This window comes from Aureimonas sp. Leaf427, from assembly GCF_001425485.1.
In the GTDB taxonomy this organism is placed as follows: Bacteria; Pseudomonadota; Alphaproteobacteria; order Rhizobiales; family Rhizobiaceae; genus Plantimonas.
The window spans coordinates 335,681-688,298 of sequence record NZ_LMQW01000012.1; the positions used below are offsets into that span (position 1 = coordinate 335,681).

The window sequence follows — 352,618 nt, forward strand, 5'->3', positions numbered from 1 at the left end:
TCGTCGATGCCGTCGACCTCCAGCCCGAGCGAGGTCAGCCGCTCCGCGATCTCGGAAAGCGGCGCCGTCGTGTCGAGATGGTCCTTCAACCAGGAGAGCGTGAACTTCATGGGAAACGACGGCCTTCCAGCTGCGGCAGCGAACGCCCTCGCATCGATCGGGCGTGTCCGGCGAAATGAAGTCCTGCCTCTATCGCTCGAAGCCGCCAAAGAAAAGAGCGGCGGCTCTCAAGCTCTAAGATCGCGCATGAAGCCGCGCCGGACGAGATCTTCGGAGCCTTCGAACCGGAGCGAGCCGGGATAGGCAAGCGAAAGGTCGCCGTTGAACGTCTCGGACGCCGCGATCTCCTTGTAGAACATCGAGCCGCCGAAATGGCCTTCCGCTTCGGCAAACCGTTGGAACTCTTCGACCGAGCCGGCCGAGAACTTGAAGTGGAGAAGCACCGCATCGGCCGGCGCAAAGTTGCGCCCGAGCGGCAGGGGACCGTGGATGCTGGCGCCGTTGAACTGCGTGGCTCGATCCGCGAAGAGGACCGGATATTTCTGAAGCCGGTTCGGATGGCCGAAAAGACGATGTCGCGGCCCGCCCCGGATGGAGGTCGAGAACTTGTCGAGCGTCACCGCATAGCCGGTGCCGTCGATCATCGGCGACACTTCGACGGGACTCCGGTGCAGACCCGACTCGAAGACCGCGTCCGCCAAGCGCCCGGCGGGGTAGAGATCGAGCATCGGCGCGAGCGAGCGACGGCTGCCCACCCGTTCGAGATCGGCGATGAACGACCCGATCGGCCGCGTCTCGCTGCCCGGATAGACGAGGTACTCGTCGGCATCGAGGAATACGTACCAGCGGTTTCGCCCGTAGAGATCGATGAGCCGATCGCGCCAGACCTGCCCGCCGCCCGCAGCGCGGTAGCGATGCGAGGAGGCGAAGAGATCGACATCCGGCTGCGCGGCGAGAAAGGCCTCGGTCCCGTCGTCGGACCGATCGTCCACCATGACGAAACGCGCGATGCCGAGCCCGCGATGGTGATCGAGGAAGGCGCCGAGCGAGGCCATGGCATTGCGAACGACGCAGACGAGTGCGATCTCGCCGGGGTCGAGCGGGCGGAGCGCATTGCCTCGAAGCGTCAGGGTCAGGCCCGGCACGTCCTTTGCGCGGCGCCGGTATCTGAAGCTCCGAAAGTCCGTGACGAGCCGTCTCGCAGGGCTCAGCCTTCCGAAGGCGGCCCAGTCTGCGACACCGCCGACGGGGTAGGACGGCTCCTTGTCCACACCCGTCATGCCCGGCGAAAGTTCGCCCGAAGCATCAGCTCGACAACCCGCCGAACAGCGTCGGCATGTCGAGCGGGCGGAAGCCGTAGTGCTCGATCCAGCGCACGTCGGCGTCGAAGAGGTCGCGCAGGTCCGGCATGCCGTATTTCAGCATGGCGATGCGATCGATGCCCATGCCCCAGGCGAAGCCCTGGTAGACGTCCGGGTCGAGCCCGACGCCGCGCAGGACGTTCGGATGGACCATGCCGCAGCCCAGAATCTCCAGCCAGTCGGAGCCCTCGCCGAAGCGGATTTCCTGGCCGGAGCGGTCGCACTGGATGTCGACCTCCATGGAGGGCTCGGTGAAGGGGAAGAAGCTCGGCCGGAAGCGCATGTTCAGCGAGGGCACCTCGAAGAACGTCTTGCAGAACTCGGTCAGCACCCACTTCATGTTGGCGATGTTGGCCGTCGTGTCGACGACGAGGCCCTCGACCTGATGGAACATCGGCGTGTGCGTCGCGTCGAAGTCCTGGCGGTAGGTCTTGCCGGGAATGACGATGCGGATGGGCGGCTTCTGCGCCTCCATCGTGCGAATCTGGACCGGCGAGGTGTGCGTGCGCAGGAGCTTGGAGACGCCGTTTTCGTCCGGCTGGAGGAAGAACGTGTCGTGCATCTCGCGCGCGGGATGGCCTTCGGGGAAGTTCAGCGCGGTGAAATTGTAGTGGTCGGTCTCGATCTCCGGCCCTTCGGCGATGGAGAAGCCCATGTCGGCGAAGATCGCGGTGATCTCGTCGATGACCTGACTGATCGGATGGAGGCGCCCGCGCGACACCGGCGAGGGCCGGACCGGCAGGGTGACGTCCAGCGTCTCGGAGGCGAGACGGGAGGTTATCGCGACGTCGGCCAGCGCCTCGCGGCGCGCGCCGATGGCGTCCGCGACGCGGTCGCGCAGGCCGTTCAGCTTCGGCCCGGTCTCGCGGCGCTCCTCCGGGTCCATCCGCCCGAGGCCCTTCAGGAGCTCGGAGATCTCGCCCTTCTTTCCGAGCGCGCCGACGCGCACCGCCTCCAGCGCGGCCTCGTCGACGGCTGCCTCCACGGCGGCGAGAAGCTTGGCTTCGAGGCTTTCGAGATCGGTCACGGCGATGGTCCTCGATACGGCGTCATACGATGCGGCGCGGTGCGCCCTTGCCGGATGCTCTATCGCGCGGGCCGGCGGATGGGAAGCGCGGCGCTCAGGAGCGCCAGCGCAGGGTCTGCGCCTTCAGCGGATTGACGAAGGGGCGGCCCGCCCGCTGCGCCTCCTGGAACTCGGACTTCACGCGCGCCCACCAGCGGGCCTGCGTGTCCGCGTCGTTGATCATCATCAGGCGCGGCCCGTGCATCAGGCCCTCGCGCTGCTGCACGACGACGCGGCGGTCCTGGTCGAGGAAGGTGCGCATGAGATGGCGCACGAGCGGCCCCGCCCATTTCAGCCAGCCGAGCGAGGTCCAGAAGATCTGGTAGACCTCGGTGTGCTCCTCGTCGACCGGCGTCATGGCGGTGAGGCCGACGACGTTCGCCTTGGAGCCCGCGACGCGCTCGATGCGATAGCCGGGCAGGCGATAGGCGATCTCGGTCGTGACCTCCTTGCCGAAGATCTTGTAGACAAGGTTCTGCGGCGGCAGCTTGTGGCGCACCATGCGCCAGCCGTAGTCGTCGGGCTCGAAGCTCTTCTCCTTCGGGCGCAGCTTGGTGGCGTTCTTCTTGAACCACCAGGACGTGTGGACATAGGCCGCGTGGGTCGGGTCCATCAGGCCGAAGGCGGCGTGATCGACCGAGCAGTCGAAGGGCAGCATGACGAGCGCGGCGGGCGCCTCGCCGGCGGGAACGTCGGGGAGGAAATCGACCTCGGCCATGGGCCCGGCCTCCGGCGGCTCGCCGCTGGCCGAGATGTAGATCCAGACGAGCCCATGCTTCTCGACGGTCGGATAGGCGCCGCAGCGGATCTTGGAGAGATCGACCTCCTGCCCCTCGCGCAGGCTCGGGATCTCCGCGCAGGTGCCGGACGTGTCGAAGCGCCAGCCGTGATAGCCGCAGCGCACCGAATTGCCCTCGACCTTGCCGTAGTGGAGCGGAATGCCGCGATGGGGGCAGATGTCGCGCAGCGCGAAGGCCCGGCCATCCTCGCCCCGCGCGATCAGCACGGGCTCGCCGAGCAGCGTCTTCGCCACCATCTTGCCACGCTTCACGTCTGCGGCGGGAACGGCGACGTACCAGCAACCGCGCAGGAGTTCGGCTTTGAGACCTTGCATGGGAGTCCCTCGTGTCGATGGCGTTCGGCTGGCCGATGGTTGCGCGAGGCGCCCCCCTCTGCCTTGCCAGGCATCTCCCCCTCAAGGGGGGAGATCAGTCTCGTCACGGCCGGCAGAACTGCCGATCTCCCCCCTTGAGGGGGGATGTCCGGCAGGACAGAGGGGGGCGCCGTCGAGCATCAACCCTCCACGACCGCTTAAAACGGCGAAACCCGCTCGGCATTTCGGCCAGCGGGCTTCGATCTCAATAACGGCAAAGGAACCTCGCCGACTCGGCCCGGATCAGGCCGCGGCGCGCTCGGGGCCGACGGCCCGCTCGTACGAGTTGGGGTTCTGATCCTTCAGGTATTCGAGAGCCGCGCGAGCCGAGTCGCAGAGAGCCTTGAAGGCCTCCGGCTCGTGGATCGCGATGTCGGAGAGGACCTTGCGGTCGACTTCGATGCCGGTCTTGGTCAGGCCGTCGATGAAGCGCGCATAGGTCAGGCCGTGCTCGCGGACGCCGGCGTTGATGCGCTGGATCCAGAGGGCGCGGAAGTTGCGCTTCTTCACGCGACGATCGCGCGTCGCATACTGCTTGGAACGGTCCACCGCAGCCTTGGCGGTGCGGATCGTGTTCTTCCGGCGGCCGCGGAAACCCTTGGCCTGCTCGAGAACCTTCTTGTGCTTGGCGTGCGAGGTCACGCCTCTTTTGACACGGGCCATGATCTTGCTCCTTGATCTTTAAGACGCCGAACCGCTCAGCGGTTGTACGGCATGTAAACCTTGACGATCCGCGCGTCGGGCTCGGACAGGATCATCGTCCCGCGAGCGTTGCGCAGGAAGGTGTTGGAGCGCTTGATCATGCCGTGACGCTTGCCGGCCGCACCGGCCTTGACGTGGCCGTTCGCGGTGAAGCGGAAGCGTTTCTTGGCAGCTGCCTTGGTCTTCATCTTGGGCATTTTGCTCTCCTTGGGGAGATCGCACGGAGCAGCCCCGAGGGGCGACCCGAACACCGCGAAAGCGGCGCAATGCGACCAGCATTATGAACCGACACGGCATGCCCTGCCGGCCGGCTCGTTGAAACGAGGTGGGCTATAGCGGAAAGGCCGGCCCGGTGGCAAGAGCCGCCGAGCCGCAAATCCGAACGGCACGCCCGTCGCCGCGCACGACGTGCGGGCGCGGCGGAGCGATGGCCGGGGTGTCGTCGCCGGCGCGTCGTTTTCGTCGTCGCCGGCGCGTCAGCCGCGCGGGGCGAGAACCATCATCATCTGGCGGCCTTCGAGCTTGGGCTCGGCTTCCACCTTGGCGATCTCGGTCGTCTCCTCGCGGACACGGTTGAGAAGCAGCATGCCGAGATCCTGGTGCGCCATTTCGCGGCCACGGAAGCGCAGCGTGACCTTGACCTTGTCGCCTTCCTCGAAGAAGCGGCGGACCGCCTTCATCTTGGTCTCGTAGTCGTGATCGTCGATGTTCGGACGCATCTTGATCTCTTTGACCTCGATGATCTTCTGTCGGCGACGCGCCTCGGCGGCCTTCTTCTGGCCCTCGTATTTCAGCTTGCCGAGATCGAGGATCTTGCAGACCGGCGGATTGGCCGTCGGAACGATCTCGACGAGGTCCAGCCCGGCTTCCTCGGCCATGGCAAGCGCCTCGGCCGTCGGCGTCGGGCCGCGGTTCTGTCCTTCCGCGTCGATCAGCTGGATGAACGGGACCCGGATATCCTTATTGGAACGCGGCCCTTCCTTCTGGACCGGCGGCGCACGAAATGGTCTGCGAATGGTCGTTGTCTCCTGAACGTTGACGACACTTCAATTCAAATGCCAAGCCGCTGCGGAGCCCATCGGGTTTCGACTCAGGACCCCGTCGCCGGCCCGCCCGGCAGACCTCTTCGAGGTGACGCAGGGCAAGGCGGCAGCGCTGATCCGAAGCGCGGCATATGTCAATATAGCACGATGGGATTGGATTTTCACGCCATGACGTCAAGAATCGATCCTGCCCTCCCCGCCGGCGTCTCGGAAACGGGCGCCGAGCGCGCCGCTCCGGCCTTCCTGACGGTCGGCGAGGCCGGCGACGCGCGGTCCATCGCCCATCTCCTGACGGCGCGCGGAGAGACAAGCCTCCTCTGGCTCGGCGGATACGGCTCGGACATGCACGGCGCGAAGGCCGAGCGGCTCGATGCGACCGCAGGCGCGCTCGACCTCACCTTCTGCCGCTTCGATTATTCCGGTCACGGCTCCTCTTCCGGCGCCTTCGAGGACGGAACGATCACGCGCTGGACCGACGAGGCGGAGGCGGTGGCCGATCGCCTGCCCGGCCGGCAGGTGATTCTCGCGGGCTCCTCCATGGGCGCCTGGATCGCGCTTCGCCTCGCGCAGCGCCGACGCGCGCGGGGCCTCGGGCAAAGCCTGTCCGGTCTTCTCCTGCTCGCGCCCGCGCCGGATTTCACGAAGCGATTGGTCGAGCCCAAGCTTCGCGAGGACCAGCGCCGCGACCTCGAGACGCTCGGCTTCTGCACGGAGCCCTCGCCCTACGGGCCGGAGCCCACGATCTACACGCGCGCCCTCATCGAGGATGGCCGGCGCAATCTCGTGATGGACGGGCTCATCGAGACGGGATGCCCGGTCCACATCATCCAAGGCATGGCGGACGCGGACGTGCCCTATCGCCATGCGCTCGATCTCGTCTCCTGCCTTCCGTCCGAAGGCGTGGTTCTGACGCTGGTGCGTGACGGCGATCACCGCCTCTCGCGGCCGACCGACCTCGACCGCATGGACGCCGCCCTCAGAGGTCTCGTCGAAGGCGCGCGATAGGCCGCGAGCGTTTGGTTCCCGCGCGATCCGACCGAATCCGAAATGTCGCGCCCGTGTGTTCAAATTGTCACGCAACCTTCATATCGGCCCGGTCGCGGCTAAAACTCTCGCATTTTCAGGGAAACCGGCCAGACTTCGAGCGGCGCGGAGGCCGGACGACGCGGGGGATGGCGCCCCGAACCTGATGCGAGGCCGACACGCGACAAGCAAACGTCCCGACATGCCGTTGACAGAATTCCGCACTGCAACGACCATCGACCCCGAGACAAGATCAGAGCCTGATGGCGGGGGTCGAAAATGCGGAATTACCGTGCAGTCTGTGCCGGTTTGCTGTGCGCATTGAGTTTCTTTGGGGCAGTGTCTGCCGCCAGTGCTCGCGACGACTTCATGGTCGTGGGCGCCAGGACGACATCACCTATCGGCCATCATCTGTTCTGCATCGATCAACCTGCCGATTGCCAAGCCGACACGCCGAACGCGGCCGATCCCGTCGCGATCACCGAGCCGCTTCTCGGTCTCGTCGCTGAAATCAATCTCTCCATCAACAAGGTGATCCGGCCAAGCTCGGACTTCGAACTCTACGGCGTCGAGGAGCGCTGGACCTATCCGATCGAGGCCGGCGACTGCGAGGACTACGCCCTCCTGAAGCTTCGCTCGCTCCGCGCGATCGGCATCGCGAAGTCCGATCTCCTGATGACGGTCGTGCGCAAGCGAAACGGCGAAGGCCATGCGGTTCTGACCCTTCGAACGACCCGCGGCGACTACGTGCTCGACAATCTCAGCTCGCAGGTGAAGCTGTGGCGCGACACGCCCTACACGTTCGTCAAACGCCAGGACCCGACCGCTCCTCAGCACTGGGTCGCGATCGAGGACGGCGCCGATCTCGTGGTCGGCTCGTTGAAGAAGTAGGTGATTCGGCCGCGGCTCCCGATCTCGGGCCCGGCCCGACTCCTTTTTTCTCAACTCTCTAGATTTATTCGGCTTTCCACCTGTCGTTCGGCGTCCGAGGACGCCGGATCGGCCTGTTTCCCGTTCCATTTTCCAGGCGGAACGAACGCTCGCTTCGCGGCCACTCATTTCGGCGTCCGAATGGGCTGCGATCGCCGCAAATCTTAACAATCGATATAGACGGCCCGCCTCCCGCTGCGGCATGCTCGTTTGATCACAGCGCGAGCAGGGGAGGTTCACTCGATGCAACGCTCTTCGACATGGGACGATCGATTGCTTGCGCTGGACGTGGAGACCGCGTTGAAAGCGCTCGGGATCGCGGCGGGCGAAGACGATCTTTGCGACGGCGATCTGCGCCTCGCCGTGGAGAACCTGCGCGGAACGCAGGCGCTCTCGAAGCGGATGGTGGGCACCGAGGCGACCACGCCGACGCTGCTCGCCGGCGACAGCGAAATCTTTGGTATCCGCTGACCGTCCGATGCTCCTCGGATGTGATGTCTAGGCCTACCGCTCGGGATCGTCCTCGCTGCCCGCCTCGTCGGGCGGGCCGGGAATGACGTAGGCGCCGGTCAGCCAGCGGTGCAGATCCACCGACTTGCAGCGCGGCGAACAGAACGGAAAGGCCGCGCGATCCGACGGCTTTCCGCATTCCGGGCATTGGCGCTTGGGGCGAAGCGGCGTCACGCTGGCCGGCATCGGCAGGTCTCCGGGATTTGGTCGAGGCGATGGTGGTCGCGCCGGCGGTTGCCGCCCCACATGGGCCGCGAACGCGCTCCGCTCCCAATCGCTCACGTCCTCAAATGTTTCACCGCGCCTTTTGAAAACACGGCCGAGGCCGACGGCTCCTCGGGCCTTCGAGAGTCTGTCAGGTTTTTACCGAACCAGACGGACGCTCGATTCCTTCGTTATCGTTCGTCTTTTCGGGCTGACCGGCTCCCGCTTATCCCTGACAAACCCCTAGCGGACGCGCGACGTCAGACCTTCGGCGGCGGGAGGGCCGGGTCGCGCCACTGGCGGTGGATGTCGTAGCCTTCGCCGCCGATGAGGGCGATGGCCTCGTAGAGCGGCAGGCCGACCACATTGGTGTAGGAGCCGACGAGGCGCACGACGAAGCTGCCGGCCAGGCCCTGGATCGCGTAGCCGCCCGCCTTGCCCCGCCATTCGCCGGATGCGACGTAGCTCTCGATATCCTCCCGCGACAGCCGCTTGAAGCGCACGCGCGTCTCGACCAGCTTCTGGCGCAGCCGGCCCTGCGGCCCGATCAGGCAGAGGCCGGTGTGGACGCGGTGCGTGCGGCCGGAAAGAATGCGCAGGTTCGCGACGGCATCGTCCACCAGCTCGGCCTTCGGCAGGATCTGCCGGCCGACGGAGACGACCGTGTCGGCGCCCAGAACCAGCCGCCCCTCGGCCTCCCCGCGCTCGGCGAGGATGGAGGCGGCGGTCTCGGCCTTCAGCTGGGACAGGCGCTTGGCGAGCGAGCGGGGATGTTCGGAGCGTTCGGGCGTCTCGTCCACGTCGGCCGGGAGCAGGCGCTCGGGCTCGATGCCGGCCTGCTGCAGAAGCTCCAGCCGCCGGGGGGACCCGGACGCGAGCACGAGATGACGCGTCTGGCGCATGGGGTCTCGTCCTACGACATCGATGCCGGTGAGATGCCGAGCGGACCGATGCGTCAGTTCAGGGAAGGTCGAAGCGGCGTCGCAGGTCGCGCGGACGTGCGGCGCCGATCAGGGAGCGCTTACTTGAAGCGGTAGGTGATGCGACCCTTGGAGAGATCGTAGGGGGTCATCTCGACCAGCACCTTGTCGCCGGTCAGGACGCGGATGCGATTCTTGCGCATGCGGCCGGCCGTGTGTGCGATGATCTCGTGGTCGTTCTCGAGCTTGATGCGGAAGGTCGCATTGGGCAACAGTTCGGTCACGAGGCCCGGGAATTCGAGAACTTCTTCTTTCGCCATGCGTGTCGTCGGTCCTTCTGACGGTGCGCTCCGGCCGGGTTCGGCGAGCGCTTGCGTCGACGCCGCGGAAAGTCGCGGCCCTCATCGTCATTTCGGTGGCCCCGCCTTCGACGGATCGAAACCGGGGAATTGCGATGGTCCTGCATTCTCGAACGCAAGACGCCATCCGCCCTCGCCGAGCGCGGATGATCTTTCTGGATTCGGCCTTCCATCCGACGTCTTCGCCGAAAAAGCAAGGCGTCGCCGGTTTCGGATCGATCAGGCGGACATAGGACCCGAGGGGTGAAGCGCGACTCCGAGGCATTCCCGGTGGCGGGATGCACCGGAGCCCGAGCGGCGCCCGAGCCTCTTGCCGGCATGTTCCGGCGCGAGAATCGATCAGCCGGAAATGCGTTCGACCTCGGCGCCGCAGGCGACGAGCTTCTCCTCCAGGCGCTCGAAGCCGCGGTCGAGATGGTAGACACGGTTCACCGTCGTCTCGCCCTCCGCGACGAGACCGGCGATGACGAGGGAGACCGAGGCGCGAAGGTCCGTCGCCATGACCTGCGCGCCGGCGAGCCGCGAGACGCCCTCGACGCGCGCCACCTGGCCGGAGAGCTGGATCTTCGCGCCGAGCCGGGCAAGCTCCTGAACGTGCATGAAGCGGTTTTCGAAGATCGTCTCGGTGATGTGCGAGACGCCGGACGCCATGGTCATCAGCGCCATGAACTGGGCCTGGAGATCGGTGGGGAAGCCGGGGAAGGGATCGGTGACGACGTCGACGGGATGGATACCGCCGCCGTTGCGCACGATCCGCACCCCGTTCGGCACCGGCGTCACCTCGGCGCCCGCCTCGCGCAGGACGTTGAAGGCCGAGGTCAGGAGATCGGCGCTCGTCTGCTCCAGCACCACGTCGCCGCCGGTCATGGCGACGGCCATGGCATAGGTGCCGGTCTCGATGCGGTCGGGCAGGACGCGGTGGCGCGCGCCGGAGAGCGCGGTGACGCCCTGGATCGTGATGGTCGGCGTGCCCGCGCCGGAGATCTTCGCGCCCATCGCGTTGAGGCAGGTGGCGAGATCGACCACTTCCGGCTCGCGCGCGGCGTTTTCGATGACGGTCTCGCCCTTGGCCAGCGAGGCCGCCATCATCATCACATGCGTCGCGCCGACCGAGACCTTGGGGAAGACGTAGCGGTTGCCGACGAGGCCGCCCTTGGCCTCCGCGATGATGTAGCCGGCCTCGATCTCCATGGTCGCGCCGAGCGCGCGCAGGCCGTCGATGAAGAGATCGACCGGCCGCGTGCCGATGGCGCAGCCGCCGGGCAGCGAGACCTTGGCCTTGTGCATGCGCGCCAGAAGCGGGCCGATGACCCAGAAGCTCGCGCGCATCTTCGAGACCAGCTCGTAAGGGGCGGTCGTGTCGATGATGGTGCGGGCGGTGAAGTGGATCGTGCGCCCGCTGGCGGGCGTCGAGGAGAGGCGCTTGCCCGAAACGGTGTAGTCGACGCCATGATTGCCGAGGATGCGGATGAGCTGCTCCACATCCGCCAGATGCGGCACGTTTTCCAGCGTCAGCGTGTCGTCCGTCAGGAGCGAGGCGATCATCAGCGGGAGAGCTGCGTTCTTGGCGCCGGAGATCGGGATCGTCCCGTTCAGCGTGTTGCCGCCCTTGATGCGAATACGGTCCATGGGTCCTGCCTTGCGCCTGGGGCGCCGCCCGACCTCGGCCACGTCGATGCGGCAAGCCTTCGCTGGAGCGCCCGGTGATCCCGGACGGACCCGCCGCGCGGGGCGCACCAAGGCGCCCGGGCCCGGCCGGGTCCGTGATCGCCCGCTCTACACCACGCGCCGCGGACATTCAAATCGGGTCGGGAGGGGATGGAGTCTTGGATGCGAGGCGGGCGGGCGGCAAACCCATCCAAGACGGCGGCGCATCATTCACCGCGGGCGAAAGCAGACGCGGTGGGCCAAAGGCCAGTCGTTTCGGAAACGGGATAGGACGACGGTTCTCGCCGGCAATCCCCGACAAGTTTGTTCTTGATATGTTCTTTGTCGGCTTTATCATCCTGACCGGAGAATCATTCTGCGTGGGAGTAAACATGAGCGTTTACGCAACGGTCGGAGCCATCGACCCTGCCAAGTCGAATGACTTCTGGGACGCTGCCCTGGCGACGATAGGATGGAGCAAGCATGCCGATTTCCCGGGATGGCGCGCCTATTCCGAAGGGGGAAAAGGCGAAGGGTTCGTCCTGTGGGTCTGCAAGCCTTTCGACGGCCAGCCATCGACCGCCGGAAACGGCCAGATGGTCGGTTTCATGGTGAAATCCGTGTCGGAAGTGGATGCCTTCTACGAGGCTGCCATGGCCAATGGCGGGACCGACGAGGGAAAGCCCGATCCACGGCCCCATTACGGGCCGAACTGGTACGCCGCATACATGCGCGATCCCGCAGGGAACAAGGTTTCCGTCGTCTACAACGGATAGAAAACGCGCGACCGAACGGGCGCTTCGCTCAAGGTTCCAGGATGATGGCTTGATGGTTCGACCGGAAGGCAGCTTCAGCATCTTCCAGTGAAGACGAACTAGAAGCTCTTCTTCATCTATAGAGCCACGACCCAGACGGAATATTTCGATTTCCGGTCTCTGGAAGCAAACAAACGATTTCCAATCATCTCAGGCCTCCCGCCCCCGAGACCACACCGGAAAAAAATGCGGCGACGCGAGCGGCCTGCCGCTGGATTCAAGGCCGGATCAGCGTCGTAATGCCGAAGACGACGAGGGCGGCCATGGCGAGTTTCCAGGCGTCGCCGCGGCGGCGCAGGCCGGGAAGGCCGAAGGGCCGGATGACCTGGATCGCCATGAGAAGGATGAAGAGGGCGGAGAAGAGCTTGGTCATCGGTGTCTCCCTTCTATCGAAGGGTCCGGCGCCGCGCCATGGGCGTCCGCACGACCCGGTGTCGAAAGGCGAAGGCAGACGTCGATGAGCCGGCTTATCGACGGAGGGACGACGCCGGGCTCGGTGCTCGGTCAGATGCGGCTGAGTTCGCCTTTGGCGACGACGGGGCCGGTGGGCTGGCCGGTCGGCGAGCCGCCGATCGGCTCCAGCGAGATGGCGAGGACGCCGCCCCTCGACAGAAGCTCCGGCGCGATCTCGATGCGCAGCGTGCCCGGCTTCATCACGCCGAGTGAATGGGGCGCGTCGCCGGGCGCGATGATCCAGAGCTCGTGCGAATGGCCGGGGGCGGAGGCGGTCGTCACGGGGATCAGCGTCGCCCCTTCCCGGCCGGGATAGACGACGGCCGTGTAGAGCGGAACGCTGCCCTCTCCCACGATCGACGCTGTCATCGGCTGCGGCGCGGGCTCGGGAACGGAGAGGATGGCGATGCAGGCGAGGCTCGCCGCGAAGAAGGCGGTGGCGCCGAGCGCGAAGGGGCGCCAGAAAGCCGGCACCAAGCCCCGGCGGGGATCGACGGCGCGCGGCGCGACGGTGCGCGTCATGCGCGACAGATCGCGCTCGATGCCCTCCCAGAGGGCCGCGGGCGGCTCGACCGGCGCGATGCCGGAGAGAAGCGGCGACAGGCGCTCGTCCCATTGCGCGACACGCGCGCCAAAGCCGGCGTCGAGGCGCTGCAGCCGCTCGGCGTCGCGCCGCTCGGTGCCCGAGAGCAGCCCGAGCGCCAGTTCGGCGGCGCGCAGATCGGCGTCCTCGCGAGGAGCGTGATCGTGGGAGTCGCGGGGGTCGCTCATGTCTCGAGGCACCCGCGCAGGCGGATCAGACCCCGGCGGATCGTGCTCTTCACCGTGCCGAGCGGCTGTCCGCCGGTTTCGGCGAGGTCCTCGTAGGTGCGCCCGCCATAGAAGGCCGAGACGATCGCATCGCGGGTCCGGGGCTCCAGCTGACCGAGGCAGTCCTTCAGACGGCGGGCCTCGTCGCCGCTCTCCAACGCGTCCAGCGCGTCGGGGCCGAGGTCGGGAACCTGGAAGGCGTCCTCCATCGGGCGGTCCGCGAGGCGCGGGGCGGTGCTGCGGCGGCGGTCGATCGCGCGGTTGCGGGCGATCGTGGCAAGCCAGGTGATCGGGCTCGCCCGCTGGGCGTCGAAGCTGTGCGCCTTGTTCCAAACCGTGAGGTAGACATCCTGCAACACGTCTTCGGCCTCTTCCCTGCTCCCCAAGATACGGAGGCACACGCCGAATAGTTTCGCCCCCGTGCGCTCGTAGATGTCGCGAAGGGCCTCGCGGTCTCCGCCGGCCACCGCCTGGAGCGCGAAAACGAGCTCGCGGCGTCTTCCTTCAGCGGTCGGATCGCCTCGTGCCACGCTTGTCCCATGCCCCCTGCCCTGCCGCCAGCCAAACCGTCAGGCCGGCGAAAAGTCAAGCGACCGGGGCCCTCACGCGCCGGAGGAGAGCTTCATCAGCACCAGCCCGGAGAGGATCAGCGCGGCCGCGAGAAGCCGCATCGGCGTCGCCGCCTCCCCGAGCACGAAGATGCCGACGAGAAAGGCGCCGACCGCGCCGATGCCGGTCCAGATCGTGTAGGCCGTGCCGAGCGGCAGGCTTTTCATGGCGAGCGAGAGAAGGCCGAAGCTGCCGATCATGGCGACGAGCGTGATCGCCGTCGGCCAAAGACGGGTGAACCCGTCGGACTGCTTCATCGTGAAGGCCCAGAGGATTTCGAGAAGGCCTGCGACGGTCAGAAAGATCCAGGGCATGACGGCCCTCCTTTGCGAGTGGCCGGGTCGTCCCGATTGATCAGACGGCACTTGGGCGGGGTCGTCCCCGCCGTGCCCGCTTCATGTGGGACCGCTCCCGGCCCCCGCAAGACCGGCTGCGGTCCCTTTTTCAGCGTCAGACGTCGCGGCGGGCCATTTCGACATAGACCGATTTCGACTGGCTGTAGTGTTCCAGCGCCGCCCGGCCGTTTTCGCGGCCGAAGCCGGAGCGCTTGGCGCCGCCGAAGGGAATCTCGACCGGCGTCAGATTATAGGCGTTGATCCAGACGATGCCGGCCTCCAGCGCCGCCGCCACCCGGTGGCTCCGCTCGATGTCGCGGGTGAAGACGCCGGCGGCAAGGCCCATCTCGGACGCATTGGCCCGCGCCACCGCCTCGTCCTCGGCGTCGAAGTCGAGCACGGAAAGGACGGGGCCGAAGATTTCCTCGCGGGCGATCACCATCTCGTCGGTGACGCCGGTGAAGACGGTGGGCTCGACGAAGAGCCCCTGCGGGAAGGCCTCTACCTTGGCCGGGCCGCCGCCGATCTCGAGCCGGGCGCCCTCCGCCTTGCCGGTTTCGAGATAGGCGAGGACGCGGTCGTATTGCGGGCGGGAGACAAGCGGGCCCATCTCGGTCGCCTCGTCCATCGGATCGCCGAGCTTCAGCGCGCGGGTGCGCTCCACCAGCTTCTCCACGAAGGCGGCGCGCACGGAGCGCTCGACGAAAACGCGCGTGCCGTTCGAGCAGATCTGGCCGGCGGAGTAGAAGTTGCCGAGGATCGCGCCGGACACGGCGGCGTCGAGATCGGCGTCGGCGAAGACGAGGATCGGCGACTTGCCGCCGAGTTCGAGCGTGACCGGCTTCGGCCCGGTGCCGGCCGAGCGCATGACCTTGGCGCCCGTCGCGATCGAGCCGGTGACGGAGACCTTGGCGACATTGCGATGCTCGGCGAGCGCGGCCCCGACCTCGCCCCGGCCCTGGACGACGTTGAAGACGCCGGCGGGCAGACCCGCCTCGATCAGGATCTCGGCGAGCTTCAGCGCCGAGAGCGGCGTGACCTCGGAGGGCTTGAAGATCATGGCATTGCCGCAGGCGAGCGCGGGCGCGGCCTTCCAGCAGGCGATCTGGATCGGATAGTTCCAGGCGCCGATGCCGAGGCACACGCCGAGCGGCTCGCGGCGCGTGTACGCGAACGGGCCGCCGAGATCGATGTAGTCGCCGCGAATGTCGCCGGACAGGCGCCCGAAATAGTCGAGACAGTCGGCGCCGGAGGCTGCGTCCGCGACCAGCGTTTCCGACAGCGGCTTGCCCGTGTCGAGCGTCTCCAGCTCCGAAAGCTCGCGATTGCGCGCCCGGATGATCTCGGCGGCGCGCATGAGGACGCGTCCGCGTTCGGCCCCGCTCCGTGCCGCCCAGGCCTTCTGCGCCCGGCGGGCCGCGGCGACCGCCGTCTCGACGATCTCGGTCGTCGCGCCGTGGAGCTTGGCGATCGTCTCGCCGGTCGCGGGATAGGTGCTCTCGAAGGCGGCGCCGGCCGCGTCCTCCAGATACGCGCCGTCGATGAAGTGGGAGGCCTTCGGCTGGGCTCGCATCGTCTCGTCTCTCGCTTGCGTCTCGTCGGGACTCCAGCCCTTGCACCCGCGAACCCCACACGTCTGCCCGATTTGCGACGTTTCGCCGGAACGCGCTTCGGAACAAGCCGGCGGCCGCGTCGCTTGTCCATGTTCAGGATATGGCAAGGAGACGGAACGATGAGCGCAGCACGGGACAGTGGCACGCCCTACATCACCATCGAGCGCGAGACGCGGCCGGTGAACGTTCTTTTCGGCGACGTGATCGTCGCGACGACGAACGAGGCGCTTCTCCTCAAGGAGGGAGACCGCCCTGCGGTGGTCTACGTGCCGCGCGAGCATGTGGCGACGGAGTTCTTCATTCCGACGGACCACCACACGACCTGCCCGCACAAGGGCGCGGCGCGCTACTGGACGATCTCGGCGGCCGGGCGCGCTTCGGAAAACGCGGCCTGGGCCTATGATTCGCCGAAAGCCGAGGTCGCGGCCATTGCCGGCCACGTCGCCTTCTATCCCGACCGGCTGCGCATCGAGATCGGCTGAGCGCGCTCTCCGGGGAACCCTTCGTCCGTCTTATGGGTTGGTCGGGCGAAGGGTCACAGCCACGTTACCGGAGACCACCCATGCGCAGACTTCTCATCGCCTCGGCTGCCGCCGCCTTCCTCTCGGGCGCGGCTTCGGCCCAGACCGTCATCATCGATTGGAGCGGCCCGGATGCCGGACTGATCGTCGCCGTCGAGACGCCGGCCACGGTGCGCGAATATGTCGTGTCCAACCCGCGCCCGGGCGTCGTGCTCGAAGGCCGCATCTCGCAGGGCTACATCGTGCCGGAAACGGTCGAGCTGGTGCCCGTGCCGAACGATCCCGACTATGTCTACTTCTACGACGCGGACAACCGCCCGGTGATCGTGCGGGCCGACGACCGCTCGGTCGTGGCGATCGAGACGACCACGGCCGCCGTCTCCGACGACGCGCTGCCGGACGAGCTGATCGGCTATGTGCGCGACAACCGCGCCGACGAAATCGTTCTGGAGGGCCGGATCGAGAACGGCTACGTCGTGCCGGCCGAGGCTCAGCTTCGCCCCGTCGCGGGCTATGACGGCTACTCGTATTTCTACAGCGAGGGCCGCCCCTACATCGTCGACAATGCCGACCGGCGCGTCGTCTACATCGCGCGCTGATCGAGCCCGCCGACACGACCAGAAACGCCGCGCTTTCCCGAAGGCGCGGCGTCCGGCGTTTCAGCGGTCGTTGTGGCCGAGGTCGCGGTCGGGGTCCAGGCGGTCGCGCACGCGCTGCTTCAGGACCTTCGCCTCGGGAAAGCCGCCATCGGCCTTGCGGTCCCAGATCAGGCCGCCCTCGTAGTGGATCTCGAAAATGCCGCCGGTTCCGGGGATCAGCGCGACCTCGCCGAGATCGGGCCCGAAGGTGGAGAGCAGCTCCTGCGCCATCCATCCCGCCCGCAGCAGCCATTGGCACTGCGTGCAGTAGGTGATCGTGATTCTGGGTCCCGCCATGTCTCGCCCTCCCGCTCGGCCATCCCGTCTTAGCGGGCGGGACGGGCGCTGTTCAAGGCAAGGCCGTCCCGGCCCGGACGCTTCGGGAGGCTCGCCGCCCTCAGCTCTTGGCGGCGGAGACCAGGACGGGCGTCTCGCGATAGAGGGCGGGGAAGACCTTCTTCAGATTCTCGATCTTCGGCAGGTCGTTGTAGACGATGTAGGGGTAGGTCGGGTTCAGCGTCAGGAAATCCTGATGATAGGCCTCGGCGGGGTAGAAGGCCGGCACGGCCGAGGTCGTCGTCACGATCTTGGCCCCGAAGGCGCCCGTCTTGTCGAGTTCGGCGATGTAGCGGTCGGCGATCGCCTTCTGCTCGGCATCGAGCGGGAAGACGGCGGAGCGGTACTGCGTGCCGTGGTCGGGTCCCTGGCTGTTCAGCGTCGTCGGGTCGTGCGCGACGGAGAAGAAGACCTGGAGCAGCTTGCCGTAGCTGACCTCCTTGGGATCATAGGTCACTTCCACCGTCTCGGCATGGCCTGTGGCGCCGGTCGAGACCGCCTCGTAGGTCGCGGCGTCCTCGTCGCCGCCGGCATAGCCGGAGACGGCCTTCTCGACGCCCTTCACATGCTGGAACACGCCCTGGACGCCCCAGAAGCAGCCGCCGGCGAAGCGAGCGATCTTCAGGCCCTTGGCGGCCGAGGCCTCGTCGAGGCCCGGCGCGGGGATCACGACCGCCGCCTCCGCCGCGACGGCCGGAAGACGCGACATGAGTAGGCCGCCGCCGCCCGCCAGAAGCGCGGCGAGGGCGAGAGGCGCTGCCAGTCGCAGCTTCGAGATGCGGGACGGGCGGGTCATGGCGGTCTCCTTCGAGGAGCAGTCGGGGGGCAGGACCGTCGCCTCGGATCGAGAGGCGCGACGTCGTCATGGGAAGAGATGCGCGCGAGCAGGCCCGGCCGCAAATCACAGAAGCGGCAACGTCCCGGCCAGGTCCGGCGAAGACGGCGCCCCGGCACAGGCGATACAAAGCCGCCGGAACCTGCTATGCACCCGCGCGAACCGATCGCGTCCCGCTTCTTTTTGCCTCGGCCGGCGCCCCGGCGCGTCGCGCGTGCGATTTTCGATCGGATCCACGGGAGCCTGCCGGGTTCATCCTGAACCCGCCGGACTCCGGCTTTCCTTTTTGTCGTTTGTCTTTTCGGGATAACCGGTTTCCACTGATCCCCGACAAACTCTAAGCTCGCCCATCGACCTCTTCCAGGCGCACGTTCAGCATGGCCGTCACCCTCTACCAATATGCCTGGAAGCACACCCGGCGCGAACAGATCTGGATGCTGGTCGTCGTCGTCCTGTCGATCGTCCCGCTCTTCGCCTCGCTCAACCTGCCCAAGCTGATCGTCAACGGGCCGATCCAGGGCGAGGGCTTCGAGGCCGGCAACGGCGCGACGCAGAATTTCCTCAGCCTCTCCATCCCCGTGCCGGACTTCGTCTCCTCGGCGGACGAGCTCGTTCTCTTCCACGGCTTCGACTTCAACCGCTTCCACGCGCTCTTCGTCCTGTCCGGCCTGTTCCTGGCCCTCGTCATCATCAATGGCGGGTTCAAGTACTACATCAACACGTTCAAGGGCCGGCTCGGCGAGCGCATGCTGCGGCGCATGCGCTACGAGTTCGTGGACCTCGTCCTGCGCTTTCCCATCCAGCGCTTCCGCCAGCTGCGCTCGCCCGAGATCGCCTCCATGATCAAGGACGAGCTGGAGCCGATCGGCGGCTTCATCGGCGACGCCTTCGTCACGCCGGTCTACCTGATCAGCCAGGTGCTGACCGCGATCGTCTTCATCTTCGTTCAGTCGATGACGCTCGGCCTCGTCGCGCTCAGCGTCATGGGCATCCAGGTCGTCATCATCCCGCGCATGCGGCGCCGGCTCCTGGTGCTCGGCCGCCAGCGGCAGCTGACCGCGCGCCAGTTCGCCGGCCGCGTCGGCGAGATCGTCGAGGGCATTTCCAGCGTCCACACCAACGACACGTCCAACTGGGAGCGCGCCGGCGTCGCCGCCGAGCTCGGGCAGATCTTCCTGATCCGCTTCGACATCTACCAGTGGAAGTTCCTGGTGAAGTTCCTGAACAACTTCCTGTCCCAGGTGACGCCCTTCATCTTCTACCTCTTCGGCGGCTATTTCGCGATCACCGGACAGCTCGACATCGGCCAGCTCGTCGCCGTCATCGCGGCCTACAAGGAGCTGCCCTCGCCGCTGAAGGACCTCATCGACTGGGACCAGATCCGGCTCGACGTGCAGGTGAAGTACGATCAGGTCGTCGAGCAGTTCGACATCGACGACGTCGCCGATGCCAGCCTCCAGGCGCCGACCCCGGACCGCGTCGCGCCACTCGTCGGCGCCTTCGCGCTCTCCGGCCTCGGCCTGCTCGACGAGAGCGACGGGCGGCTCGTCGAGCAGGTGACGCTCGACCTGCCGCTCGGCGAGCGCGTCGCGGCGATCGGTCCGGCCGGGAGCGGCGGCGAGCATGTCGCGGAGGTGCTGGCACGCCTGCGCCGGCCGACCACGGGACAGGTCATGCTCGCGGGCAAGCCTCTGATCGAGCTGTCGGAGGCGGTGACGGGCCGGCGCCTCGGCTATGTTGACGCAGCCACCTACTTCCCGCGCACCTCGCTGCGCGAGGCGCTTCTCTACGGGCTGAAGCGCCATCCGATCGGCGAAGCCGACAGGAAGAAGACGCGCACCAGCGATCTGGCGCGCCACGAGACGATCCGCTCCGGCAACACGCTTCTCGACCCGAGCGACGAGTGGATCGACTTCGAGGCGATCGGCCTCGGCGGCGCCTCCGATCTCGGGCCGCGCATCGCCGAGATCCTGCGCCTCGTCGTCTTCGAGCGGGACGTGCAGCTCTTCGGGCTTCGCGCCCGCGTGCCCGCCGAGATGCAGGAGGAGGCGGCCGAGACCATCCTCTCGGCTCGCCATGCCTTCCGCGACCGGCTCTCGGAGGCGGGGATGGACGCCTATGTCGAGGCCTTCGATCCCGACCGCTACATTCACAACGCCACGATCATGGAGAACATCGTCTTCGGCGCGCCGCGCGATCCGCGCGTCGGGCTGGCGCAGTTCTACGTGCACGACCATTCGCGCAAGACGCTCCGCGCCACGGGCTTGGCCGAAATCCTCTACGAGATGGGCCGCGACATCGCGGCGGAGATGATCGATCTCTTCGGCGATCTCGAGCCCGGCAATCCCCTGCTCCAGCGCCTGACGATCATGACGCCGGAAGAGCTCGGCGACTACCGTCAGGTCCTGTTGCGCGCGGCCGGCAAGCGCTTCGACGATGTCGGCCAAGCCGAGCGCGTCGCGCTGATCCGCCTCGCGCTCGGCTATGCCGAGCCGCGCCAGCGCCTCGGCCTCGTCGACGAGGCCTTCATGGAGAAGGTCGTGGAAACGCGGCGGCTCTTCCGCGAGGAAATTCCCGAGGAGCTGGATGCCGTCATCGTCTTCCACGATGCCGACACCTTCAATCCGGCCGCCAGCATCCAGGACAACGTCCTCTTCGGCCGCATCGCCTACGATCTCGCCAATGCGACGGACGCGGTCGAGGGCATGCTGGTCAAGGGTCTCGACGATCTCGGCCTGTCCGCGGTGGTGCAGGAGGCGGGGCTGGCCTACGACATCGGCGCGGGCGCCAAGCGCCTCTCGCTCGGCCAGCAGCAGAAGCTCTCGCTCGCCCGCGCGCTCCTGAAGGCGCCGGACTATCTCATCGTCAATCGCGGCCTCTCGGCTCTGGATTCCGACACGCAACGGCGCATCGTGGAGGGAACGCTCGCGTGGAAGCCGGCGGGAACGGAGGGCTTCGGCACGTTCTGGGTGCTCGCCAATCCGCAGCTCGCCGAGCTTTTCGAGCGCATCGTCGAGTTCGACAACGGTCGCGTCGTCTCCGATTTCAGGCCGGGCGAGCAGCCCGTGCCGGAGATCGAGGAGGCGGGACCGGAGGCCGCGGAAGCGAGACACGAGGACGCCGAGCGGCGCACGGCCGAGGCGACGAGCGTCGCCGAGGAACCGGCCGCGGGCGAGACGGCGAACGCGCCGCCGGGCCAGGTCGCGGTCTGACCGGGTTCGGCGCCACAAGGCGCCCGATGCCAGTGGCTTGCGACGGCAGCGACCGATCCCCACGTTTTGTCATACTGTATGACGTGTCATCGTCGTTTCATCGAGCCCGAGGATTGATCCCGATCGAACAATCCGACTAGGCTCGTCTGGTCAGACATCTCTCTCGCGGAGTTCGACAGCGCCATGAGCCTTCTGAAGAACGAGGTCGACATCCTGAAGCGCGTTCCGCTCTTCTCGGGCATCGACGCCTCGAAGCTGAAGCTCCTCGCCTTCACCTCGCAGGTCGTGCGGTACAAGGCGAACGAGATGCTGTTCGAGCAGGGTCAGGCGGGCGACAGTGCCTATGTCATTCTCAGCGGCAAGGCGCGCGTCTTCGTGACGACGCCGGGCGGGCCGATCGATCTGGCCGAGGTCGGCGAGACCGACTTCGTCGGCGAGATCGCCATCCTCTGCGACGTGCCAAGAACGGCGACCGTGGAGGCGACCTCGGATCTGACCGCCTTGCGCGTCGACAAGCAGTGCTTCGCCGAGCTTCTGACGAGCTTCCCCGCGATGGGCATCGCCATGCTGCGCGAACTCGGCTTCCGCCTCAGCCGCACGACGGCCGAGCTCGTCGCCGCCGAGGGGCGCAACGGACCCCATTGAGGAACCGCCCGCCCGGCCGCCTGCGGCCGTCCCTCACGATCCCGGCGAGGCCTTGCCTTCGCCCGGCGGCAGGCTTCGCGCGCGCATGATCGACGAGGCGCCTCCGGCCTTCGACATCCGCGTCTGGGGCGCGCGGGGCACGCTGCCCGGCTGCGGCAACGGACAGGTGGCCTACGGCACCGAAACCTGCTGCGTGGAAATGCGCGTCGGCGGGCGCCGGCTCATCTTCGACGCCGGCACGGGCCTCGTGCCGCTCGGCCGCTCCATGGCGACGCTCGGCGAGCTGGAGGCCGATCTCTTCTTCAGCCACGTCCATTACGATCACATCATGGGCCTGCCCTTCTTCCTGCCGCTCTACAGGCCGGGCGCCCGCGTCTCGATCTCCGCCGGCCACATGCTGGACGGGCGCTCCTGCATGGAGACGATCGAGGACTTCATGCGCGCGCCCTTCCTGCCGATCACGCCGAAGATCTTCGCCGCCGAGGTCGACTATCGCAGCTTCTCCCCCGGCGACGTGCTCGCACCCGGCGCGGGCGTCACGGTGAAGACGGGGCGGCTCAACCATCCGAACGGCGCCGTCGGCTACCGCGTCGAACATGCCGGCCGGGCGGTGGCCTATGTCACCGACACCGAGCATGTCGAGGGCCGGACGGACGAGACGGTTCTCGGCCTCATCGAGGGCGCCGACATCGTCTTCTACGACACGAGCTACACGGAAGCGGAAATGACGAAGTTCCGCGGCTACGGACACTCCACCTGGGAGGAAGGCGTGCGCCTCTGCCAGCTCGCGGGCGCCCGGCGGCTGGTCCTCTTCCACCACGCCCACATGCGCTACGACGCCGAGATCGCGCGGATCGAAGCCGAAGCGCGGCTGGTGTTCCCGGGGACGATCGCGGGGCGGACCGGCTTGTCGCTGACGCTGAACGAGGCGCCGGCGCGGGTTTGAGCGGGGCCTGAAGACGGGGACGGACATCGGCGCGAGGCGCCGCCCTCTGTCCTGCCGGACATCTCCCCCGCAAGGAGAGAGATCGGCAGCTTTGCGGTCAGATCGAGTTTGCGACGGTAGAAATCAACCTGATCTCCCCCCTTGAGGGGGAGATGTCCGGCAGGACAGAGGGCGGCGCCATAAAGCGCAACTTCCCGAGATCCCCCTATTCCGCCCCGCGCAGCACCGCCAGAAACGCCTCGCCGTACCGGTCGAGCTTGGCCTGGCCGATGCCGGGCAGCGCCATCATCGCGCCCAGCGAGGTCGGGCGTCTGGTCGCCATGGCCTTCAGCGTCGCATCCTGGAAGACGACGTAGGGCGGAACGCCCTGCTCCCTGGCGATCCGCGTGCGCTCGGCCCGCAGCGCCTGGAACAGGCCGTGCGCCTCCTCCGGCAGGTCGTCGAGAGCATTGGAAGCGCTGCCGCGCTGGCGCTCGGTCGCCTTGCGCGTGCGGTCCTTGCGCAAGGTGATGCGCCGTTCGCCGCGGAAGACCTCGCGCGCGCCCTCGCCGAGCTTCAGCGCGCCATGCGCCTCGTGATCGACCAGAAGCAGGCCGCTCGATGTGAGCTGACGCAGGACGGACTGCCAGACCTTGGCGTCGTGATCCTTCCCTTGCCCGAACACGGCCTGCGACTCGTGTCCGAAGCGCAGGACCTTCTCGGTCGGCTTGCCGAGAAGCACGTCGATGACATGCCCGCCGCCGAAGCGCTCGCCCGTGCGGTAGACCGCGGCCATGGCCTTGATCGCGGCCTCCGTGCCGTCCCAGCTGGCGACCGGCGAGCGGCAGGTGTCGCAGTTTCCGCAAGCCTCCGCGAGGTCCTCGCCGAAATAGGAGAGGATGACCCGGCGCCGGCAGTCGGTCGTCTCGCAGAGGCCGAGAAGCGAGGTCAGCTTGCCGCGCTCGACGCGCTTGACCTCTTCGGGCGCATTGCCCTCGTCGATCATGCGGCGGCGCTGGACGACGTCGCCCATGCCGTAGCTCATCCAGGCCTCGGAGGGCTGGCCGTCGCGGCCCGCGCGGCCGGTCTCCTGGTAGTAGGCCTCGATCGAGGAGGGCAGGTCCATATGCGCGACGTAGCGCACGTCGGGCTTGTCGATGCCCATGCCGAAGGCGGTGGTCGCGACGAGACAGCACCAGTCGTCCTTCAGGAACGCATCCTGGTTGGCGCTGCGGCGGGCGGCGTCCATGCCGGCATGGTAGGGCAGCGCGGGCAGGCCGTGGCCGGCCAGCCATTCGGCCGTCTCCTCCACCTTGGCGCGGGACAGGCAGTAGACGATGCCGCTCTCGCCCTTGTGCTGCGAGAGAAAGGCCAGAAGCTGCTGGCGGGCATTGTCGCGCTCGACGATCGCGTAATGAATGTTCGGCCGGTCGAAGCTCGAGGTGAAGGCGCGCGCCTGCGTCAATTCCAGGCGCTCGACGATGTCGGCGCGCGTCGCGGGATCGGCGGTGGCGGTCAGCGCGATGCGCGGCACGCCCGGAAAGAGCGCGCCGAGACTGGCGAGATCGCGGTAGTCCGGGCGGAAGTCGTGGCCCCACTGGCTGACGCAATGGGCCTCGTCGATCGCGATCAGCGAGACCTCGGCCTCCTGCATCATGCGGCGGAAGCCCGGCGTCGAGGCGCGCTCGGGCGCGACGTAGAGAAGATCGAGCGTTCCGGCCGCGATCTGCCGGCGCACCTCCGCGGCCTCGTCGGGCGAGACGGAGGAATTCAGCGCGGCGGCGGCGACGCCGGCCTGGCGCAGCGCCTCCACCTGGTCGCGCATCAGCGCGATCAGCGGCGAGACGACGATGCCGACGCCCGGCCGGCAGATCGCCGGCACCTGATAGCACATGGACTTGCCCGCCCCGGTCGGGAAGAGAACGACCGCGTCGCCCCCCGCCGTCACATGGCGCACCACGTCCTCCTGCTGCCCGCGAAAGGCGGCGTGCCCGAAGACATCGCGCAGGACCTCGGCCGGGTCCTTCGAACGAACGGTCGTCATGGATGGCTTCATCTGGCTCGGCATGAAGGAGGGGATAGGGCAGCCCGGCGGAGCGCGTCAACGCGGCGCATTCGCGGTCGATGCTTTTGCAGAAGGAGCGAGACCCCTGAAGCTGCTTTCTTCTCCCCTCCGGGGAGAAGGTCCGGCAGGGGATGAGGGGGCCAAGGCTTCATACCTCGAAAGGAATAGGCAAAATTCGGCGAACACAATCGCTCGATCCGCCGCCATGGCTCGATCTTCCCGGCCGCATACCCCTCACCGCCTGCCGGCACCTCTCCCCGCATGGGCGAGGAAGAAGGTTCTGGAAGGCCTCGCTTTTCGATCGGCTTGACGTTCCAATGAACGGGTCAGAAATCGCCGAGGGAGAGCTGCATCGGGGCTCCGGCCGATGGAGGCGGGCGGCTCGCGGCGCTCTTCGTCCCGACCCGGCCGGCGCTCCGGGCGGGCGGGCTCTTGGATTTCGCAAGGCGCGCCAGCGCGCGGTCGCGAAGGACGGCTTCCGGCGCCAGCGGATCGTCCGTCAGCCATTTGCCGCGCTTGATCACCTCGTTCACGCGGCCCTGGTTGACGCCGAGCTTGAAGGCGATCTCCTGCTGAGTCATCCGCGTTCCGCCGTGAAGCTCCAGGATGCGGCGGGCGAGTTCGGACGTCATCTTCTTGCCCGTGACGCGGCGGGCCGGCGCGGTGCGGCGCTTGGCCTTGTCGCGGTCCTTCAGCACCTGCAGGATCGCCAGCGCGGCCTCGTTGCCGTCGCTGCGCAGAGCTTCCTCGAATTCCTTCAGCGTGGTCATGGCGGACCCTCGTCGGGCGCCTTGCGACAGGGGCAAGGCCGTTCACGAGAATCTGTGCTTCGACAGGCATTTGATCAAGGTCTGAGGACATGAAGGAAGGTTCACTTCCCCTCGGCTTGCAAAATTCGGGCTTTGGCGGGATAGGATGCAGGTGCGAAGACGCGCAGGAATGACCGCCGCCGGCCACGGGCCGCCGCGCATGGCCAACGGATGACCTTTCGGATGACCGGCAAGCGGCTTCTCATCTACAGCCACGACTCCTATGGGCTCGGGCATCTCCGGCGCTGCCAGACGATCGCCAACCATCTCTCCACCGTGCACGAGGATCTCTCGGTCCTCATCATCTCGGGCTCGCCCGTCGTCGGCTCCTTCGATCTCCATCCGCGCGTGGACTTCATCCGCGTGCCCGGCATCGTGAAGCTCGACAACAACACCTATGCGCCGACCGCGCTCGGCGTCACCACCGAGGAGCTGATGGAGATCCGCTCCGTCATCATCCTGGAGACCGCGCGGCGCTACCAGCCGGACGTGTTCCTGGTCGACAAGGAGCCGCTCGGCCTGCGCGGCGAGGTGCGCGACACGCTGATCCACCTCAAAGGCACGGGCACGCGCAACATTCTCGGCCTGCGCGAGATCATGGACGAGCCCGAGCGCCTGCGCGACGAATGGGAGCGCAAGGGCGCCATCGAGGCGGTCGACCATCTCTACGACGAGGTCTGGGTCTACGGCCCGCGCGAGGTCTACGATCCGCTGGCGGGCGTCGGCCTCTCCGAGAAGACGATCGCCAAGACGCGCTACAGCGGCTATCTGCGCCGCGCGCTCGGCGAGTTCGCGGATGCGCCGGAGGGCAATGCGGAGCCCTATCTCCTCGTCACCGCCGGCGGCGGCAACGACGGCGCGGTCATGATCGACTGGCTGCTCAGCGCCTACGAGGCGGACGCGACGCTTCCTCTGCCCGCGCGGATCGTCTTCGGCCCGTTCCTCGCCGCCGACGAGCGCTACGGCTTTCGCGACCGCATCGCGCGGCTCGACCGCATCCAGGCGATCAACTTCCACACCAATATGGAAGCCATGGTGGACGGTGCGGCCGGCCTCGTCACGATGGGCGGCTACAACACGTTCTGCGAGATCCTCTCCTTCGACAAGCCGGCGCTGATCGTGCCGCGCACGCATCCGCGGCTGGAGCAGCTGATCCGGGCGACGCGCGCCGAGGAGCTGGGCCTCGCCCGCCTCATGCTGCCGACGGGCGGGCCGGAGGATGCCGGGCACATGGCCGAGGCGCTGCACCGGCTGCCCGGCCAGCCCCGCCCTTCGGCCGCCGGCATCGAGGGCCTGCTCGGCGGGCTGGAGCGCGTCGAGCGCTTCTTCGGCGAGGCGGTGGCCCAGCGCCATCGCCGCCCCGCGCTGATGAGCGTCGGCTGACGCGACGCCATGCTGCAGACACCGCCGAGATCGCGCGTCGCCATCGTCGTGAAGGGCTATCCGAGACTGTCGGAAACCTTCGTCGCGCAGGAAATCCTAGGGCTGAAGCGCCTCGGCGTCGCGTTCGACATCGTCTCCTTGCGCCAGCCGACCGACGAGAAGACCCATCCCGTCCATGACGAGATCGCGGCCCGGCCCCTCTACCTGCCGGAATATCTCTACACCGAGCCGCTGCGGGTCTTTCGCGGCTGGCGGGCGGCGCGCCGGCTTCCCGGCTACAAGGCGGCGTTGAAGCTCTTCCTCAAGGACTGGCGGCGCGATCCGACGCCGAACCGGGGGCGGCGCTTCGGCCAGGCGCTGGTGCTGGCGGCGGAGCTGCCGCAGGATACGGGGCTCCTCTACGTCCACTTCCTCCACACGCCGGGCTCGGTCGCCCGCTATGCCGCGAGGATGCGGAACTTGCCCTTCGGCGTCTCCGCCCATGCCAAGGACATCTGGACGATCCCCGCCTGGGAGAAGACCGAGAAGCTCGGCGACTGCGCCTTTCTCGTCACCTGCACGGCGGCGAACGCGGCCCATCTGAAGGGCCTTGCGCCCGATCCCTCGCGCGTCGGCCTCGTCTATCACGGGCTCGACTTCTCGCGCTTTCCCGAGCCGCACGGGCGCCCCGAAGGGCTCCGCGACGGGTCGGACCCCGCCGATCCCGTGCGCATCCTCTCCATCGGCCGGCTCGTGGACAAGAAGGGTCACGCCGGGCTGATCGAGGCCCTTTCCCGCCTTCCCGCCGATCTGTCGGCGAGGCTCGACATCGTCGGCGGCGGGCCGTTGAAGAAGGAGCTGGCGGCGCTGGCCGGGCGGCTCGGCGTCGGGGAGCGCGTGCGCTTTCTCGGCTCGATGGCGCAGGCGGAGATTCTCCGCCTCTACCGCGAGGCCGACCTCTTCGCCCTCAACTGCCGCATTTCCGACGACGGGGACCGCGACGGCCTGCCCAACGTCCTGATGGAGGCGCAGAGCCAGGGCCTCGCCTGCCTTTCCACCGATGTCTCGGCGGTGCCGGAGCTTCTGATCGACGGCGAGACGGGGCTCCTCGCACCGCCCGACGACACCGCGACCTTCGCGGGCGCGCTCGAGCGCGCCGTCCGCGATCCCGCCTTGCGGGCCCGGATCGGCCGGGCGGGCCTTGCCCGCGTGCGCTCGACCTTCGGGGCGGAGGCCGGGATCGAGGCGGTGCGGCGGCGCATCGAAAGCGTCCTGTCCGCGCCCGCTCCGCGCTGACGGCGGAAACGGCCGTGCGCATCGCCTTCTACGCGCCGATGAAGCCGCCGGGCGATCCCGTTCCGTCCGGCGACCGGCTGATGGCACGGCTTCTGATGGATGCCCTTCGCCGGGGCGGCGCCGAGGTCGACCTTGCCAGCCGCTTCCGCACTTACGATCGCGGCGACCCCGATCGCCAGAGGCGGCTCGAAGCGCTGGGCGGGCGGCTGGCCGCGCGGATCGTTCGCCGGATCGAAGCCTTGCCGGCTGCGATGCGGCCCGATCTCTGGTTCACCTATCACCTCTATCACAAGGCGCCGGATCATCTGGGGCCCGCCGTCTCGGCGGCGCTCGGGCTTCCCTATGTGGTCGCCGAGGCCTCCTTCGCGCCGAAGCAGGCCGGCGGGCGCTCCGCTGCGGGCCATGCGGCGGCGGCGCGCGCCATCGCCTGTTCGGACCGCATCTACAGCCTGAACCCGGTGGACGCCGCCTGCCTCCGCCCGCTGGTGAAGCGCCCGGACGTGCTGGCCGACCTTGCGCCCTTCATCGACACCTCGCTCCTGCGCACCGATCCGGCCGGGCGCATCGCCGCGCGAGCGCGCCTGCGGGCGCACTATGCTCTACCGGAGAACGTGCCGGTGATCCTCACCGTCGCGATGATGCGGGCGGATCAGAAGCTCGCCTCCTATGCCGCTCTCGCCGAGGCGCTGGGACAGCTCATGCCGGCCCGCTTCGTCTGGCTGATCGCGGGGACCGGCCCGGCAGAAGCGGAGGTGCGCCGTCTGGCGGAGCCGCTCGAGGACCGCGCCGTCTTCGCGGGCCTCCAGACCGGCGAAGCCTTGCGCGATCTCTATGCCGGGGCCGATCTCTTCGCCTGGCCGGCCGTGAAGGAGGCCTTCGGCATGGCCTTCGTCGAGGCCGCCGGCGCGGGGCTCGCCGTCGTCGCCGGCCGGTCCGGCGGGATCGATGCGATCGTCGAGGACGGAACCACCGGCCGCATCGTTCCGGCCGGGGACGCGCGTGCCATGGCCGAGGCGCTCCGCCCGCTTCTCGGCGATCCCGACGCCATTAGGCGCATGGGCGAGGCCGGCGCGGCGCGGGCGGCGCGTGTCAACGACATCGGCACGGCGGCGGACCGCCTGCGGGCCGACCTCGGCGCCCTTCTCGCAGCCGGAAGCGCGGCATGATCGACCTTCTCCTCCTGCGCCATGCGCCGACGCTCTGGAACGCCGAGAAGCGCATCCAGGGCCGAGCCGACGTGCCGCTTTCGCCGGCGGGCCGAGCGCTTGCCGCCGGTTGGCGCCTGCCCGACGAAATGGCGGGCTGGCCGGTCGTGGCGAGCCCCCTCGCCCGCGCGATCGAGACAGCCAAAGCCATGGGCCTTGCGCCGCATCCCTTTCCGCCGCTGATCGAGATGGACTGGGGCGCGCTCGAAGGGCGGCATCTCGCCGACATCCGCAGCGACGGCGGGGCGGTCTTCGCGCGCAACGAGGCGGCGGGCCTCGACTTCCGGCCGGAGGGCGGCGAGACGCCGAGGGACGTCGGCGAGCGGGCGATCGCAGGTCTTGCCGGCCTTTCCGGCGCCCATGTCGGCGTCACCCACAAGGGCGTTCTCCGCGCCCTCTTCGCGCGGGCGCTCGGCTGGGATATGCGCGGAAAGGCGCCGGTGCGGATCGCGGACGGCGCCTGCCACCATTTCCGCCTGTCTCCGGCAGGTGGCCTTGCCCTCGTCGAGGCCAATATCGTGCTTGCCCGCCCGGATCAGCCGTCTCAGACAGGAATGCCGTGACCTCCTTCCCGACCTCGCCCGACGCCGGCCGCGTCCTCTTCTACGTCCAGCATCTCTATGGGATCGGGCACCTGAAGCGGGCGGCGGCCATCGCCTGCGCCATGGCGCGCGAGGGCCTTGCCGTCACCGTCGCCCATGGCGGCGCGCCCGTGCCGGGCCTCGTCTGGCCGGGCGTCGATCTCGTGCAGCTGCCCTCCGCCGCGATCCGGGGCGGCGACTTCTCCCAGCTGATCGACGAGACCGGCCGAAACGCCGACGAGGCCTGGCGCGCGCGGCGGGCCGGCGCGCTCGCCGATCTCGCCGAACGGGTGCGGCCGGACGCGGTGCTCTTCGAGCTCTTCCCCTTCGGCCGCCGGCAGTTCCGCTTCGAACTCCTGCCCCTGATCGAAGCCTTGCGCGCAAGGGACCCGCGCCCCGCGATCCTCTCCTCCGTCCGCGACATTCTCGTGCGCTCGCCCAAACCCGGCCGCGAGCGCGAGGCGGCCGATCTCGTCACCGAGGCCTTCGACGAGGTGCTCGTCCATGGCGATCCCGCCTTCGTGCCCTTCGAGGCGAGCTTCGGCGAGGCCGGGCGCATCGAGGGCAAGCTGCGCTACACCGGCTATGTCTCCTCCGACCTCTCCGCGCTGGACGCTTCACCGGTCGAGGACGATCCGGCGGGGCCGGGCGCGGGCGAGATCGTGGTCTCGGCCGGCGGCGGCGCGGCGGGCGGGCCGCTCTGGCAGGGGCTCCTCGCGGCGCGGCCGCTGACGGAGGCCCGGCGGCTGCCCTGGCGGCTGATCGCCGGGCCGCGCCTGCCCGAGCCGGCCTATGCGGACCTTGTCGCGAGCGCCGAGGCCGCGGCGGCGGAACCGGGCAGCGGCCCTGTGATCGTCGAGCGCTTCCGCTCCGACTTTCCCGCCGTCCTGCGCCGCGCCGCGCTCTCCATCTCGCAGGGCGGCTACAACACGACGATCGATCTCCTGGCGACCGGCGTGCCCGCCATCGTGGTTCCGATCGGCGAGGAGGAGGAGACCGAGCAGACCGAGCGGGCCAAGCGCCTTGCCGAGCGCTTCTATCTGAAGCTCTTCCCGGAAGCCGAGCTCGCCGACCCCGCCGCCTTCGCCGCCGCGATCGACGCCGCGCTCGCCGACGGCCCGCGCCGCCGCGCCATGCCGCCCGCGGCCTTCGCCCTGAAGGGTGCCGCGACGAGCGCTGCCATCGTGGCCGAGCATGTGCGCCGGGTGCGCGGCGGATGAGCTTGGCCGGGCGCGCCGGCGCCGCCGACTGGGACAGGCTCGACCGGGCGCTCGCCGCCTATCGCGGCGCGCATGGCACGCCGGCTCGGGCGTGGCTGCGCGACGACGACGCCGTGGCGCCGAGCCCGGCGCTCGAGCGCCTCCTCGCCATCGCCGAAGGCGCGGGCATTCCCGTCTCGCTCGCCGTCATTCCCGCTTCGGCCGAGCCCGCGCTGGGCGACGTGCTGCGCGGCCGGACCGACGTCGCCGTCCTCCAGCACGGCTGGGCCCATCTCGACCATGCGCCGCCCGGCCAGAAGAGCCGGGAGTTCGGCCCCGACCGGCCCCTGCCCGTCATGGCGGCCGAGATCGCGGAGGGCCGCCGCCGGCTCGAAAGCTTTGCCGGCTTCGTTCCGATCTTCGTGCCGCCCTGGAACCGCATCGCCCCTGCGCTGGCCGCCGAGCTGCCCGGCCTCGGCCTGCCCATCCTCTCTGGCTACACCAACCGCCGCGAACCGGAGCCGATCGCCGGCCCTGCCGTGCTGAACACCCATCTCGACCCCGTCGCGTGGCATGCGGGGCGCGGGCTCGGCGATACGGGCGATCTCGTGACGCGGTTCGCCGCCCGGCTGGAAAAGCAGGCGGACGGACGCCTTCCCGCCGCCTGGCCGATCGGGCTTCTCACGCATCATCTCGTGCATGACGAGGAAACCTTTGCCTTCCTCGGCGAACTGTTACAGTTCCTGACCGGCAGGGGCCTCACGCAATGGCTTTCCGGCGCTATGTTGCTGGAAGAATTCGGGTGTGGCGAACCATCGGGGGCGATATGACGGACCTTTTGCGCGTCGAGGACCTCAGCGTCGAATTTCGGACGCCCGCGGGAACGACGCGCGCGGTCAGCGGCCTCTCCTTCCGCATCGAGCCGGGCAAGACGGTCGCCATCGTCGGCGAATCGGGTTCGGGCAAGTCGGTGACGGCGCAGGCGATCATGGGCCTCCTGCCGCCGATCGCCAAGCGCCTCTCCGGGCGCATCCTCTTTGCCGACCCGGAAGCGCCGAAGGGCGGGGAGCCGGTCGATCTCGCCTTGCTCGACACGCGCTCGAAGAGCTTCGCGAAGATCCGCGGCGGGCGCATCGCCATGATCTTCCAGGACCCGACGACCTCCTTCTCCGCGCTGCACACGATCGGCGACCAGATCGGCGAGGCGCTCTCCATCCATGAGGACGTCTCCTCGGCCGAAGTCCGCACCCGCGTCGTCGAGGCGCTGACCGCGGTCGGCTTTCCCAAGCCGGAGCGCGCCTTCGACGCCTATCCGTTCGAGCTTTCGGGGGGCCTCTGCCAGCGCGCGATGATCGCCATGGCGATGATCTGCAAGCCCGCGCTGCTGATCGCAGACGAGCCGACGACCGCGCTCGACGTGACCGTGCAGGCCGAGATCCTGAAGCTGATGCGCGAGCTGCAGGACCGCGAGGGCACCGCGATCCTTCTCATCGCGCACGATCTCGGCGTCGTCGCCAACATGGCGGACGAGATGGTCGTCGTGCACCACGGCAAGATCATGGAAAGCGGCACCGCCGCCGACATCTTCGCCGAGCCCCGCCACCCCTATACGAAGGCGTTGCTGGCCGCCGTGCCGCGCTTCGACATGGCCCATGGCGAGCGGCTGATGCCGATCCGCGAGATCAAGGTCGATCTCGACGCGGTGCGCGGGCGCCGCCGGGCCGAGACGCATGTGGCCGAGGGCGGCGAAGTCCTGATGAAGATCAGGAACCTCTCCAAGGGCTACACCAACCGCTCGGAGACGAGCTGGTTCAGCCGCACCAAGGCGCCGAGTTCCATGGCCGTCTCCGGCGTCGACCTCGACATCCGCCGGGGCGAGTGCCTCGGCCTCGTCGGCGAGAGCGGCTGCGGGAAGACGACGCTTTCGAAGATCGTCGTGCGCTCGCAGGAGGCCGATGGCGGCACGGTCGAGATGCTGGACGGGGCGGCCAAGCTCGACGTGCTGGCGCTGCAGGGCGAGGCGCTGCGCGACTGGCGCCGGCGCGTGCAATACGTGTTCCAGAACCCGTTCTCGGCGCTGAACCCGCGCATGACGGTGAAGCAGATCGTCGGCGAGCCGCTGGTGATCCACGAGATCGGCGACAGCCGCTCGCAGACCGAGCGCGTGGCCGAACTCCTGCGCCTCGTCGGGCTCGACGTTTCGCACATGAACCGCTACCCGCATTCCTTCTCCGGCGGGCAGCGCCAGCGCATCGGCATCGCGCGGGCGCTGGCGCTGGAGCCGGAGCTGATCATCTTCGACGAGCCGGTCTCCGCGCTCGACGTCTCGATCCAGGCGCAGATCCTGAACCTCCTGCGGGATCTGAAATCCGCCCTCGGCCTCACCTATCTCTTCATTTCCCACAATCTCGCCGTCGTCGACTATCTGGCCGATCGCATCGCGGTCATGGCGGCCGGGCGCATCGTCGAGATCGCGCCGCGGACGAGCCTCTTCAAGGACCCGCGCCATCCGTATACGCGCGCGCTGATCACCGCCGTGCCGCAGCCGGACCCGAACCACCGGCTCGACTTCGACGCGATCAGCCTGAAGCGCCGCTCCGACCCCGCCAAATGGGGCGCGCCCTTCGCGGCGGACGAGCGGGGCGAGCCGCATATGGTGAAGGTGGCGGACGAGCATTGGGTTCGCGCCCACGAGATTCCGCCCGAGGGCACGCCGCTCGTGGATCTCGGCGGGCGCACGCCCGAGGAACATGCCGAGATCGAGCGCGCGTTGCGCACGGACCCGAAGGGCCAGCCGACCGTGACGCTCGACTTCGAGGCGGGGTCGCTGGAGGGCTGGTCGACGCGCCGGCTCGCCGGGCCGCATTCGGCGCGCGTGCAATCCGAGATCGTGCGCGGCGGAACGAAAGCCTGCCGCTTCGAGCTGCGGCCGGGCGACCATGTCAGCCAGGGCCTGCGGGCCGAGCTGCGCGACTGGTACAATCCGCCCTTCGACACCGAGGTCTGGTACGCCTTCTCGACCTACCTGCCGCGCGCCGACTTCGCCCCGCCTGCCGGGACGGGCATCGTGCTCGCGCAGTGGCACGACCAGGCGCGGCTCGGCGATCCCTCCGGCAAGCCGCCCGTCGCGCTGCGCTATCTGGACGGGCGCCTTCGCTTCACGGGGGCGGCCGGCAAGCTCGCCTCGCCCAAGCCCGACACGCTCCACGTCTTCCACGAGAGGCCCGCCAGCTTCGATGCCTGGATGGACTTCTCCTTCCGCATCCGCTGGTCGCGCCTCGGCGACACGGTGCTCGACGGATTTCTCGGCGGCGCGCGGCTCTTCTCGCATACCGGGCCGCTCGGCTATCGCAACGAGGACAAGGCGCCGTATTTCAAGCTCGGCGTCTATGCGAGCGGGCCGATCGAGGCGCCGCTCGTCGTCTATCACGACGAGTACCGGCGCGGCTCCAGCAGCGCCTCCGTCGAGCCCTCCCGCCCGGTCGCCCTGGCGGATCTCGCGTGAGCGGAGCACGGCTCGCCCTTTTCCCGGAAGCCGGGGCCTCGATCGAAGACGCGCTCCGGCCCGGCCCCTTCGCGGAGATCGCGATCCTGTCGCCGACGGCCGGGCCCCTCGGCGCCGTGGAGGCGGCGGAGGCCGCCGGTTGCGACTGGCTGATGCGGATCGGGCCGGGCGAGACGCTCCGTGCCGAGGCGCCGGACCTCGCGGGAGCGGCGATCTCGGCCTATGACGCGGTCTTCGGCGCCGTCGCTCTGTCCGGCGAAACGGGCCCGTGGAAGCCGTCGCGCCTCGCCTTCGACGAAGCCTCGCGCCTGCCGCACGCGCTTCTCAACTGGTGGATCGGCACGCGCCCGCTGATCCGCACCGCGACCGAACGGCGGGTGCTGGAGGCTCTGCCGGACGGGGCGTCGGGCGCGGCCTATGTCTTCGAGGTCTGGCAGGCCGGCCGCGCGATCAAGCTCGCAGCGGCCCTGACGGAGTGTGCCGACGCTCCCGCGCCCTTGAGCGATGCCGAGCGATCGTCGGTGCTGGCGCGGCTGGCGGAGGAGCCGCTCTTTCTCGACATTCCCTATGGCGACGGCCTCTATCGCCTGCCCTATACCGGCCGCAATGCCGGCATCGAGCGCGAGCAGACGCGCGGGCTCTTCTTCGAGGCGCATGAACTGGAGGCGCTGAAGCGCCGGATGGGCCCCGGCGCCGTCGTCGCCGATGTCGGCGCGAACACCGGCAACCACACGATCTTCTTCGCCGGCCCGATGCGCGCCTCCCGCGTCATCCCCTTCGAGCCCCTTCCCGAGCTCGGCGCCGTCATCCGCCGGACGGTGGCCGAGAACGGCCTTGCCAATGTCGAGACGCGGAATCTGGGGCTCGGCCTCTCCGACCGTCCCGGCCGGATGGGGCTGCGCCTCTCCGAGCGCGGCGGCTTCGGCGCGACGCGGCTCGTGGAGGACGCGGACGGGTCGGTGGAGGTCGTGCGGCTCGACGACGTCTTGACGGGGCCGGTCGATCTTTTGAAGATCGACGTGGAATCGATGGAAATGCAGGTCCTTGCCGGTGCAGAAGCGCTGATTTCGTCAGTACGCCCTGTCATCTTCATCGAAATCGCCCATGATAATACCGAGGCGTTCATGGGTTGGCTTGCGCAACGTGCCTATCGGGTGGAGCGGATCTTCCCGGACAAGGGACACGCGAACTATCTGATCGCCCCGCACGGACCGTGACGAAGGGATAGCGACCATGAGGCCTTCCTTCCATTCGACCCGCCTCTCGAGACGCGCGTTCGGCCGGGCCTTCCGGCTCGCGGCTGGGCTCGGAGCCGCGCTCGCGCTTCTCGCGCCGATGCCCGCCGTGCTTGCCGCCGACTACATCGAGCAGCCCGTCTTCGCCGAACGCGTCGCCTCCGGCGACCTGCCGCCGATCGCCGAGCGCGTGCCGCAGGAGCCGCTGGTCGTGGACCTCGACGCGCTCGGCAAGACGCCGGGCGACTACGGCGGCACGCTGCGCATCATCGAGGCGCAGGCCAAGGACACGCGCCGGATGGTCGTCTACGGCTATGCCCGCCTCGCCGGCTACACGCCCGATCTGGAGATCGCGCCCGACATCGCCCGGGCGATCGACGTCGTCGAGGACCGGATCTTCACCATCCACCTGCGCAAGGGCCACAAGTGGTCGGATGGCGAGCCCTTCACGGCCGACGACTTCCGCTACTATTGGGAGGACGTGGTCGGCGACAAGGAGCTGACGCCCGCCGGCGCGCCGCATGAACTTCTCGTGGACGGCAAGCCGCCGGTCGTCACCTTCGTCGACGCCGAGACGATCCGCTACGAATGGGAGCGGCCGAACCCGTTCTTCCTGCCCGCGCTCGCGGACGCGCAGCCCCTCGAGATCTGGCGGCCCGCCCATTACCTCAAGAAGTACCACCGCAAATATGTCGAGCCGGAGAAGCTGGCGGCGAAGGTGGAGGAGGCGGGGCAGCGCAACTGGGTGGCGCTGCACTTCAAGTACGACCAGTCCTACAAGAACGCCAATCCGAAGATGCCGACGCTGCAGCCCTGGGTGCTCGCGACCAAGCCGCCGTCCGACCGCTTCATGTTCGTGCGCAATCCCTTCTTCCACCGGGTCGATCCGGCGGGTCACCAGCTCCCCTATATCGACGACGTCGCCATGACGATCGCCAGCTCCCGGCTGATCCCGGCCAAGACGGGCGCCGGCGAGGCGGACCTTCAGTCCAACTATCTCGCCTTCGGGAACTACGCCTTCCTGAAGCGGGCCGCCGCCGGGCACGGCTACGGCGTGCGACGCTGGACGAGCGGCAAGGGCTCCAAGCTCGCCCTCTTCCCGAACCAGAACGTCGGGGACGAGGTCTGGCGCAAGCTCTTCCAGACGTCGAACTTCCGGCGCGCGCTTTCGGTCGCGATCAACCGGGAGGACATCAACCAGGCGATCTTCTACGGTCTCGGAAAGCCGCAGATCGACACGGTCTCCGAAGCCTCGCCGCTCTACGATCCGAGCCTTCCCAAGACTTGGGCGCAGTTCGACCCGGCCCTCGCCAACCAGCTTCTCGACGGGCTCGGCCTGACGGAGCGCGACGGCGAAGGCATGCGCCTCCTGCCGGACGGGCGGCCGATGATGCTCGTCATCGAGACGGCGGGCGAGGACACCGAGCAGGTGGACGTGCTGGAGCTGATCGGCGAGGACCTGCGCAATGTCGGCATCAAGATCCTGACCAAGCCCAGCGAGCGCGACACGCTCTCGCGGCGGCTGGCGGCGGGCTCGACCATGATGTCGGTCTGGACCGGCCTCGAAAACGCCCTGCCGAAGGCGACGACGAGCCCGGACGAGCTGGCGCCCACATCCTCCGAGCAGAACGAATGGCCGCTCTGGGGCATGCATTACGAGACCAAGGGCACGTCCGGCGCGGCGCCGGACACGCCGGTCTCGAAGACCCTTCTCGACCTCAACAACCGCTGGCGCGGCACGACGGACGCGCATGCCAAGGAGGCGATCTGGAAGGAGATGCTGCGGATCAATGCCGACGAGGCGCTGCGGATCGGCATCGTATCGGGCATCGACCAGATCGTCGTCGTCTCCGACCGGCTGCGAAACGTGCCGGAGACCGGCGTCTTCAACTGGAATCCCGGCAGCTTCTACGGCATCTACCGGCCCGAGACCTTCTACTTCGCCGAACCCGACCAGAAGCAGGCTCTGGCGCAATAGAGCCTTCGGCGGGTTCTTCGACGCTTCAAGCGCCGGCATCCCGGCCCCAGGCATAACCGACGCGGGAAACAGACCTCAACATGCTCGGCTACCTCGCCAACCGCGTCCTGACGATGATCGGCACCCTCGCGGTGATCAGCGTCCTCGTCTTCACCATCATCCAGCTTCCGCCGGGCGACTATCTCACCACGATGGAGGCGGAGCTTCGGGCGGAAGGCGAATCCGTCAACAACGAGCGCATCCAGTTCCTGCGCGAGGAATACGGGCTCGATCAGCCGCTGCCCGTCCAATACTGGAACTGGGTGACCGGCCTGATGCACGGCGATCTCGGCTATTCCTTCGAGTACTCGCTGCCCGTGGCCGACGTCGTGGGGGACAGGCTGTTCCTGACGCTGGTGCTGAACTTCTTCACGGTGCTCTTCATCTACGCCGTGTCCTTCCCGGTCGGGGTCTATATCGCGACGCATCAGTACAGCGTCGCCGATCACAGCCTGTCCTTCCTCGGCTATCTCGGCCTCGCGACGCCGAACTTCCTGCTCGCGCTGATCCTCCTCTACGTCTCCAACACGGCCTTCGGCCTCTCCATCGGCGGGCTGATGGACCCGATCTACACGGACGCGCCCTGGTCGGCGGACAAGATCGGCTCGCTGCTCGCCCATCTCGTCGTGCCCGTCCTCGTGATCGGCACGTCCGGCACGGCCGGCATGATCCGGCGGCTGCGGGCCAATCTCCTCGACGAACTCCAGAAGCCCTATGTCGTGACGGCGCGGGCGAAGGGGCTGGCCGAGGGGCGCATCCTGCGCAAGTACCCGTTGCGCGCGGTGCTCAATCCCTTCGTCTCCGATATCGGCACGCTTTTGCCGCAGGTCGTCTCGGGCTCGGTCATCGTCTCCGCCGTCATGTCGCTGCCGACGACGGGGCCGATGCTCCTCTCCTCGCTGCGCAGCCAGGACATGTATCTGGCCGGCTCCTTCCTGATGTTCCTGGCGGTGCTGACGGTGGTCGGCATGCTGGTCTCCGACATTCTCCTCGCGCTGATCGATCCGCGCGTGCGCCTCACCGGAAAGCGCAAGGCATGACGGCCATCCCCCATGTCGTCTCCACCGAGCCGTTCGATCCCGAGCGGACGATGGCGGAAGGCTCCTCCTATTCGCAAAAGTACCAGAACGCCTCGCAGCGGCAGCTGATCTGGTGGCGCTTCCGCAGGCACCGCATCGCCTTCCTCGCCATGCTCGTGCTGATCCCGGCCTATCTCTCGGTCTTCGTCAGCGAGATCGTGGCGCCCTACAATTTCGCCACGCGCCACACCTCGCACATCTTCATGCCGCCGCAGGGCCTGCACCTCTTTCACGAGGGGCGCTTCGTCGGCCCCTTCACCTACGACATGAAGGGCACGCTCGACCTCGACACGCTGCAGCGCGACTACGCGGCGGACCGATCGACGCCGCGCCCGATCCGCTTCCTCTGCCAGGGCGAGCCCTACAGGCTCTGGGGCGTGGTGGAGAGCTCCTTCCATCTCGTCTGCCCGCCCGCGAACGGGACGATGTTCCTGCTCGGCACCGATCGGCTGGGGCGCGACATGCTCTCGCGGCTCGTGCTCGGCGCGCGCATCTCGCTGACCGTCGGCCTCGTCGGCGTCGCCATCTCCTTCGCGCTCGGGCTCTTCTTCGGCGGGCTCGCCGGCTATTTCGGCGGCAAGACGGACTATTGGGTCCAGCGCGTGACGGAGACGCTGCGCTCCATTCCGGAACTTCCGCTCTGGCTGGCCCTCTCGGCCTCGCTGCCCGTGACCTGGAGCCCGATCGTCGTCTATTTCGGCATCACGATCATCCTGGCGCTGCTGGACTGGCCGGGCCTAGCGCGCGCCGTGCGCTCCAAGCTCCTGTCGCTGCGCGAGGAGGATTTCACGGCGGCGGCCGTCGTCATGGGGGCGCGGCCCTCGCGCATCATCGCCAAGCATCTCCTGCCGAACTTCATGAGCCATCTCATCGCTTCGGCCTCGCTCTCGATCCCCTCGATGATCCTGGCCGAAACCGCCCTCTCCTTCCTCGGCCTCGGCCTTCGCCCGCCGATCACGAGCTGGGGCGTCATGCTCTCGGAGGCGCAGAACATCGAGGCCGTGGCGCTCTATCCCTGGCTGCTCCTGCCGATGGTTCCGGTCATGATGACGGTGCTTGCCTTCTCCTTCCTCGGAGACGGATTGCGCGACGCCGTGGACCCGCACGCCTCGCATTGAGGCGGCTCTGCGCCGGTTCATACGAGATGCGCCGGTCGAGCTGCCTTCTTCTCCCCTCCGGGGAGAAGGTCGCGGCAGCGGGATGAGGGGCAAGGCACCACCGCTCGTCGAACTGAGGCGCAAACGCTGGACACGCCGGAAGACCCCTCATCGCCTGCCGGCACTTCTCCCCGCAGGGGAGAAGAAGGTTGGCCTGGACGGCCGTTCGATGCCTTACGCGGCTTCCGTCTCCAACGTGTCAGCCGCGGGCTTGGCCTCCTTTAGCGCGAAGAGCGGCATGGCGTCCTGCCGGCCGACGAGGAGATGCTCGCCGATCGGCGTCCAGGCCTCGGGATCGCCGGCGGCGACGGCCTCGGTCGCCAGAACCGACGCGCCCAGCACCTTGGTCAGCTTCTCGATACGCGCGACCTCGTTGACCGTCGCCCCGATCACCGAGAAGGACAGGCGGCGCGGCGTGCCGATATTGCCGAAGCGCACGTCGCCGATGTTCATGGCGATGCCGAAGCGGATGGGGCCGAGCCCGGATTTGGCGCGCTCGACGTTCAGCGCCTCGCCGGCCGCCAACGCGCTGCGCGAGGCCCGCGTGGCGGCCTCCGTCGCCTCCAGGATGGCCTGTGGATCGATGACGGGCGAATCGGAGGGAGCGATCGGGAAGATCGCGAGCACGGCGTCGCCGATGAAGGCGAGGACCTCGCCGCCCTCGTCGATCGCCGCCGTTGCGGCCACGCCGAAATACTGGTTGATCAGCTCCAGATAGGCCGCCTCGTCCAGCGTCTCGGAATAGTGGAGCGAGTTGCGCAGGTCGGAATACCAGACGAGCGCATGGGTGCGGCTGCCGCTGCCGAGCTGGATCTGGCCGGCCAGCACTTCGCGCGAGACCGTGGGTCCGAGATAGGTGTTGGTGATGTTCGCCGTCATCTGCGGCTGGATCGCCGACTTGCAGGCGACCGCGAAGGCCCGCTGCACGCGCTGGAGCGCGTCGATGTCCTCGTCGGTGAAGCCCTGCGGGCGCTCCGTCGTCCAGGTCACGTAGATGCCGAAGTTCGGCGAGCCCCGATCCAGCTCGGGCGCACCGTCGGACAGCGCCGTCCGGATGGCGACGAAATCGGTGTAGCCTTCCGCGTGCAGCTCTTCCACGAGCGGAAAATCGAGAAGCGGCTCGCGTCCCGTCATGCGTCGGCGCAGCACGGTGACGTCGTTTTCCAGCATCCAGGCGATGGGGCTGAGGCTCCAGGCCTCGGAGCGGTCTTCCTGGTGGTTGAACTGCTGGAACTCTGTCTGCTCCCCCTGCCGCCAGAGAACGGTCTCGGCGCGGAAGAGCGGATGCAGCGTCGGCCAGGTCAGGCGCGCGCGGGCCACCGGCACGCCGATCGCCTGAAGGCGCACGCAGAGCTGCTGGAACGTCACGACGATCGGCGGCGTGATCAGCGCCTGATCGATGAGCCAGTCGCCGATCCGTTCGAGAAGGGAGCCCTGGCTCATGGCCGTTCCTTTGTGCGGGCCGCGGCGGCTTTTGAAGCGGTCGCACGGCGGGTTCCCGCCGCTCCGGGCGCCGGGATTTCCAGAGGAACTAGGCGCGGGGAGCGGCGGTTTCCAGCCCCCGCCTTCGTCGCGACGAGATCAGTGAATAGATGACTACCGTCCCGCGCGGATCAGCCGCCCGACGGCTCGTGCATCGGGCAGCCGTTGAACCGGGCGCGAAACTCGGCGGAATGGGCGTAGGTGTCCTTGCGCGCGCGGTTGATGTTGCCGAGCGGCCGGTGGGCAGCAAGGCCGGTCCAGATGCTGAAATGCATCTCCTCGTCGACCGCCTGGACGCGGGCGGCGTCCCAGCTGTCCTGGGGACTGGCCTCGATGATCGCGACCGTCTGGAAGGGCGCCTCCTCCGCGGACCACTCGACCGTCGGGTCCTCGACGGGCTGGGCCTCCAGATCGCGGCAAAGCTGGACGCGGAACTCCCAGCGCCCCGAGATCGCCGCCATTTCGGAGCGGACGGTCTCCCGGATGGCGTTCTCCCGTCCGCTCGCATCGATCGTGCGGCCGGTCAGCGCGGTCAGATCGCCGGCGACGGGCACGATGCTGAACTTCGCGATGTAGTCGCCGTAGCGAAAGGGCGTTACGCTGAAATAGGTCTCGCCGAGCGGATCGACATTCGGGGCGCCGCCGAGCGACTGGATCGCCGAGCTCTCGATGCCGACCGCTTCGAGCGCCGTGTTGACCCCGCGCAGGACGCTGGAGAGGACCACCTTCGTGCCCTCCAGCCGATCGGTCGTCTTGGCCAGCATCTTCAGGTTTCCATGGAACTTCTCGGCCGTTTTCGTCTGGAAGACGGGGCCGTTGACCATGATGAAGTCCTGTGTCGTGCCGGCCGCGCCGGGCAGGCGCTCGCCCTCCACGTCCAGCACCTTCATCGCGAGCCCGCGCGGCAGCGAGATCGCGTCGGGCAGGATGTCGCCGGCATTGGTGGAGAGGCGGAGATAGACCTTGTGGGCGCCCGGCCGGGCAAAAAGCCCCTGCGCCAGCTCCGGCGGCAGGCCCTCCGCGACGGTGAGCGTGCCTTCGAGAATGCCATGCGCCTTAGCATGCACGGCCCGGATGGCATGGCCGCCGTCCTTCGCGGTGGTTTCGAGGATCGTGTCGAAGGTCTCGTTCAGACCCGCGATCGTCTTGGCCTCATCGGGCAGGACGGTTTCGACATCGGGGGTGAAACGCACGGGAGCGGCAGACGACATTTTTTGGAATCCTTCCATGTTCGGAAGGAAGAACCCGGCCTTCCGGGGCTGGTTCCGGCGGAGTGTTCACAGAATGCGGAAGGCAGTGGGCCGGCTCGGCGGGTCGCCGAAGCGGCTGGGACGCCAGCACTTGGCTAACGAAACCTTACCGGTTCGGGTCGCATCTTCGCATTGCTGCTATGCAAAAGCGCTCTACCGCAATGCAGCAGATGGAGCTATTGAAGATACATCAGTTCCGCGAGAGCCACCCTCCTCCCAGGCTCTTGCAGATCGCCCGGCGGCACTCCTCCTCCCAGCCGCGGGGCACCTCCCAAGACGCCTGCCGGTCCTCCCCCGGCAGGCGTTTTCGTTTTCAGGCCTGTCTCGGATATGCGACGCCCCTCCGGGACGGTCGAGCGCCTGCATCCTCGGAGGATCGGTGCCATCCGGTGGAGACGCCGACCTCCTCCAGGCTGGTTTCGCCTTTCTCATCGCGTCGATTCGGGACGTCCTGCGACGGCGATGGTCAGTGCAGCGAAGGATTCGCGTGGATCGATCGACATCCCGGGCATAGAATGTCCGCGCGGGGGATGGCCGGGGTTCGGCGCAGCCCGGTCCGCCGCGGGGGGAGATGCGATTGGACTTCATGAACCTCCTGAAGTCCGTCGAGGAACTGCTCTACGAAGTGGTCTCCTGGCTTCTTTTCTATCCCCTGACCTTCTGGAAATGCGTTCGCCACCCGATCCGCATGATGGCCTATGCGGAGGCCGAGCTGGCTGAAGGCCCGAAGGCGAGATACGCGGCCGCTCTGAGCCCGCCGATCTTCCTGTTCCTCACTCTGATCCTCGCCCATTTCATCGAACTGCGGTTCGGCATGCCCGAGCGGGAGCTGACCGGCGCGCTCGGCGACCAGCGCAATCTCCTCCTCTTCCGGGCCGTTCTCTTCAGCCTCTTCCCGCTAATTCTCGCCGTCCAGCGCGTGCACCGGCTCGACCAGGCCCTGACCCGCGAAACCCTGCGCCCGGCCTTCTACAGCCAATGCTATGTCGCCGCGCCCTTCGCCCTCTCCTTCGACCTCGCCATCACGATCGGCCGCCACGCTTCGCCTGCTGCCTTGGGTCTCGGCGCGGCGATCTTCCTCTGCGGGCTCGTCTGGTATGTCGCGGTTCTCGCGCGCTGGTTCATGTCCCATCTCGGCATGGGGCCCCTCGCCGCCGTCCTGCGGGTCGCGGGCACTGTCGTGCTCGGATCGCTTGCTTTCATCCTCGTCGCGCTCGCCACGGCGATCGTCGTGAAGCCCTGAGACCCCGCGTCGATCGGGTAGACCGCAGGCTCCGATCGGAAGGCAGCCGCTCGCCCCGAGTGAACAGCAAGCCTCTTGCACGCTACAAGGATCGTTGCATAATAGCAGGCATGAACGACGACGATGCCGTAGCGGCCCTATCCGCCCTCGCCCATGCCGACCGCCTCGCCGCGTTTCGCATGCTGGTGCGCGCGGGTCCGGACGGCGTTCCGTCCGGCGAGATCGCCGAGGCGCTGTCGATCCCGCCGACGCGGATGAGCTTCCACCTTGCGGCGCTGGAGCGGTCCAAGCTCCTGCGCTCCTGGCGCGACGGGCGGCGCATCCTCTATGCGGCGAGCTACGACGACATGCGCCGGCTCCTCGCCTTCCTCACCGAGGACTGCTGCTCGGGCCATCCGCAAATCTGCGGCACCTTCAGCGATCCTGCTTCCACCTGCGCCCCGGAGACCTGCCCGTGACCGTCACGATCTACCACAACCCCGCCTGCGGGACCTCGCGCAACACGCTGGAGATGATCCGCCGGTCCGGCGAGGAGCCGGTCGTCGTCGAGTATCTGAAGACGCCGCCGAGCCGGGAGGTGCTGATCGAGCTGCTCGACGTCATGGGCCTGAAGCCGCGCGACATCCTGCGCCGGAAAGGCACGCCCTATGCCGAGCTCGGCCTCGACGATCCCAAGCTCTCCGACGAGGAACTGCTCGACGCGATGATGGCGCATCCGATCCTGATCGAGCGGCCGATCGTCGTCACGGAGAAGGGCGTCGCGCTCTGCCGGCCTTCGGAGAAGGTCCTGCCGCTTCTCGACACGCCGGTCGCCACCTTCACCAAGGAGGACGGCGAGGTGGTCGGGGCGGCGTCGGCATGACCGATCCCGTCCAGTTCGACCTGCTCCATGCCGATCCCGAAGCGCTGCGCCCGATCGACGTCGAGGCTCTGTCCCGCCCGGGCGATCCGACGCATCCGCCGCGCATCCTCGTCCTCTACGGCTCGATCCGCGAGCGGTCCTTCTCGCGCCTTCTCTCGGAGGAGGCGGGCCGGCTGCTCCGACGCTTCGGCTGCGAGGTGCGGACCTTCGATCCGCGCGGGCTGCCGCTGCCCGACGGGGCGGCGCCGGACCATCCGAAGGTCGCCGAACTTCGCGACCTCGCGGAGTGGTCGGAGGGCATGGTCTGGGTGAGCCCCGAGCGCCACGGCGCCATGACCGGGATCATGAAGGCGCAGATCGACTGGATTCCCCTCGCCGAAGGCGCGAAGCGGCCGACCGAGGGCAAGACGCTCGCCGTCATGGAGGTCTCGGGCGGCTCGCAGAGCTTCAACGCCGTGAACCAGATGCGCATTCTCGGCCGGTGGATGCGCATGGTGACGATCCCGAACCAGTCCTCGGTTCCGAAAGCTTTCCTCGAATTCGACGAGGCGGGGCGCATGAAGCCCTCCGCGCTCTACAGCCGGGTCGTCGATGTCTGCGAGGAGCTGGCGAAGTTCACCTGGCTCGTGCGCGGCCGGGCGTCCTATCTGACGGACCGCTATTCCGAGCGCGTGGAAAGCGCCGAGGCCCTTTCGAAGCGCGTGAACCAGCGCTCGCTCTGATCGTCGTCGCCGCGCGGCTCATCGGGCATCCGCGCGGCGTTTCGCATCGCGGATCGCCGTGCCGCCGGCGCTCTTCAAGCGGCCGGCGCGCGCCGTTCGCTCAGGTGTTCGGGCCGTCGATGCGGCTCGGCGGGATCGGGTCGGAGGTCGGGAACGTGTCTTCGAGGGCCGTTTCCAGCTTCTCGTCCTCCGTCATCGGGCGCTCCTGATGGCCGGGCGTGCCGTGGTCGTCGTCGATCTTCTGCATGTCGGGCGCTTTGGTCGGGGTCGGGTTGGACATCGTGCTTCCTCCGCTGGGTCGCAGGAAGAAGGGCCCGCGCCTTCCATCGTTCCCATGTCCGGTCCCGGGACCGGAGGTTCGGAGGGGGCGCTCTCCGTTCCTCCTCCGGCCGACCGGCAAGCTTGCGCCGCCGGTCGGTGCGTCTCTCAAGCAGAGAGGCGTGACGTCGGTGCGCCACCGGCGGCGGCGGCCCGCGCCCGGTCCCAGATGGCGCAGAGGCGCTCGAAACGCCCGGCCATGTCCGCGATCGCGTCCGCGTCCGACGTCTCGCCCTTCATCCAGGCCCGGGCCACCTCGCCGAAGATCGTGCGGCCGACGGCGAAGCCCTTCACCAGCGCGTAGGACGCGGCGACCTCGAAGGACGCGGCCAGATCCGCCTCGGGGGCGTCCAGGCCGAGGACGACGATGCCGCGCGTGTGAGGGTCGCGCGCCTCGATCGCGGCGATGGCGTTCTCCCAGGCCTTCGGCGTCGTCATGGGTTCGAGCTTCCACCAGTCGGGATAGACGCCGATCTCGTAGAACCGCTCGATCAGGACGGCATTCGTCGTGTCGTCGACGGCACCGACCTTCGAGGGGATGATCTCCAGCAGGAATTCGAGGCCGTTGCGCCTGGAGGCCTCGTAGAGCCGCTTGACCGTCTCCTCCTGCCCGGCCCGCATGTCGGGCGCGTCGTCCGGGTGGCAGAAGCAGAGGACCTTCACGACGGTCTCGCGCGCCCATTCCTCCAGCCCGCCGCAGTCGAGGCCGAGCTCCGGCTCCAGCGTCAGGGGGCGCGATCCCGGCCATTCCGAAGGGCGGCCGATCCAGAGGCCGGTGCCGGCCGCCGCGTGAAGCGCCCGGCGGCCGATCCGGTCGTCGCAGAGGATGCCGTAGCCCTTGCGCCCGTCCTGGACCCGAAGGGCCGCCTGGAGGCAGAGTTCCTTGAAGGCGCCGCCCTTGCGGTTCGTGTACCCGTCCAGTTGCTCGAGCTGCATGCGATGGTCGAAGGCGAAGACGCGCATGGTCGGCCATTCGCCGCGGCGGTTGGTCGACCAGTGGATCTGCTCCAGCGCCGCGTCGTTGCGAAGGTCCGGACGCACGACGCCGCGACGGAGGAAGAACTCCAGCTCCGCAAGGCTCGGATAGGCGGGCGTGCAGCCGTGCCGGCTGACCGCGAAGGCGCCGCAGGCATTGGCGTATTCCAGCGCGCGCGGCCAGGATTCGCCGTCGAGCCAGCCCTTGAGGAGCCCGGAGAAGAAGCCGTCGCCGGCGCCCAGCACGTTGAAGACCTCGATCGGAAAGCCGGGGCCGGCCTGCGCCTCGTCGAGGCTCGCGGGGATTTCGCCCTCGATGGCGACGGCGCCCTTGGCCCCGCGCTTGCACACGAGCGTCGCGCCGGAGACCGCGCGCACGGCCCGCAGCGCCTCCAGCGTGTCCGTCGAGCCGCCGGCGACGTGGAACTCCTCCTCGGTGCCGACGATGAGGTCGAAGAGGTGCAGCGTCGACTGGAGCTTGGTCGTCACCGCTTGGCTCTCCACGAAGCGGCTCTCGCCGTCTCCGTGCCCGGCGACGCCCCAGAGATTGGGGCGGTAGTCGATGTCGAGCGCCGCCTTCGCGCCGTGCTCCCTCGCCAGACGAAGCGCCTTCATCACGGCGGCCTCGGTGCGTGGGTTCGACAGATGCGTGCCGGTTGCCAGAACCGACCTTGCGTCGGCGATCAGCGCCTCCTCGATGTCGTCCTCGCAAAGCGCCATGTCGGCGCAGTTCTCGCGGTAGAAGATCAGCGGGAAGCTGTCCTCGTCGCGGATGCCGAGGATGACGAGCGCGGTCAGGCGCTCGGGATCGGTCGTCACGCCGCGCACGTCGACGCGCTCGGCGAGGAGCTGCTCGCGCACGAAGCGGCCCATGTGCTCGTCGCCGACCCGCGTGATGACGGCGCTCTTCAGCCCGAGCCGGGCCGAGCCGCAGGCGATGTTGGTCGGGCTCCCGCCGATGTACTTCTTGAAGGAGCCCATGTCCTCCAGCCGCCCGCCGATCTGCGCGCCGTAGAGGTCCACGCTGGATCGGCCGATCGTGACGACGTCGAGTGCCTTGCTCATGCTCGATGCTCCCGCGTCACCCTCGGACGGCCTTCGCCCCGAAATGCTTGTCGACATAGTGCCCGATCCGCTCGCGCATGAAGCGGCCGGAGGCGTCCGCGCGCTCCTCCCAGCCGAAGACGCAGGCCGTGACGACGCCGTCGAAGCCGACCGCCGCGAGCGAGGAGAAGAAGACGTCCCAGTCGATCTCACCGTTGCCGATGTCCATGTGCTGGTGGATCGTGACCTTCGCGCCCGGCGGGTTGACGATGTAGCGAAGGCCGGACGAGGCCTTGTGGTTGTAGGTGTCGGCGACGTGGACATGGGCGATCAGCGGCCCGGCATCGCGGATCATCCGGCCCATGTCGTCGCCGAAGTAGAAGGTGTGCGGCGCGCAGTAGAGGAACTTGACGTTGTTCGAGCCGATCGTCTTCAGCATGTCGATCGCCGGATGGAGCGTCTCGCACCAGTCCTCGGGATGCGGCTCCATGTTGAGCGTCACGCCCTCCTTTTCGAAGATCGGCACCAGTTCCTCGATCGAGCGCCACCAGGCGGCTTCGGAATGCTCGTGGGTGAAGTGCCCGGCACCGCCGCAGCAATTGCCGGAGCGGTGGCCGCGATCGGGGGACGGGCCGCGCCCGAACTCCGAGTTCATCGTGTCGCAGTCCATCGCCACCGTCGCGCGGATGGCTTCCTTCCAGTAGCGCACCGCCGCCTGCCGCTCGTCCTCGTGCGGGCTCGCCCAGCGATACATGGGCAGCACCGAGGCGAGCTTCACGCCGTGATCCGACAGGGCCTTGCGGAACTCGGCCACCCGCTCCTTATGGGCGCGCGGACGCACCCACCAGGGCAGGAAGTCGTCGCGCGGCGAGAGCTCGATATATTCGAAGCCGAGCTCGGCCGTCTTGCGGCAGAGCTCGGGCAGCGGCAGATGGCGGTGCATGTGCGGATCGAGGGCGATCTTCATGGACGTGGCTCACAGGATGCGGAACGGGAAACGGAACCGGTGTCGAGGCGCCCTCAGGCGTAGAAGGCCGGCTTGTCCTTGACCTCGATGGGAACGATCCCGCCCGTCCGCTTGGCTTCGACGCAGGCGTCCGAGGTCACGGCGGCGAAGTAGCCGTCCCAGGCGGTCGGGCCGTCGACGCGGCCGGCCGTCGTGGAGACGATCCATTCCTGGAGTTCGACGTCGTAGCTGTCGATGAAGCGCAGCTTCCAGTCCATCATGATGGACTGCGAGGACCTCGAGCCCTTGCGCATGGGGACCGCCGAGGGCTCCGGCAGGTTCGCCGTGCCGTCCTCGCCCACGACCTGGCACTGGATGTCGTAGCCGAACTGGCAGTTCACGAAGACCTCGGTGTCGATCACGATGCCGGAGCGCGTCTTCAGGACGATCATGTAGGGATCGTCGAGCTCGGCATGGGCGTGGCGGCTCTTGCGGCCCTGGATGACCTGCGCGGACACGTAATCGTCGCCGACCAGCCAGCGCAGCACGTCGATCTCGTGGATGAACGTATCGGTGATGCCCATGTCGCCGACGTAATGCGCCGGCACCGTCGGGTTGCGATGGGCGCAGTGAAGGAGCAGCGCCTCGCCGATCTCGCCGGAGGAGAGAACCTCCTTCAGAGCCCTGTAGCCGGCATCGTAGCGGCGCATGAAGCCGACCTGCACGAGATGTCGTCCGCTGGCGATCTCGGCCTCCACGATCTTCAGGCAGGCCTCTGCCGTGGTCGCGAGCGGCTTCTCGCAGAAGACGGGCTTGCCCGCCGCGATGGAGGCCAGCACGAACTCCTCGTGGCTGGGGCCCCAGGAGGTGACGACGACGGCATCGACGTTCGGATCGGACACGACGCCCTGGCCCGTGGCGTGAACCGCCGCGCCGGGGCAGAGCCGGTCGGCGACGGACCTCGCGCTGTCGGGATTGATGTCGTTGACGGCCACCACGGCCGAGCCGGCCAGCTTCCCGTGGAGACGCGCGATGTGCTCCTGGCCGATCGCGCCGGTGCCGATCACGCCGATTTTGAGGGTCATGGACTTGCTTTCAGCTGTTTGTGTTCTTTGAGATGTCGAGGCGACCGGTGGGCTAGCGATGGGCGGCCGATGGTCAGACGGCGGTCCAGCGCTGGTCCCGGTGCGAGCGGGCCATGGCATGCACCGTGTCTTCGATCGCGAAACCCGTCTCGAAATCGACGATGCGGGCCGGCTTGCCCTCGATGGCGGCGAGAAGCTCGTGCGCCTCGATCACCTTGAGGTCGTTGAAGCCGAGGCCGTGGCCGGGCGCCGGGATGAAGCGGTCGTAGGGCGCGTGGACGGGCGCGGACAAAACCGTGCGGAACCCTTGCAGCCGCTCGTCGCCCTCGCGGGTGAAGAGCTGGAACTCGTTCATCCGCTCCTGGTCGTAGGCGATCGTGCCCTTGGAGCCGAAGACCTGGACCGCGATCCGGCCCTTGCGTCCCCAGGCCGCGCGGTTGGCGACGAGCAGGCCGGAGGCGCCGCTGCGCAGGCGCAGCAGGCTGGTGGCGATCTCGTGCGTCTCCACCGGGCGGCCCTCGCGGCTCGCGTACGGCTTGGCCTGGTCCGTCATCACCTCGGCCACCGGCCCGGCCAGGCGCCAGAGGATCGAGAGCGGATGAACGGCGAAGTCGTCGAGCGCGCCATAGCCGGAATCGGCGCCGTTCTTGAAGGCGAAGGGCGCATCGGGGTCGGCCATGAAGTCCTCGTCCATCTCGAGGCGCACATGGTTGACCTCGCCGATGACGCCGTCCCGGATCACGGCCTCCATCTGCCGGACGACCGGGTTCTGGATGTAGTTGTAGCCGAGCACCGCGACCCGGCCCGTGGCGCGCGCGGCCTCCAGCATGGCCGTCGCATCCTCGCGCGAGGTCGCCATCGGCTTCTCGCACCAGACGTGCTTGCCGGCCTCGAAGGCCGCGATGGCCATTTCGGCATGGAACGGGTTCGGCGCCGCGATGGACACGACGTCCACCTCCGGGTCGGCGATCACGGCGCGCCAGTCCTCGGTGCTCCGGGCGAAGCCGAATTCGGCGGCCTTGGCGCCGGCGAGATCGGCGCGCGCTTCGGCGAGATGGACGAGCCGCGGACGGGCGGTCTCGGCGAAGGTCGCAGCGACCGCGTTCCAGGCCAGCGCGTGGCATTTGCCCATGAAGCCGGTGCCGATGAGGCCGACGCCGATCGAGGTCTTAGTCATCGTGGTCTGGTTCCGTTGGAAGCGCCCGCCGGACGGCCGGACGCGGAGAAGGAAAGAAGGAGAGGAGAGCGGCGGAGGCGTGGGGCCGAGCGGCGTCAGGCCTTGGAGCGTTTCTTCTGCCGATACTGGTCGATCACGACGGCGGCGACGATGATCGCGCCCTTGACGATCTCCTGGTAGTAGGCGTCGATCCTGAGGAAGGTGAAGCCGGACGTCATGACGCCGAGGATGATGACGCCGATGACCGTGCCCGTGATGCGGCCGACGCCGCCGGCGAGCGAGGTGCCGCCGATGACGGCCGCGGCGATGGCGTCGAGTTCGTAGGACGCGCCCATGCCGGCCTGTCCCGAGACGGCGCGGGCCGAGGTGACGATGCCGGCAAGGCCCGAGAGCGTGCCCGCGATCGCATAGACGAAGATCAGGTGGCGCGAGACGTTGATGCCGGAGACGATGGCGGCCTGCCGGTTGGCGCCGACCGCATAGGTGAACTTGCCGTAGCGCGTGTAGCGAAGCGCGATGTGGAAGATCAGCGCGACGACGAGGAAGATGACGACCGGCATCGCCCCGGAGCCGATGGCCGCGTAGCTGTCCGACAGCATGGAGACGGGCTGGCCGCCCGTGTACCACTTGGCCGCGCCGCGGGCGGCGACCATCATGCCGAGCGTCGCGATGAAGGGCGGGATGCCCGTATAGGCGATCAGCGAGCCGTTCACGAGGCCGGCCCCGAGGCCGACGAGAAGACCCGCCGCGATCGGCAGGATCACGGGCAGGCCCGTCAGCGAGGGATAGACCGCGCGGGCATAGTCCGGGTTTTGCGCGAGACTCGCCGCGACCATGGCCGTGAAGGCGACGATCGAGCCGGAGGACAGATCGACGCCGGACGTGATGATGACCTGCGTCACGCCGACGGCGATGATGCCGATCACCGAGACCTGGAGGATCATCACGACGAGGCGCTGCTTGTTGGCGAGGAAGCTCTGGCCGATCAGGACCCAGCCGAGCGCCTCGAAGACGAGGGCGATGCCGACGAGGACGAGGAGGATGGAGACCTCCGTCGGCAGCTTGCGCCGACGCTTCGTCGGCCTGTCCACGGCGGGAGCCGGCGGCACGCCGCCATGCGTCGCTTCCTGTAGGGTCATGGTCGTCTCCCGGCATCTTTCGTCCCGACGGGCGCATCGCGGAGCGATGGAGGCCGGGCCGGCGTCGTTGCAAGTCCTTGAAAGTCTGAAGAGATAGCGGCCTCAGTTCGAGGCGAGGTCGATGATCCGTTCCTGCGTGGCGTCCGCGCGGTCGACGATGCCGGTGAGGCGTCCGGCGTGCATGACCATGATGCGGTCGCTCATGCCGAGCACTTCGGGCAGTTCCGACGAGATCATGATGACCGCGAGCCCTTCGCCGGCGAGCTTGGAGATCAGGCGGTGGATCTCGGCCTTGGCGCCGACGTCGATGCCGCGCGTCGGCTCGTCGAGGATGAGGATCTTCGGGTCGGTCAGCAGCCAGCGGCCGATCAGCACCTTCTGCTGGTTGCCGCCGGACAGGTTGCCGATGCGCTCGTCGAGGTCGGGCGTCTTCACGCGCATGACCTTCGCCATCGCCTCGCAGCGCTTGTCGACGGCGCTCTGGCGCACGAAGCCGGCCGAGGTGAACTGGTCGTTGATGACCGCCATCTGCATGTTCTCGGTGATCGAGAGCTGCAGGAAGCAGCCGGTGTCCTTGCGGTCCTCGGTGAGGAAGGCGAGGCCGTGGCGCATGGCGACGGCGGGGCTGTCGACGCTCACCGCCTTGCCGAAGATCTCGATCGTGCCCGAGCTCGCAGGCGTCACGCCGAACAGCGTCTCGGCGATGTTGGAGCGCCCGGAACCGACGAGCCCGGCAAGGCCGAGGATCTCGCCCGCGCGCAGGTCGAACGACACGTCGCGGAACACCTTGCCGAGGCAGAGGTCCCGGACGGAGAGGACGACCTCGCCGATCTTGGCCTCCTCCTTCGGGAACATCTGCGTCAGCTCGCGCCCGACCATCATGCGGATGATGTCGTCGCGCGTGACCGTCTTGGCGTCCTTCGTGCCGATATACTTGCCGTCTCGGAAGATCGAGACCTCGTCGGCGATCTCGGCGAGCTCGTCCATCTTGTGCGTGATGTAGACGATGCCCTTCCCCTCCGCGCGCAGCTTGCGCACGATGCGGAAGAGGTGCTCGACCTCGCGGTCGGTCAGCGCCGAGGTCGGCTCGTCCATGATGAGGACGTCGGAATTGTAGGAGACGGCCTTGGCGATCTCCACCATCTGGCGGCTGGCGATGGAGAGCGTCTGCGTCTCGACCTCCGGGTCGATGTCGATCGAGAGCTCCGCGAAGAGCTTTTCGGTCCGGCGGCGCAGCTCGCCGTGATCGACGAAGCCGAAGCGGTTCTTCGGCTCGCGGCGGATCCAGATGTTCTCGGCGACCGTCATGAAGGGCATCAGGTTCAGCTCCTGATGGATCATCGCGATGCCGTTCTCGAGCGCGTCGAGCGGCGAGGTCAGGCGGATCGGCTGGCCGCGCAGGCGGAACTCGCCGCCCTCCGGCGTGTAGACGCCGGCGATGATCTTCATCAGCGTCGACTTGCCCGCGCCGTTCTCGCCCATCAGGGCATGGACCGTGCCGCGCCTCACGCGAAACTCGACGCCGTCGAGGGCGACGACGCCCGGAAAGGTCTTCGTGACCCCGTCCACCTCGAGGAGGTAGTCGGCACCGGGCACCGCGCCGCTCTCGCGGACCGCGCGCATCGTGGTCGGGCTGATCGTCTGTGCCGACATGTCCCTGTCCTCCCGGAGCCTCGGCCGGCCGGTCTTCGCCGGCGCGGTCGAGCGTTTCACTTCGACGTGTCGTAGCTCGCGATGTTGGCGGGCGTGACGAGTTCGAACGGCACCCAGATCTTCGGCTCCGTCGCCTCGCCCCTGGCGAGCGACAGCGCGGCGTCCACCGAGGCGGCCCCCTGCTGCGTGGCGTTCTGGAAGACGGTGACGTCGAGCTCGCCCGCCTTCATCGCGGAGAGCCCGTCCGGCGTCGCGTCGATGCCGGCGATCACGACGCTCTTCATGTCGCGGTCGACGGCCTTCAGCGCCTGGATCGCGCCGATCGCCATCTCGTCGTTGTTGGCGATGACGGCGTCGAACTCGGCCGAGGAGGAGAGCCAGTTGGTCATGATGTTCTGGGCCTCGATGCGATCCCAGCCGGCGGCCTGCCGGTCGACGATCGTGATGCCGGAGCATTCCGGCGTCGCCAGGACATCCTCGATGTCCTTGGTGCGCACGATCGAGGAATGGTTGTTCAGCGGTCCCATCAGGACATAGGCCGAGCCCTTGCCGCCGAGGAGCTTGCAGACCTCCTTGGTCTGCATCGTGCCCGATTCCAGCTCGTCGGAGCCGACGAAGGCGGCCTTCTTCGGCAGGCTGTCGAGATCGGCCGGCGGATGCACGGAATAGACGATCGGAATGCCGGCCTCGTCCGCGAGCTTGCTCATGGCGGGCGTCCCGTCGCCGTCCACGGCCGCGACGACGATGGCGTCGACGCCGGAGGCGATGAAGTTGCGCACCTGGTCGAGCTGGCGCTGGGGATCGTTCTGCGCGTCCTCCACCTGAAGCGTCACGCCGCTCAGGGCCTTGGCGCGATCCTCCATGCCGTTGCGCAGGATGGTGAGGAAGGTGGAATCGGCACGCGCGATCGTGACGCCGACGGTCTCGGCGAGAGCGGGCGTCGCGGCGGAGGCGAGCATTGCTGCGAGGGCGATGACGAAGGACGATTTCATGGCGGACGGCTCTCCTGAACGGGTGCCTGAAGGACGAAGGGACGGACGTGGGTGGGGCGCCGCCGGGCGGCGCCCCGGTCCCGTCAGTTCTTGGCTTCGTACTTGGCCATGGTCTCGGGCGTCACGAGCTCGAAGGGCACGTTGTTGACCTTCTCGGCCTTCTCGCCCTTGATCAGCTTGTCGATCGTGTCGACGGCGCCCGCGCCCTGGCCGGCCGCGTTCTGGAAGACCGTGACCTTGAGGTCGCCGGCCTTCATGGCGGCGAGGCCGTCCTGCGTCGCGTCGATGCCCGACACGACGACGTCGGTGACGCCCGCGGCCTTCAGCGCCTGGATCGCGCCGATCGCCATCTCGTCGTTGTTGGCGACGACGGCGGCGGGCTTCAGGCCGGCCGAAATCCAGTTGGTCATGAGATCGGTCGCCTGGGTGCGGCTCCAGTTCGCCGTCTGCTTCTCCAGGATCTTGATGCCCGTGCAGGGCTCCTTGGCGATCACGTCCTCGACGTCCTGCGTGCGCTGGCGGGCCGCCTGGTTCGACAGCTCGCCCATCATCACGACGATGTCGCCCTTGCCGCCCAGGAGCTTGCAGACCTCCTGCGTTTGCAGCGTTCCGGAATCGCGCTCGTCGGAACCGACGAAGGCGACCTTCTCCGGCAGCGTGTCGAGATCGGCCGGCTGGCGGTTCACGTAGACGAGCGGAATGCCCGCATCGGCGGCGAGCTTGGTCATCTGCGGGGTCGCGTCGGTATCGACGGGATTGACGATGATGCCGGCGACGCCCTGGGCGATGAAGTTCTGGATCTGGTTGAGCTGCTTGCCGATGTCGTTGGTGGCGTCCTCGAACTGGAGCTTCATGCCCTCCTTTTCCGAGCCGGCCTTTTCGATGCCCTGGCGAACGACCGTCAGGAAGTTGTCGTCGAAGAGCGCCATCGAGACGCCGACATCGGCGGCCGAAGCCGAGGTCATCAGGGCCGCCGAGGCGGCGAGTGTCATGAGAATGCGCTTCATGGTGGTCTGATCTCCTCCAAGATCTTCGGGCCGCGACCTCCCGCGCCCGATTCCATCGATCCCGCGAATGTCGTCCGACGGGTGGAATGTCGTTTCAGGCGGCCTTCGTCGCCGCCAGGCCGGCCTCGACGAAGCGGATGCTCGCGGCAAGCTCGCCCGCGATGTCGGCGCTGGCCGCGATCTCGGCCGCGAAGGGCTCGAAGGACAGCGCGCCGCGATATCCGCCGGCCTGCAGCTGCTTCACCTGCCCGATATTGTCGATGAGATCGCCCGGTCCGACGAGCACGCGATGGGAGTCGCGCATGGCTTCGCGCGCGACCGCCGTATCCTCGACGCCCGAAATGTGGACGAGGCCCGTCCGATCGGGAAACATCTCGGTCTCTCCCGCGACGAAATGGTGAAACGTATCGTGGACGAGCTTGAAGCGATCGGCCGCCCCGATCGCCTCGATCGCATCCACGGCCTCGCGCTTCAGCCGGAGCGAGCATTCGGCGAAGCCGAGCGGCTCGACGAGGCCGACGAGGCCCGCCTCGGCGAGGATCGGCGCGAGGCCGCCGAGCGCCTGCCGAAGGGCCGCCAAGCGATCGGCGTCGTTCGACCAGAAGCCCTCGACGTTCACCGGGCACAGAACCAGCGCTTCGGCACCCGCCGCCCGGGCGTCGGCGGCCAGCTCGCGCGCCTCGCGCTCGCGCTCGGGCGTCCAGTCGTTGAACCGCTGAAGCGCGTTGATCGAAAGAATGCGCAGGCCCCGCTGCGCCGCCTGCGCCCGCACCTCGGCCGGCGCCGTTCCATCCTTCAGCGCGACGCCGTCCAGATCGTTGCGAATTTCGACGGCGTCGAGGTCCAGCCGAACGGCGGCGTCGAAGAAGGCGGCGACGTCGAGACGGGGCGCGACCATGTGGTTCAAGGCAAACGGCAACATCCGAGGTCGCTCCCAAATTCAGAATGAATTTTCTGTCTTGTTCAATTTCAATCTACATATTCCGATGCAAAAGCATGTGTCAAGGGAGGATCCGCGATCCATTGCCGCGAGGGCATCGATACCGCAGCTCGGAAGACGCAACCGCATTCCACCTTTCGAAACGTCTTGTTGCACTGCGGAATTCTTTGAATTTCGCTCAAGCTCGACTTGATAGTGCTGATCTTTTCCGACGCTGAGATGACGGGCAGCAGCAGGCAAGACTTGAAGTTCGAGCATGCGCCACCTCGTCGAGAGGCGGAACGCGATCGAAGAAAATGGAACGTACATATCGAAATAAATCCGGGCATACGACGCAGATCGGAATGTGTCCGTTCTCCACCTGCGGCCATTCGTCGATCTCAGAGATGCGATATGGTTGCCGTCATGCGTTTTCGGCCATGTGAATGCGCACGTCCGTGATCAGCGTCGCCGCCTCCCCTTCCAGCCGGGAGAGGAGCCGCGCCATCGTTTCCATCGCGACGCGCATTTCGAGCTCCGGGTCCTGATCGATCACCGCGTCGATCGCCCGATCGCGCAGCAACCGGCGACGGTCGGCCGTCAGCTCGTGCATGACGACGACCGTGTCCCGATCCCGGCCGAGCCGGCGCAGAGCCGCCATGGCCGGGCCGGCCCCGGCCGTGCTGTGATAGAGGCCGCGCAAGCCGGGATCGGCTAAGAAGGTTTCGAAGACGAGACGTCCGGCCCTGTCCGCATCCTCGCCGCTTTCCAGGACCGGCCCGAGCCCTGCGCCCGCATATCGCTCGGCGAAGACCTCCCGCAGGCCGGCTTCCCGCTCCCGATGGCCCGTCATCGCCCTCGATCCCGCCAGCATGGCGATGCGCCCGCCTTCGGGCCCGAGGAAGCGGCCGAAAAGATCGCCCGCGACGCGCCCGGACCGGCGGTCGTCGGGCCCGACATAGGCGGCCCGGCCGCTGCTCGGCACATCCGTCGCCAGCGTCACCACGGGCCGGCGGCTCGCCGCGGCTCGAAGAGCCTCTGCGACGTCGGGCTCGTCGGGCACGACCACGACGAGACCGTCGAACGCATCCGCCTTCGACCGGGTGGTCTCGGCGATGCGCCTTGGATCGTTGGGATCGATGTGATGCACGAAAAACTGGAGGCTCATTTCCGCAAAGAGCGGCGCGGCGCGGTCGAGAGCGACCTTCAGCGCCGCATGGAACGGGTTCTTCGGCGCCTGCATGAGGACGGCGACGCGCAGACGTCGCTGCGGGCGATGGGCGAGAGCGCGGTCGAGGCGCAGCGCGCGGGCCGCCGCCAGGATGCGCGCCTCCTTGTCGGGAGCCACCCCGCCTCGCCCGTTCAGCACCCGGTCCACCGTGGCGAGCGACACGGCCGCGACACGCGCCACGTCCCCGAGCGTCGGCTTGGTTCCACCCATCTCCTGCCTCCCGGGCCGTCCCGCTTGAGGTGATCCCATCAAAGCTCCGCTTTGGGAAGAGCGCTTCGATCCCTAGGTTCGGCCGCGGGAAGACCCGGCGAGCCGGCCGGGCGCCCGACCGGAGGAGGATCAGGCGATGACGATCACCATCACGACGGCGCCCTGCTGCTGGGGCGTCGACGACGTGACCAATCCGAACCTTCCCGCCTGGGAGCACGTCTTCGACGAGGTGCGCGCGGCCGGCTTCGGCGGGCTGGAACTCGGCCCCTACGGCTACGTGCCGCTCGATGTCGACGTCGTTTCCTCGGCCTTGAGGGAGCGCGGGCTCTTCATCGTGGCCGGCACGATCTTCGACGATCTCGTCTCACCGGAGAAGCGCGACGACCTCCTGCGCCAGACCGACGAGATCTGCGCGCTCGTCACGCGGCTGCCGCAGCCGGACCGTCATCCCGGCCAGCGGTTTTCGGCCCCCTATCTGACGGTGATGGACTGGGGCCACGAGGAGCGCGACTATTGTGCCGGCCATTTTGACCGCGCGCCGCGCCTGTCCGATGCGCGATGGGCGGGGATGGTGGGGAACATCCGCGCCATCGCCGAGCGTGCGCGCGACGCTCACGGCGTGCGCGCCGTGATCCATCCCCATGCCGGCGGACATATCGAGTTCGCCGACGAGATCGAGCGCATCGCCGCCGACGTGCCGCAGGACCTCGCCGGCTTCTGCCTCGACACCGGCCACACCCACTATGCCGGCATGGACCCCGTCGCGACGCTGGAACGCTACGCCGACCGGCTCGACTATCTTCACTTCAAGGATATCGACCCGATCGTCTTCGAGCGCGTGCTCGGAGAGCGGATCCGCTTCTTCGAGGCCTGCGCGCAAGGGGTGATGTGCCCGATCGGACGCGGCGTCATCGATTATCCGGCGATCCGCGCGCTGCTCGACCGGCTCGGCTATGCGGGATTCATCACCGTCGAGCAGGAGCGCGATCCGCGCAACGCCGGCGGCAGCCTCGCCGACGTGAAGGCCAGCCGCGACTATCTGGCCCGCGTCGGGTTCTGATACCGGCGGCCCTTGGAAAGGACCGCGGGTATCCCGCGCCGAACGGCGCGGCGGCGGCTTACGCCACTGTGACGCCATGACCTTCGACATGTCGAAGGTCATGGCCGCTGGTATGACATCTTCGGGGAGGACGAGACCATGATCAACGGCGAGAGACGAACAAAGCGGCCGATCCGCTGGGCGATGGTGGGCGGCGGACGCGGCAGCCAGATCGGCTACATCCATCGCTCGGCGGCCCTGCGCGACCGGAACTTCGACCTCGTCGCGGGTGCCTTCGATCTCGATGCGGAGCGGGGCCGGGCCTTCGGCATCGAGCTCGACGTCGCGCCCGAGCGTTGCTACGCGAGCTTCGACGCCATGTTCGCGGCCGAAACGGCGCGGGAGGACGCGATCGAGGCGGTCTCGATCGCGACGCCGAACAACACCCACTTTTCCATCGCCAAGGCGGCGCTGGAGCATGGCATCCACGTCGTCTGCGAAAAGCCGCTCTGCTTCACCGTCGCCGAGGCGTTGGAACTGGAGGCACTGTCGAAGGCGAAAGGAAAGATCGTCGGCGTCACCTACGGCTATGCCGGGCACCAACTCATCGAAGAGGCGCGGGCCCTCGTGGCCGCCGGCTCGCTCGGCGAGATCCGCCTCGTGAACCTCCAGTTCGCGCACGGGTTTCACTCGGCCGCCGTCGAGGAGACCAATCCCGCGACGCGCTGGCGGGTCGATCCGCGCTTCGCCGGCCCGAGCTACGTTCTCGGCGACGTCGGCACGCATCCTCTCTACATTTCCGAGGTCATCCTGCCGCATCTCAGGATCAAGCGTCTGATGTGCGCGCGCCAGAGCTTCGTGAAAAGCCGCGCGCCGCTGGAGGACAACGCCGTCACGCTGATGGAATACGACAACGGCGCGTTCGGCACGGTCTGGTCCAGCGCCGTCAACGCCGGCTCCATGCACGGACAGAAGATCCGCATCGTCGGCTCCAAGGCCAGCCTCGAATGGTGGGACGAACGGCCGAACCAGCTTTCCTTCGAAGTGCAGGACGAGCCGGTGCGCATTCTCGAGCGCGGCATGGGTTATCTTCACCCCGCCACCCTTGCCGACGATCGCATCGGCGCCGGTCATTCCGAGGGCCTCTTCGAGGCCTGGGCCAATCTCTACGACCGTTTCGCCATCGCCATGGAAGCGACGGATCGAGGCGATGCGGCTGTTCTCGCCGGCCTTCGCTATCCGGACATCAAGGCGGGCATCGAAGGCGTGCGCTGGGTCGAGACCTGCGTGCGGTCGGCAGAGGGCGGCGGCGTCTGGATCGACTACGCCTGAAATCCGCCGGGCTCGCTCCGAACGAGACCGGACTGCCGTCTGACGTCATCCGTTCTAGCGGGCGCGGAAGATCCGAACGGCCCTCAAAATCCCCGCGACGGACGGACGGCATCGTCCAGGACGTAGGCCATGGCCGGCAACCGTCTGGCGGCGGCTCGGACAAGAAGAGACGCCCTCAAATGTCGAGATTGGCGACCTGGAGGGCGTTTTCCTGGATGAATTCGCGGCGGGGCTCGACCTCGTCGCCCATGAGGCGGGAGAAGAGGAGGTTGGCGTCGGTCGCGTCGGTGATCTTCACTTGGAGGAGCGAGCGCACGTCGGGGTCGAGCGTGGTCTCCCAGAGCTGCTCGGGGTCCATCTCGCCGAGGCCCTTGTAGCGCTGGAGCGCCAGGCCCCGTCGGCCGACCTCGAAGACGGCGTCGAGAAGCGCGAGCGGGCCGGAGAGAAGGCGCTCGGTCTCCTTGCGCTTCAGAACGGGCGTCTCCGCGTAGATTTCGGAGAGGCGTTCGGAGAGGCGGTTCATGGCCAGGGCGTCGCCGGACTGGATGAGGCCGGCGTCGAGCACCTGCACTTCCGCCACGCCGCGCACGTTGCGCAGGAAGCGATAGCCGCCCTCGAAGGCCTCGCCGCTCCAGCCGCTCTCGCCCTCCTCCGCCAGCCGGTCCAGCCGCTCGGCGATGAGGGCGGCGACGCGCGACGCCTTGTCCGTGTCGTCCGCGACGGCAGGGCTGAGGGCGCCGGCGATCGCGGCCTGTTCGACGACCATCCGGTCGTAGCGCGTGTGAAGGCCCGACATCGAGGCGCGGAAGGCCAGAGCGTCGTCGACCGCCGTGCGCAGGTCGCGCCCGACGCGGACCTCGCCGGAGCCGAGCGTCAGCGAGGCCTCGTCGAGACCGCCCTCGATCAGGTAGTTGTCGAGCGCCTTCTGGTCCTTCAGATATTGCGACTGCTTGCCCTTGGTCACTTTGAAGAGCGGCGGCTGGGCGATGTAGACGTAGCCGCGCTCGATCAGCTCGGGCATCTGCCGGAAGAAGAAGGTGAGAAGCAGGGTGCGGATATGGGCGCCGTCGACGTCGGCGTCCGTCATGATGATGATCTTGTGGTAGCGCAGCTTGTCGGCGTCGAAACCGTAGGTCGAGCCCTCGAACTGCCCGATGCCCGTGCCGAGCGCGGTGATCAGCGTGCCGATCTGGTCCGACGAGATCATGCGGTCGAAGCGCACGCGCTCCACGTTCAGGATCTTGCCGCGCAGCGGGAGGATCGCCTGGTTCTGCCGCGAGCGCGCGCCCTTGGCCGAGCCGCCGGCGGAGTCACCCTCGACGATGAAGATCTCGGACTTGGCGGGGTCCTTCTCCTGGCAGTCCGCGAGCTTGCCGGGCAGGGTGGAGACGGAAAGACTGTCCTTGCGCACGGTCTCGCGCGCCTTGCGGGCGGCGGCCGCGGCCGCGGCGGCCTGGATGACCTTGCCGACGATCACCTTGGCTTCCGCCGGATGCTCCTCCAGCCAGGTCGCGAGCGCCTCGTTCATGGCGCTTTCGACGACAGGGCGCACCTCGGAGGAGACGAGCTTGGACTTGGTCTGCGAGGAGAATTTCGGGTCCGGCACCTTCACGGAGAGAACGGCGGTGAGGCCCTCGCGGCAGTCCTCGCCGGACAGCGTCAGCTTCTCCTTCTTGGTAAGGCCGGAGCTCTCGCCATAGCCGATGATCTGGCGCGTCAGCGCGCCGCGAAATCCCGCCAGATGCGTACCGCCGTCGCGCTGGGGAATGTTGTTGGTGAAGCAGAGCACGTTCTCATGGTAGCTGTCGTTCCACCAGAGCGCGCATTCGACGGTGATCCCGTCCCGCTCCGCATTCACCGTGATCGGCTCGGGCAGCGAGGGCTTGCGGGCGTCGTCGAGATATTTGACGAAGGCGACGAGACCGCCCTCGTACATCAGCTCGACCTTCTTCTCGTCGGCATGGCGCCTGTCGGTGAGGACGATGGCGACGCCGGAGTTCAGGAAGGCCAGCTCGCGCAGCCGGTGCTCCAGCGTGGGAAAGTCGAACTCGACCTTGGTGAAGGTCTCCTGCGAGGGCTGGAAGGTGATTTCCGTGCCCGTTTCGGAGCCGCAGTCGCCCGTCTCCACCAGCGAGCCGTCGGGCACGCCGTGGGTGAAGGACATTTCGTGGACCCGGCCCTTGCGGCGGATCTTCATCTTCAGCCAGACCGACAGCGCGTTGACGACGGAGACGCCGACGCCGTGGAGGCCGCCGGAGACCTTGTAGGAATTCTGGTCGAACTTACCGCCGGCATGGAGCTGGGTCATGATGACCTCGGCCGCCGAGACGCCTTCGCCGGTGTGGATATCGGTCGGGATGCCGCGCCCGTTGTCGGTGACGGTCACCGAGCCGTCGGCGTTCATGGTCACGGTGACCTTGGTCGCGTGGCCGGCCAGCGCTTCGTCGATCGCGTTGTCCACGACCTCGTAGACCATGTGGTGGAGGCCGGAGCCGTCGTCGGTGTCGCCGATATACATGCCCGGGCGCTTGCGCACCGCGTCGAGGCCCTTGAGAACCTTGATGGAATCGGCGCCGTATTCGGCGCTCGGGCTGTTCTGCTCTACGTCTGACATGGAAGTCCTTGGAAAGGTCCCAGGGGAGGTCCTTGGATGGCGGGCGGCCGAGGGAGCCAGGGAGCGACTCGAAGAGCCGTTCCCGCAAGGAATATAAGGGTTTTCAGCGGGCAAACCAACCTCTGGCCGCTCGGGAACCGCGGGCGCTCGGGCGTGGTTGAAGGCACCGGGGGCAAATCTCGGCCCGCCACCCACCAGGGACCGCCTTCGAAGGTGGATATCGCCATGAAGATCATAGCCGGCCTGCTGGCCCTTCTCGCCCTCGGCGGGTGCAACTCCACCTATCCCCACGACACGCCCTATGCCGGCACGAGCCCCGGCGCGAACCCCTACAAGCGGGGCACGCCGGAGTTCTGCGACCAGTACGGCCGCCAGACGGCCGCCAACGACTACGGCACCAATCGCGACAGCGGCGACAGCTTCGGATCGAACGCCATGGCCGAGGAAAGCGCCCGCCTGCGCGGCGCGGAGGCCGCGCGCCGGTGCTTGGCCGGCCGCACCGGCTGAGTCCTCACGAAGAGCCCTCTCGGCAAGCGAGCGCCCGGTCGAGGATCGATGGGTGCGGCTCGGCGACGCCTCAACGCCGCCAAGCTTTGCCACCATATCCGGCGGATCGCAGACCCGAGGAGCCTTCCGCCATGGATATGAGACCGCAACCCTTCCGGGCGCCCGCGCCCGTGCCGCACGAGGGTCAGCTCGGTCTCCTCCGCTTTCTCCTCACCGTCTCGCGCAATCCGCTGAGGATCTGGGGCGAGCGTGCCTATCGCGAGCCCTTCGTCACGGCCGACTGGCTGAACGTGCCGACCATCGTCGTCAACGATCCCGCCACGATCCGCCACTGCCTCGTCGAGAACGCCCGGAACTACGCCATGCAGCCGCTGCGCCAGCGCCTGCTCCGGCCGCTCCTGCGCGACGGGCTTCTGACGGCGGAGGGCGAGCTCTGGCGCCGCACGCGCCGGGCGATCTCCCCGATCTTCACGCCGAAGACCGTGCAGTCGCTGGCGCCCGTCATGGCGGCCCGGGCGGAGGCCTTCGCCGACGGGCTGGCCGCGGCGCCCGGCCGCGCGGTCGACGTCTCGCTCCAGATGACGCTCCTCACCTACGACATCCTGCAGGCGACGCTGTTCTCCGACGACATAGCGGGGGAGCCCAAGGCCTTCGCGGAGGCGATGGAGACGACGATCGGCCGGATGGGGCGGGTCGATCCGCTGGACGTCCTGGATGCGCCCGCCTTCCTGCCGCGCCCGACGCGCTTCTTCGCCAGCCGGTCGGAGACCTACTTCCGCAAGCTCATCGCCGAGACGATCGAGCGCCGCCAAGGGCTGATGACGCGCGATCCCGCGTCGACCCCGCGCGATCTCCTGACGCTGCTTCTCGAGACGGAGGGCCTGTCGCGCTCCGAGATCGAGGACAACATCATCACCTTCATCGGCGCCGGCCACGAGACGACGGCGCGGGCTCTCGGATGGACGCTCTATCTCCTCTCGCAGGCCCCGGAGGAGCGCTTCAAGGTGGAGGAGGAGCTCGACGCGCTGCTGCCGGATCTGCCCGATCCCGCCACTTGGCCCGACCGGCTGGTCCACACGCGGGCAGCCTTCGAAGAGGCGATGCGTCTCTATCCGCCCGCGGCCTCGCTGAACCGCACGGCGCTGGAGGACGACCGGTTCGGCGATCTGGAGATCCCCGCGGGGTCCTCGGTCCTCGTCTGGCCTTGGCTGGTCCATCGCCATCGCGCGCTCTGGAAAGACCCCGACCATTTCGTGCCCGCGCGCTTCCTGCCGGAAAACCGGGAGAGCATCGGGCGCTTCCAATATATCCCGTTCGGCGTCGGGCCGCGCGTCTGCATCGGACAGAGCTTCGCCCTGCAGGAGGGCGTGATCCTTCTCGCCTCGCTTCTGAGGCGCCTGCGCTTCGACTTCGCAGGGGCGAAAGAGCCCGCGCCCGTGCTGAAGATCACGATCCAGCCGGACCGGCCGCTCGCCATGACGGTCGTCCGGCGCCGATAACCTTCGAAAGCCGTCAGGCGGCGGCGGACATGCCGAAGGGCCAGGCCTCTTCATCCGCGCCGTGAAGGATGTCGACGAGATCGACATGCTCGGAGAGATATTTCAGATAGGCGTTGCGCAGATAACGACCGCCGGTCTCGTCGTTGCGGACGGGAAAGAACCGGTCGGCGGCGTCGTGAAGGGCGTAGAGCGCCATGGCGTCGAGATCGGGCTCGCGGCCCGCCGCCGCGCGGTAGTCGTTGAGATCGGCAAGGCTCAGCGCCCCCAGAAGCCGTTCGAAGGGTTTCGGCGCGCGGCGCGGGCGGTCGGGCGTCGTCCTGCGAATTGTGTCGCCGAGTTCGAGCAGGATATCGGCGTTGCCGCGACCGAAGGGGGAGGAGAAACCTTCGGCGCTCCAGGCAAAATCCGTCCTCGACCCGTTCGGCATGCTGCTCATCGTGGCCGTCCCCTGCTTCGACGCTCGGATGTCTGGAAGTCTTCGCCTTCGGCACAACCGTAGCGACGCTGCCTTGACCGAAACCTGTCGCGGCTAAGAAGCTTGGCGCTATCGGGGAGCGGTCGCGACGGCGCCCTGGTCGGCCGATTCCGGGCGGGCGTTGACGAAGGCGACATTGGCTTTCGGCGCCTCTTCGATGCCGAGAAAGCGGGAGGGATCGGCGTCGCCGGGCACGAGACGGTGGATGGCGCGCGGCTCGCCCTCCGGCCCGAAGCGCTGGACGAGCGCGGCCCGAAGGCGGCTCGGCACGAGGCGCTGGGCACCCGCGATCGAGCCCTCGCGCACGGTGCCGACGAGGAGGATCACCTGCGCATCCGGGGTCAGCTGGTCGAGCGAGGCGTCCAGGCGCTCCAGTCCCGTGCCGGCCAGCGCCCCGCCCTCCAGGATGCAGGCGGCCTCGCCGTCCGGCAGGTCGCGCTTCAGTTCCACCGTCCAGGCGACGGTCCGGGGACCGGCCCGCGTGTGGTTCTTCAGCCAGACGTTCCAGATCGCCGAATTCGGCGCGAAGACGAAGAGGCCGTCGAAGGTTTCGAGATGGCAGACGAAGAGGCCGATCTCGCGCACCGTGCCGGCGAAGGTCTGCGTCTCGACATAGTCGCCGACGCGGAAGGGGCGCAGCCAGAGGAGCATGATGCCGGCCGCGATGTTCGTCAGCGTGCCCTGGAGCGCGAGGCCGACGGCGAGACCGGCCGCGCCGAGAACGGCGAGAAGCGAGGTCGTCTGCACGCCGACCTGACCGAGCGCGAGGATGACCGTGAAGATCACGACGAGATAGCGCACGATCGAGATCAGCGGCGCGCGGACGGTCTCGCCGATCCGCGTCGAATGCCGGAAGGCCCGGCCGAGTGCCTCCGAAATCCAGCGCGCCAGGAACAGGCCGGCGAGCAGGATGAGGACCGCGACGAAGAGCTGCGGCAGAAAGAGGATCGCGCCGTCGAGAAGACGCGAAGCGAGCGCCGAGGTTTCCTGGATGTCGAGCGGCTGCATGAAGGCTCCTTCGTCGGCGGTCCTGACCTTATACCGACGAACGAACGAAGACGGCGCGAAGACGTTTCGCAGTGCAGCGAGAAAAAGCCGGTTTGGCGAAGCCACCGTCCCGCCAGCGGGCGGGCGGGACGGCGGCTCATTCTAAAACCCGGCCTCGATCAGATGGAAGGCGCGCCCTTCGGCGGCTCCTTGGGCTCCTCGGGATCGATCAGGCCGTCGAAGAGCGCGGTCGACAGGTAGCGCTCGGCGAAGGAGGGGATGATGACGACGATCGTCTTGCCGGCATTCTCCTCGCGGCTGCCGACCTTGATCGCGGCCGCGAGGGCCGCGCCCGACGAGATGCCGACCGGAACGCCTTCCAGCCGCGCCACGAGACGGGCGAGCTCGAAGGATTCCTCGTTGGAGACGGCGACCACCTCGTCATAGACGCCGCGATCGAGGATCGGAGGCGCAAAGCCGGCGCCGATGCCCTGGATCTTGTGGGGCCCGGGATTGCCGCCGGACAGGACGGGCGAGGCCTCCGGCTCGACGGCGACGATCTTCACGCCGGGCTTGCGGCTTTTGAGGACCTGACCGACGCCGGTGATCGTGCCGCCCGTGCCGATGCCGGAGACGAGGATGTCGATCGTGCCCTTGGTGTCGTTCCAGATCTCCTCGGCCGTGGTGACGCGATGGATCTCGGGATTGGCCGGGTTCTCGAACTGCTGGGGGATGATGGCGTTCGGGATCGAGGCGGCGAGTTCCTCGGCCTTGGCGATCGCGCCCTTCATGCCCTTGGCGCCTTCGGTCAGCACGAGCTCGGCGCCGAGAAGGCGCAGCATCTTGCGACGCTCGATCGACATGGTCTCGGGCATGGTGAGGATCAGCTGGTAGCCCTTGGCGGCCGCGGCGAAGGCGAGGCCGATGCCGGTATTGCCGGAGGTCGGCTCGATCAGCGTCGTCTTGCCGGGCACGAGGCGCCCTTCCGCCTCCAGCCGCTCGATCATGGCGACGCCGATGCGGTCCTTGACGCTGGAGGTTGGGTTGAAGAACTCGAGCTTGGCCAGAAGATGGGCCTTCACGCCCTTCTCGCGCGCCAGCTTGTCGAGGCGCACGATGGGCGTGTCGCCGATCGTGTCGACGATGGAATCGTAGATCCGGCCGCGGCCATGCGTGCGGGCCTCGTTCAGGGGCGTGTCCATGGTCGTCTCCTCGTTCGTCGGTCGGGGGCTTTTCGCCGCGTCGAGCGTGCACGATAGGGCCGAACGGGCGTCAAGCCGAGAGACGATCGTTCGCCCGGAGGCCCTCCTCTAGAATGACTTTGCGCGGGCGCCCCGCGCAAGAGGCGGAGACGCGGCACGCAAAGTCTCCGGAGGCGACCATCGTCCGCCGCTTTTGAATCGAAGGCGACGGTGGCGGGCAAGTCGGCCTTGTCCATGCCGACAAGCACCGGGGCCACGTTCATTTCGAGGTAAGGAGCGCGCCGCAAGGGTGTCCCCATGATCGATCGGCATGGGTTCGGAGGACGACCTTGAATCAGGAACCAGATGGGCTGCGGCAGCTCGTCCTGGAAGTGCTCGGGCTGACGCTCCTGGCGGCCGCGGCCATCACGATCGCCGCCTTCAACGTGTTCGGCGAGATGACGGCGGAAGCGCAACGGGCGCTTCTCTTCTCTCTGTCCGCGCTCGGCCTCTGCACGATCCCCATTCTCGCCTTCGTCGCCTGGCGCATGAGCGGGCTGGCCCGGCAGAACCGGCAGCTCTTCTCGCGCGCCACGCAGGACGGGCTGACGCAGATCCTCAACAAGACGGCCTTTCGCACGGGCGTCGAAGCCGAGATCATGCGGGGTCCGCGCCGCATCGAGGACAGCCGGCCCTACACGCTCCTCATCATCGACGCCGACCACTTCAAGAAGATCAACGACCGGCTGGGCCATGCGACGGGCGACGTCGCCCTCGTTGCCATCGCGCGGATGCTGAAACGCTCCGTGCGCAAGGACGACATCGTCGGCCGGATCGGCGGCGAGGAGTTCGCGATCCTCCTCAAGGGCGCGGGCCTGGAGGAGGCGCGCCTCGTGGCGGAGCGGCTGCGCGCCTCCATCGAGTGTCTCAGCGTCGGGCCGAAGGGCCGCGCGGCGCAGCTCTCGGTCTCGATGGGCGGCCTCACCTTCGTGGGCGCACCGCCCTACGAGGCCCTCTACCGAACGGCCGACGCCAATCTCTACCGCGCCAAGAAGAACGGCCGGAACCGCGTGGACATCACGAGCGCGGTCCGGACCGCTCGCCCCCTCGGCCACCAGAAGGGCGCGACGGCGGCCCTCGCCCGAACCATCGGCTGATCCAAGCTACCCGTCGATCAGACGCCGGTCGATCCGAAGCCGCCGGCGCCGCGCGCGGTCTCGCCGAGCGCGTCCACCTCCGAAAAGGCCGCGAGCGAGACGGGCGCGAGCACGAGCTGCGCGATGCGGTCGCCGTGCCGGATCGTGAAGGGCAGCGGCCCGTGATTGACGAGAAGCGCCATCAGCTCGCCGCGATAGTCGCTGTCCACCGTGCCCGGCGCGTTGAGGACCGTGACGCCGTGCTTGGCGGCCAACCCGGAGCGCGGGCGCACCTGGATCTCGTAGCCCGCCGGCACGGCGACGGCAAAACCGCTCGGCACCGCGGCGAAGCGGCCGGGCTCCAGAACCAGCGGCTCGGCGAGAGCGGCTCTGAGATCGGCACCGGCCGAGCCCGCCGTCTGATAGGCGGGAATGTCGAGACCCGCCCCGTGCGGCAGGCGCTTCAGCTCGACGACCGGATGGCTCATCGCGTCTCTCCCGGCTCGGCGGACGGGCTCGCCTCGGCCGCCAGAAGCTCGGCGATGCGCTGGGCGAGCTTCTCGGCGACCGCTTCCTTGGTCATTTCCGGCCAGGTCTCGATGCCACCGCGCGCGACGAGATGGACCGTGTTCGTGACGCCCCCCATGACGGAGGCGCGCCCGGCCGCCGCGTCGGCCGAGACGTCGTTGGCGACGATGAGGTCGGCGCCCTTGCGGTCGAGCTTGGAAATGGCATTGGCGAGGAGATCGTTCGTCTCGGCGGCGAAGCCGACGACGACCCTCGGCCGCTCGCGGTGATGCCCGACGGTCGCCAGGATGTCGGGATTCTCGGTCAGCGTCAGGGGCGCGGGGGCCTCCGCGCCCTTCTTCAGCTTGATCAGGGCCTCGTCCTCGGTGCGCCAGTCCGCGACGGCGGCGACGAAGACCGCCCCGTCGATCGGCAGGAGCCCTTCGACCGCCGCCATCATCTCGCGCGCCGTCTCGACCTTCACCACCCGGACGCCGCGGGGATCGGGGATCACGACCGGCCCGGAAACCAGCGTCACGTCGGCCCCGAGCCGGGCGAGGCTGGCCGCGATCGCGTGTCCCTGGCGCCCGGAGGAGCGGTTGGCGATGTAGCGCACGGGATCGATCGGCTCGTGCGTCGGGCCGGAGGTGACGAGGAGGCGCCGCCCGGCGAGCGGCCGGCCCGCCGCAAGTCCCGGGGGAACAAGCACGTCCTCGAGCGCGGCCACGATCTCCAGCGGCTCGGCCATGCGGCCGGTGCCGGCCTCGCCGGCTTCCGCCATCTCGCCGCGGTTCGGCCCGACGAAGGCGATGCCGTCCTCCAGAAGCTGCGCGTGGGCCCTCCGCGTCGCGGGATGGTCCCACATGGCCGGGTTCATGGCGGGTGCGAAGAGGACGGGCGCGCGGGTCGCCAGGAGGATCGCGCCGGCGAGATCGTCGCCGAACCCGGCGGCGGTGCGCGCCATGCGGTCGGCGGTGGCGGGCGCGACGAGGACGGCGTCGGCCTCGCGCGCAAGCCGGATATGGCCGACATCGGTCTCGGCCTCGCGGTCGAAGAGATCGCCATGCACGCGCGCGGCCGACAGCGCGCCCACGGCGAGCGGCGTCACGAATTCGGCGGCGGCCTTCGTCATCACCGGCGTCACCGCCGCGCCGCGCTCGCGCAGGCGTCGGATGAGATCGAGCACCTTGTAGGCCGCGATGCCCCCGCCGATCACGAGAAGGATGCGTTTGCCGGAAAGGGTCATGCTAGCGGACTCTCGAAAGGGTCGATGAGGTCGAGACCCGCATCGGCGAAATCCTTGATGTTCCGGGTCGCGAGCTGGGCCCGGTTGCCGAGGGCGATACCGGCGATGAGCGAATCGGACACGGCGACCGGTCGGCCCCGTCCTCGTCGCAAGACGCGGAACTCCGCGGCCAGTAAAGCCGCAGCGGAATCGAGAGGCAGCACCCTGCCGAACCAGCCCGCTTGGATACGGCGCAGCAGGTCTTCGAGACGGCGGCGTTCAGCCGATGTCGGCAGAAGCGACAAGCCATAGCGAAGTTCGAAGATCGTCACAGCCGACAGCGCCAAATTCCCCGGGTCCAAGCCATCGATCCAGGCCGAGACTCCGGGATCGGGCCGCGAACGCATCATGTCCGATACGACGTTGGTATCGACCAGGATCATGTTCCGAAATCGAGCGGCCGATCCTTCCACTCCGAGCGATCCGGCAGCTCGAAATCGACGCCGCCGCCATTCTCCTCGCGCCAGATGCGAAAGAGCTCGCCGACGCTCGCGCCCTCGGGAGCTTTCGAAACCTTCGGGGCCTGCTGCAAAACCTCGGACAAGAGGTTCAAGGCCTCTTCTTCGACGGAATGACCGTGCTCGGCCGCCCGTCGTCGCAGCGCGACCGCCAGATCATCGTCGATCTCCAGCCTCAGGTCGTCCATGTCCGCCCTTTTCGTCGCCTCGCTGCCGCTTGATTGTAGGGGATCGAACAAGAGCCCACAATCCGCCCGCCGACAGAGAGCTACCCCATCGTCAGCTGCCAGGCGATCACCACGAGCGCGATGGCGGAGACGATCTGGGCGACGTGGCCGACGGCGATGGCGACGCGGCTTTCCTTGGCGAGTTCCATGAGGTCGTCGTCGTTGATGTGGATGCCGTTCTCGATGAGGTCGGGCAGGTTCTTCGAGAGAACCTCCAAGCCCGTCGCGAAGTCGGGCAGCCGGTGGGCGATGCGCAGGAGGGCGGAGAGGCCCTGGCGGGCATCGGCGAGCTTGGCGGCGGGGCCGAGCTGGTTGAGGATGTAGTCGGAGACGACCGGCTCGGCCGCGATCCACATGTTGAACTTCGGGTCGAAGGAGCGCGCGACGCCCTCGACCACGACCATGGTCTTCTGGAGAAGGATCAGCTCCGGCCGCGTCTGCATGTCGAAGAGCTCGGTCACCTCGAAGAGCAGCGTCAGAAGATGCCCCATCGAGATCGTCTCGGCGGGCTGGCCGTGGATCGGCTCGCCGATGGCGCGAAGGGCCTGGGCGAAGGAGAGGACGTCCTGCCCGCGCGGCACGTAGCCCGCCTCGAAATGGACCTCGGCCACGCGCTGGTAGTCGCGCTTGATGAAGCCGTAGAGGATCTCGGCGAGGAAGCGGCGGGAATCGGGCCCGAGCCGTCCGACGATGCCGAGATCGACCGCGACGATCGTGCCGTCCGGCGCGACGAAGAGGTTTCCCGGGTGCATGTCGGCGTGGAAGAAGCCGTCGCGCATGGAATGGCGCAGGAAGGACTGGACGACGTTGATGCCGAGCCGCGGCAGGTCGTGTCCGGCCTCACCGAGGGCACGCACGTCGTTCATCTTGATGCCGTCGACCCACTCCATCGTGAGGACGTCGCGGCCCGTGCGCTCCCAGTCGATGCCGGGTACGCGAAAGCCCGGATCGTCCGCGACGTTCTCGGCCATCTCGGAAGAGGCCGCCGCCTCCAGACGCAGGTCCATCTCGATGCGCGTCGACTGGGCGAGGGTCTCGACCACGGCCACGGGGCGCAGGCGGCGCGTCGAGCGCACGAAGCGTTCCAGGAGGTAGGCCGCGAAGGCGAAGGCCTCCAATTCGCTGCGAAAGCTCTGGCGGATGCCCGGCCGAATGACCTTGACCGCCACCTGACGGATCTCGCCCTCGCGGGTCAGAACCTTGGCGCGGTGGACCTGCGCGATGGAGGCGGCCCCGACGATCTCACCGAACTCGACGAAGAGATCGTCGATGCGCCGGCCAAGCGTCGCTTCGATCTCGGCGATCGCCTGCTCGCGCGGGAAGGGCGGCACGCGGTCCTGCAGGCTGGAAAGCTCGTCCGCGATCTTCTGGCCGACGAGATCGGGCCGCGTCGCCAGGAACTGGCCGAGCTTCACATAGGAGGGTCCGAGCCGGTTCAGCGCGCGCGACAGCTTTTCCGAGCGCTCGGCGCCCTCCGCCGAGCGCCGGGCGATCAGCCCGGCCAAGCGGTGGAGCAGGAGCGGGCCGGCCGGCATCCCGTCCGTCGGAAAGGAGGAGACGACGCCTTCGCGGGCGAGGACATAGGCAGCCCGGACGAGGGCGAGCGTGCCGGAGATCGGGTGGGCCAAAGGTCGTTACAGCTTCCAGCCGGAATGAAGGCAGGCGATGCCGCCGGTGAAATTGCGGAAGGTCACGCGCTCGAACCCGGCCTGGCCGATCGCGGTCGCGAAATTGGCCTGGTTGGGAAAGCGGCGGATCGATTCCACGAGATAGGCATACGAATCGCGGTCGCCCGCGACGGCCTGTCCGAGCGCCGGAATGGCCTTGAAGGACCAGGCGTCGTAGATCTTGTCGAGCCCGGCGACATCGACCTCGGAGAATTCCAGGCACAGGAAGCGCCCGCCGGGCTTCAGCACCCGATAGGCCTCGGCCAGCGCCAGATCGATGCGCGGCACGTTTCGAATGCCGAAGGCGATCGTATAGGCGTCGTAAGCGCCGCTTTCGAGCTTCAGATCCTCGGCATTGCCCTCCACGAAGGTCAGGCGGTCGGCAAGCCCCCGCTTCGCAGCCCGCTCGGCGCCGACGCCGAGCATCGAGGCGTTGATGTCGAGAACGGTTCCCGAAGCCCTCCGGCGCGAGGCTTCGAGGATGCGGAAGGCGATGTCGCCGGTCCCGCCGGCCACGTCGAGAAAGCGGTATCCTTCCCGGTGGGGCGGGGAGAGCCAGGCGACCATGGCCTGTTTCCAGGCCCTGTGGAGCCCGCCGGACATGAGGTCGTTCATGAGGTCGTAGCGCTCGGCGACGCGGTGGAACACCTCGTTCACCCGCGCCTGCTTCTCCTCATGGCCGCCGACCGACTGGAAGCCGTAGGTGGTCTCCATGCGCTCGGGCTCTGTGACGCGAAGATCCGACATGGTGACCTTTCCTCTGAAACGCACGGGGACCCCGTGGACCGAACGGGCCCGCATTGCCTCGGCCCCTGCAGGCGCCCACATCTGGAGCGAGACGACCGCAAGGCGCATGCTCTAGCCAGGAACGCGGCAAAGGCCAAGTTCTCCCCGCGGCAGCGACCAGCGGCGATCTGATGAGGACTTAAGCGGCCATGCCCGAATTGCCAGAGGTCGAGACGGTGCGCCGCGGCCTTCAACCCTTCGCCGAGGGCGCTCTCATCGAAACGGTCGAGCTTCGCCGGCCGGACCTGCGCTTTCCCCTTCCCGCCGATTTTTCCGCGCGCCTCGCCGGTCGCCGGATCGAGAGCCTCGGCCGCCGCGCGAAATATCTTCTCGCCCATCTCGGCCCCAAGGGCGGCGACGCGGGACTGCTCCTGGCCATGCATCTCGGCATGTCCGGCTCCTTTCGCGTCGAGACGCAGTCGGAAGCCGTCGTTCCCGGCGTCTTCCATCACAAGCGCTCGGAGACCAAGACCCACGACCATGTCGTCTTCCATCTCTCCACCGAGGTCTGGGGGCCCGTCGATTTCGTCTTCAACGATCCCCGCCGTTTCGGCTTCATGACCCTCGTCGAGCCCGGCGAGGCCGAGACCCATCCCCATTTCAAGGGGCTCGGCATCGAGCCGACCGGAAACCGGCTGGACGGGGAGACCCTCGCCGCGCTCTTCGAGGGCAAGACGGCGCCCCTGAAAGCCGCGCTCCTCGACCAGCGGCTCGTCGCCGGCCTCGGCAATATCTATGTCTGCGAGGCGCTCTGGCGTTCGCGCCTGTCGCCGAGGCGCGAGGCCGGGAGCCTCGTCAAGCGAGGGGGCCAGCCGACCGCCCGGCTCGACGCGCTCGCGCTCCACATCCGGCAGACCATCGCCGAGGCGATCGAGGCCGGCGGGTCCTCGCTGCGCGATCACCGGCAGGCCGACGGCACGCTCGGCCTCTTCCAGCACCGATTCTCCGTCTACGATCGAGAGGACGAGCCCTGCCCGCGCGAGACCTGCCGGGGCATCGTCGCGCGGATCGTGCAGTCGGGCCGCTCCACCTTCTACTGCCCGGTCTGCCAGCGCTGAACTCGGCTGCCTAGGCGCCGGCCGGAGGCGAGGCTCGCACCCGCTGCGCTTCTGCCGTTGACGCCGCGCCGGCTCTTGCCTATAAGGCGCCCCATGTTCGGTGGCGCCCGCGAGGCGTCGCCCTTCGTCATGTCGCTGCGGCTTTCCCATCGGGAGCGCCTTGGCCGCATGGCCGGCAACCACAGACGAGAGAGAACCAAGATGGCCAATACGCCGTCGGCCAAGAAGGCCACGCGAAAGATCGAGCGTCGCACCGAGGTCAACAAGAACCGTCGCTCGCGCGTTCGCACCTTCCTGCGCAAGGTCGAGGAAGCGATCGCCGCCGGCGACAAGGACGCCGCGACCGCAGCCTTCAAGGCGGCCGAGCCCGAGCTGATGCGCGCCGTCTCGCGCGGCGTCTGGCACAAGAACACCGCTTCCCGCAAGGTTTCGCGCCTCGCCGGTCGCGTGAAGGCGATCAACGCCGCCTGATCTCTGCCGTTCGCGCGAGATCATCGACGATCCGAAGGGCTCGCATTGCGGGCCCTTTTTGATTCAGGCCGTCTTTTTCGCCTCGTCCGAACCGATTCTCGCCCGGCGTCATGGTCTTGTCACCTTCCCTCCGCAACCCAGCGGTGTCCGGCGAAGGGCGACATAAAATCTTTATCGAATACAATGGCTTACGGCAGGTCGCGGAATCGATGCGTGATGCCGGCTAAGGAGTTCCGCCAGAACCCTTGAGTCAAGCGGGGCGCTTGCCAAGCGCTTAAAATTTATCGAACAGGGTGCGCGCCTCCACCGCAGGCCGAAAAAAATACCAGTGGAGACAGCGCATTAACTGCGCTTTCCCACCGATGGCATGGGCCGAATGGCCACAATTTCGCCGCCTCGTCGCCTGCGACCGATTGAATCGGGTTGCCGCCGCGGGGGCTCTTCCGTAGTTTCCGGTCTGCGGCAAGAGGGTGAAAAGTCGAAATGCGGGGACGAGGCTTGTTTTCCAGAAGTTCTTTCAAGGCGATGGTCCTCACCGCCTTCGAGATTTCGGAAAAGCACAAACCTTAAGCTCACGCTAAGACTTCTCGGGGCAAGACGCCCCTCTCCATTATCTGTTGTTTTCGTCGATCGTGCGAGCGGGGCTGCCCCACCGTGCGCCAGGAGGATTTCGTCATGAGCGGACGCTATACCGGAGACGTTTCGTCTCGCGATTGCTGGACGAGCCTGTCGGAAGATCCCGATTCCTTTCTGATCGACGTGCGGACCACGAAGGAGTGGGAGACGATCGGCGTGCCGCAGCTCGAGCCGTCCATGCACGAGCCCCTCTTCCAGGAATGGCAGACCTTCCCGACCATGCAGGTCGATCCGAACTTCGCGGCCTCGGTGGCCGAAGCGGTCGCGGCGGCCGGTGGCTCCAAGGCGTCCAAGCTCTACTTCCTCTGCCGGTCCGGCGCGCGCTCGCAAGGCGCGGCGGCGGCGCTGACGGAGGCGGGATTCTCGCAGAGCTTCAACGTTCTCGACGGGTTCGAGGGGCCGCCGGACGGGACTGGCCAACGCGGCTCGCTCGCCGGCTGGCAGGCCGACGGCCTTCCCTGGACGAAGCGTTGAGCGGCCTCCTTCCCCGAACCGGAGCCGCATCGCTCCCGGCCGGCGCCTTTCGAGGGCCCGCCGCATCCAGACACCAGCAGACGATGGACCGAAGCATGATCGAGACAGGCGATGCCGGACGGCCGGACGGGGATATCCTCGACCGCGTGAAGGCCCGCCTGAAGGCGCAGCTCGGGCAGGACATCTTCGCCAGCTGGTTCCAGCGCATGAAGATCGACGAGATCGGCCGCGGCACCGTGCGCGTCTCCGTGCCGACCGCCTTTCTGAAGACCTGGATTCAGTCGCATTACGGCGAGATGCTGCTCGCGACCTTCGCCGAGGAGATTCCGGGCACGCTGAAGGTCGATCTGGCCGTTCGCAGCGCCGTCCGCGGCGCGGGCCTGACGCTTCCCGCCGGCGCCTCCCGGAGCGCGGGCGAGCCGCTCGCCCTGCGCCCGGCCGCGAACGCGCCGAAGCCGATGCGGCCGAGCGATGCCGAGCGGCCGGCCACCGCCGCGCCCAGAGCCTTCGAGGCCGGCCTCGACGAGGGTGCCCGCCAGGGCTCCGAGTTCGGCTCGCCGCTCGATCCGCGCTACGTCTTCGATACGTTCGTGGAAGGCTCGTCGAACCGCGTCGCGCTGGCCGCCGCCCGCGCCATCGCCGAGAACGGCCCGCAGTCCGTGCGCTTCAACCCGCTCTTCGTCCACGCGCAGGTCGGCCTCGGCAAGACGCATCTTCTCCAGGCCATCGCCAATGCCGCCGTGCGGCGCGAGGACCGTCCGCGCGTCGTCTATCTGACGGCCGAGTACTTCATGTGGCGCTTCGCCACCGCCATCCGCGACAACCAGGCGCTCTCCTTCAAGGAAACGCTGCGCGGGATCGACATTCTCGTCATCGACGACATGCAGTTCCTGCAAGGCAAGTCGATCCAGCAGGAGTTCTGCCACCTCCTCAACGCGCTGATCGACAGCGCGCGCCAGGTGATCGTGGCCGCGGACCGGCCGGCCTTCGAGCTGGAATCGCTCGACAGCCGCGTTCGCTCGCGCCTCTCCGGCGGCGTCGCCATCGAGATGGCCGCGCCCGATCTCGACATGCGCAAGAGCATCCTGGAGACGCGGATCACGGCCATGAAGGTCGAGGACCCGAGCTTTGCGATCGACGAGAAGGTGGTCGACACGATCGCCCGGCGCGTCGTCGGCTCGGGGCGCGATCTGGAGGGCGCCTTCAACCAGATCGCCTTCCGCCATGCCGTCGGCCAGCCGCTCTCGGCCGAGCATCTCGACGATCTCCTGAACTCGCTGACCCGCACCGGCGGCGAGAAGCGGGTTCGCATCGAGGACATCCTGAAATTCGTCTCGCGGCACTACAACGTGTCGAAGACCGACATTCTCTCGGCCCGGCGCACGCGCACCATCGTGCGCCCCCGCCAGATCGCGATGTATCTGGCCAAGACCATGACGCCGCGCTCGCTGCCCGAGATCGGCCGCCGCTTCGGCGGGCGCGACCACACGACGGTGCTCCATGCCGTGCGCAAGATCGAGGGCGAACGCCTCGCGGACGAGAAGCTCGGCGAGGAGCTCGACCTCATCCGCCGCATGATCGAGGATTGATCCGCTTCCCGTCGGATCGTGCGGCGCTTATGTTGAGTGCAGCACGGACGGCGGGGAAGCACGATGAGCCTCACGATCAGGAATGCCGAAACGGTCGACATGATCCAGCGGCTGGCGCGCGAGAGCGGCAGCACGGCGGAGGATGTGGTTCGGCGGGCGATGGAGGCGGAGCTTCTGCGCCAGGTCGAGGTCGACCGAATTTTCCGGGACGTCACCCGTATTCAGGAGGAATTCGCTTCTCTGCCCCCGACCGGGCTGAAAGCCGACAAGGCCTTTTTTGACGATCTGGGGGGGAATGTTTGACCCTCTTTCTCGATGCATCGGCGATCGTTGGGATCATTGCCAAAGAGGACGACTGGAAAAGTCTCAACCAAAAGTACGCTTTGCATGCTCGCCGTTTCACTTCGCCACTGGCAATTTGGGAAGCGGTGACGGCACTGGTTCGCATCCAGGCCATCTCGTTCGAGCGAGCCGAGAGTATGGTTCATCGGTTCTTGGAGAGCGGCAACGCTCAGATCCTCCCCGTCACGGCCGAAATCGGCGCTCTCGCCGTAGAAGCGTCACGCCGCTACGGGCGCGGCCGACACAAGGCGGATCTGAACTTCGGCGACTGCTTCGCCTATGCCTGCGCACGACATCACGACCTCTCGCTCCTCTTCAAGGGCGACGACTTCGTCCACACCGACATCGAAGCCGCCTGAGCCCTTCCGCGCTCGGGCCACTTGTGCGTGCGTGTCGCACGGCCCGCCTTCCCCCCTCCCGCTCCTTGCTCTACAAGGTTCGGACCTCTGTGAAAGGCCCGGCCCCCAGCCGTGCCGGGCGTCCCCGAACGGTCTCCATCATGCGCATCATCATCGAGCGGTCCAACCTCCTGAAGACGCTGAGCCACGTCCATCGCGTGGTGGAGCGGCGGAACACGATCCCGATCCTTTCCAACGTTCTCGTTCGCACCGAAGGCGGCGCGCTCCGCCTGAAGGCGACCGATCTCGATCTCGAGATCACCGAGACCGTGGCGGCGAACGGCGAGCAGGAGGGCGGCACGACCGTGCCGGCCCATCTTCTCTACGACATCGTGCGCAAGCTGCCCGACGGCGCGGAGGTGAAGCTCGCCACCAATGCCGACGGCACCCACATGACGGTGACCTCCGGCCGCTCGAACTTCCGGCTGCAATGCCTGCCCGAGCAGGATTTCCCGGACATCACCGCCGGCAGCTTCAGCCACGGCTTCAAGATCGCCGGCTCCGCGCTGGCGCGCCTCATCGAGCGCACGCAGTTCGCGATCTCCACCGAGGAGACGCGCTACTATCTGAACGGCATCTTCCTCCACACGATCGAGGTGGACGGCAAGCTCGCGCTCCGGGCGGTCGCGACCGACGGCCATCGCCTCGCCCGCGCCGAGATGGAGGCGCCCGTCGGCTCGGAGGGCATGCCCGGCATCATCGTGCCCCGCAAGACGGTGGGCGAGTTGCAGAAGCTTCTCGACGGGACCGAGGACCCGGTCGGCGTCGAGCTCTCCGATTCCAAGATCCGCTTCACGATCGGCGAGGTCGTCATGACCTCCAAGCTGATCGACGGCACCTTCCCCGACTATCAGCGCGTGATCCCGCAGGGCAACGACAAGGCGCTGACGCTCGACCGGCAGAGCTTCTCGGCCGCCGTCGACCGCGTCTCCACCATCTCCTCCGAGCGCGGGCGGGCGGTGAAGCTCGCCGTGTCCGACGGGCAGCTGACGCTGACGGTGAACAGCCCCGATGCCGGCACCGCGACGGAGGAACTGGCCGTCGGCTACGAGTCCGAGGACATCGAGATCGGCTTCAACGCCAAGTATCTGCTCGACATCACCGGCCAGCTCTCCGGCAATTCCGCCGTCTTCATGCTGGCCGATGCCGGCTCTCCGACGCTGATCAAGGACGGCGGTGACGACGGCACGCTCTACGTCCTGATGCCGATGCGCGTCTGACGATGGACGCGCCGGAGGGCGCTGGAGCCATCGCGGGCATCGCCGGCCCGAACGCGGGAGCTGAAGCGCCCTCGGTCGCGCTGTCGCGTCTGCGGCTGGCCGAGTTTCGGAACTATGCCGCCCTGGAGGTCGCGCTGTCGCCGGGCTTCGTCGTGCTGGCCGGCGAGAACGGGGCGGGCAAGACGAACTTCCTGGAGGCCATCTCGCTGCTGACGCCGGGGCGCGGCCTTCGCCGGGCCGCCTATGGCGAAATCCTGCGCGAAGGCGCGGCCGGCTTTTCCGTCGGCGCCCGGCTGCATTCGCGGGGCGAGGTGCTGGACCTTCTGACCATCGCGCGATCCGAGCCGGGCGGGTCCCCGGGCGCTGGCCTGACGCGCAGCGTGCGCATCAATCAGACGCAGGCGCGCAGCGCGGAGGAGCTGCTCGACCATCTGCGCATCCTCTGGCTGACGCCGGCGATGGACGGGCTCTTCACCGGCCCGGCCGGCGACCGGCGGCGCTTTCTCGACCGGCTCGTTCTCGCCGTGGACCCCGCCCACGGGCGGCGGGCGGCCGATTACGAACGCGCCATGCGCTCGCGGAACCGGCTGCTGCAGGACGGGCGCGACGACGATTCCTGGCTGTCCGGCCTGGAAATGCAGATGGCCGAGCTCGGCGTCGCCATCGCCTCCGCGCGGGCGGAACTGGTGCGGCTGATGGCGGCGATGATCGACGAGGCCGGCACGGACGCACCCTTCCCGCAGGGCGATCTGGAGCTTTCCAGCGGCTACGGATTCGGCGAACCGGTCGGGCCGGCCGTCGATCTGGAGGACGAGGCCAGAGCGCGCCTCGCGCGTCAGCGCGGGCTCGACCGCTCGGCGGGGCGCACGCTGGAGGGGCCGCACCGGGCGGATCTCGCCGTCACGCACCGGGCGAAGAACATGCCGGCCGCCCTGTCCTCGACGGGCGAGCAGAAGGCGCTGCTGATCGGGCTGATCCTGGCGCATGCGCGGCTCGTCTCGGCCGTCAGCGGGCTGGCGCCGCTGCTTCTCCTCGACGAGGTCGCGGCCCATCTCGATCCGAGGCGCCGCGCCGGCCTCTTCGACATCGTGGAGAGCCTCGGCGTCCAGTGTTTCATGACGGGAACGGACGCCTCGCTCTTCGAGGCATTGGGGGCGCGGGCGCAGATGCTTCCCGTCGCCGGCGGAAGGATCGCGGCATGAGCGCAACCCCTCTCACCCCCGACGAGATCGGGCGCTATGCGCGTCACATCATCCTGCCGGAGGTCGGCGGGGGCGGGCAGCAGGCGCTGAAGCGCGCGCGCGTGCTCGTCGTCGGGGCCGGCGGCATCGGCTCGCCCGCGATCCTCTATCTCGCGGCCGCCGGCATCGGCACGATCGGCGTCGCCGACGACGACACCGTCTCGCTCTCCAACCTCCAGCGGCAGGTCCTGCATGCCACCCGCGACATCGGCCGGCCGAAGGTCGAGAGCGCGGGGGAGACCGTGGCCGATCTCAATCCGCATGTCCGCTTCGAGCCCCATCCCGTCCGCCTCACCGCCGACAACGCGGCCGGAATCATCGAGGCCTACGACCTCGTTCTCGACGGCTCCGACAATTTCGCGACGCGCTACCTGATGGCGGACGCCTGCGCGGCGGTCCGCCGGCCGCTGGTGCTCGCCGCCGTCAACCGCTTCGCCGGGCAGCTGACCGTGCTCGCACCCTACGAGAGCGACGAGGCAGGACGAGCGAACCCGTCCTATCGCGACCTCTTTCCCGAAGCGCCGCCCGCCGGCCTCGTCGCCTCCTGCGCGGAGGCGGGCATTCTCGGCGTCGTCACGGGTATTCTCGGCACGCTCGCCGCGGCCGAGGCGGTCAAGCGCATCTGCGGGATCGGCGACCCGCTGATCGGGCGGCTCCTGATGGTGGACGCGCTGACCATGCGGTTCGAGGAGATCCGGTATCGGCGCAGGCGTTCGGGTGGAGTGGCGTCCGCAGGTTAAGGGCCAGCTAGTAACGGGCGAATCGGGGGCTGCCCTTGGAAGGTTTGAGCGAGGCACCCCCCGCTGGCCTGCCGGCCATCTCCCCCGCAAGGAGGGAGATCAGCCTCGTTGAGGACGGCTCAAGGTCGATCCCCGCCCTGGAAGCTGCCCGATCTCCCCCCTTGCGGGGGAGATGCCTGGCAAGGCAGAGGGGGGTGCTTCGCGCCGACGCCCTCGAAGCGCCCCCTGACTCAATACCATCACCTCGCGTGATGGCTTTCCGCCAGCTTGTAGACCGGCGTCGGAATGCCCTCGAGCCGGGCTTTGAGCTGCAGCGCCAGATATTGCGAGTAGTGGCGGGACTGGTGCAGGTTGCCGCCGTGGAACCAGAAGTTCGGCAGCTGCGTCGGCTTCCACATGTTGCGGAGCTCCCCCTCCCAGGGGCCGGGGTCCTTGGTCGTGTCGGAGCCGAGGCCCCAGACCTTGCCCACCTTGTCCGCCGCCTCCTGGTCGATAAGGTCGGCCACCCAGCCGTTCATCGAGCCGTAGCCGGTGGCATAGACGATGAGGTCGGCGGGAAGCTCGGTGCCGTCGTCGAGCTTGACGCCGGTTTCGGTGATCTCCTCGACCTGCCCGCCCTTCAGCTTGATCTTGCCGTCGATGATGAGCTGCGAGGCGCCGACGTCGATGTAGTAGCCGGAGCCCCGGCGCAGATACTTCATGAAGAGGCCGGAGCCGTCCACGCCGAAATCGTTGCGGAAGCCCGCCGCCTCCAGCGCCCCGTAGAAGTCGGCATCCACCCGCGCAATCTCCTCGTAGAGCGGGATATGGAACTCGTGCATGATCTTGAAGGGCACGGAGGCGAAGATGAGATCGGCCTTGGCGGTCGTGATGCCGGCCTTCAGGGCGCGCTCCGAATAGAGATCGCCGAGGCTCTTCTCCATCAGCGTGTCGGACTTCACGATATGGGTGGAGGAGCGCTGGACCATGGTGACGTCGGCGCCCGCCTCCCACAGGGCCGCGCAGATGTCGTGGGCCGAGTTGTTGGAGCCGATCACGACGACCTTTTTGTCCTTGTAGGCGTCGGGGCCGGGATGTTCGGACGAGTGCTGCTGCTCGCCCTTGAAGCGCTCCATGCCCTTGAAGTTCGGCTTGTTCGCCTTGCCGGACATGCCGGTCGCCAGGACCAGATGCTTCGGGCGCAGGGTCAGCTCCTTCCCGTCGCGCAGCACCGTCACGACCCATTCGCCGGCGGCCTCGTCGAAGCGGGCATTGGTCGCGCGCGTCTTCGACCAGTAGTTCAGCTCCATGACGCGGGTGTACATTTCCAGCCAGTCGCCGATCTTGTCCTTCGGCGCGAAGACGGGCCAGTTCTTCGGAAAGTCCATGTAGGGCAGGTGGTCGTACCAGACGGGATCGTGCAGGCAGAGCGACTTGTAGCGCTTGCGCCAGGCATCGCCGGGTCTGTCGTTGGCATCGATGATGATGGCGGGAACGCCCAGCTGGCGCAGGCGCGCGCCGAGCGCGATGCCGCCCTGTCCGCCGCCGACGACGAGCACGAAGGGCTGCGTGTCGTAGCCGAGGCTTTTCGCCTCCGCCTCGCGCCGCTCCGACCATGTCTTGCGGTCGCGATTCGCCCCATGCTCGGCGCCCATGGGGCGGCGCTCGCTCAGAGGCTCCTCGAAACCCTTCAGCTCGTAGGCGGTGGTCAGCAGCGTCCAGGCCTTGCCGTCCTTCAGGCGCAGGTGCCCGCGGCCGCGCGCGACGCCGGTCTCGAAGGTGATCCAGGCCTCGGTGACGCCGCCGGCTTCCGTCGGCTCCTCCTCGATCTGGAAGTTGCTCGGCCGCGTCTCGGCGAGCGTCGCGCCCAGAAGATCGCGCACGCCCTCCCGTCCCTCGACGGTGGTGATGTTCCAGGTGAAGGCGACGAGGTCGCGCCAGAAGCTCGTCTCGGCGAAAAGCTCGACGGATGCCTCGATGTCGGAAGCGGCGAGCGCCGCCTCGAAGCGGCCGAGCCAGGCCTTCACTGCGGCGCGGGGCGCGGTGTCGCCGGCCGGGGCCGTGCCGGGCGTCGCCGCGGGTCGTTCGAGCGTCTCGCTCATGCCTGTTCCTCCCGTTGAATCCGTTTTCCCGGGAGGGGATCGCAAGTCAGGCGTCCTGTCCATCCTGCGGCCGCGAAGCGCCCTGCTGCAGCGCGAAGAGGGCGGAGGCCGGATCGATGCCGGAAAGGACGAAACGGGTTCAGATTCGGCCGGGCAGGATGCGGTCGGGCGGGCGGTGGCCGTCCATCAGCGTGCGGATGTTGATGATGACCTTCTCGCCCATGTCGAGCCGCGCCTCCAGCGTCGCCGAGCCCATATGGGGCAGAAGCACCACGCGGTTTTCCGCCGCGAGCCGCATCAGGCGCTTGTCCACCGCCGGCTCGCCCTCGAAGACGTCGAGCCCGGCGCCCGCGATCTGCCCGTCCTCGATGCGCTTCACCAGCGCCGGCTGATCGATGATCTCGCCTCGCGCCGTGTTCACGATGAAGGAATGGGGCTGGATCAGCGCGAGGCGACGGGCGGAGAGAAGGTGGTAGGTCGCCGGCGTGTAGGGGCAGTTCACGGAGAGGATGTCCATCCGAGACAGCATCTGGTCGAGGCTCTCCCAGTAGATCGCGCCGAACTCGGCCTCGGTCTTGGGGCTCACGGGCTTGCGGTTGTGGTAGTGGATCTCCAGCCCGAAGGCCCGCGCCCGGCGCGCGACGGCCGTGCCGATGCGCCCCATGCCGATGATGCCGAGCTTCTTCTTCGACAGGCGCCGCCCGAGCATCCAGGTCGGCGACCAGCCCGGCCAGCGATCGCCCGCGGTCAGCCGCGTCGCGCCCTCCACGAGGCGGCGGGGAACGGCGAGAATCAGCGCCATCGTCATGTCGGCCGTGTCCTCGTCGAGGACATTGGGCGTGTTCGTGACGAAGACGCCCCGGGCATGGGCGGCGTCGACGTCGATATTGTCGACGCCGTTTCCGTAATTGGCGATCAGCTTCAGCCGCTCGCCGGCCTGGGCGATCATCGAGCGGTCGATCCGGTCGGTGACGGTGGGCACGAGCACGTCGACCTCGCGCAGCGCCGCCACCAGCTCGGGCTGGCTCATCGGCCGGTCCTCGCGGTTGAGACGCACCTCGAACAGCTCCGCCATGCGGGCTTCGATGGCCTCGGGCAGTCTGCGCGTGATCGCGACAATCGGCTTGGCTCTCTCGGTCATCGCGCGCCCTTTTCTCGACGTTTCCGGCTCGGCATGTCCGGCTCTGCATGTCCGGCTCGACGCATCCGGCCGATCCCTTCGGAGGCCGGAAACAAGACCGTTCGAACGCCGCGCGGGCGAGCGCCGCAAGGCCGATCGCACCTCATGGCAAGAGGTTGTTAACCGCGTGGAGCGATAGTCGGCCGTGCCGCCGACCGTTCGTCCTTAGCAAGCGCCCCGCGCGAAAACAAAGGCTTTCGGGATGGTTCGGCATCGCCCCGCTCCGCTGGCCTCCGCGGCTCTCTTACGCATCTGGAGATTTCCTTGCCGACGCTTCGCCGCCTCCTTCTGTGCGCCGCCGCCGCCCTCTTTTTCGCCGCGCCCCTCGGGGCCGCGCGCGCCATCGAGGCAGACCCGGAGAGCGAGCCGCCGGGCGCGAGCGCACCGCCTTCCGGCACCTATTCGAAGCTCCCCCTCCCCCGCTTCGTCTCGCTGAAGTCGGCGCGGGTGAACCTTCGCGTCGGCCCCGGCAAGGACTATGCGGTCTCCTGGCTCTATCTGAAGCCGGGCCTGCCGGTGGAGGTCGTGCAGGAATACGAGCTCTGGCGCCGCGTGCGCGATTCGGAGGGCTCGGAAGGCTGGGTCTACCACTCGCTTCTCTCGGGCGAGCGCACCGCCATCGCCGCCCCGTGGCTGGCCGGCAAGAGCGCCACCGTCGATCTGCGCCGCAGCGCCTCGGACGATTCGGGCCTCGTCGCCAAGATGGAGCCGGGCGTGGTCACCAAGGTGAAGGAATGCGGCCTCGGCTGGTGCGAAGTGGAGGTCGCCAACCGCGACGGCTACGTGCGCCAAAACGAGATGTGGGGCGTCTATCCGGACGAGCGGTTCTAAGAACGCCCCGCATTCCGACGGATGGATCAAGCCAATTCTCTCCTTCCGAAGAGCGTTCTCAAGAGCGATCGCTCTTCCCGGATGAGACGATGGGGCTGGTGGCGGATCGCGCGCGGGGCTCTCGCGCTCCTTCCAGCATTCGCACATCACCCGGCCTCTCGGAGCCTAAACCGGGCTCCAGCGCGACGATCGCGATGACGTTCGTGTCGTCGCAATGATGGCGAGGGGCGTCGTCTCGGGCCGCGATAAAGGTGCTTTCCCGGCCGATCGCGGAGCGCTTCGCATGGCGGCTCGCAGCGGCACGATCATGCCCACCGAACCTTTTTGAAGATGCGCCGAGACACCACGGCGTGCGGTGGGCCGGATCGACGCGATGCGTCGGCTTTCGCCCTTCGCGAGTGCCAAGCCACCTTCGAACCGCCCCCCCCCAGTCCACGAACATCATGCCTTCGACCCGCAGGAGCTTGCGTGAAACTGAATGCGGCGACTGCATCGACGCGCGCCAAGGCTGTAGAACGACCTCCCAATAGGCCAATTCATCGCCTCAGGGATGCTGACGGAAACAATACTAAGCAAGGCTTCAATAATCAGTTTTCTGTAAGCGACTGAATGTACTGCAATTAATTCGTCATAAAAGCGTTATTTACTGAGTGTGTGATACTATTGCAACGAATGGAACCTTTGAATTCCATTCGATCTTCGACAACTTGCTTAAGACGATCCAATTTCAGATGAATGTGTGGAAGGCTAAAGGAAATTCTTCCGGGCCTTTTCAGGGAATGGGTCGAACGATTCAACGTCGAACAAGGCCTGTCCCTGACCTGTTAATCTGACTGGAGTCAGGACATGAACATCAAGAGCCTTCTTCTCGGCTCAGCGGCTGCTTTCGTCGCAATCTCGGGCGCGCGCGCTGCAGACGCCGTCACCATGGTCGAGCCCGAGCCCGCTGAATACGTTCGCGTCTGCGACACCTACGGCACCGGCTTCTTCTACATCCCCGGCACCGAGACCTGCCTCAAGGTCGGCGGCTACGTCCGCATGCGCATCATCGCAACCGATTCTGCCGGCAACGCCGATATCGACCTCGACAACCTGAACAGCCCCGCCGGGGCCAACGGCGTCTACACCACCACGTCCGGCACCAGGACTGTGACGTCCGCCAACGCGACGCTGCCGGCCGATGCCGGCGGAGTGACGATTCCCGGCTACTTCACGCGTGGCCTGTCCAACGACGACTACAACGTCGTCAGCCGGACGCGTGCCCGCCTTGAATTCGATGCTCGCGAGAGCACTGAGCTCGGCATGCTCCGCTCCTTCGCTCGCCTGCAGGCTACGAACACGTCCGCCGCCAACAACGGCGTCGACATGGATCAGGCCTATCTCCAGCTCGGCGGCTTGACGGTCGGCAAGCTCGACTCGCTCTGGGCCGAGCGCGACGGCCTCTTCACGTCCAACGATTGGTCGCTCTACGACCGTTCCAACAACCGGATCTCCTATACGTTCGCCGCCGCCGGCTTCACGGCTGCCATTTCGCTCGAAGACGACGGCTCGGGTGACTTCGTTCCCGACGTGGTCGGGCAACTCGCCTACAAGGGCGGTTGGGGCGAGGCCTACATCTCGGGCGTCTACGACGAACAGGCGAGCGACGCGCCGAACATCCGGCGCTTCAACACCTCGGCCTCGACCGCGACCAATGTGGCGATCCCGAGCTACTCGAACTTCTTCATCTACGACAATCCGGCAACCGCTGCCTTCGATCCCAGTTTGGAGGCTTTCTACAACGGCGACCTCAACGACGCGGACGACGGCGCCTTCGCGCTCAAGGGCGGCGTTACGCTGAAGGATCTGATCGCCACGGGCTCGCAGTTCAAGATCGAAGGCTCCTATGCGTTCGATCCGACCGTCTACAGCAGCGACGCGGGCGGCAACTATATTGCGCCTGGCGGCAATATCCGTGCCGGTGGCATCTTCCAGGCGCAGACCGCTGGCGTCAACGTCGGCGCTCCGATCATCATCGACTCTCTCTCGGGTCAGGCCTATCGCCTGTCGAGCGAGTTCCAGATCGGCGCGGGCTACCAGCAGAAGTTCGGCAAGCTCTTCACCGCCGTTTCCGGCGTCTATGGGCAGACCTTCGATCTCAAACGCTCGGTCCAGTCGTTCGATGCCGCAGGCGTTGCAAACGGCGTCTCGACGCAGAACATCGGCGCTGCCGAGTATTGGGGTGCGGCGGTCAACGTCGGCTACAACCTGACGACGAACTTCTCGGTCCTCGGCGAAGTATCCTATCGCGAAATCGATCTGCCCTCGCCGATCGTCAACGATTTCGACGCCACCGCTGGCTTCATCGAGTTCAAGCGCACGTTCTAACGCCCTCAAGGGCCATGGCCTGACGGCAACATCATCGAGAGGGGCCAGCCTTGCCGCTGGCCCCTTTGTTTTTGGACTCAAAGACTTCGAGCCATCTCCGCTGCGTCCTGTTTCGTCATGCAGGGGTGGCCATCAGCGATGCGCCATGCGCATCCAAACGAGAAGTGCGTGAGGTTCATTCCCAACCGAACGAGGTCTGGTCTCGTGTCGCCAGGCTTTCGGGGTCAACGGTTCCCGCCTATTCCTGACGAACCCGAGTATCGAGAATGCGGTCGATGAGGCCCCATTCCAGCGCCTGCTCGGCCGTCATGAAGCGGTCGCGGTCGAGGGTCCGCTCGACCTCCTCCAGGCTGCGGCCGCAATGCTCGGCATAGAGCCGGATCATGCGGCGCTTCACCTGCGCCATCTCCTCGGCATGGATGAGGATGTCGGAGGCCTGCCCCTGGAAGCCGCCGAGCGGCTGATGGACGTGGAGGCTGGCATTGGGTAGGGCCGCGCGCTCGCCCGGCTCCCCCGCCATGAGGAGGAAGGAGCCCATGGAGCGCGCCGTGCCCATGCAGAGCGTGTGCACCGGCGCCTGGACGTAGCGCATCGTGTCGTACATCGCGAGGCCGCTGGTGATCACCCCGCCGGGCGAGTTGATGTAGAGATGGATCGGCTTCTTCGGGTTCTCCGCCTCCAGAAAGAGAAGCTGCGCGCAGACGAGGGCGGAGGTCGTGTCGTTGACCTCGCCGTTGAGAAAGACGATCCGCTCGCGCAGCAGCCGCGAGTAGATGTCGAACGAGCGTTCCCCCCGGCTGGATTGTTCCACCACCATAGGGACGAGCTGCATCGCTTCGCGCATCGGCGAATTCCTCTTCTTCTTGGAATGTCAGGGACGGACGGGCGTCGTCAGGCCGCGCGGGCGAAGCACATGACGTTGCCGTTTCCGGCGCCGGGAGGGCCGGTGCGTCGCGGATGCGTCACTTGGTGGGTGATCCTCAGCCGGGTTCCCCCGTGGCCGTCGGGCGCCAGCTGAAAGCGGACCACGCTTTCCAGGAAGGGCGGCAGCGCCTCGCGCATCCGGTAGCGGACCTCGCGCTCGGGAATCGTCTCGATGGGCGCCGGGTCCGCCAGCGCCTCGTCCGGCAACCATCTGCGGCGGATTTCCGCGATGTGGATGGCGCGCCAGACCTTGTGCGGCGGCGCATCCAGATCGTAGTCGAGAACGAGATCGGACGAGGTTTCGTCGGTCACTGGTCGATCTCCTTCAGAACGTCGCGCAAAGCATCGATTCGCTCGGGCCAATAGAGCCGATATCTGGCAAGCCAGTTCGCGATCGAAGCCAGCCCTTCGGGATCGACCTCGTACCGGACCGTGCGGCCCTGCCGCTCCTCGCGCACGAGCGCGGCGTTCCGCAGCACCTGGAGATGCTGGGACATGGCCGGTTGCGAGATCGCCATCCCTTCGCGAAGCGCGCTGGCGTTCATGCTGCCGGTCGCTAGCTTCTCGAAGATCCGACGCCGCGTCGGATCGGCCAAGGCCTTGAAGACGTCACCCTCGATCATGCTTGATACATAAGCGGACACTTATGCCTCTGGCAAGGGCCTTCGTGAAGAACCGCCGGACGCCGCGCATGAAAAAACCCGCCACGCGGCTCGCATGACGGGTTTGTTCAGGTCCGATGATCGTCGCATCGGCCGCGGAGGCTCTGCGGAAAGCGGCCTCAGATGGCCGGCGCCGCCTTGCGGCGCAGGCGCACCACGACGTCGACGTTCACGATCTCCATGCCCTCGGGCGGCTCGGGCAGCTGCGACAGGCTGATGCCGCCGGTCGGGATGTCGATCATCTGGTTGTCCTCTTCGATGAAGAAGTGATGATGATCGGAGGTGTTCGTGTCGAAATAGGTGCGCTGCCCCTCGCCGGTCAGCGGGCGGACGATGCCGACATCGGTGAACTGGTGGAGCGTGTTGTAGACGGTCGCGAGAGAGACGGGCTCGCCGGCGCGGTGCGCCTCCTCGTGCAGCTCTTCCGCCGAAAGATGGCGGTCGCCGGAGCCGAAGATGAGGTTGCAGAGGGCGACGCGTTGGCGCGTCGGCCGCAGACCTGCATTCCGCAGCCGCTCGAACACGCAGAAGGACCCGTTCCGGCTCCTGAGGTTCATCGCTTTCGTCGCCACCATCGCCACCATCATGCGCATTGGAAAAGGGACCGCACTCCGTGCCCGGAGCCGGTCTCGTCTGTCTCTATATAAAGGGTTCGAGCGTTTCGATCAAATTCATGTCCGACAGAGTCATGTTTTTTCGCGACGCCGTGTCGAAACGAGGGCCGGAGCACCTTACGAACAGGCCGCACGCAGCGCCTTCAGGGCCTTTCCGGACCCCTTGAGCGAGAGCGGCTCGCGTCCGGCCGGCGAGGCGATTTCGGCCTTGGCGCCCGCGGCCAGCGCTTCGACGAGCGGCTGAAGCTCGCCGCTCGGCCCGGTCATGGAAAGATCGCGGCGCCCCGGCGCGCCCGCGACGGCTCGCAGGGACTGGCGGTAGGCCGTGCCGTCGACCGTCACCACCACCGTGTAGTCGAGATCCGTCTGGAGGAGCTTGGCGTCGAAGCCGGAGAGGACGAGCCGCATGCGGCCCGCAGGGATGCCGGCGCAGCTGAAGCCGATCGTCTCGCCGCCGCCCTTGGCGGCCAGTCCGGCGCGTTGTCCGCCCGACGTCCATGCGGTGGCCGCCGGTGCCGGCGCCGCGGCGAGGAGGCAAAGGCCCACTTGTGCGCCGCAAAAGGTCAGGCGTTTCGTCAAATTCGTCATGGCAAGTCCGGCTTGCGGCTTCCTTGTCGGCCCGGAGCAGCCTATCTGAGGCCGAACGGCAGCGCGAGCCCGATGCTTCGGGCGGAAACGTTGACGGTTTGTCAACGGCGCCCGTCATGCTAAGGGCGTCGCCGAAACCACGGCCCTCGGGCGAGCCAAAGGCGGATGCAGACGGATATGGCGACAGGCAAGAGCCGATACGACTACGACGACCTGATCGCCTGCGGTCACGGCACCCTGTTCGGTCCCGGCAATGCGCAATTGCCGCTGCCGCCGATGCTGATGTTCGATCGCATCACCGAGGTAACGACCGATGGCGGCGAATTCGGCAAGGGCTCGATCAAGGCCGAGTTCGACGTCGATCCCTCGCTCTGGTTCTTCAAGTGCCATTTCGAGGGCGATCCGGTCATGCCGGGCTGCCTCGGGCTCGACGCGCTCTGGCAGCTCACCGGCTTCTATCTCGGCTGGCTCGGCGAAGAGGGGCGCGGCCGCGCGCTCGGCGTCGGCGAGGTCAAGTTCACCGGACAGGTCACGCCGAAGATCAAGCTCGTCGAATACGGCGTCGAATTTCGCCGCGTCATGCGCTCCAAGCTGAAGCTCGGCATCGCCGAGGGCTGGATGAAGGCGGATGGCGAGGTCATCTACAGGGCCAGCAACCTGCGCGTCGGCCTGTTCAAGGACGAAGAGCCGGCGGCACCCGAAGCCTCGGCTTCCTGACGGACGCAGATAGAAGAGCGGACTCGGCATATCCGTCGCGCTTCCCGCGGGGACGCGTCGGATCATCTGGAGGAATTTCCATGAGACGGGTCGTCGTGACCGGAATGGGCATCGTGTCCTCGATCGGCAATGATCTCGACGAGGTCTCCGCCTCGCTGCGCGCGGCGAAGTCGGGCATCACCTTCTCGGAGGACTTCGCCGAGAACGGCTTCAAGTGCCGCGTCTGGGGCAAGCCGAAGCTCGACGCAGCCGCGCTGTCCGAAATGGTGGACCGCCGCGCCATGCGCTTCCTCAGCCAGGGCGGCGCGTGGAACCACGTCGCGATGAAGCAGGCGATCGCCGATTCCGGCCTTGCCGAGGCCGACATCTCGAACAACGAGCGCACCGGCATCATCATGGGCTCGGGCGGCCCCTCGACGCGCACGCTGATCGAGGCCGCCGACATCACGCGCAAGAACAACAGCCCCAAGCGCATCGGCCCCTTCGCGGTGCCCAAGGCCATGTCCTCGACCGCCTCGGCGACGCTCGCGACCTGGTTCAAGATCCACGGCGTCAACTATTCGATCTCCTCGGCCTGCTCGACCTCGGCCCATTGCATCGGCAATGCCGCCGAGATGATCCAGTGGGGCAAGCAGGACGTGATGTTCGCGGGCGGCCACGAGGATCTCGACTGGACCATGTCGAACCTCTTCGACGCCATGGGCGCCATGTCCTCGGACTTCAACGACACGCCTTCGACCGCTTCCAGGGCCTACGACGCCAAGCGCGACGGCTTCGTCATCGCGGGCGGCGCGGGCGTGGTCGTGCTGGAGGAATACGAGCGGGCCAAGGCGCGCGGCGCCAAGATCTATGCCGAGCTCGTCGGCTACGGCGCGACGTCCGACGGCTACGACATGGTCGCCCCCTCGGGCGAGGGCGCGGTGCGCTGCATGCGCCAGGCGCTCGCCACGGTGAAGGGCCGCGTCGACTACGTGAACACGCACGGCACCTCGACGCCGGTCGGCGACTCCAAGGAGATCGGCGCGATCCGCGAGGTCTTCGGGGCCGATATCCCGCATGTCCAGTCGACCAAGTCGCTGACCGGCCATTCGCTCGGCGCCGCCGGCGTTCAGGAGGCGATCTACTCGCTCCTGATGATGCGGGACGGCTTCATCGGCGAAAGCGCCCACATCACCGAGCTCGACCCCGAATTCGAAGGCGTGCCGATCGTGCGCGAGCGCATCGACAATGCCGACGTGAACATTGCCCTGTCCAATTCCTTCGGTTTCGGCGGCACCAACGCGACGCTGGTCTTTCAGCGCCTCCAGAACTGACGGGAAGGCATCGCTTCATGGGCGACCTGATGAAGGGCAAACGCGGGCTCGTGATGGGCGTCGCGAATCACAATTCGATCGCCTGGGGCGCCGCCAAGGCGCTGGCCGCGCAGGGCGCCGAGGTCGCGCTGACTTACCAGGGCGAGGCCTTCGGCAAGCGCGTCCGGCCGCTCGCCGAGGAGATCGGCTCCAAGATCCTCGTCGACTGCGACGTGGAGGACATCGCCTCCGTCGACCGCGTCTTCGAGACGCTGAAGGCCGAGTGGGGCCAGATCGACTTCCTCGTCCACGCGCTCGCCTTCTCCGACAAGACGGAGCTGAAGGGCCTCTACGCCGACACGACGCGCGGCAACTTCGCCCGCACGATGCAGATCTCCTGCTTCTCCTTCACCGAGATCACGCGCCGGGCGACCGACCTCATGGATGCCGGCGGCTCGATCCTGACGCTGACCTATGGCGGCGCGACCCGCGTCATGCCGAACTACAACGTCATGGGCGTCGCCAAAGCCGCGCTGGAGGCCTCCGTGCGCTATCTCGCGGCGGATTACGGCCCGCGCAACATCCGCGTCAACGCGGTCTCGGCCGGCCCCGTGCGCACGCTGGCGGGCGCCGGCGTCTCCGACGCGCGGCTCATGTTCTCCTACCAGCGCCGCAATGCGCCGATGCGCCGCAACGTGACGATCGACGAGGTCGGCGGCTCCGTCCTCTATCTTCTCTCCGACCTTTCCAACGGCGTCACCGGCGAGATCCACTACGTCGATTCCGGCTACAACATCATGTCCATGCCGGCGCTCGACGAGTTGAAGGCGCAGGACCGCCGCGCCGCCATGGTGGACGGCCCCTCCGCGACGGCGGAAGACGGCAAGTAAGCCGGCAAAGCCCGATCAGAACGGCCAGCGCGCCATCGCTGCGGCGGCCGTGACGATCACGAGGATAAGCCCCATTTCCGCCCGGACCCAGAGACGCATCCGGGCGACCTCCCCGGACGGCGGCAGAGCCTGCGCGTCCGCTCGAAAGGCCTTGCGCCAGCGCTGGAAGGTCCGCGTCGGGGGGATGGAGGCAAGGCCGACCAAGAGGAAAGCGCCGATCTTCCACCAGAAATACGGGTTGTCGGCGTAGAAGGCCCAGCCCTTGGCGCCCCACACGACGCGGGCAGCCCCGATGGCGAGAACGGCGACGGACGCGCCGCCATAGCCCGCATCGAGACGCGCCAGGAGCGCGGCATCCGGGCGCTCGGCACGAAGCGCGCCGGCCTCCGTCGCAAGCATCATGACGAGGCCGAAGACCGCGATGTGATGGGCGATGGCGAGCGCGAGATCCGTCATCTCTCAGCCCCTCGCGTTCGCCGCCGTAATGCCGCGTCTTCGGCGCCTTCGCCGGACGCCGACGGCAGCGCCCGCTCCGAGCGCCCAGCCCCCGCCGAGACCTGCCAGCGTCAGCGCCAGCCCGTCCGGCGTCGTGGGAAGCGCGGGGCGATAGTCGCCCGCGACGCCACTGAGGATGGCGCCATCGGGATCGGAGGCCAGGACGAACGGCCGAAAGAGCGGCGCGGACCCGGTCAGGTCGAGATAGCGGCGGGACACGTCCTCGTAGCGCGAGATGGTCTCGGCGGCATCGCTGCCCTGGCGGGCGACGAAGGCATCCGCCCCGCCCTTCAGCTGGTCGACGGCCTCGCCGCGCGACAGCCCGGCCGTCGCCGCGCTCGCATCGAAGCGCTCCACCACCGCGCGCAGCTCGTCCCTCGCCCCGCCGAGGCGCTGGAGATATTGCTGCGTGAACTCGGCCGACTGGCTGAAGAGGAAGCCCGACAGCACCGCTCCGACGACGCGCAAGACGAGATCCAAAGCCCGATTGTCCCTTCGCACGGGCGCTGGAGCATCGTGCGCTCTGCTCCAGACACCGCCATCTTCCGGTGCCACCCTGCCCTCAGAGCATCAGAGGAAGCCCGCAAAGGCAAGCGCCGCAACCCGGCTGCAACCGTTGGTCACAGGATTTCAGTGCGCTCGGGATAGATGACCTCGACCTTTTCCGAGACGATGAAGGGCTTTCCGGCCTGATGCCACGCCGCGACATGGGGCGTTGCGATATGGCGCCCGAGAAGCTCGCGGCTCTCCCATTCCTCGACGAAGACGACGTTCGTCTCGTCCATCGGGTCGATGAACATCTCGTAGCGAAGGCAGCCTTCCTCCTTGCGGGTCGCAAGAATGCAGGGCGTCGCGGCCGCGACGACGTCGGCGCCCGTGCCTGGCTTGATGCGGAGGGAGGCGATGAGATGCAGCATGTCGGCTTGTCCTTGATCGGTATCGGCCGGCTTCTCGCCGGTGCGGATGCAAATGTCCATGGAGAGGCGGACGGTCTTCACAGCGAACGGGTCGGGCAAAGCCGTCTTCGCCCCTGCGGGGAGAAGATGCCGGCAGGCAGATGAGGGGCATGCGGAAGGTGGATGGGAGGAGTGGGGCGCCGGACCGTGTGAGCGTTTCAAGCAGTGGCGCGAGGCCCCCTCATCCCCTGCCGGACCTTCTCCCCCCGGGGGAGAAGAACGATTGCCGGAGAGGCCGCCGTCCTTCGATCCTGCGGACACCCTTCGAACCTTCCCGACCGAATCAAAAAAGGCGCGCCCCTTTCGGAGCGCGCCTTTCGATGGTTGCGAAACGAGAGAGGCCTTAAGCGGCCTGCTCGCCGTCCTTGATCTCTTCGCCGGTCGCCTGGTCGACGACCTTCATGGAGAGGCGGACCTTGCCGCGCTCGTCGAAGCCCATGAGCTTGACCCAGACCTTCTGGCCTTCCTTGACGACGTCGGTCGTCTTGGAGACGCGCTCGGCGCCGAGCTGGCTGATGTGGACGAGACCGTCGCGCGAGCCGAAGAAGTTCACGAAGGCGCCGAACTCGACGCACTTGACGACCGTGCCCTCATAGACGACGCCGACTTCCGGCTCGGCCACGATGGAGTGGATCCACTTCTTGGCGGCCTCGATCTCCTTGGCCGAGGAAGAGGCGATCTTCACCGTGCCGTCGTCCTCGATATTGATCTTGGCGCCGGTCTTTTCCACGATCTCGCGGATGACCTTGCCGCCCGAGCCGATCACGTCGCGGATCTTGTCAGTCGGAACCATCATCACTTCGATGCGCGGCGCGAACTCGCCGAGCTCCGAACGGCTCTCGGAGAGGGCCTTCGACATCTCGTCGAGGATCGTCAGACGGCCGCCGCGCGCCTGGTCGAGGGCGACCTTCATGATCTCCTCGGTGATGCCCTGGATCTTGATGTCCATCTGCAGCGAGGTGATGCCCTCGGACGTGCCGGCGACCTTGAAGTCCATGTCGCCGAGGTGATCCTCGTCGCCGAGAATGTCGGAGAGGACCGCGAAGCGCTCGTTCTCCTTGATGAGGCCCATGGCGATGCCCGCGACCGGACGGCCGAGCGGGACGCCGGCATCCATCAGCGCCAGCGAGGTGCCGCAGACGGTGGCCATCGAAGAGGAGCCGTTGGACTCGGTGACCTCGGAGACGGCGCGGATCGTGTAGGGGAACTGCTCCTTGGCGGGCAGCATCGGACGGATCGCGCGCCAGGCGAGCTTGCCGTGGCCGATCTCGCGGCGGCCGGGCGAGCCCATGCGGCCGGTCTCGCCGACCGAATAGGGAGGAAAGTTGTAGTGAAGGAGGAAGGTCTCCTTGTAGGTGCCGGTCAGCGCGTCGACGAACTGCTCGTCCTCGCCGGTGCCGAGCGTGGCGACCACGAGGGCCTGCGTCTCGCCGCGCGTGAAGAGCGCGGAGCCGTGGGTGCGCGGCAGGATGCCGGCCTCGGCGACGATCTGGCGGACGGTCGAGAGGTCACGCCCGTCGATGCGGCTGCCGGTGTCGAGGATGTTCCAGCGCACGATCTTGGCCTGGAGTTCCTTGAAGACCGCGTTGACGACCTCCTTGGGTGCCTTCGGGTCCTGGCCCTCGGGCAGGAAGTGCGCGGTGACCTTGGCCTTCACCACGTCGACGGCGGCGTAGCGGGCCATCTTGTCGGTGTTCTTGTAGGCGGCGCGAAGCTCGCCCTCGACGAGGCCGAGCATCTCGGACTCGAGCGCGGACGTGTCGGCGACGGAGTGGTCGCGCGGCTCCTTGGCGGCGCTCTCGGCGAGCTTGATGATCGCGTCGATCACGGGCTGGAAGCCCTTGTGGCCGAACATGACGGCGCCGAGCATGATGTCCTCGGAGAGCTCGTGGGCCTCCGACTCGACCATGAGGACGGCGTCCTGCGTGCCGGCGACGACGAGGTCGAGCTCGGACTCCGGCATTTCGTCGACATGCGGGTTCAGCTTGTAGGCGCCGTTGATGTAGCCGACGCGCGCGCCGCCGATCGGGCCCATGAAGGGCACGCCGGAGAGCGTGAGGGCGGCCGAGGCGGCGACCATGGCCAGCACGTCCGGATCGTTCTCGAGGTCATGCTGCAGGACGGTGACGACGACCTGCGTGTCGTTCTTGTAGCCGGCGGCGAAGAGCGGGCGGATCGGACGGTCGATCAGGCGGGAGACGAGCGTCTCCTTCTCGGACGGACGGCCCTCGCGCTTGAAGAAGCCGCCGGGGATCTTGCCGGCCGCGAAGGTCTTTTCCTGGTAGTTGACGGTCAGCGGGAAGAAGTCGAAGCCGACCTTCGGCTTCTTTTCCGAGACGACGGTCGCGAGGACGCAGGTCTCGCCGTAGGTCGCCAGCACCGCGCCGTCGGCCTGACGCGCGATCTTGCCGGTCTCGAGGGTCAGCGGGCGGCCGGCCCACTCGATTTCGACCTTATGGGTTTTGAACATGGCATTTGCCTTTTCGTGATGCGCGGCCCCGGATCGGGATCGACCGGGCGGGCGCGCCGTTCGGATAATGTTCCGAAGGATCGCCATGCGATCCCGGACAGGAAGACGCGCTGAAGCGCTAAGGCGCCAGCACGGGTTCGAGAACTCGCGTCACGGGCAAGACGGCGGGAGGCTTCCGGAAGGAGCCGCACCCTTCGGGGCGCCGGCTCGGCACGATGTCTGTCCCTTTCGGCTCGAAGGCCGGCGAAGGGATCATGCCGGGGAAGCATCCGGCTATCCTGCCCCATGACAGGGTCTCGTCGATCGACAGGGGCGTCTCCGCCCCCGTGTCCTGTGATTCCGGCCGCGCCGGCCCCGAAGGGACGGGCGCGGCCGGAATCGTCTCGATCGGGCCCGCTCGAGGCAGGCCCGGAAACGGCTTAGCGGCGCAGGCCGAGACGCGCGACGAGCGCGGTGTAGCGGGGCTCTTCGACGCGCTTGAGGTAGTCGAGGAGGCTGCGGCGCGTGGAGACCATGGTCAGAAGGCCACGACGAGAGTGGTTGTCCTTCTTGTGGTCCTTGAAGTGGTCGGTCAGGTTGTTGATGCGCTCCGAGAGAAGCGCGACCTGAACTTCCGGCGAGCCGGTGTCGCCCGGCTTGACGGCGAATTCCTGGATGAGCTGCTGCTTGCGCTCTGCGGTGATCGACATCGAAATGTCCTTTCGGATGGAGAATCTGGGGTCGCCCGCGGCCGGGATGTCGTCCAGCCGGGGCCATGAATGCGAAGGTCGCCCCGAGGAGCGGCCATGAACGCATAGACGCGCCCTATAAAGGAGTTCGCGCGGAAAGGCCAGCGCAAGCCCTCTACAGGGTCCACGCCTCCAACGGGGGCGGCACGGCGACGGCAGGGAAGCCGAAGGGCTCCTCAGAGCTGCCAGCGGTCCCAGCCGCGATGGGGCTGGACCAGCGTTTCGTCGAGGAGGCGATGGGCCGTCGCGCGGTCGATGCCGATATCCTCCAAGAGATGATCGTCCCGCCGGTCCAGCAGGACCTCCAGCGAGGCGCGGGCCGCTTTGCGATGCTGGTGGCCGCGCCACAGGCCTCGCAGGCGTGCGGCGAGAGCGAAGCCGGCGGGGCCTGCGAGGGGCCGGGGGCGGGTGAGAAACAGCGACATGACGTGTCTCCGGGAAAAGGTGGTTTCCCATCCGTTCTCGATCCGCGAGAGCTATTTGACAAACGAGTTATCCGCGGGCCTATCATGAGGAATTCTCGTAACGGATCGGCCCGATGACGCTGCATCTCGACAGCGATCTCCTGCGCACCTTTCTCGCCGTCGCCGAGACCGGCAACCTGACGCGGGCCGGCGAGATCGTCGGGCGGACGCAGTCGGCCGTCAGCCTTCAGATCAAGCGGCTGGAGGAGGTCGTGGGGGCGACGCTCTTCGAGCGCGGGCCGCGCGGCGTCTCGCTGAACGAGACGGCGGTGCCGCTCGTCGCCCAGGCCCGGCGCATCGTCTCGCTTCTCGATGAGGCCTCCCTCAGCCTGAAAGGACCCGCGCTGGACGGCCCGGTGCGCATCGGCGTGCCCGAGGAGTACAGCCACACGATCCTGCCGCGCGCGCTCGGCGCCTTTTCCAAGCGGCATCCGCAGGTGGAAGTGACGGTTCGCCACGCGCGGTCCTCGGTCAACCGGGCCGCCATCGCCTCCGGCGCGATCGATCTGGCCGTCGTCTTCGAGGAGTCGGGAACGGGCACCGCCGAGTGGCTCGCGACCGATCCGACCGTCTGGGCCAGTTCGATCCTCCACGCCCCGCACGACATCCATCCCCTGCCCGTCACGGTCTGCGAGACCAGCGACTGGTGCCGGGCCGCGGCTCTGCGCTCGCTCGACGGGCTCGGGCGCCCCTATCGCATCGCCTATTCGGCGGATTCCAGCAGCGGAGTTCTGGCGGCGGCCGCGTCGGGCCTCGCGATCGCGCCGCTGACGCGCAGCCACGTTCCCGCCAGCTGCCGCGTGCTCGGGCCCGAGGACGGATTTCCCGTCATCGACGCATCGACGGTCGGCCTCCTGCGCAGCGCGGGGTCGAAGGGCGAGACGGTGTCCAGCATGGCGGAGGCGATCCGCGAGGCGTTCCGGGAGGCGTCGCTCCTGCCCGAGCCCGCCGGGACCGGCTGAGGCCGGGACGGTTCAGCCGCGCCCGCGATAGGTCGGCACGCCTTGGTCGGGCAGCCAGACGCCCTCGATCGGCGCGCCGGTCTGCCAGAAGACGTCGATCGGAATACCGCCGCGCGGATACCAGTAGCCGCCGATGCGCAGCCAGCGCGGATCGAGCAGCGCGGCAAGGCGACGGCCGATGCCGACCGTGCAGTCCTCGTGAAAGGCGCCGTGGTTGCGAAACGCGGTAAGATAAAGCTTCAGCGATTTCGACTCGACCAGCCAGTCGCCCGGCACGTAGTCGATCACGAGATGGGCGAAGTCGGGCTGACCCGTGACCGGGCAGAGCGAGGTGAACTCCGGCGCGGTGAAGCGCGCGAGATAGTTCGTGTCCGCATGCGGGTTCGGCACCCGCTCCAGCACCGCCTCTTCAGGCGAGGCCGCGATGCCGGCGGACTGGCCGAGCTGTGTGAGGGTGGAGGTGTCGGTGGTCATGATCTCGGATGATGGTTGAATCAACGGGGACCGACGAAGATCGTTGAGATATCGAGAGATCAACGCCTGTAGATTTCGCGCCGGTGACCGATGCGAAGAACGAGGACGCGAATGACGGCATCGTCGATCTGAACGACGATGCGATAATCCCCGACCCGGTATTTCCAGAAACCACCGAGCTTTGCGCCTTTCAGCGCTTCGCCGATGCTTCTCGGATCATCCAGCGGCGCCACACGGTCGTTGAGAAACCGAAGGACCCGTCGCTCAGCTTCGCTACCCAGGCCGTTCAGGTCCTTTTCGGCTTCGCGATCGATTTCAATCCGCCAGGCCATGCCGAGCCATCAAGTCCGCCAAGAGCACGGTTTCGCTCCGTCCCTCCTGTAGGTCCTGCAGTCGTCGCTCAGCCATTTCCGCGTCTTCGAGATCCTCAATATGCTCAAGGATGGCTTCGAGAGCATGCGACGTCGTCGTGCGACCCGTTCGACGCGCAAGCGCGTCGAGGCGAGTTTCAATTTCAGGGGGTATGGTCAAGGCCGGCATCGGTCGTCCTCCAGACGGTTCCCGACCTTAGCCGGAAACCGCGGGAGCGTCATCACTTCGCCGTTCAGCCCCGTCCGCCGAAGACGCGCTTTGGCTTGAAGGCGCCCTCTTCCACCGCGCCGAGCGCGATGAGGCGGCCCATGCCGGTGGCGTAGGCTTCCTCGCAGAAGGCTGGCGCGTCGCGGCCGCGCAGAAGAACCGGGTTGCCCGAGAGGACGCGGCCGGCCTGCTCGTCGGAAAGCTGGACCTCGTAGAGGTCGGAGAGCGCGATGGCGGCGTCGAGGATGTATTCGTCGAGCCCGGTGAAATCGACGACGCGCGGGCGCGCCCCGGCCTCGATCTCCTCGGGGGTCAGCGTCTCGCGGCCTTCCTCGGCCGCCGCCTCCAGATCCTCCAGCGTCACCATGTCGTCTTCGTCGAAGGCGCCGACGGCGGTCCGGCGGAGGTCGGTGATGTGGCCGAAGCAGCCGAGATCGCGGCCCATGTCGCGCGCGATGGCGCGCACATAGGTGCCCTTGCCGCATTCGGCCTCGAACACGGCCTCGTCCGCGCCGACCTGAAGCAGGTCGAGCCGGTGGATGACGACCTGGCGCGCGGCGATTTCGACCGTCTCGCCCTCGCGCGCGAGGTCGTAGGCCCGCTCGCCGTCGATCTTGATGGCGGAGAACTGCGGCGGGATCTGCATGATCTCGCCGACATAGTCCTCCATCGCGTCGCGGATCTCGCCTTCCGTCGGCCGGAGGTCGGAGGAGCGCACGACGGGACCTTCGGTGTCGTCGGTCGTCGTCTCTGCGCCCCAGCGAACGGTGAAGCGATAGACCTTCAGCCCGTCCATCACGAAGGGAACGGTCTTGGTCGCATCGCCGAGCGCGACAGGCAGCATGCCGGAGGCGAGCGGGTCCAGCGTGCCGGCATGGCCCGCCTTCTGCGCGAAATAGAGCCACTTGATCTTCGAGACGGCCTCGGTCGAGCCGAGACCTTTCGGCTTGTCGAGGATCACCCAGCCGGAGACCGCGCGGCCCTTCGGCTTCTTGCCACGTCGTGCCATGCTACTGGAGAACCTCTGGCGCCTTTTCCAGGAGATCGCCGGTCTTGGCGCGGCATTCGGCGGGAAGCTTCTGCTTCTTGCCGGTCTTCTGATAGCCGCGCTGCGTCATGCGCTCGGTCGCGATGCGGCCGGCGGTCGTGGTGGAGCCGTTATGGGCGCCGTAATCCTCGCCCATGGCGTCGGCCAGCATCGGATCGAGCGCGGCCATTGGGGCGACGCCGTTGCGGATGGCGTCTTCCATGGCCTTGCCGGCCTCGGCGGAGAAGGCGACTTCCGCGATCTTCTCGGAAATGGCGTCGGGCTTGCGGAGCGAACGGTCCAGCGAATAGGCGAGCCCGGACTCCTCGATCATGCGCACGAGCGCACGCGCCTCGTCGGAATCCATGGCACGGGCGTTCATGTACAGCTGGTGGCGCTCGCCGGGGGACTTCGCGCCCAGCTTCTCGTCGGTCCATTTCATGGCGTCTCGTCCTCTTTCTCGTCTCGTTCAAGGTCCTGGACGACCTCCGGGGAGCGCAGGAGCGCGTCGATCCGGGCGTAGTTGTCGAAGGACGTGTCTTTGCGGAAGCGCACTTCCGGCATGTATTTCATCTGTCGCAGCGCCGGCGTCAGCCGCCCGCGAATGAAGCGCGCATTGCGTTCGAGGGCGTCGACATAAGGGTCGACGTCGCTCTGCCCGAGCACCGTTATATAGGCAGTCGCCAGCTTCAGGTCATTGGCCATGCGGACTTCCGTCACGGAAATCACGGCCTTCTCGAGCAGCGGGTCGCGCACCTCGTCGCGCCCCAGGATCTCGGTCAAGGCCTTGCGCACCTTCTCTCCGATGGAGAGCTGGCGGTTGGTCGGTCCCCTCTCGGGTCGTTTGGAAGCCACTCGGGCAATCCTTCCTGGTGGGTCTCGGACCCCGTCCGGGCCCATCTCGAGGTGACGAAACCGACGAAATTCGGGTTCCGCCGATAAAGCGGCGGGGCCGGGAGAGCGTGTCTCCCGGCCCCGCGATCCGTCTTGCGACGCAGTAGGCCGCGTTTAGAGCGAACGCGCGACGTGTTCGACGCGGAAGCACTCGATGACGTCGCCGACGCGCATGTCCTCGTACTTCTCGAAGGCCATGCCGCATTCCTGGCCGCCCGGCACTTCGGACACTTCGTCCTTGAAGCGCTTGAGCGTCGAGAGCTTGCCCTCGTGGATGACGACGCCGTCGCGGATGAGGCGCACGCCCGCGCCGCGCTCGACCTTGCCTTCGGTGACGCGGCAACCCGCGACCTTGCCGACCTTGGTGATGTGGAAGACCTCGAGGATCTCCGCATTGCCGAGGAAGGTCTCGCGGCGCTCCGGCGAGAGAAGGCCGGACATGGCCTGCTTCACGTCGTCCACGAGGTCGTAGATGATGTTGTAGTAGCGGATCTCGATGCCGTTCTGCTCGGCCGCCTGACGCGCCTGGGAATTGGCGCGCACGTTGAAGCCGATGATCGCGGCATCCACCGCCGAGGCGAGCGTGATGTCGCTTTCGGTGATCGCGCCGGCACCCGAATGGATGATCCGCGCGCGCACCTCGTCGGTGCCGAGCTTGTCGAGGGCGGAGATGATCGCCTCGACCGAACCCTGCACGTCGCCCTTGATGAGGAGCGGGAACTCTTTCAGCCCCGTGTCCTGCAGCTGGCTCATCATCTGCTCGAGCGAGCCGCGCTGGCCGGCGGACTTGGCGACCGCCTTGTCGCGCGCCAGACGCTGGCGATACTCGGAGATTTCGCGCGCACGCGCCTCGTCCTCGACCACCGCGAAGCGGTCGCCGGCGGCCGGCGTGCCGGAGAGACCGAGCACCTCGACCGGGGTCGAGGGCGCCGCTTCCTTCAGCTGCTTGCCCTTGTCGTTGACGAGCGCGCGGACCTTGCCCCACACGTCGCCGGCGACCACGATGTCGCCGATGCGCAGCGTGCCGGCCTGGACAAGCACGGTCGCGACGGGGCCGCGGCCCTTGTCGAGCTCGGCCTCGATGACCACGCCCTCGGCGGTGCGCGTCGGATCGGCCTTCAGTTCCATCAGCTCGGCCTGCAGCTGGATGGCCTCCAGCAGCTTGTCGAGGTTGAGGCCGGTCTTGGCGGAGACCTCGACGTCGAGGACCTCGCCGCCCATGGATTCCACGAAGACCTCGTGCTGGAGGAGCTGCGTGCGGACCTTCTGGGGATCGGCCGACGGCTTGTCGATCTTGTTGATGGCGACGATGATCGGGACGCCCGCCGCCTTGGCATGGCTGATCGACTCGATCGTCTGCGGCATGACGCTGTCGTCGGCCGCAACCACCAGGATCGCGATATCCGTCGCCTGGGCGCCGCGGGCGCGCATCTGGGTGAAGGCGGCGTGGCCGGGCGTGTCGATGAAGGACATGACGTAGCCGTCATGCTCCACCTGATAGGCGCCGATGTGCTGCGTGATGCCGCCGGCCTCGCCGGAGACGACGTTGGTCTTGCGGATCGCGTCGAGCAGCGAGGTCTTGCCGTGATCGACGTGGCCCATGATCGTGACGACCGGGGGACGCGAGACCATCTTGGTGTCGTCGTCGGCGACGTTGAAGATGCCCTCTTCGATGTCGGACGCGGCGACGCGCTTGACGGTGTGGCCGAACTCGGAGGCGATCAGCTCGGCGAGATCGGTGTCGATCACGTCGCCGGGCTTCATCATCTGCCCCTGCGCCATCAGGAACTTGATGACGTCGACCGCGCGCTCGGACATGCGTCCGGCAAGCTCTTGAATGGTGATGGTCTCTGGAATGATCACTTCGCGTACGATCTTTTCGCGCTGCTGGTTCATCTGCGAGCGCTTGAACTTTTCCTGACGGCGACGCATCGACGACAGCGAGCGGGAGCGGGCTCCCTCCTCGCCGACGAGCGCCTTGTCGAGCGTCAGCTTGCCGCCGCGACGTCCGTCGTCGGCCTTGGCACGGGTCGGCTTGGCCGTCTCGACCTTGGCCGGACCACGGCGAACGCCCGCCGGACCCGTGCGGGCACGGCCGGCATCCTCGCTCTCGTCGTCGCGGCGAACGCCGCGCGAAACCTCGCCACGGGCCAGACGCGCTTCCGCGCTTTCCTCGCCCGTCGCTCCGGCCGGACGGCCGGCGGAGGCGGGACGCTTGGCGGCCTCCTCCTCGGCCTTGCGGCGAGCGGCGGCCTCGGCTTCGAGACGCGCGTTCTCCTCGGCCTGACGACGCTCGGATTCCTCGCGCTCCTGGCGGCGGCGGTCGTCATCGGCGATGCGGCGCGCTTCTTCCTGAAGGAAGAGACGACGATCCTCGGCCTCGCGCTGGCGAGCGAGCTCCAGCGCACGGCGCCGGGCGTCCATCTCGCGCGACGAGAGATCGTTCAGAACGGCGCCGCGCGGCTGGCGGGCGCCGGGAGCGGCGGCGGCCGGACGCGCACCGGGCTGGCCGGGACGCGGCGCCTGAGCCGGCTGGCCGGGACGACCGCCGGCCGGCGCCGCGCCGCGGGGCGGCTGGCCCTGGCCGGGCTGACCCGGACGCTGGGGCGCGGAACCCGGACGCTGACCTTGAACGGGCGCGCCGGCGGGGCGCTGGCCGACCGGGGCCGAAGGACGCGGACCGGCGGTCGGCGCCTGCGAAGCGGGCGTCGATGCCGCGGGGCGGGGAGCCGATGCAGGTGCGGCGGCGACAGGAGCCGAGGCGGCCGGGGCCGGAGCCGCGACGGGCTCGGCGGCGGGCGTCGCGGGTTCGGCCGGAGCCTTCGCCACGGCGGGAGCCTCGACAGGCGCCGGAGCCGGGGTCGGAGCGGGAGCCTCGACCTTGGCGACGGGCTCGGCGGGCTTGGCCGGTGCGGGTGCCTCGGGAGCCTTCGCCTCGACGGGTGCCGGAGCGGGTTCGGCGGCAGCGGGAGCCGGAGCCTTCGGAGCCTCGACCTTCGCCTCGGGCGCCTTCGCCTCCACGACCGGAGCGGGTGCTGCCGCCTCGACCGGAGCGGGAGCCGCAGCCTCGACCTGCGGGCGCGCGACGGCGGCCGGCTGGGCCGGGGCGGGAGCCGGTGCCGCCGGAGCAGGCGCGGCGGCGGGGGCCGCCGCCTGTGCGGGCGCGGCCTCCTTCTCGTCCGGCTTCACGATCCGGCGTTTCTTCGTCTCCACGAGCACGTTGTTCGTGCGCCCATGCGAGAAGCTCTGGCGCACCGTCGACTGCTCGACGCCACCACGCTTCAGGGTCAGGGTCTTCTTCGTGTTCACGCTCAGCGTCTTGTCGTCGCCGGACTTCGTGTCGCTCATTACCGCTTCCACTTCCTGCGCGGGGTCGATCCCGCGCCAAACATCCGTGCATCCGACATCCCCGGGGGATGCCGTCGTCTCAATCGCTGGCCCGTTTCGTCCGGCTCAAGTCTCTTGCGACTCACCGGCCATCGCCGTGGGGCGCTCGCCCCGGTAGTTCGATAGCGCTTCGAGGCGCTTCAGGAGCGCCGCGCCCGCCTCTCCGGCAAGGACGGCTGCATGTATCACATTTCCGCCCCCGAAGGCTAAACCCATTTCATCCACCGTAAAAAGGCGGAATGCGGGAACCTCGTCGGCCAGTCCCATCGCGACGGCCGCGCGTCTGGCCCCCGCGATCTTGCGTATGCCGTCCTCGGCACCGTCGAGCGCGTGGAGAACGGCCAAAGCCGCCCCGGACCGCGCCGCGGCATCGACCTTCGTCGCCCCGACCACGAGCTGGCCCGCCTTGCGGGTCATCCCGAAGAAGGTGAGGATCTGGCGCTTGAGCAGCTCGTCGACCTGATCGGCGAGACCCTCGGCTCCCTGAACCTCCATCTTCAGCGCCCGGCCAAAGAGCTTGCGTTTCACCGCCTGCTCGATGGTCGCGCGCCGCAATTCCACATGGGCTCCCCGTCCGGGAAGCCGTCGCTTCATATCGGCGACCAAGGTGCCGTCCGGTGCGGCGACGATGCGGATCAGCGCCTCCTGCTCGAAGGCCTTGCGGGAGACGATGCAGGTGCGGGGGTTCATGGCAGCCCCCACCAGCCCATCGTCGTCGTCGCCCGGCTCGGGGCCGGTCTCGTCGCGGATCTCAGCGTCGTTCATCCCTGCGGTTCCGGTCGATCAGACCGTCTCCGCCTCCTCGGTATCGTCCTCGGCGGGGCCCGCCAGCTCTTCTTCCGTCACCCAGCCGGCCTTGACGCGGGCCTGCATGATCATGCGCTCGGCATCGACGCGGCTGATCTCGAAGGCCGAAAGGGCGCCGGGGAACCGCTTGGTCTCGCCGTCCTTGCGCTCGGACCAGCCCGTGAGGTCGTCCGCGGCGCAGCCGGCGAAGTCTTCCATCGTCTTCACGCCGTCTTCGCCCAGAGCCACCAGCATCGGCGTCGTCAGGCCGTCGATCTCGCGAAGCTCGTCGGCGACGCCGAGGCTCTTGCGCTTGTCGTCGAACTCGGTCTCGCGGCGCTCCAGATACTCGGTCGCCCGGTTCTGGATCTCCTCGGCCGTGTCGGCGTCGAAGCCCTCGATCGCGGCGACTTCGTCGCGGTCGACATAGGCCACTTCCTCGACAGTCGCAAACCCTTCGGAGGCCAGGAGCTGGCCGACCATCTCGTCGACGTTCAGCGCGTTCATGAAGAGATCGGACCGCTCGGCGAATTCCTTCTGGCGGCGCTCGGACTCTTCCTGTTCGGTGAGAATGTCGATGTCCCAGCCGGTCAGTTGCGAGGCCAGGCGAACGTTCTGGCCGCGGCGACCGATCGCCAAGCTTAACTGGTCATCAGGCACCACGACTTCAATGCGTTCGGCATCCTCATCGAGCACGACCTTCGACACTTCGGCCGGCTGGAGCGCGTTGACGAGGAAGGAGGCCGCATCCGGCGACCAGGGAATGATGTCGATCTTCTCGCCCTGGAGCTCGGCGACGACCGCCTGGACTCGCGAGCCGCGCATGCCGACGCAGGCGCCGACCGGATCGACCGAGGAGTCCCGCGAAATCACGGCGATCTTGGCGCGCGAGCCCGGATCGCGGGCGACCGACTTGATTTCGATGATGCCGTCGTAGATTTCCGGCACTTCCATGGTGAAGAGCTTCGCCATGAACTGCGGATGGGTGCGCGACAGGAAGATCTGCGGGCCGCGCTGCTCGCGGCGCACGTCGTAGACGAAGGCCCGGACGCGGTCGCCATAGCGGAACAGCTCGCGCGGGATCTGCTCGTCGCGGCGGATGATGCCCTCGCCCTTGCCGAGATCGACGATCACGTTTCCGTATTCGACGCGCTTGACCGTGCCGTTGACGATCTCGCCGATGCGGTCCTTGTACTCGTCATACTGCTTGTCGCGCTCGGCCTCGCGGACCTTCTGCACGATGACCTGCTTGGCCGACTGGGCGGCGATGCGGCCGAAATCCATCGGGGGGAGCTGCTCGGCGATGAAGTCGCCCGGCTCGGCGTCGGGATTCTTGTCGCGGGCCAGCTCCAGATAGATCTGGGTGTTGGGGTCCTCGACCTCCTCGACGACTTCAAGCAGGCGCTGCAGCTTCATTTCGCCGGTGCGCGTGTTGATGTCGACGCGGATGTTGGTCTCCTGGCCGTAGCGCGAACGCGCGGCCTTCTGGATCGCATCGGCCATCGCCTCGATGACGATCTCGCGATCGATCGACTTCTCGCGCGCGACGGCATCCGCGATCTGCAGAAGCTCGAGCCTGTTCGCACTGACTGCCATCTCAGTCTCTCCTCGTCCGTCTCCGCACCAAGGCGGTCACTGTCCGCCGGGGTGCCGGTCCCTGTCCGTCGCGCCGCCCGCCCGTTCGAACGGGATGGCGCATCCGGGATCTGTCCTTAGCCGTCGTCAGGCCTCCGGAGTCCCGTCCGGATCGTCGTTGTCGTTGTCGCCGAGCCCCTTGCGGGCGGCCTTGTCGGCCTTCAGCGCCGCGTCGATCAGCTCGTCGGTGAGGACGAGCCGCGCATCGGCGATGGCATCGAAGGGGATCGAGACGATGGCGTCCTCGCCCGGCTGGATCTCGGAGCGCTCCAGGCGCACGCCGTCCGCCTCGACCTCGACGACCTTGCCGCGAAAGCGCTTGCGCCCTTCCACGACGCGGGTCGCCTCGAGCTTCAGGAGATGGTGGCTCCAGGCCTCGAAATCGCTGCGCCGCACGAGCGGGCGGTCGATGCCGGGCGAGGAGACCTCCAGATGATATTCGCGGTCGATCGGGTCTTCCATGTCGAGAACCGGGGACACGGCGCGGCTGATCGCCTCGCAATCTTCCACCGACATAGTGCCGTCCGGCCGTTCGGCCATGATCTGGAGCGTCATGCCGTTCATCTGCGACAGGCGCACCCGAACGAGGCGATAGTCGAGCTGCTCGACCACGGGCTCCACGATGGCGGCGATGCGCGCCTCGAGTCCGTCCTCGGTGATGATGCGCCGATCGTTCGCAGAGGGCTGGCCCTCGAAGGTCTCGGCGGTCGTGTCGTCGTTCACGCAGGCTCCGGCATCATCGGCCGGACGCGGGGCTTTCCCGAATCGCGCGGCCTCGATTGAGCGAGTCCCCCCGCCGTCCCGCGCGGTCGCGGTGGGCCAAGGTCTTCGTCGCCTCCTCCGCCGGCCCGGAACCGCGATCCGCTCGAGAAGCAGACCCCCGGTAACAAAAAAGAGCGGGACCGGCAGGACCCACTCTCACGACCGCATCGAAGAGACTTTCAACGGCTCTATAGGCGAGAAACGCTCCCGCATCAACCCTTGTCTTGAAAGCCGGTCAGAGGCGCTCGAAGGTGAGATAGGCGGGCCGCCGCCCCTCGCGCAGAGCCTTGGCCTCGTAGCGCGTGCCCGGCCAGCCCTCGTAGGGCGTGTGCCAGTCGGCCGCGCTCGCCGCCCGCCATTCGAAGCCCGGATGGCGGCGGATGTGGAGAAACGTCCAGTTGACGTAGGTGTCGATGTCGGAGGCGAAGCGGAAAAGCGCGCCGGGCTTCAGGACGCGGGCCAGGCGATCGAGATTGGCCGGCCCGACGAAGCGGCGCTTCCAGTGTTTGAACTTCGGCCAGGGGTCGGGATAGAGGAGATCGACGCCGTCGAGCGAGGCCTCCGGCAGCCAGTCGAGAAGGCGCGTCGCGTCGTCGCCATAGAGGCGGATCGCCGGGCGCGGCGCCTCGTTGAGGACCATCAGGAGCTTGGCCATTCCGTTGACGAAGGGTTCGGCGCCGATGAAGCCGGTGTCGGGATGCCGGTCCACCATCGAGATCAGATGCTCGCCGCCGCCGAACCCGATCTCCAGCCGAATCGCCGAGACGGGAACCGGAAAGAGCTCGGCGAGATCGGCCGGCGCGGGAGAGGAGAGATCGACGCCGAGCCGGGGCAGAAGCTCCCGCATCAGCTCCTCCTGGCGCGGGCGCAGGCGCTTGCCCTTCACGCGGCCGAAGAAGGCCTCGCGCAGCCGGGTCTTCTGGTCCTCACCCTCAATCCGCGGCGGCATCGCGTTCAGGCCTTGGACGGGATGGCGGTGCGAAGGGCGGGGCGCTGGGTCATGACAGGGGTTCCGGCTGGGCTGGCACGAGCCGTCCGCCCGCCGGGGGGCCATGGCAGAGCCCGTGCGCCAGCGTCAAGCGCAAAGCACGGAGGTCGCGCGACGTCTCACTCGACCGGTTCGGAATCCTCGCCGAGCGAGCGGACGAGATCGATGATGCGCCGGCGGACCTTCGGATCGCGGACGCGCACGAAGGCCCGGTTCAGCTGCAGCCCTTCCGGCGTCGAAAGGAAGTCGACCACGTAGTCGGAGCCCGTCTCCTCGAAGCCCGAAGGCTGGGCGACGCCGCCGGGCGCATCCTCGAAGAGGAAGGAGACGGGGACGTTCAGGACTTCCGATATGCGCTGGAGCCGACTCGCGCCGATGCGGTTGGAGCCCTTCTCGTACTTCTGGATCTGCTGGAAGGTGATGCCGAGGGCCTCGCCGAGCTTTTCCTGGCTGAGGCCGAGCATGGTCCGCCGCAATCGGACGCGCGATCCCACATGGATGTCCACCGGGTTCGGCTTCTTCTTGCTCTCGAGCATGGACTCAAAACCTCACGAAATCATCGATGCGGCCACAGGGACCGGCCAGTGCGGGAACGCGACTCATACCCGACACGCAGCGCAAGCAGACAACGACCGGATTGTCCATCGATTGGCTGGCTATGAAGTTGTATCGCGTTGGAAATTCACACTGTCAATCGCTCATTTCTCCACTCAAACCAACGCAAACCCACACAAACCATCAAGACGGCGGCCCAGCCTATCCAAAACGGCCTATTTTCATAGATGGCAAAATGGGTTGATGGCGAACGAACCGTAAGCTCGGAGGTCACGATGCCGGTCGATCCCAGCGCCAGCGCCTCGCGGGTGCGCCCATAGGCATCGGTCACAACCGAAATCCCCGTATTGGCGGCGCGCACGAGCGGAAGGCCAAGCGCGACCGCCGTCAGCTCGGCCTGCCGCAGATGCTGGTAGGGGCCGGGCGTGCGGCCGTACCACGCATCGTTGGTGACGTTCACGATGGCGCCCGCGCGCGCGACGAGGGAGCGGTCGACCTCGTCCTGGAAGATGATCTCGTAGCAGATGAGCGGCAGGACCACGGGCCAGCCGACGATCTCCAGCGCCCGCGGCCGGGCCCCCGCGGAGAAGCCGCCGGGTAGATCCGTCAGCTGCCGGATGCCGGAGGCTTCGAGCGTCTCCTGGAAGGGCAGATATTCGCCGAAGGGAACGAGATGCACCTTGTCGGCGGCATCGAGGATCTGCCCCTCGCCGTCGATCGCCAGGACGGAATTGTAGTAGCGGGGCTCCTGGCTCTCCCCCGCCGGCTCGACGCGCACGGCGCCGGCCAGCAGAAGCTCGTTCGGCTGGAGAACCTCCGCGATGCGGGCGAGAGCGTCGGGACGTTCGGTGAGGAGGAAGGGCAGCGAGGATTCCGGCCAGAGAACGATCGTCTTCGCATCCGGGTTCGCGGGCGCGCCGTCCGGCGGCGCGGGGCGCTGACCTGTCAGCTCGATCAGCCGGTCGAAGATTCGCTCGGCCTCTGCCGCGTCCCATTTCTGGCTCTGGAGAATGTTGGGCTGGACGATGCGCAGCGCGACGCCGGCATCGCCCGGCTCGGCCGCCGCGAGGCGCACGAGGCCGTAGCCGACATGGGCGAGGACGAGAAGCCCCGCGACGGCGAGGCCGGCCGGCCGGGGGCGCGGATCGAGGAGCAGCGCTGGCGCGGCGAAGACGTAGACGGCGGCGAGCGTCAGCCCGTGCAGCCCGACCTCGGCGAGCGACTGCATGAGCAGCGGCACGGGCGCGGCGATGATGCCGATCTCGTTCCAGGAAAAGCCCGTGAAGAGCCGGCCGCGCAGCACTTCGAAGAGCGCGAAGCTTGCCGCCAGCGCCAGGATGCGCCCCGTTCCCTCGCTCCAGAGAAGGCGCGCGGCGGCGGCGGCGGCGGCGAAGAAGAGGGCGAGGATCGCGGGAAGGCCGAGAACGGCGAAGGGCAGCGCCCAGATGAACTCGTCCCCGTCGACCAGCATGGCGGCGCCGAGCCACCAGAGCCCGGCCACGAAATAGCCGAAGCCGAAGAACCAGCCGATGCGGAAGGCGGGGCCGAGCCGGCGGATGACGCCATGGCCCGGCACGCCGGCCGCTCCGTCGAGAAGAAGGACGAGGATGGGAAAGCCGACGAAGCCGGCCAGCGGCAGGTTGAAGGGCGGCAGGCCCAGCACCAGGACGGCGCCGGCGAAGAAAGCGAGGAGAGCTCGCCGCCAACCGTCGGCCAGAACCATGGACGCGGCCAGATTGCGCAGCATGCGGCGGGGTTCTCCTGACGGCTCGTCGACGCGCTCGGGGCGCCCGCTCCGAAAGGGCGGGAGCCGGCCCCGACTTCCCATACAATCGGGGCGGCGAGGTCAAGGGGGATCGTCGTCCCGGCGGCGAGGACCGCGCCTCGATTCGCAATTTCGCACCGACGGTGCCGGCAGCCTTGCAACGGCGCTGCCGTTCAGGCGCCGCCGCCCCGCCGGATCGTCAGGTCATGCGCAGAGGCGCCGTTCCCTTCATCGTCAGGCGAGGCGCAGGCGCGCCGCTCCCCTCATCGTCAGGCGAGGCGCAGGCGCGCCTCGGCCGCGCTCCGGCGCTCGATGGAGACGCGCCGCACGCGCCGCGGATCGGCGTCGAGCACTTCGAAGACGAAACCCGGAACCGGCTCGAAGCGCTCGCCCTTGGCCGGCACGCGGCCGAGAACATGGAAGAGCAGGCCGCCGATCGTCTCGGCCTCGCCTTCGTGCGGCGTGACGTCGAAATCCGGCCCGAGATGGCGGCGCATGTCGGAAAGTTCGGCCCGCGCCTCCACGACATAGGCGCCGTCGCCGCGCTCCACGATCAGCGCCTCTTCCGCATCGTGCTCGTCCTCGATGTCGCCGAAGACGACCTCGATCACGTCCTCCAGCGAGACGAGACCGTCGGTGCCGCCATATTCGTCGATGACGAGCGCCATCTGCGTGCGCGTCGCCTGCATCTTCGCCATGAGGTTGGAGGCGGGCATGGCGGGCGGCACGTAGAGAACCTTGCGCATGATGTCGAGCTCGCCCACGGGACGCGCGAGATCGATGCGCATGAGATCGAAGCCACCTTCCGCCGCGCCGAGCGCGGTCCGCGTGATGTGGCCGACGACGTCGCGGATGTGGATCATGCCGATCGGGTCGTCGAGCGTCTCGGTATAGACGGGCATGCGGGAATGGCCGCATTCCTCGAAGGCGCGCATGGCGTCCGACAGGGTCGTGTCCGCCGAGATCGCGTCGATATCGGCGCGCGGCACCATGACGTCCTCGACGCGCAGGTCCCGCAGCTTCAGGAGGTTCTTCAGCATCGCCCGCTCTTCGGGGGCGAAGGTGCCGGCATCGCCCTCCGCGAGGAAAGCGTCGAGCAGGTCGGCGCGCGTATAGGCGGGCTCACGGGGCTTGGCGCGTCCGAAGACGTTGGCCAGAAATCCCCAGCGCTCTCCGGCCGCCGGGTCGCGGGTACTTCGGTCCTCGAAAGGTCCGGCGTCGCCGTTCGACAGGCTGTCTCCGGCGGTATCGGCAGGATGGTCGCTCATCAGGGCGGCGTTCAACTCCTCTCTGGGTCCAGGCCTTCGCCGTCGTCCGGCGGCAGGGCATAGGGATCGGTGATGCCGAGCCCCTTCAGGATGTCGATCTCCAGCGCCTCCATGCGCTCGGCCGCCTCCGCCTCGACATGGTCGTAGCCGAGACAGTGGAGCGTGCCGTGGACGAGGAGATGGACGAGATGATGGGCCGGCGCCTTGTCCTCGGACGCCGCCTCGGCCTCGACCACGCCGCGCGCCAGAACGAGATCGCCGAGCATCGGCCCTGGCTCCTCGCCCTCCTCCAGCTCTTCCAGCGGAAAGGACAGGACGTTGGTCGGCTTGTCCTTGCCGCGCCATTCGGCGTTGAGGGCGCGGACCTCGTCATTGCCGGTCAGCGTGACCCCGAGTTCGGTCTCGACGTCACGCGGGATGTTGCCGCCCGCGAGGGCGGCCTCGACGGCGCCGCGCACGAGGCGCTCCAGCGCCGCCTCGTCAGGCGCGAAGGCCGCGCCGATCCAGCCCTCGTCCTCGATGCCGAGCGCGATCTCGAGGCCGGCGAAGGCGCGCCCGTGCCCCGCGTCGAGAGGCCCCGCGTCGAGAGACCCGCCCTCGATGGACACGGCCTGAAGAGGCGCGGCCCGGCTCACGATCGCTCGCCCGGCAGGACGGGCACACGGTGCTTGTCCGCATCGGCCTCGTAGGCTTCGACGATCGCCTGGACGAGATGGTGGCGCACGACGTCCTTGGCCTCGAAGCGCACGGTCACGACGTTCGGCACGCCGTCGAGCACGCGCAGCGCCTCCACGAGGCCGGACTTCTGGCCGGGCGGCAGGTCGATCTGCGAGGGATCGCCGGTGACGACCATGCGCGCGTTCTCGCCGAGGCGCGTCAGGAACATCTTCATCTGCATGGAGGTCGTGTTCTGCGCCTCGTCGAGGATGACGCAGCAATTGGCGAGCGTTCGCCCGCGCATGAAGGCAAGCGGAGCGACCTCGATCGCGCCGGCGGCGAGCGCCCGCTCGACCTTCTCGGCCGGGATCATGTCGTAGAGCGCGTCGTAGAGCGGGCGGAGATAGGGATCGACCTTCTCCTTCAGGTCGCCGGGCAAGAAGCCCAGGCGCTCGCCCGCCTCGACGGCGGGGCGCGACAGGACGATGCGGTCGACCTGACCGCGCTCCAGCAGCATCGCGGCATGGGCGACGGCCAGATAGGTCTTGCCCGTGCCGGCCGGCCCGATGCCGAGCACCAACTCGGCGCGGTCGAGCGCGCGCATGTAGGCGTCCTGCGTGGAGGTGCGCGCGTGGATGGTCTTCTTGCGCGTCGAAATCTGCGCCAGCGACATGCGGCCCTTCTTCTCAAGCGTGGGCAGGACGAGCTGGGCATCCTCGGCGATGGCCATGCGCACGGCGCCGTCGACATCGGAGGGCTGAAGCTCGGCGCCGGCCTGGAGCCGGCCGTAGAGATAGTCGAGCGCCCGGCGCGCCTGCTCGCAGGCGACCGCGTCGCCGCGGATCTCGACCTTGTTGCCGCGCGTCCTCGCATCGACTTCGAGCTTCTGCTCGATCCGGGCGAGATTCTCGTCGAACTGGCCGAAGAGAGCGCCCGCCAGCCGATTGTCCTCGAAGGTGAGGACGATGTGCGCCATGTCGGAGGCACCGGACTGGGGCACCGCGCCGCGGGCTGCCTTCATGCACGTCTCCTCATGGGTCCGGCGTCCGGCCCGCCATCGGGCCTGGGACGGCGAGAGTGTGGGCGCTCGAGCTTGATCGGAGCGGGCTCCGCGATCGGCAAACGCCGGGAGCCCTCTTCGGGCTCCGCGCCTTCGGCAAAGAGCGAATTGGCCACGATGCCCGCCATGCGCACGGACACGACGTCGCCGATCGCGCCGGCGGAAACCGGCAGGAGCACGGGCTGGAGATAGGGCGAGCGGCCGACCAGCTGGTTGTCGTAGCGGCCGGGCTTCTCGATCAGGACCTCGATCTCGCGGCCGACGAGCGAGGCGGTGAAGGCCGCCGTCTGGTCGCGAAGCAGCGCCTGCAGGCGCTCCAGGCGCTCGGCCATGACGGCTTCGGGAACGTGATCGGGCAGCGACGCGCCGGGCGTGCCCGGCCGGGCGGAGTATTTGAACGAGAAGGCGGAGGCGTAGCCGACGGAGCGCACCAGCTCCATCGTCGCTTCGAAATCGGCCTCCGTCTCGCCGGGGAAGCCGACGATGAAATCGCCGGACAGCGCGATATCGGGCCGCGCGGCGCGGATGCGGTCGAGAAGCTTCAGATAGTCCGCCGCCGTGTGGCGTCGGTTCATCGCCTTCAGGATGCGGTCGGAGCCGGATTGAACGGGCAGATGCAGGTAGGGCATCAGCGAGCGCATGTCGGCGTGGGCGGCGATGAGGTCGTCGTCCATGTCGCGGGGATGGGAGGTCGTGTAGCGCAGGCGCGCGACGCCGGGCACCTCGGACAGCGCGCGAAGGAGACCGCCGAGACCGCCGGGCCGGCCGGCCATCTCGCCGCTCCAGGCCCCGTTCCAGGCGTTGACGTTCTGCCCGAGCAGCGTGATCTCGCGAACGCCGGCATCGGCCAGCCGCCGCGCCTCGGCGAGGATCATGTCGGCGGGGCGCGAGACTTCGGAGCCGCGCGTATAGGGCACGACGCAGAAGGTGCAGAACTTGTCGCAGCCCTCCTGAACGGTGAGGAAGGCCGTGACGCCGCGTCGCGCGATCTCGCGCGGGCGCTGGTCGGGCAGATGCCGGAACTTGTCCTCCACCGCATAGTCGGTGTCGAGCACGCGCTCGCCGGCCTTCACGCGGGCCAGCGCCTGCGGCAGCCGGTGATAGGTCTGCGGGCCGATGACGAGATCGACGACCTTGGCGCGGTCGAGGATTTCCTGGCCCTCCGCCTGCGCCACGCAGCCGGCGACCGCGACGCTCATCGTCGCGCCCGCGGCCTCGCGCTCGGCCTTCAAAAGGCGGATGCGCCCGAGCTCGGAATAGACCTTCTCGGCCGCGCGCTCGCGAATGTGGCAGGTGTTGAGGAGGACGAGGTCGGCCTCCTCGATCGTCTCGGTCGGCTCGTAGCCGTCGCGCGCGAGGGCGTCGCCCATCCGCTGCGAATCGTAGACGTTCATCTGGCAGCCATAGGTCTTGATGAAGACCTTGCGCTGCGGCGCATCCTGCGGGCTCCGATCCGACGGGCGCGGGACGACCGGGGTCTCCGCACGCTGATCTGGCGCCGCTTCTTCTCGTCTAACGTCCATGCGCTCTTCTGAAATCGCCCTGAGAGCCCTGGGCCGGCCCCTTGCAAGGCCGGCGGGTCAGGCGCTCCTAAACTTTATCCTCCCATATCGTGCCCGCAGCGTCGAGACGCAATCGCCGATCTAGAGGCTGTTATGAACCTTGGACAGGTGTTGTGCCGCTTGTGTTGGGTCGCGGGGTAGGAGCCTGATGCAGCCGGTAGCGCGGCTACTGGCAAAGAGGGCGACGCACATCCGCGACCCAACACGACCGGCCCTTCGGGTCGTGTGAGCGACGTCATCCGGGGCGTCGGCCAGAACAGACAAGACGGACAGTCTTGCCTGTTCCACCCTCCTACCGGCCTGAACGTCGCTGACACGACACAACACCTGTCCAAGGTTCATAACAGCCTCTAGGCCCATCGCGCGCGGATCGTCGCTCCTCACGATCCGGCGCGTCCGGCAAGGCTCTCGGCCAGAAGGCGGCGCACCTCGGCCTCCGTCCGGCGGCCGACCGTCTTGCGGTCGCTCGCGGCGGAGAAGGCGATCGGCTCGCCGAAGGACACCTCGACGTCGATCGCGCCCTCCTTCAGGAAGGCGAGGAGATGGGGCCCGAGCGTGACGTCGCCCGGCCAGGCCGCGAGCGGGCGGAAGTAGCGGCCCATGGGCATGCCGTGCAGCCGCGTATAGGCGACCGCCACGGGCTGGACCGCCACTTCGGCGGCGCCGGAGCGGCGGATCGCGGCCTGCGCGGCGCCGAAGAGCGCGGTCTTGAAGGGCAGGAGCCCGTTGCCGTCGGAGGTGGTCCCCTCCGCGAAGAGCACCATGGCGTCGCCCTCCGACAGGCGCTCGGCGATGGCGTCGGCCTGTTCGGCGGTGCGCCCGCGCTCCTCGCGCGCCACGAAGACGGTGCGCTGGAGAACGGCGAGCCAGCCGAAGACCGGCCAGGACCGCACCTCGGCCTTGGCGATGAAGGAGACTTCCGCGACCTGCCCGAGCGCCAGGATATCGGCCCAGGACTGGTGATTGGCGACGAGGAGAAGCGGGCGCGCGGCACAGGGCACGCCGCGCGTGACGACGCGAAGCCCGATCAGCCGGCAGGCCAGGCGATGCCAGAGGATCGGCAAACGCCGGGCCAGCCGCCAGCGGCAGCGCAGCGCCAGGATCTGGAGCGGCGCCAGAACGAGGGAGACGAGCGCGAGCGCAAGCGCGACGCAGACGATGCGGGTCCAGGCGATCAAGAGCGGCCCGCGCCTTTCCGGACGATGTCACGCCGCCGCATCGAGGCTCCCGAGCGGGTCGATCCCGCCGACCGGCGCTCTAGCGCAGGGTCCGCTTGAGGACAAGCGCGCTCGTGTGGCGCCCCTCGGCATCGGCATAATAGGCGGGCCGACGGCCGACCTCGGCAAAGCGCAGGCGCCGGTAGAGCGCGAGCGCGGGCGCGTTCTCCTCGTCGACCTCCAGGAAGAGCGTGGCGACGCGGTCGGCATGCAGCCGCTGCAGAACGCTGTCCATCAGGAGCCGCCCGATGCCCTGGCCGCGCGCCTGCCGCGAGACGGTGATGGTGAGGATTTCCGCCTCGTCGGCGGCGCTTCGCACGACGACGACGCCGAGCGGCGCGGAGGCCGCCGCGCCGACGCGCCGCGCGACGAAGCCGAAGGTTCCGGGCTGCGAGAGGAGCGAGGCGAACTCGTCGCCCGACCAGGGGCGGGCGAAGGCGTCGCTGTGGAGAGCGGCTGCGAAATCGAGGTCGTCGGGGCCGAGCTCGGTCGCCACCGGCGGACCACCGTTGACGAGACTGTCCCAGAAGGACACCGACCAAACGAACGGCAGAACCCAATACATTGCCAGCCCCTCCCCGATCGGCCTCGCCGATCCGCCCGATCCAATCTTCGGAGGGCACGGATCTTGACGCCCGGCCCCTCCGATCCCGCCCAGTCTAGTGGCCGTTTCCTTTCGCAAGGATGATTTGCAGCTATCTTTTCATCTCGGCGCGTCCATGGCGATGCGCTCGATCGCAGCACGCGTCGGCGGCTTGGCATCGGCACCCCGCAGATAGAGCGGGCTCGGCACGGCTCCCGGCTCCCGCGACGCCGCGATGCGCGCGACGGCGGCGATATCGACATAGGCCTCCGGCATTGCCCGCACCGGCCAACGGCCCGCCAGCGCATCGGCCGCGATCGAAGCGCCGCTGCCGGTCACGATCAGCGAGGCGCCCTCTTCAAAGCCAGCAAGAAAGCCCGGCAGATCGGCGGGCGCGAGGGCCGTCGGCTCCAGGATCTCGGTGCCATCGGAGTCGTGGAGGGCGGCATAGATCTCGCCACGCTTGGCGTCGAGAACCGCGAGGACGGGCAGCCCCCCGCCCCGATGCGGCTCTGCCAGCGCCTCCAGCGTGCCCACCCCGAGCGCCGGAAGGCCCAGCGCCAGCGACAGGCCACGGACGGCGGCGACGCCGACGCGCAGCCCCGTGAAGGAGCCGGGACCGACGACGACGGCAAGCCTGGTCAGATCGGCATAGGTCGCGCCGGCCTCGCCGAGGAGGCCCGCCACGTCGTCCATCAGCCGTTCGGCATGGCCCTTGCCGATGTCGGGATCGGCCCGCGCGAGAACCTGCCGCGTCTTCGGATCGAAGAGGCAGGCCGAGCAGCGCGAACCGGCGGTGTCGATGGCCAGAAGCAAGACCGCGGTCCGCTCAGACCGCTTCGACCTGCTCCACCTCGGGAATGAAATGGCGCAGGAGGTTCTGGATGCCGTGCTTCAGCGTCGCGGTCGAGGACGGGCAGCCGGCGCAGGAGCCGCGCATGTTCAGATAGACCGTTCCCTCGCGAAAGCCGCGGAAGGTGATGTCGCCGCCATCCTGCGCGACGGCTGGGCGGACGCGCGATTCCAGCAGTTCCTTGATCGTCTCGACGATGCCTGCATCGCCCTCCTCGAAGAACTCCTCGCCGTCCTCCGCCGGGGCGGCGGCGCCCGAGGCAGCCATGACCGGGCGGTCCGACATGAAATGCTCCATCAGCCCGGCGAGAATCGCCGGCTTGAGGTGCTGCCAGTCCGGTCCGTCCTTGGTGACGGTCACGAAATCGTAGCCGAAGAAGACGCCGGTCACGCCGGAAATCTCCATCAGGCGGCCGGCGAGCGGGGAACGGGCTTCGGCGTCCTCGCGTGTCAGGAATTCGACGGCCCCGTCCTCCACGACGACGCGGCCGGGCAGGAACTTGAGGGTCGCCGGGTTCGGCGTGACTTCGGTCTGGATGAACATCGATGGGCCTCGCTAAGGCGACGGGTCAAGGCCGCGCCCGCTCGTGTTTGGAACGCTTCTCGTCTACGCCGCTTGCCGCGCCGCGACAAGGCGAGCGCTCGATGGCCTGGATATGGGGATCGAAGCGGCTTCGATGAAGGGGGTCGGAGCATCGCGCACGATGCTCTAGCTCAGGCTCTCGATCTCGTCGTCGGTCAGCGTGGACGGCACGATCGTGACGGGAATCGGAAAGGCCGCCGCCTTGCCCGCGACGGAGGAGACGAGCGGGCCCGGCCCTTCCGTCGAGTTTCCCGACGCCAGGACGAGGATCGCGATCTCGCGGTCCGATTCGATCAGGGCGTGGATCTCCTCGTCCGTCTTGCCCTCGCGCACGACGAGTTCGGGCTCGATGCCGACGCTCTCGCGGATCTCCTCGGCGATCTTGGAGAGCCGGGCATGGGCCTCGGCCTCGGCCTCGGCGCGCATGATCTTCTCGACGCCGAGGAACTGCTGGAAATCCGCGGATTCCACGACATAGAGAAACACCGCCGCCCCGCCGCTCGACTTGGCGCGCCGCGCGGCATAGGAGGCCGCGCGCCCGCATTCGGGCGTCGCGTCGATGATGGCGAGAAACTTCCGCCGGCCGCCGGCATCCCGGCTCGTTCGTTTGGAGACCATGGCGGGAAGATGGCAGCGAGGCGGGGGAAGGGCAAGCGGCGAGAAGCGGTCCCTCGTCGCCGCTGCCGGTGTCAGTCCGACAGGAAGCCGACGATGTCGCGAACGTCGCGCATGGTGACGTCGGCGAGGTCCCGCGCTCTGGCGCCGCCCTCCGAGAGCGTGCGGTCGATCTCGGCGGGGTCGTCCATGATGCGGCGCATCTCGCCGGTGATGGGGGCAAGGGTCTCGACGGCGAGTTCGGCGAGGATCGGCTTGAAGGCGGAGAACTGGCGGCCGCCGAACTCGGACAGGACGCCCGCCTTGTCGCGGCCGGCCAGCGCGGCGAAGATGCCGACGAGGTTCTCCGCCTCGGGGCGCCCGGCAAGGCCCGCGACGTCGGAGGGCAGGTCCTGCGGGTCGGTCTTGGCCTTGCGGATCTTGCGCGCGATCGTCTCGGCATCGTCGGTGAGGTTGATGCGCGACAGATCGGACGGGTCGGACTTCGACATCTTCTTGGCGCCGTCCTTGAGGCTCATGACGCGCGTCGCCGGCCCCTCGATCAGCGGCTCGGTGATCGGGAAGAAGCCGGTCTCGCCATCGGCGCCGCCCCCCTGAGCGCCCATGGGAACGCCGAGGCCGAGCGCCTCGATCCGGGCGGCGAAGTCGTTGTTGAACTTGGCGGCGATGTCGCGCGTCAGCTCCAGGTGCTGCTTCTGGTCGTCGCCGACGGGCACGTGCGTCGCGCGATAGAGAAGGATGTCGGCGGCCATCAGGGAGGGGTAGGCGAGAAGGCCGAGCGAGGCGTTCTCGCGGTCCTTGCCGGCCTTCTCCTTGAACTGCGTCATGCGGTTCATCCAGCCGACGCGCGCCACGCAGTTGAACACCCAGGCGAGTTCCGCATGGCCGGGCACGCGGCTCTGGTTGAAGACGATGTTCTTCTTCGGGTCGATGCCGGAGGCGATGAAGGCGGCGGCGATCTGGCGCGTCTGGCCGACGAGGTCCTCGTGGACGAGCTGGGCCGTGATCGAGTGGAGATCGACGACGCAGAAGAGGCAGGCCTGCCGCTCCTGCAGCGCGACGAATTTCTTGATCGCGCCGAGATAGTTGCCGAGATGGAGATTGCCGGTCGGCTGGACGCCGGAAAAGACGCGCGGCTCGAAGCCGGCCGAACTTAGCTGTGACATGGCGCCCTCGGCTCGATCCTTCTCGCAAGGGTCGCCCCCCGCAAGGCGGGACCTTTCCCGCGGAGCGGACCTATGCACCGTGGCTTCTCCGCGATCAAGCCGCCCGCTTGCCCGAAGGCGGGCACGGGCGGCCGAACCCCGGAACGCGCCGTCACCGCTTGCGGCGCACGACCTTCATCACGAGGCTGCGGTCGACGGCGCCGGTCGCGAGCGTCAGCGCGAAATAGACGAGCATGGCGACGGCGACGAGGACGAGGACGCCGAGCGCCTGTTCGAAGACGCTCGATCCCGGCCGCAGCCAGGGCTCCATCACCTGGGTGAGCCCGACCAGCGCGAGGCCCATCAGCCCCGCCGACAGGACGACGAGAAGGCCCCGCTTCACGAGCGCGGCGTCGAGCTTCCAGAGGCCCCGGCTGCGCAGGCCCTCGAAGAGGAGGACCGCGTTCAGCCAGCCGGCCAGCGTCGTCGCGAGCGCGATGCCCTGCTCGGCATAGAGCCGGAAGAGACCGAGCGAGAGGAGGATGTTGGCGACGGCCGAGGCGCCGGTGACGACCATCGGCGTCTTCGTGTCCTCCCGCGCGAAATAGCCGGGCGAGAAGACCTTGATGAGGACGAAGGCGGGAAGGCCCAGCGCATAGAGGCCGAGGACGCTCGCCACCGGCCCCGTCGTCGCCGCGTCGAAGGCGCCGCGCTCGTAGATCAGGCGGATGATCGGCTCGGGAATGACGTAGAGCGCGACCGCGGCCGGGACGGTCAGGAAGAGCGCGAATTCCAGGCTCCGGTTCTGCGTGTGCTGCGCCTCGGCGAGGCGCCCCGCCTTCAGCGCGCGGGCGAGCTCGGGCAGAAGCACGACGCCGATGGCGACGCCCACCATGCCGAGCGGCAGCTGGTAGGGCCGATCGGCATATTGGAGGATCGAGACCGCGCCCGGCTTGTAGGAGGCGATGGCCTGTCCGACGAAGAGGTTGATCTGCGTGATGCCGCCGATCAGCGCGGCGGGGCCGGCGAGGATCAGAAGCCGCTTCAGCCCGGCCGTCCAGCGCGGGCGCTGGAGGCTGACGCCGAAGCCGGCCATGCGCATGGCGATCGTCACCATGGCGAGCTGCGCGATGCCGGCGATGAGGACGCCCCAGCTCATCAGGAAGCCGATCGTCGCCGTGTTCGCGCCCGTCCACCAGCACCAGGCCAGGACCGAGATGAGGACGATGTTGAGGATCGTCGGCGCCGCGGCCGCCGCGAAGAAGCGCCGGAAGGCGTTGAGAATGCCCGACACCATCGCCATCAGCGACATGCAGGCGAGATAGGGGAACATGATGCGCGAGAAGGCGACGGTGATGTCGAAGCGCTCGGCGCAGGAGAGCGCCTGACGGGCGCCCGCCTCGTCGATGCAGGCGGAAAGACCCGGCGCGATGATCGTCTGCACCAGGAAGGGCATGAAGATCATGGCGAGCACGGTGAGGCCCGCCAGGACGACGAAGAGCGTGGAGAAGACCTCGGTCGCGAAGGCGCGCGCGCCCGCCTCGCCGTCCTCTTCGAGCTTGCGGGCGAAGAGCGGGATGAAGGCGGCGTTGAAGGCCCCTTCCGCAAAGAGGCGCCGGAAGAGGTTGGGAAAGCGGAAGGCGAGGTTGAAGGCGTCCGCGACCGGCCCGATGCCGAGGGCGGAGGCCATCATCATCTCGCGGCCGAACCCGAAGAGGCGCGACAGCAGCGTCGCGCCGCCCACGGTGGCGAATTTTCCGGCAAGGCTCATGGGATGAAACTCAAAGGGAGGCGAAGCCGAAGGCTCGGGCGCTCGGACGGGCGGTCGGCGAGGACAGCTCGGCCTCGGGATTTTCGAAGACCGAGATCATCCGGCGCTCGATCCGCCCGATGCGGGCCTCGCCCACGACCTTCATCTTGGTGAGATCGGTGACGTAGAACACGTCGACGACCTTCTCGCCATAGGTCGAGATATGGGCCGAGCGGATGTCGAGGCTGAGATCGGAGAGCGCGCCGGTGAGGTCGGCCAGAAGCCCCGGCCGGTCCAGCCCCTCCACCTCCACGACGGTGAACTGGTTGGAGAGCGCGTTGTCGATGGAGACGCGCGGCTTGACGCTGAAGGGGCGCCCGATGCGCGCGCCCTTCCGGCCGGCGATCAGCTTCGGCATGATCTCGCAGCCGTCGAGAAGGTTGCGGATGTGGCCGCCGATCCGCTGCGCCCGGCGCATCTCGTCCTCGTCGCCGGAGAATTCGCGGTTCAGCGTCACGATGTCGAGCGCGCGCCCGTCGGCCATGGTGAAGATCTGCGCGTCCGCGATGTTGGCGCCGGCGGCCGCGCAGGCGCCCGCGATCAGCGAGACGAGGCGCGGGTGGTCGGGCGCCAGAACCATGATCTCGGTGATGGCGCGGTAGGCGTCGGTGCGCGCCTCGATGTGCAGCTCCCGCCCGGCCACCGTCGCCTGGCGCACGAAATCCGCGTGGCGGCGCTGCTCCTCGAGGGGCACGGTCAGGAAGTAGTTCTGATAGTGGAGGTCGATATAGGCGGCCCGCTCCGCCTCCGACCAGTCGGCGAGGCGCTCGGCCAGAAGCTCGCGCGCCCGGGCGAAGCGCTGCGAGCGCGGCGTCTGCGAGAAGCCGCCGGTCAGAACCGGCTCGGTCTCCCAGTAGAGCGTGCGGATCAGCTGGCCCTTCCAGCCGTTCCAGACGCCGGGGCCGACCGCGCGGATGTCGCAGACGGTGAGCACGGTCAGGAGCTTCAGCCGGTCGAGCGTGCGCACGCGCTCGGCGAAGTCGAGGATCGTCTTGCGGTCGTTGAGGTCGCGCTGCTGCGCCGTCATGGAGAGGACGAGATGGTCCTCGACCAGCCAGGCGACGAGGTCGGTCTCGCGCTCGTCGAGCCCGAGCCGCGGACAGAGCTTGCGCGCGATCTTGGCGCCCATGACCGAATGGTCCTCCGGGCGGCCCTTGGCGATGTCGTGGAGGAGCAGCGCGACGTAGAGCGGCACGCGGTCCTTCATGTCCTTCACGATGCCGGTGGAGACCGGCAGCTCGTCGCCGAGCTCGTCGCGCTCAATGCGCGAGAGCATGGCGATGGAGCGCAGGAGATGCTCGTCCACCGTGTAGTGATGGTACATGTTGAACTGCATCATCGAGACGATGCGGCCGAAATCGGGGATGAAGCGGCCGAGGACGCCGGCCTCGTTCATGCGCCGCAGATGCAGCTCGGGATCGAGCCGGTCGGTGAGGACGTCGAGGAAGAGGCTGTTGGCCTCCTTGTTCTCGCGAAGCTTGGCATCGACGAGGATCAGCGAGCGGCGGATGAGATGCAGCGCGTTCGGATGGTATTCGAGCTGCATGGAGGCTGCGAGCTTGAAGATCCGGATGAGGTTCACCGGGTCCTTCTGGAAGACCTCGCGGCTCGTGACGTTGATGCGGTTGTTGTCGACGTGGAAGTCGAGCGTGCCGGGGATCTTGCGCGCACGCTGGCGAAGCGAGCGCACGAAGCTCTTGAGGAGCGGCGCCTCCTTGGCTTCCTCCTCCTCCAGCGCGGCGCAGAGGATGCCGGTGAGGTCGCCGACATCCTTGGCGATCAGGAAGTAGTGCTTCATGAAGCGCTCGACGTCGCGCATGCCGGGATGGGCGTTGTAGCCGAGCCGTGCGGCGATCTCGCGCTGGAGATCGAAGGACAGGCGCTCCTCGGCCTTGCCGGTCAAGAAGTGCATGTGGCAGCGCACGGCCCAGAGGAAATCCTCGGCCTTGTGGAAGAGGCGCGCCTCGCGGCGGGAGAAGACGCCGGCGGCGACGAACTGCTCGGACGTCTCCAGCCGGTAGTGGTCCTTGGCGATCCAGAAGAGCGTGTTCAGGTCGCGAAGCCCGCCCTTGCCCTCCTTGACGTTCGGCTCGACCAGATAGCGCGTGTCGCCGCTCTTCTTGTGGCGCGCATCGCGCTCGGCGAGCTTGGCGACGATGAAGGCGCGGCTCGTGCCCTCCACGACCTCCTGGTCGAAGCGCTTGGACAGTTCGGCATAGAGCGCCTCGTCGCCGATGATCGGGCGGCGCTCCAGGATGGCGGTGCGGATGGTGAAGTCGGACTTGGCGAGGCGGATGCAGTCCTCGACCGTGCGCGTGGCATGGCCGACCTTGAAGCCGAGATCCCAGAGCAGATAGAGGAGATACTCGACGAGCTGCTCGCCGAGGACCGTCTGCTTGTAGGGCAGGAGGAAGAGAAGATCGATGTCGGAGCCCGGCGCCAGCGTGCCGCGCCCGTAGCCGCCGACGGCGACGACCGTCATGCGCTCGCCCGCCGACAGGTTGGAGGCATCGAAGACGTGGCGCACGGCGAAGCGGTAGATCGCCCGCAGCAGGGCGTCCTGCAGCGCGGAGAGCCGGCGCGCGCAGCGAAGCCCGCTGCCTTCGGCAAAGAGCAGCGCCTCGGCGGCCTTGCGCCCTTCGGCAACGCGCCGCTTCAAAAGGGCGAGCACCTCGGCGCGGACCGCGTGCGAGGCGCCAGCGCCCTGTTCGCGGCCGACGGCGAGCGCGTCGAGCTCGGCTGCGAGCGCGGCCTTGTCCAGGATGCCGACGAGAAGGGCATCCTCGGTCTCGGGGCCCCCGACGGCGCGGCGCGAGACGGTCATCCGGGCGGGCAAGGGCATGGAGCGGCGGTCCTGACGTTCGTGTGCGCCGCCTATCACAGAAATGCCGTTTGGCGAAACGCGGCGCGGGTGCCGGAGGATTTCGGCCGGGCGAGTCTACACCCGGCGGCTCTCCGGCGCCTTAACGCGGCTCCCGGCCGGACCGGACCGATCGCCGAAGCCCGCGCGGGAGCGGAAAGCTCCCACGCGGCGGATCTCGGTCCGGGTGTGCGGCAGCGGCGCCCCGAACCGTTTCGTCAGGCTCCGACGATCATGCCGCCGTTCGGATGGAGCACCTGCCCCGTGAAGTAGGACGCATCGTCGGAGGCGAGGAAGAGGAGCGCGGAGGCGACCTCGTTCGGCTGGCCCGCGCGCTTCATCGGAACTTCCGAGCCGAACTCGGCGACCTTGTCGGCGGGGAAGGACATGGGGATGAAGGGCGTCCAGATCGGGCCGGGCGCGACGCCGTTCACGCGGATGCCCTTCTCCACGAGGTTCGAGGCCATGGAGCGCGTGAAGGCCGTGATCGCGCCCTTGGTCGAGGAATAGTCGATCAGCTTCTCGTTGCCCTTGTAGCTGTTGACCGAGGTGACGTTGACGATGGAGGCGCCCGGCTTCAGGTGATCGAGGGCCGCCTGCGTCATATAGAAGTAGGCGTAGATGTTGGTCTCGAAGGTCTTGGCGAGCTGCTCCTCGCTGATCTCGCGCACGTCCTCGGCGATCTCCTGGTGGGCGGCGTTGTTGACGAGGATGTCGAGCCTGCCGAAGGCCTTCGCGGCCTCCTCGACGGCCTTCGTGCAGAAGGCCTTCTGCCGGACGTTGCCCTTGACGAGCAGGGCCCGCGTGCCCTCCGCCTCGATCAGCGCCTTGGTCTCCTCGGCGTCGCGATCCTCGTCGAGATAGACGATCGCGACGTCCGCGCCCTCGCGGGCGAAGGCGACGGCGGTGGCCCGGCCGATGCCGCTGTCGCCGCCGGTGATGATCGCGGCCTTGCCCGCGAGGCGACCGGCGCCGGGAAAGCGGGGGGCATAGTCGGGCCGCGGGTTCATCTCGTGTTCGAGGCCGGGATCGGCATCCTGATGCTGCGCGGGGAAGTTCGCCATGGGACTGCTCTCGTTGAACGGGGTGTCGGGACAGGCGGCAGGGGATGCGCCGCAAAAAGGCGGCTCGAGGGCCGCTCCATCCTGCCAAGTCCCGCCGGCCGGGCGGCGTTCCGCCCCGCGGCTCCCGAAAGCCGTTAGCCGGCTTTCGCGGCCGCAAGCTCGGCGTCAGTCCTCGGAATGGGCGGCGCAGGCCTTGGAGACCTTGGAGGCCGAGACGAGCCAGAGGACGAGACCGCAGACGGCAAAGCCCGCCAGAACCAGATAGGCCGCCGAGAACCCGTAGCGGGCGACGATGAAGCCGGCGAGCGCCGGGCTCAGCGAGGCGCCGACGCCCTGCACGGTCATGACGGCGCCGAGGCCCGCATTGACGTGGCCCGTGCCCTTCAGGATGCGCGCGACGAGGCCGGGCACGGCGACGCCAAGAAGGCCGGCACCGACGCCGTCCAGCATCTGCACCGGGATCAGCGCGAAGGGGCTCGGCCAGAGGCCCGCGATCAGGCCGCGGATCGGGAGGGCCACGAGGGCGGCGACGAGGAGGAGGAAGTAGCCGCGCCGTCCGGCGAACCCGGCCGCCAGCAGCGCGATGGGGATCATGGTCAGCTGGGCGATGATGACGGTCGCGGCCGTGTAGGCGACGGGATCGGCGAGCAATGCCTGGAGCGAGGTCGGCTGCGCGGCCGGCGAGGTCGCGGGGCGGCCCGATGTCGCCGTGCTCGGCCCGATCGTCGTGTCCGGGGCGCTGGCGGTCGAAGACCCCGCCGGGGCGGGCGAAACGCCCGACGGAGCCGAGGCCGGGCCGGATGCCGGTGCCGTCTCGCCATCGGCCGCGACGCCCGCCGCGCCCTCCGCGCTCGTCGCCTGGGCCGCGACCTGCTGGCCGAGCAGCGGCAGCATGGCGCCGTTGCCGAAGTGGAAGAGCATGAGGGTGGCGGCGAGGATGAGAAGCGGACCGGACTTGAAGAGGACGCCGAAGCTCGACGGCGCATCGCCCTCCGCCGCCCCGTTCTTTTCCGCCTCGGCCTTGCCGGCCTCGCCTCGCTTGGAGTTGAGGCCGCGCGCGGCGTCGTGGTCGATGTCGTCCGCCTTGATCGTCAGGACCGCTGCGATCGAGCCGACCGCCATGACGGTCATCAGGATGAAGACGGCGGTGAGCCCGAACTCGTAGCCGAAGAAGCCGCAGCCGGCGGCGGCGAAGACGTTGCCGCCGTGGTTCCACGCCTCGTTCCGGCCGAGCTGGTGGGCGAGCCCCTTCTGCCCGACGAGGCCGAGCGTCAGGCCCGCGATGGCCGGGCCGATGGCCGCGCCCGCGATGCCCGTGGCGATCTGCGAGGCGGCGACGAAGGGGAAGGTCGGAATGAAGAGGATGGCGAGCGAGGCGACGATGACGAGCGCGGCGCAGAAGGCGACCATGAAGCGCTTGGCCTTGGAGGCATCCGCCAGGGCGCCGAGCGGAGTCGTCGCCAGCATGCCCGCGATGCCGCCGATCGTCATGACGTAGCCGATCGTATCGGTGCCCCAGCCCTGCCCGATCAGGAAGATGCCGAGGAAGGGCCCGAGGCCGTCGCGCACGTCGGCGAGGAAGAAGTTGACCGCGGACAGCGCCTTGACGGAGCGCCCGCGCGGGACGGAATTTGCGGGCGTGCGGACGTCGCCGCGGCCAGCAGCCGATAGGGTGCTCATGTCGATCGTTCCGGCCGAGGGCGGCGTCAGTGTCGCGAAGGATCGGCGGCGCGGTTCCGGCGCTCCACCGACGGGCGCTGAGACAAATCGGGGACGCGCCAAAAGTTCCCTGAGTTGTTAGGAAAGCCGGATCGTCGGCGATCCTCGCGTGAGATCGGTTTCCCCGCGGCAAAGCCCGGCAGGCATTTCCCGCGGCGTCGCCTCGCGATCGGACCGCCGGCGACCGAACAGGAAGGGCCAATATCTGCTCGTCTCGCGAGTGCCTGCACCGACACTTTCGTCAATATTATCCGCCGGACTGATCATCATTCGGATTTTACTTGTTTAATGGATGATCGACTCTCTCCGTTTAAAGCGGTTTATTGTTTTGGCGCTATTGCTCTGCGAGTGTCGGGGAGACGTAGCGCGTTGTTCTATCGTTTCATGAGTATCGAGCGCTTCCGACGGATCCTTGGGTTCAAGGGATCGATGCCGGAAATGCAGCTGGCGCAGTTCCACGCCGTGACGAAACAGGCCGCGCTCTTCTACGCGACCTTCTGGCTCAACACGTCCTCGATCGCCTACAGCTTCTACGGCGTGGCGCCCGATTGGCTGGTCCTGCCGCCGATCTGCGTGCTCACGCCGGTCTGCCTTCTGCGCACGCTTCACTACCGGCGCAGGCAGTCCGATGCGATCGAGATCGAAGAGGCCGTCCGCCGGCTTCGGGTCCTCACCCGTTTCGTGCACCACATCATGACCGCGGTCGCGATCTGGTGCATCACGCTCTCGCAGTTCGGCGACCAGACCACCGATCTGAAGATCCTCTGCTTCGTGATCCTCCAGGCGCTGTGCAACACGTTCGGGCTGATGCACATTCCCGCCACCGCCCTGCGGGCCGCAGTTCCGTTCAGCCTGGTCGGCCTCTATTTTCTTCTCTTCAAAGGCCCCGACACGCAACTCGCGTCCCTCACCTTCCTCGTCATGAGCAACGTGGCCGTCACGCTCTCGATCATCTATTACGACGTGCTCCTGTCGCGCGTCCTCCAGCACCATCAGCTGAAGCGCCTGGGCGACGAGAACCTGCGGCTGGCCAACACCGATCTCCTGACCGGCCTGCCCAACCGGCGCAACTTCCTGCAGAAGCTGGAAGCCGAGCTCGCCGCGCCGGGTGCGGCGCTCGATCGGATGCATCTCGTCCTCATCGATCTCGACGGCTTCAAGCCGGTCAACGACACCTATGGCCATCTTGCCGGCGACAAGGTCCTGAAGGAGGTGGGACGTCGGCTCTCGGCCTTCCAGGAGCGCTGCGAGGTCGCCCGGCTGGGCGGCGACGAGTTCGGCATCGTCCTCTACGGCGACCGGCCGGCGGCCCTGCGGCAGGCCGAGGAGATCGCCCGGAGCCTCCGGCAGACCTACATGCTCGCCCAAGGCTGCGTGAACGTCGGCGCGACGCTCGGGATCGCCAATGCGGGCGAGGCCAAAGGCGAAATGCTCGAACTCATGGAGAATGCCGACTACGCGCTCTACGAAGGCAAGGCGGCCGGGCGCAACCAGACCGTGACCTTCGATCTCGGCCACGAGACGGCGCTTCACCATCGCAACCGGATGGAGCAGACGCTGCGCGACGCCGATCTGGAGGCGGAGCTGTCCCTCCAGTTCCAGCCGATCGTCTGCGCGGCGTCCGGCCAGCCGGTCATGTTCGAGGCGCTGGCGCGCTGGCAAAGCCCGCTGCTCGGAGCCGTGCCCCCGCAGAACTTCATCGCGATGGCGGAAGCCACCGATCTGATCGGCCATCTGACGAAGATCCTCTTCGCGAAGGCGCTCTCGGCCGCCACCCTCTGGCCCTCCGGCATCGGCCTGTCGTTCAACCTGTCGGCCCAGGATCTCGTCAATTCCGAAACGACGGCGATGGTCTCGCAGGCGATCGAGGCGGCCGGCATCGAGCCCGGGCGCATCACGTTCGAACTGACCGAAGGCGGTCTCATCCGCGACTTCGCGGTGGCGCAGGCGACGCTGCAGGCGCTGAAGGGGCTCGGCGTCTCTCTGGCGATCGACGATTTCGGCACGGGCTATTCGAGCCTGACCTATGTCCATCGCCTACCGATCGACAAGCTGAAGATCGACCGGTCCTTCGTGACCGAACTCGAGGAGAGCACCGCCTGCCGCGACATCGTCACGTCCATCATCGGCCTCTGCCGGAGCCAGGGTCTGGAATGCGTGGCCGAGGGCGTGGAAACCGAGGGCCAGGGCCAGCTCCTGCGCTCGCTCGGCTGCGACCTTCTCCAGGGCTACGGGCCGGGCCGGCCGATGTGGGAGAAGGACATTGCCGGCTTCATCGCGGCCGCCGAGGGCGAAAGGGCCGCCTCCGCGCGCCAGGAGCCCCCCACCGCGACGGCGGCGGACAGGAGCGCGGCCTCCGCCGCGCTGGAATGGAACTTCGCCTGAACCGCCGGCCGGCTTCGCGCCCTCCCGGCCACACGGCCCGGCCAACGCGGCCACAGGCGGCGGCGTTTATTTACTTCGCGGACGGCAGGAGGCCTTTCAGGCGGTAGAGGGCGTCCAGCGCCTCGCGCGGGCTCATCTCGTCGGGCGCCAGACCCGCCAGAGCCGCGCGAAGCGGGTCCTCGGCGGCGGGGGCCGGCGGCTCGGCCTTGCGCGCGGCGGCGCTGAAGAGCGGCAGGTCGTCGATGAAGGCGGTGCGCCGGCCCGATCCCTCGCTCGCCCGCTCCAGTTCGGCCAGGACATGGCGCGCGCGCTCCACGACGGCGGCCGGAAGGCCCGCGAGCTTGGCGACCTGGATGCCGTAGGACCGGTCGGCGACGCCGGCCTTCACCTCGTGCAGGAAGATCACCTCGCCCTCCCATTCCTTCACGCGCATCGTGGCGTTGGACAGGCGTGCCAGACGGGCGGAGAGCGCCGTCATCTCGTGGAAATGCGTGGCGAAGAGCGCCCGGCAGCGGTTCCTCTCGTGGAGATGCTCGACCGAGGCGAAGGCGATGGAGAGCCCGTCATAGGTCGAGGTGCCGCGCCCGATCTCGTCGAGGATGACGAGCGTGCGCGGGCCCGCCTGATGCAGGATCGCGGCCGTCTCCACCATCTCGACCATGAAGGTCGAGCGTCCCTCCGCCAGATCGTCGGAGGCGCCGACGCGGCTGAAAAGGCGATCGACCGTGCCGATCCGGGCGCTTTGCGCCGGCACGTAGGCGCCGATCTGCGCCAGCACCGCGATGAGGGCGTTCTGGCGCAGGAAGGTCGACTTGCCGCCCATGTTCGGTCCGGTGAGAAGCCAGATCGCGCCGGCCTCCGGCTTCTTCGTGCCCGGCGGCGGGGAGAGGTCGCAGTCGTTGGCGACGAAGGCCGGCCCGGCATGCGCCTTCAGCGCGGCCTCGACCACGGGATGGCGCCCGCCCTCGATGCGGAAGGCGAGGCTGTCGTCCACCTCAGGCCGCGTCCAGTTTTCCGACACGGCGAGGTCCGCCAGCGCCGAGGAGACGTCGAGCACGGCCAGCGCATGAGCCGCCGCGCGCAAGGGTTCGGCGGCGGAGACGATCGCCTCCGCCATGTCCGCGTAGGCGCCGAGCTCCAGCGCCAGCGCCTCGGCGGCGGCGCCCGCGATGCGGCTTTCGAGCTCGGACAGGGCATCCGTCGAATAGCGCATGCAGTTTGCCATGGTCTGGCGGTGGAAGAAGCGCGTGCGCCCCTCCTCCACCCGCTGGAGCGCGGGCGCGTGGGTCTCCGCGATCTCGACGAAATAGCCGAGCACGTTGTTGTGCTTGATCTTCAGGGACCGGACGCCGGTCTCCTCGGCATAGCGCCCCTGCAATTCGGCGATGACGCGGCGCGAGCGGTCGCGCAGCGCGCGCGCCTCGTCGAGCGCCGGGATCGCCCCTTCGCGCACGAAGCCGCCGTCGCGCTTCTGCAGGGGCACGTCGTCGGCGAGGCGCTCGGCGAGCAGGGCTTCCAACTCCGGGGGCAGCGCGCGGAGCGCTTGTCCGGCCTCGGCCAGTTCGGGCGGTAGATCGCCCTCTAGCCGTTCCGCCAGCGCGCGGGCCGTGACGAGACTGGCGAAGACGGCTTTCAGATCGCGCGGCCCCCCGCGCTCCAGCGAGAGGCGGGAGACGGCGCGCTCGATGTCGGGCGCCTGGCGCAGCGCGGCGCGCAGCCAGCGGCGCAGATCCGCATCTTCCGCGAAGGCCGCGACGGAATCCTGCCGGATGCGGATGGCGGCGGGGCTCGTGAGGGGCGAAGCGAGGCGCGTGGCGAGGAGGCGCGCGCCGGGGCCGGTCAGCGTGCGGTCGATCGCGGCCAGCAGGCTGCCCGCCCGCCCGCCGCCGACGGAGCGGGTGAGTTCGAGGCTCGCGCGGGTGGCGGGGTCGATCAGGAGGACCGCCCCCTCCTCCATGCGCTCGGGGCGGGCGAGCGCGGGGCGGGCGTCCTTCTGCGTCTTGCCGAGATAGGCGAGGAGCCCCGCCGCCGCCGACAGCTCGGCGCGGGAGAAGTCGCCGAAGCCGGAAAGCGTCGCGACGCCGTAGAACCGGCAGAGACGCTCCTCGGCGGTGGCGCCGTCGAAGAGGATGGCAGGTTCTGGCCGCGCGAGCGCGCCGAGCCTTGCGAAGACGGGCGCCATGCCCTCGTCGTGGAACAAAGCGTCGGGCACGACGATCTCGCTCGGCTCGACCGCGAGGATATCGGAGAGGAGCCGGTCCGGCTCGCTGGCGCGCACCTTGAAGTCGCCGGTCGACAGATCCGCCCAGGCCAGCGCGAAGCTGGCGCCGGCCCCCGTGCCGCCGAGCCGCGAGAGCGCCATCAGAAAGTTCGCGCGGCCGGGCTCGAGCAGCGTCTCCTCGGTGATCGTGCCGGGGGTGACGAGGCGCACGACGTCGCGCTTGACCACCGACTTGCCGCCGCGCTTCTTGGCCTCGGCGGGGTCCTCGATCTGCTCGCAGACGGCGACGCGGTGCCCGCGCTCGATCAGCTTGCGAAGATAGTCGTCGGCGGAGACGACGGGCACGCCCGCCATCGGGATGTCCTCGCCCTCGTGCTTGCCGCGCTTGGTCAGCGCGATGCCGAGCGTGCGGGCCGCGATCGCCGCGTCCTCGAAGAACAGCTCGTAGAAGTCGCCCATGCGGTAGAAGAGGAGGCAGTCGGGATTGGCCGCCTTGATCTCGATGTACTGCGCCATCATGGGCGTCGGCCCGGGTTCCTTTTCGCCCGCCATCAATCGTCCCGGTTCGCCGCCGTCTCGTCCCGGCCGCGGCCGGGATGTCCCAAGGTGCCGCGCAAGAAAACCCTCGCGCCCTCCGGTTCCTACAGAGCTTCATGGAAAGGCAAAAGGGCCGGCGCGCCGTCCTCCACCTCTATCGGACCTTGGGCGCGTGCGGCGCTGGGGCCGGGCGAACCCTCGGGCGTCATGATCCGGCTAGCGCATGCCCTGTGTCGGCGGCGGCCTCGCTCGTCCCGCGGGCAAGGCGGCCCCGCTCCTTCCCCACACGGTTTCATCGCTCGATTCCCGTCGCTCGGACATGTTTCGTTGCAATGCGGCAATTGCCCGCCGGCCGGAATTCGAGCATAATCATTTCATAGGGACAGCGCCTTCGGCAGTTGGAAAAACGGCGGGCAGACCCCACGTTCGACAGCTGCGATCCCTTCATCGCGCGTACCCTTGCGAGGCTCTCATGCGTCTTCGTCTTCTGACCGCCGCCCTTGGCGCCCTGGCCGGCGTCCTCGTCGCCGGCAGCGCCTTGGCGGCCGCGGCCGACCAGGGGGCGGACGTCAAGGTCTACGACTATGCCGTCGAGAACCCGGTCGACGACAGCCCTCTTCCCATTCCGCCCTCGCTCGGCGAGACCGTTCCGCGCACGGTCAGCCTCGTGCCGCTGAGCAAGGAATCGGGCTACGCCTATTTCTACTACAATGGCAGCCCGGTGATCGTGGACATGCGGACGCGCAGCGTCGTGCGCTTCGGCCAGTAGGGTCGCGAGCTTTCGCGGATCGAGGGTTCTTGAGGTCGGCGCTTTATGGCGCCCCCCTCTGCCTGCCGGCATCTCTCCTCGAGGGGGGGAGATCAGGCTTGTCGCGAGGTTTTCGATTTCGATCGAACGGCAGAGCTGCCGATCTCCCCCCCTTGAGGGGAAAATGCCGGCAGGCAGAGGGAGGCACCGTCGAGCGCGACCCTTCAGCCGAACCGGATTTTCAGACCAACGGCCGAAGATCCTGACCCATCCGGCCGCTGACGGCATTGCGAATGTCTCAATGGCGTTCGAGGCTTGAGACATCCGCAAACGGAAGACCGCGAGTCATTTTCAGTGACTCGCGATATCACGCCGACTCCCGGTATCACGCCAGGAAACGACCGGACTCGTCTCCGTAATATTCGATGTAGCGCGGATGGATGTTGGCGACGGGCAGGACGACTAGGACGTCGGTCGTGCCGAACTGGCGGTCCACCACGGCATCCTCTCCGATATGGCCGCCGAGGCGCAGATAGCCCTTGAGGAGCGGCGGGAGCGAGGCGAGCGCGCGGCGCTGGTCGGCTCCGGCGGGCGGCGGCGTCACGGGCGCGCGGCGCTCGGGGCGGGCGCGAACGCGCCATTCGGCGGGCGGCGCGGAGGATTCGCGCAGGAAGGCAAGCGGGGTCGCAAGGCTCGCCGGGTCCGTGCCCGCCAGCGACGCGCAGCCGAAGAGGACATCCACCCGGTGCTTGCGCACATAGGACCAGATGCCCTGCCAGAGCAGCTCGACCGTGCGCTTGCCGCGATAGTCCTTGAGGACGCAGGAGCGGCCGAGCTCCAAAAAGGTCAGGCCCTTATGGCGCGCCAACATCGGCGCGATGTCGAACTCGGAGGCCGTGTAGAAGCCGCCGGCCAGTTCCGCCGCCTCCTGGCGCATCAGCCGGTACGTGCCGACGATGCGCTCGGAGAGATCGCCGTCGCGGTCGCGGTCGATGACGAGGAGATGGTCGCAATAGCGGTCGAAGGCGTCCTTGTCCCGGCGCGTCATCTTCTGGAGCCGGCTCGGACGGGCCGACATCTCCTCGTAGAAGACGCGGTAGCGCAGCTGCTGGGCGGCCCGCACCTCGGCGGCGGAGCGGGCGAGACGCACGTCGAGCGAGCCGAGACGCCCGAGCAGGCCCGCCTCCGGATCGAACCGGCCGGGCACGCGCCGGGCGCCCGCCGGGATCATCGCCTCGAGGGCGGACCGGATGGCCGGGGCGAGCTGGCTGAGAGCCTCGCCTTCGGGGGACGCCGTCCTGAAGAGGTTCATCGAGGGCTCCTTCGCGGGCGCCCGTCCGGCCGCCTGTCCCCCAGGCCATAATACGGCTCGACAACGGTTTCGTGACCATCGCGCCGCCGGGCCGCAAAGATAGCGCGCCGGCCCCTCGATCGCCGGCGCGTCCGGGTCGATCTCCCGGGCGTCGGGTCGATAGGGCGCGAAGGCGGCAGGCCGTGCGCGCCGATCGTGAAAGCCGGTCTCGGCCCGCCCCATCGCCGTCGTCAGCCCATCTCGACGACGAGGCGGCCGCGAACGCCGCCCTCGACGATGCGATGCGCCGCAGCCTCGATGTCGTCGAAGCCGATTTTCGTCGTCAGCGAGGCGAGATGCGCCGGATCGAGATCGAGCGCGAGACGGCGCCAAGCCTCCAGGCGCAGCGCCTTGTCCGCCATGACGGAATCGATGCCGAGCAGCGAGACGCCGCGCAGGATGAAGGGGGCGACCGTCACCGGCAGGTCCATGCCCTGCGCCAGACCGCAGGCGGCGATGGCGCCGCCGCGCTTGGTGCCCGCGAGGACGTTGGCGAGCGTGTGGCTGCCCACCGCGTCGATGCCGGCCGCCCAGCGCTCCGCGGCGAGCGGCTTGCCGGGCTCGGACAGCTCGCGCCGGTCGACGATCTCGGCGGCGCCGAGGCCCTTCAGGTAGTCGGCCTCCTCCGGCCGGCCGGTCGAGGCGATCACATGCCAGCCGAGCTTGGCCAGAAGCGACACGGCGACCGAGCCGACGCCGCCGGACGCGCCGGTGACGATGGCGGGGCCGGCGGCGGGGGTCAGGCCCGCTCGCTCCAGCGCCATGACCGAGAGCATGGCGGTGTAGCCGGCCGTGCCGATGGCCATCGCCTCGGACGGCGTGAAGGCGTCCGGCAGCGGCACCAGCCATTCGCCCTTCAGCCGGGCCCGGCCGGCAAAGGCGCCGTAATGCACCTCGCCGACGCCCCAGCCGTTCAGGACGACGCGGTCGCCCGCTGTCCAGTCCGGGTTCCGCGAGGAGATGACGGTGCCTGCGAGATCGACGCCCGGGATCATCGGCCAGCGGCGCACGACGGGCGACTTGCCGGTGATGGCGAGCCCGTCCTTGTAGTTCACCGTGGTCGCCTCGACGCGGACGTCCACGTCCCCGTCCATGAGATCGGCCGGCGTCAGCTCGACCCGGTCGACGCGCTGGACCTTGTCCGGCCCCCGGGAGATCAGGATCGCGCGAAATGTCTCGTCCATGTCGATGTCTCCTTCGACTCTGCCGGGGCTACGGCTCTATCGGGACTGCTGGTCGCGCGCGGCGGCCTTGGCGCGGCCGGCGAAGAGAAACTCGTCGAGGATCACCAGCGCGGCACCGACGGAGATGAGCGCGTCGGCCAGATTGAAGACCGCGAAGCTCCAGACCGGCGTGTGAAAGAGGACGTAGTCGACGACATAGCCGAGCCGCACGCGATCGATGAGGTTGCCGATGGCACCGCCGACGATCATCGCGAAGGCCAGATGCGACCAGCGCCGCTCGGGCGGCGTCTTCCACCAGAGCCAGCCGACAAAGACGAGCACGAAGGCCGCCATGACGGCAAGGCCGAGATCCCCCATGCCCTCGAACATGGAGAAGGCGATGCCTTCGTTGCGCGCATGGAAGAGCGCCAGGAACGGCAGGAGCTCGATCGAGGCGCCGAGCGGCATGGTGGCGACGACGAGCGCCTTCGCCGCCTGATCGGCGATCACCGAGGCCGCCACGACGAGGGCTCCGAGAGCGAGCGGCCTCAAAGGATAAGCGCCTTCCGCCTCGCCTCGAACAGCATGACGCCCGTCGCGATCGCGAGATTGAGGCTGTCCGCCTTGCCCGCCTGCGGAATGCGCAGGAGCTGGTCGCAGGCCTTGGCGAGCGGCTCGGAGAGGCCGGACTGCTCGTTGCCCATGAGAAGCATCAGCGGCCGCTCGCCATAGGCGGGCGTGCGGTAGTCCACCGCGCCCGACATGTGCGTGCCCGCGACGAGTCCCTTGAACTTCGTGCGCCAGCCGAGAAACTGACCCTCGCTGGCGCGCGCGATCGGCACGGCGAAGATCGAGCCCATCGTGGCGCGCACCGTCTCCAGCGAGAAGGGATCGACGCAGTCGCCGATGAGGACGACGCCCTTGGCCCCGACCGCGTCCACCGTGCGCAGGATCGTGCCGAGATTGCCGGGATCGCGCACGCGGTCGAGCGCGACGACGACGCCGTTGCCGCTGAAATCGAGCTTGTCGAGCGCGACCGTGCGCTGCTTGAAGACGCCGATGGCGCTTTGCGGATTGTCGCGCCGCGTGATGACGCCCAGGACCGTTTCGGAGGCTTCCACGAGATCGGCGCCGAGCGCCACCGCGCGGGCCGCCGCCTTGGTGAGAAGCGGGTTGTGGAGCTGGGATTTGGCGACGACCAGCGTCTTCATCTCCCAGCCCGCGTCGATCGCGTCGAGCACGAGCTTCAGCCCTTCCGCGATGAAGAGGCCGGTGTCGTCGCGGCCCTTCTTCACCGAGAGCGCGCGGATGTCCTTGATGATCGGATTGGAGACGCTGGACAGTTCCTTGACGCGGCCGGGCGCGGAAAGGTCGGGGCGCTTCTCGCGGCGTTCGCCGTCGTGTTCGTCGGCCATGGTCAGGGTTTCCAGCGGGAGAAGAGCGAAGTGGAGAGGAGACGCGGCTCCGCGTTGTCCTCGCGGATCACGAGTTCGCCCGATTCCACCGTGCCGCCCATGCCGCGGAAGCTCTCGGCCATGAGAGCCGACAGCGAATAGAAGGAGGCGCGGATGGAATAGGCGGTGAGGATGACGCCGATCGGCCGGTCGGAGACGAGCTGGCGGACCTGGTCGAGGAGATGGGGCAGGTCCTCGAAGAGCTGCCAGACCTCGCCCTTCGGCCCGCGCCCGAAGCGCGGGGGATCGAGAAGGATGATGTCGTAGCGGCTGCCGCGCTTCACCTCGCGCTCGACATAGCGCACGGCATCCTCGCAGAGCCAGCGCACGGGCTTTTCCGTCAGGCCGGCGAGCTCGGCATTCTCCCGCGCCCAGCCGATCGCCTTCTTGGAGGCGTCGACATGCGTCACCTCGGCGCCCGCGCGGGCGGCCAGAAGCGAGGCGAGGCCGGTATAGCCGAAGAGATTGAGCACGCGGACGGGGCGCCGCGAGGCCTCGATCGCATCCGTCATGAAGGCCCAGTGGCTGGCCTGTTCGGGAAAGACGCCGACATGGCGGTAGGAGGTGAAGCGGCCGAGATAGGAGAGGCCGCGATGGGCGAGCGGCCAGGTCTCGCCGAGCGGCACCTTGGGAAAGCGCCAGCGGCCGGAACCCTCCTCGTCGGTGTCGCCGGTGAAGACGGCATCGGCCGCCTCCCAGGCGCGCTCGGGCAGAAGGCGCGGCCAGATCGCCTGGTTCTCCGGCCGGCGCACGGTGAGCGGGCCGTAGCGCTCCAGCTTCTCGCCGTCGCCGCAGTCGAGCAGCGCATAGTCCGCATCGGGCTCGACGGTCAGGATCACCGGCAGGCGCTCGGCGGGGCGGGCGCCCTCGCGGCGCGGCGGCGGCGTGCGCCGGGCGCCCTCCTCGCGGGGGGCCGTCTCGCGGACGGCACCCTCGTCCCGCGGCTCCTCGCGGACGGGTCTTTCGCGCGGCGCCTCGCGGGCGGGCTTCTCGCGGGGCGGGCCGTCGCGGAACGCGGTCTCGCGGGGCGCTGCGGCGCGCCCGGAGCCCTTGGCGTCGCGCGGCGGCCGCTTCGGGCCGGATGCCGGAGGCCTGCGGCGATCGCCGCTCAAAGCGGCGTCCTCGTTGGAACGTGGTCGATCATCGGTCCATCTAACGGACCGCCTTCGTCTTGGCAAAGTGCCGGCCTGCACCATCCTCGACGGCAACGCCGAAAGTCGGACTCGATTTTACTCCGAACGGGTGCATAGGTCGATGCGACCGATCATCGGCGCGACAGCCGAATCGGACAGGGAGGAACGACAGCCATGGATCTCAAGGGCGAATACAGGCTTCCGGCGCCGCGCACCGCCGTCTGGGAGGCGCTGAACGATCCGGACGTCCTGCGCGCCTGCATCCCCGGCTGCGAAAGCCTGGAGATGAAGGGCGACAACGAGATGGCCGCGACCGTCGTCACCAAGATCGGCCCGGTCAAGGCGAAGTTCTCGGGCGAGGTGCGGCTCGAAGACATCGTCGCGCCGGAGAGCTACTCGATCGTCGGCGAGGGCAAGGGCGGCATCGCGGGCTTTGCCAAGGGCGGAGCCAAGGTGCATCTGGCGGAAGACGGCGCGGACACGATTCTCACCTATTCGGTGGATGCTCAGGTCGGCGGCAAGATCGCCCAGCTCGGCGGCCGGCTGATCGAATCGACGGCCAAAAAGCTCTCCGCGCAGTTCTTCGACGCCTTCGCGGCCCATGTGACGGGCGGCACGGCCAAGGCCGAAGGCACGACCGAAGCGGTCTGATCGACTCTTACGCCGGACGAGTTCCGGCAAGAGGCTCGGGGCGCCGCTCGGGCTCGGTAGACCCTGCCGACGGGCCCTTACGAGCGGGACGCGACGAGAACGGCGGCGGCGAGGTCTTCGAGCGCCGCGCCGACCGACTTGAAGAGCGTGATCTCCTCGGGCGAGGACCGGCCGGGATGATGCCCCCGGCAGAGATCGTGGAGGTCTGCCGCCACGTCCTCGGCCCGGAAGGCGCCGGCGCGGATGGCCTGGACGAGATCGCCGCCCTCGGCCAGCGCGCCGCCGCGCGTGTCGACGAAGACGGTGGCGGCGGCGACCGCCGCATCGTCGGTCTCGCGCATGTCCGGCAGGAAGGCGCCGACGAGATCGAGATGCGTGCCCGGCCGCACGAATCGTCCCTCGATCAGCGGCACGCGCGAGAGGGTCGCGGCCGAGACGATGTCGGCCTCGGCGACGGCGCCTGCGAGATCCTGCGCAAGGCTCGCCTCGATGCCCTCGGCCCGAAGCTCCGCGACCACGGCCTCAGCGCGCTCCGAGCTGCGGTTCCAGATGGCGACGCTTTCGATCGGACGGACGGAGCGCATGGCGCGCACGAGATGCGCCGACAGGGCGCCCGCGCCGATCACGAGATGGCGGCGCGAATCGGGCCGGGCGAGATAGGAGGCGGCCAGAGCGGAGGCCGCCGCCGTGCGCCGGACTGTCAGAGCCTGCCCGTCGATGACGGCGAGCGGCGCGCCGGTCGCGCCGTCCATCAGAAGATAGGAGCCGAGGACGGAGGGCAGGCTGCGGCGTGCATTGTCCGGCGAGACCGTGACGATCTTGACGCCGATATGCCCCGGAGAGGATCCGCCGGCCGATGCGAAATCGGTCCAGGCGGGCATCAGGAGCAGCGTCGAGGCCGCCTCGCCCGCGCCGCGCTCGACGGCGTGATGATGGCGGACGGGCTGGACGACGGAACCGGCGAAGGCCTCGCGCAGCGCCCCGACGACGGAGGGCATGTCGAGCGCCGCATCGACGGCAGCGGCATCGATGAGGCGCATCGGGAGGGACCGGATCAGGCGGCGCGGGGCGCGGCGAGGGCCGTGGAGGACGAGGGCGCGAGGGCGGCGGCCTTGGCCTTCTCCTCGGAGAGGACGCGCAGGCGCTCGCGCGCATCGTCGGCGTCGCGCTTCAGGCGCTCGATCTCGTTGCGGCGCTTCCAGGCCTTGCGGCGGTAGTGCGCCTGCGTCAGCCAGGTGCCGGTGCCGCCGAGGACGAGGCCGACGATGACGGCGCCGATCATCAGGATGAAGAGCGGCATGGAATAGGTGAATTGCGGCATCGTGCCGAGCGGATCGAGCGACACCGTCACGGGTCCGCGATTGGACACGCAGAAGACGACGAGCAGGATCGCCAGCGGCACGAGGATCAGGAAGGACAGGATACGGCTTACCATCGTTCTCAACCTTCATCGTCGTCGCAGGGGCGCCGGACATCGGGCCCGGCCGCCGGAACGCTCGAGCGCACCGACCCTTGTCGATATGGCCGCAGCGCAGCCGGCGTCAATCGCCAAGAGTGGAAAGGCTCGGGACTCGACGCGGAAAGCGCGGGCGCCGCAGGCGCAAAACGACGGCGGCGCAAGGGAACGGCGGGAACGACGCCTTCGCGGTAAGCCTATCGGCCCAACCCATGGCAGACCATGCGCTGCCTCTCGCAGCATCCGCCGGACGTGTCGCCGGGCGGGCGAGCGAACGGATCAGGCGGCGTCGTTCAGGCGCTCGCGCAGTTCCTTGCCGGCCTTGAAGAAGGGCACCCACTTCTCCTCGACGTCCACGGCGTCGCCGGTGCGCGGGTTGCGGCCGGCGCGCGGCGGGCGGTTCTTCACGGAGAAGGCGCCGAAGCCGCGCAGTTCCACGCGATTGCTCTCGCAGAGCGCCTCGGTGATCTCGTCGAAGATCGCGTTGACGATGGTTTCGACGTCGCGCTGGTAGAGATGCGGGTTGCGGCTCGCGATGATCTGCACGAGTTCGGACTTGATCACGGGGAACTCCAGGATCGCTTCGAGATGGACTTGACTAAAAATCGAGAGATCCGAACTTTTCACCGGTCTCGAACGAGGCAGGACTGAGCTGACTTTACGTCATCCCAGCTAGCGCAGGGGAGGCTGCCAGAGCGATATCAGGCCGTCAAGATGGCCGACGCTTCGAGTGAGCGCTTGCGGCAAGGATTCGGCCGCCGGATCGAGGCCGAGCGTCGAAAAGACGGCCGCGCGGGCGCTGCCGAAGACCGAGGACGCGAAGCCGCCCTCCTTCTCGGGCTCGCGGTCGACGATGTCGAGATCCTTGGCGACGCCGCGCGTGTCTTCGAGCCAGGCGCGCACCTCGGCCTCGCCGCCGACCGCGTCGATCAGGCGGTTCTGCAGCCCCTGCCCGCCCGTGAAGACCGAGCCGTCGGCCAGCCGTCGCGCCTCGGCCGCATCGAAGGGCCGGCGCTCGTCGACGAGGGCGACAAACCATTCGTAGGTGTCGAGAACCGAGCGTCGAATCATCGCTTCCGCTTCCGGCGGGGCCGGCGCGAAGGGCGAAGGCTCCGCCTTCATCGGCGAGGACTTGATGGCGGAGACCTTCACGCCGACATTGCCGAGAAGGACGGAGGCATCCACATATTGGAAGAGAACGCCGATCGAGCCGACGATCGAGGTCTGGTGCGCGACGATGTGATCGGAGGCGACCGCGACCATGTAGCCGGCGGAGGCGGCGAGCGTTCCGACCTCGGCCGCGACGGGCTTCACCTCCGCGATGGCCCGGGCCGCGCGATAGAGCGTCTCGCCGCCGACCGTGGTGCCGCCGGGCGAATCGATCTTCAGGATGACGGCCTTCACGGCGTCGTCGTCCTTCAGGTCGTCGAGGAGATCGAGGAGCTTGTCGTCCTCCGTGATGATGCCGGAAATCTCGACCCGGGCGATCTGCCCGCCGAGCACGGGGGCCGAGCGCTTGTTCGACGTCAGGGCCAGCGGCACGCCGACGACGAGGGCGCCGAGCGCGACGATGGCCGCGACCCGCCAGAAGCCGAGCTTGCGGCGCAGGCGACGGCGGTCGATGAGGTCCTGCGCAAGGGTCACGGTCGGTCCATGGTTTACGGTTCGCTAATGCTGTGACCGATAGACTAATCGTGCAACGAATGCCAAGCCGGGACGCGAACGGGAGAGCGGCTGGGCAAAGCGAGTCAGCATGACCATATTGAATGGTCGGTAATCCATGACGGTCCCTCGGCCACAAGCGTCCGGCGGATCGCGCGAAACCCTTTTTGAGACGTCGGGAACGAAGGCTTGGTCGAAACGGCAGCCCATATGGACCGCGCGATGCACACCGCCGAGGCCGGCCAGGGCCGGGACGCGCGGCGTGCGGCCGAGTTCAAGCGTGCGCGGCGCCATTCGCGCAAGGTCTCCGTTATGAAGGTGGCGCTGCCTCTCCTGGCCGTGCTCATCGTGGCGGGCGGCGCGGGCGCGACCTGGCTGGCGCGCAGCCTGCCCGACGAACTGCCGCTGAACGCCTTCGGCCTCGAAAACGGGCGCCTCGTGATGCAGGACCCGCGCCTGTCCGGCACGGACGGGCAGGACAGGCCCTATTCCATGGTCGCCAAGCGGGCGATCCAGTCGCTGACGGGCGGCGGGGGCGTCGAGCTCGAAGCCGTGAAGGCCAATATCGGGATCAGCCCGACCGCCACCGCCGACATCGTCGCCACACGCGGCCTCTACGATGCGGGCGCGCAGACGCTGCGCCTCTACGAAGGGCTGGAAGTGACGACCTCGGACGGCATGACGATCGAGATGAGCGGCGCCGACATCGCGCTCGAAGGCGGATCGATGGAGGGCGCAGGCCCCGTCCACATCCGCACGCAGGAGCAGACCGTCGAGGCCGGCTCGCTCTCGGTCGCCGATGGCGGCCAGAGCCTCAGCTTTCGAAACGGCGTGAAGATGACCCTGATGCCGTCCGCCGACGGCGCGGCGCCGTCGCTCCCCGGCCTTCCGTCGGCCGACGACGTGGCGCCGGCGCTTCCTTCCCTGCCGTCCGCCGACGGCCTCGTGCCATCCCTGCCGTCCGCCGACGGCGAGCGCTAAAGACCCGGAGTGACCGACAGATGAAGCCTCTCCTCCTCCTGGCAACCGCCGCGCTCCTGGCGGCATCGGCGTCCGGCGCCAGCGCCCAGGCCTTCGGCAACTCGTTCAACGGGCTGCAGGTCTCCAACGACCAGCCGATCGCCATCGAATCCGACCAGCTCGACGTGGACGACGCCAAGTCCATGGCGACCTTCTCCGGCAACGTGAACGTGGCGCAGGGCGAGACGCTGCTGAAGACCACCAAGCTCGTCGTCTACTACGCCAAGGACGCCGCCAAGGCCGGCAAGGGCGACGCCAAGGCCCCCGCCGCCAAGCCCGCCAAGGCGACCGGCATGCCCGGCGGCGGCTCCAACGAGATCGACCGGCTGGAGGCGAGCGGCAAGGTCTACATCAAGTCCGCCGATCAGGTCGCGACCGCCGAGAAGGCCGATTTCGACATGAAGACGCAGGTGGCCGTCATGACGGGCAACGTCGTGATGACGCAGGGCGAGAACGTCGCGCGCGGCGACAAGCTGACGATCCATATGGACACCGGCATCGCCCGGCTCGGCGGCGCCGCATCGAACGGCGGCGGCCGGGTGAAGATCCTGATGGCGCCGAACAGCGCACCGGCGGCCCAGTAGGCTTCGCGCCGAACAGCCGGCCGGCGCCGGGTCTTCGGCCGCCGGCTCCTTGCCAGAACGGGGATCACCTCAGACCATGACATCCTTCGCAACATCGGCTCCCCCGGCAGAGCGCCGGGGAGCCGGGTCCGAGACGCGCCGCCCTTCGAACCGGCGCGAGGGGGCGCCCGGCGAGGCGCCCGGCACGCCGGCCAAGGCGCGGACCGCCGAGGGCACGCTCGTCGCGCGCGGCCTCACCAAGGCCTATCGCGGCCGGCGCGTGGTGGATGGCGTCGACGTCTTCGTGCGGCGGGGCGAGGCGGTCGGCCTGCTGGGGCCGAACGGCGCGGGCAAGACGACCTGCTTCTACATGATCACCGGCCTCGTGCCGGTCGATACCGGGCGCATCGAGCTCGACGGGCACGACATCACGGGCGTGCCCATGTACCGGCGAGCGCGCCTCGGCATCGGCTACCTTCCCCAGGAAGCCTCGATCTTTCGCGGGCTTTCGGTGGAGGACAACATCCGCGCCGTGCTCGAAGTCGTGGAGAAGGACAAGGCCGAGCGCGAGAAGCAGCTGACCGCGCTTCTCGAGGAGTTCCACATCGAGCATCTGCGCAAGAGCCCCTCCACCGCCCTTTCCGGCGGCGAGCGGCGGCGCTGCGAGATCGCGCGGGCGCTCGCCTCCCGCCCGACCTTCATGCTGCTCGACGAGCCCTTCGCCGGCGTCGATCCGATCGCGGTCTCCGACATCCAGAGCCTCGTGCGGCACTTGACGCAGCGCGGCATCGGGGTTCTCATCACGGACCACAACGTCCGCGAGACGCTCGGCCTCATCGACCGGGCCTACATCATGCATGCCGGCGCCGTGCTCACCCATGGCAGCCCGCAGGAGATCGTCGACAATGTCGACGTGCGCCGCTTCTATCTCGGCGAGCAGTTTACCTTCTGAGCCTCCATTGCAGCGAAGGATGCGCCCGAACGCAGAGGGCGCATTGACAAGCAAGATGCGGACCAGTTTCATGGGAACCGTCAGCCGGCGCCGCAACGGGCCGCCGTGGACCGGTTTCAACGCCCTGCCGACCAGCGGCCGGGGCAGGCCTCTCCGCGGCCGCTTGCCCATCGCGTAACCGGCATGCCTCCCCAGGAGGCAGGACCGGTGAGGCGTTCCATGTTGATGATGTCGGCCAAGCTTCAGATGCGCCAGAGCCAGTCTCTGGTGATGACGCCGCAGCTGCTTCAGTCGATCCGCCTTCTCCAGTTCTCCCATCTCGAGCTCCAGGCCTTCGTCGACCAGGAAATGGAGCGCAATCCGCTTCTCGAAACCGGCGACGGCGCGGAGCCGGACTGGCGGCAGAACGCCGGCGCCGAACCGCCGGATCTGGCGCAGACGCCGGTCGCCATCGCCGACGCCGCCCTCTCCGGCGAGCGCCACGACGGCGAGGCCATCGCGGACGGGTTCGAGGCCGGCGGGTTCGAAGGCGGCGGCTTCGAGGAGCCGGCGCCCGGCGACCGCGAGACGCCGAGCACGGCCAAGGACGCGTCGAGCCTCTCGCCGGCGAGCCCCTCCGGCGGTGGCGGCGGCGAGAGCTTCGACGGCGCGCCCTCGATCGAGAGCTTCGCCGAGCCTCGCCCCTCTCTCGCCCGTCATGCGCTGTCGGAACTGGCCGAGGCGATCGCCGATCCCCTGGACCGGCGGATCGGCGAGGCGCTGGTCGAACAGCTGGACGAGGCGGGGTATCTGAGGATCGATCCCGAAGCGGTCGCCGAGGCTCTCGGCGTCGAGCCGCAGCGGCTGCGGGGCATCCTGCGCCGTCTGCAGGACCAGTCGGAGCCCGCCGGGCTCTTCGCGCTCGATCTCGCCGACTGTCTCGCCATCCAGCTGCGTCGCCTCGGGCGGCTCGATCCCGTGATGGAAACCGTGCTCGCCCATCTCGACCTCCTCGCACGCCGCGATTTCGCGACGCTCCGGCGCCTGACCAGCGAGGACGAGACGGGGCTCATGGACATTCTCTCCGAGATCCGGCGGCTCGATCCCAAACCCGGCCATGCCTTCGAATCCGGCCCGGCCGACGTCGTCGTGCCCGATGTCGTCGTGACGGAGGCCGCCGACGGCAGCTGGCGCATCGAGCTCAATCCCGACGCCCTGCCCCGCGTCCTCGTCGATTCCGACTATGTCGAGCGCATCGCGACCGGGCGCCTCTCCTCGCAGGATCGCACCTTCCTCACCGATTGCCACGCCTCGGCCAACTGGCTCGTGCGCTCGCTCGACCAGCGGGCCCGCACCATCCTGAAGGTCGCCTCCGAGATCGTGCGCCGGCAGGACGGTTTCCTGACGCGCGGCATCGAGGGGCTGAAGCCGCTGACCCTCATGGCGGTCGCCGAGGCGGTGGGCATGCATGAATCGACGATCAGCCGCGTCACCGCCAACAAGTACATCGCGACGCCGCGCGGGACCTTCGAGCTGAAATTCTTCTTCACCGTCGCCATCGCCTCGACCGGCGGCGGCGATCCCCATTCGGCCGAGAGCGTCAAGCATCGCATCCGAATTCTCGTCCAGGCGGAAAGCATCGGAGCCGTCCTCTCCGACGACGACATCGCCGACAAGCTGAAAGCGGAAGGGGTGGAGCTGGCGCGCCGGACCGTCGCCAAGTACCGGGAGGCGCTCGGCATTCCCTCCTCCATCCAGCGCCGGCGCGAGATGAACGCGCGACGTGCGGCATCGTAAGCTTTACGTATCCATATCCCGCAGGCGATCACGGGATGTTTCGAAGGGTGGCGAAGCGGCACCGCCGCGTTGACAGGCCCGGCGGGTGTCCCTAGAAGGCGCCACCCGACCGGGTCGCCCGGAAGCGGCGGACAGCGGAGAAACCCCCGCCTGTCATGCCGCGTTCAAGAGAAGCCCCGCCACCGTCCGGCGGCGGGAATCGACGAGACGGTACGACAGGACGGCTCGTCCGAAGGGAGCTTTGCAGATGAGTGTTCGGGTTTCGGGAAAGCACATGGATGTCGGCGAGGCGTTTCGCTCGCGCATCGAGGACCGCCTGGATCAATCGGTCGGCAAGTATTTCGACGGAAACTTCACCGGCACGGTGGTTCTGACCAAGGAGGGCGCGCGCTATTCGGCCGACTGCCTCCTCCATCTGGATTCCGGCGTGGTCTTCCAGGCCGCCGGCGAGACCCACGATCCGGAATCGAGCTTCGCCGAAGCGGTCGACAAGATCGAGAAGCGTCTGCGGCGCTACAAGCGGCGGCTGAAGGACCACCATTCGGGCCCGAACGGCCATCGCGAGGTCGCCTATAGCGTCGTCGCGCCGATCCCGGCCGAGGAGGATCACGAGATCCCGGTGGACTATGCGCCCGCGATCATCGCCGAGACCTCGCTGAAGGTCGGCACGATGTCGGTCGCGAATGCCGTCATGGAGCTCGACCGGCGCGACAGCCCGGTCGTCGTCTTCCGCAATGCCGGCAGCGGCGAGGTCAACATCGTCTACCGCCGGTCCGACGGCAATTTCGGCTGGGTCGATCCGTCGACCTACAAGTCGGCGAACTGATCCACCTTGGCCGAGGCCATCCTATCCGGGATCGCTGCCCCGACCGGTCGCCTTATCGCGACCGGCGGGGTTTCGTCCCTCAGCGGCCGGCCGGATCGTCCGGCCGCCGCCCCTTCAAGGGACCGTCCCGCCTGATGACCGCCCCTTCCTCAACGACCGCGCCCGGCGTCGATCTGGCCGATCTCATCGGTCCAGACGCGATCCTGCCCGCCCTTCGTGGAAACACCAAGAAGCAGGTTCTGCAGGAGCTGGCCGAGCGCGCCGCCCTGCGCACCGGCCTGAACGAGCGCGAGATCTTCGAGACCGTGCTCCAGCGCGAGCGACTGGGCTCGACGGGCGTGGGAAACGGCATCGCCATTCCCCACGGAAAGCTCGCCTCCCTCCCCGGCCTCGTCGGCGTCTTCGGGAAGCTGAACCGGCCGGTGGATTTCGACGCGCTCGACGACCAGCCGGTCGATCTGGTCTTCCTGCTACTGGCGCCCGAAAATGCCGGCGCCGATCATCTGAAGGCGCTCTCCAAGATCGCGCGCCTCCTGCGCAACGGCGACGTCGTGGCCAAGCTCAGAGCCTCGCGCGACGCCGAGACGATCTACGCGCTGATGACGCACACCCTCCCGCCGCACGCGGCCTGACAGACCCCAACGCCGGACGAGAGTTCCGGCGGGAGGCTCATGCGCCGTTCGGGCCTGTTCAGCTCTGCCACCGGAGCGCTCCCGAAGCCGGAACATACAACCGTCACGCCTCGACGAACCCGCGACTCGAACCTGTCGTCAGACGCGCGTCGCCGGACGCAGCGACCGTTTTCTTAATGGCTTTTCAGCTAGATCGTCATTCGATCGGAGGCCGGAATGCCGAGCAGATTGAGCCAAGCGCAGCGGCGCATCGTCTCGCGGGTTGTAGCGCCCGTCGCGGTTCTCGTGGGCGCGCTGATCCTGCTCGTCATCGGAATGGTGATTCTGCTCGCCCGCCAGCAGACGGCCGACGCGCTGGAGCGGCAGCGCGAACTGGCGCGCGGCATGATCGACATTCGCCTCGCCGAACTCTCCAACATGACCGACGACTACGCCCATTGGGACGAGGCCTTGCAGAAGCTCGGCCTCCAAATCGACCGGGATTGGGCGGCCGAGAATATCGGCATCGCAATGAACAAGCGCTTCGGCGTCGATATGGTCTTCGTCCTCGATTCGGCCGGCCGCACATCTTATGCGATGATCGGACAGGCCGACAGCAACCGCCCGGCGGATCAAGCGATCACGGCAGGCTACCGAGAACTCCTCGAACGGCGGCACTCGGCAGGCCCCGACGCATTGGCATCCGGTCTCGTGGTCGCGGATGGGCTTCCGGCCTTCATCGTCGTCGCGCCCCTACGGCCCTTTCTGACGAGCATCGACACGACGCGGCAGTCGCGCAGCCTCCTCGTCTTCGTCGATCTCCTCGACAAGCCCCAGCTTCGCCATCTGGCGGATATCTACCGGCTTCCGAATTTGGCGGTCGCCGCCGCGCACGGGGCGGAGCCGACGGCATCGATCGGCTTGCGGACCGGCGACGGGAGGACCGATCTCAGCCTCGCCTGGGAGGGCGACGATCCCGGCGCTCGGCTCCTGCTGCGGATCTTGCCGATGCTGGGCGGACTGCTTCTGGCTTTCGCCGCGATGACGGTCTTCGTCCTCGTCAACGCCTACAGATCCGCTGAAAAGCTGCGGATCGCGGAGGACATGGCAGCGCGCGATCCCCTGTCCGGCCTGTGGAACCGAACCACGCTGGCGAACGATCTGGACCGCCCTTTCGCGAAGGACGAGATCACCCCCTTCACGCTCTTCTATCTCGATCTCGACGGCTTCAAGCACATCAACGATACGCATGGCCACGATATCGGCGATGTCGTGATCCGCACCACATCGTCGCGCATCTCGGAGTCGATCCCCCAGAACGCCAAAGCCTACCGTCTCGGGGGAGACGAGTTCGCGGTGATCATGCCCGGCCGCGCCTCGAAAGCCCGGCTCGGGTGGGTAGCGGAGGCCATGCTGACCCGGATCACGGCGCCCATCGTCCAGGATGGCCTGACCCTTCATGTCGGCGTGACCATCGGCATCGCCCGCGCCCCGGAGGATGCCCAATCCGCGACGAAGGTCGTGCGTCTCGCCGACCAGGCGCTTTACGCGGGCAAGCGCTCCGGCAAGGGAATTGCGCAGTTCGCCGAACCGCTCCACCAGACCGAAGACGAGAGCGCGGGACGGCCGGATATCGAGGCCGAGGCCGCACGGCGAGCCGGTTGACCGGCGTCCAGCTACGGGCTGTCACCTGACATTCGGCGAACGGCTCCTTCCATAGAAGCTTCGCCCAAAAGGCGTTCGACATTGTCCGAAACGAAAAAGGACGGGCGCTGTCCGCACCCGTCCTTCATTCAGTCGCTATGAGCGCCGCTTCAGTGCGTGCTGACCGCCAGAAGCTCGTTCTCCGTCGCGCTGGCGAGGATGCTGCCGCGATCGTCGGAGACCGCGAGCGGCGTGCCGTCGGCCGAAAAGAGAGCCCAGAGGTTCAGACCCGGCTGGATCGACTTCGCGGCGGGGAAGCGCGCGCGGATGTCGTCGGAGGACATCAGGCGGAGATAGGCGAGATGGCCTTCGCCGATGGCGGCGAGATCGGTCGGGGAGACGGGGGTGGAGGGCGTGGTCATCGTGTCTGTTTCCTTGTTCATACAAGCGAACGACGGGGCAGGCGAAAGACGGTTGCAGGCGAAAGTCAGGGACAGGCGAGAAAATCTGTGAGCGAACGGCGCGTGGTCGAGAAATGAAGTCGGCGAACGAAGGGTTCGTTGCCGCAAACGTCTAGTCGGAGACCGCGATCTCGATCCTCTTGACGATCCGTTCCGGCTCGGGCCGGGCGAGGTCGATGAGAAGAAGACCGTTCTTCAGCTGGGCGCCGAGAATCTGCATGCCGTCCGCAAAGAGGAAGGACTTCTGGAACTGCCGCGCCGCGATGCCGCGATGCAGAAACTCCCGGTCCTTGTCCTCGGCCTGCCGGCCGCGGATCGTCAACTGGTTCTCCTCCGTCGTCACTTCCAGATCGTCGGGCCTGAAGCCTGCGACCGCGAGCGTGATGCGAAGGATGTCGGGAACCGGCCGGCCGTTCGCCGGCGGCTCGTCGGGCAGACGCCCCCGAATGCGTTCGATGTTGTAGGGCGGATAGCCCTCCCCACCCTTCCCGATCCGCTCCAGCGTCTTCTCCACGGCGTCGAAGCCGAGAAGAAGGGGGCTCGAAAAGGGCGTCACTCGGCTCATCTGTTTCAAGTCCTTGTGAAAGCGACTTATTCTTCGAAGACCCTGAAGCGGCGTCTTCGATCCTGTTCATCTGATATGGATTTACGCCCCATCAATTTCAACCATCGTAGCTGCGAAAGCAATCGGGCGGCCCACCCTGCGATGGTCCGCCCGAACCGGTAAAGAAAGCGTGCCGTAGGCTTCTCAGGAGGCTACGCTGCCGGGCTTGAAGTTGAGGACGACGCCGTTGATGCAATGGCGCTTTCCCGTCGGCTGCGGGCCGTCGTCGAAGACATGGCCGAGATGGCCGCCGCAGGTCGCGCAATGGACCTCGGTGCGGGGATAGACGAGCTTGTAGTCAGTCGAGGTGGCGACGCCGCCCTCGACCGCCGCATAGAAGCTCGGCCAGCCCGTGCCGGAATCGAACTTCGTCTCGGACGAGTAGAGGGCCGTGTCGCAGCCCGCGCAGTGATAGAGGCCGGACGCCTTGTTCCCGTTCAGCTGGCTGGAGAAGGGCCGCTCGGTCGCCTCCTCGCGCAGCACGGCGAACTGGTCGCCCGTGAGCTTCTTGCGCCATTCCTCGGGCGTGAAGGAGACGGGAAAGCTGCCCTCCGCCCCGACCGCGCGGCCGGAAACGGCAAAGCCGAGGGCCGTCGCGGCTCCGGCGAAGATCGTGGTCAGAAGAAATTGCCGACGCTGCATGGCATCCTCCTTGAAGGTTTCGCGGACGCAGGCGACGGGGCCGCTCCGCCGGTGCCGACCGGTTCGTCGGCCGAACATTTGGCGACGAGAACCTGCCTTTGAAAGACAAGAGCGCGTGAAGACAAGGGCGGACCGCGGAGCGGTCTTCGCCGCGATCCGCCTTCGAAGCTGAAAGGCCCCCGCACCGAACCGGCGCGGGGGCCTCCGTCAGCCGGCTTACTTCGGCATAAGGACGGTGTCGATGACGTGCACCACGCCGTTCGACTGCAGGACGTCGGCCTGCGTCACCGTGGCCTTGCCGCCCTTGGCGTCCGTGATGGTCAGCTTGTCGCCTTCCATGGCGAGCGTCAGTTCCTCGCCCTGCACGGTCTTCACCATGTGCTTGCCGCCGTCGTCCTTGATCATCTTCATCGCGTCCGCCGCGAGCGCCTTGGCGGGAACGACGTGATAGGTCAGGATCTTGGTCAGCATTTCCTTGTTCTCGGGCTTCACCAGCGTGTCCACCGTGCCGGCCGGGAGCTTGGCGAAGGCATCGTTGTCCGGCGCGAAGACGGTGAACGGGCCCTTGGTGCCGAGCGTCTCGACGAGGCCGGCGGCCTTCACCGCGGCGACGAGCGTCGTGAGGTTCGAGGCGTTCGGCGCGTTCTCGGCGATGGTCTTGTCGGCATACATGGGCGCGCCGCCGACGGTGACGGGCTCCTGGGCCAAGACGGCGCCGGCCGAGCCGACGAGGACGGAGGCGAGAAGGGCGTTGCGGACGAGGATCTTCAACATCTGGGCGTTCCTTTTGGAAAAAGGGCTGCCTTCCATCACGAAAGGTGGACCAGATACGGGTGAGCCCGACGAACGGACGCATCCGCCGAAGTCACGGTTTGTTGAAGTTTCGTTAAAAAGACGATCAGTCCTCGATACGACTTCCGCGCGTCTTCTTCGTCGCGGAGCGGCCCTTCTTCTCCGCCAGCCGGCGCTCGACCGAACCCTTGGTGGGCCGGGTCTTCTTGCGCGGCGGCGGGGGCGGCACGAGGGCGGCGCGGATCAGCTCGGCCAGGCGCTCGCGCGCATCCGCCCGGTTGCGCTCCTGCGTTCGATGGCGCGAGGCCTCGATCAGGATCTCGCCGGCCTTGGTCGCGCGGCTGCCGGCGAGTTTCATCAGCCGCACCGCCACCTCGTCGGAAAGGACCCGGCAGCCCCGCGCGTCGAAGCGCAGCTGCACGGCGGTCGCGACCTTGTTGACGTTCTGCCCGCCCGGCCCGCTCGCGCGGATGAAGCTTTCCTCGAGATGGGTTTCGGGAATGAGCACGCGGGCGCTGACGCGCAGTCCCTCCTCCTCGGCCATGGTCTCGTCCCTTTACCGCTTCCGAGGCGAATGCCGGTCAACGTCATCCGGCGAATGCCCGGGGACATGGCGGCAGCACCGCCGAGCCGTCAAGCGGTCCCGTCGCCCGCTGCGCCGAGCGGACTCAGCGCCGGATAAGAACCGCCGCCGGATCGATGCGGCGCTCCCAGCCCGCGCGCTCGAGGGCGGGAACCTCGTCCGCCTCGGCGGGCCGGCCGAGGCAGAAATAGCCGATGAAGGTCCAGTCGGCCGGAACGCCCAGCGCGCGGACGACCCGTGCGGGATCGAGGATCGACAGCCAGCCGAGGCCGAGTCCTTCGGCCCGGGCGGCCAGCCAGAGCGTGTGGAGCGCCAGAACCGACGAGTAGCTCGCCGTCTCCGGCATGGTGCGGCGGCCGAGGCCGTGGCCCCGCGAGGTCGCGTCGTCGCAGAAGAGGGCGAACTGGCAGGGCGCCTCCTTCAGACCTTCGAGCTTCAGACGGGCATAGGACGCGGCGCGCTCCTCGTCCTGGTCCAGCAGGGCGTCCGCGTTGCACTCTTCGAAGATCGCCCGGATCGCGCTCCGCGCTTCTGGCGTCTCCACGCCGACGAAGCGCCAGGGCTGGCTGAGACCGACGGAGGGCGCGAGACAGGCGATCTCGACGAGGCGTTCAAGGCATTCAGGCGGCAGGGGATCGGCCAGGAACCGCCGGACGTCGCGGCGCCAGCGGAAGAGATCGAGCAGGCCGGCCTGGAAGTCGCGGTCGAAGACGGGCGGCGCTGTGCCCGGTCGCCCTTGGTCCCGCCGGCCGTCGCCGACGTCGGCCGGATCGCTCGCCGCCGCACCGGAATATCGGCCCGCCTCGTCATATCGCATCATGCCATCGGCCCCGCACGCATCGCCTCAAGGTCCGCAGGGGTGCGGACGGCCCGCCCGGCATGCCGACGCCCTCGGTGGTCGGGAGCCTCGGCGCCGTGCGAGCAGATGCGTTTCAGACATTCGGCGGGGAAAGGCCAGGGTCGCTCGAACGGGTGCGCCCGCACCGACATGCAAAAGCCCGCGGAACCACCGGTTCCACGGGCTCTCTCCTCCCAGAGAGCCGGCCGCGCAAGGCGGCCGGGATGATGGCCAGAGAGCCAGCCGCGCGAGGCGGCCGGCAGGGTCGAGCGCCTTACTCGGCGGCGAGCGCGACGCTCGGGGCCGCCTCGATCACGGCGCTGTCGACATGGGCCTCGAACTTCTGGAAGTTGCGGCGGAACATGTCGACGAGCTTGGCGGCCTGCGCGTCGTAGGCGGCCGGGTCGGCCCAGGTGGAGCGCGGGTCGAGGATGGCGGTGTCGACGCCGGGCACCGCAACGGGAACCTCGAAGCCGAAGTTCGGATCGGTGCGGAACTCCGCCGACTTCAGCGAGCCGTCGAGAGCGGCGGCGAGCAGCGCGCGCGTCGCCTTGATGGGCATGCGGTTGCCCGTGCCGTAGGCGCCGCCGGTCCAGCCGGTGGAGACGAGCCAGCAGTCCGCCCCGTGGCCGGCGATGAGATCGCGCAGAAGGTTGCCGTACTCGGAGGGATGACGCGGCATGAAGGGCGCGCCGAAGCAGGTCGAGAAGGTCGCCTCCGGCTCGGTCACGCCCCGCTCCGTGCCGGCGACCTTGGCGGTGTAGCCGGAAAGGAAGTGGTACATGGCCTCGGCCGGCGTCAGCTTGGCGATGGGCGGCAGCACGCCGAAGGCATCCGCCGTCAGCATGATGATGTTCTTCGGATGCGGCCCGAGGCCGGTCGCGCTGGCATTCGGAATATAGTGCAGCGGATAGGCGGCGCGCGTGTTCTCGGTCAGCGACTTGTCGTCGAAATCGGGAACGCGGTTCTCGTCGAGAACGACGTTTTCCAGAACGGTGGCGAAACGGCGCGTCGTCGCGAAGATCTCCGGCTCGGCCTCGGCCGAGAGCTTGATCGTCTTGGCGTAGCAGCCGCCCTCGAAGTTGAAGATGCCGTCCGCGCCCCAGCCATGCTCGTCGTCGCCGATGAGCGTGCGGCTCGGATCGGCCGAGAGCGTCGTCTTGCCCGTGCCGGACAGGCCGAAGAAGACCGCGCTGTCGCCGGCGGGGCCGACATTGGCCGAGCAGTGCATGGGCATGACGCCCTTGGCGGGCAGAAGGAAGTTCAGGACCGTGAAGACCGACTTCTTCATCTCGCCGGCATAGGCGGTGCCGCCGATGAGCACGATCTTGCGCGTCAGGTCGACGGCGATGACCGTCTCGGAGCGGCAGCCGTACTTGGCGGGATCGGCCCGGAAGGACGGCAGGTCGATGATCGTCAGCTCGGGATCGAAGCCCTGCACGGCCTCCTTGCTCGGCCGGATCAGCAGATTGCGGATGAAGAGCGAGTGCCAGGCATATTCGGTGACGACGCGGGTGTTCAGCGCGTTCTCAGGGTCGGCGCCGCCGACGAGATCCTGCACGAAGAGGTCGCGGCCGGCAGCATGGGCCTTGAAGTCGGCATAGAGCGCCTCGAAGGCCACGGGCTCCATCGGCTGGTTGTTGTCCCACCAGACGGTGTCCTCGGTCAGCGCGTCGCGGACGACGTATTTGTCCTTCGGCGAACGGCCGGTGTGCTGGCCGGTGGTCGCGACGAGTGCGCCATGGGCCGTGAAGCGCGCCTCGCCGCGGCGGATCGCGGTCTCGGCGAGGTCCACCTCGGACAGATTCCAGCGCACGGAGGACAGACCCGACAGACCCGTCGTCTCGATGCCCTTCGAAGGATTACGCAGCCCGATCTCGTCCATGTCGCTAGTTCTCCTGATCTGCCCAGCACCGATGCTTCGTCCATACGGACAACATCGCGCCGCAGCAAGCCTCCGTTTGGAAATTGCTTAATAACAACAGGAACTTAATCGATTATATTTCTGTTGCACCCGATCTAATCGGTTCGATGGCGCAGATGATCTTTGATCATTTCGCCAGACGATTTGACGTTGTGACGTTTGATTGCCGCCACGCTGATCTTGAATTGGGCATCGTGCCTCGCGCTCTTGCCCGATCGCGCTGCAACATGGCGCGCGAGGCCGCGCGAGGGCACTTTTTCGCTCCTGCCGCATTTCTGGAATTCAGGCGCCGCACGGAAGGCGCCGCGACACGAGACATTCGAGGAGCAGGCCATGGCCGAGAACACGACCGAGAAATTCTGGGAGATGGTGGACGACTTCGGGACCTGCATGGTGGTGACGCAGGACGGTGGCAGCTTGCGCGCCCGGCCGATGGCGCCCCGCGTGTCCAAGGAGCGGCGCCAGATCCTGTTCCTGACCGACAGGAACTCCCACAAGGTCGACGAGATCGAGGCCAAGCCCGAAGTCGCGATCACCTTCTCCAAGCACGGCGAATACGTCTCCGCCTCCGGCCGCGCCTCGATCTCGACGAGCCGCGCGCTGGTAGAATCGATCTGGGACGAGGAGGCGGAAGCCTGGATGCCGCAGGGCAAGGACGATCCGTCCGTCGTCGTCCTCGTGGTCGATCCCGACGAGGCCGAGATCTGGGACGTGACCTCCAACAAGATCAAGCAGGCCTTCGAGTTCGCCAAGGCCTATCTCGGCGACAAGGACCGCCCGGACACGACGAAGCACGAGAAGATCGCGCTCTGAAGGGAGAGGTCGCCCGGCGCGGGCATTCCCGCCGAGCGATCGGAAAGAATGACGGGGGCAGAGGGCGGTGCGAGGCACCCCCCTCTGCCTGCCGGCATCTCCCCCCGCAAGGAGGGAGATCAGGCTCGTCGCAAAGGTTTTAGGCTCGTTTCGGGCGTCGGAGGTTTCGAGCGAACCGAAAAGCTGCCGATCTCCCTCCTTGCGGGGGAGATGCCCGGCAGGGCAGAGGGGGGTGTCTCCCGCCGCATGTCACGCGTCGTTCACCACCGCAAACCGTCAGTCGCCGGACTTCATCCGCCCTCTCAGGAGGCCCGCCAGAACCCGTCGAAACGCTCGCTTTTTCCTATCCATTTGGTAATTCGCACCCGACGCCACATTTTTCGCCGAATGTTGTCGCGAAAGCACAGTATGCTATGCCGTCGGTTCCCGTTCCGCGAACGGGTGGTCTTCCCGGACCGGGCGACGTGAACAGGAGAACGACGAGATGCCGACAATCGCGCTGGTGGATGACGACAGGAACATCCTGACGTCGGTCTCGATCGCGCTCGAGAACGAAGGCTATCGCGTCGAAACCTACACGGACGGCGCCTCGGCGCTGGAAGGCCTGTCGAACCGTCCGCCGCATCTGGCGATCTTCGACATCAAGATGCCCCGCATGGACGGGATGGAGCTTCTCCGGCGCCTGCGCCAGAAGTCGGACCTGCCGGTCATCTTCCTCACCTCCAAGGACGAGGAGATCGACGAGCTCTTCGGCCTGAAGATGGGCGCCGACGACTATATCCGCAAACCCTTCTCCCAGCGCCTTCTCGTCGAGCGCGTGCGCGCGATCCTGCGGCGCGGCGGGACGCAGACCGGCGTCAAGGTGGGCCCGAGCCCCGAATCCTCGCTGGAGCGCGGGCAGCTCGTGATGGACCAGGAGCGCCACACCTGCACCTGGATGGGCCAGCCGGTGACGCTTACCGTCACCGAATTCCTGATCCTCCATTCGCTCGCCCAGCGGCCCGGCGTCGTGAAGAGCCGCGACGCGCTGATGGATGCGGCCTATGACGAGCAGGTCTATGTCGACGACCGGACGATCGACAGCCACATCAAGCGGCTGCGCAAGAAGTTCAAGGCGATCGACGACGACTTCGACATGATCGAGACGCTCTACGGCGTGGGCTACCGCTTCCGCGAGATCTGACGCCGCAAAGCCCGGAGCGACGCGCGTGCCGAGACGGCACGATGGCGCTCTCTTTCTTCAAGACTGGAGCATAGCCCCACGGCCGGTTTCGCCCGCCGGGTGGCGAGACCCTCCAGCACGACGGGCGCCGGCCTGCGGCGCTCCAGACGGATGTGCCCGATGACCGCAACCGGCGAGGCCGAACAGAGGCGCGACCCCGCTGCCGAGCGCCGGCGGCGGATGGGCGCGATCGGCCGCGCGCGCCTGCGCCGCCTGCCCTTCGTGCGCCGCTCGCTCCAGCGGCTGCGCTGGCTGCTCGGCCATTCCATCTTCTCCTCGCTGACGCGGCGCATCGTCTTCCTCAACCTCGTCGCGCTGATCGTCCTCGTCTCGGGCATTCTCTATCTCAACCAGTTCCGCGCCGGGCTGATCGACGCGCGCGTCGAAAGCCTTCTGACGCAGGGCGAGATCATCGCCGGCGCCATCGCGTCCTCCGCGACGGTGGAGACCAATTCGATCACGCTCGATCCCGAGCGGCTGCTCGAGCTCCAGGCCGGCGACACGCTGCAGCCGGGTTCCGACGCCTCCGAAAGCCTCGACTTTCCGATCAATCCCGAGCGCGTGGCGCCGCTGCTGCGCCGCCTGATCTCGCCGACGCGCACGCGCGCGCGGCTCTACGACCGCGACGCCAATCTCATCCTCGATTCGCGCCATCTCTATTCGCGCGGCCAGATCCTGCGCTACGACCTGCCGCCGCTGGCCGACGAGGAGGTGGGCGTCGTCGAGGGGGCGCTCGGCTGGGTGCAGCATCTCTTCCAGCGCTCGGACCTGCCGATCTACGCGGAGACGCCGGGCGGCTCCGGCACGACCTATCCGGAGGTGATGAACGCGCTGACCGGCGGCCCGGCGACCGTCGTGCGCGTCACCGACAAGGGCGAGCTGATCGTCTCCGTCGCCGTGCCGATCCAGCGCTTCCGGGCCGTGCTCGGCGTTCTCCTCCTGTCCACGCAGGGCGGCGACATCGACAAGATCGTGCAAGCCGAGCGCATGGCGATCGTGCGCGTCTTCGCGGTCGCCGCGCTCGTCACCATCGTCCTCTCCATCCTCCTCGCCTCGACGATCGCCACGCCCCTGCGCCGTCTCTCGGCCGCGGCGATCCGGGTGAAGCGAGGCGTGAAGTCGCGCGAGGAGATCCCCGATTTCGGCGACCGGGCGGACGAGGTGGGCAATCTCGCGACCGCGCTGCGCGACATGACGAACGCGCTCTACAAGCGCATGGACGCGATCGAGAGCTTCGCCGCCGATGTCAGCCACGAGTTGAAGAACCCCCTCACCTCGCTGCGCTCCGCCGTCGAGACGCTGCCTTTGGCGCGCAACGAGGATTCTAAGGCCCGGCTTCTCGCCGTCATCGAACACGACGTGCGCCGGCTCGACCGCCTCATCACCGACATTTCCGACGCCTCGCGCCTCGATGCGGAGCTTGCCCGCGAGGTGACGGACCGGGTCGACCTGGCGGGGCTCCTGGAATCGGTCGTGGACGGCGCGCGCGCCCACACCAAGGAGGGCTGGGACACCGACATCCGGCTCGACGTGGAGCCCGCCGCGCCGACGCTCGGCGCCAAGCCCCATCGCGTCGCCGGCCACGACCTGCGCCTCAGCCAAGTCTTCACCAACCTCATCGACAATGCCCGCTCCTTCGTGCCGATGACCGGCGGACGCATCCGCGTGACGCTCGGCCGCAAGGGGTCGCGGGTCGTCGTCACCGTCACCGACAACGGGCCGGGCATCCAGGCCGAGAACATCCAGCGCATCTTCGAGCGCTTCTACACCGACCGCCCCTCGGCGGAGGCCTTCGGCCAGAATTCAGGCCTCGGCCTCTCCATCTCGCGCCAGATCGTCGAGGCGCATGGCGGCACGCTGGAGGCCGAGAACATCGTCGACCCGGAGGCGCCGGGCGGGCTCGCCGGCGCGCGCTTCACCGTTTCCCTGCCGGCCGAATGAGCGGGCGGCCTGTCAACGTGCATGCGACGGCCATCCGCCTCGGCGCGCTCGGCATCCTCATTCGCGGCCCCGCGCGCAGCGGCAAGTCCTCGCTAGCGCTGGCCGCGCTCCGGCGGGCGGAGGCGGCGGGGCTTGCGGCCGCGCTCGTCGCGGACGATCAGGTCTTCCTCGAAAGCGACGGAGGAAGCCTCGTCGCCCTCGCGCCGGCCGCGACGCGCGGCCTCATCGAGGTCTCGGGCGTCGGCATCCTGAAAGAGGCCTTCGTCGAGCGGGCGGCCATCGGGCTCGTCGTCGATCTTCTGGAGCCCGGCGCGGTCGAACGGCTGCCGGAGCGGGCGACCATCCCGGTCGAGGGCGTCGAGACGGCCCGGATCCAGCTTGAGCGGCGCGAGGCAAGCCTCGGGGCAGACATCCTCGTCAGTCTTGCGAAACGATCGGGAAACACCGATCTTAACCAATTCTAAAGGACGGGCTTCCCTTGCCGCCGGCCCGGTGGCAGTCTCAGCCGCCATGGACGGGGCACCGATCGGCCTCCGGGGCGCGGGGAGACCGCTGCCCGGTGTCTGGCCGACCTCATGCCGATGCTCCCGTCCTCGGCCTGAGATCTGCGGCTCCTGCCTGTCGCATCCAACGGAGCGCATGGATTGACGCGAGTGACTTGTTGCGCCGGGGGCGCCGACGTGACCGCCCTTCGTGGCGGCCCGGTGCCGTTGCGCCCTGAAATTTCGGCGCCCGCGGGGCGGACCCGATGCGGAGCGCGCGTCGCATGATCGGACTGGTGCTCGTCACCCATGGACGTCTGGCGCACGAGTTCCGTCTCGCCGTCGAGCATGTGGTCGGCCCGCAGGATGCCTTCGAGACCATCTCGATCGGCCCCGAGGACGATATGGAACAGCGGCGGACCGACATCGTCGAGGCGGTGGCCCGGGCCGATCGCGGCGCCGGCGTCATCATCGTCACCGACATGTTCGGGGGAACGCCGTCTAACCTGGCCATCTCGGTCATGGACGGGGTTCGGATCGACGTGCTCGCGGGCATGAACCTGCCCATGCTGATCAAGCTGGCGAGCGTGCGCCAGGATCGCGACATCGGCGAGGCCCTGCGCTGTGCGCAGGAGGCCGGCCGGAAATACATCAACGTCGCCAGCCGCATCCTCAGCGGCAAATGACGTCCAGAGCCGAAGACACAGAGATGACCGATGACGGCCAGGATTCATCGCCGACGCCAGAGGATGGCGCGCTTCGGCGCACGCTGCCCATCGTCAACCGGCGCGGCCTCCATGCGCGGGCGTCGGCCCGCTTCGTGCAGCTCGCCGAGACCTTTGAGGCTGAGATCACGGTCAGCCGCGACGGTCTGTCCGTCGGCGGCCAGTCGATCATGGGCCTGATGATGCTCGCCGCCGGCATCGGCTCCTCCATCGACGTCTCCGTCGCCGGCCCGCAGGCCGCCGAGGCCCTGGAAGCCATCACCCTCCTCGTCGCCGACCGCTTCGGCGAAGAGGCCTGACGCACACCGTTTTCCGACTCCTCGGCGATCCCGCTGCGCGCTACGGCGTCCCGGCCGGCGCGGCGGGCGCCGTGGCCGAGGACAGGACGAGGCGCCAGAGGGCGTCGGCCTTGGCCTTGGCGATGTCGATCGGGAAGAGGACGCGCTCCTCGCCGTTGCCGGTGCGCAGCTGGTCGCGGAGCGTGGCGGCGATGCGGTCGCCGCCGGCGGCCGCGACATCGGCGAGCGCATAGGCTTCGGTGAGATTGCGCGGCACGCGGTCGCCTTCGTAATGGTCGAAGGCCGCCTTGCGCACCGTGATCCAGTCGCGCCCCTTCAGGGCGGCGTCGAGCCGTTCGGCCGCGGCCTGGCCGGCATCGCTGCGCGCCCACTGGCTCTGCGCCTTGTCCTCGCCGGCCGCGAGCGTCTCGGCGGGCAGGCGGTCGGCGAAGACCTTCAGCACCCGTTCCGGCACGTCGACGCCGCGCGCCTTGGCGAGAAGAATCAGCGCATAGGGATCGGTCGCGTCCTTCAGGCCGATCGCCGCGTCGGGATCGAGGACGATGCCGCGCACCGCGACGTCCACCGCCGCCTGATCGCCGAGCAGCGCGTCGCCGAGCGCCAGCCGCACGCCGGCCTTGATGTCCTGCGGCACGCCGAGGCCCTCGACCAGACGGCGCGACATGGGCACGCCGTCGCCGGGCGCCGCCGGGGCGGCGGGATCGACCAGGAGGGGCGCATCCACCGGCCGGCGGGAGACGGTCGGATCGAGGCTCTCGATGAGGGCCGCCGTGACGGGGCCCTTCTGAAGCTCGGCGAGCGGGACCGGCGTCTTCGGGCGCAGCACGATCTCCAGATGCCGGGGATCGGCGAGGAAGGCCTGCAGCTCGCTCGACCAGCCGGCGGCGCGGCGCTGAAGCTCGGGGCTCGCGCCGCCCGGCAGGTCCTGGAAGAGGCTGGCGACGACGGGCCCGATCCCCGCCGCCGCAAGGCCCTGGATCTCCTGCCGGGACAGGTTCTCTGCCTCCTTGGCGAAAGCGAAGGCGGCCTCGGCGAGACCGGCATCGTCGAAGGCGATGGTCGCGCCCTGCAGGCGGCCGACGAGCGTCGGCCCTTCGGCAGGGGGGCTTTCCGAGGAAGGATCGCCGGCCAGCGCATCCGTGTCGCCGTCGCCGTCGATATCGGTGCCCGCCGCACTCAGCGGCATCAGGACATGGAACCCCTCGATGGCGGCGGAGAAGCGCAGCCGGCCGATGCGTTCGAGATCGGCCGTCACCTCGATCGCCGAGCTCGCCGACGGCGCGTCCTGGTCGATGGAGAGGGTGATGTCGCCCTCCACGATCTCCGAGCCGAGCCGCTTCAGGGCGTCGCGCAGCTCCGGCTCGAGGGTGAGCTCGCGCGTGTCCACCTTCAGGCCCTGGTAGACCGAGGTCGTCGCCCCCACCCGCATGCGCTCGACGGAGGCCGAGAAGGCGCCGCGCGAGAGGTGGAGATCGCGCACGACGAAGGTCCGCGTCAGGGCGTCGTAGCTGCGGTCCTTGTAGGTGAGGACGACGACGCCCCGCGCCAGCATGACGCCGAGATCGAAGATCACGGGGCTGTAGGGCAGGAGAAGCCGCGCGACGCCGCCTTCGAAGGAGGCGCTGGAGAGAAGCGGCGCGAAGGGGTTGAGGGCCGGAAGGTCGTCCGCGCGAGCGGGCGCCGCGCCGAGAAGGAGGCTGAGGCCGAGCAGCGCGGCGACGCCGCGGCGCGGGGATCTTCGCGCGCGCCGCAGGGAGACGTTTGGTCGATCGATCGGCATGCCCGGCCTTTCTCAAGCTGTCATGCCGCCGTGATAGCCGATCTCGACAAGAGGCGGAACGCAACGGGCGGAAAGATGCGGGCAACCATCATATAAAGGAATGCTTATATCCGCTTGTCTCGATATGGCGCCCCTGATAGAGAGTGGCGCGAGATAGGGGGACGACGGCGCGGCGCGCCGCCCGCTGGCGTCCTCGACGATCACCAATCGACCGGAAGGAAGACACGATGGCCCTCACGCTGGACAGCGTCATCAAGGATCCCGAACTCGCCGCCTGGGGCCGCAAGGAGATCGAGATCGCCGAAACCGAAATGCCGGGCCTCATGGCCTGCCGCGAGGAGTTCGGCACGGACAAGCCGCTGACCGGCGCGCGCATCACCGGCTCGCTCCACATGACGATCCAGACCGCCGTCCTCATCGAGACGCTGCAGGCGCTGGGCGCCAAGGTGCGCTGGGCCTCCTGCAACATCTTCTCGACGCAGGACCATGCCGCCGCCGCCATCGCGGCCACCGGCACGCCGGTCTTCGCCGTGAAGGGCGAGAGCCTCACCGAGTACTGGGACTACACCGACCGCATCTTCCAGTGGCAGGACGGCCAGCCCTCCAACATGATCCTCGACGATGGCGGCGACGCCACGATGTACATCCTGACCGGCGCGCGCGCCGAGGCCGGCGAGGACGTCCTGTCCAACCCCGGCAACGAGGAGGAGGAGATCTTCGTCGCGCAGATCAAGAAGCGTCTGGCCGCGACGCCCGGCTTCTTCACCAAGCAGCGCGACGCCATCAAGGGCGTGACGGAAGAGACCACGACCGGCGTCAACCGCCTCTACCAGCTGCAGAAGAAGGGCCTCCTCCCCTTCCCCGCGATCAACGTCAACGACAGCGTCACCAAGTCGAAGTTCGACAACAAGTACGGCTGCAAGGAATCGCTGGTCGACGGCATCCGCCGCGGCACCGACGTGATGATGGCCGGCAAGGTCGCCGTCGTCTGCGGCTACGGCGACGTCGGCAAGGGCTCGGCCGCCTCGCTCCAGGGCGCGGGCGCCCGCGTCAAGGTGACGGAGGTCGATCCGATCTGCGCGCTGCAGGCCGCCATGGACGGCTACGAGGTCGTCCTCCTCGAGGAGGCCGCGCCGACCGCCGACATCATCATCACCACGACCGGCAACAAGGACGTCGTCACGATCGAGACCATGCGTCTCATGAAGGACATGGCGATCCTCGGCAATATCGGCCATTTCGACAACGAGATCGACGTGGCGGCGCTCCGCAATCTCAAGTGGACCAACATCAAGCCGCAGGTCGACATGATCGGCTTCCCCGACGGCAAGCGCATCCTGCTCCTCTCGGAAGGCCGCCTGCTCAACCTCGGCAATGCGACGGGCCATCCGTCCTTCGTGATGTCGGCCTCCTTCACCAACCAGACGCTGGCCCAGATCGAGCTCTTCACCAAGGGCGAGAAGTACGGGAAGGAAGTCTACGTCCTGCCCAAGCACCTCGACGAGAAGGTCGCGCGCCTGCATCTGGCCAAGCTCGGCGCCAAGCTCTCCGAGCTCTCGTCCGAGCAGGCCGCCTATATCGGCGTGTCGCAGCAGGGCCCGTTCAAGGCCGAGCACTACCGCTACTGATCGTAGAAGCCCTTCGCCGGCGGCCCGTCCATCGGGGCCGCGGGCACCTCGTTTCCTTGCGGAAGGCCGCCGGCTCCCCAGCCGGCGGCCTTCTTGCATTCCTGCCACAGGCTGGAGCGTGGCTTGCGACGGAGCGTGTCTGCGCTTTCCGATCGTCGGGCCTTTGAGTTAACTTGTCCGAATCGCGATCGCCGCCCTGGGGACGGGCCGGCTTCGATGCGTTGCAGGGCGTTTCTCGATCAGCGGCAGAAACGAACGAGGGCCGGTTCAGTGTGGATTTTCGAGAAGCGGGCCTATCCGGCGCCGCAGAGATTCGGCTGGGCGGCGGTTGCCTTCCTTCTGCCGGCAGGTCCCGCCATGGCGGCGGAAATCGAGGAACGTCTCGGCATCCAGCCCAACGAGGTCCTGTATCTGGCGCTGTTCGCCATCGCTATCGGCGCGGCCATGCTCGCCGCCGTCTGGCTGGTGCGCGAGCGGGCGCTCGTCGCGGAGGAGAACGAGCGGCTGAAGGCGGAGCTCGCCGACGCGCGCAACGATGCCGAGCGCCGCGCCACGCTTCTGTCGCAGGACGACCAGCGGCTCCTGGTCTATGCCGGCCACGGCCAGCCCGAGGTCCTCGGCACGCTGCCGACCGCCACCGGCGCGCCCGCCGACGAGCGCCGCTTCCTCGCCTATTCCGACTGGCTGCCGCGCGAGGCCGCCGAGGCGCTGGAAGGCGCCGTGGAGCGCCTTCGCGGTGTCGCCGAGCCCTTCCGCCTCTCCATCGACCAGCTGAACGGCCAGCCCTTCGAGGCGGTCGGCCGCACCCACGGGGCGCTGGCCATCGTGCGCTTCTCGCCGCTGTCCGGCCTTCGCGAGGAGCTCGCCCGCCTTCGCGCCGACCATTTGCGCGCCCGCGCCATGATCGACACGATGCAGAGCCTTTGCGACGCCATGTCCATGCCCGTCTGGCTGCGCGACCGCGAGCGCCGCCTCGTCTGGATGAACCGCGCCTATTGCGCGGCCGTCGACGCGCCCGACGCGGAGAAGGCGACCGAAGCGCAGGTGGAGTTCCTGCAGGAGCAGGACCGCGCCGCCATCGCCCATTGCCTGACCGAGGGCACGACCTATCGCGAGCGGCTGACGACGGTCGTCGATGCCGACCGGCGCAATTTCAGCGTCATCGAGGCGCCCGGCCCCTTCGGCTCGGCCGGCGTCGCGGTGGACGTCTCGGAGGCTGAGGCCGTGCGGCGCGAGCTGTCGCAGACCGTGCGCAGCCATTCCGAAACGCTGGACCACCTGACGACGGCCGTCGCGCGCTTCGACGAGAAGACGCAGCTGACCTATCACAACGCCGCCTTCGCCAAGCTCTTCGACCTCTCCGCCGCCTATCTCGACAAGGCCCCGGACCACGTTTCCATTCTCGACCAGCTGCGCTCGCGCGGCGTCCTGCCGGAGGATCGCCCGCTTCGCGACCTCAAGGCCGAGATCCTCGCCGCCTATCGCGCGACCGAGCCGACCGACGCGCTCTGGCATCTGGCGGACGGGCGCACGCTGCGCGTCTTCGCCAGCCCCCAGCCGACCGGCGGCACGACCTGGATCTACGAGGACCTCACCGAGAAGCTCGCGCTGGAAAGCCGGCTGAACGCGCTGGTCCGCCTCCAGGGCGAGACGCTCGACTATCTGCAGGAGGCCGTCGCCGTGTTCGGCCAGGACGGGCGCCTGCGCCTCTCCAACCCGGCCTTCTCCGAAATGTGGGGCCTTGCGGGCGAGTTCCTGGCGGGCAAGCCGCACATCAAGTCGCTGAAGGCGGCGGCCTCGATCGGCATCGCCGCAGAACAGGGCGGCGCCGAGGGCGCGCTGCCGATCGACTGGACGACCTTCGGCCGCGCCGTCACCGCCTTCGAGGAGGGCGCCCGCGAGGCGACCGGCGGCGAGGTCGTGCTCGCCGACGGCACGATCCACCGCTACGGCATCGTGCCCCTGCCGAACGGGCAGACCATGCTGACCTTCTCCGACGTCTCCGACGCGCGCCGGGCCGAGCAGATGCTCGTCCAGCGCAACGAGGCGCTGGAAATGGCCGACCGGATCAAGACCGACTTCGTCCAGCACGTGAACTACGAGCTGCGCTCGCCGCTGACCAACATCATCGGCTTCTCCGCGCTGCTGCGCTCGCCCGAGACCGGACCGCTCACCGAGCGCCAGAGCGAGTATCTCGACTACATCGCGACCTCGACCTCCGCGCTGATGACGATCGTCAACGACATTCTCGATCTCGCCACGATCGATGCCGGGATCATGGAGCTGGAACTTTCCGACGTGGACATCGCCGCGACCACCGAGCACGCGACCGACGCCATCCGCGACCGGCTGCGCGAGCACGAGATCGGCCTGAAGGTCGACATCGCCGGGGCCGGATCGACCTTCCGGGCCGACGAGCACCGCGTCATGCAAGTTCTCTTCAACCTTCTCTCCAACGCCGCCAACTTCGCCCCTTCGGGCTCCGTCGTCACGCTCTCGGCGACGCGCGAGAAGGGCGCCGTCGCCTTCCGCGTGCGCGACGAGGGGCCGGGCATCGCGCCGGACCAGGTGACGAAGATCTTCGAGCGCTTCGAGTCCAATCCGGTCGGCGGGCGCCATTCCGGCGCCGGGCTCGGCCTCTCCATCGTCAAGAGCTTCGTCGAGCTGCATCGCGGCACGGTCGAGGTCCAGTCCGGCCCCGAGGGCGGCACGACCATCGTCTGCCGCTTCCCCGCCGAGCCCGTCGCCCACCGCGAGGCCGCCGAATAATGACCATTTCCGCAGCGGTCCCGGCCGAGGCCGCCGCCCTTCCCGCCGCGCCCGGCACCGTGCCCGACACCGCGCCAGACACCGCGCCAGACACCGGAACGATCCTGATCGAGCTGCCCGACGAGGCTGCGAGCCGGCGGTTCGGCGAGGATCTCGTCCTCGCCTGCCGGGCCGGCGACGTCGTGGCCCTGTCGGGGGACCTCGGCGCCGGCAAGTCCACGCTGGCGCGCGCCATGGTGCGCACCCACGCCGGCGATCCCGGCCTCGACGTGCCCTCGCCGACCTTCACGCTCGTCCAGGCCTACGAGACCGAGCCGCCGATCGCCCATTTCGACCTCTATCGCCTCGGCGAGGATGCCGCGCTCGACGAGCTCGGCTTCGACGAGGCGGCCGAGGAGGGCATCGTCCTCTGCGAATGGCCGGAGCGCTCGCCCGAGGTCCTGGCGCGCGCCGCGCTCCATGTCCGCCTCGACATGGCGGGCGAGGGCCGCATCGCCGCCGTCTCCGGCGAGCCCGCCGCCATGGCGCGTCTTCAGCGCAGCCGGGCGGTGCGCGCCTTTCTCGACCGGTCGGGTCTCTCGCCCACCGATCGCCGCCGCTTCTTCGGCGACGCCTCGCCCCGTCGCTACGAGACCGTGCGGATCGCCGACCGCCCCGCCATCCTCATGGACGCGCCCCGCATCGAGAGCGGCCTCGCCTATCGCCGCATCGCCCACATCGCCGACGACGTGACGCCCTTCGTGGCCCTCGCCCATCTCCTGCGGGCGAAGGGTTTTGTCGCGCCCGACATCCTCTTCTCCGATCTCGACGCCGGACTTCTCCTGATCGAACATCTGGGCGAGGACACGATTCTCGACGGAGCCGGCCGCCCGATCCCCGAACGCTACGAGGCCGCCGCCCTGACGCTCGCCGCCCTGCATGGCGAGAGCTTCGCGGACGAGGTTCCCGTGGAGCTTGGCCTGACCCACACGATTCCGACCTTCGATCGCGGCGCGATGAGCGCGGAGGTCGAGCTTCTCCTCGAATGGTACGTGCCGCGATTCAAGGGCCGGCCGGCGGAACCGGAGGAGCGCGACGACTTCGTCGCCGTCTGGCGCGATCTCTTCGACCGCCTGCGGGCCGCGGAGGAAAGCCTCGTCCTGCGCGACGTCCATTCGCCCAACATCATCTGGCGCGGGGACCGGTCGGGCACCGACCGGATCGGCCTTCTCGACTTCCAGGACGCGATGATCGGCCCGGCCGCCTACGATCTCGCCTCGCTCGCGCAGGACGCCCGCGTCGACATCGCGCCCGAGCTGGAAATGCGGCTCGTCGCGGCCTATGCGGCCGCCCGGCGCGAGCGCGGCGCCTTCGACGCCTTCGCCTTCGAGGAGGCCTATGCGATCATGGCAGCGCAGCGGACGTCGAAAATTCTCGGACTTTTCGTCCGTCTCGACCAGCGCGACGGGAAACCGCAATATCTGCGTCACATCCCGCGGCTTAAGACCTATCTGAAGAGAACGCTCGCCCACCCCGCGCTCGCCGCCCTTAGCGAGCTCTACGCCCGATGGGGGCTTCTCGCCCCCTGACGAACGGACATCGAAAGACCCTCATGGACCGCACCGGACCGCGCCGCACCCGCTTCAAGCCGAGCCACGCGATCATGCTCGCCGCGGGCCTCGGCAAGCGCATGCGGCCGATCACCTCGACCATGCCCAAGCCCCTCGTGGAGGTGCGCGGCAAGGCGCTGATCGACTACGGCCTCGACGCCCTCGCCCGCAACGGCGTCGCCTCCGTCGTCGTCAACGTGCACTATCTCGCCGATCTCATGAAAGCGCACTTGCGCAAGCGCAAGGACATGGAGATCCTCGTCTCCGACGAGCGCGACCAGCTTCTGGATTCCGGCGGCGGTGTCGTGAAGGCGCTGCCGCTCCTCGGCAAGGAACCCTTCTACCTGCTCAATGCCGACACGTTCTGGATCGACGGCTATCGCGACAATCTCGACCTCATGGCCGATCTCTGGAAGCCCGAGGCGATGGACATGCTCCTCCTCATCGCCGACATGCGCCAGGCCACCGGCTACGAGGGCTGCGGCGACTTCGTCATGGACGTGGAAGGCCGCCTGTCGCGCGTCGGCGAGCGCGACATGAGCCCCTTCATCTATGCCGGCGCCCTCATCGTGAAGCCCGAGCTCTTCGAGGGCATGAAGGCCGAGCCCTTCTCCCTCAACCGCCTCTTCGACGCCTCCATCGAAGCCGGCCGCCTCTTCGGCGTGCGCCTCGACGGCCTCTGGCTGACCGTCGGCACCCCCGGCGCCATCGGCGAAGCCGAAGCCGCCTTCAAGGCCAGCGCCAGCGCCAGCGCGGCCTGAGGCGGGCGAAAGAGGCGGGGCTGCCGCCCCGAACCCTGCCCGGGAGGGAACTCCCGGACCCTCCTTCTTTTTCAATCAGCGGGAAGGGCCACGGGCCCCTCCCGCTGATTGAAAAGCGGGTTCCAAGGGGCTCGCTCCTTGGCAGGGGTGCAGGGGACGGCGTCCCCTGCCGTTCCGCGCGACTGGCGTCCGGGCGCTTCGGGCATTAGGCTGCTGGCATGCCAGCCAATATCTTTTCCATCGCCCCGGGTCTGCCGTTTCTGAGGACGCTGGCGGAGGGAATTCTGGATGGGACAATCGTGCCGGGGCGGTCCTATCGGGGGGACGTGCTGGGGCTCGCGGGGGTCACGATCTATCTGCCGACGCGGCGCGCGGCGATGGCGCTGCGGGCGGAGTTCGCGCGGGCGCTGGGCGGGATCTCGGCCGTGCTGCCCGCGATCCGCACGCTCGGCGAGGCCGACGATGCCGGGCTTTTCGAGGGCGGCGCGCCGATCGGGCTCGAACCCGTGATCGAGCCTCTGGATCGACGGCTCCTGATCGCGCGCTTCGTGCGCCAGTGGAAGACGGCGACGCAGGCCGCTGCGGTGGAGGCGATGACGGGCGAGACGATCCAGCCGCCCTCCTCGGCGGCGGATGCGCTCTGGCTGGCCAAGGATCTCTGCACGCTGCTGGACGAGGCCGAAACCGAAGGGGTGGCGTTTGCCGCCCTCTCCGACCTCGCGCCGGAGCGGCTGGCGGCCTGGTGGCAGCTGACGCTGACCTTCCTCGACATTCTCGCGCGGCATTGGCCGGCGGTCCTCGCCGAGCGCGGCGTGACCGATCCCTTCGCCGCGCGCAACGCGGCGCTTCTTCGCGAGGCCGCGCGGCTCGGTTCGAGTGCAACGAAGGGGCCGCTGATCGTCGCCGGCTCAACCGCGACCGCGCCGGCGACCGTCGCGCTGATGCGCGCGGTGGCGGGCCTGCCGAACGGCGCCGTGGTCCTGCCGGGGCTCGACCGGCATTTGAGCGACGAGGATTTCGACGCGATTCATCTCGGCACCGGGCCGGGGCGCACGGGCGCGGCGCCCGGCCATCCGCAATACGGCCTGAAGCGCATCCTGTCGCAGATGCTCCTGCCGCGCGGGGCGGTGGACCATCTGGCGCCGGAAGAGGGCACGAAGGAGGCCGCGCGCGAGGCCTTCCTCTCCGACGCCTTCCGCCCGGCGGGAACGACCGACGCCTGGGGCGAGAGCGCCGCCCGCCATCCCGCGCAATCCCTCGACGGGCTGGCGCTGGTCGAGGCCGTGGACGAGCGTGAGGAGGCGCTCGCCATCGCGGTCGCCATGCGCGGTGCGTTAAGCGATCCGGCGTCGACGGTGGCGCTGACGACGCCGGATCGGAGCCTCGCGCGCCGCGTCGTCGCGGAACTCGCGCGCTTCGGCATTTCGGCGAACGATTCGGCGGGCCGGCCTTTGTCCGCCACCGCTCCGGGCACGCTGATGGAGCTGGCGCTGGAGGCCGCGCTGCGGCCGGGCGATCCGGTGGTCCTGCTCGGCCTTCTCAAGCATCCCCTGCTGCGGCTCGGCCACGCCCCGGTGGAGGCGCGCAACGGGGCACGCGCCGTCGAGCTCGTCGCGCTGCGCGGGCAGGTCGGCACGGCCGATGCGGCCCATCTCTCCGCCCTCTTCGAGACGGCCTCGAAGCTGCGCGACGAGCCGGGCGCGCGCGTCGCGCGGGCGGTGCGGCTTCTGTCGGAAGAGGATCTCGACCGCGCGGACGTGCTCCTGAAACGGCTCGAAGCGGCCCTTCTGCCGCTGACCGCGCTGCGCGAGGCGCCCGCCGGCGAGATCGGCCCCTTCGCCCGCGCGCTGGCCGAGGTGCTGGAGCAGCTTGCGGCGGACCCGGAGGGCGACGCTTCGGCCCTCTACGCGGCGGAGGCGGGACAGGCATTGGCGGGGTTCCTGCAGAAGCTCGTCGCCGCCGGCGAGACCGGCTTCTCCTTCGAGCCGGCCGAACTGCCGGACGTGGTCGCGGCGCTGGTCGCGGGCGAGACGGTGCGGCCGCGCGGCGGCTCCTCGGCGCGCGCCTTCGTCTGGGGCACGCTGGAGGCGCGGCTCCAGCGGGTGGACGTGATGGTGCTCGGCGGTCTGAACGAGGGCACCTGGCCGCAGCGCGCGACGAACGACGCCTTCCTGTCGCGCACCATGCGCGCGGAGGTCTCGCTGGACCCGCCGGAGCGCCTGATCGGGCTCGCCGCGCACGACGTCGCCATGGCACTCGGCAGCCCGCGCGTGGTGATGACGCGCTCCATGCGGGCCGGCGGCGCGCCGGCCATCGCCTCGCGCTGGCTCCAGCGCCTCCTGACGCTGGCCGGCCCCGCGGGCGCCGCGCGGCTGCGCGAGGAGGGCGCGGTCTATCTCGACCATGCGCGGGCGCTCGATGCGGGCGAAGAGGCGAGGCCCGCGACGCGGCCGGAGCCGCGCCCGCCGCTCGCCGCCCGGCCGAACCGCTATTCGATCACGGAGATCGAGACGCTGGTGCGCGACCCCTATGCCGTCCATGCCCGGCGCATCCTGAAGCTGGAGCCGCTGCCCGATCTCATCCGCGCGCCCGGCGCCTCCGATCGCGGCAATCTCTTCCACGACATCCTGGCCGAGTTCGTCCGCCGGGAGATCGACGCGGCCCGGCCGGACGCGGAGGCGAAGCTCCTCGCCATCGCGGCGGAGAAGTTCGAGGCCGAGCGCCTGCCGCCGGAGGTCGAGGCGGTCTGGTGGCCGCGCATGGAGACGCTGGCCGGCCATTACGTCGCCTGGGAGCGCGCGCGGAACCCCGAGATCGCGGCGCGCTTCGCCGAGGCGCGGGGCGAGGTGGAGTTCGCCGAACTCGGCACGATCCTGTCGGGCTATGCCGACCGGATCGACCGGCGCCTCGACGGCTCCGTCGAGATCATCGACTTCAAGACCGGCATCACGCCCTCCGTCCGGCAGGCGCGCACGCTGCTCGCGCCGCAGCTTCCCCTGGAGGGCGCCATGACGCGGCTCGGCGGCTTTCAGAGCGTCGGCAAACCGGCCTCCGTCGCCGACCTCGTCTATCTGCGCCTTCGCGAATCCAGCCTCGACGAGGAGGGCCTCGCCTATACCGACCGCAAGACGGGCGCCGAGGTGACGGCGGACGATCTCTCGGACTGGGCGCTGGACAAGGTGCGCGGCCTCTTCGCCGAGTACCGCAAGGCCGAGATGCCCTTCGCCTCCCGCGCCCGGCCCTTCATGGCGGGAGCCTATGACGGGCCCTACGATCATCTGGCGCGCGCGCGCGAATGGTCGGTCGGCGAGGAACCGGGCTCCTCCGAGGAGGGCGCCGCATGAGCCGTCCGCCGCCGTCCCCCGCCACGATCAAGGCGCAGTCCGACGCCTCGCATCCCGGCACCTCCGTCTTCGTCGCGGCCAATGCGGGCTCGGGCAAGACGCATGTCCTCTCGCTGCGCGTCGTGCGCCTGCTGCTTGCCGGCGCCTCGCCCTCCAAGATCCTCTGCCTCACCTACACCAAGGCCGCCTCCGCCGAGATGGCGACGCGCGTCTTCACGACGCTGTCGGGCTGGGCGACCGCGCCGGAGGCCGCGCTTTCGAAGACGCTGCACGAGCTTCTCGGCCGCCAGCCCAAGCCCGCGGACATCGCCCGCGCGCGGCGCCTCTTCGCCGAGGCGCTGGAATCGCCGGGCGGGCTGAAGATCCAGACGATCCATGCCTTCTGCGAGGCGATCCTCCACCAGTTTCCGCTGGAGGCGAACGTACCCGGCCATTTCGCCGTGCTCGACGATGCCGAGAGCGCGGTGCTTCTGGCCGAAGCGCGGCGCCTGCTCGTGACCGGCGCGCCGGAGGCCTCCGACGGCCGGGCCGTGGCCGGGGCCTTCGCCGAGGCGCTGTCCTTCGGCGGCGAATGGGGGCTCGACCAGCTCCTCGCCGAGATCGTGCGCAAGCGCGATCCGATCCGCGCCCATGTGGAAAGCTCCGGCGGACTGGAGCCGGCCATCCGGCGCCTCGCGCAGGCGCTCGGCCTCCAGGGCGAGGAAGACGAGGCGGCGATCGCCGCGCGCATCCGGCCGACCCCCGGCTTCGACGAGGTCTTTCGCGCGCGCCTCGCGCAGTTGGCGGCCGCCAGCAAGGCCAAGACCGACATCAAGCTCGCCGAGACGCTCGGTCTCATCGCGCAAGCCGCCACCCCGGCCGAGACGCTCGCGCTCTATCGCGGCCTCGCGCTGACCCAGAAGGGCGAGCCGCGCAAGAGCGTGGCGACCAAGGCCGTCGTCGATGCCCTGCCGGACTTCGCCGAGCGCCTGGCCGCGCTGCAGGATCATCTCGCCGCCATCGACGAGGCGCTGCGCGGCCTTCGCCTCTTCCGGGCGACGCGCGCCGCGCTCATCGTCGCCGATCGGCTGGAGCAGGACTACAGCCGGCTGAAGCTGCGCCGGGGCCGGCTCGATTTCGAGGACCTGATCGTCAAGACCGCCGATCTCCTCCAGCGCTCGGAGGCCGGGGCCTGGGTCCACTACAAGCTCGACCAGGGCATCGACCACGTCCTCATCGACGAGGCGCAGGACACCAGTCCGCGCCAGTGGCAGGTGATGCGCCAGATCGTCGAGGAGTTCTTCGCCGGCGCCTCCGCCCGGCCGGCGCCGCGCACGCTCTTCGCCGTCGGCGACGAGAAGCAGTCGATCTACTCCTTCCAGGGCGCCTCGCCGCAGATGTTCGCGGCGGAGCGGCGCAGCCTTGCCGCGCGCGCGAAGGAGGCAGACCTGCCCTTCGCCGAGGTGCGCCTGCGCCAGTCCTTCCGCACGGTCGAGACCGTGCTGGAGGCCGTGGACCGCGTCTTCGCCGATCCGACGAACCGCGAGGGCCTCTCCTCGGAGGGCGAGCCGCCGGCACATGAAAGCGCGCGGCCCGGCGAGACCGGGCTGGTCGAGATCTGGCCGGCGGTGACGGCGGCGCGCGTCGAGGAGCCCGACGACTGGCTGCGCCCGGTCGACGTGGAGCCCGCCGCCTCGCCGGCCAACCGTCTTGCCCGCCGCATCGCGGCGACGATCAAGGACTGGATCGGCGATCCCATCGTGACGAAGACCGGCCGCCGCGCGCTCGGGGCCGGCGACGTCCTCGTCCTCGTGCGCAAGCGGTCGGGCTTCGTGGAGGCCATGGGCAAGGCGCTGCGCGATCTTCGCATTCCCGTCGCGGGCGCCGACCGGCTGGTGATCACCGACCATATCGCGATCCAGGACCTGATGGCGCTCGGCCGCGTCGTCGCCAATTCCGAGGACGAGCTGTCGCTGGCCGCCGTGCTGAAGAGCCCGCTCTTCGGCTTCTCCGACGACGAGCTGATGGCGCTCGCCCTCTCGCGGGGCGAGGGCGCGCGCGAGGGGGCGGAGGCGCTTTATCTGGCGCTGCGCCGTCTGGCCGGTCCGCGCGGGCCGGAGCGCCTGCCGGGCTTCGTCACGGAAAGCGCCGCGGCCGATCTCCTCGCCAAGGCGCATGCGGCCTTCGAGCGGCTGGAGACCTTGCGCGACCGCGCGGGCTTCGAGAGCGTCTTCGCCTTCTACGCGCGCATTCTCGGCCCGGAGGGCGGGCGGGCGAAGCTCACCGCGCGGCTCGGGCGCGATGCCGGCGAGGTCATCGACGCCTTTCTCGATCTCGCCTTGGCCGAGGAGGAAGAGGGCCAGCCCGGTCTCGATGCCTTTCTCGCCGATCTCTCCGCCTCGCCGCCGCAGCTTCGCCGCGAGATGGAGCACGGCAAAGGCGAGGTGCGCATCCTCACCGTCCACGCCTCCAAGGGCCTGGAGGCGCCGGTCGTCTTCCTGGTCGATCCGGGCTCGGCGCCCTTCAGCCATGCCCACGGCGCGCGCCTCCTCGCCTACGAGGATATGCCGGGCCTGGCTCCCGGCGAGCCTCCGGGCTTCCTCTGGCGGGCCGAGAAGGATCTCGAAACCGCGACCGTCGCCACGCTGAAGGCGGCCGAGAAGCGACGCGCCGAGGAGGAGTATCGCCGGCTGCTCTATGTCGGCATGACGCGCGCGGCCGACCGGCTCGTCGTGTGCGGGACGGCGGGCGTGACGGGGCCGCACGAATCCTCCTGGCTCTCGCGCGTCGAGGCCGCGCTGGAGCCAGTCGCGACCCGGCTGGAGGACGAGGCGGGACAGCTGACGGGCTATCGCATCGGCTCGCGCGACGCCGGCAAGCTGGCCCCCGCCGCCGGCGAGGCCGCGCCCCGGCGCCGGGCGATCGACCTCTCGCCGCTTCCCCCGGAGGCCCTGCCGCCCCGCCCGCTCGCGCCATCCGGCGCCGGATCGAACGACGCCCTGGAGATCGAGAGCGAAACCGGCGCCGGAAGCGGGCCGGGAGCCGGACAAGGCGGCTACGTCTCGCCGGTTCTCTCCGGCGCGGGGGGCCCCTCGCAGGCGATCCGCCGGGGCCTCGTCGTGCACCGGCTTCTCCAGGCGCTGCCGGACCTCGGCGAGGGAGAGCGCGAGGCGGCCGCGCGGCGCTATCTCGCCTCCGACGCCGCGAGCGATCTTGGCGAGGCCGCGCGCGAGACGCTTCTCGCCTCCGTCCTCGGCGTTCTCGCCGATCCGGCCTTCGCCGCGATCTTCGCCCCCGGCGGACGCGCGGAGGTCTCCATCCAGGGCACGCTGGAGCTCGGCGGCCGCGCCTATCGCGTCGCCGGAACGATCGATCGGCTGGCCGAGACGGCCGACGAGGTGCTCCTCGTCGACTTCAAGACCAACCGCCCGCCGCCCGCCGGTCTCTCCGACGTGCCGGCCGCCTACGTCCTGCAGCTCGCGCTCTATCGCGAATTGTTGAAGCCGCTCTATCCCGGCCGACCCGTCCGGGCGGCGCTCCTCTTCACCGAGGCGCCTCGTCTCATCGAGCTGCCCGCCGCCGCGATGGACGAAGCCCTCGCGGCGCGCGCCCGGTCCGGGGCTTCGCATGCGCGCGCGGCAGACTCCGTCGAGGGAGAGGGCGAGGGCGAGCGAAGCGCGGCGCTCGGTGCGCAGACTGTCGCCGATCCACGAACGCCCCGTTCGCAAGACCGCGACCTTGCTTGATTTACCCCCCTCGGCCTTCTACCTATGAGAGACCGAAGATCAGGAGCCGACCATGGCCACGAAGAAGATCGACAACAGCAATTTCAAGTCCGACGTTCTGGAGGCTTCCAAGCCCGTCGTCGTCGACTTCTGGGCGGAGTGGTGCGGCCCCTGCAAGATGATCGGCCCGAGCCTCGAGGAAATTTCCGACGAGATGACGGATGTCGATATCGTCAAGGTGAACATCGACGAGAACCCGGACATCGCCGCCCAGTTCGGCGTGCGTTCCATTCCCACGCTGATGCTCTTCAAGAACGGCGAACCCGCCTCCGTCCAGGTCGGCGCCGCCGCCAAGTCGAAGCTGGTCGACTGGATCAAGAACTCCGCCGCAGCCTGATCAAGGCGCGAACGATCGACACGAGGAAGCCCGGGCAACGAGCCCGGGCTTTTCTCGTTCTGGGCGTCGGCAGCGGAGATTCGCGGGAGGCGACGGGGTCTTGAAAGGCGAGCCCACGGTTTGGCTTTGAAGATGAGCGGCCGGTCTGCGCGAGGAGTCTCATACTGCCGCACCTCAGCATTGACCTGTTTTAGGTAGGGGATGCGATGAGGGATCGGACCCAGTTTGGATCGGCGGCAAGGACGTTCCAGGCGTAGCAGCATGCGTCCATGACGGCGTGGAGATGGGCGAGCGACCGGTGCGAGAGGAAGCGCTCGCGCAGGTGTAGCCGGATGCACTCGACCGGATTGAGGTCGGGGCTGTAAAGCGGCAGAGGCACGAAGGTGATGTTGCTTGGCACGACGAGCGCTTTGGCACCCCATGCCACCCGGCCCGATCGAGCACCATGACGACGTATCGGCCCGGCGCGATGTTGGCGGCGAACTCGGCCGGGAACACGCTCATGGCGGCCGTCGAGACGTGCGGGATGGCGAGCAAAGGCGTCACCGGTGGCGGGTCGGACGGCGCCGAAGAGGTAGGCCGAGGCGAAGCGCTTGTCGCAAAGTCCAGGCGGACACTTGCCACGCAGCTAGCAGCGGTGGCCGGTTCGCCCCTTCTGCCCGACGCCGTTCGGCCTGCGATCGATTCACCGGCGCTATCGCCTACGGCCTCACCGTCCTGGAGCCACAGCTCGATCCGGCTGTCTGGATGGGCCGCACGAGCCGCCTCTAAGGCCTTGGCGAGCCCCCTTTTGCGAGTGCCTCCGCCGCCTTGGCGCCGCGCTGAGGATGCTTGTGCCGCGACAGGCCGAGCCGACGCACGAGGCGCGACATCGATGGGGGCACACGGTCCTGCTGAAGCGCGTCTCGATGAAGCCGCACAGGTGCGGCAGAGGTGGCTCGGTGAGTCTTGTACAGTGGGCTGAGTGGATTGTCTGCCTGAAGGCGGCCAGGATGGCTGCGGTCAGTAGAGACGATGACGAAGAGACCCAGGCGCCGTCACAGCCCCACCTTCAAGGCGAAGGTGGCGTTGGCGGCAGTACGCGACGAGAAGACGCTGGCGGAATTGGCGCAGCGGTTCGACGTGCATCCCGATCAGATCACGCAGTGGCGCTATCAGCTTCTGAACGGTGCTGCCGGCGTTTTTGGATCGGAGCCGAACGCCGCTGCCGCAGCGCCGGTGATCGACGTGAAGACGCTGCACGCCAGCGACAAACTTCGTTTGCGCAGAGATTGGAGAGCTGACGCCGGCCAATGATTTTTTGGAAGGCGCGCTCGACAAGGCCGGACTGTTGCCGAGCGCAAGACGATGATCGACCGCTCGCATGATCTGCCGGTCGCCCGGCAGGCCCGGGAGCTCGGGATCAGCCGTGGCAGCGTCTACAATCTTCCACGCCCGGTTCCGGCTGCCGATCTCGTGATGATGCGGCGGATCGACGAGCTGCATCTCGACTATCCCTTCGCCGGCAGCCGCATGCAGCACGACCTCCTAGCTGGGGAAGGCACCACGTTGGCCGCCTGCATGTTGCGACGCTGATGAGGCGGATGGCGATCGAGGCGATCTTCGCTGCTGGGCGAGGCGATATCGGCAATCACGATGCGACGCTCGGATATCTCTTTCGGGTGCACGTTGGGAGTGCCTTGATCGTCGACCGTTACCAGCCCGTAAAGCATTGAATTCCGGAAGTGCGCCTTGATGGCATTCTCGATCTTCATGGCCTGCCCTGCCTCGCTCACAGCTTCTCGGCGATCAGGCGAAGGCCGAACGCGGCCAGCACCGTGCCGATCGCCCGCTCGATCCAGAGGCCGAAGCGTTCGTAGGCAGAGCGGGCCGGACGGGACGAGAGAAGGATGATCACGAACCCATACCACAGGATCTCCAGAGTGAAGCCTCCTGCGAGGATCGCAAGCTTCGCCCAAAGCGCGGTATTCGGCGGGACCGCGACGGCATAAAGGCAGATGAAGAAGGCAATGCCCTTCGGGTTCGAAAGGTTGACGATCAGGCCCATTCGCATGCCTCGCAGCATGCTGATGGTCGCACCGTCGCGCTCCCGAACGGCAGCGGAGGGCTGAGTGCGCAGCCAAGCCATGACCCCGAGATAGACGAGGTAGCAGCCACCGGCGATCTGGATCAGGCTCGCCAGCCATCCGATCCGGGTCAGAACCAACGCCAGTCCCGTCATGGTCAGGATCGCATAGAGCGTGGCAGCCATCGCCAGTCCGAAGGTCGCTCCGACGGCTGCGGGACGAGCACCGGAAACGGACAGCCGGGAAATGAGCGCGAAGTTCGGACCGGGGCTCACGACAACCGCCGCATAGAGACCAAGTGCCGTCGCGACGGTCAGGAGTTCAGGGCTCATTCGGGCTCCGTCGCGGTGTCTTGCGGGAGCCTCAAGGTGAACCAAGAGCCCTGGACTGGCAATGTTGGTTTCCAAAGGGGCGCAAGAAGACAAGACGGGTCGTTTGCGGCTGCCGGCACCATCGCCGGGTCTCCATTCCCCTGTTTGAAATCCCAAACTACCGCTGCGGGTTTTCCGTCTTGTCACTGCGCCGGCCACCTCCATTCTAACGGATCGCCGCTCGCACATACTGGCCCTCGATCACGATCGAGGGCTTGGCTCCGACCGTGTTGGGAAGCGAACTGTCCACCATGGCGGTGGCGGCGCTCGCCTCGTAGCTGATCCGCGTGCCCGGCGGGAACGCGAGAGACGTATTGAGGGAATGGGCGGCGATCGCGATCGTCTCGTTCCCCTCCGTTCGCGCGAAGGTGAGATGCGAGCGAAGCGCGTCGCTGCGCAGCCGGACCGATGCGGCATGCCCGCCCAAGGTGAAGTCCGCCGCCTTGGCGACGAGGGAGATCGTCGAGAATTCGCCCGTGAGCCGGGCCTGCGAGGCCGCCTGCTCGACCGCGACCGAGACCCCTCCCTTCATGTTCGCCTTCAGCTCGACCCGGCAGTCGGACGGCTCCAGCCAGGACGACGGCCCGGCTTCCACGGTGAGCAACGTCCCCGCGATCGCCATGCGGCTCGACGTGCGGCAGTCGTTGTAGAACCAGTTCGAATACCAGTGGGCGAACCATCCGATGCGTTGGCCGCCGAGCGTGGCTATCAGTGGTTCGCCCTCGATCGTCGTCAGGTCGATCGAGCTGGCCTCGCCGACGATCCGGATGGCGGTGACGCCGGACACGTCCAGGCTCGTGGTCGGTTGGGCGGGTTCGTCCGCCATGGCGAACAGGGGGATCGCAACGAGCATGGCGGCGAGCAGTCTGGCTTTCATCGGTCGGCTCCTGTCGAGGGTTGGTCCGATGATGGTGATGGGAGCCGCTCCGGTCGGGCGACCTCGATCGCGATGGAGGTCGATCCGGATCGCGATCGAGGGCAAGACTGGAGACCGGCAAGTCCGCCCACCCGCTGCCCCTTCGAGTTCCGATGATCCTCGTTCCTCTTCCCTTCGTCGTCTCGCTGTTCCTTCTCACCATCCTGGTTCAGGCCTTACGGCGCGACGAGGAGGGGCTTCGCGCCAACCCGCTCTTCTTCGCGCTGATCGCGGCCTATGCCGTCCAATCCGTGCTGATCGGCCTGCGCTGGGGTTACGATTGGCGCGGCGTCCTGCCGCTGATGTCGCCGCTGGCGGCGCTGATCGCCCCGCTCGCTTGGGCGAGCTTCCGAAGCCTGACGCGAGACGATGAGGGCGCTCTGGCCGCATCTCCTGCCCGCAGCGGCGGTCATAGCTTTTATGGTCCTGTGGCCCGATCCGGTCGGCGCCGTGATCGTGGCCGTGTTCGCGGGCTACGGTCTTGCTCTTCTCTGGCAGGCTCGTCTCGGTCCGAACGGCCTCGTGGCCTCGCGCCTCGATGGCGTCGTGCGGTCCCATCGCGCTATGGAGGTCACCGGCCTTGCGCTTCTCATGTCCGCCGCGACCGATATCCTCATCAGCCTGGACTTCGCCTTGGGTGGGGGCGCTCATTCGGGAATGGTCGTCGCGCTCGGAAACGTCGTCGCGCTTCTGGTGCTGGGGATGGCCGCGTCCGTTGCCAGCGCCGGGCTGGCAGACGTCGAAGCCGACGATCCGAACACCCGCCCGGACTCGCCCGCCAGCGCCACGAACGACGACCTGACGACCGCCGCCCGGGTCGAGAGACTGATGCAGGAGCAGGAGATCTACCGGGACCTCGACCTGAACCTCGAACGGATCGCCCGCAAGCTTCGTCGTCCCCCGCGCGACGTGTCGAGCGCCATCAATCGCGCTCACGCAATGAGCGTCTCGCAATATGTGAACACCTACCGCGTGAAACGGGCCTGCCAGCTTTTGAAGGGTACAGCGGACCCCGTCACCAAGGTCATGTTCGACGCCGGGTTCGGCACGAAATCGAACTTCAACCGCGAATTCCAGCGGGTGACGGGCATGACGCCGAGCGCCTACCGACGCGTAGGTGACGCAGCACTCGCCGCGGCAGATCTTCGGGACGCCGCTCCGGTTTCCTGACCGCTTCTCGAAGGCGTCACCCTGCCTCGGACGTCCTCGATCGCGATCCAGGACGTCCGCGAACGCGATCGAGGACGCATCCGCGAGCCTGCCGATCCTCGCTCCTCCGGTGGACCCGTCCGCTCCGACCCGTGCCGGATTGGACGGGGGACGTCGGCAGGGCCCAGGCGCCAGCGAATTGGGATCGAAGGAGAAGGCATGGGTGTTCGAAAGCTGGTTCTGACGGTGTTCGGGAGCATCGCGCTTCTGACGCCCTTCACGGACGAGGCCGGCGCCGCCGAAATCGGTGTCGGCGGACGCAGAATGGAGGTTGCCTCGCCGGAGCGTCGGCACCCGCTCGACGTCACCGTCTGGTACCCCGCCGCTCCCGGCGGCGAGAAGGTCGTGCTGGGTGAGGGCCCCTTCTTCGCGGGCACCTCCGCTCGACTGGACGCGCCCGTAGCGGAGGGTCGCTTCCCGCTCGTGCTCCTGTCTCATGGAGCCGGCCTTGCGGGACGCGCCGATGCGATAAGCTGGATCGCGGCTCCCTTGGCACAACGGGGCTTCATCGTGGCGGCTCCGACCCATCCCGGGAACTCTGGACCGAACCGGTCCGCCGCCGAGACCATAAAGGTCTGGCTCCGCCCGGCCGACATCGCCCGGACACTGGATGCGATGGAGCGGTCAGATCTCGCCAAGCAGCATCTGGCGCCGAACCAAGTCGGCGTCCTCGGGCTCTCCATGGGCGGCAGCACGGCGCTGGCGCTGGCAGGGGCGAGGTTCGACCCGAGGCTTCTCGCGACCTACTGCGATACGAATGCCCGTAATGCCTCTTTGTGCGGATGGATTCGGCAGAGCGGCGTCGATCTCCACGCCATGGACATGCAGGCAGCTGGGCGCAATCATCTCGACCGGCGTATCCGCTTCGCCATGGCGATCGATCCGGCCCCGGTGAATGTTTTCGACAAAGCGTCCCTGTCGGGGATCGGCATTCCCGTCGAGCTGGTCAACCTTGGGCGAACCAACGAGATTCCCGTGTCTGCGCAGGCCTCGGATGTCGCCAAGGCCATCCCTAACGCTCGTTACGCTGTGATCGAGACGGCCAGCCACTTCAGCATGTTCGGCGTCTGCAAACCCGGCGCCGCAGAAGCGGCGGCCTCGGACGGTGTCGAAGAACCAATCTGTTCGGACGGGTCAGGGACGTCGCGCCAGATCATTCATGCTCAACTGATCGACATGGTGGAAGCCGCCTTCCGCGCCTTGGGGAAGAGCCCGGCTCTCCGGCAGCGATAGTCCTCCTTCGACGGTCGAGCGGTGCAATTTCAGCAGACACGCAACTTCGATCACGGGCGTGGGCAATCAGACGTCAGGGCACAGAAGCCCTCTGCACTTCTCCGCTGACCGTGGCCGACGACTCTTTGACCCTTCGAGCCTTGCCACCGGTGAAGATCACCACGTTGCCGAGCAGGGTCAGAACCAGTCCGGCCACGGATGCTCCGTCCCACCGGTAGCCCTCGAACACGGTCGAGAGGGTCAGCGCGACGATCGGGAAAAGGACGGTCGTATAGGCCGCGCGGGACGAGCCGATGCGAGCCACCAGCATGAGGTAGGTGGTGAAGCCGACGACCGATCCGATGGACGCGAGATAGATCAAGGCGGCCAGATAGTTGGGAGAGGGCGGCGCGACGACCGGTGTCCGCGACAGGCCGATCAAGGCGAGGAGGACGAGGGCGCCGTAGGTCATGCCCCAGGCATTGGCCGTCACGGGCGCAATGCCGGCGGCGCTGTTGCGGCGGGAGACCATGTTGCCGAACGAGAAGAACAGCGTTCCGAGCGCGGCGAGGCCGACACCCTTCAGCGTATCGACGTTCATGCCGACCAGAACGGCCTCACCGAACAGAAGGAGAAGGCCCCCCGCGCCCAGCAGAGCGGCGACCAGCGTGCGGGCCGTGATGCGGTCGCCGAAGAACAGGCGCGCGTTCACCGCGTTGTAGACGGTCGCGAGCGAGAACACGATCGAGACCAGCCCGGAGGGAATGAAGGCGGCGGCGCTATAGAAGCAGATGAAGTTCAGGCTGAAGAGGCAGAACGCCTGGGCCAGGATGAAGGGCTGGTCGCGCAAAGGCGGCCGCTTCAGGCGTCCCGTGGCCGCCAGCACGGCGACGAGGATGAGCGCTGCGAGTGCGAAGCGGTAGAAGACGGAGACGAGCACCGGCACGGGACCGACCTGCAGCGCGATGGCGATCCAGGTCGTGCCCCAGATGAGGACGGTGGAGACGAACAAAGCTGGATTCATGGTGGTCGGCTCCCTCGGCTCCCGACCACTAGGAGATCGGCGGCGCGACCGCTTGCAGGATCTTGCGGCGAACGAACATGCCGGCCGATCCGCTTGTGGGGTCGCCGGATCGTTGGTGCTAGAGGCTGTTATGAACCTTGGACAGGTGTTGTGCCGCTTGTGTTGGGTCGCGGGGTAGGAGCCCGATGCAGCCGGTAGCGGGGCTACCGGCAAAGAGCTGACACGACACAACACCTGTCCAAGGCCCATAACAGCCTCTAGGATGGTCACCGTGTTCCGCCGGGGTTTCGCGATGACGCCAAGCCTTCCCACCGTGTTCAGCTCGCTCTCGGCCTCGCCTTCGGCGCGGGTTCTCCAGCGCATCGACCTCGGATCGAACCGGTCGGCCGCGATCTGGGCCAACGAACGCGACCGAATGTCCTACGAACGGCCGGACGGTCATACGATCAGCCTCTATCTCGCTGGAGGAACCGGCACGCGGCGGCTCGACATCGATGCCGCCGGCGGGTGGCCCGGCGCTCTGTGCGTCATGCCACAAGGGCAATCGTCCGAATGGGACATCACCGACGCCTTCCGCTTCGTGCACCTCTACATCCCCGACGATCAAGCCCGCCGGGTCTTCGCGGAAACCTTCGATCGCGATGCGCGGATGATGGTGATGCCCGAGGTGACATTCGGTGATGCGCCGGTGCTCGCGCCTGTGCTGCGAGATCTGGCGGCTGCAACGCTCGCCGGCGATCCCCTTCGGGCTGAAACGGCGGGGATCGCGGCGTTGGTGCGCCTCTACGACGATCCGCGCTATGGCGGAGCGAAGCGGGACAGCGTCCGGGGCGGCCTGGCACCGCATCTCTGCCGCCGCCTACGCGACCATATCGAGGCCGATCTGCATCGCACCATCCGGCTGGAGGATCTCGCGCGCCTCGCGCAACTCAGCGAGTTTCATTTCCAGCGGATGTTTCGTGCGAGCTTCGGCGTCTCGCCCCATGCCTTCGTCGGCCACCGCCGCATCCTGCGCGCGAGATCGCTGCTGAAGGGCCTCGAGCCGATCGCCGAGATCGCCGCCGCCTGCGGCTACAGCAGCCAGAGCCATTTGACCCGAGCCTTCAGAGCGGCAACGGGCCTGACGCCCGGCGCCTATCGTCATCGCCTCGGTGAGAGTCGGCCCGGTACCCGAGACGCAGAGTAGTCCTCGCCTTCGCCGATCCCGCGTACAGCGCCGACACCGCGCCCCGAAGCCCACGCCCGCTGCTTCTTGCGGGCGACCGCCGCGAGGACGTCGAGCATCATGCCATTCACCGCCGCGAATATTACGCGTCCGCCTAAACCTGCTGCCCGACGGACTCTACGTTTCTGTCTCTCCAACCGGCAGGTGCAGTCACTGTGCTGGCAGGTAGCGCCGGGCCGGTTTCAGCAGGAGGCGGAGGACGCCGGGGCCGATAGCGCTGGGCGCATCACCTCTCCGCACCTCCCGTACTGTTCATGACCGACCGTGGCGTCTGGCCGAATTCCAGTTTGAAACTCCTACTGAAATGCGACGCATCGTTGAATCCCCAGGCAAATGCCACGTCCGTCACCGATCTGTCCGAATTGTAGGAGGATAGCGCTTGTCTGCAGCGCTCAAGTCGTTGCTTCAGAATCCAGCGGGATACAGAGGCTCCGCGCGCCGCGAAGAGCTTGTGCAGGTAGCGCAGGGAGATTGAGTTCGATGCTGCGATGGTAGCTGGGCTGAGGTCGGGATCCGCCAGATGGTCCAAGATAAAGCGCCGGACCTGGCTGAACTTGTCGGCGCCGCCCTCCGTGCCGCGACCATACCGCGCCCCGATGCCCGCGCACACGAGTTCCATCGTCATATGAATGACCATCTGAAGATGCTCATCCTCAAGCGTCCCAAGGCCTGCACACAACTGCCGCAGGTGTGCTCCAACCAGCGGTCCAAGGCTCTCGGTGCCGTCGATCCGCATGCCCGCTACCTCGTCGAGGTTTGGTAGAAAGCGTTGCATCGCGACCTTCGGCACGAGGATCGTCATCTTGCTGAGCGGCTCCAGAACGCGGAACTGCATAGATCGCGAGCTATCCCAGATCACGAAGTCGCCAGGTCCGAGTAAAGCCTCCCGCTCGCCCTGCCTGACAAGCTCGGAACCCGAAAGCTCGAACAGGATACCGACAAAGTCAGAACCGGTTCGCTCGATCTGCACGGGCGACCTGAATCCCTCGCACGGGTCGCATCGGCAACCGACCAGCCTCATGTCTCCGACCGAACGGGCCTTTAAGTCGGCATTGAAGTCTTTCGCGTGTCCGATGAGTTCCCAATCCAGAAGGGTCGCGTTCAAAGCTTGGCTCCAAGCGTCGAAACGACTCGTCGTAGGCACCTCAGCAGTGCCCCACGTCTCAATCCGCATGCTTCCTCCCTGGTCGGCACATCTTCGGATCGCTCGGCGGGTAGAACCCTGCTCGTTTCTCAAATTACTTCACGAGTGCATTCTTCGTCAATTTGGGTGCACGCAGATGCAAGACAACCATCCGAAAGCCCGTCAGATTTGCGCTGCGAACCGATAGTTAAAATCGGGAAATGCAGGCCAGTTGGCTTTAAGGCGATGCCGAGAGAAATGTAGCGCCAAAATTGACGTCAGTAGAACGTCGGGTTGCTGCTTCATCTCAGGCAACAGGGAGGGGAACACGATGAGAAACGACATTGAATTCAAGACTGAAGATGGCCTTACCCTTCGCGGGTGGCACTATATTCCCGATGAAGGCGCAGGACCGTTTCCGACTATTGTCATGGCGCATGGCTTCTCGGCTGTGAAGGAGATGTATCTCGATCAATCTGCCGAAGCCTTCGCCGATGCCGGCATGGCAGCGGTCGTCTTCGACAACCGCAACTTCGGAGCCAGCGACGGGCACATCCGGCAGGAGATCGACCCGTGGAAGCAGGTCTCTGATTATCGCGACGCCATCACATACGCAGAAACGCTCGCTGAAACAGACGGTTCGAAAATCGGCATCTGGGGTTCGAGCTATTCCGGCGGGCATGTGCTTGTCGTGGCGGCGCTCGACCGTCGGGTAAAGGCGGTCGTCTCGCAAGTGCCGCTCGCAAGCGGACACGCCAATGCCCGCAGGCTTGTACGAGCCGATTTCGTCGCCGGCCTACAGCGCGCCTTCGAGGATGATCGGCGTGCGCGCATGCGGGGCGAAGCTCCGGCAATGATTCCGGTGGTCTCCGAGAATCCGCTCGATCCCTCGGCTCTTCCGACACCCGACTCCTGGGATTGGTTCACAACCACTCATGAGAAGAGGGCTCCGTCGTGGAAGAACGAGGTGACGCTACGGTCGGTCGAGATGTTCACCGAATACGAGCCCGGGAGCTACATCCCGTTCGTCAGCCCGACTCCGCTCCTCATGGTCGTGGCCCTGGCCGATCACCTGACCGTCGCGGACGAGGCGCTTGCAGCCTACGAACGAGCACTCCATCCCAAGAAGCTGGTCCTACTGAAGGGCGGGCATTTCGACGCGTACGTCGCGGACTTCGATGTCGCAGGGCCGCCGGCCACGGCTTGGTTTCGCGAACATCTGCTCGGCGTCTGAGCGAGGAGATCGCCAGCAGCGACATAAAATGGGAGGGCGATATGAAACGCCTTGGGAATCAAATCGCAGTTGTCACCGGAATGAGTTCCGGGAAAGGCCGGGCGATCATGCTGGCATTGGCCGAGAGCGGCGCCAAGCTGCTGTGTTCGGGTAGCCGAGCAAGTAGCAGGCACCGAAAGTCGTGTCGGTATATTCAAGCCGTGTCGGTCGCGATCTCGGTCGACTGAAGCTCGGTTTCACGTTCGAGGACGACGGCAAGGAGATCGAGACTGTCGCGCAAGATACTTGGAATCGTCATGGCGTCGAGCACTTGTTCAGTAACGAGCTGAAGGCCATGATGATGCTGTGCCTGGTGTGGGCGAGGATCGGCCACGGCGGTCTGACCACTGATCCTTGACGCTGAAGTTATGTGGAGCCGGTCCCTGGCTACCCAACCGACGATGCGCCGAGCGAACAGGTCGATGATATCCACGCAACGCGCAACGTTTGTCGTGCGAGCCATGTACGGCCGGCCCTCCCGCGTCCGGACATAGGAGATCTCGGCACCCTCTTAGCCGACAGGCGCATCCACTCTCCCCACACCTTCACGTGGGTCCCGTCGACATACCAGCTGCCGCTGTTGCGGTTCCGGCACCGATGGACGCGGCAGTCGAGTTCGGGGGGCGCGGTGCTGGACCCACCGGTGGATCGTCGTGTGGTCCACCGGCTTGAATCCCTATCCACAAAACGGGGGACTATCGGACAGCCGTTCCAGGTGCTCGTCGCATGACATTGGAACAGAACGGGATCGCTGCGGCCTGATGGGCTATTCGCAACGGAGCCTTCCAGCGACCTTCGGTCCAATGTCCTTTTCAGGGCAGGCTGCGGGTCGGCTCCTTGGGGGCCGGGTCGAAGCCGATGAGGTCGGTCGTCAGCTTGGCATAGGTGCCGTCCGCCACCATCTCGGCGAGCGCCTTGTTGATCGCGGCGGTGAGTTCGGGCTTGCCCATCTTGATCGCGAAACCCTTCTGAACGCGGCTCACGTAGTCGTCGGTCATGACGAGCGGAAGCTTGGCTTCCTTGATGGCCCATGCGCCGGCGATCGAGTCCGTGATGACGGCGTCGATGTTGCCGTTGACGAGATCCTGGATCGCGTCGGCCTCGGCCTTGTAGCCCTTCACGGTCGCGCCCTTCTCCTCGGCAATCTTGGCGAAGGTGGAGGAGACCAGCGCGCCCACCGTGCTGCCCTTGAGGTCAGCGACGCTCTTGATGGGCGAGGACATCGGCGTGAGGATGCGCCCGCCCGATTCCAGCCAGCCGTCGGCGAAGGTCACGCGCTTCTGGCGCTCTGGCGTGATGTCCATGGCGGCGCTGATGACGTCGAACTGGTCGACCTCGAGGCCGACGAGAAGCGAGTCCCACTTGATGAGGACCGGGACGTACTCCACCCCCATGCGGCGAGCGACCTCCTTCATGACACGGATCTCCAGCCCATCCAGCGTGCCGTCGGGCGCGCGCATGCTGAAGGGCGAGAACGTGCCCTCGGTCGCGGCCTGTAGCTTGCCGGGGACGAGAAGCTCAGGCCCCGCCGCCCGAGCGGGCGCCATGAGCGTCAGGGCCGACAGGGTCGCGAGCGCGAATGCGATGGTCTTCAAGGGCATGGCACTGTCCTTTGTGGGAAGGGTCCGGGGAAAGGGCATGTCCGGCCGGTCAGGCGGCCAGGGCGTAGCGGCGCTCCAGAAAGGCCGCGAACTGGGAGAGGATCGTGGTGAGCGCGAGGTAGATCAGCGCGACCGCGATGTAGAATTCGAAAGGCTGGAAGGTCGAGGCGATCAAGGTCTGCGCGTAGAGCGTCAGTTCGACCACCGTGATCGTCGACAGAAGCGAGGTGTTCTTCAGCGTCGAGATCGCCTCGTTGGTGATCGAAGGGAGGATGATGCGGAAAACCTGGGGTAGAATGATGCCGCGCATCGTTTCGGCGGGGCTGAAACCCATGGCAAGCGCAGATTCCGCTTGGCCACGCGGTATGGCCGATAGGCCGCCGCGCACGATCTCCGCGACATAGGCGCCGCTGTTGATGCCAAGCGCGAGGACGCCCGCCGTAAAGGGCGAGAGGCGGATGCCGAAAGGCGGCAGGCCGAAATAGATGATGAAGACCTGGATGAGTGTCGGCGTGCCGCGGATGAACCAGATGTAGAACCGCGCCGTGCCCCGCACGACGGGAAAGCGCGAGCGCTGGGCGAGCGCCGCGGCCAGCCCGCAGACCCAACTCACCAGAATGGTGAGGACGGTCAGCCAGAACACCGTCCAGGCGGCCAGCGCAAATCCCGGCCCGTACAGGCGGATGTCGGAAAGAATGGCGTCCATCGCGCTCAAGCTCCCTCACGCCCTGCGCGGGGCAGATCGTCGTGCAGAATCCGGTGGAGGAACTGGCGCAGCCGGTCGCTTTCGGGGTGGCGCAGGATGTCGGGCGGACCTTGCTCCGCCATCACGCCTTTGTCGAAGAAGACGACGCGGGAGGACACGTCGCGGGCGAAGGCGATCTCATGGGTGACCAGCAGCATGGTCATGCCCTCGGACGCGAGCGTCGCCATCAGTCCGAGGACCTCGTGGACGAGTTCGGGGTCGAGCGCCGAGGTCACCTCGTCAAACAGCATGAGGCGCGGCTTCATGGCGAGGGCGCGCACGATGGCGACGCGCTGCTGCTGCCCGCCGGACAGGCGCGCGGGATAGCTATGTCGCTTCTCGAAGAGGCCGATGCGCGACAGGAGGGCTTCACCCTCCTCGATGGCCTGCGCGCGCGGCACCTTGAGAAGGCGCATCGGCGCATAGATGACGTTGTCGAGGACGCTTAGGTGCGGCCAGAGGTTGTAGCTCTGGAACACCATGCCCGCCCGCCGACGCAACAGCTGGAGCTGGACAGGCGTCGGATAGAAGCGCGACTGCATATCGAAATCGAACCGAAGTTCCTCGAACGCAAGCGACCCCGCTTGCGGCATCTCCAGGCCGTTGATCGAGCGCAGGAAGGTGCTCTTGCCCGACCCGCTCGCGCCGATAATCGACACGACCTCGCCTGGCTGGACGCTCAAGGAGACGCCCTTAAGCACCTCGGTTTCGCCGAAGCTCTTGCGGACGTCGCGAAGGGCAAGGATCGGCGCCGTCACAACCGGCTCTCTCGGAAGGGCCGGCGGGGCACTGCGTCGTGGTGGCGTCGTGTCATACGAAACGCGTTCTCTCGGGGGCGAGATCGGGAGGGTGAAAGGCGTCGTCTTGAGAATGAGGTCGACGATATTCGGTATACCGCTGGAATTCAATAAGTAAATTCAGGAGGTTGAAGCGGAAATTCTAGGCGATACGATGAAAGATTAGCCGCTCGAAGCTGCATTTTGCGGCAGGGCCGTGTCTCCACGTCGTCCAACCCAAAAGCCGATTGACGACAGGAATACGGTTGGTGTACCGAAAATTTCTGCAACGCGGTGGATTGCGTGACCACGAGATCGTCCGCCTGCCGTCGCGCCGCGCCCGTGTCGCCCACGAACCCCATCCGATGGAGGCGCAAGCCGTGAGCCGCTATTTCTCGATCGCCGAATACGAAACCCGCTGGGAGCGCGTTCTATCCGAGATGCGCCGACGCGGGCTGGAAACCGCCGTGGTCTTCGGACGCGGCGGCGGCACGATGGATTCATGCGGCGACGTTCTCTACCTGTCGAATCACTACGCCATCAGCGGTGGCATGGACTCGGCCATCTGGAGCGCGCGCTCCTTCGCGGCCGTGATCCTGCGACAGGGCCATGCGCCGCAGCTTCACATCGACGAGCCCGAGGTGCGCCGCGATCTCGTGGCCGTGTCCGACGTGCGCTCCTCGACCCATCCGTTCCGAAGCGTCGCCAAATCGCTCGCCGACATCGGCGTAACCGGGCCCGTAGCGCTGGTCGGAACGAACTTCATCCCGCTAAAGTACTATAGCCAACTTCTGGAGGAGGCGCCCGCGGTCGAATGGGTGCCGACGGACGATCTCGTGCGTTCGGTCCGTCGCTTGAAGAGCGCCCGCGAGCTCGACGCCTATCGCATCGGCGGCGAGGGGGCGACGGTCGGCCTGAACCGCCTGATGGAGGGGCTGATCTCCGGCTTGTCCGAGCAGGAGGCGGCGGGCGAGGCGGCGCGCGAGGTGGTGCGGCGCGGCGGCCGGCTTCAGATGATCGGTTGCAACCACGGGGCCACGCTCGGCTTCGACCAACGGTTTCCGCTGACCGGCTACAGCGCCGACACGCCGCAGCCCGGCGACATGCTGACCGGCACGATCCACGCCGCCTTCTTCCAGGGCTACTACATGGACCCCGGCCGCACCGGCGTGCGGGGCCGTCCGACGCCCGACCAGCGGCGCCTGATCGAGGCGGCGGCCGACATCGTGCACCACCTTTCGGACATGACGCGGCCGGGCACCCGGTTCCTCGACGTCGCGGCGGAAGGCGACCGGATGACGGCCGCCTTCGGGGGCTCGGTGTCGGCCATCATGAAGAACTTCCCCTTCTTCGGCCACAGCATCGGCCTCGGCTTCGAGCTGCCGCGCATCTCCACCAGCATGTCGAACGCCGACGACATGGCCCATGAGGGCATGGTGGTCGGCATCGAGGCGTTCCTGTCGCTGGAGGGCGTCGGCGCCGCCTTCTACGAGGACATCCTGATCGTTGGCCGGGACGGCAACGAACTTTTGACCCGCTCGCCACCTCACTGGTGGGCTTAAGGCGCCAAGCCGATGCGAAGACGAGAAGGGCGGCCCGCGCGGGCCGCCTCTTTCGTCAGTGGGCGAAGACGCCCTCGAAATCCTTGAAGCCCTTGACTTCGATCGGGTTGCCGCTCGGGTCGAAGAAGAACATCGTGCGCTGTTCGCCCGGCTCGTCGGCAAAGCGCACGACGGGAGGAATGTCGAAGGCGACGCCCGCCTCCTCGATCCGCCGGCTGAGCGCCTGCCAGTCCTCCAGCGGCAGGACGACGCCGAGATGCGGCATCATCACCATGTGGTCGCCGACCCTGCCGGTGCGCGTCACCTCGAAGGGCTTGCCGAGATGCAGCGAGATCTGGTGGCCGAAGAAGTCGAAGTCGACCCAGGTGTCCGTCGAGCGTCCTTCCTCGCAGCCGAGGACGCCGCCATAGAACCGGCGGGCCTCATCGAGGTCGGTGACGTGGTAGGCAAGATGGAAAAGGGACCGCATGCGGCTTGGCTCCTTGGCTGGGTTGTGGCGATGGACCGGGCGAGGACGTCAGAGGATCGCGCAGTCGCGCGGCAGGGACGAAAGGGGCTCGGCGCCCGTCAGTGTCACCACCACGGTTTCGGAGGCGCCAACGGTCCAGACGCCGTAGCTGCGCAGCGTGGCGGGCAGGTGGAAGACCATGCCGGGCTCGATCGGGCGATCGACGCCGGTGAACAGGCTGAGAAGGGTGCCTTCCCCCCAGTCGGGCGCGAAGGCGATGCCCATGGAATAGCCGATGCGCTTGCGGAAGGCGGCCGTATAGCCGGCGGCGTCGATCACGCGCTGGGCCGCCTCGTGCGGGGCGCTGCAGGCCGCGCCGGGACGGATCGCCTCGAGCGCGGCGTCGAGTGCGCGCAGCGCGCAGTCCATCATGCGGCGCGCTTCAGCCGGCGGCGGGCCGATCCAGGCCGAACGCATGAGGGCGGCGTGGTATCGGGAGTGACTTCCCGCAAGCTCCAGGAAGATTGGGTCCCCCACTTCCAGTCGCCGCCTCCGCCAGGTCATGTGCGGCAAGCCGCTGCGCGGCCCGGAGGACACGAGGGGCTCCATGGCCATCGCCTCCGAGCCGGCGCGCGTCGCCTCGCCCAGCATGGCGGCGGCGACAGCGTTCTCGTCGGTCCCCGCGCGGCAGGCCGCAAGGCCCGCCCGCATGCCCGCCTCGGCATAGGTCGCCGCACGGCGGATCGCGTCGATCTCCGCCCGCGACTTGACGATGCGCAGCGGCGGCAGCAGCGCCGAGCCGTCCGGCAGGGCACCAAGCTTCAGGCTCGCCGCGATGCGGGCGGCCAACAGCGGCGAAACGAACCAGCCGCCCAGCTCCATCGCGGGGCGCCCGATCCCGAGCGCGCCGAGAAGCGAGGCCAGCGCCTCGGCCGGATCCTCGCCGTCGTCATACGCGGCGATGTCCGCCAGCCAAGTGTTGGCGACCGCACCCGGGTGTTCCAGCCGGCGCACCAGAAGCTGCGGCGCGCCGTCCGCCGGCAGGACCAGCGCCTGGAAGGCGAAGTAGCCGGCGGTCTGGCGTCCGGTCAGCCAGTAGATCGTCTCCGGGCTGGTGACGATCAGCGCCTCGAAGCCCGCCTCGCGCACCGCCTGCCGGGCGCGCGCCTGGCGCTCGGTGAACTCCGCTTGCGGGAAGGCCGCTTCCGAACCCTGGATATGGGCGAATTCGTGCATGATTTTCTCTTGTCGACAGGGTGTCAAGCGCGCGCGAGCCACCCGAGGAAGCGGCTTTTCACGCTGTCGAAGTGGCGCTCCATCGCGGCGGCGGCGCCCGCCGCATCGCCGGCCTCCACCGCATCGATCACCGCGAGATGCTCGCGCGCCTGCTCGGCGAAACGGTCGTGGGTGCGCGTCATGGTGCAGCGGCGCGCGATGGCGCGCATTTCGGTCAGCATGGCGGGCAGGAGCGTCAGCCCCGCCGCCTCGGCCACCGCGCCGTGGAAGTCGTCGTCGTCCAGCCAGAACTGGTCGAAGGCGGTGTCCCGCCCTTCGGCGTAGCCCCGCATCACCTCTCGAGAGGCCGCAAGCGCGGGCGTGAAGGGACCTCCAGCCGCCCGGGCGGCCGCCGCGCTTTCCAGGATCCGGCGGACCTGAACGATCTCCAGAAGCTGTTCCAGCGTGACGGGCTGGACCATCAACGCGCCGTTCGGAAGGCGCGTGATGACGCTTTCCTTCTCGAGGCGCGAGACCGCCGCGCGCAGGGGCGTGCGCGAGATTCCGGAGGCGAGTGCGAGCGCCCGCTCGGTGAGGACGTCGCCGGTCGAGAAGCCGCCCTCGAGGATGCGCTGCTTGATGTCGCGATAGGCCTGCTGGGTCAGGGTCTCCCGTGCGCTCATGCCCGGTTCCTCCCCATAACGCGCCGACCGCGCGGTGCAGGATCCGAACCGCATCGGCGAGGTCGGCCGGGACCATGCCCTCGTCCGGCTTGAGGCTGCCGTTTCAGTTGCGCAGGAAGACCATCACCGCGGCCCGCTCGTGCGGAGGCCGCCGCGTCGCGGCTGCCGCCCGACAGGAGCCCGCGCGGCCGGTAGCCGATCTCGTCCGCTGCCGAGACCAGGGTGTCGCCGAGCGCGGCCGACAGGAGGCGCCCCCCGATGCCGATGGCGTCGACGCGCGAAAGCACGCGGTTCACCGTCGTCGCGATCACGTCGCCCGTCATGCCCGCACCTGCGCACCAAGATTCAGTGTCGTCGCGGGGCGGCGGCCCGACAGAGCGTCGAGGACGTTGCGCGCGGCCCCGAGGGCGACGCGCTCCAGCGCTTCGCCGGTCGTGCCGCCGAGATGGGGGGTGAAGATCACGCCTGCGCACCGCCCGAGGGGGCCCGCCGGAGCGCCGTGCGAATACACGTCGAGGCCGGCCGCCGAGACGCGCCCTTCGTTCAGCGCTTCGGCCAGCGCCGCCTCGTCCACGAGACCCGCCCGCGCGGTGTTGACGAGGATCGAGCCGTGCTTGACGGCGGCCAGCGCCCGCGCGTCGATGAGGTGGTGCGTTTCGGGACGGAGCGGCGTGTGCAAGGAAACGAGGTCGGCCTGGCTGAGACCCTCCTCGAGGCTCGCGCAGCGTTCGAAGCCGTCGAGATCGGCGACGCGCGGCGAGTGGACGAGGACGCGCATGCCGAGCGCGGCCTTTAGCATCACGCCGAGCCCCCGGCCTGTCGCGCCCCAGCCGACGATCAGGGCCGTCTTGCCCGACAGTTCGTGGAAGCGTTCGCGCTCGCGAAACCCCGGCAGCCCTTCGCGCTCGGAGCGGTCCGCCGCCGGGATGCGGCGCGCGGCGGCGAGCGCCAGCCCGAGCGCCATCTCGCTGACCGAGCGCGCGTTGGCACCCGGCGTGTTGCAGACGAGAATGCCGCGCGTCGTCGCAGCCGCCTTATCGACCGCATCGTGGCCCGTGCCGTGGACCACGACGACCCGCAGCCGGTCGCCCGCCCGCATCGCGGCGCTCGAGAAGCCCGCGTCGCGCGTGATCGCGGCGTCGCACCCCCCAACGAGGCGCGCCACGATGTCCATGTCGGGCGCGGGGCAGGACACGGGCTCGACGCCATTGTCTTTGAGAAGCGACAGGCCCGCCTCGTGCATCGGCTGAACGATCAGGCATTTCATGCAGCCGTTCCCTCCGAGCCCAGCGCCTTTTCCAACCGCTGCAGGATGGCGTCTCGGGCGTGGTCGATATGGGCGCCCATCAGTCGCCCGGCGTGCTCGCCGTCGCCCGCCCGCAAAGCCGCGAGCAAGCCAAGATGCTCCTCGCAGCTGACGCGGAAACGTTCGGGAAGCTGGCTATGGTCGAACATGCAGGTGCGCCGGCGCAGATCCTCGATCGTCGCCAGCATGGTCCGGCTGCCCGTCGAAAGGGCCACGGTGCGGTGCAGGTCGTCGTCCACGCTGCGCTGCTCGTCGTCCTCGCCGGGGCCCAGGCCGAGAAGACGCTCCACGCGCGCCGCCAAGGCATCGAGGACAGCCGGCGCCAGGGAAACAGCCTGCCGGGCGCAGGCGGCCTCCAAGGCGGCACGCAGGAAGAAGATCTCCTCGATCTGCAGTCGCGTCAGCCGACGCACCTTGAGAAAGCGGCCCTCCTGCGCGGCGAGACCTTCCGCCTCGATCCGCTTGATCGCCTCACGCACGGGCGTCCGCGACATGGCGAGGGCTTTCCCGAGGCGGGCCTCCTGCAGCGTGTCGCCCGGCGACAAAGACCCCGACAGGATCATGTCGAGGATTTTGCGATAGGCTTGTTTTGCCAGCGGCTGGCTCACGGCATGCCTCCTGTCGCGCGGGGTCGCCGCTTCTCGCCCAAGGCGCCGAGGCAGCGGGCAAGTTCGGCGCGAGCGGCGAGAAGGGCGTCTTCCGCCTCCGCCTGCGAAACGGCCCGAAAGCGAACCCGGTGTCCCGTGGCAAGCTGCGCGAGGCTCGGGAGATCGGCCGAAGCGAGGGTCGCGATCTTGGGATAGCCTCCCGTCGTCTGCCGCTCGGCCATCAGCACCAGAGGGCGGCCGGCCGCTGGCACCTGAATCGAACCCGCGCAGGTGCCGTCCGAGATGATGTCATGGCCGCCCTCGGCCACGAGCGTAGGGCCGTCCAGCACCTGGGCCATCCGGTCGCGTGCGCTCGAAAGGGAAAAAGGCGAGGCCAGGAAGGTGCGCAGCACCTCGGCCGCGAAGCGATCGTCCTGCGGCCCCGGCACGACGCGCAGGGTGTCGGACGGACGCTGTCTGACGGGATGGCGGAGAGCAAGCAGCGGGGCGGGGGCGGCGGACCCAAGCGGCAGGCGGTCGCCGACCTGGAGCCGGCGACCGTCGTGGCCGCCGATGCCGCTGCGCAGGTGGGTCGATCGGGAGCCCATGACGGGGGGCGTGTCGATGCCCCCGGACAGGGCGAGATAGCCCCACATGCAGCCGCGCAGGGCGCCGATGGTCAGCACCTCGCCGGGACGCAGGTCGTGGCTTTCCCAGACGTGCAGCCTTTCTTCGCCCCGGCGGATGTCCACGCCGCCCCCCGTCACCGCGAAGCGCACGGGGGCGGACACCTCGAACCGCCCGCCGATCGCGGCAAACTCCAGCCCGGCGGCGTCCGGCGCGTTGCCGACGAGCGCGGTGGCGAGGCGGAAGCTCTGCGGGTCCATCGGTCCTGCGCCCGAAACGCCGGCATGGAGCCAGCCTTTGCGCCCGAGGTCCTGGACGGAGGCCATCGGTCCGATCTGAAGGATGTGAAGCACGCTCACATCGGCACCCCGGCGATGGGCTCGCCCCTCGCGACGGCCTGCTCCAGCACGGCGCCCTCGTCAGGCCCCACGGAGCGGAAGCGGACACGGTCGCCCGCCCGCAGCAGGCAGGGCTGCGCGCGCGCAGGATCGAAGAGGCGCAGCGGCGTGCGGCCGATGAAGCGCCAGCCGCTGGGCCCGGCGAAGGAGTTGATGCTGGCCTGCCGGCCGCCGATGCCGATCGAGCCGGCCTCGACGCGCTGGCGCGGCACGGAAAGACGGGGCGTGTGGAGCGGCTCCGGCAGACCCCCAAGATAGGCGAAGCCCGGTGCGAAGCCGATCATATGGACACGGTATTCCGATTCGGCATGAAGAGCGATCAACGCTTCCGCCGTCATGCCCTTCGTCTCCGCGAGATCGTCGAGGTCCAGTCCGGCCGCGCCGCCGTAGACCACCGGCACCTCGAAGTGCCGTTCCGAGCCGGGGGCGGGCGCGAGATGCCCGATCCGCCGCGACAGGTGCCGGCCCAGATCGGCGCCGCGAAGCGTTGCCGGATCGTACAGCACGAGGAGCGCACGATAGGTCGGAACGACGTCCTCGACGCCCGCGATCGGATCAGCCACCAAGTCTTGCGCCAAGGCGATGACGCGCGCGTTGACCCCCTCGTCGATCGTGTCGGAGAGTTCCACCGATAGCGCGCTGTCGCCGCAGGCCAGAATGCGTGGAAATTGGTGAGGCATGTCGCGAGAGTCGTTTCCGTCATCGGCCGCGGTCTTGCGGCGCTCGAAGGCTCTTGTCCTTTCAGTATACCAAGAGTATGTCGAGGACAAGGATACGGCGCCGAAAGCTTCGAGCGCTACGGACGGGGCCCGGGGCATGCGCGCGATCGATCTGAACTGCGACATGGGCGAGAGTTTCGGCGCCTGGACGATGGGCGCCGACGAGGCGATGCTCGACCTCGTGACCAGCGCCAACGTCGCCTGCGGCTTCCATGCGGGCGATCCATCGGTCATGCGTCGGACGATCTTGTCGGCCAAGGCGCGAGGCGTGTCGGTCGGTGCCCATCCGTCCTTCATGGATCTCTATGGGTTCGGCCGCCGGCGCATCGCGGGCGATCGGCCGGAGGATCTGGAGGCGCAGCTCGTCTATCAGATCTCGGCCATGCAGGGCATGGCGGCCGCCCTGTCCTGGCCCATGACGCATGTGAAGACGCACGGGGCCCTCGGCAACATGGCCGCAGAGGACTCGGAACTCGCCGCCCTCTGCGTGCGCGCGATCCGCGCCGTGGACCCCGCGCTGGTCTTCGTCACCCTGCCCTACTCGAGGACCATGGAGGCGGCGGAGAAGGCAAATCTGCGCACGGCCTGCGAGGTCTATGCCGACCGCACCTACGACGACACCGGCATGCTAACCTCGCGCCAGCGCGAGGGCGCGGTGATCCACGAGATCGAACGCAGCGTCGACCAGGTGCTTGCCATGGTGGAGGGCGGCTTCATCCCGACGCTGAGTGGCGGGCGCCTGCCCGTCGAGGCCGACACGATCTGCATCCATGGCGACACGCCGGGCGCGGTCGGCACCGCGCGCGCCGTTCGGGCGGCGCTGGCCGGTCGGGGCCTTTCCTTCGCCCCCTTCGCGGCACCGCGCCGCTGACGCCCGCGCTTCCAGGAGGTTGTCATGACGCGCACGGTCTATCTCAACGGCGAATGGCTGCCGGAAACCGAGGCCAAGGTCTCCGTCTTCGACCGCGGCTTTCTCTTCGCCGACGCGATCTACGAGGTAACGGCGGTGATCGGCGGCAAGCTGATCGACTATGCCGGCCACAGCGCGCGGTTGCGCCGCTCGCTGGCCGAACTGGCGATCCGTTTTCCCTTGTCGGAAGAGGCGCTCCTGACGGTCCACCGCGACATCGTCCGGCGCAACGCGCTGCAGGAGGGGCTGATCTACCTCCAGGTCTCGCGAGGCGTTGCCGATCGGGACTTCTCCTTTCCGAAGAACGCTGAACCAACGCTTGTCCTCTTCACGCAGGCCAAGCCCATCCTCGACAACCCGCGCACCCACACAGGGCTGTCGATCGCGACGGTGCCGGATTGGCGCTGGGAACGCCGCGACATCAAGACCGTGCAGCTCCTCTACCCATCCATGGCCAAGATGGAGGCGATGCGGCGTGGAGCGGACGACGCCTGGCTCGTCGAGGACGGGTTCGTCACCGAGGGAAGCGCGGCGACCGCTCATATCGTCACGAAGGACGGCGTCCTCGTCACTCGGCCCCTGTCGAACGCGATCCTGCACGGCATCACTCGTGCCACTATCCTCGACCTGGCCCGTGCTGACGGGATCGCGGTGGAGGAGCGGTCCTTCACCGTTGCCGAAGCGAAGGGTGCCGCCGAGGCGTTCATCACCTCCGCCACCAATTTCGCCATGCCGGTCGTGTCGATCGACGAAACGCCCGTCGGCTCCGGCCGCCCTGGTCCGATTGCCGCTCGCATGAGGGAACTCTACATCGCGGACCGGCTGGCGACGGCGCTTTGAGCGCGGACCCCGATCCATTCGACCAATGCCCTGGAGCGCCTGAACAAGGAAGGTGAAGCAGCGCGCCGATGTCCTCGGCATCTTTCCGAACGAGGGCAAGGTGTTTGATCCCAGCATATCGTGGCGAGCCAGTCGAGCGAAGGGATCGGGCTTGGTTTCGCCGATCTGCCGCATGGCTTCGAATGGGGTTCTGAAGCGTAACGCTCAGGCCGCACGCGCTGGTCGCGGGACTTCGTGCACGACCAGCCCGCCTGCGGCGGGCGTTTCCGCGTTCTTGACATCGTCGATGACGTCACGCGCGAGTTCCTTGCAGCGATCCCCGATACCGCGATCTCAGGCCGCCGTGTCGACCGCGAGCTGACCGCCTCGATCGCCACACGAGACAAGCCCAAGATGATTGTCTCCGATCGCGGCACCGAGTTCACCTCGAATGTGGTCCTCGCTTGGTCGAAGGATTACAAGGTGGACTTGCATTACATCGCGCCCGGCAAGCCGATGCAGAACAGCCTCGTCGAGAGCTTTCATGGCCACATGCAGGACGAGCTGCTCGACGAGGGCGTGGTTCTCAATCTGCATGTCTTGCAGGATGCGCGCCCCACGGCGCTGTCCCCGTCATGCCGATGGGCGTCGGTCTCGCCTCTTTCAGTTTCAGTCAACGGCAGATCGTAGTTTTAGAGAATTCTATTTCTCCTAGGTGCCTTGGCGCGAACCCATCTTCTGTTGCACGTCATTAATCTACCAAACTAATATACTTTACGCGACGAGTTGGGATACGGCTGTGAAGACGGCCCTTCCAGGCTTCGACACGGCAAATGCCGCGCGAAGAGAGATGTACGACCATGTTCGACCGGCGGCAAAGCCTTCTCGACGAGAACCCCGTTTCACCCGGCAACACCGCCGCGGAAGAGTCGGTGAGCGCTCGGGTGGCCGCATGGGTGTTCGATCCGCGGAGCCACCACTGCTCCCGGAACCCTGCCGCTTCTGGCGCCCGGCCAAGCTCGGCCCATCGCAGCCCGAGGCTCCCATCTGAACGAGGAACTGCTTCATGACCGGCAAGCGCATCACTCTCGGTCTCATGCTCCATGGCGCGGGCGGCAACATGAATGCGTGGCGCCATCCGGCGGGACCGGCCGACGCCAGCGTCAACCTTCCCTTCTATGTCGAACAGACCCGCGCAGCCGAAGCCGCCGGCTTTGCCTTCGTCTTCGTGGCGGACGGGCTCTACATCAACGAGAAGTCGATCCCGCATTTCTTGAACCGCTTCGAACCGCTGACGATCCTGTCGGCGCTGGCGACGACGACGTCGCGCATCGGCCTCGCCGGCACGGTCTCGACCTCCTACAGCGACCCGTTCACCATTGCCCGGCAGTTCGGCTCGCTCGACCTCATCTCCGGCGGGCGCGCGGGCTGGAATGTCGTGACGACGCCGCTCGAAGGGTCCGGGCGCAATTACGGCCGTCCCCATCCCGACCATGCGCTGCGCTACGAGATCGCCGACGAATATCTCGAAGTGACCCAGGGGCTCTGGGACAGTTGGGACGACGACGCCTTCCCGCGCAACCGGACCAGCAGCACGTTCTTCGACCGGGACAAGCTCCACCGGCTGGACCACAAGGGCCGCTTCTTCCAGGTGGAGGGCCCGCTGAACATCCAGCGTTCGCCGCAGGGGCAGCCGGTGATCTTCCAGGCGGGCTCGTCAGACGACGGCGTGAAGCTGGCCGGCAAATATGCCGATGCCGTCTTCACGCATTCCCCCTCGATCGAGGAAACGCGCGCCTTCCGCGCCCAGGTCCGGGCGAGCGCGGTGGCGCACGGGCGCAACTCCGACGACGTGAAGGTCCTGCCCGGCATCCATCCCATCGTCGCGGCGACTCGCGGAGAGGCGGAGGCGAAATACGCCGCGATCCGCGACCTCGTCCAACTGGACGACGCGCTCGCCTATCTCGGCCGGTTCTTCGACCATCACGACTTCACCGCCTACGATCCGGACGCGCCCTTTCCAGACCTCGGCGCGATCGGCGAGAACAGCTTCCGCTCCACCACGGACCGCATCAAGCGCGAGGCGCGCGAACGCGGGCAGACGCTGCGCCAGGCCGCGCTTGCCGCCGCGACGCCCAAGCCGAACTTCCTCGGCTCCGGCCAAGAGGTCGCCGCAGACATCGTGCGCTGGGTCGAAGAGGGTGCTGCGGACGGCTTCATCGTCGGCTTCCCCGTTTCCGCCGAAGGACTGGCCGATTTCGAGCGCCACGTCGTACCGGCGCTTGAGGCGCGCGGGGTCTACGATCGGGTGCTGCCGGAGACGACGCTGCGCGGCAATCTCGGCCTGCCCTACAAGACGAGCCGTCACGCAGCTCCCGGCAGCCGGCCCGCGTCGCGTGCCTCCGCATGAGCCGGCACCGCACCGGCGCCTCCCGCATTCGCCAGACGATCGGCGGCTTTGTCGCAGACTTCGTCGAGCTTCGCCAAGACCTTCATCGTCATCCCGAGCTTGCCTTCCAGGAGCAGCGCACGAGCGACACGATCGCCGCCTTGCTCGACAGCTGGGGCTACGCGGTCACCCGCGGGATCGGCGGAACCGGACTGGTCGCGACGCTGAAGCGGGGGAACGGTCCGAAGCGCCTCGGCATTCGCGCCGACATGGACGCCCTCCCCATCGAGGAGGAGACCGGTCTTCCCCATGCCAGCCTCACCGCGGGAGCCATGCACGCCTGCGGTCATGACGGACATACGGCGATCCTTCTCGCCGCCGCCCGCTACCTCGCCGAGGACGGGCGCTTCTCGGGGACCCTGAACCTCGTGTTCCAGCCGGCCGAGGAGATCGGCCAGGGCGCGCGCCAGATGATCGGCGATGGGCTTTTCGAGCGGTTTCCCTGCGATGCCGTGTTCGGGCTGCACAACTGGCCGGGCGTGCCCGCGGGCCGTTTCGGCTTCGTCGCCGGTCCCGCCATGGCCTCCGTCGATTGGGCGCGCATCCGCATTCGCGGGCGCGGCGGCCACGGCGCCGAGCCGCATCAGGCGGTGGACCCCGTGGTGGCGGCCGCCCATGTGGTCACCGGGCTCCAGACCATCGTCTCGCGCAACGCGGCGCCGCTCGATCTGGCCGTGGTCACGATCGGATCGATCCATGGGGGCGGCGCCGCCAACGTCATCCCCGACACGGTGGACCTGACGCTGACGACCCGCGCGTTCCGCCCCGAGATCCGCACCCTCCTCGAACGGCGCATCAAGACGATCGCCACGCTTCAGGCCGAAAGCTTCGGCGCCATCGCCGAGATCGAATGGAAGGACGGTTTTCCGAGCGTCGTGAACCATGCGGTCGAAACGGAGATCGCGCGCGCCGCCGCCGTCCGAGCCTTGGGGGCGGCCGCAGTGGAAGCGGACTTCGCGCCCCGCACGGCCAGCGAGGACTTCGCCTTCATGCTGGAGGCGCGGCCGGGCAGCTACCTCTTCGTCGGCAATGGCGACAGCGCCCCGCTCCACAGTCCCCGCTACGACTTCAACGACGCCCTGATCGAGCCGGCCGCCACCTACTGGGCGACCCTTGCCGAAACCTTCCTGACATCTCCGGAGGAGACCCATGGCTGACGTCATCGTCAAGACGACCCCGCTCGACCCGCGCGCCAAGCCGCTGATCGACGATCTCCTGCACGAATACAACGCGCGCTACGGCTCGTATTTCGAGGCGGACGGCGCCGCCGCCGAACTGAACCGGTATCCGCCGGAGGCGTTCGCGGCACCGGAGGGAGCCTTCATCCTCCTCCTGCGCGACGGCGAGACCGTCGCGGGCGGCGCCTTCCGGCGATACGACGAGCGAACGGCCGAAGTGAAGCGAATGTGGACGCGGCGCGACAAGCGCCGTCAGGGCCTAGCCGTGGCCATCCTCGCCAGGCTGGAGCAACTCGCGGCTGCGCAAGGCTATGAGCGCTTCTTTCTGACCACCGGCTTCCGCCAGCCCGAAGCCGTGCGCCTCTACCTGTCGCTCGGTTACACCGCGCTCTTCGACACGCAGGCCGATCCCGAGACCTACGGCATCCTTCCCTTCGAGAAGGGGCTGACGCCAGCCCTGCCGGCGGCCGCATCTCTGGTGCGAAACCGGGTTCGCACATCGGAGGCGAGCCTACGATGACCATCGCCTCTTCCTTCGAACGCGGCCTTGCCGCGCCCGCGCCTCGCGCCGTTGCGGAGAACCGCCCGCGCTTTCGCATCGTTCCCGCGCGCCATCCCTGGCGCGCAGTCGGCACGCTCACCGCCCTCCTTCTCGTCGGCGCCGTGCTCCAGTCGACGCTCACCAATCCGCGCTGGGGCTGGAACGTCTTCGCCGAATGGTTCTTCGCCGAGCCGATCCTGGTCGGTCTCGGGCGAACGCTCCTCCTCACCGCCATCGGAACGGTCCTCGGCTTCTCGCTCGGCACGGTCCTGGCGCTGACGCGCCTGTCCGATTCGCCCGTCGTCGCCAAGGTATCCTTCCTCTTCGTCTGGCTGTTCCGCTCGATCCCGTTGATCGTGCTCCTGCTGATCCTCAACAATCTCGGCTACCTCTACGAGACCGTGCGCCTCGGCGTGCCCTATACGGACATCACCTTCGCCTCCTGGTCGACGACGCAGCTCATCACGCCCTTCGCGGCGGCGGTGCTCGGCCTGACCCTGCATCAGGCGGCCTATTCGGCCGAGTTCATCCGGGGCGGTCTGCTGTCTGTCGATCAAGGGCAGTTGGAAGCGGCGGCCGCGCTCGGCTTGCCCCGGGGCCGCCAGACCCGGCGGATCATCCTGCCCCAGGCCATGCGCACGATCCTGCCCAGCGCGTTCAACCAGATCATCTATCTCGCGAAGGGCTCCTCGCAGGTCTACATCATCGCCCTGCCCGAGCTCTTCTACACCGTCCAGGTGATTTATCGGCGCAACCTCGAAGTCATCCCGCTCCTGATGGTGGCGACGGCTTGGTATCTGGTGATCCTGACCGTTCTGTCGCTCGTGCAGCACCAGGTCGAACGGCGCTTCGCGCGCGGCGCGCTGCGCAATCCGCCGCCCTCGATCTTTGCGCAGCTGCGTCCTCGCCGGGCAGCGGCAGCCGCGCCGGCGACCGCCCCCGAAGCCGGCGTCGCACCCGGCTGGACTGGGCACGGCGCGAAAGGCGGGGCCGTGGAGATCCGCGACGTGCGCAAGAGCTTCGGCGATCTCGCCGTGCTCAAGGGCGTTTCACTCTCGCTGAAAGCCGGCAGCGTCACGGTGCTGCTCGGCCAGTCCGGCTCCGGCAAATCCACGCTCTTGCGCACGATCAACCATCTCGAGCGTCTGGACGACGGTTTCGTCTCGGTGGACGGCGAGCTGATCGGCTATCGCCGCGAGGGCGACACGCTGTTCGAGCTGCACGAGAGAGAGGTGCTGAAACGCCGGGTCCAGGTCGGCATGGTGTTCCAGAACTTCAACCTCTTCCCCCATCTGACCGTCCTCGAGAACATTGCCGAAGCGCCGATCGCGGCGAAGGGCTTGCCCAAGGCCGAGGCGGAGGCGCTGGGGCGCGAGCTTCTCGCCCGTGTCGGTCTGGCGCAGAAGGCGGGCGCCTATCCGCGCCAGCTCTCCGGCGGCCAGCAGCAGCGCGTGGCGATCGCCCGGGCGCTGGCCCTGCGCCCGAAGGTTCTCCTCTTCGACGAGCCGACCTCAGCGCTCGATCCCGAGCTCGTCAACGAAGTGCTCGACGTCATCAAGGAGCTCGCCCGGTCCGGCACGACGCTCGTCGTCGTCACCCACGAGATCGGCTTCGCCCGCGAGGTCGCCGATACCGTGGTCTTCATGGAAGCCGGCGAAATCCTCGAAGTGGGTCCGCCCTCGCAGATCTTCACTGCGCCGAAGCATCCCCGAACCGGCGCCTTCCTCGCCAAGGTCCTGTGAACCCGAACCGGACAGCGGACCCCGGCCCGCCCTCCGACTGCCCGTCCCGCCCTCCAGCCTCAACCCTCGATCACAAGGAAACCGATATGCCGTCCCTCGTTTCCCGCAGTCTTCCCGTGCTTGCCCTTGCCCTCGCACTCGGCTTCTCCGCCGGCGCAAGCGCCGAAGGGCTCAAGGTCGATCTCAGGCCGGAACAGCCCGATCGCATCCGTGCCGAGCCGGTGCAGGCCGCGATCGACCTCCTGCCGAAGGACTACGCCTTCGTGACGCCGGGAACCTTCACCGTCGCGACCAATCCCGGCAATCTGCCCTTTTCCGTCTATGCCACCGATACCAAGACCCCTGTCGGCGGCGAGCCCGATCTCGCCCAGCTGGTCGCCGACAGCCTCGGCCTCAAGCTCGAAGTGGTGGCGGTCGCCTGGCCCGACTGGCCGCTCGGCCTCACCTCCGGCAAGTACGATGCCGCGATCACCAACATCACGGTGACGGAGGCGCGTAAGGAAAAGTTCGACTTCTCCACCTACCGCGCCGATCTCCTCGGCTTCTATGTGCCGAACGACAGCAAGATCCAGTCCATCGCCCGGCCCGAGGACGTCGCCGGCCTGAAGGTCGCCGTCTCGTCCGGAACGAACCAGGAGGAAATTCTTCTGCGCTGGTCGAAGGAGAACGAGAAGAAGGGCCTGAAGCCGACCGACATCTCCTATTACGACGACGAGGCCGTGCAGGATCTCGCCCTCCAGTCCGGCCGGATCGACGCCTATTTCGGGCCGAACTCCACGTCCGCCTTCAAGGCGGCGCGCGTCGGCAAGACGCGTCTGGTCGGAACATTCTCCGGCGGCTGGCCCGAGACGGCCGAGATCGCGGTCACCACGAAAAAGGGCGCCGGCCTCGCGGATGCGATCACGGCGGCGATCAACGCGCAGATCGCCAACGGCAACTACGCCAAGACGCTCGCACGCTGGAACCTCTCCGCCGAAGCGGTGAAGGAGTCGCGCACCAACCCGGCCGGCCTGCCGAAAAGCTGAAGACCGGCCGCTCGCCGCGTCGGCTCCTCCCCCGGCGCGGCGCTCCCACCTCCCATGACGGAACGGTTCCCATGCGTCCTCTCAGACCGCCTTCCGGCGCCGCCGCCGGCCTCTTCTTCACCATCGCCATGCTCTGCAACGGCGCGGCCTTTGCTTCGGACAGCTTCGACGTTTCGCCCGAACAGCTCGGTCGTTTGCATGCCGAGCCCGTGCAGGAGATCATCCAGACGATTCCGCAGACCTTTTCCTTCGCACAGCCGGGCAAGTTGACGGTCGCGGTCAATCCTTCGGGTGGGCCGCCCATCGCGACTTACGCAACCGACGCCAGCACCGTGATCGGTTCGGATCCCGACTATGCCCGCCTCGTCGCCGAGACGCTCGGTCTGGAGCTGGATCTCGTCCCTGTCGCCTGGGCGGACTGGCCGTTGGGGCTGACCTCCGGCAAATACGACGCGGTCATCTCCAACGTCGGCGTCACGGAGCAGCGCAAGGAAAAGTTCGATTTCTCCTCTTACCGCCAGGGCCTGCACGGCTTCTTCGTCAGGAAGGGGTCGGGAATCGGTCCCATCGCGGGACCGAAGGACATCGCGGGCCTGCGCATCATCGTCGGCGCGGGTACGAACCAGGAGCGCATCCTTCTCGAATGGGACCGGCTCAACACCGAAGCGGGCCTGAAAGCAGCGGAGTTGCAGTACTTCGACGACGAGGCGACCAGTCTGGTCGCGCTGCGCTCGGGCCGCGCCGATGTCGTCGTGCAGCCCAACGGCCAGCTCGTCTTCATCGCCGCGCGTGATGGCGACATCGAGCGTGCCGGCACGCTGAGCGCCGGCTGGCCGGAAAAGTCCGATGTTGCCATCGCGACGCGCAAAGGCTCGGGCCTCGCGGACGCGCTAACGGCGGCGACCAACAGCCTGATCGAGAACGGTCTCTACTCCAAAGCCCTCGATCGTTGGCACCTCGGAGAAGAGGCCCTTCCGCGATCCGAAACCAATCCGCCGGGGCTGCCGAAGTTCTGACGGCCGTCCATTGAGGAGCCGGGCATCGGTCGCGATCCGCCCTTCTTCGACGGCCTTGTTCCCCATGCTTACGGAGCGCCTCATGACCTATCGTCTCAGCCTTCTCGACAAAAGCCCGATCGCGGCAGGCACGACCGCCGCCGGCGAGGCTCTGGCGACGAGCCTCGCCTATGCGGAATTGGCCGACCGGCTCGGCTACCATCGCTTCTGGGTGGCCGAGCATCACGGCACGACGACGCTTGCGAGCGCCGCTCCCGAGGTTCTCGCATCCCATCTTCTGGCGCGCACGCGGCGGATCCGCATCGGCACCGGCGGCATCCTGCTGCAGCATTACAGCCCCTACAAGGTTGCCGAACTCTTCGGTGTCCTCGCAACGCTCGCGCCCGGCCGGGTCGATCTCGGCATCGGCAAGGCCCCTGGCGGACTGCCCCTCGGAACGAAGGCGCTGCAGGCCGAACTCGCCACGCCACGCCGCGCCTTCGACGCCAAGCTTCGGGATCTCGACCTGTTCCTGCGAGGCCATGCACCCGAAGGCCATGCGCTGGCGGGCGCCGAGGCGCTCCCGCGCGCCGCCGTTCTTCCCGAGCTTTTTCTTCTGGGCGCCAGCGACACGAGCGCGGCGCTTGCCGCGGAGCTCGGCTGGGGTTTCGTCCATGCCGGTCATCATGACGGCGATCCCGAAGCGATCGACCGCAGCCTTTCCGTGGCGCGCACCGCAGGTCCCGCGCCGATGCTCGCCGTCACGGCCTTCGCCGCTCCGACGCGCGAGGAAGCGTTGGTCGCTGCAACGCACAAGACCTTCAAGGTTCACCTGCCCGATGGCCACGCGGTCAATCTCGGCAGTCTGGATGCCGTCGAGGAATACGCACGCCAGCTCGGCGTTCGACCCGTGAAGGTCGAGGAAAGCAGGCCGCAGGTGATCGCCGGCACCCCCGACGACGTTCACGCCGCGCTTGCGCGTCTCGCCGACCGGCACGGTGTCGGTGAGTTCGTTCTCGATTCGCCCGTTGCCGGCCGCATCGAGCGACTGCGTTCGATCGAGCTGATCTCCGCCGCAAGACGTCGCGCCGCCGCCTGAGGAGACGACGAATGACCGACCGCTTTCTGCGCACCTCGCCGCTGGCACCGGAGGCGCAAGGCCTGATCGAGGGGCTGGCCGCCGAATCCGCCCGGCGATACGGCATCGATCATCCGGGCAATCCACGGGCCGAGCTGGAGCGCTACCCCGCGCAGGCCTTCGTGCCGCCGCTCGGCGATTTCCTTGTGCTTCTTCGCAATGGCCAGACGATCGGCGGCGGGGCCTTCATGAGCCACGACGACGAGACGGCCGAACTGAAGCGGATCTGGACGCATCCGGATCTGCGCCGGCAAGGCATCGCGCGCCGCGTGGTCGAAGTGCTGGAGACCGGCGCAGCCTTGCTCGGCTACACCCGCGTCTATCTCACCACCGGTTTTCGCCAGCCGGAGGCCGTCGCGCTCTACCTCTCGCTCGGCTACCGGCCGCTGTTCGACGTGACGGTCGATCCCGCTCTGTTCCGCTCGCTGCCCTTCGAGAAGCACATCGGTGCGCTCGCCGGCAAACCCGGCACCGCGCCGGTCCGCAAGGCCGCTGCCAGCCTGGAGGAGTCGACCCGGGAGGTCGTCGCCATCAAGGCGGAGCAGGAGCGCCAGATCCTCGCGCGGCTCGACCACCCGCTCGCGGCCGAGTGAACGCCCGTCCCATGCCCCTTTCCCATATCCGCCACATCGCCTTTCTCGTGCCCGGCAGCTACGAGGACGACGATCCGGCCAAAGGCCTCGAGGACACGCTGCGCCTCATCGAACTCGGCGAGGCACTGAGCTTCGACAGCGCGTGGGTGCGCCAGCGTCATCTGGAGCGCGGCATCTCATCGGCCTCGACCTTCCTGGCCGCGGCCACGCAGCGAACGAAGCGCATCGGCCTCGGCACGGCCGTCATCCAGCTCGGATACGAGAACCCGTTCCGTCTCGCCGAAGACCTGTCGACCGTCGATGTCTTGTCCGGCGGCCGCCTTCAGGTCGGCGTGTCCGTGGGTCCCGCGCCGTTCGGCAGGCTCATCGCGGACTATGCCGACGCCGACGGGGACGCAGATTTCGGCCATGGACGCGCCGAGCGGCTGGCTCGGGCCCTTCGCAGCGAGCCCTTGTCTCAGGATCCGCTGAGCGGCAATGCGGCGGGCGCCCAGGTTCCTCGCCTGCGCCCCCATGCGCCGGGCCTCGCCGATCGTCTCTGGTATGGCGGCGGCTCGCAGGCCTCGGCCGCCTGGGCCGGGCGGGCCGGCTTCCATCTCCTCACCGGCAACATCGTCAGCGGCGAAGATACGGACGACTTCGCAACCGCGCAGACACGGCTCATCGAACGGTTCCGGCGCGAATGGGTCCATGAGCGAAGCGCCCGCGTCGCGCTCGGTCGCGTCATCTTGCCGACCGATGGGGCCTCTGCGGCCCAACGGCGTCGCTATGCCGACTTCGCCGCCTCGCGGCACGAGCGCACGCTGGCACCCCAAGGTCCTCGTCGCACCCTTTTCCGGCCCGACATCGTCGGCTCGGGCAGCGATATCCTCGCCGCTCTCGGACGCGATCCCGTCCTGCCCCTCGTTTCCGAACTGCGGCTCGAACTGCCCTACGAGTTCGAAGCCGAGGACTACGCCCAGATCATCACGGATTTCGCCCGACTGTCTGCAAGGTCCCGGCAGGTCGATCGCGACGCCAATTTGGCACGGGGAGCGCGAAGCGGTTCTGGATGAGATCGACACCTACCGCCACCTGACGGCCGCCTCCGTCCGGCGCGCTCGACGCGGCGGGACCTCTGCGGGCGGCCAACACGCTCGAAGGACGCACGGCCGTCCGCGCACAGGACTGGAGCGAAGCGCTGCGGGCCGGAGCGCAGGCCATCGCGCAGGTCGGCCACGCGAAGGTCGGCGACCGGACGATGCTCGATGCCTTGCTGCCCGCCGCCGATCGCTTCTCCGGCAGCGGCGAGGCAAGCGTCTTCGGGGCCGCGCGCACTGGTGCCGAGGCCACGGCCGCAATTCTGCCACGGCGCGGTCGATCCAGCTATCCCGGCGAGCGCGCCTGGGTATCCCGACCCGAATGCGGAGGACGACCATCTCCATCCGCAACACTTTCCGGGACACGATCCGATCAGGTCCCTCTCAGGTCTTCACATTCGCACGATCGGCTTGATCGTCTTTCCTGTCTTCGAGTCGTGAATGGCTTCGTTGATCTCGTCGAAAGCGTAGAATGTCACGAGCTTGTCGAAGGGGAACTTACCCTGTGCATAGAGATCGATGAGGATCGGAATGAAGACGTCCGAATTCGATTCACCCTCGACGATGCCCATGAGCCGGCGCCCGCCGCTCATGAAATGGGTCTCGTTCAGCTTGAGTTCGGCATCGGGCGCGGAGGCTCCGACGATGCCGCAGGTGCCCATCGTTCCCAGCGACATGACGGCCGAGCGAATGACGCCGGCGATCCCGGTCGTATCGAGCGCGAAGTCGATACCGTGCCCCGTGATCTTCAGGATTTCGTCCGTCGCATCGACGCGGGCGGAATTCAGCGTATGGGTCGCGCCGAGCTCTCTTGCCGTCTCGAGGCGCCCATCGTTCATGTCGACGGCGATGATCGTGGTCGCGCCCACCACGCGTGCGGCCATCACGGCGCTGAGGCCGACAGCGCCCGATCCGAAGACGGCGAAGCTGTCGCCCGCCTGAACCTTCATGGCGTTCATGACGGCGCCGGCACCGGTCTGCACCCCGCAGGCCAAGGGCCCGAGAAGGTCGAGCGGTGCGGTGTCCGGCACCTTCACGACATTGATCTCCCGGCAGATGGCGTGGGTCGCGAAGGAGGACTGGCCGAAGAAATTGCCGTTGATCCGCCCGCCGTCCGAAGAGAGCGCGCTGGAGCCGTCCTCACGGGCGGCGAGAAAATTGCGCCCGAAGAAGTCGTGGCAATAGCTGAGGCGGTGTTTCCGGCAGCTCGGGCACTGACCGCAGGCATTGTAGGTCATGACGACCCGATCTCCCGGTTTCACCTTGCGGACGGCAGAGCCGACGGTCTCGACGATGCCGGAGCCCTCGTGGCCGAGAACGACCGGAAAGGGCGTGGGCAGCATGCCGTCTCGGACGACCAGGTCCGTGTGACAGACGCCGGCCGCGACCACCTTGACGAGGATCTCGTCGGCGCGCGGCTCCTCGATCTCGATCGCCTCCAGGCTCAGTCTCATGCCCTGCTGACGAGCGATCGCGGCTTTGATCTGCATAGGTCTCTCCCAAAGATTCGTTGTTGCAAGGACAGGGCGCCCGGCGCCCGGCGCCCGAAGCCGGACGTCCTAGAAGGGGTAGTGCTGGTTCGGGTCCTCGATCGTGATCCAACGCAGGTCGGTGAACTCGGCGATGGCGGCCTTGCCGCCGAAACGGCCGTATCCGCTGCCCTTCACGCCGCCGAAGGGCATCTGCGCCTCGTCGGACACGGTCGGGCCGTTGATGTGGCAGATGCCGGTCTCGATGCGGCCGGCGACCGACAGAGCCCGCTGGATGTCGCGGCTGAACACCGCGCTGGAGAGACCGTAGTCGGTGTCGTTGGCGATCCGGATCGCCTCGTCGTCGCTCGACACCCGGATGATCGACTTGACCGGTCCGAAGCTCTCCTCGGCATAGATGCGCATGCCGGGCGCGACGCCGTCGAGCAGGGTCGCCTCGACGACGCTCCCCTCGCGCCGGCCCCCGGCAACGAGCTTGGCGCCCTTGGCGGTGGCGTCCGCGACGAGATCCATCATCTTGGCGGCGGCATCGGCGGTGATCAGCGAGCCGAGCACCACGTTGCCGCGCGGATCGCCCGCCGGAAGGCTGCGGGCCTTCGCCGCGAGCTTTGCGACGAACGCGTCCGCGACGGCCTCGTGAACGATGATGCGTTCGGTGGACATGCAGATCTGTCCCATATTGGCGAAGGCACCGAAGGCGGCGGCGTTGACGGCGCCGTCGATGTCGGCATCGTCGAGGACGATCAGCGGCGCCTTGCCGCCAAGCTCCAGCAGGGCGGGCTTCAGATGGCGCCCGCAGAGTTCGGCGATGATCCGGCCGATCTCGGTCGAGCCGGTGAAGTTCACGCGCCTGATCTTCGGACTGGCGATCAGGAATTCCACGAGGTCCGGCGCATCCTTCGGCGCGTTGGTGATGACGTTGACGACCCCGTTCGGCAGGCCCGCCTCGACGAGGCACTGAGCGATCAGCCGATGGGTGCCGGGGCACTGTTCGGAAGCCTTCAGAATGACCGTATTGCCGCAAGCGATCGGCATGGCGATGGCGCGCGTGCCGAGGATGACCGGCGCGTTCCAGGGCGCGATGCCGAGGCAGATGCCGGCGGCCTGGCGCAGTCCCATCGAGAGCGTGCCCGGCTTGTCGGAGGGAATGATCTCGCCGGACAGCTGCGTGGTCATCGATGCCGCTTCGCGCAGGAGACCGGCGGCGAACGTGACGTTGAACGCGCCCCAAGGCCCGGTCGCGCCCGTCTCCACGGTCATCAGCTCACAAAACTCCGCGATCTTGGACATCATGACGTCGGCCGCCGCGGACAAGATACGGCGCCGCTCGCCCGGCCCGGTCGTCGACCAGGACGCGAACGCCGCCGACGCCGCGTCGATCGCGTTTTCGGCGTCGCCGAGACCGGCCGCGGCCGCGGTCGTTGCAACCTCCTGGGTGAACGGATCAAGGCGCGCATAGGTCAGCCCGCCCTGTGCCGCCTGTTCGGCCCCGTTGATCATGAGAGGGATCTGCATGTTCATGTCCGTCTTCTCCCTGGACTGAATGCGGGTTTCGTTGCAGGTCGGATCGGGTCTGCCGCGGCGATCCGCGGCGATCTCGATCCATCGCGATCGTCATGGCGTCGTCGATGTCGGCGATCGCGCTCCGCGTAGGCCGAAGGTCGTCTGCAGATGGTCGAAGCGATCGACCGACGGACGCGAAACAGACCCGCCGTTCGGCGACGTCGCCTGAAGAGACCGACCACCGGCAGCGTCTTCGGCATCGGGCTCGGCTTCTGGAAAAGCGATGAGCGGAACCGACCGGCTCGAAACACCGGGCACCGCAGCCTCGACGGAAACAGCCGGACCGACGCCCGCTATTCCGTTCGATATCCGATATCGATCACGGCACTCCCGCCGGTAAGCCGAGAGACGCAGGCGCACATGCGATGGTTTTCGTTCTTTTCGTCCTCGTCGAAGAAGACGTCGCGATGATCGACGTCGCTGTCCGTTTCGACGATGCGCACGGCGCACAACCCGCATTCGCCCCGCTGGCAGTCGTAGATCATCTCGACCCCCGCCCCGATCAGCGCATTGAGCAGCGACTGGTCGGGCGGAACCGTGATCGTGACGCCGCGGTTGAGAACCGAAACCTCGAACGAGGTCTCGGCATATCTGCCATTGTCGCCGAACACCTCGTAGCGAAGGCGGCTGACGGGGCGGCCGCTGACGCGCCAGAGCGTCTTGACTGCTTCCAAAAGGCCGAGCGGGCCGCAGACATAGGCTTCGCCGTCCTTGGGCAGGGCGGCGATCTCCGCGGCGAGATCGAAACTGCGTCCCTCGTCGGCGGGGAAGAGTTCGATCCGCTCCCCGAGCAGGCCGCCGAGTTCGTCGACGAAGGGCATGACGGCGCGCGAGACCCCGCCATAGATCATCCGAAGATCCTGTCCGGCCGCCGCGAGCCTTTGCGCCATGCCGTAGATCGGCGTGACGCCGATGCCCCCTGCGATCAGCAGATAGCGGTCGGCGCGCCAGGAGAGCTCGAAGCGGTTTTCCGGCACGGTCAGTTCGACGGTGCTTCCGGGCTTCAGCGACCAGACGAAGCGCGATCCGCCGCGGCTGTTGGGATGCAGCTTCACCGCGATCGCGATCCGGTTCGCAGGCGCCGGCACGCACGTGTAAGTGCGGATGGCGCGCGCGCCATCGATCGTCACGGCGATATGGGTATGAGATCCCGGATCGAACGGCGCGAGCGGGCCCTCCACGTCGAACTCGACCAGCCGCACGCCGACCGCGACCTCCTCGGCCGTGCGGACGACGGCATGTCGCCATTCCATGTTCATGCGCATCGGTCTGCCTCCTCCCGAGACGATCATGCTTCGTTCGCGCGGCGATCAGGCGACGATCAGCGTCAGACCGGGCACCTTCCTGATGAGACTGCGATCCTCGCCCATGACGAATTCGAGGTTTCGCCGCGCCAGCCGCGCATGTTCGCGGCCGAGACATTCAGCGCGCGCGCCCTCTCGCTGCTCGAGCGCATGGACCATGTCGTGATGCTGCCTCTGCGCGAAGACCAGCGATTGGCGGAACGCCGGCACGTCCCCCTGTTTTTCGAGAAAGGCGCTCGGCGAGGCAAAGGGCAGCTGCGCCACCCGCGCCAATTCGCGCCGCATGGTTTCGCTGCCGGGCAGCAGGGCGAGGAGGGCGTGGAATTCGGCGTTCAGTTCGACGTAGCGCTCGAACTGCATGTCCTCCAACCGCTCGGTGAAGGTCTTGTCGAGGACGCCGACGAGCGATCGAAGCTGGGCGAGCCGAGCGGCCGGGACGCCGCGTTCGGCGGCGAGCCGGAGCGCGGTGCCTTCCATGACGCCGCGCAGTTCGATCGCGTCGAAAACATCGGTCGTCGTGAAGCTGCGGATCGCGTAGCCCCCGGACGGAATGAGTTCGAGGAGCCCCTCCTGCTCCAGCCGCGAGAGAGCCGCCCGCAGCGGCGTGCGCGAGACGCCGAGCATTCCGGCAAGCGCGACCTCCGACAATCGCTCGCCGGGCGTCATACGACCGCCCAGCACGATGTCCCGCACGCCGAGCTCGGCCTTGAGAGTCTGCGAATCGCGTTTGGGCTCCATCGCCGCTACTCCGCCGCCAGCCGGACGACCCGCTCGCCCTCGATCATCCGGTCGATCAGCCGCCGCGCCCACATGGAACCTGCATCGATGTTCAGATTGTAGAAGACGTGATCGGGGTTCTCTTCGATCGCCTTCTGCTGCGCTTCGAGAATCTCCTCGTCTTCGCGGAAGACGCCGGCCACCGCCTCGCGCAGCTTGTGCGTCCAGGCTTGGTTGCCGAGATCCCAGTTGCGGACAAAGGCCCAGAAATAATGGCAGGTGCCGTCGGTCTCCGGGGTCATGGTGTTCAGAACGAAGCCGTTGACACCCTGGCTGCGGTCCCCGCCCGGCGCGCCCGTGCCCGCCACCGCGACGCCGACATCGATCGCGATCGTCGACGGCGCCTGGAAATGGATGATCTGCCAGCGGTCGACCTTGCCGGGTCGTCCCAGTTGTTCCGACCAGAAGGGCGGCGGATCGATGCCCTCCATCCAGCGGGTTACGGTTGCGGCCCTGTCGGTATGGGTGACCTCGAACGGCGCCTCCGCGACCGCGCGATTGCCGATCGACGAGCCGTGGACGAAGGTCTCGTGGGTCAGGTCCATCAGATTGTCGACGACGAGGCGATAGTCGCACTTCACATGGATGACCCGGCCGTCGCCGGTCCAGTTCGGATCGTCGTTCCAGTGCAGGTCCGGAATCGTCGCGGTGTCGGCAAGGGCCGGATCGCCCATCCAGATCCAGAGGAAGCGATGCCGCTCTTCGAGAGGGTAGCTCTTCACGCAGGCGGATGGATTGATCGTCTCCTGAGACGGCATGTATACACACCGGCCGGTCTCATCGAATTCCAGGCCGTGGTAACCGCAGATGACGTTGTCGCCATGCAACTCGCCCTTCGAGAGGGGCAGAAGACGATGCCAGCAGGTGTCCGCCAGCGCGACCGCCTTGCCATTCTCCTTGCGGAACAAAACCAGAGGCTTGCCGCAGATCGTGCGGGCCAGAAGCGCTCGCTTGACCTCCACGTCGTAGGCGGCGGCATACCATGCATTGATGGGAAATGTCGGCAGCGTCATCGTCACAACCTCCTCCAAGGCCATGAACGGATACCACCTGTATACATTAGGTGTCAAAGGAAATGTGTCGGAGGCCGAGGCCGCCTTTCCGACGGGTCACACCGATCTGCAGGAGCGATCGATGTCGATCTACGGCGGCAAGGTGCCGTTGCGTTCCGGCGGGCATCGGCCAGCTTACATCACGTCGCCAACGATCCGGGCGATCAGAGAGGAAGAACGCACCCGAAGCATTCGCTCCGACTGCGTATTTCCCGGAATAGTGGAAATGTCTCTTTCACCATCCAACCGGCGCAGCTTTGCACTGCAATCGGCTACGCTGGCCCCACTTCCTTCATCCGCTCCCAGTCTGCGAACTTCGGCGTCGGCATCTCGAAGCGGTCGCGGATCGTTGCACAAGTGTCTCCGCCGAGGCGAGCAATGGCGTCGAGCTCAGCGGGATCGATCCGAAGCGCTGCCGCATCCACGACATCCTCCCTGTAGTGGGCGTAGACGATCTCACCGAGGATGATCTGCCGGGACTTGCCGAGCTCCAGCGTCAGATGGCGGCGACATTCGAAGGCAGCGGGCGCTTCCTTGATCCAGGGCGAGGCCACGACGGTTCCGGGAACGGCTGTGAGCTGTGCCTCCTTCAGCTCATCGGTCCCTCGCGGGAAGCCGATCGCGCAGACGTGCATCGCCTCTGCGATGGCGCGCGAGACGATGTTGACCGTGAAGACTTCCGTCGTGCGGATGTTGGCGGTCGTGTCCTTGAACGACATGTCGGGATGGTTCTCGACGCCGAGAGCGAGGATCGGCGGGTCGGCGGAGAGACAGTTGAAGAAGCTGTAGGGGGCGGCGTTCACGCGGCCCTCCAGATCGACCGTCGTAACCAACGCGATGGGGCGCGGTACGATCGTGCCGATCATGAGCTTGTAGCGCGACCGTGCGTCGAGAGCACGGAAGTCGAAATGGGTGGCCCCGTCGCTCGTCATCTCAGCGCTTGCTCCCGTTGTCGTCATGCTGCGGCGCGTAGGCGGACAGGATGTCTCGGATGTCCCGCGTTCCCTTCGCCTCCAACAGGGCCCGGCTCGCGACGTGGCTCAGATGCTCGTCCATCAACCGCATCGCCGTGTCCGCGTCGCCGGCGATCAGGGCTTCCGTGATCTCCTCGTGCTCGTTGACCCCGCATTCCGAGGAGTGCGGACGGGCATACATGGCAAGGACGAGGGAGCAGCGGGACACGACTTCGACGACGTACCGCATGAGAAGGGCGTTGTCGGTCAATTCGGCAAGGAGCAGGTGGAACTCACCCGCGAGCCGTATCGACTCCACGTCGTTCGTTCCCGAGACGCTCTTTTCGTGCGCGACGAACGCTCGCAACCGTTCCGCGTCTTCGGGGCGCAGCCGACCGATGATGGCTTCCACGACGAGGCGCTCCAACCCGCGTCTGACGAAGAACGTGTCTCGCCCCTCGTCGAGCGAGGGATTGGCGACGAAAGCGCCGCGGTTCTGCTTCAGCTCGACGAGCCCTTCGACGGCCAGTCGTCCGAGCGCCTCGCGCGCGATGGTGCGGCTCGTGCCGAACGCGTCGCCGATGGCGTCCTCGGGAAGCTTTTCGCCCGGCTGGAGTCGCTGCTCGATAATCGCCTGACGCATGGCGAGATGGACCGTCTCGGTCCGTGACTTGGAAGAGGTGGCCTTGGTGCCTGTTGCCTTCGAAGGCGGGCCCTTGCCCTTTCCGGTCGGGTCGTTGACCGACCGCTGTCCCGCGTTGGTCGTGGATGCCATGCTCAGTCCGCCTTCCGAGCCGAAGCCCATTTCGAGAGGATCCGTGTCGCGTCCTCTCCGAGATGCTGTTCCGCGGGTGTCGCGCGACGATCGACCGTTGCTCCGGCTTCACTGCGCAGGAGATCGACGTCGATCGGGTGTCTCTCTGCCCGACCGAGACGGTCGAAGGCCTTGCCCGCATCGTCCATCGAGGCGGCGTAGTAAAGACGCGAGATGCCGACGATGTTCATCGTCGCGACGCACAGGGCACAGGGCTCACAGGACGTGTAGAGCTCGCAGCCCGTCAGATCCACGCGGCCGAGACGCCGACACGCGTCCCGGATCGCCTCGACCTCTCCGTGCGAGGTCGGATCGAGGTTGGCCAGCGAATGGTTCAGTCCCTCGCCGACGATGGCGCCGTCTTCGACGACGACACAGCCGAAGGGTTCCGTCTTCGGCCTGGTCATGGCCTCCGCCGACAATTCGATCGCCCGCCGCATGAAGCGTTCTTCGTACATGGTCTTATCCTCCTCTTGGGATGGGTCAGGCTGCCGTCGGCAGGAGCCAGGCATGGGCCGGATCCCAGCTCATCGCCACGCGGCGGCCCGGCACGAGCTCGAGGGCCTCGATTTCATGCTGCTGCTTCTGGACCCGGAACTCCCTGGCTCCGGGCACCTCGATGAACACGGTCTGCGTGGAGCCCACGAATTCGAGCCCGAGGACGGTTCCCTCGACAAAGGGGTTCGGCGACGTCCCGCTGCCGCCCTCCGTCAAGGAGACGCGGTCGGCGGCCACCACGAATGCCGCCTCGTCGCCGTCGGTCAGCGTCCTGTCGGTCGGGACCTCGAACGTCCCGAATTCCGTCATGATCGACCGACGGCCCTCGCGTCCCGCCGCGACCTTGCCGCGGATCAAGTTGTTCATGCCCATGAACTCGGCGACGAAGGGATTGACCGGCGCGCGGTAGACGTCCTGGGGACGCCCGACCTGCTGGATACATCCCTCGCTCATCACGACGATTCTGTCCGCCAGCGCGAACGCCTCCGACTGGGCATGTGTGACGTAGACGAAGGTGATGCCGAGCTGCTTGTGAAGCCGGGAAAGCTCGGTCTGCATGCGTACGCGCAAATGGGCGTCGAGCGCACTCAACGGCTCATCCAGGAGGAGCACGGCGGGCTCGGTTACAAGCGAACGCGCGATCGCCACACGCTGGCGCTGTCCGCCGGAGAGCTGGGAGATGTCCCGGTCCTCCATGCCCGAAAGACCGAGGCGGCCCAGCCAGTCCGCCGCGCGTTTCCGGCGTTCGATGGGACCAATCCCCTTCATGCGCAGCGGAAACGCCACGTTGTCCGCGACCGACAGGAAAGGGAAGAGCGCAAGGCTCTGCCAGACCATCGGCATGTTTCGCTGGAAGGCGGGCACGTCCCGCATGCTGCGGCCTCCGACGCGGATGTCACCTCCCGTGGGCATGTCGAGTCCGGCCAACAGCCGCAACGTGGTCGACTTGCCGCATCCCGATGGACCCATGATGGCGATGAACTCTCCTGCCTCGATTTCGAGATCGATGCTGCGAACGGCGTGGTGGCCGGGAAAGCGCTTGTCGAGCGCGTCGAGAACGACGAACGGGTCGGCCATGGTCAGTTCTCCGGAAGTTCGGGGCGACGGCGGGCGGTGCGCAGCCCGGTGAAGCTTTGTGCGAGAAGCACGAGGGTGACGCTGACCAGCAGCACGACCGCGCCGATGGCATTGATCTTCGGGTTCACCTGGCCTTGCAGCATGTTCAGGATCCGGACCGGGAGGGTCTCGTTCACGCCGCCGACGAACCAGGCGATCATGAATTCGTCGAAGGAGACGGCGGCCGAAAGAAAGAAGGAGGCGATCAACGCGGGACGGCAGAACGGCAGGACGACGTGCCATAGGCCTGCAAACGGCGAGGCGCCGAGGTTCCACGCTGCGGGCTCGAGATCGCGCCCGAACTCGCCGAGCCGCAGGCGGACGAGCGCCATGGAGAACGAGGTGGCGATCGCCACATGACAGGCCGTGACGGCCTCCAACGTCCCGAACAAGCCGATCCGCGAGAGGAAGGCCAGCATGCCCATGCCGAGGATCGTGACGGGAACCGCCGGGGGGATGGCAACCGCAAGGACAAAGAGCCGCTTCCCGGGGAAGCGGTAGCGGAAATCGACGTAGGCTGCGGCGAAGCCGAGAGCCGTGGACAGGATCGCCGTCCCCAGCCCGACGAGAACGCTGTTGAGAAAAGCGTCGCGGATCATCGCGTCGGCAAAGGCGGCCTTGTGCCATTCGAGACTGAAGCCTCCCCAGGGGATCGAGGGAAAGCGGTTCGCGTCGAACGAGAAGACGACGATGACGAGGATCGGCGTCGCGATGAAGCCCGCCAGCACGGTGAGGTAAAGGTACTGCAACGCACGCGACAGGCGCTTGGCGACAGGCACGCTCATCGGCCGGCTCCCTTGGTCGCGGCACCGCGCTGCGAGATCCACTGCCCGGCGACGAAGATCAGCGCGAGGACGGACAGCATGACGACGCCGATGACGGACGCCCGTGGCCACTGCGAGCCGGACTTGACGGTGTCGACGATGAGGATGGACAGCGTCGGGGGTTTGCTGCCGGTCATAAAGAGCGGGCTCACATAGTCGCCGAAGCTGAGCAGGAAGGCCGTGGTCGCGGAAAGCACCAGGGCCGGCCGGATGGCGGGCAGCATGACGAAGGCGACGACGCGCAACCGCGAGCACCCGAGGTTTTCCGCAGCTTCGATCAACGTCCGGTCGATTCCTGAAAGGGCGAAGACGAGGATCAGCACCGCGATCGGGAGCGTCAGGGTGAGAAGCCCGACCTGAAGGGAAAGCGTTCCGCCCAGGAGCGAGAGCTTGCCGATGAACGTCAAGTCGAGCACGGCATTGGCGATCCCGTCCGGACTGAGGACGATCTGCCACGCGTAGATCCGCAGGATGTAGCTGGAGAAGACGGGAACGATCAGGAAGGCGAGCGCAACGGCTTTCACCCGCTCCGACAGGCGGAATGAGATCGTGTAGGCCGCCGGAAAGGCGAAGGCCACGGCAAGGACGGTAGTGGTGGCCGCCACTTCCAGCGTGTGAAGGAGCGCACGCCGGAAGGGGGCCGAGGACAGAACCTTCGTCCAGTTGTCGAGGACGAAGGCAGGTTCCAGCCGGAACGAACGCACTTCCCAGAACGTGACGATCACGAGGAAGGCGAGAGGCGCCAAAAAGAAGATCGCCTGCCAAGCGAAGACGGGCAGACCGAGGCTGACGGGAATGACCCCTTCGGCTCCGCTCGTCCTCGCCGTCGTGAACGGCCACAAGCGCCGCCAGTGCGACGGCTGCCGTTCGATGTTGGCCAACGATCGTGTCATCGGATGCCCCTCCTTCAAAGGTCAGCGCGGCAGGGAGGGCCTTAAAGGCTCTTGAACTCGCTCCAGACGTCGTTCCAGTCCTCGATGGACTGTTGGGAGGGCAGTTGGCGGAAGGCGATTTTCTTGGCGCGGTACTCGTCCATGACGTTCGGACCGTCGAGGGTCATGCGCAGTATCTTCGCCTCGTCGGGCATCGTCTCGTTCAGGAGCTTCCAGCCCGCCATCGACGGGATGCTCTTCTTGTTGTCGACCTTGGTTGCCTGGAGCACCTGCCCCTGGGGCGACGCGGTGTACTGGATGAACTTGCGAGCGAGGTCCGTCTTCGGCGTGCCCTTCACGATCGAGAGCGACTCCGTCCATTGAAGCCCCCCCTCCTCGGGAATGATCGTGTCAACCGGGACGCCGCTGGTGCGCAATCCAAGGGTGATCCATTCACCGATCCCGGGGACGAGGTGGGCCTGGCCGTTGGTGAGCGAGGAGAAGATGTCGGCGATCGTGTAGAAGCCCGACGCCTGCGGCTTCAGCGAGAACAGCTTCTCTTTCACGGCATCGAACTTCGCTTCATCGATGTCGAAGGGCGGCTTGTTGCCAGCCGAAAGGCTGATGCAGCCCATACCGGGGAGATACCAGTCGAAGAACCCGACCTTGCCCTTGGCCTTCTCCGCCCAGAGCGCGGCGTAGGAGGAAACCTCTTCCGGCTTGTAGACCTCGGTGTTGTAGGAAAGCCCGAGATACCCGAAATCAGTCATGACGCCGTAGAGCTTGTCGTCGAACCAGTGCAACGGGAACTTCTGGAATTCAGGCCAGTAGTCCTCCAGCGGGTAGTCGGCCGGGTCGAGCTCCTCGACGAAGTCTGCCTCGTGCAGGAGGTGCATGTACTCGGCATCTGCGAGAACGACGTCGAAGGAACCGGGAGGTGACTGGTTGATCACGGCGAGCATCTGGTCGCCGCCGACATATTCCTTGATCTGGATCTTGCAGTTGTTCTCCTTCTCGAAGGCCGACACGAGGTAGGGGTCTGCGTTGCCAGGCCAGGAAAGGTAGTTGAGGACGTTTTGGTCCTGCGCATGTGATGGCGACCAGCGGGATGTTGCTGCCAGCGCCGTGGCCGCGGCGCCTGCCTTTAGAAACGATCGACGGCTGAGATCGGGGATCGAGGACATGCGCATGAGTCGCTCCACACTTGAGGAAAATCGCATGCGCCGATCGCATACGATTTTCGACTTGCAAGCGTCGTGCCAGTTTGGCATTCCCCGCCAGAACGCTCGGAAGCTCAAGAAAAACTGGCCACTAAGAGCGAAGATGCCACTTCCCGTTCGGACGATCAGACGAATTTACATGCAATTCCGCAACGATATCGCATGCAAAATGCCTATTGGTTGGGCGGCTCATTGCGCGGGAACTCCTATCCAATGGACAGATCCGGTCAGTCGGGCAGGCCTGCCCGCTCTCGGCGCATAACCTGTGTGTCACTTTCAACGAAGGTCGGCCGTAAGCGGACAAACAGGAATCCACCCCGTCCGGTCTGACGTAGCCCCGCATTTTTTATCCAGCCGTGAGTTCGTTTCCGGCGGTTCTGGTGAGTTCGTCTGCGGGTTGAGCGACGGGCGTCGGCGCCTCTCGCGGATTGAAGTTGGCGGCGAAGGCGGATGGCGTGCTTGGGGGGCACCTCGCGCCGAAGCAACGAGGAACGTGGCGAAACTCCACGCTTTGAAGTTTCGACGCAGACGGCAAAGCTGCTTCTTCTCCCCTGCGGGGAGAAGTGGCCGGCAGGCCGATGAGGGGTTCTTCGCGCCAGCCGTGCCAGAACGTCCGCACGGACGGCGGAAAGATCATAAAGCTCGGCGTGCGGCCGCCCCCTCATCCCGCTGCCGCGACCTTCTCCCCGGAGGGGAGAAGAAGCGGTGCTTGAAGGGGCTGTGCCTTATGTCGGCGCGAGGCCGCTTTCCGCCAGGACTTCGCCGACGAGATAGAGCGAGCCGCAGATGAGGAAGCGGGGCGCGGGCTGGCTCTGCCAGCCTGTGGAGACGAGGCGGATCGCCTCCTCCACGCTCTCGCAGGGTTCGGCGTCGAGCCCGGCCTCCATCGCGGCGTCGGTCAGGCTGTCGGGATCGGCGCCCGCGTCGGAGGAGCGGATGGGCACGGTGAAGACGTGGCGCACCATGCCGGCGAAGGCCTCGAAGAAGCCGACGGGGTCCTTGGTGTTCAGCATGCCCGCGATGATGAAAAGCGGGCGCTGCACCCGGTCCTCCATCTCGGCCAGGGCCTCCGCGATGACGGCGCCGGCGCCGGGATTGTGCCCGCCGTCGAGCCATATCTCCGAACCCTTCACGGCGGCGGCGGCGAGCGGGCCGGACGTGATGCGCTGCATGCGGCCCGGCCATTCGGCGCCGGCGATGCCCTTGGCGACGGCCGCTTCCGACGGATCGAGCCCGGCCTGTCGGAGCGCCGCGACGGCGGTCGCGGCATTGTGGATCTGATGGCGGCCGACGAGGCGGGGCACGGCGAGATCGAGGAGGCCCTGATCGTCCTGATAGACCATCCGGCCGTGCTCCTCGTAGGCGAAGAAGTCCTCGCCGTAGAGAAGGACCGGCGCGCCGGCGCGCTTGGCCGCGGCCTTGATGACGTCGATCACGATCGACTGGCTCTGCTGGCCGATGACGACGGGAACGCCGCGCTTGATGATGCCGGCCTTCTCCGCCGCGATCAGCTCCACGCGGTCGCCGAGATAGGGCTGGTGATCCAGCGAGATGGAGGTGATGACGCTCGCGACGGGGGTCTCGATCACGTTGGTCGCGTCGAACCGCCCGCCGAGCCCGACCTCGAGCAGCACCGCGTCGGCGGGATGCTCGGAGAAGAGGACGAAGGTGACGGCGGTGAGGATCTCGAAGACCGTGATCGGCTGGCCCGCATTGGCCTCGGCGACGCGCGCCACCGCTTCGGCGAGGACCTCGTCCTCCACCAGCCGGCCCCGCGCGCCGGCGCGGCCGAGGCGATAGCGCTCGTGCCAGTTGACCAGATGCGGCGAGGTGTGGGCGTGGACGGCCTTGCCGTCCGCCTCCAGAACCGCGCGGCAGAAGGCGACGACCGAGCCCTTGCCGTTCGTGCCGGCGACGTGGATCGTCGGCGACAGGCGCTTCTGCGGATCGCCGAGCGTGGCGAGAAGCCGGCGGATGCGGTCGAGGGCGAGGTCGAAGCCCTTGGGATGGACCAGCATCAGGCGCTCGATCGCGGCATCCGCCAGACTCTGGCCGGTGGCGGTCATCGGGCGGCGGTCCCCGGAAAGGCGGGCGCGGGAATGGGTCTCACGCCGCTTCGTTGGAGAGGGCCGAGCCCTCCGCTTCGGCCGAGCGGAAGGGTTCGGGCGGCGACATGTCGGAGCCGAGCGTCTCGGTGTCGGAGGCGCCTTCGACCGGCGTCTTCGTCAAGAGCTTCAGAAGCGTCGCGATCTTGCCCTTCAGCTCGTGGCGATGGACGACCATGTCCACCATGCCGTGCTCCATCAGGTATTCCGAGCGCTGGAAGCCCTCCGGCAGCTTCTCGCGGATCGTCTGCTCGATCACACGCGGGCCGGCAAATCCGATGAGCGCGCCGGGCTCGGCGATGTGCACGTCGCCGAGCATCGCGTAGGACGCGGTCACGCCGCCCGTCGTCGGATTGGTGAGGACGACGATGTAGGGAAGGCCCGCTTCCTTCACGAGCTCGACCGCGACCGTGGTGCGCGGCAGCTGCATGAGAGACAGGATGCCCTCCTGCATGCGCGCGCCGCCGGAAGAGGCGAAGAGGACGAGCGGCCGGCCTTCCGAGATCGCCGTCTCGGCGGCGGTGACGATCGCCTCGCCCGCCGCCATGCCGAGCGAGCCGCCCATGAAGGCGAAATCCTGCACGGCCGCGACGATCGGCAGATCGTCGATCCTGCCGGTCGCGACGAGAACGGCGTCCTCGAGCCCGGTCTTGGCGCGGCTGTCCTTCAGCCGGTCGGTGTAGCGGCGTTCGTCGCGGAACTTCAGCGGATCGACCGGAACCTTCGGCAGGTCGATCGAGACGTAGTCGCCGCCGTCGAAGAAGGCCTTCAACCGCTCCTTGGCGGAAATGCGCATGTGGTGCCCGGATGCTGGGATCACCCACTGGTTCGCCTCCAGATCCTTGTAGAACACCATTTCCCCGGTCTCGGGGCATTTGATCCAGAGATTTTCCGGCACCTCGGAGCGCGTGAGGAGGCTGGTGATCTTCGGGCGGACGAAATCGGTGATCCAGTTCACTTCGGTCTTCCTTGGACGGATCGGCGCGTGCCGCATCGGGCAAATGGAGCGGCGGAACATCCTCGCCGGCCTCTGCGATCCCTCGCCGGCCGGCTTCGAACGGTTCCAGTCAGCCCGTCACATGGCGCGAAATTCAGGCCTGTGCAAGGCGCGGCGCGCGAACGCCGGCCGCCAGGGCGCGCACAAGCCTATGAACCGCCTCGACCGTGCCCGCCGTCGCCGCGTCGCCGTCGAGCGAGGCCTCGATCGCGCTGATCAGCGCGGAGCCCACCACGACGCCGTCGGCGCTGTGGCCGATGGCATGGGCCTGGTCCGGCGTGCGCACGCCGAAGCCGACGCAGACGGGAAGGCTCGTGTGGCGCTTGATGCGCTGCACGGCCGCGCCGACCTTGTTCGCATCGGGCGCCGCGGCCCCGGTGATGCCGGTGATGGACACGTAGTAGACGAAGCCGGACGTGTTCTTCAGAACGGCAGGCAGGCGCTTGTCGTCGGTCGTCGGCGTCGCCAGGCGCACGAAGGCGAGGCCCTTGGCGAGCGCGGGCAGGCAGAGCTCGTCGTCCATCTCCGGCGGCAGATCGACGACGATCAACCCGTCGACGCCCGCCTCCAGCGCCGCCGTCACGAAGCGCTCGACGCCGTAGACGTAGATCGGGTTGAAATAGCCCATGAGGATGATCGGCGTCTTCGAATCGCCCTCTCGAAACCGCGCGACCGTCACAAGCGTCTTCGCCAGACTCTCGCCGCCGTTCAGCGCGCGAAGGCCCGCCTTCTGGATCGCGGGCCCATCGGCCATGGGATCGGAAAAGGGCATGCCGAGCTCGATCAGATCGGCGCCGGCGGCCGGCAGGCCCTTCATGATCTCGAAGGCGGTCTCGCCATCGGGATCGCCCGCCATCAGGAAGGTCACGAGCGCCGGACGCCCCTCGGCCTTGAGGTCGGCGAAGCGCTGGTCGATGCGGCTGGTCATGGATGGGCTTTCGTCACGGGCTCTGCGAGGGGTTCTCTTGGCATTTTCGGAGGGGGAAGGTCAAAGGGCGTCAGGCTCCCATCGCAAGAGGCTCAGCCGCTGCCACCGTCTTCACGTCTGTCGGCCCGCTGGTCCCAAACCCGCAGAACCTCGATCCGGTCGCTCCGCACGCGATAGACGATCGAGAAAGGCGTCCTGGAAATCTGGACCTCGCGATTGTCCGCTACGACAACACGACCGAGTTCCGGCATAAGCGCCAATGCCTTCAGCATTCTGTTGAAGCGCCGGACTCCCTCGCGGCCACCTTCCGGAAAGACCCGGCGATAATATCGGCGGAACCAGATCAAGTCCGTTCGGGCCGTATCGAGGAGAACGACCCTCATCGTGCGTGAAGCAAGATATCCGGTTCGGGCGGCGGCAATTCGTCATCCGTATCCCAGGACATCATCCAGCGCTCGATCGCCTCGCTGGAGATGAAGACACCCTTATCCGCCTCTAAGGCGGCGTTATGAATCGCTTCTTCCTTCAGCTCGTTTGCCTGAAGATAGGCGGCGATCGCTCGCTCGGCGATGGACGAGGCGGAGGTCTGTTCAAGCGACGCGCGTCGTTCGAGACGCGCACCGATTTCCGGGTCGATGACGAGCGGGAGGGTCTCTGGAATTGCCATCACGAAAGCTCCTCGTCTCGCCTCATCTTCGGTAAACTCCGCCTAGAGATCCACCCCCAGCGCCTTCGCCGCCGTGAACACGTCCTTGTCGCCGCGTCCGCAGAGGTTCATGACGATGATCTGGTCCTTGTCCATGGTCGGCGCGCGCTTGATCACCTCGGCCAGCGCGTGGGCGGGCTCCAGGGCGGGGATGATGCCTTCGGTGCGCGTCAGGAGTTGGAAGGCCTCCAGCGCCTCTGTGTCGAGGATCGGCACGTAGTCGACGCGGCCGGCATCCTTCAGCCAGGAGTGCTCGGGGCCGATGCCGGGATAGTCGAGGCCGGCCGAGATGGAATGACCTTCCTTGATCTGGCCCTCCGGCGTCTGCAGGAGATAGGTGCGGTTGCCGTGGAGGACGCCGGGCGAGCCCGCCGTCAGCGAGGCGCAGTGCTCCTCGCCCTCCAGACCCCGGCCGCCGGCTTCGACGCCGACCATCGCCACGTCCTTGTCGTCGAGGAAGGGGTGGAAGAGGCCGATCGCGTTCGACCCGCCGCCGACGGCGGCGACAAGCATGTCGGGCAAGCGGCCCTCGGCGGCGAGGATCTGCTCCTTCGCCTCGCGCCCGATCACCGACTGGAACTCGCGCACCATCTCGGGATAGGGGTGCGGGCCGGCGGCGGTACCGATGATGTAATAGGTGCTGTCGACGTTCGTCACCCAGTCGCGCAGGGCCTCGTTCATCGCGTCCTTCAGCGTGCCGTGGCCGGACGTGACGGGCACGACCTCGGCGCCGAGAAGCTTCATGCGGAAGACGTTCGGCGACTGCCGCTCCACGTCGGTCGCGCCCATGTAGACGACGCAAGGATAGCCGAAGCGCGCCGCGACGGTGGCGGAGGCCACGCCGTGCTGGCCGGCGCCGGTCTCGGCGATGATGCGCGTCTTGCCCATGACGCGGGCGAGGAGGATCTGGCCGAGGCAGTTGTTGATCTTGTGCGAGCCGGTGTGGTTCAGCTCGTCGCGCTTGAAGTAGATCTTCGCGCCGCCGAGATGGGCGGTCAGCCGCTCGGCGAAGTAGAGCGGCGACGGCCGGCCGGTGTAATGCGTGTTGAGATGCTCGAGCTCGGCCTGAAAGGCGGGATCGGTGCGCGCGCTCTTCCACGCCGCTTCCAGCTCCAGGATCAGCGGCATCAGCGTTTCCGCCACGAAGCGTCCGCCGAAGAGACCGAAGCGGCCGTCCTCGTCGGGGCCAGCGCGGAAGGAATTGGGAGGTGTGACCAGGTTCACGAGTCAATCCGATTCAAAAGAGCCGTCCGATTCAAAAGAGCCGTTCCGTCCGCAGGCGCCTCGCCGCGTCCGGCGCGGTCGAGCGCGTCGAAGAAGCGATGGAGCCGGTCCGCATCCTTGATGCCCGGCGAGGATTCCACCCCCGACGAGACGTCGATCCCGGCGGGCGAGACGAGCCCGAGCGCCGCCTCGACATTGCTCGGATCAAGCCCTCCCGAGAGCATGTAACGCACGGACGGGTCAAGCGCTTCCAGAAGGCGCCAGTCGAAGGAAACGCCGTTGCCGCCGGGCAGGACGGAGCCCTTCGGCCGCTTCGCGTCGAGGAGGAGACGATCGGCCGCGCCGACATAGGCCGCGACGCCCGCGACGTCCTCGTCCGTGCCGATCGAGATCGCCTTCATGACCTTCGCGCCGATCCGCCGGCGGACCGCCGCCACCCGCTCCGGCGTCTCGTGCCCGTGAAGCTGGACGATGTCCGGCCTGACGGTCTCGGCGATCGCATCCAGCATCTCGTCGCTCGGATCGACCACGACGACGACCGTCTCGGCCCGCCCCCGTGCGCGCTCCGCGAGGGCGGCGATCGCCGGAAGGTCGAGATGGCGCGGGCTCTTCGGGAAATGGATGAAGCCGACATGGCTCGCGCCACGCGACAGGACGATATCGAGCGTCTCCGGCGTCGAAAGCCCGCAGATCTTGACCTCGAGCGCCATGGCTCCCTTCCCGTCCTGTCCGATCCATCCGAGGCGCCTAGCCCGCCTCGCCGAAATCGACCGCATGAAGCTGCGCCCCATGGCGCTTCAGCCAGTCGCGCCCGGCATCCATGTCGGGACAGAGCGCGCGGCACAACGCCCAGAAGGCGGGGCCGTGGTTCATCTCCCGAAAATGGGCGACCTCGTGGGCACATAGATAGTCGAGGACGGACGGCGGCGCCATCACGATCCGCCAGGAGAAGGCGAGGCGCCGGTCCGCCGTGCAGGAGCCCCAGCGGCTGCGCGTGTCCTTCAGCGTGAGAGCCGCGGGCTTCAGGCCGACGGCGGCGGCGTGACGATCGACGCGGGCCTGGAGATCGGCCCTCGCCTCGCGCCGCAGGGCGTCCATCACGCGCCTCGGCAGATGCGCCGCATCGCCGCCGACGAGAAGCATCGCCCCTTCCGAGCCGGTCTCCAGCCGCGCCGCGCGGCGCGCGGGATCGTGGAGGATCGCAAGAGTCGCGCCGCGAAAGGGCAGGATCGCGCCGTCCTCGACGCGGATGCGGCCGGGCACGGCGGCCATGCGCGCCTCCGCCCAGCCGCGATGGCGCTCGACGAAGGCGAGGATCGCGGCATCGGAGGTGCGGGGCGGAACCGTGACGGAGAGCGCGCCGCCGCCGGGTGCCAGGCGCATCGTCAGACGGCGCGCGCGCGGGTTCCGGCGCACGAGGAGAGCGATGCTGCCGGTGCCGAGATCGAGCGTCTCGGGCAGGCGCGCGGCGGGCGCGCGACGCGGGCTCAAAAGGCGGCGGAGATCGGGAAAGGGTTTCATGCGAGGTGCGCTGCGGGAGTTACTGAGACCTCGCGGGTCAAAAGTCGAGTGTGTCGCGCCCCCCTCTGTCCTGCCGGACATCTCCCCCTCAAGGGGGGAGATCGGCGGCTGCAAAGGGAGAGATTGGCCTGAGACCGCCCCACCGCCTGATCTCCCACCCTGAGGGGGAGATGCCGGCAGGCAGAGGGGGGCGCGGCAAGCGCTACCGTCAATGTGCGCCGCGCAGACTCAAAGCAAGGATGACCCATTCGCAAAGACTGCAACAGCATTCGACAAAGTCCGTTCACCGCCCATCTCATCACGCCTTGCGCCAAAAAGCGACGGCGGCCGCAGGGGCCGCCGTCGCCGGATCGTTTGGGGAGGCGCGACGCTCAGGCGTCGATGATGGTCGCGTCCGAGGCGCCCGAACGGTCGCGGGCGGTGCCCCTGTCGCGGCGGGCGGACATGAAGCGGTCGAACTCTTCCTGGTCCTTCGCCCGGCGAAGCTCGCGGGCATAGGATTCGAACTCGGCATGGGCCTCGTTCAGCTTGCGGCGCTCCTCGTCGAGGCGCGACAGCTCGCGCTCGCGCCAGTCGTCGAAGGCGACATTGCCCGTCCGCGCGCTCGCGAAGGGCATGGCCCGGCCGCCGCCATTGGCGCGGAAGAAGTCCGCGAACCGGTCCGTCGAGCGATTGACGTCGCGGCGGAAGCCTTCGAGCCGCTCGCCCCAGAGAATATAGGCGAGCACGGCAAGGCCGAGCGGCCAGTAGAGCATGAACCCGCCGACCATCAAGGCGATCGTCGCAGGCGTCCAGGCCGGACGGATCAAGGCGTGGGACGTCATTCGATGGGCCCTTTCCCAAGTGGCGGGGCGATACGCTCCGCCTGAGACTTGGACATGGGCGTCGAAAAATGGCGGTTCAAGACGAGGGCGCCGAAAGTCTTGGTGCAAGGAGCACAGGACCTTCGGCTGAACCGCTCGCTCTTTCAGCGGCTGCGCGTGCGGCGCGGCGTGGTGGCGCGCCCTTTGGGACCGAAGGCCTTCGGCGCCGGCGCGACGGGGGCGGGCGCGACGGAGGCGGCGAGAAGCTCGTCATCCGCCGGAACGCCGAGGGCGGGAACCGCCGCGTGATCGGCGAAGGGCGGATGGGCGACCGGGCCTCCAGTGGAGACCGCCGTCTCCTGCGGTTCGAGGCCGAGCTTCGCCACCACTTCGTCCACGGCCGCGCGCAAGGGCAGCAAAGCCTCCGAGACCGCGTCGGGCTCCGGCACCGTGGCATCGACCGGCGGGGCTTCGGCGGCAGGCGCCTCGGCGACGGGCACCACGCTTGCCTCGACGGCCGTCTCCACCGCATCGACCGCATCGAGCTGCGCCACGACGGCGGTCTCGGCGATCTCGGCGGCGGGCTCCATCATCGAAGCCGCCGTCTCGGCGGGCTCGGAGGGATGGACCTGCTCGGACGAGGATTCCACCTGCAGGGCGCGGACGGCTTCCAGATCGGGCATGGTGAGCTTGCCGGCCTTGCGCGGCAGGGCGGCGGCCGAATGCGTGGTGCCGTGGGTCAGCGCGAAGTCGACGATGCGCGGCGCGATCTCGGCGCGGAACCGCGAGCCGTTGAACACGCCGTAATGGCCGACCTTCGGCTGCATGTAGTGAACGCGCATATCGTCCGGCAGCGAGGAACAGAGGGTCTGCGCCGCCTTCGTCTGGCCGAGGCCGGAAATGTCGTCGTTCTCGCCCTCGACGGTCAGGAGCGCGGTGCGCGTGACCTTCGATAGGTCGATCCGCTCGCCGCGATGCGTGATCTCGCCCTTCGGCAGCGAGTGCTTGATGAAGACCTCGTCCACCGTCTGCAGGTAGAACTCGGCCGTGAGATCCATCACCGCCATGTACTCGTCGTAGAATTCACGATGCTTCTCGGCGGAGTCGCCGTCGTTCTTGACGAGATGCTGGTAGAACTCGCGATGCGCCGTGACGTGGCGGTCGAGATTCATCGACATGAAGCCGGAAAGCTGCAGGAAGCCCGGATAGACCATCCGCATGAAGCCCGGCTGGGGGAAGGGCACGGCCATCACGACATTGTCGCGGAACCAGTTGATCCCCTTGTCCATGGCCAGCTTGTTCACGGCCGTCGGGTTGATGCGCGTGTCGATCGGGCCGCCCATCAGCGTCATGGTGGCGGGAACGCAAGGATCGTCCTTGGCCGACATGGCGCCGACCGCCATCAGAACCGGCACGGCCGGCTGGCAGACGCCGATCACATGCGTGTCTGGGCCAAGGAAATGCAGCATCTCGACGACGTAGTCGACATAGTCGTCGAGGTCGAAGCGGCCGACCGCGACGGGAACCTTGCGGGCATCTTCCCAGTCCGTGATGTAGACGTCGGCATAGGGGAGCAGAGCCTCGACCGTGCCGCGCAGAAGGGTCGCGTAGTGGCCCGACATCGGCGCGACGATCAGGAATCGCGGGTCCTTGCTATGGCCGGCCGGAAGGGCGCGCTCGAAATGGAGAAGCTGGGCGAAGGGTTTCTTCCAGACGACCTTGTCCACGACCGGGACGCGCAGGCCGCCGACCACCGTCTCGTTCAGCCCGAACTGCGGCTTGCCGTAGACGCGGGTCGAGCGCTCGAAGACCTCGGCCATCGCCGCCATCGTGCGCGCGGCCTCGGTGCCGGCGAACGGATTGAGCGGGCTCTCATAGAACATGCGCGCGGCGTCCGCGAAGGCGCGGAGCGGTGCGATGGCTGCGTGGTTCCATTCGTAGAAATGATACAACATACGCTCCCGCCGATCGTTTCGAACCTCTTACCACGAAATGCTGCAGCGCACAAACAGCCGGTTTCCGCTGTCCGAACGCTGTCGATAGGCCTTGCGGGCCTCCCGATACCGGCTTGCCCAGGGCCGGTCGCCGCCCTGCCTTGCCGCCCCGAACGCATCGCCCGCCCCCACGCGCGTCGTTCGGGAGCCACGGGGCTCGCCGAGCCCCCCGGCCGCCGTCGCCGGCAAGGCGAGGTCAGAGCCAATGGATCATGACATTCCTTTCGGTTCCGACAAGACCCGCGCCCAAAGCCTCGTCATCCCCGTCGAATCGCTGCGGCGGCAGGCCCGGCACCTCGCCGGCCAGTCGCGCCAGCTCCTGCGTCCAGTCCTTGCGGTCGACACCGAGAAACCGGCGGCGGCGATACCAGTCGGCCCCCGCCTCGCCCTGGACGGCGAGGCCGACCGCGCGGTGGAAGAACCAGCCGGCCCGCGCGACCACCGCGGCCAGAAGCGCCTTGCGCACGCCGCGCCCTCGGAAGGCCGGATCGACGGCGAGACCGGAGAGCCAGTAGAGATCGGTCGCATCGCGCGCCGCCGCGAAGCCTGCGAGCCGGCCCGCCTCGGTCTTTGTCCCTGTCTCGGCAACGAAGATCTCGTGCAGAAGGAGCCAGCGCACGAAGTCCGGCATGTCGGGCGCCGCGCCGGCGAAAAGGCCGGACGCCGCGCCGAGGCCCCGCAGCCCCTCCGCCTCGCCCGGCTCCATCAGGCGGATGCGGAAGCCATCGGGTGCCAGATGCATGAACGCCGCCCTTCCCCGCCTCGCCGCGACCCGTCCGGCCATTCGCTTCAGCTCTCGACGCCCTCGACGATGACGATGTCGGCCGTCGAGACCTCGCCGCGGATCGCCCGTGCCTCGCGATAGGCGGGGCTCTCGTAGCAGGCCTGCGCATCGGCAAGGCTCGCGAACTCGATCACGACGTTGCGCGTGCGCGACTGGCCTTCCAGCGCCAGCATCGGCCCGCCCCGCGCCAGGAACTTCGCGCCATATTCGGCGAAGGCGGGCGAGGCCGTCGACACGTAGTCCTGGTAGCGCTCGGGGTCGGTGATATCGACATGGGCGATCCAATAGGCCTTCGGCATTCTCGTTCCTCCGCTTCGCCGGTCCTTCCGGCCTTCGGGCCGGGATATAGCGCTGTTCTCTCAGGCCGCCGCCATTTCCGCCAGAATGGCCTCGGCCGCCGCCTTGCGGTCCCGCGCGCCGACGATCGGCCGGGCGACGACGAGATGCGAGGCGCCGTCGCGAATGGCCTCGGCGGGCGTCGCGATGCGCTTCTGGTCGCCGGCCTCAGCGCCCGCCGGCCGGATGCCCGGCGTCACCAGCGCCATGTCGGGCCCGACGATCTGCCGCAGGGCCCGCGCCTCCGATGCCGAGGCCACCAGCCCGCCGATGCCGATCTCGCGCGCCAGCGCCGCGCGGCGCCGCACCAGCTCGGCCACCGACAATCCGTAGCCGTCCGTCGTCAGGTCCTCGTCGTCCAGCGAGGTCAGAACGGTCACGCCGAGCACGAGGAGATCCGACCCCGCGGAAGCCTTCACGGCCGCGCGCATCGCATGCCCCTGCGCGTGGATCGTCACCATCGCGGCGCCGAGCTTGGCGATCTGCTCGATCCCCTTCTCGACCGTGTTGGCGATGTCGAGCAGCTTCACGTCCAGAAAGACGCGCTTCCCCGCCCGCGCCAGCTCGCCCACCAGCGGCAGGCCGTCGCCGGAAAAGACCAGCTGATAGCCGATCTTGTAGGTCGAGACCGTCTCGCCGAGCTCGCTCACCACCGCCTCGGCCTCCGCGCGGCCGGACACGTCGAGACCCACGATCAGACGATCACGCATGGCTGGCTCCTGAGTGGCTGATGAAGCGGGGCTGCCGCCCCGGGCCCGGCCCGGGAAGGACTTCCCGGACCCTTCCTTCTTTTTGTTCTGTCCAAGGGGCCAGCGGCCCCTCGGACAGAACAACACGAAACGGGTTCCAAGGGACGACCGTCCCTTGGCAGGGGTGCAGGAGACGGCCGTCCCCTGCCACGTCCCGCCGCCGGGGTGCCCTCAATGCGCCTCGTCCCAGTTCTGCGCGGCCCTTGCGTCGACGAGCAGGGGCACGGACAGCGTGATGCGGGGTTCGGCGGCGGAGGTCATGACGCGTTCGACGACGGGAATGGTGGCCTCGACCTCGTCGTCGGGGACCTCGAAGATGAGTTCGTCGTGAACCTGGAGAAGCATCCGGGCGGAGAGGCGCTCGGCCTTCAGAGCGTCCTCCATGCGGATCATGGCGCGGCGGATGATGTCGGCGGCGGAGCCCTGGATGGGCGCGTTGATGGCGGCGCGCTCGACGGCGGCGCGCACCGAGGGGTTGGCATGGGCGATGTCGGGATAATGCGCCCGGCGGCCGAAGAGCGTCTCGACATAGAGGTGGCGCTTGGCGAAGGCCTTGGTGGATTCCATGTAGTCGCGGATGCCGGGAAAGCGCTCGAAATAGCGCTTGATGTAGAGGCCGGCCTCCTCGCGCGGGATGGAGAGCTGGTTGGCGAGGCCGAAGGCCGAAATGCCGTAGATGATGCCGAAGTTGATCGCCTTGGCGCGCCGGCGCACGTCGGAGGGCATGCCCTCGACGGGCACGCCGAACATTTCCGAGGCGGTCATGGCGTGAATGTCCACGCCCTCGACGAAGGCCTGCGTCAGCTGCGGGATGTCGGCCATGTGGGCGAGAAGGCGCAGCTCGATCTGACTGTAGTCGGCCGAGAGGAGCTTGAAGCCGTCGGGCGCGACGAAGGCGGTGCGGATGGCGCGCCCCTCCTCGGTGCGGACCGGGATGTTCTGGAGATTCGGCTCGGACGAAGAGAGGCGCCCGGTCGTCGTGGAGGCCATGGAATAGGACGTGTGGATGCGGTCGTCGGCATCCATATAAGCCGGCAAAGCATCCGTGTAGGTGCCCTTCAGCTTGGTCAGCTGGCGCCAGTCGACGATCCGGCGGGGCAGGGCGTGGCCTTCGGCGGCCAGCTCTTCGAGCGCACGGGCGTCGGTCGACCACTGGCCGGACTTGGTCTTCTTGCCGCCGGGCAGGCCGAGCTTGCCGAAGAGGATGTCGCCGAGCTGCTTCGGGGAGCCGGGATTGAAGGCCTCGCCCGCCAATTCTGCGATCTCGGCTTCGAGGCTCGCCGCCTTCTGGCTGAAGCGGCCGGAGAGGCGCGAGAGGATCTGCCGGTCGGTGCGGATGCCGCGCTCTTCCATGCGCGCGAGCACCGGCACGAGCGGGCGCTCCAGCCGCTCGTAGACGGAGGAGAGGCCTTCGGCGGCGAGGCGCGGTTTCAGGACGCGCCAGAGGCGGAGCGCCACGTCGGCATCCTCGGCGGCGTATTCCGTGACCTTGTCGATCGGGCAGGCGGCGATGGGCTTCAGCGTCCGGCCGGAGCCGCAGAGCTCCTTGTAGGTGATCGGCGTGTGGCCGAGGAAGCGCTGCGACAGCTCGTCGAGCCCATGGCCCTCCAGCGAGGACGAGGCGTCGAGCGCGTAGGAGATCAGCATCGTGTCGTCGAAGGGCGCGATGGCGACGCCGTGACGGAGCATGACGAGATAGTCGTATTTGACGTTCTGCCCGATCTTCAGGATCGAGGCGTCCTCGAGCACGGGCTTCAGGATCTCCAGCGCCTCGGCTTCGGAGAGCTGGAGGCCGATGCCCGCCTTGGTCTCGTCGCTCGCCAGGAGATCGCCTGAATCCGCCGCCACGTGGCCGAGCGGCACATAGGCCGCCTCGCCCGGCGCGACGGCGAAGGAGATCCCGACGAGATCGGCGCGGTTGGCGTCGAGCGAGGTCGTCTCGGTGTCGAAGGCGAGAAGGCCGGTCTCGTAGGCGCGCGCGATCCAGGTGCTGAGCGTGCCGGCGTCGCGGATGGTGGCATAAGCGGCGCGGTCGAAGGTCTCGCCCGAGGCGGCATCGCGGCGGGCCGCGACGAGGGCGCCCGGCGTCAGCGGCAGCGCCGCGTCGCCGCCGGCAAAAGCCGCGACCGGCTTCGGGTCGAGATCCGGTCCGCGCGCGGGACCGCCGACCTTGATCTCGGCGGAGGGAATGGCGCTCGCATCCTCGCCGAGCTTGGCGGCGACGCGCCGCGTCAGCGAGGTGAACTCCATCGCCTTCAGAAAGGCGATCAGCTTGTCGCCGTCGGGCTCGTGGATGAAGAGATCGTCCAGGGGCACGTCGAGCGGCATGTGCTGCTCCAGCGTCACCAGCTTCTTCGACAGGCGCGCCTGCTCGGCGAAGGCGATGATGTTCTCGCGCCGCTTGGCCTGCTTGATCTCCTCGGCGCGCGACAGGAGCGTCTCCAGATCGCCGTAGATGTCGAGAAGCTCGGCGGCCGTCTTCGGGCCGATGCCGGGAACGCCCGGAACGTTGTCGGAACTGTCGCCGACCAGCGCCTGGAGATCGATCATCTTCTCGGGGAAGACGCCGAACTTCTCCTTCACCTCGTCCGGGCCGAGGCGCTTGTCCTTCATCTGGTCGTAGAGGATCACGCCGGGACCGACGAGTTGCATCAGGTCCTTGTCGGAGGAGACGATGGTGACGTCGCCGCCGGCCTCGACGGCAAGGCGCGTGTAGGTCGCGATGAGATCGTCGGCCTCGAAGCCCTGCTTCTCGATGCAGGGCAGATCGAAGGCGCGCACGGCCTCGCGGATCAGCGCGAATTGCGGCACGAGATCTTCGGGCGGGGCGACGCGGTTCGCCTTGTACTGGTCGTAGAGCTCGTTGCGGAAGGTCGTGGACGAGTGGTCGAAGATCACCGCGAAATGGGTCGGCGCGACGCCGACCGAGGTGTCGCGCGATTCCTCGACGAGCTTCCACAGCATGTTGCAGAAGCCCGAGACCGCGCCGACGGGCGTCCCGTCCGACTTGCGCGTCAGCGGCGGCAGGGCGTGATAGGCGCGGAAGATGTAGGCCGAGCCGTCGACGAGGAAGAGGTGATCGCCCTTTTGCATGGCCATCCCGTATCGCGGCCTTCGCCTTGAGTAAACCGTGTCGCGGATCGCGCGGCGCGCATGCGGTGCCCGAGCCTTCGATCCGCGCAAAGGCCGGCTCGAAGACCTGTCCAATTTGTCATGAAATTCTCACGCTCCTGTGACGATCTGCGCCTCCGCTCGCCTTGAAAGCCAGGGTGTTCGCGGCCAAATTCGCACCATCGGCAGAGAGATCGCCGACACCGGCGGAAGGCTCGTCCCCCGCCTCATGCCGGTGACGAAGGCGCCCGGTCCCGATTCCCCCCTCGCGGGCATGGGCGCCGCCTGAAAAGGTCGAGGCCGTCGTGGCAGTCCCCCCTGGCCACGGCGGCTTCGCTTTCGACAAGCGCCTCTTTGATCTCGACCGCCTTCGGTCGGATGATCTAAACCCTCCCCTGACCTTTCCGGCGGCTCGCGCTCGATCAGCGCCGTCGCCTCTCATCGGGAGACTGCCGCCATGGCCCAGCTCGACAGCGTGCTCGCCTGCCTCGATCTCAATCTCGACCGCTCGGTCGAGCGCCTCTTCGACCTGATGCGCCTGAAATCGATCTCGACCGACCCCGCCTATGCCGACGACTGCCGCAAGACCGCCGAATGGCTGGCCGGCGATCTCTCCGCCATCGGCTTTGCCGCGCGCGTCGCCGACAGCGCCGGCCATCCGATGGTCATCGCCCATCATGCCGGCCCGAGCGGTGCGGCGGGCAAGGTTCCGCACGTCCTCTTCTACGGCCATTACGACGTTCAGCCCGTCGATCCGATCGAGCTTTGGGACACGGAGCCCTTCTCGCCGGAGCTGAAGACCATGCCGGACGGCACGCAGCGGATCGTCGGGCGCGGCTCGGCCGACGACAAGGGCCAGCTCATGACCTTCGTCGAGGCCTGCCGGGCCTATATCGCCGAGACCGGCTCGCTGCCCTGCCGCGTCACGATCTTCCTCGAAGGCGAGGAGGAGTCCGGCTCGCCCTCGCTACTGCCCTTCCTCGACGCCCATCGCGAGGAACTGTCGGCCGACGTCGCTCTGATCTGCGACACCAATATGTGGGACCGGGACACGCCGGCCATCTCCACGGGGCTTCGCGGCCTCGTCGGCGAGGAGGTCGTGGTGCGCGCGGCCGACAAGGACCTGCATTCGGGCTATTTCGGCGGGGCGGCCGCCAATCCGATCCGCATCCTGTCGAAGATCGTCGCCGACCTCCACGATGCCGACGGGCGCGTGACGCTGCCGGGCTTCTACGACGGCGTGGAGGAAATTCCGGACGAGGTCCGCAAGATCTGGGACGGGCTCGGCTTCGACGAGGCGGCCTTCCTCGGACAGGCCGGGCTTTCCGTTCCGGCGGGCGAAAAGGGCCGGACCGTGCTGGAGCAGGTCTGGGCGCGGCCGACCGCCGAAGTGAACGGCATCGAGGGCGGCTATACCGGCAAGGGCTTCAAGACGGTGATCGCGGCGGAAGCCTTCGCCAAGATCTCCTTCCGCCTCGTCTTCTCCCAGGACCCGGCGAAGATCCGCGACAGCTTCCGCGCCTTCGTCCGGGCGCGCATTCCGGCTGATTGCTCGGTCGAGTTCCACGAGCATGGCGGCTCGCCGGCGATCCAGCTGCCCTTCGATTCCGACGTGCTCCAGACGGCGCGGGCCGCCCTTTCCGACGAATGGCCGAAGCCTGCCGTGATGATCGGCATGGGCGGCTCGATCCCGGTCGTCGGCGAGTTCAAGCGCCGGCTCGGCATGGGCTCGCTTCTCGTCGGCTTCGGCCTCGGCGACGACCGCATCCATTCGCCGAACGAGAAGTACGAGCTGTCCTCCTATGCCAAGGGCCAGCGCTCCTGGGCTCGGCTTCTCGACGCGATCGGCCGCAACGGCGCGGCCTGAGGCCAAGGACGGCGCCGTCCGAGGAAGCCGGCGCCGTCCCGAGCCTGCCTGAAGGGGGTCAGCGGGCGGGCTTGATCGAGTTCACGATGGAATCGACCTCCGCCCCATATTTCTGCTCCTCGCCCTGCGTGCCCCAATAGGTGATCATCAGGATTTTGTCGGGCGCCGGCGCGAGGAAGGCGAGGACGATGCTCGCGGGGCCCGCGGCGTCCGTGCCCTCCCAGCCGATCACCTCCATCTCCATGCCGTTCACGGTGCTCTTGGACTCGGTCATCGAGCCCTCTTTCAGCGTGACGCCGTTCTCGGCGAGGAAGTCGATCCCGTCCTCCACGATCTTGTCGCTCGTCTTGTCGGTGGCGACGTCGACATAGAAGGAGATCGTCTCGTCCGGCGAGAATCCCTCGATGCCGCTCTCGTTCTCCGTGGCCTGCCAGGTGCCGGGAAAGGTGATGGAGGCGACCGGCTCGTCGCTCGGAAAGAGCAGCGTCTCGGCCCGCGCGGCGGTGCCGAAGAGAAGGACGGCCGCTGCGGCGGCGAGTATGGAGAGCTTCATCGAGATGGCCTTCGGGAGCGATGGGGTTCCGGGAACCGGAGCCGCCCGCCCTCGAAGGGCCGAGATCTCCGGCAGGACGCTGCGGCCCTGCCGAAGGAATGCGCGGGAAAAGCTTACCCTTACGGAAACGAGGCGCGCCTCTCTCTCGCCGTGCTTAATCCATCTTGACTCCGGCCGCCTGGATCACCGGGCGCCAGCGGGCGATCTCGGTCTTGACGTGCAGCGCCAGGTCCTCCGGCGTTCCGCCGACGACCACGGCGCCGACGCCGTCGAGCTTGGCCTTCACGGCGGGGTCCTTCAGCGCCTCGTTCGCCGCCGCGTTCAGCTTGGCGATCGCCTCCGGCGGGGTGCCGGCGGGGGCGAAGAGCGCGTTCCAGGTGTTGGTCTCGTAGCCGGGAACGCCGGCCTCCTCCATCGTCGGCACGTCGGGAAAGAGCGGCACGCGCGCCTTCGTCGTCACGGCCAGCGCCCTCAGCGCGCCCGCCTTGATATGCCCGGCCGAGGAGGGAAGATTGTCGAAGTTGATCGGCACGGCGCCGGACAGGGCGTCGACCAGGGCGGGGCCCGAACCCTGATAGGGAACGTGGATCATGTCGGTGCCGGTCATCGTCATGAAGAGCTGGCCGGAGAGATGGAGCGGCGTGCCGTTGCCGGAGGAGGACCAGACCTCCTCGCCCGGCTTCTCCTTCAGCCGCGCGATCAGCTCCTTCACGTCCTTGGCCGGATAGTCCTTGTTGACGGTGAGAACGTTCGGAACGGTGACGAGAAGCACGATCGGCGCGAAGTCCGCCTCCGGATCGAAGGGCGGCTTCTCGTAGAGCGAGGCGGAGAGGGCGTGCGTCGCGATCGTGCCCATCAGGATCGTGTAGCCGTCCGGCGCGGCCTGCTTGACCGCCGTCGCGCCGAGATTGCCGCCGGCACCGCCCTTGTTCTCGACCACGACCTGCTGGCCGAGCCGCTCGCCCATCCCCTGCGCCACGACGCGCGCGACGAGATCGGTCGAGCCGCCGGCGGCGAAGGGCACGACGAGCCGGACCGGCTGCTGCGGATAGGCATCCTGCGCCATCGCAGGCGCGATGCCGGACGACAGAGCGGCCGCGGCCAGCGCCGCCACGAAGGTTCTGCGCTTCATCCTCTGATCCCTCCCAAGATCGTTCTGCGCCTTTGCGCTTTCCGCCAGTCTAGAGGAACCGCGCGCGGTCTGTCTCCCCGCCGACCTCTCCTCCCTTGGTCGAAGACGACAGCCGGGAGGAGCGGAAAGGAGGAGAGGCGCCCGCTCTTTCTGTGGCGGTGCGGCAACGCTTGCTCCCTGAACCGATAGACCGGGCGACGGAACCGGCCCGAACGGGCTTTCGAAGCTTGTTCCGCAGCTTATGCCGACTATGGATGATCCCATGGCGCACGCGACAGGCGTGCCGATCCTCTGCAGGAACATCCACGATGGTTCGCTTCGCTCTCTCCACCCTTCTTCTCGGCTCCACGCTCTCGGCCGCCGCGGCTGCCGACGTCTACGAGCCCGAAGCGACCGTGCTCGCGGCGCCGAGCGACAGCGTCTCGATGGTGATCGAGCTCGGCATCGGCGGCCTCGTCGCCCCGAAATACGAGGGTTCGGACAATTATGAGGTCTCGCCCTATCCGATCATCTCGCTCGACTACCTCTCGATTCCCGGCCTCTTCACCGTGGGCAGCCCGACCCCGAACACGGCCGGCGGCTTCTCGATCGGCCCGTCCTTCGGCTATACCGGCGAGCGCGAGGAGCCGACGGAGCTTCGCGGCCTGTTCGACGTCGATGCCACCTACGAGGCGGGCGTCAAGGTCGGCTACGAGTGGACCTATGCGGAGATCTACGGCGAGGCGCGCTATGCGTTCGGCGGCGCGGAAGGCCTCGTCGGCTCGGTCGGCGCGAACCTCATCGCCCGTCCGACCCCGGAGCTGGAGCTGAAGGCCGGCCCGCTCGCGACCTTCGCCTCCGAGGACTACATGGACACCTATTTCGGCGTCACCTCCTTCGAGGCCGCCCGCTCCGGCGGCCGCTTCTCGGCCTACGACGCTGATGGCGGCTTCAAGACGGTCGGCGCGGCCGCCACGGCCCGCTACGAGTTCCGCCCCGAGTGGTTCCTCAACGCCAAGGGCTCCTACGAGACCTTCGTCGGCGATGCCGAGGACAGCCCGATCGTGAAGGCCGGCTCGGAAGACCAGTTCACCTTCGGCGTCGGCATCTCCAAGCGCTTCTCGATCAACTTCTAAGGAAGCCCGGAGGGGCTGGGGGCTTTGCGGCGCCCGGCTCCTGCCGCATCGCGGAACACTCAGGACAACTGAGCATTTCAAGGGGGAACCGGGCCGAGAAGCCCGCCCCTTGGAGTGTCTCCGCATGCCGTTCGTCACCACAGCCGACAAGACCGAGCTCTACTACAACGACTGGGGCCATGGCCGGCCGATCGTTCTGATCCACGGCTGGCCGCTCTCCTCCTCGATGTGGGAGTATCAGGTGGAAGGGCTGGTCGAGGCGGGGTTCCGCGTCGTCGCCTACGATCGCCGCGGGTTCGGCAAGTCCTCCCAGCCCTATTCCGGCTACGACTACGACACGCTCGCCGACGATCTGAAGGTGGTGCTCGACCATCTCGAACTCGACGACGCCGTCCTCGTCGGCTTCTCGATGGGCGGCGGCGAGGTCGCCCGCTACATGTCGCGCCATTCGGGCGAGCGCGTGGGCAAGGTCGCCCTCGTCTCCGCCGTGCCGCCCTATCTCCTGAAGGGCGACGACAATCCCGACGGCGTCGATGGCGCGATCTTCGACCAGATCATCGAAGGCCTTCGCACGGACCGGCCGAACTTCCTCTATTCCTTCTCGAAGAGCTTCTTCAACGCGGGAATGCTGAACTTCCAGATCTCGGACGAGACGCGCCAGCAGTTCCTGATCGAGGGCCTGAAGGCCAGTGCCAAGGCGACGATCGACTGCGTGAAGGCCTTCGGGCGCACCGACTTCCGCCAGGATCTGCGCCGCTTCGACGTGCCGACGCTCGTCATCCACGGCGATGCCGACCAGACGGTGCCGATCGACGCCTCGGGCAAGCGCGTTCCCGCCATGGTTCCGGGCGCGGAGCTGAAGGTCTATCCCGGCGCCCCGCACGCGCTGACCTTCACCGACAAGGAGAAGCTCACCGCCGACCTCGCGACCTTCGCCCGCAACTGACCCGGCCGGCGCTTCAGATGATCCTCCGCCTCCGGTCTCCCGAACGGGATCGGCCGGGGGCGGACCTCGAAGCGCTCCGAACGCCCTTTCGCGCGACGACCCCGCCGATCCACTTTCCCTTGCGTCGGATCGGCGGGATACTGGATCGCACCTCCGTTCAAGTCCCGTTAAATCGCCGCATTTAGACTGCACTCGGCAGGAACGTTTCCGTCGGGGCCGTCGCGTGCGACCGGCTGCGATCCGCCCTGCCCCCGAGGCTCGGCGGGCCGGTACGGACGATGTCGGGCGAGATCGGTTTCGTCGACGTGACGGAGGCCCCATCGAACGGGCCTCATGAAGGGCGAAAGACGGCATGGTCGCACGGCGCAAGGGCGAACGCATCGAACCGAGCTTCGGGAGCGGCCGCGAGGCCGAGGTCGCGCTGCGCATCACGGCGGAGGACCGCGCCGTTTCCGCCGCCGGCACGGATGCCCCCCGCCGTCGTGCCCGCCCCAAGGCGGATGCCGGCCCCGACCGGGCCGAGGCGCGCGAGAAGCGGCGCTTCTTCTTCGGCGGCGGCGGCAACGGGGGCGGCGAAAAGCCCCCGCAGCGCGCCCGGCGCGGCTTCTTCGGCAGTTTCGTGCGCATCGCCTTCACCGTCTGCCTCTGGGGCGGCATCGCGCTCGTCGGCCTTCTCGCCTATTTCGCGATCAAGCTGCCGCAGGAGGCCTGGGCCGTTCCGGATCGGCCGCCCAACGTGAAGATCGTCTCGGTGACGGGCGATCTCATGGCCAATCGGGGCCTCACCGGCGGCGAGGCGGTCTCTCTCGACGAGATGAGCCCCTATATTCCGCAGGCCGTCATGGCGATCGAGGACCGGCGCTTCTACTCCCATTTCGGCATCGATCCGCTCGGCATCCTGCGCGCGGCCTTCGAGAACGCGCAGGCCGGCGCGACCGTGCAGGGCGGCTCGACGCTGACCCAGCAGCTCGCCAAGAACGTCTTCCTGACGCCGGACCAGAACATCGAGCGCAAGATCCAGGAGGTGATCCTCGCCCTCTGGCTGGAGACGCGCTTCTCCAAGGACCAGATCCTGGAAATGTATCTCAACCGCGTCTATTTCGGCTCGGGAGCGACGGGCGTCGAGGCGGCGGCGCGGCGCTATTTCAACAAGTCGGCCAAGGAGGTCACGCTCGGCGAGGCCGCGCTTCTGGCCGGCCTTCTGAAGGCCCCCTCCCGCCTTTCCCCCGCCAAGGACCCCGACGCCGCCAAGGCGCGCGCCGACATCGTCCTCCAGGCCATGCTGGAGGAGAAGCTGATCGATCAGGCCGAATACGAGGCGGCCAAGGCCCAGAAGGCGACGAAGGCGCGCTCCTACTGGACCGGCGCCGAGCACTATGCCGCCGATCTCGTGATGCGCGACATCAAGGCCCTGGTCGGCGACGTGAAGACGGACGTCGTCGTGGAGACCACGATCGATCTCGGCCTTGAGAAGGACGCGGAGAAGGCGATCTCCGCCACCATCGACGGCGCCAAGCAGAATGTCAGCCAGGGCGCCCTCGTCTCGGTGGACGGCACGGGCGCGATCCGCGCCATCGTCGGCGGCCGGGACTATGCGACCAGCCAGTTCAACCGCGCGGTCGACGCCAAGCGCCAGCCCGGCTCGGCCTTCAAGCCCTTCGTCTACGAGACCGCGCTCGAACAGGGCTGGCGGCCGGACACGGTCGTGAACGACCAGCCGACGCAGATCGGCAACTGGTCGCCGCAGAACTACGACAACAAGTTCCGCGGCCCCGTGACCGTGGCCGACGCGCTCGCCCATTCGCTGAACACGATCGCCGCGCAGCTCACCGTCGCGGTCTCGCCCGCCGCCGTCATCCAGACGGCGCAGAAGATGGGCATCGCCTCGCCGATCATCGACAATCCCTCGATCGCGCTCGGCACGTCGGAGGTCTCGCTGCTGGAGCTGACCGGCGCCTTCGCCCCCTTCGCCAATGGCGGCTATCTCGCCAAGCCGCATCTGGTGAACCGCATCACCGACGTCGACGGAACCGTTCTCTACGAGCGCGGCGCGGACGTGCCGCCGGTGATCGTCGCGCCCGAGATCGTCGGCATGATGAACGCCATGCTGACCCGCGTCGTCACCTCCGGCACGGGCCGCAAGGCGCAGCTGAAGGACTGGCAGGTCGCGGGCAAGACCGGCACGACGCAGGATTTCAAGGACGCCTGGTTCGTCGGCTACACGGCCAATCTCACGACCGGCGTCTGGCTCGGCAACGACAACGGCGCGCCGATGAAGAAGGTGACGGGCGGCACGCTGCCCGCCGTCGTCTGGCACAGTTTCATGGAAGCCGCGCACGAAGGCCTGCCCGCCATGCCACTGCCCGGCGGCTACGACGACGGCCAGGAGCCGGCGCCGCTGACCGCCTCGACCGGCGAAAGCTCCGGCGGCTTCTACGACGACAGCGAGGTCGCGCCCGATCCGCGCGGCATGCCGCCGGCGACCGATCCCTACGAGGAGCCCTACGAGGCCGAAGGCGCCGCGCCCGCGCCAGCACGCTCCGCCGATCCCTATGCCGCCCGCGAGGTCGAGCCAGAACCGCGCCGCGAGATCACGCCGGAGGATATCTACGGCGTCGAGCCGCTGCCCGGCGATCCCGGCTACGAGGGCGAGCCGATGCGCCCGGCCGAGGAGATCGCCCCGCGCCGCCCGACGACCCGCGTCGTGCGCCGCGACCAGCTGCCGCCCGACGTGGTCCTCGAAGGCCGCGTGCCCTCCGGCGCCGTCCTCGAAGGCCCGGTCGACGGCGGCGGACGCCCGAGCGACCGCTCGCTGTTCAAGGATTTCTTCGGGGGTTGAGCGTTCGGGCACTTCCGGCCGGCTCGCCGCCGACCCTTACGAAGAAGGCGGACACCCGACCGGGTGCCCGCCTTCTCTCACGTTCGCCTCGTGGAAAGCCTCAGACAAGGCCTTCCTTCTTCGCCTCGGACTTCGCCGTCTCGGCCGCCGTCCTGACGACGCCGGAGACCTTTTCGGCGAAGGTCTCGCCCTCGCCGGTCGGCTTCAGGCCCTTGGCATCCGCCTCTTCGCCGGCGGCGCGCACGGTCTCCTCGGCGACATGGCGGGCGCTTTCGACGGCGCCCTTGCCGTAGTCGTAGGCCTGGTCCCGCAGGTTGTCGCGGGCGTCCCCGAGATACTCGTCCTCGATCCGGGTCGAGGGCAGCGAGGCGCCGATCGCCGCGCCGATCGCCAGCGCCACGGCGCCGATGACGAGCGGCTCGTCCTGCAGCGTGTCGAGGAAGGTGCGGCGCGCGCGGCTGCCGAGGCGCCGCGCCTCGTCCGCGGCCCAGCGGGCGCGGTCCACCGCCGCCTGCTCGGCCCGCCACGCCGCATCGGCGGCATCATGGCCATAGGCCCGCGCGGTGTCGCCAAGGCTGGACGCGCCGTCCCGAAGGCTGCCGGCCGCCGAAGAGACGCCCGACGAGGCGGAGGAAGCACCGGAGGACAGCGTGTCCGCGACGCTCTCCGCCGCGCCCATCACCGCATCCTTGGCGCGATCGACGAGGCCGGGACCGTCGCGATCCCGGTCGGGATAGGCCGAGCGGCCGATCGAGCCGGAGGCGCCGCCGACACGATAGGGCGCGGGTTCGGCATAGCGCTCCCGTCGGCCGGCGACGGAGGCGTAGTCGGGATAGGGCGCGGGATCGTCGCTCTCGAAGCGGTCGGCGACGCGCCGGCCGGCCCCGCGAACGCCGTCGCCCATCAGAAGCCAGGCGATGCCGGCTCCGACGAGGCCGAGCGCCAAAGGATTGTCCCGGACCTGACGGCCGAGATTCTGGGACAGCTCGGTGATCTGCCCCTCCTTCATGTAGCCCTGCACCTCGTCGAAGATCTGCCCGACGGACATGCGGTTGCGCAGCGCGTCGATCGTGCTCTCGACGCTAGAGCGGCGGTTCTCGACCTCGCGTTCGAGCTTGTCGGTTTCGAGACTCATCGGATCTGATCCTTCACGAGCTTGCCGTCCTCGCCGAGCTGACGCGCGGTGCGGGTGGGCGTGAGGTTGGAGGGCTCGAGGTCCTTCTTGCCCTTGGCCAGAAGCAGCATGCCGACGACGGCGAGGCCGATGCCCACGATGAGCGCGGCCCAGCCGGGCCCGATGTCGGGATCGCCGATCTTGGAGACGGCCGTGACGAGCGCGGCGGTCAGCGTGATCAGCGCGACGAGGAGGCAGATCGCCCCCGCCGCCAAGGAACCGCCGCCGATCTGAAGCTGCGTGATCTTGTCCGACAGTTCCGACCGGATCAGCTGGCCTTCCGAGCGGAAGAGGTCGGTCGCCTCCCGCATGAGATCGGCCAGAAGGTCGGGAATGGACTTGGTTTCGCGTGGCTCAACGGACATCGCGGCCTCCCTCTGGGTTGAACGAGCCCGAGCCATGGCCGAGCACGGCGCCGCTCGGTCCTTCGGCGGGAGCCTTGTCCGGCGAGGTCGCGGCGGGCGAAGCCGAACCGGCATGGGTGGAGGCGCCGGAGAAGGTCGAGCGGGGTGCCGCCGTGCCGGCCGAGACCGGAGGCGATACGGGCGTGGAGGCGGCGCTGCCGCCGGCATAGGACCGACCCTCGGAGCCGCGGACTGCACCGCCGTCGTTGCGGTAGAGATCGTCGTCGGTGCGATTCGGGCCATCGCGGCCGGACCCCGACCTGCCGTAGCGTCGGCCGTCGTCCCATTCGGAGCGCCCGCGAGCGGGCGAGCCCTGCTCGTGCTCGCCGGAGGCCCGGGCGAAGCGGCCGAGCGCGATGCCGGCCAAGGCCGCGCCGATGAGGAAGGTCGTCGGCTGGCGGCGGGCGAAGGAGGCGACGGAGCGCGACAGGTCCTGAAGGCTCCGGCCTTCGATGGCGCCGGTCGCCTGTTCCAGGCCGTTCGCGACCTCGCGCACGAGACCGGCCGCCATGGACTGGTCGCGCTCGCCGAGTTCGTCGGAGGCCTTGCGCACGGCGGCGGCGAAGTCGCCGATGCTGGAGGTGAGCTGGGCCTTGCCCTTCTCGACGCCTTCCGCGGCCTTCTCCCGGGCGGTCTCGCCGAGGCTGGAGACGCCCTGCTTCACCGATTCAGTGGCGGAGCTTAGTTCCGCCCTGGCGGAACCGGTCTCGCGGTCGACGGCGTTGGCGAAGCGGTCCTTCTCCGCGCCGGCCGATCCCGTCTGCCCGGCCCCGCCGGACGTGTCCTGCCCGGAATAGCCGCGCTGCCCGAAGGCGGTATCGACGGTCGGCAGCCTGTCACCGGACGCTGCGGGTCGGCCGTAGCCGCTCTGCGTGTTGCCGGCGGTCGCAGACCGCATGTCGCCCTCGGGCGAGCCGGTCGTTCCCGTCCAGCCCTCTGGTCGTTTTTCGAAGTCGGATGTCATGACGGTCTCCTCAGCCGATACCCAGGAAGGACAAGATGGCGAGAACGACCACGATCAGCCCGATCAAATAGATGATGCTGTTCATGAAGGTCTCCCGTGAAAGGAGCCGAGGGGATCGCAGGCGCGATGCCGGCTCCGTGATGAGACCGTAAGGACGCCCGACCATGCCAGGTTCCGGCAAAGACCCGGTCCTGCCTATCGAAGGTCGAGGCCGGAAAACGAGTTCCGTCGGAACCCTTGCGGCCACGGCTGAAGCCTTGGCTCAGCCTCGCTGCGACCGCCGTCTTGCGCGACTTTGAGGGTCTTCATATATACCCAACCAGTCGCGGCGGGCTCGGCCACCCGAACCCCCGCCAACACAATCGTTTTTCAAAGTTTCCAGGGACCGCCCCGCAAACGCCTCATCGAGGGTCCGGGCGGTTCGCTCAAGAAGGAGAGCCCAATGGCTAAGGTTATCGGCATCGACCTCGGCACGACCAATTCCTGCGTCTCCGTCATGGACGGCAAGACCGCGAAGGTCATCGAGAACGCGGAAGGCGCGCGCACCACGCCTTCGATCGTCGCCTTCACCGATGGCGGCGAGCGTCTCGTCGGCCAGCCCGCCAAGCGTCAGGCCGTGACCAATCCGGAAGACACGCTGTTCGCCGTCAAGCGCCTGATCGGCCGCCGCTACGACGACCCGACGGTCGCCAAGGACAAGGGCCTCGTGCCCTACAAGATCGTGCGCGCCGACAATGGCGATGCCTGGGTCGAGGCGGAAGGCGACAAGTATTCGCCCTCGCAGATCTCCGCCATGATCCTGCAGAAGATGAAGGAGACGGCGGAAGCCTATCTCGGCGAGAAGGTCGAGAAGGCCGTCATCACCGTTCCCGCCTATTTCAACGACGCCCAGCGCCAGGCGACCAAGGATGCCGGCAGGATCGCCGGCCTCGACGTCCTGCGCATCATCAACGAGCCGACGGCGGCAGCGCTCGCCTACGGTCTCGACAAGAACGACGGCAAGACGATCGCGGTCTACGATCTGGGCGGCGGCACGTTCGACGTGTCCGTGCTCGAGATCGGCGACGGCGTCTTCGAGGTGAAGTCCACGAACGGCGACACGTTCCTCGGCGGCGAGGACTTCGACATGCGCCTCGTCGACTACTTCGCGGCCGAGTTCAAGAAGGACCAGGGGATCGACCTGAAGAACGACAAGCTCGCTCTTCAGCGCCTGAAGGAAGCCGCCGAGAAGGCCAAGATCGAGCTCTCCTCCTCGCAGCAGACCGAGATCAACCTGCCCTTCATCACGGCCGACGCCTCGGGCCCGAAGCACCTGACGATGAAGCTGACGCGCTCGAAGTTCGAGGCGCTGGTGGACGATCTGGTGCAGCGCACCGTCGGCCCCTGCAAGTCGGCACTGAAGGATGCCGGCCTCACCGCGGCCGATATCGACGAGGTCGTTCTCGTCGGCGGCATGAGCCGCATGCCGAAGGTGCAGGAGGTCGTGAAGCAGCTCTTCGGGAAGGAGCCCCACAAGGGCGTGAACCCCGACGAGGTCGTGGCCATGGGCGCCGCCATCCAGGCCGGCGTGCTCCAGGGCGACGTGAAGGACGTGCTCCTTCTCGACGTGACCCCGCTTTCGCTTGGCATCGAGACGCTGGGCGGCGTGTTCACGCGCCTGATCGACCGCAACACGACGATCCCGACCAAGAAGAGCCAGGTCTTCTCGACCGCCGAGGATGGCCAGAACGCCGTGACCATCCAGGTCTTCCAGGGCGAGCGCGAGATGGCGCAGGACAACAAGTCCCTCGGCCGCTTCAACCTCGAGGGCATCCCGCCGGCACCGCGCGGCGTGCCGCAGATCGAGGTCACGTTCGACATCGACGCCAACGGCATCGTCAACGTCTCGGCCAAGGACAAGGGCACCAACAAGGAGCAGCGGATCACGATCCAGGCTTCCGGCGGCCTGTCCGACGCCGATATCGAAAAGATGGTGCAGGAAGCCGAGGCGAATGCCGACGCCGACAAGAAGCGCCGTGCGGGCGTCGAGGCCAAGAACCAGGCGGAAAGCCTCGTCCACTCGGCCGAGAAGTCGCTCAAGGACTATGGCGACAAGGTTTCCGCCGATGACCGCAGCGCGATCGAGGTCGCGATCGCCGGTCTGAAGACGGAGCTGGAAGCCTCCGAGCCCGACGTCGACGCGATCAAGGCCAAGAGCGAGACGCTCGCCGAGGCCTCGATGAAGCTCGGTCAGGCCATGTACGAGTCCGCGCAGAACCAGCAGGCGGACGATGCCGCCCAGCCGACCGGCGACAAGGACGACGTGGTCGACGCCGACTTCGAGGAAGTCGACGACGAGCGCAAGAAGTCGGCCTGATCTCTTCGGCCTAGCAGTTCGAAAGGCCCCGGCGGGACACCGCCGGGGCCTTTTTCGTCGGCGTCCTGCGCCGCGAACGCCGCGAAAGCGCTCGTTCCGCGAAACCCGACCTTAATCTCGGCATAGTAATTCTCCGAGCGTCGAGCGCATCCAGGATCTGGTTGTGGAGCCGCGCGAGGATTCCAGGCGATGCACTACCGGATCTTCGACTGCTGGCGCCTGACCGCAGCGATCCTCGTCATGGCCTATCACTATCTCTACTTCGCGCCGCCCGGCGGCGAGGTCTATATCGACGCGCTGCGCCGGCTCCTGCCGCTTCTCGACATGTTCTTCATGATCTCGGGCTTCCTGATCGCCGGCCGCTATGCCGGCAAAGTTTCGACGCCGCGCGACTACGGGCTTTTCCTGCAACGGCGCGTCGCGCGGCTCTACCCCTTGCATCTGGCGACCCTCACCTTCTTCGCCGCGATCGGCGTCGCGGTGGCGCTCGGCCTCGTCGAGACGACCGAGCCGGAGCGCTGGAACCTCGCCTATCTGCCGCTCCACCTCCTGGCGCTGCATGCGCTGGGGCTGGAGGACGTGCTCGCCTTCAACTATCCGTCCTGGTCGATCGGGGCGGAGTTCTTCTGCTACGCGCTCTTTCCGCTGATCGTTTTCGTCGCCAAGCGCGCGGGGCTCGTCGGCCTCCTCGCCCTTTTGGCGATCTGGATCGCGGGACTCGAGATCGCCGGGCGCAACGGCCTGTTTCCAAACGGAAACTGGCTGGAGGCGGACTCGTCGGGCGCCTATCGCGCCTTCGCCGACTTCACGATCGGGGCGATCGTCGCCAGCCTTCTCGCACGCCGGCCCTTCGAGGTCTCCTCGCACGCCCCGGGGCTCGCCGCGCTCGGCTTCGCGCTGACGGCCATGCTCTGCGAGTGGAGCGGCTACATCGCGCTGGCCGGCCTTGCCCTCGCCATGCTCCTGACCGCGCTCGCCGAGACGGCGCGACCGGACTCGACGCGGCGTCTGGCGTTCCTCATGCCGCTCGCGCGCGTCTCCTTCGGGATCTATCTCATCCATCCGGTGATGGAGACGATCTTCTTCTCGATCCTCTGGAAGCGCGCCGTGCAGCCGATGGAGACGATCGGCTTCTACGCCTTCTGGCTGCTGCCGATGATCGCGACCGTTCTCGTGGCGCTCGCTTCCGAGCGCTGGTTCGAGCGCCGGTTCGGCGCCTTCCTCGCCTCGGCGGGGCGCGCGCCCTCCCCGGCCACGATCGCCTCGGCCTGAAAACCACAGTCCGGAGAGGTTCGAAGCTGGGCCGTTCCTTCGGGCCTTGCGCTATGGTAACGCGCGGGATGCGTCACCACATCGGGGCTGGTGCGCCGCCGCAGGGCAGAGCCGCCGCCGCCCCGACTTGAACCGCCAGACACGACGGACACGAAGCCGATGAAGGCCGACTATTACGAGATGCTCGGCGTCGCGAAAGGTTGCGACGAGAAGGTCCTCAAGACCGCCTACCGCAAGCTCGCGATGCAGTTCCACCCCGACCGCAATCCCGGAAACGCGGATGCGGAGGCCAAGTTCAAGGAACTCGGCGAGGCCTACGAGGTCCTGAAGGACCCGCAGAAGCGGGCGGCCTACGACCGGTTCGGCCATGCCGCCTTCCAGAACGGCGGCGGCGCCGGGTTCCGCGGCGATTTCGGCTCGTCCATGGCCGATGTCTTCGACGACATCTTCGGCGAGATGATGGGCCAGCGGCGCGGGCGCGCGGGCTCCTCCGGCGGGCGCGAGCGGGGCTCGGACCTTCGCTACAACATGGAGGTCTCGCTCGAAGAGGCCTTCGGCGGCAAGACCGCCGAGATCGGCGTTCCCACCACCATCCAGTGCGAAGTGTGCAACGGCACGGGCGCCAAGCCCGGCTCGGCGCCCAAGGCCTGCCCGACCTGCGGCGGCGTCGGCCGCGTGCGCGCCGCGCAAGGCTTCTTCTCGATCGAGCGGACCTGCCCGACCTGCCAGGGGCGCGGCGAGATGATCGCCGATCCCTGCACGGCCTGCGACGGGGAGGGCCGCCTGCCCGAGGAGCGCAACCTTTCGGTCAACATCCCGGCCGGCATCGAGGACGGCACGCGCATCCGGCTGGCCGGCGAGGGCGAGGCGGGCCTGCGCGGCGGACCTGCGGGCGATCTCTACATCTTCCTCTCCGTGCGTCCGCACGAGTTCTTCCAGCGCGACGGCGCCGATCTCTTCTGCAAGGTCCCGGTCTCCATGACGACCGCCGCGCTCGGCGGCTCGTTCGAGGTGACGACGCTCGACGGCGCCAAGACGCGCGTGAAGGTTCCCGACGGCACGCAGTCGGGCAAGCAGTTCCGCGTGAAGGGCAAGGGCATGCCGGTCCTGCGCTCGCCGCAGACGGGCGACCTCTTCATCCAGGTGCAGATCGAGACGCCGCAGAACCTCTCGCGCCGCCAGCGCGAACTCCTGGAGGAGTTCGAGCAGATCTCCTCCTCCGACAACTCCCCCCAGTCCACCGGCTTCTTCGCCCGCATGAAGGACTTCTTCGAAGGTCTCGGCGAAACCTGAAAGGCTTGCGCCCGGCGAGGCCTGAAAATTTCGCCGGGCGGTTCGACTTACATCCCTGTCTGTGTCGGAGCCGGTCTGCGCTGTCGGATGGATGCCCCGCCTATTCGGAAGCGAACGGATTGTCCGTTTCCTGTAGGAGATCATCGACGACGAGCCTTACGACCCTCAAATTTAATCGTACTGACAAAAAGCTATTGCGCCTCTCGCGTTTCGTATGTACAAAAAGCTCGTGAGGATCGAATTCGACCCTGCCAAGAGCGATCGCAACGCGGCGGAGCGCGGCCTCCCCTTCGGCATGGTGTCGGACTTCGATTGGTCCTCGGCGGCATTCTCCGAGGACATTCGGAAGGACTATCCCGAGCGCCGCTTCGTTGCTCTCGGCTTCATCGGTGCCCGCCTGCACGTCGTCTGCTTCACGCCGATCGAGGGCGGTGTCCGCGTCATTTCCTTCCGCAAGGCCAACGATCGAGAGGTAGGTCGATATGAGCGAGAGACCCCTGACCGATAGGGACGGCGAGGTTCGCGAACTGACCGTCGAGGACATGAAGCGCTTTCGGCCGGCTGCCGAGGTACTGCCGGCGGAGTTGATGGCCGTGCTGCCGAAGCGCAGGCCGGGTCAGCGAGGACCGGCCAAGCGGCCGACCAAGGAGTCCGTGACCATCCGTTTCGATCCCGACGTGATCCAGCGCTTCAAGTCGAAGGGTCCCGGCTGGCAGTCACGCCTGAACGACTTTCTGGTCGAGAGCCTGAGCCCGAACGGCACGCCGGTTCGTGCCATCCAAATTCTCGCGAAGCTGAATGGCCGGGGCCTGCCGTCCGCCTGGATGGAGGGCGAGTGGGACCGGTTCAGCAAGCGATTCAAAGCGATGCAGGTGCATCCAGAGTCCGATCCTCACTTCGACAAGGAAGAGACCGCGACGCTCGATCGCTACTGCGACGAGGCCGGGATGATGACCCTGCAAGAACTGCAGTCGATGCGGATCGCCGGATAACGATCGCCTTCGACGCATGCCGTCCGGCCTTTGCGCCGGATGTATCGGCGGCCTTCGAGGATAGGCTACGCACCTTTGCAAACCCTCGCAGGACCGGGCCTTCCGCACCCATCCGGAGAAAAATCGACCGGTGGGCGGCATGCAAAAGTTTAAAGGTGGTTCTCTTCCGGTTCCGGCTCGACTAAATGTCCCGCCATGTCGCTTTCCCGACACGCATCGTCGCTAGGGAAGGCGCATGGGGCGGTCGCTCGATCGCCTCGGCGAAGGGGCGTCTTGCCCATGGGACGGAGTTCGATCGCAACGCCATGTCAGCCCTTCCCTCCCGCCGCCTCGCCGACGATCCCTGCAACCGCTCCAAGGACGATGCCCGGTTCTTCCGAGGCTGGCTGAAGCGTCCCTTCGTGACCGGCGCGGTCTCGCCGTCCTCGCGCGCGCTCGGCCGGGCCATGGCGCGCTTCGTGCCGGATGCGGCGATCGAGCGGGGCGAGGTGGTGCTGGAGCTCGGCCCGGGCACGGGCGTCGTGACGCAGATGCTGATCGAGCGCGGGGTGCGGGAGGAGAGTCTCGTCCTCATCGAATATTCCGCCGAGTTCTGCCGTCTCCTGCGCGCGCGCTTTCCCAAGGCCACGATCGTCGAGGGCGACGCCTATGCGCTGGAGGCCGAGGCGGCGCTGGCCGGGCGGCGCATCGGCACGGTCGTCTCCAGCCTGCCGCTCTTCACCAAGCCGGACGCGATGCGCGAGGCGCTGATCGGCAAGGCGCTCGCCAGCGTCGCGCCGGGCCATCCCTTCATCCAGTTCTCCTATGCGCTGACGCTGCCGGTGAAGCCCGAACGGCTCGGCGCCGTGGTCGAGCTGAGCCCCTGGGTGAAGCTGAACCTGCCGCCGGCCCGCGTCATCGTCTATCGCCGGCCCGCCTGAGAATCTCCGCCTGTTTGAAATTCCCGTCCGCCCGAGACCCTCGAACGTGAGCAGCCCCATGACCGAAACGTCGGACCGCGGCGATTTCGCCCGCTTCTTCGCCACCTGGATTCGTCATCCGCTGAAGCTCGGCGCCGTCGCGCCCTCCTCGCCGGCCTATTGCCGGACGATGGTGGAGGCCGCGGCCACCGGCATCGAGGGGCCGGTGCTCGAACTCGGGCCCGGTCTCGGCGTCGTGACGCGCGCCCTTCTCGACAAGGGCGTCGAGCCCTCGCGCATCACCTCGATCGAATACGAGAAGAGCTTCGCGGACGTCCTGAAGACGCGCTTTCCGACGGTCAACGTCGTGGAGGGCGACGGCTTCGACCTCGACAAGACGCTCGGCACGGCGCCGAAGACGCGCTTTGCCGCCATTCTCTTCGCGATCCCGATCCTCAACATGGCGCAGGCGCAGCGCCAGGCCCTGTTCACGCGCTATTTCGAGCGCCTCCTGCCCGGCGGCAACCTCACGCAGCTCTCCTATCTGCCGACCGCGCCCGTGAAGCCCGTGCCCGGCGTCTTCACCGTCTCCTCCTCGCCGATCGTCTGGTCCAACATCCCGCCCGCCCGGGTCTGGATCTATTCGCAGGACACGGGTCCGCGAGCCGCCGGGGCCCGATGAGCCCGCGCATCCTCGTCATCGCGGGATCGCTGCGCGCGGGCTCGCACAACCGGCGTCTCGCCGCCGAGGCGACGAGGCTCCTCGCGCAGCGGACGACCGACGTCTCCGTGCTCGACCTTGCCGACCACGCGCTTCCGATCTTCGATGCGGACATGGAGGCCGCGGACGGGCTGCCGGCGGCGGCGATCCAACTGGCCGAGCGGATCGAGGCGCAGGACGGGCTTCTCCTCGTCAGCCCCGAATACAACGCCTCCGTCTCGCCGCTTCTGAAGAACGCGATCGACTGGGCGAGCCGGGTGCGCAAGGTGAAGGGTCGCCCGGTCCAGCCCTTCAAGGACCTCGTCGTCGGCCTCGCCGCCGCCTCGCCCGGCCGCCTCGGAGGCCTGCGCGGGCTCCAGGCGCTGCGCGCGGTCTGCCAGTCGCTGGGCGCGGAGGTTCTCACTGCGCAGGTGACGCTGGCCGATGCCGGCAATGCCTTCGACGAGGACGACCACCTGACCGACGACCATGCCCGCCTCTCGCTGGAGCGGCTGGTCGAGGCCCTGCACGAGCATTCGCAGGCACTGGGGCGGCACACGCCCTAGCTTACGAGCACGCCCGGCCGACGCGTAGCGCATCGGGTGCGGCTCTTCGCCGTTAGCCATGTCCCCAGCCGGTGCTTGAGATCGCCGGACCCATCGGAAATAATGGCCGGATCGAACGCGTCCGGCCACGGCGTTGCGCGTCTGCAGGCCGACCTCCCGGACGGGGCGGGCCGATTGTCGGGACATCGGGATGAGCGATCCAGCCAAAGCCGCCACGACCTACAACCGGGTCGGCGTCGGCGATCCCGCCCCCTGGTTCCGCCAGTCCTGCAGCAACAATCCCAACTTCACCTTCAGCACGGTCGGCGGGCGCTACATCGTCCTCGGCTTCTTCGTGACCGGCGCCGATGACGCCTCGCAGGCGCTCCTGAAGGCGGTCGACGCGAACCGCGATCTCTTCGACGACCAGCGCATGTCCTTCTTCGGCGTCACGACGGACCCGGAGGACCAGAGCCTCGGCCGGGTGCGGGAGAACCTTCCGGGCATCCGCCATTTCTGGGATTTCGACGGCTCGGTCAGCGGCACCTACGGCGCCATCCCGGTGAATTCGGAAGGCCGAAAGGTGCGTGCCCAGCGCTTCTGTCTCGTTCTCGACCCGGCCTTGCGGGTCATGGCCAAGTTTCCGATGACGCGGGGCGAGACGGACTTCTCGGCGCTGTTCGACTATCTGAAGGCCCTGCCCCCGGTCGACCGCTATGCGGGCTTCGAGATACCGTCGCCGATCCTCGTCCTTCCCAACGTCTTCGAGCCCGAACTCTGCAGGCGCCTCATCGAGACCTACGAGACGGAAGGCGGCGTCGAGTCCGGCTTCATGCGCGAGGTGGACGGCAAGACGGTGCGGATCGAGGACCACAACCACAAGCGCCGGCGCGACTGCACGATCACCGATCCCGACCTGATCGCGGCGATTCAGGCCCGCATTCACCGGCGGGTCGGCACGGAGATCAAGAAGGTCTATTCCTTCTCCGCGACGCGCATGGAGCGCTATATCGTCGGCTGCTACGCGGCCGAGGACAACGCGCATTTCCGCGCCCATCGCGACAACACGACGACCGGCACCGCCCATCGCCGCTTCGCCGTCTCGATCAATCTCAACAGCGACTTTGCCGGCGGCGAGGTCAGCTTCCCCGAATATGGCTCGCGCAGCTACAAGGCGCCGCCCGGCGGGGCGGTGATCTTCCCGTGCGCGCTTCTCCATGCGGTCTCGAAGGTGACGGAGGGCCGGCGCTACGCGTTCCTGCCCTTCCTCTACGACGAGGAGGCCGCGCGCATCCGCGAGGAGAACGCGCGGTTCCTGGAAGGCGGAAGCTCCTATCGCGCCGGGCGCCCGAACGCGGCCTGAGCGACGAGCTCAAGCGACAGGCGCCCCGCCGGACGGGATCTCCCGCTCGGCGGCCTCCGCCAGGAGGGCGGGGATCAGGTCGGTCTGCGAGACGATGCCGACGAGGCGGCCGTCGTCGCCGATGACGGGCAGATGGTGCAGCCCGGCATCCGTCATCGGGATCACGATCTCGGCGATCGGCGTCTGCGGCCGGATCGTGGCGACCGGCGTCGTCATGATGTCCTCGACGCAGCCATAGGGCGCCCGCGCGCGGCTCGCGGTCAGGCGCAGGCGGTGGCGCCAGCCGAGGCGCGGCCCCCTCCCGTCCCAGGCCGACTTGTCGAGAAGGTCTGTCTGCGTGACGATGCCGATCACCCGCGCGCTCTCGTCGGTCACGGGCAAAGCCTTGATATGGTGGCGGCGCAGGAGGTCGAAGGCCTCCTTCAGCGAGGCGTCCGGCGCGATGGCGACGACGTCGCGCGACATGACGGTCGAGGCCGTCGCGAGCCCCGCCTTTCGGCCGTAGCTGCGCATCTGGGCCAGCTTCAGGATCGAGAGGAGATCGCCGCGCCCGATGTCGAGAACACCGTCGAACTCCTGAAGCACCGCATCGAGATCGGCGGCGGCGAGGCCGAGCCGCGTCGAGGGCGCGGGATCGGCCGTGTGCCGCGCGACCGCCGCGCGCGGGGGAACGTGCGGATAGGTGCGGCCGGTCAGATTGTTGAAGACGAGGGCTCCCGCAAGGAGCAGCAGCGAATTGGCGAGCACAGGCCAGAGGAGAAAGCCGTAGCCGAGTCCCGTGATCGCCGGCCCGCCGAGGACGGCGGTGAGCGCCACCGCGCCGCTCGGCGGATGGAGGCAGCGGAGCGCCATCATCGCGGCGATCGCCATGGAAATGGCGAGGGACGCCGCGAGCATCGGGTCGGGCACGAGCCGGGCGACGGAGACTCCCACGAAGGCCGAGACGAGATTGCCGCCGAGGATCGACCAGGGCTGCGCCAGCGGGCTTGCCGGAACCGCGAAGAGGAGCACGGCCGAGGCGCCCATCGGCGCGATCAGGATGGGCAGCGCCGCGCCCTCGCCGACGGCGGCGCGCGAGACGAGGCCGGTCGCGAGAATGCCGAGCAGCGCGCCCGCGGCGGATCGGACCCGCTCGCGCGCGCTGAGACGGGGAAGATCGGGAATCCAGTGCCTGAGCTGCATGGGGCCGCGCTTCGGAAGGGTGCTGTCTCGCGCCCGGCGATCAGACGTGCTGGCCGCCGTTGATGTGGATTTCCGAGCCCGTGACGTAGCTTGCCTGGTTGGAGCAGAGGAAGAAGATGATGTCGGCGACCTCCGCCGTCTTGCCGAGGCGGCGCAGCGGGATGTTCTCGACGATCTTGTCCGTGCCGGGCGAGAGGATCGCGGTGTCGATCTCGCCGGGGGCGATGGCGTTGACGCGGATGCCGGCCGGGCCGAAATCGGCGGCCATCTCGCGCGTCAGCGAGGCGAGCGCGGCCTTGGACGTCGCATAGGCGGTGCCGGCGAAGGGATGGACGCGCCCGCCCGCGATCGACGTGACGTTGACGATCGAGCCCTGCGCGGTCGAAAGCTCCTTGAAGAGCCCGCGCGCCAGCATGATCGGGGCGAAGAAGTTCACCTGGAACACGTCGCGCCACAGATGCATCGCGGTCTGGATCGAATCGAGGCGCGAGCCCGCATCGCCCTTCGGCGAGATCGCGGCATTGTTGACGAGCGCATGGAGCTGCGAGCCGTTCGCCTCCAGCCGGTGGCGGATCTCGGAAATGGCGAAGCCCACGTCCTCGGGATCGGCGAGATCGACCTTGATGTGGTCCTCCGCGCCCGCCGGCCAGGGGCAGTCCTCGGCAAAGGGCTGGCGCGAGCAGGTGATGACCCGCCACCCCTCCCGCGAGAAGCGCTTGACCGCGGCATGCCCGATGCCCCGCGAGGCGCCGGTCAGGACGAGCGTCTTTCGGGTGTCCTGAGGTTCTGCGGTCGCCATCGAATGTCCCACCCGTCCCGATCCATCGCCGGCCGAGCGACGGCCGAGCGCGTGCAAAGCAGGCGCGATCACCTGTTCGAAACCTGTCTTTAGCATCGAAGCGGGCGAAGGCGACAGGCGTCTCGATCGGTGCGTCCCTTCGGCCCGATCGGCATCGAACCTTGCGCGGCCGCCACGACGCCCGTAGATTTTTCCTCGCGTCGAAAGGGGATCGCCGGAAATGGGTCAGGTCAGTTTCACGGATTTCCGCGCCCGTACGGCGGCGCATCTCGACCGGATCGAAGCGGATCGGACCGAGCTGATCGTGACACGGCGGAACCGCGAGCCCGTGGTCGTCCTGCCGCTCGCCGACTGGGAGCGGATGCAGGAAACGCTGAACATCCTCGGCTCGCCGTCCAACGCCCGCAGCCTTCTGGACGACATGGGAGAGCTCGACGGCCGTGCAGTCGAGGCCCGCGATGTGACCGAGCGTTAAGGCCAGTCCGTCCCGCACGCTGCGAGAATGGCGGCTGTGGCAGGTGAACGCTCCGATCGGAGATGCGCTTCGCTCCCCTTTTCCGGCATCGGCAAATCGAAGTCTTCGGGTGAAACCTTGAATGGTCGGCGGTCCCGGTGCATCGATCAGCCGCAAGGGCTCTTCGATCACATCGCCGGTCCCCACTTCGATCAGATCGCCAGAGATTCCAGCCGACCGCCCCCGTCACGAGTGAGACACTGAACCCACCTCGCCTCCCCGATCTCTCCGTCGCCGCCATCCTTCCGGCGCTGTCCGACGCCCTCGCGGCGCGGCCGAACGCCGTGCTCGTCGCGCCGCCGGGCGCGGGCAAGACGACACTGGTGCCGCTGCATCTCCTGGCTCATCCGCGGCTGAAGACCGGGCGCATCCTGCTCGTCGAGCCGCGGCGGCTGGCCGCGCGGGCGGCGGCGCGGCGGATGGCGGAGCTTCTGGGCGAGGCGGTGGGCGAGACCGTCGGCTGGCGCATGCGGCTCGACACCAAGGTCTCCGCCCGCACGCGGATCGAGGTCGTGACGGAGGGCGTCTTCACGCGGCAGATCCTGTCGGAGCCCGATCTTCCCGGCGTCTGCGCCGTCCTCTTCGACGAGTTCCACGAGCGCTCGCTCGACGCCGATCTCGGCCTTGCCCTCGCGCTCGACGTGCAGGGCGCGCTGCGCGAGGACCTTCGGCTGATCGTCATGTCGGCGACGCTGGACGGCGCGCGCGTCGCGGCGCTTCTCGGCGAAGGCGTGCCGATCCTGAAGAGCGAGGGCCGCGCCTTTCCCGTCACGGTGAAGCATCGCGACCGGCCGGGCACGGAGCGGATCGAGGACACGGTCGCCGGGGCCGTGCGCGAAGCGCTGGCCGAGGAGACCGGCAGCCTCCTCGTCTTCCTGCCGGGGCAGGCCGAGATCGCGCGGACCGCCGAGCGGCTGGCGCCCCTGGCGGGCCCGACCCTCGTCGTCGCGCCGCTCTTCGGCGCGATGGACGGCGCCGCGCAGGATCTCGCGATCCGCCCCGCGCCGCCCGGCATCCGCAAGATCGTGCTCGCCACCTCCATCGCGGAAACCTCGATCACGATCGACGGCGTCTCGGTCGTCATCGATTCCGGCCTGCGGCGCCAGCCGGTCTTCGAGCCCTCCACCGGACTGTCGCGGCTGGAGACGGTGCGCGTCTCGCGGGCGGGCGCCGAGCAGCGCGCCGGCCGCGCCGGGCGCACGGCGCCGGGCACGGCGATCCGGCTCTGGCGCGAGGAACAGGGGCTGGAGCCCTTCGACCGGCCGGAAATGCTCTCGGCCGATCTCTCCGGCCTCGTCCTCGACTGCGCCACCTTCGGCGTGTCCGATCCCGCGACCCTCGCCTTTCTCGACCCGCCGCCCGGCCCGGCGCTCGCCGAAGCGCGCGCGCTTCTGGAATCGCTCGGCGCCTTCGACGCGCGGGGGCAGGTGACGCCGACGGGTCTTGCCATGCGCGAGGTCGGCCTCTCTCCACGCCTCGCCCGCATGGTGGTGGAGGCCGGCGCCGCGCGCGGCCTTGCCGCGGATCTCGCCGTGCTCCTCACCGAGCGCGGCCTCGGCGGCACCGATCCCGATCTGGAAGACCGCCTGCGCCGCTGGCGGGCGGAGCGCAGTCCCCGCGCGCGCGATGCCGCGACGCTGGCGCGGCGCATCGAGAAACAAGCCGGCCGCGCCGCTCCCGCCTCCGGCCTGGAGGGCGGCGACAGACCCGAGGCGGGCGCGGTCCTCGCCCTCGCCTTTCCCGACCGCGTCGCCGCCGCGCGCGGGGCCCGCGGGCAGTTCGTCCTGGCGAACGGGCGCGGCGGGGCGGTCGACGCCTTCTCGCCGCTGGCCGACGAGCCCTTCCTCGTCGTCGCCGACCTCGTCGGCGCCGCGCGCTCGGCCCGGATCGCGGCGGCCGCGCGTGTTTCACGTGAATCGCTGGAGGCGATCTTCGCCGACCGCATCGTGGAGGAGGACCTCGTCGCCTTCGACGCCAGAAGCGGCGAGGTCCGCGCGCGCCGCAGGCGCGGGCTCGGCCGCGCGACGCTGGCGGAGGCGCCGGTCAAGGTGCCGAGCGGGGCGCTCGCGAGCGCGGCGCTCGCCGGCGGTCTGCGCGACAAGGGGTTCGCCGCCCTGCCGCTCGGCGCGGAGGGCGAGCGCTATCTCCTGCGTCTGCGCTTTCTCGCCCATGCGTTCGGCCCGCCCTGGCCGGATCTCTCCGAAGCGCACCTTCTGGAAACGCTGGAGGACTGGCTGATGCCCTTCCTGCCCGGCGCGACGAGGATCGCCGAGATCCGGCCGGACACGGTGCGCGACGCGCTGACGGCGCTGGTGCCCGCCGAGCTGGCCGGCCGCATCGAGGCCCTGGCGCCCTCGCATTTCGAGGCGCCGACGGGCTCGCGCCTGCCGATCCGCTACGAGGCGGAGGGGCCGGTCCTTTCCGTCCGCGTGCAGGAACTCTACGGGCTGACCGCCCATCCCGCCCTCGCGGACGGCCGTCTGCCTCTGACGCTGGAGCTTCTGTCGCCGGCGCACCGGCCGGTCCAGATCACGCGCGACCTGCCGGGCTTCTGGGCCGGCTCCTGGCGCGAGGTGCGCGCCGACCTTCGCGGGCGCTATCCCCGCCACGTCTGGCCGGAGGACCCGGCGAGAGCGGAGGCGACGGCGCGCGCCAAACCGCGCAGCTGATCTCCCCGCGTCCCCTCCACCGCGTCCCTCCCCCGCGTCCCGATGTCCTGGGGCGCGATGCACTCTAGTTATGGCATGGGAAGCCGATCATCTGGCGATATCCAGGATATGGAAGGAGAGCGCCGATGCTGGTTGAGATCAGGTCGACCGTGACCACACAGGGGAAAACCGGACGTTTCGCCGGCTCGGATCGTCCGTCGAAGGCGGTACGGGCATGAGCGAGCAGACCAGCCGCCCCGGCTTCGGCTTCGCCCTGCCCGGCTTCGACCTTCCCATGCACGAGAGCCAGCGGCTGCGGCTGGCGACGCTGACGCGGCTGCGCTGGCTGTCCGTCGCGGGCCAGACGGCGGCCTGCGTCTTCGTCGCCTGGGCGCTCTGGTATCCCTATCCCGTCGGCATCTGCCTCGCGCTGATCGCCGTCTCGGCGGGTCTGAACGTCGTTCTCGGCCTGACCTATCCGAAGAGCCGGCGCCTTTCCTCCTGGGCCGCCGTCGGCATCCTCACCTTCGACATCCTGCAGCCCTCGACGCTTCTCTACGTCACCGGCGGCATTCAGAACCCGTTCGCGGTCTTCCTCATCATCCCGGTGCTGATGGCCTCGGCCACCCAGCCGCCGCTGACGACGATCGGGCTCGGCATTCTCGCCGTCGCCGCCGCGACCTTCCTCGCCTTCTTCCACATGCCCCTGCCCTGGCCGGCGGGCGTGGAGCTGATGCTGCCGGCCTCCTATGTCGCGGGCCTCTGGTACGCGATCGCCGCGACGATCGTGTTCGCCGCCGTCTACGTCTACCGGGTCGCCGCCGAGGCGCGCACGCTCGCGGACGCTCTCGGCGCGACCGAGCTGGTGCTCCAGCGCGAGCAGCATCTCTCCGCCCTGGACGGGCTCGCCGCCGCCGCCGCCCACGAGCTCGGCTCGCCGCTCGCCACGATCGCGCTCGTCGCCAAGGAGATGGGCCGCACGACGCGGCTCGACGCGCCCGAGCGCGAGGACGTGGAGCTTCTGATGGCTCAGAGCGAGCGCTGCCGCGACATCCTGCGCCAGCTCACCTCGCTCTCCTCCTCCTCCGAGGAGCACATGGCGCGGCTGCCGCTGCTCTCGATGGTGGAGGAAGTCTCCGAGCCGCACCGCCATTTCGGCATCGCGGTGCGCGTCGAGGCGACCGAACGCGGCGATTCCGAGCCGGTCATGCGGCGCAATGCCGGCGTTCTCTACGGGCTCGGCAACATCGTCGAGAACGCCGTCGACTTCGCGGCATCGGAGGTCGTGATCCGCGCGGGTTGGTCGGCGAAGGGCGTCGATCTCGTCGTTCTCGACGACGGGCCGGGCTTCGCGCCGGAAATTCTGGCGCGCATCGGCGATCCCTATATGAGCCGGCGCGACAACGACGCGCGCAAGGGCGGCGGGCTCGGGCTCGGGCTCTTCATCGCCAAGACGCTGCTGGAGCGCTCGGGCGCGACGCTGACCGTCTCCAACCGGCGCGACGCGAAAGGCGCCTCCGTCGCGATCCATTGGCCGCGCGAAGCCTTCGTCTCCCGGCCCCCGCCGAGCGAGCGCTAGATAGCACGGCCGACCGGCGGAGCGCTCGCGCAGACGTGACCGCCGGGACTGCACCTGCTGCTTGAAGCCATCGGGTGCTGGCCCAACTTCGGTTGTGCAAGGTTGTGTCCGCGCCTTGCCGGGTCGCCCTTCGGCGGCCGGGGCGCGGCGGCCGATGGATCAAATCCCATGCTCACCGAGTTCGATTCCACCCCTCTGTCCCGCAACGTTCTTCCCGATGGCGACCGCTCGCTGCTGGTCGTGGACGACGACAAGCCCTTCCTCCAGCGTCTCTCCCGCGCGCTCGAACAGCGCGGCTTCGAGCTGCGCTCCGCCGACAGCGTGGCGGAGGGCCTTGCCGCCATCCGCGCGAGCGCGCCGGCCTATGCGGTGGTCGACATGCGGCTCGGCGACGGCAACGGGCTCGACGTGATCGAGGCGCTCCAGCGCGCGCGTGCCGACGCGCGCGTCATCGTCCTCACCGGCTACGGCAATATCGCGACGGCCGTGACGGCCGTGAAGCTCGGGGCGATCGACTATCTCGCCAAGCCCGCCGATGCCGACGAGGTCATCGCCGCGCTGATGCGCACGCCCGGCACCCGCGCGGAACTGCCGGAAAACCCGATGTCGGCGGACCGCGTGCGCTGGGAGCACATCCAGCGCGTCTACGAGCTTTGCGAGCGCAACGTCTCGGAGACGGCCCGCCGCCTCTCCATGCACCGCCGCACGCTCCAGCGCATCCTTGCCAAGCGCGCGCCGCGCTGACCGTCGGACTTCGATCGAGCCAGACAGGCGCCCGATGTCACGGACGACATCGGGCGCTTTCGTGTCCGGCGTTCAGTTCTTGGCGACGTAGGTGAAGGAGGCGCAGAGGTTTTCGGTCGAGGTCGGCGCGTCCTCGCCGGTGAAGGCCGCGATCCAGTCGGTCTCGCCGTCCTCGTCCAGCCAGTTGGCGAGATAGGTCACGTCCCGGTCGCAGAGCGTGTTGCCGCCGTTCAGCTCGGGATTGGCGGGCTCGGCGATCGCGTAGACGGAGGCGGGTTTCACCACGCCGTCGACCCGGATTTCGTCCGCCACGAGATCGGAGAAGTCGAGATGCTTCCCGTTCTCGAAGGTGATGCCGGAATCGTCGAAATCGATGTCGCCCGTGATGCCCATCGCCGTCGTCGACAGGGCCTCGTAGGAGTCCGCCCGCACGGGCGCGGCGCCGAAGGCGGCGGCCAGAAGGATCGCCTGCGCGGCTATCGTCGAAAGGCGAAGACGGGTCATGACGGGCTTTCCCGAAGCGGCGTTGGTGCGGTTCATGCTCTGGCACGGGTCCGGGCGCGGCGTCGACCGGGATTTACTCGAAAGCGACCCGGCTTGGTCGCGGGTCGCAGGCTCAGCCTTCGTCCGCCGGCGCCTCGTCGGCGAAGGCCTCCTCGGGCAGCGCCGTCATGAACGGGTTCGCCGCCCATTCCGCCTGTTGCAGGCGGTCGGCGGAGGCTCGGGCGAAGCGCAGCGTCAGGGCCTTGCGCGTCGGGGCGGCCATCCGGTGCTCGGGCGCCTCGCGCAGCATTTCCGCGCCGTAGCCGTCCGAGACGATGAGGCCGCAGTCCTCGGGAAAGATCGCGGCGGAGACGCCGGGATGCGTCGCGAAATAGAGGCGGTCGCAATGCTGGCGGTAGTCCGGCCATTTTCGATCGGTGCGGAAGTCCTCGATCGAGGTCTTGATCTCGACGATCAGCACCTCGCCCTTTTCGGTGAGGCCGACGAGATCGGCCCTTCGGCCGGAGGCCAGCGCCATTTCCGGCAGGAGGGCGACGCGCCAAGCGGCCATGAGGCGCTGGACGCCGCGGCGCACCAGCATGGCGCGGTCGGACTGGCGCCCATCGACGAGGGGCTCGAGCTTGAAGGGCGAAACGATCGGCATGGGCGGAATCGTAGTCGCGCCGCCTGATTCGCCGCAAGCCCAAAGCGCGCTTCGGCCTGCGGCGGGCTGTCCCGGTCCAAACGCGCTCGCCCCGCGGGGGACATCGTGCCGGCCCCGCGGGAACGAAGCCTCGATCAGCCGCCGAGGCCGGCGGCTTTCGGCCGGGCTTCGAGACCGGCCTCGACCTCGATCTCGGTGCTGCGCCCGATGGCGGTGCGGCCGGGCCGCTTGAGGCTCTCGCCGGCCTCGCCGAGCGGCGAGGCGCCCGCGATCTCGTCGAGGATCGGGCAGTCCGGCCCGCCGTCGCCCGGACATTGGTCGGCGAGAAGCGCCAAGGCGCGCCGCAGCGACATCAGCTCCTCGATCTTGCGGTCGATCTCGGCCATGCGGCCGCTCGCCATCTTGCGCACGTCCCCGCTCTGGCGGCTCTCGTCGGCATAGAGCGCGAGAAGCCGCCGTGCCTCCTCGATGGAGAAGCCGAGCGAGCGCGAGCGCTGGAGAAAGCGCAGGAGATGGACGTCGCGGTCGCGGTAGTCGCGATAGCCGTTCTGCGCCCGCGCCGGCCGGACGAGACCCACTTCCTCGTAATAGCGGATCGTCTTGGGCGGCAGCCCGGAGCGCCGCGACGCCTCTCCGATATTCATGAGAGTCCTCGCACTGAACGGACGAATGAATGTCTTGCCAAAGACATGAGGCGGCCGGGGGCGCCGTCAACTGTGACCGCGCCGCAACAAGCATTTTATTAACCATGTTTTGAGAGATTGCTCGCGTTGTCAGCTGCCGCGGGCAGGCCTATCGAAAGGGACGCCTTCTTCGGAGTTCCGAGCGATCGTCTGCGCCATGTCCGCGTCGGCCGACGCCCTTCTCCCGCAATGCTGGACCCGGCGATCATGACCTTGTTTTCTCGACGCGTAACCTCGTTCCTGGCGCTCGGCGCGATCGCCCTCCTTTCGGGCTGCGCTTCCACGAGCAATCGGGCGACGCTGGCCGCCAACACGTCCGTGCCGCCCTCGATCGCCGCGCGCATCACGGCCTATGCCTCGCCCTCGCCCTCCGAGGACCGCACCTTCGGCGCAGCGCCGATCACCGCCTATGCGGCCGCCGAAGACGAGGGCTTCCAGCTCCCCGCCATCCCGGCCTCGAAGATCGATCCGAAGTTCCTGCGCCAGCGCGTCGTCTACGATGCCGGCGACTACGAGGCGGGCACGGTCGTCGTCGACACGCCCCATCGCTTCCTCTACGTCGTCGAGCGCGGCGGCACGGCCATGCGCTACGGCATCGGCGTCGGCAAGGCCGGCTTCTCCTGGGCGGGCGAGGCCAAGATCGGCGACAAGCAGCATTGGCCGAAGTGGTTTCCGCCGATGGAGATGATCGACCGCCGCGCCGATCTCGAGAAGTTCCGCGACGGCAAGGGCATGGAGCCCGGCCTGATGAACCCGCTCGGCGCGCGCGCGCTCTATCTCTACCAGGGCAACAAGGACACGCTCTACCGCCTGCACGGCACGCCGGAATGGCAGTCGATCGGCACCGCCGCCTCCTCGGGCTGCATCCGCCTGATGAACCAGGACATCATCGACCTCTACGACCGCGTTCCGGTCAATGCCCGGGTCGTCGTGATCCAAGGCAAGGAGCGTCTGGTCGACCCGAAGGTCTCGCAGAAGAGCACGACCAAGCGCGCCAAGCCGAGCTGAGCCTCTTTCGACCCTCGAGAGAATATGCGGGGGGCACCGCATGGGCCGGGCGCTTCGGGGGAAGCGGCCGGCCTTTTTCGTTCGTGAGGAGGCGGGAATGAAGGACGGTGCCGCGCCGATCGTCGAGCCGTGCTTCTTCGTCGTGACCGGCGGGCCGGGCTCCGGCAAGACGGTGCTGATCGAGGCCCTCGCAGGATGGGGCCTCGCCCACATGCCGGAAGCCGGGCGCGCGATCATCCGCGACCAGCGGGCGATCGGCGGCCCCGCCCGGCCCGATGCCGATCGGGCGGCCTTCGCCGAACAGATGCTCGCCTTCGAGCTGCGCTCCTTCCGCGAGGCCCGCGCCCTGGAAGGGCCCGTCCTCTTCGACCGGGGCCTGCCCGACACGGTCGGCTATCTCCGGCTTTGCGGGCTGCCCGTGCCGGACCATGCGCTCGCCGCCGCGCGGCTCTTCCGCTACGCGCCGACCGTCTTCATCGCCCCGCCCTGGCCGGAGATCTTCCGCAACGACGCCGAGCGGCGCCAGTCGATGGGCGAAGCGGAGCGGACCTTCGAGGCGATGGTCGAGGCCTATGGCGGCTTCGGCTACGATCTGGTGCCGCTGCCGCTCGCGTCCGTCGAGGAGCGCGTCCGCTTCGTCGCCGACCGCATCTCGGCCGCGCTCACGGCGTGATGCGCCGCTTGACCGGGCGCGGCCCCTGCCGGACGGCGGCGAGGAGCAGGAGGCCGAGCGTCGCGGCGTTCAATATGTGCCAGAGGAAATGCGTGCCGATGGGGACGCTCGCGCAGAGCGGGCCGTCCAGCGTGCGCAGCGTCAGCGAGACCGCGAAGACGAGGCCGGCGCCGAGCACGAGGCGTCCCGGGCGCCGACCCGTGGCGACGAGCCAGCCTCCGAGGCCGAACAGAGCCAGAAGCGCCGGCGCATAGGCGGCCGAGCCGCCGAGCGCGGGTTCGAGCGCGGTCTCCACGAGAACGGAGGCGCCCGCGAAGAGAAGCGTCGCAACCAGCGCCTTCCAGCGCGCGAGGTCCGCGAAGCGGCGCAGCGCCAGCGCGAGATAGGCATAGATGAAGATGCCGATCGGCACGACGTCGGCCAGGACCGACCAGCGGTCGGCGAAGGTGTGGAACAGGAAGGACCCGATCCCGATCACGCCCACGAGGACGACGAGCGCGAGGCTCGCCAGATCGCGCCGCCGGCACTCGGCATGCGCCCTTCGGTCGAGTCGCCGCCAGAGGCGGAAGGCGAGAATCGCGGCGAGGAGGAAGGCGAGATTGGTCCAGGCGTTCAGCGGCTCCGCCCAGAAGCCGGGGCCGAGGCGCTCGCAATAGGCATCGATCGGGTCGGTCCAAGCCATGCCGGATGCTGTGTCCTCTCCCCCGGAAGGCGGCGGGCCGCTCCGGCCGCCTTTTCCTGCTCATACCAGCGGCCCTGACCTTCGACACGTCGAAGGCAGGGCGAAACGGCGGCATCGGCCGCCGCCGCGCCTCCCGAGCCTGTCGAGGGGCGGCGCGCGATACCAGCGGTCCCTTGCCGGGACCGCCGGCATCACTTCGAAGAGGATAGGGCGGCGCGGGACCCTTCGAAGGGCCCCGCCGCGCCACGATGGCCGATCGGGACCGGCCGGCCGTCTTTCAGGAGCCGAGCTCGGGCGTCGCAGCGGCTCAGCCGGCGGCCTTGCGCTCCAGGCGGCGGCGATGGAGCACGGGCTCGGTGTAGCCGGAGGGCTGGACGCGGCCCTCGAAGACGAGGTCGCAGGCCGCCTTGAAGGCGATGGAGCGGTCGAAATCGGGCGCCATCGGCCGGTAGTTCGCATCGCCCGCATTCTGCTGGTCGACCTTGGCGGCCATGGCCTTCATCGCCTCCATCACCTCCTCGGCGGAAACGACGCCGTGATGCAGCCAGTTGGCGAGGTGCTGGGAGGAGATGCGGCAGGTCGCGCGATCCTCCATCAGGCCGACATCTTCGATATCGGGCACGGTGGAGCAGCCGACGCCCTGATCGATCCAGCGCACGACGTAGCCGAGAATCCCTTGCGCATTGTTCTGGATTTCCGAGCGGACCTCCTCCTCGCTCCAGTTCGCGCCGTGCGCGACCGGGATGGCGAGGAGATCGTCCAGCGTGCCGCGCGCGCCGCCGGCCGCGATCTCGTCCTGCCGGGCGAGGACGTCGACGAAGTGGTAATGCGTCGCATGGAGCGTGGCGGCGGTCGGGCTCGGCACCCAGGCGCAGTTGGCGCCCGCCATGGGATGGGCGATCTTCTGCTCCAGCATGGCGTGCATCTTGGCGGGCATGGCCCACATGCCCTTGCCGATCTGCGCGCGCCCCTTCAGGCCGCAGGCGAGGCCGATATCGACATTGCGGTCCTCGTAGGCCTTGATCCAGCTCGTGCCCTTCATGGCGCCCTTTCGCACCATGGGGCCGGCCTCCATCGACGTGTGCATCTCGTCGCCCGTGCGGTCGAGGAAGCCGGTGTTGATGAAGAAGACGCGCGATTTCGCCGCGCGGATGCACTCGGCGAGATTGGCCGAGGTGCGGCGCTCCTCGTCCATGATGCCCATCTTCACCGTGTTCTCGGGCAGGCCGAGCGCCGCCTCGACGCGGGTGAAGATCTCGGCGGAGAAGGCGACCTCCTCCGGCCCGTGCATCTTCGGCTTCACGACATAGACCGAGCCGGTCCGCGAGTTGCGCAGGCCCGACGTCTTCTTCAGATCGTGGATCGCGATGGCGACCGTCATCATGGCGTCCATGATGCCCTCCGGCACGTCCGAGCCGTCGGCCAGCCGGATCGCGGGATTGGTCATGAGATGACCGACATTGCGCACCAGGAGCAGCGAGCGCCCGGGCAGCGTCAGGGTAGAGCCGTCCGGCGCGGTGTAGTCGCGGTCGGGGTTCAGGCGCCGCGTGACGGTCCGGCCGCCCTTCTCGAACCGGTCCTCCAGATCGCCCTTCATCAGGCCGAGCCAGTTGCGGTAGACGGCGGTCTTGTCGCTCGCATCGACGGCGGCGATCGAATCCTCGCAGTCGCAGATGGTCGAGATCGCCGATTCCATCACCATGTCGGCGACATGGGCGGGATCTCCAGAGCCGATGCGGTTGGCGGCGTCGATCAGGATCTCGACATGCAGGCCGTTGTGCCGGACGAGGATCGCCTCCGGCGCGCTCGCCGGGCCGCGATAGCCGGCGAAGGCGGCGGGGCTCGTCAGGAAGGCGGGGCCGGCGGGGCCGGTCGCGACCAGCGCGCCGTTCTCGACGGCATAGGTCGTGACGGCCGCGTGGCTCGCATCGGTCAGCGGCGCGATCTCGTCGAGGAAGCCCTTGGCGAAGGTGACGACGCGGGCGCCGCGCTCGGGATCGTAGCCGCCGCCGGCCGCCGCCTCGCCCAGCGCGTCGGTTCCGTAGAGCGCATCGTAGAGCGAGGCCCAGCGGGCATTGGCCGCGTTCAACGTGTAGCGCGCGTTCATCAGCGGCACGACGAGCTGCGGGCCGGGGATCAGCGCGATCTCGGGATCGACATTGGCCGTTTCCACGGAGAAGGGCGCGCCCTCCGGCACGAGATAGCCGATCTCCTTCAGGAAGGCGGCGTATTCGGCGGGATCGATCTCCTGGCCGCGGCGGGCGATGTGCCAGTCGTCGATCGCCGACTGCAGCGCATCGCGAACCTCCAGGAGCCTGCGGTTCTTCGGAGCGAGATCCTCGACGATCCCGGCAAAGCCCGCCCAGAAGGCCTCGGCCTCCACCCCTGTGCCCGGCAGCGCCTCCTCGTCGACGAAGCGCTTCAGTTCGGAGGAAACGGTCAGGCCGTGGACGGTGATGGCGGACATGTCTCGATCTTTCCCAGGCATCGTTTGTTGCAATGGCAATCGGCGATGGTTCGACGGGAGTCAATCATTCCCGCGCCGCCGGCTAACGATACGGCATGCGGGACGTCGCGTTTTTCGGCTGCGGCGGTTCAGCGGTCGTTGGGCCGCCCCTTTCCCGAGCGGCCGAAACCGAAGACGGGCGATATGCCGGGCTCCGCACCGGACGGGGCGCCCGGTCGCCGGAGGCTTCGCTCGCCTTTCCAACCGACCGTCACCACGATCGGCGGATCGAAACCGGCGAGTTCGTCGAGGACCTGCTTCACCGCGATGGCGTTCGCCCGCAGCAGGGTCAGGTTGTTCGTCGGCAGGACGATCAGCGACAAGGACCGTCCCGCGAGTTCGTTCTGGAACTCGAGGTTCGCGTCCGATGTCAGGAGAACGTCGAAGGCGGCTTCGACCAATCTCAGCAACTCGCCGTTCTGCTTGCCCTTCCAGCCTTCCTTCTCCACGAAGGAGACCTCGTGATCGACCAGCACGCGCCCCAGCTGGCGCGGCATGTTCTCATCGAGAAAGACGCGCACGCGGCACTTCCGGCGGGTCCGCGTCGGTGCTCGCGGCATGGGGCACGCAGGGCGCGCTTTCGATGATCAGCCGCCCGGCCTCGATGATCGCGGCTCGAAGATCATCGCGGTCGAGCGTGGGAAAGTCGTCGGCGATCTCGTCGAGCGAATAGCCGCCGGCGAGGTTCTCGAACAGGATCTCGGCCTGGACGCGGGTTCCGCGGAAGGTCGGCCGGCCCCCGAGGACACCTTCCTGGCGCACGACCACGGGTCTCGCGTCGCTTCTCATCGCTCGCACTCCTTGCCGAGTTCGACGAGAGACTATGCCCGCAGCCGAACGCGGGCAATGCCCGCGCCGGATCGCCCGGAGAGGCGACAGGCCGCCATCCGGCTGGGCGGGCGCCTACCTCTGCTTCGTGCGCCAATCCGGGTTGATCCAGGGCGCCGACGTCTCCGCCGGAAGGCGCGTGCCCAGGATATGGTCGGCGGCCTTTTCGCCGACCATGATCGAGGGGCCGTTCAGGTTGCCGTTGGTCACGCGCGGGAAGATCGAGCTGTCGGCGACGCGAAGGCCCTCAATGCCGATGACGCGGCAGTCGGGATCGACCACGGCGCCGGGATCGTCGGCCGAGCCCATGCGGCAGGCGCCGCTCGGGTGGTAGGCGCTCTCGGCGTGGTCGCGGACGAAGGCGTCGATCTCCTCGTCGCTCTGGACATCGGCGCCCGGCTGGATCTCCCGCCCGCGATAGGGCGCGAAGGCGCCCTGGGCGAAGATCTCGCGGGTGAGGTGCACGGCGGTCCGGAACTCGCGCCAGTCGTCGGGATGGCTCATGTAGTTGAAGCGGATGGAGGGCTTGTCGGAGGGATCGTCGCTCGTCACGCGGATCTGCCCGCGCGACTTTGAGCGCATCGGCCCGACATGGGCCTGGAAGCCGTGGCCCTTCACCGCCGAGGTCCCGTCGTAGCGCACCGCGGCTGGGATGAAGTGGTACTGGATGTCGGGATATTCGATGCCCGCGGCCGAGCGCACGAAGGCGCAGGCCTCGAAATGGTTGGTCGCGCCGTGGCCGGTGTGGAGGAGCATCCACTCCATCCCGACGCGCCCCTTGGCGAAGAGGTTGAGATAGCCGTTCAGCGTGATCGGCTGCGTGCATTCCTGCTGGATGTAGACCTCCAGATGGTCCTGCAGATTGCGGCCGACGCCGGGGCGGGCGAGCCTGGTGGCGATGCCGGCCTCCTTCAGCTCGGCGGGATCGCCGATCCCCGAGCGCAGGAGGAGGAGCGGCGAGTTGATGGCGCCGGCGGCCAGCACGACCTCGCGCCGGGCCCGCACGAGGCCTTTCAGGCGACGCGCCCGCTTCAGCGTCACGCCGGCCGCGCGGTCGCCCTCGAAGACGATCTTCACCGCCTCGCCGCCGACGAGCCGGCAGTTCGGGCGGCGCAGCGCGGGGCGAAGATAGGCATTGGCGGTGGACCAGCGCCGGCCGCGCCAGATCGTCTGCTGCATCGGGCTGAAACCCTCCTGCGCGCCGGCATTGTAGTCGTCCGTCACGGGATAGCCGGCCTCGCGGCCCGCCTCGATGAAGGTCTTGTAGAGCGGGTTCAGCATGGCCCCGCGCTTGACGTTGAGCGGGCCGTCCGTGCCGCGCCAGGCGGGATCGCCGCCCTCCATCGCCTCCAGGCGCTTGAAGTAGGGCAGCACGTCCGCATAGGCCCAGCCGGCGGCGCCGGCCTCGCTCCAATGGTCGAAGTCGCGGGCGTGGCCGCGCACATAGACCATGCCGTTGATCGAGGAGGAGCCGCCCAGCACCTTGCCGCGCGGCGTGGCGAGACGGCGGTTGCCGAGCGCGGGCTCGGGCTCGGCGCGATAGCCCCAGTCGTAGCGCTTCATGTTCATGGGAAAGGACAGCGCGCCCGGCATCTGGATGAAGGGCCCGGCATCCGTGCCGCCCGCCTCGATCACGATCACCTCGTAGCGGCCGTTCTCCGACAGGCGATAGGCGAGCGCGGCGCCCGCCGAGCCGGAGCCGACGACGACATAGTCGGCCTCGTCCAGAACCTGCATGGTCGCGCCTCTTCCGTTGCGCCGCAAAGGCGGGAGCCTCCCTTTTGGCAAGGCGGGCGGGCAGCGCCCGTCCTCGGCGCGACGACGCCATGTCGGAATCCGGCCAAGCCCTTGCCCGGTTGCCAGCACCCGGCGACCTCGGCCAAACTCGGGCCGACCGATCCCCGAGAGCCCTCCCCCCGGCAGGGCCAAGCGCCGAGGTCCGCCATGCACCCTGCCCTTCGCCGCCTTGCCGCCTCGCTCGGCTTCCTCGCCGCCTCGACCGGGCTCGCCTCGGCCGAGTACCGGCTGACGATCCTCCACACGAACGACGTCCATTCGCGCCTCGAGCCGATCAACAAGACTGATTCCACCTGCGGCGAGAAGGACCTCGCGGCCAAGGCCTGCTTCGGCGGCGCGGCGCGTCTGGCCGCCGCCGTTGCCGAGGCGCGGGCGTCGGCGGCGAACACGCTGCTCGTCGATGCCGGCGACCAGTTCCAGGGCTCGCTCTTCTACACGTTCTACAAGGGGCGCGAGGTCGCCGAGCTGATGGGGCGCCTCGGCTACGAGGCGATGGCGGTGGGCAACCACGAGTTCGACGACGGCGTGCCCGTGCTCGAACGCTTCGCCGAGGCCGTGCCCTTTCCCGTGCTGATGGCCAATGCCGATCTCACGCGCGAGCCGAAGCTCCGAGCGCTCATCGAGCGGACGACCGTCATCGAGAAGGGCGGCGAGCGCATCGGACTGATCGGCCTGACGCCGGAGGCCAACGGCACGCTGACGCAGGCGGGCCGCACGATCGCCTTCGAGGCCCCCATCGAGCCGGTGCGCGAGGCGGTGAAGGCACTGACGGCTGACGGCGTGACCAAGATCGTTCTCCTCAGCCATTCCGGCTATGCCGAGGACCAGCGGATCGCGGCGGCCGTGGACGGGATCGACGTCATCGTCGGCGGCCATTCGCACACGCTCCTCGCCAACACGCTGCCGGGCGCCTCCGGTCCCTACCCGACGCTCGTCGCCTCGCCCGACGGCAGCGCGGTGCGCATCGTGCAGGCCGGCTCCTACGGCAAGTATCTCGGGCGCCTCGACGTCACCTTCGACGATGCCGGCCGCGTGACGGAGGCGACCGGCGAGCCCCGTCTGCTCGATGCCGCCGTGCCGGAGGACGAAGGCGTCAAGGCGCGGGTCGCCGAGCTGGCCGGGCCGCTGGAGGCGCTGAAGACGAAGGTGGTCGCGCAGGCCGCGTCCGTCATCGACGGGGCGCGGGAGAGCTGCCGGGTGCGCGAATGCGCCATGGGCGATCTCGTCGCCGACGCGATGCTGGCGCGCGTCAGCGACCAGGGCGTCGAGATCGCCATCACCAATGGCGGCGGCCTTCGCGCCTCGATCGACGCGGGCCCCGTGACGATGGGCGAGGTGCTGACCGTCCTGCCCTTCCAGAACACGCTCTCCACCTTCGAGCTCTCCGGGGCCGACGTGATCGCGGCTCTGGAAAACGGCGTGTCGGAGGTCGAGGAGGGCGGCGGGCGCTTCCCGCAGGTGGCGGGCATCGAGGTGGACTGGTCGCCGGCCGGCACGAAAGGCCGCGACCGCATCCGCGCGGTGCGCCTGCTGAAGGACGGCAAGGCGACGCCGCTCGATCCGGCGGCCACCTATCTCGTCGTCTCCAACAACTTCATGCGCGGCGGCGGGGACGGCTATGCGGTCTTCGCGGAGAAGGGGCAGAACGCCTACGATTACGGGCCGACGCTCGACGCCGTCCTCGTCGACCATCTCGTCGCGTCGGGCTCGGCCTTCGTGCCTTCGACGGACGGGCGGATCAGGCAGGTGGACTAAAGTTTGTCAGGGATAGTTGGGTACCGGTTATCCCGAAAAGACAAACGACAACACGAAAATCGAGAGTCCGTCTGGTTCTGGATGAACCTGACGGACTCTCGAACGCTCACGCCCCCTGCCGCCGGGAGGTCGGGCGCGGCACGAGGCGGTCGAGCGCGTCGGCATTGTCGCGGCCCCAGCCGTAGAGAAGCTCCACCGGCTCCACGAAGCGCTCGCCGAGCGGCGTCAGCCGGTATTCGACGGCGGGCGGAATGGTGCCCTCGACATGGCGGCTGACGAGGCCGCTGCGCTCCATGTCGCGCAGCGTCTGCGTCAGCATCTTCTTGGAAATGCCGGGCAGGCTGCGCTGGAGCACGCCGGCCCGGGCCGCGCCCGCATGGCGGGCATGGAGCGTGTGGAGGATCATGCTCGTCCATTTGGTGGCGAAGAGATCCATGATGCGGCGGGGCGCGCAGTCCTCGCGCCAGTCCTCGTCCGGTGTGCCCGCCTGCATGCCTGGATACCTCCCGGTGCCTATGTCCCCTTTTGGTGCCGTCTGGCAGGGATAGGCAAGCCTGCCTAAGTCCCGAGCCTTGCAAACACAAAGGTTTATGGACATGGCAGGATCGGCACTCGTGGTCGGAGCGAGCGGCATCGTGGGGAGCGCGACGGCCGCCCTTCTGGTGGAGGAGGGCTGGACCGTGCACGGGCTCGCGCGCCGTCCGGTCGAGCAGGCGGGCGTCGGCCCCCTCGTCGCCGACCTGCAGGACGCCGCCGGCACGAAGGCGGCGCTGAAGGACGCCCGCTTCGACGCGGTCTTCATCACGACCTGGCTGCGGCAGGACACGGAGGCGGAGAACATCCGCGTCAATTCCGCGATGGTGCGCAACCTTCTCGATGGGCTCGCCGCGGGCGGGGCTCCGCGCCATGTCGCGCTCGTCACCGGCCTCAAGCACTATCTCGGGCCCTTCGAGGCCTATGGAAAAGGCAAGCTGCCGCAGACGCCCTTCCGCGAGAGCCAGGGCCGGCTGGACGTCGCGAACTTCTACTACACGCAGGAGGACGAGCTCTTCGCCGCCGCCCGGCGCGACGGCTTCGCCTGGAGCGTCCACCGCCCGCATACGGTGATCGGCAAGGCCGTGGGCAATGCCATGAACATGGGCACGACGCTCGCCGTCTACGCCACGCTCTGCCGCGAGACCGGCCGGCCCTTCCGCTTTCCCGGCTCGGCCGCGCAGTGGAACGGGCTGACCGACATGACCGAGGCGCGCCAGCTCGCAAGGCAGCTCCTCTGGGCGGCGACCACGCCGGCGGCGGCGAACGAGGACTTCAACATCGTGAACGGCGACGTCTTCCGCTGGAGCTGGATGTGGGAGCGCATCGCCGAATGGTTCGGCCTCGAAGCCGCTCCGTTCGACGGCACGGTCCTGACGCTGGAGGAGCAGATGAAGGACGACGCGCCGGTCTGGCGCCGCATCGCCGAGCGAGAGGGGCTGAAGGAGGCCGATCTCTCCCGCCTCGCCTCGCCCTGGCACACCGACGCCGATCTCGGCCGGCCGATCGAGGTGATGACCGACATGAGCAAGAGCCGCCGCCTCGGCTTCACGGCCTACCGGGCGACGGACGACGCCTTCTTCGATCTCTTCGCCGAGCTGCGGGCGGACCAGCTGATCCCCTGACGGGATCGGCGGCGGACGGCAGCCGGGATCCGAGCCGGCCGTTCGCCGCCCTTGGCGCTCGCACCCTTGCGACCGCGAATCGGCGGGGCGATTCTCGCAAAGGAGACTCGCCCCCGACACGGCCTATCGCTTCGACCGGAGAGAGACCGGACCGTCGTCGGCCTGTCCTCCATCACGGCGCGGCGGCGCACCTCGCCCGAAGCTTTCGCGGCCGTCGCGGTTTTCCCGTGTTCCGGCCTTCGACCGACGTTCCGGCATTGACGGGCTCGGCCCCTCGGCTCACATGGCCGGCGCAATGCGCTGAAGAGCCCGGACCGAAATTCGGCGGCTGAGGATCGGTGAGTGATTCTCGTGCCTCGCAAGGAGACGATCGCAGCCGATATCCCTCGATATCGGTCGGATCTTCGACGAAGCGAGGCGCGAAAAGCGCCACCGGGCCCACCCGTCCGAGCTTCGGTTCGGGCTCCAGGACCTGGAGCCGACGATGAGACTGCCCGAAGACCATCCCGGCCGCCGCCTTCTGAACGACGAGATCCATGCGCGCCCGCCGGAGGCGCTGACCGCGCCGCTGCGCCTCTCGTTTCTGGCGCTGCACGGGCAGCCCGGCGCACCGTCGCGCCAGTTCGAGCATGTCGCCGATCTCGCCCGCCGCTTCGGCGTCGCGCCGCCGGCGCCGGGCGTCAATCATTTCAGCTGCGATCTCGGCCCCTTGCGGGTGAAGTGGGAAAACCACACCGAGTTCGCGCGCTACAAGTTCATCGTCGAGGGCGAGGACGGGGGTGCGGACGGCGCCTTCGAGCGCCCGGCCATTTCCGAAGTGCCGAGGGACTGGCTGGACAGCCTGACCGGCACGACGATCGTCGCCGCCAATGTGGCGCTGGTGCGCGACACCGGCGAGCCGATCGACGCAGAGGCGATCTCGGCGCGGCATTTCGGCGGCAACGTCCTGACGGGCGGGCGCATTTCCGGCGGGGCGGCGACGGCCTTCACCGACTTTCGCATCCATGCCGACGGGTTCAGCCGCTTCTACGTGGCGGACCAGGGCCTGACGCCCCGACAGGCCGGCCGCACGCTGCAGCGGCTTCTGGAGATCGACACCTATCGGATGATGGCGCTGCTCGCCCTTCCCGCCGCGCGCGAGCTCGGCGCCGCGCTCGGCCATGCCGAGACGGAGCTGGCGCGCATCGCCCATTCGCTGGCGCAAGGGCAGCGCGAGACGGAGGCCGATCTCCTGGAGGCGCTGACGCAGCTGGAGGCCGAGATCGAGAGCCGCTATGCCGGAAAGCTCTTCCGCTTCGCCGCCTCCGCCGCCTATTACGCGCTGGTGCGCCGACGCATCTCGGAGCTGCGCGAGGAGCGCATTCCCGGCATCCAGACCATCGAGGAATTCCTGGAGCGCCGCCTGACGCCGGCCATGAGCACCTGCGAGGCCGTGACGACGCGGCAGGAGGCGCTGGCGGGCCGCGTCTCGCGCGTCTCACAGCTGCTCGCGACCCGCGTCGAGGTCGTTCGCGAAGGGCAGAGCCAGGCGCTCCTCGCCTCCATGGACCGGCGCGCCAAGCTCCAGCTTCGTCTGCAGGAAACGGTCGAGGGCCTCTCGGTCGCCGCCGTCACCTATTACGTCGTCGGGCTCGTCGGCTACGGCGCGGAAGGGCTGAAGTCGCTCGGCCTCCACGTCGATTCCGGCCTCCTCAAGGGCATGAGCATCCCCGTCGTCGCGCTCCTCATGTGGCTCGGCGTCCGGCGCGTCCGGCGCTCGGTCGAGGAAGCGGAATAGGGGATCTCGGCGCTCCGCCTCCCGGCAGGACCGCCGATTTCTGGTCGGCAACCTTCACGCAAACTCAATCCATTACGGGTTGAGTGTTAGCGACCTTGCAAGCAGGGCGCCGGGCGATCGGGGGATCGCTACCGGGCGTCGGCCGCAAGGGGCATGTGGGGTCCCGCCGCCGAAGCAGCAGAGCGGGGTTCGAGGCGGGCAGGCGCGGAACGGCGCCAGGAGAGCATGACGTCCATGGATGCGATGACCGAAATCCGCCTGACCTTCTTCGAGGAGTGCGACGAGCAGCTCGTCGAACTCGACCGCGGGCTCGCCCATCTGGCGGCCGGAACGGGCGAGGACACGATCGGCATCGTCTATCGCGCCGTCCATTCGATCAAGGGCGGCTCGGCCTCCTTCGATCTCCACGAGCTCTCGCGCTTCGCCAAGATGTTCGAGGGCGTGCTCGGCAAGATCCGGGCCGAACGCCTCGCGCCGACCGAGGAGACCCACGCGCTTCTGGCGCGGGCGCGGGCCGTGCTCGGCCATCTCGTCGAGGTCGCCCGCTCGCGCGACGCCGTCTTCTTCGAGCTTCGCGATCTCGTGCCCGGCGCCGAAGGCGAGACGCCGATGCCGGAAGCCGCCGCAGCCGACGAGGAGCCCGCCGGCGGCGAGGTTCTCGACCTCAGCGAATTCGGCTTCACGCCCGTCTCCGTCGATTTCAGCGACGTGGATCTCGGGCCCCGCGACTACAAAATCGTCTTCCGTCCCCGGGCCGAGCTCTATGCCAACGCCAACGAGAGCGCGCGGCTGATCCGCGAGGTCCTGTCGCTCGGCGAAGGTTTCGTCGCGCTGGACACGAGCGAGGTGCCGCTTCTCTCCGCCCTCGATCCCGAGGGCGCCTGCCTCACCTGGACGATCACGCTCTCCTCGACCAGAGACGAAAGCTCGATCCGCGAGATCTTCGACTTCGCCGAGTTCGACTGCGATCTCGAGATCACCTGCCTCGACGCCGAGGCGCCGTCGGACAACGGCGATCCGATGGCGGGGCTCGACCCCGACGTCGCCGCGCTCTTCGCCCGCCTCCAGGCCTCGGCGTGACGGCGCGCGCGCCCCACGACCCCATCTCCCAGTGCCGCCCCCATACGGGCGGGACCGACCTTGATCGAAAAGCGAGGACCCCATGGCACTGAAATCGGCCCTTAAAGTCCTCGTCGTCGACGACCAGCGCACGAGCCGCATGCTGATCCGCGACGCGCTCGACCAGATCGGCATCACGCAGGTGAGCTTCGCGGTGGACGGCGAGGAGGCGCTGAAGATGATGATGGCCTCCCCCGCCAACTTCATCATCTCCGACTTCAACATGCCCAAGCTCGACGGCCTGCAGCTCCTGAAGGCCATCCGCTCCTACGCGCCGACCAAGAAGACGCCCTTCGTCATCCTGACGGGGCGCGGCGACAAGGAGCTCGTGCAGAAGGCGGCCGCCCTCGGCGTCAACAACTTCCTCGTCAAGCCCGTGGCCGTGCCCGTGCTTCAGAAGACGATCGAAGCCGTTCTTGGCAAGCTGCAGTAAGCGTTTAAGCTATTCCTCGGGCTCGGTCGTGAAGGTCAGGGGATAGCCCTTGGCGCGGCCGGCCTCGGTGGCGCGCGTCGCCTTGGTCTCGGCGACATCCTGCGGATAGACCGAGACGACGCAGGACCCTTTCTGGTGCGCCGTGATCATCACCCGGTTCGCCTGGTCCTCCCCCAGGCGGAACTCGCCCTTCAGGATCGTCACCACGAACTGCCGGGGCGTGTAGTCGTCGTTGACGAGGATGACCTTGTGCAGCTTCGGCCGCTCCACCTTCGGTTTAGTGCTTAACCGAGGTCGAAGGAGGATGTCGCTCATGGCGGATGTCCGTGGAACGATGGGCGGCGATCACCCGGTGGCCCGCACCTTCGAAAGGGGTCTTCGAAACCACACTGTCCGGAATCGGGATCGGCGAGGAGCCGCGGTCGGCCGTCGACGGGTTCAGACGCTACGCGCCGGACCGGATCGGACGCCATCGCAATGGCTTGCACGTCAATATGGCGGCGGTGTGGAGGGGGAAGGCTTCCGGCAGCGTGTCACGACCCCGATGGGGCATGGGTGGGCACCGTTAACGTGCCCCACCTGGTGTCTTCGAGGCACTGCCGACGCTCCCTACGTCGGCGGCCTAGAAGCCGGAAACCATGAGAATTTCTAACGAGACGCAGGCGGGAGTGCAAGCGAATTTATCGCTCGTTCGAAATCGTACGGAAAAGAGCCCCGTTTAGTTGACCGGCGCAGGGTTTGCGGGGGCGACCGGGGCCGCAGGCTCCGCCGGATTGGCGATCGGCGCGGGGGCCGACGTCGCGGCGGGCTGCGTCACGGCGCGGCCGGCCGGACCCTCCACGGTGCGATCCGCGAAGAAGGCGACGCCAACCGCGCCGACCAGAATGAGACCGCCGATGACGAAGGCAAGAACCTTGCGGTTTCCGGCGCGGCGCGGGATCGGGGTCTCAGACATCTCGGCATCTCCTGGCGTGACATATGGCGGCTCGGGTCTGATACGAGCGGCCTTGGCAAGGGACCGCTGGTATACCGCGTCGACCGACGCGGCGGCGGCTTATGCCGCCATCTCGCCCCGACCATCGACATGTCGATGGTCGGGGCTACTGATGCAAGGCAGAACCCGGGCAGCCTTGCGGGGGTTCCCTCAGCCGCGCAGCGGCTTGAGAGCGGTGGTCCACTTGGCGAGTTCCGCGATCATCAGCTTGGCGGAGCTCGTGTGGTGCTCGTCGGCGGTGAAGCCGGCCTCGCCGAGATGGGCGAAGAAGTTCGGGATGAACACGCCCTCGGGGATCGGCATGGCCTTCAGCGTCGTGACGAGGGGCTTGGCCGCCTGGACCGCGCGAGAGCCGCCGGACATGCCGGCATAGGAGACGAAGCCGACGGGCTTGTAGTGCCATTCCTTGTGCAGGTAATCGACCGCGTTGATGAAACTGGCCGGCGGCAGGTAGTTGTATTCCGGCATGACGAAGACGATCGCATCGGCCGCCTTCACGAGCGCGCTCCAGCGCTTGGTGTGCTCCTTGGTGTAGAGCCCCTTCGCCGGATGCTCGGGCTCGTCCAGAAGCGGCAGGCCGATCTCGGCGAGATCCACCGGTACCACCTCGAACGTGCCCTCCGCGCTCGCGAACTTGACGAACCAGTCGGCGATCAGCGGTCCCTTGCGGCCGGGGCGCGTGGAGGTGGTGACGACGGTGAGATTGAGCGCCATGGCGAGTTCCTTGTCTGCTGCGGTGTCTGCTGCGGTGCGGGAGAGATAGGCGCGGGCGCGGGCGATGGAACACCGCGACGGGAGACGCGCCGTTCATGGAGCGGAGACAGCGCGTCAGAACGCCTTCTTCAGGCCTGCCTGCTTCAGGATCGCATTGGCAGTGTGCCGGCTGGCGATGCCGACGGGAACGGCGAAGCTCGTGCCGCCGGCCGGACTCGTCCAGATTTCGTGACTGCCCTTTCCCTGCCGGATCATGCGGCAGCCAGCCGCCTGCAACAGGTCGCGCAGATCGCGGTCGAAGGTGCGCGGCGCCATCAGGCGGCCGCGGCCTCGATATCCATGCCACGAAGGGCGGTGATCTGGAAAAAGACGGAGGCGGGATCGAGATCGGGATGGTTGTCGCCGAGGAGATCGGCCGTCATCGCGGCGATGCGCTCCAGAACGCCATCGAGCGTCGGCGCTTCCGCCGCAGCCGGAATCGCATCGCAGATGCCGACCCAGACCTCGGCCTCCTCGTCCCATGTCGCCCCGATGGTGAAGATCGTCGGTCGGGTCACGTCCGCACCTCCCTGGCGTCATGAAAAAGGGCGGCGCCGGAGCACCGCCCTTCGATCCTACGACGAGGGGAAGAAGCGTTAAAGCCCCGACCGCTCAGGCCGCCATCATCGAGGCTTCCGGCGCCTTGGCACCCGTCATCAGGGCGACGGCGTCGGACATGGTGGCGCCCTTCGGGTCGATGACGCAGAGGCGGCGGCCGAGGCGGTGGATGTGGATGCGGTCGGCGATCTCGAAGACATGGGGCATGTTGTGCGAGATGAGAACGATCGGCAGGCCGCGCGAGCGAACTTCGAGGATGAGGTCGAGCACGCGGCGCGATTCCTTGACGCCGAGCGCCGCCGTCGGCTCGTCGAGAATGAGCACCTTGGAGCCGAAGGCCGCCGCGCGCGCCACCGCCACGCCCTGGCGCTGGCCGCCGGACAGGGTCTCGACCGGCTGGTCGATGTTCTGGATCGTCATCAGGCCGAGTTCGGAGAGCTTGTCGCGGGCGATCTTGCGCATCTTCGGCTTGTCCAGCATCCGCAGATACTGGCCGAGAAAGCCCTCGCGGCGCATCTCGCGGCCGAGAAACATATTGTCGGCGATCGAGAGGGCGGGCGAGAGCGCGAGCTGCTGGTAGACCGTCTCGATGCCGGCGTCCCGGGCGCCTTGCGGGTTGGTGAAGGTGATGGGCTGGCCGTCCAGGCGGATCTCGCCGCTGTCGGGGATCACCGCGCCGGAGACCGCCTTGATCAGCGTCGACTTGCCGGCGCCGTTGTCGCCGATGACGGCGAGGATCTCGCCGGCCCGGAGGTCGAAGTCGGCATTGTCGATGGCGACGACCTTGCCGTACTTCTTGACGAGGCCGCGGGCGGAGAGGACGAGCTGCGGGTTCGCGTTCATGCCGAAACCTTTCTGATCCACTGGTCGGCCGCGACGGCGAGGATGATCAGCGCGCCGACGGTGAGCTGCGTCCATTGCGGGTCGGTGCCCCAGATGCGCAGGCCCATGGCGAAGACGCCGACGATGAGCGCGCCGATCAGCGTGCCGAAGACCGAGCCGCGCCCGCCGAAGAGCGAGGTCCCGCCGATGACGACGGCGGTGATCGACTGGATGTTGGCCTCGGCGCCGGACGTCGGCGAGATCGAGCCGATGCGCCCGATCAGCGCCCAGCCGGCAAGGCCGCAGATGAGGCCGGAGACCGCATAGACCGAGACCAGCGTCTTGGAGGCCGAGATGCCGGAGAGGCGCGCGGCGTCCTGGTCGTCGCCGATCGCATAGACGTGGCGGCCCCAGGCGGTGTTGTTCAGGATGTAGAAGAAGACGAGGACGAGCAGCACCATGAAGACGGCGCCGTAGCTGAAGGTCGCCCCGGCGATCTTGAACGTCGTGCCGAGCAGCTGGAGAAGCGGCGCCTCGGTCGCCACGGCCTGGGCGCGGATCGTCTCGTTCGCCGAATAGATGAAGTTCACCGAGAGGAAGATGAACCAGGTGCCGAGCGTCACGATGAAGGGCGGCAGCTTCAGCCGGGCGACGAGGAGACCGTTGATGAAGCCGCAGACCGTGCCGACCGCGACGCCGCAGGCGAGCGCCAGCGGGGCGGGCAGGCCGAGATTGACCGCGAACTGGCCCATGACCACGGAGGAGAGGACCATGATCGCGCCGACCGAGAGGTCGATGCCGGCGGTGAGGATGATGAGCGTCTGCGCGACGCCGATGATGCCGACGATCGTCACCTGCTGAAGGATGAAGTTCAGCGTCTGCAGGCTGAAGAAGCGCTCGCCCGTGAGCCCGCCGAAGATGGCGATGCTGAGGATGAGCACCAGGACCGGAACCATGGTCGGGAAGGCATGGAGGAAATGCTGGAGCCGGCCGAGAACCCCGAGCTTGGCTTCGTCGAACTCGGCGACCTTGGTCTCGCGCGCGATGGCGGCCTCGAAACCGCTCGGCGTGCTTCTGGTCGGTTTGACGTCTTTCGGCGTCGCGGCTCTCTCGCTCATGGCGCGTCTCCTCCTCGTTGTCCACGGGTCGCTGTCTCGGCGCGGCCTCTCGAAGGGCCGCTGCCGGCATCGGGCCGACCGCCCCGGTCTGGCCGGACCGGGAGAAAGGGTCGAGCAGAAGGCGGCGCGGGCTCGAACCCGCGCCGCCTTCGCGGGGATCAGCCCCAGCAGGCCTTGGCCGCATCGGCGGCGGTCATGGACTTCTCGCCGTCCACCGGCTTGTCCGTCACGAGGTCGACGCCCGTGTCGGTGAACTGGAGGCCGGAGGTCTTCTCGGGCTTCTTGCCGCTATCGGCGAAGGCCTTGACCGCCTCGACGCCGAGCGCGGCCATCTTCAGCGGATACTGCATGGAGGTCGCGCCGATCACGCCGTCCTTGACGTTGGCGACGCCGGGGCAGCCGCCGTCGATGGAGACGAGGAGAACGTCCTTCTCCATGCCGGCGGCCTTCAGCGCCTCGTAGGCGCCGGCGGCGGCCGGCTCGTTGATCGTGTAGACGACGTTGATGCCGGGCTCCTTCTGGAGAAGGTTCTCCATCGCGGTGCGCCCGCCCTCCTCGTTGCCGTTGGTGATGTCGTGGCCGGCGATGCGCGCATCGTCCTCGTCGCCGATCACGTTGGCATCCTTGGCGTCGATGCCGAAGCCGGTCATGAAGCCCTGGTCGCGCATGACGTCGACGGAGGGCTGCGAGGGCGTGAGGTCGAGAAACGCGATCTTGGCGTCCTTGGCCTTGTCGCCCATCGAGGACTTGGCCCAGCGGCCGATCAGCTCGCCGGCGGTGAAGTTGTTGGTGGCGAAGGTCGCGTCGGCCGAATCGATCGGCTCCAGCGCCGTGTCGAGCGCGATGACCAGAATGCCGGCATCGCGCGCCTGCTGCACGGAGGGCACGATGGCCTTCGTGTCGGAAGCGGTGATGAGGATGCCCTTGGCGCCGCCGGCGATGCAGCTCTCGATGGCCGCGACCTGGCTCTCGGTGTCGCCGTCGATCTTGCCGGCATAGGTCTGGAGCTTGACGCCGATCTCGGTCGCCTTGGCTTGCGCGCCTTCCTTCATCTTGACGAAGAAGGGGTTCGTGTCGGTCTTGGTGATGAGGCAGACGAGCGGCGCGTCCTGTGCGGCGGCAGGAGCTGCGGAAGCGATGAAGCCGGCCGTGATGGCAAGCGCGGTCGTGGCCCAAAGGGTGCGAAACGTCACGGTGATCCTCCCGATCGATGTGGCCGGCCGCACGCGGCGCCCCGGCAGAAACAGTCCCGCCCAGCCTCCTCGGGGCGAACGGTTCATCATAGAAGCTTCACGATCGGGCCAATGTCAATATAAATAAATCACTTGGATTTAAATATTGACGATCGCCCGTTTTCGCGGCTCTGTCCCGAGTGGGAAGCCGTTCGGCCGATCGTCGCTCCGACTCGCCCGGCCTGTCGATGGACGGCATCGGAGGACGCGCCGGGACGGGACAGGCGGGCAGGACCCGTCGGCACGAGGATGCACCGCCTCGGCGCGGGGGACAAGCTCAGACCGGCTTGGCTCAGCCGGCTCTGGATTTTCGAGCCGGAAGCGGTTCCACTGCGCATGGGGCGGGGACGAGGGAGACGAGATCGATGGACCCAGCTTTGACGCAAGGCGAGGCGACGAGAGCGACGATCGCCGACGGCCGGATGCGGGGCTCCAACCAGTCCGGCCTTCGCGCCCACAACGAGCGCGCCGTGCTCTCGCTGATCCGGCGCCACGGAGTCATGGCGAAGGCCGACATCGCGCGCCGCACGGGCCTCTCGCCCCAGACGGCGTCGGTGATCATGCGCGCGCTGGAGGGCGAGGGCCTCGTCCTGCGCGACGAGCCGCGCCGCGGGCGCGTCGGCCAACCCTCGATTCCGATGCGGCTGAACCCCGGCGGCGCCTTCGCGCTCGGCCTCAAGATCGGCCGGCGCTCGGCCGACCTCGTGCTGATGGACTTCGTCGGCGCGATCCGCTCGCACCGGCGCATCACCTATCCCTATCCGCGCCTCGGCCAGGTGCTCGACTTCGCCCGGCAGTCGGCCCGCGAGATCGAGGGCGCGATGAGCGGCGAGGAGAAGGGCCGGCTCTGCGGCCTCGGCGTCGCCATGCCCGACGAGATCTGGAACTGGGGCGAGGAGATCGGCGCGCCGCCCGGCGTCATGTCGGAATGGCAGGCGGCCGACGTCATGGAGGAGATCGCGGCCGTCACCGGGCACGCGGTCCACCGCGCCAACGACGCGACGGCGGCCTGCGCGGCCGAGAACGTCTTCGGCTCCACGGGCTGTCTCGACTATGTCTACGTCTTCGTCGGCGCCTTCGTCGGCGGCGGCATCGTGATCGACGGCGATCTCGTGACGGGGCGCACGGGCAATGCCGGCGCGCTCGGCTCCATGCCGGTTCCCAAGCCCGGCGGGGGCACGGACCAGCTCATCAACTCCGCCTCCATCCACGTCCTCGAGAAGATGGCGCGCGAGGAGGACGGGCGCGACATTTCGGCGATCTGGCTGCGCGAATCGGCCTGGGACGAGCTCGGCCCCGTGCTCGACCGGTGGATCGAGACCGCCGCGTCCGGCCTTGCCCATGCCACCGTCGCGGCCGCCTCGATCTACGATTTCGAGGCGGCGGTCATCGACGGAAGCTTCCCCGACAGTGTGCGCACGCGGCTCGTCGCGGCGACGGCGGCGGCGCTGAAGACCCTGCGCGTCGAGGGCCTGACGCCGCCGATCGTGCGGGCCGGCACGATCGGCGCCTCCGCCCGCGAGATCGGCTCGGCGAGCCTGCCCTTCTTCGCGAGGTTCCTGCTCGACCACCGGGTCCTCTACACCGAATCGGCCTGATCCTCGGACGTCAAGCGTCTAGAGGCTGTTATGGACCGTGGACAGGTGTTGTGTCGTGTCAGCGACGATCAGACCGGTAGGAGGTAGAACAGGCAAGACTATCCGTCTTGTCTGTTCTACGGACACCCCGGATGGCGTCTCTCACACGACCCGGAGGGCCGCTTGTGTTGGGCCGCGGATGTGTGTTGCCCTCTTTGCCGGTAGCCCCGCTACCGGCTGCATCGGGCTCCTACCCCGCGACCCAACACAAGCGGCACAACACCTGTCCAAGGTTCATAACAGCCTNCGGTGGGAAGGCTTGGCGTCATCGCGAAACCCCGGCGGAACACGGTGACCATCCTAGAGGCTGTTATGGGCCTTGGACAGGTGTTGTGTCGTGTCAGCGACGTTCAGACCGGTAGGAGGTATGTGTGTCGCCCTCTTTGCCGGTAGCCCCGCTACCGGCTGCATCGGGCTCCTACCCCGCGACCCAACACAAGCGGCACAACACCTGTCCAAGGTTCATAACAGCCTCTAGGTCATTCCCCCGAGGAATGACCCTCCGCACAAAGATCGCTTGGCAAGGCGCGGGCACGGGAGGAAAATGGCGGCGGAACGGGCCGGATCGCCGCTGCGGCGCCGAGCCCGACGAAACCGCCTCCCGCCCGCCCCTTTTGCCGGAGTTCGAGCCGATGTCCGAGACCGCCTTCGTCTCCACAGACGAGACACGCCGCCTCTTCTCCGCCGCCATGTCCGAGATGTACCGCACGGAGGTGCCGCAATACGGCACGCTGATGCAGCTCGTCGGCGAGGTGAACCGGCGCACGCTCGCCGCCGATCCCGCGCTCGCCGAGCGCCTTTCGCGCGGCGGCGAGATCGAGCGCCTCTCCGACGAGCGGCACGGCGCGATCCGCCTCGGCACGGCGGAGGAGCTTGCCACCATCGCCCGGCTCTTCGCCGTCATGGGCATGGAGCCGGTCGGCTATTACGATCTCTCCGTCGCCGGCATTCCCGTCCACTCCACCGCCTTCCGGCCCGTCTCGGATGCGGCCCTCTCGGTCAATCCGTTCCGCGTCTTCACCTCGCTCCTGCGTCTCGACCTGCTCGACGACGCGGGCTTGCGCGACGAGGCCGCCGCGATCCTCGCCCGCCGCCGCATCTTCACCGACGGGGCGCTGGCGCTGATCGAGCGGTTCGAGACGGCGGGCGGGCTGACGGAAGGCGAAGCCAGGACCTTCGTCGCGGAGGCGCTGGAGACCTTCCGTTGGCATTCGGACGCCACCGTCGACGAGGAAACCTATCGGCGGCTTTCCAAGGCCCACCGGCTGGTCGCCGACGTCGTCTCCTTCAAGGGCCCGCACATCAACCACCTGACGCCGCGCACGCTCGACATCGAGGCGGTGCAGCAGGGCATGCCGGCCCACGGCATCGCGCCGAAGGCCGTGATCGAGGGACCGCCGGAGCGCGACTGCCCGATCCTCCTGCGCCAGACGAGCTTCAAGGCTCTGGAAGAGCCCGTCCGCTTCGCCGGCGACGGGGCGCGGACGGGCACGCACACGGCCCGCTTCGGCGAGATCGAGCAGCGCGGCGCGGCGCTGACCCCGAAGGGTCGGGCGCTCTACGACGAGCTTCTCTCCGACGTGCGAGGCGCGGCTACAGTCGGCGCGTCCGGGACCGGGGCCGGCGACTACGACGCGGCCCTGCGCGAGCGCTTCCGCCGATTCCCCGACGACTGGGCGACGATGCGCCGGGAGGGCCTCGCCTTCTTCCGCTATGCACCGACGACGGCGGGCCTCGACGCGGCCGCGGCGGGGCGGGCCTCCGCCGATCTCGGCGCGCTCGTCGCCGCCGGCCATGCCAGCGCCGATCCGATCGTCTACGAGGATTTCCTCCCCGTCTCGGCCGCCGGCATCTTCCAGTCGAACCTTGGAACCGACGCGCAGTCGAATGCCGGCTCCAGCGGAAACCGGGGCGCCTTCGAGGCGGCGCTCGGGCGCGGCGTGCTCGACGAGACCGCGCTCTATGCGCAAGCCGAGGCGCGCTCGATCGACGCCTTGCGGCAGGCGCTCGCCGCCGCCCGCACCCGCGCCGCCTGATGCTCGGCGATCCCCGCTCGCACGGGCTCTGGGAGCGCACGGCGCCGCCCGCGCCGCCGACGCGCCCGCTCGAGCGCGAGATCGCGGCGGACGTCGCCGTGGTCGGCGGCGGCTATACCGGCTGTTCGGCCGCGCTGCATCTGGCCGAGGGCGGGGCGAGAGTCGCGGTTCTGGAGGCGGAGGAGATCGGCTTCGGCGGCTCCGGGCGCAATGTCGGCCTCGTCAATGCCGGGCTCTGGGTCATGCCGGACGACGTGCCGCGCCTTCTCGGCGAGGTGCATGGCGAGCGGCTGCTGACGCTGCTCGGCGCCGCGCCCCGCGCCGTGTTCGACCTCGTGGAGCGCCACGGCATCGCCTGCGAGCCGGAGACGGCCGGAACGCTGCATCTCGCCGTCGGCCCCGCCGGCGCCGCCGAGATCGCCGCGCGCGCGGCCGAGTGGCAGAGGCGGGGCGCCGATGTCGAGTTGATCGATGCGGCCGAGACGGCCGGGCGCACCGGCTCTTCACTCTATGCGGGCGCGCTTCTCGACCGCCGCGCCGGCACGATCCAGCCGCTCGCCTATGTCCGCGGGCTCGCCGGCGCGGCGATCGCGGCCGGCGCCTCGATCTTCACGAAAAGCCCCGTCACGGCCTATGCCCGGGACGGCGCGGGCTGGCGCGTCGAGACGCCGTCGGGCAGCGTTCGCGCCCGGTGGATCGTCGTCGCCACCAATGCCTACACGTCGAACGGCGCGAACGCGCCCTGGTCGGCGATCCGCGAGGAGATCGTGCATCTCCCCTATTTCAACATCGCGACGAAGCCCCTCTCCTCCAATCTCGCGCGCGCCATCCTGCCGGAGCGGCAGGGCTGCTGGGACACGAAGACGATCCTCTCCTCCTTCCGCCTCGACCGCGCGGGGCGGCTGGTGATCGGCAGCGTCGGCGCCCTGCGCGGGTCGGGTGCTTCGGTGCATCGCAGCTGGGCGCGGCGCAGTCTTGCCCGCGTCTTCCCGCAGCTCGGCGAGATCGAGTTCGAGGCGGAGTGGTACGGAAAGATCGGCATGACGGCGGATGCCGTGCCGCGCTTCCATCGCCTCGCCGAGAACGTCGTCTCCTTCAGCGGCTACAATGGGCGCGGCATCGCGCCCGGCACGGTCTTCGGCGCGGTGCTCGCCCGGCACATTCTCGGGCAGATGCCGGAGGAGGCGCTGCCGCTGCCCGTCACCGAGCCCGCCGCGCAGAGCTTTCGCGGGCTTCGCGAGGCCTGGTACGAGGCCGGCGCGCAGATCGCCCATCTTTCCTCGCGCGTCTGATATCAACAGCCGAGGATGCTGACGCATCCGGCTGTCGAAAACATTGCGAATGTCTCAAATGCATCCGAGGCTTGAGACATTCGCAAGTGGAATACCAAAAGTCATTTCCAATGACTCCTGGTATGACGCGCGTCTTTTCCAACATGTCTTGAAGGACCGAACGCCATGACCGTCCACGCCGCTCCCGACGCCTCCCTCGCCGCCGAGACCGCCGCGATCCTCGAAACGCTCGGTGCCTCCACCAGCCTCTCCGGCGGCGGTCTCGCCGTGCGCTCGCCCGTCACGGGCGAGACGCTGGCGGAGCTTGCCGGCATCGACGCGGCCGGGGCCGGTGCCGCGATCGCGGCGGCGGACGAGGCCTTCCGCGCCTGGCGCCTCGTGCCGGCGCCGCAGCGGGGCGAGTTGGTTCGCCTGCTCGGCGCGGAGCTGCGCGCCCACAAGGCCGAGCTCGGGCGTCTCGTCTCGATCGAGGTCGGCAAGATCGTCTCGGAGGGCCTCGGCGAGGTGCAGGAGATGATCGACATCTGCGATTTCGCGGTCGGCCTGTCGCGTCAGCTCTACGGCCTCACCATCGCCACCGAGCGCGGCGAGCACCGGATGATGGAGACCTGGCACCCGCTCGGCGTCGTCGGCATCATCTCGGCCTTCAACTTCCCCGTCGCCGTCTGGGCCTGGAACGCGGCGCTCGCGCTCGTCTGCGGCAATGCCACCGTCTGGAAGCCCTCGGAAAAGACGCCGCTGACGGCGCTGGCGACGCAAGGGCTCTTCGACAAGGCGCTCGCCCGCTATCGCGAGGCCGGCGGCACCGCGCCGGACGGGCTCTCCATCGTGCTCCTCGGCGGGCGGGAGGTCGGCGAGGCCCTGGTCGACAATGCCAGGGTCGCGCTCGTCTCGGCCACCGGCTCGACCGCCATGGGCCGCGCGGTCGGCCCGCGCGTCGCGCAGCGCTTCGGGCGCTCGCTCCTGGAGCTCGGCGGCAACAATGCCGCGATCGTCTGCCCCTCGGCCGATCTCGACCTAACGCTGCGCGGCGTCGCCTTCGCCGCCATGGGCACGGCCGGCCAGCGCTGCACGACGCTGCGCCGCCTCTTCGTGCACCACAGCGTCTACGCCACGCTGGTTCCCCGCCTGAAGGCCGCCTACGGCTCCGTCGCGGTCGGCAATCCGCTGACGGAGGGCACGCTCGTCGGCCCGCTGATCGACGAGGCCGCCTTTGCCGGCATGCAGCGCGCGCTGGATGCGGCGAAAGCCGTCGGCGGCAGCGTTACGGGCGGCGGGCGCGTCGAGGTCCCCGGATCGGCTTCGGACTCGGGCGAGGCCTTCTATGCCCGCCCTGCCCTCGTCGAGATGCCCGCCCAGACCGGGCCCGTCGTAGAGGAGACCTTCGCGCCGATCCTCTACGTCCTGCGCTACGACGATTTCGACGAGGCGCTGCGTCTCCAGAACGACGTGCCGCAGGGCCTCTCCTCCTCGATCTTCACCAACGACCTGCGCGAGGCCGAGATCTTCCTTTCCGCGCGCGGCTCGGACTGCGGCATCGCCAACGTCAATATCGGCCCCTCCGGCGCCGAGATCGGCGGGGCCTTCGGCGGCGAGAAGGAGACCGGCGGCGGCCGCGAAAGCGGCTCCGACGCCTGGCGCGCCTACATGCGCCGCGCCACCAACACCATCAACTACGGCCGCACCCTGCCGCTCGCGCAGGGCGTGAAGTTCGACGTGGGGTGAGCGCGGTTCGAGTCCGCCGGAGAAGAGCTTTGGGAGGGTGCTTTGGAGGTTTGTGGGAGGCCCCCCCCTCTGTCCTGCCGGACATCTCCCCCGCAAGGAGGGAGATCGGCAGCTGTGGCGGTCGATCGAAACCTGAACCGTCTGCGACGAGCCTGATCTCTCCCCTTGCGGGGGAGATGCCGGTAGGCAGAGGGGGGTGCCTCGCGTCAAACGCATCCGGCCAAGACTTCCTTGCCGAAACGTTTCCCTGCTAAACCCGTGGTCACCATCCCGATCACGGGCGATGCCTCACCGATGCAGACTCCCCGCCGCTTCCTGCCTTCGATCGCCCTTCTCAGCGCCTTCGAGGCGGTGGCGCGGACGGGGAGCGTGACGGCGGCGGCGCGGGAGCTTTCCCTGACGCAAGGGGCGGTGAGCCGGCAGATCAAGCTGCTGGAGGCCCAACTCGGCACGCCGCTCTTCACGCGCGAGCGCCAGACGGTGCGGCCGACGCCGGCGGGCGAGGCCTATGCGCGCGACATCCGCGACGCGCTCCGGCGCATCTCGGCGGCCTCGCTGAACCTTCGTGCCAATCCGCTCGGCGGCACGCTGAATCTTGCGATCCTGCCGACCTTCGGCACGCGCTGGCTGGCGCCGCGCCTGCCCGACTTCCTCGCCCGCCATCCCGGCATCAGCGTCAACCTCTCGACGCGCCTCGTCGCCTTCGACTTCCGGCTGGACACGATGGACGCCGCCATCCATTTCGGCGCCGCCGACTGGGGCGGGGCGGAGCACCTGACGCTGATGGCCGAGGACGTGCTGCCCATGGCGAGCCCGGATGTCGCCCGGCGGCATTTCGGCGCGCCGGGTCCGGCGTCTCGATCGGACATCGCGGAGAACCCGGCGGCGCTGCTCGGCCTTCCCCTCCTCCACCTCACCTCGCGGCCCGACGCCTGGGAGCGCTGGTTCGCGGCACGCGGCATCGCTGCGGAGGGGGTAACGGGCATGCTGCTCGACCAGTTCGCGACGATCTCGGCCGCCGCCATGTCCGGTCTCGGCGTCGCGCTCCTGCCGACCTTCCTCGTGGCGGAGGAGTTGAGGCGCGGCGAGCTGGTGCCGCTGGCGGCGACGCCCTTCCGCCCGGCCGAGCGCTATCATCTGGTCTGGCCGCCGGAGCGCGCGGCCTATCCGCCGCTCGCCGCCTTTCGCGCCTGGATCGCCACCATCGCGGAAGCGGATGCCGAAGGACCGCCGCAATGGTCCGGCAGGAGGAGGGACGACGCGGACGAGACGGGCAGAGACGCATGATGGACACGACACGCGGAGAGGTGCCCTGGCCCTATACGCCGGCCGAAACCGTCGCCGATGCGATCGTCCACGCCTCCGGCCTCATCCTGGCGGTCTCGGGCTCGGCGGTGTTTCTCGTCGCCATCGCGGGCACGGCGCCCGGAGCGGTGGTGGCGGGCGTCGGGGTGTATCTGGCGACGCTGATTCTCTCGATCGGGGCCTCGGCGACCTACAATCTCTGGCCGGTCTCGCGCACGAAATGGCTGCTGCGACGGCTCGACCATTCCGCGATCTATCTCCTGATCGCGGGCACCTACACGCCCTTCATGGTCGAGATGGGCCTCTTTTCCATGCTGGCCGCCGTCTGGGCCATCGCGCTGGCCGGTGTCGGGCTGAAGCTCCTGGCGCCCGGCCGCTACGACAGGCTCTCGATCGGCCTCTATCTGGCGCTCGGCTGGAGCGGCGTCGCGGTCTGGGACACGCTGACGGGCCTGCCGGAGGGGGTGCTCGTCCTCATCTTCGCGGGCGGGCTCGTCTATTCCCTCGGCGTGATCTTCCACCTCTGGGAGAGCCTGCGATACCAGAACGCGATCTGGCACGCCTTCGTGCTCGTCGCCGCGGCGATCCACTACGTCGCCGTGTGGACCGCCGTCAGCGCAGGCTGAACCCTACCGGGAGGCGTTGAAAACGGCTCGCGGCGTTCCGCTTGGGCCTCGGGGCATCGCAGACATCAGCAATGCCTGCAGGGGCCGGATGCGTCAGCATGCTCGGCCGTCGGCATCAGTCCTTCGCGCGCTCGACATAGGAGCCGTCTTCGGTGAGGACGACGATGCGCGTGCCGGGGCCGATATGGGGGGGAACGGTGGTGCGCACGCCGTTCGACAGGATGGCGGGCTTGTAGGAGGAAGAGGCCGTCTGGCCCTTCGTCACCGGTTCCGTCTCCATCACTTCGAAGGTCGCGCGCTGCGGCAGGACGATCGAGATGGCGACGCCGTTGAACTGCGAGACGAAGACCGCCATGCCTTCGAGCAGGTAGGGCGCCATGTCGCCGACGACGCTTTCCGACACCGCGACCTGATCGTAGGTCTCGGGATTCATGAAGTGGAAGCCCTCGCCGTCCGCATAGAGGAACGTGTGCTCGCGCTCCTCGACGAAGGCGCGCTCGACGCTCTCGGTCGTGCGGTAGCGCTCGGAAACCTTCACGCCGTCCTGGATGCGGCGCATGTCGAGCTGCGTGACCGGCGTGCCCTTGCCCGGATGGATGTTCTCGGCGGCGAGAATGACGTAGAGCTTGCCGTCGTCACGCTCGACGACGTTGCCCTTGCGAAGCGAGCTGGCAATGACCTTCACCACGGTGCGGAAACCTTCAAATATCGGGGATGTTCGGCGCGGACGGACCGCATGCTGGCGCTCGCCCTAACGCAATTTCGCGGCCACCGCCAGTCGAGGCGCCGGTCGACGAGCTTGGCGGCGGTCTTTCCAGCGCGGGAAGCAGCGGTTACGAGACGCCCATGACGAAAGCCTCGCCCCTCTGGGCGCCCCATGTCCATGCCGACCGCCGGCCGCGGCTCCTGATGCGCAACCGCATCACGGCGGCCGTTCGCGCCTTTTTCGCGGCGCGCGACTTCGTGCCGGTGGAGACCGCCTGCCTCCAGGTCTCGCCCGGCAACGAGGCGCATCTCTCCGCCTTCGCGACGGAGGCCATCTCGACCGGGGGCACGCGCGCGCCGCTCTATCTCCACACCTCGCCGGAGTTCGCCGCCAAGAAGCTGCTCGCGGCCGGCGAGACGCGGATCGTCAGCCTCGGCCCGGTCTGGCGCAACCGCGAGCGCGGGCCGCTGCACCATCCCGAATTCACCATGCTGGAATGGTATCGCGTCGGCGAGCCCTATACCGCGCTCATGGAGGACACGGCCGGCCTGATCGCCCTCGCCGCGGAGACGGCCGGAACGCGACGCTTCGCCTTCCGCGGCCGCGAGGCCGATCCGCTGGCCGAGCCGGAGCGCGTGACGGTCGCCGAAGCCTTCGAGCGCTTCGCCGGCATCGATCTCCTCGCGACCGTCGCGCCCTCCGGCGAGACGGACGGCGAGGCGCTGCACGCCGCCGTCGCCTCGGCCGGGCTTCGCACGGCGCCGGACGACCGCTGGGCCGATCTCTTCAGCCGCGTCATGGTGGAGCGCGTCGAGCCCGAACTCGGCATCGGCCGCGCGACGATCCTCATGGAATATCCGGTCGCCGAAGCCGCTCTTGCCCGTCCCGCGCCGCACGATGCCCGCGTCGCCGAGCGCTTCGAGGTCTATGCCTGCGGCGTCGAACTCGCCAACGGGTTCGGCGAGCTGACCGATGCCGGCGAGCAGCGCCGGCGCTTCGAGGCCGAGATGGACGAGAAGGCGCGCGTCTACGGCGAGCGCTATCCGCTGGACGAGGATTTCCTGGCCGCCCTCGCCATCATGCCCGACGCCGCCGGCATCGCGCTCGGCTTCGATCGGCTCGCCATGCTGGCGGTCGGTGCCTCCCGCATCGACGACGTGATCTGGACGCCCGTCGCGGAGACGCCGCGATGACGATCCGCTCTGCCGCCGGCCTCGTCGAGGCGGGCCTTGCCCCCCTCGAACGGCTGGCCGAGCTGGAGCGCGTCGCCGCCCGCTACGCGGTTTCCGTGACGCCGGACATGGCCGCGCTCATCGAGCACGAGGACGACGGGATCGGGCGCCAGTTCCTGCCCCGCGCCGAGGAACTCCTGACACGGCCCGAAGAGCGCGCCGACCCGATCGGCGACGGGGTTCACGGGACCGTCGCCGGCATCGTCCACCGCTATCCCGACCGCGTGCTCCTGAAGCCGCTGCATGTCTGCCCGGTCTATTGCCGCTTCTGCTTTCGTCGCGAGGTCGTCGGGCCCGATGGCGAGGGAAGCCTGTCGGAGGCCGAACTCGACGCCGCCCTCGCCTATGTCGCGGAGCGCCCGGAGATCTGGGAGGTGGTCGTCACGGGCGGCGATCCCTTCCTCCTCTCGCCGCGCCGGCTGGAGCGGATCGCAGCCGGCCTTGCCGCCATTCCCCATGTGAAGGTCCTGCGCTTCCACACGCGCGTTCCCTCCGTCGATCCCGCCCGCGTCACGCCCGCGCTGATCGCAGCCCTCCAGCGCTTCGAGGGCGCGGTCTTCGTGGCGCTGCACGCCAACCATCCGGCCGAGTTCACCCCGGCCGCCCGGGCCGCCATCGCGCGGCTGGTCGATGCCGGCATTCCGATGGTCAGCCAGTCCGTGCTCCTGGCCGGCGTCAACGACGATGCGCCGACGCTGACGGCGCTGATGCGCGCCTTCGTCGAGAACCGCGTGAAGCCCTACTACCTCCATCAGGGGGATCTCGCGCCGGGCACCTCGCACCTGCGCACCACGATCGAGGCGGGGCAGGCGCTGATGGCGGAGCTGCGCGGCCGCGTGTCCGGCCTCTGCCAGCCGACTTACATTCTCGACGTCCCCGGCGGCCACGGCAAGGTGCCGATCGGACCGACCTATCTCCGCTGCGACGAGACGGGCGGGCATGTCGTGACCGACCCGGCCGGCCGGGAGCACGCCTATCCGCCGACGGGCGAGGAGTAGGCGAGGCCGTGTACGGCTCGGAGGCGCTCCCACCGCCGCTCCGTCGCTCTTCCATGGACCGTGTCCCTCGCCCGATGCGACAGGCCTGACCTCTCCCCTTGCGGGCGAGATGCCGGCAGGCAGAGGGGGTGCATCACGCCGACCGGCGAGCGCTCTTGAAGCTCGTCCGCTCGCCTGGACGCTCCCCGCGAACCGGAGGCCCACCGCGACGTCGATCCGCATCCATGACCGCGGAGATGCCCGCCAAACCCGCAACTTTCAGGCCGGCAAACAATAAGCTGCTCGCTTCGAGATCATCGGCACCCCATCCGATAGACCTTTGATCGCGCTGATCTTTCGCGGCCGAAACCCGGCCGTCCCGTGGCGGTGGCGAGCCTCCTTCGGATGCGCCTCGGCCGACTCGCGCCCTGCGGCCCGGACCCCTCCGATCGTCAGCCTGGAACAAAATCGCGACCGGGCCGGTTTAACCGCAAAGGTTGGCGCTCTTTGTTCACCGAAATGCGCGGAATAGACTCGCTTATCGTGTGAATGGGGTGTTAACAGGCGCGGCAGAATCGAGGCACCATCTTTCGCCCGGCATCTGTACGTGCCATCTTTCGGCCACGGCACCGACCGGAACGGAGCTTTTGCTTTCGTTTCGGACCAAGCTTCGCAACCGGTTCGAGGACCAGCGACGATGAGCCAGACCGCACTTCGGAACGACAATGCCGACGATCTCGACTTCGTCGTCGACGAGGCCATCCGCGTCGCCGGCGGCGACATGCGGACCGCCATACTCAGCCTGATCCGGGGTCAGCATCAGCCGGAAGCCCAGATGGACAAGACCGCCTCGTCCATGACGCCGGGCTATGCCCGCCGCCAGATGCGATAGACTGCATCATCAAGGCTTAACAATTTCCAAAGCCCCCGTCGTTGTCGAACGACGGGGGCTTTGACGTTTCTGCCTCACGCGAGACCCTGCCGGAACTGGCTTCGGGCGAGATCGCCGGGCTCCGTCGTCCGCCCGGCTCGAGGGTGCGGATCGTGGTCTCGGCCCTCCCACGAGTTGGCGAAGCGCCCGGCGAGGTTCCAGATGGCGGCCGTGGCCGCGAAGGCGATCAGGCCGTCGACCGCATAGTGCCATCCAAGGCCGATCGAGGCGAGGAAGGTGACGGCGGCGAAGGCGTAGAGGGCAAGGCCCAGCCGGCGGTCGACGGCCCAGGCCGCGAGCGCCATGAGGAGGCTCATCGCGTTGTGAAGGCTCGGCGCGGCGGAGATGCCGAGCGCATCGGACGTGCCGAGATAGCCGCTCCAGAGAAGAGCCTGGATCTGGAGAGCGGAGATCGGGACGGCGCGATCGACCTCCCGCAGATGGGCCATGAGAGGCTGGTAGGGATCGGGTCCGAGATCGAGCAGCCCGTAGAAGCAGGGCCCCGCGGAGGACAGGAGAACCGCCAGCCCGTTGCCGAGCAGGAACCAGGCGAGGAAGAAGCTGACCAGGAACCGCGTGCGCAGGACCGGGACCGAGCGGGTGAAGCCAAAGCCCAGCAACGCGATCCAGAGCAGCAGGAACCACAGCTTGTAGGCCCAATCCAAGGCGAGGATCACGGCGGGATAGCGCAGGATCGGCTGCAGCACCTCGTAGGGCAGCCAGCCGAAGAAAAGCGCCCGGTCCCAGTCGGTCAGCGTCGCATCCCAGGCGAAGGGCGCGATCATCGGAAGGCTCACCTTGATCGCGGCGAACATCGCCATGAACGGAACGAGCAGCGCGAGCGTGAGGACTCCGTTGAGAAGGCGATGCGCATCGAAGAGGATGGCGCTCATCTGCGCGGCCAGCTCGCGGACGGGACTTTTCGGCCGCGTGAACCGCAGCATGCGGCATAGGCCGGTGAAGAGAACGCCGAGCATGAGGCAGACGGCGACGAACGCGACCATGTCGGAGGAGACGCCGACCGGGAGGACGCGAGAGGGGTAGAAGAACGAGACGAGGCTATACGTGCCGAACTGGACCGCGAGGATCGCGGCGATCGGCAGGGCGCTGTGAAGCGCCGCCTCCACCGATCCGCGCAGGCCTGTCGAACGCGGACCTACCGCTCCGCTGCGGCCGAACGCCCGGAGGAGCCAAGCGTGGCGGGAGGATCGTCGCTCGCGATCGCGGGCCCCGGCCGGGTCGAATCGAGGGCATGGCAGCAGGCCGAACCCGGTCGAATCGAGGGCCCGGCGCTCGGTGCGGCGCATCCGACCTGTCGCAGTCTGGGCCGAGGAGTCGATGGACATGCCGTATCCGCTGCAGGGAACCCTTCCGGTGATCCTTTCCCTCCTACAGATCCAGTCTTAACGAACTAAGCTCGCTCAGGTAGCATCACCGAAAAATCAGCCTCTACCGCGCGAGTGATAAGCCAGCAAATCTGTCTGCTCGCCTTAATGGCAGCGGACGGTCGGCATCGCCGACGCGCCGGATCGTCGGGGTTCACAGCCCGGGCGCATCCGGCCGATGGCCCGCTTCGAGCCGGCGAACGGCTGCAAACACGCCGTCGATGACGGGCAGGCCGAAGCGCGTCGCGAAGGCGTCGGCGAGATCGGCCATGCCGGCGCAGCCGAGCACGATCGCATCCGGCCGGTCCTCTTCGAGCGCCCGGCCGATCTCGGCGGCGACGGTCTCGCGCGCCGCGCCGCCCTCCTCCTCCAGAGCCAGAACCGGAACCTCCGAGGCCCGCACGCGCAGGCAGGCCGGCTCCAGCCCATAGGCGGCGATGTTCGCTTCGATGATGGGCACGGAGATCGACAGGGTCGTCACGACCGAGAAGCGCCGCCCGTTCTCCGCCGCCGCCAGGAACGCCGCCTCGCCGATGCCGAGCACGGGCTTGCCCGCGACAGCACGTGCCTCGGCGAGCGCCGTGTCGTCGAAACAGGCGACCACGAAGGCGTCCGCCGCCTCGCGCTCGCGCAGGAGGATCGCGAGCAGGCCCGGCGTCGCCGCCTCGCCATCCGCCTCGCCCTGAATGGAGGCCGGGCCGTCCGTGTTGGTGAAGGCGAGGATCTCCGTCCCCGGCGATGCTGCGGAGCGCGCGGCCTCGGCGACCTTGGCCGTCATGGAGGCGGTGGCATTGGGATTGACGAAGGCGATGCGCATGGGGTGCTCGTGAGGTTGAGGTGCCCTTTGCGATCAGCCGATCTCCCCCCTTGAGGGGGAGATGCCCGGCAGGGCAGAGGGGGGCGCCTCCCGCCGACATGGGAGGCGTATCGAGACGGCAGGGAAGGTTGGCGCTCGACGGCGCCCCCCTCTGCCTGCCGGCATCTCCCCCTCAAGGGGGGAGATCAGGCGAGTCACAAGGTCGGGGCCTGATCCCGCCCCCGCTCAGATCGTGCCCTTGCCGGCGTCGGAGGCGCCGCGAAGGCGGCGGCGGCGCAGGTAGAGGCCGGTGCCGAGCGTGGCGCCGATGACGAGGAAGGAGACCGTCGTCGTCATCGTGCCGAGCGCGTAGATCGCCGGCGTCGTGACCGTCGAGGTCAGGCCCTGAAGCTCCAGCGGCAGCGTGTTCGGGCCGCCGACGGCTTGGCTGGTGCGCGCGATCTCGTCCCAGGACAGCGTGAAGCCGAAGAGCGCGACGCCGACGAGATAGGGCGAGATGATGGGCAGCACGACATGGCGGAACGTCTGCCAGGGCGTCGCGCCGAGATCGCGCGCGGCCTCTTCGTAGGCCGGATTGAAGCGGTTGAAGACGACCAGCATGATCAGCATGCCGAAGGGCAGCGTCCAGGTCATGTGCGCGCCGAGCGCGGAGGTGAAGAGGCCCATGGTCGAGCCGCTCGCCGGCGAAAGCCCGTAGGCCTTCAGAAAATCGTCGAAGATCCGAAACTCCAGCGCGATGCCGAGCGAGACGACGATGGAGGGCAGGATGAGGCTCGCGATCGCGACGTAGAAGAGCAGCGTCGAGCCGAGGAAGCGCCGCCGGAAGGCGAGCCCCGCCATGACCGAGACGACGACGGTCAGCACCGTCACGACGATGCCGAGCTTGGCCGAGCGCGCGATGGCCGCCCAGACGTCGACAACGCCGAGCCCCTGCCACAGGACCCCGAACCAGTGGAACGAGAAGCCGCGCATCGGGAAGGTCAGTCCGCCCTCCGGCCCCTGGAAGGAGAGGATGAAGATCGTCAGCGTCGGCCCGTAGAGGAAGAGCACGAAGAGCGCGAAGAAGCCGGCGAGGTAGTAGAAGGCGGGGCTGCGGGACTCGCTCATGTCAAAGTTCCTTCCGGATATCGACGAGGCGGGTCAGGGCGAAGATGATGAGAAGCACGGTCGCCAGCAGCACGACCGCGTTCGCCGCCGCGATCGGGAACTGGAGGTAGGAGACCTCCACCGAGATCGTCTTGCCGACCGAGGCGATCTGCTGGCCGCCCATCAGGCCGATCGTGATGAAATCGCCCATGACCAGCGTGATCACGAAGATCGAACCGATCGCGATGCCCGTCTTCGACAGCGGGATGATGACGTTCCAGAGGATCTGCCAGCTCGAGGCGCCCGCGTCCCGCGCGGCCTCGATCAGCGAGCGGTCGATCCGCAGCATGGAATTGTAGATCGGCACGACCATGAAGAAGGTGAACAGGTGCACGAAGGTCAGCGTCACCGAAAAGCGCGAATAGAGCAGCCAGTCCAGCGGCTGGTCGATCGCGCCGACATTCACCAGCATCTGGTTCACCAGACCCTCGCGCCCGAGCAGCGGAATCCAGGAAATCATGCGGATGACGTTCGAGGTCCAGAACGGAATCGTGCAGATCAGGAACAGCGCCGACTGGACCTCCGGCGTGCGCACCTCGAAGGCCACGAAATAGGCCACCGTGAAGCCGATCACCAAGGTGATCAGCCAGACGGTCGCCGAAAACTGCAGCGTCGAGACATAGGTCCTGAACGTCGTGCACAGCGTCGGCAGCCGCACGATGCAGCGGTCGAACACGTCCATGTAGTTCTGCATCGTGAAGGCCGGCTGGATCGAATAATTGTCGTAGGTCCAGAAACTGACCATCACGATGATCGCCAGCGGCACCACCAGAAACAGCAGGAAGATCAGCGCGAACGGCGCCACCTGAAGATAGGGCGCGATGCCGATACGTGTGGCCATGCGAACTCCGGCGGGTGCGGGTGAGAGGGCGGGGCTGCCGCCCCGAACCCGGCCCGGGAACGAATTCCCGGACCCTTCTTTTTCTTCGTCGATCTCCGGGGCGGGCCTCTGGCCCGTCCCGGAGATCGAAGCAGGAAGAAAGGGGGTGCAGGGGAATCATTCCCCTGCCAGGGGCCCGGGGACGGCGTCCCCGGTCGTGCCCCGCTTACGCAGCCACGAACTCGTTCCACTTGCGGATCATGTAGGCGTCTTCGTCCATGACGGCGTTCCAGCAGGCGACGGCGCCCATGCGCTGGTCGAAGGAGCCGCCGTCGCGGGTGGCGCCTTTGAGGGCGATGACCTGGCCCTGGGGGGACTTGATGTCCTGTTCGGCGGCCTTGCCTTCCATCCAGTAGGCCCATTCGTAGGGCTCCATGGACTTTTGGGCGGTGGTGAGGACGCCGGAATAGTAGCCCTGGCGATTGAGGAAGGCGCCGGCCCAGCCGGAGAGGAACCAGTTGACGAACTCGTAGGCGGCGTCGAGCTTCTCGCCTTCGAGCGTGGCGGGGAGCGCGAAGCCGGTGGCCCAGGCGCGGTAGCCTTCCTTCAGGGGCTGGAAGACGCAGTCGATGCCCTTGGCGCGCACGGCGGTGACGGCGGGCGACCACATGGACTGGATGACGGTCTCGCCCGAGGACATCAGGTTGACGCTCTCGTTGAAGTCGGACCAGAGGGCGCGGAACTGGCCGGCCTGCTTGGCCTCGATCAGCGTCTCGATCGTCATGTCGATCTCGTCGCGGGTCATGTTGCCCTTGTCGGGATATTTGTACTTGCCGGTCGCCTCGATGACCATGGCGGCATCCATGATGCCGATCGAGGGGATGTTGAGGATGGAGGCCTTGCCCTTGAACTCGGGGTTCAGGAGTTCGGCCCAGCTCTCGATCGGGCGCTTGATGAGGTCGGGCCGGATGCCGAGCGTATCGGCATTGTAGGTGGTGGGGATCAGCGAGATCCACTCGGTCGGGCTGGCGGAGAACGTGGTGGACTTGTTGCCTTCGAGATAGAGCACCTTCCAGGGGGCGGTGCCCTGGTCGCCGATCTTCTTGCCGTCGATCTCGCCCTTGGTGAAGACGGACGTGATGTTGTCGAATTCCTTGATGCGCTTGGCGTCCATGCCCATCAGGTTGCCGGTCGGCACGAACTTCTTCAGCGCGAAATACTCGGTGTCGACGATGTCGAACGTGTTCGGCTGGGTGATGATGCGCTTGGTGACCTCGTCGGTGGTGACGGGCACGTATTCGAGGGTGATGCCGAGATCCTCCTTCACCTTGGCGGCGATCTCGGTGGACTGGTTCACGGCGGTGCCGAGATAGCGAAGGGTCTTGGCCTCCTGCGCGCGGGCGCTGGAGACATAGGGAAAGCCGGTGACGGCGGCGCCGCCGACGAAGGCGAAACCGGCGGCGGTGCCGGCCTTCATGAAGCTACGCCGGCTGAAGCCGGTCTTGGTCGCATCGGTCATGGATGGGCTCTCCTCTCGGGGTGTCTGCGAAGGGGTCGGGGGGTCTGCGAACGGGTCGGGAGTGGTGCGGCGGTCAGGCGGCGGCGAGGCGGTACTCGTCGGCCCGCTGCCAGTGGATCGGCGTGGACTGGCCGAGCTCGGCCGGGGCGGCGGCATAGGCCTCCTCGGGAATGACGGCGGTGATCTCGCCGGCCTCGCCGGCGGCGAGGACGACGGTGACGGTCGCGCCGCCATATTCGACGCCGCGCACCTCGCCGGCGAGGGTCCGGGCCTCCGGCCCGCCGGCGCCGAGGCGCACGCGGTCGGCGCGGATGGTGGAGGGCGTGCCGTCGAGGGTGACGACGTTGTGCCCGCCCATGAATCTGGCGACGAAGGCGGTGGCCGGGCGGTGGAACACGTCCTGCGGGGAGCCGGCCTGCTCGATGCGGCCGTCCTTCATGATGACGACGAGATCGGCCAGTGCCATGGCCTCGTCCTGCCCGTGCGTGACGTGCAGAAAGGAAATGCCGAGCTCGCGCTGAAGGCGCTTCAGCTCGGTACGCACGCGAAGGCGCAGGAACGGGTCGAGCGCGGAGAGCGGCTCGTCGAGGAGGAGCATGGCGGGATCGGTGACGAGGGCGCGGGCGAGCGCCACGCGCTGCTGCTGGCCGCCCGACAGCTGGGCCGGCATGCGCGCCTCGAACTTGCCGAGATCGACCAGCTCCATGACCTTGCGCGCCTTGGCATGGCGCTCGGGCTTGGCGACGCCCTTCATCTTCAGCGAGAAGGCGATGTTGTCGAGAACGGTGAGATGGGGGAAGAGCGCATAGCTCTGGAACATCATGGCCGTGCCGCGCCGCGACGGCTCGAGATTCGTGATGTTGGCGCCGCCGAGCACGATGTCGCCGGAGGAGGCGATCTCGTGGCCGGCGATCATGCGCAGCGTCGAGGACTTGCCGCAGCCGGAGGGGCCGAGGAAGCAGCAATAGGTGCCGGCGGGAACCTTCAGGTCGATCGCGTCGACGGCGGTGGTCTCGCCGTAGCGCTTGGTCACTTGGACGAGTTCCAGTTCGGCCTTGCTGCTCATTCGGGCATGGTCTCCGCGCGGTTCGCCAAGAGCCATGCACGCGCCGTGCCAGATGCAATCCTTGGATACAATTTCGGAGAAGACACCCGAGCAAACCGGGCTTCGACCCGCATCGCCCCGCCGTTGGGCGGACGCGGGGAGGGATGGAAAAGGCCGGCCTGCCGCCTTTCGCGGCGGAGGCGGACGGATTGTGTACGATATTTGTGCACGATTGCGTCCGGCGCAAAAAAGTGGATGTCTCTGCGCCATTGAGTCGGGAGCAAGAGCGCATGAGCCGCGCAAGCCGGGGCGAGGAGGGTGGCGCGCAGCCATCCTGGGTCGCGATCTACGAGGGGCTGCACAACGCCATCATCCGGCATCGCCTCGATCCCGGCGCCAAGCTCGTTGAGGACGAGATCGCCGAGGTCTACGGCCTCAGCCGGACGGTGGTGCGCGCCGCGCTGCAGGCGCTCGCGCGCGACGGCGTCGTGGTCATCCAGCGCCATCGCGGGGCGAGCGTCGCCCGGCCCTCGCCGGACGAGGCACGCGAGATCTTCGAGGCGCGCATCCTCGTCGAGCCGCGCATCGCGGAGATGGCAGCGAGGCGCATGACGCCGGCGGACGGGGCGCGCCTTCGCGCCTGCCTCGACGCCGAGCATCTCGCGATCTCACAGGACAATCCGCGCGAAGCGGTGTTCCAGTCAGCCGAATTCCACCGGGTGATCGCGGGCCTTGCGGGCCATGCGGTGCTGGCCGGCATCCTGAACGACCTCCTCTCGCGCTCCTCGCTCGTCGTCGCGCTCTATTGGCGGCGGCCGGAGACGATCTGCGCGACGCATGCCCATCACGGCATCGTCGAGGCGCTGGAGGCGGGGGACGGCGCGAGGGCCGGCGCCTCCATGGCGCTGCATCTGGCCGATCTTCTGGCGGGCCTCGATCTCTCGGAGCGCCCGGTCCAGCGCTCCAGCCTCGCGGAGGCGATCGGCGGCGGGCTCGCGGACTGACGGCCATCCGCCATCTTCGGTACAGAAGTGCATGCACTTTTCGATCCATCTTGTCGTTGCACGGCTACGAGATGGGAGGCTAGAAGGTGAGCGTTCCAGACGATCGAGGCGGATGACGATGGCGAAGGTGAGAGGCGGGGCGGACAATGTCGGCGCGATCTGCCGCGCGATCCGCAGCGCCATTCTCGAACGCGCCCTCGTGCCCGGCGACAAGCTGCCGGAGGATGCGCTGGGCGAGCGCTTCGGCGTCAGCCGGACGATCGCGCGCCATGCGCTGGGGCAGCTCGCGGCCGAGGGACTGGTCGAACTCCGTCGCAACCGGATCGCCGTCGTCGCCACCCCTTCCTTCGACGAAGCGCGCGACGATTTCGACATCCGCATCGAGCTGGAGGGGCTCGTCGTCAAGGCGCTGGCGGGTCGGCTCTCGGAGGCCCAAATCGCGACGCTCGACGCCATGGTCGCGGCGGAGGAGGCCGCCCATGGCGGGCCGGAGGCCCAGTCGCTGCGGCTCGCGACCGAGTTCCACGTCCGCCTCGCCGAGATGACGGAGAAGCCGGTTCTGGTGCGCTATGTCAGCGAGATCGCCTATCGGTCCTGCCTCGCCCTCTCCACCTTCGGACGCCCGCATTCCTCCGAATGCGCGGTCGCCGAGCATCGCGGGCTGATCCAGGCGCTGGCGACCGGCGGGGTCGAGAGCGCGACGGCGCTGATGGACGAGCATCTGGAAGCGGTCGCACGGCGCGCGCTCCTCGTCCCGGCGCAGAACCGGGGCCGCGATCTCATGGACGTGCTCGCGCCCTATGCCGAGGCGGAGGCGCCGGTCGCCAAACGGCGCGCCGCAAAGGCTTGACCTATTTGCGCAGGGCCGGCTCGAGGAGCCATTCGGCGCTGTCGTTCCAGACGTCCATCTTCACGATCCGGCCGTCCCGCACCTCGAAGCGGTCGACATAGCGATTGCCGTCGAAGGGCGTGCCATCAGGCCATTCGCCGTAGAGATAGCCGGTGGAATAGACGACCGTCTCCGTCTCGCCCGGCGCCACGTCGAAGCGCAGCATGCGCTTCTTCACCCATCTGTAGCGGGCCGCGTTCACCGAGGTCGGCCCGCGCGGATGGTCGAAGACCCGACCGCCGGTGAAGGTGATCGTGCAGCCGGTGCCATGTAGGTCGCGGCGCGGTCGGGGTCCGGCACCATGGAGGCTTCCAGATAGTCGCGCACGAGCGCGGCGTCGGCGCTCGTCGTGGAGGTCGGGGAAGCGCCGTCGTCGCTCATCGTATTTATTCCTTTGCAAACCCGGGAAACAGTCATACAGTTTGCACGTCAAAGTGCATGCAGTTTTTAGCGGCATGTCCTGATGATAAATTGTGCGTCTGCCTTCCTTTTCCCATCGGCCGGTCTCGTCCGGGCCCGCCGTCCCACAGCCTCCAGGAGAGCCCCATGCGCCCGACCCTTCTCGCAGCCGCCGCCATCCTGGCCTTCGCCTCGTCAGCCGCCGGCATCGGAGCCGCCAGCGCCGAGATGCTGAGCGTCGGCGCCAATGTCGGCAACGTGCCCTGGGAGTTCCAGGATGCCAGCGGCGAGACCGTCGGCTTCGAGGTGGAACTGGCCACCGAGGTTGCCAAGCGCATCGGCTTCGAGGGCGTCGCCATCGAGAACATTCCCTTCAACGGGCTCTTCTCGGCCGTTCAGTCCGGCCGCATCCAGGCCGCGATCTCCTCGATCACGATCACGCCGGAGCGCCTGAAGTCGGTCTCCTTCGCCCAGCCCTATTACGACAGCGACCAGTCGCTCTCCGCGCTCGCCGCCTCCGAGGTGAAGGGCCTGTCCACCCTGAAGGGCAAGGTGGTCGGCGTCGACACCGGTTCGACCGGCGACATCTACGCCACCGCCCATCAGGCCGAACTCGGCATTTCCGAGATCCGCCGCTTCGAGGGCCTGTCGCCCGCCATGCTCGATCTCGGAAACGGCGGCATCGACGGCTATATTTCCGACATTCCGGCCGTCGCCTACTACATCAAGGACAAGCCGCAGTTCGCCGTCGTCGAGCGCATCAAGACGGGCGAGCAGTATTCCATGATGTTCGCCAAGGATTCCGAGCTGACGGCCAAGGCGAGCGAGGCGATCACGGCGATGAAGAAGGAAGGCTTCATCTCCAAGCTTCACGAGACCTGGTTCGGCACCAAGCCGGAGGACACGACGAGCTCGGTCGCCGTCGCCGAGACGCCGAAGACCACGAACTGACCTTCGAGGCCATCCGGATCGGCCGAAAGCTGCCTTCTTCTCCCCTTCGGGGAGAAGGTCCGGCAGGGGATGAGGGGGCCGCGGCGCACACCCCTCATCCGGCCCTCCGGGCCACCTTCTCCCCAAAGGGGAGAAGAATCGACCGTGCGACGTCGCCCGAAAGCTCGAATGGACATCGTCTCCACCTTCTTCAACGTCGAGGTGCTCTGGCGGTCGATGCCGCTGCTCCTCTCGGGCCTCTGGCGGACGATCCTTCTCGGCGTCCTCTCGATCGTGCTGGGGCTGACGTTCGGCGTCGCGCTGGCGCTCGTCCGGCTCTATGCGGCGCGGCCGCTGCGCTGGCTCGCCATCGCCTATATCGACGTGTTCCGCGCCCTGCCCGTGCTCGTCTGGCTGGTCATCGTCTACTACGCCTTTCCGTTTCTCGGCATCCGCTTCTCGCCCTTCGTCGCCGCCTGTTTCGCGCTCACCACCGTTTCGGCCGCCTATGCCGCGGAGATCGTGCGGGCGGGCATCGAGGCGATCCCGCGCGGACAGTTCGAGGCCGCGCAGGCGATCGGCCTGTCGCCGATCCTCGTCATGGCCAAGGTGGTCCTGCCGCAGGCGATCCGCATCGTGATCCCGCCGCTCACCGGCAATTCCATCAACGTCATGAAGGACACCGCGCTCGCCTCGGTCGTCGCTTTGCCCGATCTCCTGAAACAGGCGACGCAGGCCCAGGCGCTGGCCGCCAATCCGACGCCGCTCATCGGGGCGGCCATCCTCTATCTCCTGCTTCTCCTGCCGCTCGTGCGCATCGTCTCGCGCTTCGAGACGGGCGGAAGCCGCCGCGGACGGGCCTGACGGCTCCGCCCCGCGTCTCGACTTGCCCCGCCTTCGCCCCGCCAAGGATCTCAGCCATGACCGCTCTCGACGTCGATTTTGCGCGCAGCCAGTTTCCGGGCCTCTCCTCGCCATGGGCCTTCATGGACAATGCCGGCGGCAGCCAGGTCCTGCGCCGCGTCGCCGACCGCATGCACGAGCATCTCCTCAACGCCGCCGTGCAGACCGGGGCGAGCTACGCGCCGAGCCAGGAGACGACGCGCCGCGTCGGCGCCGCCCGCGAGGCCTTCGCGCGGTTCATGAACTGCGATCCCGGCGAGATCGTCCTCGGGCCCTCGACGACGATCCTCCTGCGCTTCCTGTCGGAATCCATGACCGGGCGCCTCCAGCCCGGCGACGAGATCGTGCTGACCAATGTCGACCACGAGGCCAATATCGGCCCCTGGCTGAAGCATGCGGCGCGGGGCGTCGTCATCAAATGGTGGCGCTGCGATCCCGAGACCTTCGAGCTCGACCTCGAGGAGCTGAAGCGGCTGATGACGCACAAGACCAAGCTCGTCTGCGTCACCCACGCCTCGAACATCCTCGGCACGATCAACCCGATCCCGGAGATCGCCGACATCGTGCACGCCGCCAATGCCGAGCTCTGCGTCGATGCCGTCGCCTATGCTCCGCACCGCGCGATCGACGTGAAGACCTTCGGCGCCGACTACTACGTGTTCAGCGTCTACAAGGTCTTCGGCCCGCATTTCGCCGTCATGGCCGGCTCGCGAGACAAGCTCCTGCAGCTCGACAACATCTACCACTACTTCTTCGACAAGAGCCGCGTGCCCCACAAGCTGGAGCCGGGCAATGCCAGTTATGAGTCGGCTTACGGTTCGATCGGCTCGGTCGACTATGTCGAGGAACTGGGTGCGCGCACCGGTGCCCCCGCAGGAAGGGCGGCGATCGAGGCGGGGTTCGACGCCATCGCGACCCAAGAGGAAGCGCTGACGCGGCGGCTCATGGACTTCCTCGCCAGCCGCAACTCGGTCCGCGTGATCGGCCGGACCTCGGCCGCCGTCGAGGACCGGGTCTCCACCGTGTCCTTCACGGTCGGCCGAGAGAGTTCGCGCCGCATCGTGGAGGCGGTGGACAAGGCCAAGGTCGGCATCCGCTACGGCGACTTCTACGCCAAGCGGATCGTCGAGGAGCACGGGCTCGGCGCGACGGACGGCGTCGTGCGCGTCTCGATGGTGCACTACAACACGACGGCCGAGGTCGACCGGCTGATCGCCGCCCTGGAGCCGAACCTTTGAAGGCACCCTACGACCTCGTCATCGCCGGGGGCACGGTCGCGACGGCCTCGGACGTCTTTTCCGCCGACGTCGCCATCCGGGACGGCCGGATCGCCGCGCTCGGACACGATCTCGGCGCGGCCGCGCGCACGATCGACGCTTCCGGGCTCTACGTCCTTCCCGGCGGGATCGATCCGCACGTCCATCTCGCCCAGCCCTCCGGCGAAGGCATCGTCATGGCGGACGGGTTCGAGAGCGGCACGCTGTCGGCGCTCTTCGGCGGCAACACGACCGTCATGCCCTTCTGCCTGCAGGAGAAGGGCCGCAGCCTGCGCGAGGCGCTGACCGCCTATCATGCGCTGGCGGAGGGAAACTGCTACACCGACGTCGCCTTCCACCTCATCGTCTCCGACCCCGCGCCGTCCGTGCTCGGGCAGGAGCTGCCGGCGCTGGTCGCCGACGGCTACACGTCCTTCAAGGTCTTCATGACCTACGAGGGCCTTCGCCTGAACGATGCCGAGATCCTCGGCGTGATGGACACGGCCCGGCGCACCGGCGCGCTCGTCATGGTTCATTGCGAGAACGAGGACGCGATCCGATACCTGATCGGGCGCCACGAGGCGGCCGGCGACGTGGCCCCCAGAGCCCACGCCACGACCCGGCCCGTCGCCGCCGAGCGCGAGGCGACGCATCGCGCCATGTCGCTGGCCGAGATCGTCGACGTTCCCGTCGTCATCGTCCACGTCTCGAACGGACCCGCGATCGAGGAGATCCGCCGGGCCCGCGCGCGGGGCCGCAAGGTCGTCTCGGAGACCTGCCCGCAATATGTGATGCTCACTGCCGGCGATCTCGAGGGCATGGACTGGGAGGGCGCGAAGTTCGTGTGCTCGCCGCCGCCCCGCGACGCGGCCGCGCAGGACGCGTGCTGGACCGGCATCGAGGACGGCACGTTCGACCTCTTCTCCTCCGACCACTGCCCCTTCCGATACGACGATCCGACGGGCAAGCTGAACCCGAAGGGCGCGGTGAACTTCCGGCACATTCCGAACGGCATTCCGGGCGTCGAGACGCGCCTGCCCATCCTCTTCTCGGAGGGCGTCGCCAAGGGCCGCATCGACATCCGGCGCTTCGTCGCGCTGACCGCCACCCATCCCGCCGGGATCTACGGCCTCTCGACCAAGGGCTCGATCGCCGTCGGCCTCGATGCCGACATCGCGATCTGGGACCCGAAGGCGGAGCGCACGATCCGCCATGCCGACCTGCACGACGGCTCGGACTACACGCCCTACGAGGGCGTCGCCATCCGGGGATGGCCGGCGACGGTGATTCTCGGCGGCCGCGTCATGATCGAGGAGGGCCGGCTCGTCGGCGCCAAGGGCGCCGGGCTCCACCGCGCCCGCGCCCTTTCCTCGCTGACCGCGCCGCGTCCGCTCTGACCGACCTTTGCGGGCTCAGCGGCCCGGCGGCGTCGGGGCGGCCGGGTCGATCAGCCCGTTCGATGTCAGCTCCGCCCAGAAGGCATCGGGAATGCGGGCCTCGATCGCGTCGAGATTCTGCCGGATCTGGGCCGGGGACACGCCGCCCGGAATGACGGCGGCGACGGCGGGATGAGCGAGCGGAAACTGGAGGGCGGCCGCCGGCAGCGGCACGCCGTGCCGGGCGCAGACGGACTCGATGCCGCGCACCTTCGCCTGCACGGCTTCCGGAGCTGCGTCGTAGCCGTAATTGGCGCCGCCGCCCGAGCCAGTGGCCAGAATGCCGGAGGCGAAGGGCGAGCCGATGATCACGCCGACGCCGCGCTCCACGCAGCCGGCCATGCCGCGATGGAGGCTATCCTGGTCGAGCAGCGTGTAGGGCATGGCCACCAGCACGAAATCGAGATCGACCCGGCGCGCCGTCGTCTCCAGCGAATGGCCGGTGTTGACGCCCATGCCGTAGGCCTTGATCTGCCCGTCCCGCTTCAGCTCCTCCAGCGCCTTGATGCCGCTCTCCTCCAGGCGGCGCGTGTTCGCCTCCAGGCGCTCCTCCTCGACCTGATAGCCGATGTCGAGATCGTGGATGACGAGCGCATCGACCGTATCGAGGCCAAGCCGCATCAGCGACTGCTCGTAGGCGCGCATGAAGCCGTCGTAGGAATAGTCGAACTCGACCTCGAAGTTCAGCCCGCCGGTCCAGGGCGCGCGGTCGAAGCTTGCGGGATCGCGCGGCCGGCGCAGGATGCGCCCGACCTTGGTGACGATCGCGAAGTCGCCGCGCGGCCGTGTGCGCAGGAAGCCGCCCAGCCGGTGTTCGGAGAGGCCGCGCCCATACCAGGGAGCCGTATCGAAGAAACGCACGCCCTCGTCCCAGGCGGCGCCGAGCGTCGCGTCGGCCTCCGCCTCGTCGAGCCGGGCGTAGAACTCGCCGAGATGGGCCGCGCCGAAGCCGAAGACGGGAATCTCGAGATCGCTCCGCCCGAGACGGCGGCGTTCCAACGTCTGACGCATGCCGCGCTTCTCCGGCGAAAAGGTTAGAGGCTGTTATGAACCTTGGACAGGTGTTGTGTCGTGTCAGCGACGTTCAGACCGGTAGGAGGGTGGAACAGGCAAGACTATCCGTCTTGTCTGTTCTGCCCGACGCCCCGGATGACGTCGCTCACACGACCCGAAGGGCCGCTCGTGTTGGGTCGCGGATGTGCGTCGCCCTCTTTGCCGGTAGCCCCGCTACCGGCGGCATCGGGCTCCTACCCCGCGACCCAACACGAACGGCACAACACCTGTCCAAGGTTCATAACAGCCTCTGTGTTAAGCAGGTATCGGTATCAAACGAGTATTTGTTTGACAACTTCCGAACCGAGGCCGACCCTCTTGATTCTCAGCGAACGAGGAGGCCCCACGGGAACCGACATGCTCAACGCCACGCCCGACCTTCCGTCCGGACCGCGCAGGATGCGCCGTCCCGAGCCGGTCGCATCGCCCGCCGAACGGCCGGCAGCGGGGGGAGCGAGGGCATGAGCGACCGATTCGCCCGCCTCTTCCGGCCGCCCGAGGGCGCAGCGCTCCCCCGGTTCAACGCCTCCTTCGCGCGCGGCACCATGTCCGAGGAGGTCGCCAACCAGATCATGACGCTGGTGAAGGCGGGCTTTCTGAAAGCCGGCGACCGGCTGCCGACCGAGAGCCAGATGACGGTGGCGCTCGGCATCAGCCGCCCGCCGCTGCGCGAGGCGCTGAAGGCGCTGACGCTGATGGGCGTTCTGGAAAGCCGCCAGGGCGGGCGCTACACCGTGACGGACCTCTCGCCGCTCCGGCTGGTCGAGCCCTTCAACGTCATGCTGTCGGGCAAGAGCTACGACGCGACGCATCACTACGAGGCGCGAAGCGTGGTCGAGTTGGAATGCGTCCGGCTCTGCGCGGAGCGGGCGGGCCCGCGCCTTTGCGCCGAGATTTCCCGGCTGGCCGCGGAGGGGCCGGAGACGATCGGCGACCCCGTCGCCTTCCGCACCCTCGACCGGGAGTTCCACGGCGCGATCTATGCCGGGTCCGGCAACGTCTTTCTGGAAACGGTTGCACAGGGGCTCTCCACCGTCGCGCTCGACATCCTGCGCAGCACCGTCCTGCAGCCTGGCCTGATCGCCCGCAGCTGCCAGGATCACTGCCGCATCGCCGAGGCGATCGTGGAGCGGGACGGCGACGCGGCGGTCGAGGCCTATCGCGCCCATCTCCTGAACATCCGCGACATGACGATCCGCTTCCTCAAGACGGCGCCGGAGAAAAGCCTTCAATGAGCGAGCGGATCGCCTTCCGCATGGTGCTCCACGAAGGGCAGGCAAAGGCCTATCGCGAGCGGCACGCGGCGATCTTTCCCGACCTCGTGGAGGCCTTGAAGGCGGCGGGCATCTCGGACTATTCGATCTGGCTCGATCCCGAGACGCATCATCTCTTCGCCATCCTCACGAGGCGCCGCGACCACGACATGGACGCCCTTCCGCAAACCGAGATCGTCCAACGCTGGTGGGCCTTCATGGCCGACATCATGGAAACCGATCCGGGCAACGTTCCCCGTCAGGTCCAGCTCCTGCCAATGTTCCACCTGCCGTGAACCGACGCGAACCATGATCCCCTGGATTCCTCTCGGCACGGCCGCCATTCCCGGCGGCGGTGAATTGCGCCTCATGCGGCGCGGCTCGGAATATTCCATCATGATCGGCGGAACCGAGCTGATGAACAGCCGGCTCAGCGGCTCGGAGGAGGCGCTCGCGACGATGGCGGCGGACCGCCTCGGCCCGCTCGACGCGTCCCGATTCCTGATCGGCGGCCTCGGCATGGGCTTCACCCTTCGCGCCGCGCTGGCGCGCCTGGGGCCCGCCGCCCGTATCACCGTCGCCGAGCTCGTGCCGGGCGTCGTCGATTGGGCGAAGGGCGCGATGGCCGAGGTCTTCCAAGGCTCGCTCGACGATCCTCGGGTCGCCGTGGTCCTCGAAGACGTCGCCGAGACGATCGCCGGGGCGCCCGGCGCCTACGACGCCATTCTCCTCGACGTCGACAACGGCCCGGACGGGCTGACCAGCGGCGGCAACGACCGGCTCTACGGACCAAAGGGGCTGGACGCCGCGCGCATCGCGCTCCGGCCGGGCGGGGTTCTCGCCGTCTGGTCCTCGGGGCCGGACCCCGCCTTCACCGCGCGGCTCGGCCGCGCCGGCTTTCGCGCGGAGGAGGTCCGCGTGAAGGCCGGGCGCGGGCGCGGCACGAAGCATGTTCTCTGGTTCGCGACGAAGCCCGCCTGATCGGGCCTCGACGTCTTGAGCCTATACGCGGACGGTCAGAACTCCTCCCAGTCGTCGGCGGCCGCCTTCGGTGCGGCGCCGCCGGCACCGGTCGTGCGCATCTGGGCGACGGGTCTGGCCGGGCGTGCCGGGGGCGCGGCCGGGCGCCGGGCGGCCGGCGCGGCGGAGCGGGTGCTGCGCGCGGAGGTCGCGAGGTTGAAGCGCAGGGTCAGCTGCGAGAGGGTCTCGGTCTCGCTCGCCAGATGCTGCGCGGCGGCGGTCGTCTCCTCCACCATCGCGGCGTTCTGCTGCGTGACCTTGTCCATCTGATCGGCGGCCGTGGAGACCTCCTTCAGGCTCAGCGACTGTTCCCGTGCGGTCCGGGCGATGTCGGAGACCACGCGGTTCATCTCGGAGACGCCGGCGAGGATCTCCTCCAACGAGCGGCCGGAGGCGGAGACGAGCTCGACCCCTCGCCCGACCTGCGCGGCCGAGGCCGAGATCAGCGTCTTGATCTCTTTCGCCGCCTCCGCCGAACGCTGGGCAAGGCCGCGGACCTCCTGGGCGACCACGGCGAAGCCACGTCCCGCCTCGCCGGCGCGTGCCGCCTCGACGCCCGCGTTGAGCGCCAGGAGGTTCGTCTGGAAGGCGATCTCGTCGATGACGCCGATGATCTGGCCGATCTTGTCGGAGGACTGTTCGATCTGGCTCATGGCCTCGACGGCGCGGCCGACGATCTCTCCGCCCTTTTCCGCGTTCTTCTGGGCGGCGGCGGCGGTCGCCTGCGCCTCGCCGGCGCTCCCGGCGGTCTGGTTGATGCCGCGCGTCACTTCGGAGAGGGCGGCGACCGTCTCCTCCAAGCTCGCCGCCTGCTGTTCGGTGCGCTGGGAGAGATCGTTCGAGGCGACCGAAATCTCGCTGAGGCCGTCGCTGATCGTGCCGACCGACTGGACGACCTGGCCCAGGACCTCCTCCAGCGCCGCGACCGCGTCGTTGTAGGTCTCGGCCATCGCGCCGAAGCTGCCGGAAAGATCGGAGGGCGCGCGGGCGCCGAGATCGCCGGAGCGCAGCTTCTGGAAGGCGGCGCCGAAGGCCTCCATGGCCATGCGCTGCGCCTCGTCCGTCTCGGCCTTGGCGGCCTCCGCCTTCTTGCGGTCGGCCTCCAGCGTGTCGAGATAGACCGAGACGGCGTAGTCCATGTCGAGCAGGGCCGCCTTGACGACGCTGGACAATTCGTCCGCCAGCGTCTTCGAACCCTTGCGGCCGAAGCGGGACGGCCAGCGCTTCTCCACGACCTGCCCGATCAGACCTTCCAGGATCAGGGCGTAGCCGCCGATGTACCAGCGCGGCTCCAGGCCGAGCTTGGCATGGACGCGGCCGACCGTGGAGACGCCGGCGACGTAGCTCGCATCGTAGTCGGCATCCGCGATGATGCCCCAATGCTTCATCTGCCGGCTCTTGGCGCTGGCGATATGCGCCTCGTCGGAAAAGAAGCGGCGGGTGTGCGGATTGGCGCGGGCCTTGGCATAGAACGCGTCGAGCGCCGGACCGATGCCGTCCGCGATCGCCGGCTTCAGGGTTCTCAGGCGCTCGCGCGCCGCCGTGTCGAGCCCGATGAAGTCCAGCCGCTCGCTCAGCGAATCCGTCTCGTGCGTGTTCATGATCGTCTCCGCTACCCCAGCCTGAAATCGCGAAGTGCCCCCGCACATCCGCAATCCCGAAATTAAGGCTACCCAAGATTGTTTAGCGGCCCATTAACCGATCGCCCGTTGATTCCATGGCGAGATCAAACTGGTATCCTAGTCGGAAGTCTGTATAGGGAAGGCGCGGCCGTCGGGCGGCCCGGCCCGGTGCGGGCGGTGGTCGGTCCGATCGATGCAGGGCTTGCCGCGGGACGATGATCGAGCGCCCCCCTTGCGCCTTTCGAGACGCACGGCGCTCCGGGATGGAACGGGAGACAGGCGATGGCAGGACGGCTCGAGGGCAAGATCGCGGTTGTGACCGCGGCGGGACAGGGCATCGGGCGCGCCGTCGCGAACGCCTTCGTGGCGGAGGGGGCGACGGTCTACGCCTCCGACCTCGACGGCTCCAAGCTTGCCGGCCTCGACGCCGCCACGCAATCGCTGGACGTGACCTCGTCGGAAGCGGTCGCCGCCTATACGAGCGCCCTCCCCGCGCCGGACATCCTCTTCAACTGCGCCGGCTTCGTGCATCACGGCACGATCCTCGAGTGCTCCGACAAGGACTGGGACTTCTCCTTCGACCTCAACGTGCGCTCGATGCACCGGATGATCCGGGGACTGCTGCCGAAGATGGTGGAGAAGGGCGGCGGGTCGATCGTCAACGTCGCCTCGGCCGCCTCCTCGATCAAGGCCGCGCCCAACCGCTACGTCTACATGGCCTCCAAGGCCGCCGTCGTCGGCCTGACGCGCTCCATCGCGGTGGACTTCATCAAGCAGCGCATCCGCTGCAACGCGATCTGCCCGGGAACGATCGAGTCGCCCTCGCTGGAGAGCCGCATCGACACGCTCGGCCGCGAGGTCGGCGGGCGCGACAAGGCGCTCGACATGTTCATCTCGCGCCAGCCCATGGGCCGCCTCGGCAAGGCCGAGGAGATCGCCATGCTCGCCGTCTACCTCGCCTCCGACGAGAGCGCCTTCACGACGGGCACGACGCAGCTGATCGACGGCGGCTGGACGCTTTAAGGCTGCGGGGGCGGGCGAAGACCGGTCAGCGGTTCTCCGCCAGCGCCTCGGACAGGTTGCCTTCCCGGTTCGGGCGCATCGGCGCCTGACGGGCAGGCGGATTTCGGACCGCGTGAAGTTTGACAAAACCCAGCATGACCAGGGCTCCGATCGGCAGGAGTGCCATCAATGCGATCTGGGCGAGGGTCACGGGTCCAATCCCTTCAAGTGCCTGTAGGCATGAGAATGTATGATGCCCGAGACGGCAAGGCAAACAACGGACAGAACGAACAGGCTTCCGATCGTTCCCCCGGATATGTCGTCTCGTGAAAGAGCGGTCACGACGGGAGCGAGACCGCCGACGCCGAACGTCGCGATCGCAATGCCATTGAGGAACGTCGCTCGAAGCTTGATTTGTTCCTTCGCCGCATCGGTCAATGGGCGCGGCGCCTCCCGCTCGTGGGCGGGACTGTCTGGAACTCGAACGTCGGCCAAACGCGCTTCCCTCTCCCGGCAGCAAGACAGGTCTTGAAAGAGGTTCCGCCATGGCCGTCATAGGGTCAAGCAACCCAGCGCACTGCCTTTCGGTCCTATTCCTAAGGCCGAGGAGGCCAACACTTTCGGCGGCCGAAGAACGTCGAGGTCTTCACGCCACCGCCGCCTCGCGCGCCGGAACGGTCACGTCGAACGGCGTCAGCCGGGTCGCGCGGCCGGGGCCGATGGCGAGGACGCTGCCGGGCGGCACGAGGCCCCAGGTGCCGCAGTTCTGGTCGCAGGGCTCGGAGGCGACGACGATGCCCTCGCCCTCGATGCGCCAGTAGAGCGAAGGCGGCCTTCCGTCGCTCGCCCAGCGATAGGCGTAGAGCGTCTCGCCATCGCAATGCACGGCGGCAAAGCGCAGGGGCTCGGGTTCGGGGCCGCAGGCCGCCAGGATCGAGGAAAGCGTCGCGCGCATCGCCTCCACCGGATCGGCGTCGAGGCCATGGCCGAGCGCGGTCAGGAAGATCGCCTCGGAATCGCTGGTGCCCTTGCGCAAGGGATAGAGCGCGTCCGGGATCAGCGCGTCGACGCGGCGGCGATGACGGTCGTAGCCGCCGACCTGGCCGTTGTGCATGAAGAGATGCCGGCCCGCCGAGAAGGGATGGCAATTGGCGGTGGAGACCTCGCCCGAGGTCGCCGAGCGAACATGGGCGACGAAGAGGCGCGAGCGGATCTGGCCGCAGAGCGAGGTGAGATTGGCGTCGGACCAGGCGGGCAGGATGCCGCGATAGATGCCGGGCTCCTCGCGCTCGCCGTACCAGCCGACGCCGCAGCCGTCGCCGTTCACGACGGTCTTCGCCTCGCGCGCCGCCAGCGACTGCGAGATCAGAGACGTCTCCGGGCGCACCAGCAGCTGGTCGAGAAAGACCGGCGTTCCCGAATAGGCGAGAAAGCGGCACATCGCGGCGGACTCTCCTGCAGGGCCGACCCGGCGGGCCGGCGAAACTATCCCACGGCTAAAGGCTTACGCCGCCTTGCGTTCGCGAAGCTGGATGTCGGTCTCATGAAGGGCGAAGCGGCTGGCGGCATCGGCATGGATGCGCGTGGAATCGAAGCCCGGCAGAACCAGCGCGTCGGGATCGAGAAGGAGACAGATCTCGGTGCAGCCCAGAATGACGCTGTCGGCGCCGGCCGCCCGGCCGCGCTCGACGATCGACAGCATCGCGCGGTGCGAGCGCTCCTCGACGCGCCCGACGCAGAGCTCCTCGAAGATGATCCGGTGAACCTCGGCGCGGTCCTCGGCCTCCGGCACGATCGGCCGGAGGCCGGCGAGGCGCTCCATCCGGTCGGCGTAGAAACCGTGCTCCATCGTGTAGCGGGTGGCCAGAAGCAGCGGCCTTCGAAGACCGGCCCCGACGATCTCGCGCCCGGTCTCGGCGACGACGTCGATCAGCGGAACCTCGATCGAGGAAGCGACCGCGTCCGCCACGAGGTGCATCGTGTTGGTGCAGATGAGGACGCAGTCGGCCCCCGCCGCCTCGAGGCCCCTCGCGGAGGCGGCAAGCATCTCGGCCGCCAGATCCCACCGGCCGGCCTTCTGGAGCGCGACGACGTCGGAAAAGTCGAGCGAGTGCAGGAGGACGCGCGCCGAGGCGAGGCCGCCCCGCGCGGCGCGGGCACTCTCGTTCAGGCGGCGATAGTAGACCGCCGTGGATTCCCAGCTCATGCCGCCGATGAGGCCGATGGTCTTCATGTCGACAGGTCCCGTCTTCGCGTTCGATGACGACATGATGCGACGCTTCCGGCGAAAGCGGGATGCGAAGTTCGGCCGATCGGCGGGATATCGTGCAGACGAGCCGCGCCTGATGGTGCTTTGGCGCAAACGTCTTGCGCGAAGACCTGCGAGCCTGCATCCTGACATCATGCTCGACACCCGCGACCAGGACATTCTCGCCCTTCTCCAGGACGACGCCGACATGCCGCTCGCCGCCATCGCGGCGCGCGTCTCGCTGTCGGCCTCGGCCTGCTCGCGGCGCATCCAGAGGCTGGAGGCGGAGGGCCATATCCTGCGGCGCGTCGCCGTTCTCGACCGAGCCCGGATGAACCTGCCGACGACGATTTTCGTCGTCGTCAAGACCTCGCGCCATCAGGCGGGCTGGCTGGAGGAGTTCAAGGCGGCGATCTCCGCCATCCCGGAGATCGTCGAGGCCCATCGGCTGACCGGCAATTTCGACTATATCCTGAAGATGGTCCTGCCGAACGTCGAGCATTACGACACGGTCTACAAGCGCCTGGTCTCGCGGATCGAGCTTGCGGAAATGTCGGCCTATATCTCGATGGAGACGCTGAAGTTCGCGACCGCGATCCCGACCCGCTTCTCCTGAGGGCGGCCGCTTTCAAGCCGGCGTGACCGGGGCGCATCTCGACAGGGCTTCGGGGCGCTCCTATGGAAGGTCTTTGCCGCCTCCCGCCTGGACGATCAGCGCCCGTGACGAACCCTTTTCCCCGCCGCCCCGCATCCCGGCTCCTCCGCCGTCTCGGCGCTGCGGCGCTGGCAGCGCTTCTGGCCTTCTGCGCCGTGCCGGCCGGCGCCGTCACCGTGGTGCCGCCGGGCAACCGGAATGCCGACCAGCCGGACGTGCCGGCCGGCGCGATCCGCCGCACCAGCCAGACGCGCGGCACGTTCGACGCCAAATACGAGAAGATCCGCAATCTCATCGCCACCAACGACGAGCTTCGCGGCAAGATCGACAAGGCCGCGCGGGCCTACGGCATCGATCCCATCCACATCGTCGGCGCGCTCGTCGGCGAGCACACCTACAATGTCGACGCGCTCGACCGCATGCAGACCTATTACGTGAAGGCCCTGTCCTATCTCGAGGCGAAGGTGGTCTTCGCCTACGAGGGCGAGAGCGTCACCGACTTCGTCGCGCGGCCAGAGTTCCGGGCTTGCGCAGGGGCCAAGGGCGACGAGGCGCTGTGGAGCTGCCGCGAGAGCGTCTTCAACACCGCCTTCCGCGGCCGGACGGTCGACGGGCGCTCCTATCCCGACAACCGCTTCGGCGCCGTCTTCTTCCAGCCCTTCTACGCCGGGCAGACCTTCGGGCTCGGGCAGATCAACCCCTTGACCGCGCTCGGCGTCTCCGACCTCGTCCACCGCGTGTCCGGCTATCCCGACCTCGACCCGGACAAGGCGCCGGAGGTCTATCGCGCGATCATGGACCCCGACCGCTCGCTCGCCTACATGGCCGCCGTCATCCGCTCCTCGATCGAGGCCTATCGCGAGATCGCCGGCGTCGACATTTCCGGCAATCCCGGCATCACGGCGACGCTCTACAATGTCGGCAATCCCCGCGCCCGCGCCGCCGCGCTCGCCGCCGACAACAAGGCGCGCGCCGGCGCCGGCCAGCCGCCCCGGCTGCCGGAGGAGAACTATTACGGCTGGCTCGTCAACGACAAGCTGCCGGAGCTGGAGCCGCTGGCCCGCTGACACCCTGCCGAACGATCGGATCGGGTCCCGTCCAATGCGCCCGTCGGATCGGCCCCGTCAGATCGGCATATCCGCTTCCGAGCGGGGATTGTGGATCGGACATCCGTTGCGCGAGGCGCGGAACGAGGCCGACATCTCGTAGGCCGGGCGGCGCGCGCGCATGATCGAGCCGAGCGGCCGGTGGGCGGCGAGCCCGTGCCAGGGCGAGAAGGAGAGGCTCTCGTCGGCGCCCTCGGACCGCGCCCTGTCCCAGACCGGCTGCGGGGGCACGGTGATGCGCGCCAGCGTGCGATAGGGGCTTTCCGCCTCCGGCCAGACGACGTTCGCCGTCTCGATCGGCATGGTCGCGCGATTGGTCAGAAGCTGCGCGCAGAGGTCGAACGTGCCCGTCTGGCTCTCGAAGAAGTCGGCCACGGCCTCGCGTAGCGCGTCGGGGCGCCCGCGCGTCTCGATCTCCTCGCCCTTCAGCGAAGCGAGTTCGGGGCCGACCGGCGAAAGGCGGAACTTGGCGACATAGGGGCCGAAGAGCACCGGCACCTGCGAGTAGAAGCTGGAAGCCAGGACATGCGTGTTGCGGTGGCCGCCCAGCGCCTTCAGGACCGCACTTTCGCCGCCGACCGATTCCAGCAGCGCCTCGACGCCGCGCAGGGCGGCGGAGGCGGCCTTCTTCAGACCCTCCGGCCGGTCCGTCGTGTCGGCATGGAGCTTCAGGCTCTTCAGGAAGGCGCGCGCGTCCGCCGCCACGAAGGCGGGCGCGTCCGCCATGACGAAATCCTGCGTGCACTCGCCCTCGGTGCCGGCCAGACGCTCGCCCTCGACGCCGACGACCTTCAGCCCGAGCCCGCGCGGCACCGAGGCGCCGTCGTCGAGACGATCGCCGGGATTGGTGGAGAAGCGCATGAGCACGGGATAGACCTTCGGCTCGGCGAAGAGGCCCTGGCGCAGCGCCGGATCGAGATCCTCCAGCACCGCCAGCTCGCCGCGGACGATGCCGTGGCTCTTGGCGTGAACCGCGCGGCTGGCGCTTCCCTCGTCGTCGCTCGCCGTCCGCATGATCCGGCGCAAGGTGGCGACGATCTCGGAAAAGGTCTCGACCTCGTCGTCGCGGACGATTTCCATGTCGGGCGTGAAGCGGACGAACGAAGCGACGTCCGCCGCAGGGACGGGAAGGGTCAAAGCTTTGCACGTTCCACTCGTCGGCATCGCCGGGCCCTTCGTTTCCAAGACGCATCCGCTGCGTCGATCGACGGCGTTCGTGCCTTCTCACGATCGAACAAAAGGCCGAGACACTTTAAAGATGCATTGAGCAACTAGCATGCCTTCACTCGGTTCCGCGACGGGGAGAAATATTTTTCGGCGTCGGCGGGACCCTACCGAGAAGGAGCGCTCGACTGGACAAAGTCGGGGCCGAACGCCTAGAGCAGGCTCCGGCGGCGGGGGAGCCGCGTTCTCGCGAGACGAACCATGGCAAGCCAACCGGTCGCGGCCGGCGACGCATCGGGCACGCGCCCGGACGGCACGAGCTTCTCGGGGCATATCGGCCAGACGCTGATGCTCGGCCTGCCGCTGGCCGGCGCGCAGCTGGCGCAGATGTCGATCAACGTCACCGACACCGCGCTGATCGGCCGGCTGGGGCCGGAGCCGCTCGCCGCCGCCGTCCTCGCCGCGCAGACCTTCTTTCTCGTCTGGATGTTCGGTGCCGGCTTCGCGCAGGCGGTGATGCCGGTGGCCGCCGCCGCGGCCGGGCGCGGCGACGTGCCGGGCATCCGCCGCTCCGTGCGCATGGGGCTCTGGGTCGTCCTCCTCTACGGCGCGCTCGTCATGGTGCCGCTCTGGCACACGGAGGCGATCCTTCTCGCCCTCGGGCAGGAGCCGCGCGTCTCCGCGCTGGCCGGCGCCTTCATGCGCATCCTGCAATGGTCGATGTTTCCCGCGCTCCTCCTCGTCACGCTGCGCTCCTATCTCGGCGTGCTCGACCGGGCGAACGTCATTCTGGCCATCACCGTCTTCGGCGCGATCCTCAACGGCGCGCTCGACGTCGTGCTGATCTTCGGCCATCTCGGCGCCCCCGCGCTCGGCATGGCAGGCGCGGCCTATGCCTCGGTGACCGCCAATATCGCGATGGCGCTGATCGTGTTTCTCTATACGTGGAAGGCGCCGGGCCTTGCCGCGCACGAGCTCTACGTGCGCTTCTGGCGGCCGGACTGGCAGGCCTTCGCGGAGGTGCTGCGGCTGGGCTGGCCGATCTCGACGACGATCGTGGCCGAGGTCGGGCTCTTCGCCGCCGCCTCGATCCTGATGGGCTGGCTCGGCACGATCCAGCTCGCCGCGCACGGCATCGCGCTCCAGCTTGCCTCGATCGCCTTCATGATCCCGCTCGGCCTCGCCAGCGCCGGCACGATCCGCGTCGGACAGGCCTATGGCGCCGAGGACTGGACGGGCGTCGGGCGCGCGGGCACGGCCGCGCTCGTGCTGGCCGTCGGCATCGCCTTCGTCGGCGCGCTGTTCTTCTGGATCATCCCGGAGGCGCTGATCTCGCTCTATCTCGACCGGAACGACCCGAACGCGGCGGCGGTGCTGGCCTTCGGCGCGCCGCTCCTCTTCGTCGCCGCGGCCTTCCAGTTCGTGGACGGCCTGCAGGTCGTCGCCTCCGGCCTCCTGCGCGGGCTGAAGGACACGCGCATTCCCATGCTGATCGCCCTCTTCAGCTACTGGGTCATCGGCATGCCGGTCGCCTATCTCCTCGCCTTCAAGCTCGGCTTCGGCGGCCCCGGCGTCTGGATCGGGCTGGCAAGCGGCCTTCTCTGCGCCGCCGTCCTGATGACGGCGCGCTTCCAGGCGCGCGCGCGCCTCGGCCTCACCCCGCGCTGAGGCGCTTGGGCTCTGCGCCTTTAGGATGAGACCCCCGCCCGGCCGGGCTCCGCCGGTTGACCGGCGATGGCCCCGTCCGTAACACTTGGCGCCAACACGCAACGTGCACGAGCCCGCGAAGACGGGCCGGGCCAATTGCGGGAGATTTGGGGAGGATCGGCCATGAAGACCGCAGCGTTGTTGTGCGCAGCAGCATTCTCGTTTTTCACAAGCATCGCAGGGGCGCAGGAAACCTATCCGAGCCAGCCGATCACCATCGTCGTTCCTTTCTCGGCCGGCGGGCCGACGGACACGGTGACGCGGCTGATCGCCGAGCCCATGGGCCGCGAGCTCGGCCAGCAGATCGTGATCTCGAACGTCGCCGGCGCCGGCGGCACGCTCGCCTCTGGTCAGGTCGCCAAGGCCAAGCCCGACGGCTACACGCTCCTGATGCACCATATCGGCATGTCGACCGCGCCGACGCTCTACCGCAATCTCGACTTCGATCCGCAGGTGGACTTCGCCACGCTCGGCCTCGTCACCAACGTTCCGATGACGCTGATCGCGCGCAAGGATTTCGAGCCCTCGACGCTGCAGGAGCTCGTGACCTTCGTGAAGGCCAACAAGGACAGCGTCGTCTATGCCAATGCCGGCATCGGCGCGGCCTCGCATCTGTGCGGCATGCTCTTCATGAACGCCATCGACACGGCGCTGACCACCGTTCCCTACAAGGGCACGGGCCCGGCCATGACCGACATCCTCTCCGGCGACGTCGATCTCATGTGCGACCAGTCGACCAACACGACCGGCCAGATCAAGGGCGGCGAGGTGAAGGTCTACGCGGTGACGACGCCCGAGCGGCTCGGCAACCTGCCGGACGTGCCGACCACGACCGAGGCCGGCCTGCCCGGCTTCCAGGTCGGCGTCTGGCACGGCCTCTACGCGCCGAAGGGCACCGATCCCGCCATCGTCGCCAAGGTCTCTAAGGCCCTGCAGACCGCGCTGAAGGACCCGAAGGTCATCGAGCGCTTCGCCGAACTCGGCACGACCCCGGTCGCCGAGGACCAGGCGACGCCGGAGGCCCACAAGGCCTATCTCGCCGAGCAGATCGCGCTGTGGAAGCCGATCATCGAGAAGGCCGGCGTCTTCGCGGACTGAGGACGGACATTATCGACGACGGGAGCGGGTGAACGTTTCGACGTCGTCCGGGAAGCCTTCGCGCTCGACGACACCCCCCTCTGTCCTGCCGGACATCTCCCCCGCAAGGAGGGAGATCGGCGGCTCGACGGGCGGAGATCGGCCTGATCTCCCCCCTTGAGGGGGAGATGCCGCCCCTCGACAAAGGCTCGGGAGGCAGAGGGGGGCGCTTCGCGCCATGCCTTTGCAATCGCGTGCCCCCCCCTCCGCACGCCCCACCACCCAACCGGAAAGGCCCGCGCCCGTGGAGCTTCGCAAATCCCGCAAGGACATCCTGTCCGGGCTCGTCTTCATCGGCATCGGCGCCGCCTTCGCGGTGGGAGCGCTCGGCTATCCGATGGGCACGGCGACGCGGATGGGCGCGGGCTACTTTCCCTTCGCCCTGTCGCTGATCCTCGTCGCCTTCGGCGTCGCGATCCTCGTCAAAGGGTTTCGAAACCATGGGGCCGCCGAGACGCTCGGCACGGTGCCCTGGCGCGGCGGGGCGCTCATTCTCGGCGCGATCGTCTTCTTCGGCTTCTGCCTCACCGGGCTCGGCTTCGTGCCGACCCTGTTCGTCACGGTCTTCGCCAGCGCGCTCGCCAGCCGCTCGATGACGGCGCTCGGCGCGCTCGCGCTGGCGCTCGGCATGGTGGTCCTCTGCTACGTCATCTTCATCAAGGGCCTCGGCGTCACCGTGCCGCTCTTCGGCCCCTGGCTTCCGGTCTGAGAACCCCACATGGATCTTCTCGCCAATCTCGCCCTCGGCTTCCAGACCGCGCTCGATCCGGTCAACCTCCTCTGGTGCTTCGTCGGCGTGCTGCTCGGCACGCTGGTCGGCGTCCTGCCCGGCATCGGGCCGACCGCGACGATCGCCATGCTCCTGCCGATCACCTTCTCCTTCGCGCCCGTCACCGCGCTGATCATGCTGGCCGGCATCTATTACGGCGCGCAGTACGGCGGCTCCACCACCGCGATCCTGATCAACCTGCCCGGCGAATCCTCTTCCGCCGTGACAGCGCTCGACGGCTATCAGATGGCCCGCAAGGGCCGGGCGGGTCCGGCGCTCGCCACCGCCGCGCTCGGCTCCTTCTTCGCCGGCACGGTCGCGACCTTCATCCTGGTGCTGGCCGCCCCGCCGCTCGCCGCCGTCGCCTTGTCCTTCTCGGCGCCCGAGTATTTCTCGCTCATCATCCTCGGCCTCCTCGCCTCGATCGCGCTCGCGCAAGGCTCGGTGCTGAAAGCGCTGGCGATGATCGTGCTCGGCCTTCTCCTCGGCACGGTCGGGCAGGACGGGTTCGACGGCACGCCGCGCTACTCGATGGGCTTTCCCGAGCTTTACGGCGGAATCAACTTCGTCTCCGCGGCGATCGGCATTTTCGGCGTGGCCGAGATCCTGCGCAATCTGGAGAACGAGACGACGCGCGACGTCATGGTGAAGTCGGTCAAGAACCTCTGGCTCACCAAGGACGACTTCAAGCGCATCGTCGGCCCGGTCCTTCGGGGCACCGCGCTCGGCTCGATCCTCGGCATCCTGCCGGGCGGCGGGCATGTCCTCGCCTCCTTCGCCTCCTACTCGCTGGAAAAGCGCGTCTCCAAGCATCCGGAAGAGTTCGGCAACGGCGCGATCGAGGGCGTGGCGGGGCCGGAAAGCGCCAACAACGCGGCCGCCCAGACCTCCTTCATCCCGCTCCTCACGCTCGGCATTCCCGCCCATCCCGTGATGGCGCTGATGATCGGCGCCTTCATCACGCAGGGCATCACGCCGGGGCCGAACGTCATCACCGACGAGCCCGCGCTGTTCTGGGGCATCATCGTCTCCATGTGGGTCGGAAACCTGCTCCTGGTGCTGCTCAACCTGCCGCTGATCGGGCTCTGGGTGAAGCTTCTCACCATTCCCTACAAGGTGCTCTTCCCCGCCATCATCGCCTTCGCCTGCATCGGCTGCTACTCGCTGAACGCCAATGCCTTCGACATCTACGCGATCGTCTTCTTCGGCGTGCTCGGCTACGTCCTGATGAAGCTCGGCTGCGAGCCGGCGCCGCTGCTGCTCGGCTTCGTGCTCGGCCCGCTTCTCGAAGACCATTTCCGCCGCGCCATGATCCGCTATCGCGGCGATCCCATGATCTTCCTGGAGCGCCCGATCTCGGCCGCGCTCCTGGCGCTGGCGCTCGCCGCCGTCATCATCGCCGTCCTGCCCCAGGTCCGCCGCAAGCGGCAGGAGGTCTTCGTCGAGGACGAGTGATGCCAGCGGCCCTGGCAAGGGACCGCTGGTATCCCGCGCCGACCGGACCGGCGGGCTTCATCTGTCGTCCCGAAGATCCGATCCGCACCGGACATGAAAAAGGGCGGCACGGGGCCACCCTTTCGATCTGCCGGCGCAGGAGCGCGAGGGTTCAGGCGCAGCCCTTGTAGGCCTTGCCGTCCAGCGGCTCGACCTCGACCTGCGTGTGACCGGAATCGATGAAGCCGAGGCGGCCGGCGGCGCCCTTGGAGAGATCGATCACCCGGCCCTTGATGAAGGGGCCCCGATCGTTGATCCGCACGACGACCGAGCGGCCGTTCCGCAGGTTCGTGACCTTCACCTTGGTGCCCAGCTTCAGCGTCTTGTGCGCGGCGGTCATGGCGCTGGGGTTCATCATCTCGCCGGACGCGGTGCGCGAGCGAAGGGAGTACCAGGAGGCACCTCCGCAGAGGGCAGCGGCTTCGGCCGGCTTGGCGATGATCGGAAGGGGAGCGGCGGAGAAGCTCGCAGCCACGAGAAGCGCGGCAAGGGTCGTCGGCAGTTTCAACTCATCGGTCCAAGGCCATTGGTTCCCACACCGGCCGAGCGAAACCTCGTGACCGATGCGTTTACGAGGCGCTCAGTGCCGGCCGGATGGGGCGAAAAAAAGATGGTTCCAAGGCATTGCTAAATTATTTTGCTGAAACTTGGTCATTTATGGGAAGCCCATTCTGATTTGAGGGCCTCCAAAGCCTCCCGATAGGTAGGATATTCGAACATATAACCCAAGCGCTTAAGCCGCGCGTTGGAGACCCGCTTGTTCTCCCCGTAGAAGCTTCGCGCCATCGGCGACAAGTCGGCCGTCTCGAAGTCGATTTCGGGCGGCAGGGGCGCCCCGACGAGGCGCGCGGCGTGCGCCACGACGTCCTGCGGCGGGGCAGGCTCGTCGTCGGTGACGTTGAAGACGCCGCCGATCTTGCGGCCCGCCAGGAGCGCGAGGCTTCCCGCGATATCGGCGACATGGATGCGGTTGAAGACCTGGTCCTTCTTCACCAGCCGGCGCGCCTTGCCCTCGCGAAGATTGACCATCGCGTTGCGGCCGGGCCCGTAGATGCCGGAGAGGCGCAGGATCGCGAGCGGCACGCCGTGCTCCTCGGCGACGAGCGTCCAGAGCCGCTCGGCCTCCACGCGCTCCTTCGAGCGCACGGAGACGGGGGCAAGCTCGGTCTCCTCGTCTACCCAGGCGCCGCCATGGTCGCCATAGACGCCGACGGTCGAGAGATAGCCGATCCAGGCAAGCTTCGGGCAGCCGCGCGCGATCACGTCGCGATACTGCCGCAGCACGGGATCGCCGGCCGCCCCCGGCGCGATCGAGACGAGGAGATGCGTGGTGCGGGCGAGCGCGGCGTCGATCCCCGCCCCCGGCGCCTTGCCGTCGAACGTATAGGGCCTCAGACCCCGCGCCGCGAAGCTCGAGGCCTTGGCGGCCGAGCGCGTGGTGACGCCCGTGACCTCGGCAGGGTCGAGGCGCTCCACGAAGGCGGAGGCCGAGTAGCCGCAGCCGAAGACGAAAAGGCCGAAGCCATCACCGGACATCGCTCGTTCCCTCAAGTGTCAGGCAAGGAGCGCATCCCACTCGGCCCTCGCCACCGCATCCGCCTCCTTATGGCGGGCGGCGTCGCGCATCGCCAGGGCCTCGGCGGGCGCGAGGCGCGACAGCGCCCAGACGGCCATGGCCCGCACCAGCCCTGCCTCGTCCTCCAGCCGCCGGCGCACCGCCGGCAGAAGCGCGGGGTCCGCCGAATTTCCCGCCGCGATCAGGCAGTTGGACACGAACTTGTCGCGCCCCGCGCGCTTCACCGGCGAGCCGGAGAAGAAGGCGCGGAAGGCCGCATCGTCGAGCTCCAGAAGGTCCGCCAGGGGCGGCGCCTTCAGCTCCTCGCGGGCGACGAGCTTGGCCTCGCGCGCCGCGCTCGCGAACTTGTTCCAGGGGCAGGCCGCGAGACAGTCGTCGCAGCCGTAGATGCGGTTGCCCATGGCGGCGCGAAACTCGGCCGGCACGGGCCGCGCCGTCTCGATCGTGAGGTAGGAGATGCAGCGCCGGGCATCCAGCTGATAGGGCCGGGGAAAGGCGTCGGTCGGGCAGGCCTCCTGGCAGGCGGTGCAGGAGCCGCAGAGGTCGCGGCCGGGCGCGTCGGGCACGAGATCGAGCGTCGTGAAGATAGAGCCGAGAAAGAGCCAGGAGCCGAAGTCGCGCGAGACGAGATTGGTGTGCTTGCCCTGCCAGCCGAGCCCGGCCGCCTCCCCCAGCGGCTTCTCCATCACCGGCGCGGTGTCGACGAAGACCTTCATCTCGCCGCCGCCGGCCTTGGCGATCAGCCGCTGCCCCAGTTCCTTCAGCCGCCCTTTGATCACGTCGTGATAGTCGCGGTTGCGGGCATAGACCGAAATCGCCCCGCGCTCGGGCCTCCCCTGCAGCGCGCGGGGGTCCTCCTCCGGGCCGTAGTTCATGCCGAGGACGATGATGGATCGCACCTCCGGCCAGAGCGAGCGCGCCGAGCGCCGGCGCTCCAGCGTCTCCGGCATCCAGCCCATCGTCCCGTGCCGCCCCTCCGCCACGAACGCCTCCAGCCGGCCGCCCGCGACGCCTCCCTCGCCGGCGGCCGCGATGCCGAGGCTGTCGAAGCCGAGCCGGCGGGCGTCGGCGTCGAGAAAGGCGCGCAGGGCGGTGGGGGCGGTCACGTGCAAATTCAGAACCCAGCGTCTGCGGGTGCGACGGTTAGCGCTTCCAGGATACAACGGCCCATGGGTGCATAGTTCGCGTGATGCGCGGCAACCGAAGCTGCGATCCAAGCGTCCGGCTCAAGATGGTTGGGATCGAACCAATAGCCGGCCTGCTCGGCAAGCTGACGAAAGTAGGCGAGCTGCGTTCGACCGTTTCCATCGCGAAAAGGGTGAACGTAGTTCACGTCACCCATGATGGAGCCCGCTTCCGTGGCGAAAGCGACAATATCCAGCCCCTTTAGGAAGTCACGCTCGACAAGACGTCGATGGATATCGTCCATTCCGGCCTCGATGAAGCGCCGGAATTGGAAATGGCTGTTGCCTTTCGATATCTCGACCGTTCGGATATCTCCTGCCCAGTCGTAGACATCCTGAAAAATATGGCGATGGATGAGGCAAAGATGGCGAAGGTCGAAAGCCCCCTTCGGCACTCCGTCCATCATTCGAAAGAGCGTGTACTCGCGCTCGATCTCACTAAGAAGAGCGGCATCGCGGATGTCGAGACGATTGCGCAGGACTAAGAAATCCGGCGGGTATGTATAGACGTCGTCACTCATTCCGCTGCGAGAACGATGGTCCTTTGCAAAGCTCGTTTACGAATGTGATCAAGACGCCGCTCACTGGACCAGCCTTCACGCTCAAACATTTCGAACATGGCGAGTTGTTCCGAATCGAGCGGATTCCCTTCGATACGCTGGAGGTGGTTGGCCTCAGCAAGGGTGAAACCTGGCCCGAGGCGCGGGACGTCGTTCGATCGCATTCCGGCACGTTACCACATCGTCGCCGCGCACCCAAACACCCTCCGCCCGACGAACCTCAGAAGTCCAGTTCCGCATAATGCGGCGCCGGCGGGATGCCGCGCACGCGCTCGGAGAGGAAGGGCCGGAAGGAGGGGCGCGACTTGATGCGCATGTACCATTCCTTGGCGACCGGCTCCTCCTCCCAGGAGACCTCGCCGAGATAGTCAAGGATCGAGATGGCGGCCGCGGCCGCGAGATCGGCATAGGAGAGGCGCGAGCCGGACAGCCAGTTCCGGCTTTCCGCGAGCCAGCCGACATAGCGCATGTGGTGCTTCAGATTGGCCCGGGCGGCGCGGATGGCGGAGGCGTCGGGCGAGCCGCCGCCCTCCTCGGGCCGCATCTCCAGCTTGAACACGCGCTCGCGCACGAGATAGCGCGTCGCCTCGTTCTCCAGCTTGCCGAGGAACCACTCGGTCAGCCGCCGCGTCTCGGCCCGGTCGACCGCCTTTTCCGCGAGCAGTCGCTTGTCGCGCTGGAAGGCGCCGCGCGTCTCGTCGAGATATTCCGCGATCACGGTGCCGCCGACGATGGGAAGGCTGGAATCCTCGAGCAGAACCGGCAGGGTTCCGGCCGGGTTCAGCGCCAGGAAATCGGGCCGCCTCTCCCAGGGACGCTCCTCCACGAGCTCGGCACGCTCGCCATACTCGCCGAGCGTGAGACGCACGAAGCGCGAGGCCGCGGACATGGGATGGTGATGAAGCCTCAGCATGACGTGGCAGAACTACCCCTCGAAGACGTCCCCGCGCGATCGAAGGCCGATCGGCGGCGACAGGCCGGCTCGCCGGACAACCCGGCGCACGCGATCCGACCGAACGCAAGCTCTCACCAAATGGTCAAGGAAAGGAAAATTGCGAGGCTGCGGCAACAATCGCCCGGAAACCGACACGGGGGCGGACATTATTGCATTGCGAAATGCTCATCTTCCCGACAGGACTGAGCAATGCCCGCTTGCTATGCGGGACGAGGGGACGCCCCCTCCGACGCCCGGTCCAACCGACGTGCCCTCAGTCCAGCGAGCCCGCCGCATGTATCTCGACGCCATCATCCTCGGCTTTGTGGAAGGCCTGACCGAATTCATCCCGGTCTCTTCCACCGGCCACATCCTGCTCCTCGGCGAGCTGATCGGCTTCCACTCAACGGCCGGCACGTTCGAGGTGCTGATCCAGCTGGGCGCCGTGCTCGCCGTGCTCTCGGTCTATGCCGCCAAGATCTACGAGCTGATCGTGACGCTGCCCAAGAGCCCGGCCAGCCGCCGCTTCGTCGCCGGCGTCCTCGTCGCCTTCCTGCCGGCCGCCGTGATCGGCGCCATCGCGCACGACTTCATCAAGACGGTGCTCTTCGAATCGCCGATGACGATCTGCGTGGCGCTTCTCGTCGGCGGCATCGCGCTTCTCTTCATCGACCGCATGCCGATAGAGCGCAAATATACGAGCCTTGCCGACTACACGCTGCCGCTCTGCTTCAAGATCGGCCTCTTCCAGTGCCTCGCGATGATCCCCGGCACGTCGCGCTCGGGCGCCACGATCGCCGGCGCGCTGCTGCTGGGCACCGACAAGCGCTCGGCCGCGGAGTTCTCCTTCTTCCTCGCCATGCCCACCATGGCCGGCGCCTTCGCCTACGATCTCTACAAGAACCGCGACGTGCTCTCGACCGACGACATCTCGCTGATCGCCATCGGCTTCGTCGTCTCCTTCGTCACCGCCCTCTTCGTGGTGCGCTATCTCCTCGACTTCGTGTCGAAGCACGGCTTCGCGCCCTTCGCCTGGTGGCGGATCGCGGTCGGCTCGATCGGCATCGTGACGCTTCTCCTGCGCTGACCGCCGCCGGCCGCCGGCACCGGACGACAGGACTGAAGAAGGCACCGCGCGCCGGAGGGCTCGCGGTGCCTTTTCGTTTTCGCGGACGAAGGCGCGGGGTCGAACGCTCCCCTGCGGAGCCGCCGGCTTCAGTGGCCGAAGAGGCCGCGCCGCAGGAAATCGAGCGCGAGCACGGTGAGGACGCCCTTGAGGATGCGCCGGAACCAGGTCTCGTCCAGCCGCTTCAAGACCCGCGTGCCGAGCATGGTGCCGAGAAATCCGGTCGCGACCATCGCGATCGTCAAAGGCAGGTAGGGGCCGAAGGCGACGCCGAGCGAGAAGAAGGCGGCGCCCTTCAGCGCGTGCTGGATCGAGGTCGTCGCGGCCATGGTGCCGACCATGGTCTCGCGGTCGTCGAAGGTCTGGGCGAAGACGCCGGCGTTCACCGGCCCGGTCGCGCCGAAGAACATGGAGAGGATCGTCATGAAGATCCCGAAGCCCGCAAAGCCGAGCCGGCCCATGCGCCCGGCTTTCGGCAGGGGGACGTAGGTCAGGACGAGGATGAAGAGGCCGAGCGCGATCTGCAGCATGGCCTCGGGCAGCGCAACCACGAACTGCGCCCCGATCGCCGCGCCGAGGATCGAGCCCGCCAGAAACGGCCAGACCGCCCACCAGGCGACCTTGCGCCATTGCATCGCGACGCGCCCGACATTGGAGCCGAGCTGCACCAGACCATGGATGGGGATGAGGAGCGCGATGGGCAGATAGAGCCCGAGCACCGCCAGCATGACGAGGCCGCCGCCGAGGCCGAAGGCGGCCGTCGTCGCGGAGGTGAGAAGGCTCACCACGAGAAGCAGGCCGGAAGCGCCGGGCCCGATCCCCGGAGCGGTCAGAAGCTCCAGCACGGGCCCGCCATCTCACGATCCGCAAGGGCCGGGACGTCGGCCCCGCCGGAACCGAAGTCCACGTCAGGCGCCGCGATACGCCGCGCCTGACGGCGGACGACGGATCCGGCAGCCATTCGCGGCGCCTTTCCCGCCTCAGATCGCCTCTTCCTCCTCGCGGCGCATGCCGCCGGCCTGCGGCTCCGGCTTGGTGAACTGCCCCTGCGGGCGAAAGCGCACGAGATAGGTCGGCAGGATCGCCTCGAGCCCCTGGGGAGCGATGCCGAAGGCGGCGAGCGTGCGCCCCTCCGCCTTGGCCGAGTCGGAGACGATGTTGTCGTGGCGCAGCTGCTCGACCTGATCGGGCGTCAGCGGCGCGCCCGGCAGATGCTTGGCCACGCCCGCCAGCCGCTCGGCGAGGCCGAAGGGAATGTCGAGGAGGTGGCGCCGGCGCTGGATCACGCCGAGCATGATCTCCATCATCTCGCGGAAGGTGAGCACCTCCGGCCCGCCGATCTCGTAGATCCGGCCGCTGGGAACCGTGCCGTCGACGGTCGCGGCGACGGCCTCGGCCAGATCGTTGACGAAGACCGGCTGGAAGCGCGACGTGCCGCCGCCGATCAGCGGCAGGACCGGGCTCATCCGCGCCATGTCGGCGAAGCGGTTGAAGAACTGGTCCTCGGCGCCGAAGACGATGGAGGGGCGCAGGATCGTCGCCTCCGGCAGAACCTCCCGCACGGCGCGCTCGCCCTCCGCCTTGGTGCGGGCATAGGCGGACTTGGAGCCGGTGTCGGCGCCGATGGCGGAGATCTGCGTCAGGCCCGCGCCCGCGCCGCGCGCCGCTTCGGCGACTGCGCGGGGGCCGAAGGCCTGGAGCGCGTTGAAGCTCTGGCGGCCGGATTCCGACAGGATGCCGACGAGGTTGACGACGTGGTCGGCACCCTCCACCGCGCGGTCGACGGACCAGCGGTGGCGCAGATTGGCCTGGATCGGCATGACCTGGCCCATATTGCCGGCGGTCTGCAGATGATAGGCGAGATCGGGCCGGCGCGAGGCGACGCGGATGCGATGGCCGCGCCGGGCGAGCGCGCGCACCACGTAGCGCCCGATGAAGCCCGAGCCGCCGAAGACCGTGACCGTCTTCTCCGTGTCGATCGCCATGCGCCTCATCCTCTTCCTGGGTTCGTTCGCCGCCCCCGGCCGCACGTCTGCAAGGCCGCCGCCGCCGAGTGCCCGAAGCAGCACCACCGCTTTTTCTGCTCCATACCCGTTCGCAGCTGCAAGGTGAAGGGTACAGCCCCCCTTGCGTCGACACGCCTCCGGCCGCCCGATCCGCCCACCTCCCGCCGCCGCCGCCCGGTCTCTTTCATTCCCTCCCCCACATTTCCCGCGTTGACAGCGCCGCTCCCGAACACTAGAGGTCACGCCACATGCCTCGGCATGCCCAGGTGGCGGAATTGGTAGACGCGCACGGTTCAGGTCCGTGTACCGCAAGGTGTGAAGGTTCGAGTCCTTTCCTGGGCACCATTCTCTCGGAATGTCGTGAGAAGCCAAAGAGATAAGCGAGATCATAGCGTTAGGGCGGCCCGAGTGATACAATCGGGTAATACAAATGGCCCTTCGTATGCCGCAGCCCTGGTCACATCCTAAAACAAACATGTTTTGGTTTCGGCGGGCCGTTCCCGCCGATCTTCGCGCGGCTGTTGGTAAGCGCGAGGAGTTGGTTTCGCTCGGCACTAAGGACCCGAAGCTCGCGCGCGTGAAGTACGCGCAGGTGCTGGCTGAGGTCGAGGCGCGATGGGCAAACCTACGTGCTGGGCAACGTTCTCTGACAGAACGAGAAGCTCATGAAATCGCCCGCACCGCTCACGACTCTTGGATCAGGTGGCATCAGGACGAGCCTAGCGAGCAGTTTGCATGGGTACCGCGCCTTTATCGGTATTTGTGGCTCCAGGACTCTCCGGTGAACAAGTGGGCCGAAGGCACGGTGCCAGCCGACAACCTGCTTGTGCAAGCCATGCGCCGGTTCTGCTTCATACAAGCGGACAATAGCCTCGCGCACCATGGCATGGCTGTTGACGATTTTAGCCGCCTCAAGCTCGCCAAAGCCATGGCAGCGGCGTTCCAGCGCGCAAGTCTGACCATCACGGATCTCGCGATCGGGCGCCTTAGCGTCGAGGAAGTTCAAGCGCTTTCAGCCTGCGAACAGGCCAAGGGTAGTAGCACCACTTCCCTTTCACACAATCTAAAGCTTCCGCCGAAATCGAACGTTGCACCGAAAGGTAAAAGCCCAGCAGTCACCGTGACTGGTCTCTTTGATGCCTGGTGGCGGGAGGCGCAGGCGGGAGGGCGCAAGCCAAGCACTCACGAAAGCTATTCTAATACGGTGAAAAGCCTCATCGCGTTCCTCAAGCACGATGACGCAGAATGGATCACGGCCGAGGACATTGTTGCCTACAAGGACCATCGCCTCGCTACGCCATCACCGCGTACCGGCAAAATCCCTAGCGCTAAAACGGTCAAAGACAGCGACCTATCGGCTCTCAAAACGCTGTTTAGCTGGGCGGTCATGAACCGAAAGCTTCCCGCTAATCCGGCGGCTGGATTGACGATCAAGGTTGGCCGCAGGGCTCAGCTCCGGCCAAAGGGATTCGTCGAGTCGGAGGCACGAGCAATCTTGTCTACGGCCCTCACCTACGAAGCGGGGCCGCGCGAGCACCCTCGTACTGTAGCTGCCAAGCGCTGGATCCCGTGGCTGTGCGCGTTTAGCGGCGCGAGAGTTGGCGAGATTGCGCAGTTGCGACGACAGGACATCCGGCGCGAGGCAGAATGGTGGGTGATCCAGGTGACGCCCGAGGCGGGCACGGTGAAAACGAACCAAGCGCGGGACATTGTGCTTCATCCACAGCTGGTCGAGCTTGGCTTCCCAAGGTTCGTCGAAGAGAGTGCCCCGGGTCACCTCTTTCTTGTTCCTGCACCGGGCGGCGACGTCCTTGGACCGCTATCAGGCCTCCTAAATCGGATGCGGGAGTTTGTGCGGCCCGTTGTGCCCGACCCTCGTGTTCAACCAAATCACGGCTGGCGACATCTGTTCACCACGCTGTGCATCGATGCGGAGATTGAAGGACGCGTTTACAATGCGATCCAGGGTCATGCGGCACGGAACGTTGCCGAGCAGTATGGCGACGTCACTCTGAAAGCCAAAGCCGCCGCTATCAGCAAGTTGCCATGGTTTGATATCAAGCCCCCATCCTCAGCATGATCGACGAAATGCTGCTGCAAAGCTCCACCGGACGACTTTCTCAGGTTCGCCGCTGAAACGGGTTTTCACATGAGACCGTAGGGATGGTGCCGGCGCACACAAGGCAGCAGCGGCGAACCAGCGCGCTGGCCTTCTCTTTCAGCGGCCCGAACTGATAAAGACGCGACGGTAAACATGTTGAGTTAAACTGAGCAGCGAGGTAGCGACGGCGAGTTGACCAGAATTACTGCATAGGAGGATAGGCTTGAGCATGAGAGCCGAGGGAAGCAAGTTAGACTTCGTGGCTCGGCATCGGCTGAGGCGTGTGAACCCAACGATTCTTGAATATCTCCTAAGGCTGGCTGATCCCATCACCCGGGCAGAGCAAAGTGCGTTTGCGAAGTCGATAGTAATAAATTCGCTCGATAGCTTTCTATCTTGCGGAGAAGACGTTGAAGCTACGGGATGGTATGCACTTGTAATCAATTCGATTTCTAAGATAGTTTATGAGAATAACATTGATTATATTTTGATGTCTGCCGCAGACCTAGAGCCATTAGTCCCACAAGCGGTCACAATGGAAATCGAGAATAGCATTGAAGACGCCGCTATAGAATTGCAATCCCTGCGCGCTATGAGCCGAGTAGATTTAAACCAGGCTTATGCTGACTTATGCGACGAACTTCTTCGTAAGACTGACACCCCACGCGAGGCTGATTGGGTGACGTGGCTTGCAAAACCTAGCTGGACTCTCGAAGAAACCGCGGCTCTCTTACTTGGGAAGGAGCCGTTTGTTCTGAATTTGACGGCGAAGAAACTGCCGAACTGGGCACGCTCAGCGTTCAGCGCAAAGCTGGATCTTCTCGAGCGTCACGTCGGAGCTGGGCAACTAAAGAGTCCGGTTACCTTAGCTGAGATCCAGCGATGGACAGCGAAGCACGATCTCGCCGCTCCAAGCGAATTATGCGGAAAGCCAATGCCGGGAAACCCGAGTAGGTCAAGCGACGAGGGTGAACCTCGCCCCAACACACTAGCCGTCTTGCGCCACGCACTTCTCTACTTTGCAGTCACCCACCATGGATATGATCCCGTGGCTGCTTTAAAGACTGGTGAAGCCGACATCGCCGTGAAGTCTCGCGTTCCGAAGCAAATCAGCGATGCACTCAAAAATGCTGGACTACAATCGAGTGACCGAACCATTCGAGATCACTTAAAAGCTGCGGTAGAGATGGTTGTAGCGACCGGAGGCGAAGGCGCTCTCAAAAAGCTTGCCCGACATCGGAAGCTTCCGAGCAGCGAGCTTTAGCTTCCGACCATTTGGGCCGATGTCGTCGGGGTTCGCAGCCCCCGACGGAGGTTCATCTTGGACCCGTATACCACTTTCTCAGACTCGCACTGTTCGGCTCTCAGCCGCCCTCGCTTCCACTGTTTGCTATCGATTGCGCTCCGCTTTGGTTTGTTTAGCGGGGTGACAGGTGCACGAGCGCGCGCACGTCTGTATCGCGCACCGCTGGGTACGGCACTGAGGAAGTCCATGCGCTCCTCATCCAGCGCTCGCGGGCCGCCGCTTGGCCGAAAGACGCGGCAACCGCGCGACGCGCAGATGACTGATGCACGAGGACCCTCGACACTACAAAATCCTGGAAACCTGGAAAAGAGAACCGCCATGTCTTGGAACGACAATGACGTTGACGAACGTGACTTGATTGACGAGCTTTCCAAGCTTGTGAACAATCCCCTTGAGAGCCTCCAGAGGTTGAAAAAAGACTTTTCGAAGTTTGAAAAGAACGTCAACGATCAGAAATATCAGTTTTTGGCAATGATCGTCGCCCTGTATTACGAGATCACCAAGTCCGCCGTACTCAAGAATGATTTTTTGACACTTATGAAATTGGAAAAGTATGCTGAGACGATTGATGACAAAAAGCTGCTTCGCAACGTATTTCGCTATGTCCTCGGAGCGCCGAAGCATGGTCCTTTGTATGAGCGAGCTCGCATCTATGCGCGTGCTTTGCAGGACGCCGTTTCGAGGCGCATCGCTCCCAAGGACATTCCTGACCTGATCCGAGAAGCGAACGGAGTCGAGGAGCTCTACGCTCGCCAGAAGGCGAAGTTGGAAGGAACTTCCTCGTCGCATCGTCGCGGTGTCAACTTCCCTGTCGTAGACGATCACGGCATTGGCGGACAAGGCGACAAAGAAGACGGCAGTGATGAGGATGAGGAGGACAACGGCGTCCATCTGGTGAAACCTGATAACGGCCCGAGCCACGAAAATCCGCGTGTTAAGGAGGGTAGTCGCTCGAAATCAACGAACATTCCTTTCAACTCCCAAAGGGATCTCAAGGTAAGTTGCCAGACGGAGGCAGACCTCAGCGAAGTACTTGGGGCGAAGGTGAGACGCAGCAAGCTCCTTGTAGAATTCAATTACCCTGAGGGCGGACCGATCGAGATTACCTTGTTGGATTGGGAGCCTGCGTAACCAGGCATCAGGTTCGTTACTGTCAGGCCAGGGCGTTCGCCCTGGCCTTTTTTAAGCTACTGCGTTCGAACTGATGACATCCGTCACGCTTGCAAATTAAGTGGAGACAAAGCGCTAAGTAGAGTTGACACGCGATAAGGAGTACCTCGTCGAGCTGCGTAAAGGGTGTTGAGCACGATACCAATTCGAGCTCGACAACGGTCGCCCCGGCTCTCACGTGGACTCTCCCCGGATGAGCAGGACGGCCTTCATAAGACGGCAAATGCAAACCCAAGAGTCGGGTCTGTATATGGCACCCCGCGCCGCTAGGAGCCATCGAAGCCCGAACAACCCAACATCAAGCCAGCCCCAACACTCGCCTTATTCAGCGATTGCTTCGTCTAAAACAATAATTCAATACATGATAGTTATCAGCTTATGCTTCTTGACCTCATAGAGGAGAAGAAAGATACCTCTCAATACTAAATTGAAGATGATGATGTCAGACAGGTTGCGCTACAGACCCCAGGATATTGTCGGCGGTTATGCAGAGTACGTTCGTCAACACGTCGAAGAAGGCTGGGAGCCAACGTTCATCAGCCTCATGTTCAATCCCCTTGGCGGCTCGGCGTCGGTTGTCGCTGATCAGATGCGGTACGAGGCAGAGCGCCTCTATGGATGGATGCTGACACGTCGTTGTCGCCGACCTAGGACAACACCCAACTACCGGAAGCCCATCTTCCTCGGTTGTCCTGACTGGCCGGTACCGAAGTACAATCGTGACAGTTTGCACGAAACTTCGGTCAACGGCGGACGGCACCTGCATGGCATAGACCTTACGCCGCCTTGGACGCGCCTTGTCTGCACGCTCTCCGACTTTATCGCGGAAAACCAAGATAAAATGGCGGGCCCTGGCCGCCGGCTTGCTCGCGTGTATGCGGAAACGATCACGCAGACGCCCGAGAATGCTGTCGAATACGCCCTCAAGTCGCTGCCGCGCTGCCGGGCGACCTCGGATGACCTGATCATCCTGCCTCGTTCGCAGAAAGAAGTTTGGTAGGCTCTTGACGGAGCCAAGCGAGCATGGCGTAAGCGGCCCCTTTTGACCGAAGTGCGATGAACGAGACTTGGTCACCGCCCCCCTCAGATCTGTGGGACGCCGCGATGGCGGTCGTTCGCCCAACTCTTGTTCTCGGTGACCATCACTTCATCGACCGGCTGCGCAAAGACTTCGCAGGGCGCCGCGTCACTCGGGCCGTAACTCAGCACGACACGTCGGGGACGCTCGTGCACAACTTCCTTCATCGCTCGGGCATCCTCCGGCGCTGAGGCGGACCACGCCTACGGTCCCGGCTGCTATGGCCCGAAGGAATGCGCGGCGATCATTGAAGGTCTTGCCGGACGCATCGATGCGCGGGCGTTCAACTCGACCTTCCCCGCCGTCTTCCCTGGGTTCGTCCAGCAGTCGATCTGGTAGTTCTGCGCCATGGACGAGCGCAACATCTGCAATGGCAACCTCATCGACGATCGTGGGCCATGTCAGCATCGATTTTGCCCCGCGGGTGAAGCCTGCGAGCGGGTTGTGCTTCACGAGGCGGTGGTGGGATAAGTTCTGAGATCAAAGGACTTGGATGGAGAGCTAAAACTGCCGTCTTTGACAGTATGACTGTCATCCTATAGGCTGGGGTTGCTCGACAATGACAAATTCAGCCGGCTTGAGTTGCCGAGCCTGACGACAAGGACTGCCTCGATGCTTGATCGAACCCTTTGCCGAATGCCGCACGTGCTGCGTCGCCGCCCGCGATCGGCGCCGGTCGGCTCACCCCTTCATCATCTCACCAAGGGCCCTTCGGGGTCCTTTTTCGTTTCTGGAGATTTCCCATGAGCATCACCCTTGCCCACACCACCATCGCATCGGCGGCATCACCGCAGCGCCGCCCCGCTTTCCCGGCCGATCGCGCCATGCCACCAGTCCTCACCGGGCTGTCGAAAGCGCTTCCGACGTCGGCTTCGCTGATCGTGCTCGGTCGCGACGATGCCGGAAAGACGCACGCATCGTGGTTCGATGCTGACGAGGCTGAGCTTGCCACGAAGGCAGCCGGCCTGATGGGCATGCAGGCGCTGGAGATCGCCGATGACGCGCTGCGCGGTGCCGCCGCTGGACTACCGCATGGCCGAGTGTTTGCGAGCGGAAAGGCCTTCGTACCGTTCGTGAAAGCGGCGACGTTCGAGGCGCTCGCCCTGCATCTGCCCCCGGCGGCACGAGCGCAGCTCGACCGGCCGCGCGTGAAGAGCGCGCCTGTCGATGCAAAGGTCGCTGTTGGCGACGCTTCGCAGCCGTCCGGTCAAGCTGCAAAGAATGACGCGAAGAGTGTCCTGGATCGAAGCGCAGCCGGCAAGATGGCGACGAAAGCCAACGTGAAGGCGGCATCGGCAGACGGAGAAGGCGCTCAAGAACAAAACACGAACAATCGGGTTGAGCTGCATCTACCGACCGACTGGTCGGAGATCGCCGCCGGCAGCCTTGTGCTTGCTTCGGAGGGCGAAGGGCATGGTTGGTACGAGGCGATCGTCATTGAGGTGCATGAGGAGGATCTTGTTACGGTCGGCTGGCGTGACTGGCCCGACCTGCCAACCCTCGTGCGCCGGCGTCGGCACCTCGGCCTGCTCCACCCCGACCACGCAGCCGAGTGAAGGGCGGTTCGATGAAGCGCCTGACGCCGCTTGCCGGCCACGGTCATAGCCTGCGAACCGAAGCGGGCCTCAGCCCCACGGCCGCCCTCAACGACGCGATCCGCCGCACCTTCACCGGCGGGCAAATCATGCTGACGGACGGCGTCGCCAGCCTTGACCCTGCCGATCGACTGGCCATCCTCGACGCGGTTCGCGCCTTCGATGCTTTCACGAGCGGCTGCGACCCGTATGGCGATCATGACTTTGGTGCAGTCGAGCACAACGGCGTCCGTTACTTTTGGAAGATCGACGCCTACGATCGCAACTTCGCCTATGCCTCGCCCGATCCGGCAGATCCCGCCGTCACGGCCCGGGTGCTCACCATCATGCGCGCGGACGAGTACTGAGGGTGGCGCGCAACCACTCGCCAACGCGGCCAGCTCAGCTCTTTGAGCTGGCCTTTCGGCCAGAGCGCAGCGGCGATGGCTTCGGCTCGTGTTCGTCGGGCTCCAGCAGCAAGCGAGCGACTGGAACCTCTAGAACACGAGCCAGCACTTCGATCGTCGCGATGGTGACGTTCTCGCTGCCGCGCTCGACACGCCCAACATACGACCGGTCGATGTTCGAGGCGAGAGCAAGCCGTTCCTGCGACAGGCCACGCTCGACGCGAAGCTGCCTGAGATTCCAACCGATGATCGTGCGCGCATCCATGTCGGGCGCAACAGAGCCGATCGGCGGCTTGACAATCGACGGACTGATGGTCCCTGAATTAGCACAAGCTGCGGCGGCGGTCGGTTCGCCAAATGCAACCGATCGACCTCAGAATCCTGGACGGTACCGATGAGAACGCTTTCTGGACGGGCAGCGCTGGCAGCGGGTCTCATCGTTGCAGGTGTTGGCCAAGCCTATGCCGACAACCCCTCGGGAGGCTTTCAGGAACAGCGGTTCGGACCATGGCGGGTCGGTGTCACCATGTCCGGCTCGAACCAAGCCTGCGTGATGCTGCAAAGGGGAACCGGAAACAGCAAGCTGGCTGTGCTTCGCCAGCCGCGCAAAACGGCCGAGATGGCCCTGATTGGACCACCCGGCTCCTTCACGGAGAATGCGGCGGTGGAGGCCCTCGTCCTGATCGACGGGGTGAAGCTTTGGTCCCCGCGGGTTCAATATGTCAGCCCGCAGATGATCACCTTCTTTGGCTTTCTCGACAGGAGCACCGGCGATGGTCGGGGCTTGCTCGAAGCCAGCCAGACGATGACCGTGACGTTCGGCGCGTTCACCGCCGAGCTTGATCTTCGACAGAGCGCCGAGGCTCTGCAAGCGCTGACGGACTGCGCCGACGGTTTGGAAGCCGATGAATCCGCCAAGGCACGGGCTCGGGCCAACACACCGCCGTCCGAAAGCGAAGTGACCGAAACTCGACAGGACCTCGGCACCGCCATGCGTGGCATCACCGGCGGCCAGCCGCTGGTCGCGCAGTTCCAGTGTGCCATCACCACCCGAGACCTCACCGGTTTGCCCGACTTTGGTGGTCACGATCCGGCGAACGCTGTCACGATCGGCGTCAGCGAGGACGGCAGCGGCTTCATCAACGGCACCACCATGGCCTCGGCACAGGTCGAGCGTGGTGATGGCGGTGAGTTGATCGGTACGCATCCGATGAAGACCGCGGCGTTTGCGTGGTTTGCATGATAAGTTTGCGAGCATGGATATCGATGAGGAGAAGATCGACGCCGCTGTTCTGGCGNAACTCGCGTTATCGCGAGAACTGACGGAGCGCGACAGGTCCTGAAGGCTCCGGCCTTCGATGGCGCCGGTCGCCTGTTCCAGGCCGTTCGCGACCTCGCGCACGAGACCGGGGCCGTTAGCTGCGTACGCATCCGATGAAGACCGCGGCGTTTGCGTGGTTTGCATGATAAGTTTGCGAGCATGGATATCGATGAGGAGAAGATCGACGCCGCTGTTCTGGCGCTCTTATGGCTGACGCTTCACGATGAGCGCCGTGCCTGGAAGAGCTTTGACTGGGACGCGATGGATCGCCTGCACCGGAAGGGAATGATCTGCGATCCGGCGAGCAAGGCCAAGTCGGTCGTGCTGACCGACGAGGGGCTGCGCCAGGCGGAGGTGCTGTTTCGAACCCTGTTCGCGCGGACCGGGTGATCGGGCCTATTGGGATGCTCGGCTGGACTTGGTGCGCGGCTTGCGGGTCCAGCTTTTGCCGAGCCTGAGCAGTTGCGCACCGATGGCATCGATGTCGATGTCGCCGGGATCGAAGCTGTCACCCCACCATTCGATCATCTCTTCGTGCCGCTCGTTCTTGGGATCGGCGAGCGCTTCGAGGAATTCCTGGTAGCCCCAGGGTCCACCGACATCTTCGGGCGGGCAGCGGCCCGACGCCGCGAGCAGGCGGGGATAGATGACATCGGCATGAGCAGGCTCGATCCTCTCGATCCGGATCGAGTGCTCCCAGCCGTCGCCGAAGTCATAAAGATACCGGAACGACTTGGCGCCGGTATCCTCGATCACGGCGAGAAGCGTTGTCTTGCGGGCGTCGATCGGGCCGTCACCAAAGCCCCATTCCGGATTGGGAATACCAAAGCCGATATCGCGGACGCGGAACTCCCAGAGGTGACTGTCGGTCCAACCGACGGCTTCCTGAAGGACGGCATGGAGGCGGTCGAGCCGCAGGTCGAGAGGAACCTCGATCCGCCTGACGACGGCGGGCTCGACATCGTCGAGAACGATCTTGAGACGGGCGATCGAAGTTTGCACCATTATGCGGCTGCCCGTTGGTCCCGCGCGAACGGCTTCGCCCAATTCCACGGAAGCAACTCTTCGAGCCGGCTCTGCGGCGTGTCGGCGATGCGGCTGAGAACGTTGGCGAGCCAGGCCTGCGGATCGATGTCGTTGAGCTTGGCGGTGGCGATCATCGTCAGCATGAAGGCGCAACGATCGGCGCCACGCTGCGAGCCGGCGAAGGTCCATGAGCGTCGGCCGAGTGCGATGCCGCGCAGGGCCCGCTCTGCGGCGTTGTTCGACAGGCAGATGCGCCCGTCGGTGGTGAAGCGGGCGAAGGCGTCCCACTTGGTCAGCATGTAGTCCATCGCCTTGGCGACGTCGGCGTGGCGCGACAGGCGCGCTCGTTCTGTGCGCAYCCAGTTCTCAAAGTCGACGAGGAGCGGAAGGGAGTGCTGACAGCGGTGTGCCAAGCGTTCGTCGGCGGGTAAGCCGTTGATCTCTTGCTCGATGGCGAAGAGGGCATCCATGCGCTTCACCGCCTCCAGCGCCATGGGCGAGATCGACGCGGCGCTCTTTCCGCGCCGGGCATTCTTGGCGATGTCGGCGAGTTCGAAGAACTTGCGACGGGCGTGTACCCAGCATAACGCCTGGGTCAGCGGTCCCGGACTTCGGGTCGCCGTATAGAGGCGACCATAGCCGGAATAGGCGTCGGCCTGCAGGATGCCGGTCCAGTCCTTCAAGTGCTCCTCGGGCTGCTCGGCGGTGCGGTCCGGTGAGGCATGGTACAGGGCCGCCGGCGGGGCCAAGCCGCCGAACGGCCGATCATCGCGCACATAGGTCCAGATCCGGCCCGTGACGGTCCGGCCCTTGGCCAGGATCGGCACCGTCGTGTCATCGCCATGCAGACGCTCGGCGGCGAGGACGTGGGCGGCGATGAGGTCATGCAACGGCCGAAGGGCATGGGCGCAGGCGCCGACCTGGTCGGCGAGCGTCGAGAGCGACAAGTCGATCCCCTCGCGGGCGTAGCGCTCCGACTGCCGGTTCAGCGGCTGGTGTTGGCCGAACTTGTCGAACAGGATCATCGCCAGGAGGTTGGGGCCGAGGAACCCTCGCGGGGTCGGATGGAACGGCGCCGGCGCTTGGCTGATCCGCTCGCAGTCCCGGCAGGTGAACTTCTCGCGCACCGTCTGAACGACCTTCCAGCTGCGCGGGATGACCTCCAGCGTCTCGGTTGTGTCCTCGCCCAGCTTGCGCAGGCGGTCCGAGCCGCAGCACGCGCAGGCCGAGGGACCGGGCACAACAACCCGCTCGCGCGGCAGGTGCTCGGGGAACGGCTTGCGGCCACCGCGGCGCCGACGCTCGAAGGAAGCGACCGTCGTCGTCTTCGCCGCAGCTGCTTCGGCAGCGAGTTCATCCTCGCTCAAGCCTGCCTCGGCGTCCTCGAGCTGCATCTCCAACTGGTCGAGAAGACGAGCCGTGCGCTCGGATCGCGTGCCGTAGAGCTCGCGCTTCAGTTTCTCGATCTGAAGCGTCAGATGCGCCACCAGCGCTTCAATGCCGGAGGCCTTCGCCTTGGCATGCGCCGCATCCGCTTCGGCCAGATTGGCGCGCCGTTCTGCTTGCGCCAGGGCGGTCTTCAGAGCGACAATGTCGTCCGGCAGATCGGGCATGAAGAAGGATCGGGCTCCGTTGGCGACAACCCGAGTCTGCCACGCAGGGCTTACGATGCAAGGGATTTTTGCGCTATCCCACCGCCTCCGGACGCCAGGTTCTCTGCGGGTTGCGCCAGTCGATCCCGTCGAGCAGGCAGGCCAGATCCGTGTGCGTCAGAGCCACCACGCCGTCCTTGGCCGAAGGCCAGACGAAGCGTCCGCGCTCCAGTCTCTTGGCGTAAAGCGACAGCCCGACCCCGTCATGCCAGAGGATCTTCACCAACGATCCGCTGCGTCCGCGAAAGACGAAGAGATCGCCGCCGTTCGGATCGCGCTTCAGCCCCTCTTGGACCAGGAGTGACAAGCCCTGCATGCCCCGCCTCATGTCGGTGTGGCCCGTCGCGATCCAAACCCGCGCCCGCGACGGGATCATCGCAGCGCCTTCAGGACCGCAGCCGCCAGCGCCGGCGGCGCCGAGGCCGAAATCCGCATCCGAGCGCCGCCCGGCAGGTCCACCACGATCGTCGTATCGTCGGCGGCCGCAAAGGGTTCAGGCATCGCCCTCGGGGCCATCAGAACCGGGACAAAGGCCGGCTCCGGCTTTGCAACAGGGTGCTCGGCACGAAAGCTGCGCAGCCACATCCCCAACTGCGAGCGCGAGATCCCGTGACGCCGAGCCGTCGCCGACACCAGGCGCGGTGCCGACTGGCTCTCCATCACGATCCGGAGCTTCTCGTCTTCGCTCCAACGGCGACGACGACCCGTCTCCACGATCTCCAACCGCTCGAAGGCACTGTGCTTATGGACGTCCATACGCGCAGTCTCTTACCGCGCCGGTTAGTCCGAAAGGCGGTTTAGACCGTAGGCGTAC

General features: G+C 67.8%; 333 protein-coding genes, 1 tRNA gene and 10 pseudogenes (1 of these 344 only partly in view). 147 read left to right on the forward strand and 197 right to left on the reverse strand.

Features of this window, described 5'->3' with window-relative positions; genetic code table 11:
• From pheT to infC, 7 genes are all read right to left on the reverse strand, one after another.
• A protein-coding gene (gene pheT, locus ASG62_RS09765; protein ID WP_056688451.1) for a phenylalanine--tRNA ligase subunit beta crosses the window boundary here: on the reverse strand, positions 1–110 show its beginning. The gene continues 2,314 nt to the left of window position 1, outside the view; the window shows 110 of its 2,424 coding nt (coding positions 1–110); it begins with the start codon at positions 108–110; its stop codon lies off the left edge, out of view.
• Positions 111–227: 117 nt separating this feature from the next.
• Positions 228–1,145 (reverse strand): glycosyltransferase family 2 protein, encoded by a 918-nt coding sequence (locus ASG62_RS09770; RefSeq protein WP_162245975.1) that lies wholly within the window; start codon positions 1,143–1,145, stop codon positions 228–230.
• Positions 1,146–1,305: 160 nt separating this feature from the next.
• Positions 1,306–2,388 (reverse strand): phenylalanine--tRNA ligase subunit alpha, encoded by a 1,083-nt coding sequence (gene pheS / locus ASG62_RS09775; RefSeq protein ID WP_056688456.1) that lies wholly within the window; start codon positions 2,386–2,388, stop codon positions 1,306–1,308.
• A 94-nt stretch (positions 2,389–2,482) separates the two neighbouring features.
• Positions 2,483–3,541, reverse strand: a complete 1,059-nt coding sequence (locus ASG62_RS09780; protein WP_056688459.1) for an aromatic ring-hydroxylating oxygenase subunit alpha — start codon at positions 3,539–3,541, stop codon at positions 2,483–2,485.
• A 282-nt stretch (positions 3,542–3,823) separates the two neighbouring features.
• Positions 3,824–4,243 carry a 50S ribosomal protein L20 gene (rplT, locus tag ASG62_RS09785; RefSeq protein WP_056688462.1) on the reverse strand — a complete coding sequence of 140 codons (420 nt, stop codon included), beginning with the start codon at positions 4,241–4,243 and terminating at the stop codon, positions 3,824–3,826.
• 35 nt (positions 4,244–4,278) lie between these two features.
• A complete protein-coding gene (gene rpmI, locus ASG62_RS09790; RefSeq protein ID WP_056688465.1) occupies positions 4,279–4,479 on the reverse strand; it encodes a 50S ribosomal protein L35 in 201 nt (66 codons plus the stop codon).
• A gap of 279 nt (positions 4,480–4,758) precedes the next feature.
• On the reverse strand, positions 4,759–5,298 hold the full coding sequence (infC, locus tag ASG62_RS09795) for a translation initiation factor IF-3 (RefSeq protein ID WP_082536886.1): 540 nt from the start codon (positions 5,296–5,298) through the stop codon (positions 4,759–4,761).
• A 195-nt stretch (positions 5,299–5,493) separates the two neighbouring features.
• Here infC and ASG62_RS09800 point away from each other — a divergent pair, with 195 nt between their 5' ends.
• From ASG62_RS09800 to ASG62_RS09810, 3 genes are all read left to right on the forward strand, one after another.
• Positions 5,494–6,330 (forward strand): alpha/beta hydrolase, encoded by an 837-nt coding sequence (locus ASG62_RS09800; protein ID WP_056688471.1) that lies wholly within the window; start codon positions 5,494–5,496, stop codon positions 6,328–6,330.
• A gap of 387 nt (positions 6,331–6,717) precedes the next feature.
• Positions 6,718–7,239: a transglutaminase-like cysteine peptidase gene (locus tag ASG62_RS09805; protein ID WP_244487433.1), complete on the forward strand. Its 522-nt coding sequence runs from the start codon at positions 6,718–6,720 to the stop codon at positions 7,237–7,239.
• A 312-nt stretch (positions 7,240–7,551) separates the two neighbouring features.
• On the forward strand, positions 7,552–7,749 hold the full coding sequence (locus ASG62_RS09810; protein ID WP_056688484.1) for a hypothetical protein: 198 nt from the start codon (positions 7,552–7,554) through the stop codon (positions 7,747–7,749).
• A 33-nt stretch (positions 7,750–7,782) separates the two neighbouring features.
• Here ASG62_RS09810 and yacG read toward each other — a convergent pair whose 3' ends face one another.
• The 4 genes from yacG to murA form a co-directional block, all read right to left on the reverse strand.
• Complete coding sequence (yacG, locus tag ASG62_RS09815; protein ID WP_056688487.1) at positions 7,783–7,974, reverse strand: DNA gyrase inhibitor YacG; 192 nt, start codon at positions 7,972–7,974, stop codon at positions 7,783–7,785.
• Between the two features lie 278 nt (positions 7,975–8,252).
• Positions 8,253–8,894, reverse strand: coding sequence for a Maf-like protein (locus ASG62_RS09820; RefSeq protein ID WP_056688490.1), 642 nt, complete (start codon positions 8,892–8,894; stop codon positions 8,253–8,255).
• Between the two features lie 119 nt (positions 8,895–9,013).
• The gene (gene infA / locus ASG62_RS09825; protein ID WP_056509387.1) at positions 9,014–9,232 is read right to left on the reverse strand and encodes a translation initiation factor IF-1; all 219 of its coding nucleotides are present in this window, start codon (positions 9,230–9,232) and stop codon (positions 9,014–9,016) included.
• Positions 9,233–9,610: 378 nt separating this feature from the next.
• Complete coding sequence (murA, locus tag ASG62_RS09830; RefSeq protein WP_056688493.1) at positions 9,611–10,900, reverse strand: UDP-N-acetylglucosamine 1-carboxyvinyltransferase; 1,290 nt, start codon at positions 10,898–10,900, stop codon at positions 9,611–9,613.
• 410 nt (positions 10,901–11,310) lie between these two features.
• On the opposite strand from murA, the gene ASG62_RS09835 reads away from it, so the two are divergent.
• The gene (locus ASG62_RS09835) at positions 11,311–11,694 is read left to right on the forward strand and encodes a VOC family protein (RefSeq protein ID WP_056688496.1); all 384 of its coding nucleotides are present in this window, start codon (positions 11,311–11,313) and stop codon (positions 11,692–11,694) included.
• 256 nt (positions 11,695–11,950) lie between these two features.
• On the opposite strand, the gene ASG62_RS27180 is transcribed toward ASG62_RS09835, so the two are convergent.
• The 5 genes from ASG62_RS27180 to betB form a co-directional block, all read right to left on the reverse strand.
• Positions 11,951–12,106: a hypothetical protein gene (locus tag ASG62_RS27180; RefSeq protein ID WP_164470461.1), complete on the reverse strand. Its 156-nt coding sequence runs from the start codon at positions 12,104–12,106 to the stop codon at positions 11,951–11,953.
• Positions 12,107–12,237: 131 nt separating this feature from the next.
• Positions 12,238–12,957: an anti-sigma factor domain-containing protein gene (locus ASG62_RS09840; protein WP_056688499.1), complete on the reverse strand. Its 720-nt coding sequence runs from the start codon at positions 12,955–12,957 to the stop codon at positions 12,238–12,240.
• Positions 12,954–13,526, reverse strand: a complete 573-nt coding sequence (locus tag ASG62_RS09845) for a sigma-70 family RNA polymerase sigma factor (RefSeq protein WP_056688502.1) — start codon at positions 13,524–13,526, stop codon at positions 12,954–12,956. Before ASG62_RS09845 ends, ASG62_RS09840 begins: the two co-directional genes overlap by 4 nt.
• Positions 13,527–13,598: 72 nt before the next feature.
• A complete protein-coding gene (locus ASG62_RS09850) occupies positions 13,599–13,919 on the reverse strand; it encodes a DMT family transporter (protein ID WP_056688505.1) in 321 nt (106 codons plus the stop codon).
• A gap of 136 nt (positions 13,920–14,055) precedes the next feature.
• Positions 14,056–15,513, reverse strand: a complete 1,458-nt coding sequence (gene betB, locus ASG62_RS09855) for a betaine-aldehyde dehydrogenase (protein WP_056688508.1) — start codon at positions 15,511–15,513, stop codon at positions 14,056–14,058.
• Positions 15,514–15,672: 159 nt separating this feature from the next.
• On the opposite strand from betB, the gene ASG62_RS09860 reads away from it, so the two are divergent.
• Together ASG62_RS09860 and ASG62_RS09865 are read left to right on the forward strand one after the other, a co-directional pair.
• Positions 15,673–16,035 carry a DUF427 domain-containing protein gene (locus tag ASG62_RS09860; RefSeq protein WP_056688510.1) on the forward strand — a complete coding sequence of 121 codons (363 nt, stop codon included), beginning with the start codon at positions 15,673–15,675 and terminating at the stop codon, positions 16,033–16,035.
• A gap of 80 nt (positions 16,036–16,115) precedes the next feature.
• Positions 16,116–16,673, forward strand: coding sequence for a DUF1236 domain-containing protein (locus tag ASG62_RS09865; protein ID WP_056688513.1), 558 nt, complete (start codon positions 16,116–16,118; stop codon positions 16,671–16,673).
• A gap of 60 nt (positions 16,674–16,733) precedes the next feature.
• Here ASG62_RS09865 and ASG62_RS09870 read toward each other — a convergent pair whose 3' ends face one another.
• The gene (locus tag ASG62_RS09870) at positions 16,734–17,009 is read right to left on the reverse strand and encodes a SelT/SelW/SelH family protein (protein ID WP_056688516.1); all 276 of its coding nucleotides are present in this window, start codon (positions 17,007–17,009) and stop codon (positions 16,734–16,736) included.
• Between the two features lie 100 nt (positions 17,010–17,109).
• Positions 17,110–17,844: a peptide-methionine (S)-S-oxide reductase MsrA gene (gene msrA, locus ASG62_RS09875; protein WP_056688519.1), complete on the reverse strand. Its 735-nt coding sequence runs from the start codon at positions 17,842–17,844 to the stop codon at positions 17,110–17,112.
• A gap of 416 nt (positions 17,845–18,260) precedes the next feature.
• Here msrA and ASG62_RS09880 point away from each other — a divergent pair, with 416 nt between their 5' ends.
• The 3 genes from ASG62_RS09880 to ASG62_RS09890 all read left to right on the forward strand — a co-directional run bounded on the left by ASG62_RS09880 (position 18,261) and on the right by ASG62_RS09890 (position 22,686).
• Positions 18,261–21,095, forward strand: a complete 2,835-nt coding sequence (locus ASG62_RS09880; RefSeq protein WP_056688522.1) for an ABC transporter transmembrane domain-containing protein — start codon at positions 18,261–18,263, stop codon at positions 21,093–21,095.
• 183 nt (positions 21,096–21,278) lie between these two features.
• Entirely contained in the window at positions 21,279–21,740 is a 462-nt protein-coding gene (locus tag ASG62_RS09885) for a cyclic nucleotide-binding domain-containing protein (protein WP_056688525.1), read from the forward strand.
• Between the two features lie 85 nt (positions 21,741–21,825).
• Positions 21,826–22,686, forward strand: coding sequence for an MBL fold metallo-hydrolase (locus ASG62_RS09890; protein WP_057180389.1), 861 nt, complete (start codon positions 21,826–21,828; stop codon positions 22,684–22,686).
• A gap of 205 nt (positions 22,687–22,891) precedes the next feature.
• Here the strand turns inward: ASG62_RS09890 and recQ are convergent, their stop codons facing one another.
• On the reverse strand, positions 22,892–24,709 hold the full coding sequence (gene recQ, locus ASG62_RS09895; protein WP_057180370.1) for a DNA helicase RecQ: 1,818 nt from the start codon (positions 24,707–24,709) through the stop codon (positions 22,892–22,894).
• 347 nt (positions 24,710–25,056) lie between these two features.
• A complete protein-coding gene (locus tag ASG62_RS09900) occupies positions 25,057–25,500 on the reverse strand; it encodes a hypothetical protein (protein ID WP_056688528.1) in 444 nt (147 codons plus the stop codon).
• Between the two features lie 222 nt (positions 25,501–25,722).
• Here ASG62_RS09900 and ASG62_RS09905 point away from each other — a divergent pair, with 222 nt between their 5' ends.
• From ASG62_RS09905 to ASG62_RS09955, 12 genes and pseudogenes are all read left to right on the forward strand, one after another.
• Complete coding sequence (locus ASG62_RS09905; protein ID WP_056688531.1) at positions 25,723–26,922, forward strand: glycosyltransferase family protein; 1,200 nt, start codon at positions 25,723–25,725, stop codon at positions 26,920–26,922.
• A 9-nt stretch (positions 26,923–26,931) separates the two neighbouring features.
• Positions 26,932–28,197, forward strand: a complete 1,266-nt coding sequence (locus ASG62_RS09910) for a glycosyltransferase (RefSeq protein WP_056688534.1) — start codon at positions 26,932–26,934, stop codon at positions 28,195–28,197.
• A 14-nt stretch (positions 28,198–28,211) separates the two neighbouring features.
• Complete coding sequence (locus ASG62_RS09915) at positions 28,212–29,363, forward strand: glycosyltransferase family 4 protein (RefSeq protein ID WP_056688538.1); 1,152 nt, start codon at positions 28,212–28,214, stop codon at positions 29,361–29,363.
• Positions 29,360–29,965: a histidine phosphatase family protein gene (locus ASG62_RS09920; protein WP_056688542.1), complete on the forward strand. Its 606-nt coding sequence runs from the start codon at positions 29,360–29,362 to the stop codon at positions 29,963–29,965. Before ASG62_RS09915 ends, ASG62_RS09920 begins: the two co-directional genes overlap by 4 nt.
• A complete protein-coding gene (locus ASG62_RS09925) occupies positions 29,962–31,203 on the forward strand; it encodes a glycosyltransferase family protein (RefSeq protein WP_056688545.1) in 1,242 nt (413 codons plus the stop codon). Before ASG62_RS09920 ends, ASG62_RS09925 begins: the two co-directional genes overlap by 4 nt.
• Before the next feature lie 2 nt (positions 31,204–31,205).
• The gene (locus ASG62_RS09930) at positions 31,206–32,012 is read left to right on the forward strand and encodes a polysaccharide deacetylase family protein (RefSeq protein ID WP_056688547.1); all 807 of its coding nucleotides are present in this window, start codon (positions 31,206–31,208) and stop codon (positions 32,010–32,012) included.
• Positions 32,009–33,871 (forward strand): annotated as a pseudogene (locus ASG62_RS09935) (dipeptide ABC transporter ATP-binding protein); the annotation flags it as partial. The gene ASG62_RS09930 and the pseudogene ASG62_RS09935, both read left to right, overlap by 4 nt.
• 111 nt (positions 33,872–33,982) lie before the next feature.
• A complete protein-coding gene (locus ASG62_RS28000) occupies positions 33,983–34,687 on the forward strand; it encodes a polysaccharide lyase (protein WP_413814197.1) in 705 nt (234 codons plus the stop codon).
• A complete protein-coding gene (locus tag ASG62_RS09940; protein ID WP_056688550.1) occupies positions 34,684–35,904 on the forward strand; it encodes an FkbM family methyltransferase in 1,221 nt (406 codons plus the stop codon). The genes ASG62_RS28000 and ASG62_RS09940 overlap by 4 nt, the downstream gene beginning before the upstream one ends.
• A 16-nt stretch (positions 35,905–35,920) precedes the next feature.
• A complete protein-coding gene (locus ASG62_RS09945) occupies positions 35,921–37,900 on the forward strand; it encodes an ABC transporter substrate-binding protein (RefSeq protein WP_082536888.1) in 1,980 nt (659 codons plus the stop codon).
• Between the two features lie 80 nt (positions 37,901–37,980).
• Entirely contained in the window at positions 37,981–38,979 is a 999-nt protein-coding gene (locus tag ASG62_RS09950) for an ABC transporter permease (protein ID WP_056688553.1), read from the forward strand.
• Positions 38,976–40,136 (forward strand): ABC transporter permease, encoded by a 1,161-nt coding sequence (locus ASG62_RS09955; protein ID WP_056688557.1) that lies wholly within the window; start codon positions 38,976–38,978, stop codon positions 40,134–40,136. The genes ASG62_RS09950 and ASG62_RS09955 overlap by 4 nt, the downstream gene beginning before the upstream one ends.
• A gap of 213 nt (positions 40,137–40,349) precedes the next feature.
• Here ASG62_RS09955 and ASG62_RS09960 read toward each other — a convergent pair whose 3' ends face one another.
• Together ASG62_RS09960 and ASG62_RS09965 are read right to left on the reverse strand one after the other, a co-directional pair.
• Positions 40,350–41,618: an adenylate/guanylate cyclase domain-containing protein gene (locus tag ASG62_RS09960; RefSeq protein WP_056688560.1), complete on the reverse strand. Its 1,269-nt coding sequence runs from the start codon at positions 41,616–41,618 to the stop codon at positions 40,350–40,352.
• A gap of 170 nt (positions 41,619–41,788) precedes the next feature.
• Positions 41,789–42,868 (reverse strand): catalase family protein, encoded by a 1,080-nt coding sequence (locus ASG62_RS09965; RefSeq protein ID WP_056688563.1) that lies wholly within the window; start codon positions 42,866–42,868, stop codon positions 41,789–41,791.
• Positions 42,869–43,484: 616 nt separating this feature from the next.
• On the opposite strand from ASG62_RS09965, the gene ASG62_RS09970 reads away from it, so the two are divergent.
• From ASG62_RS09970 to arsH, 4 genes are all read left to right on the forward strand, one after another.
• Positions 43,485–44,150 carry a hypothetical protein gene (locus ASG62_RS09970; protein ID WP_056688566.1) on the forward strand — a complete coding sequence of 222 codons (666 nt, stop codon included), beginning with the start codon at positions 43,485–43,487 and terminating at the stop codon, positions 44,148–44,150.
• 110 nt (positions 44,151–44,260) lie between these two features.
• Positions 44,261–44,608: an ArsR/SmtB family transcription factor gene (locus ASG62_RS09975; protein ID WP_056688569.1), complete on the forward strand. Its 348-nt coding sequence runs from the start codon at positions 44,261–44,263 to the stop codon at positions 44,606–44,608.
• Complete coding sequence (gene arsC / locus ASG62_RS09980; RefSeq protein WP_056688572.1) at positions 44,605–45,012, forward strand: arsenate reductase (glutaredoxin); 408 nt, start codon at positions 44,605–44,607, stop codon at positions 45,010–45,012. Before ASG62_RS09975 ends, arsC begins: the two co-directional genes overlap by 4 nt.
• A complete protein-coding gene (arsH, locus tag ASG62_RS09985) occupies positions 45,009–45,734 on the forward strand; it encodes an arsenical resistance protein ArsH (RefSeq protein WP_056688575.1) in 726 nt (241 codons plus the stop codon). Before arsC ends, arsH begins: the two co-directional genes overlap by 4 nt.
• Positions 45,735–45,834: 100 nt before the next feature.
• On the opposite strand, the gene ASG62_RS09990 is transcribed toward arsH, so the two are convergent.
• The 11 genes from ASG62_RS09990 to ASG62_RS10040 all read right to left on the reverse strand — a co-directional run bounded on the left by ASG62_RS09990 (position 45,835) and on the right by ASG62_RS10040 (position 58,430).
• A complete protein-coding gene (locus ASG62_RS09990) occupies positions 45,835–46,014 on the reverse strand; it encodes a hypothetical protein (protein ID WP_056688578.1) in 180 nt (59 codons plus the stop codon).
• 146 nt (positions 46,015–46,160) lie between these two features.
• On the reverse strand, positions 46,161–48,092 hold the full coding sequence (locus tag ASG62_RS09995; protein ID WP_056688581.1) for a bifunctional 5-dehydro-2-deoxygluconokinase/5-dehydro-2-deoxyphosphogluconate aldolase: 1,932 nt from the start codon (positions 48,090–48,092) through the stop codon (positions 46,161–46,163).
• A 16-nt stretch (positions 48,093–48,108) separates the two neighbouring features.
• A complete protein-coding gene (locus tag ASG62_RS10000) occupies positions 48,109–49,038 on the reverse strand; it encodes a sugar phosphate isomerase/epimerase family protein (protein WP_056688583.1) in 930 nt (309 codons plus the stop codon).
• Positions 49,039–49,091: 53 nt separating this feature from the next.
• Complete coding sequence (locus tag ASG62_RS10005) at positions 49,092–50,102, reverse strand: Gfo/Idh/MocA family protein (protein WP_056688586.1); 1,011 nt, start codon at positions 50,100–50,102, stop codon at positions 49,092–49,094.
• A gap of 73 nt (positions 50,103–50,175) precedes the next feature.
• A complete protein-coding gene (locus ASG62_RS10010; RefSeq protein WP_056688589.1) occupies positions 50,176–51,279 on the reverse strand; it encodes a Gfo/Idh/MocA family protein in 1,104 nt (367 codons plus the stop codon).
• 95 nt (positions 51,280–51,374) lie between these two features.
• Positions 51,375–52,418 carry an ABC transporter permease gene (locus ASG62_RS10015; RefSeq protein WP_056688592.1) on the reverse strand — a complete coding sequence of 348 codons (1,044 nt, stop codon included), beginning with the start codon at positions 52,416–52,418 and terminating at the stop codon, positions 51,375–51,377.
• A 102-nt stretch (positions 52,419–52,520) separates the two neighbouring features.
• The gene (locus ASG62_RS10020) at positions 52,521–54,071 is read right to left on the reverse strand and encodes a sugar ABC transporter ATP-binding protein (protein WP_156382047.1); all 1,551 of its coding nucleotides are present in this window, start codon (positions 54,069–54,071) and stop codon (positions 52,521–52,523) included.
• A 56-nt stretch (positions 54,072–54,127) separates the two neighbouring features.
• Positions 54,128–55,063, reverse strand: coding sequence for a sugar ABC transporter substrate-binding protein (locus tag ASG62_RS10025; RefSeq protein ID WP_056688595.1), 936 nt, complete (start codon positions 55,061–55,063; stop codon positions 54,128–54,130).
• A gap of 83 nt (positions 55,064–55,146) precedes the next feature.
• Positions 55,147–56,070 carry a sugar ABC transporter substrate-binding protein gene (locus ASG62_RS10030; protein ID WP_056688598.1) on the reverse strand — a complete coding sequence of 308 codons (924 nt, stop codon included), beginning with the start codon at positions 56,068–56,070 and terminating at the stop codon, positions 55,147–55,149.
• Between the two features lie 94 nt (positions 56,071–56,164).
• Entirely contained in the window at positions 56,165–56,992 is an 828-nt protein-coding gene (locus ASG62_RS10035; RefSeq protein WP_056688601.1) for a TIM barrel protein, read from the reverse strand.
• A 421-nt stretch (positions 56,993–57,413) separates the two neighbouring features.
• Positions 57,414–58,430 carry a LacI family DNA-binding transcriptional regulator gene (locus ASG62_RS10040; RefSeq protein ID WP_056688605.1) on the reverse strand — a complete coding sequence of 339 codons (1,017 nt, stop codon included), beginning with the start codon at positions 58,428–58,430 and terminating at the stop codon, positions 57,414–57,416.
• A gap of 136 nt (positions 58,431–58,566) precedes the next feature.
• Here ASG62_RS10040 and ASG62_RS10045 point away from each other — a divergent pair, with 136 nt between their 5' ends.
• Together ASG62_RS10045 and ASG62_RS10050 are read left to right on the forward strand one after the other, a co-directional pair.
• Positions 58,567–59,490 (forward strand): TIM barrel protein, encoded by a 924-nt coding sequence (locus tag ASG62_RS10045; RefSeq protein ID WP_056688608.1) that lies wholly within the window; start codon positions 58,567–58,569, stop codon positions 59,488–59,490.
• 138 nt (positions 59,491–59,628) lie between these two features.
• Positions 59,629–60,801 (forward strand): Gfo/Idh/MocA family protein, encoded by a 1,173-nt coding sequence (locus tag ASG62_RS10050; RefSeq protein ID WP_056688611.1) that lies wholly within the window; start codon positions 59,629–59,631, stop codon positions 60,799–60,801.
• Positions 60,802–60,976: 175 nt separating this feature from the next.
• On the opposite strand, the gene gyrB is transcribed toward ASG62_RS10050, so the two are convergent.
• A complete protein-coding gene (gene gyrB, locus ASG62_RS10055) occupies positions 60,977–63,415 on the reverse strand; it encodes a DNA topoisomerase (ATP-hydrolyzing) subunit B (RefSeq protein WP_056688614.1) in 2,439 nt (812 codons plus the stop codon).
• A 225-nt stretch (positions 63,416–63,640) separates the two neighbouring features.
• On the opposite strand from gyrB, the gene ASG62_RS10060 reads away from it, so the two are divergent.
• Positions 63,641–63,922 (forward strand): hypothetical protein, encoded by a 282-nt coding sequence (locus ASG62_RS10060; protein WP_056688617.1) that lies wholly within the window; start codon positions 63,641–63,643, stop codon positions 63,920–63,922.
• A 131-nt stretch (positions 63,923–64,053) separates the two neighbouring features.
• Positions 64,054–65,421 carry a cytochrome P450 gene (locus tag ASG62_RS10065; RefSeq protein WP_056688619.1) on the forward strand — a complete coding sequence of 456 codons (1,368 nt, stop codon included), beginning with the start codon at positions 64,054–64,056 and terminating at the stop codon, positions 65,419–65,421.
• Between the two features lie 13 nt (positions 65,422–65,434).
• On the opposite strand, the gene ASG62_RS10070 is transcribed toward ASG62_RS10065, so the two are convergent.
• The 3 genes from ASG62_RS10070 to cysK form a co-directional block, all read right to left on the reverse strand.
• Complete coding sequence (locus tag ASG62_RS10070) at positions 65,435–65,857, reverse strand: hypothetical protein (RefSeq protein WP_056688631.1); 423 nt, start codon at positions 65,855–65,857, stop codon at positions 65,435–65,437.
• A gap of 108 nt (positions 65,858–65,965) precedes the next feature.
• Positions 65,966–66,904: a mechanosensitive ion channel family protein gene (locus ASG62_RS10075; RefSeq protein WP_056688634.1), complete on the reverse strand. Its 939-nt coding sequence runs from the start codon at positions 66,902–66,904 to the stop codon at positions 65,966–65,968.
• Between the two features lie 158 nt (positions 66,905–67,062).
• Positions 67,063–68,085, reverse strand: a complete 1,023-nt coding sequence (cysK, locus tag ASG62_RS10080) for a cysteine synthase A (RefSeq protein WP_200944632.1) — start codon at positions 68,083–68,085, stop codon at positions 67,063–67,065.
• Positions 68,086–68,414: 329 nt separating this feature from the next.
• Between cysK and ASG62_RS10085 the strand changes: the two genes are divergently transcribed.
• Positions 68,415–69,221: a GGDEF domain-containing protein gene (locus tag ASG62_RS10085; RefSeq protein WP_056688637.1), complete on the forward strand. Its 807-nt coding sequence runs from the start codon at positions 68,415–68,417 to the stop codon at positions 69,219–69,221.
• A gap of 17 nt (positions 69,222–69,238) precedes the next feature.
• On the opposite strand, the gene dut is transcribed toward ASG62_RS10085, so the two are convergent.
• The 6 genes from dut to ubiE form a co-directional block, all read right to left on the reverse strand.
• Entirely contained in the window at positions 69,239–69,688 is a 450-nt protein-coding gene (dut, locus tag ASG62_RS10090; RefSeq protein WP_056688640.1) for a dUTP diphosphatase, read from the reverse strand.
• Positions 69,685–70,953, reverse strand: a complete 1,269-nt coding sequence (gene coaBC, locus ASG62_RS10095) for a bifunctional phosphopantothenoylcysteine decarboxylase/phosphopantothenate--cysteine ligase CoaBC (protein WP_056688706.1) — start codon at positions 70,951–70,953, stop codon at positions 69,685–69,687. The genes dut and coaBC overlap by 4 nt, the downstream gene beginning before the upstream one ends.
• Entirely contained in the window at positions 70,950–71,375 is a 426-nt protein-coding gene (locus ASG62_RS10100; protein WP_056688710.1) for a type II toxin-antitoxin system VapC family toxin, read from the reverse strand. The genes coaBC and ASG62_RS10100 overlap by 4 nt, the downstream gene beginning before the upstream one ends.
• Positions 71,372–71,638: a FitA-like ribbon-helix-helix domain-containing protein gene (locus ASG62_RS10105; RefSeq protein WP_056688713.1), complete on the reverse strand. Its 267-nt coding sequence runs from the start codon at positions 71,636–71,638 to the stop codon at positions 71,372–71,374. The genes ASG62_RS10100 and ASG62_RS10105 overlap by 4 nt, the downstream gene beginning before the upstream one ends.
• Positions 71,639–71,718: 80 nt before the next feature.
• The gene (ubiB, locus tag ASG62_RS10110) at positions 71,719–73,305 is read right to left on the reverse strand and encodes a 2-polyprenylphenol 6-hydroxylase (protein WP_056688716.1); all 1,587 of its coding nucleotides are present in this window, start codon (positions 73,303–73,305) and stop codon (positions 71,719–71,721) included.
• A gap of 6 nt (positions 73,306–73,311) precedes the next feature.
• On the reverse strand, positions 73,312–74,091 hold the full coding sequence (ubiE, locus tag ASG62_RS10115) for a bifunctional demethylmenaquinone methyltransferase/2-methoxy-6-polyprenyl-1,4-benzoquinol methylase UbiE (RefSeq protein ID WP_056688720.1): 780 nt from the start codon (positions 74,089–74,091) through the stop codon (positions 73,312–73,314).
• A 188-nt stretch (positions 74,092–74,279) separates the two neighbouring features.
• Here ubiE and mutM point away from each other — a divergent pair, with 188 nt between their 5' ends.
• The 9 genes from mutM (at position 74,280) to moeB (ending at position 82,299) form a co-directional block, all read left to right on the forward strand.
• A complete protein-coding gene (gene mutM / locus ASG62_RS10120) occupies positions 74,280–75,188 on the forward strand; it encodes a bifunctional DNA-formamidopyrimidine glycosylase/DNA-(apurinic or apyrimidinic site) lyase (protein ID WP_056688723.1) in 909 nt (302 codons plus the stop codon).
• 201 nt (positions 75,189–75,389) lie between these two features.
• Positions 75,390–75,659 (forward strand): 30S ribosomal protein S20, encoded by a 270-nt coding sequence (gene rpsT, locus ASG62_RS10125; protein ID WP_056689393.1) that lies wholly within the window; start codon positions 75,390–75,392, stop codon positions 75,657–75,659.
• A 675-nt stretch (positions 75,660–76,334) separates the two neighbouring features.
• Complete coding sequence (locus ASG62_RS26350) at positions 76,335–76,769, forward strand: rhodanese-like domain-containing protein (RefSeq protein ID WP_056689395.1); 435 nt, start codon at positions 76,335–76,337, stop codon at positions 76,767–76,769.
• A 95-nt stretch (positions 76,770–76,864) separates the two neighbouring features.
• Positions 76,865–78,358, forward strand: coding sequence for a chromosomal replication initiator protein DnaA (gene dnaA / locus ASG62_RS10135; RefSeq protein WP_413814190.1), 1,494 nt, complete (start codon positions 76,865–76,867; stop codon positions 78,356–78,358).
• 63 nt (positions 78,359–78,421) lie between these two features.
• On the forward strand, positions 78,422–78,661 hold the full coding sequence (locus tag ASG62_RS10140; RefSeq protein ID WP_056688729.1) for a type II toxin-antitoxin system VapB family antitoxin: 240 nt from the start codon (positions 78,422–78,424) through the stop codon (positions 78,659–78,661).
• The gene (locus ASG62_RS10145) at positions 78,658–79,059 is read left to right on the forward strand and encodes a type II toxin-antitoxin system VapC family toxin (RefSeq protein ID WP_056688732.1); all 402 of its coding nucleotides are present in this window, start codon (positions 78,658–78,660) and stop codon (positions 79,057–79,059) included. Before ASG62_RS10140 ends, ASG62_RS10145 begins: the two co-directional genes overlap by 4 nt.
• 140 nt (positions 79,060–79,199) lie before the next feature.
• Positions 79,200–80,318 (forward strand): DNA polymerase III subunit beta, encoded by a 1,119-nt coding sequence (gene dnaN / locus ASG62_RS10150; RefSeq protein ID WP_056688735.1) that lies wholly within the window; start codon positions 79,200–79,202, stop codon positions 80,316–80,318.
• A 2-nt stretch (positions 80,319–80,320) separates the two neighbouring features.
• Positions 80,321–81,520, forward strand: a complete 1,200-nt coding sequence (gene recF, locus ASG62_RS10155) for a DNA replication/repair protein RecF (protein WP_082536891.1) — start codon at positions 80,321–80,323, stop codon at positions 81,518–81,520.
• Positions 81,517–82,299: a molybdopterin-synthase adenylyltransferase MoeB gene (moeB, locus tag ASG62_RS10160; protein ID WP_056688738.1), complete on the forward strand. Its 783-nt coding sequence runs from the start codon at positions 81,517–81,519 to the stop codon at positions 82,297–82,299. Before recF ends, moeB begins: the two co-directional genes overlap by 4 nt.
• 239 nt (positions 82,300–82,538) lie before the next feature.
• Here moeB and ASG62_RS10165 read toward each other — a convergent pair whose 3' ends face one another.
• Complete coding sequence (locus tag ASG62_RS10165) at positions 82,539–84,380, reverse strand: NAD(P)/FAD-dependent oxidoreductase (RefSeq protein ID WP_056688740.1); 1,842 nt, start codon at positions 84,378–84,380, stop codon at positions 82,539–82,541.
• 139 nt (positions 84,381–84,519) lie between these two features.
• Complete coding sequence (locus ASG62_RS10170) at positions 84,520–85,521, reverse strand: 2-hydroxyacid dehydrogenase (protein ID WP_056688743.1); 1,002 nt, start codon at positions 85,519–85,521, stop codon at positions 84,520–84,522.
• A 303-nt stretch (positions 85,522–85,824) separates the two neighbouring features.
• On the opposite strand from ASG62_RS10170, the gene ASG62_RS10175 reads away from it, so the two are divergent.
• The 3 genes and pseudogenes from ASG62_RS10175 to ASG62_RS10180 all read left to right on the forward strand — a co-directional run bounded on the left by ASG62_RS10175 (position 85,825) and on the right by ASG62_RS10180 (position 88,758).
• Entirely contained in the window at positions 85,825–86,391 is a 567-nt protein-coding gene (locus ASG62_RS10175) for an SH3 domain-containing protein (RefSeq protein ID WP_082536892.1), read from the forward strand.
• Positions 86,392–87,237: 846 nt separating this feature from the next.
• A pseudogene (locus ASG62_RS28005) lies at positions 87,238–87,438 on the forward strand (porin); the annotation flags it as partial.
• Positions 87,430–88,758, forward strand: coding sequence for a porin (locus ASG62_RS10180; protein ID WP_413814198.1), 1,329 nt, complete (start codon positions 87,430–87,432; stop codon positions 88,756–88,758). The pseudogene ASG62_RS28005 and the gene ASG62_RS10180, both read left to right, overlap by 9 nt.
• Positions 88,759–88,996: 238 nt before the next feature.
• On the opposite strand, the gene ASG62_RS10185 is transcribed toward ASG62_RS10180, so the two are convergent.
• The 5 genes from ASG62_RS10185 to ASG62_RS10205 form a co-directional block, all read right to left on the reverse strand.
• A complete protein-coding gene (locus ASG62_RS10185) occupies positions 88,997–89,602 on the reverse strand; it encodes an ATP-dependent Clp protease proteolytic subunit (RefSeq protein ID WP_056688754.1) in 606 nt (201 codons plus the stop codon).
• 47 nt (positions 89,603–89,649) lie between these two features.
• Positions 89,650–89,994, reverse strand: a complete 345-nt coding sequence (locus tag ASG62_RS10190) for an SRPBCC family protein (RefSeq protein ID WP_056688757.1) — start codon at positions 89,992–89,994, stop codon at positions 89,650–89,652.
• Complete coding sequence (locus ASG62_RS10195; protein ID WP_056688760.1) at positions 89,991–90,305, reverse strand: ArsR/SmtB family transcription factor; 315 nt, start codon at positions 90,303–90,305, stop codon at positions 89,991–89,993. The genes ASG62_RS10190 and ASG62_RS10195 overlap by 4 nt, the downstream gene beginning before the upstream one ends.
• A gap of 158 nt (positions 90,306–90,463) precedes the next feature.
• On the reverse strand, positions 90,464–90,901 hold the full coding sequence (gene irrA / locus ASG62_RS10200; RefSeq protein ID WP_056689397.1) for an iron response transcriptional regulator IrrA: 438 nt from the start codon (positions 90,899–90,901) through the stop codon (positions 90,464–90,466).
• A 174-nt stretch (positions 90,902–91,075) separates the two neighbouring features.
• Complete coding sequence (locus ASG62_RS10205) at positions 91,076–91,546, reverse strand: hypothetical protein (RefSeq protein WP_057180374.1); 471 nt, start codon at positions 91,544–91,546, stop codon at positions 91,076–91,078.
• 177 nt (positions 91,547–91,723) lie between these two features.
• On the opposite strand from ASG62_RS10205, the gene fabA reads away from it, so the two are divergent.
• The 3 genes from fabA to fabI all read left to right on the forward strand — a co-directional run bounded on the left by fabA (position 91,724) and on the right by fabI (position 94,445).
• Positions 91,724–92,263: a bifunctional 3-hydroxydecanoyl-ACP dehydratase/trans-2-decenoyl-ACP isomerase gene (gene fabA, locus ASG62_RS10210; protein ID WP_056689398.1), complete on the forward strand. Its 540-nt coding sequence runs from the start codon at positions 91,724–91,726 to the stop codon at positions 92,261–92,263.
• Between the two features lie 80 nt (positions 92,264–92,343).
• Positions 92,344–93,576, forward strand: coding sequence for a beta-ketoacyl-ACP synthase I (fabB, locus tag ASG62_RS10215; RefSeq protein ID WP_056688767.1), 1,233 nt, complete (start codon positions 92,344–92,346; stop codon positions 93,574–93,576).
• Between the two features lie 17 nt (positions 93,577–93,593).
• The gene (fabI, locus tag ASG62_RS10220) at positions 93,594–94,445 is read left to right on the forward strand and encodes an enoyl-ACP reductase FabI (protein WP_056688770.1); all 852 of its coding nucleotides are present in this window, start codon (positions 93,594–93,596) and stop codon (positions 94,443–94,445) included.
• Positions 94,446–94,460: 15 nt separating this feature from the next.
• Here the strand turns inward: fabI and ASG62_RS10225 are convergent, their stop codons facing one another.
• The 6 genes from ASG62_RS10225 to ASG62_RS10250 form a co-directional block, all read right to left on the reverse strand.
• Positions 94,461–94,901, reverse strand: coding sequence for a DUF2214 family protein (locus ASG62_RS10225; RefSeq protein ID WP_056688772.1), 441 nt, complete (start codon positions 94,899–94,901; stop codon positions 94,461–94,463).
• Between the two features lie 3 nt (positions 94,902–94,904).
• Complete coding sequence (locus ASG62_RS10230) at positions 94,905–95,420, reverse strand: DUF2937 family protein (RefSeq protein ID WP_056688775.1); 516 nt, start codon at positions 95,418–95,420, stop codon at positions 94,905–94,907.
• 140 nt (positions 95,421–95,560) lie between these two features.
• Positions 95,561–95,956: a putative quinol monooxygenase gene (locus ASG62_RS10235; RefSeq protein ID WP_056688778.1), complete on the reverse strand. Its 396-nt coding sequence runs from the start codon at positions 95,954–95,956 to the stop codon at positions 95,561–95,563.
• A 283-nt stretch (positions 95,957–96,239) separates the two neighbouring features.
• Complete coding sequence (pnp, locus tag ASG62_RS10240; RefSeq protein ID WP_056688781.1) at positions 96,240–98,366, reverse strand: polyribonucleotide nucleotidyltransferase; 2,127 nt, start codon at positions 98,364–98,366, stop codon at positions 96,240–96,242.
• A gap of 419 nt (positions 98,367–98,785) precedes the next feature.
• A complete protein-coding gene (rpsO, locus tag ASG62_RS10245; RefSeq protein ID WP_056688784.1) occupies positions 98,786–99,055 on the reverse strand; it encodes a 30S ribosomal protein S15 in 270 nt (89 codons plus the stop codon).
• A gap of 215 nt (positions 99,056–99,270) precedes the next feature.
• The gene (locus ASG62_RS10250) at positions 99,271–99,519 is read right to left on the reverse strand and encodes a hypothetical protein (RefSeq protein ID WP_056688787.1); all 249 of its coding nucleotides are present in this window, start codon (positions 99,517–99,519) and stop codon (positions 99,271–99,273) included.
• A 113-nt stretch (positions 99,520–99,632) separates the two neighbouring features.
• Between ASG62_RS10250 and ASG62_RS10255 the strand changes: the two genes are divergently transcribed.
• Positions 99,633–100,520 carry a LysR substrate-binding domain-containing protein gene (locus ASG62_RS10255; RefSeq protein ID WP_056688791.1) on the forward strand — a complete coding sequence of 296 codons (888 nt, stop codon included), beginning with the start codon at positions 99,633–99,635 and terminating at the stop codon, positions 100,518–100,520.
• Positions 100,521–100,532: 12 nt separating this feature from the next.
• Here ASG62_RS10255 and queF read toward each other — a convergent pair whose 3' ends face one another.
• The 28 genes and pseudogenes from queF to ASG62_RS10390 form a co-directional block, all read right to left on the reverse strand.
• Positions 100,533–100,994, reverse strand: coding sequence for a preQ(1) synthase (queF, locus tag ASG62_RS10260; RefSeq protein WP_056688794.1), 462 nt, complete (start codon positions 100,992–100,994; stop codon positions 100,533–100,535).
• A 59-nt stretch (positions 100,995–101,053) separates the two neighbouring features.
• On the reverse strand, positions 101,054–101,326 hold the full coding sequence (locus tag ASG62_RS10265) for a type II toxin-antitoxin system RelE family toxin (RefSeq protein WP_056688797.1): 273 nt from the start codon (positions 101,324–101,326) through the stop codon (positions 101,054–101,056).
• Positions 101,310–101,534 (reverse strand): hypothetical protein, encoded by a 225-nt coding sequence (locus ASG62_RS10270; protein ID WP_056688800.1) that lies wholly within the window; start codon positions 101,532–101,534, stop codon positions 101,310–101,312. The genes ASG62_RS10265 and ASG62_RS10270 overlap by 17 nt, the downstream gene beginning before the upstream one ends.
• A 64-nt stretch (positions 101,535–101,598) precedes the next feature.
• A complete protein-coding gene (gene truB, locus ASG62_RS10275) occupies positions 101,599–102,582 on the reverse strand; it encodes a tRNA pseudouridine(55) synthase TruB (RefSeq protein ID WP_056688803.1) in 984 nt (327 codons plus the stop codon).
• 1 nt (position 102,583) lies between these two features.
• Positions 102,584–103,042 (reverse strand): hypothetical protein, encoded by a 459-nt coding sequence (locus tag ASG62_RS10280; RefSeq protein WP_056688807.1) that lies wholly within the window; start codon positions 103,040–103,042, stop codon positions 102,584–102,586.
• Positions 103,039–103,455 carry a 30S ribosome-binding factor RbfA gene (gene rbfA / locus ASG62_RS10285; protein WP_056688810.1) on the reverse strand — a complete coding sequence of 139 codons (417 nt, stop codon included), beginning with the start codon at positions 103,453–103,455 and terminating at the stop codon, positions 103,039–103,041. Before rbfA ends, ASG62_RS10280 begins: the two co-directional genes overlap by 4 nt.
• 153 nt (positions 103,456–103,608) lie before the next feature.
• A pseudogene (gene infB / locus ASG62_RS10290) lies at positions 103,609–106,341 on the reverse strand (translation initiation factor IF-2); the annotation flags it as partial.
• 249 nt (positions 106,342–106,590) lie between these two features.
• Positions 106,591–106,842: pseudogene (locus ASG62_RS28010) on the reverse strand (translation initiation factor IF-2 associated domain-containing protein); the annotation flags it as partial.
• 105 nt (positions 106,843–106,947) lie between these two features.
• Positions 106,948–107,646: an RNA-binding protein gene (locus tag ASG62_RS10295; protein ID WP_056688816.1), complete on the reverse strand. Its 699-nt coding sequence runs from the start codon at positions 107,644–107,646 to the stop codon at positions 106,948–106,950.
• Positions 107,647–107,664: 18 nt separating this feature from the next.
• On the reverse strand, positions 107,665–109,263 hold the full coding sequence (gene nusA / locus ASG62_RS10300) for a transcription termination factor NusA (protein ID WP_056688821.1): 1,599 nt from the start codon (positions 109,261–109,263) through the stop codon (positions 107,665–107,667).
• 126 nt (positions 109,264–109,389) lie between these two features.
• Complete coding sequence (gene rimP / locus ASG62_RS10305) at positions 109,390–110,025, reverse strand: ribosome maturation factor RimP (RefSeq protein ID WP_056688824.1); 636 nt, start codon at positions 110,023–110,025, stop codon at positions 109,390–109,392.
• Positions 110,026–110,299: 274 nt separating this feature from the next.
• The gene (gene trmB / locus ASG62_RS10310; protein ID WP_156382048.1) at positions 110,300–111,013 is read right to left on the reverse strand and encodes a tRNA (guanine(46)-N(7))-methyltransferase TrmB; all 714 of its coding nucleotides are present in this window, start codon (positions 111,011–111,013) and stop codon (positions 110,300–110,302) included.
• A gap of 158 nt (positions 111,014–111,171) precedes the next feature.
• On the reverse strand, positions 111,172–111,588 hold the full coding sequence (locus tag ASG62_RS10315) for a helix-turn-helix domain-containing protein (protein ID WP_056688827.1): 417 nt from the start codon (positions 111,586–111,588) through the stop codon (positions 111,172–111,174).
• A gap of 146 nt (positions 111,589–111,734) precedes the next feature.
• Positions 111,735–113,354 carry an apolipoprotein N-acyltransferase gene (lnt, locus tag ASG62_RS10320; RefSeq protein ID WP_056688830.1) on the reverse strand — a complete coding sequence of 540 codons (1,620 nt, stop codon included), beginning with the start codon at positions 113,352–113,354 and terminating at the stop codon, positions 111,735–111,737.
• A 287-nt stretch (positions 113,355–113,641) separates the two neighbouring features.
• The gene (locus tag ASG62_RS10325; protein ID WP_156382049.1) at positions 113,642–114,640 is read right to left on the reverse strand and encodes a hemolysin family protein; all 999 of its coding nucleotides are present in this window, start codon (positions 114,638–114,640) and stop codon (positions 113,642–113,644) included.
• An 11-nt stretch (positions 114,641–114,651) separates the two neighbouring features.
• Positions 114,652–115,173, reverse strand: coding sequence for an rRNA maturation RNase YbeY (gene ybeY, locus ASG62_RS10330; RefSeq protein ID WP_056689405.1), 522 nt, complete (start codon positions 115,171–115,173; stop codon positions 114,652–114,654).
• A 98-nt stretch (positions 115,174–115,271) separates the two neighbouring features.
• On the reverse strand, positions 115,272–116,318 hold the full coding sequence (locus ASG62_RS10335; protein WP_056688833.1) for a PhoH family protein: 1,047 nt from the start codon (positions 116,316–116,318) through the stop codon (positions 115,272–115,274).
• A 122-nt stretch (positions 116,319–116,440) separates the two neighbouring features.
• A pseudogene (gene miaB, locus ASG62_RS10340) lies at positions 116,441–117,880 on the reverse strand (tRNA (N6-isopentenyl adenosine(37)-C2)-methylthiotransferase MiaB); the annotation flags it as partial.
• Between the two features lie 419 nt (positions 117,881–118,299).
• On the reverse strand, positions 118,300–119,097 hold the full coding sequence (locus tag ASG62_RS10345) for a lysophospholipid acyltransferase family protein (protein ID WP_056688838.1): 798 nt from the start codon (positions 119,095–119,097) through the stop codon (positions 118,300–118,302).
• 79 nt (positions 119,098–119,176) lie between these two features.
• On the reverse strand, positions 119,177–119,701 hold the full coding sequence (locus ASG62_RS10350; protein WP_056688841.1) for a GNAT family N-acetyltransferase: 525 nt from the start codon (positions 119,699–119,701) through the stop codon (positions 119,177–119,179).
• Between the two features lie 138 nt (positions 119,702–119,839).
• Positions 119,840–120,535: a tRNA (adenosine(37)-N6)-threonylcarbamoyltransferase complex dimerization subunit type 1 TsaB gene (gene tsaB / locus ASG62_RS10355; protein WP_244487434.1), complete on the reverse strand. Its 696-nt coding sequence runs from the start codon at positions 120,533–120,535 to the stop codon at positions 119,840–119,842.
• Positions 120,536–120,548: 13 nt separating this feature from the next.
• The gene (locus ASG62_RS10360) at positions 120,549–121,115 is read right to left on the reverse strand and encodes a NifU family protein (protein WP_056688848.1); all 567 of its coding nucleotides are present in this window, start codon (positions 121,113–121,115) and stop codon (positions 120,549–120,551) included.
• Between the two features lie 165 nt (positions 121,116–121,280).
• The gene (locus ASG62_RS10365; protein ID WP_056688850.1) at positions 121,281–121,772 is read right to left on the reverse strand and encodes a universal stress protein; all 492 of its coding nucleotides are present in this window, start codon (positions 121,770–121,772) and stop codon (positions 121,281–121,283) included.
• Positions 121,773–121,843: 71 nt separating this feature from the next.
• On the reverse strand, positions 121,844–122,935 hold the full coding sequence (gene trpS / locus ASG62_RS10370; RefSeq protein ID WP_056688854.1) for a tryptophan--tRNA ligase: 1,092 nt from the start codon (positions 122,933–122,935) through the stop codon (positions 121,844–121,846).
• A gap of 151 nt (positions 122,936–123,086) precedes the next feature.
• Positions 123,087–124,685 carry a murein biosynthesis integral membrane protein MurJ gene (murJ, locus tag ASG62_RS10375; protein WP_056688856.1) on the reverse strand — a complete coding sequence of 533 codons (1,599 nt, stop codon included), beginning with the start codon at positions 124,683–124,685 and terminating at the stop codon, positions 123,087–123,089.
• A gap of 10 nt (positions 124,686–124,695) precedes the next feature.
• Entirely contained in the window at positions 124,696–127,548 is a 2,853-nt protein-coding gene (locus ASG62_RS10380; protein WP_056688860.1) for a [protein-PII] uridylyltransferase, read from the reverse strand.
• Between the two features lie 254 nt (positions 127,549–127,802).
• Entirely contained in the window at positions 127,803–128,648 is an 846-nt protein-coding gene (locus ASG62_RS10385; RefSeq protein ID WP_056688864.1) for an SDR family oxidoreductase, read from the reverse strand.
• A 165-nt stretch (positions 128,649–128,813) separates the two neighbouring features.
• Positions 128,814–130,328, reverse strand: a complete 1,515-nt coding sequence (locus tag ASG62_RS10390) for an MFS transporter (RefSeq protein WP_056688869.1) — start codon at positions 130,326–130,328, stop codon at positions 128,814–128,816.
• Positions 130,329–130,796: 468 nt separating this feature from the next.
• Here ASG62_RS10390 and ASG62_RS10395 point away from each other — a divergent pair, with 468 nt between their 5' ends.
• Complete coding sequence (locus ASG62_RS10395; protein ID WP_162245976.1) at positions 130,797–132,752, forward strand: putative bifunctional diguanylate cyclase/phosphodiesterase; 1,956 nt, start codon at positions 130,797–130,799, stop codon at positions 132,750–132,752.
• Between the two features lie 70 nt (positions 132,753–132,822).
• On the opposite strand, the gene mutS is transcribed toward ASG62_RS10395, so the two are convergent.
• Complete coding sequence (gene mutS, locus ASG62_RS10400; protein ID WP_056688878.1) at positions 132,823–135,525, reverse strand: DNA mismatch repair protein MutS; 2,703 nt, start codon at positions 135,523–135,525, stop codon at positions 132,823–132,825.
• 457 nt (positions 135,526–135,982) lie between these two features.
• On the opposite strand from mutS, the gene ASG62_RS26965 reads away from it, so the two are divergent.
• Positions 135,983–136,279, forward strand: a complete 297-nt coding sequence (locus tag ASG62_RS26965; RefSeq protein ID WP_056688881.1) for a DUF1236 domain-containing protein — start codon at positions 135,983–135,985, stop codon at positions 136,277–136,279.
• Positions 136,280–136,643: 364 nt separating this feature from the next.
• On the opposite strand, the gene ASG62_RS10410 is transcribed toward ASG62_RS26965, so the two are convergent.
• The 5 genes from ASG62_RS10410 to ASG62_RS10430 all read right to left on the reverse strand — a co-directional run bounded on the left by ASG62_RS10410 (position 136,644) and on the right by ASG62_RS10430 (position 141,422).
• Positions 136,644–137,570 carry a GNAT family N-acyltransferase gene (locus tag ASG62_RS10410; RefSeq protein ID WP_082536898.1) on the reverse strand — a complete coding sequence of 309 codons (927 nt, stop codon included), beginning with the start codon at positions 137,568–137,570 and terminating at the stop codon, positions 136,644–136,646.
• Between the two features lie 230 nt (positions 137,571–137,800).
• A complete protein-coding gene (locus ASG62_RS10415; RefSeq protein WP_056688883.1) occupies positions 137,801–138,793 on the reverse strand; it encodes an MDR family oxidoreductase in 993 nt (330 codons plus the stop codon).
• A 36-nt stretch (positions 138,794–138,829) separates the two neighbouring features.
• Positions 138,830–139,324, reverse strand: a complete 495-nt coding sequence (gene lspA, locus ASG62_RS10420) for a signal peptidase II (protein ID WP_056688886.1) — start codon at positions 139,322–139,324, stop codon at positions 138,830–138,832.
• Positions 139,321–140,187, reverse strand: coding sequence for a TrmH family RNA methyltransferase (locus ASG62_RS10425; RefSeq protein WP_056688889.1), 867 nt, complete (start codon positions 140,185–140,187; stop codon positions 139,321–139,323). The genes lspA and ASG62_RS10425 overlap by 4 nt, the downstream gene beginning before the upstream one ends.
• A gap of 2 nt (positions 140,188–140,189) precedes the next feature.
• The gene (locus tag ASG62_RS10430) at positions 140,190–141,422 is read right to left on the reverse strand and encodes a class I SAM-dependent methyltransferase (RefSeq protein ID WP_082536899.1); all 1,233 of its coding nucleotides are present in this window, start codon (positions 141,420–141,422) and stop codon (positions 140,190–140,192) included.
• 111 nt (positions 141,423–141,533) lie between these two features.
• Here ASG62_RS10430 and ASG62_RS10435 point away from each other — a divergent pair, with 111 nt between their 5' ends.
• Positions 141,534–142,010, forward strand: a complete 477-nt coding sequence (locus tag ASG62_RS10435; RefSeq protein ID WP_056688895.1) for a CoxG family protein — start codon at positions 141,534–141,536, stop codon at positions 142,008–142,010.
• 77 nt (positions 142,011–142,087) lie between these two features.
• Here the strand turns inward: ASG62_RS10435 and ASG62_RS10440 are convergent, their stop codons facing one another.
• The 4 genes from ASG62_RS10440 to sppA form a co-directional block, all read right to left on the reverse strand.
• Positions 142,088–143,050, reverse strand: a complete 963-nt coding sequence (locus ASG62_RS10440; protein ID WP_056688898.1) for an ornithine cyclodeaminase family protein — start codon at positions 143,048–143,050, stop codon at positions 142,088–142,090.
• Positions 143,051–143,064: 14 nt separating this feature from the next.
• Positions 143,065–143,445 carry a lipopolysaccharide assembly protein LapA domain-containing protein gene (locus ASG62_RS10445; RefSeq protein WP_056688899.1) on the reverse strand — a complete coding sequence of 127 codons (381 nt, stop codon included), beginning with the start codon at positions 143,443–143,445 and terminating at the stop codon, positions 143,065–143,067.
• A gap of 300 nt (positions 143,446–143,745) precedes the next feature.
• Positions 143,746–144,030 carry an integration host factor subunit beta gene (locus ASG62_RS10450; RefSeq protein WP_056508908.1) on the reverse strand — a complete coding sequence of 95 codons (285 nt, stop codon included), beginning with the start codon at positions 144,028–144,030 and terminating at the stop codon, positions 143,746–143,748.
• A gap of 108 nt (positions 144,031–144,138) precedes the next feature.
• On the reverse strand, positions 144,139–145,110 hold the full coding sequence (gene sppA / locus ASG62_RS10455; RefSeq protein ID WP_056688902.1) for a signal peptide peptidase SppA: 972 nt from the start codon (positions 145,108–145,110) through the stop codon (positions 144,139–144,141).
• Positions 145,111–145,317: 207 nt separating this feature from the next.
• On the opposite strand from sppA, the gene ASG62_RS10460 reads away from it, so the two are divergent.
• The 7 genes from ASG62_RS10460 (at position 145,318) to ASG62_RS10490 (ending at position 152,541) form a co-directional block, all read left to right on the forward strand.
• Positions 145,318–146,109 (forward strand): hypothetical protein, encoded by a 792-nt coding sequence (locus ASG62_RS10460; protein WP_156382050.1) that lies wholly within the window; start codon positions 145,318–145,320, stop codon positions 146,107–146,109.
• Positions 146,110–146,129: 20 nt separating this feature from the next.
• On the forward strand, positions 146,130–146,732 hold the full coding sequence (locus tag ASG62_RS10465; RefSeq protein WP_056688908.1) for an LptA/OstA family protein: 603 nt from the start codon (positions 146,130–146,132) through the stop codon (positions 146,730–146,732).
• 76 nt (positions 146,733–146,808) lie between these two features.
• Positions 146,809–147,663, forward strand: a complete 855-nt coding sequence (lptB, locus tag ASG62_RS10470) for an LPS export ABC transporter ATP-binding protein (protein WP_056688911.1) — start codon at positions 146,809–146,811, stop codon at positions 147,661–147,663.
• A 222-nt stretch (positions 147,664–147,885) separates the two neighbouring features.
• Positions 147,886–149,439, forward strand: coding sequence for an RNA polymerase factor sigma-54 (gene rpoN / locus ASG62_RS10475; protein ID WP_056689408.1), 1,554 nt, complete (start codon positions 147,886–147,888; stop codon positions 149,437–149,439).
• Positions 149,440–149,686: 247 nt separating this feature from the next.
• The gene (hpf, locus tag ASG62_RS10480; RefSeq protein ID WP_056688914.1) at positions 149,687–150,265 is read left to right on the forward strand and encodes a ribosome hibernation-promoting factor, HPF/YfiA family; all 579 of its coding nucleotides are present in this window, start codon (positions 149,687–149,689) and stop codon (positions 150,263–150,265) included.
• Positions 150,266–150,399: 134 nt separating this feature from the next.
• Positions 150,400–150,897 (forward strand): PTS IIA-like nitrogen regulatory protein PtsN, encoded by a 498-nt coding sequence (ptsN, locus tag ASG62_RS10485; RefSeq protein WP_056688917.1) that lies wholly within the window; start codon positions 150,400–150,402, stop codon positions 150,895–150,897.
• 216 nt (positions 150,898–151,113) lie between these two features.
• A complete protein-coding gene (locus ASG62_RS10490) occupies positions 151,114–152,541 on the forward strand; it encodes a sensor domain-containing diguanylate cyclase (RefSeq protein ID WP_082536900.1) in 1,428 nt (475 codons plus the stop codon).
• Between the two features lie 149 nt (positions 152,542–152,690).
• On the opposite strand, the gene ASG62_RS10495 is transcribed toward ASG62_RS10490, so the two are convergent.
• From ASG62_RS10495 to ASG62_RS10525, 7 genes are all read right to left on the reverse strand, one after another.
• On the reverse strand, positions 152,691–152,942 hold the full coding sequence (locus ASG62_RS10495; RefSeq protein ID WP_056688923.1) for a DUF1150 family protein: 252 nt from the start codon (positions 152,940–152,942) through the stop codon (positions 152,691–152,693).
• A gap of 151 nt (positions 152,943–153,093) precedes the next feature.
• Entirely contained in the window at positions 153,094–153,546 is a 453-nt protein-coding gene (locus ASG62_RS10500) for an Hsp20 family protein (protein ID WP_056688926.1), read from the reverse strand.
• 183 nt (positions 153,547–153,729) lie between these two features.
• Positions 153,730–154,227 (reverse strand): peptide-methionine (R)-S-oxide reductase MsrB, encoded by a 498-nt coding sequence (msrB, locus tag ASG62_RS10505; RefSeq protein WP_056689411.1) that lies wholly within the window; start codon positions 154,225–154,227, stop codon positions 153,730–153,732.
• 216 nt (positions 154,228–154,443) lie between these two features.
• A complete protein-coding gene (locus tag ASG62_RS10510) occupies positions 154,444–155,001 on the reverse strand; it encodes a fasciclin domain-containing protein (protein WP_056688929.1) in 558 nt (185 codons plus the stop codon).
• A 124-nt stretch (positions 155,002–155,125) separates the two neighbouring features.
• On the reverse strand, positions 155,126–155,563 hold the full coding sequence (arfB, locus tag ASG62_RS10515; protein ID WP_056688930.1) for an alternative ribosome rescue aminoacyl-tRNA hydrolase ArfB: 438 nt from the start codon (positions 155,561–155,563) through the stop codon (positions 155,126–155,128).
• A 124-nt stretch (positions 155,564–155,687) separates the two neighbouring features.
• Positions 155,688–156,422, reverse strand: a complete 735-nt coding sequence (bluB, locus tag ASG62_RS10520) for a 5,6-dimethylbenzimidazole synthase (RefSeq protein WP_244487435.1) — start codon at positions 156,420–156,422, stop codon at positions 155,688–155,690.
• Between the two features lie 292 nt (positions 156,423–156,714).
• Entirely contained in the window at positions 156,715–158,325 is a 1,611-nt protein-coding gene (locus ASG62_RS10525; RefSeq protein ID WP_056688933.1) for a phosphoenolpyruvate carboxykinase, read from the reverse strand.
• A 372-nt stretch (positions 158,326–158,697) separates the two neighbouring features.
• Here ASG62_RS10525 and ASG62_RS10530 point away from each other — a divergent pair, with 372 nt between their 5' ends.
• The 6 genes from ASG62_RS10530 (at position 158,698) to ASG62_RS10555 (ending at position 163,846) form a co-directional block, all read left to right on the forward strand.
• Positions 158,698–159,177 carry a pyridoxamine 5'-phosphate oxidase family protein gene (locus tag ASG62_RS10530; RefSeq protein WP_056688935.1) on the forward strand — a complete coding sequence of 160 codons (480 nt, stop codon included), beginning with the start codon at positions 158,698–158,700 and terminating at the stop codon, positions 159,175–159,177.
• Between the two features lie 484 nt (positions 159,178–159,661).
• Positions 159,662–160,360: a response regulator transcription factor gene (locus ASG62_RS10535; RefSeq protein ID WP_056688940.1), complete on the forward strand. Its 699-nt coding sequence runs from the start codon at positions 159,662–159,664 to the stop codon at positions 160,358–160,360.
• A gap of 159 nt (positions 160,361–160,519) precedes the next feature.
• Positions 160,520–162,340: a sensor histidine kinase gene (locus ASG62_RS10540; protein ID WP_056688943.1), complete on the forward strand. Its 1,821-nt coding sequence runs from the start codon at positions 160,520–160,522 to the stop codon at positions 162,338–162,340.
• Positions 162,337–162,804: an HPr kinase/phosphorylase gene (locus ASG62_RS10545; RefSeq protein ID WP_082536902.1), complete on the forward strand. Its 468-nt coding sequence runs from the start codon at positions 162,337–162,339 to the stop codon at positions 162,802–162,804. Before ASG62_RS10540 ends, ASG62_RS10545 begins: the two co-directional genes overlap by 4 nt.
• A 302-nt stretch (positions 162,805–163,106) precedes the next feature.
• Positions 163,107–163,508, forward strand: a complete 402-nt coding sequence (locus tag ASG62_RS10550; protein ID WP_056688945.1) for a PTS sugar transporter subunit IIA — start codon at positions 163,107–163,109, stop codon at positions 163,506–163,508.
• A gap of 23 nt (positions 163,509–163,531) precedes the next feature.
• Positions 163,532–163,846 (forward strand): HPr family phosphocarrier protein, encoded by a 315-nt coding sequence (locus ASG62_RS10555; protein ID WP_056688946.1) that lies wholly within the window; start codon positions 163,532–163,534, stop codon positions 163,844–163,846.
• Between the two features lie 40 nt (positions 163,847–163,886).
• Here the strand turns inward: ASG62_RS10555 and ASG62_RS10560 are convergent, their stop codons facing one another.
• Positions 163,887–165,626 (reverse strand): hypothetical protein, encoded by a 1,740-nt coding sequence (locus tag ASG62_RS10560; protein WP_056688947.1) that lies wholly within the window; start codon positions 165,624–165,626, stop codon positions 163,887–163,889.
• Positions 165,627–165,853: 227 nt separating this feature from the next.
• Between ASG62_RS10560 and ahcY the strand changes: the two genes are divergently transcribed.
• The 7 genes from ahcY to trxA all read left to right on the forward strand — a co-directional run bounded on the left by ahcY (position 165,854) and on the right by trxA (position 179,818).
• The gene (ahcY, locus tag ASG62_RS10565) at positions 165,854–167,254 is read left to right on the forward strand and encodes an adenosylhomocysteinase (protein ID WP_056688948.1); all 1,401 of its coding nucleotides are present in this window, start codon (positions 165,854–165,856) and stop codon (positions 167,252–167,254) included.
• Positions 167,255–167,611: 357 nt separating this feature from the next.
• Positions 167,612–170,023, forward strand: a complete 2,412-nt coding sequence (locus ASG62_RS10570) for a PAS domain-containing sensor histidine kinase (protein WP_056689415.1) — start codon at positions 167,612–167,614, stop codon at positions 170,021–170,023.
• A complete protein-coding gene (gene tsaE / locus ASG62_RS10575) occupies positions 170,023–171,591 on the forward strand; it encodes a tRNA (adenosine(37)-N6)-threonylcarbamoyltransferase complex ATPase subunit type 1 TsaE (RefSeq protein ID WP_082536903.1) in 1,569 nt (522 codons plus the stop codon). Before ASG62_RS10570 ends, tsaE begins: the two co-directional genes overlap by 1 nt.
• A 23-nt stretch (positions 171,592–171,614) precedes the next feature.
• A complete protein-coding gene (locus tag ASG62_RS10580) occupies positions 171,615–172,373 on the forward strand; it encodes a nucleotidyltransferase family protein (RefSeq protein WP_056688951.1) in 759 nt (252 codons plus the stop codon).
• 218 nt (positions 172,374–172,591) lie between these two features.
• Positions 172,592–175,717: a double-strand break repair protein AddB gene (addB, locus tag ASG62_RS10585; protein ID WP_056688954.1), complete on the forward strand. Its 3,126-nt coding sequence runs from the start codon at positions 172,592–172,594 to the stop codon at positions 175,715–175,717.
• Positions 175,714–179,442, forward strand: a complete 3,729-nt coding sequence (gene addA, locus ASG62_RS10590; protein WP_082536904.1) for a double-strand break repair helicase AddA — start codon at positions 175,714–175,716, stop codon at positions 179,440–179,442. The genes addB and addA overlap by 4 nt, the downstream gene beginning before the upstream one ends.
• Positions 179,443–179,494: 52 nt before the next feature.
• Complete coding sequence (gene trxA / locus ASG62_RS10595) at positions 179,495–179,818, forward strand: thioredoxin (RefSeq protein ID WP_056508847.1); 324 nt, start codon at positions 179,495–179,497, stop codon at positions 179,816–179,818.
• A 190-nt stretch (positions 179,819–180,008) separates the two neighbouring features.
• Here trxA and ASG62_RS26360 read toward each other — a convergent pair whose 3' ends face one another.
• Positions 180,009–180,218: a hypothetical protein gene (locus ASG62_RS26360; RefSeq protein WP_156382051.1), complete on the reverse strand. Its 210-nt coding sequence runs from the start codon at positions 180,216–180,218 to the stop codon at positions 180,009–180,011.
• Positions 180,219–180,832: 614 nt separating this feature from the next.
• Here ASG62_RS26360 and ASG62_RS26365 point away from each other — a divergent pair.
• Positions 180,833–181,434: pseudogene (locus ASG62_RS26365) on the forward strand (transposase); the annotation flags it as partial.
• 155 nt (positions 181,435–181,589) lie between these two features.
• Here the strand turns inward: ASG62_RS26365 and ASG62_RS10615 are convergent.
• Entirely contained in the window at positions 181,590–182,420 is an 831-nt protein-coding gene (locus ASG62_RS10615) for a LysE family translocator (protein WP_244487436.1), read from the reverse strand.
• A 1-nt stretch (position 182,421) separates the two neighbouring features.
• Positions 182,422–183,132, reverse strand: coding sequence for a hypothetical protein (locus ASG62_RS10620; protein WP_056688962.1), 711 nt, complete (start codon positions 183,130–183,132; stop codon positions 182,422–182,424).
• Positions 183,133–183,540: 408 nt separating this feature from the next.
• On the opposite strand from ASG62_RS10620, the gene ASG62_RS10625 reads away from it, so the two are divergent.
• Both ASG62_RS10625 and ASG62_RS10630 read left to right on the forward strand, forming a co-directional pair.
• A complete protein-coding gene (locus ASG62_RS10625; protein ID WP_057180379.1) occupies positions 183,541–184,341 on the forward strand; it encodes a helix-turn-helix domain-containing protein in 801 nt (266 codons plus the stop codon).
• A 303-nt stretch (positions 184,342–184,644) separates the two neighbouring features.
• A complete protein-coding gene (locus ASG62_RS10630) occupies positions 184,645–185,613 on the forward strand; it encodes a dienelactone hydrolase (protein WP_320409370.1) in 969 nt (322 codons plus the stop codon).
• A gap of 73 nt (positions 185,614–185,686) precedes the next feature.
• Here the strand turns inward: ASG62_RS10630 and ASG62_RS10635 are convergent, their stop codons facing one another.
• Positions 185,687–186,616, reverse strand: a complete 930-nt coding sequence (locus tag ASG62_RS10635; protein WP_056688971.1) for a DMT family transporter — start codon at positions 186,614–186,616, stop codon at positions 185,687–185,689.
• A gap of 292 nt (positions 186,617–186,908) precedes the next feature.
• Between ASG62_RS10635 and ASG62_RS10640 the strand changes: the two genes are divergently transcribed.
• The gene (locus ASG62_RS10640) at positions 186,909–187,802 is read left to right on the forward strand and encodes a helix-turn-helix domain-containing protein (RefSeq protein ID WP_082536934.1); all 894 of its coding nucleotides are present in this window, start codon (positions 186,909–186,911) and stop codon (positions 187,800–187,802) included.
• A 265-nt stretch (positions 187,803–188,067) separates the two neighbouring features.
• On the opposite strand, the gene ASG62_RS10645 is transcribed toward ASG62_RS10640, so the two are convergent.
• On the reverse strand, positions 188,068–189,015 hold the full coding sequence (locus ASG62_RS10645; protein WP_056688973.1) for a helix-turn-helix domain-containing protein: 948 nt from the start codon (positions 189,013–189,015) through the stop codon (positions 188,068–188,070).
• A 280-nt stretch (positions 189,016–189,295) separates the two neighbouring features.
• Between ASG62_RS10645 and ASG62_RS10650 the strand changes: the two genes are divergently transcribed.
• Entirely contained in the window at positions 189,296–190,198 is a 903-nt protein-coding gene (locus ASG62_RS10650; protein WP_056688976.1) for an alpha/beta hydrolase, read from the forward strand.
• A 193-nt stretch (positions 190,199–190,391) separates the two neighbouring features.
• Here the strand turns inward: ASG62_RS10650 and ASG62_RS27920 are convergent, their stop codons facing one another.
• From ASG62_RS27920 to ASG62_RS10665, 4 genes are all read right to left on the reverse strand, one after another.
• On the reverse strand, positions 190,392–190,670 hold the full coding sequence (locus tag ASG62_RS27920) for a hypothetical protein (protein ID WP_156382052.1): 279 nt from the start codon (positions 190,668–190,670) through the stop codon (positions 190,392–190,394).
• A gap of 379 nt (positions 190,671–191,049) precedes the next feature.
• Positions 191,050–191,838, reverse strand: coding sequence for a transporter substrate-binding domain-containing protein (locus ASG62_RS10655; RefSeq protein WP_056688982.1), 789 nt, complete (start codon positions 191,836–191,838; stop codon positions 191,050–191,052).
• Between the two features lie 49 nt (positions 191,839–191,887).
• Positions 191,888–192,544 (reverse strand): amino acid ABC transporter permease, encoded by a 657-nt coding sequence (locus ASG62_RS10660; protein ID WP_056688985.1) that lies wholly within the window; start codon positions 192,542–192,544, stop codon positions 191,888–191,890.
• A gap of 5 nt (positions 192,545–192,549) precedes the next feature.
• A complete protein-coding gene (locus ASG62_RS10665) occupies positions 192,550–193,341 on the reverse strand; it encodes an amino acid ABC transporter ATP-binding protein (RefSeq protein ID WP_056688986.1) in 792 nt (263 codons plus the stop codon).
• 398 nt (positions 193,342–193,739) lie between these two features.
• On the opposite strand from ASG62_RS10665, the gene ASG62_RS10670 reads away from it, so the two are divergent.
• Positions 193,740–194,921, forward strand: a complete 1,182-nt coding sequence (locus ASG62_RS10670) for a M24 family metallopeptidase (protein WP_056689423.1) — start codon at positions 193,740–193,742, stop codon at positions 194,919–194,921.
• Positions 194,922–194,976: 55 nt separating this feature from the next.
• On the opposite strand, the gene ASG62_RS10675 is transcribed toward ASG62_RS10670, so the two are convergent.
• From ASG62_RS10675 to pxpB, 8 genes are read right to left on the reverse strand one after another with little or no spacing between them, the layout of a single operon-like run.
• Positions 194,977–195,390: a VOC family protein gene (locus tag ASG62_RS10675; RefSeq protein WP_056688989.1), complete on the reverse strand. Its 414-nt coding sequence runs from the start codon at positions 195,388–195,390 to the stop codon at positions 194,977–194,979.
• A 48-nt stretch (positions 195,391–195,438) separates the two neighbouring features.
• Positions 195,439–196,605 (reverse strand): M24 family metallopeptidase, encoded by a 1,167-nt coding sequence (locus ASG62_RS10680; RefSeq protein ID WP_056688990.1) that lies wholly within the window; start codon positions 196,603–196,605, stop codon positions 195,439–195,441.
• Positions 196,606–196,628: 23 nt separating this feature from the next.
• A complete protein-coding gene (locus ASG62_RS10685) occupies positions 196,629–197,267 on the reverse strand; it encodes a GntR family transcriptional regulator (protein WP_056688991.1) in 639 nt (212 codons plus the stop codon).
• Positions 197,264–197,590, reverse strand: a complete 327-nt coding sequence (locus tag ASG62_RS26375) for a hypothetical protein (RefSeq protein ID WP_156382053.1) — start codon at positions 197,588–197,590, stop codon at positions 197,264–197,266. The genes ASG62_RS10685 and ASG62_RS26375 overlap by 4 nt, the downstream gene beginning before the upstream one ends.
• Complete coding sequence (locus ASG62_RS10690; RefSeq protein ID WP_056688993.1) at positions 197,587–198,534, reverse strand: NAD(P)-dependent oxidoreductase; 948 nt, start codon at positions 198,532–198,534, stop codon at positions 197,587–197,589. Before ASG62_RS10690 ends, ASG62_RS26375 begins: the two co-directional genes overlap by 4 nt.
• Positions 198,531–199,181, reverse strand: coding sequence for a GntR family transcriptional regulator (locus ASG62_RS10695; RefSeq protein ID WP_082536905.1), 651 nt, complete (start codon positions 199,179–199,181; stop codon positions 198,531–198,533). Before ASG62_RS10695 ends, ASG62_RS10690 begins: the two co-directional genes overlap by 4 nt.
• Positions 199,178–200,146 carry a biotin-dependent carboxyltransferase family protein gene (locus ASG62_RS10700; protein WP_056688996.1) on the reverse strand — a complete coding sequence of 323 codons (969 nt, stop codon included), beginning with the start codon at positions 200,144–200,146 and terminating at the stop codon, positions 199,178–199,180. Before ASG62_RS10700 ends, ASG62_RS10695 begins: the two co-directional genes overlap by 4 nt.
• On the reverse strand, positions 200,143–200,865 hold the full coding sequence (gene pxpB / locus ASG62_RS10705; protein ID WP_056688999.1) for a 5-oxoprolinase subunit PxpB: 723 nt from the start codon (positions 200,863–200,865) through the stop codon (positions 200,143–200,145). The genes ASG62_RS10700 and pxpB overlap by 4 nt, the downstream gene beginning before the upstream one ends.
• Positions 200,866–201,001: 136 nt before the next feature.
• On the opposite strand from pxpB, the gene ASG62_RS10710 reads away from it, so the two are divergent.
• The 13 genes and pseudogenes from ASG62_RS10710 to ASG62_RS28015 all read left to right on the forward strand — a co-directional run.
• Positions 201,002–201,775, forward strand: coding sequence for a 5-oxoprolinase subunit PxpA (locus ASG62_RS10710; protein ID WP_056689003.1), 774 nt, complete (start codon positions 201,002–201,004; stop codon positions 201,773–201,775).
• A gap of 24 nt (positions 201,776–201,799) precedes the next feature.
• The gene (locus ASG62_RS10715; protein ID WP_056689006.1) at positions 201,800–202,654 is read left to right on the forward strand and encodes a D-amino-acid transaminase; all 855 of its coding nucleotides are present in this window, start codon (positions 201,800–201,802) and stop codon (positions 202,652–202,654) included.
• A 216-nt stretch (positions 202,655–202,870) separates the two neighbouring features.
• A pseudogene (locus ASG62_RS10720) lies at positions 202,871–203,227 on the forward strand (DDE-type integrase/transposase/recombinase); the annotation flags it as partial.
• 472 nt (positions 203,228–203,699) lie between these two features.
• Positions 203,700–205,043 (forward strand): LLM class flavin-dependent oxidoreductase, encoded by a 1,344-nt coding sequence (locus tag ASG62_RS10725; protein WP_056689009.1) that lies wholly within the window; start codon positions 203,700–203,702, stop codon positions 205,041–205,043.
• Positions 205,040–206,239 carry a M20 aminoacylase family protein gene (locus tag ASG62_RS10730; protein WP_056689010.1) on the forward strand — a complete coding sequence of 400 codons (1,200 nt, stop codon included), beginning with the start codon at positions 205,040–205,042 and terminating at the stop codon, positions 206,237–206,239. Before ASG62_RS10725 ends, ASG62_RS10730 begins: the two co-directional genes overlap by 4 nt.
• Positions 206,232–206,780, forward strand: a complete 549-nt coding sequence (locus ASG62_RS10735; protein WP_056689013.1) for a GNAT family N-acetyltransferase — start codon at positions 206,232–206,234, stop codon at positions 206,778–206,780. Before ASG62_RS10730 ends, ASG62_RS10735 begins: the two co-directional genes overlap by 8 nt.
• A complete protein-coding gene (locus ASG62_RS27830; protein WP_082536906.1) occupies positions 206,777–208,543 on the forward strand; it encodes an amino acid ABC transporter permease/ATP-binding protein in 1,767 nt (588 codons plus the stop codon). Before ASG62_RS10735 ends, ASG62_RS27830 begins: the two co-directional genes overlap by 4 nt.
• 86 nt (positions 208,544–208,629) lie before the next feature.
• Positions 208,630–209,568, forward strand: a complete 939-nt coding sequence (locus tag ASG62_RS10750; protein ID WP_056689015.1) for an ABC transporter substrate-binding protein — start codon at positions 208,630–208,632, stop codon at positions 209,566–209,568.
• Between the two features lie 128 nt (positions 209,569–209,696).
• Positions 209,697–210,584, forward strand: coding sequence for an ABC transporter substrate-binding protein (locus ASG62_RS10755; RefSeq protein ID WP_056689429.1), 888 nt, complete (start codon positions 209,697–209,699; stop codon positions 210,582–210,584).
• 82 nt (positions 210,585–210,666) lie between these two features.
• Positions 210,667–211,662: an MsnO8 family LLM class oxidoreductase gene (locus ASG62_RS10760; protein WP_056689431.1), complete on the forward strand. Its 996-nt coding sequence runs from the start codon at positions 210,667–210,669 to the stop codon at positions 211,660–211,662.
• A gap of 11 nt (positions 211,663–211,673) precedes the next feature.
• Positions 211,674–212,294, forward strand: coding sequence for a GNAT family N-acetyltransferase (locus tag ASG62_RS10765; protein ID WP_056689018.1), 621 nt, complete (start codon positions 211,674–211,676; stop codon positions 212,292–212,294).
• Between the two features lie 11 nt (positions 212,295–212,305).
• On the forward strand, positions 212,306–213,349 hold the full coding sequence (locus ASG62_RS10770) for an LLM class flavin-dependent oxidoreductase (protein ID WP_082536908.1): 1,044 nt from the start codon (positions 212,306–212,308) through the stop codon (positions 213,347–213,349).
• Between the two features lie 47 nt (positions 213,350–213,396).
• Positions 213,397–213,669: pseudogene (locus ASG62_RS28015) on the forward strand (DAK2 domain-containing protein); the annotation flags it as partial.
• Between the two features lie 96 nt (positions 213,670–213,765).
• On the opposite strand, the gene ASG62_RS10775 reads toward ASG62_RS28015, so the two are convergent.
• From ASG62_RS10775 to polA, 26 genes are all read right to left on the reverse strand, one after another.
• A complete protein-coding gene (locus tag ASG62_RS10775; RefSeq protein ID WP_056689023.1) occupies positions 213,766–214,863 on the reverse strand; it encodes an NAD(P)-dependent alcohol dehydrogenase in 1,098 nt (365 codons plus the stop codon).
• A 69-nt stretch (positions 214,864–214,932) separates the two neighbouring features.
• Entirely contained in the window at positions 214,933–216,378 is a 1,446-nt protein-coding gene (locus tag ASG62_RS10780) for an aldehyde dehydrogenase (RefSeq protein ID WP_056689433.1), read from the reverse strand.
• Between the two features lie 341 nt (positions 216,379–216,719).
• Complete coding sequence (locus ASG62_RS10785) at positions 216,720–217,691, reverse strand: PDR/VanB family oxidoreductase (protein ID WP_056689028.1); 972 nt, start codon at positions 217,689–217,691, stop codon at positions 216,720–216,722.
• A gap of 45 nt (positions 217,692–217,736) precedes the next feature.
• Entirely contained in the window at positions 217,737–218,468 is a 732-nt protein-coding gene (locus ASG62_RS10790) for a GntR family transcriptional regulator (RefSeq protein ID WP_056689031.1), read from the reverse strand.
• 5 nt (positions 218,469–218,473) lie between these two features.
• The gene (locus ASG62_RS10795; RefSeq protein WP_056689034.1) at positions 218,474–219,520 is read right to left on the reverse strand and encodes an aromatic ring-hydroxylating dioxygenase subunit alpha; all 1,047 of its coding nucleotides are present in this window, start codon (positions 219,518–219,520) and stop codon (positions 218,474–218,476) included.
• A 311-nt stretch (positions 219,521–219,831) separates the two neighbouring features.
• Positions 219,832–220,491, reverse strand: coding sequence for a flavin reductase family protein (locus ASG62_RS10800; protein WP_056689036.1), 660 nt, complete (start codon positions 220,489–220,491; stop codon positions 219,832–219,834).
• Position 220,492: 1 nt separating this feature from the next.
• On the reverse strand, positions 220,493–221,287 hold the full coding sequence (locus ASG62_RS10805; RefSeq protein WP_082536935.1) for a GntR family transcriptional regulator: 795 nt from the start codon (positions 221,285–221,287) through the stop codon (positions 220,493–220,495).
• A 2-nt stretch (positions 221,288–221,289) separates the two neighbouring features.
• Entirely contained in the window at positions 221,290–221,784 is a 495-nt protein-coding gene (locus ASG62_RS10810; RefSeq protein WP_056689039.1) for a nucleoside deaminase, read from the reverse strand.
• A gap of 25 nt (positions 221,785–221,809) precedes the next feature.
• Positions 221,810–222,901, reverse strand: a complete 1,092-nt coding sequence (locus ASG62_RS10815; RefSeq protein WP_056689042.1) for an ABC transporter ATP-binding protein — start codon at positions 222,899–222,901, stop codon at positions 221,810–221,812.
• A 2-nt stretch (positions 222,902–222,903) separates the two neighbouring features.
• A complete protein-coding gene (locus ASG62_RS10820; RefSeq protein WP_056689045.1) occupies positions 222,904–223,725 on the reverse strand; it encodes an ABC transporter permease in 822 nt (273 codons plus the stop codon).
• Positions 223,722–224,657, reverse strand: coding sequence for an ABC transporter permease (locus tag ASG62_RS10825; protein WP_082536909.1), 936 nt, complete (start codon positions 224,655–224,657; stop codon positions 223,722–223,724). Before ASG62_RS10825 ends, ASG62_RS10820 begins: the two co-directional genes overlap by 4 nt.
• Before the next feature lie 41 nt (positions 224,658–224,698).
• On the reverse strand, positions 224,699–225,820 hold the full coding sequence (locus tag ASG62_RS10830) for an ABC transporter substrate-binding protein (protein ID WP_082536936.1): 1,122 nt from the start codon (positions 225,818–225,820) through the stop codon (positions 224,699–224,701).
• Between the two features lie 761 nt (positions 225,821–226,581).
• Positions 226,582–227,922 (reverse strand): bifunctional folylpolyglutamate synthase/dihydrofolate synthase, encoded by a 1,341-nt coding sequence (locus tag ASG62_RS10835; RefSeq protein WP_056689050.1) that lies wholly within the window; start codon positions 227,920–227,922, stop codon positions 226,582–226,584.
• 40 nt (positions 227,923–227,962) lie between these two features.
• The gene (gene accD / locus ASG62_RS10840; RefSeq protein WP_056689438.1) at positions 227,963–228,919 is read right to left on the reverse strand and encodes an acetyl-CoA carboxylase, carboxyltransferase subunit beta; all 957 of its coding nucleotides are present in this window, start codon (positions 228,917–228,919) and stop codon (positions 227,963–227,965) included.
• A gap of 133 nt (positions 228,920–229,052) precedes the next feature.
• A complete protein-coding gene (gene trpA, locus ASG62_RS10845; protein ID WP_056689051.1) occupies positions 229,053–229,886 on the reverse strand; it encodes a tryptophan synthase subunit alpha in 834 nt (277 codons plus the stop codon).
• 92 nt (positions 229,887–229,978) lie between these two features.
• Entirely contained in the window at positions 229,979–230,269 is a 291-nt protein-coding gene (locus ASG62_RS10850) for a type II toxin-antitoxin system RelE/ParE family toxin (protein WP_056689054.1), read from the reverse strand.
• Positions 230,266–230,553: a hypothetical protein gene (locus ASG62_RS10855; protein ID WP_056689057.1), complete on the reverse strand. Its 288-nt coding sequence runs from the start codon at positions 230,551–230,553 to the stop codon at positions 230,266–230,268. The genes ASG62_RS10850 and ASG62_RS10855 overlap by 4 nt, the downstream gene beginning before the upstream one ends.
• A 42-nt stretch (positions 230,554–230,595) precedes the next feature.
• Complete coding sequence (gene trpB / locus ASG62_RS10860; protein ID WP_056689060.1) at positions 230,596–231,816, reverse strand: tryptophan synthase subunit beta; 1,221 nt, start codon at positions 231,814–231,816, stop codon at positions 230,596–230,598.
• Positions 231,813–232,526 (reverse strand): phosphoribosylanthranilate isomerase, encoded by a 714-nt coding sequence (locus ASG62_RS10865; protein WP_056689063.1) that lies wholly within the window; start codon positions 232,524–232,526, stop codon positions 231,813–231,815. Before ASG62_RS10865 ends, trpB begins: the two co-directional genes overlap by 4 nt.
• 37 nt (positions 232,527–232,563) lie before the next feature.
• A complete protein-coding gene (locus ASG62_RS10870) occupies positions 232,564–233,337 on the reverse strand; it encodes a M48 family metallopeptidase (RefSeq protein WP_056689066.1) in 774 nt (257 codons plus the stop codon).
• A 371-nt stretch (positions 233,338–233,708) separates the two neighbouring features.
• Complete coding sequence (locus ASG62_RS10875; protein WP_056689069.1) at positions 233,709–234,161, reverse strand: DUF2852 domain-containing protein; 453 nt, start codon at positions 234,159–234,161, stop codon at positions 233,709–233,711.
• 143 nt (positions 234,162–234,304) lie between these two features.
• On the reverse strand, positions 234,305–236,095 hold the full coding sequence (gene phaZ, locus ASG62_RS10880) for a polyhydroxyalkanoate depolymerase (protein ID WP_082536910.1): 1,791 nt from the start codon (positions 236,093–236,095) through the stop codon (positions 234,305–234,307).
• A gap of 235 nt (positions 236,096–236,330) precedes the next feature.
• On the reverse strand, positions 236,331–236,876 hold the full coding sequence (locus ASG62_RS10885) for a GNAT family N-acetyltransferase (RefSeq protein WP_056689071.1): 546 nt from the start codon (positions 236,874–236,876) through the stop codon (positions 236,331–236,333).
• A 47-nt stretch (positions 236,877–236,923) separates the two neighbouring features.
• The gene (locus ASG62_RS10890; protein ID WP_056689076.1) at positions 236,924–237,217 is read right to left on the reverse strand and encodes a DUF1330 domain-containing protein; all 294 of its coding nucleotides are present in this window, start codon (positions 237,215–237,217) and stop codon (positions 236,924–236,926) included.
• Between the two features lie 60 nt (positions 237,218–237,277).
• Positions 237,278–237,964, reverse strand: a complete 687-nt coding sequence (pyrF, locus tag ASG62_RS10895) for an orotidine-5'-phosphate decarboxylase (RefSeq protein ID WP_056689079.1) — start codon at positions 237,962–237,964, stop codon at positions 237,278–237,280.
• A 210-nt stretch (positions 237,965–238,174) separates the two neighbouring features.
• A complete protein-coding gene (gene polA, locus ASG62_RS10900; protein WP_056689439.1) occupies positions 238,175–241,096 on the reverse strand; it encodes a DNA polymerase I in 2,922 nt (973 codons plus the stop codon).
• A gap of 475 nt (positions 241,097–241,571) precedes the next feature.
• Here polA and ASG62_RS10905 point away from each other — a divergent pair, with 475 nt between their 5' ends.
• Positions 241,572–242,981 carry a M20/M25/M40 family metallo-hydrolase gene (locus ASG62_RS10905; protein WP_056689081.1) on the forward strand — a complete coding sequence of 470 codons (1,410 nt, stop codon included), beginning with the start codon at positions 241,572–241,574 and terminating at the stop codon, positions 242,979–242,981.
• 58 nt (positions 242,982–243,039) lie between these two features.
• Here ASG62_RS10905 and ASG62_RS10910 read toward each other — a convergent pair whose 3' ends face one another.
• Together ASG62_RS10910 and ASG62_RS10915 are read right to left on the reverse strand one after the other, a co-directional pair.
• Positions 243,040–243,534: a hypothetical protein gene (locus tag ASG62_RS10910; RefSeq protein ID WP_056689082.1), complete on the reverse strand. Its 495-nt coding sequence runs from the start codon at positions 243,532–243,534 to the stop codon at positions 243,040–243,042.
• A gap of 154 nt (positions 243,535–243,688) precedes the next feature.
• Entirely contained in the window at positions 243,689–244,666 is a 978-nt protein-coding gene (locus tag ASG62_RS10915) for a Bug family tripartite tricarboxylate transporter substrate binding protein (protein WP_056689084.1), read from the reverse strand.
• Between the two features lie 308 nt (positions 244,667–244,974).
• Here ASG62_RS10915 and ASG62_RS10920 point away from each other — a divergent pair, with 308 nt between their 5' ends.
• The 3 genes from ASG62_RS10920 to ASG62_RS10930 all read left to right on the forward strand — a co-directional run bounded on the left by ASG62_RS10920 (position 244,975) and on the right by ASG62_RS10930 (position 249,566).
• Positions 244,975–245,781 carry a MipA/OmpV family protein gene (locus ASG62_RS10920; RefSeq protein ID WP_056689087.1) on the forward strand — a complete coding sequence of 269 codons (807 nt, stop codon included), beginning with the start codon at positions 244,975–244,977 and terminating at the stop codon, positions 245,779–245,781.
• Between the two features lie 124 nt (positions 245,782–245,905).
• Complete coding sequence (locus tag ASG62_RS10925) at positions 245,906–246,727, forward strand: alpha/beta fold hydrolase (protein ID WP_056689089.1); 822 nt, start codon at positions 245,906–245,908, stop codon at positions 246,725–246,727.
• A gap of 352 nt (positions 246,728–247,079) precedes the next feature.
• On the forward strand, positions 247,080–249,566 hold the full coding sequence (locus tag ASG62_RS10930) for a transglycosylase domain-containing protein (RefSeq protein ID WP_056689092.1): 2,487 nt from the start codon (positions 247,080–247,082) through the stop codon (positions 249,564–249,566).
• Between the two features lie 100 nt (positions 249,567–249,666).
• Here ASG62_RS10930 and ASG62_RS10935 read toward each other — a convergent pair whose 3' ends face one another.
• Genes ASG62_RS10935 through ASG62_RS10945 form a run of 3 tightly spaced genes read right to left on the reverse strand, consistent with a single transcriptional unit; the run spans position 249,667 to position 252,108 of the window.
• Entirely contained in the window at positions 249,667–250,701 is a 1,035-nt protein-coding gene (locus ASG62_RS10935) for a DUF3618 domain-containing protein (protein ID WP_056689095.1), read from the reverse strand.
• Positions 250,698–251,105, reverse strand: a complete 408-nt coding sequence (locus ASG62_RS10940) for a phage holin family protein (protein ID WP_056689098.1) — start codon at positions 251,103–251,105, stop codon at positions 250,698–250,700. Before ASG62_RS10940 ends, ASG62_RS10935 begins: the two co-directional genes overlap by 4 nt.
• Positions 251,095–252,108, reverse strand: coding sequence for a hypothetical protein (locus ASG62_RS10945; protein ID WP_056689101.1), 1,014 nt, complete (start codon positions 252,106–252,108; stop codon positions 251,095–251,097). Before ASG62_RS10945 ends, ASG62_RS10940 begins: the two co-directional genes overlap by 11 nt.
• A 442-nt stretch (positions 252,109–252,550) precedes the next feature.
• Between ASG62_RS10945 and dnaK the strand changes: the two genes are divergently transcribed.
• From dnaK to ASG62_RS10990, 9 genes are all read left to right on the forward strand, one after another.
• Positions 252,551–254,464, forward strand: coding sequence for a molecular chaperone DnaK (gene dnaK / locus ASG62_RS10950; protein ID WP_056689104.1), 1,914 nt, complete (start codon positions 252,551–252,553; stop codon positions 254,462–254,464).
• Positions 254,465–254,653: 189 nt separating this feature from the next.
• Entirely contained in the window at positions 254,654–255,736 is a 1,083-nt protein-coding gene (locus ASG62_RS10955) for an acyltransferase family protein (RefSeq protein ID WP_056689106.1), read from the forward strand.
• A 159-nt stretch (positions 255,737–255,895) separates the two neighbouring features.
• Positions 255,896–257,029, forward strand: coding sequence for a molecular chaperone DnaJ (gene dnaJ / locus ASG62_RS10960; protein WP_056689109.1), 1,134 nt, complete (start codon positions 255,896–255,898; stop codon positions 257,027–257,029).
• 214 nt (positions 257,030–257,243) lie between these two features.
• On the forward strand, positions 257,244–257,537 hold the full coding sequence (locus ASG62_RS10965; protein ID WP_200944634.1) for a BrnT family toxin: 294 nt from the start codon (positions 257,244–257,246) through the stop codon (positions 257,535–257,537).
• Positions 257,512–258,021 carry a BrnA antitoxin family protein gene (locus ASG62_RS25480; RefSeq protein WP_082536911.1) on the forward strand — a complete coding sequence of 170 codons (510 nt, stop codon included), beginning with the start codon at positions 257,512–257,514 and terminating at the stop codon, positions 258,019–258,021. The genes ASG62_RS10965 and ASG62_RS25480 overlap by 26 nt, the downstream gene beginning before the upstream one ends.
• Before the next feature lie 305 nt (positions 258,022–258,326).
• Complete coding sequence (locus ASG62_RS10975) at positions 258,327–258,941, forward strand: class I SAM-dependent methyltransferase (protein ID WP_056689112.1); 615 nt, start codon at positions 258,327–258,329, stop codon at positions 258,939–258,941.
• 58 nt (positions 258,942–258,999) lie between these two features.
• Entirely contained in the window at positions 259,000–259,602 is a 603-nt protein-coding gene (locus ASG62_RS10980) for a class I SAM-dependent methyltransferase (RefSeq protein WP_056689115.1), read from the forward strand.
• Positions 259,599–260,186 (forward strand): NADPH-dependent FMN reductase, encoded by a 588-nt coding sequence (locus ASG62_RS10985; RefSeq protein ID WP_056689118.1) that lies wholly within the window; start codon positions 259,599–259,601, stop codon positions 260,184–260,186. The genes ASG62_RS10980 and ASG62_RS10985 overlap by 4 nt, the downstream gene beginning before the upstream one ends.
• Positions 260,187–260,376: 190 nt before the next feature.
• Entirely contained in the window at positions 260,377–261,528 is a 1,152-nt protein-coding gene (locus ASG62_RS10990) for a 2OG-Fe(II) oxygenase family protein (RefSeq protein ID WP_056689121.1), read from the forward strand.
• A 9-nt stretch (positions 261,529–261,537) separates the two neighbouring features.
• Here the strand turns inward: ASG62_RS10990 and ASG62_RS10995 are convergent, their stop codons facing one another.
• Positions 261,538–262,710, reverse strand: a complete 1,173-nt coding sequence (locus ASG62_RS10995; protein ID WP_056689124.1) for an HPP family protein — start codon at positions 262,708–262,710, stop codon at positions 261,538–261,540.
• Between the two features lie 40 nt (positions 262,711–262,750).
• The gene (locus ASG62_RS11000; RefSeq protein ID WP_056689127.1) at positions 262,751–263,509 is read right to left on the reverse strand and encodes an SDR family NAD(P)-dependent oxidoreductase; all 759 of its coding nucleotides are present in this window, start codon (positions 263,507–263,509) and stop codon (positions 262,751–262,753) included.
• A 220-nt stretch (positions 263,510–263,729) separates the two neighbouring features.
• Here ASG62_RS11000 and ASG62_RS11005 point away from each other — a divergent pair, with 220 nt between their 5' ends.
• The 4 genes from ASG62_RS11005 to ASG62_RS11020 all read left to right on the forward strand — a co-directional run bounded on the left by ASG62_RS11005 (position 263,730) and on the right by ASG62_RS11020 (position 268,994).
• Positions 263,730–263,984, forward strand: coding sequence for a type II toxin-antitoxin system Phd/YefM family antitoxin (locus ASG62_RS11005; RefSeq protein ID WP_056689130.1), 255 nt, complete (start codon positions 263,730–263,732; stop codon positions 263,982–263,984).
• Between the two features lie 239 nt (positions 263,985–264,223).
• Positions 264,224–266,692: an ATP-dependent helicase HrpB gene (gene hrpB / locus ASG62_RS11010; RefSeq protein ID WP_056689443.1), complete on the forward strand. Its 2,469-nt coding sequence runs from the start codon at positions 264,224–264,226 to the stop codon at positions 266,690–266,692.
• 274 nt (positions 266,693–266,966) lie between these two features.
• The gene (locus tag ASG62_RS11015) at positions 266,967–268,250 is read left to right on the forward strand and encodes an ActS/PrrB/RegB family redox-sensitive histidine kinase (RefSeq protein WP_056689445.1); all 1,284 of its coding nucleotides are present in this window, start codon (positions 266,967–266,969) and stop codon (positions 268,248–268,250) included.
• Positions 268,251–268,418: 168 nt separating this feature from the next.
• Positions 268,419–268,994: an ActR/PrrA/RegA family redox response regulator transcription factor gene (locus ASG62_RS11020; protein ID WP_056689133.1), complete on the forward strand. Its 576-nt coding sequence runs from the start codon at positions 268,419–268,421 to the stop codon at positions 268,992–268,994.
• Positions 268,995–269,066: 72 nt separating this feature from the next.
• Here ASG62_RS11020 and ASG62_RS11025 read toward each other — a convergent pair whose 3' ends face one another.
• From ASG62_RS11025 to cueR, 3 genes and pseudogenes are all read right to left on the reverse strand, one after another.
• Complete coding sequence (locus ASG62_RS11025; RefSeq protein ID WP_056689447.1) at positions 269,067–269,498, reverse strand: hypothetical protein; 432 nt, start codon at positions 269,496–269,498, stop codon at positions 269,067–269,069.
• Between the two features lie 112 nt (positions 269,499–269,610).
• Positions 269,611–270,141, reverse strand: a complete 531-nt coding sequence (locus tag ASG62_RS11030; RefSeq protein ID WP_056689136.1) for an MmcB family DNA repair protein — start codon at positions 270,139–270,141, stop codon at positions 269,611–269,613.
• A gap of 263 nt (positions 270,142–270,404) precedes the next feature.
• Positions 270,405–270,785: pseudogene (gene cueR / locus ASG62_RS11035) on the reverse strand (Cu(I)-responsive transcriptional regulator); the annotation flags it as partial.
• Between the two features lie 246 nt (positions 270,786–271,031).
• Between cueR and ASG62_RS11040 the strand changes: the two are divergent.
• Positions 271,032–271,832 carry a L,D-transpeptidase gene (locus ASG62_RS11040; protein WP_082536937.1) on the forward strand — a complete coding sequence of 267 codons (801 nt, stop codon included), beginning with the start codon at positions 271,032–271,034 and terminating at the stop codon, positions 271,830–271,832.
• A 97-nt stretch (positions 271,833–271,929) separates the two neighbouring features.
• Entirely contained in the window at positions 271,930–272,505 is a 576-nt protein-coding gene (locus ASG62_RS11045; protein WP_056689449.1) for an AAA family ATPase, read from the forward strand.
• Here ASG62_RS11045 and ASG62_RS11050 read toward each other — a convergent pair.
• The 5 genes from ASG62_RS11050 to betA form a co-directional block, all read right to left on the reverse strand.
• Positions 272,495–273,187: a ceramidase domain-containing protein gene (locus ASG62_RS11050; protein ID WP_056689139.1), complete on the reverse strand. Its 693-nt coding sequence runs from the start codon at positions 273,185–273,187 to the stop codon at positions 272,495–272,497. The two genes, ASG62_RS11045 and ASG62_RS11050, sit on opposite strands and share 11 nt — an antisense overlap.
• A gap of 307 nt (positions 273,188–273,494) precedes the next feature.
• A complete protein-coding gene (locus ASG62_RS11055) occupies positions 273,495–275,654 on the reverse strand; it encodes a malate synthase G (protein ID WP_056689142.1) in 2,160 nt (719 codons plus the stop codon).
• 128 nt (positions 275,655–275,782) lie between these two features.
• On the reverse strand, positions 275,783–276,214 hold the full coding sequence (locus ASG62_RS11060) for a hypothetical protein (protein ID WP_056689145.1): 432 nt from the start codon (positions 276,212–276,214) through the stop codon (positions 275,783–275,785).
• The gene (locus ASG62_RS25485; protein WP_082536913.1) at positions 276,195–276,482 is read right to left on the reverse strand and encodes a DUF433 domain-containing protein; all 288 of its coding nucleotides are present in this window, start codon (positions 276,480–276,482) and stop codon (positions 276,195–276,197) included. The genes ASG62_RS11060 and ASG62_RS25485 overlap by 20 nt, the downstream gene beginning before the upstream one ends.
• Positions 276,483–276,596: 114 nt before the next feature.
• Entirely contained in the window at positions 276,597–278,258 is a 1,662-nt protein-coding gene (gene betA / locus ASG62_RS11070; RefSeq protein ID WP_200944635.1) for a choline dehydrogenase, read from the reverse strand.
• A gap of 207 nt (positions 278,259–278,465) precedes the next feature.
• Here betA and ASG62_RS11075 point away from each other — a divergent pair, with 207 nt between their 5' ends.
• On the forward strand, positions 278,466–280,073 hold the full coding sequence (locus tag ASG62_RS11075; RefSeq protein WP_056689149.1) for a bifunctional metallophosphatase/5'-nucleotidase: 1,608 nt from the start codon (positions 278,466–278,468) through the stop codon (positions 280,071–280,073).
• A 106-nt stretch (positions 280,074–280,179) separates the two neighbouring features.
• Here ASG62_RS11075 and ASG62_RS11080 read toward each other — a convergent pair whose 3' ends face one another.
• The gene (locus tag ASG62_RS11080; RefSeq protein WP_056689152.1) at positions 280,180–280,566 is read right to left on the reverse strand and encodes a winged helix-turn-helix transcriptional regulator; all 387 of its coding nucleotides are present in this window, start codon (positions 280,564–280,566) and stop codon (positions 280,180–280,182) included.
• A 103-nt stretch (positions 280,567–280,669) separates the two neighbouring features.
• On the opposite strand from ASG62_RS11080, the gene ASG62_RS11085 reads away from it, so the two are divergent.
• The 4 genes from ASG62_RS11085 to ASG62_RS11100 all read left to right on the forward strand — a co-directional run bounded on the left by ASG62_RS11085 (position 280,670) and on the right by ASG62_RS11100 (position 285,060).
• The gene (locus ASG62_RS11085; RefSeq protein WP_056689454.1) at positions 280,670–281,731 is read left to right on the forward strand and encodes an SDR family oxidoreductase; all 1,062 of its coding nucleotides are present in this window, start codon (positions 280,670–280,672) and stop codon (positions 281,729–281,731) included.
• 484 nt (positions 281,732–282,215) lie between these two features.
• Entirely contained in the window at positions 282,216–283,508 is a 1,293-nt protein-coding gene (locus tag ASG62_RS11090) for a DUF3422 family protein (protein WP_056689154.1), read from the forward strand.
• A 225-nt stretch (positions 283,509–283,733) separates the two neighbouring features.
• On the forward strand, positions 283,734–284,588 hold the full coding sequence (locus ASG62_RS11095; RefSeq protein ID WP_162245977.1) for an Hpt domain-containing protein: 855 nt from the start codon (positions 283,734–283,736) through the stop codon (positions 284,586–284,588).
• A gap of 82 nt (positions 284,589–284,670) precedes the next feature.
• The gene (locus ASG62_RS11100; protein WP_057180381.1) at positions 284,671–285,060 is read left to right on the forward strand and encodes a response regulator; all 390 of its coding nucleotides are present in this window, start codon (positions 284,671–284,673) and stop codon (positions 285,058–285,060) included.
• A gap of 9 nt (positions 285,061–285,069) precedes the next feature.
• On the opposite strand, the gene clpS is transcribed toward ASG62_RS11100, so the two are convergent.
• The 8 genes from clpS to ASG62_RS11140 all read right to left on the reverse strand — a co-directional run bounded on the left by clpS (position 285,070) and on the right by ASG62_RS11140 (position 290,504).
• The gene (clpS, locus tag ASG62_RS11105; protein ID WP_056689158.1) at positions 285,070–285,375 is read right to left on the reverse strand and encodes an ATP-dependent Clp protease adapter ClpS; all 306 of its coding nucleotides are present in this window, start codon (positions 285,373–285,375) and stop codon (positions 285,070–285,072) included.
• Between the two features lie 403 nt (positions 285,376–285,778).
• Positions 285,779–286,015: a hypothetical protein gene (locus ASG62_RS27185; protein WP_056689161.1), complete on the reverse strand. Its 237-nt coding sequence runs from the start codon at positions 286,013–286,015 to the stop codon at positions 285,779–285,781.
• 189 nt (positions 286,016–286,204) lie between these two features.
• Entirely contained in the window at positions 286,205–286,768 is a 564-nt protein-coding gene (locus tag ASG62_RS11115) for an NADPH-dependent FMN reductase (protein WP_056689163.1), read from the reverse strand.
• Positions 286,769–286,882: 114 nt separating this feature from the next.
• Positions 286,883–287,083, reverse strand: a complete 201-nt coding sequence (locus tag ASG62_RS11120) for a type II toxin-antitoxin system HicA family toxin (RefSeq protein ID WP_056689166.1) — start codon at positions 287,081–287,083, stop codon at positions 286,883–286,885.
• Positions 287,083–287,325, reverse strand: a complete 243-nt coding sequence (locus ASG62_RS11125; RefSeq protein WP_056689169.1) for a DUF1902 domain-containing protein — start codon at positions 287,323–287,325, stop codon at positions 287,083–287,085. Before ASG62_RS11125 ends, ASG62_RS11120 begins: the two co-directional genes overlap by 1 nt.
• A gap of 94 nt (positions 287,326–287,419) precedes the next feature.
• On the reverse strand, positions 287,420–288,208 hold the full coding sequence (locus ASG62_RS11130; RefSeq protein WP_056689173.1) for an ATP-binding cassette domain-containing protein: 789 nt from the start codon (positions 288,206–288,208) through the stop codon (positions 287,420–287,422).
• Positions 288,205–289,305: an ABC transporter permease gene (locus ASG62_RS11135; protein WP_056689177.1), complete on the reverse strand. Its 1,101-nt coding sequence runs from the start codon at positions 289,303–289,305 to the stop codon at positions 288,205–288,207. The genes ASG62_RS11130 and ASG62_RS11135 overlap by 4 nt, the downstream gene beginning before the upstream one ends.
• Before the next feature lie 158 nt (positions 289,306–289,463).
• A complete protein-coding gene (locus ASG62_RS11140; RefSeq protein WP_413814199.1) occupies positions 289,464–290,504 on the reverse strand; it encodes a sugar ABC transporter substrate-binding protein in 1,041 nt (346 codons plus the stop codon).
• Between the two features lie 398 nt (positions 290,505–290,902).
• Here ASG62_RS11140 and ASG62_RS11145 point away from each other — a divergent pair, with 398 nt between their 5' ends.
• The 6 genes from ASG62_RS11145 to trhA all read left to right on the forward strand — a co-directional run bounded on the left by ASG62_RS11145 (position 290,903) and on the right by trhA (position 299,158).
• Positions 290,903–292,135 carry an ROK family transcriptional regulator gene (locus ASG62_RS11145; protein WP_056689180.1) on the forward strand — a complete coding sequence of 411 codons (1,233 nt, stop codon included), beginning with the start codon at positions 290,903–290,905 and terminating at the stop codon, positions 292,133–292,135.
• 671 nt (positions 292,136–292,806) lie between these two features.
• On the forward strand, positions 292,807–294,210 hold the full coding sequence (locus ASG62_RS11150) for a VOC family protein (RefSeq protein ID WP_056689457.1): 1,404 nt from the start codon (positions 292,807–292,809) through the stop codon (positions 294,208–294,210).
• Positions 294,210–295,502 (forward strand): NAD(P)/FAD-dependent oxidoreductase, encoded by a 1,293-nt coding sequence (locus ASG62_RS11155; protein WP_056689184.1) that lies wholly within the window; start codon positions 294,210–294,212, stop codon positions 295,500–295,502. Before ASG62_RS11150 ends, ASG62_RS11155 begins: the two co-directional genes overlap by 1 nt.
• A gap of 165 nt (positions 295,503–295,667) precedes the next feature.
• Positions 295,668–297,227: an aldehyde dehydrogenase family protein gene (locus ASG62_RS11160; protein ID WP_056689187.1), complete on the forward strand. Its 1,560-nt coding sequence runs from the start codon at positions 295,668–295,670 to the stop codon at positions 297,225–297,227.
• Positions 297,228–297,521: 294 nt separating this feature from the next.
• Positions 297,522–298,514, forward strand: coding sequence for a LysR family transcriptional regulator (locus ASG62_RS11165; protein WP_082536939.1), 993 nt, complete (start codon positions 297,522–297,524; stop codon positions 298,512–298,514).
• Positions 298,511–299,158 carry a PAQR family membrane homeostasis protein TrhA gene (trhA, locus tag ASG62_RS11170; RefSeq protein ID WP_056689191.1) on the forward strand — a complete coding sequence of 216 codons (648 nt, stop codon included), beginning with the start codon at positions 298,511–298,513 and terminating at the stop codon, positions 299,156–299,158. The genes ASG62_RS11165 and trhA overlap by 4 nt, the downstream gene beginning before the upstream one ends.
• A 115-nt stretch (positions 299,159–299,273) precedes the next feature.
• Here the strand turns inward: trhA and efp are convergent, their stop codons facing one another.
• Positions 299,274–299,843, reverse strand: coding sequence for an elongation factor P (gene efp, locus ASG62_RS11175; RefSeq protein WP_056689459.1), 570 nt, complete (start codon positions 299,841–299,843; stop codon positions 299,274–299,276).
• 161 nt (positions 299,844–300,004) lie between these two features.
• Here efp and epmA point away from each other — a divergent pair, with 161 nt between their 5' ends.
• The 3 genes from epmA to ASG62_RS11190 all read left to right on the forward strand — a co-directional run bounded on the left by epmA (position 300,005) and on the right by ASG62_RS11190 (position 302,965).
• Entirely contained in the window at positions 300,005–301,057 is a 1,053-nt protein-coding gene (gene epmA, locus ASG62_RS11180; RefSeq protein WP_056689195.1) for an EF-P lysine aminoacylase EpmA, read from the forward strand.
• A complete protein-coding gene (locus ASG62_RS11185; RefSeq protein ID WP_056689198.1) occupies positions 301,054–302,094 on the forward strand; it encodes a lysine-2,3-aminomutase-like protein in 1,041 nt (346 codons plus the stop codon). The genes epmA and ASG62_RS11185 overlap by 4 nt, the downstream gene beginning before the upstream one ends.
• 676 nt (positions 302,095–302,770) lie before the next feature.
• The gene (locus ASG62_RS11190; protein WP_056689201.1) at positions 302,771–302,965 is read left to right on the forward strand and encodes a hypothetical protein; all 195 of its coding nucleotides are present in this window, start codon (positions 302,771–302,773) and stop codon (positions 302,963–302,965) included.
• 74 nt (positions 302,966–303,039) lie between these two features.
• On the opposite strand, the gene ASG62_RS11195 is transcribed toward ASG62_RS11190, so the two are convergent.
• From ASG62_RS11195 to ASG62_RS11220, 6 genes are all read right to left on the reverse strand, one after another.
• Positions 303,040–304,131, reverse strand: coding sequence for a phosphatase PAP2 family protein (locus ASG62_RS11195; RefSeq protein WP_056689204.1), 1,092 nt, complete (start codon positions 304,129–304,131; stop codon positions 303,040–303,042).
• Between the two features lie 412 nt (positions 304,132–304,543).
• On the reverse strand, positions 304,544–305,206 hold the full coding sequence (locus tag ASG62_RS11200) for an aspartate/glutamate racemase family protein (protein ID WP_156382058.1): 663 nt from the start codon (positions 305,204–305,206) through the stop codon (positions 304,544–304,546).
• A 225-nt stretch (positions 305,207–305,431) separates the two neighbouring features.
• Entirely contained in the window at positions 305,432–306,313 is an 882-nt protein-coding gene (locus ASG62_RS11205; RefSeq protein WP_057180383.1) for an ABC transporter permease, read from the reverse strand.
• A gap of 1 nt (position 306,314) precedes the next feature.
• Positions 306,315–307,193 carry an ABC transporter permease gene (locus ASG62_RS11210; RefSeq protein WP_056689211.1) on the reverse strand — a complete coding sequence of 293 codons (879 nt, stop codon included), beginning with the start codon at positions 307,191–307,193 and terminating at the stop codon, positions 306,315–306,317.
• A 205-nt stretch (positions 307,194–307,398) separates the two neighbouring features.
• Positions 307,399–308,691 carry an ABC transporter substrate-binding protein gene (locus tag ASG62_RS11215; protein WP_056689214.1) on the reverse strand — a complete coding sequence of 431 codons (1,293 nt, stop codon included), beginning with the start codon at positions 308,689–308,691 and terminating at the stop codon, positions 307,399–307,401.
• A gap of 73 nt (positions 308,692–308,764) precedes the next feature.
• Positions 308,765–309,757 carry an ABC transporter ATP-binding protein gene (locus ASG62_RS11220; RefSeq protein WP_056689216.1) on the reverse strand — a complete coding sequence of 331 codons (993 nt, stop codon included), beginning with the start codon at positions 309,755–309,757 and terminating at the stop codon, positions 308,765–308,767.
• Between the two features lie 269 nt (positions 309,758–310,026).
• Between ASG62_RS11220 and ASG62_RS11225 the strand changes: the two genes are divergently transcribed.
• Both ASG62_RS11225 and ASG62_RS11230 read left to right on the forward strand, forming a co-directional pair.
• Positions 310,027–310,740 (forward strand): GntR family transcriptional regulator, encoded by a 714-nt coding sequence (locus ASG62_RS11225; RefSeq protein ID WP_056689219.1) that lies wholly within the window; start codon positions 310,027–310,029, stop codon positions 310,738–310,740.
• A gap of 112 nt (positions 310,741–310,852) precedes the next feature.
• Positions 310,853–311,590, forward strand: a complete 738-nt coding sequence (locus ASG62_RS11230; RefSeq protein ID WP_413814191.1) for a GntR family transcriptional regulator — start codon at positions 310,853–310,855, stop codon at positions 311,588–311,590.
• Position 311,591: 1 nt separating this feature from the next.
• On the opposite strand, the pseudogene ASG62_RS11235 reads toward ASG62_RS11230, so the two are convergent.
• A pseudogene (locus ASG62_RS11235) lies at positions 311,592–312,010 on the reverse strand (nuclear transport factor 2 family protein).
• Positions 312,011–312,175: 165 nt separating this feature from the next.
• On the opposite strand from ASG62_RS11235, the gene ASG62_RS11240 reads away from it, so the two are divergent.
• The 4 genes from ASG62_RS11240 to hydA all read left to right on the forward strand — a co-directional run bounded on the left by ASG62_RS11240 (position 312,176) and on the right by hydA (position 316,514).
• Positions 312,176–312,979 carry a transporter substrate-binding domain-containing protein gene (locus ASG62_RS11240; protein ID WP_056689224.1) on the forward strand — a complete coding sequence of 268 codons (804 nt, stop codon included), beginning with the start codon at positions 312,176–312,178 and terminating at the stop codon, positions 312,977–312,979.
• A 168-nt stretch (positions 312,980–313,147) separates the two neighbouring features.
• Positions 313,148–313,822, forward strand: a complete 675-nt coding sequence (locus ASG62_RS11245) for an amino acid ABC transporter permease (protein ID WP_056689230.1) — start codon at positions 313,148–313,150, stop codon at positions 313,820–313,822.
• 56 nt (positions 313,823–313,878) lie between these two features.
• Positions 313,879–315,099 carry a cysteine desulfurase-like protein gene (locus ASG62_RS11250; RefSeq protein WP_056689232.1) on the forward strand — a complete coding sequence of 407 codons (1,221 nt, stop codon included), beginning with the start codon at positions 313,879–313,881 and terminating at the stop codon, positions 315,097–315,099.
• Positions 315,096–316,514, forward strand: coding sequence for a dihydropyrimidinase (gene hydA, locus ASG62_RS11255; protein ID WP_056689234.1), 1,419 nt, complete (start codon positions 315,096–315,098; stop codon positions 316,512–316,514). The genes ASG62_RS11250 and hydA overlap by 4 nt, the downstream gene beginning before the upstream one ends.
• A gap of 15 nt (positions 316,515–316,529) precedes the next feature.
• On the opposite strand, the gene ASG62_RS11260 is transcribed toward hydA, so the two are convergent.
• Positions 316,530–317,564, reverse strand: coding sequence for an aldo/keto reductase (locus tag ASG62_RS11260; protein ID WP_056689236.1), 1,035 nt, complete (start codon positions 317,562–317,564; stop codon positions 316,530–316,532).
• A gap of 503 nt (positions 317,565–318,067) precedes the next feature.
• Between ASG62_RS11260 and ASG62_RS26970 the strand changes: the two genes are divergently transcribed.
• From ASG62_RS26970 to ASG62_RS11275, 3 genes are read left to right on the forward strand one after another with little or no spacing between them, the layout of a single operon-like run.
• Positions 318,068–318,841, forward strand: coding sequence for a FadR/GntR family transcriptional regulator (locus ASG62_RS26970; RefSeq protein WP_056689239.1), 774 nt, complete (start codon positions 318,068–318,070; stop codon positions 318,839–318,841).
• On the forward strand, positions 318,838–319,155 hold the full coding sequence (locus ASG62_RS11270) for an L-rhamnose mutarotase (protein ID WP_056689242.1): 318 nt from the start codon (positions 318,838–318,840) through the stop codon (positions 319,153–319,155). The genes ASG62_RS26970 and ASG62_RS11270 overlap by 4 nt, the downstream gene beginning before the upstream one ends.
• A 13-nt stretch (positions 319,156–319,168) precedes the next feature.
• On the forward strand, positions 319,169–319,840 hold the full coding sequence (locus tag ASG62_RS11275; RefSeq protein ID WP_056689245.1) for a spermidine synthase: 672 nt from the start codon (positions 319,169–319,171) through the stop codon (positions 319,838–319,840).
• A gap of 35 nt (positions 319,841–319,875) precedes the next feature.
• Here the strand turns inward: ASG62_RS11275 and ASG62_RS11280 are convergent, their stop codons facing one another.
• Positions 319,876–321,480 (reverse strand): globin-coupled sensor protein, encoded by a 1,605-nt coding sequence (locus ASG62_RS11280; protein ID WP_056689248.1) that lies wholly within the window; start codon positions 321,478–321,480, stop codon positions 319,876–319,878.
• A 303-nt stretch (positions 321,481–321,783) separates the two neighbouring features.
• On the opposite strand from ASG62_RS11280, the gene ASG62_RS11285 reads away from it, so the two are divergent.
• Positions 321,784–322,524 carry an SDR family oxidoreductase gene (locus tag ASG62_RS11285; RefSeq protein WP_056689251.1) on the forward strand — a complete coding sequence of 247 codons (741 nt, stop codon included), beginning with the start codon at positions 321,784–321,786 and terminating at the stop codon, positions 322,522–322,524.
• Positions 322,525–322,549: 25 nt separating this feature from the next.
• Here the strand turns inward: ASG62_RS11285 and ASG62_RS26385 are convergent, their stop codons facing one another.
• From ASG62_RS26385 to ASG62_RS11300, 4 genes are all read right to left on the reverse strand, one after another.
• On the reverse strand, positions 322,550–322,714 hold the full coding sequence (locus tag ASG62_RS26385; protein ID WP_156382059.1) for a hypothetical protein: 165 nt from the start codon (positions 322,712–322,714) through the stop codon (positions 322,550–322,552).
• Positions 322,711–322,998, reverse strand: a complete 288-nt coding sequence (locus tag ASG62_RS11290) for an amino acid transporter (protein WP_156382060.1) — start codon at positions 322,996–322,998, stop codon at positions 322,711–322,713. The genes ASG62_RS26385 and ASG62_RS11290 overlap by 4 nt, the downstream gene beginning before the upstream one ends.
• 151 nt (positions 322,999–323,149) lie before the next feature.
• Positions 323,150–323,944 (reverse strand): class II glutamine amidotransferase, encoded by a 795-nt coding sequence (locus ASG62_RS11295; protein WP_056689257.1) that lies wholly within the window; start codon positions 323,942–323,944, stop codon positions 323,150–323,152.
• 63 nt (positions 323,945–324,007) lie between these two features.
• Complete coding sequence (locus ASG62_RS11300; protein WP_056689261.1) at positions 324,008–324,736, reverse strand: aspartate/glutamate racemase family protein; 729 nt, start codon at positions 324,734–324,736, stop codon at positions 324,008–324,010.
• A 169-nt stretch (positions 324,737–324,905) separates the two neighbouring features.
• On the opposite strand from ASG62_RS11300, the gene ASG62_RS11305 reads away from it, so the two are divergent.
• Both ASG62_RS11305 and ASG62_RS11310 read left to right on the forward strand, forming a co-directional pair.
• The gene (locus ASG62_RS11305) at positions 324,906–325,367 is read left to right on the forward strand and encodes an Lrp/AsnC family transcriptional regulator (protein WP_056689462.1); all 462 of its coding nucleotides are present in this window, start codon (positions 324,906–324,908) and stop codon (positions 325,365–325,367) included.
• Positions 325,368–325,471: 104 nt separating this feature from the next.
• A complete protein-coding gene (locus ASG62_RS11310) occupies positions 325,472–326,473 on the forward strand; it encodes a DUF1402 family protein (RefSeq protein WP_413814192.1) in 1,002 nt (333 codons plus the stop codon).
• Positions 326,474–326,530: 57 nt separating this feature from the next.
• Here the strand turns inward: ASG62_RS11310 and ASG62_RS11315 are convergent, their stop codons facing one another.
• Positions 326,531–327,649, reverse strand: coding sequence for a catalase family protein (locus ASG62_RS11315; RefSeq protein WP_244487439.1), 1,119 nt, complete (start codon positions 327,647–327,649; stop codon positions 326,531–326,533).
• 288 nt (positions 327,650–327,937) lie between these two features.
• On the opposite strand from ASG62_RS11315, the gene ASG62_RS11320 reads away from it, so the two are divergent.
• From ASG62_RS11320 to ASG62_RS11335, 4 genes are all read left to right on the forward strand, one after another.
• A complete protein-coding gene (locus tag ASG62_RS11320; protein WP_056689264.1) occupies positions 327,938–329,344 on the forward strand; it encodes an MATE family efflux transporter in 1,407 nt (468 codons plus the stop codon).
• Between the two features lie 162 nt (positions 329,345–329,506).
• Positions 329,507–330,481: a tripartite tricarboxylate transporter substrate binding protein BugD gene (locus tag ASG62_RS11325; protein ID WP_056689267.1), complete on the forward strand. Its 975-nt coding sequence runs from the start codon at positions 329,507–329,509 to the stop codon at positions 330,479–330,481.
• Positions 330,482–330,764: 283 nt separating this feature from the next.
• Positions 330,765–331,229, forward strand: a complete 465-nt coding sequence (locus ASG62_RS11330) for a tripartite tricarboxylate transporter TctB family protein (protein ID WP_056689270.1) — start codon at positions 330,765–330,767, stop codon at positions 331,227–331,229.
• A 9-nt stretch (positions 331,230–331,238) separates the two neighbouring features.
• Entirely contained in the window at positions 331,239–332,744 is a 1,506-nt protein-coding gene (locus ASG62_RS11335) for a tripartite tricarboxylate transporter permease (RefSeq protein ID WP_056689273.1), read from the forward strand.
• 151 nt (positions 332,745–332,895) lie between these two features.
• On the opposite strand, the gene ASG62_RS11340 is transcribed toward ASG62_RS11335, so the two are convergent.
• From ASG62_RS11340 to ASG62_RS11360, 5 genes are all read right to left on the reverse strand, one after another.
• Positions 332,896–333,291: a septal ring lytic transglycosylase RlpA family protein gene (locus ASG62_RS11340; RefSeq protein ID WP_056689276.1), complete on the reverse strand. Its 396-nt coding sequence runs from the start codon at positions 333,289–333,291 to the stop codon at positions 332,896–332,898.
• A gap of 143 nt (positions 333,292–333,434) precedes the next feature.
• Entirely contained in the window at positions 333,435–334,319 is an 885-nt protein-coding gene (locus ASG62_RS11345; RefSeq protein ID WP_056689279.1) for an SDR family oxidoreductase, read from the reverse strand.
• 18 nt (positions 334,320–334,337) lie between these two features.
• Positions 334,338–335,465, reverse strand: a complete 1,128-nt coding sequence (gene queG / locus ASG62_RS11350; protein ID WP_082536942.1) for a tRNA epoxyqueuosine(34) reductase QueG — start codon at positions 335,463–335,465, stop codon at positions 334,338–334,340.
• 8 nt (positions 335,466–335,473) lie between these two features.
• Entirely contained in the window at positions 335,474–336,064 is a 591-nt protein-coding gene (locus ASG62_RS11355; RefSeq protein ID WP_056689282.1) for a Fic/DOC family protein, read from the reverse strand.
• Between the two features lie 259 nt (positions 336,065–336,323).
• Positions 336,324–337,016, reverse strand: coding sequence for a glutathione S-transferase family protein (locus tag ASG62_RS11360; RefSeq protein WP_056689286.1), 693 nt, complete (start codon positions 337,014–337,016; stop codon positions 336,324–336,326).
• A gap of 316 nt (positions 337,017–337,332) precedes the next feature.
• On the opposite strand from ASG62_RS11360, the gene ASG62_RS11365 reads away from it, so the two are divergent.
• Positions 337,333–338,124, forward strand: coding sequence for an undecaprenyl-diphosphate phosphatase (locus ASG62_RS11365; RefSeq protein ID WP_056689289.1), 792 nt, complete (start codon positions 337,333–337,335; stop codon positions 338,122–338,124).
• Between the two features lie 128 nt (positions 338,125–338,252).
• Here the strand turns inward: ASG62_RS11365 and ASG62_RS11370 are convergent, their stop codons facing one another.
• The gene (locus ASG62_RS11370) at positions 338,253–339,008 is read right to left on the reverse strand and encodes a sulfite exporter TauE/SafE family protein (protein WP_056689292.1); all 756 of its coding nucleotides are present in this window, start codon (positions 339,006–339,008) and stop codon (positions 338,253–338,255) included.
• Between the two features lie 135 nt (positions 339,009–339,143).
• Positions 339,144–340,148, reverse strand: a complete 1,005-nt coding sequence (locus tag ASG62_RS11375) for a complex I NDUFA9 subunit family protein (protein WP_056689294.1) — start codon at positions 340,146–340,148, stop codon at positions 339,144–339,146.
• A gap of 281 nt (positions 340,149–340,429) precedes the next feature.
• On the opposite strand from ASG62_RS11375, the gene ASG62_RS11380 reads away from it, so the two are divergent.
• From ASG62_RS11380 to ASG62_RS26395, 5 genes are all read left to right on the forward strand, one after another.
• Positions 340,430–340,514, forward strand: a tRNA-Leu gene (locus tag ASG62_RS11380).
• Between the two features lie 97 nt (positions 340,515–340,611).
• Positions 340,612–342,249, forward strand: coding sequence for a DUF6538 domain-containing protein (locus ASG62_RS11385; protein WP_082536943.1), 1,638 nt, complete (start codon positions 340,612–340,614; stop codon positions 342,247–342,249).
• A gap of 244 nt (positions 342,250–342,493) precedes the next feature.
• Positions 342,494–343,534 carry a hypothetical protein gene (locus tag ASG62_RS26390; RefSeq protein WP_156382061.1) on the forward strand — a complete coding sequence of 347 codons (1,041 nt, stop codon included), beginning with the start codon at positions 342,494–342,496 and terminating at the stop codon, positions 343,532–343,534.
• 228 nt (positions 343,535–343,762) lie between these two features.
• Complete coding sequence (locus tag ASG62_RS11390; RefSeq protein WP_156382062.1) at positions 343,763–344,707, forward strand: hypothetical protein; 945 nt, start codon at positions 343,763–343,765, stop codon at positions 344,705–344,707.
• Positions 344,708–345,197: 490 nt separating this feature from the next.
• Positions 345,198–345,746 carry a hypothetical protein gene (locus ASG62_RS26395; protein ID WP_200944637.1) on the forward strand — a complete coding sequence of 183 codons (549 nt, stop codon included), beginning with the start codon at positions 345,198–345,200 and terminating at the stop codon, positions 345,744–345,746.
• A gap of 83 nt (positions 345,747–345,829) precedes the next feature.
• Here the strand turns inward: ASG62_RS26395 and ASG62_RS26400 are convergent, their stop codons facing one another.
• Positions 345,830–345,991, reverse strand: coding sequence for a hypothetical protein (locus ASG62_RS26400; protein ID WP_156382064.1), 162 nt, complete (start codon positions 345,989–345,991; stop codon positions 345,830–345,832).
• Between the two features lie 576 nt (positions 345,992–346,567).
• On the opposite strand from ASG62_RS26400, the gene ASG62_RS11395 reads away from it, so the two are divergent.
• Together ASG62_RS11395 and ASG62_RS11400 are read left to right on the forward strand one after the other, a co-directional pair.
• The gene (locus ASG62_RS11395; protein ID WP_056689305.1) at positions 346,568–347,380 is read left to right on the forward strand and encodes a hypothetical protein; all 813 of its coding nucleotides are present in this window, start codon (positions 346,568–346,570) and stop codon (positions 347,378–347,380) included.
• Between the two features lie 11 nt (positions 347,381–347,391).
• Positions 347,392–347,766: a DUF3768 domain-containing protein gene (locus ASG62_RS11400; protein ID WP_082536944.1), complete on the forward strand. Its 375-nt coding sequence runs from the start codon at positions 347,392–347,394 to the stop codon at positions 347,764–347,766.
• Between the two features lie 34 nt (positions 347,767–347,800).
• Here the strand turns inward: ASG62_RS11400 and ASG62_RS11405 are convergent, their stop codons facing one another.
• Entirely contained in the window at positions 347,801–348,070 is a 270-nt protein-coding gene (locus ASG62_RS11405; protein ID WP_056689308.1) for a helix-turn-helix domain-containing protein, read from the reverse strand.
• Between the two features lie 129 nt (positions 348,071–348,199).
• Here ASG62_RS11405 and ASG62_RS11410 point away from each other — a divergent pair, with 129 nt between their 5' ends.
• The gene (locus ASG62_RS11410) at positions 348,200–349,048 is read left to right on the forward strand and encodes a hypothetical protein (protein ID WP_156382065.1); all 849 of its coding nucleotides are present in this window, start codon (positions 348,200–348,202) and stop codon (positions 349,046–349,048) included.
• 237 nt (positions 349,049–349,285) lie between these two features.
• Entirely contained in the window at positions 349,286–349,516 is a 231-nt protein-coding gene (locus ASG62_RS11415) for a DUF6429 family protein (protein ID WP_056697844.1), read from the forward strand.
• A 6-nt stretch (positions 349,517–349,522) separates the two neighbouring features.
• On the opposite strand, the gene ASG62_RS11420 is transcribed toward ASG62_RS11415, so the two are convergent.
• The 4 genes from ASG62_RS11420 to tnpA all read right to left on the reverse strand — a co-directional run bounded on the left by ASG62_RS11420 (position 349,523) and on the right by tnpA (position 352,560).
• Positions 349,523–350,128: a plasmid pRiA4b ORF-3 family protein gene (locus tag ASG62_RS11420; protein ID WP_156382081.1), complete on the reverse strand. Its 606-nt coding sequence runs from the start codon at positions 350,126–350,128 to the stop codon at positions 349,523–349,525.
• Between the two features lie 2 nt (positions 350,129–350,130).
• On the reverse strand, positions 350,131–351,765 hold the full coding sequence (tnpC, locus tag ASG62_RS11425) for an IS66 family transposase (RefSeq protein WP_057180387.1): 1,635 nt from the start codon (positions 351,763–351,765) through the stop codon (positions 350,131–350,133).
• A gap of 73 nt (positions 351,766–351,838) precedes the next feature.
• Positions 351,839–352,180 carry an IS66 family insertion sequence element accessory protein TnpB gene (gene tnpB, locus ASG62_RS11430; RefSeq protein ID WP_056698594.1) on the reverse strand — a complete coding sequence of 114 codons (342 nt, stop codon included), beginning with the start codon at positions 352,178–352,180 and terminating at the stop codon, positions 351,839–351,841.
• Complete coding sequence (tnpA, locus tag ASG62_RS11435) at positions 352,177–352,560, reverse strand: IS66-like element accessory protein TnpA (RefSeq protein WP_056698597.1); 384 nt, start codon at positions 352,558–352,560, stop codon at positions 352,177–352,179. The genes tnpB and tnpA overlap by 4 nt, the downstream gene beginning before the upstream one ends.
• Between the last annotated feature and the right edge of the window lie 58 nt (positions 352,561–352,618).

What these genes read in the sequence shown, in the direction of transcription:
- ASG62_RS09780 (WP_056688459.1), bottom strand. Translation starts at nt 3,541, where the DNA reads ATGCAAGGTCTCAAAGCCGAACTCCTGCGCGGTTGCTGGTACGTCGCC.
- rplT (WP_056688462.1), bottom strand. Translation starts at nt 4,243, where the DNA reads ATGGCCCGTGTCAAAAGAGGCGTGACCTCGCACGCCAAGCACAAGAAG.
- rpmI (WP_056688465.1), bottom strand. Translation starts at nt 4,479, where the DNA reads ATGCCCAAGATGAAGACCAAGGCAGCTGCCAAGAAACGCTTCCGCTTC.
- ASG62_RS09800 (WP_056688471.1), top strand. Translation starts at nt 5,494, where the DNA reads ATGACGTCAAGAATCGATCCTGCCCTCCCCGCCGGCGTCTCGGAAACG.
- ASG62_RS09805 (WP_244487433.1), top strand. Translation starts at nt 6,718, where the DNA reads ATGGTCGTGGGCGCCAGGACGACATCACCTATCGGCCATCATCTGTTC.
- yacG (WP_056688487.1), bottom strand. Translation starts at nt 7,974, where the DNA reads ATGCCGGCCAGCGTGACGCCGCTTCGCCCCAAGCGCCAATGCCCGGAA.
- ASG62_RS09820 (WP_056688490.1), bottom strand. Translation starts at nt 8,894, where the DNA reads ATGCGCCAGACGCGTCATCTCGTGCTCGCGTCCGGGTCCCCCCGGCGG.
- infA (WP_056509387.1), bottom strand. Translation starts at nt 9,232, where the DNA reads ATGGCGAAAGAAGAAGTTCTCGAATTCCCGGGCCTCGTGACCGAACTG.
- murA (WP_056688493.1), bottom strand. Translation starts at nt 10,900, where the DNA reads ATGGACCGTATTCGCATCAAGGGCGGCAACACGCTGAACGGGACGATC.
- ASG62_RS09835 (WP_056688496.1), top strand. Translation starts at nt 11,311, where the DNA reads ATGAGCGTTTACGCAACGGTCGGAGCCATCGACCCTGCCAAGTCGAAT.
- ASG62_RS27180 (WP_164470461.1), bottom strand. Translation starts at nt 12,106, where the DNA reads ATGACCAAGCTCTTCTCCGCCCTCTTCATCCTTCTCATGGCGATCCAG.
- ASG62_RS09840 (WP_056688499.1), bottom strand. Translation starts at nt 12,957, where the DNA reads ATGAGCGACCCCCGCGACTCCCACGATCACGCTCCTCGCGAGGACGCC.
- ASG62_RS09850 (WP_056688505.1), bottom strand. Translation starts at nt 13,919, where the DNA reads ATGCCCTGGATCTTTCTGACCGTCGCAGGCCTTCTCGAAATCCTCTGG.
- betB (WP_056688508.1), bottom strand. Translation starts at nt 15,513, where the DNA reads ATGCGAGCCCAGCCGAAGGCCTCCCACTTCATCGACGGCGCGTATCTG.
- ASG62_RS09860 (WP_056688510.1), top strand. Translation starts at nt 15,673, where the DNA reads ATGAGCGCAGCACGGGACAGTGGCACGCCCTACATCACCATCGAGCGC.
- ASG62_RS09865 (WP_056688513.1), top strand. Translation starts at nt 16,116, where the DNA reads ATGCGCAGACTTCTCATCGCCTCGGCTGCCGCCGCCTTCCTCTCGGGC.
- ASG62_RS09870 (WP_056688516.1), bottom strand. Translation starts at nt 17,009, where the DNA reads ATGGCGGGACCCAGAATCACGATCACCTACTGCACGCAGTGCCAATGG.
- msrA (WP_056688519.1), bottom strand. Translation starts at nt 17,844, where the DNA reads ATGACCCGCCCGTCCCGCATCTCGAAGCTGCGACTGGCAGCGCCTCTC.
- ASG62_RS09880 (WP_056688522.1), top strand. Translation starts at nt 18,261, where the DNA reads ATGGCCGTCACCCTCTACCAATATGCCTGGAAGCACACCCGGCGCGAA.
- ASG62_RS09885 (WP_056688525.1), top strand. Translation starts at nt 21,279, where the DNA reads ATGAGCCTTCTGAAGAACGAGGTCGACATCCTGAAGCGCGTTCCGCTC.
- ASG62_RS09890 (WP_057180389.1), top strand. Translation starts at nt 21,826, where the DNA reads ATGATCGACGAGGCGCCTCCGGCCTTCGACATCCGCGTCTGGGGCGCG.
- recQ (WP_057180370.1), bottom strand. Translation starts at nt 24,709, where the DNA reads ATGACGACCGTTCGTTCGAAGGACCCGGCCGAGGTCCTGCGCGATGTC.
- ASG62_RS09900 (WP_056688528.1), bottom strand. Translation starts at nt 25,500, where the DNA reads ATGACCACGCTGAAGGAATTCGAGGAAGCTCTGCGCAGCGACGGCAAC.
- ASG62_RS09905 (WP_056688531.1), top strand. Translation starts at nt 25,723, where the DNA reads ATGACCGGCAAGCGGCTTCTCATCTACAGCCACGACTCCTATGGGCTC.
- ASG62_RS09910 (WP_056688534.1), top strand. Translation starts at nt 26,932, where the DNA reads ATGCTGCAGACACCGCCGAGATCGCGCGTCGCCATCGTCGTGAAGGGC.
- ASG62_RS09920 (WP_056688542.1), top strand. Translation starts at nt 29,360, where the DNA reads ATGATCGACCTTCTCCTCCTGCGCCATGCGCCGACGCTCTGGAACGCC.
- ASG62_RS09945 (WP_082536888.1), top strand. Translation starts at nt 35,921, where the DNA reads ATGAGGCCTTCCTTCCATTCGACCCGCCTCTCGAGACGCGCGTTCGGC.
- ASG62_RS09950 (WP_056688553.1), top strand. Translation starts at nt 37,981, where the DNA reads ATGCTCGGCTACCTCGCCAACCGCGTCCTGACGATGATCGGCACCCTC.
- ASG62_RS09955 (WP_056688557.1), top strand. Translation starts at nt 38,976, where the DNA reads ATGACGGCCATCCCCCATGTCGTCTCCACCGAGCCGTTCGATCCCGAG.
- ASG62_RS09960 (WP_056688560.1), bottom strand. Translation starts at nt 41,618, where the DNA reads ATGAGCCAGGGCTCCCTTCTCGAACGGATCGGCGACTGGCTCATCGAT.
- ASG62_RS09965 (WP_056688563.1), bottom strand. Translation starts at nt 42,868, where the DNA reads ATGTCGTCTGCCGCTCCCGTGCGTTTCACCCCCGATGTCGAAACCGTC.
- ASG62_RS09975 (WP_056688569.1), top strand. Translation starts at nt 44,261, where the DNA reads ATGAACGACGACGATGCCGTAGCGGCCCTATCCGCCCTCGCCCATGCC.
- arsH (WP_056688575.1), top strand. Translation starts at nt 45,009, where the DNA reads ATGACCGATCCCGTCCAGTTCGACCTGCTCCATGCCGATCCCGAAGCG.
- ASG62_RS09990 (WP_056688578.1), bottom strand. Translation starts at nt 46,014, where the DNA reads ATGTCCAACCCGACCCCGACCAAAGCGCCCGACATGCAGAAGATCGAC.
- ASG62_RS09995 (WP_056688581.1), bottom strand. Translation starts at nt 48,092, where the DNA reads ATGAGCAAGGCACTCGACGTCGTCACGATCGGCCGATCCAGCGTGGAC.
- ASG62_RS10000 (WP_056688583.1), bottom strand. Translation starts at nt 49,038, where the DNA reads ATGAAGATCGCCCTCGATCCGCACATGCACCGCCATCTGCCGCTGCCC.
- ASG62_RS10005 (WP_056688586.1), bottom strand. Translation starts at nt 50,102, where the DNA reads ATGACCCTCAAAATCGGCGTGATCGGCACCGGCGCGATCGGCCAGGAG.
- ASG62_RS10010 (WP_056688589.1), bottom strand. Translation starts at nt 51,279, where the DNA reads ATGACTAAGACCTCGATCGGCGTCGGCCTCATCGGCACCGGCTTCATG.
- ASG62_RS10015 (WP_056688592.1), bottom strand. Translation starts at nt 52,418, where the DNA reads ATGACCCTACAGGAAGCGACGCATGGCGGCGTGCCGCCGGCTCCCGCC.
- ASG62_RS10020 (WP_156382047.1), bottom strand. Translation starts at nt 54,071, where the DNA reads ATGTCGGCACAGACGATCAGCCCGACCACGATGCGCGCGGTCCGCGAG.
- ASG62_RS10025 (WP_056688595.1), bottom strand. Translation starts at nt 55,063, where the DNA reads ATGAAATCGTCCTTCGTCATCGCCCTCGCAGCAATGCTCGCCTCCGCC.
- ASG62_RS10030 (WP_056688598.1), bottom strand. Translation starts at nt 56,070, where the DNA reads ATGAAGCGCATTCTCATGACACTCGCCGCCTCGGCGGCCCTGATGACC.
- ASG62_RS10035 (WP_056688601.1), bottom strand. Translation starts at nt 56,992, where the DNA reads ATGTTGCCGTTTGCCTTGAACCACATGGTCGCGCCCCGTCTCGACGTC.
- ASG62_RS10040 (WP_056688605.1), bottom strand. Translation starts at nt 58,430, where the DNA reads ATGGGTGGAACCAAGCCGACGCTCGGGGACGTGGCGCGTGTCGCGGCC.
- ASG62_RS10045 (WP_056688608.1), top strand. Translation starts at nt 58,567, where the DNA reads ATGACGATCACCATCACGACGGCGCCCTGCTGCTGGGGCGTCGACGAC.
- ASG62_RS10050 (WP_056688611.1), top strand. Translation starts at nt 59,629, where the DNA reads ATGATCAACGGCGAGAGACGAACAAAGCGGCCGATCCGCTGGGCGATG.
- gyrB (WP_056688614.1), bottom strand. Translation starts at nt 63,415, where the DNA reads ATGTCAGACGTAGAGCAGAACAGCCCGAGCGCCGAATACGGCGCCGAT.
- ASG62_RS10060 (WP_056688617.1), top strand. Translation starts at nt 63,641, where the DNA reads ATGAAGATCATAGCCGGCCTGCTGGCCCTTCTCGCCCTCGGCGGGTGC.
- ASG62_RS10065 (WP_056688619.1), top strand. Translation starts at nt 64,054, where the DNA reads ATGGATATGAGACCGCAACCCTTCCGGGCGCCCGCGCCCGTGCCGCAC.
- ASG62_RS10070 (WP_056688631.1), bottom strand. Translation starts at nt 65,857, where the DNA reads ATGAGCAGCATGCCGAACGGGTCGAGGACGGATTTTGCCTGGAGCGCC.
- ASG62_RS10075 (WP_056688634.1), bottom strand. Translation starts at nt 66,904, where the DNA reads ATGCAGCCGCTCGACATCCAGGAAACCTCGGCGCTCGCTTCGCGTCTT.
- cysK (WP_200944632.1), bottom strand. Translation starts at nt 68,085, where the DNA reads ATGGACACGCCCCTGAACGAGGCCCGCACGCATGGCCGCGGCCGGATC.
- dut (WP_056688640.1), bottom strand. Translation starts at nt 69,688, where the DNA reads ATGAGCCATCCGGTCGTCGAGCTGAAGCGCCTGCCGCACGGGGCGGGT.
- coaBC (WP_056688706.1), bottom strand. Translation starts at nt 70,953, where the DNA reads ATGACCCTTTCCGGCAAACGCATCCTTCTCGTGATCGGCGGGGGCATC.
- ASG62_RS10100 (WP_056688710.1), bottom strand. Translation starts at nt 71,375, where the DNA reads ATGATCCTGGTCGATACCAACGTCGTATCGGACATGATGCGTTCGCGG.
- ASG62_RS10105 (WP_056688713.1), bottom strand. Translation starts at nt 71,638, where the DNA reads ATGGACGACCTGAGGCTGGAGATCGACGATGATCTGGCGGTCGCGCTG.
- ubiE (WP_056688720.1), bottom strand. Translation starts at nt 74,091, where the DNA reads ATGTCGGATCTTCGCGTCACAGAGCCCGAGCGCATGGAGACCACCTAC.
- mutM (WP_056688723.1), top strand. Translation starts at nt 74,280, where the DNA reads ATGCCCGAATTGCCAGAGGTCGAGACGGTGCGCCGCGGCCTTCAACCC.
- rpsT (WP_056689393.1), top strand. Translation starts at nt 75,390, where the DNA reads ATGGCCAATACGCCGTCGGCCAAGAAGGCCACGCGAAAGATCGAGCGT.
- ASG62_RS26350 (WP_056689395.1), top strand. Translation starts at nt 76,335, where the DNA reads ATGAGCGGACGCTATACCGGAGACGTTTCGTCTCGCGATTGCTGGACG.
- dnaA (WP_413814190.1), top strand. Translation starts at nt 76,865, where the DNA reads ATGATCGAGACAGGCGATGCCGGACGGCCGGACGGGGATATCCTCGAC.
- ASG62_RS10140 (WP_056688729.1), top strand. Translation starts at nt 78,422, where the DNA reads ATGAGCCTCACGATCAGGAATGCCGAAACGGTCGACATGATCCAGCGG.
- dnaN (WP_056688735.1), top strand. Translation starts at nt 79,200, where the DNA reads ATGCGCATCATCATCGAGCGGTCCAACCTCCTGAAGACGCTGAGCCAC.
- recF (WP_082536891.1), top strand. Translation starts at nt 80,321, where the DNA reads ATGGACGCGCCGGAGGGCGCTGGAGCCATCGCGGGCATCGCCGGCCCG.
- moeB (WP_056688738.1), top strand. Translation starts at nt 81,517, where the DNA reads ATGAGCGCAACCCCTCTCACCCCCGACGAGATCGGGCGCTATGCGCGT.
- ASG62_RS10165 (WP_056688740.1), bottom strand. Translation starts at nt 84,380, where the DNA reads ATGAGCGAGACGCTCGAACGACCCGCGGCGACGCCCGGCACGGCCCCG.
- ASG62_RS10170 (WP_056688743.1), bottom strand. Translation starts at nt 85,521, where the DNA reads ATGACCGAGAGAGCCAAGCCGATTGTCGCGATCACGCGCAGACTGCCC.
- ASG62_RS10180 (WP_413814198.1), top strand. Translation starts at nt 87,430, where the DNA reads ATGCGCATCATCGCAACCGATTCTGCCGGCAACGCCGATATCGACCTC.
- ASG62_RS10185 (WP_056688754.1), bottom strand. Translation starts at nt 89,602, where the DNA reads ATGCGCGAAGCGATGCAGCTCGTCCCTATGGTGGTGGAACAATCCAGC.
- ASG62_RS10195 (WP_056688760.1), bottom strand. Translation starts at nt 90,305, where the DNA reads ATGATCGAGGGTGACGTCTTCAAGGCCTTGGCCGATCCGACGCGGCGT.
- irrA (WP_056689397.1), bottom strand. Translation starts at nt 90,901, where the DNA reads ATGAACCTCAGGAGCCGGAACGGGTCCTTCTGCGTGTTCGAGCGGCTG.
- ASG62_RS10205 (WP_057180374.1), bottom strand. Translation starts at nt 91,546, where the DNA reads ATGACGAATTTGACGAAACGCCTGACCTTTTGCGGCGCACAAGTGGGC.
- fabA (WP_056689398.1), top strand. Translation starts at nt 91,724, where the DNA reads ATGGCGACAGGCAAGAGCCGATACGACTACGACGACCTGATCGCCTGC.
- fabB (WP_056688767.1), top strand. Translation starts at nt 92,344, where the DNA reads ATGAGACGGGTCGTCGTGACCGGAATGGGCATCGTGTCCTCGATCGGC.
- fabI (WP_056688770.1), top strand. Translation starts at nt 93,594, where the DNA reads ATGGGCGACCTGATGAAGGGCAAACGCGGGCTCGTGATGGGCGTCGCG.
- ASG62_RS10225 (WP_056688772.1), bottom strand. Translation starts at nt 94,901, where the DNA reads ATGACGGATCTCGCGCTCGCCATCGCCCATCACATCGCGGTCTTCGGC.
- pnp (WP_056688781.1), bottom strand. Translation starts at nt 98,366, where the DNA reads ATGTTCAAAACCCATAAGGTCGAAATCGAGTGGGCCGGCCGCCCGCTG.
- rpsO (WP_056688784.1), bottom strand. Translation starts at nt 99,055, where the DNA reads ATGTCGATCACCGCAGAGCGCAAGCAGCAGCTCATCCAGGAATTCGCC.
- ASG62_RS10250 (WP_056688787.1), bottom strand. Translation starts at nt 99,519, where the DNA reads ATGTCGCTGTTTCTCACCCGCCCCCGGCCCCTCGCAGGCCCCGCCGGC.
- ASG62_RS10255 (WP_056688791.1), top strand. Translation starts at nt 99,633, where the DNA reads ATGACGCTGCATCTCGACAGCGATCTCCTGCGCACCTTTCTCGCCGTC.
- queF (WP_056688794.1), bottom strand. Translation starts at nt 100,994, where the DNA reads ATGACCACCGACACCTCCACCCTCACACAGCTCGGCCAGTCCGCCGGC.
- ASG62_RS10265 (WP_056688797.1), bottom strand. Translation starts at nt 101,326, where the DNA reads ATGGCCTGGCGGATTGAAATCGATCGCGAAGCCGAAAAGGACCTGAAC.
- ASG62_RS10270 (WP_056688800.1), bottom strand. Translation starts at nt 101,534, where the DNA reads ATGCCGGCCTTGACCATACCCCCTGAAATTGAAACTCGCCTCGACGCG.
- truB (WP_056688803.1), bottom strand. Translation starts at nt 102,582, where the DNA reads ATGGCACGACGTGGCAAGAAGCCGAAGGGCCGCGCGGTCTCCGGCTGG.
- ASG62_RS10280 (WP_056688807.1), bottom strand. Translation starts at nt 103,042, where the DNA reads ATGAAATGGACCGACGAGAAGCTGGGCGCGAAGTCCCCCGGCGAGCGC.
- ASG62_RS10295 (WP_056688816.1), bottom strand. Translation starts at nt 107,646, where the DNA reads ATGAACGACGCTGAGATCCGCGACGAGACCGGCCCCGAGCCGGGCGAC.
- nusA (WP_056688821.1), bottom strand. Translation starts at nt 109,263, where the DNA reads ATGGCAGTCAGTGCGAACAGGCTCGAGCTTCTGCAGATCGCGGATGCC.
- trmB (WP_156382048.1), bottom strand. Translation starts at nt 111,013, where the DNA reads ATGCCGCCGCGGATTGAGGGTGAGGACCAGAAGACCCGGCTGCGCGAG.
- ASG62_RS10315 (WP_056688827.1), bottom strand. Translation starts at nt 111,588, where the DNA reads ATGCTCGAGAGCAAGAAGAAGCCGAACCCGGTGGACATCCATGTGGGA.
- lnt (WP_056688830.1), bottom strand. Translation starts at nt 113,354, where the DNA reads ATGCTGCGCAATCTGGCCGCGTCCATGGTTCTGGCCGACGGTTGGCGG.
- ASG62_RS10325 (WP_156382049.1), bottom strand. Translation starts at nt 114,640, where the DNA reads ATGAGCGACCATCCTGCCGATACCGCCGGAGACAGCCTGTCGAACGGC.
- ASG62_RS10335 (WP_056688833.1), bottom strand. Translation starts at nt 116,318, where the DNA reads ATGAAGGCAGCCCGCGGCGCGGTGCCCCAGTCCGGTGCCTCCGACATG.
- ASG62_RS10350 (WP_056688841.1), bottom strand. Translation starts at nt 119,701, where the DNA reads ATGTATTGGGTTCTGCCGTTCGTTTGGTCGGTGTCCTTCTGGGACAGT.
- ASG62_RS10360 (WP_056688848.1), bottom strand. Translation starts at nt 121,115, where the DNA reads ATGTTCATCCAGACCGAAGTCACGCCGAACCCGGCGACCCTCAAGTTC.
- ASG62_RS10365 (WP_056688850.1), bottom strand. Translation starts at nt 121,772, where the DNA reads ATGGTCTCCAAACGAACGAGCCGGGATGCCGGCGGCCGGCGGAAGTTT.
- trpS (WP_056688854.1), bottom strand. Translation starts at nt 122,935, where the DNA reads ATGTCACAGCTAAGTTCGGCCGGCTTCGAGCCGCGCGTCTTTTCCGGC.
- murJ (WP_056688856.1), bottom strand. Translation starts at nt 124,685, where the DNA reads ATGAGCCTTGCCGGAAAATTCGCCACCGTGGGCGGCGCGACGCTGCTG.
- ASG62_RS10380 (WP_056688860.1), bottom strand. Translation starts at nt 127,548, where the DNA reads ATGACCGTCTCGCGCCGCGCCGTCGGGGGCCCCGAGACCGAGGATGCC.
- ASG62_RS10385 (WP_056688864.1), bottom strand. Translation starts at nt 128,648, where the DNA reads ATGGCGAACTTCCCCGCGCAGCATCAGGATGCCGATCCCGGCCTCGAA.
- ASG62_RS10390 (WP_056688869.1), bottom strand. Translation starts at nt 130,328, where the DNA reads ATGAGCACCCTATCGGCTGCTGGCCGCGGCGACGTCCGCACGCCCGCA.
- ASG62_RS10395 (WP_162245976.1), top strand. Translation starts at nt 130,797, where the DNA reads ATGCCGGAAATGCAGCTGGCGCAGTTCCACGCCGTGACGAAACAGGCC.
- mutS (WP_056688878.1), bottom strand. Translation starts at nt 135,525, where the DNA reads ATGGCGGGCGAAAAGGAACCCGGGCCGACGCCCATGATGGCGCAGTAC.
- ASG62_RS26965 (WP_056688881.1), top strand. Translation starts at nt 135,983, where the DNA reads ATGCGTCTTCGTCTTCTGACCGCCGCCCTTGGCGCCCTGGCCGGCGTC.
- ASG62_RS10410 (WP_082536898.1), bottom strand. Translation starts at nt 137,570, where the DNA reads ATGAACCTCTTCAGGACGGCGTCCCCCGAAGGCGAGGCTCTCAGCCAG.
- ASG62_RS10415 (WP_056688883.1), bottom strand. Translation starts at nt 138,793, where the DNA reads ATGGACGAGACATTTCGCGCGATCCTGATCTCCCGGGGGCCGGACAAG.
- ASG62_RS10425 (WP_056688889.1), bottom strand. Translation starts at nt 140,187, where the DNA reads ATGGCCGACGAACACGACGGCGAACGCCGCGAGAAGCGCCCCGACCTT.
- ASG62_RS10430 (WP_082536899.1), bottom strand. Translation starts at nt 141,422, where the DNA reads ATGGTGCAGGCCGGCACTTTGCCAAGACGAAGGCGGTCCGTTAGATGG.
- ASG62_RS10435 (WP_056688895.1), top strand. Translation starts at nt 141,534, where the DNA reads ATGGATCTCAAGGGCGAATACAGGCTTCCGGCGCCGCGCACCGCCGTC.
- ASG62_RS10440 (WP_056688898.1), bottom strand. Translation starts at nt 143,050, where the DNA reads ATGCGCCTCATCGATGCCGCTGCCGTCGATGCGGCGCTCGACATGCCC.
- ASG62_RS10445 (WP_056688899.1), bottom strand. Translation starts at nt 143,445, where the DNA reads ATGGTAAGCCGTATCCTGTCCTTCCTGATCCTCGTGCCGCTGGCGATC.
- ASG62_RS10465 (WP_056688908.1), top strand. Translation starts at nt 146,130, where the DNA reads ATGAAGCCTCTCCTCCTCCTGGCAACCGCCGCGCTCCTGGCGGCATCG.
- lptB (WP_056688911.1), top strand. Translation starts at nt 146,809, where the DNA reads ATGACATCCTTCGCAACATCGGCTCCCCCGGCAGAGCGCCGGGGAGCC.
- hpf (WP_056688914.1), top strand. Translation starts at nt 149,687, where the DNA reads ATGAGTGTTCGGGTTTCGGGAAAGCACATGGATGTCGGCGAGGCGTTT.
- ptsN (WP_056688917.1), top strand. Translation starts at nt 150,400, where the DNA reads ATGACCGCCCCTTCCTCAACGACCGCGCCCGGCGTCGATCTGGCCGAT.
- ASG62_RS10490 (WP_082536900.1), top strand. Translation starts at nt 151,114, where the DNA reads ATGCCGAGCAGATTGAGCCAAGCGCAGCGGCGCATCGTCTCGCGGGTT.
- ASG62_RS10495 (WP_056688923.1), bottom strand. Translation starts at nt 152,942, where the DNA reads ATGACCACGCCCTCCACCCCCGTCTCCCCGACCGATCTCGCCGCCATC.
- ASG62_RS10500 (WP_056688926.1), bottom strand. Translation starts at nt 153,546, where the DNA reads ATGAGCCGAGTGACGCCCTTTTCGAGCCCCCTTCTTCTCGGCTTCGAC.
- msrB (WP_056689411.1), bottom strand. Translation starts at nt 154,227, where the DNA reads ATGCAGCGTCGGCAATTTCTTCTGACCACGATCTTCGCCGGAGCCGCG.
- ASG62_RS10510 (WP_056688929.1), bottom strand. Translation starts at nt 155,001, where the DNA reads ATGTTGAAGATCCTCGTCCGCAACGCCCTTCTCGCCTCCGTCCTCGTC.
- arfB (WP_056688930.1), bottom strand. Translation starts at nt 155,563, where the DNA reads ATGGCCGAGGAGGAGGGACTGCGCGTCAGCGCCCGCGTGCTCATTCCC.
- bluB (WP_244487435.1), bottom strand. Translation starts at nt 156,422, where the DNA reads ATGATGCGATATGACGAGGCGGGCCGATATTCCGGTGCGGCGGCGAGC.
- ASG62_RS10525 (WP_056688933.1), bottom strand. Translation starts at nt 158,325, where the DNA reads ATGGACGAGATCGGGCTGCGTAATCCTTCGAAGGGCATCGAGACGACG.
- ASG62_RS10530 (WP_056688935.1), top strand. Translation starts at nt 158,698, where the DNA reads ATGGCCGAGAACACGACCGAGAAATTCTGGGAGATGGTGGACGACTTC.
- ASG62_RS10535 (WP_056688940.1), top strand. Translation starts at nt 159,662, where the DNA reads ATGCCGACAATCGCGCTGGTGGATGACGACAGGAACATCCTGACGTCG.
- ASG62_RS10540 (WP_056688943.1), top strand. Translation starts at nt 160,520, where the DNA reads ATGACCGCAACCGGCGAGGCCGAACAGAGGCGCGACCCCGCTGCCGAG.
- ASG62_RS10545 (WP_082536902.1), top strand. Translation starts at nt 162,337, where the DNA reads ATGAGCGGGCGGCCTGTCAACGTGCATGCGACGGCCATCCGCCTCGGC.
- ASG62_RS10550 (WP_056688945.1), top strand. Translation starts at nt 163,107, where the DNA reads ATGATCGGACTGGTGCTCGTCACCCATGGACGTCTGGCGCACGAGTTC.
- ASG62_RS10555 (WP_056688946.1), top strand. Translation starts at nt 163,532, where the DNA reads ATGACCGATGACGGCCAGGATTCATCGCCGACGCCAGAGGATGGCGCG.
- ASG62_RS10560 (WP_056688947.1), bottom strand. Translation starts at nt 165,626, where the DNA reads ATGCCGATCGATCGACCAAACGTCTCCCTGCGGCGCGCGCGAAGATCC.
- ahcY (WP_056688948.1), top strand. Translation starts at nt 165,854, where the DNA reads ATGGCCCTCACGCTGGACAGCGTCATCAAGGATCCCGAACTCGCCGCC.
- ASG62_RS10570 (WP_056689415.1), top strand. Translation starts at nt 167,612, where the DNA reads ATGGCGGCGGAAATCGAGGAACGTCTCGGCATCCAGCCCAACGAGGTC.
- tsaE (WP_082536903.1), top strand. Translation starts at nt 170,023, where the DNA reads ATGACCATTTCCGCAGCGGTCCCGGCCGAGGCCGCCGCCCTTCCCGCC.
- ASG62_RS10580 (WP_056688951.1), top strand. Translation starts at nt 171,615, where the DNA reads ATGGACCGCACCGGACCGCGCCGCACCCGCTTCAAGCCGAGCCACGCG.
- addB (WP_056688954.1), top strand. Translation starts at nt 172,592, where the DNA reads ATGCCAGCCAATATCTTTTCCATCGCCCCGGGTCTGCCGTTTCTGAGG.
- addA (WP_082536904.1), top strand. Translation starts at nt 175,714, where the DNA reads ATGAGCCGTCCGCCGCCGTCCCCCGCCACGATCAAGGCGCAGTCCGAC.
- trxA (WP_056508847.1), top strand. Translation starts at nt 179,495, where the DNA reads ATGGCCACGAAGAAGATCGACAACAGCAATTTCAAGTCCGACGTTCTG.
- ASG62_RS10615 (WP_244487436.1), bottom strand. Translation starts at nt 182,420, where the DNA reads ATGGAGGTGGCCGGCGCAGTGACAAGACGGAAAACCCGCAGCGGTAGT.
- ASG62_RS10620 (WP_056688962.1), bottom strand. Translation starts at nt 183,132, where the DNA reads ATGAAAGCCAGACTGCTCGCCGCCATGCTCGTTGCGATCCCCCTGTTC.
- ASG62_RS10625 (WP_057180379.1), top strand. Translation starts at nt 183,541, where the DNA reads ATGAGGGCGCTCTGGCCGCATCTCCTGCCCGCAGCGGCGGTCATAGCT.
- ASG62_RS10630 (WP_320409370.1), top strand. Translation starts at nt 184,645, where the DNA reads ATGGAGGTTGCCTCGCCGGAGCGTCGGCACCCGCTCGACGTCACCGTC.
- ASG62_RS10635 (WP_056688971.1), bottom strand. Translation starts at nt 186,616, where the DNA reads ATGAATCCAGCTTTGTTCGTCTCCACCGTCCTCATCTGGGGCACGACC.
- ASG62_RS10640 (WP_082536934.1), top strand. Translation starts at nt 186,909, where the DNA reads ATGACGCCAAGCCTTCCCACCGTGTTCAGCTCGCTCTCGGCCTCGCCT.
- ASG62_RS10645 (WP_056688973.1), bottom strand. Translation starts at nt 189,015, where the DNA reads ATGCGGATTGAGACGTGGGGCACTGCTGAGGTGCCTACGACGAGTCGT.
- ASG62_RS10650 (WP_056688976.1), top strand. Translation starts at nt 189,296, where the DNA reads ATGAGAAACGACATTGAATTCAAGACTGAAGATGGCCTTACCCTTCGC.
- ASG62_RS10655 (WP_056688982.1), bottom strand. Translation starts at nt 191,838, where the DNA reads ATGCCCTTGAAGACCATCGCATTCGCGCTCGCGACCCTGTCGGCCCTG.
- ASG62_RS10660 (WP_056688985.1), bottom strand. Translation starts at nt 192,544, where the DNA reads ATGGACGCCATTCTTTCCGACATCCGCCTGTACGGGCCGGGATTTGCG.
- ASG62_RS10675 (WP_056688989.1), bottom strand. Translation starts at nt 195,390, where the DNA reads ATGCGGTCCCTTTTCCATCTTGCCTACCACGTCACCGACCTCGATGAG.
- ASG62_RS10680 (WP_056688990.1), bottom strand. Translation starts at nt 196,605, where the DNA reads ATGCACGAATTCGCCCATATCCAGGGTTCGGAAGCGGCCTTCCCGCAA.
- ASG62_RS10685 (WP_056688991.1), bottom strand. Translation starts at nt 197,267, where the DNA reads ATGAGCGCACGGGAGACCCTGACCCAGCAGGCCTATCGCGACATCAAG.
- ASG62_RS26375 (WP_156382053.1), bottom strand. Translation starts at nt 197,590, where the DNA reads ATGACGGGCGACGTGATCGCGACGACGGTGAACCGCGTGCTTTCGCGC.
- ASG62_RS10690 (WP_056688993.1), bottom strand. Translation starts at nt 198,534, where the DNA reads ATGAAATGCCTGATCGTTCAGCCGATGCACGAGGCGGGCCTGTCGCTT.
- pxpB (WP_056688999.1), bottom strand. Translation starts at nt 200,865, where the DNA reads ATGCCTCACCAATTTCCACGCATTCTGGCCTGCGGCGACAGCGCGCTA.
- ASG62_RS10710 (WP_056689003.1), top strand. Translation starts at nt 201,002, where the DNA reads ATGCGCGCGATCGATCTGAACTGCGACATGGGCGAGAGTTTCGGCGCC.
- ASG62_RS10715 (WP_056689006.1), top strand. Translation starts at nt 201,800, where the DNA reads ATGACGCGCACGGTCTATCTCAACGGCGAATGGCTGCCGGAAACCGAG.
- ASG62_RS10725 (WP_056689009.1), top strand. Translation starts at nt 203,700, where the DNA reads ATGACCGGCAAGCGCATCACTCTCGGTCTCATGCTCCATGGCGCGGGC.
- ASG62_RS10730 (WP_056689010.1), top strand. Translation starts at nt 205,040, where the DNA reads ATGAGCCGGCACCGCACCGGCGCCTCCCGCATTCGCCAGACGATCGGC.
- ASG62_RS10735 (WP_056689013.1), top strand. Translation starts at nt 206,232, where the DNA reads ATGGCTGACGTCATCGTCAAGACGACCCCGCTCGACCCGCGCGCCAAG.
- ASG62_RS27830 (WP_082536906.1), top strand. Translation starts at nt 206,777, where the DNA reads ATGACCATCGCCTCTTCCTTCGAACGCGGCCTTGCCGCGCCCGCGCCT.
- ASG62_RS10750 (WP_056689015.1), top strand. Translation starts at nt 208,630, where the DNA reads ATGCCGTCCCTCGTTTCCCGCAGTCTTCCCGTGCTTGCCCTTGCCCTC.
- ASG62_RS10755 (WP_056689429.1), top strand. Translation starts at nt 209,697, where the DNA reads ATGCTCTGCAACGGCGCGGCCTTTGCTTCGGACAGCTTCGACGTTTCG.
- ASG62_RS10760 (WP_056689431.1), top strand. Translation starts at nt 210,667, where the DNA reads ATGACCTATCGTCTCAGCCTTCTCGACAAAAGCCCGATCGCGGCAGGC.
- ASG62_RS10765 (WP_056689018.1), top strand. Translation starts at nt 211,674, where the DNA reads ATGACCGACCGCTTTCTGCGCACCTCGCCGCTGGCACCGGAGGCGCAA.
- ASG62_RS10770 (WP_082536908.1), top strand. Translation starts at nt 212,306, where the DNA reads ATGCCCCTTTCCCATATCCGCCACATCGCCTTTCTCGTGCCCGGCAGC.
- ASG62_RS10775 (WP_056689023.1), bottom strand. Translation starts at nt 214,863, where the DNA reads ATGCAGATCAAAGCCGCGATCGCTCGTCAGCAGGGCATGAGACTGAGC.
- ASG62_RS10780 (WP_056689433.1), bottom strand. Translation starts at nt 216,378, where the DNA reads ATGCAGATCCCTCTCATGATCAACGGGGCCGAACAGGCGGCACAGGGC.
- ASG62_RS10785 (WP_056689028.1), bottom strand. Translation starts at nt 217,691, where the DNA reads ATGCGCATGAACATGGAATGGCGACATGCCGTCGTCCGCACGGCCGAG.
- ASG62_RS10790 (WP_056689031.1), bottom strand. Translation starts at nt 218,468, where the DNA reads ATGGAGCCCAAACGCGATTCGCAGACTCTCAAGGCCGAGCTCGGCGTG.
- ASG62_RS10795 (WP_056689034.1), bottom strand. Translation starts at nt 219,520, where the DNA reads ATGACGCTGCCGACATTTCCCATCAATGCATGGTATGCCGCCGCCTAC.
- ASG62_RS10800 (WP_056689036.1), bottom strand. Translation starts at nt 220,491, where the DNA reads ATGACGAGCGACGGGGCCACCCATTTCGACTTCCGTGCTCTCGACGCA.
- ASG62_RS10805 (WP_082536935.1), bottom strand. Translation starts at nt 221,287, where the DNA reads ATGGCATCCACGACCAACGCGGGACAGCGGTCGGTCAACGACCCGACC.
- ASG62_RS10810 (WP_056689039.1), bottom strand. Translation starts at nt 221,784, where the DNA reads ATGTACGAAGAACGCTTCATGCGGCGGGCGATCGAATTGTCGGCGGAG.
- ASG62_RS10815 (WP_056689042.1), bottom strand. Translation starts at nt 222,901, where the DNA reads ATGGCCGACCCGTTCGTCGTTCTCGACGCGCTCGACAAGCGCTTTCCC.
- ASG62_RS10820 (WP_056689045.1), bottom strand. Translation starts at nt 223,725, where the DNA reads ATGAGCGTGCCTGTCGCCAAGCGCCTGTCGCGTGCGTTGCAGTACCTT.
- ASG62_RS10825 (WP_082536909.1), bottom strand. Translation starts at nt 224,657, where the DNA reads ATGACACGATCGTTGGCCAACATCGAACGGCAGCCGTCGCACTGGCGG.
- ASG62_RS10830 (WP_082536936.1), bottom strand. Translation starts at nt 225,820, where the DNA reads ATGTCCTCGATCCCCGATCTCAGCCGTCGATCGTTTCTAAAGGCAGGC.
- ASG62_RS10835 (WP_056689050.1), bottom strand. Translation starts at nt 227,922, where the DNA reads ATGACCGCCACCGGCCAGAGTCTGGCGGATGCCGCGATCGAGCGCCTG.
- trpA (WP_056689051.1), bottom strand. Translation starts at nt 229,886, where the DNA reads ATGACCAGCCGCATCGACCAGCGCTTCGCCGACCTCAAGGCCGAGGGG.
- ASG62_RS10850 (WP_056689054.1), bottom strand. Translation starts at nt 230,269, where the DNA reads ATGAGGGTCGTTCTCCTCGATACGGCCCGAACGGACTTGATCTGGTTC.
- ASG62_RS10855 (WP_056689057.1), bottom strand. Translation starts at nt 230,553, where the DNA reads ATGGCAATTCCAGAGACCCTCCCGCTCGTCATCGACCCGGAAATCGGT.
- ASG62_RS10865 (WP_056689063.1), bottom strand. Translation starts at nt 232,526, where the DNA reads ATGGCGCTCGAGGTCAAGATCTGCGGGCTTTCGACGCCGGAGACGCTC.
- ASG62_RS10870 (WP_056689066.1), bottom strand. Translation starts at nt 233,337, where the DNA reads ATGAAACCCTTTCCCGATCTCCGCCGCCTTTTGAGCCCGCGTCGCGCG.
- ASG62_RS10875 (WP_056689069.1), bottom strand. Translation starts at nt 234,161, where the DNA reads ATGACGTCCCACGCCTTGATCCGTCCGGCCTGGACGCCTGCGACGATC.
- phaZ (WP_082536910.1), bottom strand. Translation starts at nt 236,095, where the DNA reads ATGTTGTATCATTTCTACGAATGGAACCACGCAGCCATCGCACCGCTC.
- ASG62_RS10885 (WP_056689071.1), bottom strand. Translation starts at nt 236,876, where the DNA reads ATGCATCTGGCACCCGATGGCTTCCGCATCCGCCTGATGGAGCCGGGC.
- ASG62_RS10890 (WP_056689076.1), bottom strand. Translation starts at nt 237,217, where the DNA reads ATGCCGAAGGCCTATTGGATCGCCCATGTCGATATCACCGACCCCGAG.
- pyrF (WP_056689079.1), bottom strand. Translation starts at nt 237,964, where the DNA reads ATGCGTGATCGTCTGATCGTGGGTCTCGACGTGTCCGGCCGCGCGGAG.
- polA (WP_056689439.1), bottom strand. Translation starts at nt 241,096, where the DNA reads ATGCAAAAGGGCGATCACCTCTTCCTCGTCGACGGCTCGGCCTACATC.
- ASG62_RS10905 (WP_056689081.1), top strand. Translation starts at nt 241,572, where the DNA reads ATGGCCCAGCTCGACAGCGTGCTCGCCTGCCTCGATCTCAATCTCGAC.
- ASG62_RS10910 (WP_056689082.1), bottom strand. Translation starts at nt 243,534, where the DNA reads ATGAAGCTCTCCATACTCGCCGCCGCAGCGGCCGTCCTTCTCTTCGGC.
- ASG62_RS10915 (WP_056689084.1), bottom strand. Translation starts at nt 244,666, where the DNA reads ATGAAGCGCAGAACCTTCGTGGCGGCGCTGGCCGCGGCCGCTCTGTCG.
- ASG62_RS10920 (WP_056689087.1), top strand. Translation starts at nt 244,975, where the DNA reads ATGGTTCGCTTCGCTCTCTCCACCCTTCTTCTCGGCTCCACGCTCTCG.
- ASG62_RS10925 (WP_056689089.1), top strand. Translation starts at nt 245,906, where the DNA reads ATGCCGTTCGTCACCACAGCCGACAAGACCGAGCTCTACTACAACGAC.
- ASG62_RS10930 (WP_056689092.1), top strand. Translation starts at nt 247,080, where the DNA reads ATGGTCGCACGGCGCAAGGGCGAACGCATCGAACCGAGCTTCGGGAGC.
- ASG62_RS10935 (WP_056689095.1), bottom strand. Translation starts at nt 250,701, where the DNA reads ATGAGTCTCGAAACCGACAAGCTCGAACGCGAGGTCGAGAACCGCCGC.
- ASG62_RS10940 (WP_056689098.1), bottom strand. Translation starts at nt 251,105, where the DNA reads ATGTCCGTTGAGCCACGCGAAACCAAGTCCATTCCCGACCTTCTGGCC.
- ASG62_RS10945 (WP_056689101.1), bottom strand. Translation starts at nt 252,108, where the DNA reads ATGACATCCGACTTCGAAAAACGACCAGAGGGCTGGACGGGAACGACC.
- dnaK (WP_056689104.1), top strand. Translation starts at nt 252,551, where the DNA reads ATGGCTAAGGTTATCGGCATCGACCTCGGCACGACCAATTCCTGCGTC.
- ASG62_RS10955 (WP_056689106.1), top strand. Translation starts at nt 254,654, where the DNA reads ATGCACTACCGGATCTTCGACTGCTGGCGCCTGACCGCAGCGATCCTC.
- dnaJ (WP_056689109.1), top strand. Translation starts at nt 255,896, where the DNA reads ATGAAGGCCGACTATTACGAGATGCTCGGCGTCGCGAAAGGTTGCGAC.
- ASG62_RS10965 (WP_200944634.1), top strand. Translation starts at nt 257,244, where the DNA reads ATGTACAAAAAGCTCGTGAGGATCGAATTCGACCCTGCCAAGAGCGAT.
- ASG62_RS25480 (WP_082536911.1), top strand. Translation starts at nt 257,512, where the DNA reads ATGAGCGAGAGACCCCTGACCGATAGGGACGGCGAGGTTCGCGAACTG.
- ASG62_RS10975 (WP_056689112.1), top strand. Translation starts at nt 258,327, where the DNA reads ATGTCAGCCCTTCCCTCCCGCCGCCTCGCCGACGATCCCTGCAACCGC.
- ASG62_RS10980 (WP_056689115.1), top strand. Translation starts at nt 259,000, where the DNA reads ATGACCGAAACGTCGGACCGCGGCGATTTCGCCCGCTTCTTCGCCACC.
- ASG62_RS10985 (WP_056689118.1), top strand. Translation starts at nt 259,599, where the DNA reads ATGAGCCCGCGCATCCTCGTCATCGCGGGATCGCTGCGCGCGGGCTCG.
- ASG62_RS10990 (WP_056689121.1), top strand. Translation starts at nt 260,377, where the DNA reads ATGAGCGATCCAGCCAAAGCCGCCACGACCTACAACCGGGTCGGCGTC.
- ASG62_RS10995 (WP_056689124.1), bottom strand. Translation starts at nt 262,710, where the DNA reads ATGCAGCTCAGGCACTGGATTCCCGATCTTCCCCGTCTCAGCGCGCGC.
- ASG62_RS11000 (WP_056689127.1), bottom strand. Translation starts at nt 263,509, where the DNA reads ATGGCGACCGCAGAACCTCAGGACACCCGAAAGACGCTCGTCCTGACC.
- ASG62_RS11005 (WP_056689130.1), top strand. Translation starts at nt 263,730, where the DNA reads ATGGGTCAGGTCAGTTTCACGGATTTCCGCGCCCGTACGGCGGCGCAT.
- ASG62_RS11015 (WP_056689445.1), top strand. Translation starts at nt 266,967, where the DNA reads ATGCACGAGAGCCAGCGGCTGCGGCTGGCGACGCTGACGCGGCTGCGC.
- ASG62_RS11020 (WP_056689133.1), top strand. Translation starts at nt 268,419, where the DNA reads ATGCTCACCGAGTTCGATTCCACCCCTCTGTCCCGCAACGTTCTTCCC.
- ASG62_RS11025 (WP_056689447.1), bottom strand. Translation starts at nt 269,498, where the DNA reads ATGACCCGTCTTCGCCTTTCGACGATAGCCGCGCAGGCGATCCTTCTG.
- ASG62_RS11030 (WP_056689136.1), bottom strand. Translation starts at nt 270,141, where the DNA reads ATGCCGATCGTTTCGCCCTTCAAGCTCGAGCCCCTCGTCGATGGGCGC.
- ASG62_RS11040 (WP_082536937.1), top strand. Translation starts at nt 271,032, where the DNA reads ATGACCTTGTTTTCTCGACGCGTAACCTCGTTCCTGGCGCTCGGCGCG.
- ASG62_RS11045 (WP_056689449.1), top strand. Translation starts at nt 271,930, where the DNA reads ATGAAGGACGGTGCCGCGCCGATCGTCGAGCCGTGCTTCTTCGTCGTG.
- ASG62_RS11050 (WP_056689139.1), bottom strand. Translation starts at nt 273,187, where the DNA reads ATGGCTTGGACCGACCCGATCGATGCCTATTGCGAGCGCCTCGGCCCC.
- ASG62_RS11055 (WP_056689142.1), bottom strand. Translation starts at nt 275,654, where the DNA reads ATGTCCGCCATCACCGTCCACGGCCTGACCGTTTCCTCCGAACTGAAG.
- ASG62_RS25485 (WP_082536913.1), bottom strand. Translation starts at nt 276,482, where the DNA reads ATGAGAAGCGACGCGAGACCCGTGGTCGTGCGCCAGGAAGGTGTCCTC.
- betA (WP_200944635.1), bottom strand. Translation starts at nt 278,258, where the DNA reads ATGCAGGTTCTGGACGAGGCCGACTATGTCGTCGTCGGCTCCGGCTCG.
- ASG62_RS11075 (WP_056689149.1), top strand. Translation starts at nt 278,466, where the DNA reads ATGCACCCTGCCCTTCGCCGCCTTGCCGCCTCGCTCGGCTTCCTCGCC.
- ASG62_RS11080 (WP_056689152.1), bottom strand. Translation starts at nt 280,566, where the DNA reads ATGCAGGCGGGCACACCGGACGAGGACTGGCGCGAGGACTGCGCGCCC.
- ASG62_RS11085 (WP_056689454.1), top strand. Translation starts at nt 280,670, where the DNA reads ATGGCAGGATCGGCACTCGTGGTCGGAGCGAGCGGCATCGTGGGGAGC.
- ASG62_RS11090 (WP_056689154.1), top strand. Translation starts at nt 282,216, where the DNA reads ATGAGACTGCCCGAAGACCATCCCGGCCGCCGCCTTCTGAACGACGAG.
- ASG62_RS11095 (WP_162245977.1), top strand. Translation starts at nt 283,734, where the DNA reads ATGACGTCCATGGATGCGATGACCGAAATCCGCCTGACCTTCTTCGAG.
- ASG62_RS11100 (WP_057180381.1), top strand. Translation starts at nt 284,671, where the DNA reads ATGGCACTGAAATCGGCCCTTAAAGTCCTCGTCGTCGACGACCAGCGC.
- clpS (WP_056689158.1), bottom strand. Translation starts at nt 285,375, where the DNA reads ATGAGCGACATCCTCCTTCGACCTCGGTTAAGCACTAAACCGAAGGTG.
- ASG62_RS27185 (WP_056689161.1), bottom strand. Translation starts at nt 286,015, where the DNA reads ATGTCTGAGACCCCGATCCCGCGCCGCGCCGGAAACCGCAAGGTTCTT.
- ASG62_RS11115 (WP_056689163.1), bottom strand. Translation starts at nt 286,768, where the DNA reads ATGGCGCTCAATCTCACCGTCGTCACCACCTCCACGCGCCCCGGCCGC.
- ASG62_RS11120 (WP_056689166.1), bottom strand. Translation starts at nt 287,083, where the DNA reads ATGGCGCCGCGCACCTTCGACCGCGATCTGCGCGACCTGTTGCAGGCG.
- ASG62_RS11130 (WP_056689173.1), bottom strand. Translation starts at nt 288,208, where the DNA reads ATGAACGCGAACCCGCAGCTCGTCCTCTCCGCCCGCGGCCTCGTCAAG.
- ASG62_RS11135 (WP_056689177.1), bottom strand. Translation starts at nt 289,305, where the DNA reads ATGAGCGAGAGAGCCGCGACGCCGAAAGACGTCAAACCGACCAGAAGC.
- ASG62_RS11145 (WP_056689180.1), top strand. Translation starts at nt 290,903, where the DNA reads ATGGACCCAGCTTTGACGCAAGGCGAGGCGACGAGAGCGACGATCGCC.
- ASG62_RS11150 (WP_056689457.1), top strand. Translation starts at nt 292,807, where the DNA reads ATGTCCGAGACCGCCTTCGTCTCCACAGACGAGACACGCCGCCTCTTC.
- ASG62_RS11155 (WP_056689184.1), top strand. Translation starts at nt 294,210, where the DNA reads ATGCTCGGCGATCCCCGCTCGCACGGGCTCTGGGAGCGCACGGCGCCG.
- ASG62_RS11160 (WP_056689187.1), top strand. Translation starts at nt 295,668, where the DNA reads ATGACCGTCCACGCCGCTCCCGACGCCTCCCTCGCCGCCGAGACCGCC.
- ASG62_RS11165 (WP_082536939.1), top strand. Translation starts at nt 297,522, where the DNA reads ATGCAGACTCCCCGCCGCTTCCTGCCTTCGATCGCCCTTCTCAGCGCC.
- trhA (WP_056689191.1), top strand. Translation starts at nt 298,511, where the DNA reads ATGATGGACACGACACGCGGAGAGGTGCCCTGGCCCTATACGCCGGCC.
- epmA (WP_056689195.1), top strand. Translation starts at nt 300,005, where the DNA reads ATGACGAAAGCCTCGCCCCTCTGGGCGCCCCATGTCCATGCCGACCGC.
- ASG62_RS11185 (WP_056689198.1), top strand. Translation starts at nt 301,054, where the DNA reads ATGACGATCCGCTCTGCCGCCGGCCTCGTCGAGGCGGGCCTTGCCCCC.
- ASG62_RS11190 (WP_056689201.1), top strand. Translation starts at nt 302,771, where the DNA reads ATGAGCCAGACCGCACTTCGGAACGACAATGCCGACGATCTCGACTTC.
- ASG62_RS11200 (WP_156382058.1), bottom strand. Translation starts at nt 305,206, where the DNA reads ATGCGCATCGCCTTCGTCAATCCCAATGCCACCGCCTCCATGACGGCC.
- ASG62_RS11205 (WP_057180383.1), bottom strand. Translation starts at nt 306,313, where the DNA reads ATGAGCGAGTCCCGCAGCCCCGCCTTCTACTACCTCGCCGGCTTCTTC.
- ASG62_RS11210 (WP_056689211.1), bottom strand. Translation starts at nt 307,193, where the DNA reads ATGGCCACACGTATCGGCATCGCGCCCTATCTTCAGGTGGCGCCGTTC.
- ASG62_RS11215 (WP_056689214.1), bottom strand. Translation starts at nt 308,691, where the DNA reads ATGACCGATGCGACCAAGACCGGCTTCAGCCGGCGTAGCTTCATGAAG.
- ASG62_RS11220 (WP_056689216.1), bottom strand. Translation starts at nt 309,757, where the DNA reads ATGAGCAGCAAGGCCGAACTGGAACTCGTCCAAGTGACCAAGCGCTAC.
- ASG62_RS11225 (WP_056689219.1), top strand. Translation starts at nt 310,027, where the DNA reads ATGAGCCGCGCAAGCCGGGGCGAGGAGGGTGGCGCGCAGCCATCCTGG.
- ASG62_RS11230 (WP_413814191.1), top strand. Translation starts at nt 310,853, where the DNA reads ATGACGATGGCGAAGGTGAGAGGCGGGGCGGACAATGTCGGCGCGATC.
- ASG62_RS11240 (WP_056689224.1), top strand. Translation starts at nt 312,176, where the DNA reads ATGCGCCCGACCCTTCTCGCAGCCGCCGCCATCCTGGCCTTCGCCTCG.
- ASG62_RS11245 (WP_056689230.1), top strand. Translation starts at nt 313,148, where the DNA reads ATGGACATCGTCTCCACCTTCTTCAACGTCGAGGTGCTCTGGCGGTCG.
- ASG62_RS11250 (WP_056689232.1), top strand. Translation starts at nt 313,879, where the DNA reads ATGACCGCTCTCGACGTCGATTTTGCGCGCAGCCAGTTTCCGGGCCTC.
- ASG62_RS11260 (WP_056689236.1), bottom strand. Translation starts at nt 317,564, where the DNA reads ATGCGTCAGACGTTGGAACGCCGCCGTCTCGGGCGGAGCGATCTCGAG.
- ASG62_RS26970 (WP_056689239.1), top strand. Translation starts at nt 318,068, where the DNA reads ATGAGCGACCGATTCGCCCGCCTCTTCCGGCCGCCCGAGGGCGCAGCG.
- ASG62_RS11270 (WP_056689242.1), top strand. Translation starts at nt 318,838, where the DNA reads ATGAGCGAGCGGATCGCCTTCCGCATGGTGCTCCACGAAGGGCAGGCA.
- ASG62_RS11275 (WP_056689245.1), top strand. Translation starts at nt 319,169, where the DNA reads ATGATCCCCTGGATTCCTCTCGGCACGGCCGCCATTCCCGGCGGCGGT.
- ASG62_RS11280 (WP_056689248.1), bottom strand. Translation starts at nt 321,480, where the DNA reads ATGAACACGCACGAGACGGATTCGCTGAGCGAGCGGCTGGACTTCATC.
- ASG62_RS11285 (WP_056689251.1), top strand. Translation starts at nt 321,784, where the DNA reads ATGGCAGGACGGCTCGAGGGCAAGATCGCGGTTGTGACCGCGGCGGGA.
- ASG62_RS11295 (WP_056689257.1), bottom strand. Translation starts at nt 323,944, where the DNA reads ATGTGCCGCTTTCTCGCCTATTCGGGAACGCCGGTCTTTCTCGACCAG.
- ASG62_RS11300 (WP_056689261.1), bottom strand. Translation starts at nt 324,736, where the DNA reads ATGAAGACCATCGGCCTCATCGGCGGCATGAGCTGGGAATCCACGGCG.
- ASG62_RS11305 (WP_056689462.1), top strand. Translation starts at nt 324,906, where the DNA reads ATGCTCGACACCCGCGACCAGGACATTCTCGCCCTTCTCCAGGACGAC.
- ASG62_RS11320 (WP_056689264.1), top strand. Translation starts at nt 327,938, where the DNA reads ATGGCAAGCCAACCGGTCGCGGCCGGCGACGCATCGGGCACGCGCCCG.
- ASG62_RS11325 (WP_056689267.1), top strand. Translation starts at nt 329,507, where the DNA reads ATGAAGACCGCAGCGTTGTTGTGCGCAGCAGCATTCTCGTTTTTCACA.
- ASG62_RS11335 (WP_056689273.1), top strand. Translation starts at nt 331,239, where the DNA reads ATGGATCTTCTCGCCAATCTCGCCCTCGGCTTCCAGACCGCGCTCGAT.
- ASG62_RS11345 (WP_056689279.1), bottom strand. Translation starts at nt 334,319, where the DNA reads ATGTCCGGTGATGGCTTCGGCCTTTTCGTCTTCGGCTGCGGCTACTCG.
- ASG62_RS11355 (WP_056689282.1), bottom strand. Translation starts at nt 336,064, where the DNA reads ATGAGTGACGACGTCTATACATACCCGCCGGATTTCTTAGTCCTGCGC.
- ASG62_RS11360 (WP_056689286.1), bottom strand. Translation starts at nt 337,016, where the DNA reads ATGCTGAGGCTTCATCACCATCCCATGTCCGCGGCCTCGCGCTTCGTG.
- ASG62_RS11365 (WP_056689289.1), top strand. Translation starts at nt 337,333, where the DNA reads ATGTATCTCGACGCCATCATCCTCGGCTTTGTGGAAGGCCTGACCGAA.
- ASG62_RS11375 (WP_056689294.1), bottom strand. Translation starts at nt 340,148, where the DNA reads ATGGCGATCGACACGGAGAAGACGGTCACGGTCTTCGGCGGCTCGGGC.
- ASG62_RS11385 (WP_082536943.1), top strand. Translation starts at nt 340,612, where the DNA reads ATGCCGCAGCCCTGGTCACATCCTAAAACAAACATGTTTTGGTTTCGG.
- ASG62_RS11390 (WP_156382062.1), top strand. Translation starts at nt 343,763, where the DNA reads ATGCGCTCCTCATCCAGCGCTCGCGGGCCGCCGCTTGGCCGAAAGACG.
- ASG62_RS26400 (WP_156382064.1), bottom strand. Translation starts at nt 345,991, where the DNA reads ATGAAGGAAGTTGTGCACGAGCGTCCCCGACGTGTCGTGCTGAGTTAC.
- ASG62_RS11395 (WP_056689305.1), top strand. Translation starts at nt 346,568, where the DNA reads ATGAGCATCACCCTTGCCCACACCACCATCGCATCGGCGGCATCACCG.
- ASG62_RS11400 (WP_082536944.1), top strand. Translation starts at nt 347,392, where the DNA reads ATGAAGCGCCTGACGCCGCTTGCCGGCCACGGTCATAGCCTGCGAACC.
- ASG62_RS11405 (WP_056689308.1), bottom strand. Translation starts at nt 348,070, where the DNA reads ATGGATGCGCGCACGATCATCGGTTGGAATCTCAGGCAGCTTCGCGTC.
- ASG62_RS11410 (WP_156382065.1), top strand. Translation starts at nt 348,200, where the DNA reads ATGAGAACGCTTTCTGGACGGGCAGCGCTGGCAGCGGGTCTCATCGTT.
- ASG62_RS11415 (WP_056697844.1), top strand. Translation starts at nt 349,286, where the DNA reads ATGGATATCGATGAGGAGAAGATCGACGCCGCTGTTCTGGCGCTCTTA.
- tnpB (WP_056698594.1), bottom strand. Translation starts at nt 352,180, where the DNA reads ATGATCCCGTCGCGGGCGCGGGTTTGGATCGCGACGGGCCACACCGAC.
- tnpA (WP_056698597.1), bottom strand. Translation starts at nt 352,560, where the DNA reads ATGGACGTCCATAAGCACAGTGCCTTCGAGCGGTTGGAGATCGTGGAG.